Source organism: Leptotrichia buccalis C-1013-b (assembly GCF_000023905.1).
Taxonomy (GTDB): Bacteria; Fusobacteriota; Fusobacteriia; order Fusobacteriales; family Leptotrichiaceae; genus Leptotrichia; species Leptotrichia buccalis.
In genome coordinates, this window is the sequence record NC_013192.1 from 1,036,375 (window position 1) to 1,497,747 (window position 461,373).

The window sequence follows — 461,373 nt, forward strand, 5'->3', positions numbered from 1 at the left end:
CATATTGTCTTCTGTTGGTTCTACGTTTCTGTTTCTTACTTCTTCTGCTCTTTCTGAAAGACTTTCTAATATTAATTTCTGTTCCTCTGTTGGTTTAGTCAATACTTTTTTATACTCTACTTCAGGTGTTGGCAAATTTAGCATATCAGCAGTTTGTATATCTGCAAACTGTTTGACATTGTTCATAAGTTCAGGAAGATTATAGAATTTTGCAAATCTTGTTTTAGTTCTGTAGCCGTTTCCTTCAGGAGATAATTCAATAGCTGTAACTGTTTCCCCAAATGTGCTTGCCCAGGAATCAAAATTTTGATGTCCTTGTTTTTTGAGTTCATCATACTGTAAATATCTTTGCATTGTATAAAGTTCCGACATAGTATTGGAAACTGGTGTACCTGTTGCAAATACGACTCCTTTTCCATTTGTTATCTCATCCATATATCTACATTTCATAAACATATCCGATGATTTTAATGCTTCAGTTTGTCCTATTCCTGCCACATTTCTCATTTTAGTGTATAAAAACAAATTTTTAAATGAATGCGCCTCATCTACATACAGCTTATCAACTCCTAATTCTTCAAATGTAACGACATTATCCTTTTTAAAATCATCATTTAATTTTTTTAGTCTTACTTCCAGTTTCTTTTTTGTACCTTCAAGCTGTTTTACAGTAAAATTCTGATTATTTTCCTGCTTTAATGTTTGGATATTTTGTATAATCTCATCTATTTCATTTTGTATATGTTTTTGCTGATAATCCTTACTCATCGGTATTTTTTCAAACTGAGAATGTCCTATTATTACAGCGTCGTATTCTCCAGTCGCAATTCTTCCAATGAATCTCTTTCTATTTTTAGGTTCAAAATCCTTTTTAGTCGCCACAAGAATATTTGCTCCTTGATAAAGTTCCAGAAATTCCCTTCCCAGCTGTTCCGTTAAATGATTAGGGACTACAAACATTGATTTTGTTGCAAGTCCAAGTCTTTTAGATTCCATAGCGGAAGCGACCATTTCAAAAGTTTTTCCTGCTCCTACAACGTGTGCAAGCAGTGTATTTCCACCATACAATGTTCTTGCAACTGCATTTAACTGATGTAGCCTTAATTTTATTTCAGGATTTATGCCATTAAAAGTAAGATGGCTTCCATCAAATTCTCTTAAACGGATTGAATTAAATTTTTCGTTATATATTTCAGTCAGCTCATTCCTTCTTTCCAAATCCCTAAAAATCCAGTCCTTAAAAGCCTGTTTAATTATATCCTGTTTTTGTCCTGCCAGCATTGTTTCCTTTTTATTTAAAATTGCTATTCTTTTACCTTCTGAATCTGTTTCATAATCAAAAATTTTTGTATCTCTCAAGTTCAGTGCATCTTCTATAAGTTTATATGCATTTGCCCTTTCAGTTCCAAAGGTCATAACAGCGAGCGGATTATCATTGTCTATATTCTTGTTTTCTATTCTCCATTCAGAAGTATATTCAGAATAATGTACTTTAATGTATGAACTCTTATATGCTGGTGTCTTTAATGTTTCCACAATAAAATTCTTTATATGATTTTTAGGAACCCAAGTTGCTCCAATTCTGACATTTATCTCGCTTGCTTCAAGTGGCTTAGGCATTACTTCTTGCAATTTTTCTTTTTGAAAATTTAGTATTTCAGAACTTATTCCATTTTTTTCTTCATCAGAAAGAGAATTAAATTTGTCAATATATTCTATTTTTTCTCTTATATTTCCACTTAAATATTCATCCTGTGTTACATATTGAAATTCCTGTGGAAAATCTTGATTTATATCAAGAAATATTTCCCCTTTTAAACTGTCAATTAACTCTTCTTTTTTCATACCAGTAAGATTTGTCATATATTCAAAATCCACTTTTGCCTTTTGAGAAATTGAAAGGATTAATGCTTCCTGCGGAGTATCTACTTTATCTATAACTTTTGATTGCTTTATAGTTCTTTTGGAAAAAATATCTCCTTTTTTTTTAAAGTTTCCACGTTCATCAAATATTTCTATTGAAGATAATAAGGAATAATTGGAATCTTCAGTAAATAATCTCGAATTTGCTCTTGAATTTAAGTATCCATACTTATTAATAAATCCATCATATATTCTATTTAGTTTTTCCTGTTCAATTTTTAGTCTATCATCTGTTTCCCCGTCTTTTTGAATTTGAATAACTTTTCTTAATGAAGATGTAAGTTCTATATACTTTGATATTTTATCCTTATCTCTATCTGATAAATCTTGTAATATCATTTCACTATTTTCTTTAAAATAAATATCGTTATCTTTTTTGAAAAATGAAAAATTCCTTATTTCATAATTTTCATTTTCAACTGCAATTACATTTTCTTTTTCTTCAGCGAAAGTTTTTTCATAACTTCCTTCTATATTCCCAACCGCTTTTTCTAATTCATCTTTTAAATTACTATTTTCTTTCGGCACACAAGTCAATGTTTTCCCAAAACGTCCACTAACTTCCTCCATTTTTCCTAAAACCATATCAGGATTATCTACAAAATACTGATTATATACAAATCCTTCAGAATCAGATTTAACCGCATACCAGTCCTGCTCCTCTTTATTTGTATTTTCCCTTTTCTTTAAAAATATAATATCCGATGTTACTTCAGTTCCAGCAACACCTTTAAATGTATCATTTGGAAGCCTTATTGCCCCTAATAATTCCGCTCTTTCTCCAATGTATCTTCTTACACTGTCATCCTTTTTATCAAACGTTCCAGAAGAAGTTATGAAAGCCATAATTCCGCCTTTTTTTACCTTATCCAACGATTTTGCAATAAAGTAGTCGTGTATCATAAAGTTCAGTTTTTCATATTCTCTGTCCATTACCTTAAAATCTCCAAACGGAACATTTCCTATTACAACATCAAATGAATTGTTGGAAAATTCTGTTTTTTCAAATCCTTTTACTTGAATATTACTTTCAGGATAAAGTTTTTTAGCAATATTTCCGCTGACACTGTCTAGTTCTACACCATATATCTTTGATTTTTCTAATTCATCAGGCAAATTACCTATAAAGTTTCCCACACCACAACTTGGCTCTAAAATATTTCCGCCTTCAAATCCAAGCTGCTGTATTCCTTTATAAATGGAATCAATTACTATTTTAGGAGTATAAAAAGCTGTCAATGTACTTGCCTTAGCATTATCATATTCTTCCTGTGTCAAATTTTCTTTTAAAAAATTTCTTGCTTCTTCCCATTGTCCACCTTTATTTTCATCAAATACATCGGCTAATCCTCCCCAACCAACATATTTAGAAAGTGTTATCTTTTCATCATCTGTAGCTTTTCTTTCACTCAATTTTTTTAAAACTTTTATAGCTTCAATATTATTGTTTAGACGCTCTGACGGCAATAGTTTTTCAGATTGGATTTCTTCAGTAATTTTAAAATTTTTAGAAATATTATCTTTACTATTTTCTTCATCTGCATAAGGATGTATTATTTCATCATTTTCAATAATATTTTCTGTTTCCTTTTCAGGAATAAAATATTGATTTTCATCTATAAGTTCCTGTATCCTTTTTTCTATCTTATTCCAAGACAGGACTACCTTAACTTCATTAGCACTAAAATGATTTTTATATAACTTCATATTTTGGGAAGTATAAAAGGCATCATCAATAAAATCTCCACGGTCAGGTATTGAGAAGCCGCCTATTCCATATTCCTGTTTCAAATATTTTATTCTATCTTCCTTTGAACTGTTATCTTGAAAAAAATTATAGATAGATTCCGCTCCGCTGTATGATTTTAATACATCATCGATATTCTTTTGAGTAATTATATTATCATTTTCTATTTGTAAATTATCTGATTGTAAGTTATTTCCCTGAGAGAAGAGAGTAGGCTGTTCATAAGTCCTACCCATTCTATTTGATCTTTTTCTTTTAATTTTTCGGTTAATCCCATAGTTTTCATCATTTTGGGTTTTTCTATCTCCCAAAATTTCTCCACTTCTGCCTGAATTGAAAATAGATGTTCCATAACTTCTCCCTTCATTAGAAGATTTTTCAAAAATTCCGCTTTCTCTTGTTCCAAGTATTTCATTCTCGCTCGTCCCCAAGAGTTGAGTTTGCTCAAGTCTATTTCTTCTTCCTCCAAATTCGGAACTAACACTTGAAATTTTTTGTCCAGCAATATCATTTTGTAAGTCCCTCCCATCTGTTCGTAGGATGTTTGCTTCACTACTGGAGTATATATCCCGTTCTCTATCAGATATTCTTTCCCGTCTATCATCTTTTTCAGCATATTCCAATTCCTCCTCATTTTTTTCATTTTCTATCTCATATCCAATTTTGCTATTTTGTTCTAAAGTTTTTTCATTATTTATTTTTTGAATTTCTTTGCTTACTTTAATTAAAACTTTTTTAACTACATTAGATATTTCTAATGATATTAATTCCATAGTTCTAAAATCTGAAAACAAGGAATAAATCTCTTTTTCCTTTTCATTAAATATATCCTTTTTATTAATTCCCATCCTTTGATCAAGTGCGATTAAAACAGATTTTTTGATAAAACTTTCAAGAACTTCTGTATCCTTGTAGTTAAAAGTGTCTAATTTGCTGTTTTCAAGCATTGTCTGGTTTATAAGTTCCATTTGTGCTTCTTCAAAATCTGATTTTCCTGTCATTCTTTCAAAAACATCCTTATGAGTTCTATTATTAAATTCCCATAATTTAGGTTTTTCATCGTTTCCCTTATCTAAAGATACTGTCTGTGTAACATCAAAAATATATCTGACATTCTTTTTTCCACTTCTTATATTATATATAGGTATTCCTTTCTGATTTCTTTCTACAACTCTGTTAAAGTTTTCTTTCCAAAAGTCATATTCTGCACAGGCTACAGCTTCAGGACGAATAAAAAATATATTTAACTGATCCAATGCAGAGTATTTATAATTGTTTCCTACGACATGAAGATAGTTAATATATTCACTAAAATCTTCATTTATCTTTTTATGTGCATTTTCCAATACAGTTTGAATCTTATACCCCATTTCTTCCCCCTAATATAAAATTTGGCAATTTCAAATTTTAATTATCATTTTTCTATTTTTATAAAATCTTTTCTTTGCAAGTTCAAATAATCTCCATTTACCTCTATTCCAAAATGTGCATTATATTCCTTTCCGCTTTTGCTTTTTATCTTAAATACAACCTGTTCCCCACTTAATAATTTTTTTGCATTATCCTTATTTATCTTTATTTTTTGTCCAAAATAATTTGCTTCTTTCCAAAGAGATGTTTTACATCCATTCTTATAATTACTGCAATAGTAACTTTTACTATTCTCATAAATATTACTGTTGCATTTAGGACATTTTCCAATAACTTCCATTTCTTTTTCAAATTTTTCAACTTCTACATCTTGATTTATTATATTTTGCAATTCATTTTCAGTTTTCTCAATAATATCACTTATATTTTTTCTGTTATTATAAATATCTTTCTGAAGCATAGAAAATTCAACAGTCTTTTCTGCATAAAGATTAATATGCAATAAATCCAGCAGCTCGATTAACTTTATCCCCTTTTCAGTTATACTAAAATTCTGTTTTTCAGAAGTAATATATCCATATTTCTTAGCATTTTCAATTATCCCTGTTCTAGTTGCCTCCGTACCAATCTCTACTCCTTTCATTATTTCTCTATATTCCTGTGTATCATCCTCATCTTCTTGTTTTTTTTCTTTTCTAAAAGGATTTTTTAAATAATTACTTAAATTTTCCTCAGTAACTTTTTTAGGAGAAACTGTTAATTTATCAACAACTTTAAAATCAATATCAATTTCCTGACTAATTTCAAAATACGGCAACTTATTATCAACCTTCTGATTTTCATATTTTAAAAATCCTTCCTGTTTTACTGATTTTCCTTTTAAATTAAATATTTCATTTCCCACAGCAATCTTTATTTCAGTTTGATTAATTATCGCTTGCTCCTTCAAAAAGTTAGAAATAAATCTATTTCTTATTGTTTCAAAAATTATCTTTTCTTCCAAATTCAAACTATTCATATCAGGAATTTTTAAAGTTGGCATTACTGCACTATGGCTCTCAATCTTGCTGCTGTCAAATATTTTTTTACTATCTTTAAATTCCAATCTATAATCACTATATAATTTTATAAGTTCTCTCACTTTGTCTTTTTCTTCTTCGGCAAGATATTCGGTATTTGTTCTAGGATATGTAATAAATCCCTTTTCATAGAGCTTTTGTATAGTTTCAAGAGATTTTGCAAAACTTATTTTCTTTTCTTTCGATAATTTACTTTGTAATTTTGAAAGTGAAAAAAGTTTTGGAGGATTAAGAATAATTTCCTTTTCAGTTATATCCTTCACAATTCCTTTATTTCTATTTAACTCGTACGAATAATTTTTAGCTTTTTCAAGTTCTAAAAGATTGTATTTTTTATCACAAATAAGTTTTAACAAAGTTCCATTACACATAGTTTCGCTCTCAATAGTAAAATATTTTTCAGGACTGAAATTTTTAATTGTCAAATCTCTATCATAAATATATTTTATAACTGGAATAAGAACACGCCCGACTGGAAAAAGCATATTTGCCTTTAATGAAATATACCTTGTAAGATTGATTCCCATAAGCCAGTCCATATATGTCCTTGCAAGCCCTTCATTATGTAAATTTCTATATTTAAAATTATCTTCAAGATTATTTATGGCTTTTCTTATAGTTTCTTCAGTTTGTTCAGGAAGCCACAATCTTTTTATCTTCTTATCAGTTTTTATGGCATTGATAATAATATCCACTATAATTTGCCCTTCCCTGTCTGCATCTCCCGCATTTACTATCTCATCAACTTCCTTGCTGTTAATAAGGTTTTTTAGTATCTTATACTGTTTCTTTATTCCCAAATCATTTTTTAATTCAAATTCAAACTCTTTAGGAAAAAATGGCAGTTTAACTTCACTCCATTTCCTTTTTTCTCCAACATATCCATCAACATCCCTTAATTTAAACAAATGTCCAAAAGCCCAAGAAACAATATACTTTTCATTTTCCATATATCCCTCTTTATTAACTCTGATATCCAATGCACTTGCAATATTACGTGCAAGACTTGGCTTTTCTGCTATTATTAATTTTTTCATATTTTCTTCCTTTTACATTTATCTTTCTAAATCTTTGTCATCAGTATTCCGAAAACTTTTAGAAAAACTTTGCTTTTGGTTTTCATTTTTATTTTTCTCTTTCTCAGTTTTTAAATACTCATTATTCTTTATCCCTTCATTTAATATTTCAATTTTCCAATCATCTCCGTAATACATAAATTCTACATTTTTAAATTTATCAGCTTCCTCTATACAATCACTAAAATCATGTTCCAAAGTATCAAAACTAAACTCATCATATTTTAAATTTAAAGTATTAATTGTATCTCTCAATTCTTTTACAAATTCTTTGTTATATACATTCCCAAATTTTTCTTCTATTTTTGATAAAATATGTTCTGATGAATAATATACATTTTCTTTGTCAAATTCCACACCATCAATTTCTCCTAAAAATTGTTGAATTACCTTACTTTCCATACTATCTCCTTCACATTTATATAACCGACACTGCCCATCTAAATTTATCTTGATAAAATCCAGTAAAGTCTGATACAGTTACTCTTTTGCTTTTTGAACTGGCATGTATAAACTGTCTATTCCCAATATACATCCCGACATGTGAAATTCTACCTTTTCCTAAAGTTTCAAAAAATAATAAATCTCCTTTTTTAATGTTGTTATGTAATTTTGGCTTAAATACTGACTGTTCTGCTGAAACACGTGGAATTGTAATTCCTAGTGTTCTCTTAATCACATATTGTACAAAGCTGGAGCAGTCAAAGCTATTGTTTCCAGTTGCACCATATACATAAGGCTTTCCAATCTGAGTTTTTGCAAATTCTACAATTTTATATCTTATTTTTTCTTCGTTATCTTTATTATTTTTATATGTATTATCTTTTGTATCATTTTCAGTTGTTTCTATTTTTTTGTCATTTTCAATCATCAGTTGTTTTTGAAAATTAATCATCCCTTTAGAAAAAGACAGAGAAGAAATAATAAAGACTCCAGTTAAAATTTTTTTGGTATTGTTAAACATAAATTTTTCACTCCTTTAAATCTTGTTTTACAAATTTTATTGTTTTTTGCTGCTCAGCGTTTTTTTCAAAACTCATGTAATGAAAAAAGACACTGACCTAATTTTGATTTTCTCACGTGCGAGAAAATATAGTTATAAGTTTATTATTTTATTATATTTCTGAATTACCTTTGGTATATATTCCCTTGTTTCCTTTATTCTTTTCCAAGCATTGTTTGCTAATCTTCCACATCCTGCATTATAGCAGACCAGCATTTTTGAAACACTTCCAGTTTTTTCGTAATCTCTTTTTAAATGCAGCACACCACCCTTTATATTTCCTGATATGCTGTTATCCACTCCAAATTCCTTAAAATTAAAAGGCATTAACTGCATAAGTCCTCTTGCTCCAGCACTTGATACTGTTGAATGATTAAAATGGCTTTCAGTATTCATAACTGCTAAAACTAAATATGGATTAAAGTTATACTCCTTGCTATATTTGAAAACATAGCCAAGTATATTTTGTATTTCATTTTCATTTAGCCTACTGTTCTGTGTTTTAATATATTCAATAAGTTTTCTACTTCCAATATTTTTTTGAATATGAGAAGCATTATTAACTTTTTTTACAGCCTTATCATCATAAAATAATCTGTTGTTTTGCGATTGAATATTACTTATATCTTCTTTAGGTGAACTGTTTAATTCTTTACTTTTGTCAGCACTACTGTCAGTTTGCATTTTCAATTTCTCAATTCTTTCCTGTTCAACTTTTTCTTTCTGTCTTTCAAAACTTATCTCTCCGCCAGAAAATAAAATTTTTGAAACTATCATAAGAAGCAATATACACTTTTTCATTTATAGTCATCTCCTTTGCTATCTTTCAATTTCAATATTCTTGCTTTTTATTTTCGGATTTGTATAATTTATCTTTATTTCCTCATAATCGGTCTTTCCATCCAAATCAGTATCTTTTGAATATGGATTTGTTCCGTATACAAATTTTTCTTCCCTATCTGTCAATCTATCAAAATCACTGTCCTTATATTTTTCCTTAATTTCCTCTATTTCCTGCTTAATATTTTCATCTCCATAACTTAGAGCGTCTTCATTTCTCTTTAAAACTTCCGTTACAACATCTTTATCCTTTTGCATTTTGGAACTTGCATATTGGTAAGAATTAGGGTAATTTTTTACAGATTCCATTACTATTTCCTTATCATTTTTCAATTCCTCACTTGCAAATTGTAAAGCCCGTCCGTCCTGTTTCACTGCTTCCAAAACTAAATCCCTGTTATTTTTAAGCCTTTCACTTGCATATTCAAGATTTTTCCCATTTTCTTTGACTTTTTTCATGACATATTTTTCATCATCTCTTATTTTCTCTGAAGAATAATATTTAAATGTATTTTTTCCTGCATATATTGAGGCTTCATACCATTTTTCCATTTTATCAGCCTTATTTCTAAGTTCATTCATTTTGTTTTCCTCAATGTATTTTTCCAATTTTTCATTAGTAATTGATTTTATTTCCTTTTTATCCTTTAACATCAAATATTCTCGAAGATACTCGTTATTTTTATCTTTTTCAAGCATATTTCTAATTTTTTCCATTGTTTTACTGTCATATCCACTTTTTACATACAGCTCAACATCCTCTTCAGATAATCCTTTTTCAAATCCTTTCCTTATTTCCTTCATCTGATTTACATCCAGCTTTTTCATCACAAGTTTTTCCCATTTGCTATCATCCAAGTTATTTTCAGCTCTTTTCTGCAATATTTCCTCATTAAGTACAGGTGTTACACATAATTTAAACTGTTCAAGAGTCAAGTTTGATTTTATCATTTTCTTTATTTCCTGTTTTTCATCTTTAGAAAATTTTACTCCTATTCTTTTCAAATAGTCTTTTTTCTCATTTTTTTGAAACACACTCAACAACATTATTCTAGCCCTTTCTTATTAATTAAAATTTTATCTCTTTTTTGTTTCCTGTCCTTTTACAAATTTTTTGTAATCTATTATCAAATTATTCATTTTTATCAGTTCATTCACTCCTCCAATAATATTTTTAAAAACAGTATCATATTCTCTTCGGCTCATTATCTTTATTCTTTTATTTTTCAATTTTCTCAGTATCAATACAGCTTCTAACTTATTTCTGTATATAAAGTCGTTTTCATTTAGATATTCTTTAAATCCCAACTTTCTATCTATTTCTTCATTCAAATTTTTTAATTCATTTTCCCTCTCAGTTACTTTTTCATCCAATTTCTGTATTTCCACATCAATTTCATTTTCTCTAATTTTTAAAGCGTCTTCCGTTTCATATAGCTTTTCTCTCCTATCTCGATAAATTTTTTTCTGTTGCTGTTCTAACTGATAAATTTTTTCATCATATTCACTTTCAATTCTCCTCTTTTCCTGATTATATTTTCTTTCCTCATCGTGTATAAACTGTTCAAGTTCTTCAGCAAGTTCAGCTTTTATTTCTAATTTTTCTAATTTCACCCTTTCTTTTAATTCATCGCCTTGAAGTTCCGTTACTTTGTTAGTTTTTTTTCGCTCTATTTCTTCAAAATCTTCACTTTCTAAGGGAGAAAATCCTTCATTTTTCATCATTTCTTTCAAATTATCTAAACTCATCTTTTTTCTCCAATCTTCGTTTCAACATCTGTTTCTTTTCTTCTCTCATCTGAAACTCTTCACCTCCCATAATTTTACAGTCTTTAATTTCATCATTGCTTAAAAACTGAAATTTCATAAAATATCCCAGCAACGTTGCCTTATCTTCATTTAAAATATTCGCAATTTCAAGCAGAACTCCCATTTCAATCAGTTTTCTTGTTCTTTGCTTCCATTTTTGATTTTTTTCCGATGTATTTAGCCTTCTTGTATCATTTGCTATTTCTCGTCTGATTTCCTTTATTTTTTCATCTGTCTTAACTATTTTCTTATGTATTTCAATTTTCTTTTTTTCATTAGATTTCAGTTTAATCATCTTATCTTCATATTCTAAACTCATATATCAACCTTGCTTTTTTCTCTATTTTTGACTTCTTTATTGCACCATAATATCTTCCGTCAAATGTCCCCCTGACTTTAGATAATGTCAAAACTTCATCTTCCTTTATTTTCCCATTGAAATTAGACGATATTTCAGGAAATATTTCTCCATAATCTTCACCGTTTACATATATCCGGTTACCTTTTATCTCAACTTTATCTTCATAAAATGCCGCAACAGGCTTTACTGGTTTAAACATTGTCCCTTTTATACTTGTCAAATTTTTATATTTATCATCCACCTCATAAACAACTAAATCCCCCTTTTTCAACATTCCATCAAATTTTTCCAGTTTGTATATTCCTAATGGAATTGAGGGTGTTACATTTATTACATAAATATTTGACAATAGATGTAGTACTGTGAATGTTATGGCAAGAAATATTGATACAGAAAGCATTATCAAGTTAAACTTTTTAGTTCGTATATCCACAATTTCCTCCCACTTTTTAATTTCCTTTGGCAAGTGTCGTTGTTATCTTGTCTGCCTCATTCATTACAAAAGCCATTATCATTCCTACTGTGATAAACAAAAATATAGTTTCATATTTCAATTCCTTAAAAGTAACTTCCCCAAATCCTGCCATATCCAAGTTTTTAAATACTATTCCTCCCAGTGCCATTATTACAACTATTTTACTTCCTGTGAGAAATAGCGTTGTCAATGCTTTATTTCCTAAATCTCTTTTTGTAATCGAATTTACATCAAAAGGCAAAAATACCCAAGATAAGCCCAAAGCCATTCTAAACTGCAATACCGCCATCATCATTTCAAATATTATTCTTACCACAAAATAATAAACAAGAATAATAACCCCTATTAACAATAGCATTTTCCCAAGTTCTTCAAAAAATAGTCTTGAATCAGTAACAATATTAAAAAAATTAAAGTTTGATTCATTAATAATCTTTAAAATTTTCCCTGTTTCCCTTCCAGCTATTGCCCATATGTTATTTAAGGTTACATTTCCTCCATTGCTCCTAATAAAATATGAGCCAATTCCAGAAAATATTCTATATCCCATTTCAATTAGAGAAACTGCATTAGGTATAACATATGCCAATATTGAAAATTTTATCATTATTCTTAGTAAGGACATCCATAAATTTTCCAATATATTTTTTACTATATAACTATATAAAACCCACATTATTTCAAGAACTGTGAGTACACTTAAAAGGGCTAATAAGCCTGGTATCATCTTTTCTATCCCGCTATTTACCATTTGTACAAATTCATTTTGAATATTATCCCAATCCACTAATAATGATGATTTTGTAGATGAAACACTATTTCCAGCAGAAATTGTTATTAAACTAAAAACAAAAAAAAAGATAATTACAATTTTTTTCATATTTCTTTTAATTCTCCTTCCTAAAAAACAAAAAAAGACTAGAATTTTAATCTAGTCTTTCATACCTTAAAATTAAGGTAACTTATTTAATTTTTTATCTAATTTTTACATTTATTATTATTTCCCGTGATTATATGCAGTAAAGTCAAAATCAAATCCTATTATATGAAAAACATTTGCTGATGTAAATCCAACCAACTTTTTAACCGAATATCCATTAACTTATCCAAAACTATTCCTTTGGCTTCGTTTGATTCTTTAGAATTTTTAAACCTGTTAAAATTATAGTTTTTGTTTTTAGTCAAATATTTGAAACAAAAAACAGGATAAGATAATAATTTTACCTCTGAAATATTTTTAAAGTTATTATTCTTTAACTTTTTAATTTTTTTAGACAATAATTTCTTTAAAGCTCTCTTTCATTAAATCCTGTGGGATAACATTATTTATTTTAGTTTCTACATACGGTTTTTCTGTGTGAGTTAAATTTCTCAATCCCCACGCAGAATATTCTCCAAATACATTATATACTTCCGTCAATATTTTCTCTGTTTCCTTATCAATATCCACTTTATCAAATTCTTTTATATCGTCTGAACTACACTTTTTATACTTTTGATATATTTCCTCAACTACTGACCCGTGATTCCACGCTACAATATTATTTGAAAATAATGGAGCATTTTTTAATGCAAGATACGCTGATTGAGCATAATAGAGTAATTTTTGAAATTTTAAATTACTCATTCCATCCGCACCTTGATTAGTTTCCATATACGAATTATAAATTAAAAACCAGTTGGCAATATCTTTTACATCATACATCTTTTTCACCTCATTTAAATATTATATCAATTTATTTTAATTCCATTATCATAACTTTTAAACCTTCTTCTGAAGTTAAACTTTCTAGCATTTTAAATCCAAAATTTTGATAAAATGAAATAAGTTTCGGTTCATTTTGGCATTCAAGCCATATATATTTTACATTTATCAGTTCTTTTATTTTCAAAAAAAGATCATATGCAAATGTAAGAAGTTCTCTGCCTGTTATTAAGTTTTCTATATCGTCTGAATAATTTTTACCTAGTTGACCTAACAAAAAACTACTTGTCATCAAATCACCATTTTTTAATATTGCAGCACTATTTCCTAACTTTTTTTGTTGTGTTTTAGATAAAATACCAAAATTTTCTTTTGGAATAACTAAACTTCTATTTGCTATTGTAAAGTATCCTAAAATCTCATTATCTTCAGAAAATACCACATATGTTGAAGAAATAGATGATTTTTCAAATTTAATTGCTTTTTCGTGTAAAAAAATTTCTATATCATTTTTTGTTCCTGAATTTTTTATACTCCTGAAATTTTTTAACATTTCATTTATATCTATTTCTTCATATTCATTCAATAATTTACGTAAATTCTTACTTTCCAATTATTTTTTTTCCTTTTTTCTAAGTCTAAATTTTTTCCCTATTGCTTCAATATCAGCTTCTTTATATTCCAAATTAGGTACTTTATTTACAGTAAAACCTTCTTCTGTCATTTTTATTAATTCTTCAGCTGCTTCTTTACTTAATTCTAAATTCTTGAAAAAACTTGAAGTTGCCATTTTTATCACCTCTTTTAAATCTCTATTTTTATAATATTCAATTAAAATTTTTTATCATTAAAATATCTTACAGTAAATTCATATTTAAGAAACTCATCCACTCTTCGATTATCCTTTATACTTCTCAGATATTGATAAAGCTGTTCTGTTTCATCTTCATTAAAAAAATCATTGCAACAGTTATGAAGTGAAGATAACTGGTAATCTTTCATTGTTAATACCAAATCTGCAATTGCTCTTGGAAAATTAGCAATATACACTTCCCTTTTGCTTGGATAATCTATTATTCTTTTCTTTATTCCAGAATTTCCTAAAACATTTGTCGTGTTATACAGATTTATTGCCTTGTCTTTATCATAAGAAAATAAATAAGTCCTCGGATGCCAAGCAGCAGTATTTCTATTTTCATCAGGAATATTCAATGCTTCCCATCTAGATATATAACTTGTTGAAGAAGTTTTTGGTATTATTCTTTCATATAATTTAATTATTCTCATATTCTTTATGATAACTATTTTATTCTTTTAAAACCTTATTTTAATTCCATTATCATTACATTATAACCATTTTCAGAAATAAAATTATCTATTTTAGAAAATCCAAAATTTTGGTAAAAATTCAAAATTTTTTCATTATTTTGACATTCCAACCAAATAAATTTTACTCTAATTTTCTGTCTAATTTCTAACAATAACTCATATGCAATTTTTAAAATTTCATTTCCTGTTAAATTATTTTTCTCTAAATTAAAGTTTTTACCAACTTGACCTAAAAGAAAACTATTAATTACATAATCACCTGATTTATTTTCAGAAGCACTTTTAGTTAATCTTTTTTTTAAAGTTTTTGAAATTATATCTAAATCTTCCTTTTGAAGTATTAAACTTCTATTTGCTATGGAAAAATATCCTGCTAATTTTTTTTCAGAATTAAAAATTAAATATGTTGAAGAAATCGAAATTTTTTCAAAGAAAATAGCCTTATTTATTAAAAAATTTTCAATGTCCTTGTCTTTGCTTCTAAATCCTTTTAATTTATTACGAACTTTATCTTCTCCAATTTGTGATAATAACTCTGTTAAAGAAAATGTAGTAAATTTCATTATTCTCCTTTCTTTTCAGAAGATTCTTCAAAAAATTTTTTGATATCATTACCCTTAATAAGTTCATATTCTACATCTACATCTAGTGGTTTATTATTTTTTGCATTTTCAATAGCTTCTAAAAATGATGAAATTTTTTCTTCTGTATCAAACTTTAATTCTGTTGTAAAACTTGAAGTTGCCATTTTTATCACCTCTTTTAAATTTCTATTTTTACAGTAATATTATATCACATCTAATAGTTTTTTCAATCTGAATTTTTTAAGACTAGATTAATATTCTATTGTCATTGTCCCTGTGTGTATTTTATTCTTTATTCTCTTTTTCCCTATTTATTTCAGATTCTGTAAAAGTTTCATCGTTTTTTCTTTCTCTTTCCATTTCAGATTCTGCAAAGGTTTTATTGCTGCTATTTTCTTTCGTCTTTTCAGATCTTGTATTTTCTGAATTTTTTTGTGTTCCGTTATCACTTGACTGTTTTCGAGAATCTTCATTTGAAGCTTCATTACTGTTATCGTTTTTCATCTTTTCTTGATTTTTTTCATTTGTATCTTGAGAATTTTCATTTTCAGTATTTGTATTTTCTGTTTCCTGAGATTCATTTCTTTCAGGATTTTCTCTATCATCTTTTTTATTTCCCATAATTTTTTTTATTCCATCTGTAGCTGTGTTTTTTACCTTTTTAGCTGAGGTAACTGGATCAAAGTCCATTGTCATTATTTTTATTGCTTTTCCTGCATTTTCAGCAGCCGAAGCAGTCATCTTTCCAGGATATTTTCCAACTTCATATCCTATTTTTGCACCAGTTTTCATACCTGCTAATGCTCCTGCTCCTCCAGAAGATATTCCTCCAGCAACTGTACCAATTGCAGCACCTAGTCCACCGACTGCCGCACCTCCCAAGACGGATGTAATTCCACCTATAGCTGACCCACCTGCACTGATAACATTCCCCGTGAAGTATCCAAGCTGTGAACCATTTAATCCACCGTGTCCATATAAAATTAGAGAAGCTATGCTCTGATAATTTTTTATTAAAAATGAAATTGCTATAAACACTGCAAGCCACACAATTATAGTATGAGGCTCGTTATTTTCTGCTCCTATATTTTCAGGAATAGGATAGGATTTTAGTATTTTTATTCCCATAGATGATAGAGCGACTGCAACCATTAGATGAGTTCCTGATCCAACTACTGCTCCTAAAGTTTTTCTACCTATATCGCTCAAAGTATCAAGTGGAAGACAAGCAAGATATATTATTGCCAGTCTTCCGACTACATGGAACTGTATTATAGCTATTGTTATTGTTGATATTATAAACACTAGAAATATGAATCCAATAATAAAGAGAATAAAATACAGAATAGCCCAAAAATCTTGGAACTTTAAACCTATACTTAAAAACTTACTTAATTCTTCCCATAACTTATCCCAAATACTCTGTACTTTTAATGGACTTCCCAGTCCTTCTCCAAATAAATTTCCTATATCGGAAAATAATTTATACGCCATATCTAATAGTTTCTTGTACATTTTTATAAGTTCAAAAGTTAGTACATATCTTAAAAGTTTTTTTAATGTTTCGACAAGAGTATTCCCTATATTTTCCGACCAGTTAAAAAAAGCTGTAAATGATAAGTCCAGTACAGCAAATGTAGAAGCAAGTGTCAATATTACAACCATTAAAGTTGTCATCCCAGTATCCAGCATACTGATTATTGGTTCAATTAGTGCCGTATCAAATTGAAAATTTGCCGCTGCCAATTATTTTCCTCCTTATTTCTTATGTTTTTTTACTTCATTTTCCATTGCCTTTATATGATTGTTTAAACTGTTTTTTGTATATTCACTTCTTTTTTGAGCTTCTCTTCTTGCCTGCACTTCTTCAGCCGCCTTTAATGCATCAAGTCTGTTTGTAGTTGAAATCATATCAGCTATTGCGTTCATCTGTATTGACAAGTTGGCGCTCCACTGTGATAACACTTCAAGGACTTGTTGTGGATTTTTTGCTTCGTGAGTTTTTCTTATAAGAATTTTTGCATTATCTGATGTCTTTTTCATTGCCACTTCATTCATAGATCCTGATTTCATTGCGTCCTTTGAGAGATTGTCAAGTGTATTTGTAAATCTGTCAAGAAGAGCCATATATTGTCTGTTATTTGCTTCAGCATAGACGTCTTTAAACCACAATTCAGCTTTTTTGCGTCTCTTAATGTCGATTTTGTAGTGTTTGTTATACTGACCAAAGTCTTTATTGTATCGTCATATTGGCTTATATATTTTTTTAGATATTCTTCAGGTAATTTCTTTGAAAGTTCAATTTGTCTTTCTATTTCTTTCAATTGTGCATTTAGGCTTTTTAATGTTTGTGCATTGATTGCTACACTTTCAAAGTATGTTTTCATTTGCCAGTAATCTGAAGTTGCACCTCCTCCAAGCATTCCTGAAAATGAATTTATTGATATAACTGTCATTAATATTAAAAAGAATATTATTTTTTTCATTTTAGTTACCTCCCTGTATAATTTCTTTGCATCTTCTAAATTCTTTGCTATTTTTGCCCAGCTTGTATTCTAACCATTTTAAATTTATTTCTTTTAAATCCTTTGTTTCAGCACATATTTCCTGTATTTTCATCTGATCTGTCGAACTTGCAGAACCTACATAAGCTAGTTCAATTTTACCTAAATCCATTTCAAATTCTCTTGATCCAAGATCACTTTTATAAAAATATTGTTTCTGCATTTCCCCTCGTGCAACTTTTTCAATTTCTATTGAATTTAAGCCAAATTTTGAATAAAGGTCTTTCCAGTAATTCTGTGCCTGTGGAGAAGGGAGAAGTATTTTTGTCTTACATCCATCAACTATTGCAGGTGTTATTTCAGATTTTGCAATTTCATCAAGCGACTGTGTTGCAAAGATTATAAAGGCATTCAGTTTTGCAAGGGTTCTAAGCCAGTCATTAAATTTAAGCCTGAAACTTTCGTTTTCCATTGCAAACCAAGCCTCATCAACTACGATTGCAGTTAAATAGTCCTTTGTTAATTTTTCCACTTCTATTCTATGAAACAGATAGCTTAATATAGGAGCCGTCGCTTTTGGATCTTCTATTATTCTTCCCATTTCAAATACTTGCCAGTTTGAATCTGAAAAATTATCCTCATTATTATCAAAATATTTTCCATATGAACCTGTATTTGTGTATGGCTCAAGTGCCTGCTGAATTTCCTTGTTCATAACTGTAAATGCAAAATTTGTCATTGTTCTCCTGTTAGGCGGATCGTTTGAAAGAGTCGTAAGCGTTTCCCAGATTGTACTTTTCATATCAGGCGTTACAATTACATTTTCCTGCTGAAGAAGAGAAATTATCCAGTTGCTTGCAAATGCTCTTTCTGTTTCGATATGAATATTTGCAAGCGGTTGAAATGCCAAATCATTATCTCCGCCTTTTCCCAAGTCATAAAATTTTCCGCCCATACAGGCAGTCAAGACACGTATCGAACCACCTTTATCAAAAAAGAATACCTGGGCGTTTGGATATTTTTTTAGTTCAGCTGTTATCATACCTAGTAATACAGATTTTCCAGACCTTGTTGGACCTGCTATTAGCGTATGTGCCGCATCCTTTATATGAAGATTAAAGTAAAATATATCATTCAAATCTGTTTTAGTCATCATAAGCGGAACTCCTGTAATATTTTTCTTATCCCTAAAAAATTCATTTACTTCCTCTCCACGATACAGCGATGAAGTAGGAAAAAGACAGCTTAAAAGCATTGAATTTATTGGATATTTTCTTATATTTGCCTTCACATTTCCCGGAATAGCCCCTAAATATGAGGGGAAAATATTGTACTTGTCAATCGAGCAAGTAAAATCCTGTTCATCAAATATTGTTACTATTTTAAGTGCATTGTCCTCAATCCTTTTTAAATCTTCATCAGCAAGTATTATGGTAAATGTGTAATAGCCATAATTTATTCCACCTTCCTTAAATTCATTTAAAGCCATTTTTGCCTCTTCTGTTTTTGCTAGTTCCAGCTCATCAATATTAAATGAAGGCTTTTTAGTTATGGCTTCCGTTATATACTGCCCAAAGTTCTTCTGCTTTCCCTGATGAAAAATAAAGAAGTTTTTTAACATCTTTTTTGCTTCATTTGGTGAAAGAATAATATACCTTGCTGACATTCTAAATTCAAAGTCCAGACTTTCAAGTTTTTTTAAAACTCTTGACTCTATGTCATCAGGAAATAAATTAATTGAGATTGTCCTTAAATGTTTTGCCTTAGTCAATCTTTGTATTTTTGTATCTTTTCCATTTTCAAAACTTGAATTTGATAAATATTGATCAATTGGATATAGAGAAGATTTCGGCATTTTTTTCTTTTCAGGAAATTCAGCATTTACTGTGGAGTACATGTATGCCATAAGTTCGTCTCCTTGCAAAACTTCAATGCTTGTTGTAGCATATTTTAATAAAGCAATGAACGAGGCTACTTTTTGCCTGAATATTTTTAATTCCCTTTCTGCTTCTTCCGCCATCTTTTCTTCTGAATCGTCTTCCTTTTTATTTGCTAGTAATGAATTTATCTTATTTTCAGCATCTTCTGCTATCAAATACGTCAATGTTATATAGTAATCACATTTAAAATATTCTCCTTTTGAAAACAAATCTTTTCTTTCCTTTTCCATAAGAACTGTCGGAATAAAGTTATCGTTAATCTCTGTTTCAATATACCCTCTGGACTTTTTTCTCTGGACTTCATAATGTACGATAAAATTATCAGGAAGTTTCTTTATTGCGTTGTTATACTGTAATATTTTTAAGTTCACTTCTTCCTCAGTAAAAAAATCCAAGTCGTGATTTCTCACTTTGAGAGTTACTTGAAACCCCATATTTTTATTAACAAGAATAAAGTCATTGAGAAGGAAGTCCCAAGGGATATGATAAATAAATGAATTTTTGTAGTTATTAAGTGTTTTCCCCATTCTATCTTTCCTTTTCTTTATTTTTATAATTTTTTTTATTCTGATTACCTTTAATATTTTCTTTGATTTCTTCTCTTTTTAGAACTTTGCTTAAGATGTCTCCTCTATCTATTAATACGAATTTTTCTTCATTACTTTTAGATATTTTTGTTGTAAATAACACTTTATTTGCTGATAATTCTTTTTGTGCGGCTACAAAGTTTTTAAATTCTAGTCCTGTTTTTTCTCTGACTGATTTTGAGTCAAGGTATGCTAAGTTTCCTAAATTTTCTTTGTATGTATTGTAAATTAATTTTGCGTTATCTGATAACGTTGAAAGCTTTTCTCCCTTCACTTTTTCTGTTTCTTTTATTTTATTCGCTGCTTCTTCTAATTTTTTTTCATAGTTATCTTTAAATTCAAGTGATTTATCTTTATTGGTAAAATATTTTATTTTATGAGCTTCAAATATAGAACCATCATAATTTATTTTTTCTTCTGTTGAATGATGAAAAAATATCTTATTATCCTGTACTAATTCCTTAAATGCTTCATTAAACTTTTCTTCTTCTTTTATTCCTAGCTTTTCCATTATCTGATTTCTGCTTAATGTAGTGTATCCACCTTCATTTTTTGTTCTTTCTTCTAAAAAATTCATAATTTTTTCTTTCATTTCAATTATTTCCCTTTCAATATTTTTTCTTTTCGCTTAAGGATTTAAATATCTTTCAGTTTTATAATGCTCCATTATCAGTTCCAATGTCATTGAATCCCTTACTGACATAACTGCACACAGAATATATATTGTTCCTGCTGGTATAAAAATTATCCAATGCCTGAATATTAAAAATATGATTCCTGTGAATAACACTAGCGATATAAAAATTTTATATGGCAGTCCCATTATCATCTTTACATCCAGTAAAGACTTATAAACCTTCAGCTTCATATCCTACCTCCTCAATTTCATATTCTTTTGTCTTTTTGTTAAAACCATTCACTTTGATTATCTTATTTACCTTTCTTACAGTTTTACCATTTTCAGTTATTCTTATGATATTTACAATTACATCTACGGAACGCCCTATAAGTGGCTGTCTTGGATTCCTGTCAACTTCCATTAATAGTTCTTCCAGTCTTTCCAAAGTTTCTTCTGCACCATCCGAATGGACTGTTGTAAATCCTCCACTATGACCAGTATTCCAGTTTTTAAGTATCTCCTCAGCTTCTTCTCCATATCTAAGTTCTCCTTGAATAATTCTATCAGGTCTGTGTCTAAGTGCATCTTTTGATAATTCCAATGCAGAAACATCTTCAGTTACAAAAACTCTTAACACATTTTCCTTATCACAAATAATTTCTTCAACTTCTTCAATAATGTATATTCTTTCAACAGTATTCCTAATTCTGTCAACTTGCTTTAAATAATCAACAAGAGCATTAGTAAATGTTGTCTTTCCTGTACCAGTTCCACCCGATACAACTATATTCTTTTTACTTAAAATGGCTTCCGTAAGAAAATTTTTCTGAAATTCTGTAATTGAACCCATTGCTAAATAGTCATCAAGCGTAAATATTTTTTTAGGTCTTTTCCTTATTGTAAATATTGGAATCCCTTTAGTAATTCCTTTTGCAGCTCCCTGAAATCTGTCAGAATTTGGCAAATTTCCAGAAAGTCTTGGATTTTTTTCAGAAATTATCTTTGAGTTGTATGAAGCCAATACTTGAATAATTTTATATCCTTCCATCTCATTCAGATATGTATTTGTCTTATACATTCCCCTTTCATATGATTCCACCCATACATATCCATCGGGATTTAGCATTATTTCAGTAATATCGTCATCTTCCATATATTCTTTCAGTGCTGACAACCTTTCATTTACAAAATCTATCTGTGTTTGCTTTTGCAGTTCATATTTTTCACTTTCTGTCATAATACTTTAGCCAATTCCTTCATTTTTTTAGTAGCTTCATCATTACTTGGACTTTCAATTATGATTTTCAGAAGCTTGTTTTCTACACCTGATTTTTCTAAAATTTCTCTTAAGATAGCTGTATTTTCCTGTTCAATTTTTTCAATTTCCTTTTGAGAATTAACTATTATTTTCTCCAGTTTGGCAATTTTTTCTTTATTTCTTTTTATTCTTTCAGTATAATTTTTTTCTCTAGCTTTTCTTCTTTTCTTTACTATTTCATCTGAACTGTTAATTGTCTCCATATATCCCCCTATCCTATTTTTCTGATTTATACTTTTTTCTTGCCTTTTCAATAATTTTTTCATATTTTATATCATCGTAAAAATCTTCTTCTTTCATCCTAAATGTATGCTCATATTCATACATCCCCTTCATTGCTTCAAATATTACATATCCATCTTTAAAAAATACTGGCTGGTGCTGCGTTCTTTTTAACAGTTCAGGATATTCGTAGTAATAGAGCTTATCTAATAATAAAGGTTTTTTATATCCCGTAATTACAACTGCTTTTCTGTCAGGCAGCAGTCTTATTTCTGAAGGACTTAATAAATCCTTTCCCTGCTCTGAAACATTTCCTCCCCCTTTTAGCCCAATATTTCTACTTTTTACCCTGATTGTTTCTTTACCAAGTGTCTTTGAAATATAGTCAGGCGCAGCTTCATCGTTTGGTCTACCAAATACTTGAATTTGACATCCATTCAACACCTCTTTCCCCTGTTTATCGTATGTTGAATTTAACTGATCAAGTCCCTGAAATATTCCAACCATCTTTATTCCAAATCCTGCATAGTATCCCAAGCCTTTTACAAGAGGTTTCATCCTGCCATAAGCATTCAGTTCATCCATTAAAAATATTATGTTGAAATTTTTCTTGCTTAAACTTTCCATTAATAAATTTGTCAGCTGAATATACATTATCCGTACTAATGGAGCTAATAAATCTATATCTTTTGGTTTTATTACAAAATATAAATCCACAGGCTTATCACTATTAACCAAGTCCAATGCCCTAAAATCAGACTTTCCTATATTTTTTACGACCGAAGGAATTTCAAATACCTGTAATTTAGTCTTTGCTGTTGATGTGATAGACTTAAATGTATTTTCTCCTGTATTTTGTAATAAATATCCAAACTGTTTTGCAACAAAGGGGTGCAATCCTTTGTTTAATGCTTTAATTGATTCATCATCAGTATATATTTTCCTAAGCCTTTCAACTGTTTTTTTCTTTAGAATAAAATCTTTTGACATTTCATCCTCGTATTCATCTTCTTCCATAGGCTTTCCAAGATATTTTGCAAACATTCTATACAAAGAATTTTCAGTATTAGTGATTATTGATATTACATCGTTTAGTGAAACTCTAACATCTGTTATATCAGGATCTTCTTCAGGACGATTGCTTACTTCTCTGTAATGAACATAACCAGTTAAAGTAGAAATTGTATCTTTTGCACTGTCTCCCCAAAACGGATCCTTGCTCTCATCTTCCCCAACAATCATTGTTCCAATTATTCTGCAATCTTCAATCTCATAATTTGTTCCATATCTTACTTCTGATAAAAAGTTATAGCTATTTGAAAGTTCACTCATTGGTTCAAATTTTAATATTCTATGTTTTAGTATCTTTGCTCTGTACCAACTTGTAAGTTCGTAATTTTCCTTTTTTATGTCAGAAATAAAAGTTGACCTTTTTTTTAATCCTGCAACAAGGCTTGGAATAATGTATCCTACACCCTTTCCTCCTCTTGTTGGCAAAAATAGGGCAATATGTATCATTGACGTATCATAAAGCAATTTTAATTTCCCTGATAAAGTTTTTACATATCCAATAACAAAACCATTTTCATTGCCGCTTAAAAAATCTACATCTGACGGTTTTTTCTTATTTTTCTTCAAATCATCATATGTTCCAAATTCAGCTTCTCCGTGTGATTTTAGTTTCTTTTTTTTCCAGTATGGCATTGTTAGAATAATTAATGATCCAACCAAAAGAGAGCATATACCTAACTGAAACTGTGAAGTTAATCTAGGAGTTTTTTTCATTATCATTTCCCAATTTCCAGATGGAAAATACATATACTGATTCTTTTTCCCAATAATTACTGGTTTTATTAATCTACGTATTTTTGCAAAAGTTGCATAGTTATTAACTTTTTCCAGTTCTTCCATATAGTTTGTTGATATTACCATTAAACCTGTTATATTTACCAAAATGAACATTATTATTGAAAAAATCCATTTTACAGGCTTCGTATTTTTAAGCGGCTTGTATTTTTTATCCATAATTATTTCCTATATGGAGATAAAATTATATCCTTGCTTACAAAGATATTAAATTTTTTACCTCTCTTTATTTCAATTGTAGGCTGTCTGTTTAAATCTTTTTCAATGATTCTTTCACCGATACTTCTAATATTCTGTGCAGCATCTGAAACACCTGTACCAATATTCACTCTTGACCTGCTTCCAGTCTCAATATTTACATTTAGACCTTCAAGTGATCCTGAAGCTATATTTATAGCAGAGGATAGTAACACACTTCTCATAAGTTTCCAGAAATGGTTGTTAGTTTTTCCTTTCAATCCTGCATTACCTAACAAATCAACTCCCTGCATATTATCAAGCACAAGTGTTGAGCCATTTGGAAATACTAGTCTTTGCCATATCAATAAAACTCTATTCTGTCCATACGTTATACTGCTATCATATTTCCCAATTATTTTTGTACCCATAGGAATCAAAATATTTTTTCCAGTACGGTAGTCATAGACATTTTCTCTAACTTGAGCAATCACATCTCCCGGTAAATCAGAATTAATTGCTGTTACAAGAACGGCTGGAATAAAGCTCCCTGTCTTTAACTCATATTTCCCTATTGCAGGATTTTTTAAATTAGTCGAATAGAAGCTGTCCTGTTTTTGTTTCAGGAATAAGGACTTTGACTTTTGTTTATTCTGATCTGTGTCATTTTCATTTTGCTGTTGTGTATTTTGTGAAGCTGGTTGCTGTTCCTGATATTGTTCTGGTACTTGTGGAGTTTGTGTTGAAACTCCTTTATCAAATCCTATTGAGGATTTTCTCCATTCCTTATATTTCTCTGAAGGAGCTACAGAAGTAGCTGAAGTATTAGTATTTTCATTTTCAGAAACATTAGAAAATGATGGAGGAGAAGTTGAAGCTCCATAACTTGAATCAAAATTATCGTTATTGTAATCTGAACCTAATTGAGAATCATATTGTGATAAGTTTGGCGTTCCCGTTTTATCAGATGCTGTATTTATATTTTCTGTTCCAGACTGTGCTATGGTTTCAGAAACTTGAGGATTTTTATTTGCCTGAGTATTTACGGCATCATTTATATCCAGTTCCGTTCCTGTCGATATTGAATCTACTTTTTCCTGTTCATTTGACTTCATATTTTTTTTTACCTGATTTGCAAAATATATGCTTGCAAAAATTAAGCCTGAAATTATACAAATTAGAATAATGACTTTTTTCTTATCAAAAAATTCTTCTATTGTTATTTTTGAATTTTTTATTGTTCCGTTTCCTTCATCTTCAAGCGATATTTCCTCTTCCTTCTGCTCCGTAAAATCGTCTTCAGAAGTTTCAAAATAGTCATTTTTATTTATCAATTAAAACACCCCCTTTTTATTTTTTTCGGTTATATATTTTTAATGTTTTTTTCCCAAGTGTCATGTGTATTTCCTTTACAACACTATTAATCATAACGTTACGCCCCTCAATTTTCGTGTTAACTAAAGACAGTTGATTATCTAACCCTTTAACATAAAAAGCTGGCATTTCTTGTAAATTTGCCTTCAACACTATAAACGTTTTTTTTCCATTATCAAATACCTGAACTGGTGAAAGTTTAGAATTTTTGTTCCAAAAATATCTATAATTAAGCTTCATCAAGTCCGTTGTACCAATAGCTTCTGAATTATCTTCATACTCATTCATCAATATTTTTCTTTCATTTGGATATTGCCATTCCACTAAAGGATTGTATTCTCCATTTTTAGATTCAATATTAATAAAATAACTGTGTTTATCCGTTACTATATTTATATTAGTCTTGATATCTTCTTCAAGTGGTTTTATGTATATGTATGTTCTATTTTCTTTTCCACCTACAGCTTCTTCAATCATCCAGCGTTCTGTATCTCCACCAGCCTTAAATATTACTTTTTCATTTGGAGCTAGCCTTAAAGTTGTTAAATAGTCTGGTTTAGAATAAACTTCATATATACTGTTTTCAGAATAATTGAATACAACAGATGTCTTTTTTATCGCCTCTTTCTTCCCACTTAATATTCCATCATCATCAAACAGCCTTTGATTATTTTTTACTGTATCTACTGTAATATCATTTTTTGCATTTCCATCATTTGCAAAAATATTCGCTGATATCAATGTCAAAAACAATATTGAGAGTATTCTTTTATTAATTTTCTTTAACTTGTTCCCTGTCATATATCTCCCTCGTTTTTTCTAATTATTTTCCCTTGAAATTGTAAAATCCTTTATTATGATTCCCAATGGATTTTTAGCTACCAGTTCCTCATTTTTTTCGTTCACATAGTCCACAGTAAATACTCCAAGATAACTTGTATTTTGTATTTCCATTCCTGTTTCAGAAAACTGTTTTTCCTTCCATCTAACTTGATAAGTGTTTGAAGTATTTGTAAGTTTATTTGCTGAAACTATATTTACATTGGTTGTAATTTTGTCCGCAAGCATTTGTATTGTTCCTGTTTCCTGAATTACTGCATCCAGTTTTTTTTGTGAATTTTGTGTTAAGAAAAAGGCATTTTCCTTTAATTTATTATCATAATACGTCGTATCTTTCGGAAGAGTTCTTATATCCAAAATAAATTTTGATATGAAATATTTTGTTTCTTTCTCCCAACCTTCAAATTCGATTTTGTCAATACATTTACTTCCATTGGAGCTCCTGTAGTTTTATCAACTTGAACAAGAAATACTTTTATATTTGTTCTTATAGCGAAATATGCCAGTGCCAAACATAAGACAAGAGCAACAATTACACTTATTCCTAAAATCCTTTTTAACTTTGCATTTGTTTCTGCGAGTTCAAACAAAGTCTCGGCTCTTTTTTCAAAACTTGTCTTTTCCCTTTTGGCATCAGTTCTTAATTTAAAAATATCTCTTTTCCTGTTTATTCTTTTTAAATCCAAGTCTATACTCCTTTCAAAAGACTTGGATCAATCATTGTTCCACCAAGCCCTTTTACTATATCCTCTGAACCAAAAATAAGTGCAAGTGCCAAAGCAACGCCTATTAGCAAGGTTATAATTGCAGTCATGTTCGGATCAGTCAGCATTTTGAACACTCCAAATCCTATACATCCAATAGCCCCAAGTGAAAAAACTATTTTCAGTCCATTATTCACATTTGTAAGAAAAGTTACAAGCGTAGCAAATATTCCCGCATTTCCACTTGTAGCCGCTTGAGTTATTATAGTTGTTGCCAAAAACAAAATCATTAGACACATCAATTGAAATTTTTTATTTAACAATACATTTTTAACTTTTATTTTTTTCATTATTTATCGTCCCCTCTTATACAAAAAAGAGCCTATACAAAATCTTAGAAATGTTTTTTCTAATAATTCTGCACTTAGGCTCCTATATTTAATTTTATATATTCTTTTTTTATCTCAATATCTTAGTTAAGGACTTCTAATATTTAAATCTAATTTCATATTCTCACCTCAATTTTGAACAAAAAAAAGAGCCTATACAAAATCTCAGAAATGTCTTTTCCGATAATCCTGCATTCAGGCTCTCTATATTTAATTTTACGCTACTTTGTTTTATTCTTCTTTTAAAATGAGTTTAAGGAAAAGCCCTGTCCTGCCTATACACCTCCTAAAACTAGGCTCTCATTTTTTACGCTGATTTGTTCTTGTGCTAATGTTACCTCAATTTTTTCAAAAAGTCAAGCTCTTTTCAAAAATTTTTCCCATAAACTTTCCGAAATTTTTTAAATTTTGGAAAGCACGCTTACAAGTTTCTCAAATTTAAAAATTTTTAGAAACTTATCGTGATTTTTTCAACAAAAAAAATTGCGAAAAAATGGGCTTTCGTTTACACTCAAAAACTCACTTCGTTCGTATTTAATTTCTTAGAAATTAATAATATTTACATCTTCAAAAACGTATTTTTACAAAAAAGAACAGTTTTTTACTGCCCCTAAATCTATTTATATTTACTTTCATCAAAAATTTTTATCTTTCTAGTTCATCCAAAACTTCCATATCTTCCATTCTAAAATCATCACTTATACCTCCTAAATTTTTATCATAATTTGTACCATTTAAACTTTTACTTTTCTTTTTTCTGTTCCATTTTTTCAGATTTACCTGTTTTTGTTTTGTCAATCTTTTTTTCTTATCCAACACTTTTATGGCTTCTATATTCTTGATAATTTTTTTGACTTTTTCCCTTTCCTGAACTTTGGAATTACCATTTTTTAAAAGTTCATCCTGCAATTTTTTTTGAATTTTTATTTCAATATTTTCTTTTCTTGCCTCATAATTCTCTTTTATTTTTACTTCTCTTTTTAACCAATTTAAGTAATATTTTTGTTCACTTATATCCAAATTTTTGTTAAGTTCTTTTTGCAATCCTTCTATTTTAATTTTACTCTCCAAAATATTTTTCTCCAATTTTGAAAATTCATAATTTGAATATTTATCTTTTATCAAAGTTTCCTGACTGACTATTTCCTCGTTTTTATTTAACTCCTTTATCAAGTTTTTAAGTTCTTTTTCAATTTTATTTATCTCTTTTAGTCCATCTTTTTCATAAATAAATTGCAAATGATTTATATTATACAGTCCATTTTTTTCATCATTGTATTTAACATTTTTCTCTTTTAAATTTTCATATATCTTGTTCTTCTCATCTTCAAAATCTGCAATTTTTCTTAAATATTTTTCCCTAATATTTTCAACTCGTTTATCAAAAATATACTTCTTTTTCCAGTCGTTCTGAATTTGATTTCTTAAACTTTCTAAATTTTTTAAGTTCTTATCTTTTGTAATTTTCAAATATTTTATCCTATTTTTCTCTTTTGTATTTTTTAGTTCCCTGTCAATTTTTTTGTTCTCATTCAGGAATTTATAGTACTTTTTATCTGTCATCAAGTTGTACACAGTATTTTCAATTTTATCTTTTGACATTTTCTTTTTTATATCTCTTACACTCTTTTCTAATCCTCTCAGTTTTTCCAGATTTTCTAAATCTCCTATTTTATCCCTTTTTAAATTTTCATACTCCCTTTCCAGTTTTTTCAATTTTTCAAGTAATTTTTTCATTAAATCTGTTCCAGCTTTTAAAATTCTGCTTTTATTAAATATTCTCTTCTTAACTTTTTCCTTATCACTTAACTCACTTTCTTTTCTATACAAAATCTTGCCATCAATATTTATCACCTCACGATTTAACTCATAAACTTTTTTATAGTCATTATTATTTTCCGCATCTCTTTTCTGATCCTTTAATTAATGATTTTGCACTTACTTTCTCAATTCCTTTCTTTTCAAGTTCAAAATTTAAAAATGTTTCCCACTCTTTCCTTATATTTTTTAACGTACTTCTCTCGTTCCATTTTTTATCTTTTCTCCAACCGCCTTTTTCTATGTTTTTAGAATTATATCTTTTAAAATACCTATCCTTATCCCTTTTAATAGCATCAATTTTTCTTTCAAAAAACATTATATGCACGTGTGGCTGCATATCTCCATCAAAACTTTTTGGATTGTGAATTGCATAATTGTACACATATTCTTTTCCAAAAAGATTTTCACAAAAATTATCCACTATCTTTTTATTTTCTTCAGGAGTAAATTCTCTCGGTAATGAAATTTCAAGTTCTCTGTACAAGTTAGAATTTTTTCTCTCATAAGTTTCTGCACATTTCCAAAAGTTTTTAATGTCGCCAAACTCTTCAGGAAGATTCCTTACTTCCTTAAAAAGTAAATCCTCTTTTTTACCATATTTTTCATCTCTATTTATGTAATCTAAATGTGCAGTAGGCGGAATATATTTATTTCCTCTTTTACTTTTTTTCATTCTAAGATGAAATATTGCCACGATTATACCCCCGTATTATTTTTTATAATCACATATTTTATATATTTATCATTTATGAAAAAATTTCTATCTAATAAAACATCATAATCTTTAAAGTTTATATCAGTATCCAAAATATTTTCAATTTTATACATCCATATTTCATCATTTCTATACAGCTTCATATTATATTTTCCTATTTTATTATCACTTACCTTTATCATTTTCATAATTTTTACAAATGTTTCCTCACTTATATACTCTTTTATTTTCTCATCATTTATTTGATTATTTACTATTAATCCCACATTTCTCTTAAAAGTATCTATTGTTTCATTTATCCTTTTTTTAGGTAAGGTCTTGTAAAAAAAACATATATGCTCCTTTCCCGTCGTTGTCCTTAGCAATCTTATATCGTATATTTTCATATATTCCTCCCAAATTATTTCTTACAATATTCAAACTGATTTATCAAATAAATTTCTTTTGTTTCTATTATTTATTTTTCTTATAATTACAAAAACTAACCATAATACAAATATTATGATTAGCTTATCTCTTATTTTATTTTGTTATAATTTTCTTGATTCAAAAATTCTTTTCAATTGCTCAAAATCATACTCAGCATACTGCTCATTTTCCATTTCTAAGATAACAGTGTTTCCTCCTTTTAAAAACAGTTCTATTTTAATATCATATGATTCTCCTTGATGCAGAACTGACTTTAATTTTTTCTTTGCTTCTTCTATCCATCTTATACCTGTCAGCTCGTTAGCAATAATTATTAATTTTTTTAAATATATGTTTCCATTTATATATTTAAATCTTTCCTTTCTTAATTTCCCAGAAAAATCAAACCCAGCTTCTGTTATAAATTTTTCATAATTTTTATACATTTCATCAAGTGATTTGTAGTTTTTCTGTATCACTTCTCCTGTTTTTAGTTTTATATTTAATCTAAATTTTTTAAATAAGAATAATTTTCTTTCAACTTTTTCAATATCATTTACATCTATTATTCTATCATCAATTTGTATTTGAATTTTATTATCTAATATGTTATTTATTATATCCATAATAATTCCCCTTTTAATTTTCATAATCTTAAATTTCTCATATGTGAGAAAAACTGTCTTTTAAAATGTATCTACTTACAGTATTCACCAATCGTATAATTCCCCAGTTTATCTTCATCAATTTTATAAATACTTTTATTTTCAAGTACAACATAAAAATTCTCACCATCGTTTTCACTATATATCTTTATAACTTTATTTGTTCTACATATATCCAAAATTTCTTGTTGCTGTTTTTCTTGAAGCTCCTGATTATTCCCTTTCTTTTTTTCCAGTTTATCTGATTGATATTTTATTGAAGCTATAGTGATTATAACTAATCCTAAAATTGCTGAAACTTTAATAAATTTTTTCATTTCTCCTCCCCAAATTTTTTATGTATTTTATTTTTCATTCTCTTTATCAAAATCATTACTTTTACTTTTTATCTTATTAATTTCAGATTTCCATTTTTCGATTTTAACAGTTCAATGCCTCCAACAAAAAAATCACAGCCAATCTAAATAACTGTGATTCAATAATTCTTATTTTTTCAATATTTGATTTTCACATGTGAAAAAAACTGCCTATCTCACTTTTTCGTGGTTTGTACTTTAATTTTATCATACCAATTTCTCGGTAAGTCTATGAGTATTTCTGGCTTTCTGTCAACCCATTCTTTATAAAATTTCTCTATCTCAATTTTATTCTTCTTCAAATAATTTTCAAATTTTTCTTTAGTTTCCTCGTTGAAATGCTTGTAGTAAATCCAGAATGTATTCTCAATGCTTCTTTTAATAAATTCTGTCAACGGTATATAGTTTTTATCAATTGAAGCAATCTCCAGTGCCTGATAATAATCATCTCTGTCCTCATTTTTTATTATAGTTATTGGATAGCCATTTTTCATCAATTCCAAGTTCATCAACAACCTACCAGTACGTCCATTTCCATCATTAAATGGATGTACCATTTCAAAGTCATTATGAAATTTAGCAACTTTTTCTATTAAATTTTTATCACTTTCATTAAAGTTGTCTATCAGTTCCTGAAGTTTTTCCTCTACCTGATAAAATGGTGTTGTTTGAAATTTTGCACCCAGTATTGTATTATTTTCCTGCTTAAACCTGCCTCTATTATCCTTGTCATCATTCAGAATCAAAGCATGAAACTCACGTATAAGTCTTATTGACAAGGGCTCTTCTTTTTTCAGAACTTCATTCAAGAAATCCAGTGCATACTCCTGTCCCTTTACTTCATTGTGTTCCTTCAAACTTTTTCCTTTTACTGTTATTCCAAACTGAAGTATTATATCAGTTTCACGTAAAGTTAGAGTATTGCCTTCTATGGCATTTGAATTATATATAAATTCTGTCCTTAAATTATTTTGAAGTTTTCTTAAAATGCCATCATTCAAAGGACGCTCTTTATTTAAAAATTCTTTGAAAATCTCAACCATTTTATTTAATCCTTTCTTCAAATATGTATTGTAAAACAAGTATATCAAATTTTTTTATTTCTTTTTCCGTATTATTATTTCTTGTTTATTTTCGTCATATATAATTTCAACATTTCTTTCTTCAGTATTTATACCAAACTTTTTTAATAATGGAACAGAAAGAGTTGCTTTTGCCCCTAATCCATTCCCCGCTTTTGAAAAAGAAATTTTAGAATTTCGTTTTTCCATTTTATCTCCTTTAATAATACCTAACAGTTTACTTATATCACAGTTAGGTACTATTGTCAATATATTTTTTAAGAATTATTAAATCTCAATTATTAAATTGTCATTGTACTATTAATTTTCCCAAACGTAAGAAAAACTAAAACTTATTAGATACACAGCTCACTTTTATCTTACAAAGTAAACTTTTTTCCTCTTTATCATAATAAACTCCCTTTATTTCATCTACTTTAAGAAAAAATCCTTTATATCCTTCTTCTATTTTTGTATAGTAATTATCATCTTCATTCAGTTTTCTTATTTCCATTCCAATTTCAATTTCACTATCAACAAATATTAGTATTATATTTCCCATATCATAATTTACTTTCTATTTTTATCGTTTATATAAACTTCATTATACAAAAATTTATTTACTAAATTTTTATAATCTATTGCATATTTAATGGGATTAGCTGAAGAAGAAAATATAAAACTAACTAAAGATAATTTGACTAAACACAATATAGCATTTTTTAAAAATAAAGATATTAGCGATGAAGATAAAAAGAAAATGATTGAGTTAATGCAAGAATTTTATTATAAACAAAAGTATGAAAATAAAGATAAATAATTTTGTATTAGGGCGTGTCTGAAAAATAATAAAAATTTTATTTTTTTGAAAAAAATTGTCTCCTTAAAAAAAATTGATATTTTGATACATGAATTTGGAATTTTATATTACATAAACAATGTTTATTAAGTCGAAGAAGCAATAATTTAATAGGAAAAGAAATACAAAATACTTTAAAAATTATAAATTACTAACAAACTGTTTAATTTTTCTCATATGAGAAAATCAGTATATTATTTACAGTGAGGTGTTAAAAATGGGAGTTTATAAAGATGCTGAATGAGGTACTTGGTTTGTAGAATTAAGATATAAAAATGCTTACGGAGAGCCTAAAAAGAAGAAAAAGAGAGGTTTTAAAAAACAGTCGGATGCAAAAAAATGGGAAGCTAAATTTTTAAATTCTCTATATTCTGATCCTGAAATAACCTTTGAAAATTTATATAATGAATACATTAAAGATAATGAAAAAAGATGTAAAAAAACTACTTTATATAATAAGAAATCTTATTTTAAATCACATATTTTACCATATTTTGGTAAAATGAAAATAAAAGATATTTCAGCTCTTGCCATTCGTAAATGGCAAAATGAATTATTAAAAAATAATTATTCCCAAACTTATTTATTTACTCTGCACAAACAATTATCTGCATTTTTTAATTTCGCACTCAAATTTTATAATCTTAAACAAAATCCATGTTCTTTATCTGGAAGTATGGGTGGAAAAAAATCAGAAAATGAAATGAAAATATGGAATTTGGAAAACTTTACTCTCTTTCTTACAAAAGTTCAAAAAGAAGAACCTAAATTAACATTTGAATTGTTATTTTGGACAGGTATGAGAATTGGGGAACTACTAGCCTTAACTTTTGCAGATATAGATTTTGAAAATAACATTATAAAAATAAATAAAACATTGAGTAAAGTAAATAATATTATATTGATAACAGATCCTAAAACTAAAGCCTCCATCCGAAATATTCAATGTCCAATTTTTCTTATAGAAGAAATAAAAAGATATAAAAATAATTTTTATGACTTTAAAAAAGAACAAAGAATAATTAATATGACTAGACATGGCTTAAGTAGATATATAAAAACTTACTCTAAACGTTTAGGATTAGAAAAAATTAGACTTCATGATTTTAGACATTCCCATGCTTCTTTCTTACTTCATAAAAATGTTAATATCTTAGTAATTTCTAAAAGGTTGGGACATGAATCCCCATCAACAACTTTAAATATATATGCACATCTTTTACCTGAATCAAACGATCATTTAAAATTCATTTTGAATGAAAAAAAAAGTTTTGTCCCCAAATTGTCCCCAAATGGAAAAATAGGCTATCATTAGCCTATTATCAAACATCTAATTTGCTCTGTTTTCAATCATTTTTTCAACAAGGTTTCTAGCATGATCTCCAATTCTTGTAAAATGTGACACAACATCTATATAATAAAGTCCAGCTTTTACATCACATTGCTGCTTACTGACCCTTTTTATATGGGCCTTTCTTACTTCCTTTTCTTTGGCATAAAGTTTATTGTGCAAGTCAACTACTGCAAAAGCTTTTTCTGTATCGTCATTTTTTAGTGCTTCTTCGGCTGTTTCAATAATTCTTTTCGAAATTCTGAACAGTTTTTCAATTTCTTGGTGAGCTACATCAGTAAATACTACTTTTTTCTTAATTTCATATCGCACATCTCTTATAATTCCGATTGCATGATCCCCTATACGTTCTACATCACGGCACATATCAAGATACATGCTGATTTCTTCCCCGTCTTTTTCAGTTATATGTTCTTGAGATAATGTTGTTAAGTATTTTGTGATTTCCTGATCAATGTTATTTATTGCATCTTCTGATTTTTCTACTCTTTCTGCATCTTTTTCGTCGTGATCATGGAAAAATTTAACTGATCTTTCTAAACTTTTGAGTGTGATTGAAATCATAGAAAGCATCTCCTGTTTAACTTGTCCCAAGGCAATTGACGGTGCGGAAATTAATGCTGAATCCAAATATTTTGGCTTATGTTCAACTTTATCTTCATCTTTTTCTTTAATTACTTTTACAACTATGTATTCTAATAGTCCAATGAATGGAAATAATAAAATTGTTGTCATGACATTGAATGAACCATGTGCAAATGCTATTGTAACTTTTGGATTCAAATGAAGAATTTGAGCCATTTTTTCTACAAATATAGAAAATGGTGACAATAAGACTAGAAAAATTGCTGTTCCAATTATATTGAACATTGTATGTGATAAGGCTAATCTTTTTGCAGAAGTATTTGCACCAATTACTGCAATTATAGCTGTAATAGTTGTTCCAATGTTATCTCCAAAAAGTACTGGTAAAGCAGCTTTTAGTGTTATAAGGTTTTCTTGATATACATTTTGTAAAATACTTATTGTCGCACTTGAAGCTTGTACAAGCATGGTAATTATAGTTCCAATGAATACTCCTAAAATAGGTTGATGACTAAGTTTTACAGTTAAATCTGTAAATGCTGGTAGATACTTAAGTGGCTCCATTGCACCTGACATTAAAGTTAATGCAAAAAATATTCCTCCAAAACCAAACAAAATTCGACCCAAATTGTTTATGAAATTATGTCTTACAAAAAATAGGCATGCTGCTCCTAAAAATAATATGGGCAAAGCATAATGCGTGATATTAAAACCGATAATGAAAGTTGTAATTGTTGTACCAATGTTAGCTCCCATAATAATCCCTATTGCTTGTCTTAAAGTCAAAAGACCTGCTCCAACTAATCCTATCGTAATAACTGACGTACCTGAACTTGACTGTATTAAAGCTGTTACAAAAATCCCGACTAACACACCTAGAAATGGTGAAGTTGTATATTTATCCAAAATAAATCGAAGTCTATCTCCAGCCGCCATTTGCAGCCCATCCCCCATATATTTTATACAGAATAGGAACAATCCTAATCCTCCTAGAAATCCGAACGCCATCTGCTGATAGTTAATCGTATTGAGTGCTACTTCATTCATCAAATCAATCCTCTCTTAATTTTTTATTTTTTGATTATGATTTTTTGTTCAAAGTTAGAATTTTTAGTCAAATTCTTTCTTCGTTATATTTATATCATATTTTTTCTAAATTTGCTATTATTTTTTACTGTGTATCAAAGTAAAAATTTTGTCTAGTTTGGTTTATAATTTTTAGTAATTTTTATTCAATAAAATTTATATTGATGCGATAATAACGATAATAAAAAGATAATCATTAATTTTAAAGAATAGTGATATTATTAAAACATTTTTAGTATAATTATTGTGTACTAAAAAGTAAATTAATTGTTTTAAAAATAAAACACTTTTATAATATTTGATTTATTGAATTTTAACAATAAATCTTTATGAAAAAAGAAGATGGAATTATGGAAATCCTTTAGGAAAAATTTAAATAATACATAAATAATAAAAATCTTGTAAAATTATTTGACTTAAACTGATTTTTTCTGATATAATGAATTTAAGAAGATAATAAATTTTAGGAGGAATATAAAGATGAAAATTGTAGTTTTCGATGCAAAACCTTATGATATTGAGTTTTTTGACAAATGGAATGAAACGTTTGGAGCTAATATTACGTATTTTGAGGAAAAATTGAGTCTGAAAAACGTGATGCTTACTAAGTATCAAGATGTTGTCTGCACATTCGTAAATGATGATTTGAATGCAAAAGTACTAAATATCCTTGCAAAAAATGGAGTAAGATTAATTGCCGCAAGATGTGCTGGGTATAACAATATTGACTTGAAAGCTGCCCGTGAAAACAGAATTACTGTTTTAAGAGTTCCTGCGTATTCACCATATGCTGTTGCTGAACATTCATTGGCTCTTCTCATGTCAGTAAATAGAAAAACTCACAAAGCTTACAACAGAACGAGAGAAGGTAACTTTAGTTTAGCAGGGTTAACTGGAATGGATTTAAATGGAAAAACTGCTGGAATTATAGGAACTGGTAGAATTGCGAGAATTTTCATAAGAATTTTAAACGGATTAGGAATGAAAGTTATTGGTTACGATAAATTCCCTAATGAACAAGCTGCAAAAGAAGAAAATTTCACTTATGTAACATTAGATGAAATATTTGCAAATTCTGATGTGATTTCATTACATTGCCCATTATTCCCTGAAACAAGACATACAATTAACAAAGAAACTATTGCTAAAATGAAAGATGGCGTTATTATCATCAATGCTGCTAGAGGTGGATTAATTGATACTGAAGCGCTAGTTGAAGGATTAAAAGATAAAAAAATCGGTGGAGCAGGACTTGATGTTTATGAAAATGAAAGCAGTTATTTCTTTGAAGATGAGTCAGCAAGCGTGTTAGAAGATGATTTGCTAGCTAGATTGCTATCGTTTAATAACGTCGTTTTAACTTCTCACCAAGCATTCTTAACAAAAGAAGCGTTAGACAATATTGCTGAGGCAACATTTAACAATATTTTATCTTATGTAAAAGAAGAACCATTGACAAATGAAGTTTGGTACAATGAAGAAACTGGTAAAGTTGTTGAAGGTTTAAGAAAATAATTATCATCTAACAAAATATTTAAAAAAGTTTTTATTTTCTAAGAATTTAAAGAGAGGCTGTTTTAAAGGGCAGCTTCTTTTAATATTTTCCTAAAATTGAATTATAAAAAATTAGAGTTTTAGTAAATTTTTACTTAAAAAGAGAGGTATAAAAAATATGGATTTATTTGAAATAAAAAAACAAAATGAAATAAATGAAATTAATATTGAAGAAATTAGGAGGCATCTTTGACCTTGAAAATTTGAAAATTGAAATAGAAAATTTGGAAAAACAGACATTTGAGCCTGATTTTTGGAATGCTGAAAACAGTCAAGAAATTTTGAAAAATATCAGTGCAAAGAAAAAAATGCTTGAAGAATATGATAATTTAAACGGACTTTTTGAAGATGTTTCTACGATTATCGAGTTTATTGAGATGGGAGACAATTCTTTTGAAAATGAGCTTGAGCAGAAAGCAAAGAAGTTAGAGAATGAAATTGACAATTTTAAGACTAAACTGCTTTTAGATGAAGAATACGATACGAATAATGCGATTCTTACTATAAATTCAGGTGCTGGCGGTACAGAAGCCTGCGATTGGGCAGAAATGCTTTACAGAATGTATGACAGATGGGCTAATCGTCATAATTTTAAAGTAGAAGTTCTGGACAGTCTGGCTGGGGAAGAAGCTGGGATAAAAAGTATTACATTGAATATAAAGGGAAGTTATGCTTACGGCTATTTAAAGGGAGAAAAAGGTGTTCACAGACTTGTTAGAATTTCTCCGTTTGATTCAAATGCTAGACGACATACTTCATTTGCCGCAGTAAATGTAACTCCTGAAATAGAAGATGACGTGGAAATAAATATTCGTACAGAAGACTTGAAAATTGATACGTATCGTGCGAGTGGAGCTGGAGGACAGCACGTAAATACAACAGATTCAGCTGTAAGAATTACACATATTCCAACAAATACAGTAGTTACTTGTCAAAATGAACGTTCACAGCTAAAAAATCGTGAAACTGCAATGAAAATATTAAAATCAAAATTATTTGAACTGGAATTGGAAAAACGGGAAAAGGAAATGGCAGAATTAAAAGGAACCGAATCAAAAATCGAATGGGGAAGCCAAATCCGTTCATATGTTTTCCAGCCTTATAAAATGGTAAAGGATCATAGAACAAAGGCTGAAGAGGGAAATGTGGAAAAAGTTATGGATGGAGACATTGATTTATTTATAAATGAATATTTAAAATATTCTAAATCTTAATAAATGATATGAAAAAATAAAAGAAGTTGAATAGATTTAAAAACGAAGGTTTTATTTTGTGAAAAATAAGAATTATTAATTGGTTGTTGGTTTGTATTTATTTGAACATTCTATTTTTTACTTCCTTTGTAATAAATTTGTATATATTAAATATAAATATATTGTATATAAAATACAAAATAAAATATTAAGTTTGTATATGTTTAAATTCTAATTTAATAATAATATAATAAAATTCATTAAAACAAAAACATAAATAAAGAATAAAAATATCTAAAAAAATAAAATAAAGTCCTTGAATAATTTCAAAAAGTGAAGTACAATTATAGTAAATAATAAAACTTTTTAGAAAATATAAAAACTTTAGGAGGTAATGGAATGGGAACGCCACATATTGGGGCAAATAGAGGAGATGTTGCAGAAACTATATTGTTGCCGGGAGATCCGCTTAGGGCAAAATATATTGCAGAGACATTTTTGGAAGATGTTGTTCAGTATAACAATGTTAGAGGGATGCTAGGATTTACTGGTACTTATAAAGGGAAGAAAGTATCTGTTCAGGGAACAGGAATGGGAGTGCCTTCGATTGGGATTTATTCACATGAACTGATAACTGAATTTGGAGTAAAAAATTTGATTAGAGTAGGAACTGCTGGTTCTTATCAGGAAGATGTAAAAGTTAGGGACGTTGTTATCGCAATGTCGGCTTCAACAGATTCTGCTATTAACAAGTTGAGATTTAATGGAGCAGATTATGCACCTACAGCAAGTTCAGACTTAGTTTTCAAGGCTTATGAAATTGCTAAGGCGAAAGGATTGAATGTAAAGGCTGGAAATGTATTTACAAGTGATACTTTCTATGGAGATGATCCTAATGCTTGGAAAAAATGGGCTGAATTTGGAGTATTATGTGTAGAAATGGAAACAGCACAACTTTATACAACTGCAGCAAAATTAGGGGTAAATGCCTTGACATTGCTTACAATTAGTGATTCATTCATTACTCATGAGGTAACAAGTGCTGAGGAAAGACAAACAACTTTCAATGAAATGATAGAAGTGGCCTTAGAAACAGCATTACAGCTTTAAAATAATTAAAGAAAATAACTAAAGGGAGAAAAAATTAGTGGAATTTTATAAAAGATTAGTTATAAAAATTTTGGAACGTAGTTCAGTTGGATCTGAAAATAGAATTTTGAAAAAGTTAAAAAGCGGGTATGACTTGACACAGAGAGAAATGTCAGAACTTGAAGAATTACTGGAAAATATTTTATAAATAAAGATATTTAATAAATCTTTATCTTTGAGACAAGGGGATTATCCCCTTGTTGTTAATTTAAACTAAAAGAAAGGAAAATAAAATGAAAATAGAAAATTTATATCCTGAAAAAGTTTTTCACTATTTTAGTGAAATTTCAAAAATACCAAGAGGTTCAAGAAAAGAAAAAAAGATTAGTGACTGGATTGTAGAATTTGCGAAGGAAAGAAATCTGGAAGTTATTCAGGACAAGGCATTAAATGTATTAATAAGAAAGCCTGCAACAGTTGGATACGAGGAATATTCACCACTTATCCTGCAAGGACATATGGATATGGTTTGGGAAAAAAATAAAAATACACAATTTGATTTTGAAACACAAGGAATTGAACTTGTTGTGGAAGATGGATACTTGAAGGCAAATGGCACAACACTTGGGGCAGATAATGGAATTGCTGTGGCTTATGCACTTGCGATACTTGACAGCAATGACTTGAAACATCCAGCACTTGAAATTATTATCACAACTGACGAAGAAGACGGAATGAGCGGAGTTAATAACCTTGATTTTGGAATTTTTTCTGGAAAGACGCTTATAAACCTGGATACTGAAGAATATGGACAAGTTTATGTGAGCAGTGCAGGTGGTGCGAGAATCCTTAATGAGTTTAACTTTGATGCAGAAAAACTAGAAGAAGATGATACTGTCATAAGCGTTGATGTGAAAGGGCTTATAGGTGGTCATTCAGGTGCTGAAATTCATTTAGGATTAGGAAATTCAAATAAAATTTTGGCAGAAGTTCTGAATCACTTAAACAAAAAATACACTCTTGCAATAATGGATATTGACGGTGGGGAAAAGACTAATGCAATACCGAGAGAGGCTGTGGCGTTACTGGCTGTGAAACTTGAGGATGAAAAAGTCAGTGATTTTGAAAAATTAGCAAATCTTGCTTTTGAAAATATAATAAAGGATTTTAAAATTATTGATAAAAATCCAGTTATTGAAGTGAAGGAAGTTAAGAAAGAGGAACTAAAAAATCAAGGGAAATTATCAATTTCAAACACAAATGCTGTTATTTCATTTTTCCACGAATTTCCAAATGGAGTTATCTCAATGAGTAAAGATATAGAAGGTCTTGTAGAAACTTCAATAAATCTTGGAGTTATAAAAACTGAAAATAAAGATGGAAAAATTACAATAAAAATTCAGGCATTACCAAGAAGTTCGGTAAATAAATCACTTGAAAAATTACTAAATGATGTGAAGGAACTTTCTGAAAAATATGAAGTGGCAATAAAAGTAAATTCTCCATATCCATCTTGGGAATATCGAAAAGATTCAAAGATTCGTGAAATAGTTGTAAACTCATTTAAAAAAATAACAGGAAAAGATCCTGAAATTAAGGCAATTCACGCTGGACTTGAATGTGGAATTTTTGATAATAATATGGAAAATGTTGATATTATTTCAATCGGACCTAATATTTACGGTGCTCACACTCCTGAAGAGAGAATGGAAATAGAGTCAGTTGGAAAAACTTGGGAATTATTGTTAAAAGTTTTGGAAGATTACAACATTAAATAAAAAAGGAAAAGTTAGAAGGAAATGTTAAATGAAAAAAGAGCCAAGTAAACAAGAAGAAAAATTGAAAATAAAAGAAATTATAGTAGTCGAAGGGCGAGATGACATAACAGCCATAAAACGAGTTGTAGATGCACACATTATTGCCTTAAACGGCTTCTCCGCATTATCTGAAAAAACAATAAATAAAATAGTTGAACTATCAAAAAATAACGATTTAATTTTATTTACAGATCCTGATTTTGCAGGAAAAAAAATTCGTGATACATTAAAAAAATATATTCCAAATATAAAACATGCTTTTGTAAGTCAAAAGGATGCAACGAGAAATGATAATATCGGCGTGGAAAATGCCAATGATAAAGCAATTTTAGAGGCATTAAAAAATGTTGTTACAGCTAATCAAGATGGTAAAAATAGATTTAATATTAGTGATTTGATTGATAATAGATTTGTTTCTGGAAGTAATGCAAAGGAACGTAGAATAATGCTTGGAGACATGCTGAAAATTGGCTATTATAATGCAAAACAGCTTTTAAAGGCTCTTAATTCATTTAATATTTCACGTGAACAGTTTAATGCAGCAGTTAAAAAAATAAATAAAAATGACATATAAATTTAGAATAACTAATCAATATATAAAAATTGTAATAAATATTGAATAAGCAATGAATATCATAAAGCTAAAACAGAATACCTGAAGAGAATTTTTAATTTGATATTTGAACATACGATAGATTTAGAATCTAATCGGTAGGCATGTGTGCAAGGAGGCAAAATAAGAATGAGCGGACCTAAGGTAAGTAAGGCAGAATTAGACAGAATGAGACAAATAGAAGTACAGAAAAAAAAGCAGATTATGTGTGAAATTAAAAATAAAGAGAGGATAGTTAATAATTTTGATATAAGAATTATTGATTCTGATATTCATGAAAAGTTAGCTAAAAAATTTGAAATTATAAGAAAAAGATATTATAAAAGTTTAAATGAATTATCGAAAAAATCTAAAATTAAGATGGAAATTGATAAATTAGAAAGAATAAATGAAAATTCTGAAACAATATTAAGGAAATTTGAGAAGAGTTACGATACGGTATTTAAAAAAATTGAAGAAAATATTAATAAATTAAGTCAAAATGAAATTCAAGAAATAAAAATGAAAATAATTCATTTAGTTGATGAAATTCCAGAAAAAGGGGAAACGGAAACTGAGATCATTTTAAAAAATGTAGAAAAAAATATAAATAAACTGTTTAAAGTAAATAATAAAGATGTTGGAAAAATAAAGAATATAGAATTTCAGGAAATAAAATTAGAAAAACATGATAGAAGAAAGATATTTAGCTTTTCTATGAAAAATAAAAAAGTGAAAAAAAATGAAGAAATATCTTTATCATCTTCCAAAGAAATAGAACAAAATACAGAAGAAATTTTAGATAAACTTTATGATTTTATGAAGTCAGATAAATATACTATAGAAGACAGGCAGAGATTTCTTTGTATGGAAAAAGAAATTCTAGATATAAAAGAAGAAAAAGGAATCACTTTAGAAATAAAAAAATTATTGATATTGGAAAAAAAAGAAAATATAGAAACAAATTTAAAAAGAATAGAGGTAAATAATAAAGAAGTAGAATTTTTATATGATGATTATTTGAAAGAGGCGTACTATATTAATCATCAGAATATAAAATCAATAAGAGAATTTTCATCAAAAGAAGATATAAAAAGTGAGATTGAAATTTTGAGAAAAAAAGGTGAAGAAATATCTAAGAGAGAATATATTAAGGAACAGCTTGATGAAGTTATGTTAAAGCACGGATATAATGTAATTGATTCTGAACATATAGAAAAAGCAAAAGAAGATAACAGATTACTTTATGAAATTGATGATTCTACAGGAATAGATGTTTTTTTATCAGAAACCCAGACTCAGATGGTAACATTAAAAATTGTTGGAATTGGATTTGATGAAGAAATAACAGAAAGAGAATCAGACAGGTTGTACGAGGAGCAATGCAATTTTTGTTCCATGTTTCCAGAGCTAGTAGAAGAATTAAGAATAAGAGGAGTTATACTTAATGAAGTAAGATATAATGAGGCTAATAAAAAGTATAATTCAAAAATCAAAATTAAAAAGAATGATAAGACCAAAAATAAAAAGAAAAAATCAAGAGAAAATATTAATAATAAAAAATATAGAGAAATTAAGAGGTAAATAAAAATGAAATGTCAATATTGTGGTTCAGAAATTGAAGATACAGATAAGGGATGTCCTATTTGTTGTGACACGAATTTAACTGAAGAAGAAACTGTAAAAGGAAAAGTTGAGAAAGAAAATGAAAAAACAAACGAAGAAGGGTTAGAAAATGATGAATCTTCAAATAAAAAAGAGAAATGGATAGCTGAATGCATGGAAGGGCATAAAACAGAAATAGACAAAGATGACAAGGAATTTTATTGTGAAGAATGTGAAGAAAATTATATAATAAGAGATGACGGAATATGTAAAAAATATCCAAAGAATCAAGCAACAGATGTGAAAGATGATCTAAATTCAGACGAAAAAACAAATATTACAAATGAAAGAGCAGTATTAAGCGAAAAACAGAAAAACGAAGAATTAATTTCTTTAATTTGGAAAAATAATAAAAATGAAGTTATTAAAATACCTAAAAAAGGTGGAACTATTGGAAGAGACGGAGATTACGGCTCAAGTTTATTTAATAGATATTATATGAATACAATATCTAGACAGCACATCAAAATAGAATTCAAAGGTGGAGACTGGGTAATTTCTCATCTCAGTAAAGTAAATGATACAGAAATAAACGGAAAAAAACTGGAACATGATTCTTTTCTAATTTTAAAAAATAATGATGAAATAACACTTGCTAAAAAGATTTCTTTCAGAGTGGAAATTAAATAAATGTATATTGACAGAATACTTTATCCGATTCATACTTTAGGTCCTGGAAATCGAGCCGTTATTTGGACGAAAGGGTGCTCAAAAGGGTGTAAAAATTGTTCTAACCCCGAATTATGGCATATAGGAAAAGCAGCAAAGAGCAGAAGTGTTAAGGAATTATTTCAAATTATATTAAATATAAGCAGAGAAAATCGAATAGATGGTATAACTTTTACTGGTGGAGATCCGATAGAGCAATTTGATGAACTGATTGAGTTTATTAAGTTGCTTAAAGAAATAACAAATGATATTTTGGTTTATACAGGAGATTATTTTAAAGATTTAAGTAAAAATAGACAGGAAAAAATCAAAAAAAATATTTCTGTCTTAATTGATGGACCATATATACATGAATTAAATTTTAAATATGTAAATTTAAGAGGGTCAAAAAATCAAAATATTATATACTTTAATAAAAAATTGAAATATAAATATAAGAAATATATGAAAAAAGGCAGAATGATACAGAATATAATTATGGGAGAAAAAATAATATCTGTAGGAATACACGATAGGCAGGAGGAAAGTAACAGTGGATAAAAGACCAAAGTGGCAAAAAGAACTTGAAAGTTTTAAGGGAATAAAATCTACTTTTATAATTGAAGGAAATATAAATGATATATACCCTTATTATTTGGATGAAAATAGTGTTAATTATTTAGATTTAGATTTTCTTTTAACTCAAATGCTTAAAATTGATGAAGAAAGTAAAGATAATGATAAATTAGAATATGATTTTGTATTCTGTAATCCAGTTTTAGGATTTTACAATAAAAGAATTCACACTAATGTAGCTAATGTTTTGAGAGATTTCGATAAATCTGGTAATAATATTTTTAAAAAAGAAAAACCGAATTACATAGTAGATGATATTGAAAAATTTTCAGTTATTGTTAAAGAGGCGATAACAAGTAAAAAAGAAAAACCCGTTGCAGTAATTATCAATTTTGCAGCAAGATACATATCTTCACCCACTTCATTAGATACAAATGAAAATAATATGTTTATAAATCTATTTGAAGCTTCAATGAACGCAAAATCAGTTAAAGGTTATTCAAATACTTTGATATTAGTAGTTGAAAAGTTTAACGACCTTCCTTCCTGGTTTTATTATAATAATCCTAATGTTAGAACTATAACGATACCTAATCCTGATAAGAAAATAAGGCTTAATTATATAGAAAAAAATTATAAAAATGAATTAGAAAATAATATAAAAATTAAGAGCAAATTTATTGATAATACAGAAGGCTTAAAAAATAGAGAATTGAAAGAATTAAAAAATCTTTATAAAAGATATAATAGAAAAGACTCTGATTATACGTTACTGGATGCTTTAACGATGTATAAGTATGGTATCAAGGAAAATATGTGGGAAACAATAGATGAAGAAACAGTAAATAATCTTGAAAATAGTTTAGAAGAGAGAGTAAAAGGGCAGGATAGGGCGGTTAAAAAGGTAAGTTCGGTTATAAAAAGAGCAGTTACAGGAATGTCAGGGTTACAACATTCATCAAATGGAAATAAACCTAAAGGAATTTTGTTTTTTGCAGGTCCTACAGGAACAGGTAAAACAGAGCTTACAAAAGCATTGGCAGAAGTGCTTTTTGGAGATGAAAATAACTGTATAAGATTTGATATGAGTGAATATTCAGAATCTCATTCAGATCAAAAATTATTTGGAGCTCCACCAGGATATGTAGGATATGAAGCTGGAGGACAATTAACAAACGCAGTAAAAGAAAAGCCTTTTTCGATACTACTTTTTGATGAAATAGAAAAAGCTCATCCTTCGATAATGGATAAATTTCTTCAAATTCTTGAAGATGGAAGAATGACAGATGGACAAGGAAACACAGTATATTTCTCTGAATCATTGATAATTTTCACTTCAAATTTAGGGATAACAAAAAAAACAATAGATTCTTCTGGAAATGAAAGAAGAGAACAGTTGGTAAGCATAGATGAAACTTATGAAAGTATGGAAAATAAAGTTATAAATGGAATAAAAGCTCATTTTAAACCAGAAGTAGTTAATAGAATAGGAAATAATATAGTTGTATTTGATTTTATAAGAGATGAAGTATCTCAATTAATTGTAAAATCACAAATAAAGAAAATAAATGAAAATATAAAAAGATTAAAAAAAATAGATATAGAAATTAGTCAAGAAACGTTAGAATACTATTATAAATTATCAAAAGAAAAAAATGTACTTGAAATGGGAGGAAGAGGAATAGGAAATATGATTGAAGAAAAATATATAAATGAGTTATCTAACTATATATTTGATTCGAGAAATGAAAAAGGTAAAATAATTATTTATGTTGAAAATGAAAAAATAAAGTTTAAAAAAGGAGAATAATCTTTATGTTTAAATATTGCTCAAGAAACGATATTGGTGTTTTATACGGTATTAATGATGATAAATTTATGATTAATGATGTTATTGTAGAAACTGGAGATTATAAAGGTGAAGCTGGAAATTATATAAGTGCTGTATTATGTGATGGAGTAGGTGGACAATTAGAAGGTGACAGAGCCGCTTTAGAAACTCTAAAAAATCTAAAAGAAATAATAAAAGAAGATGTTGCAAAAGAAGAAATTATTGAGAAAGTAAAAGAAACTAATGATTTAATAAGAAAGCTTCAAAAAGAGGAAAATAAAGAAAATGGACTGAAAACTACATTAGTTGGGATTTATGCAAATCAAGATGTTTTTATATATTATAATCTTGGAGACAGCAGGGCTTACCGATATAGAAAAGGTTATTTTCAAAGGTTGACAAGAGATGATTCAAAAATACAAGATATGCTGGATAGGGAAATTATAACAGAGGAAGAAGCGATGAATCATCCTGAAAAAAATATAATCAATAAATGTATCGGATATTCAGATGAATGTGAGCTTAATATCTATTCTTCAAATATTGGATTAATACCTGATGATATTATATTTTTATGTTCAGATGGGGTTACAGATGTTATTGATGACGATACATTGAAATCAATTTTTGATAAAAAAGGTTCAATAGAAGAAAGCTTGGAAGAAATACATTCTCTTAGTCTAAAAAATGGAAGTAAGGATAATATAAGCTTAATTATAATCAAAAAGGAGAACCAATAAAATGAGTGATAATAACAGAATACCAACAATGCCACAAAATGAAACTATTGAGAGAAGTGCAACAGTACCACAAAATGGAACTATTGAAAGAAGCGCAACAGTACCACAGAATGAAAACATTGAAAGAAATTCAACAGTGCCGCAAAATATAGATGCTGAAAGAGAATCTACGGTGCCACAAAATGATTTTAATAATATAAGAAATGAAGAAATAGATTTAGATGGAGAAAAAACTTATATTTCTGATAATGGACGTTTAACTTTAAAAATAAAAGATACAGATGAAATAAAAGTAAAAAGTGGAGAATCAAGACTTTTTAAAAATAAAGTTTATAATAATGAGGGAAAAGAAGTAGAAGTACTAATAAAAATTCTTAAAAATATAGATATAGAATCTGATGCTAAAAAATTAGAGAATAGAAAAAAGATTCTTAAGTTAGTATATAAAAAAGGAAAAGAAGTAGAGAAAAATAATTTAGCTAGAGTTATATCTTATGGAAAAGTCATTACAGAAAAAAATCATGAATATTTTGCAGAAGTTTATCGATATTATTCAGGTGGAGATTTGTTTAATAAAGCACCTTTAAAATATGAAGAACTAGAAAAAAATGTAATTCCTTCACTACTTAAAGCTTTGAGATATCTACATAGCCATAATATAGTTCATAGAGATATAAAACCTGAAAATATTTATATTGATGATAAAGGGAAAATATACTTAGGAGATTTTGGAATAGCACGTTATATAGAAAGTAATATAGATTATGATGAAAAAAAATTTGGAACTTTAGGATATGCTGCACCAGAGTTATTACTTCCTAATACAGGAAGAGTTAAAAAAGAATCTGATTATTATTCATTAGGACAGACATTGTATACTTTATTTACAAAAAAATTAATGTATGAGTCTGTTAAAGATAAAAAATTACTTAATGATGATATGATGAGTGATAAATATTATGGATTGTCAAGATTAAATGAACATAAGTTATTTGAAGCTTTAATAAGAGGGCTGTTAAAATATTCTCCTGCAGATAGATTTAATGATAAACATATAGAAAGATTTTTAAAGGGAGATAATACTTTAAAAAGAGAAGTAAAAATGGAAGAAGAGGGTAATTTTGATTTTCCTTTAAGGATCTATGGAAAAACTCTTTGGTCTAAAAATGAAATGTATGACTTCTTAATTCAAAATAAAGATAAAGCAGACGAGATATTAAATAATGAGTTTCTTTCGCAAAATTTTGAAAAAAATAATATGCTGTATGATGCAAAAAAAATGTCAGATATAGAAAGATTATATTTAACTGGAGATAATTTCGAGAAAAAATATCAACTTTTTGAATTATATAAATTTTTAAAAGATGAATATATATTTGTATGGGGAAATGAAGAAATAAAAAACTATAAACAAATTCCCTTTATTCCACATCAAGAGTTAAAACGTCTTCTTCAAAGAGGAGCTATACAAGAATTTTTAACAAAATCAGAATTTGATACTAAATTCATAGAAAGACTTGAAGAAATCAAGAATTATAAAAGTATACTAATAGCTTTTATATTAATAATTTGTTTTGATCCTGATAATAATGGAAAAAATGTAAAAGAATATACATATCGAAGAAAAGATTTTAATGATTTAATCAAAGAATGGATTAATAATAAAAATGAGGCATTGACACCATTATTAGCTTTATTGTATATTAATGGATATGATGTGGATATAAATGAAAATAGCTTTAATATGTTGAAATTTTTAATGGCACTTGAGAAAGAAGCAAAAGAAGATGAAGTCAAATTAAAAATAAGGGAAAAATTTTTAGAAAGAAACATAAACAATATTAATTACAAATATAACAAATTAAAAACCGTAATAAATGACATTAATAGCTCTAAATATGAAGCAACTGGTTTAGAATCACAAGAAATATTAGATAATATTTGTAATTGCCAAATTTTTCTAGAAAAAATGGATATAAACGAAATAATGAGAACCATTAATAATTTTGAAAATAAGTATCAAGAATTTGAAAGAAGATTTGAAAATAACCCATATAGTGTAATAATGAAATCTTATCCTGAAGATGTAATTGTAACAAGACATTATAGCAAATATCCCCAAAATATAGAATTAAGAAAATACAATGAAGATTTTAAAAAAGAAGTCTCTGAAAAAAAATTATCATTGAAAAATTTAACAAAATATCTGGGAAATGTCAGAATAGCACCATTCTATTTAGCTTCGATAATATCATTCATTTTAGGGTATGTCTTTAGTATAAATAATTTGTATGCTAATATTGAAAATGTGGGAATAAGAGATATTCTTCCAACATTTCAGTATTTATTTTATGGAATAGGAGTATATTTTATAATTAAAGCTGTAACTTTTACAATATTACAGATGAGTACAGATTATAAAGTCATTGAAAGAGAATATGATATTCTTTTTGAGAGAACTTTTGGAAATGATTATGAAAAAAATATAGATCGAATATCTGATTTAATTCATAGACAAGCACAAGGAAAATTTGAGGAAGATTATTCTGAAGCTGAGAAAAAATTATATGAATTAGCTAAAAAGTATGGTCAATCTGTCGATAATTATAAAAAAATAAGAAAAATAATAGAAAAAATACAGCATGTACTTCCAGTGTTATCTATGACGTCAATATTGTTTTTTACGTTTAAGAATCTTGATATTTTTGCTAATGAGTATTTCTTCTTTAAAATGTACTGTTATCTTCTATTTCTTGCAACAATATATATATTTGCAATAGAGACGCACATAGACACTTACTTTTCATATTCAGTAAAAATATGGTCAACATTATCAATAATTTCAATAATTGGAGTCTATACTTATAACCGTTCAATTGAATACACTTTAAACTCTTTAATTCCTTGCGGAATAGCAGTAGTACTTTTTGCGATGCTATGGAAGAATATTGAAAAAATTATTGAATCTATTGATACAAGTACTATAAAAGGTGTATTATTTTACATTATGTTAATTCCTGGAATTTTAGTTCCGCTTAGTTTACTAACTACGTCTCAACAAATAGGATGGTTTTATTTTTCTTTATTATTAGCAGTGCCAGCTGCGATTGGAATGTTTTTAAACAGTGGTAATCTTTTTTCAGGATATGTTTTATATAAAATACCATTTGCATTATTGGGATATTCTTTAATAGGAATGACTCAAACTTCGATGTTTAGTTTAACGGGAATTTTCAATGGATTTATAGTACTTCTTTTAGGAGATGTCTTAGTAGTGATTGTTCTGATGATTCTGTTTGGAGTAATTGCATCAATCTTTTAAATAATCTAAAAAATTTTTATTAAATTTTGAAAAATATAGTGGAAAAGATATAGTAACGAATATTTCTATACTTTTCCATAATTTTTTTATAAAATAAAAACCCCTGAAAACCAGTGTTTCCAAGGGCATATAAAATAATACAATTATCTTTTTGAGAATTGTGGGCTTCTTCTTGCTTTCTTTTTCCCGTATTTTTTTCTTTCAACCATTCTTGAATCTCTTGTTAAGAATCCTGCTTCTTTTAAAGCTCCTCTTAATTCAGCATCAGCTACTAATAAAGCTCTTGAAACACCATGTCTAATTGCTCCTGCTTGTCCAGTGTTTCCTCCACCAATTACATTAACTTTTACTCCGTATTTGTTTAAAGTTTCTGTTAATTCCAATGGTTGTTCTACTATTTTAGCCAAGATTTCTCTTCCACCAAAATATTCTCTCATATCTTTTCCATTTATTGTTACTCCAGTTTCACCTGGTACTAATCTTACTCTTGCTACTGAAGTTTTTCTTCTTCCAGTTCCTAAATATTGAATTTTTTCTGCCACGAAAATTTACCTCCTATAACTCTATTCTTTCTGGTTTTTGTGCTGTATGCGTATGTTCTGTTCCTGTGAATAATCTCAATCTGTTAATCATTTGGCTTCCTAATTTGTTTTTAGGTAACATTCTTTCTACAGCTTTTCTGATTACTTCAGTAGGTTGTTTTTGTAACATTTCTTCTAAATTTCTTACTTTCAATCCACCTGGATATCCACTATGTCTGTAATATTTTTTGTCTAATAATTTGTTCCCTGTTACAGCAATTTTATCAGCGTTCAATACGATAACAAAATCTCCTCCATCAACGTGTGGTGTGTAACTTGGTTTATGTTTACCCATTAATCTAACTGCGATTTCAGTAGCTAGTTTTCCAAGTACTTTTCCTTCTGCGTCTATCTCATACCAGTTTCTTACAACTTCTTCTTTTTTTTGCATTACAGTGTATTTACTCACTTTGTTTCCTCCTGTTTTTATTCTCTATTTTATAGAATAACGGTCCTTTGTGGGAAAGGCTCATATTAGTTAATTATATATTATTTCCTTTTACTTGTCAAGTGAATTTCCTTGATATTTTTCCATTTGAAGAAATTTAAAAGATTTTATTCATAAAAAATACCATTTTTACTTTTAATCCTTGTAAAATTCAATAGATATGTTCGACAACCTAAATTTTTTATTTATACAAGGGGTCAAGACCCCTTGCTTCAGAATATTTGTTTTATTAAATTCTAAATACATATTACTGTCAGACAGATTTTGCATATTTATAGTAAAACTGACTTAAAACCAAACTCAAAAGCTACGACTATTTTACCCAAACCCTAAATTTATATGATTTTTAATAGTTCTATTTTAAATGGGTTCGAGTTATTTCAAAATTTTATAAAAATATTCATTCAAATTTTCCCAATTATGTTTTTCATCGGTTATTTTATTGATATTTTCTTCCATTATTTCAAAGTTTTTTTCAATATATTCATTAAGAATTTCTATTTTTTCTGAATAATCCATTTCCAGCATTTGAATCTTTTTTTCCAATAGTTTTTCTATTTCCATTTTTACTTTTTCATCATTTTTCAGTTCTTCATTTAAAAGTTTTGAAAATTCCATTGGTGGATAAATCTTTTTATCAAGTATCCATTTTGTAGCAAGTAGCGAACGTAAAACATAAAAATATTTTTTTATTCTTACTTTATCTCCTTTTAAATATTCACGATAGTTCGTTTTTGCCATATTCAAGTAATGATACAAATTTTTTTTAGGCGAAAAATAGTGTGGCAATAATTTTTTTAATTCTTCAAATTCTTTCGTTTTTTTATATACAATTGGAGAATTACACCATTCAAGCAAAGCGGGATTTGTTTTATACAGTAATTTTAACGCCTTTTTTATATCCCAACCACTAATGTCCAGTGTTTCATCAAGCTGCCATTCTATTACATCCCGAATTTCATTTAGTTTCAAATATTCCTTAGTTTCCCTCACATAAATAAATCTCACATCATAATCGCTATCTGGCGAAGCAAATCCCCAAGCACGACTTCCAGATTCCACAGCAAGAATAATTTTTACATTTTCTATTTTTTCAATTTCTTCTAATTTTTGTTTTATAATTTTATTCATTTAATCCCTTCTTTCAAAATTAAAATTTATTGTCAAATATATTTAAATTATACCACAAAAAATAAAATTCTAAATAAAAAAACAGAGGGTAACATTTTTTCAAATATATTTGAAGTGTAATGTAAATTGATTATTTTAATTTATAGAGGTATCCTTATTATAGAAAGGTGAATATTATGTTAAACTATAGGGAAACTGAAATATTAAATAACCTTATTAAAGGGAAAAAATATAATTTTAAATTAATATCTGAGAAATATGGAGTTTCAGACAGGGCGGCCAGATATTATATTAATAACATCGACAGCATTTTGCGGTTACTTGACTACAAAATTACTAAAAAGGCTAAAAATAGCATTTCTCTTGACACTAATCAGGATTTTAAAAATTTATTTGAGATTTTGGAAAAAATTCATAAATTATCTATAGAAGACAGGATAGATATTTTAAAGTTAATATTATTTTTTGACGAAAAAGGACTTAATATTACAAAGATATGTGAAGAACTTGAGATTTCTAGAACAACAATAAAAAAAGATTTGAAACTGATATCAGAAGAATTTAAAATGCAAGGAATCGAGCTAGTTTATAAAAATGCTAATGGTTATCGCCTTAATGGTAATTTTCGAGAAATTCTCATAAAAAAAATTGAACTTCTAGAGAAAATATTTGGCTCCCTTAATGATAAAAATTCTTCAAAAGTAGTAAAGGCACAGGTTTATCGTTATTTCTTCAAATATATCAAACAAAAAAATATTGAAAATACAAAAAAATTTATTGTAGAAATTGAAAAAGTGATGTTTTTAAATATAAATGAGGAAAGCTATAATAAAATATTTTCTTATGTGTTAATTTTATTAAATTTCGAGAAAATTTATGAAAACAGCAATGATTTGACTGCAAAGAAATTTTTAATTAATACGGAAGAATACAAAAAAATTGAAAAAATTTTAAAAAATATTTTGAATAAAAATGAAATAAAGACTGAGATATTGATTGAAATAACAGATTTAATAATGGGGATAAATATAAACAGTTTAAAAAATAATTCGTTTGAAGACTGGATAAACGAGGAACTGATTATAAAAAAAATGATTTCCAAAGTGAGCAAAATTGTAAAAACTGACTTGACACGTGATGAAATACTATATAACGGACTTTTATACCATATAAAGCCTGCTATGTACAGAATAAAAAATAATATTCAAATTACAAATTCGGTTTTTCAGGAATTAATTTTAGAAAAAGATCCTATTTTGGATGTAGTAAATAAAGCTATAGAGGAAATTGAAGGGCTTTTTGAAGTAAAGTTTCCAGAAGATGAAATTGCTCTTATGGGCTTTCATATAAAGGCTTCCATCGAAAGAAACACTTCTGAAAAAACTAAAAAGGTTATATTAATTTGTGGACTGGGTTATGGCAGTTCAAAGGTGCTTGAACAAAGTTTAAAGGAAAATTATGATTTGGATATTGTAGATGTTCTGCCATACTATTTAATAAAAACTTCAATGCCAAATTATGCAAATATTGATTTAATTTTATCTACTATCGATTTAGAAGAAAACTATGATATTCCTGTTATAAAAATAAATCCATTGCTTAAAGAGCAAGATTTTATCCTCTTATCAAAATATGGAATAAGAAAAAATATAACAAAAATTTCTTTAAAGCAAATAATGGACATAATAAAAAATAATACAACCATAACAGATGAATATAAACTTATAAATGATTTGAAAGATAAACTTGAAAATAAAATTATTGATGACTTATCTGAAGCAGGAATTATTTTAAAGAAAATGCTTAATAAAAACAACATTCAATTTGTCAACGAAGTTAGTGATTGGAAAGAAGCAATAACTAAAGCTGGAAATATACTTCAAAAAAACGGATTTATCAAGCAAGATTATATAGAAGAAATGATAAACATGATTGAAAAACATGGAGCTTATATCATTATTGAGGAAGGAATGGCAATTCCACACGCATCAATTTCAAAAAATGTATTAAAAACGGGGATTTCATTATTAATTGTAAAAGAAAAAGTTCTATTTCCAAATGGAAAAGGCGCAAACATATTTTTAAGTTTTGCAACTACCAGCAAAACAGAGCATCTAGGAATTTTAAATGACTTATTTGAATTAATTACAAAATATAACTTTATTGAAAAAATCTCAAAAATAACTGAATATGAAGAATTAGAAGAATATTTCAGAAAGGAACTCGTATGTTAGAAAAAATACTTGATGGTAATATACAAATAATAGATTCAGTAATTGACTGGAAAGATAGTATCAAAATTGCAGGAAAACCTCTATTAGAAAAAAATATAATAACGGAAAATTATATCAACGCTATGATAGAAAGCATCGAAAAACTAGGTTTTTATGTTATTTTAAGAGACAATTTGGCAATGCCGCATGCAAGACCCGAAGACGGTACATTGGGAACTGGAGTAAGCCTTTTAAAACTAAATAATCCAGTATATTATGGCAATTCTAAAGTACAGCTGGTATTTGTGCTGGCAACTAAAGATGCTGATAGTCATATGGAAACTCTTATGCAGTTAATGGAATTGTTTCAAGATGATGAAAGTATTGAAAAATTAATAGTTTCAAAGGATTATGACGAAATATTAGAAATTATAAAAAAATATTGATTAAAAAAAAATAAAAATAAATTATAAACAAAATTAGGAGGAGATTATTATGAAAATAATGGCAGTTTGTGGATCAGGATTAGGAAGTAGCTTTATGGTGGAAATGAACATTAAAAAGGTTCTTAAAAAAATTGGTGTAGAAGCTGAAGTTGAACATTCTGACTTGGCATCAGCACTTCCAGGAGCAGCAGATGTATTTGTAATGGGAAAGGATATTGCAGAAAGTGCAACAGTTCCAGCTGATAAATTAATTGTTTTAGACAGCATTATTAGTATGCCTGAACTGGAAGAAAAATTAACAGATTATTTCAAAAAATAAAAATAAACTTGTTCGGAAACTATATGTATCTAGAATTTAATAAAACAAATATTATGAAGCAAGGGGTCTTGACCCCTTGTTAAAATAAAAAATAAGTTGTCAGACATATTTAATATATCAAAAAAATAAAATATAAAATTTAGGAGGGCAAAATGAAAGGCTTATTAACTCTTATTGTGGACATTTTAAAAGTTCCGTCAATTTTAGTTGGATTGATAGCTATGATTGGTTTACTAGTTCAGAAAAAACCAGCTACAGATATAGTAAAAGGTACAATTAAGACGATTTTAGGATTTTTAGTGCTAGGTGGAGGAGCAGGACTTGTTGTAAACTCGCTAGCGCCTATGGGAAGCATGTTTGAACAAGGATTTCATGTTCAAGGAATAGTGCCTAATAATGAAGCAATTGTTTCATTGGCATTAAAAGAATATGGAACAATAACAGCGTTAATAATGGCGCTTGGAATGTTCTGGAACATATTTATCGCAAGATTTACGAAATTAAAATATATTTTCCTGACAGGACACCATACTTTGTATATGGCATGTATGATTGGAATAATATTAAAAGTTGGAGGATTTAGCGGGCCTTTATTAGTAATCATTGGTTCATTGACATTAGGACTTGTAATGGCAATATTTCCTGCACTGGCACAACCTTATGTTAGAAAAATTACTGGAAGCGATGATGTTGGATTTGGGCATTTCAGCACAATAGGGTATGTTTTATCTGGATTTGTCGGATCTTTAGTTGGAAAAGGTTCAAAATCAACTGAAGAAATGAAATTGCCTAAAAATTTAAGTTTTTTAAGAGACAGCTCTATTTCAATTTCATTAACTATGATGATAATTTACTTAATTTTGGCATTAGTTGCGGGAAAAGAATATGTTGAAAAGGAATTAAGCAGCGGAGATAACTTCTTAGTATTTGCAATTATTCAGGCTATAACATTTGCAGCGGGAGTTTATATTATTTTATCAGGTGTTAGACTTGTTCTTGCTGAAATAGTTCCAGCCTTTGTAGGATTTTCTGAAAAGCTTGTACCAAATGCAAAACCTGCGTTAGATTGCCCAATCGTATTCCCTTATGCGCCAAATGCTGTATTAATTGGCTTTTTATGCAGCTTTTTAGGAGGAATTGTTGGATTATTTATGCTTGGTATGTTAAAATGGACTCTTATCTTGCCAGGAGTAGTTCCTCATTTCTTCTGTGGAGCGACAGCAGGTGTATTTGGAAACGCTACTGGTGGTAGAAGAGGTGCTTCAGTTGGAGCCTTTGCAAATGGACTATTATTGACATTCTTGCCTGTAATTTTATTACCAGTGCTAGGAAATTTAGGATTTGCAAACACTACATTCTCTGATGCAGATTTTGTAACAGTTGGAATTGTGTTAGGTAATATGGCAAAACATATATCTCCAGTAGTAATTTCTGGAATAATCGTTGGAATAACTGCTATTTTAGTAGCCTTTGGATTTGTACCTTCAAAAAAATCAGAATAAATCATTGTTAAAACAGAAATAACAATTGACTATCATTTGGAAGGAGCCAAAAATGAATAGTGATTATAATGAAAAAGTGAAAGAAATGAAAAAATTAGCCGCCAATATTAGGATAAATACACTAAAATCCCTTACTAATCTAGGTTTTGGGCATTACGGCGGAAGTTTATCAATTGTTGAAATATTAGCAGTACTGTATGGTGGCATTATGAATGTTGATGCTAAAAATCCACATTGGGAAGGCAGAGATTATTTTGTGCTGTCAAAAGGGCATGCAGGCCCTGCACTCTACACAACTTTAGCTTTAAAAGGATTTTTCCCGCTTGAAGAAATTTACACATTAAATCAGAATGGAACAAATTTGCCAAGCCATCCAGATAGACTCAAAACAAAAGGAATTGACGCCACAACAGGCTCTCTGGGACAAGGAATCTCAATTGCCACAGGAATCGCAAAAGCCTTACAAATAGATAAAAAATCTAATAGGGTATTCTGTATTGTTGGAGATGGAGAAATAAATGAAGGACAGTGCTGGGAAGCATTTCAGTTTATTGCTCACCATAACTTAAATAATTTAACGGTGTTCCTCGATTACAACAAAAAACAGCTGGACGGTGCTTTGGATGAAATAATAAAGCCATTCTCTTTTGAGGAAAAAATGAAATCATTCGGCTTTGATGCTGTTACTGTAAAAGGAAATGATATTGAAAAAATGTATGATATTTTGAAAGTGCCTCGTAAAAACAATGAAAAACCACTATTTGTAATACTTGACACTATAAAAGGGCAAGGTGTCGAATACATTGAAAAAATGAAAAATTCTCATCATCTAAGATTGACTGATGAACTAAAGCGGGAAATCGAAAAGGCGATAAAGGATTTGGAAAGCGAGGTGGAATAAATGATAAAAATTTATACTGGAACTTCAAAAAAAGATGAAATAGAAATGAGAAAAGTTTATTCTTCCAAACTTTGTGAATTACTGGAAAAACATAATAAAGTTGTAGCTCTTGAAGCTGACTTAATGAATGCAATTACAACTGACAAGATACAGGATAAATACCCTGAAAGAGTTATAAACTGCGGTATAATGGAAGCAAATATGATAAGTGTTGCAGCTGGAATGTCCATCGCTGGAAAATATCCATTTGCACACACTTTTACGGCTTTTGCGAGTCGAAGATGCTTTGATCAGCTCTTTATGTCTGGAGCATATCAAAAAAATAACATAAAAGTAATTGCTTCTGACGCAGGAGTAACTGCCGCCCATAATGGAGGAACTCACATGTCCTTTGAAGATATGGGAATAATGAGAGGACTCGCTAATACAGTTGTACTAGAAGTAACAGATGCCACAATGTTTGAAAATATTCTCGAACAAGTTGCTACAAAAGATGGCTTCTACTGGATTAGAACAATCAGAAAAAATGCATCAACAATTTATGAAAAAGGTTCAACATTTGAAATTGGAAAAGGAAACTTATTAAGAGATGGTTCAGATATTACTTTAATAGCAAACGGAATTATGGTAGTAGAAGCCTTAAAAACAGCAGAAAAATTAAAAAACGAAGGAATAAATGCCGCTGTAATAGATATGTTCACTTTAAATCCAATAGACAAAGAGTTAATTGAAACGTATGCACAAAAAACAGGAAAAATAGTAACTTGTGAAAATCATAGCATTCATAACGGTTTAGGAAGTGCAGTTGCTGAAGTAATTGCTGAAACTGGAAATACAAAATTAAGAAGAATTGGAATAAAAGAAAGATTTGGACAAGTTGGAACATTAGACTTTCTGATGAATGAGTATGAATTAACTGCGGAGCATATTTACGGAGCTGCGATGGAATTACTGAAAGATTAAAATTCATTTTAATTAAAACCAAAATTTTTGAATTTGGTTTTAAAGACTATTACGATAAATTAAAAAATATACTCAATAAACTGAGAAATTGAGAAGTTTAAAGAGTATATTTTTATTTTATTATTTTCTTACAATAAAAAGTTTATCATTATTACTGTATTCTACCAAGAAAATATCATTAATATCCAAAACATTGTACTTTGCTAGTTCTTCCTTCAGCCATTCATCATTTTTTCCAATATGCTCTAAATTATCTTCTATTATTTTTCCTTCTGAAACTAATAAATTCGAATAATTTTCATCATTTTTCTGTATGACGATTAACTGTCCATTTGATTCCATGAATGCATCTTCAATATCTGATATTTTGAAAATGCCTTTCGTTCTTAGCTTTGTATAAAAATCAGGAATAGAAAGAGTTGCCTGAGCAAAATTTTCTGTTAGCATTTTTCCGCCTTTTATTAAGTATACAATTTGTCCATCTATCATTTTTTTTACATTCTTGTTTGAATTTTTTAGAAAATCTATTGTTGTCATTAACAGTCCCCATATTAACAGAACTATTAGAAACTGAACTATTGTTATGCTAGGATTGTAAATCACACCACCAATAATTCCCCCAAGAACATAGTTACCTATCTGATCTTCTGTTGAAGTTGGTGCTAGCTGGCTTCGTCCGTTTAAATTCATAAATACGACCAAGGCAATAAATCCGATTGTAAGTTTTATCGCTACAGGAATTATAAAATCCAAATTACATCATCTCACTTTCTCTATTATTTTTTACTTTTAAAAATAAGAAAATTCATTATTCTTTAAATGTCTTAATTTCATCTACGTAAGGTACTGTCATCTGTTCAACTAGAATATTATTGTCTACCCAGTGAATCTGATAGAATTTATCCCTTATTTTATAAACAGTGTGTTCTGTTATTTCAGGAGTATTTATAAAAATCTCATCTTCTCTTACTTTAAATTTTTCAGCTAATTTTTTAATAACACTTGCCGAATTTTTATAAACTTTTTCCTGATTATTTCTAGCCCTATAATTTTCAAAATGATACAAGCCAAACAGAAAAATAAACATTAGTCCAAGCATGCTAAGCTGCTTATCTCTTAAAGAAATGCTTCCCTTAAACCATTTCCAAAATGCAAATAATACAAATGCAATTACTAAAACAATCATAATAAGAAAAAATTTATCAGTTATAATTTTTTTGTTCTCTAAATAAATAAAATTATAAAATTCCATATTTTTAGTATTATCTCCTTTCTAAAATTTTAAAATGATAGCTATTATATCACTTTTTCCATACAAAATAAAGAGTTTTACAAAAAAATAATTTGAAATTCTAAATATACTTTAAAATTTTGTTCTTAAATATTCAAATTAATAATTTTTATTTTAAAGTTTATCAAAATGCTAATTTGAATACTTTAAAATTAGGTTTTTATTTTAAAAAATAAATTGGAAAAAAATAGCAAATTTGCTATAATATAAAAGGTAAAAAAAATTCGACAAAATGGAGAGAAAATTAAATTGAAACAGGAAATGAATTTTGATAAAAAAGGAAAAATGAATATTTTGGCACCAGCTGGAAATTATGAAAAACTGGTTGCAGCTGTGAAAGCTGGGGCTAATGAAGTGTTTTTTGGTCTAAAAGGATTTGGAGCGAGAAGAAATAATGAAAATCTGGCAATGCAGGAAGTGTTTGACGGGATTGACTATGCTCATTCACGTGGCGTTAAGACACTTATGACTTTAAATACTATTTTGAAGGACAGCGAAATTAACAGCATGTACAACAACATTAAGAGAGTTTATGAACATGGGATTGATGCTGTTATTGTACAGGATTTGGGATTTGTGAAGTTTTTGAAGGAAAATTTTCCAGATTTGAAAATTCATGGAAGTACTCAGATGACTGTAGCAAATCACATTGAAGCCAATAAATTAAAGGAACTAGGGCTTACCCGTGTCTGTCTTGCAAGAGAACTTTCCTTTGAAGAAATAAAAAGCATTCGTGAAAATACCGATATTGAACTGGAAATCTTTGTATCAGGTTCGCTTTGCATTTCTTATTCTGGAAATTGCTATATAAGCAGTTTTATTGGAGGAAGAAGTGGAAACCGTGGACTTTGTGCCTATTCTTGCCGTAAAAAGTTTACAGATGAAAATGGGGAAAGTGCTTATTTTTTAAGTCCTAATGATCAGTTATTGCAAGAAAAGGAAATAAATATGTTAAAAGACATTGGAATTGATGCAATAAAAGTTGAAGGGCGAAAAAAATCAAGTGAATATGTTTACGAAACTGTAAGCTATTATGACAATATTTTAAAAGGTACTCCACGTCCGACGGAAAGTTACAAACTTTTTAATCGTGGGTATTCAAAAGGATATTTTTATTTGGATAATAAGCTTATGAATTTCAAATATTCTTCAAATTTTGGATATTTTCTTGGAGCGAGAATTGGTGAATCGAATAATTTTAAAATTGATGATGAATTAATTTTAGGAGATGGAGTTCAATTTGTGGATGAAAATTTTGAGCAAATTGGCGGAGAATATGTAAATAAAATTCGGATTATTGAGGCTGGAAAAAGTGAAAATTCTGGAAGAAAAAATAAAAAGCAAAATAGTCAGAAAGAAGGAGAAAAAGTCCAAAAGGCTGATAGATTTGACATTGTTTCAATCGGAAAATTGCCAAAAGGGACAAAATATATTTACAAAAATTATTCTAAAGAAATTAATGACAGAATTATCCATAATATAAAAGTTTCTAAAAGATATGCAGCTGTTAATGCCGCATTATTGGCAAAAAAAAGCCAAGAAATTGAACTTACTCTGGAAATTGAAAATCTGAAAAATGAAATAATTTCTGTTACGAAAAAAGGGAATATTATTGAACAAGATGCAAAAAAATTGATTACAAAGGAACAAATCGCTGAAAAAATTGGGGAACTTGGAGATACGACATTTGAGCTTGGAAAAATTCAGATTGACTATGATGGAACTTCATTTATTCCGTTTAGTGAGCTGAAAAGTCTGAAAAGAGAATGTGTTTCGGAACTTTTGGAAAAACTGCTTGAATCTTACAAAAGAAAAGCTATTGAGCGAAAAACATACAATTTTGAAACAATTAATCTGGAAGATGGAAAAAATAAAAATAGTGAGAAACCTATTATTTCAGCACTTGTTTCAAATGATGAGCAGGAAAAAATTTGCCGTGAAATGGGAATAACAAAAATTTATCGAAAACAGTTTGATGTTGCAAAAGAAAAAAATTTGTCAAAAACAAGTAAAATAAAAATAGGTACAAATCTGGTTTCCAATCTTTATCAGGCGATTATGGGAGAAAAAACTGGAGTGACTGGACAAACGCTGGACTGGAATTTAAACGTTTTCAATAACCATACTATTGAAATGTTTTCGAGATTTAAAAATCTTGAAACAGTATTTTTATCGCCAGAATTAAATTATCGCCAGTTAAAAAACATAAAATCTGATAAGCTGAAAAAAGGACTTGTGATTTATGGCTACTTAAAAGGAATGTATATTGAGCATAGAATCTTTGACAAAGAATACAAGGAGCTGGAAGGTGAATTTTATGATAAGTACAAAATTATAAGAAATGAACTTGATAATATTGAACTTTATTTGGATAAGCCGATGAATCTGATACCGAAGCTGGATGATATTTATGAGTTGGATTTGGATGAACTTAGACTTGATTTTACTTTTGAAACTGGGGATGAAGTGAGAAAAATTATAAGAAGCGTTGATACAAAAAGTGGGAAATATACTCCGTATGCTTTTGAGCAGGGAGTTTTATAAATTTAAGAAGAATTGAAAATTGTAAAAAATTGGTTTGGAAGATAAATTTGAAATAATAAGGAGGAAACTTGGAAATTGAAAAAAATCAGAAATATCTGAAAAAATTGTATTTACTTTTGGGTGCATCAATTTTTATACACTACGGTTTAGTAATATTATTTAGTATTCTGATATTGATAAATATTTTTGTGACAGGCGAGTATAAAAAAATTTTTAAGGATAAGTCGCTTATAACAATTGGGATTGTTTTAGGTTTTTCAATTATAACATCTGTATTTTACAGGAATATTTTAGGATTGATTGCTGTGCCGATATTTTTGTGCCTTGTAGTTGGACGTTATTATACGTTAGTTGTTAATGTGGAATTTAAAAATAGAAATTTAGAATGGATGGCAAAATTTTCTGGAGTCTCATTTTTCATTGGACTTTGCGAGTTTTTGTTTACACACGACAGAGCGGGATATTTTGCGTATTTTAATCCAAATTATCTGGGAAGCATTATGATGATGTCGGCGATTATAAATTTATATTTTGCCTTTGAAAAAAAATCGAAAATAAATATTTTAATATTTTTTGTAAATATTCTGACAATTTTTCTAACTGGCTCAAGGTCATCATTAATCGCAGTAGTGCTTGGAATATTTGCCTTGTTTTTTTACTTTTTACGAAAAAGATACTTTGCAGGAGGAATTTTGCTGCTTTTGGGATATGCAATTGGAGTGATTTCAGGAGTTTTGCCGTTTTTGAGGGAAAATACGCTGGTGGAGTATTTTTGGCTAAGAGTGGAAATAATTGACATGGCATTCAGAATTTTCAAAAGAACGAATATTTTATACGGACATGGAAATTTTTATTATTATAAGTTTACAAATCACGTATATCCACATTCTCACAATGCTCTTGTGGAACTGCTTTTAAGCTATGGTCTAATTGGAACAATTGCCCTGCTTACAGTGTTTTTGCGGTATTTATACGATATTTTAAGAAATGATAGAAATAATGTTTTAAAAATTGCATTAATCGCTGGAATTGTAGTTCATAATTTTACCGATTTTGCGATATTTTGGATACAAACTGTGCTTTTATTTATTATGGCTCTATCTTATGAGGAAGAAAATGAACAGATACGTAGTTATGGTTTTAGAAAAATTGGAAAAATAACAAATAAAATTGAGAGGAATAAAAAATGAGAGATAACATATATGTAGGACTTGTACATTATCCTGTATATAACAAAAATAATGTAGTTGTGGCAACTTCTGTCACAAACTTTGATATACACGATATTTCCAGAACTTGCAGAACCTACGATATAAAAAAATATTTCATAATCACTCCAGTCGATGCCCAGAAGGAATTGACAAGCAGAATTATCGGCTACTGGACTGAAGGAAACGGAATAGAATTTAACAAAAATCGAAATGAAGCTTTTGAAAATACAGAACTTGAAGATTCTGTCCAAAGTGCAATAGAAACAATTGAAAAAATTGAAGGAAAAAAGCCAAAAATCATTACAACTTCGGCAAAAACTTTTCCAAATACTGTTAGATATGATGATTTAGGCAAGGAAATGGTTGAAGATGACTCGCCATACTTGATTTTATTTGGAACTGGATGGGGACTTACAAATGAAATTATGGATTTATCCTACAAAATTTTGGAGCCGATTCGAGGAAAGACTAAATATAATCATTTATGTGTCAGAAGCGCTGTCTCAATTATTTTGGACAGATTGCTCGGAGAAAATTAAATAAAAAAATATACAAAAATTAGAAAGGACACACTTATGGAGGAAAAAAATAAAAAAATAGTGGGAATTGTGGTAGTTAGCCATAGCAATAAACTTGCAGAAGAAATAATAAATTTTGTAAAAATTTTTAAGCAGACTGATTTTCCATTGGAAAATGGCGGAAATGCAAACAGGGAAGTATACGGAACAAATATTGAAAATGTGAAAAATGCAATAATTAGAGCAGATAACGGTGCAGGAGTCCTTGTATTTGTGGATATGGGAAGCTCTGTATTCAATGCGGTTAAGGCTATAAAGGAACTTGATGGAGAAGTTGAAGCAAAAATTGCAGATGCGCCTTTGGTAGAAGGTATTATTTCCGCTGTTGCAGCTAATTTTGATGGAATAGATTTGGACGAGTTAAAAATAATTGCTGAAGATAGTAAAAAATTTACAAAATTGAAAAAAAAGATTTAAGAAAGAGAGAAATTTAAATAAAAAATGGAAAATTTAATAAATATAGGAACAATCGTTGGAACACATCATTTACGTGGAAGCGTCAAAATTAATTCGATTTTTGAGAATATTGAAGTTATTGAAAATGAACGTGTTTTATTGGAAAAAAATGAGAAAAAGAAATTGCTTGTTGTGAAGAAAGTGAAAAGGCTGAATGAAAAAAAGGCAATTTTAGATTTTGAAGGTATTGAAAATATTGACGAGGCAAAAGAACTGAATGGCTTCAAAGTTAAAATTCGACGTGATTTACTGCCTGAAAGAAACGAAAACGAGTTTTACATAAAAGATTTATTTGGGATAGAAGTGTTTTCTGAAAATGAAAAAATTGGGGAAGTTGTAGACGTAATGGAAACCGCGGCTCACAATATTTTAATCATTGAAGATATTGAAACAAAAAAAGAAATAATGGTTCCATTAATTGATGAGTTTGTAACAAAAATCGACTTTCCAAACAACAGAATTGAAGTAAGCCTAATTGATGGAATGCGAGAATAATTAAAATTGTAAAGAAGGTAAAAATTAATGAAATTTAATGTACTTACGTTATTTCCTGAGCTATTTGAGCAGTATTTATCCCAAACTATTTTAAAACGAGCAATTGACAAGGATATTATTGACTTTAATATCGTAAACATCAGAGATTACGCCAGAAATAAACATAGCCAGATGGACGACATCCCTTTTGGTGGCGGCGCTGGAATGGTTCTAAAGCCAGAAGCCTACTGGAACTTCTTTTACGAAAACTACGAATTTTATAATAATGAAAATTCAGATTTAAAGAAGCCTTATGTAATTTTCTTATCTCCGCAAGGAAAACAGCTGACTCATAAAAAAGTTACAGAACTTTCAGAAAAAGAGGAAATCGTGCTTATTTCAGGACGTTATGAAGGACTTGACCAAAGGGTAATTGATAAATTTGTAGATGAGGAAATTTCGATTGGGGATTATGTGCTGAGCAGCGGGGACTTGCCGTGCCTTGTGATAATGGATTCTGTAATTCGTATAAAGGAAGGCGTGATAAAAAAGGAGTCTTTTGAAACTGACTCATTTTACAATGGGCTTTTAGGTTTTCCACAATACACAAGGCCCGTAGAAATAGATGGATATTCGGTTCCCGAAGTATTACGGAGTGGGAATCATGCTAAAATTGATGAATATAGACAGCTCCATTCGATCGAGAAAACTATGAAAAATAGAATGGATTTATTTGAGAAAAAATTGGCTGAAGATGAAGAATTTTTGAAACTATGTGAAAAATATAAATTGAAATTAAAATAAGAAGAGTGCTTTTTCTGGACTCCTTTTTATGTATTTTTTTCAACAGTAATGTTATTTTTGGTTTTATGTGGTACAATTAAAGTAATAATAAAATATTAATTAGGAGGAAAGTGCTATGTATTTAATTGATTTTTTTAAAAAATTATTTAAATCTAAAAATATTGGAATTATTATATGGCTTGTGTTTAATATCTTAATATTTATTTTTCCTTTTATTTCAATAAGTCCAAATTATCCGATATTAGGTTTACTTTGTGGAATAGCTGTATATGTTGGTACGATAGCTATTGTTTTATCTCCATTAGGTGAATGGTTTTTTAGACTAATAAATGGGTGCAAAAAAATAATTGATCCAAGGATTATTAATCGTTTAACTCCATTATTTAATGAAGTTTACGCGAGGGCTAAAATGAATGATCCAAATTTATCCCCCAATATTAAATTATATATGCTTAATGATCATTATCCTAATGCTTTTGCCTTAGGAAGAAATACAGTTTGCGTGACAAGAGGTCTACTCCATTTAGATGATGAAAAAATTAAGGGAATTTTCGCTCATGAATTTTCACATTTATCAAACAAGGATACAGATTTCCTTTTATTTATCTATATTGGAAATTTATTTATGACATGTGCTTTTATGATTGCTAGAGTAATGATTGGGATAATGAGCTTCATTTTAGGAGTGGCAACTAGTGATGACGATGATTTCGATATTATTAAAGGTCTTAGAGGTTTAATTTTTTCCTATATAGCTGATTTTTTTTATGTGATAGCTGTTGGATTGTATACAAAATTAGGACTCATCCTAGTACGTCACTCTATGAGAAAACAAGAATATGAAGCAGATAAATTCGCATATGATTTAGGTTATGGTGAACAGTTAAGAGATGCACTGACAGAATTACTAGATGTAAATGAAACTCCCAAAAATTTTGCTGCAAATCTAATGTCAACTCACCCAGATACATTTTCAAGAATTGATAAACTAAATATATATCTTTTTCAAAATAGTTATACTGAAAATATTAATTTTGACAAAAATACACCAACTCAAAAGCTTTCAAATGAATACGCACAAGCAACTTATACTGAAAATGTAAAAAAAAGAGAATCTTCAAATGAAAATTCAAACATTCTTTATAAAGTATTGCTATCTGTTTCTTGCATAATAATCGCATTCTTAACAGGTTATATGTTTTCTAAAATGAATAATAATACAATATCTATCAAACATACTACTCCTAAAAGTTCTCAAGAACAAACTATAGAACAAAATAATACAAAAGTAAATAGTAATGAAGTACAGCTAGAAAATAATAATCAAATAAATACAAATTCACAAGATATTTCTGACATTAATTTAGCAAGTAAAGATTTTTCAAACTTTAGTGAACAACCTTCACAAAATATGACTGATTTAGAAAATATAAGTTATTTAGCCTCAAATTTGCCGTCAGTAAATTTTTTAATAGAAAACTTTAATTCAGAAGAATTAGCTTTATTAAGAAACTCAATATATGCTAAATATAATCGTAGATTTCAAACGCCTAGATATTCCAGTTATTTTAGTAGAAAAACATGGTATAGAGGAGAATATGATGAAGTAAGCGAAAGAAATTTCTCGCAAGATGAATTTGATTTATTGAATAATATCCTAATAGCAGAAGGAAAACCAACTATCAGTAGATAAATCTATATATTTATTTTATACTCGAACCCATTTTAAATAGAAGAGGTTATTATAAGAATAAACTGCATCCAATATGTTAAAATAAAAGGTGCAGTTTATTTTTCAAAAAATTTTAATAAATTACTCTAAATCCAATTCCACTTCTTACATTCTTACCTTTAGTGTCATATCCAGTATTTACAGTAACTTCAATTCTTGTGTTATCCAATCCAATATTCAAGTCAAACTTACCATTTCCACGTATATCTTCTTTTTCTTTTTTCAAGTTATACTATTCAGCTATAAGCCAACTCCTACCTGATTTTCATCCTGAAGTTTTTCAATTTCGTTTTTGTAAGCCGCTGTTAGTCCAACAGAGGTTGGAATCATAAAATAACTCTTTACAATACCTAAAAGGTATGTTACTATAAGGTATATATAGGAGGTATATTATGGATAAAATAATTTTAGGAATTTTAATGTTACACAGAATGACCGCATATGAGCTTCGAAATGTAATCAGAAATAATTTTAAATCTATGTGTAGTGACAGTCTTGGGAGTATTCAGGCAGCTCTCAAAAAATTGCTTATGTTGGAAATGGTTACTTTTGAAGAGCTTGTTGAAAAAGGAGTAAATAAAAAAAGATACTCAATAACTGATATTGGACAAAAAACGTTAATAAAATGGATAAGGATTCCTATTGATATGTCAAAGACAAAAAATTTAGATATCGGAAAACTTCTTTTTATGGGATATGTTTCAGAAAATGAACAAAAGAATCTAATTGATAAAATCATTGATTCTTTAGAGGAGGAATATACGGCGCTAAAAAGATTAAGAGAATCAATACATATCGAAAAAGAAAGGGAAACACTTAAAAACTACCTGCTTATAGATATAGAATATCAAAAAAGAATTAAAAATTTAAATAAAGAAAACGATATATCTGAAAATATTAAAGAAATCAGTAAATTTACATTGACTACTTTAGATTATGGAATTGATATTACTGCTTTTAACATAGAATGGTTTAAAAAATTGAAGAAAAGAGTATAGAAAGAAAGGTGAGATGAGATGAATGATACAAGTAAGATTAAACGAAATATAATTATCTTTACGATTTTTAGTACTGCTTGTGGCTGGATAGGATATCTTGTTGATAAATTGTCTGGTCAAGCTCATTATGAAAATGTTGGAACAATGGCAGGAGAAGAGCCTTTTGGAATGCTTATCTGGTTAGCATCTCCATTAATTTGTACAATTCTTCTTCGTATTTTTGGAGGAGATGGTTGGAAAGGCTCAGGATTTTCTATTAATTTTAAAAATAATAAAAAGTTATATTTGATTAGCTTTTTGGTATACCCCACTGTAACTTTAATTGTTATATTACTGGGATTAATAACGAAAGGTGTCAAATTTTCTAATGTAAATATTGGAATTACGACTTATATTGGGATTTTGTTTGCACAGATTGCCATTCAATTTATAAAAAATATATTTGAAGAGTCAGTTTGGAGAGCCTATCTTACAAATCAATTGTTAAAATTAAAATTATCCGATTTGAAATTATACTTACTTATCGGATTTATCTGGTGGATTTGGCACTTGCCTTATATTATGATATTTCTGTCCGAAAGTGAAATACAAAACACTTTACCTGTTGGAAGACTGATTTTTTTCTTTATTGGAACAATAGTAGTAATATGCTGGACGGTAATGTATACGGAAATTTTTAGAGTTACTAAATCTATGTGGTCATTAGTTATTATGCATACTATGGAAGATGCAGTGATAAATCCGTTGCTTCTTTTAGGAATTGTATCTGTAGAAAAAAATCAGGCGTTTCTTTTTTCACTTTCAGTAGGTATAATTCCGACAATTCTTTATTTGATAGTGGGATTAGTTATCAGAAATTGGAGAAAAAGACAAGAGAAACAAAGTAAAAAAGAAAGTGTATAATTTTGTTATATTATTATCAGGATTTTTAGGTTCCCAAAGAAAATCAGTTATAATACCAAAATACTGGTCTCATAAGTATCAAATAGTTAAATAAAAACTTTACAAATAAAATATAATTTGAATTTTGAAGGGCTGCCTCATAAGGTAAATAAAATTACTAAATCATAAATTTTATATATTTTACTATATTTATAAAATCAATAAAAATAATATCTGTTGATTTTTAAAAATATATAATATTTATGTTAGTAAAATTATTTTTGACTTATGAGACACCCTCCATTTCGTCAAACTATCTTAATAGTTAAACACTAAATTAGAAATCACAATCATAAATATTATCAGTAAATATAACAAATTATTCTTCATAAAGTCAAGTATATTTTTCCTATCTTCAATACTCAGTTTAAAAACCGAAAGCACCTCTTTGTACTTTCCTCCCAACAATCTAATTATAAAAAATACTAATAAAAAGATAATCAAAAAGGCAGAAAATAAACCAATTAGAATTAGAAGTATATCAATTCTTAAAATTGCTAAAACTTGAGATGTTTTTGTTATTGCATTTATAAAAAAATGTATTAAAATAGAATATTTTATTGAATACTTGTATGCAACATAGGAAAAAATAATTCCTGTGAAAAACGCTGGAATAATCATATCTGTATTATAATGAGATAATGCGAAAAAAATTGAATTAATAATTATTGCTGTTTTAATTCCATATTTTTTCAAATTATTCATTATAACTCCACGAAATACAATTTCTTCTAATACTGGTGCCACAAAAACTGTCATTATTATATCTGTATATAAAGGTTCATATATTGCTACTACAGGTGTTCGTCCTTTATGACTGCTCATTAATACAATTAAAAAACTAAAAAAATTACCTATCCAAAAGGCTAATGCAAAATATACACTAAAGTCTTTTGCATTTAATTTTTCATTCGTTTTAAAATATTCATATTTTTTATAAGTTTTAACAAAATAATAAATTATTGGAAAACTAAGTATCCATCTGTGTATTCTAAACATGTATACATATTTAAATATCTGACTATCTATGATTGATATTTTGTTGTTTACAAAAATCATAAATATTAGATGAAGTATATAAATTATAAATAAAATTAAGAAACTATCTTTTTTTGTATTATCCTTAAAACTCATTATTTTTTGCCTCCAATTATTTTACATAATCTGCCAATGTCACTGTCAATTTTTTTATGTCTTTAATGAGGGAATTCCATTTTTTATTTTACTTATATCTCCTTGCCTTATTCAAATGAAACATGTAAATTCTTTTTGCATAATATTTTTATCTTAAAACAATATCTAAAAAAATTTTATTTTATTTATTAATTTTTAATAGTTTATATTCTTAATAAAATTAATTTAATATTTCAATATTTTTAACATCCATTAAAACAGCTGAATGATGATGTGCATTATTTGAATGGAATAATTCGCCTGTCATTTTAACTTTTTTACCGTATGCTTGATTTGATTTCAAATAATTAATTAGATTTTCATCAAGAACTAAATGTAATTCTGTTACTCCTGTCTCAACTATATTTTCAGAATCATCTGCAACAGCTGGAACTACTTTTATTGGCGAACTTAAAAATAAGAAATAAGGATAAATTGTTTTTCCATTTTCATTTTCTGCTCCATCTTCCACAAATATTTTTTTTATGTCAAAAGTTCCGATTAAAGTTTGGCTATTTGTATAATAATACGTTGATTTATTAAGACTTTCTGTTTTCTGTTTTTTCTTTTTCTCAATATTTGCATCAGAAACCATATCACTTTCTAGAATTAATTTCCATTCATTTCCTATTTTTTTGAAAACTAAATAAGACGGATAATCTTTCGTCCCTTTTTTAGTTGTAACTTCTTTTACAAATTCTGCTTTATATTGCGTATCTGAAATTTGCTGAATATCAATATCACCTTTAATCACTTGTCCATAAACAGGATTTTTTTCAAAAAACTTTTTTTGATCTTTAATATAGTAATCTCTTGTGACTGTTTGCTGATAATATTCAATTTTATCTGCAAGCATATTTTCCAAAACTGTAAAATCTCCATTACTTGAAGCCTTATTCCATAATTCAACCATTTCTTTTACTTCTTGCTCTGAAGTCTTTGCTTTTTGCGTAGAATTTTTTTCTGATTTTTTATCGTTATTACTTTGATTATTTAAACCACATGAAAAAGTTACCAATAATATTGATAATATAGCTAATTTTTTCATATATTAATTTCCTTTCAGATTATTTTTTTAATAATTTTTCTTCAAAAGTCCCACAACATCTCTAACTTCATTCATCTTCGCAGTTGCAATGCTTCTAGCCTTATTTGCACCTTCTCGCAAAATTCCATATATATAGTCCATATTATTTTCCAGTTCTTCACGTTTTTTCTGGAATGGAGAAAAATAATCCATGAATTTGTCAAACAATTCATTTTTAGCGTGTCCATATCCAAAGTTTCCAGCTCTGAATTTTTCCTTCAATGCTTCTACTTCTTTTTCTGTTGCAAAAAGAGCATATAATTTTGTAATGTTGTTGTCAGGATTTTTTGGTTCTTCTAAAGGCGTTGAATCTGTTACGATGCTCATTATCTGTTTTTTCAATGCTTTTTTTGAACCAAACATATTTATTACATTTCCATAGGACTTGCTCATTTTATCGCCATCTGTTCCTGGCACAGTCGCTACATTTTCAACAATTTTTTCCTTTGGTAATTTAAACACTTCCTTGCCGTAAGTTTCGTTAAATTTAGTTGCAATATCACGAGTCATTTCCACATGCTGCTTTTGATCCTTCCCAACAGGCACAATATCTGGTGAGTACATCAAAATATCTGCCGCCATAAGTATCGGATAAGTAAACAGCCCCACATTTGGCTTAATCCCTTTTGCAACTTTATCTTTGTATGAATGAGCTCTTTCCAGTAGTCCCATTGGAGAAATATTTGATAAAATCCAAGACAATTCAGCATGTTCAGGCACATCCGACTGCAAAAACAATGTTGACTTTTCAGGATCCAAACCTAAAGCCACATAATCCAAAATCACATTTATTGTATTAGATTTTAAATCTTCTCCTTTTGGCGAAGATGTTAAAGCGTGATAATTTGCTAAAAAGTAAAATCCTTCATATTCATCTTGCAATTCCACAAACTGTTTAATTGCTCCAAAATAATTTCCGATATGTAAAATTCCGCTGGGCTGTATTCCCGATAAACTTCTCATAAAAACCTCCATAATTTTATTGCTAAATAAATATTTATATTTTAAAAACATATTTATATTATATCATTAAAATTTTTTTTTGTAAAATATTGGAGAAGTCTAAAAAACAGAATAAACTAATGTTTATTTTTTTATCTCTAAAGATTCTCGTAGTAATTTATCACATTTTTCTCTTTTCTTCATCATTATTTCGTAACTTTCATTTTTTTCTGCCATTAATTCTTCCAGATTAATTTTTTCCTTTATTTTAAAAACATAATTTAAAATATCAAAATTACATTCATTCTCTAATACTATGTCATTAGAAACTGATCTTAAGACACCATTAACGTCTTCTTTTTTATTAAAGATTTCTAATAATTCCTTGAAGTTTTCTACTTTGATTTTTTCGTTTCCTTTTTCAAAAAAATCTTGAGTTTGAATAAAGAATACATGTCCTTTATTTTCTTTTTCTTCGTTAAATATTACTAATTGATTTTTTAGTATATTATTAAATGGCACAGTTATTATACATTGAATTTTATCTGATTTTACAATTTCTTCTTTTTCTTTTAAAGTTAATGAATCAATAGCACTTTTTTCCACTATGCCTTTCTTATTATTTTTTATTAAATCGTATATTAATTTTTTTGAAGTTATTTCTTTTGTTAAAATTATTGATATTTTTTCCTTATTTTTTAAATTTGCTATAGCAAATAAAATATTTGTAATAGTATCTATTTCATTTTTTTCTATTTCACAGCTATAAAATATATTTTCTTCAAAAAAATTGATATCGTATAAAATTTCATTGTTTCTTATTCCAAGAATTTCTGATAACAGCTGGACTATGTTATCATTATGTATTATTGACCAATTGATCATCTTGTCAATATAATTTTTTGCTATTTTTACACATTTTCCTCTGAAAATATCCAGTTTGAGATCTATTTCCATAGCTCCTGCATCTTCAATCAGCTCTTCCCTGTTTAAACGACTTTCTATAGCTTTATAAGTGTCTTCAAATATCTTTATTTTACTTGATAAATTTTTCATATTTTTTAGATAATTTTCTTTTAAATTGTACGTAAAACCTATATTATTTAAATATTCCAAAAACAGATAATTATTATCTTTCAAAACTTCTAATTCTTCGCAGACAACTTTACTTATTACAGTCATATATAAAAACAATGATGTTTTAAGTATACCTATTTTTTTTGAATTTTTTTCATTTTCGAGTTCCTCACACATAACTTTAAAAAATTTATTCTTCATCTATTATCACCTGATTATTCTCAATAACTCTTTCTTCAATATACTTTCTTTTTATCTTCAAATATTTCATTGTACTATATTCTTCATCTTCAAAACTTGTTATTATTTTAGCCATTTCATCCTGAACTTCTCTTTCAGGCATCTTCACACGCAGTTCTACTATATCCCCTTTATTTACAGCTCTGACAGTACCCATTGTCTTGTATTTTTTTTCAAAATACAATAATACTAATTCCGTTTTTAAAAGCCATTGAAGATATTTGGGGTTTATTTTTTCGTTTGGTCTTAAAATAAAATAAAGTGTTGACGGAAGGACTCTTTCATAATCCTTATCCACGTATACCACATCTATTTTGCTTCCTTTAGCTTGAAATAGGACATCATCCTTTTTTATGAAATACTTATCGGCTATTTTATTTTTTCCATTTTTATATCTGTCTGGAACTTCTGCATAATCAAAAGTTTCTATTTTTCCATTATTTACCATTGTTGGATTTAGTAAAAAATATCCTGTTTCAGAATCAGCTGTTTTTACATTTAATGGCGCTATTATATCTACATTATCTCCTAATTTCATGTTTACCTCTTCTTATTCTATTTTTTTCATATTTATTATAACATAAAAAAACACAGAATACTATATAATTATTCTTTTATATTCCTATAAAATATGTATTTATTATGAAAACTCCTAAAGTAAGTACTATTAAAGCCACAATAAATCTGATCAGATAGCTAGTTCGTTTATTATCAGATGTAAGTTTCAAATTTTCAGCTTCATCATTTAAAGTATCTTCAATTTCTGTATCTGAGTTATCTGAAAGATTGTATGCAATATTATTTTCTTCACAAAAGCCTATAAAAATATTAATCGCTTCTTTTTCATTTTCTAGTATTTTTTTAATATTATGAACTGTTTTCATCCCAACAGTTTTATTTTTGTATATTTTTACATAATTTAATTCTTTCATTACTTCATTATATTTTAAATATTTATCATATTTTTGTTTTTCTTCATTATTATTAATCATGTTCTCAATTTGATTGTACAATTTGTTTTTGGCAGAAGAAATATCATTATGAAGATTTGTCAGCTTTTTTCTTTCTTTAATTATAATATTATTATTTAAAGTTTCAAATTTTAAATTTTGAGAATTCAAAAAGCTATAAATATCTTTATTATTCAATATTTTTAATGATTTTTCTATCACTTCAAAGTCAGCTCTCTTTTTAATAATATCAAGATAATCATTGTATATTGTTTTATCGTACAATTCAAAATTGGGATTTTCCATAATTCTTTCCCTTACAATTTTCTCACTTCTCTTCGTTTCTCTTGAAATTTTTTTTATAATATCATCTGTAAAGACTTTAATACTTCCTTCTCCCATTTTTAAAGCATTATCTACAGGAGTAATAGCATCTTTTATTAATTCTTTTCTTATATTATTATCTCCTAACATTTCTTTTTTTATGGTATCATATGAATTAATATATCTTATAAAGTCTTCCTTATTAAGAGCACGAACTTTTCTTCTTTCCCATTCAACTTTTTTTTCTTCTATCTTTTGTTTTATTTTTTCTTCATTTTCCTCAGCATCAGGATAAAAATCCAATCCCAATACCACATACCAATTATCTTTTATTTCTTTTGACACTGTATATTCTCCTTTAAGTTTTTATTCATCTAAATTTAGCAAAGTCGCTTTAAATAAAAATTTACTCAAATTCCATAATATCAATTCAGACATTATAAAACTTGAGTATTTTATAAAAATAATTTTTTATATCAATGTTATGCCTTGAACTTTGTTTTTTATTCTCTCTAGTTCTTGTTTCGACATAATTCCTTTTGTATTCATCTCAACTTTTACTTCCTTATTACTAGTTTTGTCAAGCCCTTTTACCTCAAGGATTCCTTCCTTAGTTAATTTTAAAGTTATTTCTATTGGAGAACCTTTCGGAAGATTTTTAGGTAATTCCAAGGTTACCTTCCCTAGTTTTAAATTTTCTTCCAGTTCAAAATACTCCTCCATACTGTCATTTTCATATATTGTTATATCTACTGTTTCCTGATTTGGAAGATAAGTTCCGAAAACTTTTGAAACCTCTAAGAAACCATTATTCATAAGCTGATTTTTTATAATCATATTATAACCAATTTGTCTTCCATTTACAATAGGATTTAAAGCAAAACTTTTTGTTGTTGTCATAACAACTTCTCTTGCTTTTCCTCCTAAACTCATTATTTCTGGAGAGAAACTCAATTTTTCTTTGTAGTCTTTCGCATTTAATTCTTTTATATCTCCATCAATATTTACTTTTATATTTTCTTCAGATTCAAAATCCTTTTCTGAAAGATTTTTTTGATTATTTACATAAACGTTTACAGCATGAATTGCTGCACCTTTAGCTACAGCTTCGTCAGGTTCAAGGAAATGTACTTTTTCCTTTCCAAATTTTGCCTCTAAAGTTTCCTTTACTTGTGGCATCCTTGTCGAACCACCGACCAAAAGAACCTCATCAATTTGGTATCCCTTATTTTTAGATATTTCAAGTACAGTTTCCACTTTATTCATTGTTTCTCTAAGATATATTGATGTCATTCTATCAAAATCTTCTCTCGTTACTGATAATTTTTCCTGTTTTGCATCGCCTTCTAATATTCCGCTTGCCTTAGTGGTTGCAGTTAGTCTTTTTTTTAATTTTTCAGCCATTTCTCTTAATCTTTGATCCAAATATTCATCAGGTTCAACTTCATAGCCAACTTTTTGACTAAACTGATTAATTAAATAAGACATTAATGTTTCATCCCAATTTTTACCACCTAAGTCGTGATCTCCATCAGAACATACAACTTCTATCTTATCAGCACTTATTCTCATAACTGTAACGTCAAATGTCCCACCACCAAGATCATATACTAAAACTGTTTTTTCATCATGTTTTCTTGTACAGCCATAATATATCGCCGCAGCTGTTGGTTCGCTTATAATTTCTAATACGTTTAATCCAGCAATTTTACCAGCATTTTTAGTGGCTGTACGTTCTGCTGTTCCAAAATATGCAGGACAAGTTATCACAACATCTTTTACTTCAACTCCAAGCTGCTCCGAAGCATCTCTTGCAAGTTTTTTTAAAATATATGATGAAATTTCTTCTGGCATTTTGGGCTCACCATTGTAATCAAGCATACTAATTTCTTTACCCATATAAGATTTTACCAATAATACGGTTGTTTCTGGTTTTATACTCGATTCCTCTTTCGCATCGCTTCCTACGATTACGGTATCATCTTCAAAAGCTACTACAGAAGGGGTTATGTTTTCGCCTTCTAAGTTTTTGATTACTTCTGCTCTCCCTGTTTCATCTACACGAGCTATGCAAGAATATGTCGTTCCTAGATCAATTCCAAATACATATTTTGACATTTTTATTCTTCCTTTCATTTAATTGTTTTTATAAACATATACTTCTACTTTTTCTGGAAAGATAATTTTATTTTTTTCTGTATAAATATATCCATTCGTTAAAATATTACAAATTTTTCCATGTAATTTTTCATCTGATGTTTTTATTTGTTTTACTATACGTTGTTTCTTTACCTTGTAATCATCTTTTTCTTTTTTAGTTTCGTAAATTTCTATATTATTATTTTCTAAAATAGTTTCAATTTCTTCCACATAACTTTCAAGCATTTCAACTTTTTTTTCATCAGTTTCTTTGGAAGAATGTTTTACAGCTCTTCTCATCCTTTCCCTCATATTTATCAAATCCATTATAAGAGGTTTTATAAGCTGAAAATAAAGATCATCTTTATAGTCTTGAAGTTCCTTGTGCAATTTGTCGACTATATTTTTTTCAAAATCTATATTTAAGATTTTTTGAGAAACCGTATCATTCATAACATCCATTTTTTCATTAAGTTCCTGAATCTCTTCAAATACACTTTTTTCTTCAGCATCCAATTTTACTGCTTCATTTTTTAAAGCTGGATGAAATATTTTTGATACGCCCCTTTTCTTAATTTTTTCTGCTTCCATAATCATTGTCCTTTCATGTATCCTTAATTTCTTACCAAATTATATTTAATATTAAATATGTTTTTAATACATTTAGACAATTTATTGTATTATAGCATATTTATCACTAAATTTCACTAACTTTTTCTGTGCAATTTAAAATTCTTCTTTTATTTCCCTATAAGCCCTATTTTTATCCTTTACTATAACTTTCCCGCTTGTCTCAATTATTTTAAAACTTTCTGGATCTGCACCTTTAATTTCCTGATTCCCACGATATACCTTGTTCTTATCCTTTGCATAACCAAACATTAACTGTACAAATGACGAAGTATCAGCACCTTCTACTTTTGAAAAAATATTATTTGGAGTTAATTTATCCAATTTAGACATGTCAAAATAATAAACTTCGTTTTTGTCCTGAAAATAACCCTCAAATTTAGATCCATACGAATAATCAGCATTGGAATCTTTAAAAGAAGTTGCGTCAAAATTTAAAGGGACTATTTCGTATGCTTCTTTACCAGTTCTAGTTTTCAAGGCATAAACTTTATCTTTAGTTTTAAAAAAAGAAATAATATCTTCACCATTTTTAAAGTTACTATCCACAAACTCTAATCCAACTGGACTTATACCTTTCATTTTATTTCCATAATAATAAACATTGTTTTTGTCTTTTGAAAATTCATCATTCAAAACCTCAAAACTGTTTCTATCTGCATCTGCTATTTTTTTCAAGCCCATTTTATACAATTCATTTTCATAATACACATTATTTTTATCACGGAAATAATTTTCCGAATAACTAAATATTTCAAAAGTTTTAGAATCTACTTTAGGACTTTTTACAACGGCTGTTTTTACACTTTTTAGCTCGCCAGTTTCTTCATCAAATACGTCAATAAGTTTGTATATATTCTTATTGTCATTTAAAAAATTAAGTGGTATATTTCGTCTATTAACCAGCCTTATAACTTTAAAGCCATTTGGGCTTATATCATTTAGTTTTCTTCCTGCATAATAAACATTTTTTTTATCGTATGAAAAATCTTCATCTTCTACAATAGTAAAACTATTTTTATCTACATCCTGTAACTGCACAACATTATACCCTGCATAATAAACATTATTTTTATCTTTTGAATATCTGGTATCTTTCTCTATTACTTCAAAAGTATCTTTATCAGCATTTTTTACAACCTTGAAATATCCATGCTTTTCATCTGACGTTACTGCATATACATTTTCATCATCTTTTCCATAAAGAATACGTTTATCATCTGAAACTTTTATTGGCTCAAATTTTTCAGGATTTTTTATATTCGCTTTTTCTCCCAAATAGTAGATTTCATTTCCATTTTTAATCAAATCACTATCCAAAACTTTAAAATCTTTTTCATTTATTTTCCCAAGATTTTTAACATCTCCAAAGTAATAATACAGGTTATTCTTATCTCTGGCATAATTTGTTTCAGAAATTCTTCTAAAAGTTTGAGGGTCTGCACCTTTTATAATGTCTACTGTCGCATACACATTTTTATCATCCTTTGAATACATTCCATCCGAAATTATTTTAAATGTTTTTGGATTTGCACCTTCAATTTTTTCTCCTGAATAATAGACTGAATTCTTATCTTTTGCATAACTATGGTCTCCTTCCAGAACCACAAACGAATTTACATCTGCATTTAAAATTTTATCTGAGCCATAGAACACATTTTTATCATCTTTTGAATAAAAATAACCCAAAGCTTTTATTGTTTTTGGATTTGCTCCATTTATTTTGTGAATCCATTCATTAATTGGCCTATAAACATTATTTTTATCTTTTGAATAATAGTTTGGCAGCACTTCAAAAGTTTTACTGTCCACATCTTCATACGATTTATTTCCTGAAAAATAAACACTTTTATCATCTTTTGCATATCTATCATTCAATATTTTAAATGTATTTAAATCGACATTTTTTACTTTAATCCCTATATCGTCTTCTTTAGAATACTTATAATAAATTTCATTATTTCTTTTCACATATTCCGCCATTCCCAAATTAGCTAAAATAAATACCCCTAATACAACTTTAAAAAATTTACTTTTCATAAAAATCCCTCCAGCCAAATTTTTTTTAAATAATTTAATATTTTTTATTATTCTTCTTTCTTTTAAAGATAAGAATTCCATTTGCGATAGCTGATATTAATAAAATAACATCACACAAATTATCTAAATTCTTTAAATCCATTATATAATAATAACTTGCTATTCGAATAAAAATACGCATACAGCTCCCAACTATTGCTGATAAATAATTTATTCGTTTTAATTCATTTCCCCTGTTTTCTTTATTTAATTTTATAATTATTAGTATTGATAATAATATTAAAATTATATCACATGCTAAATATAATTCTCGTGTAAATAAATATATTATCTTATAAGTAATACTTATAGCTAAGTCATATAGCTGGAATTTATCACCAAATATAACTCCAACATTAAGTAACAAAAAAGCAGTCTTTGTCAAAATCACTGGAATAATTTGAATAAAACTTGAAGCAAATAATCCTATATAAAATATTCTATCATTATTATTTTTTTGACTTGAGCTAGTCATGTCATTGGAATCAACTGAATATTTTGTCTCTTCTTTGTTAAAGGAAGCCATATCGTTTGAACTAGCTGATGAATAATCTGTTTTACTTGTATTATAGTCAGCTGTGTCAGTTTTGTCATTTGATGTTTGTGGCTCTTCATCTATAGATTTATTCAGATCATCGTCAAAATTTCCTGATAAATACATATTTAATTTTTCAATTCTTAATGCTGTTTTAGGATGAGTTGCCATAAGGTTTGCTACAAAGCCTGTTGGCTTTTCAGTTTCTCCCTGCAATTCTACCAAAGCGTCTCTTAACTCCCTTCCATACCCCAAATTATACGCAAATTTATCTGCTGCAAATTCATGATTTCTGCTTGAATGACTTACTAAAATTATTCCTAATTTTGTATATAGTCCAATTATCGCCACATAAATCATATCAAGACCTGCTGCCAAGACAAATCCTTTTAAAGCTCCACCTTTTTTTCTTTGTCGTCTTCCATAAGCATCATACGTTTCATATGTGCTGTTTGATTCAGAAAAACTTATCATAAGAAAACTTATTATAAAAAGTATGACTCTAAGAATAAGGAACATCAACGAAGCAAGTAAATTTCCTACATATATAAACAACGCAATATCTGTATCTTTATTTGACAAATGTGCAAACTCATGAGCAAAAATACCTTTTATTTCAGCATCATCCAGATGCAACAGTCCGTTTGTTACACAAACTGTATTTCTTCCAAGTGCAAAGGCATTTGGATAGGGCTGGTCTACCATGTACAGTTTAATGTTCTGTGACAAATTCGGATCTTTTAACTTAGCCTTTTCATAAATTTCATTAAACAATGGTGTCAATCGGTTAAGAATGGATGAATCAGCAATTTCTCTACATCCGTTCATTGACCTAAAAATTGCCTCACCTATTGGAGATAATGCCAACGCTACAGAAATCGCATATACAATAACTCCTCGAATTATGGCTACTAATGCCTCAGAACCATTTGTGACTCCTTTAGTTGTTGGAAAAAAACTAATTATTATATATAAGTTTATTACCATCCATACAATTATCCCAATATTTTTTAACTTAAATACTTTTTTAAGAAAATCAATAAAATACATTCTAATCTCTCCTAACTTAGTTATTTGTTTTATTATTCAGTTACAATCAAAAATTAATAATTTTAATATTTTTCATTATCAACACAATAAATTAAATTTATTGGTAAAATTAAATTCCACAGCTCTAATCTCCTTTCTTAAATAATTTTTTACAAAATTTTCTACTTATAATAACATAATTTTATTTCTGTATTTTTATAAAGTAATTATAATATATATTTTAGAATTTGTCAACAATTTTATTTAAAATAATAAATTATTTTTAAATTTTTATACTTTTATTTCTTATATAATACGCATAATTTAAATTATTCAAAATTTTAAAGAAATAATTAGAGTTATATAAAACTTAACTCTAAATAACTTTGAATAAAAAAAGATATCTTAGTTAGAAATTACAATAGTAACTACTAATAACGAAAATATCTTAAAAATTAAATATATAATTTTTTTTAATTCAAACCTTACATCAGTTATAATTATATGTTAATTCATTATCTTTTGATTTATCAGAATAATTTTTGAAATATCAACTAAGTACTTTTTTAAAAAACTATGATATTCTGTATTTTCAGTAATATTTCCTATCATTCTATAAATTAAAAAGATTCATTATTCTATCTTTTTAAATTTTCCTTGTACTGCCTGATAATCATACATTTTCCAGTCCTTACCTGTTGTTTTAAGATTTGGACTAAATCCCATGAACCACATTGTACCACCTAGATAGTATCTATAATTAAATCTTTCAGTGTCAGGATCCCTGTCAGCTGTAAATCCTCCATCTTTGTATCCTGGAATATATTCCCTGTTTGGAGAATCTGCATTTGTTTTGTATCTTTCCCTAATCTTCGCAAAAATTTCTTTCTTGTCTATATCATATATCCCTGAAGTCTTAGGGGAAGAGGAAAAATTATTCATAAAGTATTCATGCTTAATGTTTGCGACCTTCTTATTATTGATTGTCGCATTTACAGGCTCAAAATCCCTAAAAAACACTTTACCTATTTTAAGATTTTTCATTGACATGTACTTCTGTTTTTCTGCCTCATTTTTTACATAAAGGTTATTTATTGTGATATTTCCAGAAAAACTTATATCCCCTGAATCAATTCCAAAATGATTTATTGTCATGTTTCCATTAAGGCTCACTTTTCCTCCATCAGCAATTAAACTTTGGATATTCCTATTTCCATTGATTTCCAGTGTTGCGTTTTTGAATACTCTTAGTTCACTATCAGAGTTTCCATTAAGGATAAACTTCCCTTGAAGAATCTGAGTTACTTCCCTGTATCTCAAATTTGCATTAAGCTCTAATATTCCATTTCCAGCCTTTCTTAATCCTGCTCTTGTTTCCATGTCATCTTCGTCATAGTAGAAGTTCTTTTCATTAGGTACATATCTTGCAATATTTATCCCTTCAACAACAGAAGCATAACTCATTGCACTTGCCATTCTTCCATCAGGGCGCTCCCCTGTAAGAGCCGTGTCGAATATATCATATCCACTAGGTTTATCCTCAAATCCCGGAAATATGTCGTTGCTCCATTTCCACTTTGCTCCTTGCGGAACTTCAGCCCAAAAAAATTTAGTTCCATCTTTTGCCATTACTTTATCGTACATCCCTGTAAAAAATTTTTCTTCCTCAATAAGTCCTGCATTAAGCATAGAAGGACCATTCAATGCCTTAGTTTCATTAAGCGTACCCCACCCTATGAAACTCGATAATCTGTCTTCTGTTCTGTTTGCTGTCGTAAGTATCAGCTGTTTGATTTGATGATAGCTCATCCCTGGAAACTTCTCCTGTATCTTAGCTGCAAGTCCTGCAATCTTTGGAGCTGCAAAGGAAGTTCCATTTGTTACCCTATTTCCATTCCATACCTGTCCATTGGCAACCACAGTATGCGCTCTTGACAACAGGGGCAGTGAAGCAATATCGGTCTTTTCGGATGAAAGCACACATTCATTCTTTGCGTATCCATGTTCCACCATTTTGGCAAGCTTTCCATTTCTCAATTTTTTTTCTTTGTCCAAAAAATCCAAGGTAGTTTCTCCTGAGCTTTGAGTGGTAACATTTTTCCAGCTGTTCTTGTAGTTGCCCCCCTGTTCCCATCCTCTACCCCATCCTCCGCAAATCTCCTGAATAACATGTATGCTTTCAGCCCTCATGAGTTTCTGAGCCTCTATTCCATATCCGCTTGATACTGCCGTGTAATTATCAATATTCACAAGACCTGATTTTGTTCCTGATGTATTTTTCTGTAGTTTCACGGTATTTATTGGAGTTTCATTTTCCATGGCTTGTATAAACAAGTTTCCGTTTTCAGTATAATCTTCATCAAGCATTCTTCTGCCTGTCATTGGCAATGCAGACATCTCGTTTATCACATTTCCGTAATATGGAGCTTGCGAGGTCAAATGCCCGCTATAGTTGTTAGTAATCGCCAATGAGCTTTGTGCAATCCCATAAGGCATTACAGCCTGATTTTCCCCCTGCAATGAACTTGTATAAAGTCTTTCGTAATTTTGTGACCCCCAATCATTTCCTACCATCATTATGAATGCACGGAACATTGATGAAAGATGATTATCACTGCTTTTATCCTTTTTTACCTTTTGAAACTCCTCGTTTTCTGCCCCTGGAAAGTACCATACTTTTGGAAAAGGAATTCCTGCCAGCTTCCTCACATTATCCAAGTCTATTGTTCCATCAAAAAGTCCAATATAGTCATTTATTCCAGACTTTCTTGCCTCATTCTTTTTATATACTATATAATCATCTTTATTCCGAGTATATGTTTCACTGTTAACATATCTTAACTCACTCGCTCCATAGACAATAACTGAAATTAAATTTAACGTTATTATTAGTTTTTTCATGTTTTTTCTCCTTTCATGTCCTTTATTCCTGTTTTTTTGATTTATCTTGTTTGGAATTTATTAAATATTGATAAATAAATCTCTAAGTTCTTTTGTACACTTAGAGATTTCTAAAAGACATAAATCTGATGTTTTTGTTAAATTTTGCAATTTATAATCTTAAACTATAAGCTGCTAAACATAGTCATTAACGCTTCTTAAAATTATAATTATCTGCTTAACGCTAGTTTCTTTTTTAAAAAATAAGTTTTCATAACATTTATACTTTTCCTAAATTACAACAATTTTAATTTATTTTTACTACTTGAACAAGAAACAGTATAACAATGATGAATAAAATTTAATTTGCTGTATTTTATTATACAATCTATCTGATACTAAATCTCATTAAAAAAATAGAAATTATATTTTATGATAAATCTAACAATATTTAATGAGAGATAGTATAAATTTTAGTAATTTATTACCCAAATTTTTATAAATTAACTAGTCTTTCCAATCACTTCTGCTAGGATACGAGTATTTATGTGAAAATATGAGATTGCTCTTACCATCATTAATATCGATAAAAAAATAACCAGCATCATTTGTAGATTTTACTGTGGCTTCTACCACATGAATCTCTGAACCATCTTTAAAAAAAACATAGGGATAATTTTGTTTGACAATTTTGTCGTAAGTATTTTTATTTATACCAGGCACTACAATAAATGTACCTTGATAATTAAATTTTTTTCCATTATTGTAACAATTTCTAAACGGAAATACTGTGCCAGTTCCAATTTCACCTATAGATGTAAACATATTTAATTCAGATACAGGTTGTGTACAATAAGCATTCTTTGTTATAAAAGCATACTCTCTTCCAAAAACAAAACTTGAGATAATCAAACTCCCTAATAAAATCAATTTTTTCATAAATTAATCTTCCTTTCTATATTTTATTTTTTATTTCTTTTAAAACGAAACACCAAGTCCTACACCAACGTGTGAGTTCTTATCCTTCGTATCATATCCACCATTTACTGTGAAATTAAAGTTTCCTGCTTCAAATCCTACTTTTACGTCGCTCTTGAAGTTTCCTCGTCTTTCGTATTTTGCACCTTTTAAGTTGATTTTAGTGCTTGTGTTCGCAAATTTAGCTTCGTTTGCCTTGCTTTCAACTTTTCCTAGTTCATGTTCATAGTCAAGTCCTAAAGATGCCTTGAACTTAGTATTTTCTGTGATTGGAGCGGAATATCCAACTTCAACTCCTGCAGATGGTTTTACAGAATAGTAATTGCTTCCTTTAACTTCCATATTTAAAGTTCCATCTTTTTCCTTAATTTTTGAAAATTTACCATAACCAAGTTTTAGACCAGCGTAAGGTTTAACTGTAACATTTTCTCCAACTTGGAAAGTTTTTCCTAATTCGTTCTTAATTGCAAATCCGTAAGCATTGTAGTTAGCCTTGTTTTCATAAACATTATTTCCGATTACAAATCTTCTCTTCATATCGTTTTTAGAAACAAATCCGTCTCCGCTTAAAGTCCACTCAAGATTATTCAAGTCAAATGTCTTGTAAGCACCTAATTTAAACATTGTTACATTTTCTTTTGATTTTCCGCTGTCTTTAAATTTGAAGTTGTTAATAACTGTTCCGGCATAAATTCCCTGTTTTGCATCAGCATTATTGAATAAGTATGAAATTCCGTAAGCTGAACTGTTTGAATCTGCTAATTCTGGCGTTCTTGCCTCATGTTTATCCCTGTTAAAGAAAGTAGAAACATGATGTCCAGATTTATCAGCATTTTCTTTCTGTAAATCAGAAAGCTTTCTGTCTAAAATATTATCAGTCTGTGCAATTCTCTGCTGAACATTGATATATTGATTTCCGTTAATTTCACGGTAAGTTCTTGCTAATGCTTTTCTGTCGCTCAATGTATTTAAGTAGTTGAATACTTGCTTATCTTTTGAATCTGCCCTAGTTCCAGTATATTTCTCATCCAGTCCATTAGCTACTTCTGTAGAAGTTTCACTATCTGCAAATTTTGCATAGGATTGTTTTTTCAAAGTAACTTTTTCTACTTTGTTATTTTTAATTTCAGAATCAGCTTCCCAAACTAAAGAACCTGTTTTTACATTCCAGTTCGCAATATTGCTTGATTGAATAGATTTGTTAAATGGATCAAGCACATCATTTCCAACTGTCACTTCTGTTGCATTAGTTTTTTCAGTTGCTTCAGCACCAATTAGTAAATCAGCATTTTTTAATCCTAAGTTAGAAAGTCCTTCAATTGGTTTTGTTCTTCCTAGAGTATCTACATAAACTCCTAAGTCACTATCTACTGGCTTTACTCTATTTGATAAAACTTTTACAGTATATGTATTGTCAGTACGGCTTCTCACAGCTCCGCCACTAACTTCAATATTTCCATAATTTTTAACTACACCACCAGCGATAACAATTCCAGCACCACCAGCAGAATCAATATGAATCGTTCCATTATTTGTAAATTCTGAATTTTTTCCAACAACTACACCAATTGCATTTTTTGGAGAGCCAACAGTAGTTATAGTTCCGTTGTTAGTTCCTGCTGCACCATCTCCCAGATACATTCCAACTCCACCATCTTTAGTAATTTTGATAATTCCTCCAGCATCATTTAGTACAGTGCTCTTGGATCCAGCCATACCAACAGAGTTTTTCCCAATTTCAATAATCCCTTTATTTATTAAAACCGCATTTTTATTATCGCTGTACATTCCCATGCTCGGATTCTTCTTTTCAAATGAATCGCCTATTTTAATTACGCCTAAGTTACCATACCGTTCATCATTGATTGCATTATAATTAGCATCTCCACCAGCATATATTCCAATTGATTTATCTCCATTTAAATTTATATTTCCATAATTTCTAATTACATCAACAACCCAAATAGGAGATGAAGAATCTTTTTTTTGATTACGAACATTTGCACTTATTCCAATAACATTATTAGAACTGCTTTCAATCTTTCCAAGATAATCATTAAGAACACTGCCATTATAATCAATCCAACGTTTTTCATAATAAATACCCGTAGAACCTTCTCCCAGTTTGATAAGACCATCATTTTCTATTTCACCTGCTGAATTTCCTAAAATATCATTATCTATTGAATAAATACCGATAGAATTTGTATTTACAGAAATCTTCGCGTCAGGGTAATTAGTAAAACCTGCACGTGTATTGTAAACTCCAACAGTATTATTTCCTTTTAATTCAATCATACCTTGATTCGAATTAATAAGCGTCCATCCTCCCCCATCAAATGACTCTGTACTTTTAATACCAATTTGATTATCCTTAGTTCCAGCAACTTTAATATCTTTCCAAACATAAGTATTTGTATTTGTAAAATCTATTTGATTGTATAAATCATTAGAATCATCCAAATTTACATCTTGATCTATAAAAAGTTTAGAATTATCAAATTTAAATATTTTATATCCTGTTCCATTAATTGTAGGTCTTGAATTTAAAGGCACTGCAGATAAAGGATTTTGAACATTAGCTTGAGATAATTTAATGCTTGCATCTTTAAATACAAATAAATATGAGTTAGGTTCCATATTAATTGTCAATTTATTAGCATTCTTTACATATTCAGTCAAATATTTTCTCATAGCTTGTTGAGGAGTATCAACAAAATTTGTATAATTTTCATAAGCTCCTCCTATAGAAAAACTAAATGCCGCTCCACCAGCTTTTACATTCATTGTTGTTGACCTAACTACAGTAAGTGGCGTTGAAGAATTTCCCCTTAATTCAAACCCAATTTGACGATTTCCAACATCATAACGAGTTCTAGTTGTATTTCGAGCACTTGGATCCCATTTTTCTCCAGCAACAGCATATTTAAAAATATCTGCATTATTAGCAAGTTTACTTAAATCTGTTTTTGAAAATCTCGGAAGATTACTTATTGTTGCCGCTGGATTTGTTGAGGGTGATGGTGTCACAGGAGCAGTAGGAGTTGCTGCTGATGTACCACTTCCTGAATCACCGCTTTTACCTGCTTCTCCACAACTTACAATAGCAATTAACGAAAATATCGCTAGCATTAATTTTTTTGTTTTATTCATATTCGATCTCTCCTTACTCATTCTTTATCTTAAATTTGTTTTTTATTTTTTTCCTTTGGTTCTTTTGTAGTTTCTGTACTGCTTATCTTTTCAACATCTGTTTTTAAATTTTTACCTTTCTTTGTCTTTGTTTTTGTCTTTGTCTTTTTACTAACAGTTCTATTTCCATTAATATCCATATCAAGTACAATTCCAAGCACCTTGCTAGATTCGTCAAATAATTTTTTACCTGTTTTATAAAAAGTACAAATTCTTTTTTTACTTGTATTCTTTCCTCCAGCCACTTTACAAAAATTAGAAAAATAGCTCACACAGTTTAAATTAATCGTAGTTACTAATAATATTAGTTTTAGTTTACTTTTCATAAATACCTCCAGATTTATTCAATTAATTTTCCTTATATCATACCCTTCTAACTTTTTTAAAAGTAAAAAATAGGGGGCATATTCTTTGTGTTTGAAAAATAAAAACTAAATTTTTTTATAAAATTTCTTTTTGTGTGCTAATTATGTAAAAATTTTTATTATTGTATTTCTAAATTTTTTATCTTATTTAAAAAATATCCTCTCTTTCTTTTTATATAGAGTTAAAATTTATAAAAATAAATATTTATTTGTACGAATTACTCTCATAAAAAATATTATTATTTCTAATTACAGAAATATTATACCGTATTTTATATAATATGTCAATATATTTTTTTAAAAATATTTATTTTTTTACATAAATATGATTACGTTTTTAAAAACAATTCAATAAATATAGTGTTTTATAGGTTTTTGAAATAAGTTATGCAAAGTGTTCTATTTTTATATTAATAAATTTTTTATGGAATATTTTAAAATATGTATAAATTAACCTAATATTTAATAAACTAAAAAAGCTATCCTAGGAAATAAGTATTATCCCAAAATAGCTTTTCTATATTTAAATGTATTTAAATTTTTCTAAAAATCCAAACGCTATAATTATTTCAACTTTTATAGCCAACACATGCCTGCTAAAGAAAATTCTTCAATCTATAGTTTAAATTATTTACTTTGTCCCATCTGGTTGGTTCATAATAACACCCTGTCTCGCTTTCTATATCTTTATTTTCCATTGTTAATACTGCTTGTTTTATTTGAGCTATCTTTTGCAAATATTCTTCATAGGAATCCTTTACTTGAGTATAGGCAGCTTGTGCAAAAGGAATATTTGTACCTGGCATTATTTTTTTATCAACTTTTTTTATTTCGGCTATCGCGGTGCAATATTCTGATTTTAGTTTACTATGGACTTCTTCTTTATTTACTGCTTCTGCAATCCTTTTTTCATAACCCAAGTTTCTTTTTAAAACTTTAGATTCTTTATCGCCTTCATTTCTATATCTATATCCGTAAATTTCATAACCAGCTTCAGTATCTCCATTATTTTTGTCATTATCTTTTATTTCATTTTTAGATTCTGCTGCATTTTTAGTCTGACTTTTATAAATATATACCCCTACACCATAAAAACCTGTTAATAATAAACCTATTACAATCCCTTTTTTTATTTCTGTCAGTATTTTTTCAATATTTCCATTTTTCATTCTATATTTGATTATGATAATATATTAACTATCATATTTTCCTTTCCGTAAATATACATAGTATTTTAAAACTTTTTATACCTTAAAATCAATGAATTATTTATAATAGTCATTAACTTCTACACTATAAAAATCTCTTGCTAAATATTTTTTATTGGCATTATTCCAATTAGTTCCTCTATATCTGCACTTTATATGATATTCAAAAGCTTCCTTGTTATCCGGCAATATAGCACGAACTACCTGTCTTATTTGAGATATTTTTTGCAAGTATTCCTTATAGGCATCATCCACCTGTGTATAAGTTGCCTTTCTAAAAGGAATATCAGTTCCTGGAACTGTTTTCTGGTCAACTTTCTCAATTTCCTTTATTGCATCGCAATATTCCTTTTTTAAACCGTTTTCCAACTCTTCTTGACCTGCTGTTTTTGAAAACCTTTTTTCATACCCAAGGCTTCTTTTTACAAATGCAGATTTTTCATTATCTGACCATTTATATACATAGCCGTTTTTATGTCTATAGCCATTAATTATCTTATCATTTTTATTTTGTGCGTCAATGTCTTTTACTGTATCTTCTTTACTTATTTCATTATTTTCTCTGTCTTTTATTTCAATTTTAGTTTCTATTTTATTTTTATTCTTATAAACATATACTCCTATGCCATAAAAACTTATCAATAGCAATCCTATTATTGTACCTTTTTTTATTTCACTTAGTATTTTCCCTATTTCCATTTTTTACTTAGCGATGATAACAAACTAAATATCATATCTTCCTTTCTGTAAATATATTTTTATCTTCTTATAAATTTTCATACTTTACTTTAATATCAATGGATTATTTATAATAGTCATTAACTTCCTCACTATAAAAATCTCTTGTAAAATGCTTGAATTTTGAATTGGTATTATTCCAGTTAGTTCCTTTATACCAACACTTTATACGAGTTTCAAAGTATATCTCTTTATCTAGGTTATCTGGTTTTATAATAGAAACCACCTGTCTTATTTGAGATATTTTTTGCAAGTATTCCTTATAGGCATCATCCACCTGTGTATAAGTTGCCTTTCTAAAAGGAATATCAGTTCCAGGAACTATTTTCTGGTCAACTTTCTCAATTTCCTTTATTGCATCGCAATATTCCGATTTTAATCCATTGTCCAGCTCTTCTTGACTTGCTGTTTTGGAAAATCTTTTTTCATATCCAAGGCTTCTTTTTACAAATGCAGATTTTTCATTTTCTGACCATTTATATACATAGCCATTTTTATATCTATAGCCATTAATTATCTTATCATTTTCATTTTGTAAGTTCTGTGTATTAATTTCTTTTTCTGCATTTTCTTTACTTGTTTCATTATTTTTTCTGTTTTTTATTCCAATTTCAGTTTTCTTTTTAGCTTGACTTTTATAAATATATGCCCCTATACTGTAAATACACGTTAACAACAAACCTATTATTATTCCTTTTTTTATTTCATTCACTTTATTACAGCTTTTCCTTTCCTGAAATTTATTTTCACCATCTATATAAATAATTTAGTACTTATAAAATATTTGCTTTTTATCATTATTGCTTCTTTAAAATAAATATCTGTATTTAAAAAATATATTTTCATTATATCATTAAAAAAAATTTTTGTAAAATATTGAAAAAGTAGAAGAAATAAGGTAAACTTATATTGATAAAATAATTAATTTTAAAGATGTTTTACTATGTGCTATAAAGATGTTTTACTATGTGCTATAAAAATGTAATAAAAATTACAATGAGGAGGAAAATATGAAATATTATGTAGGAATTGATTTGGGAGGAACTAATACCAAGATTGGGCTTGTGGATGAAAAGGGGAATATTATTTTTACTACCATTGTAAAAACTGATTCAATGGAAGGTTTTTCTGAAACAATTCAAAGATTGTCAAAAATTTTAATTACTCAAATTGAAGGAAGTAATGTTAATTTTGATAATGTTGTGTCAGTTGGAGTTGGAGTACCAGGACCTGTGTTAAATTCCAGAGTTGTTAAGTTCTGGGCGAATTTTCCTTGGAAAAATGGAGTGGATTTGGCATTGGAATTTGAAAAAAATCTTGGTAAGCCAGTAAAAGCGGATAATGATGTTAATGTAATTACACTTGGAGAAATGTGGCAAGGTGCTGCCCAAGGATACAAAAATGTTTTAGGACTTGCTGTTGGAACTGGAATTGGTGGTGGAATTATTGTTGATGGAAAACTTGTCAGCGGAGAACATGGAGCAGGTGGAGAAGTTGGACATATTAAAATTGAGCCGAATGGTAAATTATGCGGATGCGGGCAAAAAGGATGCTGGGAAGCCTATGCTTCTGCTACAGGAATAATCCGTGAAGCAAACAGCCGTCTTGCAGTAAGTAAACAAAATTTACTTTATGAAATGACAAAAGGCAGAGAGCTGGAAGCAAAGGATGTATTTGATGCAGCTAAAAAAGGTGATGAATTTTCGCTTGACATTGTAGATTATGAAGCGGAAAAACTTGCTTTTGGTATTGGAAATCTGCTTAACATACTAGATCCTGAAATTGTAGTAGTTGGTGGGGGAGTTGCACTTGCTGGAGACATTTTATTTGATCGTGTAAAAGAAAAATTAAAGGATGTGGCGTTCCCATCAACTTTAGAAAATTTGAAAATTGTTGCTGCAACTCTTGGAAATGATGCTGGAATTTTAGGAGCTGCATACCTTGGAATGATGTAAATGGATGTAAATGTAATTCAGTTTTAATTACAGTTTTAATTATCAATATAATTTAAAAAAAGACTATTTGAAATTTTATTTTCTTAAATAGTCTTTATTTTTTTATCTTTTGTTAAATTTTATAATTGAACCATTACTTGCATTAATATCAAACTCATATCTGGAATTATTTGCAATAAATTCGATTTCATAAACGGATTTTCCATTTTTGTTGTCAAGTTTTATTTTTTTAAAATTGGCAGACGATTCTGAAACTCCAGCATGTGATAATGCAATTGCTTTTGCTCTATTTGGCGTTATTTGTCCATCGGTAGTCTTAATGCTAACAGCCACTAATATTGGTTTGTCAAAATTGATGCTATTTCCTTTTGCTTTTGCTGAAAAGCTAATAGAAAGAAGAAATATTATCAAAGTAATTGTATAATCAAAACATCCTTTTTTTATTTTTTTATTTTTCATGTCATTCTCTCTTTTCTTCGTAAACTCTTTTTTAAATTCTATTTATTTTCTTCTTCACTCCAACTTATTATTTTTCCATTATAAACATTTATTTCAAAATTATAAGCAACACCTCTATAGCTAATCTGTCCTTTATAAAAGTCGCCGTCATTTGAATCATTAAATTCAAGAACATTTGCAAATGTCGCTCCAGGGACTTTCATTAAAGCTATTTGCTTGGCTTTAATTGCTGTTATTCTTTTTCTTTGTTTAGTAGTTGAAAAACTTAGAGAGCTGATAATTAACATTCCGAGCAATGTTAGTTTTAAAACTCTGTTTTTCATAGCTTATCATCCCTTTCTTTAATTTGAATATGTTTAAATGTATCTAATTTTTTCATTTTTCTTCACGATATACAATTACTTGATAAATTTTCTTTTCTCCTTTCATTTTTAATACTAAAATAATTTCCCCATTTTTCACTTTAAGAATTTTTGAGATTATCCAAAAAAACTTTATTTCTACTCGAGTAATATTTAGAATTTATGTTTCATCTCCCTTTCACAATTTAATAGTATCATACAAACATTAAAGAAAAATGAGAACTTTTAATTTTTTTGAAATTTTTTTATTTTTTTTGCAAAATTTATATTTTAAAATTTTGTATACCATGTTAAACATATGGAAAAATAGCTGAAAATCAGATGTTTAATAAATTTATTTGAAGTTTCAAATTTTATAAAAATTTTTTTGAAAAATATTTTTTATAGAATTATTGTAAAAGTAGTTCCTTTTCCAAGTTCACTTTTTACAAAAATTTTCCCATTATGTAATTCTATAATTTTTTTTACCATTGAAAGCCCAAGTCCAGAATTGTCTCCATTTTTGGAAGGGTCTACTTGATAGAAACGAAGCCATATTTTATCCAGTTGATCTTTTGCAATTCCTATTCCATCGTCAGAAATTTTAATAATGCTGTTTCCTTTTGAAAATAGCTCGACTGTTATTGTTCCATTTTCTTTTCCGTATGAAATTGCATTTGAAATTAAGTTGGTAAAAACTCTCATTATCATCATTTCATCAATATTTGCATAAACTTCTGGAGCAATTTTTGTAATAAATTTTATATTTTTAGATTTTGCACACGAAATTTGAGTTTCTACGCTCATTTCAAGAAGTTCGCTTAAATCAATATTTTCTAGATGTAATTTTTGTTTTCCACGCTCCATACGTGATAAAGTCAACAACTGTGAAACAAGCTTTGACATTTTCTGCCCTTCCTTTTCTATAATTTTAAAGGAATTTTGGGCTTCTTTTAAAGAATTTATGTACTCTTTTCCGTATTCAGCCTGTGTCAGTATAACTGTAATCGGAGTTCTTAACTCGTGTGAAACATCGGATGTAAACTGCACTTCGTTTTCAAAGGATTTTTGCAGCCTGTCAAACATTACGTCAAAAGTATTGGCGAGTGTACGAAGTTCATCAGCACCGTTTTCCAGATGAATTCTTTTGGACAAGTCATTTCCTTCGTTAATTTTTTCTGCAATCTCAGTAATTTTTTCCATTGGAGCAAAGGCATTTTTAGTAATAGTGTACCCTCCAATAGCTGAAAGTATTAGAAAAAAAGGCAGAATGATAAATGATATTTGAATAACTGTTTCAATTGCACTGGATTGACCGATATTTGGCATTACACCCCTAATCCAAACTTTTCCATAATTTCCAAGGTTAATCATTTTGTTGTAGACATACCATTTCTGGTTGTGGCTTCTTACTATGATGATTTTGTCATCCTTAGATTTTTTGTTATCCATTTCAAATCCGTTTGGAGAATTTCCGTAAAGAAATTTAAAATCCTTGTCGTAAATTGCTATTTCAACATTTTGAATCATTGTATCAAAGTTGCTGTCAATGATAATTTCTCCATTTTTTATTGTCAAATAATCAAGTCTATGATTGACGACTTCTTTTAAATAGGTACGAACGCTTGAATGAATAATATTTTCACTTATATAAAAAACTATGGATAATGACGACATTACAAGTAAAATCATAGTTCCCATATACCACAGGCTGATTTTGAACTTTATTGAATTATTAAAAATTTTTTCTTTCATTATATTTTTTTAATTTCCTTATTTTTATTCTACTTTTAAAACATAGCCAATTCCACGAATTGTATGAATTAGTTTTGGCTCAAATCCTTTATCAATTTTTCTTCTTAAATACCTAATATAGACATCAATAACATTTGTCCCGCCTTCATAGTCATAATTCCAGATGTGCTGTTCAATCTGTTCTCTGGAAAGGACACGCTCCTTATTTCTAATCATATATTCTAAAATTGTAAATTCCCTTGTTGACAGCTTGATGAACGTTTCATCCCGAAAAACATCGTGGGAATTGCAGTTCACTGTCAGATTTGCAATTTTAAAGACATTGCTTGCATTGGAGTTGCTGGTTGGATTTCTACGTAAAAGAACTCTTATTCTTGCCATAAGCTCGTCAAATGCGAATGGTTTTACCAAATAGTCATCAGCACCGTAATCTAGTCCTTTTACTCTATCTTCTATCCCATCTCTTGCAGTAAGCAGCAAAACGGGAGTTTTTATTCCATTTTCCCTTATTTTTTTCAAAATTTCAAATCCGTCCAATCCTGGCAACATAATATCAGAAACAATAACATCATATTCAGTTGAAAAAATATAGTTAAGGGCATCTGTTCCATTAAGACAGCTGTCAACGCCATATTTTTCCATGGTTAATTTTTTTACAATTATATCATTTAAGTTTTCCTCATCTTCGATTACTAAAATTCTCATATTAAAAGAACCTCCTATCTTTTGGCAACTGTTGAAAATACAAATTTATCAGGACGGTATGAGTTTACGCCGTATTGAAATAAAGTTCCATTTGATAAGTAAGTATGGCTTTCAATTACAACGACTGCATTAAAATCCTTTAAATCCATATGTTTCTTTTCTTCTTCAGTGGCATATCTAAATTTTATTTCACGCCGTGAATGTGAAATTTTTAAATGCAGCTTTTTTTCTAAATAATCATAAATTGAATTTTCGACAATATCCTTGTCTAAAAACGGAACTATTCTCTTATCAAAATATGTAGTTTCATATTCAAGAGCTTCTCCGTCAAGTACACGGTTACGTGAGATTTTATAAAATGAAACGTCTTCAGAAACTTCAAAAATATCCATTATTTTTTTAATCCCTTTAATAATTGTCAAGCCTACTAGATTTGTAGTAATATCTATGTTTTCAATTTTATTAAGTTCCTTTGATGTTCGCAAGTTTGACAAACTATTTTTAAAACGTCCATTTTCCAGAACCATTGAATTTTTTCCTTTAATTTTTTGGATATATCCATCTAATTCAAGCATAGAAAGTGCTTTTCTTATGGTATCTTTAGAGTAGGAATATTTACGTGCAAGCTCTGCTTCACTGCTTAAAAATTCCCTAGCTTTAAGTGTGCCGTTTGTAATTTTTTCTTTTATATCATTATAAACTTCCTTGTATTTGCTCACAGGTGTAGCTCCTTTCAAAAAATATCAATTTTATTATATCCCGAAAAGTAGAAAATAGCAATGAAAATTGGACTAAATTTAATAATGTGTTCAAACCTTTTTAAATAAAATTGCAAAAAATAGTTTTTTAATTAACTGTAACATTTTATATGTAGAATATTTTTACTTGTAAAAACTTAAATACTTTGCTACAATATTTTTATAAATTAAGCATAACTAAGGAGGATATATGTATAAAGTATTAGTTGGAGAATATATAGATGATGAAGCGGTTGCTGGGTTACATAGTGCAAAAGATGTGAAAGTTGATGTAAAAGTGGGAATTTCACGTGAGGAAATTCTGGAAATAATTCATGAATACGACGCTCTAATTGTAAGAAGTGTCATAAAAGTGGATAAGGAGCTGCTGGATAAAGCTAAAAATCTAAAAATAGTGGGACGTGCCGGAAATGGAACAGATAACATAAATATCCCAGAAGCTACTGCACACGGAGTAATTGTTGCAAATACACCTGACAGCAATACCGTTTCTGCTTGTGAAATCGCAATTGGGCTGATGATTGCAACTTCGAGAAATATTGTTGCGGCAAATAATTTTATAAGAAGTGGAAAATGGGAAAGGGAAATTTTCGTAGGAAATGAACTATTTGAAAAAACATTAGGAATTATCGGACTTGGAAGAATTGGTGGACTAGTGGCTACAAGAATGAAAGCGTTTGGAATGAAACTTGTTGCATATGATCCATATATTTCAGATGAACGTTTTAAAAGATACAGTTGTGAAAAAGCCAAAACATTGGATGAATTGATGGAAAAAGCGGATATAATAACAATTCATACGCCTAAAACAAAAGAAACTATTGATATGATAAACGCTGAAAACATTCGCAAGTTAAAAGATGGAGTAAGACTTGTAAATGCAGCACGTGGTGGACTTTTTAACGAAGATGCTGTTGCAGAAGGGTTAAGAAGTGGAAAAATAGCCAGTTTTGGATATGATGTTCACACTGTTGAACCACGTACAGACTGTGTCTTATACGAATTTGACAATGTAGTTGCAACTCCGCATATTGGGGCGACAACTTATGAGGCACAGAGAAATGTAGGAACTCAAGTTGTAAGACAAGTACTAAATGGACTTCGTGGAGAAATAGTGGAAACAGCTGTAAACTTGCCTGCAATTGGAAGAGAAGAATTTTTAATTGTAAAACCTTTTATAAATTTGGCTGAAAAATTAGGAAAAATATATTTTCAAATAGAAAAAACTCCAATTGCAAATGTAGTAATTAATTATTATGGGGAAATTGCTGGACAGGAAACTGCCCTAGTAGATTCAACAGCAATGAAGGGAATTCTGGAGCCTGTATTAAAAGAAGAAGTTAATTATATTAATGCAAAGCCGCTAGCTGAAAAAAGAGGAATCAATATTTCAATAAATAAAAAGGAACATAAATATAAAAATTATTCATCAGCAATAGAATTTATCATAACAAGTGAAGAAGGCAAAAAAATCTATGTTGTCGGAACAATTGGAATGAATAACGAAGAAAGAATTATCAGCATAAAGAATCACGATGTGGATATGGCAATTTCTGACAATATGATTTATTTAGGAAATGATGACGTGCCAGGAGTTATCGGAGCTGTAGGGGCAACTTTAGGAAAAGAGAACATAAATATTGCCACAATGAATGTTGGTAGACGTGAAAATAGTGCAATTATGCTGCTTACAGTAGATAGTGAAGTTGGAAGAAAGTCGTTAAATAAATTGAAAGGACTGAGTCAAATAAAATGGGCTCATTACTTGGATTTGACAATATAGTGTTTTATGAAAGTTGATAAATGCAAATGAATATAAACAAATATTTAAAAGAATTAAGAAAATTGCTAAAAAAAATAGATCTTTTAAGTTATTTAAAAATAATTTTCATGATTATATCGGTAGTGTTATCTCAAAATAATTTATTTTTTATAACAAATGCAGCTTTAGTATTTTCCATTTTAAATTCTTTTGTAAGAAAAGAAAATGATAAATTTGAAAGGAAATTTATTTTTGATTTTGAAATTTTTACTTTTCAATGTTTTACTTTATTTTATTTGAATAGACAGACATTGCTAATGGGAATAAAATTATTCGACATTGAATATTTTTCAAAAATTATATTAAATGCAGGATATTTAAACGGCGAACTTATGTTTTTGATATTGTTTGGCTTGCTATATATATTTATAAGAAAAAAGAGTAAGGCATACAAGTCTTATGTTTGCATAATAGTTTTATATTTCTGTTTATTTGAAGATGTATTTTATACAGGATTTTCATTATTAGGAATTCATTATTTGATAGGGCTATTATTTATTTTTGTAAATATAATATTTTTACCGGCATTTATTGATTTTGTAATTATTTCACTAGCTGTATTGTATTTTTTTATGAAAGAGAATAAAAATTATAAATTGGTGTATTTATTACTAGTATTTTGTTATATTTTTAGATTGAGTCTTGCAGTAAGAATTTTCTTGTAGAGATTCTGATGATAAGAAGAAAGGAATAAAGATGGGTTTAAAATTTAAAGTAAAAGTGCCGGGAACATCGGCGAATATTGGTGTGGGATATGACTGTCTAGGAGTTGCATTGGATTATTTTCTGGAACTGGAAGTGGAAGAAAGTGATAAAATTGAATTTTTGGAAAATGGGAAGCCGTTTTCGATTCCGATTGAGGAAAATTTAATTTTTGAAGCGATAAAATATACGGAAAAGTATTTGGTAAAAAATATTCCTAGTTATAAAGTAAATATTGTGAAAAATAATATTCCAATTTCACGTGGGCTGGGAAGCAGTTCATCAGCTATTGTCGCTGGAATTTTGATTGCAAATAAATTTGCTGGTGATGTGCTGGATATTAATGAAGTAGCAAAACTTGCTGTAGAAATGGAAGGGCATCCTGACAATGTAGTGCCTGCAATCTTTGGGGGAATGGTACTTACTGCACACGATAAGGAAAACATCGTTCACAGCTCATTAATAAATTCGGACGATTTATGTTTCTACGTAATGATTCCCGATTTTAAATTATCAACAGAAAAAGCAAGAAGCGTTTTACCAAAAATGTACCTAGTTTCTGACGCAATAAACAACATTTCAAAGCTGGGATTACTTGTAAACGCCTTTAACAAAGGTGAATACAACAACTTACGTTTTCTTTTAGGCGACAAAATTCACCAGCCTTACAGATTCGCATTAATAAACGATTCAGAAAAAATATTTGAAATATCTAAAAAATACGGTGCATTAGGTGAATATATAAGCGGTGCGGGGCCTACATTGATTTCCTTGAATTATGATAATGATGAATTTTTGGAAAATATGAAAAAGGAACTTTCGGAGTTATCGGATAACTGGACTATTGAGAAGAAGAAGATTAATTTGAAGGGTGCGGAAGTTTATTAATTAATTTACAAATAATGATTTGAGATGAAAAGGTTTTTAGAAATACTGTATAAATGTTTTAACCAAAAACAAAGCAAAGAAGATTTTTTTATTAATTTTGCAGTTTTTATGTCAATAGGTTTTATTTTTGATATACTAATAAAAATATTATTTATGAATACTGTTTTAGAAAATACGGGTATTGTAATTTATTTAAACATACTGTGTATGTTAATAGAATATTATAAATGCAAGTATTTAGGAAAAAGTAAATTAAAATTTTTTATTAAAGTTTTATTGTCGCTTGTTATTACAGTATTATTTATGATAATAAAATAATAATTTTATTTGAAGGCGGGATGATAAATTATGAAATAAAATTATTAATATAAATAAATTTGAAGAAAGATACTAAACTACAAAAATTGTTTTTAGTATCTTTTTTATTTAGAAGGAAATAAATATCAATTCCAATAACAAAATTAAATGGAGAAATTTGTTGTCAAACTCTTTGACAAACCTGTAAAGATGTGTTATTCTAAATTTAGAATTAGTAATTATATTTGAAATGTTTTTAGGAATTACGTTCTTCAATAAGAGAAAATATTCACAAGGAGGTAGTTTTATGAAAAAAGTTTTATTAGCTATACTATTAATGGGTGGGACAATTGTATTTGGACGTCCTGGAGAAGTGGGAATAAAGGATTTTGAAAGTGTTAGTGGTTTTTGTGAAGGTGGAAGGATAATTAGCACTAAAAAGGCTTCGACTGCAAGTGATGGAATAACTGGATTGCCAGCTTCTGCTAGAGTAAAATATCCGCTTTGTAAAATAGATGGGTTAAAATACAGAAATATAACAGTTGTTATAAAAAGTTGGGATTATGATTTTGATTCATCAAATGTACAAAATGTATCTTTGGATGGACAAAATATAGCAATAGATTATAATAAAAGAATAATTTATGTAAAGGGAGATATTTTTGTTGATTATTCAAATTAATTAAGTAATAAATTTAGTAATAGAAAGTTGCTTTAAAATTTTAAAGTGACTTTTTTCTTTTTAAAAAATTTTCCTTTGCTAATTTTAAGTCAATATAATTGAATTGTAAAGATTTTTTTAGTATAATTAAGTATATTAACTTTAATATGTGAAAGGGGAAGGACTATGTTAAAAAATGCGAAAAAATTGTATGAAAAATATAAAAAAACAAAAATTACAGGTGAAGATTTAAAAAAAGCTAGTAAAATTACAAACAATTTAGGAAAAATTTCATCAAAATTTGGGCTTCTTGTGAGAATGTTGCAAGCGGACAAAAATGGGGAGTTTAAAATTCCGACGATGGATAAAGTCAAAATTATTGGAGCGATTGTTTATGTGATTACAACGATTGATGCAGTGCCTGATCTTTTGCCAGTTATTGGATTTGGAGATGATATTGGGGTAGTGGCTTATGTGATTTCAAAACTGGGGTCTTTGCTTTCTGAATATGAGAAATTTGAAATACAGAAAAAACAGGATGAAAAAGATAAAAATGTGGATTGGGATAATTTGAGAGTTGTAAATGAAGATTAGTATAAAGTTTTATATTGTTTATAACATTATATATAACAAAATAAATTATCGGACATAAAAAATATTTAATATTTAAAATATTTTTATATTATATTTTTATTTTCATAGATTATACAATATTATCATAGATTGTATAATATTTTTTCAAACTTTCATTTATATGTAAAAATATATTTGAATTTTAATATTGAATGAGTTTATTTTCAAAAAGGATTTATTATAATCAGAAATGAAATAAGAAGTGGAGAAATATGAAAAAAGAAAATTTTTTGAGGCAGTTTCCAAAAGAAATGGAGTATTTGGTTAGTAAATTGTATAATTGTTATGAAGTGGCGAAGGAATATGAGATTATGAGCTTTACTGAGGAGTTTTATACGCCGAATTTTTGGAAGAAGCTAGGGAAAAGGATGGATAGACTTAATGTTATTTGTGATGGAGTTTTTGCGGATAGTGATAGACGGCAAATTGCATTTGTGCCTGATAGTTTTATAGCTGGAAATAGAGATGTTTATGATAATTTTGCAAAAAATGGCAAAAGTTTGGTACAAGATGATGAAAAATTTGAAGAATATGCGGACTTTAATAATGAGTTTAATGAGAATAGTTTTCAATTTCCAAATAAATTGTTAAAAATATCAATAGATTCAAGATTTCGTGAATATTCACATAAAGATTTTTTGGGAAGCCTTATGGGGCTTAATATAAAAAGGGAGCTTATGGGAGACTTGATTTTGGAAAATGAGGGCAGGAAAATATCAGGGTATATTCCAGTATCAGAGAAAATTGCGGATTATATTATTTCGGAATTAAAGCAAATTGGAAAAGCCTCTTGTGAAATTGAAATTATTGACACAAAAAATAAAAATGTTCTTCCGCAATATAAATATGATAATAAGTTAATCACAGTTCCCTCCAAGCGTCTGGACAGCATCATTTCAACGATTACAAATTTATCTCGGACAAAAGTAATTGAGCCGATTGAAAAAGGAAAGGTTCTAGTTGATTATGTGGAAGAAAAGGATAAGTCTAGAATGCTTGAAATTGGGAGTTTGATTACGATTAGAGGGTTTGGGAAGTATAAATTGTTTTTGGATAAGGGGGAAACGAAAAAGGGGAAGGAACGCATACTTGTGAAGAAATACATTTAGAATCTTGGAATAATAAAAATAGATTTATTGATAACTTGATTTAAATGTTCTAAATTAAAGAAAGAAGGTAGAAAAATGAAAGATGTTACACCAAAAAGTAATTTTGAAATATTGATAAGATGTCTTGTAATAGCAATTGGAATTGTGGCAGTGATTGCATTTCTGAAATTAGCACTTTCGGTATTTTTATCAGTTGCAGGTTGGATAATTCCGATTGCGTTGATATTATTTTTGTATGAAAAATTTAAAGAAAAATAGTTTTTTTAAAAAATTTTTATCAAATTGATAATTAAGTAATTTTAGAGCTTGAAAATATGTAACTTTTACATTTAGATTTGAAAAAGTATTATTATAAAAAATAGAAAAGGAATGAAAAGATGGAAAGAAGTGAAATAAAACAGGAATATAAATGGAATTTATCAGATATTTATGAAAATTATTCAGCTTGGGAAAAGGATTTTGAGAAAGTTAGTGAGTTGAAAAAAGAATTGGCTGGATTTAAAGGGAAATTTGGGAATGAAGGGAAGTTATTGGAGTTTTTTCAGAAGCAGGAGGAGATGGATAAGATTTCTTATAAATTGTATCGGTATCCTCAGCTTGCGAGGGATTTGAACTCGTTGAATAAGGAGGCTGTGGAGCATTTGCAGAAGGTGCAGTTTTTATTTGCGGAGGTTTCTACTGAATTGTCCTGGGTAAATTCGGAACTGGTTGATAATCGTGAGAATATTGAAAAATGGATTGAAAAAAAAGAATTTGATGATTATAGATTTGGACTAAAAAATTTATTTAGGTTGCAAAAGCATATTCTGGAAGAAAAGGAAAGCAAACTGTTGTCGTACTACAGCTCATTCTTTTCAGCACCTAGAAGCATTTATTCGGAAGTTACGGTTACGGATGTGGAGTGGCCTCAGGTTACGCTTAGTTCTGGAGAAAAAGTGGATGTAACGCCTGCCAATTATTCTAAAATTTTGTCTACAAATAGAAATCAGGAAGACAGAAAACTGATGTTTCAGACGTTTTATACAATTTATGAAAAGAAAAAAAATACGATTGGGGCAATTTATAACTCAATTTTGCAAAAGGGAATTGCTTCAAAGAAAGCCTACAATTACGATTCATTTTTGTTAAGCCATCTGGAAAGCGACAATATTCCAGAAGAAATTTACTTAAATCTTGTCAATACGGCGAAAAATAATACAAAACCATTGCAAAGATATTTAAAATTGAGAAAGAAAATTTTAGGACTTGAAAAATACTATAATTTTGACGGCTCAATTAACCTAATAGAATTTGACAAGGAATATGAGTATGATGATGCGAAGGAAATAGTGTTAAATTCAGTTGCTCCACTTGGAAAAGATTACGTAGAAAAAATGAAAAAAGCGATTTCAGAAGGCTGGCTGGATGTATTTGAGGCGAAAGGAAAAAGAACAGGAGCGTATTCTGCAGGAGTTTATGGAGTTCACCCATATATGCTTCTAAATTACAACAAGACTTTAGACAGCGTATTTACATTGGCACATGAACTGGGACATACCTTGCACACTCTTTATTCAGACGAAAATCAGCCTTTCTCGATGGCAGACTACACAATTTTCGTAGCGGAAGTGGCTTCTACATTTAACGAAAGATTACTGCTTGACTATATGCTGGAAAATACCAATGATCCAAAAGAAAGAATCGCACTGCTGGAGCAGGAAATTGGAAATATTGTTGGAACATTCTATTTTCAGGCATTACTAGCAGATTATGAATATCAGGCACACAAGCTGGCAGAAGCTGGAGAGCCGATTACAGCCGAAGTTTTGAGCAAAATTATGGAAGACTTGTTTGACAAATATTACGGCGACATAATTGAAAAAGATGATTTAATCTATATTTTCTGGGCAAGAGTTCCACACTTTTTCAACTCGCCATTTTACGTGTATCAATACGCAACTTGCTTTGCCTCATCAGCGATTTTATATGAAAAAATGATAAATTCAAGTGATGAAAGCGAGAAAAAACAAACACTAGACAAATACATTCAATTATTAAGCTCAGGAGGAAATGACTTCCCAATGGAACAGCTAAAAAAAGCAGGAGTTGACTTATCAAAAATTGAAACAATCGAGGCCGTGGCGAAACAGTTTGATTTGCTGTTAGATAAATTGGAAGTGGAAATTGGGAAGTTGTAGAAAAACATTTATTTTTTGTATAACATTGTATTTACAACGTAATTAGAAATTGATATAATAAAGAAAAAAGAAGGTATTTGTTATGGCAAATGCAAATTTAAGTATTAGAGTTGATAAAGAAACAAAAGAAAAAGCGAACGAATTATTTAACAAATTTGGCTTGACAATGACAACAGCAGTAAATATGTTTTTAAAAACTGCAGTTAGAGAAAATAGAATTCCTTTTGAACTGAAATTGGAAGAAGAGCCAAATGAAGTAACAATGAAAGCAATTGAAGAAGGAAGACGGATTGCAAAAGACGATAGTGTAAAGGGATATGACAGCATAGAGGAGTTGAGAGAGGCACTTGGTGTATAAAAAGGCTAGGCTCACATTCAAAATTGTTTTAGTATGATTATGAGTTTTGATATTATATATAAAGGAGTGAATTTTTATGAAAAAAGTAATTTTACTTTTTACAATAATTTTAGGATTTAATTTATTTTCGGATAATTTAAAAAATAATGAGATACCTTTTATTTCTTCTTCATATGATGAATTTTTTCAAAAAGTAGAGAAATTAGAAGAAAAAATAAAAAATGGAGATAAAAAAGCGATTAATAATTTAGGGAATTTGTATGCGAAGGATGAAAATTCTCGAAATATTCCTAAGGCAAAAGAATATTATAGATTGGCGATTAAAAATGGTTCTGAAATTGCTAGGAAAAATTTGGAAATAGTAAATAAACTTCCAAAATTATGTCCTGAGAGATCAATATGTGAAAATTGGACAACAATTAGGTTTGTAGAAAAAGATGGAAAAATTGTGAAAATGATAATAAGAGGGTTTCCAATTGATAAGGAAGAAGTAAATAAAACTGAAAAACAGGCAATTAAAGAAGAAATAGAATACATGCTGAATGTTTTCTTTGAGAATGAAGAATTTGAAATTGTCGGATATGCTGATAAAACTGAGAATAATAAAAATAAATTATCTTTATTGAGAGCTGAAAAAATGTCAGAATTTCTGAAACAAAATGGATTGAGAAAAGATATAAAAATTACTAAAATGATTGGAAAAGGATCTGAAAATCCAATTGATACGAATGATACAGTAGAGGGAAGATACAATAATCGTCGTGTTGAAATTTTATTAAAAAATGGAAAAGTTAAGGAAATTGATATTAGTAAATTACTAAATCAGTTAAGAGATGAATAAATTTAAAAAAGTTTCGATTTTAAAAAAAATGTGGTATAATTAATAGAGAAAAAGTTTGAAGGAGAAGGTGATTTTGATGAGAAAAATTTTTAATAAAAAGATTGGTGTTTTGATTTTTTCTTTGGTATGTGCTGGATTGGCAAATGCAGCTCCTGTGAGAAATGCAAATGCGGCTGTAAAACTTGTACAAAATTCAATAATTAATCATGGATTTGGTGGCAGTCAAGGAATAAAATGCATGAAGTTTTATTTTGATGAAACTGATGATGAATTTCAAGTTGATGTGCATAGTGATAATGCGAAATGTGGTGGGGATCCAAGTGTTGAGCCACGTTTATTCAGTTATACTGTGAATAAAATAACTGGAGAACTTGCGACAGATAATTTTAGTTATGCAGAAGATCAGGGAATAGACTGGGAAGGAGATTTTCTTCCGATAGATTAACTTTTAATATTTTGAAACTATTAAGAAGTGGAGTCTGAAGTATGAAAAAATTTATTTTAATGCTAATATTTGTTTTGGGAAGTTTTACTTTTGCAGAAATAACGGATAAAGATGTGGAGAGTTTTTTTTCACCTAAAACACAAGTTTATGTTTCAAATCAGAAAGATTGGTTTTATGGAATGTACCCAGCTAATGGAGAAGAAACTACATGGAAAAAGATTAATTTCTTTATTAATGTCTTGCCAGTAGGGAATAAATATAAAATTTCATATACGCCTTTTGAAAATGTAGAATCTTATGACAAAGAAGGTTATCCTGTGCTAATCTATAAAATTGATAAAGGATATGTTGACGGAGAAGAAAAAGATATATCTACAACAGATTCGTATGAAATTACTATTTTAGGGTTAATACATTCAGGTACAGAGATTAAAAATGGTAAAAATTATACAAGAAGTAGTTATCAGGTGCTTTCAAAAAATGAGCTAGATGCTTTATTGAAATCTAAAAATGCAAAAAAACTTGACTCTAGTACAGAAAAAAATACAAAAGAATTTCTGAACTGGCTATTTCATAATGCTAATTAAATTGTTTCAAGGAGTAATAAAAAATTTTATAAAATCAAGAAAAAAGAGTTATCTAAATTCAATTGCAAATATTAGATAGCTCTATTTTTTGTTTATTCTTTTTTTCAATTCTCTTAATGGAATAGGATTGGAAGTTTTCACTAAATCCTTGTAGACATTGTTTAAATGTTTAATTACAGATTTGTCAGCAGTTTTTATGCAAGTTTCGTGATTTAGGAGAAATCCTGTGTCAGTACAGTTTAAGGAGCCTAGAAAGGCTGTTTTATTGTCAATTATGTAAATTTTACTGTGGAGATGGTAATCTTTATCTAAAATATGTAATTTCAGATTTTCTCTTTTGGAGTAGGTAAATTTAGAAGATTTTTTATTATTCAATATAAAATCTCTGAAAAATACAATAAAAAGAGAAAAAAGTATTGTGAGAATTAAAAAACTACTTTTGGACAATGAATTTCTCATAAAGGAAACATTAAAGCCAAAAGATGTAAAAATTTCCAGTATTGCAAGCGATAAAATTATATAAAATACAATTAATAGAAATTTTCCAAGTTGAAAAAGCCATTCGTTTTGATTTGGTGAAGAATGTTTTTTTATAAATAATATTTTTTTTAAAAGTGGATAAATTCGTTCGTTGTCTTTTGAAATAATCTTTACTTGAACGTTTTTGTTTAATGCCTTAAAAATTTCTTCACCTATCATTCTTCCGCTTAAAAAAGGAGCAATTATTGTAATTGATTTTTTTGCATTTTTCATTGTAGCTCTTACGGCAATTCCTGCTTTTTTCCCAGCGTAAATATCACAGGAAATATCTTTTAAAAATGTATTTTCCATATTTTTCATATCTTAAATATTTTTACTCCCTTTTTTCACTAAAATTTTCTATTTTTTTCTCTTCTGCTTTATTTTCTTGAATTGTAGTATTTTTCAAAAAGTTAGAAATTTCCTTCATCGTACGCGTATCTTTTAAAATACTTGTATGAGTGGTATTATCAATAATCTTGAAATTTTCAGATTTCATTTTTGCAGAGTCCACAGGTACCATTCCATCATCTTTTCCTGGAATTAGCATTGAATAAAAAGGATTATTTGTTTTATTCCCGATTAAAATAAGATAATTATAATCAGGTTCGCCAAGTTGATTTACAAAACTATCTTTTTTTGTGCTAAATTGCGGAACAACTTTTCCGAGAATAAATGGAAGTTTGTCTACAAATGGAATATCTGCCAGGTGGCTTCCATGCGATGGTGGAGAAATAAACACTACTTTTCCAAGATTTTTAAGTGGATTTTCTTTTAAATAGTACCTTAAAATTCCCGTTCCCATCGAATGTGTCACAAAATTAATTTTTATATTTTGATTTAAATTTTTATCAGCTGCTTGTCTATTTTTTCGATTTCCATTTTCATCAATTTCAAAATACTGATTTTCTATTTTATTGTAAAAATTTTGTGCATAAATTTCTCCAATAATATTTTCAATACTTGGTTTTATATAAAGCTCTGTAATTTCTTGTGCAGTTTCCTTAGTTGTAGGATACTGGATATTTACAATTCTATAGTCATTTTTAAAATACTGGGCAATATTTTCCATATCTGAACTTTTTCCGTAAATTCCGTGAAAAAGCACTAAAAAATCCTGATTTTCACGTTTTTTATCATTTTTTTCATAATAAGTTTTTATTTTATAGTCGTGGTAAAGCAGTCCAGCCCAACTGTTTTTAGTTGTAGTAATTCCAACGGCAGTAATTGAGGTTCCAATTAATATATTTTTTATTATTTTTTTCATATTTTTCCTTTTTTAATTATTAATTGTCAATTTATAAAATTCAAAAATACCAGTTTCCCCAAGTTTTGCCACATATTCATCAATTTCTTCAATATATTCGGAAATTTTTCTTCCTTGTCCTCCAGTTGCAATAACATAAGCATTTGGAAAAAATTTTTTATATTGTAAAATTAATTCCTTAACTGCTCCGACATTTCCGTAAAAAATACCTGTATTAATCTGAGAAACCGTATTTATTCCCAAAACTGTTTCAGGTTCTGTAAATTCAATTTTGGGTAAAGCGGCAGTATTGTTGAATAAGGCATTTATTGAAAGTGTAATTCCAGGGAGAATGCTTCCGCCCATATAAGTGGAATCTTTTATCATATCAAAAGTTGTAGCTGTTCCAAAGTCGATAATTAGAAGCTCCTTTTCTGGATGTAAATTTTTTGCCGCCAAAATATCGACAATTCTATCTGCTCCAAGTCCACGTTCCATATTTGGTAAAATTTTTATTTTATTTTCAACGTTGTCAAGATTTACAAAAACTGGATTAATGTCAAAATATTTTTTTCCAAGTCTTGAAAAATTTTCGTTAATATTCGGAACAACAGATGATACAATGATGTTTTCAACGTTTAAAATTTCCAAATTACTGTTTTTAGCAAATTCCTTTAACATTATAAAAAGGGTATCTTCAGTAAATTCAAGATGTGTAGGTATCCTAAATGTTGCCAGTATATTTCCTTTCATATCATAAAAAATTGGCACAATATGTGTATTTCCAATATCAAATCCTAAAATCATTGTTTTCTCCTTTCTTTTTTATTTCATAAATAATCCAATATAAGCTGCAACCGATAAAATAACACCGACAATTGCTTCTCCGCTCATTAATCCGTTTGAGAGTAAAAGTAGATTAGAATGAAGTTTTTTTGAATGTCTGTTTGCAAAATAACTTATAAGGCCACCTAAAAATACAGTTGAAGTCAAATAAAATGGAACATAGATTCCAATTCCAAAAGTTAGTACTGGAAGATTTAACAGACTTAAAACCATACCGAAAATAAGTCCGGCAAAGAAAATTCCTAGAAATGGAATTCCATTTATTACTGTTGCGACAATGGAAGCCTGTAATGCAATTAAATCAGTATTTTCCACAGGGCCTATATTTTTGTAAATTCTAAAAAATACAAAAAATAAAAATGTTATTACAAATGAACTTACAATTGACCCGATTAATTCTCCAACAAGCTGATCTTTTGGATTTACATTCATTCTATATCCTGATTTAAAGTCATTCAGAATATCTCCAGAAAGTCCGCAAGCTACTGCAATAATACAGGCTAAAAGGAATAATGTCAAAGTTGTTAAGTCTGCAGAAAATTTTATTCCAAAAATATTTAAGCCATTTAATATTTTGTTTAAAAATGAAATTAACAAAATTGTGATTATTGCATAAATTTCCATTGGATTGACTCCAGTTTTTCCAGTTGAATATCCTGCAATTATTGTACAAAGGATGGAAATTAGAATAAGAACTAATGCCAGAAATATTGGCAATTTGTATATTAAAATTATAATAATAATTGAAAAAATTGATAAAAATGATAACTTTTTAAAAATATTCTGATTATTTTTTTCATTTTTTGATTTATTTGAAAAAATAATTTTTAAAATCACAGCAATCCCAATTCCAATCATAAATCCCATTCCAAAGCTATTTTTCATAATAGCAAAGTCATTTAATTTAAAAATTTTAGCAAGTGGCTCTCCAATAAAAACAATAACTGCACCGCCTAAAAACCATACAAATGTATTTACAAATCCTAAAACATATCCAATCCCAACTAAAAGGGGTGATACATAAAGGCTAAGAAGGCCATTTTTTAGTGAAAGCAAAGCAGGAATAAATGGCGGTTTCCCTTTTGAAAAGCTGAAATCACGAAAAAGCGCGATAATTGAGCTAAATAATGTCCCAAAAGCCACATAACGAATATTTTCCATATTTTCCCCTGATTTAACAAGATTATATGCCGCTTCTCCAATTGGGAATTCCAGTTTTTCCTCTTCAATTAATTTTGAACGAAAAATATAGGATAAAAATGAACCAGCGATACTTCCAACCAAAATAGTTATGCAAAGTAAATATTGATTAATATCCGAAAGTTTTCCACCTAAAATAATATAAGCCGGCACTGTAAAGGCAACTCCCCCTGCCACCATTGACCCAGCACTCATTATTGTATGTGTAATCGTAATTTCCTTATTGTCTGTTCTTTTAAAAAATTTTAACGTTATCATCGACAAAAGCGTAACCATTATCGTTGGCCAAGGTAACGCTCCAAATTTTAATACAATGTAAAAAGAGCTTGCGGATACTAAAATTGCACCTACAATTCCGATAAAAACAGCTGGAAATGTTATGTTTAATTTTTTTTCTTCTGTCATTAAGTTTCCTCCTAAATGTTTGAATGTTGTTTCTTAAAATTTTACTTCATTTTCATAGTATTTGTCAATGAATTTTTTATAAACTTCTTATTTAATTATAGAATTTATATTGAATATCAAATAAAATAATATTATTATCATAAATTTATTTGACAAAAGAAATATTTTGATATATAATAAATCATATTTGCAAATCATTTGCAAAAGTGAAAACATTTTTTAGGAGATGTTATTATGAAATTAACTAAGAAAAGGCAGCAAATACTTAATCTTATACAGTCTTCAGACACTCCAATAAATGCCAAGTTTTTAAAATCAAAAGTAGATTTTGACTTATCGACAGTTTATCGAGCTTTGGAATTTTTAGAGAAAAATAATTATATTTTTTCGTTTGACTTTGAAAATGAAAAATATTACTTTAAGGAAGAAAATGCCAATTTTTTTATTTGTGATTCTTGCAAGCATATTGAAACTATGCCTGAATTTTCAAATGAAGAAACAGAAAAAGAAAAAAGCGAATTAAAAAAACGAGGCTTTTCACTATTGTCACATCTTTCGATTTTTAAAGGAAAATGCAACGATTGTGATTAAATCTATGATTTATACTAGACTCTGTTTGAGAAATGAAATTATATTTTAATTATTTAAAAATATTAAGTTTTTATCTTTTTCTAGAAAAGTTTTTAATAAATTCATTATTTTATTACAAAAAATACATATAGGAGGAACTAAAATGAAAAAATTATTATCATTACTTTTATTATCAGCTCTGTTTATTTTTTCTTGCGGAAATAAATCAGAAACTAAAAAAGAGCAAGGAACTACTACAGGATCAAAGGAAAAAATTGTAACAAGCGTGCCGCCTTTAAGATGGCTTGCTCAAAAAATTGCAGGAGATGATTTTGAAGTTATTTCAATTGTGCAGCCAAATATGAATCACGAACTATTTGAGCCGAAACCTTCAGATTTGAAAATTTTGGAAAATTCAAAGGTATTTTTCACTTACAATATGCTAGGATTTGAAGAAACAATTTCTAACAGCTTAAGTGATAAAAATAAAATTGTTAATGTTTTAGATGGTGTTGATAAAAATTTATTTATCAAAGGAGATCATGATCATGACCACGAACATGAGCATGGACATGAACACGGTAAAAAGGAAGAACACGAACATCATCACGAGCATGAAGGACACGATGGGATTGATCCGCATGTTTGGTTCTCGCTTGACATGATGCCTAAAGTTGCTGAAAATATAAAAAATGAATTGTCAAAACTTTACCCAGACAAAAAAGAAACTTTTGAAAAAAATTACAATGCTTTCATTACAGAACTTAATCAGGTAAAAGCAGAACTTTCACAAAAAATGGCTTCAAAAACTAAAAAATCATTTATGATTTATCACCCTGCATTAAACTATTTCCTAAAAAACTATGCCATTGAAGAAATTTCAATCGAGCAGGAAGGAAAAGAGCCGTCAGCACAGCAAATAAAAGAAATTATTGATGAAGCAAAAGAACATAACATAACTACAATCCTAGTTCAGCCTCAATTTCCAAAACAAAGTGCTGAAGCCATTTCAAAAGAAATTCCTAACTCAAAAGTCGCTGAATTTAATGTTGACAAGGAAAATGTCTTTGAAAATCTAAAACAGTTTGTAGATTATTTAAATTAAAAATTTTTATTCAATAAAAAAGAACGAGAAGAAAAACGAAAGGATAAAAATTTGATGGCTAACGGACAGAATAAAAAACTTGTGAGTGTACGAAATCTTAACTTTAAATACAACAATGACTATATTTTGAATGATATAAACTTAGATATTTTTAAAGGAAAAAATGTTGCAATTCTGGGAAGAAATGGTGGCGGAAAATCGACTTTGGTAAAAGTTATGCTTGGATTTTTAAGAAAAAATTCTGGCAGTATTGAGTTTTTTACAAGTGAAAACAAAATTGGGTATTTACCACAAATAAGGGAGTTCGACACTTCCTTTCCTATTAACATTTTTGATTTGGTAATATCGGGATTAACTAATAAAAATAATCTTTTCAGAAGATTTAACAATGAAGAAAAAAAACGTGCTGAAATACTCTTGAAGGAATTTGATATTTTTCATTTAAAAAATAAATTAATAAACGAAGTATCTGGTGGACAGCTTCAAAGGGCATTAATTGCACGTGCCTTAATTTCTTCGCCAGAACTTATTTTTCTTGATGAGCCGGAATCATTTCTGGATAAGGAATTTGAATTTAAACTTTTTGAAAAAATAAAGGAATTGTCAGATTCAACAATAGTTGTAATTTCTCATGAACTGGAAAAAATCTACGACTACATTGATTCCATTTTTGTCGTGGAAGGCAATATTCGAGTTTATGAGAAAAAGGAAGATTACGTGTGCAGCAATCCTTATTTACATTCACACAAATAAACTTTACAAAATTAAAGATAAATTATTAAAGATTGGGGAATTATGGAATTTATAAAAATTTTTGAATATGCCTTTATGAGAAACGCCCTTGTTGTAGGCCTTCTTTCAAGTATATGCTGTGGAATAATAGGAACTTATATCGTAAATAAAAAAATGGTCTTTATTTCATCAAGTATCAGCCATGCCTCTTACGGCGGTATTGGAATAGGAATTTACCTGATTTATTTCTTTAACTTGCCAATAAAAGATCCATTATTTTTTGGACTGATTTTCTCAATATTATCAGGTGTGCTGATTTTGGTTCTAAAAGACACTCTTCACGTTGACGGTGATTTGGGAATAGGTATCGTTATGTCAATGGGAATGGCTATCGGAATTATTTTCGCCTTCTTGACACCAGGCTATCAATCCGATATGTCAACTTATTTATTCGGAAATATCCTTTTATCCAACACCCTAAACATAATTTTACTGCTAATACTGGACATCATTACAATCACATTTTTCATCATCTTCTACAAAAGCATCGTCTACACCAGCTTTGATGAAAACTTCTACAAAATCCACAGCGTCCCAGTAACCTTCATAAACTACTTTATGATAATCCTAATATCCTCCGTCATAATAATAAACATAAAAACAATAGGAATCATCCTAATAATCTCAATCCTGACAATCCCGCAGGCAATCGCAGCCTCACTCGCAAGAAAATACTCAGCAATCATAATTCTATCCATAATTTTCTCATTTATCGGAATACTATCAGGACTATATTTTTCCTACACACTAAATATTCCGTCAGGCCCTTCAATTATTGTGTTGCTTACGATTTTATTGGCGTTAGTTAAGATTTGGGGATTTGTGAAAGGAAAATTTTTGAATTAATAAATTTTAATAACTATAAAACACCTTCCTTTTAGAGTAATTTTTAAAGTTGCTATTACAATGGAAGGTGTAATTTTATTATAAATTTGTATTTTTATTTTTTAGAATTCCTGTTATTTTCTTTTTTTCCAATTCATCTAGTTTTGCTTGATATTCTTCTATTTTTTTTCTGTAATATTCTTCAGCTTTTTCTTCATCTTTATTTTCAAACTTTGATTCAATCATTGATTTTAACTTATTAGAAATTAATTTTTCTCCAATCTCTTCTATTATAAAATTAATTTCAAGATTGTCTTTTATCTGATAGTAATCTTTAGTATTATTTATTTCTTCTACTACCCCTTTAATCTTTTCAGTAGCAAATTTTCCAAAAGTCGATTCTAAAAACATAGTATTTTTAAACAAATCAATAATATTAGCCCCAAAAGTTTTCACATCATCTTTAATTTCAGCAATAATTTTTCCATTTTCATCTTTACTCAAATAAATACAATCTTTTGCTAAAACATCTGCTATCAGAAAAGGACTGTGTGTTGCAAAAATCAATTTAAACTTTTTATCTTCATACCTTCCTAATTCTTTTATTAATTCATATAAAAATCTTCTGCTCCATTCAGGATGTAGAAAAGTTTCTACTTCATCAAAAAAAAGTGTAATGTATTTTTTATCTTTAAATTCGCCATTTAAAACTCCATGAAGGGTTGAAAAATACTGTAATTTTATTTTTTCTCCATCACTTAATCCTTCTTCTTCTATTTTTATAAATTCCATTTCTCTGAATGAAGAATAATCAGAATGATATGCTTCTTCTATATTTGGAGTATGAAAAGTATCATATTTTTCTAACAACTCTATAATTTTTTTATTTTTCTTAAAATTAATTCTAAATTTTTTAATAATTTTAGTATCATCTTCATACTTCATATGAATTTTCTTTTTTGGTATATCTTTTACAAGAATAGCAATATCTTCAATAATTTTATATTTTTTTTCATCATAGTCAATCCAATCATGTTCCTCTTTCTCAATTTTTTCTAACAATGTTTTAATTTTTTCAAAAGGAGATTTATTTTTTAACAATCCCAAAATTTCTTTTTTTTCTTTTTGATTGAAACAATTTAATATATCCTGGATAAGATAATAATACATCATGTTAAAGAAGTGAATCCATTAAAACAAGGATTGAAACAGAATATAGAAAAAAATAACAACTTTTATAGGGTTGTTTTTTTATTTTTTTAGAAAAAATAAGTTAAATTGTCTTCTAAATAGGTTATTCGAATACTATATAATAAATTTATCAGAAATAATAGGAGTGATAAAAATGGCAAAAAGAAGTATGAATTTTGATGAAATAAGAAAAGCAAAAAAATTAGCAAGATTTTTAGGAGAATTTTCAGAAAATTTTTTAGTGATTATTAGATTGGTAGAGGCAGTTATAAAAGGGGAATATCAAATAGAAACTTGGAATTTAATTAAATTAATTGGAGCTATAATGTATGTTATTTTACCGTTAGATGCAGTGCCAGATGCTATTCCAGTTTTAGGTTTTACAGATGATATAGCAGTAGTAGCAGAAATTTTGAAAAGTATGGCAGATATAATAAACGATTTTAAAAAGTGGGAAGAAAATAAGTAAAAAAATTGCTCGATAGCTTCTTAATAGAAATTATTAGATAATTTAGTAATTTGAGAAGTTGTCGAGTATATTTATAAAAAATTGTGATAATTTTTATTATTTTGATTAGATTTTTGTTAAAAAGGTCTAGTGAAAAATTGTTATTTCTTACAAAATGTGGTATAAAATATATTATAGATTGATTTATTTATAAAAATACTAGATAAATGAAAGAGCATTAAGGGAGGAAAATATGGAAATAAGTAAATCTCTAAGAATTTCATTAACAGAAAAATGTAATTACAGATGTTTCTTCTGTCATGAAGAAGGATTAGATATGAGCAAAAAAAGGATTTCTAAAACGAAGGAAGAAGTTTATGATTTGATTGAAATTGCTTTAAAAAATGGATATAATGATTTGACTTTTACTGATGGTGAACCGTTGACAAAAAAGAAAGATATTCAATGGTATTTTAAAAAATTAGATCATAAAAAGATGTATCCAGATATTACAATTGTCACAAATGGATTTTTGATGGATGATGAATTGCTCGAGTGTGTATCAAAATATAAAGGGAATTTTAAATTTAATATATCGTTACATTCGTTAAATCCAGAAGATTATGAAAAAATTATTTGCTTAGCTGAGAATTTAAATTCAGAAAAAGTGATGGATGTTAGATTCAAGAAAGTGGTAGAAAATATACGAAAAGCTAAATTACGAAATTTGAATATAAAATTAAATTTTGTATTATTGAAGGGGATAAATACAGGAAAAGATAAAATAAGAGAAATTTTAGAATTTGCATTACAAAATAATATAGACTATATTAAATTTTTGGAATTGTTGGTAATTGAAGGGAAAAAAGAATTATATAAATATTTTACTGAAATAGAGCAGATTGAAGAAGTTTGGAAGGATGAATTGAAACTTTTGTTGAAAGATATTCCTAGAAGAAAATTGTATTTGTATAAAGATAAGTTGAAAGTAGAATTACAAAAATGTACTTGCAGTTTTGGTTGTAGTAATTGTTTAAAAAATAGAGATGTGAATTTGACTGCTGAATTGAAATATTTTCCTTGTTTTATTTTATCGAATGAAAATTATGAAGTTAAAAGAGAGAATTTATTAGAAAAAGTTAAATTAGGAAATGAAAAAATAATGGATTTGTTAAGAAGTATGGAGAAGACAGTCCACTGCTGATAAAGAAAAGAAAGTTTATACTAGAGAAAACAGAATTTTATTATAAAAGTAATTTAGATGTAAAAAATGTCATTGAAATATTAAAAGAAAATGGTTACAGATTATATCAAACATTGGAAACAAAGGAAAGATATTATACTACTGAAAATGATTTTGAAATAAAAAAATATATATTCACTCTCATAATGATTCTAAAGTATACAGAAATTATCCAAAATTATTCTTTAAATAATAATACAAAAGCAATGAAAATAAGATATATAAATAGAGGGATATATAATAAACCGAAAGAAGTAAATAATTTAAAAGAGTATGAAAATAATTTGGAAAATAAAAGAAGTCGTTTTTTGGAAGAATTAAACTGGCACATAGACATTTATAGAAATCATAATGATGAAAAAATAAGTATTGGAATAGAAAAAAATAATAATCAGACATTTATATTGTCATTTCAAAATGAAATAAAATCAGAAGAAATCTTAAAAAAGGCAGCATTAAAGAAAGTAAGTAATTTACCGCTTAAATACATTTTGAATAATAAAAATAAAAATTAAAGAAATTTTTAATAAGGAAGGGAAAATAAATGAATGGTGTAATTTTAGAACTTTCTGCGGTAGAAGATAAAATTATAGATAATAAAAAAATGTATAGTTTTGAGATTCATAAAAGAATGTCAGAAATACTGAAAATAGATAAGCGAGAGGAATTGAGAGTTTCAAATATTTTTGGTGAATTTTTTAATGAAAGCATAAAATTGGAAAAAGGAGAAAAATATAAGATTAGAGTAATTCCTAAAACGCAAGAAATTTTTTTAAAATTACAAGATCAATTGTTTCAATTAGCTATAAATAAAGAAAATCTTGTAATAGGAGATGGAATTTTTCAGTTAGTTGGAATTATAACCAAAAATGATACTTGGTGTGGTGAATATGATTTTGATAAAGAGATAAAAGCGTTAGATGTAGGAACACTGAGCTTTTATGAAAAAGTAAATTTAAAAATTGTTAATCCTATTTTAGTAAAAAGAAAGTCAATTTTTGGATTTGAAAAAATATTAAAAATTATTTTGCAGAATGTGGAAGAAGATACAGGTTTTAAAACACAGGAAATGGAAGAAAGTATTTTAAATTCAATTACAATAAAAAGAGAACTGTATAGAGAAAAAAGGGTAAATTTACTGAATGGTGAAATAAAAAAAGTTTATTTAGGAGATATAGAGCTTGTGTTACAAGGATACCATGGGAAGATACTTTTGATTCTTCTTCAGTATGTGAAATATGTTGGTGTTGGAGAATTTAGAGAGTATGGATTTGGAGAAATTATAAGTAGAAGTTAATTCCTAAACCTATTTAAAGTATAATTAATAATAAAGATTAAATTAAAACATAAAAATTATTTAAAATGAATTTTAAGGAGGCAAAATGAGCGAAAAAGATAAAACATTTGAAAATGTATTAAAAGAAAATAGAGTTTTAGTAAGTATTGAAACTGTAAAAATTAAAGATTTTATTTTTTCAACGAATAAATTGAAATTGATTAGAGGGGCAAGTTATCTTTTGGATTATATGAATCAAGTCGAAGTGCCAAGAATATTGAAGAAATATGGATTAGAATATAAAACACATGAACTTGTAGATAAGATTTATAATATTAATGCCGACAAGGAATTTTTAGAAAAAGTAGATGAAGAAATAGATAAGACTATTGATAAAAGAATATTGTATATTGGAGCTGGAAATGCTAAATTTTTAGTTGATAGTAAAAAAACTGCTGAAAAGATATGTAAAGAGATAAAAGAAATATACAAAAGTTTAGCTCCAAGTGCAAAAGTAGTTGCAGAGTGTTATCCAATGAAAGAAAATGAAAAAATATGGACTGCAATTGATGAATTGGCACAGAAAACTGCTGAGAAAAAAAGTGAAGGATTTCCTATGTTGAATATTGACTTGCCATTTGCTGTGAAGTGCGATTTATCAGGGACTGAACCAGCTGTTGTAAGTTTGAAAAATCTAGAAAAAGATTTGGAAAACATAGAAATTCATAGAAGTGGTGAAGGTTCTGATGATGATAAACAGGTGGAAGATACTATAACTGCTATAAGAAATGTTATAAAAAAAGATAACATGAAAATTAGTGAAGAAAGTGCTGTAAAAATTAAGTATTCTAATAAAATGATAAAAGATGATGTGAATGAGATTGGATTTTATTCGATTATAAAAAAGGCTCTTAATTATGATATTCATTTAAATACAGAGATTGATGATTATTCAGTAGGAGATAGTTTTATTGGATTTGTGTATAGTGATGGAGATGGACTTGGAGATTTTTTGAAAAATGTAAAAAAAGTTTATACAATTGAAGAAGAATATTTAAAATTTATGAGAAAATTCAGTGTTATTTTGGATAGAAATACGAAATATGTGTTGAAAGAAGTTATTAAGGAAATGTATGAAAAAGGTAAATTTGTGAAGAAAAAACCGATTTTGAAAGATGGAAAATTTGTGAAAGATGAAAAAGGGGAAAATATTGAAAAATCTGTAATTGGAGAATTTCTTATTGTTGGAGGAGATGATGTTTGTGCAGTATTTCCAGCAGATTTAGCAATAGAAATTTCATATGAATTTCAAAAACAATTTGAAGAAAAAATGAAAAAATTTACTGAAATTGAAAATCAAAAAAATGAAAAGAAAAATCCAGAAAATATAACTTCTTCTTGTGGAGTTGTAATTGCGAAAAATAAAACACCGATGTTTCAATTATTTGAACAAGGTCTTAAATTACAAAAATCTGCTAAAGCGAAAAGATATCAAGAAAATAAAAATAGAGAAGGGGAAGTGCGAACAGGATATATTGATTTTCAAGTAATTGGTAATGAAGGAAATGTTGATATAAAAAAATATAGAAAAAAATGGTACGATAAATTTGATAAAAAAGATGAAAATGAGAGAAAACTGTATATTTCAAAAAGACCATACAGCATTAATAAATTAGATGAGAAAGTATCTGAAAGTATTGATAAACTCATTGAAAATGTAAAAAAATTGAAAAATAAAAATTTTCCAAATACAAAAATTAGATATATTTATGATTTGAAAAAAGATGAAACAAAAACTGATAATGAAAAAATTATGGAATCAATAAATATTTTATCTAAAATGAGCCTGGAGGAAATTCAAGTTCTAGATGAAGTATGGAAAATAAAAGATAAAATAAAATTAGATTTTGAAACTGGAAATGAGAAATTTAAAGAATTTTTTGATAATATTTTTGATATATTGGAAATTTATGATTTTATTCAAAAGGACGAAAAATCTTCAGAAAAGGAGGATAACAATAGTGGGAATTAAAATAGGATATGAAGTGAAATTGCTGACACCAGCAAATACAGCTGAAACTGGTACGATTGGAAAGGAAATTGATGTTGAAATAAAAAGAGATAAAAATGGAATGCCATATTTTTCAGCTAAACATATAAAAGGAATATTTAGAGGAAAAATTTTAGAATTTAGAAATGCTTTTGCTGGGATTAATGAAAATGTTTTTGAAGAATATTTCGGAGATAATTTAAATGGAGAAAAATTTTCAGAAAAATATTTTGGCAGCGAAGGGAATAATCCGAGTAAGATTAGATTTTCAGATTTAAAATTAAAAACCGAAAAAAATTTAGAGAAAATTAATCATAAAATTGGGGATAGATATGGTGTAAAAATTAACAGAAAAACAAGAGTAGCAGAAGACAACTCATTATTTAATTATGAATTTGTAAAATCTAAAAATATTTTTGTAGGAAATTTTGAGTTAAGTAATAAGTTTTTTGAAAAAGAGGAAAATGAAGAAAATTTAGAAAAGAAATTAAAATTTTTGTTGGCTAGTTTTCTTCATATTGATAAAATTGGAGGTTTGAAATCAAGAGGATTGGGGAAAGTTGAAATTCGATTTACTTCTGTAGGAATTGATGAAAAATGTGATTTGAATGAAAAGAGTAGTAGATTTGAAACAGTAAAAGAAATATCAGAAATTATATTAGAAGATAGATTAAAAAAATCAAACTTAAAGGAATTAGGAAAAGTAGAAAAATACAGTTATACTTTGAACTTTTTGGAAGTTTCAGTACTTCAAGGAAAAGTCAGACAAAATGCAGTTGGACTGAGAAATTCTTTGCAAGGATCTTCGATAAGAGGAGCTGTTATTCAGTATGGATTGGATAATAATTTTAAAATTGAAGATTTATTGAAAATAAAAATTGCTGAAGTGAAAAAAATTGTGAAAAAAGGTGGAGATGAGAAAGAAGAATTCAAATTAGCAAGTGGATTTAAAACGAAATATCCTGTAAAAAATAATAAACCAGAAAAAATTGATAAAGCGATTAGTGTGATGAAAGAATACAAAACGTATTCTAAAGATGAAAGTGGAATAAAATTTGAAAGGGATTCATTGTCATTATTGAATGCGGAAGGGACTGAATTGAGCATAAAAATTGATGAAAAAACACGAACTACGAAAGAAAGTTATTTGTTTAGTACAGAATATATGGATTTGACTAATGTAGAAAAAGAGGAGGGAATAAGTTTTAAGGGGATTGTAGAAATTCCAGAAGGACTGTTTGAAATTGGGAAGGAATATGAATTAAAAATTGGGAAGTATAAAACAAAAGGGTTTGGAAAAGTAGAAATTAAGTTTGAAAAATATTCTAAAAAACAAGGTATGAGTATTAGAGATAGAATCGAAAAATTGAATAATCAAATTAAAGAAGATTTTGTAAGATTTGATGATGAAAATAATAAAAAATCTGAAGAAGAAAGAGAAAAAGTCTGTTCTGGAGATGAAAAATTAAAAGAGGGGAAGCAAAAATTGATAACATTTGATTTTCTTTCAGATATGATTTTGCCATTTAATGAAGTTAGCAATGTTGGAGATCAGATTTTAATATTATTTGATGAAAATTTTGGAGAAAAATTAACTTTAAATAATAGAAGAACTTTTGTGAATGTAGAGAAATTGAGAGGATATAATATCATAAACAATTCAAGAAAAATGGATGAAATAGTTATAACTCAAGGAAGTGTAATTTCTTATTGTGTTGATAATGAAAATTTAGAGGGAATTTTGGGATATTTAGAAAAAATAGAGGAAAATGGAATTGGACTTAGAAGAAATGAAGGCTTTGGAAGAGTTAGAATTTGTAGTGAGAGAGAATGTGGAAAATAGGAAATTTAATGTAGGAGAAAATTATGTACAACTTTATACCTGAAAGAAAGAATAAAATAGAAAAAAGTGAAAGTTTAGAGAAGAATTTAAGTGTAGAAGAATTATTTTTAAAAGATATTGATGAAGAATTTGTGGATAATTTAGAAAAAGAGAAAACACTGAAAAAATTTTTAGAAAACGATAAATTTAAAGAAATAATTTCTGATATAGAAACAGAAGAAAAAGGAATGTTAAATCTGGCTCAGTTTAAAAGATTTTACGATTTTATAAAAGAAAAAAAATTTGATCTTCATGATAAAGAAAAAAAAGTAAAAGATTTTATTGAGAAACAAAGAGAGAGAAAAATTGCAACAAAATTTTATGAGTTTGTAAAGGAAGAATTTATTGAAAAACCTTTAAAAACAAAAGAAAAAGAATTAACTGATGAATTTAGAAAATCAGAATCTAAAAAAAATAAACAAAATTTCCAAGTATTAGAAAAATATTTGTTGTATATTTTTGGGAAAAAAAGAATGGAAAAAGAATTTAGATAAAGTAAAGGAAACGGAGGAAGAATAATGGATTTTTCAACATTTAAAAATAAATATATCTTAACAGGGAAAATAGTTGTTTTGAATGCTCTACATATAGGAAGTGGAAGAGAAAAAGATGATAGAGATGCCCCTTTTATATCATTAGATGATGATAAAAATTTTTATATTCCTGGATCAACTTTTAGAGGATATTTAAGCACAAAATTAGAAAGATTTTTAGATAGTGGGAATGGATTTAAAATAAAAAATAATGGCGAAGAATTAAATGAAGCTGATGTAAAATTGATATTTGGATATACTAACTTAGATAAAGAAAAAAATTTAGATGTAAAAAAAAGAGTTGTAGCGAAGTTTTTAAATAAAAAAATAGAAGAAATCGGAGAAGAAGAAGTTAATAAAAATCTAAAAGACTTGAAATCTTTGGCTGGAAGAATACATATATCTGACATGCCTGTATTAAAAGATGTCAAATATGTAACAAGAGATGGAATAAAAATTGATAGAAATACAGGAGCTACTAAAAAAGGAGCAAAATTTGATTATGATGTAGTTCCCGCAGGAACAGAATTTGACTTAAATATTGAATTGGAAAATATAGAAAATTACCAATTGGATTTAATAGGATTGGCGTTAAATGATATTTTAAAAGATAACGGTGATTTATTTGGTGGTAAAACTTCAAGAGGAATTGGAAAATGTAGATTAAAAGATTTAAAAATGAAGTATGTAACATCAGATGATAAAGAAAAATTGAAAAAATATATTTTTGAAGGAAAATTTCCATATGAAATTAAAGAGCAAGAAAAAATATTTAAAACAGAGAATCTTAGTTTAGATTAGGAGAAGAAAAATGGAAAAAGAATTTTTAAAATTAGAAAATAAATTGGTTTTAGAATTAGAAATTGAACCTATTTCTCCTTTAATTATAAAATTGGGAGATGGTTCTGAAGAAGAAAATAGCAATAAAGAAAAAAGTGAAAGTGTAATATCATTTGTGACTTCAGATTCTCCAAGAGGGAATTTAGTGGAATATGATAAAAATAAAAAAAATAAAGATTCTAGAGAAGGAGAAATATTTATTCCTGGTTCTACATTAAGAGGATTATTTAGAGAAAAATTTAATAAAATTTACGATATAATAAAAGATGATGAATCAAATTTTAAAGAAAAAAACAAAAATCATAGAGAAGTTAATAATTTATTTGGTTGGATAGAAGGAGAAGAAGCTCAAAAAGGTAGAATTTTTATAGAAGATGCTTATCTTGAAAAAGAGGAATTGAGAAAAAATTTTTATTTAAAAAATATTGACGAAGCATTGAGTGAAGTGATAATGAAAAGAGACATAACTCCAATAGATCAGTTTACTGGAAAAGCAGTTGTACCACTAAACTATGAATGTACAATGGAAAAATTTGAAACAGAATTGATTATAAATAATATTAGTTTGGAAGAAATGAAAAATATTTATTTTATTTTAAGAGATAGCTACTTAGGAGAAATTAGATTAGGAAATTCTAAAACAAGAGGATTTGGACAAGTAAAATTTAATATTAAAAGTATGGTTATTGAAAATTATAGAGATAAAACAAAATTTGTAGTTAATTTAAAGAATTATTTCGAGATTGATTTTTTTAATTCAATAAAATTAGGAAATGAATTTTTAAAAGAAAATTTGAGGTTAAAAAAAGAATTTAAAGAAATAAATGTAAAAAATCCAAATGAGTTTATAAAGGCACTTTTTAGAGAGGTGGAATAATGGAATTTAAAAAATTTGATAAAGAGAAAATGAAAGAAGAATTACGAAATGATATTTATAATTTAGTTTATATAAACTATGAAAAAGAAAATGGAATAAAAATATTTAAAAATGAAGGAAATGCTTTAAATTTACTATCTGAAAGTGACTTTGAAAATTTTTATAAGATTTACCTTTTTAATAATAATTTTATGAAAACAATTTATCAATTTGGAGAAGACGATTACAGGTATTCAGAAGTAAATTCAGAAGACTTTGATGAAAATACTAAAAAGTTTAGAGAAATATTGATAAAAATTAAAGAAAATCCAGATGGGAAAAAAGTTAATCGTTTAAAAGTTTTAACTGGAGAAAATAAAATTACTAAAAAAGAGATTGTTCAGTTTCTAGAATTTTTGGGAGGTGAAAAAAATGGGAAAAAATAATGTGATTCCAATAAAACAATATCCATATAATTTTGTATCACTTGGAGAAAAAGTTATAGATAGAGGAAAAAGAGAAGTAGGAACAAATACTGGAAAATTTAAATGTAAATTAATTACGAAAAGTCCTTTGTTTATAGGTGGGAAAAAAATAGATGACGCAGGTCATACTTTAGAATATTTTTATAAAGAAAATGAAAGATTGACTATTCCAGCAAGTTCCTTAAAAGGAGCAATAAGGAATATAGTAGATGTTTTAACAAATAGTGTAATTAGAAATATTGAAGATGAAAGATTGGAAGAAAGATTAAAACCTAATAGAGAAAGTATAGTTAAATATGGAATAATAGAATCCCTTCCTAAAGATGGGGAAGATGGTATTATTAGATTGGCTCATAGGGTAAAAGTGAAAAAGGAAATTTTATCTAAAAAATCTCCTACTTATGATAAAAAAGGTAAGATATATAAAATTTATATGAAAGAAAAAATAAAAAAAATTGATAAAATAGAAACAGAAAAAGAATACCAAGAATTATTAGGAAAAAAAGATGGGAAAGGTGTAATTACAGTAACAATATGGGTTGCTTCTGAAAGACCGAAAGAAAAATATGAAAAAATACTAGTCAAAACAAATGAAATATTATACCGTTTTACTAAGAAGGAACTTGAAGATATAGAATATCTCATCAAACAAAGAAGTGATAGAGATAAAAAAGAAAATAAAGATTTTTATTATAAAAGTAGAAAAGGCGGAAGTGAGAAAAATTTTTTCAAGTTAAAAGTTGGTGATCCGATCATAATGTATAAAAAAAATACTAAAGATGATATGGTTCATTTAGTTTTTTCTGAAATACCTAGAATAAGATATAAATTTTCTCCATTAGATTTAGTCCCAAAAAAGTTTCAACCTAGTGATTCATTGGAAAAATTATCTTTTTCAGAAAAATTATTTGGAACAATAGGGGATAATACCAAAAAAGATAATAATAAAGAGGGTGATTTAGTTGCTTTAGAAGGAAGAGTATTTTTTGAAGATGCTAAAATAATTAATAAAAATCCTAAAATAATAAATAATGGGAAATTAGTTATATTAAAACCTTTTGGAGAACCTCATCCTACACAGGTATCTTTTTATTTAAATAGAAAAGATTACAATAGTAATGCAGAAGAAGGAATATTTATAAAAGGAAGAAAATTTTATTGGCATCATAGAGATAAAATAGAAAAAGATTTTAAAACATTTTCTAACTCAATAACAATGAATAGTAGAGAAAAATATAATTCAAGTTTAGAATTATTAGATTATGGAAATGAATTTGAATTTGATGTTCATTTTGAAAATTTAATGGATTCAGAGCTTGGAGTATTAATTTATGCTTTAGAACTAGAAAATGGATTATTACATAAAATAGGTAGAGGAAAAGCATTTGGATTTGGAAGTTGTAAAATAATAATTGAAGAATTTAATTTGGAAAATAGAAATAAATATAGTAATTTTTCAGAAAGTATATTTGAAAGTGGCAAAAAAGAAAAATATATTAATAAAGCAAAAGAAAAGTATATTAATGAAAGAGCTAATGTTGAAGAATTAAAAATAATACTTTCACAAACAAATAATCTAGATTTTAGTAAAAGTCCTTTTCCAGAAGAAAATGGTAGAACTCCAGGGAAAAATACACTAAATTGGTTTTTAAACAAAAAATCAAAAGGAGAATTAATTTTAGAAGGAATATTAAAAATATCTGGAAAATAAAAATTAAGAAAAATATTGAAAGGATAGTTATCAGTGAAATACTCAATATTAAAATTCAAAAGAAACGAAAAGCATACAATGAGAGACCTAGAAAAATTAAGAGGTTTTTTGGCAGATAAATATAAAGAAAATGTGTTATTCCATAATCATTTATCAGACGGATATAATTATTCGTATCCTAAGTTGCAGTATAAATTGATTACTAATATGCTTTCTGTGATGGGAATTGGTGAAGATGTTACTGAGATAAATAAGAAACTTTTTGAAGAAATTGATTATTTGAATATTGATGGGAATTTGATTTTTGATATTCAGAAAGAAATTGAAATTTTTGATGATGAAATAGAGTTTATGGGGGATAAAATGTATGAATATAGATTTGTGACGCCGTATTTACCATTAAATGACAAAAATTTTTCTAAATACTTGAGGAGAGAGTACACATTGGAACAAGCAATTACGAATAACATTTTAGAAGTATTAAAAGGTTTGGGAATTTGGCTTGAGAAAGAAAATAAAATTTATGTTTCGGCAGATTTGCAAATAACTTCAAGAGATTTGAAAAATGTAAATATGATAGCGTTTATCGGAAATTTTTATACAAACATAAAATTTCCAGATTATTTCTCACTTGGAAAAAGAAAAAATTTAGGTTATGGAACGTTTGTGAAAGTTGAGAAATAAATTTTTATGAAATTACATGAAACTAAATATTTTTAATTGATAAAACTAAATAGATATGGTAAAATGAATATGGTTATTATTACCATATCTTTATATTTTAATTGTAATTTCTTTTACTTGCAAAGTAGCTAAAATAAAGGAATTGGGAAATAAAAAAGTTACGGAAATAAGTGGAAAAACAATAAAAATCTTGTCATATATCTGTTAATTTTAATAGAGTTAGATTCTCAAAAAAACTCTATAAGAGTTGAAAATAAAGAGTCTGCTCTGTAGAACGGATAAAAGAAGAGAATCCAGTAGAATAAGGATTGAAAAAAGAAAAGATTTGGAAATTTGGATTGAAAAAAATAAAGCGAAATATACTGATGAAATTTATGGAGATTTAATCTATGAAAATTATAATATCACCAAGCAAAACTAAAAAAATTAACAATTTTCCAATAAAAGATAGTGGCTCTTTGACTGAAAAAGAGCCTTTTTATCTAGAAATAACAAAGGAAATTATTGAAAAAATAAAAACCTTTTCTGTAGAGGAAATTGAGAAAAAGTTTAAATTAAAAAATGAAAAGGCACAAAAGTTATTGGAATTTTATAAAAATTATGAAAACGAGAAAAGTGGAAATGCTTTGACAAGCTATACTGGTGTTGCGTATAAGGCTATAAAGATTGAAACACTTGATAAAAATGATTTTGAATATTTGGAATCGCATCTGGTTATTTTGTCTGCTTTGTATGGGGTTTTGACGCCTTATACAAATGTGAAGGAATATCGGCTTGATATGACAAATTCAATTTTTGAAAGTAAGTCGCTTTATGAGGTTTGGAAATCAAGTGTAAATGAATATTTTGAAAAGGAAGACATTATTTTAAATCTTGCCTCAAAGGAATATTCTAAACTTATAAACCCTGATAAATTGATTAATTTTGAGTTTTGGGAAGATTCAAATGGGAAATTAAAGCAAGTGAGTACAAACTCGAAGAAAATGAGAGGCTTTACTCTAAATTATATTGTGAAAAATAAGATTAGTGATGTGAAAAAATTGAGAAATATTACTTTGGATGGATATGTTTTTGATGAGAATATGTCGGATGAGAGAAAATTTGTTTATGTGAAGAAATAATAAATTTGAAAAAAAGAGGATTTTTATTTTCCTCTTTTTTTGTTAATAGTAATAGAAATTATTGATGAAATATAGTATACTGGATTAAGAAAAATTAGAAATTATAAAATTGTAGATTTTTAAATTTTGTAAATGGATAAAAGATGATAAAAATAGACATAGATGAGAGAAAGTGGAAGAAAATAAAAGAAGAACATTCGGAATGGTATTGTAAAAAAATATTTCCTAGAATAAAAAAAGCATTTGAAGAATTAAAAAAACTATATGAAGATAAATTTTCTGACTATGAAGAGTTCGAAAGACATATAGAAATGCTAAAAAAAATAGTAGCAGAAGAGAAAGAGTTTGTTATAAAAGAAGAATTATTTTTGGATTATAAAATTAACGAAATAGAAAAATTAAGAAATTTAATGCAAAAAGTAGGAAAGAAAAAAAGTGTTTTAGAAGTATGTTTTGATAAATTAAAAATACCTAAAAAGTATTTGCCGAATCAACTTTTTTGTTATAAGAAATTATACGAAGAAGGAAAATGGAGTAGACATAAGTTATTATCATTAATGGGAATAGAAGTATGTCCATATTGTCAAAGAAACTATATTAGTAGTTATGGCAAGAAAACAATAGCAGATTTGGATCATTTTTATCCAAAATCATTATATCCCATTTTTAGCTTTGTCTTTGTATAATTTCATACCTAGTTGCCAAGTTTGTAATAGCAGATTTAAAGGATATAAAGACAAGGGTGTTTCTGTATATCCGTATAAGGAAAGTTTTGATGAATTAGGAGTAAAATTTAAGACTTCAAAAGAAGTTATATATGAAATTTTAGGAGAAAAGGATTCCGATTTTTATGTAAAAATTGACTATGAAAATCTTAAAAATAAAGAAGACGTAGAAAAAAGTAAAGAATAGTATTGAAAATTTGGGATTGGATAGAGTATATAAAAAATCGCATAATCAGTATATTCAAAATTTACTATATAATATTGAAAAATATCCAGAAAATTATTTGGAAAATTGTGTAGAAATGTTTGAAAGTAATGTTGATAAGAAAAAACAGCTTGAAGAATATTTTAAAGATATTGTGAAAGAGCCGTATAGAAAAAGAATAGAAAATGGAGAGCCTTTGGCAAAATTAACTAAAGATATCTTAGAAGAATTTGATATAAAAATTTAAGGAGGATATGAAATGTTTCCGATATATATGTGGGTAAAAGGATATAAAGGGCTAGAAAATTTTGGAATTACTTTTGATAATAATTATAAAATTACTTTTGAAGATAGAATAATAATTAATAAAGCAAAAACTGATAATAATATAGAAAATTTTTATTCTATTGATAAAACAATAGGAAATATAGATAGTGTTAATTTGTTGATTGGGAAAAATGGGAGTGGGAAGACAAGTATTTTACAAGTATTAGGCTTTGGAGATTCTAAATTAGGAATTTTAGAAGGAGATGATTTAGATGAAGAAGACTTCCTTCCCTATAGAAATAGTACGAATAGTATGATTCTCTATAAATTTACGAATGACAAAAATTTTATTCTTGAAATACGTGAAAAAGATGGGTTTAGAAAATTAATCTTTATAAAGGTAGGAAAAGATAAAAAAATAACAATAGAAAACAAAACAGAACATTATTATGATAACATAAAAAAAATAGGAATGATAAAGTTTTCATTAAAAAAGAAAATTATGAACACTGATTTAAGAAGATTGAATTTTATTAGTGAGTATCGAAGAAAAGATAGTATTCATAAATTAAATATGGGATTTGGAAATGGAAGTAAAAAAAATATATATAATTATTTAACCAATATAAATCGAAAAAATAATGATAATTTTGAAAATGCATATCTAGTACTACTAATTCCTAATTTATATGAAAAATTTAAAGAATATTTAGAAAATATAGAGTATTCAGATATAGATTTAAATATAATTGATGATACTTTTAAGTTATATAATATAAACAAAAGTAATTCAAAGGATATTATTGTAAATAATTATTTGAATTTTCTTTATTTAGCAAAAATATTGAGAGATTTTGATAAAAAATCAAAAAAAAAAATTATTGAAAAAAGAAAAGACAGAGTAAAAAATATAGGGGCAGTCATTAAATACGACAACAAATCTTTTTTGACTGCTTTTTTTAAAATATTTTACTTTGTGATATTTCTTTCAAAATTTCCCTAATCGGACATTCTCCTCTTCACAAATATGGCATATTTGTGTTTTTTCCTGTTTCATTAACAATTTCTGGCAAGTATTCCATCTCTATTACCTTTTCTAGTGAACTCGTTCTTTTGCCGCTAAAGTACAATTCATACGCCTTTTCCCTGTCTTTTCCATAGTTTGCAAAGAAAGTGTGGTATAACGCTCTTGCCTTTATCTTTCTTTTCGAAAATGCTTTTGGTCTACTTGATAGAAATCTTGAGCATTCGTGGGATACTAGGGCTTCCGTCCTTGAGCCTATGTAGTCCTCCTCCGTGTATATTCTTCTTATCTTCTCATACTGGTTAAACAGCATCTTCGTCTGGTCTTTTCTTCTCTGGCTTACATTCTCCTTTTCCTTGAAATTTTCATAAAAGTTTTCAAGTTCTGCAAAGTTATCTTTCTCAAGCCACCTGTAAAGATTTTTTGATATTTCCTTGTCCCTTTTAGAAATTTCAGCTATGGCTTTTACTAAATGGAACTTGTCATAAATGTGTATTGGCTTGTAAATTCCAAGCTCTCTTACAAAGCTGTCTATCCATATTCCTCCATCAGAGTTCACAATTAGTTTCTTTTTGTCCATATTGTATCTTTTTTCAAGATAGTTAAGTACATACTCCGACACTTCCTCAAGCGATACGGATGTAGGAAACATTATTGTGTGTTTGTCAATGAGTTTGTTCCTGTCTGTGCAGATTTCCTCAATTCCACGATGTATTACAACCATCCTCATATATGTATTTTTACTTCTTCTGCACTTCATATGGTCTTCATCAATCTCCATATATACTGGCGAATCGTCATCCCTTTCAAATCTTTCAATATCAAGTTTTGGCATTTGAAAAGAATTGACAAGATTATACACGGTAGCCCTTGAAACACCGTAAGTTTTTGCAAGAAATGAAGCTGTAGTATACTGATATTCAAAAAGTATAGTAAAAATCATTTCCTCAGAAAGCCGCCTATACCGCTTAAGTCCAATTTTTTCATCAATGTAATAGTGAATGCCTGTTTTCTTGTCTACATATTTTCGACGTTCAAAAGTTACATCCCCGAAGGCAGTGATAACAGTTCTTTTAACAAATCCTTTGCTTTTAAACTTATTTTTTCTTTCGTTGGAATGAAAGAAGTAATCATCAACTCTTTTGACATAAACTCTAAACAGCGTTTCAAAAGCTTTTGTGACAAACAGCTTAAACTGCTGCTCAAACGGAAGTCTGAAAGAAAAAATATTTTTAAAAAAAATCTTTACAAGCGAGGAAAAATTTGATACTCTAATCATAGAGGGAACCACCTTTCAATAGAGTTTGGCGATTATATTGTAACTGGTTTCCTCTTTTTTGTTAATTTGAAATTTAATTAAATTTATTTGCCCTATATTTTTTACTCTGTCTGATTTTTTGCAAAAAAAGGGAAAATCTATTTATGATAATTTTACTAAAAAATGCTTTCCTCTATTTTTATTTTTTAATACTATCTTCCACAAATTTTTTTGTAATAGCAATCTCGGCATTTTGTACCGCCTTCTATTTCTATTGGGTATCGCTCAGTTTCAATTATTTTTAATGCTTCCGCAGCACTTTCTTTTACTTTTTCCAAATTTTTATTTGTACATTCTATTTTCTTTAATGATAGACCATTTAAAAACAAAATATACCCTTTTTGAGATTTAATTTTATACTTTTCTTCAATTAATATTAAAAACATGGCTACTATATATTTGTATCTATTTTCTTCTCTTGCTGTATATTTAGCATTATAGTAATAAACTGGAACTATTGTTTTGTCTTCTAAAAGAAGTATGTCGTCTAATTTTCCATAAAAATGATATTTTTCTGAAGACAACTCTTTGTTAAATTCTCTATTATACCAGTATAGTATGTTTTCTTGTGAATTCATCATTTTTTCTATACTTTGTTTTTTTAATTTCAGTCTATCCCATATCCATTTCCTATTTATACTATTTTTTCCTTTCACCCTTTCCTCTTCTTTCTTGTTAGAATCTTCTTTTTTTTCTCCAAACATTTTTAGCACATTTTCATAATATATTATTCTAGGACAAAAAATATAGTCCAAAACTTCAAATATTGATATTTTCTGAGATTTAATAACTTCCATTTTTATTCACCTCTTTTAAAAAAATAATACTGGCTTTTCATCTTTAACAATATCTTGTTCAAAAGATAATCCCAGTAATGTTGCCTTTTTATAATCTGCTTCACAAACAGGGAAAATATATACTGAATCTTCTCGTAAATCAATTGCTTTTTTTGTTTCCACTATAATTTCATCAACTTCATCTTTTTCCATATTTCCTAAAAATACCGACTTCTGAACTCTATATAATCCATGTTTTTGTGCTATTTTAATAATTTCTCTTCTATTTCTATCATCTGTTATATCGTATATTAACCAAGTCATCATTTTCAATCACCTTCTATAAATAATTCAAAAATAGTCCTCAAGTCCCCAAAATTTTAATTTTACTTTGATATCAAAAAATTTGCTAATTCGTGGCATTCAAACTGTAACTTATCTAAACTTGAAATATTTCTGTTATTGTAACGCACCTTTTTTTCCAATCTGTTATAAAAACTCTCAACCAAAACTTTTTTTCCATCGCCTACCAACATAACACTATTTCCTTCTCTTTTGAAAAAATATTTTTGAACTCTTTTTTGTGTAAAAAGTGAAAATACCGTTCTACTAGCTAAATGTCTGTAACTTTCTATTAAATCAAAAACAAGCGATTTTTTTCCATAATTATCTGTATGAATTATTCCGACATAAGGATCAAGTCCCGCAATAATACAAGCTTTTTCAACTTTACTGTACAATATTCCAAAAGCATAGTTTAACATTGCATTAAATTCATCTTCCGCAGGGTGCATACTTCTTTTTTCAAATTTAAATCCTTCTGGTATCAATTCCGACAATGTTTGGTAGTATATTTTTGCTGCATTTCCTTCGTACCCCATCAAAGTCCCTCTTTTTTCACTAACATTTCCTTCTACTAATTTTATTTGATAAATATATCTTTTCATTTCTTTTATTTGTTTATCCAAAAATGCTTTTTTCGCTTCTCTTTTTATCTTCAAATCTTCCAAATGTTCTGCACAATTTTTAATTTTCTGTATCAATATCTGTTTTGCCAATTCAATTCCCTTTTGAGTCCCAAATATTTCCAACTGTTTTCTTCTAATATTAGCTGTTGAACCAAATTTACTTTGCCAAAATCTTCCATACGGATTTCCAAAATCATCAACAATCACTATATCAATATTATTATCCACTGCCAATTTTATTACATCTGTTGTCAAAAAAATCCCTTTAGATAGCACTAATGATTTTATCTTCTGTGGAGCCACCGCTACCTTTTTCTCACTCGTAGTTATCTCAAACAAATCATCTCTCTTTTTTACCACTGTCCCCAAATCTGTTATATATAGTTCCATAGGTTTTTATCCTTTCTTAGATGTTTTTTTATTTTAAATCCATTTCCAAATTTAACTCAAACTCTTGATTCTTACCCCTTAAAAAACTCCTTTCAAGAGTCCAAGTTACATTTGGCATTAATTTTTACAATTACTTTACTATTCCGAAAATACTTTTTTTGCTATATTCCCTATCGTTAATGTCATCCCTGTGTCAAATACTCCACCTACTACTCCGCCTACTAATGGCATCATTTTTATGACATTCACCAAACCTTTTTGTCCAAATTTTGTAACTAATCTGAATCCCACTTGTTGATTTATTTTTATCAATATTGCTCCTGGAACTCTTTTTAACGCATTAACTGCCACTTTTTCACTAATTTTTATTCCCACATTTTTTAATATATTTGCTGCTGAACTTCCTGTTAAACCCGTATAAGCTATTGTTCTTACTTGATCGCTGTAAATATCATACCCATTTATGTGTGCTATTGCTGCTATCATTCTTAATTGTACATAAATCACACCTGCTACATTTGTTGGTATTGCCACTGGTAATACTAATAATCCACCTAATCCTGTTATAAATCCATTTGTTCCACACAATACTGTTTGATATCCTATTAAATTGTCTATTGCTTTTTCTCTACTGCTGCTTTTTGCTAAATAATCTTCTACCAGCTCCACAACTGTTCTTTCTCTAGGTAATACCCCTTCCAGTGCTTTATTATAGCAGTTTTCCAGCAAGTTCATCATTTCTCTTTCCAACATAGGTTATCTCCTCCTAATATTTTATTTCCACAAGATTATAGTACCATTTTCCCTTAGCTTATTTTCTCGATTTAATAACTTACTTTTCATTCACATTTAAAATGAGATTTTCTTAATTTTTCTTCTGCCTTTTTCCCGCCTTTTAATGTCTCTTTATATGACAAATATCCCGATACTCTTCTCAATTTTTTTATTTCAGCGCTTCCACAGCAGCTGCATTTTTCTTCAAATATTCCAGTAGTTTTACAATTTCCACAATAATCTAACGGGAAATTTATTCCTAAATAAATTACTCCATTTAAAATTCCATATTTTATAACATCCATAATTGCTTCACTATTATTTAATACAGGTGTAGAAAATTCAACATACGAAATTGAACCACCATTACAGTATTCAACAAATTTTGATTCTAATTCTAATTTTTTAAATGCGTCTAAATCTAAGTAAACTGGAATATGAAATGAGTTAGTATAAAATTCTTTAGTTTCTTCATCTTCACAAAATCTTCCACTAATTCCTTCACCTGGAGTTGCCAATACTGAAAAATTCAAACTGTATTTTTTTGTCCATTCATCTGTCAATTCTCGTATAAATTTTAATATTCCCTTTGATAATTCTAAATTATTCTCAATCATTTCCAATGATATTTTTTCATTCATCAAATAACTTACACAATCGAATAAACCAATAAAACCAATTGAAAGTGTTCCATTTTTAAAACTATTTTTCATATTATTATTCTCTATTGATGTTTCGGAATTTTCATAAAAATTATTTTCTAAAATATATTTAAAGTTATCAATTTCCAATTTACATAACGCTTCATATTTTTGGATTAAAATATCTTTTGATTTATCGCAAATTTCACTCAATTTTTTATAAAAATCATCTAAATCCATACTTTCTCGTGCAATTTTTGGTAAATTTATTGAAATTGATGCAATATTTCCTCTTTTTAATGCTCCCTCTTCTCCATTCACATTTCTTGCTACCAATGTTCTACATCCCATTATTCCGACTTTTTTCTCATTAATATCTTTTACCAGGATACTGTCACAATTAAAATACGTCGGATTCATTCTCTTCCCTGTTACTCTTGCCGCTAATGAAAATAAATCATAATTTTTGTCACCGAAATCAAAATTAATCCCTTTTTTCACTTTAAAAATTATATTTGGAAAAACAAAAGGCAATCCATTCAAAACTTCACCGTGTTCAAACGCTTTCAAAAAACATCTAGTTACTTTTCTGCCATTTTCACTCGTATCTAATCCCAAATTAAACGAAACATATGCCTTTTCATAACCATTTCTCAACGGTAAATTCAAATTTTTATACAATCTTCTAATTTTTGTTATTAATTTTTCTTCAGAAATTTCTTGTACAAACTCCGCCAAATCACTGTCAATATTAATAAATCCTATTCCACCTGACTGATCATTCGTTAAGCTCACAATAACTTGAAAAACATAGTCTAATGCCTCATCAATTTCGATTTCGCCTAAATTTTTTTTCAATTCATTCAATTTTTCTCTTAACTCAATCCCAATACAATTGTACGAAACTCCTGTATATTCCTTGTCATGAATATGAATGTATCTTTCCTCATGTAATTGATTTTTAAATTCCTCATTTTTCAAAATTCTGTATGCCGCATTTGTATTTGCGTTTGCTTGATTAACTCTCATTTATAATCTCTCCTTTTTCTCTCTAATGAATAAAATTTTTGATTACTTGATCCATAAAACTTTTCTTGTATTCTCAATGCATTTATATATTTTCCAACTTTTAAATACTTTATTTTTCTAAAATGTTTTTTGGAACTTTCTCTAAGTCATATAAAGTATAAAGTGCAGTTTCAAAATTCTTCTTGTACAAGTTCATTAATAAATTCTTCTAAGGCTTCTTTTTGCATCATAGGCTCTCCACCCGAAATAGTAATTTTTTTTACTGGCAAATTATACGCTAATATTTTTTCACATAAATCTTTTACTTCATGCTCTTTTCCGTATCGTATATCTTGTATTCTTTCATTGTGACAACCTCTACATTTTACATTACAATCTTGAAAAAATATTGTTGTTCTAATTCCAGGTATATCTTCATATCTGCTTTTCTTAATGGATGCAATTTTTACTTTCATTGTATACCTTCATTTATTATCTCTTTACATCAACAATTTTAACAAATATTTTTCTCCTATTTTTCTCTAAAAAAACTCATTTTTTTTAGTATTTACTTTATTATAAAATTTGATAATATCATTTTTTTAGTTATACGATTGCTAAAAAACCATCTTAAATTTTAATTTCAAGATGGTTCTTTTTGTTGATCTATCTATATTTTAAATTTATCTTTAATCCATTTTCATAAATAATAAAATCTTCAATTTCATCTGCTTCAGGAAATTTTTCTTCAATTTTTCTTCTAATCACTTGGTTTAATCCTGTAATAATCTTTTTTAATTTAGTAACATTTTGATCTTTTATCCTAAATCTTCCCTCCATATCTTTTTTAGAAATTTCAAATTTATTTTTTTCAATATTATTAAATAATTCTACTATTGGAGCATTAATTATAGCATCTGGATTATGAAAAAAAATTTTTTCAATTTGTGTTTTTCTATCAGTTTTAGTGACTACTTTTTTTGTTTTATTCTGAATCTCGACTATATCTGATTTTTCCGATATTTTAAATGGTAATTCTATTTCACCTTTATCATATTTATCACATATTTTTTCTAATGTAAAATCGACTTCTATTTTTTTCTTCAATTTCTTTCTATCTTTTTCGTTAGAAATATCAAATTCATCTCTTTTATCTTTTTTTCTTATAAAAGATTCTTCTTTAAGATTAATTTTTAGCATTTCTAATTTCCCTTCATCTTCAAAAGGCACATCCAACACACCTCCCTTATATCTAATTAATCCTATATTCATATCTGCCAAATTTGGTATTTCAAATTCTTCTAATTCATATTCCATACTAAATTCATCAAATAAAATTCCTTTTATCTGTTTTATTTTTTCATTTGTCTTTTTATCTTTTGAATTTACTATACTAATTATTTTTTCTACTTTTTCTTCTTCATAGTAATCTTTCAAAATGTTTTTCACATTTTCAAAATAATAACTAGAGACCTTTTCAAAAACAGCTTGTTTTAATAACAGATAGAAAAAATAATCTGTACCATCAATTGAAATTTCTTCATCATCAATTTCAGAATCTTCATAATTTAAATCTAAATCAAAAGTTTCTTTTCCCTTTCTCTCGAGGGCTCTTTTTGCTTTTTCCTCTTCATCATTTATTATTTCATTTTCTGTTATCCCAAAAATATTTTTACTAAATTTTAACCAATTTATATTATCATTTTCTACTCTGTACACTATTCTTAAAAGATACTTCACATATTCTCGCAATCTTGAAATATTTTCTGGTAAAAATTTATATTCAAATATTTTTCTCAATCCTTTGTTTAAATCATTATAAAAATCCTCAATATCTTCATTGTATTCTAACATTTTAAAATAATTAAATAGTTTTCCAATTTCTTCATAAAAAAATCTTAAATCATCAATCCCTACTACCTCATACAAATCTGAAACAGTTTGACAATTTGCTTTCATAATGTTTTCATTTATTTTTCTATATATTCTGTTCGATTCTTCTAATGGATCCTTCATTAAATTTAATTTAGTAACTAAACTCATTCTAGGTCCTTGTCCTTTTTCAATTACAAACCTGTCTTTGTTATTTTTATCAACTGGTTTATAGTTAGATAACATTGTTTCTCGCCAGTTTATTGATTTTATTTGTTTTTCAACTGAAATTTTATAAAATACAATTCCTATCTCTTTCAAACCAAGTGTTGTATCTAAAACGGTATTATTTTTTGAGATTTTTCCTTCTAAAATTAAATTTATTACTTTTCTGTATAATGTATCTATACCAGTATCAATCAAAACTCCTTCTATTTTTACTATATCTTTATATTTACTAGTTTCTTTATATTCCAAAAATTTATTTTTAGTTTGCTCAGTGTATAATAAATATAATGTTTCTATGTTAGGAAATATTTTTAAATCTTTTTCAAATGGTAAGTCTTCAAGAATAGATTTTTTTTCACCAAAGCTATGACTGAAAGCTGAAACTATCTTTGTTATTTTATCTGTATCTACTCCCTCTTCTTCTAGTAATTTTTTCTCATTTAATAAATGTCTTTTAAAATCTTCTTCAAAAAGTTTTAAATCAAAATTATCTTCTTCTATTTTTATTCCTGTTTTATTATTTTTTTTATCATAATTATCAAAATAATAATCTATTAAAAAATTGTCATCTATTTTTTCATATTTCTGAATATTTCGATTATCAATCATTAATTTCCTTATTTTTTGTGCTAATTCTGTTCTTGAGATTCCAATTTTTTCCATTTTTTATTCCTCTTTCATTTTAGTTATTTTATTTTACCGTATTTTTTTGAATATTTTTCAATGTCTTGTAACGTAAATTTATTCATAATTTCTATTACGTTATTTAATAAATTTGAGCAATATGTTGTATCATTTCTTTCTCTAGTGTTAATATGTCCTGCATCATTTCTTATTTCATTCAATTTATTTATAGAATTTATTAATTCATCTATTTTATTGTCAATATTCTTAGTTTTTAGTTTTTCCACTTTTTTATAAAAATTTTCACTTTTTTCTTTCGAATCGATTTTAAAAATTTTATATTTATAAATATCAATCAAAAAGAACAGTGCCAGTGCATAATTTTTAGAATCTTTTTGTTTTCTCACAAATTTTATTAATTCTTCATATGTTTCATTTTTTATTAATTTTACTTCTATAATTTCATATACTTTTTTATTTATTAAATCTAGTTCTTTATTATTTATTTTTTCAAATTCTTTAGATATCTCTATAATCTTTTTATATTCATTATATGTATATGCTTCTGAAATTTTTCTCATAATTTTTGATAATTTTTCATCTATCATTTTAGTATTTTCTAAAGCATTTGTATATTTTGTATAATCTTTAAATTCTGCTATTGATTTATACAAATTAATTATTTTTAAAATAGGTATTTTATAAATACTTCCATACTCCGAGTTTAATATTCTTTCTCCATAATAAATCGAATGAATGATAACATTATCATTTAATAATTCAAACAATCTCAACGAAGTCAATAAATTAAATGGAATATCTCTAAATGAATGGGTAATATCCATATCTATTTCTATTATTTCTCGTTTTTTTACTTCTATTTCATTTTTTATTTTTAAATATAACTCGTCTACATCTCCAAAATTATCAATTTGAACATATTTTATTTTTTCATTTGGTAACATTATACCTTTATTTTTAAAATTTTCTGTTAAAATATCCCATTTCCCTGTTTCAAGTCCAAAAATATAAATTTGATTATAATCCTCTATGTAAGGCTCAAATGTGTATTGTGTTTCTATAATTTCTTTTTTTCCTTCGTTATCTAAATACTCATAAAATATTTTTTCATATCCTTTTCCTGATTCACCTGACCCTAAATTCCAAATCAATATTTTTCTTTTTGATGAATTTCTATATTCATCGTTATTTTCTATATATTTCCCTGATTTATTTAAAGGATGAACAATTTTATCTCTTTTATCCTTTAAATTTTTATATTTTTTATTATCACTTTCATACTTATTCACTATTTCTAAGCCATAATTTTTTACTTTATTATGATATTTTTCATTCTTTAGTGATTTTACTTCTTTAATTTTTTCTTTTAAAATATTTTCATATTCATTTTTTAAATTTATTTTAGTTATTTTTTTATAAATATCATCAATACCTTTTAAATTAAATTGTAATTTAATATAAAATTCATCTAGTTTATTCAATAAATCCCTATTCCCAATTTCTCTTAATTTATCAATACTTCCATATTTTGTAAAAGAACTAACAGCGTCTACAAAATCCAATTTTTCTAGCACATTTGTTATATCAATTATTTGAAAATAATCTGTATTTATATCATTTTGGGAATACAGCACTTTTAAATTCAATTGACTATAATACATTTTTAAAATATTGATGATTGAAACTAATGACATATACATTATTCTAAGACCACCTGTTATATCAACATAAATTTTACTTCTGCTTTGTTCATCTAATATATTTTTTATTTCTTCTATCTGAAAAATTAAATCAGAAGCAATATTCTGATTATCAAAATTATTTTTACTTTCAACAAAAAATATTTTACACTTATCTAAAAATTTCTTTTCAAATTCTTTTTTTATGTACCCAATATCATTTTGTTTACTTTCTTCAAATATAATTTTTTTATCTTCAGAGTAAAAATATTCATTCAGCAAATTATACAAATAATTCCAACTGCTTTGTTGTGTTCCAAAAACTACTATTTTATTTGGTTTTAATTTTTCTAAATAAACCTTTGTTAAGTATTCATATTTTTCTAAATTAAATTTTTTATCTTTCCATCTATATTCTTTCTTATTTTTCTTTGCTCTTTTTATGTTCTCTTCAAGATTATTTGATAAAGACATAATTAAAATATTACTTTCCATTTTAGACCTTCTTTCTGTAAAATTAAATTTCATTCAAAGTGCATATTTTGTTGTCGTAAGCATTCATTTTTTATCAGTTAGCTTAATCCTATTCATATTTTACAAACTTTACATGCTCAAAATAACTTATCTTTTTTACAATTTCACCTTCTTTTATTTCTTCAACATTTCTTTCAGTATAACTATATACAGGAATTAATTCATTTTCTATTGACCATTTTACAAGATTATATGTATATCCCCAGTTACCTTGAATCAGAATTATATCATCTTTGTTAAAATTTTCTTTAATAAATTTTTTTATTTTTTCCAAATTTTCTTTATAATTTTTCTTTATTGATACATTTGACCACATATTCTGTAATTCTTCAGGTAAATTTTTAATTTCTTTTACTTTGTATTCTTCAACCAATTCTTTTTTCTGATTCTCTGTTAATTGATGCGAAAATACTAATAGTACCTTTTTTTCTTTTTTTTTCATTAAATTCTCCTCTTCATCCTAAATTTTTATTTCTCTATCATTTTACCTTATTAATTTTAAAAATCAATTCTTTTCTTGTCAAAGTTATATATATTTTTCAGATTATAGCAATTCTACTTTAAATTTAGAAAAATATTACTCCTCCTTTAAAGCAGAATTACCACATTTTCTAAAAACTACCAACTAAAACTGTCAAAAAAACTTGATACTTCATTACAAAAATCATTTACGCTGCTACCAAAATCTTCTGCCATATTTCCCATTGTTGTAAACATATCATTTGCGGTATTAACTGTTTCGTTCATCAATTTTACTGTCTGATTTATACCTTCTGCCACTGCTACCACTCCTGCTGTTACCACTACCGCTGTTCCTACTGCTTCTTCAATTCCTGTCATTTTTATCACCTCCTTTTTTATTTTAGATTCATTATATAATAATTTGATAACTTATTTATGTAATTTTTTCACCAACTTTTTATTCCCACCCACCTAAACCCTCTATTTATCTTCTAAAATATTTCTACAAAAAAATCAACAACTCCACTAATTATATTTTCTCCTACTCCAACTATTGCTCCACCTACTGTACCTATTACTCTTCCAACTGAACCTAATCCTATTAAACTTCCTATTGCTTGACCTATTGTTCCACCTATTGCCATTCCTTTTGTTACTGATTCCACAAATTTCTCTAAAACTTCCGCTCTGTAATCTTGTAAATCATCATTATCTTTCCATATAATTTCTTCCTTATTCATATTTTGTGCATAAACTAATCTCTTTTCTTCTGGTGTACATTGTAATATGTAGTATAATAATTTTGATAAATTGTATGTTTTTGTTGTATATATCCTTCTTCTTTTTCTCCAGCACTGTAGTAAATTGGCTCTGTGTCTATTCCTGTTGCTTCTTTTATCCTTCTTTTTACTGATATTACTTTATTTTCCAAAAATTCTTGCAATTTCTTTTCAGGTCTATTTTCTTCCGTATTCCAATATTTACCTTTCATCGCTACATCCGCCTGATTTATCGCAACCAATATCCTATTTTCCTTATTATCCCCTAAATTCGGTATTATTACATTATTTATCAATTCGTATGATGTTCCCAAATCCCTGCTACTTCCATCCAAAATTACCAAAACCAAATCAATTAACAAATTATCATTTTCATCTTTTTCATAAAGTTTGTCAATTATTCTTTTACTATGCTTGTTATATGCTTCTTTTCCATCACCTAATCCTGGAGTATCCCATATTACTAAATTATCCAACTCATATTTATCAATTTCCGTCGTTTCTGGATCTGCACTTATTCCTACTTTGCTACTTCCTTACCAAATAACGCATTAATTGTACTGCTTTTTCCTACTCCTGTTGCACCTGTTACCATTAAATTAATTCTTTGATTTTTCATTCTCAACAAATTCCCTAACAATTTTTGTCTTGTTTTCTCATCCATATTTTCACGCATAACATTTTTTTCAATTTCCTTAAATATATTTTTCCTCATAATTTATACCTTCTTTCTCTTATTCATATTTTTTATTATTATAACATTTCAAATATAATTTATTTTTCAAAAATTTAACTTATTTTCTATTTTTTACTTGAACACATTAATTTATTCCCTAAAATTTGTTTACTTCTTTTTATTTTTACTTCATAATATTTCATCACTTTTTCTTTAATTAATCTTTTCATATTCCATCCCTCCAGAAATTAATTTTTTATCATAATCTATTATTACATTTTTTTATAACTTATTTTTTATTCCTACAACCTATTTTCAAATTATGCTCCTATTAACTGCCTTTTTTCCAAAATTATATTATCTATTATAAAATCTAGTAATTTTTCTATGTTATAACCATATTCTGCTGAATAATATACTGGTTTTCTTATTGTTACTCCTGTTGCTTCTTTTACCCTATTTTGTATAGATATCGCTTGTTTTTCTAAAAAATCTACTAACACTTGATCTGGTCTATTTGTTTCTTTATTCCAGTGTCTGCCTTTCATTGCCATATCCGCCTGATTAATTACCACTAATATCCTATCTGCCTGTATATTTGGAACTATCACTTCATTTAATAATGTATATGTACTTCCCATATCTCTATTTAATCCTTCCAGTACTACAATTGCCAAATCTACCCAGCCATAGACATTTCCATCCAATGAATAAGTTTTATATAATAAATTTACTAATTTTCTTTTATGAATTTCATCGTTCTTAACACCATCTCCCAATCCTGGAGTATCCCACAATCTAAATACATCATTTAATGAATAAAATTCCAGGCTCATTGTTTCTGGATCTACTCCGTTACCAACTATTGCCACATTTTTTCTAAAAATTGTATTTAATGTTGTTGATTTTCCTGCTCCTGTTACTCCTGTCACCATTACATCCAAAGGCATAAATCTTGCTTTTTCTAATTTTTTTTCTATATCCATTTTTCTATAATCTCTAAAATTTGTCATAAACTATCACACTCCATTTTTATTCTCTTTCTCATTTACAAAAATATTATATCTTTTTCTTCTAACTTATTTTCTTCTACAAATAACTTATTTTAATACTTCATACATTATGTTTAATATACACTTGCTTCACTAATTTTCATTTACAATTTCCCCATTTTTCAATGAATAAAATTTTTGATTGCTTGATCCGAAAAATTTTCCTTGTATTCTCAATTCATGCATATATTTTCCAACTTTTAAATACTTTAATTTTTTCAAAATATTTCTTGAGACATCTTTAAAATCATAGGAGGTATAAAGTGCTATTTCAAAATCTTTTTCATGCATTTCATTAATAAATTCTTCCAAGGCTTCCTTTTGCATTAAAGGTTCTCCACCTGAAATAGTAATTTTTTTTACTGGCAAATTATAAGACATTATTTCATCACACAATTTTTTTACTTCATATTCCCTACCTGTTCGGATGTCTTGGATTTCACTATTATGGCAACCTTTACATTTCACATTACAGCCTTGAAAAAATACTGTTAATCTAATTCCTGGTCCATCTTCATATCTGTTTTTTTGAATTGATGCAATTTTTACTTTCATTTTATACCTCCGATTATGTATTTTTTTCATTATTATTGTAACACTTGTATCTATCTTACTTATCCAAAAAATGTCCTATTTTTTAAATTTCAACTAAAACCATCCTCCAAAAAAACTTCCAATTGCATCACATACACCTTTCACTGCACCTACAACTCCACCAACTGCTCCACCTATTACCGAACCAACTGCCGAACCTACCTCTTCTCCAATTTCTCCAAATATTCCACTAATTGTCCCACCTATATTTGCTCCTGCGTCGCTTCCTTCCATCCTTCCATCCGATATACCTTCTGTCACATTCGCTACACCTTCTGATAACACTTCAACTGCTGCTCCAAAAATAGTTTCTAAAATATCTCTTCTATAATCTTTTAAATCGTCATTATCTTTCTACATTACTTCTTCTTTGTTCAAATTTTGTGCATAAACGTACTCTTTTTTCTTCTGGTGTATATTGCAATATTATAATAATTTTGATAAGTTATATGGTTTTTGTTATAATTCTCCTTCTTCCTTGTATCCTGCACTGTAATAAATTGGTTTCACTTCTATTCCTGTTCCTTCTTTTATTCTTCTTTTTACCGATATCACCTTATTATTCAAAAATTCTTTTAAAATACTTTCAGGACGATTCTCTTGTTCATTCCAATATTTCCCCTTCATTGCTACATCCGCCTGATTTATCGCAACTAATATTCTGTTTTTTTTATTTTTACCTAAATTGGGTATTATTATATTATTTATCAATTCATACGATGTTCCCAAATCTCTACTTCCTCCATCCAGTATCACTAAAACCAAATCAATTAACAAATTACCATTTTCATCTTTTTCATAAAGTTTATCAATCATTTTTTTACTATGTTTATTATCTGCTTCTTTTCCGTCACCTAATCCTCGAGTGTCCCATATTACCAAATTATCCAGTTCATATTTTTCAATTTCCATTGTTTCTGGATCTGCACTTGTTCCTATTCTTGATACTTCCACTCCAAACAATGCGTTTATTGTGCTGCTCTTTCTACATCCTGTTGCACCTGTACCATCAAATTAATTTTTTGTTTCTTCAATTTCAATAAATTTCCCAATAATTTTTCTCTTACTTTTTTATCCATTTTTTTACTCATAATAATGTTTTCAATCTCTTTTAACAAATTTCGTTTCATAATTAATTCCTTCTTTCTATTTTCCAGTAACCTATTTTTTCACTTCAATATCTTATTTTTTAATCCTTTAAACATTCTTTATAATTTTTAATTTTTTTATTACGTTATCTTTAATGATTCTCTACAAGTAAACAGCACTTCCAATCTTTGATACAAGTCAACAATTTCACAAAAAAACTTTTCATCTATATCATCTTCAGTAATAGAAAATTCATATCCATTTTTTAAACTTTTACTTTCTTCATATTTAAAATATATTCCCTTCAAACTAAAGCAAAAAGCTATATAATTTTTATCCTTGCTATTTTTAAACTTTAATGTAAATGTCTCCTGTCTTTCCCAATATAAGTCTTTTTCTAAATAAATCTCCTCAATATCTTCTTCCAGCAAGTTTCTAACATAATTAAATATTCTGAAAAAATCTTTTTCAAAGTGCTCTTTTGTTATTTTTGCAAGATAAACTTCAGAATCTATTCTTCTATTTTTTTTAATACTCTCAGCAATTGAATCCAAATATTCTCTTTTTTTCAAAATTAAATCTTTGCTTAACACGACATTCAACTCCTATAATTTAATTTTTCCCTTCTTATTTACAAAATCATTATATACTTTTTCTCCAACTTACTTTTTTTCGTTATTAACCTATTTTTTTCTCAAAAAAAATCACAGCTAAATAACTGTGATTAAATTTTTAATATTTTTTTATTTTATTGTATAGCAAAACTGCTTTAAAACTGAACTCAAAAGTTATGACTATTTTACTCAAACCCTAAATTTATATAATTTTTAGTAGCTTAATTTTAACTAGGTTTAAGTATATATTTAAAATTTGATATTTTTCAATTTTTCTAACAATCTAGTACTCTCTAAATTCTGTTTTTGTCAGAAAATTATCTTCCTCTTTTTTAAATTCATAAATTGCGATTATTCCTGTTTCTTTTGCCCAGCCTACTATATCAAAAGTTATTCCTGTTTCTCCATTTATTAAAAGAACATCGCCTGGCTCAATGTTTTCTTCTATTATTTTTTTAAATCTTTTAATATTTTTTTCTTTATTGTTATCATTTTCAAGATTTTTCCATTCTTTTTCAGTTTCAGCAGTTAATTTTCTTATTTTCTTAATTTTAAATTTTTTTATCAATTCTGTTTTTTCATCTTCATTTATTATAGATTTAAATATCAAAATTTTCCTATCTTCTTTATTTGCGACTATGTTTACCTCTTTTTTTACTTCAGAAATTATTTTATTTGATAAAGTTTTATTTTTAAACGCTTCTATAAAGACTTTGTTCATTAATATGTTTTGTAGATGTCTTATTTTTTTTATAATCTCTATTTCCGTAATATTTATACTATTATTCTTCACTTCCAAAAAAAGTTTCATCAACATAGATAATTGCTCTTTTTTTAATTTCTGTTCAAAATTTTCCTTCTTATTATCCAGCCAATTTTTTACAACGTTTTTATTTTCTCCTGATTTTTGTACATTAAGTTCTTTAAATAAAAAATCATATATACCATTAGATATTATTCTTCCAATTTCTATAAATTTTCCTTCTTCGGCTAGTTTTTCTAAATAAGTGTATGTTGATTGTGATTGAAGATTTTTAGATTGTAAAATCTTATTTGAATACTCCATTTTAAATATTTCTCTCAATTTTTGTATATTTTTTGAAATTTTTGAAATAATATCTTGCATTTTCGCCTTATTTTCCAATGTATGTGATATGTTATTTCTAATAATTCTAAAGTTTTCAAAAATCTTGCTCAATTCTATTCTATTTTCTATTTCTTTCTCTGATAATTTTTTGTAATTTACTCTATTTTCTTCATTTATTCCATTTATCCATTCCCTCAATTTATCCTTACCTTTATTTATATCCTCAATTCCTAAAATTTTTCCTGCGAAAGTATAAATTGCTTCAACAATATTTACAAAACTCATTGAATATCTTTTTTGATTATAATGCCATTCTGCTAAATTCAGTAACATTTCAAATGTATTTTGCTCTTTTCCAAAATTTTCTGCAAATCTTTCTAAAATATCTGGTAATAGCAACTTAGCAGGTCCATCCAAAGTCTTTATAATTTCTTCTATTTTATTAATTTTTTCAATATTTTCCTTTATATTCCCAATGTAATTCATATTCATAGAATTTGAAAATTCTTCCATGCTATTTTTCAGCTCTTCATTAGTAAGCATATCCAAAAATTCATAACTATTTCCATATTCCTTAAAAGCATTCGCTCCTTTAATCCATTTCATCAGGTCATAAAAAGGTTTCAAATTTATTACTGATGCTACTTTTATTAAATTTCCTTCATCATCTATATCATCATCCATTTCTTCTAACATACCATAAGTTATTGTTTTTATCTTAATATTTTTATCAATAACATCTGTAATATAATTCATTACCAAAAACATCCACATTGCATTCGATCTAAAAGAATGTGTTATATCCAAATAAATTTCATCATTTATATTTAAAGAATTTATTATTTTCATAATTTCTGAAAAATTTTCAAAAATTTCATCTGCATCCATTCCATATTTAGTTACAATAATTTCCACATTTGAAAATTTACTGTTAAACTTATCTGCATCTATTAAATTTACTTCTGTATTTTTATTAGCTTTTTCTGTAATACTTCTTAATTCCTTTTTATATTCCTCATCTATTGTTATTTTATTTTTTTCACAATAATGCACATACAGTTTATCCCACATAGATCCTGCTGTTCCAATATATATAGTTTTATCAATCTCATAATGTTTTTCCAAAACTGCTGTAACAAAATATTCATCTTTGTATATCTTATACGTTTTCAAATCTTCGTTTTTTATTCTATAATTCGCTTTTCTGTAATCTCTTTCATTACTATGAATATCTATCATACCTTTTCCCAATCCCGCTATCAGTATCTTTGCCATCTTTATTTTTCTCCTTTTTCTTTAATATCAATCTTACCCTTTCCTTTATCAGCCATTATTTAAACATTTATTTTTTAATTCATTTACACTTTATCTAAGAATAACCTAAAAAATGCTCAAAGTCAATAGTAACCCACAATTTTCAACTTATTTCCTCTATTTTCAAATGATTAAAAAAAATAACCATTGCATTTTACAATGATTATTAGTATTTTTTATTCCTTATTTTACTGGATATACTACTTTTACATCTATGGTAAAATTGGTGACGAAATTTTAATAACATTGTTTCAATCCTTGTTTTAATGGATATACTACTTTTACGTACTTTTGCGAAAATCCTTTATTTATAAGTGTTACAGAATTTTTTTCAGAGATTAAAATTGAGATTATTTGACTGATTTTTATCATTTTTTGACTCTTTTTTAGCATTTTCCGTAACTCCTAATGTCGATTTTTATTGACTTTGAGTGAATTTTCTTTCCTTTTTTTCATTTCTTGTAGTGGTAGGAATTTTTTTTACAAACTTATTTTATCATATTTTTCTCTTTTTTCAAAATCTTTTTGGATATTGAGACAGAGTAAAAAATATAGGGGCAGTCATTAAATACCACAACAAACTTTTTTGACTGCTTTTTTTAAAATATTTTACTTTGTGATATTTCTTTCAAAACTTCCCTAATCGGACATTCTCCTCCTCTCAAATATGGAATGTTTGTGCTTTTCTCTGCTTCATTAACAATTTCTGGCAAGCATTCCATCTCTATTATCTTTTCTAGTGAACTCGTTCTTTTGTCGCTAAAGTACAATTCATACGCTTTTTCCCTATTTTTTCCATAGTTTGCAAAGAAAGTGTGGTATAACGCTCTTGCCTTTATCTTTCTCAAGCCACCTGTAAAGATTTTTTGATACTTCCTTGTCCTTCTTGGAAATTTCAACTATAGCTTTTACTAGATGAAACTTGTCATAAATGTGTATTGGATTGTAAATCCTAAGCTCCCCTACAAAGCTGTCTATCCATATTCCCCCATCAGAGTTCACAATCAGCTTCTTCTTGTCCATATTGTATCTCTTTTCAAGATAGTTAAGCACATATTCCGACACTTCCTCAAGCGGTACGGATGTAGGAAACATTATTGTGTGTTTGTCAATAAGTTTGTTTCTGTCCCTGCAGATTTCCTCAATTCCACGATGTATTGAAACCAACCTCATATATGTGTTTTTACTTCTTCTGCACTTCATATGGTCTTCATCAATCTCCATATATACTGGCGAATCGTCATCCCTTTCAAATCTTTCAATATCAAGTTTCGGCATTTGAAAAGAATTGACAAGATTATACACAGTAGCCCTTGAAACACCGTAAGTTTTTGCAAGAAATGAAGCCGTGGCATATTGATACTCAAAAAGTATAGTAAAAATCAGCTCCTCAGAAAGCCTTTTGTACCGCTTAAGCCCAATTTTTTCATCAATGTAGTAGTGAATGCCTGTTTTCTTGTCTACATATTTTCGACGTTCAAAAGTGACATGCCCGAAAGCAGTAGTAACAGTTCTTTTAACAAATCCTTTGCTTTTAAATTTATCTTTTCTTTCATCGGAATGAAAAAAGGCACCATCAACTCTTTTGACATAAACTCTAAACAGCGTTTCAAAAGCTTTTGTGACAAACAGCTTAAACTGCTGCTCAAACGGAAGTCTGAAAGAAAAAATATTTTTAAAAAAAGTCTTTACAAGCGAGGAAAAATTTGATATTCTAATCATAGAGGAAACCATCTTTCAATAGGATTTGGCGATTATATTGTAACTGGCTTCCTCTTTTTTGTTAATTTGAAATTTAATTAAATTTATTTGCTCCTATATTTTTTACTCTGTCTTGGATATTTTTTCAAAAAAAATGAGAACCAATAATTAAAGCTCTCATTTTGGTATGTTTCCAAACTTAAATTAAATCATCCGCATTCACGTCTTCATCAAACTTAAAGTCATCATCATGCAAATGCACCACTTCCAACGCCTTTTCATAATTCGTAGATTTTTTAGAGAAAAAATCATGCTGAGTTGTTTCTACGTTTAATCCATTTAGCACAATTGGATTTACATTTTTTACTTCAAATTCTTCTTCAAATCCTAAATTCATCAAGGCTTTATTCGCATTATAACGGATGTATTCCTTCACATTGCCTGTAAGCCCCAAATCACCATAAATTTCATCAGTATATCTTGTTTCATTTTCATATAAATCGTACATCAATTTTTTTAGTTCAGCTCTCATATCAGCTTTTTCCTCTTCGCTGAAAGAATTGTATAATTCCTGGAACAATAATCCTACAAAAACTCCGTGAATCGACTCATCAGCTATGATTTTCTTGATTATATCGCAACTTGCAACCATTTCTCCCTGTCCTGCAAGCCAAAGCGGCAAAAAGAATCCGCTGTAAAACAAATATGTTTCCAAATAAACCGAAGCCGCCAGAGCCATCGCAATATCTCTTTTTGAAGCCTCAGGATTATTCATTTTCTGATAATATGTATCAATTTTATTGGCTTTATACTGCAAGTGCGGATTTTCCTGAACCCATCTGAATGTTTCATTAATCTCTCTTGTAGATGCAACCGTTGTAAATATTGTCGAATAAGACTTTGCGTGAATCGTTTCCATCATACACATATATGAAAGCACCGAACGATTTTGCAGTGACTCAATATGATCAATAATCTTCGGCATCCCCGTATGGCTCTGCAATGTATCTAAAAGTGTCAATCCTCCCAGTACATGCAAATACGCCAATTTCATCGCAGGCTCAAGCGAATTCCAACTATCAATATCCTTCGACGGAATATACTCCGTATCAATCCAAAACTGCTTCAAATTCTGTTCCCAAAACATCTCTACATAATCATTTTCCGGTGTGTTCCAGTTTACTGCCTCATATATTTTTTTCTCCATTTTTTGCCTTCTCCTTTTCTCTAGTTTATTTAATATTGTATAAAATATCCAAAGCCATAAATATTGTTAGATTTAAATTTTAACATATTGATAAATATATCTCATAATTTAAGAATTTAAATATTTTATAATTTCTGTTATAAGCAGACTCATTTCATTATCTAATTCAAAACTAGTTTTAATTATCTTCATGCTCTTCATTAATTCTTTATTTTCAAAATTACTACGAATTCTATTTTTTATATACGAAAAAAATTGTGATGAAATAATTAAATTTCTAATACTCTTAAGTTTATTATTATCTAAGTATTTTTCATAAAGAGGATTGAATATCCAATATAAAATTCGTGTAGCTTCATAACTTACAAATAATCCAGATTTAAACTTGCTTAAATTAAATCTTTCTCTTGTACCATTTAAATCATTAATTAGACAATCCATATTAATTTCATTACTTCCGTTATACTTTTCACTTTTTTTTATTCTATCAAAAGTTTCTTCAATATATTTTTGAGCTGTATCTATCTCATTTGTTTCAGAAATTGTGTGAATAATAGAATTTAAATCATACAATAATTCTAAAGCAAAAATTTCACTTTTTATATCCTTTACATTATCAACCAAAAAATCATAATTTCCATGTGCAACATTATTTCTTATTAAACTATTAAAATAATATTTGAAATATGCTATCGTATCAAAAAACATATTTAAATTCTTTTTAATTCCAAAATCTATTTTTTGAACTAAATCAATATTCATTATTTTATTATAAACTTCAATATCTTGACAATATTCATACATTAAAGAATATTCTAAGAAGTCTTTGAATAATCCTTCAATTTGAATAGGTAAAATATTTATTACTACTTCATAATCTTTATTTTCAATTCCATTTATAATTTTTTCAATTATTTTTTTTCTTTTTGATAAACAAATTGAGTTTGAAATATTATGTTTAATATTTGCTATTGCTGTACTAGAATTTTTTCTCAATATGTTTAAATAATCTTTTTCATTTTTATTATATTTTTCTAGATTTATTGGGTTTAATGGATGATTTTCTATTTTTAAGTTAATTTTTTCAATAATAGTATTATTATATTCTTCATCAGACAACTTTAAATTTCTTCTTCCTATATTTTGAATATTATCATAATACGGAATAAATTTTATATTATAATATATTTTATTTAAAGTACTAATAGGAATTTCCGCTAATAAAAATTCAAATTTCCTTATTATTTGATTATAATATGAAATTCTATAATCAATTTGGTTTTGAGAAAATAAAGAGAGTTCTTTTATTTTTTCATTACTAGAAAAGTTTTTAAAAAAAGTTTCTAGTTCTTTCATATAGAATATTAATAATCCTGATTCTATATTTTCTTGATTTTTGAATAAAACTTCCAATTTTCTTCTTTTTATATAATTTTCTTTAAGTTTCACGACTTCTATATCTTCTAAAATCCCCTTTCTGTTGTATCTAGATTTTTTTAGTTCATTCAATTCTTCTTTTACTTTATCTATTAATTCCTCAATTTTCTTTTTTAATATATCATACTTTTTTAAAATTTCCCCAAATTTTTCATTAACTAGAACATATCTATCAACTAAATTACCAGTTAAATCAAAACAATTATAAATTTCTTCATAATATTCCTCTTTTGTATGAGGGATTTTTCTTGAATTAAAATCATATTTTCTCATTTTTTTTAAAGTTATTTTTATAAGATTGTCATTAGAATTTTCAATTTTTTTATTTATCTTTTTAAATAATAATTTCCCTTTTTTGACATTATTATTCTTTTTAAATAATCCTATTTCAACTTGATCAAAAACTTCATTTTTTATATTATTTATATAATTTTCAATTTCTATAATTTTATTAAATTTTTTAGGATTTATTTTATATAATAAACAAAAATATTTTTCAAAATTTTCAGATTTGTAACCAATCTCAGAAAAAATAATAATCTTTTCTATCAATTTTTCTAATTTATTTTTATTATCTATTAATTGATAATTTTTAAAATAAATATTATCATTTATTATTTCTAGTAAAAAAACTTCATATTTAAAATATTCAAAATTAGTGTTTACAAAATAATTTACAATTTCTCTCAAAAAATCATTTATTTTTTGTAATTCCTTATTTTCTTCATAAGATAAAATGATTGCTTTGTATACAATATGCTGACTTAATGGATTTGTCTGGGAAAATATATAATTATTAAGCTTGTCTATATTTTTTTCATAACTATGAATTATTTTTGACAAAGTCATTATAAATAATTGTATATTAACTCTAAAATTTATAAATTCAAGAATTTCTAATAAAAAATCGAAAGTTTCTATTATTCTAAATTTTAAAATTAAATGCAGTATCATATGAAACTCTTCAATTTCTTCAATTTCTTTTTTTTCTATTATTTTTTTTAATTTTAAAATTAAATAAGATGTAATTTGTGGAATATTATTTTCTATTACATCAAAAGCTTCCTTTGATTCATTAATATTAAAAATTATATCTATTGCTTCATTTATATCCATTTGCACTCCCTTCTCTTATACCGAACATGAAATACACTCCTCAATCGTAGCCTTTCTCGTTCTCGTATAATAAAGCGACTTCAACCCCAGCCTATGTGCATAAATATAAAGTCTAGCCAAATCCCTAGTACTATCTGTACTCTTCGTATACAAAATAGTTGATATTCCTTGATCTACGTGTCTTTGGATTACAGAAATTAGTTTCAAGATATTTTTTTGATTCATATCGTATGCTGACTTATAGAAGAAGTAGTTGTCGTTTGTTAAGTAAGGCATTGGGTAGAATGTTGTACTGTCTCCGTATTCTCTTACTTCGATTGTGTCAACTACTGGCATTACTGAGGCTGTCGAGTTCATTATGTAGGATGTTGACTGGTTTGGGGCGATTGCCATTCGGTAGGCATTGTAGACTCCGTGTTTCATTACTTGCTCTTTTAGGTTTGCCCAGTCTTCTTTTGTTGGGATGCAGATTCCTTCAAATAGCTGTTTTATTTTTTCTGTTTGTGGCACATATTCTTTTGTAATGTATTTGTCAAAGTAGTTTCCGTTGGCGTATTCAGATTTTTCAAAGTCCTTGAAAGTTTCGCCTTTTTCTTTTGCAATTTCCATTGAACGTTCCAATGAATAGAAATTTACCATCATAAAGAATACGTTACAGAAGTCAAGCGCTTCCTTGCTTTCGTACATAATAAAGTTTTTAGCCAAGTATCCATGCAGGTTCATTGCTCCCAGCCCTACTGAGTGCAGTTCGTCGTTTGCTTTTTTTATTGACGGAACAATATCAATGTTTGTCAAGTCTGATACCATTGTAAGTGAATCAATTGCCGCTTTTGTGGCTTCTTTTATTCTTTTGTTTTCCATTACTGTAGCAATATTTAATGAACCTAAATTACATGAAATTCCACGTCTTATCGTGTCTTCTTCATAATACGCATTAATATCTGAAACTTCTGATAATTGCATAATTTCAGTACACAAATTTGAGAACTTAACTGTTCCAATTTCTTTTAATGCGTGTTCCTTATTTGCATTATCTTTAAAGAATAAATAAGGATATCCACTCTCTTTTTGAGTTTGAGAAATTTTTACAAGAAGTTCCCTTGCGTTTATTTTTTTCTTTTTAACATTTGGATTATCAACCAGTTTTTCATACATTTCGTTCATATCCATTTCATCCAGATATTGTCCATATTCTAGGAATACTGTGTGTGGATTAAACGTGTAGCAAACTTCATCTTCTATTGCCAACTGCATAAATTTATTTGGAACGATAACTCCGATTGACAATGATTTTATTCTGATTTTCTCATCTACATTTATCTTTTTACTATCCAAAAATTCATTAATATCAGAATGGAAAACATTCAAATAAACCGCTCCAGCTCCAGCTCTTTGTCCTAACTGATTTGCATACGAAAAAATATCCTCTAAAATCTTCATAATCGGCAAAACTCCAGAAGCTCTTCCTTCCACACCTTTTATCGCTTCTCCTCTTGCTCTGATTTTAGAAAGGTTTATCGAAACTCCTCCACCAATTGAAGACAATTTCATAGACGAATCAAAAATATATCCAATTCCGCTCAAATTATCTCCCATTTCATCAAGAAAACAAGAAACAAGCTCTCCAGAACGTTTTTTTCCAGAATTTAAAAAAGTTGGTGTAGCTGGCTGATATTCTTGATTTATCAACATCAAAGCATACTCTTTTGCCTTTTCAACATTTCCCTGTGCTAAATAAAGCGAAACCGTAGCAATCCTATCTTCATATCTTTCCAAGAATTTCTCCCCAGTGTCATCCATCAAAGCATAACTTTGATAAAATTTCGATGCACTCATAAACGAAGCAAATCTAAACTTCTTATCATAAACCAGCTTAAACACTTCCTTTATCTCATCGTGGCTATACATCTCATAAAAATTAATATAATAATCATTTTTTATCAAATATCTCATCTTTTCCTCAAGATTGTGAAAAAACACCGTATTTTTATTCACATAATCTACAAAATACGAATAAACAGCCTCCTTATCTTTCTCAAGCTGAAAATCCTCCCCTTGTTTTACCATTATTTCGTTATTTAGGTATATCCATTTTTTTGCTCTTTTATCTACCATTATCCTATCTCCTATTTATTTTATTAATTATTTTCCAAATACTTGATATAATTTTCCACTTCCGTACTTGTTCCCGACAGCTCAAATTTCATCAATACTGGAATTCCGTATTTTTGCTGAATTTTATCAGCTGCTAGTGCGAAAAATTGTCCCCAGTTTCTGTTTCCGCTGGAACTTACTGATTTTAATAGTTTACTGTTGTTTTCGTTTTGTAGAAATTCGTCTGTTGTTGTTGGAATTTCTCCGATTTTTGTTGTAAATGTTAGAAAATGTCCTTCATTTTTGATTACCATAGTTGGATTTATTTTTATAAAATGCCAGTCTGGACGTTGGGATTGCATTTTTTTTGTGAAACGGTGGACGTTTCCTGTTTTTGAATCGTAATATATAAACATAGTTTTCACCTTAATTTTTTTTATAAAAATATACTCAAAATTATTTGATTTCAAATAGTTCTTTCCTTAAATAATCTGAGTATATATAAAAAACTGTCTTTGATAGTACAGTTAAAATTTTTAAATTGTATTTTTTTATATCATTGAAATAATTTCGTTAATTTCTTCTGGCTTAAATCCAATTGTTCTTTTTATTTCTTTATTTTCTTCAAATAAAATTACAGTTGGAACACTTCTTACTCTGTATTTTACAGCCATTTCTGGATTGTCGAATGGATTTACTCTTTCATATTCTACACCTTTTTTATCTAATAAGTCTGACACCATTGCACATGGGTTGCAGTCGTTTTTTTCAAATTTTACAATTCTTCTCATTTTATTATTTTCCTCCTAATTTAAAAGTAAAACACAATATCTTGTGTTTTTTGTAATTTTTTTATAGCATATGTAGTGTATCGTATTTTTAAAATTTTTGCAACAATATTATTTTTAATTTTTGATTAAACAAATTATTGGGAATATTTTATATTAATAATTTAAAAAATGCTATAAGTTATCTCAAAGTTTTTATATTTTTAAAATTTATTATTAAAATATGTAGGAAATTGTGTTATAATGTGAAAATGTAGAGAATAATCAAAAAAATTATATAATTTAGAGAAAGGAGATGTGTGAATATTTATATAGATTATTTCTATATTTAGTCATACAGAGATATATGTTATTAGAATTAAGGGAACTTCAAAAGAATACAAAAGAGTATTTAGGAAAAGAAATTGAAATTAATGGTTGGGTAAAAAAAATTAGAAGTCAAAAAAACTTTGGATTTATTGAGTTGAATGATGGAACTTTTTTTACTGGGATTCAAGTTGTGTTTGAAGAAGGATTGGAAAATTTTGAGGAAATTTCTAAACTTACGATTTCGACTTCAGTTAAAGTTACAGGAATTGTAGTAGAATCAGTAGGGAAAGGGCAGGCTTACGAAATTAAAGCAACAAAAATTTCTGTTTATCAAAAAGCTGATTCAGATTATCCGTTGCAAAATAAAAGGCATTCATTTGAATTTTTGAGAACGATTGCACATTTACGTCCTAGAACTAATGCGTTTTTTGCAACTTTTAGAGTACGTTCAATTTTGTCTTATGCAATTCATAAATTTTTTCAAGAAAAAAACTTTGTGTATGTGCAAACACCTATAATTACTGGAAGTGATGCAGAAGGTGCTGGAGAAATGTTTAGACTTACGACGCTTGATATAAACAATATTCCAAAAACTGAAAATGGAAGTATTGATTTTAAACAGGATTTCTTTGGTAAAGAGGCAAATCTTACGGTTAGTGGGCAGTTAAATGTTGAAACTTTTGCAACTGCATTTAAAAATACGTATACTTTTGGGCCTACATTCAGAGCTGAAAAATCGAACACTCCAAAACATGCTGCGGAGTTTTGGATGATGGAGCCTGAAATTGCATTTGCAGACTTGGACGTAAATATGGATGTTATTGAGGAAATGATAAAATACATTGTAAATTATGTAAGGGAAAATGCTAAGGAAGAAATGGAATTTTTTAATAAATTTGTAGACAAGGACTTGTTTAACAGGCTTGATACTTTAGTAAACAATGAATTTGGGAGAATTACTTATACAGAAGCAATTGAAATTTTGAAAAATTCAAAACAGAAATTTGAATATGAAGTGGAATGGGGAATTGATTTACAGACTGAACACGAAAGATATTTGGCAGAAAAACACTTTAAAAAGCCTGTATTTGTAACTGATTATCCAAAAGATATAAAGGCATTTTATATGAAGTTAAATGAAGATGGGAAAACTGTAAGAGCAGTTGACTTATTGGCACCGGGAATTGGAGAAATCGTAGGTGGAAGCCAAAGGGAAGATGATTATGAAATTCTTTTAGGAAAAATCAATGAAATGGGATTAAAAGAGGAAGATTACTGGTGGTACCTAGACTTGAGAAAATATGGAAGTGTGCCACATTCAGGATTTGGGCTTGGATTTGACAGAATGCTTATGTACATTACTGGAATGACAAACATAAGGGATGTGATTCCGTTCCCAAGAACAACTAAAAACTTGGAGTTCTAATTGCCAGGAGGACTAAAATGAAAAGAATGATAATGATGATGGGGATTCTTTTAATTTTTGCGACAGTTGTAAAGGCAAATTATTATATTACTGAAAATACGACGGTAACCAGTCCAGGTGATGCCACTACTGTTGAAGAAGAAAGAATTGCACCAACTGTTGAACCTGATGAAATAACAAGGCAAGCATTTGAACCAGGAAATGCATTAAATAAAAGCAGAAATAAAGAAACAAAAAATATACCAGTTGAACGAAAAACTGTTGATAGTGGAACTATGCCGGCAACACAGACCGAAGACATATCGACGGAAGCAAAATACGATTCATACGCAAATTACGAAAATGCCACGCTTGCCAAAAAAAGCTCATCAGCCACATTCAGAATGGCACAGCTTTATTTTCGTGATGGACTTTATGAAAAAGCAGTAAATTTGGCACTAAAAGATGAAGCACCTGATATTCCTGTAATGTATGTAATTGCAATTGGATCAAGGCTTATGGGGAATAATGAACAGTCAATTGATTATTACAGCAGAATCTTGTCACAAGACAACAATCAGGCTGAAGCAAAACTGGGAATGGGCATTGCCTACAAATCAAAAGGGGATTTTTCAAAAGCATTAGGATATTTGCGGGATTATAATTCTACACATTCTGATGATGAGGTAAAAAAAGAAATCGCAGTATTAAATGAAATATTAGCCGGTTCAAGATAAAAAATAGGGGGGATTATTGTGGAATGGCTTAGATTAAAGGAATATGGGATGAAAAATGCCCATATAAAAAAACTTATGTTAATTTTTCAAGATTTTGAAGAATTATTTTATGAAGAAAATTTTAAATTGTTTAATGATGAATTAAAAAGTCAGCTGGAAGAAGCAATGAAAATTGATATGACAGCAAGGCTAGAGCTTTATGAGCGAAACAGAGTAAGAATAATAAGTGCAAATGATAAGGAATATCCGAAAAAACTGAAGGAAATAAAGGATTTTCCAGTCTTTTTGTATTTAAAAGGAAAAAAGTTAAAAGATTACGATAAAATAAAAATAGACAAAGGCAAAATATCAGTAGATAATAAGCGTAATATCGGAATTGTAGGAACACGGCGAGCAACTAAATTTGGAAAAACAGCCTGTGAAAAAATTGTAAATGAGCTTGTAAATTATGAGGTAACCGTAATTAGCGGACTTGCCGATGGAATAGATACAATTGCACTAAAAACTGCACTGGATAAGGAAATAGAAGTTGTATCAGTAGTAGGCACAGGGCTGGACATAGTTTATCCATACGAAAATCGGGATTTATGGGAAAGAATAGGAGAAGTTGGAACTCTTATAAGCGAATATCCGCTTGGAACACAGCCTACACGCTGGACTTTTCCTAGAAGAAATCGAATTATAGCAGGAATATCAGATGGAGTTCTAGTAGCCGAAAGTTTTAAAAAAGGTGGTGCATTAATCACAGCAGAACTGGCTTTTAGCATGAACCGCGAAGTTTTTGCCGTACCTGGATTCATAAATTATCCATCTTTTGAAGGCTGTAACGATTTAATAAAAAATAATAAAGCAAAATTAGTAACTTGCGGAAATGATATTGCCGAAGAGTTTTTGTGGGATATAAAAAAAGAAAAAAGTAAATTACAAAAACTTACATCAGAAGAACAAATTGTATTTGAAACAATAATGGAAGAAGTAAGTTTTGAGCAAATTCTACAAAATGTGAAAGAAAAAATTGAGAAAAATAAATTGTTTTCAATAATTATGAGTCTAAAAATTAGAGGATTAATTACAGAAACAAATGGGGCAAAGTACATTAGGATAGTATAATTAAAGCAAGGGTATTAATTGCTATACCCTTGGTTCTCTGATTATCTAAGCATTTTTTGAAATAAAATTGAAACTCGCTTTTTAATAAAGGTTATTATTAATTCTTAAACTGTTTATGATTTAAAAGTTTTGAAAAAGCTCACTTTCGCAAATAAAAGTTAAATAACTTTATAAACTGAATTTTATTATAAAAGTTATGGCGAAAGAAACACATAAATGTGTTTAGTCAATTTTATTCCAAAAAAATCACGATATTTTTAGTTTGATTATAAATGATTATGTTAATAGAAAATAAGCAAAATTTCGTTAAAGAAAAAATAACTGTTTGAAATTTTGGAATGAATTTTGAACTATATTTAGTTAATCGTATTTAAAATAACTTTTATTCAAAATCGAGTTTTATTTTTTCTTTATAAGAAAGTTTTGTGTAGAGCGTGGGTGCAGGGAGATGGCGTTTGTTCTCCCTGCTTAAAAACTAAATATGAATAAAATAAGAAAAGTAATTATTAATCAAAATAATTTAAAAATAAATATGTATAAGTAGATAAAAAAAATAAGGAGAAAATAGAGTTGGCTAGAAAGTTAGTTATTGTTGAGTCACCGTCGAAGGCAAAAACTATTGAAAAAATACTTGGTAGAAATTACGAAGTTGTTGCATCTTACGGACATGTGATTGATTTACCAAAAACAAAAATTGGGATAGATGTGGAAAATAATTTTGAGCCTCAATACAAGGTTATAAAAGGGAAAGGTGAGGTTTTAAAGAAATTAAAGGAAAAAGCGAAAAGTGCAAACGCTGTTTACCTGGCATCAGATCAGGATAGGGAAGGGGAAGCGATTGCTTGGCACATTTCTAATTATATTAAGCAGCCTGATAAGGTAAAAAGGATAGAATTTAACGAGATAACAAAGACGGCTGTAAATAATGCGATTAAAAACCCAAGAGATATTAATGATAATCTTGTGAATGCACAGCAGGCGAGAAGATTGCTGGATAGAATTGTGGGGTATAAGATAAGTCCGCTTTTATGGAAAATAATTAATCGCAACGCCAGCGCTGGACGTGTACAGTCAGTTGCATTAAAACTGATTTGTGACTTGGAAGACGAGATAAATGCGTTTGTACCGCAAAAATACTGGGAAGTAAGTGCATTAATTGAAAAAGATATTAATCTTAATTTAGTAAAAATTGCAAATGAAAAAGTGGATAAAATTTTTGATGAAAAGGTTGTAAAAAAATTAAAAAAGGACTTGAAAGATGAGTCTTTGACAATTGAAAAAATTGAAGTTAAGAAGAAATCTCAAAGACCACCGCTTGTATTCAAAACGAGTACACTGCAGCAGCTTGCTTCCTCATATCTTGGTTACGGTGCAAGCAAAACAATGAGAATTGCACAGCAGCTTTATGAAGGGCTTCCAATTGATGGAGAAAATAAAGGACTTATAACTTATATGAGAACAGATTCTACAAGAATTTCTGTTGATGCTTTAAATATGGCAAAGGATTACATTACAAAAAATTATGGTGAAAAATACGTTGGAAAATATGTTGTAAAAAATTCAAAATCAAATGTTCAGGATGCCCACGAAGGAATCCGTCCATCTGACATTAACTTAGTTCCAGACGACATAAAAGTTTATTTAACAAATGAGCAGTATAGACTGTATAAATTAATTTGGGACAGATTTCTGGTTTCACAGTTTGCAGCGATGCAGTATGAGCAGATGCAGATTAACGCTGTGAATGGAGATTACAGTTTTCGTGGGACAATTAACAAAGTAATTTTTGATGGGTATTATAAGATTTTTAAAGACGAAGATGAAATTAAGACTGGGGATTTTCCAGAATTAAAGGAAGGCAATGTTCATCCGATAGACAAATTGAATGTGGAAGAAGGAATAACAAAGCCACCAACAAGATTTTCAGAAGCGACACTTGTAAAAAAACTGGAATCAGAAGGAATTGGACGTCCATCAACTTATGCTTCAATTGTCGAAACACTGAAAACAAGGGAATACGTGGAACTTATTGAAAAACGTTTTTATCCAACTTATTTGGGATACGAAGTAAAAGATGAGCTTGTGAAAAACTTTAAAGACATTATGAATGTGAAGTTTACGGCGAATATGGAAAAAGAACTGGATAAGGTTGAGGAAGGGACAGTTGAATGGGTGCAGCTTTTGAGAGCTTTTTATAATTCGCTTGAAAAGGAGATTAAAAAGTTTGAAAAAGAGATAGAAGAAATGAAAAATCGGAGAGTTGTTTCTGATGTATTAGATTCAGAAGGAAAGCCGATGATTTTAAAAACAGGACTGTATGGTAAATATTTAATAAGTGAGACAAATGAAAAGGAAAAAGTTTCGTTAAAGGGAATCGCTGTGTCGCCTGAAGAACTTAAAAAAGGGGAAATTTTTATAAAAACGGAAGTTGAAAAATTACAAAATAATAAAAAGGGAATTTTGACGGATTATTTTGATGAAAATGGAAACAGATATGTGTTGAAAGTTGGACGATTTGGAGAATATCTTGAAAGTGAAAATTATGAAAAAGATGAAAAAAGAATGTCGCTGCCAGCTGAATTGAAGCAGAAGTATAAAAAAGGCGCAGTAATAGAGCTAGATGGAGTATTACAAATAAATGATGAAATGAAACGGTTACAAGAAATTGACAGAAAAATAATAGAAGAAGCAGGAGTCTGTGAATTTTGCGGAAAACCGTATGAAATAAAAACTGGCAGATTTGGAAAATTTTTGGCTTGTACAGGCTATCCAGAATGTAAAACGATAAAAAATATAAAAACTGGAAAAGTTACGAGGGTGACTGAAAAAGAGGAAAAAGCTAAGAAAACTGTAAAAAAAGCGACGAAAAAAACAGTAACTAAATCAAAATCTACAGCTGCAAAGGCTAAAAAGACAACTGCGACTAAGAAGAAAACGACAACTAAAAAATCAACAGCCAAGAAATCTGAGTAATTTAATAAATCTTAAAAAAATTATTTTATTTATATTATATTTTATTAATTTTATTTGTTTTTTTATTAGGACTAATTTATAAAAAAAAAATAAATATAAAAATATAATTTAACAGTTTAAGATAACTTAAATTTATTATAATTTATATAAATGTAGTTTTATAGATTTTTTATCTTAAAACAAAAAAGTAGAATTGCTGTAAATAATATGTGTTATGATAAATGGAGAAATTTTTATGAATAATAATGACAAAGATGTTGAAAAAGAGAAAGAAAAAGATATCGGAAATAAAAAGAATGTAGAAAATGAAAATCTTGTAATGTATGTAGACAAATTTTTGTATTATGAAGAGGTTATTCTTGGAAAAAGTTTTAATACAATCAGAGGCTATCGGCGGGATTTACTGCAATTTATGGAATATCTGGATGAATATGAGAAAATTCATAATTTTGAGGAAATCGAAATGATGACTTTCAGATCGTTTATTGCATATTTAAATTCTCCAAAAAGATTAATGGAAAATGATAAAAATAAAACTGAAAATTCTGAAAATTTAAAAAGTATTAAAAATCTAAAAAAATGTAAAAAAAAGGCAAAACCAAAACCTGTATCTAGAAGAAGCATAAACAGAAAAATTTCAGCACTTCGGACATTTTTTAAATATCTTCAGGAAATAAACGTAATTGAAACGAACAAAGCGTCTTATATAAGTATGCCGAAATTTGAAAAGGAATTACCAAATGTACTGAATCGGGATGATTTAAACAAATTAAGACATGTCATAAACACAGAAAAAATTACTGGGATTCGGGACAGGCTGATTATTGAGCTGCTGTATTCGAGTGGACTTCGTTCGATAGAACTTATTAATTTAAGTGAATTTATGATTGATATTGAAGAGCGGGAAATTCGGGTTATTGGAAAAGGTGAGAAAGAAAGAGTTACTTTTTTTAGTGAAAATGCGAAAAAATGGCTTATAAAATATATTGATGAAAAGAAGAAGCAGTATGAAAATTATACTAGGGAAGTGCTTATTGTAAACAGTAAAGGGAAGAAATTAACGACACGTTCACTTAGAAGGCTTATTTCAGGACATGTGCATGAGGCTGGGATAGAAAAGGAAATAACGCCACATGTGTTTAGGCATTCATTTGCAATGGAGCTTTTGAACAATGGTGTAGAAATTCAGTATTTACAGGAATTAATGGGGCATAGCAGTATTGCTGCGACACAAGTTTATACTCACGTAAATAAGACTTTTTTGAAGGATATTTATATGAATGCACATTCATTGGCTAAGGAATAATTTTGAAAAATAAAAAAGAATGAAAAATAGGAGGAGATTTTGATTATAAAAAAATGTAGTGGCTGTGGAATTGAGCTGCAGTTTGAGGATAAAAATAAGGAGGGGTATGTACCTGAGGAGAAGTTTATAACGCAGGATAATTTGCTTTGTCAGAGATGTTTTAAAATCAAGAATTATGGGGAAAATCTTGTGAATAATTTTAGTAAGGAAGATTATCTGAAGGAAGTAAATGAAAGTGTGAAAAAATCGGATATAATATTGCCAATTTTTGATATTATTGACTTTGAAGGTTCGTTTACTGAGGAAATTCTGGATTATTTGCGGGATTATAGATCAATAATTCTGATTAATAAAATTGACTTGCTACCTGACTTTATACATCCGACTGAAATTTCAAACTGGGTAAAGGACAGGCTTGCCGAAGAGGACATTGTGCCTGATGATATTGCTTTTATCAGTGCAAAAAATAGATATGGAGTGAATGGAATAATCAGAAAAATTAAAAATATTTTTCAAAATAAAAAGGTGAAGGCTACTGTGCTTGGAGTTTCAAACGTTGGAAAATCGTCAGTTATAAACTTGCTTTTAGGAAATAACAAGATAACAACTTCAAAATATTCTGGAACAACTTTAAAATCAATTAATAACAGGATTCCAAACAGTGAAATTACGATAATTGATACGCCTGGACTTATTCCAGATGGAAGGATTTCTGATTTAATCAGCGTGGAAAATGGGTTAAAACTTGTGCCAGCTGGAGAAATTTCACGAAAAACATTTAAACTTGAAGAAAATCAGGTATTTATGTTTGATGTTTTCTGCAGATTTAAAATATTGGAAAATGAGCTTTTGAAAAGCGGAAGTAAGCCTATTTTTTCCGCATATGCTTCAAAAAGTGTAAAATTCCATGTGGCTCGTGAGGAAAGAGTGGAAACCTTGTTAAGTGGAAGTTTTTTTGAAATTTTAGAAGGAAGTGAGAAAAAGAAATATTTTCAAAATGAATTTGTAACTCACGAAGTGGAAATAGAGGAAAATGAAGAGCTTGTAATTGCAGGGCTGGGATGGATTAATGTTAAAAGAGGACCTTTGAAGATACAGCTGGAAGTTCCTGAAAAAGTGAAAGTAGTTATAAGACCGTCGATTTTTAGAAATAAGAAATAAATTTTTAGGAAGGAGACCATAATTTATATAAATTTTATGGAAAAATAAATGGCTTTTGATAATGAAAATTATTATATGGATAGTAAAAAAAGAATAACTAGAAAAATTATTATGCGTGGGATAACATTTCTTATAGTAACATGTATTGCGATATTTAATGTAGTTATTTTATTTTCAAGAAAAGTGGACAAGTTAATAAGTGCTGATATCCAAGTAGAAACTGTAAAATTACAGAATGCAGTAAAGAAATTTAATGAAAAAACTGGTTCAAATCCGAAATTGGCAGGGCTTGAAGATGAATTGCAAAACGTAAAAAGTGCAGATGGAAAAAACAATTTTGGAACATTCTATGGATCTGATAAAATATATGAAATTCCTGAAAGTATAAAAAATGGAAGGGAAAGAAGTAACAAAATTGTAACGAAAAAGGATGGAAAAGGTGGATGGGTTTACGATGAATTAAAAGGAAAAGTTTCACCGAATATTTAAAATTAAAAAAAATAAAATGGGGGAGTTATAGGAAAAACTCAATTAGAAAGAAGAATTATTAAAAAATGAAATTTTCAAGTTTGGGAAGCGGGAGCAGCGGAAATTCCAGCTATATTGAGATGGGAAATAAGAAATTTCTTATAGATGCAGGATTTAGTGGAAAAAAAATTGTAGAAAAATTAAATAACATTGGAAAAAGAATTGAAGATATAAAAGGAATATTTGTAACTCACGAACATTCTGATCATATTCAGGGACTAGGAGTTATTTCACGAAAATATGATATTCCAATTTATCTTCATGAGGTAACTTATAATGTAATTAAGGATAAAATTGGGAAAATTGACAAAAAAAATCTAAATTTTATAAGAAATGATAAAATTAAAATTGAAAATTGTGTTATAAATAATTTTGAAGTAATGCACGATGCCAAAAAATGTTTAGGATACACTTTTGAATATGAAGGGAAAAAGTTGTCCTATGCAAGCGATGTGGGCTGTGTGAACAATATTATTAAGGAAAATTTGAAAAATAGCGATGTAATCGTGCTTGAAAGCAATTATGACTATAATATGCTGATGGAAGGGCCTTATCACTGGGAACTGAAAAATCGCGTGAAAGGCAGAAATGGGCATCTTTCCAATGCAGAAGCATCAAAATTAATCGCGCAAGTTCTGAATGAAAAATTGAAAAAAATTTATCTAATGCACATAAGCAAGGATAATAACACGCCTGAACTAGCATATAATTCACTTTATGGGATTTTGGAACGTGAAAATAAAAGTCATTTGGAAATTGAAATTATTAATGAAAATGGAACAGAAATTTACAAAATATAAAGTAAAGGAAAAATTATGTGGGATGACCTGAAATTAGAAATTGATATGTGTGCAAAATGTGTTTTGGAAAAAGTACGCATTAAGCCAATAATTGGTGAAGGAAATAAAAATGCGGATATTTTATTCGTTTTAGACAGCGTAAGTGAAGAAGAAGACAATAAACAAAAATTACTTGCTGATAAAAATAGTGAATATTTTAAAAAATTTCTAGAATATTCAAAGATAGATATAGAAAAATGCTATTTTACAACACTTACAAAATGCAGTCCACACGGCAATTTAATTGACGAAGACAGTATTTTAAGATGCCACGAATTTTTAATAGCGCAAATTGCCCTAATTAATCCTAAATATATTGTTACAGTCGGAGAAAGGGCAACAAGATTTTTTTTACAGAATATGATAAAAGAAGATATAAGAAATCTGGTTGGACAAATGTATGACTTTTATGGAGAAATTAAAATTGTTCCAATTTACGATATTTCATATTTATTCAAAGCGACGGATAAGGAAAAATGGAAATTAATAAAAATTTTGGAAAAATTATAAAAGAAGAAAGGAAATAAAAAAAGAATGATAGGAATAGGAATTGTAGGATTACCAAACGTGGGAAAATCAACATTATTTAACGCAATAACAAAAACGCAGAATGCAGAAGCGGCAAATTATCCATTTGCAACAATTGAACCAAATGTGGGGCTTGTAAGTGTTCCTGATTTACGTCTAAAGGATTTGGAAAAAATAGTTAATCCAGAAAGAACAGTTGGAGCGACAGTTGAGTTTGTGGACATTGCAGGACTTGTAAAAGGTGCATCAAAAGGTGAAGGGCTAGGAAACCAGTTTTTGTCAAACATTAGAAATACAGCTGCAATTTGTCAAGTTGTAAGATGTTTTGATGATGATAATATTATTCACGTGGAAGGAAGCGTTGATCCTATAAGAGATATTGAAACAATTAATGCAGAATTGATTTTTGCTGATTTAGACACGGTTGAAAGGGCAATTCAGAAAAATCAGAAGCTGGCTCGTGGAGGAAACGCAGAAGGGAAAGAATTAGTTGCAGTTCTTGAAAGATGTAAAGTTCATCTGGAAGAATTTAAGTTATTAAAAACATTGGAATTTACACAAAGAGAAGAAGAATTAATAAAAGTTTATCAATTTTTGACAGTAAAACCAATGATGTTTGCCGCAAATATTTCGGAAGAAGACTTGACGGCTGGAATTGAAAATGATTACGTAAAAAAAGTGCGTGAATTTGCAAAACAGTATGACAGTGAAGTAGTAACTTTTTCAGCAAAAGTAGAAGCAGAATTAATTGAAATAGAAGATGAAGAAGAAAGACAAATGTTCATTGACGAATTAGGAATAAAAGAACCAAGCCTAAACAGACTAATTAGAGCAGGATTCAAATTGTTAGGATTAATCACATATTTTACAGCTGGAGTAAAAGAAGTAAGAGCATGGACAATAAAACAAGGAACAAATGCCCAAAAATCTGCCAGTGAAATTCACACGGACATTGAAAAAGGATTTATCAGAGCCGAAGTAGTATCTTTCGACAAATTTATCGAATTAAATGGATGGAACGGTGCAAAAGAAAAAGGTGCAATGAGATTGGAAGGGAAAGAGTACATTGTGCAAGATGGGGATGTAATGTTCTTCAGATTTAATGTCTAAATAAATTTTTATTTAATAATCATTGTTGTAAAAAACAGTGATTATTTTTTTAAAATTATTATTGAAATTTGATTAAAAATATTGTATAATGAAATATATATTAATATTTAATTAATAAAAGGAAATAATTGAGGTGGTAAAAATGAGTAAAGATGTAAATATTGAAAATATGTACGAAGGGAAAAATATTGGAATTGTACTGGATAAGACAAATCTGGATAATTTTGTGATTCGGGAATTTGTGTTAAATGAAAATATGAATGAACATCAGAAATTAGAGATGCAATTGGAGATGGATGATGAGCAAAGGAAGAATTTGGAAAGGGTTATTCAGAAGGAAGATGTCGAGATTCAGGTTGAACTTGAGAAGGCTGGGGAAAATGTTGGGAAAAGACGGATTTTTAGTGGAATTGTTGATTATTTTGAGATACTGGATTATGGGAGTTATGGGTGCAGGATTTTGATGAGAGCGTTTTCTAAGAGTGTGCTTTTTGACAGGAAAAATGAGAAGAAGTATCGGGTTTTTCAGGATAGGAATTTAATGTTTTCAGATATAATTGATGAGATTAATAAGGATTATGCTGATAAAAAGTTGGAAATAAAGTATTCTGATATTGCGAAAAAGCAGATAGGTAGTCTTATTGTCCAGTTTGATGAGACAGATTGGGAATTTTTAGTAAGACTTGCAAGTCAATTAAAAACTGGGATGTTTGTAATTGAACAGGGGATAATATTGTTTGGAATGCTGGAAATGGGGAGAAATTAAGAAGGAAAATAAATATTTTTCAGATTATTCGCTTGTGAGAGATTATAAAAATCTATATTATAAAGTGCAGTCAAATAAAGTAATAAATTTGGGAGATGCTGTTTCCATTTCTGAAAACGCTGTAGAAAATGAAGGAAATGATAAAGATTCTAGTGGGAATAAAGGTAATTTTTCTGTATTAAAAACTAGGGTATTTTTGAAGGATTTTATTTTGAAAAGTGAATTTTTGGCAACGGATATGAGCAATTATCATATATTCAAGAAGTATAATGAAAAAATTAAAGGGTGTAGGATTGAAGCTAATGTTGAGCGGGTGTTTGAAGATGGTGGAATTGCGAAAATGGAAGTCAAGTTTGGAGAGGGGCTGAAAAAAATTGTTCAGGAAAGAAGCAATGATGAAAGTAATGATAAAGCGTACGATGATTATGGAATAAAAAGATTTCCATTAAGTTATCAGACTTTTTATTCGCAGACAAATACTGGATTTTTCTGCACTCCCGAAGTAAATGATACTGTGGAAGTTTATTTTCCAAATGAAGATGAGCGATTTGCAAAAGTGTCGTGGGCAATAAACAATAAAGGAAATGGAAGATTTAGCGATTATACAAAAAGAAATTTTCAGGTTAATCAGAGTGATTTTAATTTTAGTTTGAATTTGAACAGTTTTGAAGTGAAAACGGCTGAAAAATATAGTGTGGAATCGCCAAATATAGTTGAAAATGCAGATAATTTTGTAAATAAGGCGAATCAGAATATGATAGTGGCTTCGAATAATTATTTAGGTATAGAGTCAATCGGGGATGCTGATTTTTATGGCTCTAAAATAAATATTATTGGGAAAGAGAAGGAAATAACAATGGAATCATTAAGTTCAGATGTAAGAATTAAAGGGAAAAAAGTTCATAGCAATTAATAGACCTATTTGATAGCCATACAAACTTAGAATTTAATAAAATAAATATCTAAAGCAAGGGGTCTTGACCCCTTGTAGAGATAAAAAAAACTTAGGTTATCGAACATATCTAATAATAAAAAATACAGGAGAATAATAAGGTTAGTTAAAACTTAGTGTTCTTCCTGTATTAAAAAGATTTAAGTATAATTTATTTTTTTCTTTTGTTTCTTATGAATTGTATAAAAGTTATAATTTCCTGTTTTTCTGTATCTGTATAGTTTTGGGAGTTTAAAACATATTCATCTAAATCATCATCTGGAATTAAATCAGTTTGCCGATTTAAGAAATAACTTGTGATAGCTCCTGTAATCATACCAAAAGTTCCCATTCCAATGAGTATCAGAAAAATAGCAATTATTCTTCCAATAAATGTATGCGGATAGACATCTCCATAGCCAACAGTAGTCGCAGTTACAAAAGCCCACCATAGACCATTAAAATAGGAGAGTTTTTCGACATAGGAAACTATTAGGGCAGATACTATGATTCCAAGTACAGCAAATATTAACAAATAAATAAGTCCATTTGCTCTCAAGATTTTTTTTATTTTTTTGTAGAATTTTTTCACAGACAAATAAGCTTTTGTCAGCTTTAAATGTTTAAAAACTCTGGCTAAACGTCTAATCTTAAAAATTCTGAATAGCCTAAAAATAGAATAATACGGAATAATTGAGATTAAATCAGGAATATTGCTTTCAATAAAATCTAATTTATTTTCTGAATGTGTAAAACGTATAAAATAATCAACTGCAAAAATTAGATAAATTGACACGTCAATAAATTCCAGAATTGGATTATTAAAAATGCTAATATCACCATGTAAATCTAAAAGTGTAGTGACAAAGCTGTATAATGCCAAGAAAATAAAAATAACCTGATAACTTATTCGGAATCCTTTGTTTTTATGTAATTTTTCAATTTTCTTTTTCATAAAAACTCCTGTTTTATTTAATAACTTTTCTGTATGTTACTAATAACGGATTCCAAACACTTGCATTTGTTGGGGAATATGCAAAGTCAATTTCTATAAATTTTTCAATAGGTGTTTCAAGAGCAATAACGATAGCCATTTGATCTACAAATTGTGCCACAGCTTCTTTTCCTACCATTGCTCCACCAAGAACAATTTTTCTATCTCTATCGTAAATAATTTCAGCACTTGCAGGAACAGAATCTTCAAAGCCAGAATTTTTATACATTGCTTTCATTGAAACTATATCAGCATTGTATCCTAATTGCAGAGCTTCTTTTAGAGAAAGTCCAGTTTGTGCTAGTTTTACATCATAGAATGAAGTTGCAAAAGAACGGATCAATCCTTTCCAGCTCACATCTTTTCCAGATAAGTGTTTTGCAAGGAACATTCCATGCTTGTTTGCTACATCTCCAAATGGAGCGTATAAATTTCTGCCAGTTTTGTAATATTTGTTAAAAATACAATCTCCAATGGCATACACATCTTTAATATTTGTTTCAAATTTATCATTTACAGTAATCTTCCCAGAATCAGTTTTTAATTCTTTAGGCAGAAAATCAATATTTGGAGTAATTCCGATACTAAATAATGCAATATCAAAGTCTACAGTTTCGCCGTTATCTAGTTTTACTGATTTTGCAACATTATTTTCAGAAATTATTTCTGAAACGCCTGAATTTAGTTTTAATACCACATCATTTTTTTCTATTTCCTTATAAATTCTCTTTTTTAAGTTTTCAGAAACATTTGGAAAAATTTGATCAGCCTTTTCAATCAATGTAACATTTAATCCATTTTTTCTAAATGATTCAGCCATTTCCAGTCCAATAAATCCAGCTCCTACGACAACTGCGTTTTTTAATTTTGATTTATTTTCATTAAGAAAATCTTTTATTTCAAAGGCATGTTCTGCATGTGACAGTGTAAACACATTTTCTAAATCTTTTGAGTATCCAGCAATATTCGGCACAAACGATTTTGCTCCAACAGCAATTACCAGTTTGTCGTAAAAAATTATGCCGTTAATTTCATCGCCTTTTACAGTTACAGTTTTATTTTCAAAGTTGATTTCTGTAACTTCGTGATGAATTTTCACGTCAATTCCACGTTTTATAAAATCTTCAGGCGTTCCGTGCAGAACGTCACTTTTCTTCAATTCATCAGCAATGAAATAAGGTGTCGGACATCCAGCCCAAGCCACATAAGATGATTTTTCAAATAAAATAATTTCATCTTCAGGATTTGCCTTTTTATATTGAGTCGAAAACATCATTCCAGCTGCTCCGCCTCCAATTACAACTATTTTCATAATATTTTTTCGTATGATAATTTATAAAATCATACACTCCTTTCATTTATGGTTGTTTTTATTTTTGGTTCATTTTGTTAAATAAATATCTAAGTCTGCTTGCCACCATATTTATACCAACTTTATTATCTTTTCCACGTGGAATTATAACATCGGCATACCTTTTAGAAGGCTCAACAAACTCCAGATGCATAGGTTTTACAGTATTTATATACTGATTTTTTATACTTTCAAAACTTCTTGCACGCTCGTTCAAATCTCTTTCAATTCTTCTTAAAAGCCTTTCATCATCATCAGTATCAACAAAAATCTTTGTATCGAAAAGATTTCTAATTTTTGCAATTGCAAGCACCAAAATTCCCTCAACAATAATTATGTTTGCAGGCTCGATATGCTGAGTTTCGTCAACTCTGTTATGAACCTGAAAATCATAAATAGGCTTTTCGATAGATTTTCCATCCTTCAATTCCAATATGTGCTTTTCAAGCAAGTCAAAGTCAATCGCATTTGGATGGTCATAATTCAAGGCAGTCCGTTCCTCATAAGTCAAGTGGTCATTCGCTTTATAGTATGAATCCTGTTCAAGTAGAATTGAATGAATCCCCGTTTTTTCCAAATTTCTAATTATAGCCTGAGTTACGCTTGTCTTACCAGAACCAGTACCTCCAGCAATTCCAACAATTATAGTTTGATAGCTCATAAAAATTTCTCCTTTCTGAAATAGATAATTATTTATTTTTTTATTTTAAGAATATTATGAACTCTGAATTTCAAATAATTTTATCATTTTTTCCCTTTATTTACAATATATATATTTTTATAAAATTTATCTGTTTTTAAAAATTATTAAAAAATATTTGAAAAAAATTTAATTATATGATAAAATTAAAATATAATTAAATATTGGAGGGGTTATGAATAGGGAGAATGAAATTTTTGAAAAGGAAATGCTTGGAAAAAGTCTAAGAGAAATGTTTTTTGAATTGAATGTTGAAACTGAAGACAGGTTTCAGAAAATTAAGGATGATTTTTTGAAAGTGAATATTTGGGGAAATACTGGAGAAGAAGATATTTTTATTGAAACAGTGTTGGCTGATAAAAATGAGGTGTTCAAGCTGGATGGAGTATTTTTTCCAGTAATCGACAAGTTAACTGATAAAATGGACACTTTTGATGAGAGTTATAAAAATATTTATTTGGAAGATGTATATTTAAACGTGGAATTTAGAAAGATTAGTGATATTGCAGATAGGGAATTTTTGGCTTGGATAGATATTGAGGAAGCAAATTATGAGCTTAAGGTGGTTTTGGAAAAGGATGAAAGGTATTTTGAAGAAATAAAAAAATTATATGATTCGTTTGAGCTTAATGGAAAAGTATGGAAAACGTTGAATATGGCACATTTTGCAAGATGTTTTAGAATTAGGTTGAATGAATATGATTTTGAGATGTCGCAGAAAATTTTAGAAAAAATTCAGAATGGAGAATATAAAATTACATATGATTTTGAAGAATATGAAGAAAAAATTTTAAGAAATAAGGAATTACTTTGGAATATTGAGAAAAAGAAGATTATAAGCACTATCTTTGTCCGTCCGACAAAAATTGACTTGTCTTTTGAATATACAGTAAATTTTGAAGATAATGAACAGATTTTAGTGTCAAATTATGAAAATGAAGATATTTTATGCTGTTATCAAAGCGACAAAAATAAGTTAAGCATTATTTCCAAAAAAAATACAGGCGACATTTGGAATATTTTTTCCATAAAATCAATAGAAAAATGTAGAAAAATGCTGGAAATATATCAAAAAAATAATGAAAATTCAGAAAATTATTTTCATTTTACAAATGTAAAAAATGAAAGTTTCATTGATAAAATTCAAAGAAAAAATAAAAAAACTAGAAGCCGTTCATTTTTGGAAAAATATTTTCTGGAATATGAGTTTATAAAAAATGAAATTTTATTAAAAGATTTGAATTTTAATGAAAAAATCGAAGGAAACTTAAATATTTATGATTGCAATGAAAATTTAAGAAATGAATTTGAAAAATCTTACTTTGAAAAAAGAATAAATTTGAATCTATTTGTTGAAATTAAAAATTTTGATGAATATTCAGAAGATAAAATAAGTTTTGTAATTTCAGAAATTCAGAATAATTTTGAAGAATTTACGTGCAGGGGGTATCTGTATGGCGAATAAAAATAAAAACGGATATGAATACATCTGGGCAACTCCTTTAAATTCCAAATTTGAACTTGAAAACAGTATCTCGGCATACATTGAAATAAACACCGATTTTGTAAATAGCAAATTTAATGAAGCAAAATTAGTTAAAGTAAATCCATATGTCAGGTTCAACAAAATTTTCGTAAACTTTTTGAATTACTACGATAATTTTTTTGAAATAGAGAAAAAAATTTTAAAAGATAAAAAAATAAAAGATTTAACAGCTGAAAATACTGCTAAAAATAAACCTAGAAGAAATTTTGGATTTAAAAGTAAAAACATTGAGGAAGAAAAAGATAGTAATTTTATTTTAAAGAATTTTAAGAAAAATGTAGAAAATAATGTGATAAATTACTTAAGGGAATTAGATTTTATAAGCGGAACAACTGTGATAGATGTTATTTGTGAAAAAATTTCAAAAGAGATAAAAAATGAAGTTCTAGGGAAAAAATTAAAAAAGTATTTTTTTCAATTAAACAGGGAAGAGCAGGAATACATATCACTTTTAGTTTATAATCAGCAAATAAACAGTGTAAATTGTATGAAGAATTTAAAAATTGGAGTACAGTATTTCTTTTACGATTCAATTATTTACAAAGAAAAAAAGCAAAAAAATAAAATAATAATCTATATAAATAAAGAAAAATCAAAAGAAAATACAACAAAATTAAAAATTTTAGAATTATTATTTTTGGAATTTGGATTAGAATTAAAAGTATTCTGGGAAAATCATTTTGGAGTTGTGAGTGTTGATGAAACAGTAAAAATTGATGAGATAGCAGTTTTTTAATAAAATGAAGGGGTGAAATAAATGAAATATAAATTGAGAATTACAGATGAGGAAAATAAAAAGGAAATAAACGTAAGTGAAGATGAAATTATGGAAGTGAAATATAAAATTGGGCTTGCAGAAGATACAAATTTGGCAAATAGCAGAAGTACAGTAGAAATGGAAATAATTGGAAAAATTATATCAAATTTGGAAAATACTGGGAATAATCAGGAAATCCAAAGTGTAAATGACGATTTGTATGAAAAAAACAAAAAAAATATAATAGATTTAGTAGAATGGGCAGAATCATATCTGGAAAAAAGTGATTATAGAAATTTGGAAATGTTTGTTGATTTAGGTTCAAATAAAAAAATGGACTTAAAATTTACAAATATGTTTGTGTATAATTTTTCGCAGGAAATGAGCATTGAAAAAGGAATTGGGATTTTTAAACTAAAATTAAGACAAAAATTTCATCAGAAAAATAAACTTGATATAAAATAATACTTAAATTGAAATTTTGTGGTATAATAAAAATGTGGATATTTTTTAACAAACTTAAAAATTATTTGATTTCTAAAAAAATTATAAAATCTATTTTAGGAGGAAAATACAATGATTATAGATGTTGAATTAAATGAAAAAAAACAAAAACAGTTAAAAGAAGTTTTAGAATACGACAATAATTTTATCAATAATTTAATATCAAAAGAATTAGACAGAATAGAAGAAAATGAACAAATTTCTAAATTAGAAATAAAAAGGATAGTGAAATTATCTGAAAAAGTAAAAAAATCCCCAATGATACCTCTTGAAGATTTTGGAAAGGAAATGGGGTTTTAAGTGGAATACAGAGTATTGTTATCCAAATATGCAGCAAAAAAATTAAAAAAGATGGATAAAAATACAAGTAAAAGAATTTATGATTTTTTGAAAAAAATAGACAATTCTAAAAATCCAAGAATTAAAGGGGAGGCTTTGAGCCATAATTTAAAGGAATACTGGAAGTATAAACCACTAAAAGATTATAGGGTTATAGTTGAAATACAAGATGATAAATTAATAGTTTTAGCTATTGAAATAGAGCATAGAAGTAAAGTATATTTGATTTTAAATAAACTAAAAAATCATTTTTAAAATAAATAATGAGAAATTCAAATATAGGGAGTGAGTTTTTATGAATAGAAATATTTTTATTACTGGAGCTACAAGTGGAATTGGAAAGGAAACTGCTTATGCATTTGCAAAAAATGGAGATAATGTAATTTTGTGTGCTAGAAATGGCGAAAAATTAAAAGAAATTAAAATAGACATTGATAGAAAATATGGAACAAACGCCTATGTGTTTATACTTGACGTTTCCAAATATAATGATGTTGTAAAAACTGTTAAAAAAGTAATGGAAGATGTTAAGAAAGTAGATGTTCTGATAAATAATGCAGGGCTTGCTTTAGGTCTTGATAAATTTCAGGATTATGATATTATGGATATTGAGAAAATGATTGACACTAATATGAAAGGGCTTTTGTATATAACAAGACAGATTTTACCTAGTATGGTTGCAAATGATGAGGGACATATTATAAATATCGGCTCAACTGCTGGAATTTATGCATATGCTGGAGCTGCTGTGTATTGTGCAACTAAATCAGCTGTTAAAGTTTTAAGTGATGGAATCAGAATTGATACAATTGATAAAAATATAAAAGTAACAACAGTTCAGCCAGGAATTGTAGAAACAAATTTCAGCAATGTAAGATTTCACGGAAATATGGAGCAAGCTAAAAAGGTTTATGAAGGAATTGAGGCATTAAAACCGGAAGATATTGCAAATACGATACTTTACATTGCAAATCAGCCAAAACATGTACAAATTTCAGATATTACGATAATGGCGACAAATCAGGCGACAGGATTTAATATTTACAGAAAAAATCAAAAATAAGTAAATATTAAAATTATTGACTTTTAGAGATAACTTTAGTATAATATCGAATATCAAAAGGAAGTATCGCCTAATGGTAGGGCAGCAGCTTGGAAAGCTGTGGGCGGTTAAACGTCTTGTGGGTTCGAGTCCCTCTACTTCCGCCATTTAAAAATGAAAAATATACTCAAACCTATTTAAAATTAAACTACTAAAAATTATATAAATTTAGAGTTTGAGTAAAATAGTCATAACTTTTTAGTTCGGGTTTAAAGCAGTTTTACTATACATACAATAATGAATCTATCTTTAAATTTTTAAATATTTTTAGAGATAGATTTTTATTTTTCTTATGACTTGTTAAAGAAAATTCAGAGAGAGCTGAAAAATAAACTAAAAAATAAATGTTTGACAAATTCATAAAAATGTAGTAAACTAATTAAGATATACGCATAAAATTGGTGGCTAATACCAATAATAGCGATAAATTATTTGGAGGTGAACATAAATGTTTGCAGTAATTAAAACAGGTGGAAAACAGTACAAAGTAGAAGTTGGAACTGTATTAAAAGTTGAAAAATTAGCAGCTGATGTTGATTCAGACATCGAAATTAACGAAGTTCTATTAGTTGGAGAAGGAGAAAATGTAACAGTTGGAACTCCAGTTGTAGAAGGAGCTAAAGTTGTGGCTACAGTTAAATCACATGGAAAAGGTGACAAAAAAATTAACTTTAAATATAACAAAAAAACTTACTACAGAAAAAAAGGACACAGACAATCTTTTACAGCAATTGAAATTAAATCGATTAATGCTTAATTGTAGTTTTTTATATAATTGTAGATTGTGAAAGATGTTGTGATTTGAATGATAAATATAAAGATTCAAAGACAAAAAGATAAAATAACATATTTTGAAATAAAAGGACATGCAGAGTTTTCAGAATATGGAGAAGATGTAATTTGTGCAGCGGTTTCATCAGTAGGACAAATGACAGTCAATGGTCTTATAGAAACTTTGAAACTTAAGAAAAAATTAAAGTTTATCGAGAAAGATGGGCATATTGTATGTGATTTGAAAAATTCTGGATTGACTGATGAAGAACTAGAAAAATCGGATATTTTGGTTGAATCAATGTATTCATATCTAAAGGACGTTGCAAAAAGTTATAATAATTTTGTGAAACTTAAGGAAATTAAAAAATAAATTTTGATTCACAAAATTAAGATTTGAAAAAATTCAAGAAATAAAATATGAAAAAGAAAGAAATCGAGGAGGTCGGAAAATGTTATTAAAATTAAACTTACAGTTATTTGCCTCAAAAAAAGGGCAAGGATCAACTAGAAATGGTAGAGATTCTAACCCTAAATATTTAGGAGTAAAAAAATATGATGGAGAAGCTGTAAAAGCTGGAAACATCATTGTAAGACAAAGAGGAAGTAAATTTCACGCAGGAACTAACGCAAAATTAGGAAAAGATTATACTTTATTCGCATTAACTGATGGATATGTAAAATTTGAAAAATTCGGAAGCGGTAAAAAAAGAGTAAGCATTTATCCTGAAAGAGTAGAAGCTTAAGAATAAACGATAATTTATTAATTTTATAAAATACTATTTTAAATTTAAATTTTAAGATAGTATTTTTTTTTTATTATTGACTTTAGTCAGTTGAGTACGCAAAGCGTGCGAAACATAAAACCACCCGCTATGCTGGTGCGGAAACGTAAGTTTGCAACAAAATACACCTTCCATTATAATAGAGTTGTTCAAGCTACTATTAATGAAAGGAAGGTGTTTATATGGCTAATAAAACTAATAGCCTGTCTCATACTAAATGGATGTGTAAGTATCATATAGTATTTACACCTAAGTATAGACAAAAAATTATATATAGTCAATACAGAAAAAGTGTGGGAGAAATTTTAAGAAGATTATGTGAATAAAGGAGTTGAAATAATCGAAGGACATCTGATGAAAGATCACGTGCATATGCTGGTAAGCATACCACCAAAAATAAGTGTATCAAGTTTTATGGGATATCTGAAAGGAAAAAGTGCATTGATGATGTTTGATAAGCATGCAAACTTGAAATATAAATTTGGAAACAGACATTTCTGGTCAGAAGGATATTATGTAAGTACAGTAGGCTTAAATGAAGCGACAATAAAAAAATATATAGCCGAACAGGAGAAACATGATATAGCGATGGACAAGTTAAGTGTAAAGGAATATGAAGTTTTAAGGGTAGCAAGTAGTACGGCTACCTCTTTAAGAGGTAGCAACGAGTCAAATACAACAGTAGCTTGAACGAAGGTCAAGTATCGTCTTTAGGCGAAGTAGGAGACCCGACGGCTTATAGCCGTAGAGCAAGCCACCCTTTTGAAGGGTGGTCTTGACTACATTTATTTTTGACTCAATTCACTTTTACTTAGGACTTCAAACTATTATGATTACAAATATAAAAAAATTATTTTTTTAGTAGACTTTTCTAGTTTTTTATGTGATAATTTATTAAGTAAAATTAAGAAGAAATTTTTCACAAGTGAAAATTTATAAGAATAAAGAAGGGAGAAATCATTTAACAATGAGAAATAAAGAAACTTTAGAATTAGTAACAAATGCTGCAAAAGGTAAAATAGGGTTTTTAAAGGAAAGTAAAGGGAAGTACTTCATGTCTGCATTTTTGGCTGGAATGTTTATTGGGATAGGAATTTTATTGACTTTCACAGTAGGAGGTGTTAGCAGTGGCTTGCCGACTAACAAAATTCTTATGGGAGTTAGTTTTGGGATAGCGCTTAGCCTTGTAGTTGTTTTTGGAACTGAGCTTTTCACAGGAAATAATATGATTGGAGTAGCAGGGTTTTTAAACAAGGGAATAAGTTTTAAGGATATGATTCTTATGTGGGTAGCATCTTATGTGGGAAATATCGTAGGATCAATTATGCTTGCAATAGCATATGTATTTTCAAATTCTGCTTCAAAACCTGTTGTAGAATTTATTGTAAAGGTTTCAAAGGCAAAAATTACTGCACTGCCGCACGAACTGTTTTTTAAAGGAATTTTATGTAATATTCTTGTGTGTCTTGCGGTTCTGGCTGGAATAAAATTAAAAGAGGAAACTGCTAAGCTAATAATGGTATTCTGGTGTTTATTTGCATTTATAACTGCTGGATTTGAGCACAGTGTTGCTAATATGACTCTTTTAATGATGGGGATAATATACAATGGAGCAAAAGAAATAACATTAAATGGTTATTTTTATAATTTATTATTTGTAACATTGGGGAATATTGTTGGTGGAGCATTTGTTGGTTTTGCTTGCTATTATTTAGCAAAAAAGGATAAATAATAATTTAAATAAAAAAAATAATTTTTAAATGGAGAGATAAAGTAAAATTTAGGAGGGAAAATGAAAATCAGTTTAAATCGTGAAAATTTTAATCTGGCACTTGAAAAGCTGAAAAAAGAATACAAGATATATGCTCCAATTGAGATACCATTTCGTGGTACATTTTCAGATACTTCTGTAATCAGATATTCTGAAATTGAAAAAATTGATGAAATATGTTTTGACAAAAAATCTCATTTTTCAGCAAAAGAAATAATGTTGCCAATAACACAAACAATGTTTTATTTTACAGAAGAAGGATGCAAGATGCCCAAAGAACAGGAACAAAAATATCTTATATTTCTTAGAAGCTGTGATTTACATGGTGTCAAAAGAGTTGATGATATTTACTTGAATAATAAATTTTTGGATATTTACTACAAGAGGGTTAGAGATAAAGTTAAATTTGTAGTGTTTGGATGTCCAAATTCATTTGAGAACTGTTTTTGTGTAGATATGGGAACTAACAAAACTGATGAATACAATATTGGAATAAAAGTTACAGAAGAAGAAATATTTGCCGATATAAAAGATGATGAACTGAAGGTTTATTTTAACGAACTTATTGCTGAGAAAAATAATGGAAACGATGATGAGAATAAAATAAATGAAATGTATCTAGATGTAAAAGATGAGAAAATGAAAAAATATCTTGAAGAGATAATTGCTGAAAATAATAATAATAAAATAAAGGAAAATGTTGAATTTGAAATGGAATTCGTAGAAGATAATGAAATTCATGTGGATATTCCTGACAATATTGAGCTTGAAGATATAATAAATCTGGATTTATGGCGTGAATACGACAGCCGTTGCATAGCCTGCGGAAAATGTAACTTTGTTTGTCCAACTTGTACATGTACGACTACGCAAGATGTTTTTTACAGTGAAAATGAAAATAATGGAGAAAGACGGCGTGTATGGGCTTCATGTCACGTAAATGGCTTTTCAGATATGGCTGGGGGTCATTCATTCAGACAAAGACATGGAGATAGAATGAGATTTAAGGTAATGCACAAAATATCTGATTTTAAAAAGAGATTTGGATATCAGATGTGTACAGGGTGTGGAAGATGTGATGATGCGTGTCCTGAATACATTTCATTCTCAAATTGCATAAACAAGTTAAGTGCTGAACTAAAAAGAATTTCGGCTGAAAAAAGAGGTGAAGAATCAGAATGAGTACAGTTAACACATTAAATACAATAAATATGGATGAACAAGCTATAATGGATATGAATGTATATTTACCGACTGTTCACAAACTTTTGTTTATTGAAAAAGTTACTGAGCTAGAATGGCTATTTCGTGTAGAATATAAAAAGGGAAGTGTAGAAGCTGGACAGTTTATGCAGGTTTCATTGCCAGGAGTTGGAGAAGCCCCTATTTCTATTGCGAATTTTGACTTGGAGGAAGGTTATCTTGATTTTCTGATTAGAAAAGTTGGAAAAGTTACAGACAAGATTTTTGAACTGAAAACAGGAGATAGAATTTTTTTGAGAGGACCTTATGGACACGGCTTTCCAATTGAACAATATAAAAATAAGCATATTGTAATGGTTGTTGGAGGAAGTGGAATTGCTCCAGTTCGCCCAATTATCGAATATTTTACAAAGCATCCTGATGAAATGAAGTCCTTTAAAATTATTGTTGGATATAAAAATTATGAAAGTATTATTTTTGAAGAGGAATTTTCACGTTGGAGAGAAAATATTGAAATACTTGTAACATTGGATAATGTAGAAACAGCAAGAAATATTGGAAAAACAGAAGACGAAATTCACGAAGGAATGGTTACCAAATACATTCCTGATTTAAAAATTCCTGAAAATATGGATGAAGTTGAATACATTGTTGTAGGCCCTCCAGTAATGATGCATTTTTCTTGCCTTGAAATCCTAAAAACAGGTATTCCAACTGAAAAAATATGGGTTTCATTTGAAAGAAAGATGTCCTGTGCCGTTGGAAAATGTGGGCATTGTAAAATTGATGAAACATATATTTGCCTTGAAGGGCCAGTATTTAGATATGATTTTGCAAAAAAATTACTTGATTAAGATATGAATTTTAAGAAAAAACAAAAGAAGAGGTAAAAACAATGAGCATGGATTTAAATAGAAAAATTGTTACCAAAAATGCATTCAGGGTAACAAAGGACAGATCTAAAACAGCATTGCGTGTGAGAGTGCCAGGAGGAGCAATTACTGGGGAAATAATGGAAATGGTTGCAAAAATAGCTAATACTTATGGAGATGGAAATGTTCATATTACAACTCGTCAAGGTTTTGAAGTATTGGGAATTTCTTGGAATGATATTGAGAAAGTAAATAAGATGGTGCAACCAATCATGGAAAAATTGGAAATTAATTACAAGGATAAAGATAAAGGATATGCTGCTGCTGGTACAAGAAATATTGCCGCTTGTATCGGAAACAAAGTGTGTCCAAAAGGCGCCTATAATACAACAGAATTTGCCAAAAAAATCGAAAAAGCAATATTTCCAAATGATTTTCACTTCAAAGTAGCATTAACAGGCTGTCCAAATGATTGCCAAAAAGTGAGAATGCATGATTTTGGAATAATTGGAATGGCAAAACCTGAACTTGATGAATCTAAATGTGTTTCTTGCGGAATGTGTGAAAGAAAATGTAAAAAGCTTTCAACAGGAGCAATTTCATATAAAAACTATAAACCCGTAAGAGATCATCAAAGATGTATAGGTTGTGGAGAATGTGTCTTAAACTGTCCAACAGGAGCATGGACAAGATCCCCTAAAAAATATTATAAACTTGCAATAATGGGAAGAAGTGGAAAACAAAATCCAAGATTGGCAGAAGACTGGTTATTCTGGGCAGATGAAGAATCAATAATAAAAATTATAAAAAATACTTACGAATATGTTGACAAATATATCGACAGAAGTCTGCCAAAAGAACATATTGGTTACATTGTTGACAGAACAGGTTTTGAAGAGTTTAAAAAATGGGCATTAAAAGATGTTAATCTTCCAGAAGAAGCTGTAATTGTAAATAATGTGTACTGGAAAGGTATAAAATATCAAGGAATATTATAAATATTAAGATTAACTTTTAATAAAAATAATAAAAAATACAAGAAAGGGTGGTTTGTATGTCTTCATCTTGGATGGATAAATACAAAAAATATAAAAAAGATTTTAACAAAAAAGATTATCATGGTGAAGATCCTAGTGAAGTCAATGAGTATGATGAATATGACGAATACGAAGAGCATCAGGATAAAGATAATGATGATGAAACTAAAGAATAAAATTTGTAAAATATTGTAATTTATGATATTAAAAATTAAATTTAGAAAGAGACTATTTTGGGAAATGAAATTCTGAAGTAGTCTTTTTATTTTAAAAATAATTTTATTTAAATATAAATTTGTAAAAATTTCAAAATACTATTGATTTTTTTTAAAAATGTAGTATAATTAAATAGATTGAGAAAAAAATAATTTGATTTAACAATTATTATAAATTTTGTTTAAAAATTAAAATATGAATATATTGAAGGAGAGGAAATAGATGAAAGTAGTTGTAATTGGATGTACACACGCTGGTACAGCGGCAATTTTAAATTTGAGAAAGATAAATCCTAATGCGGAGATAACAGTATTTGAGAGAAATGATAATATTTCATTCTTATCTTGTGGAATTGCCTTGTATGTAGGAGGAGTTGTAAAAGATCCTCAAGGGCTGTTTTACTGTTCACCTGAAAAATTAAGAGAATTAAATGTTGACACTAGAATGAGACATGAAGTAAAGAATGTTGATATTGAAGGTAAAAAAGTAAGAGTTGTGAATTTGGAAACTGGAATTGAATTTAATGAAACTTTTGACAAATTGATTATCACATCTGGTTCTTGGCCTATTATTCCACCAATTGAAGGAATTGATTTAAATAATATCTTGCTTTGTAAAAATTATAATCATTCAAATGAAATTATTGAAAGAGCAAAACATTCACAAAAAGTGGTTGTTGTTGGAGCAGGATACATTGGAGTGGAACTTGTTGAAGCATTTAGAGATAATGGGAAAGAAGTTGTTTTAGTTGATGCAGAGGAAAGAATTTTGAGCAAATATTTTGACAAGGAATTTACAGATGTTGCTGAAGAATCGTTTAAACATAGAGGAATTGTAATTGCGACTGGGGAAAAAGTTGTTAAATTTGAAGGAAGCAATGGAAATGTAACAAAAGTAGTTACTGATAAAAATGAATATGAAGCAGATATGGTAATTATGTGTGTTGGATTCTTGCCAAGCACTTCATTGTTTAAAGGACAGCTTGAAATGCTTCTAAATGGAGCGATTAAAGTTGACGAATATATGAGAACAAGCAATAAAGACGTTATGGCTGCAGGAGACTGCTGTTCAGTATTCTATAATCCGCTGCAAAAAGAAAGATATATTCCACTTGCAACAAACGCTGTAAGAATGGGAACATTAGCAGGTATAAACTTGCTTGAAAATAAAGTTAAACATCTTGGGACACAAGGTACTTCAGGAATTAAAATTTATGAAAACAATATGGCTGCAACTGGATTAACAGAAGAAAGTGCAAAAGAAGAAGGAATAGAGGTTGAAAGCGTAATTGCAGTTGACAATTACCGTCCTGAATTTATGCCAACTTATGAAAAAGTAACATTAAAAGTAGTATTTGAAAAAAATAGTAGAAGAATTTTAGGAGCACAGTTAACTTCTAAAATTGACTTAACACAATCAATTAACACATTGTCAGTATGTATTCAAAATAAAATGACTGTAGAAGAATTGGCATTTGTAGACTTCTTCTTCCAACCTCACTATAACAAGCCTTGGAACTTCTTGAATTTAGCAGGATTAAATTCTTTAAAATAGAAAAATTTTTAGAAAAAAAATTAATTAAAAAAGGAGCAGTCTCAGAGAAGAATGAGAAAACTCCTTTTATTATATCTTGTTGTATCTTATACAAATAATCATATATCTTTTTAGGTTAGTTTATTAGTTTTATAAAAATAGTAAAATATAAAAAATTTATAATTGATAATTTTATTACCTTATGCGATGGTTCTCGTTACATCTTAAATTCTCCAACTTCTCCGTTATTAGCTTTGTTAATCAAAAAATTCGACAATTCTTTAAATTCTGATAGAGCTTTTGCATCTTTTCCTGTTACGGAGTTTACATTTTGAGTATTTACTAGATTTCTTGATATTTCAAGAGAGACGTCTCTAAATGAAGATTGACTCATTGAGAATAATTCTCCATTTTGGTTTCTTCTGTCATATTGGGCACCAATTATTTTTCCGTCCTTTATGGTTAATTTTACAAATGAACTCCAGTTACCGTCATATTTTTTTTCAACAGAATAAATACCATTTTTTAATGCTGAAAAACTTAGAACATTTATTAAAAATGTTAAAATAAATAGCATTTTTTTCATAATTATCACCACTTTTCTAAGTAAAATTTTTTTCTTCTTTCCTTTATTAACAGTTGAACCACACTAATATTATACACTATAAAATAAATAAATCAAGTCTTTTTAATAAAATCCTTGAGTATCGGTTACATAACCTTCTTGACTGTAAAAAGTCCAAGTTCCATAAGGCTGATAATGTCTTAAAGTTCCTTGTGTCTTTATTTTCCCGTTGTCATAGAATTGAGTAAAAGTACCACTTCCATTATCTAGCTTCATTTCACGTTCTTTTACACCTGTTCTGGAATAACCTATAATATCTGTAATTGTACCATTTTTATAATTTTCGATTAATTTTTTTGTACCATTTTCATAGTTCCAAGTCCATTTTCCATCTCTTAAATTTCGGGTATAATTTCCATCCACACGTACGGTTCCATTAGAATAATAAAATTTAGTTTTTCCGTTTAATTGTCCATTGACATAGGTATTTTCATTTGTAACAATTCCGTTTGAAAGTTTTAGTTCCTTTCCATTTCTGGCGTTGTTTACATACTGTACTGATGAAGTTAGTCTTCCAAATTCATCAAAGTCATACCCATCCCCATTTAGCATACCGTTTTTGTAATTTCTAATTGTTCGGGAATTACCATTCCCATAAAAATCAATATCTTCGCCTTCTCTTATACCGTTTATATAGTTAGCCACTTTTGATATATTACCATTGTCATAGTATGAAAACATAGGTCCGTTTAATGCTCCGTTCTGGTAGTTTCTTACTGCTTGTGCTCGACCAATTTTATTAAATTCAACATATGTTCCAGTAAATGGTTGACCAGTATCTTTTAAAGTTGCATAATTTCCAGAAATTGTAACATTAGCAACAGTACTGTAATATGAACTTAATGCGCGTGAAGACTGTGAAGTATATTCACTACTTCTTTTGACAGGAATATTTTTATTTACAGTTGCAGCTGATGAAAAAATACCTGTAGATATGCACGAAAATAAAATTATTATCGATTTTCTTGATTGCTTAAATAATTTTAACATAATAGCTCCTTCTTTTTAGTTTTTAAATATCATTTTTATTATAACAATTTAAAATTATATTTTCCTTAGAAGTTATATTTTTGTAAAATTTGTAAAAATTTAAAAATATTTTTAAAAAGAAATAAAATATGCTATAATTACTAATACATAATAGTTTTTTTTAAAAAGGTGAAAGAAAAACAGAAATATTAAATAAAAAAGGAGTGATAGCATGGCATTTGAGAATTTTCAGAGAGAACTTTATGAAAAAAAATTAGAAACAAAAAAATATTTTTCAATGGCATTTGAAATTTTGAAAGTATTTATAAATGAAAATAAATTATGGACAATATTTTTTGTTATTGCAAATATCTGGAAATTATTTTCAAATATAATTGAAAATAGAATATATGATTACAAATTTTTAATATTTATTCCCAATATAGTAGCAACAATATATATTGGAATATTTTGCATAATCTCAATTATAAAAATTGGAAATAAAATTGAAAATAAAATATTTGAGTATAATTTAAAGGATATAATGAAAAAATATCTGATAATTATAGCAATACTTGTAATTGCATATCTAGTGGCTGCTGAGATAATTTTCGGTATAATTGCTAATTTTCAGGCAGCTATATTTGGAATGTGGTGGCTAGGCGCTGAAATCGCAAGACCTTTGTATGTAGGTTATGAACTATTTTTGATAATTTTTGAAATAGTTGTTGCAATCTTGTCCTTAGTAGTATTTGGTGCAATAATATTTTTAATATCAAATGTTTTTTATTTTGTACAGATATATTGCATTAGAAGTATTTCAGTACAGGAAGCATTTAGGTTAAATTTAAAATTATTGGAGGGTAATAGACTAAGAATTTTAATTCCAGTTGTATCACTTGCGGCAGTAAATTTCATATTAACAAGTCCGTTTTCTAATATTGCCATAATAGTCTCACTAAGTTTTTTAAAATTTTTACCAATATATGCAGTATTTCCAATATCTATCATAATTGGAACTATTTCTAGCTTGTTAATCATTTTTATAATAACAATAAGCGTTATAATATACTTAAATGTGGAATATGATTATGTCAAAAAACATAATAAAAATTTAGAAAGGAAATAAACCTATGAATTTGGAAAGTATACAGGAAAAACTGTTTGAACGAAAACTTGATCTAATAGAATATTTTAAGGCTGCATTTGATATATATAAGGAATTTTTAAAAAATAACAAGTTACTAGTATTTTCGACATGTTTATTGCTAATGCTAATAACAAGTCTGGATATTTTTAATAAATATTTAATGGCATTAGTTGTCAAGTATAGAGAAGTAAAAATTGCATTTCTTGTTATGATGTTGTTAATTTTGGAGCTAATTTTGTCAGTAGGTCATTCATTTTTAATTGGATATTATTTTAAAAAAATAGTAATGGGAATCGAAGGAACTGAAAATAGTTTTGAATTTAAAAAATTCTTTTTAAAGATGTTGAAATTTATTGGAATACAGTATTGTCTCGTAACATTTTTTCTTGTAGTAAGTCTAGAGCTGAATTTGCTTCATTTAAATTTTATTGACTTAATGTTAAAAATAGTTCTGATAGCTATGTTTTTTAAATATTTTCTATATTTTGAAACATATTATGTTCGTGATTTTAAAATTATGGATTCGATAGAATATAGTCATCAATTATCAAAAGCAAATAGACTCAGAAAAATTATTCCTGAAGTAATTTTTATTCTAATAAGCATTGTGTTTGTATTCATAATTTCCTTAGGGATTTCCAAAATATTCGGAATAAATTATCAGATAGAAATTATAACGACAGTTACTTCAATAATTGGATTCGTATTTTGGGCAATATATTTTCAGGTTTTAAGTATTTCAATATTTTTAAATGTGGAATATGATTATTTGAAGAATCAAGAAGAAAAAAATATTAATAGTGATTCAAATCTAGATATGGAAAGTGAAACAATAGATTGTAAAAATGAAGAAAATGATAATTAAAAATGAAATCTATTAATTTAAAACTGTGGGATTTTTATAATCTCACTTTTTTAAGATTTTTTTTAAAAAATATATAACAAAAATAAAAAAATTGTGCTATAATTTGTATATGATAAACTTATAGGGATATCAATTTAAAAATATTTCTATAAAATAATAATTTTTGGGATAGGAGGATAGAAAAATATATGGGGATTTTTGATTTTTTTAAATCTTCTGAGAATAAAAATAAGAATAAAGAAAATAATGTCGATAATGAAATTAAAATTAATAACCATCAGATTAACAAGGAAATTCCTGACAAAAATATAAATATAAATGTAAATAAAAGTTCAAACAATGATTCGGAACCTATTGAAAATGACAACTATGCGGATGATTTCAAGGAAATTTCCTATTACGATGAATTTGGAAAAGAATTCAAAATGCCCAAAAAGGATTGGCTTGAAAAAAAATTATATCCATCAATAAAAAAATATTGGAATAATATGGACGGGTTATATCCTATAATACAAGATGCCTTTTCAAAGGAGATTTATCCTGAGATTAAGGAAGCTGTATTAAGATTTTATGCATCTGATGAAAATTTTGAAAGAAAATTAATTCTTCTCGGAACATATCATATAAAGACGGGAGCGTATAAAAGTGCAGTAGAACTGTATGAAAAAAACTGGAACGTCAATAACTCAACAGAAGCTCTTTGTATAGCCTATGCGGAAGCATTGGAGCTTTTTGGGAAATCATCAGAGTCAGAAAAGAAATATTATGAGGCACTCGAAATTAATCCAAATTCAGCTACCGCATTTAAAAAATACTTTGATATTGTAAAAAAGAGAAGTAAGACTGAATATGAAAATAAGCTGGAAAAACTTTCTGCAATAAGAGGAAACTGGCGTGCTAAAATGATGCAGGCGGTAGTTTATTTCAAGAAAAATGACAAGGAATCAGGAAATGCCTGCTTGTTAATGGCTCTTAAAGAGTCAGGATATAATTCTGAAGTAATGTATATAACATCAAGTATTTATATTTTAAATGAACTGTATGAGGAGTTTAAACAATATGTAATTACATATTATAATCCTGAAAAACATAATGTTTATACTGCATTAAATGTATTAAAGTATTATAAAGTAAAGAATATGTATAAGGAAGGGCTGGAACTTTGTAAATTTACATCTAAGTTTCCATGGATTGAACATTATAAAAAATTTATGTACTATGAGGAATATTTCTGGAAAGCAAAAGTTAAGAATGAAAATAAAAGTGATGATGAAAAACAAAATAAAAATAGATTCTTTTCAACAAATAAACCTTTATGGTATTATGAATTTAACCGTCCTGAATTTATGTTAAATCAAAATAAACGTATAAAGCCCAATATTCTTATTTTAACTTTTACATCAATTGGGGAAAAATCAGAACTGGCTGAAAATTTAGCTGTTTCACTGCCTTTATATTTAAATGAAAACTTGCATTATAAAACAAATCTGAATTATCAGCTGGCAGTTGCCTATAGTGGTGAAAGTCTTTTCATATCAAAGAAAAGATACAGTACAGATTATATGAAACTGATACGTAGGCAGAATAATAATTTAAATTTTGTTTTGGCTGGAAATATTCTTAAAATGCCAAATGTTGAAAAATATGAAATTGAAATTTATTTATATGACACATTTAATGAGCATAAATCAAGCTTAATTAATAAAATTTATGATGAAAATACAATTTATAATGTCCAAAATGATTTATTAAAATCAGTAAATAACTTTTTTGAAAGAAGTTTTTCTATAAAATATGAAAAAAATTTGAATAATTTAGTTTTGTTTTCACAAAAGATGAAATTTTTAATACAGAGCAAGCCTCATAAAAAACATCAATCGTGGAGATACAAAAAGTTGCTTTCAGATCAGATAGATGCTGTGCTTGAAGACCGAAATAACGATTTAAAGAAAATAAATCTGTTATCACTTTTATATGAGATAAAACAGACGAACAGCCAGCTGCTGAAGTTTCAAAAACCACTTATTTACAGCATGAACATTCATGGCATCTTTGAAACTCAGACGTTAAAAATATTGGCACCAATTATTTTCAAAATATATGATGATGATGTGAACTTTCAAGCTAATATAGAGGCTTTAAATATTACAGATTCAAATTATTTGAACTGGATAAATAAATTTTCGGGAGATTAACTTTATGTTTCTTTATTTAAAAAAAGGATTTTCAATAATAATTTCTCTTTTATATATTTTTGTAAATTATAATTTCTATAATTCAATTTTTCGTGAATACACAAATAATAAAATTTTTCATATAACAACTGAACTTGGCGTTATCGAAGTGGTTTTCTGGATTTTGCTATTATATTCAGTTTTTGATTTAGAAAATAAAAGTATTGAAAAAAATAAGAATAATAAAATTAAAACTAAGGAAATGAAAGAGAAAGAAATAAAAAAAGATAAAATAGATTTAATAATCTGCTCTATAATTTTTTTAGCAACCTTAATCTGTGTAAATATTTCACGTGTTATTTTGCAAAGTTCACCTTATATGAATGATGTAGTTTCAACTGTAGGTTCATATCTTCTGTTTTTTGGAGGAACGAGAGTTCTGTTTATCTTTTCTTCAATAATATTTATATTTATTGCGGTAAGCAGAAGAAATGTTTTCCTGATTTTGATATCAGCATTAAATGTTATAATTTCAGTAATGATATGGCTGGACTTTGATACAAACATAACAGCAGTTATGAGAATTATTATTTCTATTTTTGCCATTATTTATTATGTTTTTTCAGAAAATAGTAAAAAAGACAAACAAGATACAAAAAATAAAATAAGGAGGATTAGTTTAAAAAAATGAAAAAAAATATAAAAAAACTATTATTTTTAATATCAGTATTATCTATTGGAAATATATTGAACGCATATAACGATAATAGCAATAGTGGTTCAGAAGTTAAAAAACCACCAATAGAAATACGTATTGACAATGGACAGGGCAGAACTAATGAATCGCGAAACAGTAGCAATACAACAGCAAGAAAAGGCGGGACTGAAACAATCAGCAATTCCGCTGGTTCAATAACGGTAGACTCGTCATACACTTCAAAAGGGCAAAACTATAGACAACGATTTATAATACTGCATTATACAGCGGTAAATAGAGATGGATCGCTTAGAGCCTTGACGGGTAATGACGTAAGTTCTCATTACTTGGTATCAGACCAAAAAAATGATCCTGTCTTTTATTTAGTTGATGAAAATAAAAGGGCATGGCACGCTGGGGCAAGTGAATGGAAAACTACTAAAAACTTAAATGATAGTTCAATTGGAATTGAAATTGTTAATAATGGAGATGTAAGTGGAAGATTTGAACCATTTAAGGATTTTCAAATAAAGGAAGTTGCAGTGCTTGTGAGACATTTAATTGATAAGTATGAAATTCCACCAACAAATATTTTGGGACATTCTGACATTGCTCCACAAAGAAAGCCTGATCCAGGTCCATTATTCCCATGGGAAGAACTAAATAAAAAATATAACATAGGAATGTGGTATGACAGTTCAAGTAAATCAATGTATGAAAGTCAATATGCAAGTACTTGGGATACTATACCTGCAGCGACAGTTCAAGCTGAATTTAGTAAATTTGGATATGCAGTGAATCAAACTGGAAGATGGGATGAACAAACAAAAAATATAATAAAGGCATTTCAATATCATTTCAGACCGTCTAAATATGATGGGAAACTTGATTTAGAAACATATGCAATTTTGAAAGCATTAAATGATAAATATAATAAATAATTTTTTTGCAAGGAATGATGTTTTGTTATTTCCTTGCATTCACATTTATAACAGTGTCATTTTAAAATAAAATTTTCAAACTAATACAGAAACAGAAAGGAAAATTATACTATGAAAAAATTTTCAGACAGAGTTTTAAATATGCAGTATTCACCAATTAGAAAATTAGTGCCGTATATTGATGAAGCAAAGAAATCTGGTGTTAAAGTATATCAGTTACATATAGGACAGCCTGATGTGGAAACGCCAGATACGTTTTTTGAAGGATTAAATAATTATAAGGAAAAAATTGTTAAATATACAAATTCAGCAGGAATAATCGAATTAAGAGAATCTTTTTCAAAATCTTATGCAAAAGTTGGAATTGATGTTTCGCCTGAAGAAATTTTAATTACTCAAGGTGGGAGCGAAGCTATCCAGATTACATTAGAAACCATTTGTAATCCAGGAGATGAAGTTTTGGTTCCAGAGCCATATTATACAAATTATGATAGTTTTTTGAGAATTGCTGATGCAAAATTAGTTCCGATTGAAACTTCAATTGAAAATCATTATCATTTACCAGAAAAAGAAGAAATAGAAAAATTAATTACTCCAAAAACGAAAGCAATAATGTTTTCAAATCCAAGTAATCCAACTGGAATTGTTTTCAAAAAGGAAGAAATGGAGTTAATAAAGGAAATTGCCATAAAACATGACTTGTTTATTATTACCGATGAAGTTTATAGACAATTTATTTATGATGAAGAAATTGAAAAAAGTTACCAGTCATTTATGTCCATTGAAGAAATTCAAGATAGAGTAGTTTTAGTTGACAGTATTTCAAAACATTATAGCGCATGTGGAGCTAGAATAGGAGTTATTGCCTCTAAAAATAAAGATTTTATGGCACAAGCGCTAAAATTTTGCCAAGCAAGATTATCAGTTTCTACAATTGAGCAATATGCAAGTACAAACTTAATTAATACTTTAGATACTTATATTGACAATACAAAATTAGAATACAAAGTAAGAAGAGATATGATTTATAATAATATTATAAAAATACCAGGAGTTATAACTTACAAACCAAGCAGCGCATTATATTTGATAGCAGAATTGCCAGTAGATGATATCGAAAAATTTGCTACTTGGTTACTGACAGAATTTAGATATGAAAATCAGACGTTATCATTTGCACCAGGACCAGGATTTTATACAACGCCGGGGAAAGGTACAAAAGAAGCTAGATTTTCGTTTTGTACACATAATTTGATTGAAATTGAAAATGGAATGAAGGTGCTGGAAAAGGCATTAGAAGAGTATAATAAATTGAATAAATAATTTTTAATAGACTTGTTTGATAATTCAAAATTATGGAATCTTTTTGTGATTACGAAGGCAAGTCTAATTTTGTATATTAAAATAGTATGAAGAATGTTTGTTAAAAAAATAGAAAATCACATAAATAGATAATTTTAAAATAAAAAGTTGGAAGTGAAAATAATCGGTGAAAGTAAAATTAAAAAAAACTGGAATGATTTATGAAGTTTTTGGAATTATCATATTAAGCAGTTTAAAAAAATTATTTTTATTATATGATAATTTTGAAGTTTTGGATACAGAATTAGAAATTATTAATGGAAGAATACCTTTTGATTGGCATTGGAAAGTAATAAATGAAGAATGGTGTAAAATAATTATAGGTCCACCAAAATTAACGAAAAACCTTGTGTATGCTGCTTACCATTGGGAAGGAAAAGGAGCTATAGAATATACAAAATTACAATCTGATGAAATGAAAAAAAATTGGCAAGAAAATTTAGAATATTATGATGAAATTTTAAATTATAGCAAAATTTTTAATGATATGTTATATGAATTTGAATAAATAAGGAGTTTATATGAAAATAATATACAAAAATATAGACTATTTAGTAATGGGAATATGTTATTTTAATGATAATAAGAAAACATATTATTTAATAGAAGAAGAAAATAAAGTAAAATGGATTTCAGAAGTTTTTATTGAAGTAAAAAAATCAAAAATTCCATTTAATTGGTCTATTTCATTAGAGAATAATTTAAAATATAATTTTTTGTGCGGTTATTATGAATTATGCAATTCTCTTGAGCATTTTGAAGGAATTATATCAGAAAATAAAAAAGATTTGGAAATTTTTAAAAAACGAAAGAAAGAATTAGAAATATGGTTAGAAAAACTAGATTATTACAATAAGGAAATAACTTTTAACGATATACTATCTAAAATTAGATTTTAAACTTTATTACAAAAGGAAATTTTTGGAAATCTATGAATGCTTATTAAAGGGAAAATAATATTTTTAAATAAAGTTTAGTACTAATTGGGTTTTGAAAGATATTTTAATTTATAAAAAAATAGGAGAGATTTAATTTGATGAAAAATACTGATTTTGAACATAAGGAGATTGAAGAAAGCCATATTGAAAAAGATATAAAGAATGCAAAGGAAATTTTGAAAAGAATGAATCCTAATCAGAAAATCAATTATCATACAATTTTGACTAAACTAATTTCAGATTGGGAAAATAAGGATATTCGTCCAAAAATATTGATTCATAGCTGCTGTGCACCTTGTAGTACCTATACGCTGGAATTTTTAACGCAATATGCAGATGTGACGGTTCTGTTTGCAAATAATAACATTCATCCAAAGGCAGAATATGAAAAAAGAGCTTTAGTACAGGAGGAATTTATTAAGAAATTTAATGAGCGTACTGGAAATGATGTTGGATTTATTGAAGATGAATATAAGCCAATGGACTTTTATAAGGCTGTGAAAGGGCTGGAAAATGAAAAAGAGGGTGGAGCAAGATGTACTGCCTGTTTTCAGATGAGGCTTGACATTGTGGCAAAAAAGGCTCAGGAATTAGGATTTGACTATTTTGGAAGCGCTTTGACACTAAGTCCCCATAAAAACAGTCAATTAATAAATACATTGGGCCTAGAAATTCAGGAAATTTTTGATGTTAAATATCTTCCGTCTGATTTTAAGAAAAATAATGGATACAAACGTTCAGTTGATATGTGTACAGAATATGATGTGTATAGGCAATGTTATTGTGGCTGTATTTTTGCTGCAATGGATCAGGGGATTGACTTGAATGAGTATAAATAGGAGTTGGAGAGATTCTTAAAATCCCTCCTTTTGCTTTGTGGGGGCAATTTGGGGGCAAATTTAAGACTAAAAACAAATATCATCTAATACTTCCTGTAAATAATCATTTGATTTAGGTATTAGATGAGCATAAGTTTCTAAAGTTACTTTTATATTTTTATGTCCTAGCCTTTTTGAAACGGCTGCAATATCGACTTTTTTATATAAAAGATAAGAAGCATGCGAATGTCTAAAGTCGTGAATTCTTTTTGTTTTAAATCACATTTTTTAGAAACAGAAACAAGTCTTCTTCGTAAAGCATCATAAGAAAAAGGAAATAATCTCTCTTTTTCATTAAATTCATAAAAAGAATTTTTATAATTTTCAATTTCTTTTACAAGATCTTCAGGGCAATAAATGGTACGAATTGAATTTTTTGTTTTGGGAGGAGCAATTGTAGTTCCAGTAATGTCCCTTGAAATTGTTTTGTTAATATCAATTTCATTGGTTTTAAAATTAATATCTTCAAATGTAAGTGCCAATAGTTCGCCAACTCTCAATCCGCATAAAAATAAAATTTTGAATGCAATACTAAAAACAGGCTCTTTAATCTCTTTTATAAAAATAGAAAAATCTTCTTCTGTCCATATATTAAATTCCTTTTTTCTTTCAGTACTTCCTATTGATCCACTTATTTTGTAGGGATTATTTTTCAAATTATAGAATCTTTCTGCATAATTAAAAATAGAAGAAAGTAGTTGAGAAATAGTTCTTAAATAACTCAAGGAATAGTTCTGATTTAATAACGTATTTTGCCATTCTCGAATAATTTTAGGTGTAATATCTCTAATCTTAAAATTTTCAAAAAACGGTAAAATATGTTTGTATACAATCAATTTTCTAGTTTCTACAGTTGATGTTCTAGCTCTAACTTTAAAATCAGTAATAAATTCCTTATATAAATTACCAAAAGTAATATCTGAAGTCAAAGAAAGAGAGTTAATAAATTCAACTTACCATTTTTTAGCATCTGATTACCGTTTGAATCCACGTTTTTTCTTTTTCATATTATTGCCAAAAACATCTTTATACCATAACTGAACGGAACCAAGTGCCTCGTTCGGTATCTTTATAAACTCCCATTTTTAACACCTCGCATTGATTTTCCCACACTTGAGAAAATATAGAACTACATTTATTATAATCGAAAATATAGTTTTATAAAATATTCAATTCTAATTTATAATAAAAATCAATGTCTTTTATTAATTGATCTATTGCTTCATTATCCAAATTATTTAACCAGTCCTTTAATTCGTTTATGGTTATAATTTCTTCAATAGCTTGAATATATCTTTTTTGAATAACTTTCATTCCACTCGATCTAAAATTTATATAATTGTTTATTTCACTTTGAATTACGAACCTAGGTTTTTCAGTTTTTATCACAAAAGTAATTGGAAAATGTAAAACTTTATCAATATCCAATAAATATTTCCCATAATCGTTCACTTCTGTAACTTGAAAAAATCTTCCAAGAGGTCTCATAACAAAATCAATGCCACCATCGTTAGCATTAGTTCTTCCCGTTTTATATAATGTTAAATATTGTTCCTCTAATTGATCAGGAGAATATCCGATATATATTTTTGTATTTTTATAATGATTTTTTAAAATAGCATATGAAATTATTTCAAAAATTCTAGCTTCCGCATTTTCAGTGAGCAGTTCTGAAATTTTTATTCTTTTAAAAGGATAAATACCAATAGACATCAGTTCTTCTAATTTTTTTATTAATTGAGAATCTTTCTCTTTTAGCAGTTCTATATATTTTTGTATTATTTCAATAGCAACTCTACTTATGTCATAAGACAGATTATTAATTGTATCATTTACGTATAAATAATCAATATGCAATAAATAATTTCCTGAATTTATTATAATTAAATCATTATCATTTTCTTTTACAATTTTATTTTTAAATTCTCCATTAACTCGTGAATTAAGTGCATGATTCTGCAATTTGTTTCCACCATAAAGACTTCTGCAAAAATTAAATAACAGAGTAAATTCATAGCCTTCAAAGTTTCTATATTCTTCAGGATTATTAAAAAAATTTTGATTATAATAAAATAAAATAGAATATATGGCATATATATTACCTAAATTACGCCTAGTTTTAGAATTTCCATACACAGCCCCCATTTTTAAATCTAAATATTTGATTAAGGGACTGTTTTCATAAATGTATAAATAATTATTAGGAAAATGTTGAAATAATATGTCTTTTATAAAATCTTTCATTGAATGCTCCTTTTCTCAATTTATATAGCTTGATTTTCAGAAATATGATCTTTTTTTGATTTATTTTTTGTTTTTTTACTTTTGTCTTTTTCAAGTTTGACACCGTTGTATTCATCAGTAATGTTTAGTCTTCTCAACCCTATTTTAAAATATTCCAAATTAGTTTCAATTCCAATCGTTTTTCTATTTAATTTTTGAGCAACAGCAGAAGTTGTAAAAGAACCACTAAAAGGATCTAAAACAATATCGTTTTCGTTGCTTGAAGCCAAAATAATCCTTTTAAGTAATTCCTCTGGCTTTTGTGTGGGATGATTCTCATACTCTTCCATTCGGTATCTAACCCTGCTAAAATCCCAAACATTTCCAGGAACTTTTTTAGTATTGTAAGGTTGTGGAGGAGTTTTCCTGTAATCAATTAATTTTCTTTTAGCTCCAGTATTGGTTTCAATTAAAATATCTTGATAATTAAATGTATATTTGCTTTTTTTAGAATGGGTAACCATCAAAATAGGTTCATATAAAGAGCCAAATTTAGTTTTGGCTTGAACACCAGAGGAATCATAAGTCCATATAATTCTGTTAATTACATAATAGTTATCATCAACATACATATCAAGAAAAGGCATAAATTGAGTCGAAGTCATAAAATACATTGTTCCATCTTCTTTTAAGATTCTCATACATTCATCTATCCATTTTTTTGCCCAGTCAAAATACTCTTCCTTATTTTTAAAAAAATCACTATCGTTACCAAAATTTTTTCCAATACCATATGGGGGATCAGCAAAAATAAGATTAACAGAGTTATCCTCAATAGAACGTAAAATATCTAAACAGTCTCCTAGTACAGCCATAGCATTTTCATTATACATTTTTGTAAACGATAAATTTTTAAATATGTTTAATATTTCCATTTTTCTCCTTTTATTTTAATATTTTATAAAATTATTTATTTCATAATTTATTTATAAATTCCTATTTTTAACATCTCATTATTATGTTATGATTTTTCCACACTTGAGAAAATCAAATTTTGTTACTTTAATTTATAATTTTTAAAATATTTTACAAATAATTTAGCTTCTTTTTCCATTAAATCATTATATTTATCAGCTTCTCCGATGTAACAAATATTTTTTATGTAATATATAATGTCCAAATTCATGGATTAAAATATCGATTTCTTCTTGAGAGGTTAATCCTTTTTTAAAAAAAATGAAGTTAGTACTTTTTTCATCAATATAAAATATTCCTTTACAAGTGATATTTTCATACAGTATGGAAATTTTATAATAATTACATAAAAAATAAATATCTTTTGTATTGTGAAGAAGCATTAAAATTTTTACTTGTGTTTTTATATAGCTATATCTCATTAATGATATTATAACAAATTATTTTTATTTTTTCAAAAATGTGATATATTAAAATCAGAATTTTATTTTCTAACAGGTAAAAAAATCAGGAAATATTTGATTTAATAAGAATTTTATGCTATAATAAACTTACGATATATCGGAAGAGAAAATAAAAATAATCCAGTCATAAAAAATCTAGGAAGCGAATTGTAGTTCGCTTTTGTTTTTATGTAATTTATGGATAATTTTGATTTCCTCATATACCAAAAAAATTAATTTTATTTGCTGTATAATACTTCTCCTAATAATAACTATTTAGTTTTTAAAATATCTCTAATTTCTGCTAGCAGCGCCTCTTCTTTAGTTGGAACTTCTTCTTTAACAGCTTCTTCAGCCTCTTTGTCAGATTTTCTTAATTTATTAATGAATTTGACCATTAGAAAAATAACAAAAGCCATTATTAAAAAGTTTACAGTATTTTGAATAAAGTTACCATATAACACTGCTACTTCAGGTTTATTCCCTTGAGCAGGAGTAATAACAAGTTTTAAACCAGTAAAATTAATTTTTCCTAATATAATCCCTATAATTGGCATAATCATATCGTCAACTAATGACGTTACAATTTTTCCAAATGCTCCTCCTATAATAACTCCGACTGCTAAATCTATCACATTTCCTTTTGAAATAAATTCCTTAAATTCTTTAAACATTAAAATACATCCTTTCCTTTTAAAATTATATACTACGTATTATAATGTATTTTTTTCTAAAATGCAATAATTATTTTTACTTTTTGTTGCACTTGACTTGCCAATATAGTATTAAGAAAATTTAAATTAAACATCTTTTCTAATGTGTTTTTCAGCAATCGACACAACTTTATCCACTCTATCTGTATATTTTTTCTCATTTATCAAATAATCAGTAGTCATCCATATTTTTACGATTTCCTGTGCGATGGCAGAACCGATGATTTTTCCGCCAAGGCAAAGTACGTTTGTGTTTGAGTGGGAACGGGCTAGCCCAGCGCAGAATGGATCTTGACAAATAGCGGCATATACACCATAGATTTTGTTTGCAATTAAGGCGCTTCCATAGCCAACTCCGTCAATGAAAATTCCCCTGTCAACTTCACCTTTACTTACTGCGAGCGAAGCAGGATAGATAAAATCAGGCAAATCACAAGATTCTTCACTAAAAGGTCCAAAATCTACAACTTCGTGTCCTTGTGACTCCAGTAATTCCTTAATTTCTTTTTTTAAATTAAATCCAGCATGATCTCCAGCCATTGCTATTTTCATAAAATCATCTCCTTGTTTGTTTTCTATTATTAGATGTGTTCGATAACCTAAGTTTTTTCATTTCCACAAGGGGTCAAGACCCCTTGCTTCAGAATATTTATTTTATTAAATTCTAAATACATATAGTTATCGAATGGCCTATTATATATTTTACCTTGAAAAATTGGGTAAATCAATTAAAAATTCTTGTATTCAGGAATCCATTTTGTATTTTTTATTGCTTCTTTTAAATCGCTTATGGGTTCTGTATTTAATTTTTGATCTAGTACGCTTTGTCCAACTGCCAGTGCCACAGTTTCAGAAAATTCTGTCAGTTTTGATACTGGAGGAAGTACGGCAGCTCCAGGACTTGTTGTGTCGATTATTCCACCTAGTGAATGTGCGGCCGCTGAGATTATTTTGTCGTTTACGAGCCTTGATTTTGTTGCGATAATTCCAAGTCCCAACCCAGGATAGATTAAAGCATTGTTTGCTTGCCCAATTTCGTATGTGATTCCATTGAGTTCTATTGGATCTGATGGGATACCTGTTGCAACGAGAGCTTTTCCGTCTGTCCATTCAATAAGATCTTTTGCATTGGCTTCTGCTAGTTTTGTTGGGTTGCTAAGTGGGAAAATTATTGGTCTTGCAGTGTGTTTTGCCATTTCCTGAACTATTTCTTTTGTAAAAGCCTTTGGCACTGTGGAAGTTCCAACAAGTATAGTTGGTTTCACGGATTTTACAGTGGCTTCCAAAGTAGTTAATTCATTTGCATTTGTAAATTCGCTACGTTTTCTTGCAAAAGGAATTTGTTCTGGAGTTAGTCCTTCTGTGTCTTCAAATAATAAGCCTTGTCTGTCAACTAGATAAAATCGTTTTTTTGCTTCTTCTTCAGAAAGTCCCTGCTCTACCATTTCATTGAAAATTCTTCTGGCAATTCCAGCTCCCGCAGTTCCTGCTCCAAAACACATATAAATCTGGTCAGTAAGCTTTTCGCCTGAAATTTTTAATGCTCCTAAGATTCCAGCTAAAGTGATAATTCCAGTTCCTTGTATATCGTCGTTAAAAGTTGCGATTTCATTTTCATATTTATTTAAAATATTTGCCGCATTCAATCTTCCAAAGTCTTCCCAGTGAAGATATAAATTTGGGAAAAGTTTTTCAGCTGTTTTTACAAATTTTTCTATAAAATTATAATATTTATCTCCTCGAACTCTCTCAAATCTATTTCCTAGATACAAGTCGTTTTCTAGTAGTTCTTTTCTATTTGTTCCAGCATCAATTACAACTGGCAAGACAGTAGCGGGATCAATTCCAGCAGCAGCAGTGTAAACCATCAGTTTTCCAACTGAAATGTCAACTCCGTTAGTTCCCCAGTCACCAATTCCAAGGATTCCTTCTGCATCAGTAACGACAATCAAACGGATTTTTCTATTGTCAGCAGCATTTTTTAAAATAGTTTCTATGTTTTCTGGTTCTTTTACTGACAAATAAGCCGCATTTTGAGGATTTACAAATAATTCACTGTAATTTTCTATGCTTTCTGCAATTACAGGATCGTAAACAATTGGCATAAATTCAACTACATGTTTGCTAAATAAATAATAAAATAATGTTCTATTTGTATTAAAAATTTCCATTAAGAAATGTCTTTTTTCAATTAACTTGTCTTTTTTTAGAAATTGCCCATAAACCTGCTTTGCCTGTTCATCTATAGTCTGAACATATGGAGGCAGAAGCCCTAATAGTCCATATTCCTCTCTTTCCTTTTTTGTAAAAGCTGTACCTTTGTTAAGGAATGGATTGTTCAAAATTTCATAGCCTAATTTCATAAATAATCACCTCTAAATAATATTTTAAATTTATTTTTACAATAAGCTTGATAAAATAAGTATAGCACTGAAATGTGAGAAAATCAATTTGTTTGTAGTGAATACAGTTTGATTTTTTATTGACAAATTTTGATTGATATGTTATTATTAATAACATTATAAGTAATTATAAAGAAAAAAAACCTTGTATATTTAAAACAGATTATATATAATGTATTTTATATAAAAAACATATCTAAAAAAAAGGAGATGACGAAAATTGAAAAAATATATAAAGAAAAGTATATTTATAGGAATATTTTCCATTATAGGAATTATGGGAACTGGAAATAAACTTTATGCTGAACAAAATTTTCGACAATGGTATGCGGATGATAAGACTGAAAAAATTGAAACAGAATTAGAAGATGTTTATAATAATCCTTCTCATGCAACTGCTGTAAAGTATATGGTTTGGGTTGAAGTACCTGTATGGAATTTAAAAAATGGGAAAAAGGTTTCCAGTAAAGCAAGAATACAAGTATTGAATCTATTGGCAGATGAGGTTAAAGAAATATTCACAGAAATATATAATGGACCAGAAAAGTTCCCTATTAAATCAGTAGGAGGATATAATTGGCGTCCGAATGGAATCGAAAGCCTTCATAGCCTTGGGCGTGCAATAGATATAAATCCTGATGAAAATCCTCAATTGAGTCCTGATGGAGTAGTTTTGGTGGGGAAAAAATGGGAACCATATCAAAATCCTTACTCTATAACTCCTGAAGGTGATGTAGTAAGAGCATTTACAAGTAGAGGATGGGTTTGGGGAGCAAATTATACTAGACCTGATTATATGCATTTTGATTTCCCAACTAGAGTTGAATTTGAATTTATAAATTATTAAAAATACAATATAAAATTGAAAAAGGTTTTCTCAGAATAAGTAGAATACCTTTTTTTGTTTACTTCATAAATTTGAGATTATTTTCCTTGTTTGTTATAAAATATTGTGGTATACTTATTTTTATAAAAATAGAAGTTTGAAAGAAGTTTGAATTTTGGGAAATAGAGAGAAAGAAAGGAAATATTATGGAAAGAAGAAAGAAAGTTGTGTTGGGAATGTCGGGCGGAGTAGATTCTTCTGTTGCGGCGATTTTGCTTAAAGAACAGGGGTATGATGTAATTGGTGTTTTTATGAAAAACTGGGAAGAAAAGGATGAAAATGGGGTTTGTATGGCGGAAGAAGATTATAAGGATGTGATTGCTGTGGCAGAGCAATTGGGGATACCTTATTATTCAGTTAACTTTGTAAAGGAGTATTGGGATAAGGTTTTTACATATTTTCTAGATGAATATAAAAAGGGAAGAACTCCCAATCCTGATGTGATGTGTAACAAAGAGATTAAATTTCGTGCATTTCTGGATTATGCGATGAAAATTGGAGCTGATTATGTGGCGACAGGGCATTATGCGAGAATTATTCACGAAGAAAAAGATGGAGAAATGAAATCGACTATGTTAAGAGGAATTGATGATAACAAAGATCAGACATATTTTCTTTGTCAATTAAATCAGGAGCAACTGGAAAAAGTACTGTTTCCATTGGGGGAATACACAAAGCCGAAAATTCGTGAAATAGCTGAAAAATATAATTTGGCAACGGCGAAGAAAAAAGACAGTACAGGAATCTGCTTTATTGGAGAACGTGACTTTAATAAATTTTTATCACAATACTTGCCTGCAAAAGGTGGAAATATTGTAAATACACAGGGAAAAGTGCTAGGACATCATAATGGACTTATGTATTACACAATTGGACAGAGAAAAGGAATCGGAATCGGAAATACGAAGGAAGGGACTGGAGAGCCTTGGTTTGTTGTGGATAAGGATTTGGAAAAAAATGAACTGATTGTAACGCAAGGCGATAATTCAGTGCTTTATTCAAAAGGTTTAATCGCAACAGACTTTAACTTTATAAATGAAGTGCAGTTTCCGCTGGAATGTACTGTAAAATTTAGATATAGGCAAAAAGACACGAAAGCTGTAATTAGTAAACTGAATGAAAATGAATATGAAGTGATTTTTAATGAGCCGCAAAAGGCTGTAACATTGGGGCAGATTGTGGTTGCTTATGATGGTGAGGTTTGTCTTGGTGGAGGAATTATTGATAAGATTGTAAAATAGATTTTTTGTTTTATGTGATATGTGGAAATTAAATTTATGAAAAATAAAATTTATGAAGGAGGAAAATGAAAGAATTAATATTTTGCTTGAATGCTACAATGCCTGTATTTTTGCTTATGTTACTTGGCTACGTCTTTAGAAAAATTGGAGTTATAGACTTGGAATTTGCAGATAAGATGAACAGGTTTGTGTTTTTGGCACTTTTGCCTGTGCTTTTGTTTAAGGAATTGTCATTGTCTGATTTTTCGGCAATTTGGGATTTAAAATACCTGCTGTTCTGCTTTTTTGCAACATTTTTTTCAATAATGATAATGTGTGTTACCTCAGCTTTCTTAAGGGACAAATCAATTCGTGGGGAATTTATTCAGGCGGGATTTAGAAGCAGTGCAGCTTTGCTTGCCTATGCGTTTGTTCAGAATGTGTATGGAGAAGCTAAAATTGTAGCACTTATGGTAATTGGAGCAGTTCCTTTGTACAATCTTGCTTCAGTTGTAATTTTAATGCTGCTTCGTCCAAAACAAGGAAGACTTAACAGAGTAGTTTTGAAAAATACGTTAAAAGGAGTTATAAAAAATCCTTTGATATTGGGAATTTTGGCTGGAATGATTTGGGCATTGCTAAAAATTCCACAGCCAGTAATTATGAAAAAATCAATTTCAACATTTTCTGCAGCGGCAACTCCTCTTGGATTGTTAGCACTTGGGGCGAGCTTTGATGTAAAGGAAGTTTTTTCAAAAATAAGACCTGTGTTAGTGTCGTCTTCATTCAAGCTGATAATTCTTACAGCGATATTTTTACCAATAGCTATAAAACTTGGATTTAGAGATGAAAAGCTGGTTGCAGTGCTGGGAATGCTTGGAAGTCCGACAACTCCGACTTCGTTTACAATGGCAAAAGGAATGGGACATAATGGGGCATTAACTTCTGGAACTGTTATGGTTACGACAATTGTTAGTATTTTTACATTGACGGGATGGCTGTATATATTGAAAATTACAGGATTAATGTAAATTTTTTGTTTATCATAGATTGTATAATAATTTAAATGATTTGGAGATAAAATTATGAAATTGAAGAAATATATTTTAATTGGCTTAATGGCTGTATTAGTCGTTGCAGCTTGCGGGAAAAAGGAAAATAATAAAAATAATGGAAAAGCAAAAACTTTGAATATGAAAAAAGAAATTTCAACTGAAGAAATTAAAAAATATAATGAATATTTAAAGATAAGTAATGAACCGAATTCTGAAGAATGGAATTCATTTTTTAAAGAAATAAAAAAAGAGGAATTTTTGGATACAAATGGCGAAATAAAAAATGTTTCAAATAAAGCCATGTCCATTGAAACTCTCGATCATTCAATTAATTTGATTGGAGAGTATATAAGAGAAATTTCAGATATAATGCAGGAATCACCAAAGATAGAAGCGATTGATAAAAATGCTGAAAATTTAATAAATTCTTTGGTGGAAGAACAGAAAGTGCTGACAGAAATTGATGATTATTTTGAAAAAGGTGACTATAAGAAAGACAGGCTGGAAAGAGTTCAGGAATTGAATGATAAATATAAAGTTGTGTTGCAGAATAGACAGGAAAATAATAAAATTTTTTCCAATTCACTGCGTGAACTGGCTCAAGCTATTAACAAAAAAATGGAAGAAAAATTGAAAAAAGATAAAAAAATCACAAAATTAAATATTTTAAAATTTATAACTTCGGTTAATGAATTTGGAGAAACAGCTTTTGGGAAAAATAATTTGAATTTTGATGAATATGAGTTGACAAAATTAGAAAAGGCAAGTGCTAAAGTAAAGAAAGAATACAGAGCTATATCCGAAATGACATTAGAAAATGCTAAAAAAGAAAATATAACTGAAGCTGACTTTAATAAAATAAAGTCAAGTTCAAAAATTTTATCTGAAAATATGGAAAAAATGGTATCAGGAATAAAAACTCAAAATATTCAAGTAGTGGTTATGAGTGCAAGCAATATTTTAAATGCACAAACTGATTTGGAAAGTGTATATAATTTTCTAATTTTACAGAAGTAATAATTATAAATGAGATAAGAAAAAATGCTTATCTCATATTTTTATATATTTTTTATTATTAATAAAATATATCAAATCATATAAAACTTATATATTTAAGTTATTGACAAAAGATATATAAAAATGTTATAGTAAAATTAAATATTTCACATACTTTTAAAATAATTTAAAATTAAATTCAAAGGTTATACAATATTAATTTTGAGAAATTTATAGATAACTTGAAATTAAATACAAAAAATGATAATATTTATTATAAAAAATAAATAAAAATTTAAAAATTTGGAGGAAAAAACAATGAAAAAAATGTTATTATTAATGATTTTAGCATTAAGTGTTTTTATGTGCAGTGTTCAAAAGGAGGAAAAAAAGGAAGAGAAAAATGCTGATGGAATTCCTAAAAAAATTGTAGTTGGGCTGGATGATTCGTTTGTTCCGATGGGGTTTAAGAATGAAAAAGGTGAGATTGTAGGGTTTGATATTGATTTGGCTAGGGCGGTTGCTCAAAAATTAGGTGCTGAAGTTGAATTTAAGCCAATAAATTGGGATTCTAAGATACTCGATTTGAATGGTGGGAATATTGATTTGATTTGGAATGGGCTTACTATAACTGAGGAAAGAAAAAAAGAAACTGAAATGACAAAACCTTACTTTACAAGTCACCAGCTTATAGTAGTTAAGGCAGGTTCAAGTATTAATGCAAAAGCTGATTTGGCAGGAAAAAATATTGGAAGTCAAACTGAAAGCAGTGGAGAAGAAGCTGTGAAAAAATCAGGAGATGACAAGAAATTCAAGGAATTTAAAACATATGCTCAATATGATCAGGCATTTATGGATCTTGACGCAGGGAGAGTTGATGCAATTATAGCTGATGAAGTATTGGCAAAATATACTAAAAAAACAAAAGAAACTCAGGCTAAAAAAGAACTGTATAAAATCTTGAATGACAATTATGGTGAAGAAGAATATGGGATTGCAGCAAAAAAAGGGAATATAAAATTAGTTGAAGCTATAAATAAAGCTATTGAGGAATTGAAGGCAGACGGGACATATCAAAAAATTTATTCGAAATGGTTTAAAGATTAATGGGTAAGTGGGTACCAATATTTATAGAACTGGTAAAAACTTTACCAAATATAGCGGTATTATATGTATTCACGATTTTATTTTCCATCCCGTTAGGAATTTTAGGAGCGTTGGCATATACAGGTAAAAATAAGATAATAAAATTCATTATTTCAGTTTATACATGGGTTTTTCGTGGAACTCCCTTAATGCTGCAATTAATGGTTGTTTATTATGGAATACCGTTAATGAATTTTGGTGGCTATAAAATAGTTCTTGCACCGTACACGGCAGCCACAATTACATTTATCATAAATTATGCCGCATATCTTGTGGAAATTATGAGAAGTGGAATTGAAAGCATTGACAAAGGACAGCATGAAGTGGCAAAAGTACTAGGTTACAGTTATTGGCAAAAAATAATATACGTTATTTTACCGCAGGCAATAAGAAGAGTACTGCCAACATTGGGAAATGAGGCAATTACTCTTATAAAGGATACTTCCCTCGTATATGTTCTTGCTGTTACAGAAGTAATGAAACGTACAAAGGAACTGGCAAATATTTATTACAATGTTACTCCATATATTTGTGCAATTATTATTTATCTAGTATTAAGTTTTGCTGTTGACAGGCTATTTAAGAGTATTGAAAAAAGAAATAAAATTAGGATTTAAAATTTCTGATTTGTAAATAGTTTTATTAAAATATAAAAAACTGGGAGATAAATTGTGGAAAGTGAAAAAATAATTGAATTAAAAAATTTAAAAAAACAATATGGCGACAATGTAGTTTTAAAAAATATTAACTTGCATGTTGACAGAGGTGAGGTAGTTTCTATAATAGGGCCTTCTGGAAGTGGGAAATCGACAATTTTACGCTGTATCGTTGACTTGGAAAGTATAACGTCAGGAGAAGTGTTAATTGAGGGCAATAATTTGACGGATAAAAATGTTGATAAAAAAATAAAAAAGGAAATGCTGTTAAAGACAGGAATGGTTTTTCAGACATTTAATTTATTTCCTCATATGTCAGTCAGAAATAATATAGTCAGAACTTTAAAACTTGTAAAAAAAATGGCGACAACGGAAGCTGAAAATACTGCAAAAAAAATGCTGGATTTAGTTGGACTTTCTGATAAAATCAACAGTTTTCCAAATGAACTTTCAGGTGGACAGAAGCAGCGTGTGGCAATAGCAAGGGCATTAGCATTACAGCCAGATATTATGCTTTTTGATGAACCAACATCAGCACTTGATCCTGAACTAGTAAAGGAAGTTTTGGATATAATAAGAAAACTTAAAAAACAAAAAATTACAATGCTGATTGTAAGCCATGAAATGAATTTTGTCCGTGAAATTTCGGATAGAATAGTTGTTATGGAAAAAGGTGAAATACTGGAAATAGGAACTTCACAGCAAATCTTTGAAAATCCATTTTCTGAAAGAGTAAGAGAATTTTTAAATACAACGAACTAGAAAATAGAATAAAATTAATTTATTTAAGGGGGAACTAAAAATTCCCCTTATTAAATTATCTAGGAATATTAATTTAAATTTATAGTATAATTATTTTAAAACTAAATGTAAAGCACAAAAATAAAATTTGTAAGAAAAAATATTTTTGTTTGTTTCAAATATTTTATAAAAACTATAAATAATACTTGTATATGCAATAAAAAAGTGGTATAATATGGAAAAATTATGTTAAACTAAATTTACCTCTAAAATTTTGCTGAAATTTTGAGATAATTTGAATAAAATATTAGGAAATTAAAATTATCAATAAAAAGTTGACTTTTAAAGTAATAAATAATATAATCTTTATAAAATATACGGTATAATATCGGAAAAATTAATGAAAAAAGAGGTGAAATATGGACAGCTTTATAAAAATAAGGAATTTGATAAAAAAATATAAGGTTAATAATGGTCAGGAACTAATGGCTGTAAATAATGTGAACCTTGATGTTGAAAAAGGGGATATTTATGGAATTATGGGGCTTAGTGGAGCTGGGAAATCTACACTTATTAGGCTTCTTAACAGATTGGAAGAACCTACTTCTGGAGAAATTTTTGTAAAACACGAGATTATTGATAAAAAAGGAGAAAGAAAACTTGGATATGAAGATCAGAACATTCTGGAGTTTGATATAAGAAAATTACGGGAATTTCGTAAAAAGACAGGAATGATCTTTCAGCATTTTAATTTGCTAAATTCTAGAAATGTTGCCGATAATGTGGCTTTTCCGCTGGAAATTTCAGGATGGAAAAAAAGAGATATTAGTAGAAGAGTTGATGAATTGCTAGAAATTGTAGGTCTTTTGGATAAAAAAAATAATTATCCTGAACAGTTATCAGGAGGGCAGAAACAACGTGTAGCAATAGCACGTGCCTTGGCAAATAATCCAGAATTATTATTATCAGATGAAGCAACATCCGCACTTGATCCAAGAACTACCAATTCTATTTTGGAATTATTAAAGGATATAAATAAAAAATTTGGAATAACGATTATATTAATTACCCATCAGATGGAAGTTATAAAGAAAATTTGCAATAAAGCAGCGATTATGTCAGATGGGGAAATTATAGAAAAAGGAGAGACAAAAGAAATATTCTTAAATCCTAAAACAGATTTGGCAAAAGAATTTGTGGCAAATATTTCACACGAAGAATTTAGAACAGAAGAGGAAGTAAAACATCGTGAAGAAAATAACGGCAAATTAAGATTAAGATTGAAGTATAATGAAGGACAGGTAAATGAAGCTTATATTACTCAGATAATTCGTAAATATGACGTTGAAGTAAATATTTTAGGTGGATTTGTTGACAAAGTGGGAGATATTATTGTAGGAAACTTGCTAATTGAAATTTCAGTAAATGAAGAAAAATCTAAGGAAATTATTGAATGGCTAAGTGAAAATAAAATAGATTTGGAGGTGTTATAATGAAATTTGACTGGGTAAAATTTTTACAATTTCAAACTATAGTTCAACCTTTATGGGAAACCATATATATGGTTTTTATTTCTACAATTATAGCTTTAATTATCGGACTTCCAATAGGTATCTTACTTACCATATCCGACACAAAAGGAGTGAAACCTAACAAAACTTTACATAAAATATTAGATATAGTTATTGTAAATGTTACAAGATCCATTCCATTTATAATTTTGATAGTTTTATTAATACCCCTTTCAAAATTATTGTTTAAATATTCATTTGGAAGCACTTCGTTTATTGTACCGCTTTCATTAGGATCTGCACCGTTTGTAGCAAGAGTTATTGAAGGAGCTTTAAAAGAAGTTGATGAAGGGCTTATTGAAGCTTCAAAATCAATGGGAGCAAAAACTTCTGAAATTATTTTTAAAGTTATGATTCCAGAAGCAATGCCTGCTCTTGTACATGGAATGACATTGACTTTAATTAGTTTGATTGGATATTCTGCGATGGCTGGAACAATTGGCGGTGGCGGACTTGGAAATGCCGCTGTAATGGATGGTTTTCAAAGAAATAATATGGAGCTGATGTGGCAGGCAACAATTGTTACAATTATTTTAGTTCAAATTATTCAATTTGTTGGAGATAAAATTGTAAAAGCCTTGCTTAATAAGAGAAAAAGAACGTAAACGTAAATTAGTTTATAAAATAAATTATAAATAAAAATTAAATTTAGGAGGGAACTATGAAAAGAGTACTGACATTATTGTCATTAGTATTAGTGGTGGCATTATTTATTGTATCTTGTGGAAATAAGGGGAAGGAGTTAATTGTTGGAGCATCACCTGTTCCGCACGCTGATTTATTGAATCTTGTTAAAGATGATTTGAAAAAGGAAGGAATTGAGTTAAAAGTAGTTCAGTATACTGACTATATTTTACCAAATAAGGCACTTGCTGATAAAAGTATAAATGCAAACTTTTTCCAGCATGCTCCATATATGGAAGATTTTGGTAAGAAAAACAATATAGAAATGGTAGGAGTTGGAAATATTCATTTGGAGCCAATGGCTTTGTATTCTAAAAAGATAAAAAATATTAACGACTTGAAAAGTGGAGATACTTTAATTATTCCTAATGATCCAACAAATGGAGGACGTGCATTAATCTTACTTGACAAAGCTGGGATTATAAAGTTAAAGGATAATAAAAATCTGGCAGCAACAACAGCAGATATTGCTCAAAATCCTAAAAACTTAAAAATCATAACAATGTCAAATGAACAAATTGCACCAAGATTAGGTGAAGTTGCAGGTGCGATTATAAATTCAAACTTTGCAATTGATGCAGGAATAACAAAAAATGAAATTATCTTGATTGAAGGTAAGGATTCGCCATATGTAAATATTGTTACAGTTTTAAAAGAAAATCAAAATGACGAAAGAGTTAAAAAGTTAGTAAAAGCGTTACAAAGTGAAAAAGTTAAAAAATATATTGAAGAAAAATATCAAGGTAGAGTAATTCCTGCATTCTAATCATAAAAAAATAGCTTTGAAATTTTATTTTAAGTTTTAAGGCTATTTTTTAATAAAATTTATTATAATTTATTTTTTTTCATAAATTTTTAGATTTTTTGATTAAACTTCTTGAAATAAATTTGAGAAAAATGTATAATAAGAGAAATGTGATAATAGCATAATCAAAAATTTAATTATACACTTAACTTTTAATTTTTTTTGAATTAAACAAATCTAGAGATTGGGTAGAATAATTACAAGAATATTATTACATAAAAATGAAAGGAGAATATTTCTTTAAATTCAAAGAAATTTTAAGAATATGAAAAAATTAGTTATAATTTCACTATTTTTAGCAAGTATTAATTTAATTTATGCAGAAAATACTTCTGTACCAACAACTGTAGCATTAAAAAAAGATAATAGAAAATCAGGAAATGCTGCAACGACGGTAACACCGCCAGCAACAACAGAGAAAAAAAATCCAAGGGCATCTGAAAGACGTTCAGATTTTTGGGATTTTTATGAAAGAAAGCAGTCAGAACTTTTAAAAGAAAATGATAAGGACTTGTTTACTAATACAAGTAAAGATGTTGACGCACAAGAGGATTTTTATACATATGTAAATGAAAAATGGGAAAAAAATACAAAAATTCCTGATACTAAACCAGCTTGGGGTTCTTTTTATGAACTGAATGAAAAAAATCAGGATTTTTTACGTAATTTAATAAAAGAATTAAAAGAAAAACCTGCAAAATCATTAACTGCCGACGAACAGAAAGTTATAACACTTTATGACAGTTATCATGATATAGAAAAGAGAAATAAAGAAGGATTGGAGCCTTTAAAAAAAGATTTGGATAAAATTAATGCAATACAAAATATTGATGATTTGAAAAAATATAATATAGAAGTGACAAAAGTTGGGAATTCTGAATTTTATGGATGGGGAATTGGAACAGATTTAAATAATTCTAAAAATAATGCAATATATTTAGGAAGTGCAGGAATTGGATTATCAAGAGATTATTTTCAAAAAAACACTAAAGAAAATAAAGCTATATTAGATGAATATACAAAATATGTAAGTGATATGCTAAAATATTTAGGAGAAACAAATACTCTTGAAAAAGCTAAAAAAATAGTTGCATTTGAAAAAGAAATCGCAGAAACTTTGTTAACAAATGAGGAACGTCATGATGTGACAAAATATAATAATCCAATAGCAGTCAGTGAATTAGGAACATTATCAAAAAACGTTGATTTAGCTGATTATTTAAAACAATTAAATGTAAAAACTGATAAAGTAATCATATCAGAATTAAATTATTATAAAAATTTAGATAAATTTGTAAATAATGGAAATATTGACACAATTAAAGAATATATGAAATATAATTTAATAAAATCAGCAGCTAGTGTTTTAACTGATGATTTAGGAAAACGAAGCTATGAATTTTATGGAAAATATTTAAGTGGTCAAAAAGAAAGAGAGACACTCGAAAAAAGAGCACTTGACTTTACAGATGGAGCTTTGGGAGAAATAATAGGAAAAATTTATGTTCAAAGAAATTTTTCGCCTGAAGCTAAAAAGAATACACAAAAAATGGTTGAGTATATAAAAAAAGCAATGAAAAACAGAATTGAAAAATTAGATTGGATGACTAATGCAACTAAGAAAAAAGCACTTGAAAAATTGGCAAAAGTAAATGTAAAAATTGGATATCCTGATAAATGGAGAGATTACAGCAAGATGGTAATTTCAAGCAACGATACGCTTTACGATCAAATGAAAAATATTAGTGTATGGGCATATAATGAAGAATTTAAGAAAATAGGAAAGCCTGTGGATAAAACAGAATGGCATATGTATCCGCATACAATAAATGCTTATTATTCTCCAACAGAAAACGAGATTGTATTTCCAGCTGGAATTTTACAATTCCCTTTCTATGATTTTAATAAATCGGAAGTAGCAAGCAATTTTGGAGCTATAGGAACGATTATTGGTCATGAGCTTACACATGCATTTGATGTGTCAGGTGCTTCATATGATGGAGATGGAAATGTAAAAAACTGGTGGACAGACGAAGATAAAAAAAGTTTTGATGAAGTAACTAAAAAATTAGAAAATCAGTATTCAAAATATACAGTTGACGGTGGAATACATCTTAACGGAAAATATACTTTAACAGAAAATATTGCTGACTTAGGTGGAGTAAATATTGCCTATGACGCATTACAGCTTTATTTAAAAGACAATCCAAATGCTACAAAAGTATATCCAAATATATCAAGTAAAATATTTTTTATGAACTATGCGAGAATGTGGCGACAAAAATCGACTCCAGAATTTTTAAGAAATCTAGCAAAATCTGATTCTCATTCGCCAAATTATTTCCGTGTAAATGGAGTATTACAAAATGTAGATGCGTTCCATAAAATATTTGAAACAATCCCAGGAGATGGAATGTATAAAGCTCCTGAAGACAGAATAAAAATATGGTAAAATAATTGATTTTCTTTTTAAAATGGAAAAATACAAGATACAACAAAAATAAATAATTAAAATAGACTGTCTTAGCAAAAATTATAAGTTAAGACAGTCTTTTTCTTTTTTATATATTTTCATTTATATTTTCCAAAAATTCTTTTTCAAAATCTTCTTCTGTAAGCACACGAATTCCTAATTTCTCAGCTTTTTCAAGTTTACTTCCAGCTTTTTCCCCAGCAATTAAAAAATCTAGATTTTTTGAAACTACCGACAGATAATTTCCGCCTTTAGACAGAATAATATCTTTTATGTCATTTCGTTTGTATTTTTGCAGTTTTCCAGTTGCAAGGAAGTTTTTGTCTTTTATAGGATTATCTGCTATTTTTTCTAAATTAGTTTCATCAATAGCAAACTGTAATCCGATATTTTGTAAATCGGTAATAATTTTCCAATTATTTTCATCATTTAAGAAAGTATTTACAGCAACTGCTACTTTATCGCCGATTCCTTTTACAGCCAGTAAATTTTCAATTGACTGATTTTTAAGATTTTCAATATTTTTAAAAGTTTTTGTCAAAAGATTCGCATTGAATTTTCCAACAAAAGGAATTCCAAGTGCGTAGAGGACTTTTGAAAAATCACGAGTTTTACTGGATTCAATACTATTTATCAAGTTATCTACACTTTTTTGTCCCATTTTTTCCAGATTTTCAAGTTCTTCACGATATTTTTCAAGCGAATAAATATCAACTATTGTTTTTATTTTTCCTAATTCGATAAATTTTTCGACAATTTTATCGCCAAGTCCAGAAATATTCATTGCGTCACGGGAAACAAAATAGGCAATTTGGCGTTTGACTTTTTCGGGGCAAAGTGGATTATGGCATTTTAATGCGACAAGTCCTTCTTCGTGGGAAAGTTCGCTGTTGCAGACAGGACAATTTGTTGGCTCCTGAATCTCAATTTCTTTTCCAGTTCTATCATCAAATACGACATTTACAACTTGTGGAATAATTTCTGCCGCTTTTTCTACAATAACGTTATCGCCAATTTTTATATCTTTTCTGCGAATTTCATCAAAGTTGTGTAAACTTGCTCTTTTCACAACAGAACCTGATAAATTCACGGCTTCAAGTTCAGCAACAGGAGTAATTACACCAGTTCTTCCAACTTGGAAAGTTACGTCCGTTAATTTAGTTTTTACTTGTTCAGCAGGAAATTTGTAGGCAATTGCCCATCGTGGGCTTTTAGTTGTGTAGCCAAGTGTTTCGTAAAGTGCAAAATTATTTACTTTTATAACAAGGCCGTCTGTTTCATAATCGAGTGTTTTTCGTTTATCGTGCCATTTGTCAATAGATTTTTCCAATTCTGTGAAATCAGTATATTTTTCAAATACTCCTGTAGTTTGAAACCCAAGATTTTTTATGTATTCAATGCTTTCCAAATGAGTATTTATCCCATAATTTTCAGCATTTACCAAATAATAAAGATAACAGTCAAGTCCTCGATCTGCAACAATTGTTTTATCTAGCTGCCTGATTGTTCCAGATGCTGCATTTCTTGGATTTGCAAAAACATCTTCACCATCATCTTCACGCTCTTGATTTATTCGATTGAAATTTGATATTGGCAAAATAATTTCTCCACGAACTTCCAATGAAACTGGATCTTTCAATTTTTTAGGAATACTTGAAATTTCCCTAATGTTTTCTGTAACGTCTTCCCCAATTTGCCCATCTCCTCTTGTAACAGCCTGAACAAGCTCTCCATTTTCATAAATCAGGCTTATGCTAAGCCCATCCAATTTGAGTTCCAAAATATATTCCAAATTTTCATCATTATTTTTATTTTCATCAATTTGAGATAAAATAATTTTTTTCACTCGTTTGTCAAAATCTTCAATTTCAGAAATATTATAAGTATTTGATAAACTAAGCATTGGCGTTCGATGCCGCACTTTTGAAAATTTTTCACTCGCAGTCCCTCCAATTTTTTTAGTAGGCGAGTTTTCACTATTTTCCAGCAATTCAGGATATTCCTGTTCAAGCTGTTTTAATTCACGCATTAAAGCGTCGTATTCCATATCAGAAATAATAGGATTATCTTCGTTATAATAAAGATTATTGTGATATTCAATTTCATTTCTTAATTTTTTATATTTTTCTTGAATTTTAGAAAAATTGATATTTTTTTCATTATTAATATTTTGTTTTTTGTTGTTTTCGTCTTGATTAAATAGATTCACTGTTGCTCCTTTTATAAAAATTTGTTTTGTAAATTATATCATTTTTTTTAAAATATTTGTAGATAAAAAAACTGTCTCATAAAAATATAATTTAAATATAGTTTATGAAACAGTTTAATTGATTATTAAGTATAAGATTATGTGTTATAAAACTTAGTATAATAATTTTTTTATTTTTTATAATTTGTCATGAATAAATAATATTGTTGAATAATGTGTGAAATGATATGTGTGACTAATTGTTGTTAATTATTTATTTTTTGCTTTTATGTTTGATCTAGTATTTTTTATTTTTACGTTTGAATTCTGATAATGCGGCATTACATCTTGTATATGCTTCTCCTATATAAAAATCTGCCAAATCTTCATATGTTTCTTCATCAATATCTTTACTTCTAGGTAATAATTTTACTGTTACCCGTCCTCCATTTATGAAAGAAATATCACTAAAGTATTTATTATTTTCTCGTCTTATATAGTCTTCCACGTCTCTTGCACCTAAATTGTATGCTTCACTTAGACATTTACCTAATCCTTTATTAACAGCAGCTTGTGCTTGTCTATAACTAGCTTCAAGAGTTGCTTGTGTACCGCTAAATCCAATAGATGAAACAGCTAGGAATGTTGAAATTAAAATTAATGGTTTAAACCTTTTTAACATAATAAACTCCTCCTTTTTATACTAAGTTTTATTATTGATTATTTCGTACCAATAATATTGTACTATAGAATTTTCAAAAGTCAATATAATTGCTAAAAAATTTATATATTTTGATTTACAATGTATCTTCATATTTTTTTATTTTAACTACATTGTATTTTAACTACATTGTATTTTTGAAATATGTGTGCTAATATGAATTGTGAAAAATATTTTTTTAGTGAGCTAAAGAAAGAATGTAAAGTCACACTAAAGCAAATTGAAGAGAAAGAGTATGTTTTTGTACTTAAAAATGCAGGAATTGAGGATATTTTAAAAATTGGAGTTGCATTTTTTGGGAAAAATGTGGAAAGTGAAAGAAGGATCGGTAACTGTGAAAGATGACAATAATATGGAAATTTTTGATATTGAAATTATTAATAATAGAAAAATAGAGAAAAATAAGTTATTTTTATTAGAATTTGAAGATGAAATTAAATTAAAAATAGAAATTGAAAGAACAATATATTCTTCAAAAAGTGATAATATCTTTGATTCTGTTGTAGAATTACGAAAAAAATTAGAATTAAATAAGATTTATTTACTTTGTAATGCTTCAGCTATTAATGTTTATCCTTCTGTAATGCAAAAAGAATTTGGAGGGACAAAGGCGTATAAATTACAAATGGGAAAACAAGCAATTTTAATAGATGTAGTAGATATTTTTGATTATGATAGTGAATTAAAAATTGGTAGTGTTAAAGAGCAAGAGGAATTTTATGAAAGTTGGTTAGAAAGTTTTTAGTGAGAAATTGTTGCTTTGCGTTAGGATATATTACCAAATATGAACAAAAATAACAATACATTGTCAATACAACGAAACCATAGAGAAAGTTTAAAATGAAATTTACCAAAATAATAAAGAAATATACTTAATCCAAATAAAATATTTCAAACTAAGGAAGGGATGTAAAATGAGAATAATAAAAAGAGATAGAAATGGAGATGAAATTGCAGAAATTTTTGGTATTTATTGGGATGAAGAAAGAAATCAAACACTTTTTTTGGGTATGACAGATAAATATAGTGGATTATATGTTTATTCAGAAAGTGAAGTTGAGATTATCAATCCAAATATAAACTTTAGAACAATTTATCTTTCTGGGCATCTTCCAGGGATATTTCATTGGGCATTAATAGAAAAAGATTTATTAGATGAGGTTATTGACGGTAATTTAGAATTAAGAAAAAAATTTTTGGACATATTACGTTCAGAGAATGTAATAGATTGGTAATTTTTATATAAAAATACTATGCTTAACTTTTCATTTTTTTATATATGGAGTATGTCTAATCAAGTAAAAAAATGGGTAGGGATAATTTTTTTATAAACTTTAATCTTATATTTTTAAAATCACAACTAAAAATAAAATTAAGATGATAATGTAATTAAATAACTATAAATTTAGGTAAAGGTAGTGGTTTAGAGATATTTAATCAACGGATTAAACAGATAAATGTTAAACAAGGAGATATTATTCATTATGGAAAAAATAAATGATCTCAATGAAGCTAAAAATTTGCTAGAAAAATATTTAGATAAAAAAATATCAGTAAACAAATTGAAAAAAAGTTATTTTATTGATGATATAAAATTTATAAAAGAAGAATTAGAAAAAGCCTATTTATTTAAAAATAAAACAAAATTAGATATTTTATTTTGGTTAATATTTACATTTGATTTGTATTCTGAGGAGTTCATAAATATCTTATGTAAGATTTCAAAAGAAGAATGGCATGAAAGACATGAGGATATTGCTATTTACTTCATGGAAATGGAGTTACCGTCTACGGTAGAATGTCTTTATGAATTAGCAATTTCAGATTTTGAGAAATATCGTGATGACGAATACTGTCAATTAGTTGAAAAATGTTGCTATGCTTTAGGAGCAATAGGGACGGAAGAGGCAAAAGAAAAACTTAAATTATTAGATAAAAGTGATAAAGACATTATACAAGAACATGTTGCAGATACATTTGAAATGTATAAATTATCTTAATATGGAAGGAGAAATTGCACTCAAGGTAATGTTGTTAAAGATAAATATCCTGATATGCCAATGCCGAAAAAAGTCCTGGCAGGGGATATAAATTTGTACGTTTTAAAGAAGAAAAAAGACAAATAAATATACAATTAGGACAAGAAGGAGGGAAAGGACTAGATATATTTAATAAAAATATAAAAGAAATCAATTTTAGAAAGGAAATAATAAAAAATGGAAAAAAATAATCTTGAAAAATTGGAAAATTTGATGTGGAAAAAATATAAAAAACAAATAAGTTTTCAACAATTACAAAAGGAATTTTTAAAAAATGATGATGAAAGAATAGAGTATATAAAAACAGAGTTGGAAAAAGCATATAATGAAAAAAATGGAGACAGCGTATATATTTTAATTTCAGCAATTTACATGTTCAAATTATACAGTGAAAAATTTGTTGATATTTTATGCAAATTAACAAAAGAAGAATGGCATGGAAAACACGAAGACATAGTGTTTTATCTCCAGCAACTAGAATTACCTTCTACGATAGATTGCATTTATGAATTAGCAATTTCAAATTTTGAAAAATATCAATGGGATGATAATTTTGCATTAGTGAGAAAATGCTGTTTTGCTTTAGGAGACATAAACACTCCTAAGGCGAAAGAAAAATTGGAACTATTGTTGCAAAGTGATGAAGAAACGATAAGAGAACATGCAATGAAGCAGTTGAAGAGATGTAATTTTACAAATAAAGATGTTGAATGAAAGGATTGATTATGAAAAAAGGCGAAGAAAGAAATATTTATGCTGTATTTGATGATAAAACAATAAGAGTTTATCAGGCATATAACAATGAAATAGCAGATGAGGCTTTAAAATTAGGAAAGTTTGGAAGTAAATTCAGCCTTACAAGAATGACCTGGATAAAGCCATCATTTTTATGGATGATGTACAGAAGTGGCTGGGCTAGCAAGCAAGGACAGGAAAGAATACTGGCAATTGACCTGAAAAGGGAAGGATTTGATGAAATAGTGAAAAATTCTGTACTTTCATCTTTTAGAGAAGTTTCTGACTTGTCTAAGGAAGAATGGAAAAATAAATTAGACAATTCAGAAGTAAGATGTCAATGGGATCCAGATAGGGATATTTACGGTAATCCACTAGGAAGAAGGGCGATACAGTTAGGCATAAAGGGAGAAACTGTGAAAAAATATGTAAATGACTGGATTGTAAATATAACGGATATAACTGATAAAGTTGTTGAGATAAGAAATAGCATTCAGAATGGAACTTTTTCAGAATCTATGCTTCCTAAAGAAATAAAATATATTTAAAATTTGTAGCAAAAGATAACGGTACCTGTAACGGTACCTGTTAAAAATAGTTAAATGATGAGAATGAAAAGAATTGCAAATTGTATTAAGAGATTTTAGGATTATAAAAATTGAAATAGAAAAAGTGTTCAAAAGTAGATTATTTAGAATTGGATTAAATTTTTGAGCATTTTTTGTTTTTAAAATTTATATTTTTTATACTGTAATATTTTTTCAAAATGTGGTATGATATAAACAATTAAAATTAGAGAAATAAAAGGAGGAAATTGAAAAGAATAGAGAATATGGAAAGAAGTAATAATGAAATAACAAATATAGATACAGTTGAGAAAATTGATATTTTGGGGATGGATTTAGAGAGTTTGCAGCGAAAATTTGTTGAGATTAGGCTTAAAAAATTTAATGCAAGTCAAGTTTTTGACTGGCTACATAATAAACTAGTGTTTAATTTTGATGAGTTTTCTAATATTTCCAAAAAAGACAGAGAGATTTTGAAAGAGAAATTTTATGTGGAAAAACTTGAGTTTAAGACGCATCAAGTTTCAGAAGATGGGGATACTGAAAAATTTTTGTTTGAACTGAAGGATAAAAGGCTGATTGAAAGTGTGCTTATTTCTCATAAAAATCGGCATACGCTTTGTGTTTCTTCGCAAATTGGATGCCTTATTGGATGTGATTTTTGTGCAACAGCCACAATGACTTATGAAAGAAACTTGTCAATTTCTGAGATTTTACTGCAATATTATTATGTACAAAAACATTTGCTGCAACGTGGAGAAAAACTTGGAAATGTAGTTTATATGGGAATGGGAGAGCCGTTTTTAAATTATGATGCGGTACTTGGCTCAATTAATATGCTAAATTCTCCTAAGGGGCAAAATTTTTCAAAAAGAAATTTTACAATTTCTACAAGTGGAATTGTGAATGGAATAAAAAGATTTACAGAAAATGAAAATCAGATAAATTTGGCAATTTCACTGCATTCGGTAAAGGATGATGTGAGAAATGAGATTATGCCAATAAATAAAAGATGGGGAGTAAAACAATTAAAAGAATCTCTTCTGGAGTATCAGAAACAAACTAAAAATCGTATTACATTTGAATATATCTTGATTAATGATTTGAATTGTGAGCCTGAAGATGCAAGGGAACTGGCTGGATTCTTAAATTCATTTTCGTGTCTAGTAAACTTGATCCCTTACAATCCTGTTGGTGGAAAGCCTTATAAAACGCCATCAAAACAAAAACAAAGGGAATTTTATAAATTATTAAAAGATAAAAATGTTAATGTAACGTTGCGGGAAACTAAAGGACAGGACATTGCAGCGGCTTGTGGACAATTGAAGGCAAAAAAGGAGATGAATACAAGTCAAAGTATAATTTAAACAAGTCCTTTGGATATTAGCAGAAAATCAAAAATACTGAAATACTGAAAAGAGGTAATAATGAAAAAGAAAAATAAAGTACCAAAAGTTAAAGTGAAAAAAAGTTTTAATCTTCTTTCATTCTTTTTGAAAATTTTTATGTTTCTGTTTATTATAGTAATTGGAACAGGAGCCTATTTGGTTTATACAGTAAGCAAGGAAACTCCAGTTGATTTAATAGATGGTTATGCTCCTGTATCACCTTCTGTTATTTATGATATAAATGGAAATCAAATTGATACAATCATGGTTCAGAATCGTTCTCCTATAGGAATTGGAGAAATTCCTGAACATGTACAAAATGCTTTTTTAGCAATAGAAGACAGAAAATTTAGAACGCATTACGGATTTGATTTTATAAGAACAGCTAGAGCGGCTTTTTTGACACTTACAAAAACTCGACGTGAAGGTGGAAGTACAATTACTCAGCAGCTTGCAAAAAATGCTTTTTTATCGCCTGAACAAACAATGTCAAGAAAAATTAAAGAGGCAATATTGGCAGTAGAAATTGAAAGAAAATATACAAAAGACGAAATTTTGGAAAATTATTTGAATACAATTTATTTTGGACAAGGAGCATACGGAATAAAAAATGCTGCAATAAAATATTTTAATAAACAGCCAAAACAGTTAACAATTGCACAAGCGGCAATATTGGCAAGTCTTCCTAAGTCTCCAACAAAGTATTCAAAATTGGAAAATGCGTTAGAAAGACAGAAATTAGTGCTTCATCAAATGAGGAATTTTGGATTTATATCAGATGCTGAATATTCACAGGCAATACGTGAAAAAATAACGTTTGTAAATGGAAATATTAAAAGTCGTAATGAGGAAGAGCAAATTTCAACTTCAAACGTGGCACCTGAATTTACTACTATTGTACTTAGTGAAGTCAGAAAAATTTTAAAAATTCCTGAAGAAGATCAAAAATTTCTGTTCGACGGCTACAAAATTTATGCAACTGTAGATTTAGACTTGCAAAGAGCGGCTTATACAGCATTTAACAGCAACTACAATTTAAAAAGTCGTGCAAATTTAAACGGAGCATTATTTTCAATTGACCCAAGTAATGGTTTTGTAAAAGCTATGGTTGGTGGAAAAAATTATAAAAAAGGTAATTTTAACCGTGCAATTAGTTCATTAAGACAGCCAGGCTCGTCATTTAAGCCAGTAGTTTATTTGGCAGCGTTGCAGAAAAAAATGACAATGAGCAGCGTAATGGAAGATTCTCCAGTAAAAATAGGTAACTGGAAACCAAAAAACTATGATGGAGTTTTCAGAGATAGCATGACACTTGCTAAAGCTTTAGAAATTTCAAACAATATTATTCCAATAAAATTATTACAGTATGTTGGAATCGGCGCAGCTGAAAAAGTATGGCGGGATGCTGGAATTGTAGGAGGAGATTTTCCTAAAAACTACACATTAGCACTTGGTTCAATTTCCACAAAACCATCAGACATGGCAATGTTTTATGCGGCACTTGCAAATGGAGGATATCAAGTGAAACCACAATATATTTACAAAATTGAAAATAAATTCGGAGAAATTGTTTATGAAGCAAAACCAAAAATGAAAAAAATTTACGATTCAAAAGATGTTGCAATCTTAACTTATATGCTGGAAAATGCTGTAAATTATGGAACTGGACAACCAGCAAAAGTAATGAAAGATGGAAAATTAATTCCGATGGCAGGAAAAACTGGAACAACATCAGATTATGTTTCAGCATGGTTTACAGGCTACACACCAACTCTTGCTACAGTAGTTTACGTCGGAAATGATGACAACAAGTCAATGGGGCCTGGAATGACAGGAGGAGCTGCAGCCGCACCAATTTGGAAAAATTATATGCAGGCAGTAGTGGACTTGCCAAATTATAATGTTGGAGTATTTGAATTTATAGATGACTATATAACAAGAAAAGACTTGACAACAAGGGAAATTGATTTACAAGTCGGATTACTGGACAGAGATGGAGTAAACAAAAGAACAGCGTTATTTAAGGCTGGAACAGAACCGATTGAAGGAGAAGGTAAATTTAGAAGAGGAGTTACTTTCTAGACTTCATTTACAATAAAAAATTTAAATTTGTAAAAAACGGAAGTAGAGAATTTGATAAAAACAAGTTCTCTATTTTTTGTTTGTATAAATATTGTTGACAATTTCTTTTGTTTAATGTACAATAAGTTGAACAGAAACATATAAGGAGTGATAAATATGATAGCTACAAATTATTCTAATATTAGAAATAATTTTAAAAAGTATTGTGATAAGGCAACAAGAGATTATGAAACAATAATTGTAACTAGAAAAAATGATGAAAATGTGGTATTAATGAGTGAAGAAGAATACAATAATTTGATGGAAAATTTGTATATTATGTCTAATAAAGATTATTATAATGAATTATTGAAAAGAAAAGATGAGGTTGAAAAAGGGAAAGTTGAGAAACATGATTTAATTGAGGTGGAATAATAACATGAACATAAATTGGAATAGTGAAGCATGGAAGGAATATGTAGACTGGCAATCAAAAGATAAAAAAGTTATAAAAAAGATAAATGAAATTATAAAGGATATTCAGAGAAATGGAAATGAAGGAATAGGTAAAGCAGAGGCTTTAAAGCATGAATTAAGTGGGTATTGGAGCAGAAGAATAACTGATAAGCACAGATTTATTTATAAATTGACTGAAAATGAAGTTATAATAATAGCTTGTGCTAATCATTACAAATAACTTTTTAAATTATTTTATGTAAAAGTAATAAAAAATATGATTTCAAATACAATTAATGTATAAGAGATCATATTTTTTGTTTATAAAAATTTATAAATTTTGATTAGGACATAAATAACAATTTAACTATAAATAATGCACCCAAAATAATCATTACCCACGAAACGTGTCTTCTATCTTCTTTTTTCGAGAATAAATTGTAAAACAGATTTATTAATACATAAGATAAAATTCCTAATGTTAATCCATCTCCGATGCTGTAAGTTAAAGCCATTGTTGTGATTGTGATGAATGATGGAACGCCTTCCAGAATGTCGTGTAAATCTATATTTTTAACTGAACTTAGCATTAAGTAACCAACGTAAATTAAGGCTGGAGCTGTAGCACATCCTGGTATTGAAATAAATATTGGTGAAAAAAACATTGATATTAGGAATAGGAAACCTGTAGTAATAGCAGTCCATCCTGTTCTTCCACCAGCGATAACTCCTGTTGAGCTTTCTACATACGTTGTAACTGTTGAAACTCCAAGTGCGGCACCGGCTGTAGTTGCGATTGCATCTGCCATTAAGGCACGTCCTACGTTTGGTACGTTTCCATTTTCATCCAGCATATCTGCTTTTGAGCATACCCCTATCAATGTTCCGACAGTATCAAAGAAATCTACAAAGAGAAATGTACAAACTATGACAAATAAATTTCCAAACATTTTAAAATTTGTAAATAAGTTAAAGTCCAATTTTCCCATAACAGGCATCATTGATTCATATTTAAAGACACCAGATGGCAAATAAATCCCTAATTCTTTTGCATGTGCAGGATTTATAAGCGCATATCCCCAAGCCAGCAAAGAACTTAAAACAATTCCATAAAGAATTGAGCCACGTACATTCTTTTTATCTAAAATTGCTATTAAAATTAATCCAATAAATGAAATAATAACGGCTGGAGAAAAATGCCCCATACTAACTTTTGTTGATTCATTTAAAACAATTAGTCCACTTCCTGAAAAACCGACAAATGCAATAAATACTCCGATTCCCCCAGTAACAGCATGTTTCATATTTTCTGGAATGGAATTTACTACAGCTTCACGCACTTTAAAAAGTGTTAAAAATATAAATATAATTCCTTCGCAGAATACGGCAGTTAGAGCAGTTTGCCAGCTAATACCGCCTTTTAGTACAACTGTAAATGCAAAAAATGCGTTTAATCCCATACCTGAGGCGAGGGCAAAAGGTAAGTTTGCAATAAGGCCCATAAGAAAACAACCAAGTGCAGCGGAAAAGCAAGTAGCTGTAACTAATGCACCTGCATCCATACCTGTTTTTGACAAAATATTTGGATTTACAGCAATTATGTACGCCATTGTAAGAAATGTTGTAATTCCTGCTATAATTTCCTTTTTCATATTGACATTTTCATTTGCTAGAAGCGGGAAAAGTCGTTTAAGTCCGCTTTGTTGAACATTATTGCTGCTCATTTTGTTTACTCAACTCCATTTCTATATATCTTTTATAAAATATTATTCATCTTCATTCGATTTATTTTTAGCCTTTTCATCTTCTGTTTTATCTTTGTCAAAAGTCATAACAACTTTTTCAATTTTTTTATTTCTGACTCGCTGTGGCTTGAATACAACACCATTAATTGTAATTGGCTCAATATTTTCATTGTCTTCGGGAATATATCCTAAATTTTCAATTAAAATTCCGCTCAAAGTATCATAATATTTTGATTCAAGTTCAAAGTTAAAGTTATCATTCAAGTCATTTAGCGAAACTTCTCCGCTAATTAAATATTTATTTCGTGATAACTGACGGATTGACAAGTCCTCATCATCAAATTCATCGGCAATATTTCCCATAACTTCCTCAATCAAGTCTTCAAGTGTAACAATTCCCGAAAAACCACCATATTCATCAATTAGAATGGTAATATGTTTTTTCTCCAGCTGCATTTCATTAAAAAGTTCATTTACATTTTTTGTTTCAGGCACAAAATACGCTTCTTGGAGCAAATCAGCCACTTTTATGTTGTCAAATCCCTTTTTGTAGGCTTCCATCATCAAATCTTTAGTTAACAATACTCCAACAATGTTGTCAGCTTCATTTTCATAAACAGGAATACGTGAATATTTTCCAATTTCCTTATTTTCAAAAAGCTCATGAATTGAGATATTTTTATCAATCAAAAATACTTTTGTCCTCGGAATCATTATTTCACGTGCAATTTTTTCATCAAATTCAATAATATTTTCAATCATTTCCTGTTCAGCTTCGTTAATAACACCGTGTTCCTTACCAACTTCCACAAGCGAACGCAGTTCCTCCTTAGAAACCTTTTCTTCAATATTGTCTTCTTTCATTTTCAAAATGGTAAGTACCAAATTTGTAGAAAATGTCAAAAATTTTACAAATGGAGAAAATAACTTTGAAATAAATACAACAACTCCAATTGACGATAAAGCAATCTTTTCTGAATTTCTAAGTGCAATTCTCTTTGGAATCAGTTCCCCAAAAACAAGTGTAACATACGATAGTAGAAAAGTTATTAAAATCATTGAAATTTGATTACTGTACGGGATATTCAAAGGCTGCAATGCATTCGACAAATATTGCGATAAACCAGTCGCTGCCGATGCTGATGCAAAAAAACCTGCCAAAGTAATCCCAACTTGAATAGTAGACAGGAATTTACTAGGTTCCTGCAGCAAATTATCAAGTAAAATTGCTTTTTTATTTCCATCTTCAATTAATATTTTTAATTTATTTTTGTTTAACGAAACAATCGCCATTTCCGCACTGGAAAAGAAAGCATTAATTCCCGTTAAAATTATTATTATTACAATCTGTAATAATAAACTGCCCTCAGACATTTTATTTTTCCTCCTAAATTTTTTAAATTTACCAACTTTTATAGTAACAAATTTTAAAACTGAATTTAAAAATTGTAACCATTTATTCAAACTCTAATTTTTTATTTTGTATTAATTTAAAGAGTTTAAGCATATTATAGCATATTTTTAAAAAATTTAAAAATTTTAATCTTAAATCTGTTTAATAGCTCATCTATATATTAAATAATAGAAAATTACAAAATTTCTTCAAAAACATACTTTTGAACTTTCATTCCTAATCTTTCATAAAATCTGACAGCTCCAGTATTCTTAGCCCAAGCATCCAATGTTAAATTGTAACAGCCTTCTTTTTTTGCAAAATCTAAAGCAAAGTCATATAATTTCTTTCCAATATTTTGTCCACGTGTGCTTTCATCGACACAAAGATCATCAATAAACAATGTTTTTATATCAGTTAGAACGTTGTGATTTATTTGCTGTTTGAAAATACAGAAAATATAGCCAATTACGTTATCATTTTCATCAGTTGCTACGAATATTGGCTTACTTGAGTCGTTTAACATTTTTGTTAATTCTTTTGTTGTGTATTTTTTCCCAGTTGCCTTGAAAATGTCTGGACGCCCTTCATGATGAATTAATAAAATTTGTTCCAGCAGATTTTCTATTTTTGGAATATCTTTTTCTTGTGCTAGTCTAATCTCTTTCATTGTAATAATTTTTCCTTTCATTTACATTTTTATATTTTTATATAATAATTTTAATAAATAAAAAATTTAAAATTGCTTGTTTTATTCTAATTTATCTAGTTTTTTAGTTTGTAGCAACATATTGTACAATCTATGTTATAAAATTAAATTTATATTAAGTTCTATTTAAATAACAAATTTATTACAAACTTTTCTAAATTTAATATTTTCAAGTAATTTAAGATATAATTTTTATCTTTTAAGCAGAGTTCACCATAAAATAATCCGTCGGAGCATTTTTCTGTGCTGGCAAAACTGTTTGAGCATAGCGAGTTTTTTGGCAGTGCAGAAAAATGTCGTAGACTAGCCATAGGTTGTAGGATTTGCGGCAATGAGCAATCCTACAAAAATAAAAAAGAAAAAACACAGTAATATGAAAAAATACTTATTAATCAAAAATCTAAAAAATAATTTAATTGAATGATTATGAATTAGCTATTATAAACAATAAAAAATTACAAAATATGCTCAAAAACATACTTCTGAACTTTCATTCCCAATCTTTCATAAAATCTAACAGCTCCAGCATTATCAGCCCAAGCATCCAATGTTAAATTGTAACAGCCTTCTTTTTTTGCAAAATCTAAAGCAAAATCATATAATTTCTTTCCAATGTTCTGCCCACGAGTGCTTTCATCAACGCAAAGATCATCAATAAACAATGTTTTTATATCAGTTAGTACGTTGTGATTTGTTTGTTGCTTGAAAATACAGAAAATATAGCCAATTACGTTATCATTTTCATCAGTTGCTACAAATATTGGCTTGTTTGAATCGTTTAACATTTCTGTTAATTCTTTTGCTGTGTATTTTTTTCCAGTTGCCTTGAAAATGTCTGGACGACCTTCGTGATGAACTAATAAAATTTGTTCCAGTAAATTTTCTATTTTTGGAATATCTTTTTCTTGTGCTAGTCTAATTTCTTTCATTACAATAAATTTGCCTTTCTTTTGTGTTTTGTGTGATGTTTTTTATGAAAATAATAAATGAAATGTTAATAAATGTGTTCGAGAACCTAATCTTTTTTATTTTTACAAGGGGTCAAGACCCCTTGCTGCAAAATATTTGTTTTAATAAGGTTATATTTCTAAAGTTTCTAAAAATTTCTTTCCATTTTCAATTTGTATTTCAACATTTTTTATGGAAGTTCCACCATACGAATTTCGTTTGTTTACGCAGTTTTCGATTGTGATTTCTGAAAGAATATCGTCTTTGAAAACATCAGAAAATTTATGAAATTCTTCGAGTTTCATGTCGTCAATTGCGATTTTCTTGTCTTCACAGTAGGATACGATTTCTCCAACAATTTTATGAGCTTGTCTAAATGGAACATTGTGTTTTGCAAGGTAATCAGCTACGTCTGTTGCATTTAGGAATCCTGCTCGCATTGAAGTGTAGATTTTTTCGTTGTTGACTGTTATTGTGTCAAGCATTAGGTAGAAAATTTCGATGGATAGTTTGATATTATCAATTGAGTCAAAAATTCCTTCCTTGTCCTCCTGCATATCCTTGTTATAAGCTAGCGGAAGTGCCTTCATTGTTGTCAAAATTCCCATAAGATTTCCGTAGATTCTGCCAGTTTTTCCTCTTACAAGTTCGGCGATGTCAGGATTTTTTTTCTGTGGCATAATTGAAGAGCCAGTTGCAAAAGCATCATCCAGATTTATAAATGAAAATTCGGATGTACACCAGATAATAATTTCTTCTGAAAATCTTGACAAGTGCATTGAAATTACTGAAATAATCATTGCAAGCTCAATTATAAAATCTCTGTCGCTCACAGAATCAAGACTATTTTCCGTAGGCTTTGAAAATCCAAGTTCCTTTGCCACAAAATGTCTATCCAGATCAAACGTAGTTCCAGCCAAAGCTCCTGCTCCAAGCGGCATTTCATCATATCTTTCCAAAAAGTATTCAATTCTTGAAATATCCCTTTTAAACATTTGGAAGTAAGCCATCAAATGATGAGAGAATAAAATTGGCTGAGCCCTTTGTAAATGAGTATATCCAGGAATAATAACATTTTTATATTTTTCAGCAAGTCCTAGCAGTACATTTTCCATTTTTACAAGCAATTTTGAGATTTCACGAGCTTCTTTTCGTACATACATTCGCACGTCAAGAGCCACCTGATCGTTTCGGCTTCTAGCAGTATGCAGTTTTCCAGCCACAGACCCAATAATCTGTGTCAACCTTTTCTCAATCGACATATGAATATCCTCATCTTCAATTCTAAACTCAAATTCTCCCTTTTCAATTTCATCCTTTATTTGAAGCAATCCATTTTCAATATCTTTTTGCTCGTGCTCTGCAATAATCCCTTGCTTAGCAAGCATTCTGCTGTGTGCAATGCTTCCTGTAATATCTTCCTCGTACATTCTTTTATCAAACGTAATAGACGCATTAAATTTTTCTAACAATTTATTAGTTTCCTTATGAAATCGCCCTTCCCACATTTTTTTCATATTTTTCACAGTCCTTTCTTTTTTCTTTTTTAGTTTATAATTGTTTTATTATATCAAATATAGAGTAATTTTAAAAGATAAAAAATAAATTAATACTAAGCCTATTTGAATAGGCCGTGTCTGAAAACTCAAAATCTATGTTATATTTAATGTTTTTTTGATTTTATAAATTATACAAATCACGATAAAAGCAGTGTTTATTATTTTTGATTTTGGAAAAATTTGTTAAAAATTCATCATTTGAAGAGTTTTCAGACATGCCCTAGTAGAAATCAGAAAATTCATAGAATTAAAACCTTTTTTACAATATTATACAACCTATGTAACTATAAAATGTCTTTAATTAAATTTAATCATTAAGTATCCATACAAGAGACTTTTATTTAGTACGAAGCAAGTTTTTTTTAGACTCGTTAGAACGTTTCGCCATTATGTATACTTATTATTTCTTATTATTTATTAGATTTATCAAAAAAATTATCGGACGTTATTTTTTTTTTCTTTTTTTTACATATCCAGTCCAGAGACAGAAACTGGGATTTTGTCCTAGTTTTTTGTTTTCCTTATTTAGTAAAATATCATTAAATATAAATATTATGATAGTATAATAAAAAATTAATTTTATATTTTATAAAATTATGGTATAATTAATGTAATTAAAATTAATATAATTGGAAGGATGTAGGTAAAATGAAAAAATTAATACCATCACTTTTATTTTTATTAGGAATACAAGGTTTTAGTAACACTTGTAACTTTGTTAATAATCCTGATTTCTTTTTGGACAAAGTTATTAAGAAAATTCAATCTGAAAAAAAGACTAATGATATTTTTTGTGATAGAGACAGTATAAAAATGGCATATTATACAATTGAAAATGAAGATTATAATGCAAATATAGGGATAGTAATAAAGGTTGATCAAACAACTTCAAATGATGAATTTAAAAATATTTTTTCTAAGAAGTTTGATGAATATAAAAACTTTTTTACAAAGATTGATACGAAGGATCTTGGAAATAATCCGCTTCCAGATAAGGAAATAATCCGTTTTTATGTGCAGTTTCCAGATGAAAAGAGTATTATTATAATTGGAAAATATGAATATGACTTGAAAACTAAACAATATCAAATGGTAGTTAATTCAAAGGCAAAAGAATATTTTGAAAAAATACAGTTATTTGAAAAAATACCCCAAATACAAAATATAGCGTATTCTGATGAACAAATATATTAAAATTAATCTTAATAATCTAAAAAAGGAGTGTAAGTACATATGAAGAAAAAAATAAGAAAAGCTGTAATTCCTGCTGCGGGACTTGGAACGAGAGTTTTACCTGCAACAAAAGCTCAACCTAAAGAAATGCTTGTAATTGTTGATAAACCAGCATTGCAATATCTTGTGGAAGAACTAATAGCGGCTGGCATTGAAGAAATTTTGATTATTACTGGAAGAAATAAAGGGTCAATTGAAAATCATTTTGATTATTCTTATGAACTTGAAAAAACTTTGGAAGAAAATGGGAAAAAAGATTTATTAAAAATAGTTGACGGTATTTCTGAAATGTCAAATATTTATTATGTACGTCAAAAAAAACCTTTAGGATTAGGACATGCAATAAGCTGTGCTGAAGCATTTGTTGGAGATGAGCCGTTTGTGGTGCTTCTTGGAGATGATATTATTTTTACGGATAAGGAGAAAGGTCAAAGTCCTGTAACAAAACAATTAATTGAAAAATATGAAGATCTGCAAGGTGGAACAATTTTAGGAGTTCAGGAAGTTGACAAAAAGAATGTTTCTAAATATGGAATAATAAAGCCTTTAACACAAATTGACGATAAAACTGTAGTTGTGGAAGATTTTATTGAAAAACCAATAATTGAAGAAGCTCCAAGCAATTTAGCGGCACTTGGACGATATGTTTTGGAACCTGAAATATTTTCATATTTAAAAAATACAAAACCTGGAAAAGGTGGAGAAATTCAACTTACAGATGCAATTTTAGCAATGAAAAATGATGGCGGAAAATTGTATGCATACAATTTTGAAGGACTTAGATATGACACAGGAGATAAGTTTGGAATGTTTGTTGCAAATGTTGAGTTTGGACTAAGACATGAGGAACTGAAAGATAGAGTTAGAGAATATTTAAAAGATTTAATAGAAAAACTATAAATTAGTTATGAAAAGCGAAAATGTAAAATTAATCGATCGGGCAATATTAATAATAATATTATCCGATTTTTTAATTTTATTTAAAAAAGTAAATAAATTTTATATTGTAAAGAATTTTAAATTAAAATTGAAATAAAAATATAATTATGTTACCATAGTAATAAATAATAGATATATAAAAGTCTTGAAACTTATATTAAGAAGGAGAAAAATATGGATGTTACAGAATTTAAAAAATTAATTGAAAAAGAAAAAAATATAAATGTGGAGGAAAATAAAATGAATAATCAAGATAATCAAAAAGTTGGAATGAAAAATCAAATTTTAGAAAGTCTTAATGGATTGACAGTTAGTGAGAGAACAGTTAGTTTTGATGAAAAGACAAATAAAAAAATGTGGAATAGTTATAGTAATAGAGAAACAGTTAATATTATCGTTGCAGGGAAAACTGGTGTTGGAAAAAGTTCACTAATTAATTATATTTTTGGAGAAAAAGTAGCGGAAGTTGGTGCAGGGGCTCCTGTAACTCAAGAAATTGGAGCTTATCATTTGAAAGAAGATAATATAAATTTATACGATACAAAAGGAATTGAAGCTGAAAATTATGAAGAAACATTATCAAATATTCAAAATTTTTTAGCAGAAAGACAAAAGTCTAAAGATGAAAATGAGCATATTCATATTGCTTGGCTTTGCATTAGTGAAAGAAGTGATAGAATTGAAGCGGCTGACATAAAATTGCTTGAGATTTTGAAATCATCTGGAATTCCTACAATTGCAGTGTTTACAAAAAGAGACACAGTAAAGGAATCTGAATTTGTTAAAAAAGTAAAAGAAGAAGGAACATTGGAAAAAGCAAGAGCTATTGTGAGAGTACGAAGTGTTGAAGAGTTAGTTGAAATTGATGAAGATGAAAGATTGGTTTTAAAGCCTAGAGGAGCAGAAGAATTACTACGTGAAACATATAAATATGTATCTGAAGGTAAACAAAATGCTATTAAAAAGGCCCAAATTGTAATTTTAAAAGATCGGCTTGAAGCAATGGCAAAAGAAGCTAATGATGCCACAAATAAATATGCATTTCTAGCGGCAGGAATTGGAGCGACACCATTACCTTTTGCAGATTCAATAGCTCTGGCCGCATTACAGACAAAATTGATTATTGATATTAACACAATTTATCGTGTAAATTCAGGAACTCATACTTTTACAGATATTGCGGCAGCTTTAATATCAATTACAGGTGTAGCACAAGTTGGGAAATTAGCTGCTAATTTGCTGAAAATAGTTCCTGGTATTGGATGGGCGGCAAATGGAACAGTTGCGGCAAGTATTACGAAAGGAATTGGACTTGGATATTCTGAATATTTAAAAAATAATGTTAATACAGAAACTGGTGAAATTAATCTTGATCTGGACGATTTAAAACAGAATTTTTTCAAATATTTTAATCAATTTAAAAATGAAGTTGTGAATAATTATGAAAATTATAAAAATAAATTCGGAAAATAAACGAGGTGAAAAATAAAAATGGAGCGAATATTTATTTCATTTTGTCGTGGAAATGATAAAAATATTGTAGAAAAAATTATAAAGAATGTAACAAAATCAGACTTTGTCCATTGTGAATTAATCGTCGGGAACACTGTTTATGATTATTCTGAAACTTTAAACAAAAGTGGTAAAATGAAATGGTATTTGCCTGACCGTCTGGAAACAAGAACTTATTCAGAAAATCGAGCAGAAATTTTTGAAATAAAATTTCCAAGTGGAGAATTTTACAAAATTCAAAATTACATAGAAAATTACTTTGAAAACAATAATTACGATAAAGATATGAAAGTTTTTACAATAGGCGGATTAGGATTTGGAAATGAGAAATATGTAAAAGGGAGCTTTAATAAAAGTACAACAATTTGCTCCCATTTTTGCTTTGAAATATTAAAATACATTATAAAAAATTATTATAAAGATAATCAAATTTTAAATAAAAAGATAGATAAAATTCAAAAAAAATATGATGAACAAAGAGAGTATGTTACGCCGGGGTGGCTGTTTGAATATGGGAAAGAGATTTGGGAATTATAGTCATTAATCCTAATGTTTATATATTCTCTGTCTTGAAATAATTAAGTTATACTTTATGCCTTTTCTTCCATTTGTGCTTCTTAAATGATTTTTTAGTAGTTATTAAGAAGATGGAGAATTTAGAAAAAAGGATATAGTTTATGTATTCGGGAAAATTGCATAAGGTGAAGTTTGAATACACGGGGCTGAAAGAAGTGTTTCTGGATAGATTGCCAACTGCGAAAATAAAGAAAGAAGAAAATTTGGAAAATAATGTGAAAAAATATACGATTTCGGCTGAAATTTATTGAGAAGAAGGAATTAAAATGTGGCTTAGAAGTCAAGGAAAAAAAATAAAAATATTGGAGGATTAGAGACAGTATAATTGATCAGAATCAGTTAATATTGATAAAAAGCAACTGAGAAATAATTATAAAAGAATGGGAAATCATATGAAAAATTACTCTTAAAAAGGGAAGGATTTGTGAATAAAATTGAGATTGAGGAGATGTTTAGGGATAGAAAGAAAAAGGATTTGAAGAGGATGAATAGAAAAATATAAATTTTTTGAATAGGAAAGAAAAGGAGATGGAAAAATGGTTAGTAAAACAATAATTTTTAATTACCGCTACGGAATAGACATATATTTTGCTACAGAGGTTATGCGAAAAGCACGAGAATTTGAAAGTAAAATTGAAATTGAGTATGATGGAAAAAAAATAAAAAACAAATCGCCATTGATGTTAAGCGGTTTTGGAATTAAAATGGGTTCAGAAATTACTATTTATGCAGATGGATCTGACGAGGAAGAAGCATTGGAAACAGTATCAAATCTTTTGGGTGTTGAAGAAGAAGTCTACAAGCAGGAAATTATAAATAGGAAAAACTGGGAGAAAAACTGGAAAAGAATAGAACAGGAAGAAATGGAAAAGGATAGAAACAAAAGTCCAGAGGAAATAGAGAGGGAATTAAAAGAAATTGTTGAAGAAGCCGCATCTAACAAAGATAATCTTACAATTGGAAAAAGAATAATGTGTAGCCGTAGAAATACTCAACCAGGTATTGGGATAAATATTGGAGGATATATTATTCATCCATTTGATTTGATGGCAGGACCTGACTTTGATATTAAAACTTCAATTGAAAGAATTTGGGATGTTATGGTTTATCGAATTGACAAGAAATTTAGAATTAATAATTCGATGTGGACAATAGTTCCTGCTATAAAAAAGAGAATTAAAGATATTATAGAAGAAGATGTGAAAAAAAATAATTTGGAAGAAAAATTAGCAGAATCAATGATTCCTTATGTGTATTTTAATGTTCCAGGTTCAATAATGTCTCAAGTAACAAGAAAACTTGGAAATGCATATATAGTTTCATTAAAGAATACACTTAAATATGAGGATTCAGGGAAAATAATTGTGCCTACATATAAAGAGTTTTTGACGGAATTTGATAAAAATTTTGAGATGCCGAGGATAGAGTGGTGGTGGTAAAAATTGGATTTTAAATAAAAAACATAAATAACTGTGAATTTGAATTTTTGTTGAAACAAGTTAATAAAAAACTTGAAAAATATTTGAAATTAAGATATAATTGTAAACGTATTAAAAATATTTAAAATGATTAAATCATTTGAAAAGAAAATGTACCATATAAAGGGAATGAATATGTAAATTAAAAAAATATTTTCTGAATAAAAAATTCAATTCTATTAAATGTGAAGGAGAAATATGGAAAATTCGTATGTATTTAATACAGGAAAAGATTTTTTTCCAGATAAGCAAGAAAATGTAATGGATAGTATTTTTAAACAATACGAAAGAGTTATTGTTGAAAGTTTAATAACTTCATTTGGATTAGATTTTTTAATAAATGATCGTTATGGTGGTGATGTTGATACTGTTTTAAATGTTCGTAAAATTGGAAAAGACGAGCAAATGATGTATAAAAATAGTAAAAACGAAGAAATATATAACAATCAAAGTAATTATGATTCACATAAGTATCATAATCATGAAAATTATAAAAATAAAAACAAAGAAATTAAGAAATTGAAGGAACAAGGATTACTATATGACTCATATACAGGAAAAAATATCGGATATAATGGAAAAAGTGATTTAGATCATATTATTTCGGCGAAAGAGATTCATCAAGATCGTGGACGTGTTTTATCGGGACTTAAAGGAACAGATCTTGCAAATTCAGATGAAAATTTAAATGCTACTAATCCTAGAACTAACCGTACCAAAAAAGCGCATTCAATGGATAAGTTTTTAGAAAAATATGGTAATGAATATACTGATTCTCAAAAAGAAAATATGAAAAATATAGATAAAAATAGTCGAAAAATTTACGATGATAAAATAAAAAGAGAATATTACACAAGTAGCAGTTTTTCAAAAGATTTAACTTCAGCAGCGGCAACTGTGGGTGTTCAAATGGGATTTAGACAGGCTTTAGGCTTTGTATTTGCAGAAATATGGTTTTCAGTTAAAGAAGAATTTAAAAATTTTGATAATCATTTTGATTTAAAGGAAGTTTTAGATAAGATTGGAAATTCTATAAAGCGTGCATTTGAAAATGCTAAAACAAAATATAAAGAAATTTTTTCTAAATTTTTGGAAGGTAGCATTGCTGGAGCAATTTCAAGTATTACTACTACATTATGTAATATATTTTTTACTACAGCCAAAAATATAGTTAAAATTATTAGACAAACTTGGGTATCTGTTGTGCAGGCAGCAAAAATACTGTTTATTAATCCTGATAATTTGCCTTTTGGAGAAAGAATGAGGGCAGTTGTAAAAATTCTTTCAATAGGTGCAAGTGTTGTTGTTGGTGTATTAGTAAATGAAGCAGTTGCTAAAATTCCGATTGGATTAATACCAGTTGCAGGCGATATTATTCAAACATTTTGTGGTACACTTGTTACAGGTATTATGAGTTGTACTCTTTTATATTTTCTTGATAGAAATGAGAAAATTAATAAAATATTTAATTTTTTAAATAAACTTCCAACTTTTGAAAATAATGTCAATTATTTTTATCAGCAAGCAGAATATTTTGAAGCATATGCTGCAGAACTTATGAATATTGGTATAGAAGAATTTAAAAGAGAAGTTAAAAAATATGATGAATTTGCAGTAAAAATAGAAAATGTACAAAATGATCCGGCCAGATTAAATAATTTATTAAAAAACATGCTTGATACCATGGGAGTAAAACTTTCTTGGAATGGAGATTTCGATACTTTTATGCAAGATAAAAATTCTAGACTGGTGTTTAGATAATGTTTGAATGTGATGTTTGTGGACATTGTTGCAGAAATCTGGACAAATCTCCAATTTATTTAGAATTAGATAGAGGAGATGGAACTTGTAAATATTTAGTAGGAAATTTATGTAGTATTTATAAAAATCGTCCATTAATATGTAGAGTTGATGAAAGTTATGAAGTTTTTTTTAAAGACACTATAAGTATCAAAGAATATTATAGACTTAATTGTGAAGCATGTATTAGATTAAAGGAACAGGCAGAAAAAAATAAAAAAACAAAATAGGAGGAGATTACTATGCCATTACCAATTATTATAGGAGTAGCTGCAGCATTAGCTGGAGCAGCAGGTGTAGGAGCAGGAGTTCATGGAGCTGTTAAAATGAAAGAAGCAAACGATACTATGGATTTAGCTAATAAAAGACATAAAAGAAATATGGAAAAATTAGAAGGAAAAAATAAATTTGCACTTGAACAAATGGATAAATTAGGTAGGTAAAAAAGAGTTAGAAATTATAAAATCTTTTGATGAATTTAGTAATGTTTTTGAGAAGATACAAAATAAACCAGAATTTGCTTCTTATAACAAAGAAGGAGTTAGTATTCCAAAATATAACCCTCAAGAATTAAAACAAGCCTCAATAGGAGCAGGAATACTACTTGGTGGACTTGGTGGCGCAGCGTTAGGAACAGCGGGAGGATTTGCAGCTGCAGGAGCAACGACTGCTGCAGTTATGGCGTTAGGAACAGCTTCAACAGGAACTGCAATTGCTACTTTAAGTGGAGCAGCAGCAACTAATGCAACTTTGGCGGCATTAGGAGGAGGTGCACTTGCTGCAGGTGGAGGTGGTATGGCATTAGGAGCTGCTATTTTAGGTGGAGCCACTTTAGGAGTTGGATTATTAGTTGGTGGGGTTATTTTTTCTATTACGGGAAATAGTCTTTCAGAAAAAGCAGATGAAGCATGGGCTAAGATGAGAGAAGCAGAAAAAGAAATTGAAAAAATAAGCCTTTATTTAGATGATTTAAGTAATACTGCAGATAAATTTTATAATGCTCTCTATAAAATAGAGACAGTCTACAAGTATCATTTAAACTATTTAAAACATATAGTATATGATTTAAAGAAGACAAATTGGATTGATTTTACAATAGAAGAAAAAATTTGGACTGAAAATATAGTTTTACTTGTAAGTATTTTATATAATATGGTAAAAACTAAATTAGTCTTAAAGAGCAATAATGAAAAAGAATTAAATAAAATTAACAAAGAAGAAACTGAGAGATTAATTTCTGATTCAAATAGAGCTCTTATTGAAAAAGGACTAATGTAAAATTATCAAAATTAACGAAAGGTAAACTAAAATGAAAAAAAATTGTATGTTAGGAATTTTTTTTATTTACATTGCTATCTTGTAGCGAATCTGGCTCAATTTATAGTCCAGGATGGGATAATCCTGTTATACAATCTTTAGGAGTAGTATTTATTATATTAGTAATTATTAGTTTGTATTTTATATCTGAATATAAAACATGCCAAGTGGGTTGTTTTATAGTTGTTATAATACTAATTATTGGGGGCATAAAAAATTGTTTCTATACTAAAAATAATAATGAAACTTTTAATCCTAATGTAACCAACAATACTCAAAATAATTACAATAATTCTTTAGATTTAGATGATTTACATAAATTAATAAATGAAGTAAACAGCGGAGATGATTCTTCATTATCAAATTACACAAAAGCAGATTTAAGAATACTTAGAAATATGGTTTTTGCAGAAAAAGGATTTAGGATTCAAAAAGCTGGGTTAAAGGAATATTTTGAGCAAAAATCTTGGTACAACCCATATATAGATAATCAGAATGATATTTCATTAAATATAAAAGAAAAAAGATTTTTGAAAGCAGTTCAAAAATATGAAGAAAATTAAAGAAAGTTTATAAAGGAATCATAATATGAAAAAGTTTTCAATTTTTTTAATTAAGATATACCAAAAAATCTCACGAAAATACTTGCCTAAGATGTGTGTATTTACACCAACTTGTTCAGAATACACTAGACAAGCAATAGAAAAGTATGGATTTTTTAAGGGTAGTTTTCTCGGATTTAAGAGAATATTACGATGTCATCCATTTAGTAAGGGTGGAAATGATCCATTAAAATAAAATTTATTAATAATTGTATAGGTATTTTAAAATTCTAAGATACCTTTTTTATTTATGAATTTTAATATTAAATAATTAGGTAAAATAATCAAAATTCAAATATTTTCTTAAAAATAATAGACAAATAGCCTTTTAATCTGCTAAAATATACCTATAAACAAAAAGTTAATTTCAAAATTAAATATTTTCAATAGAAGGGAGAATTGCAATAATTTGTATTTGCAAGAGTGGGATTTTGGTATGGAAGATAAAATGAATATGAAAGTTATTGGAATTGGCGGGATGGGGATAAATTTTGTTAATTTTATGATAACTTCAAAAGTAAAAAATGTAGAGTATATAACAATTGACACAGATAGTGAAAATTCTAATGCAAGTCGGGCTCAAAAGAAGATATTCTTAGATACTGGAGTCCCCAAATGTCAAAGGGAATTGGCTGAGAGAGTAGCATTTCAATGTGAAAGACAGTTTTATGATTTGTTAAAGGGAACAGATATTCTATTTTTAATTTCTGGAATTGGTGGAGCTGCAGGAAGTGGAATAACGCCAGTTATTCTTGAAATCGCAAAAAAGTTAAGAATTTTTACAATAAGTATTATTGCACGTCCATTTTATTTGGAAGGATTTGAAACTTTGAAAATTGCAAATATTGGAATAAAAAAAATTGAAAAGAATACAAATAGCCTTATAATAATTCCAAACGAAAAATTATATAATCATATAGACAGGAAAGAACCACTTGAAGTAGCTTATGCTAAAGTTAACGAGATTATAAAGGAAGGTATTGAAAGTATTGTAAATATTCTTACGGAAGTTGGGTTTATGAATATTGATTTTCTGGATGTGAAGTCAGTACTGAATAATTCCAAAGATACAATTATTCGTGTAGGGAAAGGTAAGGGAGATAGGGCGGTAGATAATATAATTGAACAGTTAATGAAAAATAATTTGTTTGAAGGAAAGCTAGAAAATGCTAAAAAGGTTTTAATAAGTTTTACTGCTGGACACAGTGTTTCATTATCAGATATAGGAATAATAACAGAAAAAATTTCAAATATTGTAAAAGATAAAAATGTCAATCTAGTGTGGGGTGTCATATTTAATCAAACTTATGATGAAACAGGAGAAATAAAGACAGTTGTAATTTCAAGTGTTTAGATAGATTGACAAAAATAATTATAAAAAATCCCTTTATTTAGTACAAAATAAGGGATTCTTTTTATTTTATCTGCAGTTATTTTTTCTATTCTTTTCTCAATTATTAAACACTTGATGCAGCAGCTCCTAGAAGAGCCATTATAATAAATATTGCATAAAAAATAGCAGTTAGAGCTATACTAACAATAATAAAAATTATATAAAGTTTGAAGCCTTTTACTTGTTCACTAAAATACAATTTTAATTTATTTTCATCTTTTGTATAAATAGCTTCTTCTAAAAAAGTTGCAGCCTTAAAGAATTTTATTGATATTATAATAGTGAAAATTCCAATGAGAAAAACAATTAATTGAAAGACACCTGAAATTATTCCTAAAACTGAAAAAATTTTCATAGCAGTTGAAATGAATTTCATATTCTTTACTGTAGTTCCATCCAATGTTAAATTAATCGAACCATTAAATGCATTAGTTGGATTAAAACTATTAAAATTATTGAAATCACTGTTATCTGGATTACTTAAATTACTATTGTCAAAGTTAGCATTATTAGTATTAAAATTTTCATTAACTGATGAAGATGTGTAATTTTCTTTAAAAAAATTGTCTGTAATTTTATTTATTTCTTCTGATGTATTTTCTTGTTCAGCTACTGTAATTTCATTCTTCTCATTTTTATCATTCTCAAATTCAAAATCCATAAAAATAAAAACCTCCATTTATTTTTTAATGTATTATAACATAAATTACTAAGTTTTCAAAATGTAAAATTAACAAGAAGTTTTATTTGAATACCTGTAATATTAACATATGTTGAGAAAATAATAATATTTACATTTTGTAAAAAATTATGTTATAATAGTATGTATACTATTTTTTTATCAAAAATAATGACATTAAACAACTTAAATAATAGAAGGAGATGAATATTATGAATTTTATTTATATTTCACCACAATTTCCGAAAACTAATACTGAATTTTGTAACAGATTGAAACAAAATGGGATTACTGTGTTAGGAATTGCGGACGTGGAATATGATATGTTAGATCAAAGATTAAAGGAGAGTTTGACTGAATATTACAAAGTTTCCAGTCTTGAAAATTATGATGAAGTTTTGAAAGCAGTCGCTTTTTTTACTCACAAATATGGGAAAATAGACTGGCTTGAATCAAATAATGAATATTGGCTTGTACAGGATGCTAAACTTCGTTCAGACTTTAATATTACAACAGGAATAAAAGCTGATAAAGTTGCAAACATTAAAGAAAAATCAAAAATGAAAAAAGCATATAAGAAAGCTGACGTACCGTTTTGTGACTATTCGTTGGTTACAACGCTTGCAAAAGCTAAAAAATTTATTGAAAAAGTTGGGTATCCAGTTATTACTAAGCCTGATAATGGTGTAGGTGCGAGCGATACGCAAAGAATTAAAGATGAAAATGAGTTAAAGGAATTTTTTGAAAATCGTAATAAAGATATAAAATATATTATGGAAGAATACGTTGAAGGTGAACTTGTATCTTATGATGCAATCATTGATTCAAAAGGTGAACCTATTTTTGAAACTGGAATAGTTGAGCCTGCAATTATGGATGTTGTAAACAAAGGACTAGATGTATTTTATTATGTAGAAAAAGAAATGCCCGAACAATTACTGGAAGCTGGAAGACGAGCAGTTAAAGGCTTTGGAATAAAAAGCAGATTTATACATCTAGAATTTTTTAAACTTCAAAATAATAAAAAAGGACTTGGAAAAAAAGGAGATTACATTGGACTCGAGGCAAATATGCGTCCTGCAGGCGGATATACACCTGATATGTATAATTATGCCAATAATACTGATGTTTATCAAATTTGGGCTGACATGATTGCTTTTGACAAAATCGAAAAAGCTGAATTAAATGAGAATATAGAAAAAAATTACTGTGTTTATGCCAGCCGTCGTGATAACAAAAATTATGTACATTCACATGATGAAATTAAGCAAAAATATGGAAATGCAATTGTAATGGATGAAAGAATGCCGGATATTTTTTCAGAAGCTATGGGGAATTATATGTATACAGCGAAATTTGCCACAAAAGAAGAAATGGATGAATTTATAAACTTTGTACATGAGAAAACTGAAGAATAAAAATAATAAAATCAAGGAGAAAGAATGCAAGTAGAATACAGAAAAGAATATAGCCATAATCTGGGAAGAGAGATGGAATTCATAAGGTACGGACATTCAGGAAAGCCTGTTTTAGTTTTTCCTTCACAAGATGGAACTTGTAACCAGTATGAAGAATTTGGAATGGTAAATGTGCTGTCAGATTATATTGAACAGGGGAGACTGCAATTGTTCTGTGTTGGAAGTGTTGATACTGAGAGCTGGTCGGATGTTTATGGAAATCCAAGACATAGAATAGAAATGCAGGAAAAGTATTTTAATTATATTACAAATGAATTTGTACCGAGAATACAGGATATTTCCTGGAGAAGTGACATTATTGTTACAGGGTGTAGCATGGGAGGAGCTCATGCGGGAATCGCATTTTTTAGAAGGCCCGACTTATTTGACACATTGATTTCCTTAAGTGGAATGTTTGATGCAGCAATGTTTTTTGGAGATTACAAAGATGATCTTGTTTATAACAATTCTGTTGTTGACTTTTTAAGAAATATGCCATGGGATCATCCTTATCTTGATATTTACAGACAGAAAAATATCATAGTGTGCATTGGACAAGGAGCTTGGGAAGGAGAACTTCTTCCGAGTAACAGAGAACTTGCAGACATCCTTTATAAAAAAGAGGTTCCAGCATGGAATGATTTCTGGGGTTACGATGTAGCTCATGATTGGGATTGGTGGAGAATACAGATAAGATATTTTATGGAACATTTAGATATTTAATTTATTTAATTATACTAACAAATAAAAAGCACTGAAATTTATTAATGAGGATAAGTATTTATTTCTTCAATAAGTTTCGTGCTTTTAAATTTTTATAATAAAGTTTATAATAAAGAGAGGTGTTTATTTATATGTTAAAAAAACTATTTTCCCATCTTGGAGAGTATAAAAAAAGTGCGTTAATTTCACCAATATTTATTGGAATAGAAGTTGTTTTTGAGATGCTTATTCCAACACTTATGGCTGTAATTATTGACAGCGGACTGAATGGAAATGATGGTAAGGGAGATATGAAGTTTATTGTTATAATGGGACTTGCAACATTTGGAGTGGCTATGTTGTCGTTGTTATGTGGAATACAGGCCAGTAAATATGCTTCTTATGCTTCAGCTGGATTTGCTAAAAATCTGAGAAAGGATTTATTTTCTAAGATACAGTCCTTTTCATTCACTAATATTGATAAATTTTCTACAGCTGGACTGATTACAAGATTTACGACAGATGTTAATAACATTCAGAATTCATTTCAAATGTTAATCAGAGGATTTGTAAGGGCTCCGCTTATGATGTGCGTGGCAATATTTATGTCTTTTATGATAAATCCAAAATTATCGATGATATTTATTGTTGCAGTTTTGTTTTTAGGAAGTTTTTTAGCCTTTGTTATTTTTAAGGTACATCCAATTTTTACAGCTGCAATCAGAAAATATGATGATATAAATTCTAGCCTTCAGGAAAATATAAACGGTATTCGAGTTGTAAAAGCGTATATCCGTGAGAAATATGAAACTAATAAATTTAAGAAGGCTACTGAAAGTTTGAAAAATATGCTTTTAAAAGGGGAAAAAATTATAATATTTGTGTCTCCTGTAATGCAGATAACGGTATTTGGGTGTATTTTACTGCTTTCATGGTTTGGAGCAAAGATGATTGTTGTAAATGAGCTGACGACTGGGCAGCTTACAAGTCTTTTTGCTTATACAACCAATATTCTTATGAGTCTTCTTATGCTTGCAATGATGCTTGTAAATATTGTGTTTTCAAGAGCATCTGGAGATAGAATTGTGATGGTTCTAGATGAGGAGCCAAGCATTAAAAATCCTGAAAATGGGATAACAGAGGTAAAAGATGGTTCAATCGTGTTTAAAAACGTTAATTTCAGTTACAGCAACAATCCTGATGTTCTGAATTTGACAAAAATAAATCTGGAAATAAAGTCTGGAGAAACTGTTGGAATTATTGGGGAAACTGGAAGTGCAAAATCGGCTCTTGTTCAGTTGATTCCAAGATTGTATGATGCTCTGGATGGGGAACTTCTAGTCGGTGGAGTGAACGTAAAGGATTATGATATAAAGACGCTTAGGGACAATGTAGCGATGGTTCTTCAAAAAAATGTGCTGTTTTCAGGAACTATAAAGGATAATTTACGTTGGGGAAATAAAAATGCAACTGATGAGGAAATGGAACATGCCTGCAAATTGGCACAAGCTGATGAATTTATTCAGAAATTTCCTAAAAAATACGACACTCGTATTGAACGCGGTGGAGCAAATGTGTCTGGAGGGCAAAGACAAAGGCTATGTATTGCCAGAGCCTTGCTAAAATCTCCTAAAATATTAATTTTAGATGATTCTACAAGCGCAGTTGATACAAAAACAGACAAATTAATAAGGGAAGCCTTCAAAAATGAATTGCCACACATTACAAAAATTATTATTGGTCAAAGAGTATCATCAATAAAAGATTCTGATAAAATATTAGTTCTGGAAGATGGAATTATCACAGCGGCAGGGACACACGATGAATTGCTTAAAACAAGCAAGGTATATCGTGAAGTTTATGAATCCCAGACAGAAGGGAGTGATAAGTAATGAGTAAAAATAAAAAAACTGAAAATTCGCAATCACGAAATCAGCTAAAAGGATTAATCCGGTTATTAGGATACATGTTTAAGCATTATAAAATACAGACGCTATTTGTTATTGTATTTATTTGTTTGAGCTCATTTGGAATGGTTATTGGGACAATGTATTCAAAACAATTGATTGATGGAATCATTATTCCTAACATTGGTAAAAATAATCCTAATTTTATTAATGAGCTTGTGAGCCTAATTTTAAAAATGGCAGTCGTATATGGTGGAGCTGTTATTTGTACGTATATTTATGAGATATTTATGATTTACGTTGCACAGGGGACATTGAAAAGATTAAGGGATGACGTGTTTATACACATGGAATCACTTCCTATAAAGTATTTTGATACAAATGCACACGGAGATATAATGAGCGTCTATTCAAGTGATATTGACGCTTTAAGAAATATGCTGGTAGAAAGCTTGTCACAGGTAATATCTTCGATTATTACAATTATAAGTGTTCTTATTTCAATGTTCATCTTAAATATCCCGCTAACAATTTTTGTAGTAATAATGATTATAATTATGATTATCACAACAAAGACTATTTCTTCCAAAAGCTCAAAGAACTATACTGCACAGCAAAAAAATATTGGTATTGTAAATGGATATGTGGAAGAAATGATAGAAGGACTGAAAGTTGTAAAAGTATTTTCGTATGAGAAAAAGGCTGATGAACGTTTTAATAAGCTAAATACGGCATTATTTAACAGGGCGAACAATGCGATGAAATTTGCAAACATTCTAGGCCCTGCTGTTGGAAATCTTGGAAATATAAACTTCGTGCTTACAGCAGTTCTTGGTTCAATAATCGTGTTTAATAATATTGCAGGCTTTACAATCGGAGGGCTTGTATCATTTTTGCAGTTTATAAAAGTAATAAACCAGCCTGTTTCACAAATTGCACAGCAATTAACATCAGTAATATTGGCATCGGCTGGAGCTCAAAGGGTATTTAACCTGCTAGATCAGACACCTGAACAAGATAACGGCTATGTAACTCTTGTAAACGCAAATATTGATGAAAATGGAAACATTACAGAAACTGAAAAGCACACAGGTGCATGGGCTTGGAAATATCCGCATTCTGACGGAATGATTTCTTATGAAAGACTAATGGGAGATGTTGTTTTTGAAGATGTAACATTTGGATATAATGATGAAAAGACAATACTTCACAATATCAATCTTTATGCAAAGCCGGGAGAAAAAATTGCCTTCGTTGGTGCAACAGGAGCTGGAAAAACTACAATTACAAACTTAATTAACAGATTTTACGATATTAACTCTGGAAAAATCCGATATGATGGAATTAACATTGAAAAAATAAAAAAACAGGATTTAAGAGAATCGCTTGGAATTGTATTACAGGACACACACTTATTTTCTGGAACAGTTACCGACAACATCAGATATGGAAAACTTGATGCAACAGATGAAGAAGTGTATGCAGCCGCAAAACTTGCCAATGCCGATCATTTTATAAAACACTTGCCACAAGGCTATAACACTTATTTAAGCGGTGACGGTTCGAGCCTTTCACAAGGACAGCGGCAATTATTGTCAATAGCAAGAGCTGCAATCGCCGATCCGCCAGTTTTAATTCTGGATGAAGCAACTTCAAGCATTGATACAAGAACGGAAAAAATCGTGCAGGAAGGAATGGATAAGTTGATGGTGGGAAGAACAGTATTTGTAATCGCCCACAGGCTTTCAACTATCAAAAATTCCGATGTGATAATGGTACTTGATCAAGGGAAAATTATTGAACGTGGAAATCACGATGAACTGATTGCACAAAAAGGAACTTATTATCAGCTTTATACAGGCGGATTTGAAAATCAGTAAATTAAATGATTTAATTTTAATTGTGTTAATAAAGCAATATTTATGAAACTAAAGTATTTATTAAAATACTTAAAATAAAAGAGTGGTATTATCCACTCTTTTTAATCAACAAAAAACAATTTTAATAATGTCCTCTACAGGAAATTATCCATAAAACCCCATTTTCATCAATGGCATAGATAAGCCTGTTAGTTTCGTCAATTCTTCGGCTAAATTTTTATCTTGAGATTGCCAATTTTTATCTTGAGATTGCCAATTTTTATCTTGAGATTGCCAATATAAATAATCTGCCCAACCATCATCGATCCATAATTTATTCATCATCGACCTCGATTAAATCATGAACTTGCCCTTTTCCACTTTTCATCTGAGAATGCCATCTATCCTTTTTTGTAAGATAATTTATGTTTATTTAAAAATTTTCTTTAAAGGTTTCAAACATTTTCTGAATTTCATTATCATTATAAATATCTTCATAAGCATTAACAATAATTTCAAGTTCTTTAAAAAAAATTTCTTTAGAAATTATCTCAACATTCATTTCATCCCTATTATCTCTATATCGTTCAAAATTTAATTCCTTACCTTTTAAACTTTTATTTTCAATATCAAAATTTTTTTCTTTGTATAAAAAGCCAACATTTCCAAAACTTTCATATTCTAAATCTTTTGAATAATATTCTATTTTAATATCATTTTCTATTTCTATTCTATATATTTCAGAATATTTTTCTTTTTCTTCAATTTGAAAATAATCAACTCCATTTATTCTAAAAACTCTCTTTTTATTAAGCATAAATTCTTTTAATCTATCTTTTCCAAGAAGACAAGAAAAAAATTTCTTTTTTATATTAATATCCCAATAATTTATATATTTTGTATAATAATTAATAAACTCCAAATTATATTTATTTGCTTTCTCGTTATATTTTAACAAGAAATTTCTTAATTTATCTCTTTTAAATAAATTCTCTAAATCAACATTTATTCTAAAATTTTTAAATTTTTCCATATATTCTATATAATTATGCAATTCTTGTTCAACAAAACTTATTAAGTTAGCATAATCAACGATATTTTCAAAATAGTAAATTAAAAAATAAGAAAAAAGTTCTTCATAACCATAATAAACTCTAATTTCACTATCAGAATTACACTCAGAAATATATAATGCTGTTTCATCGGTTTCATTCCAGCCATTATTAATATACATACCCTGATCTTCAACTATTGTAGTTTTTGTTGAATTATCTTCGTATATATTTGAAACTACATATGGAAAATTTCCTATTTCATTTACTAAATTATTAAAAAAATCATATTTACTCATCCCTAACTCTTCATAAAAATTATCTTTTATTTTTTTGATTCTCATTTTCATCTTTTCCCCTTTTTTAAATATTTCAATAGTTTTTATATAATTTATTATAATATTTTTTAAATAAAACATCAATAAAAAATAAAAACAAAAAATTGACAATTATGGTAAAATGTACTAAAATATTGTTGTAAAATATTTAAAAGAGCTTTTAAAGTTGAGGACTGGAGTGATTTTACAACTATCGTGAAAGAATAATTATTTTATAGTGGTTGTTTCAGAAATGGAACAGCCTTTATTTTAAGAAAGGATACTTTTAAAATCGAAAATTTATGAAGAATACAATTATAACATTAATAAAAATTTCTATCATCATATTTATTTTTTTATTTTGCTTTGTACAATATTTCATAATAAAAGAATATATAAATGATAGAAAATCCGTAAATGAAAATAAAAAAGTAGATTATGTAATAATACTGGGAGCAAGAGTAAAAGGAGAAAAGCCGACTAAATCACTTATGGAAAGGATAAAAGCTGCAACGGAGTATTTAAAGAAAAATCCAGAAGTCAAGGTTATTGCAACTGGTGGACAAGGGAAAAATGAAAATGTGGCAGAAGGATTGGCGATAAAAAGGGAACTTTTGAAAAATGGAATTAGTGAGGATAGAATCGTTTTGGAAGATAAATCTAAGAATACTGTTGAGAATTTTAGATTTAGTCTTGAGAAGATAAAAAATATTGAAAATAGTAAAAATATTTTAAATAATAATAAAAAAAATCAAAAAATAAAAGTATTGATTGTAACGAATGATTATCATGTTTTCCGTTCTAAAAATATTGCTAGAAAAGTTGGGTTTGACAACGAAAATTATGAAATTTACGGACTTCCAGCAAAAACACCGCTTATTTCCATACCAAAATCATATTTTAGAGAATTTTTGTCAAATGTAAATTATTTTATTTTTCAATCTGAAAATCAGTTAAAAGTTAAATAAATTTATAATTTAAGTGATAAAAGTATAATTTTTATTTTTAATTTTAAAATGATTTTCAGAGAAATTGGAATATAATATAAAAAATAGCTGAATTTTGATAAAATATTTTTCACAAAGACTATGAAAAAATGTAAAATTATTATATAATATACATATTGCTGAGTAACTAGGTTCGGATAGAATAGTTACTCATTTTAAAAATATAACAAAAAAGATAATAGACGAGTAAACGGAGGAAACAATATAAATGTTGGATCAAAAAAATAAAAGAAATTTTTCGATAATAGCACATATTGATCATGGAAAATCCACTATTGCGGACAGGCTTTTGGAGCAGACAGGAACTGTAACACAAAGGGAAATGGTAGATCAGCTGTTGGATAGCATGGATTTAGAAAGAGAAAAAGGGATAACGATTAAGGCACAGGCGGTTACGTTAAAATATAAGGCTCGAAATGGGGAAACTTATGAGTTGAATTTAATTGATACTCCAGGACACGTTGACTTTATTTACGAAGTGTCAAGATCGCTTGCAGCTTGTGACGGGGCCTTGCTTGTAGTTGATGCTGCACAGGGAATTGAGGCACAGACGTTGGCAAACGTGTATTTGGCTTTGGAAAATGATTTGGAAATATTGCCTGTAATAAATAAAATTGACTTACCATCTGCGGATCCTGACAAGGTTAAGTTGGAAATAGAAGAAGTTATTGGACTTCCAGCAGATGACGCTGTTCTTGTTTCTGGAAAAACTGGATTCGGAATAGAGGACTTATTGGAGGCAATTATCGAACATATTCCAGCACCTAAAGGAGAAATTGACAGTCCTTTGAAGGCGTTAATTTTTGACTCACATTATGATGATTTTAGAGGAGTTATAACGTACATTAGAATAATTGAAGGGAAAATTGCAAAAGGAGACAGAATTAAGATTATGTCTACCGAAAAGGAATTTGACGTACTGGAAGTTGGGATTTTCTCACCTAAAATGAAGGAAGTTGATGAATTGACAGTTGGCTCAGTCGGATATATTATTACTGGAATTAAGTCAATCAAGGATACACAAGTTGGGGATACAGTTACGCATGTGAAAAATCCAACAAGTATGGCACTTGAAGGATACCGTCCTGCACTAAGTATGGTTTTTGCGGGAATTTATCCAGTTTCAACAGATGATTATGAAGATTTGAGGGAAGCATTGGAAAAATTGCAGTTAAATGATGCTTCGTTATCTTATGCCCCAGAGACTTCACTTGCGTTGGGATTTGGATTCAGATGTGGATTTTTAGGGCTTTTGCACATGGAAATAGTTGTAGAAAGATTGCGTCGTGAATTTAACATTGATTTGATTTCAACAGCACCATCTGTTAAATATCATGTAACGCCTGAACAAGGAGAAATGGTAGTAATTGACAATCCAGCAGAATTTCCAGAAGGGAAAAAGTATATTGAGGAACCTTATGTAAAGGGTACAATCATTGTTCCAAAGGATTATGTAGGAAACGTAATGGAGCTTTGTCAGGAAAAAAGAGGCAACTTCCTTAATATGAATTACCTTGATGAAACTCGTACAATGATAAGTTACGATTTGCCACTTGCAGAAATAGTAATTGATTTTTACGATAAATTAAAATCACGTACAAAAGGTTACGCTTCGTTTGAATATGAGATGATTGGATACAAGGAATCGGATTTGGTAAAAGTTGATATTTTGGTAAGTGGAAATCCAGTAGATGCATTTTCATTCATTGCCCATAAAGATAATGCCTATTACAGAGGGCGTGCAATCGTTGAAAAATTAAAAGATGTAATTCCAAGACAGCAGTTTGAAATACCATTGCAGGCTGCATTAGGTACAAAAATAATTGCAAGGGAAACAATTAAGGCACTTAGAAAGAACGTACTTGCAAAATGTTATGGTGGAGATATTACACGTAAGAAAAAATTATTAGAAAAACAAAAAGAAGGTAAAAAACGTATGAAGGCAATCGGAAATGTAGAAATACCGCAAGAGGCGTTTTTATCAGTATTAAAATTAAATGATTAATTTTTTATATCTTGTGTAAAAATATAAGGAAAAGAGAAAAAAGTGAACAAAGAAAAAAAAATAAATAAGAATATAATATTTTTTGATGTGGAAACAAATGGATTTCAGGGAAGTTCAGTTTTGTCAATGTCTGCAATAAAAGTGAATTATAATTCTGAAAATACTGGAGAAGAAAAAAATAAATGGAAAAAAGTGTCTGAATTTAACAGGTTTTATTTCAGAAATGAAGGCGAAGAGTTAAATGAAGGGGCAGTCAGTGTAAACGGCTTGACAGATGATGTAATTTTAAGCGAAAGGAAGAGCATTATTCAAAATACAGGAATCGAATATCCTTTGACTTTTAAGGAAGATATGGATAATTTCTTTTTGTTTTGTCAGGATACAAGCCATTTTGTCGCCCATAACATAAAATTTGACAGAAGTTTCGTAGATTTTCCTTTGCAAAATCAATTTGACACAATGCTAACAAATATAGACATCGTCAAAGTAAACGGTTCTTCGTACGGAAATTACAAATGGCCAAAACTTATGGAATGTGCCAATTATTATAATATCCCATTTGAAGAAAGCCAGCTGCACGGCAGTTATTACGATGTTCTTATAATGTTTAGAATTTTCTTCAAGATGATGAAGCATAAGACCGGAAATAAGCGAATTTTAGAATTTTTAGAAAAAGAATAATTTTTGAAAAAATATTTATGTAAAGTCAAAAAATATAATTAAAGTAAAATAAATGGAGTGAAAATGAGTATTTTAGTCAAAAAATCTGAGCCAAATAATTTAATAAATACAGAAGAAAAAAATAATAATTTTTTAGAAATAACTGAATACAAGGAAAATTTGGAATTTGAAATTTTGGAAACTTTTTCAGAAAAAATTTCTGGTTTTATTGGAAAAAATGATTATCAAAAAGTTATTGAATTTACTGAAAAACAGTTGTATTTATTAAATCAGGTATTTACAGATAAATCAGAAAAAATAAAAATTCAAAATACTGATTTTCACTTTGAGTTACCGCTAAAACGAAAAAATAGCGATATAATTGGAAACATAAATGAATTAATTATAAACGAAAAAGTAAAGTTTCGTAATTTTTTTATTTATTTAAAACAGGAATTATTAAACTGTAAAAAATTCTATTTTATAGTAAGTTTTATAAAATACTCAGGTATACAGCTTTTAATAAGTACTTTAGATGAACTTGAAAAACAAGGCATTCAAGGGGAAATTATAACATCTGTTTATCTAAATATTACTGACTCAAAGGCGTTAAGAAAACTTTTGTCGTATGAAAATATAAAAGTAAAGATTTACAATAATTCAAGCGAGAGTTTTCACACAAAAGCATATTTGTTTGAAAAGGAAAAATATCATAGTGTCATAATCGGCTCGTCTAATATTAGCCAAAGTGCTTTATATTCAGCAGAAGAATGGAATGTGAAACTGACAGATAGCAGTTTTTTTAATATTTATGAAAAATCATTAAATCAATTTGAGAAATTGTGGCACAGCAATGAAGCGATAGAATTGACAGAAGATTTTATTGATGAATATGAAAAATATAAAAAATCTATAAACACACAAAATACATTTGATTATAGAAAAACAAAAATAAAACAAAAAGATGAGTTTATTCCAAACAGCATGCAAAAAAGAGTTTTGGAAAAGTTGAAGGAAACAAGAGAAAATGGAAATAAAAAGGGCCTTGTAATCTCTGCAACTGGTACGGGAAAAACTTACCTTGCTGCAATGGATATAAAACAGTTTTTTGAAATTAATTCTAACAATAAAAATAAATTATTTGAAATAAATGAAAAAAAGTCCAAAATTTCAAATATAAAATTTTTATTTATCGCTCATCGTGAAGAGTTGCTGGAAAATGCAATGAATGTCTTTTCGAGAATTCTTAAAATTGATAAAAATAAATTTGGAAGAATTTACGGTGGCTTAAAAGAAATTAATAAAAGCATGATTTTTGCTTCTATTCAATCATTAAGAAATTGTTACAATGAATTTAAACATAATTTCTTTGATTATATCATAGTTGACGAATTTCATCATTCAATGTCAGACAGTTATTTAAAGACGCTATCATATTTTCAGAGTAAATTTTTGCTAGGTTTGACAGCAACTCCGAAACGTATGGATGGCAAAGATATTCTGTCACTTTGTGACTATAATGTTGTTGATGAAATTGGAATAAAAGAGGCTTTGGAAGAGGACTTGATTGTGCCTTTTCATTATTTTGGAGTAAATGATTATACGATTAATTATGATAATATTCCTTATAAAAACGGGAAATACAATGAAAAAATATTATTGGAAAATTTATTGTTGAACACACGTACGGATTATATTGTCGAAAAAATCAATAGATTTGGTTTTGATGGCAATGAATTAAGTGCTGTCGCATTTTGCCAAAATATAGAGCATGCTTCTTTCATGAAAGAAGAATTTACAAAAAAAGGTTATAAATCCGCTGTAATCACAGCAAATATAAGCTCAAATGATAGAGCAGAAATTTTAGACAAATTTAAAAATAAAAAAATTGAAATTTTATGTGTAGTAGATATTTTAAACGAAGGAATTGACATTCCAACAATTAATTTACTGCTATTTTTACGTCCTACAATGTCCTCAACGATTTTTATACAGCAAATTGGAAGAGGATTAAGAAAGGCTGAAAATAAAGATTTTGTTACAATTATTGATTTTATTGGAAATCATAAGAAAGATTATTTGCTAATAAATTATTTTTCAAACGAAGTTGACAACAAGGATACTTTATTTACTAAAAAAGAAAAAATAATAAACGAAATAAAAAATCAATTTTCAAATATTCCAAAATCATGCTATGTAGAACTAGATAGAGTTTGTCAAAATCGTATTATTGAAAAAATCGAAAAAATCAACTTCAGTTCTAAAAATATTTTAAAAGACTTGTATTTAGATTATAAAGAAGAAATTGGCAAATCTGAAAATGAAATTTTAAAAGTAAGTGATTTTGATACAAATATCGAATTATTTCAAGAATTATCCTTAAAATTAGGCTCATTTTATAATGCACAATTACAATTTGAAAATCCTGAAATTCTAAAAATGAATAAAATATCTTTAAATTCAAAAGAAATTGAATTTCTGGCATATTTAGAAAAAAAATTGACGCTTGTAGAGCCATTTACGTATTTAATTATAAATTATTTGATAAAAAATGATTTTATAACTTCAGAAATTATTATTAATGAATATAAAAATTATTTCAATATCAAAAACGATTTTCAAAAAAAATATGTAATAAGCCGCATATTTAAAGAATTAGTTGAAGATAAAATTTTAGAACAAAACTCCAAAAATAATGATTTATTCAAAATTTCTGAAACTTGCAAAAAAATATTTCAAAATATAAATAAAATTGATAATAACAATGAAATAAACTTAAAACTTATAAATTTAGATAATTCTCAAAATTCAAATTATAATTTCAAGATTCGTCTAAAAGAATTACTATATTTAGGATTGTCAGAATTTAAGAAAAATAATAATTTATCGATATTCAATGAGAATATTCTGATTCCGTATAAAAAATATAAAAGAATAGAACTCCAAATTTTGCTGGATTCCAAAGTACCAAAAGGAAGCTGGAGAGCAGGCTATGCGAATACAGACAAGGATATTTGCCTTTTTGCAACAATTGATAAGACTCATATTTTGCAGGAAAATTTAAAATATGATAATTCTCTTTTTGCAGATGATATAATTCAGTGGATAAGCCAGCCTAAAACTGCTCATACTTCAAGTGTGGGAAAAATGTTTATTAACCATAAGGAATTGGGATATAATGTGCATATTTTTATAAGAAAATTTGCATTTATGGATGGGAATAAAACTAATCCGTTTATTTATTTGGGGAAAGCTGATTATTATAGAAGTTCTGGAGATAAGCCAATGAGAATTTTGTGGAAATTAAAACAGAAAATACCACAGGAACTGATATATGAATTGTATAATTTGGATTAAATGAAGAGATAGAGATATAACGTTATTTTTTTGTTTTGATAATAAGATAATAAGAAAATATAAGAAATGAATTAAATATAAAGTTATAAGAGAAGAAATAAACAGATAAAATATAAGAAGCCTGTGACAGGGAGATGATGTAAAATATCCCAATCCAGCTACATTCTATTTGCCTGATACTTTAGAAGAATTAATTTATACAATTGTTAATAAATTGATTTACAAAAATTTTTTATTTCGTTCCATCCTTAATTTGTCATAAAATCTGTAATACTGATATAATTTTTTTCGTATCATTTCAAACTCAGTTTTATTTAACTCGTTTAAATCTTCAATTTCAAAAAGATATAATTGATTTAAAAGTTCCATACAAAATAATGCTCTATATTTGGCTAAATCTTGGGAATAATTTTCTAAAATTTTTATTACCAGTTCTATAATCCAAATATTTTTACTTTGGTATGAAAATATTTTGCTATTTCCAATAAAATTAATGATTTTGTTTTTAATAATGTTTGTATCTTCTTCTTCGGATTCGTTGTCTATGTTATAAATTATTTGATTTAACGTGCTTTCAAGTTCTATAATTTCTTCTTTTTTATATTCATTTTTATGTTTTAAAATTTCAAAATTTATAAATTCTTGTAATTTTTTATTATTTATTTCTTCTAAATATTCATTGGAAAATTTGTATAATTTCTTTTTTAATCTTTGTTCTTCTAAAAGGGCTTTCTCATATAATTCGTCGGAAATATTTTTGATATAGTTAAATTTATCTGCATAAACTTTATCAGGAAAAGTTACTCCAAAATAATAAAAATCACTTAAAATTGCTTCACAGCATATCTTTCTTTTAGCTCTTTTATTTTCATCTGTATATTCATAAATTGTTGAGAGCAAATCTATAAACCAAATATTTTCATAATAATATGTGCCAGTGCAGTCATGTCCTACCAAATCATACTCAAAAGGACCTGGTTTTATGTTTTCATTTAAAATATCTTCTAACTCATTTTTTATTTTCAGAATTTGTTTAAGAGTTTTATGCTTCAAAACTTCATTTTCAACAATTTTTGCTATTTCTTCATCTTCAGGATAAATAAATTTTATTTTTAATTGTTCATCATCAACTAGTTTTTCTATACTTTCTTTTCTTTTAATCTTAAAATATTTAAATATTTTAGGCAATTTCATTGTTGACACCTGCTTTCTTTTTAAATTTAACTTAAATTAAGTATACCATACGAAACAAAAAATTAAAAATGTAATTAATTCAGAAAATTTTATTATTAATTCTTCCTTTAATATGTTTCTAGCCACGTAAATTTAACATTTAAAAGGTTTTTATAAATTGAATAAAAAACACTTTTATTATCCCAAAAATATGGTATAATTATAACAAAATAATTTTAAAACGATTTACATAGTAAGGAGAAATTTAAAAATGCCTGTTTATTATAACGCTGACAAAAAAACGTGGTATGCAATGTTTTATGCTAAAGATTATAAAGGTGTGAATAAAAAATATAAAAAAACTGGATTTAAGAAAAAAAAGGAAGCTCAAGAATATGAATATGAATTTAAGAAAAAAATTTCAAAATCTGTAAACATGTCATTTAATTCGCTTTATGAGCTTTATTTTGAAGACTATAAAAAAAGACATAAACCTACCGCCATTAATACTGTGGAAACTTTTTTCAGGCTGCACATATTACCTTTTTTCGATAATATTGAAATTAGCAAAATCAATTCCTATATGATTCGGGAATGGCAAAATGAAATGCTGGAAAAGAAAAATGAAAATGGGAAATTATTTAGCGAAAATTCAAAAGCTAATATTTATGCAGCTTTAAAAAGTATGTTTAACTGGGCTGCTAAATATCAGGGACTAAATGAGAATCCGTGTAAAAATTTAGGGGCATTTGGAAGCAAAAAAAATCGTTCTGAAATGAAAATCTGGTCAGTAGATGATTTTAATAAATTTATAAATTTACTTGAAATAAAAAATAAAGAAAAAAATGGTAAATATACTGATGCGATTATTATATTTAAAATTTTATTTTGGACTGGATTACGAATTGGAGAAGTCTTGGCACTTACATTTGATGACATTAATTTGAAGGAAAAATTTATAGATGTAAACAAAACGATTTCTCATATAAATAAAAAAGATTATATAACCACTCCAAAAACTTTAGGCTCAGTAAGAAAAGTAATTTTGCCTGAAAATCTTATTTTAGATTTAAAATTATATTTTTCTAAATTTGAAAAACAAAAAATTTCAAAATCAGAAAGAATATTTAATTTAAAAAAATCTCAATTACGTTATATTTTGGAAAAATGCAGTATCCAAGCTGAAGTTGAAAAAATAAGGCTTCATGATTTTAGACATTCACATGCATCGTATTTATTATTTATCCAAGCTGACATCACTGCCATCAGTAAACGTCTTGGACATGACAATTTACAAACTACGATAAATACTTATTCTCATTTGTATAAAGATGCTAATAAACAGCTTATGAAAAAATTAAATACTAATAATTAAAAAAATTTTGTAGTAAAATTAAAAGGATTAACTCCTGTTTTCCTACAGAAATCAATCCTCTGTTATATTGGGGTCAGTAAATAAGAAAGAGCCCCATTTTTTATTTTATTCACATCCAGCATTGCTATGATAAATTTGTAACCCATCCCCCTCATCATTTTCAACTACACAATAATCGCTATTGCCAGGATAATTTTCTCTTATACCTAATGTAGCGTTTTCATTATAAGATCTTAAAATTCTCTCAACTTTAATATTACTGTATTCTACATCATTAATAACACATGTATCATATGTAGTTACAATTGACAAATCTGGATAATCAAAATCTTTTTCCAAAATTTCTCCTCTTCCTTCACAATATCCTTCTCTAATTTCTTCTGCTCCTATTATAAGTGAACAAAATATCATCGCTAATAAAAGTAATATTTTTTTCATTTTAATCCCTCCTTTCTATATAATCTATTATTTTTTATTCCAATACAATTATAACTTATATTTTTGAAAAAAAGAATAGCTATATAAAAAAATTTAGATTTAACTGTTTGCAATACAAAAGATAAAATTAATAGTTGAATTATTAAAATTTAAGTGCTATACTATAAATATAAAGCAAAATTAGTATTTTAAACAGGAAAAATTTTTGAAAAAAATTAATAAAAATAGAACTTTTATAGAACTTTTTAAATTTAAAAAACACATCACAGACCTTATTTTATAATATCTAGTCACAAAAAATTGATTTATGGTTCACATAAATCAAAAAAATATTTATATAATAATAAAAATTAAATAAATAAGATAAAAAATATGTTATTTTTATAAATTCTTGAAATTAAGCTTTTTAAGCAAATAAAAATCATCGACGATAAAAAGTATGGCTAAGTTAATTTTAGGCTCTTATATGCTTTCTATTTCGATGATTTTTTTCTGGATCTTTTTTATTTTTTATATCTGTAGTGTATATTTTTTTCTTTTAAAAAATTTGTGTCTTTTGCCATAAAGGCTGTTAATACGAATCTTAAATTTTTTACATTTTTATGCTGGGAAATTACTACAAAATAATTTAGCTTTCCGATTTTTTTCTGATAAAAATGTTCCTTTCGGGATTTTGACTGCTTTGTTACAAAATCTGGATTTTCCAAAACTTCTTTTATAATTTCCAGTGATATTTCAGGATGCTTTGGAAAAATATGTTTTTCAAACTGGGATTTACTCATTACAACTTTCTGGTGAAGTTTTGCTTTAAACTCATAAACTTCGATTCTTTTGCCTGTTTTTGTATATCTCGTCTTTTCTTTTATAATCATCTATTTCTACCTTTTTTTATAGTTTTTCTTAATATTCGCTCAATTATATCTTTTCTAAAAATAGATATTAAAATGAACCAAATTATAAAATAAATTGCGGCAAAAACTGCTAAATTTATTGCAATATTGAATCTTCCAAGCAAATTTAATTTTACTAATTTTGAAAGATAAAAAGAAATTCCTGAAATAACAAATGTTATTCCCAGTATTACAATGTATTTGAAATTCCGTAATCGTACATATCTTGTTGTTAGTGATATGTATAATATAAGGAAATTTATCATTGCGGAAAAAGAAGTTGCGAATGTTAATCCGACATGACGGTATTGCTTGTACAATAGCCAGTCCAAAAGAATGTTAATTCCGATTGCTGTAAATGATGAAATTACTGGTAAAGTTCTGTCCTTGAATACATAATGGCTTCTTGTAAGAAGATGTATTGTTGAGAAAAATAGCAGTCCGATTGCATAAAATTGTAATGTTTCAGCCGTAAGAATGACACTTTTGTCGGTAAAGTGTCCACGTTTGTAAATTAATGTTACAATTTCCTGTGCATAGCCAAATAAAATTACTGAAGACGGAATTATTAAAAATGCTAACATGTATAGTCCTTGATGAATTACTTTTCTTACAGTTTTCATTCTATTTTTTACTACTGCTTTTGACAATGTTGGAAAAATTACAACTGCCAGTGAAATGGCAAAAACTCCAATTGGCAATAAATATAGTCGGCTAGCATAATTTAAGGCGCTGGCTGTTCCTGCTGGAAGCATTGTCGCAAAACGGTTATCTATAATTTCATTTATTTGATAGCCAAAAATTCCAATTAATGTTGGAATCATTAATTTGAACATTTCTTGTACGTATTCATCTTTTAAATTAAAGTTAAATTTATAAGTTTTCATTATTTGAAAAAATTGTGGAAGCATCATTCCTAATTGAAAAACACCTGACAAAAGATAAGCTATCCCAAGTCCATAAATTCCCATTTTATTTTTCAAAAGCAATGTTCCAATTATAATTGTCAAATTAAATACAATTCCCATTGATGCTGCTATTGCAAATTTTTTATAATTATTTAATAATGATGACACGACTCCAGAAAGTGCAATGAATAAAAAATAAAAAGCAACTATCTTTAAAAGAATATTGGCAGTTTCAAATCTTTCAGGATCTGCAAATCCTGTTGTTACTTTTAAAATTTGTCTTGAAAACAGAATCATAAGAATTGACATTGTTGACGTAAAAGCCACTATTAAATTTAGCACTGAAAATACAAATTCATCTGTCCTTTCTTTTCCAGATTCTTCAATTCCACGATTATAAATCGGGATAAAAACCGTACCGAGTGAACCTTCTCCAAATAACGTTGTAAAAAAATTAGGAATTTTTGTAGCACTGAAATATGCATCTGTCATTCCTGTCGCTCCAAAAACGCTTCCAATAATCATTTCCCTCACAAGTCCTAAAATACGGCTCAACATATTTATTACCATTACTATAAAACTAGATTTAAACATTAATTAATTTCCTTTCTAACTACTTTTTTTAGTTTAGTTTGTTTTATTATTATTAGTGTATTTTTTTATAAAAAAAGTATCATTTTCAACAATTATATCAATTTCTCCGTTTTTAAACATATCGAGAATGCAGAGAAATAATGTTACTATTCTGACTTTTGAAAATTTATTTTTTAACAGGCGATTAAATTCTATTTCATTATTAGCTGTTATAATTTCAGAAATTTCTTTATAAGCATCTTCTGTCGAATAAGTATCTTTTTCTAAATTTAAGAGCATTTGCTCTTCAGGTTTATTTTTTTTATTTGAATTGATTAAATTTTTTAGACTTTTAAATAAATTATCTAGAGTTAAGCTCGAAATATCGTATTCAATTTCATTTTCTATACTTTTTGTTCCTGTTCTTGTATAGGAAATATTGTACGGATTTTCATATTTTGAAAATAATTCAGAAATTTCTTTAAATAACCGATATTCAATTATTTTTTTTTCAAGATTTTCTATTTTTTCAATTTTTTTATCTCTATTTAATACTGAATATGCTTTAATCTCAATTAAATCAGTCGCCATTATCAAAAATTCAACTTTTATTTTTAAATTTAATTCTTTTTGTGAATGAATATAGTTTAAATAATCATCTATTATTTGTGAAATATTTATCGCATTAATATCCATTTTCTTTTTTTCAATTAGATGAATGAGTAAATCTAAAGGCCCTTCAAAATTTTCTGTTTTTATTTTTATTGTGTTCATATTGCGTCTGTTTCCCTTTGATATTTTTTACGCCAATATGAAATTTTTTGTTTCCAGTAATTTACATCATTTCCTATTTGTGTTTTTAATTCTTCGACAGAATTAAATTTTTTTTCGGGACGAATATTTTCCAAAACTTCAATTAAAATAACTTTTCCGTAAATATCTTCATTAAAATTAAAAATGTTTGTCTCAACACTTAACACACCAATATCAACTGTAGGATTTCTACCAATATTCATTACTCCATTATAAACTTTTTCGTCATTTTCGATATAAATCTTTACTCCATAAACTCCAAATTCAGGATAAACTTTACTTTCAAAACGTAAATTTGCTGTAGGAAATCCGATAACTCGTCCTAGCTGTTTTCCATAAATAACTTTTCCCAAAATAATAAGATTATGTCCTAAAAGTTCTTTCACTTTTGTAAAATTTGTATTTTCTATATATTTTCTGATTCTTGTGCTGCTTATAATTTCATTGTTTTCATCCAAAACAGGTTCCTGAATATTTAATTTTATGTTTTTTTCCTTCAAAAGTTTTTCAAGCATAATAACATTTCCAGACTTTTTTTTTCCAAAAGTAAAATTGAAGCCGCAATAAACTTCGCTTGCATTCAAAATATTCACAATAACTTTTTCTACAAATTCTTCAGGCGAGTAATTCCTAACTTTTTCAAACTCTTCCAAATAAAGATAGTCAATTTTATTTTCATTTAATAAATAAGCCTTTTCAGAACAGGTAGTTATTTTATTTTGACGATTTTTAGGATATTCACTAAAAGTATAAACTATCGTTTTCAAATTTTTTTCTTTAGCTTTTTTAACAGCCTTTTCTAAAATAATTTTATGTCCTTTATGAATTCCGTCAAAATTTCCCAAAATTACAATATTTTTCGACCGTCCTATTTCTTCGATATTTTTATCATAATCAGTAAATTTCAAACTCTTATTATATTCAATAATATCCTTTATTTCCGATAAATTTTTTGTAATAAATTTCATTAAATTTCGTTCCTTTTTATCTAATTTATTTACTTTCACTTACACTTACTTTAGATTTTATCATAATTTCAATTTAATGTATAGTAAAATAGTCATAAACTCATACATTAATTTAGAGCCTATGACTATAAAACTATTTTTAATATTTGAAATTTTTATAATTCCTTATTTTCTTTTTTTTCTAACTTTTCTTTATCAAAAGCCTTTGGTTTTGTTTCTTTTTCTTTTATAAGAGCCACTTTTATTTTTTTAGTCCCTTCAAATAGACCGCCTTCTTGGATTACAAATACAGCTGAAGTTATTGTAGCATATACTTTTCCTGTATTCCCTATTTCAACTTTGTCTGCCGCAACTTCTCCTGAAACTTCTCCATCAATAACTACTGTTTCAGCAGTAATATTTCCATTTACTTTCCCTGTTTTTCCAACGTGCACAAGTTTATTCCCATTAATATCTCCATTTAGGACACCTTCCATTTTGAATACAGAATTTGATTCAATAGTTCCTGTTATTGTTGTTTCCATTGAAATTGTACTAATTCCATTTACATTTTCTTCATTATTTACAGAAAATTGTTTGCTTAATTTATCCTCATTTTCTCTTTTTTCTTTATTACTAGAAAATAATGCCATTTGTTTTATTCCTTTCTTAATTAATATAATAAATAATTTATTTTTTTATAATATTATTGTACTACATTTTTCTGATTTTTTCAAATTTTTTATTAAAAAAATCTTATCAAACTTCAAATTTTTTTATTTTTTATTATTCTAATTTAAAAAAATTTTAAGAATATATTTAGAAATATTTTCAATAATGTGTGAAGCATTGATTACATACTGTTTCTTTAATAACTCATCAGCAATTTTACCATGCAAATATGCTCCAATAACAGCTGATTCCAACAAATTATATTTTTGTCCCACAAGCGAACATATAATTCCAGTCAGGCAGTCTCCCATTCCTCCATTTGCCATATGAGAATTTCCTGTACTGTTTACAAAGATTTTTTCGCCATTTGTGATAATTGTATTTTTCCCTTTTAAAAGCAAAGTTATTCCGTATCTTTGAGAAAATTCTTTTGCTATTTCAAATTTATTTTTATTAATTTCTTCTGGAGAAACTCCTGTCAATCTTGAAAATTCTACTAAATGTGGAGTTAAAACACTCCTATTTTTTATTTTATCAAAAAGTTCTCTATTTTCTGATAATAAATTTAACGCATCTGCATCCAGTACAAGTTTTATATTATTTCCTTTATAGTTTTTTTCAAAACTGATTAATTTTTCAAAAATTTTCAATGCCTTATAACTTTTTCCAATTCCAGGCCCAATGGCAATAACATCACTGTTTAAAATTTCATTTTCCAGTTTTTCAAAATTTTCTTCTATATTTTCAAAATTTACAGGAAAGCTCATAGCTTCGGGAACAAATACATTAAGTGAAAAATTATTTTTATCTGTAATTACAGTTGTAAGTCCAGCTCCGCTTCTCACACAAGATTTTGCCACAATATTTCCAGCTCCATAAAATCCACTGCTTCCAGCAAAAATTAATACTTTTCCAAAATCTCCCTTGTGAGAATTATCATTTCTTTCAATATAAAATTTTTTTATCATTTCTGGTGTTAAATAATAGTCATTGACAATATGACTAATTTTATTTTCATTTAATCCAATATTTTCAATAACTACTTTTCCCAAATAATTTTTTATATCTGATTTTAAAAATCCTTTTTTGTATGTAACAAATGAAATTGTAATATCAGCTTTAACTGAAATTCCCATAATTTCTCCAGTATCGCCATTAATTCCAGATGGAATGTCAATGGAATAAGTAATTTTATTTTTATTCAAAAAATTAATTTTTTCAATAATTTCACAATACTCTCCTTTTATTTCAGAATTTAACCCTGTTCCAAAAATACCTTCTATTACAACATCACATTCTAAAAGCAGTTTATCCAATTCCTCTATTTTATAAAATATCTCAATTCCCATATTTTTACAAATTTCATAATTTACAAAGCAGTCATGACTCATATTTTCATTGCTTATACAAAAAATTTTAACATTCTTATTTTTTGAAAATAATTGCCGTGCAATCGCATAGCCATCACCACCGTTATTCCCTTTACCACAAATGATAAGAAAATTATTTTCATTTTCATCAATATGTTTTACAAAAGAAATAGCAGCATTTTCCATAAGTACAATACTTGGAATTTTTAGTTCATTTATCGCAAAACTGTCAATTTTTCTTGTAGTTTCATTTCCACCTAACAACATTTTTATCGCCTCTTTTTTATTTTAATTTTGTAAAAAACGCTGTACAATTCAATCTTTTTCAATCTTTCAATAAAAATTTTTTAAAATCAAATTTCAAAATCTCTAAACTCTCCACCATCCAAAATTTTCACACTCTTAAATCCAGCTTTTCTAGCAATTTCGAGACTTTCTTCAAAATAAAAATCAATATTTTTAGTTTCATGTGCATCAGAAGAAATTGTAATCGGAATATTTTTAGCTAAAATTCTTTCCAGTATTGGAACACTCGGATAAGGAGTTTGTGTCCATCCTCTTGACATTCCACCAGTATTAATTTCAATAATCGCATCAGTTTTTGCTATTTCATCCAGTACATATTCTACTTTCTTTTTGTACCAGTCAGTATTTTCATCAAAATATTTCAAATCTTTGTTAAATTTTCTAACTAAATCCAAATGCCCAATAATATCAGGCTTTTGAGTATGTACCATTTCCACAATATTATCAAAATATGCTTCAATAAATGCCCTTTCGTCTTCATCTGCATAATTTTTTATCCCATATTTCAAAATCTCAGGCGTGTTATCAACACAGTAATACTCGTCTTTTTCCCTATCTTTCACATAATGAACAGATCCAATCCTAAAATCAAGTCCCATTTCCTTATCAGTTTCCCTGTTATATCCAGTATAAAAATCAGCTTCGATTCCAATATAAACCTGCATTTTATTTTTGTATTTTTCTTTTAGTTCTTTTAATTCCTTCAAATATTCCTGTGTACCTTGTTCCGTCATGCACGGTTCTGTATCAAATGCTGTAAAAGAATGCCCCGAAAGTCCGACACTTGTAAATCCTTTCTCTATTGCAGTTAAAATATAATCTTCAGCATTGTTTTTACCGTCGCAGTAAAATGTATGGGCGTGAAGATTTGATGGGAAAATTGTTTTTTTAGTTTTCATTTTTATCAGCTCCTCATATTGTGATATCCTGTATTAAGTGACTTAATTATCACTTAAATAAAGTCCATCTATTAATTCATCAAAACTATACGTAATTGTAATATCTTGAAACTCTGCTCTTGTATGAGTATCAAATACTAAACGAATTTTTTTGTCATATTTTGAAAGTGTTAGCATATTTTCATATCCGTCTATATCATTTAATACAAATTTGAAAGCTGAATGCCACTGATACTGATATTTATCGGAAAAATTTAATTTTTCAATAAAGAAAATATCACATCTCCAATTTTTACAACATGTTCCAAATTTAAAATATAAAATATCATATTCTTCAAAAAGAAAACGATATTTCACTATTTGACATTCTTTAAAAAATTCATCATTAAAAATTAAACTTTTTTCAGTTTTTTTTACACTTTTGTCAAAATCTATGATTTCTTTTAAATGATTTTTATTTTCCATATTAAATATCCTTTTTAAACAAATATTTTTTTACTTTTCTCCACCCATTTTTTCCTGTTTAACTTTATGGTCAATAATATGCCTTTTAGCTAACTCTTCTTTTATATCCTGTATTGTAAGCCCCTGTTCAATCATTAAAACCAAAGTATGATAATATAAATCTGCAATTTCATATCTCAATTCATCATTATCATTATTTTTAGCCCCAATAATAACTTCTGTACATTCCTCGCCAACTTTTTTCAGAATTTTGTCAAGCCCTTTTTCAAAAAGATAACTTGTATATGATTTTTCTTCAGGATTAATCTTTCTATCTTTTATCAAATTATAAAGTTTCTCAGGACTAAAATTACTATAATCCTCTGCTTCAAATAAAGAATTGAAAAAACAGCTTTCAGAGCCAGTATGACAAGCAGGGCCTTCCTTTTTTACTTCCACAAGCAAAGAATCGGAATCACAATCATATTTTACCGAAACAACATTCTGATAATTTCCCGAAGTTTCTCCTTTTAACCATAATTCCTGTCTACTTCTGCTATAAAAACAAGTTTTTTTATCTCTCAAAGTTATTTCTAGACTTTCTTTATTCATATACGCAAGAGTCAGCACTTCTTTTGTATAATAATCTTGTATTATTGCGGGAACAAGCCCTTTTTCGTCAAATTTTATTTGTTCTATATTCATTTTTTACCTCTTTTCTAATTTTTCTCTTAATATGTAAATATACTTTAACAAATCTTCCATTTCAAAAACAGAAACTTCATAAAGCATTTCTAAACTTGTTCCCTAATATTCATGAATAAGTCTGTTTCTCATTCCTTTTATATTTTCCCAATAAGAATAATTTGAAAAAGTCTCTATTAAAATATTTTTATCTAATTTTTGAATCTGTGAAATAGCTTCACCTATTTTTTCTAACTGTCTTTCTATATAACCAATTGTCTTCCTATCATTAATAAACTCTTCAAATGAAATTTCCGAAGTTTCTTCTTGTATTACATCAATACATTCTTCAATATCATAAGTAAATTGTAATATATTTCTTCTTCCTTTTTTACACATAAATTACACTCCGCAAAATTTCTTCCTTTATATCATCTTTGTATTTCTGAACTTTCGGATTTTTAAATTTATATTCAAACATACTTTCATCAACTAAATCTACTTTTTTTTGAAAAATTTCTTCTAGTTTTTTATGTAAACTACAAAAATTCTGATACATCCCTTTCTTAAATTCCATTTTTACAAGAATATCAATATCACTATCATTTGTATTAATATTTTTTGAAAAACTTCCAAAAAGACCTAATTTTAAAATCGAATATTTCTCTTTATTAATCTCTTTTAGTTTTTTTAAAATCTCTTCTTTTCTTATATTCATCTTTTTGTCCTTTCTAAAAATTCAAAATTTAGTTTTATTGTGACATAATTTATGGTATAATATAGGTATAAATAATATGTAAAGGAGTGTATTACTATGAAAATTATTCCTATTCGTGATTTAAAAAATACTGTTGAAATTGAAAAATACTGTTCCGAAGAACAAGGACCTGTATTTATAACTAAAAATGGTTATGGACGCCTAGTTGTAATGGATATTGAATATTATGAACGAACTATGCGTGAAATTGAAGAAGCAAAACTTCTGCTTGATGGAATAAAAGATGTTCAAAATAACAATATTTTAGACGGCAAAAATACTATTAATGAATTAAGAGGTAAATATGGAATCTAAATATTCTTATCAATTTACTAAAAGTGCTAAAAATGATTTAGAACAAATTCTTCATTACATCAAAATAGATTTAGGCAATCCAACAGCTGCATTTTCTTTTATTAATAAATTTCAAGAAGCTATTAGTAATATTCAATTATTTCCAAACAGTTGTCCAAAAGTTATAAATAAATTTTTATCTGAATCTATTATTATTAGAAAAAAATTGATTAGCAACTACGTTTTATATTATTCTGTAAATGATAATTTAAAAAGTATAATTATTTTGCGTATCATTTTTAGCCATAGAGATACTGATAATATTTTAAAAAATGAAAACTAACGAGAGATTTTTTAGTCTCTCTTTTTATTATTTCAACTACAATTATCAAATCCTCATTTCCACTCCATTATCCCTCAAATACCTTTTCAGCTCCATAATTTCCACTTCCTTAAAATGAAAAATCGAAGCTGCTAGTCCTGCATCAATTCCTGGGATTTTAAATAATTCCTTAAAATGTTCCATATTTCCAGCTCCACCTGATGCAATTATCGGAATTGATAATTTTTTAGATAAGATTGACAATAATTCTAAATCAAAGCCAGTTTTAACGCCATCTGTATCAATACTGTTCACAACAACTTCTCCAGCACCATTTTCCTGCCCTTGCACAAACCATTCAATCGCGTCAATTCCAGTATTTTCTCTGCCACCTTTTGCAAAAACTTTAAATTTACCGTCTACTCTTTTTACATCAACGGACAAAACTACACACTGATCTCCATATTTTTTTGCAGCTTCCTCAATTAATTTCGGATTTCTTATTGCACCTGAATTGACACTCACTTTATCTGCCCCCGCTTTTAGCACTCTGTCAAAATCATCTAGTGTATTTATCCCACCGCCAACAGTAAGCGGAATAAATATCTGACTTGCCACTTCCTTTAAAATATCAGTAAAAAGCCCTCTTTCCTCAACAGTTGCTGTAATATCATAAAAAACAAGCTCATCTGCTCCTGACTTATTATAAAATTTTGCCAGCTCTACAGGACTGTCAACTTCTCTTATCCCAGTAAAATTAATACCTTTCACAACTTTTCCATTTCTCACATCCAAACAGGGAACAATTCTCTTTGCAAGCATTTTTATACCTACTTTCTTTTAATATACAATATCTAACATTTGCAATTTCATTTAAACGATTTTTAAAATATTATTTACTAACTTCCAACACTTCTTTCAAATCAAGATTTCCTGAATAGATTGCTTTTCCAACAATCGCTCCATAAACTCCATTTTCATTAAGTTCTTTTATTTCATCTAAAAATGTAATTCCGCCAGAAGCTATAATATCCGATTTTACTATTTTTGATAATTTTTTATAAATTTCAAGATTTGTTCCATTTAGCATTCCATCTTTTGAAATGTCAGTATAAATTATTGTTTTTACATTTATATCCGATAATTTTTTGCAAAATTCAACTGAATTTAATTCAACTGTTTGTGTCCACCCTTTTACAGCAACTTTTTCATCTTTTGCATCTACAGAAACTGCAATTTTATCGCCATATTTTTTTACCATTTCTTTTAAAAATTCTTCATTTTCAACTGCAATCGTTCCCAAAATAACACGGTTTACTCCCAACTCAATATATTTTTTTATTCTTTCTTCGTCACGAATTCCACCGCCAACTTGAACAAAGAAATCACTTTTTTCAACCAGTTCTTTTATAACTTCATAATTTTTTGTATTTCCATCTTTTGCTCCATCCAAATCCACAATATGAAGATTTTTTGAATTATTTTTATTAAAGAAATCCAAAACTTCAACAGGATTTTTAAAAAACACTTCCACTTGATTATAATCTCCCTGTTTCAGTCGCACTGCCTGACCGTTATGTAAGTCTATCGCTGGAAAAATCTCTATCATAATTTAATCTCCTTCAAATATTATATACTTTTTTATTTTATAACTCTATTTTTTTATGTACTCCAAAATTTTTCAAAAAAGTTAGGTCATTACAAAATACAAAGGAAAAATCCACATGTTTGGAATATCTGCTCCAATAACCATACTCGAATTCTAACTTTGATAAAAAATCTCAAAATATTAGGGCGTGTCTGAAAACTCAAAATCAATGATATTTTTAATGATTACTTAAATTTATTTTATTAAAATTATTATGCATCCTATATAAATAAAATTTATGAATGTGCTTGCCAGCTTATCATAGCGTGTCCCTATTCTGCGGAACTGTTTAAACTTATTGAAAAAACATTCCACAAGATGTCTTTCCTTGTAGATATGGTAATCGCATTCCCATTTGTTTACTGCATTTGACTTCGGAGGTATTACACATTCTCCCCCGTGTTTTCTTATGTACTCCCGAACTTCCTTTGTTCCGTATGCCTTGTCTGCCAGTATGTTGCTGTCTTTTATGCTTAGCTGCGACAATATTTTAATTGCTTGCGTACTATCGTGAATCTGTCCTGCACTAAGTTTTATATACAGCGGATTTCCAAGTCCATCAACAACTGCATGGATCTTAGTTGTCCTTCCACCTGAGCTTCTCCTGATGTGCTGATTCACTTCTGAATCTTTTGCCCTTTTTTAGCTCCTGCACTGCTCTGGTGGGCTTTAACTACTGTAGAGTCAATGCTCAAGTTCTCATAGTCGGCATCTTCCCTTAAATGCTCAAATATTTTAAGCAGAGTCCCCTCGTCACGCCATTTGCAGAAACGAGAATAGACCGTCTTCCATGAACCGAAACGTTCAGGAAGGTCTCTCCAAGGTGCACCGCTGCAGGCAATCCATAGCACGGCATTAAACATCAGGCGTAAATCCTTGCCTGGACGTCCTGTTTTAGCTTTGGGAAACATATGCTTTATTTTATTCCATTGTTCATCTGATATTTCATATCTTCTTTGCATGATAGAAGCCTCCTGTGCTTTTCTTTTATTGTATCAGACTGAGAGCAATGTTTCAACTCATTGATTTTGAGTATATTATTTGATAATCATTAAAAATATCATTGATTTTGAGTTTTCAGACACGCCCTAATCAAACATTCTTATTTTATCCAGATTTTTTTGAAATATTTTCTTATTATTATAAAAATCAGTTTTATTCGCCTTTGCCAGCTCCGATTTTATATACCAGTTTTGATACCTGTTGTAGTACAATATTTCTTCACTTGGCTTATTTTTTCCTTCAAAATTTTCATAATAAAAATCAATTGCATCCTGCGTACGATTCTCATTTAAATAAAAACTTATCGCAAACCATCCCATCGTCAATTTGTATGCCCACGCCTGCTCATCAGAAATACGTGATTCTTCCGTTTTTGTTTTATCATCGCACATCTTCATAATAGAATTTAAACTTGCAAGTGCCGCTTTTTCATCGTTTTTCATAACATTCCAGATTGCATCTCTTCCTATCGTATATGTTACAGCAATTCTAGTGATTAGATAATCAGGGTATTCCCTTTTAAGTTTTTCATAATTTTTATCAAACGCTGCTGTATCTCCTTTGTTAGAATAATACATATTTGAAAAAAATAATTTTGACACTTCATAAGGATTGTATTTTTCATACCGTTTCAAATTATTTAATTTTTCAGCCTCACTTTTTCCAAGTGCATTATAAATATTTATCAAATTTTCTGATAATACAAAATTCTTCTCATTCTTTTTCAGCAATTCTTCAATTTTTAATGCCAATTTTTTTACTTTTTCCCTATCAGGTTCACTTACTACATTAGGTATTTCTTTATCCAGTTCTATTGTTTTTACTATTATTTCCTGAGAAACTCCTAATTTTGACAAATCCTGCCTTATCATTTCGCTTCGACTTTTAGCATTCATATTAACTGCTGCAAAAATACTCATCAATAATATTATCTTCTTCATAAATACCTCTTTCTCAATTAAAAAATAAATTATCAAAACCAACCTAAAAATGAATAAATTAAGTAAAATAATTACAATTTTACTTTTATTTTACTAATTCACCCCAGTTTTTCAATAGCTTTAATCCAGTATCTCCACTTTTTTCAGGATGAAACTGCATTCCATAGACATTTTCATTTTTTACAATTCCAGGTATTTTTGTTCCGTACTCTGAATATGTAACAATGTTTTTCATATCAGTTTTTGCAAAATATGAATGAACATAATAAACATATTCATTATTATCTACATCTTTTAAAATTTTATCATCCTTAAATCTCTCATTTATAATTAAACTATTCCATCCCATATGAGGTATTTTCAAATCAAAGTTTTCAGGAATATATTTTTTTATCTCCTCAACAGTTCCATTTATAAGCCCAAGTCCTTCATATTCACCATATTCATAACTTTTCTCAAAAAGCATCTGCATACCAAGACAAATTCCCAAAAAAGGCTTCCCTTTTTTCGCTTCACTTATCAAAGTCTCTTTTAGCCCATATTTTTCCAAATTCCCAATAGCATCTCTAAAAGCCCCGACTCCTGGCAATATTATCCCCTTAGCATTTTTTATCTCTTCAATATCATTAGTCAGTTTCGTATTCAGTCCGACATAGTTTAAAGAAGAAAGTAAGGAAAAAAGATTTCCTACTCCATAATCAATCACTGCTATCATAAGTAAAAAAATCCTTTCTATTTTATTGTTTGTTCATTTGTTATTTTTAATAATTTATTTAAATACATTATACAATGTTATTTGAGAAAAAACAATAAATTTTCATCTTATGAACATATTGCAATTTATGAAACAAAAAAAATGCCTTATTATAGACATTTTAATTTTAAAATATTAGTTTCCGTCTCCCCTCGGAGTATATAAACCTACCTGCAATTAACCCCTTATTTTATGCTATGTTATTTGACTATTTGCGTAAGACTTGCTTAAATTTTCAGTTTTCTTTTCCAAAAAGGTAAAAAATATGTTCTAAGTCCTATTTTACAGTATCGTGGCAATTTTATATGTTTATATGAAATAATAATCTTCTCTCCTTCTTCTTTTATTCTTTCTACCCCTGATGCTATATTATCAGCTTCATAAACAATATATACTAAAGAATTATCATCTAATTTATTTAATTTATTATTTTCTTCCATTTCTTCATTATAATGATACTTTATCATATCATAAATTTCTTTATATTTTTCTACATCTAGCAATTCTTATTTTTCCAATATCATACAGCAAAGCTCCTATTTGAAGATTAATTAATTTCTCATCCATACTTTATTTTCTCCAACTTTCAAATTTATTTTTTTATTTATATCTATAAAATACATTCTTTTTTCTGCTTCATAAAATCAATTATTTTTCACCATTTTTCACTCCACTTTAACTTTTTTCCCATAAAATGCCATTCCCATATACACAATTTCTTTTACTCCTCTTTCTTTTAAAAGCACAGGATATTTCTTAATTTCAATTTGATTCAATGCTTCTTTTGATCTCTCTTCAAGTTCTTCTTCTGTTTTAGCCAGTTTAAACTCAAAAATATATCCTAAATTTCTTTTATTTATCGGCTCCAAAGCCAAATCGTTTCTTCCATACCCTGTTTCATTATTTGATAAAACTGTATATTCGCTGTCAAGATACAACATCATTCCTAAAATTAACGTATGATATGGTTTTTCTGTTTTAGAAGTATCATAATAGCTCATTGACACTAAAAATATTTCATTCAAAATTTCTTCAAATTTTTCAATTTCAAAATTTTTAAATGCTCTTATCATTTCTTTAAATCTGCTTGAACCTCCCAAATTATGGACAAACATATCTTTAAAAAACGTTTTTACTTCATAATTTGGCAATTTTAGGGCATATTCATTCATAGCCACTTTTTCCTCAACTGTCAAATATCCTCCAAACAAAAGTAATTGCCATACTTCTTGCGGATCTTTCAACTTATCCATATTTGAGGAAGCTATAACAGTCTGTTCTGTCGTTCCGTTATTAAATAAATCTTTCAGCTCGTTAAACAGCTCTTTGTCTGAATTTTCTATTGCAGAATGTATAAGACTGTTATCCGACGTGTTTATCCAATATACATTAATCTCTTTTCGCTTCAAATAATTAAGAATGTTCCACGGATTGTATACTTGAACATTACCAAATTTATAGTCGTTATACTATTTTCTAACTTCTTCAATATTTTGACTTAATTCATAATATTCCAACGCCCTGTTTCACTTCATTATCCACTAATCCAAAATAGTCAGAAAAATCACTGTCTAAAACAGTGTAAACAGATAAATTATTAAGTCCAGAAAAAATCCCTTCTTTTACTACTCTAAGTATTCCAGTTACAACAGCGAACTGCAAATATTCATTATCCTTTAACGCATTTGAGTAAAAACTTTTAAAAAATCTTCATGCCTTTTCATAATATCCCTCATTCCACGCACTTGTCATGGGAGTATCGTATTCATTTATTAGAATAATTACTTTTTTATCATACAAATCTGAAACAAGATTTTTAATATTTGAAAAGCTATCTTCCCAACTTTCTGCTTCAGCATTTTTCATACTTATAAAAATCACTGGATTTTGTCCCTGATGTTCTATATACTCACTTTTAGAAATACACAGGTTCTCAAATAACTTTTTATTTTCTTCAGCATTTTCCAAATCAAAAAAGTATTTCAGCATTGACAAATTTAGGGTTTTTCCAAATCTTCTGGGCCTTGTAAATAATTTAAATTCTGATAAATCCTCTATTATTTCTTCTATAAATTTCATTTTGTCAATATAATAAGCATTTCATGTTATTATTTCCTTAAAATCGGATTTTCCTATTGCTAGTCCTTTTTTCTTTTTTTTCATATTTTTTTCTTTCATAATTAATCCCTTTCTTTCCTTTTTTATTAATTGAACCATATCAAAAAATTAAACTGTTGCAATTCAGAAAATTATTATAAAATATATTATTTTTCATTTTTATTCTTCTTGAAAAAGTCAAAGAATGTCTTTTTGTGTTCTAATTCTTTTGGAACAGGCACTCCTATCCAATCGTGAAATTCTTTTATCTTTATTTCAATAATATCGGAAGAATTATTATCATTTTTACACTTCTGCGACAATGCATTCAAATATTTTATTGAAGGAAGAACTTTTGTGCCGTATCTATTGCTTTGAGCATCTTCACTATCCAGACTTTTCAATTTAAACAAATAAACAGATTTGTCTTCTTTTGGCTTAAAATCCCTGTAATTATATTCATACAGTTTTCTCCATAAAGATTGATTATTTTCTACAGTATCATCGTATCTCGTTTCAGGAAACCAAGCGGGAACTTCCATTTGAGCAATTTCAAAATATTCTTTAAAAATCTCACGGCTCCAGTAAAGAAAATCTATTAATCCTGTCGAAGAATGAAGCGAATAATTTTTCCAGTTCAAGTTATCATCTGTCAATTTTTCTGCAAATCTAATTACAAAATCTTGAAAAAGAGTATCATTAACCATTTCAAGCACTTCTGTATATGCTTTTACAGATTTTTTCTTGAGTTCTGTGTCAAAAACTTTGTCATTTTTTACATAATAGGATCTTCTTTGCGAACGTTGAGGCAACGAATATTCCAACGCATTTGTAGTTCCAATAAAGCATGGGGTAAAATCATAATTGGAAGTAGAAAGATTAGAAACATTGACAATCAGATTGTTTCCTCTGTCCTTATTTGAAAAAAATTCCTCGTCTATTTCATCAATTAAAATTGGAGCGACATTATTTTCACTCATCCATAATTGAATTTGAGTTATTGTATCAGCTTTTTTCGTTCTTCCTGTTGGAATAATGTTGTTATATAAAATAGGTTTTGATTTGGAAAGCCCCAGCATTTTTTGTAATATTTGCAGTAAATTACTTTTACCTGAACCCGCTGTCCCTCCTATAAAAAGAAACTGAGGAACATCCAATTTTTCAGAATCAGATTCAAGCTTAAATCTTATATCCTGAATAAAAGGCGAAGTAAAGGCATACAAAATAATCTCAAGTATTCTTGAGCCGTAATTATCATTGTAATCAATAACATATTTTTTGTAATTATCAATTAATTTTATAATGCTTTCAACAGAGTTTTTTATTTCTTCCTTCCCAGCCTTCTGTCCAAAAGGTTTAGTGCCGCCATTTTCTTCAATATATAAGCCCGAACGGCCAAAACCACGATCCGTGTCTTTTGAAAACAGCAGTTCTCTTTCTGGAGTTGCTTGATTTAATCTCGCAGCAATTTTGACTTCCAATTTAGGCTTTATCTTTTTGGCAAATGTTTCAGGAGTTACAATCAAACTTTCCTTCTTTTTAGCTTGTTTTGAAATAGTATTGACTGACAATTCGTAAGCAAATTTTTCAATTTCCACAGCTTCCTTTTGCTCATTTTCAATTATTCTATGTTTTTCATCAATTGTCTTTATCTCTTCAATTATAGGCAACGCAACCTCATCTTCTTGCTTGACGATAACTTCATTCAAATTTTTAATGACATCTTTTGAAATATCTATTTGTAATTTCGCACTTTCGTCATTGGTAAATTTTACAGAAAACATTTCTTCTTGATTTTTATCAATATTTTCATTCATAATTTTAATCTTACTTTCTGCTTTTTTCTTTATTGCAGAAGTAATAAAATCTGTACAAGTCAAACTTATTTCGTCAAAATATTTTTCAAATTGATAGAATAACTGTGAATTGTCAAAAATTATAATATTTTCAAACTGATTTCTTTTATTTGAAAAAGCCTGAAAAGATAAATTGGCTGACCCCAAAATCAGCCTTGTTTCAGAATCATTTCTCAAAAGATAAAATTTACTATGAATTGTTGAATTTATCGGCACTCGTAATTTCCATTTCTCTTTAACAAAATTTTCCTGATTTTCCCTCGAAAGATTCTCAAAAAACTTAATCTGCTCCTTTTTTATAATCCGTTTCTGACTTTCAATCAGATTTCGCGTTTCATTTTTTAAAGCCATTATCCCTCTTGCCTGAACATCAGTATCCTGTATCCCAATAATCAAGTCAACACTTCTAAATGGAGTTAAATATTTATTTAAAAAACTTTCCTCAGCAGAAAATGTAACTGCCTTTATCTCATAAAACCTATTGCTGTCAAAAATTTCTTCAATCGTCAAATTTACTCTTTCATGATTTAAAATAGTAAACAATGTATTTTTTTCTTTACTATTTTCATTAATATTTGTCGTTTCTTTTTCTTCCATATTTATAGTTTCTCCCTTTTGATTTAACCATTTTCCATTTTCAATAAGAATTTCGATTGTTTCTTGTATAAATTAAAAACTTCTTTCCTATTAAACCAAAACCCCTTTAGTCGAAGGAATCTCATCCTTATACTTTTCATCAATACTTACAGCCTCTGCCAAAGCTCTAGCAACTCCTTTAAAAATCGACTCAATTATATGATGCGAATTTGTCCCAGCCATATTCTTTATATGCAATGTCGCATTCAAATGCCGTGTAAAGCCAATGAAAAACTCTTCCACCAATTCTGTGTCAAAAGTCCCAACTTTTTCAGTCGGAATATTCACATCAAAATTCAAAAAATATCTCCCGCTTAAATCAACAGCAACTAACGTCAGAGCCTCATCCATCGGCAAAAGAAAGTTCCCATACCTTCTCACACCCTTCAAGTCCTCTAACGCCTCATAAAAACATTTTCCCAATGCAATTCCAATATCCTCCGTACTATGGTGATCATCCACCTGCGTATCCCCATCACAATAAACCTTCAAATCAAATCTCCCATGCTTCGCAAACAAGTCAAGCATATGGTCCAAAAATCCAACCCCTGTATTATTTTCATATTTCCCAGTTCCATCAATATTTAATTCAACTTTTATTTTTGTTTCAAATGTATTTCTTTCAATTTTAGATTTTCTCATAACTTCATCCTTTCGTATACCTTTAATTATAAATAGTATAATCTATTTTTTTCTCTTTTTCAAGATTGACTAAAAAACAAGAAATTTGTTTTGAAATATTAAAAATCGTGTTATAATTTAGTAGATAATTTAATTTATTAAAAATATAGGAGGTGAAAATATGCTTACTTCTGATGAGAGAGCTGAAAATTTTATAAAAAGATTTGGTTTTGACTTTGATAAAATTGATAAAAATCAAATAATTTCTTTAATAAATGAAGAATTTGAAAGAGCAGTTGAAGAGAGAAAAAGATGTTTTTATGATAGTTCTGAATGTCTACGTGTATTGTGCGGATATTTGTTTTGTTTAGGCAATATTTCTGATGTTCCGCTATTAGAAAAAGTAAAATATAAAATTGATATGGATATGGGAGTTGCAATTGACGGCATATGGATTATTAGTTTAGAAAACAACGGTATAGAGATGAAAGAATACGATATTCCATCAAAAAAAGAAATTATAGAAGGTTTTGTAGATTATTACGAAAGTTGGCTCTAATCTAATCAGTATTCTGACAAGGGGAATTACCCCCTTGCTTCATAATATTTGTTTTATATATTTTTTAATATTTCAAAAACTTCTTTATAATCGCTGACCAAGTGCACTTTGATGTCTTCTAATATTTTCTTATCAATTCTTAATAGCTGTGCTTCATTTTCCTTAGGAATTATAAAGTTTCTTATTCCTGCTTTGTAGCCACCTTCAATTTTTGAAGTAACTCCGCCTATTGCTAAAATTTCACCACTAAGAGTAATTTCACCTGTAAAACCTGTATCTTGCCTAATTTCCAATTTTGTCAATGCAGAAAGAATCGCTGTTGTTATAGCTATTCCAGCAGAAGGCCCATCTTTTGGAATACTGTTGTCATCAAAATGAATATGAATGTCTTGATTATAATAAAAATCTTTATTTTTTATGCCAAAAGTATCACAATTTGCTCTAATGTATGTTATTGCAACTTCTATGCCCTCTTTTATTACAGAAGATAAATTTCCAGTAACTTTTTTCTCGCCTTTTCCTTCTATTACAACAGCTTCGATTGGAAGTATACGACCACCAAGAGAATTTACTCCCAATCCCATAACTTTTCCAATTCGGCTTTTATTTCTATCAGGAATCATAATGTTATTAGTTGGTATTTTATTTGCTGTTATATATTCTTCAATATTTTCAAGGGTAATCTTTTTAAATTTCTTTTTTTCTAATTTATTTTTTATTATTTTCCCATAAATTTTTTTTAAAATTAATTTTAGTTTTCTAACCCCGTCTTCTAATGTGTAATTTTCAATAATATATTTTAACACATCTTCGGTCAAATTAAAATTTTTAGCACCAACTTGTAAATTTAATTCAGGAATTATATAATTTTGAGCTATAATTATTTTTTCTTCAACACTATAGCTGTCAAGGGTAATAACTTCCATTCTACTAAGCAGGGGTTTAGAAATTTTTTCTAAATAATTTGCTGTAGCGATGAACATTATATTTGATAAATCATATTCTATTTCCAAATATTCATCTCTAAATCTTTTATTATCATCAGGATCTAATATTTCCAATAAAATTCCTTGAATATCTCCATTTGTTTTATTTTCTGAAACTTTGTCAATTTCGTCTAACAAAATTACAGGATTATCGCATCTTAATTTTGCTAAAGCCTTTATAATTCTTCCTGGCATAGCAGAAGTATAAGATTTTGAGAGTCCATTCAATTCAAATCCTGAATTAATTCCACTTATTGAAATTTTTTCAAATTTTCTTCCCAATGCTTCTGCAATTGATAAAACAAGAGAGGTTTTACCAATACCAGCACCGCCTGTCAGACACAGAATAGTAGGATTTTTTTTACCTTTGCTATATTTTTTTATATGCTCTAATAATACTAGATTTTCTATAATTGTTTCTTTTACTCTGTCCATTCCATAATGATTTTTATTTAAAAGCTCTCTCAATTTAGTAATATTTAATTTTGCTTCTTCTGTATTTTTTCCCCATTGCAATTCGTCCAAAATTAATCTTAGATATTTTTCACATTTCACTTTTCGCGAGGGATCTAAATTTTTCTCTTCTAATTCATTGATATACTGTTCTACATTTAATTTTGCCTCAAGACTAATATTCAAATTTTTTAACTGTTCTCTTTTTTTCTCAATTTCTTTTTTTATATCCGACATCATCCTTAACACCTTTCATACGATTAGAATAGCAAAACTTCTATCAAAATAAAAAACAAAATTTAATCTTTATTCTAAATTCTAAATTATTTCTTCCAATTTCTCAATAAAAATCCCCATTTCCTCATCCGTACCAATCGTAATCCTCAAATAATTATCAATTCTATCTTTTGCAAAATATCTTACTAAAACTCCATTTTCTTTTAGCTGTTTATACAAATCGCCTGCGAAAACTTTGTTGTGAGAAATAAAAATAAAATTAGCACTTGAATTTAATACATTAAATCTTAATTTTTTCAATTTTTCAACCGTTTTTTCTCTAGTCTGAATAATTTTAGCATTAGTTTTTTCAAAATACTCATCATCCTTAAACGACTCGATTCCAGCTTCAATTGAAATTCTGTCGATTGTGTATGAGTTAAATGAAAATTTCAGTCTATTCAGCCCTTCAATTATATTTTCAGAGCCAAGTGCATATCCAAGCCGTATTCCCGCCATAAAACGTGACTTGGAAAATGTCTGAACTACAAGAACATTATCGTATTTATTTATTAATTTTACAGCACTTTCTGCTCCAAAGTCAACATACGCCTCGTCAATAATAACTAGCTGGTTTGGATTGTTTTTTACTATTTCTTCAATTTCATCCAATTTTAAAGCAATCGAAGTTGGTGCATTCGGATTTGCGATAATTATATGCCCATCCAAGCCAAAATATTTTTGAATTTCAATTTCAAAACTATCATTTAAAGGAATTTTGACTTCCTTTACATTAAATAAATCGGCATAAACTGGATAAAAACTGTATGTAATATCTGGATAATAAACTTTATCTCCCGCATTAAAAAATGTCATAAAAATAAATGCCAGAACTTCATCCGATCCATTTCCAATAAACACTTGTTTATGTGTAACTTTATCGTTTATTTTATTAGAAAAATATTCAGCAATAACTTTTCCAAGCTCCATTACATCAGGATCTGGATACAATTTCAAATCTTCCAAATTCATAGATTTTATTTTTTCTATAACTTTTGATGATGGCGGATAAGGATTTTCATTTGTATTAAGTTTAATATATTTTTTGTCTTTCGGCTGTTCTCCCGGCGTATAAGGCTCTATTTCTTTTATTTTATCATTCCAAAATTTACTCATTTTATAATTTCCTCCTTAAGCACAATTTTTACTTGAATTCTGACAAATCATATAATTTATCCTTTGTTTCCCATTTTCCATTTACTTTTCTAAACTCAAGCACATTACTTTCTTCAGTAGTTTCACTTATTTGTTTTCTAAGCTCTTCACCTAAATACTTTAAGATTTTTTCTCTTTTTTGATTATTTAGATCGCTAATGTGTTCCAAATTATTTATTTCTTCATCTGTCACTCCTGCTTTTTTTGCTGCTTTTTCCACATCTTCATCGCCGCCAGAAAGATTATTAAAATCAGGTAATATTTCAATTATTTCCACTTTAGCAATATTTTTACCTGTAAAAGAAATAGATTTTGGAACATATTTACTTTTAGATAAGCCAGTTATCATTTCATTTGCCATAACTTCAGACATTTTATCAAAAAATTCTATATCTTTAATATAGTAATTATTGTTATTATGATATCGATTTTTCATATTTCTTAAAAACATAATTCTTGATTTTTCCAACATAATTTTTTTATCACGAGTTTCATAATCATTAATCATCTTATTAACAGTATTTTCAATTTCTTTACTATCCCTATCAACTTCACTTTGTGAAATTTTAACACCACTTTTCACAAAAACTTCATAATTCTGTTGTGCCATTCCCAATGTTCCCAAAATGAACAATCCTAGTAGTATTTTTTTCATTAATTCCTCCAATTACTCTGTTGTTAATTTTTTGTTCTAATTATTTCTATTTTGTAAAAAATCTAAAATATTTAGATGATTTATTCCATCTTCGCTCAGATTTATTTCATCCATCGAAATTATAAACTTCTGAAAATTATCCTTAACTTTTTTTAATGGTGTTATCTCTTTCTTGAATGTATTTTCATCAAGTATCGTTGCTGACACTTGATAGTATTCTCTTCCATTATTTCGTTCTGCTATAAAATCTATTTCCAGATCTCCAATTTTACCTATATGCACAGTATATCCACGCCTAATTAATTCCAAATAAACTATATTTTCCAAAATATGCCCAATATCGCTATGCTTTTTATTTATAAGCAATTTTCTTAGTCCTATGTCAACTATATAATATTTCTCCAGCGACTTTAAATGTTGTTTTCCTTTTATATCATAACGTCCAGCTTTGTACAATATAAACGACGATTTCAAGGCTTCTATATAATTTTCAACGGTAGAAGATGTCGTTTTTCTGCCATAGGAAACAAGTGTATCTGCTATTTTTTTAGGCGAAACAATATTTCCAATGTTTTCAAATAGAAATTTTACTACAGATTCAAGCAAAGTACTATCCTGTACTTTATTTCTTGCAACTATATCTTTTAGCAAAACTGTGTTGTATATTCCCATTAAATAGTCTTTTCTTATATCATCATCATTTATTTGTGTCGCATAAGGAAATCCGCCATTTTCAAAATATTTATTCCAAGCCTGTCTCACATCCTGTATTTCATCCAATTTAAGATATTCAGAAAAAGATAAGGGCAATATGGATATTTCGATATATCTGCCTGAAAGCAGTGTTGCCAATTCGCCAGATAACATCATCGCATTGGAGCCTGTTATATAAATATCTGTGTTATCCTTTATAAACAGAGAATCCACTGCCCTTTGAAAATTCTCAACTTCCTGAATTTCATCAATAAATATATAATTTTTTTTATTAGGCACAAGCCTTTCTTCTATATATTGATACAATGCTCTATAATTTTTTAAATCTTCAAACTTCAAATCCTCAAAGTTTATAGAAATTATTTGTTCTTCCAAAACATCCGATTCCATTAAAAAATTTCTAAATTGAGATAGCAATGTAGATTTTCCGCACCGCCTAACGCCTGTAATAACCTTTATTATCTGCATATCTTTCACTTTTTTCAATTTTTCCAAGTATTCAGTTCTTTTAACCATAAAATCACCTCATACAAAGTATATCAAAAAAAAGAAAAATAATCAATTTTTTTATTCTCAAATCAAAAAACTTTCTAATTTCACAAACTTTTTCTTTTCTAAAATAAAAACTTTCAAAAATTAAATACTTTTTATTTTAAAAACGAAAAATCTTAGTATTATAGAAAAAGCCTGAAAACTCAAACTTTATAATTTTCAAACTTTTCAAAAAATTATTAAAAATTAGTTTTCAGACAAATTATATTTTTTTATTTCTCAAATCTTTTAGAAACCGAACGAGCATGAGCCGTAAGCCCTTCATTTTCAGCAAATTTAATTACTTTATCCTTAACTTCTTCAAGTCCTTGTTTTGAATAGTAAATAAACGAAGATTTTTTAACGAAATCGTCTACTGAGAGCGGAGAAGAGAATTTGGCAGTACCGCTTGTCGGCAATGTGTGATTTGGGCCTGCTAGATAATCTCCAATTGGTTCAGGCGTGTTGTGTCCCATAAATATTGATCCTGCGTTTTTTATTCTTGGCAATAATTCAAATGGATTGTCTACTGCCAGTTCCAAATGTTCTGGTGCTACAAAATTGCTTACAAAAACAGCATCATCCATATTGTCAACGATAACTATTCTTCCTTGAGTTTCAATCGATGCCCTTGCAATTTCTTCTCTCGGCAATTCTTTTAACTGCTTTTCCAATTCCTTACTAACTTCATTTGCTAATTTTTCAGAAGTCGTAACTAATATGCAGGCTGCCAGTTTATCGTGTTCCGCCTGTGACAATAAATCTGCGGCTGTATGAACTGGATCTGCACTTTCATCAGCAATTATAAGCACTTCACTTGGTCCTGCTATCATGTCAATCGAAACTTCCCCATAAACCATTTTTTTAGCCATTGCAACGTAAATATTTCCTGGTCCGCCAATTTTATACACTTTTGGAACAGTTTCTGTACCGTAACTAAGGGCAGCTATTGATTGAGCTCCACCTACTTTAAAAATTCTGTCAACTCCAGAAATTTTTGCCGCAACAAGAATAGAAGATAAGATTGTTCCATCTGCAGTTGGCGGTGTTACCATTATAATTTCGTCACATCCTGCAATTTTAGCTGGAACTGCATTCATAAGCACAGTCGAAGGATAAGCCGCTGTTCCCCCAGGCACATAAAGTCCAACTTTTTCAATCGGATTAACTATTTGCCCCAAAATTACGCCATTTTCCTGTCTTATTAAAAAATCATTCCTAACTTGCTTTTCGTGAAATTTCTTGATGTTGTCATGCGAATACTGAATAACTTCCATTAATTCCTTGTCAATTGTGTCAAATGCTTCTTGAATTTCTTCTTCAGTAACTTCCAAATTTTCCAGTTTTACACCATCAAATTTTTCAGTATACTCTATCAAAGCCTTATCTCCTCTAGCTTTAACATCTTTCAGAATGCTTTCCACAGTTTCATTTACATCATCGTACGAAAACTGGCTTCTAGCAAGCTCCTTTTCCAAATCAACATCTTTTGAATACTTGATCGTTTTAATCATAACGCATCACTCCACTTCTTTTTTTATTATATTTATTTAAATATTTTCATAGTAATTTTATTTAAAATAAGCCTTAAAAATTATGAATGTTTTGTGTAGCTACTATATTTTGTTTAATTTTTAAACTATTTACAAAATTTCTTTTATTTTATTAACAATTTCTTCAATTTTTTTATTTTTAAATCTGTAACTCGATTTATTAGCAACAAATCTAGCACTTATATCTTCAATATTTGTAAGAACCTTCAAATTATTTTCCTTCAAAGTTGTCCCAGTTTCAACTATATCCATTATCACATCCGAAAGTCCCAAAATCGGTGCAATCTCAATGGAACCATTTAATTTTATAAGCTCCACATCTCTGTTAATCGAATCAAAATAATTTTTTGCCACATTAAGATATTTCGTTGCAACCACAAGAGGTCTATCAAAATTTTCCTTAAAATCCACTGGACCCGCAATCGAAAACTTACATTTCCCAAATCCTAAGTCCATCAATTCATACACATCAGGATTTTCTTCAAGCAGTATATCCCTTCCTACAACCCCAATATCCGCACTTCCCTTTTCGACATAAACCCCTACATCCGACGGCTTCACTAAAAGAAATCTAATATTTTTTTCCTCATTCTCAAAAATCAGTTTCCTATTATCTTCCTTCATTTCCGCACTTTCATAGCCTATTTTCTCAAATAAATTATACACTTTATTTCCTAATCTCCCTTTAGGAAGAGCTATATTTATCATACTATTCCTCCTTTTTCAATTCCCCATTTTGAAAAATATATTTCTCATCAAAATTAAAAATTTCAAAATCACTTTCACCTAAATTCTCAATATTTTCCGTCCTTACTCTAAGCCCCTTTTTCTGAAAATCATTTATAATTTCAACCAATTTCTCAAAATCACTGTTATCATAAACAATCAAAACTTCAAAATCATTTTTGTTCTCATCTTTATAATACCCCTTCAGCCCATCAGTCAAAATCGCAAATCCAACCGCTCCAGTATCAACCCCAAATTTTTCAAACAATTTGTCGTATCTGCCACCAGTTAAAATCACATTTGGAAAATCTTCAATGTATCCTTGCAAAATAATTCCGTTGTAATAATTCAAGTTTTTTACAATAGAAAAATCAAATATAATTTTCGATTTTTTATGAAATTTCAATAATAAATTATTTAATTGTTTGAGTTCAAATAATATTTTTTTCGTATTCTCATTTATTTCATATTTCAAAAGTTCCTTTTCAATATTTTCCAAATTCCCTGACAACTCAGGAATTTTATAAATTAATTTTTTCACATTTTCTGAAACATTTTTATTATTTTCCAATATTTTTTCTATATCGTGGCTATTTTTCCGATTAATGCAGTCAAATATTTGCTCCTTTACTTCATATTCCAAATCAAAATTTTCAAAAATCGAAGAAATAAATCCCGCATGCGACAAAACAATCATACTTTTTTTATTTATAATATCCAAACTTTTTACTGCAAGATTAATAATCTCAAAATCCAAAAACGTCGATTCTTTCCCAATTAATTCAATCCCCAGCTGTTCATCCTCTTCGTAACCAACATATTTTGTCAGATTGTAAGTATTTTCCTGATAATAAATTTTACTGTATTTCAAAGATTGATCTTTAGACACCTTTTTTGCAACCGACAACGTAATATCGGGCCTCAACGCTAACAATTTTCCATTCGGACTCATAACAGTCAATACATTTCTATCAATAAAATCCTTATTTTCATTATACAAATCATATTCCTCGAAACTCGGAAGAGAAATCTTTTTATATCCATACGAATCATACATTTTCCGTATATTTAGTAACACTAAATCTTTTTTACTCATATTTTTTATATAATTTTTCATAATTTACTTCACTTTCCACACCTGTTTTACTTTTATCTTATCATATAATCAAAATAATTGCAAAAAAAGGAAGTTTTTAACTCCCCTTCATTCAAATATTTTCTATAAATCTTTATTTTCTCACAGCCCACATACTCACTGAAAGAACCTCACAAACCTTCTCAATTTTAGAAAATCCAATTTCTTTTAACAAATTTTCAACATAATCAGCAGGTAAAACATTCATTACCTCAGATTGATTACGAAACGTTTTCTTAACTTGCTCTTTCCTTGCTCCTCTTGCTAATGCAAATTCCTTCCAATAATTCAGTTGTTTATTTGAAAAAACGCTTATTATAAATACTCCATTTTTATCAAGACTCTTATAAATTTTTTCCAAAAATTTTTTTGAATTGTCAACAAATTGCAAAACTAAAAGACATAAACATAGCTGAAAATTTTTATTATTTGTATAATTTTCAAACTTATCACAAATATACTCTAAATTTTTCAAATTATTACATTCATTTTTTACAATATTTATCATAATCTCGCTGGGCTCTATTAATGTTATTTCAGAATTTTTACATATTTTTGATAATTTTTTAACTTCAAAACTCTGGCCGCCTATTGATAAAACATTTTTTATTTTCAAAGTTTTCATTTCAACCTGCAAAACAGCATTAAATATTATTTCAAGCATCAAATCATAAGCAGGAATTTTTTTTCTTATATCTTCTAAATAATTATCCTCTATAAATTTTTTCATAATACACCTTTATATTTAATAATTTTTCAAAACAATTTAATAAATTAAATACTTATAATACTTCTTAAACTCATCATCAGCCTCATTTTCCATCAACAAAAACCATTCCAACTCAGCCTCCCGCCTTTTCTTTTTTTCGTCCAAAACAAGTTTATACCGAAAATCAATATGAATATGCTCCCCTTCACTTTTCACAGGATTTTCAGGAATCTCAATCACATTCACATCAATCAGCCCAAAATTTTGCATATTTTCATCAATTTTTGCAAACAAACCAGTTTCTTCATAAAATTCACGAATAGCGGTATCTAAAGGTATTTCATCTTTTTCTACATGTCCTGCTGGCAATAAAATAGTTTTTAAATATGGATGTTTTATAAAATAACATTTTTCTTTTTTAAAAACTACAGCACTTGCCGATAAATGAACTTTAGATTTTCTGTTTGTTAAATTCTCTAATTTTTCTTGTAATAATATTTTTAGAATTTTTTCAATTTTTGTTTTAAATTCAGGCTTGTATTTTGCTAAATTTTGTAAATGCTTTTTTAAGAAATTAAAATTTTCTATTTTCAAAATTTTCTCCTTTTGAATATTTTCTTTAATTTTAAAATTAAATTTTATTGTAAACTTCCAGCATATTCAAAATATCCCTTGTTTCCTTCACATCATGAACCCTCAAAATTCTTCCTCCATCTTGCACCATCAGACTCTCAAACATTAATGTTCCCAGAAGTCTTTCTTCTAGCGACAGCCCAAATATTTTCTCATTAAAACTTTTTCTTGAAATAGCAATCATTATTGGTAATCTCATATTACGTAAATATTTTATCGACTTAATTCTTTCAATATCCTCAGGCGTATTCATGCTATTATTTGAAGAATACCCAACTCCTGGATCTATCGAAATTTTTTCTCTTTCAATTCCAATTTCTAAAATTGCTTTTACTCGCTCATCAAAATAATTTTCCAAATAATTTTTCAAGTTCGGAATTTCATCAAATCGTCCATTATTCATAACAACCAACGCAGGTTTATATTTTTCAACTAATTTCAATTTCTTTTCCGAAGTAAATCCATTAAAATCATTAATAATATCAATACCCGCATCCAGTCCTTTTTCAATAACTTCCTCAGTATCACTGTCCAAAGCCAGCACAATATCTGGAAACTCCTTTTTCACAGCCTGAATATATTTTTCAATCCGATTCCATTCTTCTTCTGCCGAAATATCATCAAAATTAGGCTTAGACGATTTCCCCCCAAATTCAAATATCTTAGCCCCATTTCTAATATCTTCTTCAATTCGCTTCAAAACCTTATCTAGACTCGAATTTCTCCCACCATCATAAAATGAATCTGGCGTAATATTCAAAATAGAATAAATTACAGAATCCGTCGTCAAATCAAACTCGAAATTATTTCCTTTCCAAATCAGCCTATTCTCTTGCAAAATCTCTTCCAATTTATTAATTCCATTTTCAAATTCAAAATTATTTTTTCTTTTCAAAATCTCAACCAGTTGTTTTAATTCTGAATATTTAAAAATAGCTGTAATTTCTTCATTTTTATTAAATGAAAAAATATTCTTCTCTTCCAAAAAATTCTCAAATTTACACAGTTCTTCTTTATTTCCATTAAATTCAATAATAATATTTTTTGAATCCTTATTCTTAATTTCATTAATTTTAATCATTTTTTTATTTCTTTCCCTTCTTAAATGATATATCTGTTTTTTCTGTTTAAATCTTTATTCTGATTAAATTAAAAATATTTTTCAATAACCTTTTTAACTTCCCCTAACAAATAAAATGATCCTACCACAAAAATACACTCATCTTCATTCTCCCTCAATTCCAACGCTTTCAAAAAAGCCTTCTCAATATTCTTTTCAGAAATTATAATATTTTTAGGATTTTCAATTTTTTTATCTTCAAAATATTTTTCCAAAATCTCTGAATCCAATTTTCTTTCTTCATTATTCGGCTCTGTCAATATAAAATTATCCCCAACTATTTTTAAAAGATTTACACATTTCTTCACTTCTTTATCCTTTAAAAATCCAACTACAAAAATTTTTTTCCTATTATAAAAATTTTTTTTAACATAATCTACAAATGCCTCAACACTATCCTCATTATGTGCCACATCCAAATATACATTTTTAATTTCCTCAACTTTTTCCATCCGTCCTGCAATTTGCAATGTTCCCAAGGTTCTATCAAATATTTTCTCTGTATTTTCTACACTATTTTTAGAATCATCACAAAATCTAAAATACCACATCAAAACTGTTGCCAAATTCTCTAGCTGTTGCTCTCCTTTTAGTCCAAATTTAAAAAAATACTTATTATTTTTAAAATTTTTCCCAAAATCATAATTTCCAATTATTTCAGCTCTAACTTTATTTTGAAATTCTAAATTGTTTTCAGATTTAAAATCTTCTTTTTCGTAAATATTTTGTCTATTCTTTTCTTTATTTTCTACTTTTTCAATTTTTATATTTTTTTCAGCTGAAAAAACATCACAATTTTTATATTTTGCTTCTTTTTCCAAAATTTCATAAACTACATCTCTCTGATTTGGAGCAATTATAACATTGCTCTGTTTTCTTATAATTTTTGATTTTGTTTGACAAATTTCCTCAATCGTATTTCCCAAAATATTTTTATGATCAATCCCAATCTTTGTAAAAATAGTATAATCAATTTTTGAAACTGCATTCGTTGCATCCAGTTCTCCTCCAAGTCCACATTCCAAAATCAGAACATTCACATCCTTATTTTTAAAATGTATCATCGCAATCAAAAACACCATTTCAAAATACGACAAATCATTCTCCAAGTTCAAATTCAACTCATTTAAAACCTGCCTTAATTTATTTTTACAACCTTCAAATTCCAGTTCAGTAATTTCAACCCCGTTAACCTTAATCAATTCATAAATTGTCGTTATTTGAGGACTCGTAAATAATCCAACTTTATATCCCATTTCACACAAAATGCTATTAATCATATAACAAGTTGAACCTTTCCCATTCGTTCCGCTAACATGAATGACCCGAACATCACTCGCTGGATTATTCATTTTGTCTAAAATTTTTGCAAGCAATTTTACTCTTTTCTTTTCTCCATATAATGATTCTTTCATCACTTTTTCTCCTATTTTTGTAAAATTATCATTTGTTAAGTTTATTTTGATATTCCAGTTTAATTCTAATCATCTATTCCCACTTTCCCCACAAGCTCTGTAATCAAGTAAATATGTGTCAAAGTATCTCCTTTATCTACCCTTTATCTAAATTATCAACACTTTTCTTCCCACCTAATCCTAACAATGGAGCAAAACAAAAACTTTGATTATACTCTAATTCTCCATATTTTTTTACAGCTTTTTCATATAAATTTAAATCAAAGTATTTGTCTGTAAAATTTTTTTCAGTATAGATATCTGAAAAAAAGAAATCCATACCAGAAGCCATTATTTCAAAGTCTTCCAACTTTATACAACACTATTCCAATATACTCATTTTCTTGCCATGTTATTACATCTGCAAAAGCCGTTACAAATAAAGGTATCGACTCTTTTCCTCTAAAATAAGTCTCTTCTACTAATTCTTTATAATCATCTGGATTTATCACTCTTAAATACCCATTCAAAAAACTTCCCAATCCATAATTTTTCCAAATTTCTATAATCTCATCTGGCACTTGCCCTTTATATTTTTCAATAATTTCTGTTGGCATATCTTTTTCTTTTTTAAAATCATTTAATATTTCTTCACCTTTTATCATGACTACTCTCCTATTCTATTAATTTTATCCTCTATACTTATCCATCAATGATTTATTTTTTATATAATTTTCCTTTATTTTTTCAGTATTTCCTTTATCAAAAAAATCTTTTATAACTTCACAAACAAATTCTTTATCTTCCGTAAACATACTTAAAGGAACTTTATGCAGATTATTATCTATTAAATCTGGATAATTTGGATAATATGTCAATGCTGTCGGTGTATTTGGATTTATATAATAATAATATTCATAATCTTCTTCCTCATCTTCATCACTAACTTCCAGTAAAAATTTCCCATCTAACATTGATATACTCAAACTTTTAGATATATACGGGATCTGTTTTTCTATCTCAACTAAATCTAATCTTAATCCTAACGCCTGTTTTTTATTTTCTAATGACTTTTATATTTAGATTCTAAAATAGCTTCAGCTTCTTCAAAAGTTGTTTTTTTGTTATTTACAAATTTTATATAATAATTATTTTCTTCAAACATTTTATTGCTCACTTCGTTGTTTTCTTATAAATTCTATCTATTTTCGCTTCAGGGATTAATCCTTTTTTTCCAAACTTTACATAATTATAAGGGAATTTATTTTTACATTTCCAGTCGAATATTTCTTCTATTTCTGGTTCTATTAACAATTTCATTTCATTTATTTTTTCATTCATATCCGTTTCTTCGGTATAATAATCCCATATGTGAAAAGTACTCAATCCTTCTTTTTTATTAAATGTTATAAAAACAACAACATCACTTTCACCATTTAGTTTTCCTCTATCTAAAATCGAAAAAATTTGTATTTCTTCAACTTCATTTTTTTCTATCATTTCTTTTATTCTTTTATCTGTTGATGTATCTAAATATTTTAATGAATTATCTTGATTTAACCAACCATCATCTGTTCTTAATTTTACATAATTATTTTCAAATGAATGAAAATCTAAATACCATTTCATCTGTTCATACCATTTTAACTCCTTTTCTTTGTTACCTATATATTTACCTTTTATATATGCCACCCTTATTTCCACCATATACAAATCTTCCTCTTCCATAGAAATACTAGTTGTTCCTTTTCCATCCAATTTTTCTAGTACTTCAAAATACGGGGTAAAATCAAAATCTGTCTTGTGCATTGTCAAAACATATTCACAATATCTATCTATCGCTTCAGCTGGGTTGCTAAGTATCTTCATATTTTCTATATCGCCATTTTGTATTGCATATACAATTCCATCTTTTAAATGTGTCTTCACAAATAGCGTTGTTTCAATTTCATTTTCATTTCCTTCATATCTTGTATCCAGAAAACTCATAAAATCCGTACATGTTCCGCCCAATGATTTCAAATCAAATTTCGGCATAAATTGTTCCATCCATTTATACCATCTCTTCTGTTTCCCTTTAGGAATTTTGTACGAATCCATATATCCATCAAAACTATCCCAGCTGTTACAAGGTAATACAGATCCGATTCCGCTAGTTCCAAATCCACTAAATCTATAAAAATAAGCCATCTTTATTTTTTCTGGAAGAAAATGATACCTATTTATTTCCTTAGATATAGTTTTATTTTCCTCTTTATCACATAAGTTATTTCCATAAAATTCTCTTTCAATCTCAATTATCGTATCATTGCATTCTAATCCTAAGAAAGTATTTCCCAATTCTCCTTTTTCTGTATACTCTAATTTAGTATCTAAATCTACTCCACCAAAAAGTTTAGAGTTTTCCTTTAAAATTTTTCCAGTTCTAGGCTGATATTTGTATACATATTTCAATAACCAATCTTTTCCCCCTTCTTTAAAAGGTGTCAGTATGTCGTATGAATTTTCATTCTTATAAATATCCTCTTTTAATATTTGTAATAAATTTTCAGATATATCCTCGTATTTTCGCCAAAAAATATATTCAGAATATTCTTCCATTAATTTATAAAATTTTTCCTTAGTTATTAACTCCATCATATTTTTTCTCCAAACTAAAAAATATCCTTAAAATTTTATTTTATCCCATCCAAAAACTCCTTCTTCCTATCCACATTCACCTTAAATTCTCCACTATAAAACGACGTTTTAGTAACTGAACCAATCTTATTAATCCCTCTCATTTCAATACACATATGCCGTGCCTCAACCACAACAGCAACTCCCAATGGATTTAATATTTCTATCAATTTTTTTGCAACATTTACAGTAATTTCTTCCTGGACACTCAGTTTTCGTGAAACAAATTCCACAAGTCTTGGTATCTTGCTAAGTCCAATAACTTTATTTTCTCTTGGAATATATGCAACGTGAACTTTTCCAAAAAAAGGCAACATATGATGCTCACACATTGAAAAAAATGGTATATCCTTTATAAGTATCATTTCCTGTGAATTATCTAAATCAACTTCAAATAATTTATAATTATCAAAATCATTTATACTTTTTGTACTCAAAATTTCTTCATACATTTTCGCAACTCTTTTTGGTGTTTCAATAAGACCTTCTCTATTAATATCTTCACCAATATTTATCAATATTTTTCGCACTGCATTTTCTATATTTTCTAATCTGGTTTTTTTGTCTATGTCTAAATTTTTATTTTCTGTCATTATCTTATAATTTTCCTTTTCTTTTTATATTTTTATTTTGTTGTTAATTTTTTTAAATTTAAAAATATTTAAAATTTACTTACGTCCGATAATGTAGTTGTTAAATTAATAATTCGATAAATTTCCTTTTTAACCCTTCTTAACTACAACACACAAACATAAAATAATGAATTAGTGAATTAAAATAAATCAAAATAAATCAAAATTACAATTTTTCTATTTTCTGATTTCCAACTGCCACTAATTCCTCTATTCTTTCAATAATTTTTTCTTTTTCAAAATATTCCCCATCGTAAATTTCAATTAATGGAACCAATACAAACAACCGATTCAACATTTCTTTATGCGGAATTATCAAGTCTGTTTCGTTTATTTTTTTATCTGAAAAAATTAAAATATCAATATCAATTGTTCTAGGTCCCCATCTGATTTCTCTTTTTCTATCTAATTCGTTTTCTATTTTGTTAATAATTTTTAAAATTTCTCTTGCTGAAAAATCAGTTTCAATTTTAATTACTGCATTCAAAAATAAATCCTGTTCCACATATCCAACTGGACTTGTTTCATATAATCCAGATTTTTTCAATATTTTAATTCCTTCAGTTTTCCCAACTAATTCAATAGCACTTTCTATATATTCCTGTCTATTTCCAATATTACTTCCCAAACTCAAATAAACCTTATTTTTCATTTATTCACTCCTAAATTCTAAATTTAATCCTTTATCTGAATCTCAACGCTGTCAAAAATTCCGTTAATCGGAACAGCCAATTTTCGTATATTTACTTGAACGCTTTCAATTTTATCATTCAATTTTTTTATTTCCTCTATAATTTCCAAAGCAAGTGTTTCCAGCAAATCCACATTGCTTGCCTTCACAATTTCTTTAATTTTTCTATAACAATCGCCGTAACTTAATGTACTGGTAATATCATCATCTTTAATAATTTTTTTTGAAAGCGAAATAATCAAATCAATCTCAATATTCTGTCCAATTTTCTTTTCTTCCTGATAAACACCAATATATGAATGAAATTTCATATTGTTAATTTTAATTTTATACACGTGAACTTTCTCCTAAATTATTTTTTTAGTTTTATATGATTACGTATTATTTTAACATATAAAGTCTTAAAAATACAGGTCTTATTTTGAAATCATTGGTTTTCATAATTTTTTATAAAAAAATCTCTAAATAATAAATATTACCTAGAGATTTAAATTTCTTTAGCTTTTATTTCTGTTAATTATATAGAAAATAATGACCGCAACTATTGTTCCGTAAAAGCCTCCTAAAAAGTAAATGCACCCTCCCAATAAAATTAAAAACAAGGCTATCTTAAATAATTTCATAAATAATATAAATAAAATTATGCAAATCATTATTAACATAAAATTTTCTAACATAACAATCAACCTCAATCTTTACTTTTTTTCACTTTTTTTCCCGTTTATTTTTTCGAAAATAATTGATTTTGTAACCATGTAAAGTAAAACTGCTATTAATACAGGCAATACAATTGATGATAATAAAATTATTCCAATAATAACAGGTGTATTTTCCACTAAATCTCTTGAAATAGTATTTATTTCTTTTGAAAAATTGTCAATTTTAGCTTTTGCACTATCAATTTGCCCAGGAATGTTGAAAATGCTTTTAGACTGGTCTAAAACGAGCATTTCATCTTTTACTTTATTAAGCCTGTTTAAATCCTGATTGAGTTCTACAATTGCAGGTTCCTTGTATTCTTTTTCAAAATAGCTTGAAATTGTGGAATTTACAAATATTGCACTTGGAAGAACTATGTAAATGTAAAGCAATGTAAAAAAAGAATATTTAGAAATCTTTTTTAAAATTTCTGTAATTTTATTTTTATAAATTGTGTATGGAAATATTGTAATTAGTGAAATAAAAGTCAAAATTGTAGCCAGCTTTACTTTAAAAATTTCATAATAAATTGTTTCTAATTTCAATATTACTACACTTGCAAGCGAAACTTTCCACAAAATATTTATCATATCGTAAATTGGCTGAATAATATCTCCAATTTCAATTTCCATTCCTACAATCATACTGACATTTACCGTACTTCCCTCAATAATATCAGTTGTTCCTTTTAAAAGGGACAATGTTAAAAACATCTTTTTAGATTCTTCGTACGTTTTTTCCAAATAAGGCATTGTTAAGTTCTTGAAAAAATTAAAAATCGTATGTTCAAAAATTTTGTCCATTATTCCAAAAATACATAACACCAAACCAATTGAAATTAATATTTTTATTATTAAATTTTTCCTATCTGGATCCCAATTTGAAAAGCTATTTTTATTATTTCTATTTTTTTCTAACATTTCAATATTTTCATTTGTCTTCAAAACTTCATTTTTTTCTGCCAATTAACTTCACCTCTCTTTTTTATTTAATCCCATTCCAAAATTTTTCTTATAACATAAGATGCCAATACAAGCCCTGCTGTTCCTGGCACAAAAGCATTACTTCCAGGAGTAGTCTTTCTTGGAATTTCATTGTTTTCCCTAAATTCAGTTGGGGCTTCTTCTTTAAACAACTCTGATTTATTCGGCTTGACAGGCTGTTCTTTTGAATATACAACAGGAATATCAAAAATATTTTTCTTTTTCAAAATACTTCTAATTGTTCTAGCCATTGGACAGACAGATGTATTTTTTATTTTTGAAATTTCCACCATTTCAGGATGCATCTTGTTTCCAAATCCCATTGAAGAAATAATGTTTATTTTATTTTTTACGCAATATTCAATCAAATTAATTTTGCTCCCAATAACATCAATTGCATCTACAACAAAATCATACCTATTATTCTCAAAAATTTCATCAAAATCTTCATAAACCAATTTTTTTATCAACTCCACCTCACAATCTGGATTAATATCAAAAACTCTATCTTTCATAACATCTGTCTTAGATTTTCCAATTGTACTTCTCAAAGAATGTAATTGTCTATTAATATTAGATTCTGAAATCTCATCAAAATCGACCATTGTAATATGTCCCACTCCAGAACGTGCCAAAGCCTCAACCGTATACGAACCAACTCCTCCAACTCCAAAAACTATTACTTTAGAATTACGTAATTTTTCAATTCCTTCTTCTCCAACCAGCATCGAAAATCTTGCAAATGTCTGATTCATTTTTTCAATATCTCCCTTCTGAAATTTCGACCATATTATATCATAAAATAGGAAAATGTAAATAGCTTAAATACAATAAAAAAAGATAAATTTACTTTCCTTATAAATAAAAAACTACCTAATAATTTTTATTAGATAGTAAGTACAATACAATAATATATAACTGAATTGCTAATTAATAATTTTTTATTTCACTCAACAATTTTCTTAATGTTTCAGAATTTGCTTTTGGATTATTAATTGCTCTTTTCCAAAATTTACTGCCACGAACATTATGAAATAGTCCGTGAGTATGCATTAAGAACAAATGTGGACGAATATTCTGTCTTTCCATATTTTCCACATAATAAATCATTTTTTCGATAATTTCTTCACGTGTAATATTTATATCTTTTCCATAATATTTACCAAATTCAGTTAAAATCATAGGATTATCATAAATTTCCCTTCCCATCATTACAGAATCCGTATATTTCAAATGTTCATCAATCTCATCAACACTTTTTATTTCCCCATTAATTTCTATATGTAAATCTGGATTTTCCTTTTTTACACGATAAACCTCATCATATCTCAATGGCGGAATACTACGGTTTTGTTTTGGATCAAGTCCTGCTAGTACAGCTATCCTTGCATGAATTATATATTTATTTACACCTGTTTTCTTAGTTATATTAATAAAATTCATCATATCTTCATACTTGTCCAGCAACGTTCTTTCAAAATAGTCAGGCAATATATTTTTTCCATCAATTCCAATTCGATGCTTTATCGAAATAGGTTTATTGGTCGCATCTTTCATAGCTTTTATAATGTCTGCCACCACTTCTGGAAATGCCATAAGATAAGCTCCCATCATATTACCTGACACTCTGTCAGAAGGACATCCAATATTAAGATTAATCTCATCATAATCATATTTTTCAGCAATTTTTACCGCTTCGTATGCTTCCTTCGGATTAGTAGCCGCAATCTGTAAGACAATGGGATTTTCTATTTTATCAAAACCTAATAGATAATTTAAATCTTTTGTATTAATAATAGCCTGTGCTGTTATCATTTCAGTATATAAAAGAACATCTTTATTTATCATTCTCACAAAATTTCTAAAATTTCTGTCTGTTCTATCTACCATTGGAGCTATGCTTATCTTATTTTTCACAAACAACATTTCCTTTCTTTTTCCTACTTACATTTTTTCAATTGCAAAAGTATAAATTATCTAGCACTATAATATTTCATTGCTTCAGGTAAAAATTTTTTCATTGCTTCGATTCTATTTTTTCCAGATGGATGTGTAGATAAAATTTCTACTCTTTTATTTGATGAAAGAAGTGATTCCATTCTTTCTTCGGCTCTTATTGCTTCAGCTGGATCATATCCTGCCATTGCCATAAAAATCATTCCATATTTGTCTGCTTCATATTCTTGAGTTCTATTAAACTTCAAAAGAGTAATTGAAAGTCCACCAGAAACAAGAGAAGATACAGCATTTCCTCCTGTTACCACATCTGTTACTGTCGCAGCAATTCCTGCTAAAGCTCTACCACTTGAACTTTCAGCATGATGTCCACCAATAACGTGTCCAATTTCATGTCCCATTACAAATGCAATTCCAGCATCATTACCTAAAACTGGCATAATTCCAGTATAAAAAGCGATTTTACCACCTGGCATAGCAAAAGCATTTATTTGATCACTTCTTATTAAATTAAATTCCCAGTTTAAATTAGATAATTTTTTCGACATTCCGTTTGAAGTTAAATATTGTTCTACAGCCGATTTTACTCTTCCACCAATTCTTCTTAATCGTTCCCCGTCTGGTGTATTATTTGCCAATAAATTTTTAGCTCTTGCGTCTGATATAAGTTTAGCATATGCAGAAGAAGAACTGGAAATAACGCTTTCATCACTTATAAGTTTTAATTGCTTTCTCCCAGTAAGTGGCGCAACTGTACAGCTAGAAATCATTGTTAATGCTGTAATTAGAAATAAAATTTTTGAAAATTTTTTCATATATTATTTTCCTTTCTTGATATATCTTAAATTTTTTTTTATAAACATCATATATATTTTACAATCTTTTTTTATAATTTTCAAGTTATAAAGCAATATTTTATCATATTTTTATTATTTTTCCTAATACGACACTTAATTTATAAATGATTTCCTTATTTTATAGATTAGATTATACAATTAATTGATTTTTGAATTTACTAAGTTATGTTTATTTATTGGTTTTTATTGATTTAAAAATTTTATTGTTTATTAGCTTTTATTTTTATTCTATTTATTTTATATTTTATTTAACTTTACTCTTTTTTTCTTTCTTTTATATTTATTTAATTATTTTATTTAATTTTTAATTATATATATTATATATAAATATAATATGTTATGTCCGATAATAAATAGTAAATGTTATAAACAAAAAATTTATTTATAAAAATGAAAAAACGTTGATATAGTAAATAATAATATTGAAAAATAAGCTAATTTATAATATAATGTCTTTAAAAAAGAAGAAAGGAAGGTATTTTTATTTATGTTCATAAATACTATGAAAACAGGTTTTTTGATGTTTGTATTAATTGTTCTTTTTGTAATCGTTGGTCAAGTAATAGGAGGTTCTAAAGGAGCTTTGCTTGGTCTTTTAATTGCAGGCGGAATGAGTTTTTACAGTTACTGGTTTAGTGATAAAATAGTTATTAAAGCCTATCATGGACGTGAAGTCAATTTATATAATAATCCTGAGCTTTACAAACTAGTACAACGTCTGGCAAACAATGCCCAATTACCAATGCCAAAAATTTACATAATCCCTGAACGTCAGCCAAATGCCTTTGCAACTGGGAGAAATCCTGAAAATGCAGCTGTTGCCTGTACCGCCGGATTACTTGAATTAATGGATAATAATGAATTAGCTGGGGTTTTAGCTCACGAACTAGGACACATAAAACATCGGGATATCCTGATAAGTACCATTGCTGCCACTTTTGCTGGAGCTATCTCATATATTATAACTCTTTTACCGTATTTTCAGAATAATAATCGCTCAAGAAGAAACAACAATCTTGCTGGAACAGTGCTAATTTCTCTTTTAGCTCCAATCGCAGCCTCTATTATTCAAATGTCTATTTCAAGAAAAAGGGAATACATGGCTGATAGAGCTGGTGCTGAATTCTCAGGTAATCCTTTATACTTAAGAAATGCTTTAAAGAAATTGGAATATTATAGCCACAATCTTTCAATGAGTAAAGAAAATCCTGCAACAGCACATATGTTTATCATAAATCCTCTTTCAAGCCTTGACAAACTTAAAAATTTATTCAGTACCCACCCTTCAACTGAAGATAGAATAAGAGAACTGGAAAAAATGGCAAGAGAAAAGCATTTATTGTAATATTCATATTTAAAATTCTTTTTTCTTTTCTTGAGAATTTATTTAAAATATGATAAGATGTAAACGGTAAAAAATAAAATATAACAAAATATGGAGAAGAGTCAAATATGATTAATGCATTTACTTTTTTAACATTATTATTACTTTTTGTAAGAATATACTCTATGGTATCGCTTTTGTTTCTAAATGATAAAAGGGTTCAATTTGCTGAAAGAATAACTATACTTATACTGTTATTTGAAGTTTTAACTATATTTTTGTACAGCTTTTTTACTTCATTCAGATATTTGTTACCCCCAGCATTGATATTGCTAAAAACCCCTAAATACTTAATTTTTAAAAATTTTTCACTAGTACTCTTAATATATTCTTTCTTAAATCTAATATTAAGTTTTACTTTTAACAGTCAGGATATTTTTAAATTTATAAATAGATTCCTAGTTGGCATAATTTTATTAACAAATATTATTTACGGATTTTTATTAATATTATAAAAATAAAAGAAAGTGTACTAAAATATTTAATTATCAGTAGTACACTTTTTTATTATAAAATCTTATTAAAATAGAAACTTATTTTACTACCCTTCTTGTTTTTCAAGAATCATATTCACTTCATCAATTATTATATCAGGATTTAATCCGTGAACAGCAATTCCTTCACCTAAAGTTTCAGCACTTGAAATAATACATCCCACACATCCAAGCCCATATCTCATAAGTACTTGAGCAATAATCGGATATTTTTCCACCGCTTCCATTATATTCATATCTTTAGTTATTTTTTCTGCCATAATTTTCCTCCATTAATTATTGTTTTACAATGTAAGTATATCAGATTAAAGTATACTAGTCAACTTTAAATATCAAATATTTTCTAACTCAAAATTAAATAAATATATTTTTAACGTAAATAGAAAAATTATAAACAATTTTCATACAAAATTTAGTTCTTTATATCTTTTAGTTATTTTATACTAAGCCCCATTTAAATAACGAATTTATTACAAACTTTTCTAGCAAAGGATAAAAACCTAATATTTTCAAATAATTAAAATATAATTTTTACTTTTTAAACAGAGTCTAGTATAAACTAATTCGTCGGAGCATTTTTCTGTGCTGGCAAAACTGTTTGAGCATAGCGAGTTTTTTGTCAGTGCAGAAAAATGTCGTAGACTAGCCATAGGTTGTAGGATTTGCGGCAATGAGCAATCCTACAAAAACAAAAAAGAAAAAACATAGTAATTAGTTGAATGATTATGAAATAGCTATCAAATAACCCTTATAAAAATTTATTCCTATTTTCAAAAGGAGGTTAGTATTAGTTATTTCACAAAAAAAACATAATCTTCAAACTATTTTAATTATACAGTTTTTAGACTATGTTTTAAATATTTTAATTTTCGAATAACTCTAATTAGATTATCAAGAAAATTTATATTCTAGTATGAAATATTTTGTAGTTTTTTATAAATCACACTTTGAATATCTTTATTTTGATAATTTTTTTGTAAATATTTTATAATTTCTGTTGTTGGACTATTTGGATATTTTTTTATAAATCTGTTAAATTCTATGTTATTTTCATTTAATATTTTTCCGTTGTCTGACATTGTAGGAGTATTGTCTAATCCAAGAATATAAGCATTTCTGTACTCTAATAACTCTTTATTAATTAAGTTTTTTAATTTTTTATCTAAATTTGGATATTTTTTCATAAAATTTTCCCAAATTATAATTCTATCTCCTAATTCACCAACAGGGATTATTACACCACCGTCGCTCGCAAATGGTTCTTCGCTTTCCTTAACAATTATTTTCAAATATTCTTTATAGTCATCGCTTAAATAATCTTTAAATATATCATAATAAAAATTTGAATATGTTCTGACAGCAAATGTTCCTTCTCCTGCATGATAAAGTTTCAATCCATATTTATTTAAAAAGTTCTCATTAATTTGCTTCATTTCATTTTCACTAAATGATTTTTCTCGAACACTTTTATCCAGCATAGTGTCGCCATTCTCATATAAATATTCAGAAGTATTTTTATAGTATGTATTAAAAATTTCAATTGCTTGTTCCTTACTTGAATTTTTTAGTTTTTCCGTAATATTTTTCTTATCTTTTTCAAATTTATTCAGCTTCTCCATATCAAATAATTTTGTTACTTTATTCTCATTTTGTAAAGTTTTTTTAGAAGTATTATTTCCAGCATATATTCCTTGCAAAAAAATTAATCCCATAATTCCAATAATAATTAAAAATTTTTTCATAAAAAATCACTCCTTGTATTTTTTTAAATTTCAAATTTTTATAAAAAAAGTGAATATTTTAATTAAAAATAACCGATTATTCATTACTTGCATAGAGCGTGTCTGAAAATTTTAAAAATGAGGTATTTTTAATAAATTTTTCCAAAATCAAAAATTATAAACACTGATTTTATCGTGATTTGTATAATTTATACAATAAAAAAAATATTAAAAATAACATAGATTTTGGGATTTCAGACATAGCCTAATTCTAATTTATTTTCAATAATATTATAACAAAAAATATTATTTTATACAACTAAAATCATGAAGAATTGAAAGTTTGTCCTATAAAAATAAAAAAGATTGAACTAGAAACAAAATTAAATAATTATTAATTTTATCCAATTCAATCTATAGCAATATTTTATATTTCTTAATTATTTGATTTTTTTAATTTTAACTTATTTTGTTATTTACTATTTCGCATCTGCATATTTTTTAGCTACTGCATCCCAGTTTATAACATTGAAAAATGCTGAAATATAATCTGGTCTTCTATTTTGATAATTTAGATAATATGCATGTTCCCAAACATCTATTCCTAAAATCGGAGTTCCTTCTGAACATCCACAAGTTGTTGCTCCTGGAATTAATGGGTTATCTTGATTTGCAGTTGAAGTTACTTTTAATTTTCCATTTTTATTTACAACAAGCCAAGCCCATCCAGAACCAAATCTTGTTGCTGCGGCTTTTGAAAATTCTTCTTTAAATGTTTCAAAACTTCCAAATGCTTCATTAATTTTTTCTGCTAGTTCGCCTGTAGGTTCTCCACCAGCGTTAGGCCCCATTATTTCAAAATATAAATTATGATTATAGAAACCTCCTCCATTATTTCTAACAGCTCCACGTATACTTTCTGGTAATATTTCTAAATTTTCCAAAATTTCCTCAATCGGTTTTTCTAAAAATTCTGGTGCATTATTTTTTAACGTATCATTCAAGTTATTAGTGTAAGTTGCATGGTGTTTCCCATAATGGATTTCCATTGTTTTTGTGTCAATATTTGGTTCTAAAGCGTCAAATTTATAAGATAATTCTATTTGTTTAAACATTTTTATCACTCCTAATCTATTGTTATGATACATTTTAGCATATTATTTTTATAAAATCAATAAAAATTTATATTTTTTATGAATTTGTTATTATTACAATTGTGAATAATTACTCTTTTATAATATATCCAACACTTCTTACAGTTTTTATAATTTTTTGATCAAATCCTTTATCTATTTTTGATCTCAAGAAATTAACATATACATCTACAATATTACTTTCTGAAACAAAATCTATATCCCAGATTTTTTCTGAAATCATAGTTCTTGTAAGAACTCTATTTTTATTTCTTAAGAAATATTCAAGCAGTAAAAATTCCTTGTTTGTTAATTCTATTTCTTTTCCATCACGTTTAACTTCTCTATTCGCAGGATTTAATGTCAAATCATAAGCTGTCAAAATTCCCATTTCATCTTCAGTCAACCGCTTGTTCAAAATTCTAACTATAGCTCTGAATTTAGCTGAAAGTTCTTCCAGTCTAAAATCATTATAAACATAATCGTCTATCCCTTTTAATAAGGCTTCCGTTTTAGCATATCTATCATCTTGCTCAATTGCCATCAAAATATAGCTTTGCTTCTTGTATCTCAATATTCTTTCTATTGCCAATGGAAAATCTTCTATAGAACTAATATCTAAAAAAGAAATATCAAGTGATTCTGTTTTTAGTGCATCTAATAACTGTTCTTCATTTTCTGCCAATATAACATTGAAACTTAATTCTTTTAATAATTGACCTACAACCATTCTTGTTTTTTCATTTTTATTGAATACTAATACTTTCATTTTTCTATTGTATAATAACATTGTCTAATAACTATGTTACTATGCTTCTCCTTTCTTTCTTATTTACCTTTCCAATTCTAATTTTTCGATTATTCTAGCAATCACATCATTCATTTTTCTCGATGCTACGGAATCATTTGAAATAAATGGTAATCCGTTATCACTAGACTCTACTATATTTTCATCTAATGGTATTGAACCTAGAAAGTCTGTTTTTGTTTCCATGGACATTTTTTCTGCACCATTTTTTTTAAAAATATTTATTTCCTTTTGACAATCAGGGCAAATAAAACCACTCATATTTTCGATTATTCCAAGCACATTTAAGTTAATTAATTTAGCAAAATTTATTGCTCTTGTAGAATCCAGTAAAGAAACCTTTTGCGGAGTTGTAACAATTACCGCTTTTGAATCTGTTCCGATATTCTGTGCAATGCCTAATGTTTCATCGCCTGTTCCCGGTGGAAGATCAACTATGAGAAAATCAATTTCGCCCCATTTAATTCCTTCCAGCATTTCCATTATTGCTGTAATTTTTTGTGGTCCTTTCCATACTACTGGTGAATTATCTGGAACAAAAAAGCTAAGAGATGATATATGTAAATTTTCTGTTATTTCTAATGGTTCAGAAATCTTTGAAAGCTTCACTCCTTCTTTTCCAAACATAATTGGAACATTAGGTCCATGTAAATCAGCATCAAGAACACCAACTTTATATCCTCGTAATGATAATCCATAGGCTAAATTAATAGCCGTCGTTGTCTTCCCGACTCCACCTTTACCGCTCATTACCACAATTTTATGCTTAATTTGGGACATATTGGAATCAATTCTCTTTTTTCGTTCTATCAAAGCTGTATTAGTTTGCATTCATTCCTCCTTACTCTAAAAATATTTTAATTTTATTTAATTTCCCTATTTTAATTAAAACATAAACTTAGAAAAAATACAAGCTATTTTTTAAAATTTTTTCAAAAAAAATTAATATTTTTGTTATTATAAATAAATTATATCTTTATATAAAAATAAAACTGGACTAATTTCAATCTTTTTTATATAATATACTAAAACTGTCTTGAAAAAAATCCAAAAAAGTTTAAGATTTTAAAATTATAGTTCAGTTTTTTTATTATTAATCAATTATAAGAAAGGAATAAATTATGAACATTCACTTAAAGTTAAACATTAGAAGAATATTATTATTTTTTATGCTAACTTTTGCACTCGTATGTAAAACGAATAAAGACAAATATTTCTGGTACTCACCAAGAGAAGTTATTTCCAACGTAGATAAACTGCAGCCTGGTGATATCCTTATTTTATCAAAGAAACCAACTTTACGTTCAATGTGGGGGCATGCAGCCGTCCTAAACGAACATAAAAAAGTGGTTGAATTTCCGTCTTATTCTGCTGGATATAGCGAAAGCCCTCTTTATGTCTGGCAAACTCTAAACCGAAAAATCGCAATTTTTAGACTAAAAGGAATTGATGATAAATTTAAAGCCGCACTATTTAAAGAAATTGACGAAACTACTACTAAACCTTATGGAATAACTTTTCATAAAAATTTTGATAAAAGATTATATTGTTCACAATTTATATATATTGTATTCAAAAAAGCTGGAGAAAAGATAGGACGTGAAGTAAATCTTGATTCTAACGGAGGTGGATGGGTTATGCCTTTTGATATTATGGATTCTCCATTATTAGAAAATATTTCACTTTACAGCACTGAATCTCCAAAATCAGCAAATTAATTGGCAAAATCGAATAAATTAAGAAATTATAGTTTAAATTAACATTTATAAAGAAAAATATAAAGAAAAAACTGTTAAATAGAATTTATTTTCTTTAATCAATAAATAATATTATTGTTTAGATAAAAAATTTTCTATAAAACAGTTTTTTTTGTTATTTTAAAAATTTTAAATTTATTTTTATTAAATATGAAAATTAGAAATTTCTTCCAGTTCTGTCAAATCATATGGTGTTCCTTGGTAAACATGATGATTTACCCAGTTTGAAAATAATAGATTTGCATGAGCTCTCCATACAAAAAGCGGCTCTTTGCTTGTATCATCATCTGGATAGTAATTAAATGGGACTTTTATATTTTTTCCTAATTTTAAATCTCTTTCGTATTCTTTGGCAAGCGTCATTCTGTCATATTCCAAATGTCCCATAATAAATATGTTACGTTTATCTCTGGTTCTTACAATGCTCACTCCCGCCTTTTGAGAATTTGCTATAATTTCCAATTCAGGCACTTTTTCAATATCTTGGGCATGTACTTCAGTATGTCGTGACTGCGGCATATTAAACACTTCGTCAAATCCACGTAACAGCATTGTATGATAAATATCAATTTTTAAAGGATAAATTCCAAAAAGTTTTTCCTTCAAAGGATATTTCTGTATTCCATAGTGATAATAAAGTGCTGCTTGTGCTCCCCAGCAAATACACATTGTTGAATAAACATGAGTTTTACTCCATTCCATTATTTTGGAAAGTTCTTTCCAGTAAATGACTTCTTCAAAAGGAAGGTTTTCTACCGGTGCTCCAGTTATAATAAGACCATCAAAATATTCATTTTTTATATCTTCAAAAGTTTTATAAAAATTAGACATATGTTCCTTTGAAATATTTTTTGATACATACGATGTCATTTTTAAAAAAGTTACTTCCATTTGAAGTGGAGTATTACTAAGTAATCTTAACAATTGGGTTTCCGTTTCAATTTTTGTAGGCATTAGATTTATTATTATAAATTTTAAAGGACGAATATCTTGCGACAATGCCCTATTTTCATCCATTACAAAGATGTTCTCCTTTGCTAAAATATCTACAGCCGGTAAGTTATTTGGTATTTTTATAGGCACTGCATATTCTCCTTTCTGTTATTTTATCTAAAAATTGAGTTATAAAATGCTTATTAATGCATAGAAATATGCATAGGAATTATAATCAGAAGTAATAATACCAAATTCATCATTACCATTACTAATGTAAAAATATTTCTCTTAGATTGTCTTTTATTATCATCTGTTTCATTATTGTTTATTTTAACTAATATGAAATATGAACAAACCATTAATCCTGCTTTTAAATAAGTGTATATTGTTATGAAAACTGAAAAAAATAATGCAGTAATAAGGAAATAGTTTAAGAAATAAGGATTGATTATACTTCTAACAATAACATATAATAGAGTCATAAATTCTGGTAAGAATGAAAATACTAACCATCTAATTGTCTCCGATTGGTTTAAGCTTTTTTTCTTCATTAATTAAAGTCTCCCTTCATAAAATTAATTAACTTTCCCTAAGTGCCAATGGCATTGTGAAATACAGTGATTTATCATTATCTTCATCTCTTACAATTACTGAACTCTTGTTATTTAACAATTCTAGAACTGTAACTTTCCCTTCAATTGTAGAAATGTAGTCAAGCAAAAATTTGACATTTAATGAAATTTTTAAATCCTCACCCTCCTGAATTGTTACAATTTCCTCTTTTATCTGTGCATTTTCACTTGTTCCAGTAAGCAACAGCTTGTTATTGGCAAAATTGAATATTCCACCATTTTTAGATTCCTTATTTTCTCTTACAAATATAGAAGTTCTTTTTAATACTGATAAAAAGTCCTTTGTATTTAATAATATTTTTTTATTATGCTGAGAATTATTTAAAATTGACTTGTAATCTGGAAATTGCAGATCAATTGTACGAGTCAAAATTTCCACATTTGAAAATTGGAAAAATACTTTTGAACCATCTGATTTTAAAGTTATATTTTCTTCATCTATCAGTTTCATAATTTTGACTAATCCATCAATTGTTTTTAACGGAACACTTAAACTAAGGTTTTCTTTCCCTTTTTGACTTTCTTCCAAATCCTCTTCAATGTAGGTTAATCTATATGTATCTGATGAAATAAGTTTTAACTTATCCTCTTCAATTTCGACTCTGATACAGTTTACAGCAAGATTTTCTGGATTTGTGGAAGCCGAAATTTTTACGTTTTCAATATTATTTAATAATTTTTGTTTAGAAAAAATATACTCAACTCCAGTATTTAATGGTGATTGAGTAGGAAAATTTTCAGCATTATATAATGAAAATTCGGTATTTGTTGAACTTGATTGAATTATCAATTTTCCATTTTCTTCAATTAAAGTAATTTTTTCATCAGAAATTTGCTTCAAAAATTCTTCAATTAATTTGTGTTTTATAACTATTTTCCCATCTTCTTCCACCTGTGCCTCTATTTCTGTATTTATGGTCAATTCCAAGTCAGTTCCTCTTAAAATTGCCTTTTCATCCTTTGTTTCAATATAAATTCCAGAAAGAACTTCTCTTATTTTATTTTCACTTACTGCATTTTCTACTATAGTTATAGCTTTTAATAATGATTTTCTGTTTACAATTATGTGTAACATATTTCACCTCTCCTTTTTATAGTATATCCTTGTACTCTTCCAAATGTTCCTTTAATTTTGTGATAGCTTTTTTCTCAATCTGTCTGACTCTTTCACGTGTAATCCCCATCTGCTCACCGATTTCCTTTAATGTGTGAATCTTATTATCATATAATCCGTAACGATATTCAAGAATCTTTCTTTCACGCTCATTTAGAATCCTTTCCAGTAATTCTCTCATTTCTAGCAATTGATCTTCTTTTATAATTTTATCCTCTACGTCATCATTTTTTCCAATAACGTCTTCCAGATAAATATTATCTCCTATCGTTTCATTTAATGACATTATATCCTGAAATTCCCCCAAAAGCAAAATAATTTTACTTTCCTTCAAATCAACCTTTTTTGCAATGTATTCTGTTGATGGAGCTTCACCGTGAATAGCAGTATAATCCTTTATAGCTTTGTTTACTTTTGATAACTGTTCATATTTGTAAGACGGTATACGTATATCGCGTCCTATATTAATAATAGCTTTTTTTATTGCCTGCTTTATCCACCATACTGCGTATGTACTAAACCTATGCCCTTTTTCATAATCAAACTTATTTATAGCTTTTATCAAGCCAATATTACCCTCACTAATTAAGTCAATTAAAGGAAGCCCATTTCCAAGAGATTTTTTTGCTGTGCTTATCACTAATCTTAAATTTGACAAAATTAGTAACTGCCTTGCCTGTTCATCATTGTCTTCCCTAATTCGTCTTAACAGCTCATACTCCTCTTCCTTTGAGAGCAAATCAAATTTTTGAATATCACTTAGATATAACGACATTAAGTTTAAGTTGTTATCTTCCATTACCTCACTCCAATTTTATTTTTTAATATATTAATTTAGAAATTCTGATTTTAAATCCCTGCTCATAAATGTAGATTCCAGTTCCGAAACTGGTTTTCCTTCATAAATTACTTCGTAAAGTGCTGTAAAAATAGGTGCTTTTAAATTATTTTCCTTAATAATTTTATAAAGTGCCTTTATTGTTTCTGCACCTTCTGAAACCATGTTCATATGTGAAATTATATCTTCTATTTTTTCACCTTGCCCCAGCTTTTCTCCAACATATCTATTTCTACTATGCTTACTTGTACAAGTTACAATAATATCTCCAAGCCCTGATAATCCCATAAATGTTTTAGGATTAGCATTGTAATATTTTGCAATTTCAAACATTTCATTGATTCCACGAGTTATAAGAGCTGCCTTTGTATTATCTCCATAACCCATTCCATCAGCAATTCCTGCTGCGATTGCAAGACAGTTTTTTAATGCTCCCGCAAGTTCGGCTCCCATTAAATCTGTTCCTGTATATACTCTAAAATACAGATTACTGAATGTTGTCTGTACAGTTTTTGCAGCTTCTTCATTTTCAGATACGGATAATATGGCTGACGGTAATTTTTGCGCTACTTCTTCAGCGTGTGTAGGCCCTGCTAGTAAAACATAGCTGTATTCCTTATGTTCAAGCTCTTCAGCCACCATTTCAGAAATTCTTTTTTTTGAAGCAATTTCCAGCCCTTTTGCAACATTTACCAGTATTATATTATAATTTAAGAATTTTTTCAATCTTTTTAAAATTGTTCTTAAAAATTGAGTTGGAGTTGCTAATAATAGAATATCTATTTTACCATATTTTTCAGGATTTTCAAGTACTTCTCCATAATCATCTACAACATTTAAATTGTCAGGCAGTTTTATATTTGTCAAAAATTGTGGATTTTCCTTTGTATTACGGATAACTTCCCTAACTTTTTCATTATGTTCCCATAAATACACATTGTGCCCATTTTCTAGCAATAATTTTGAAAGACAGGTTCCCCAGCTTCCACCACCAATAACCAGTACATTTTTATTCTTCATCATTATCTCCCTTCCTTTCTTTTATAAATTTAATTACTGTCTCAGAATTTTAAATATTATATATAATAATTTTTTATTTTTTATTTTTTAAAGTAAATTTTGATTCAGTTCCATTTTTTAATCTTTCAATATTGCTTCTATGCTTTACTGTAATCAAAATTGCTATTAAAATGCCCAAAATGGTATATATTCCCTGATGATACAGAAAATATATAAAAATTGGAAGTGATATTGCCGCAAAGATTGAAGAAAGTGAAACATATCGTAAAATTCCAAAAATTACAAAAAATACAATTGCAGCAAATAATATTGCTTTCGGTACAAGTACAAGAAATACTCCAAGTGTCGTTGCAACAGCTTTTCCACCTTTAAAATTTATAAAAATAGAAAATACGTGTCCTAAAATTGCACAAATTCCTACTAATACATAATCTAAATGTGAAATTTTTGTGAGTTCTTCAAAAAAATTTACTTTCAGCAAAATTGCCACTAATGTTGGAACTAATCCTTTTGAAACATCTAATACTAATGTTAAAATACCTAATTTTGCCCCCAGAACACGAGCCGCATTTGTAGAACCTGTATTTCTGCTTCCATGTTCACGTATATCTATTCCTTTAAACACTTTTCCTATCCAAAGTGCATTTGGTACGCTCCCTAAAATATAGGAAATTACCATTAATAAAATTGTAACCATCTTTATTCCTCTTTATTTAATATTTTCATTTTTTTTATCTTTTTTATTCTCAATCATTTCTTTATATTCCAATATATTATTTTCACTTTGAATCATTTTGTCAAAAAATTTTTTCTCTTTATACAAAAATCCTAAAAGTATTACAAAAAACAGTAAATCAGTAAACGGCTGTGCATACCACACACCATCAAGCTTCCATATATTTGAAAAAATTATAACGATTAACAGGAATATGACCACTTGCCTTAATAAATTCAATGTAACTGAATATTTTGAACGTCCAGTTGCCTGAAAATAATTTGGCACAGTTATTCCAAAAGATGAAATGATTACCAGTGAAAAATAGATTCTAATTGCTTTTACCCCTTCTCTTAAGCCTTCAGGTGTACTTTTTTCATTGAAAAATAAGATTAGCTCTTTTGGAATGAGCATTACTATTACCCAAAAGACAAAAGACAGCATAACTCCAGCATTTATAGCTGTCATTAAGGATTTTTTCACTCTTCTGAAATTTTTTGCTCCATAATTAAATCCAATTATTGGCTGTACAGCTTGTGAAACTGAATAGACGCTCATTGTCATAATTGGCAGATATGAATTTATTATTGTCATAACAGCTACACCATAAGTTCCTCCATAAGTATCTACAATTTTATTTGTTACAAGTCCCACAGCGGAACTTGCAGCTTGTAATAAAAATGGCGACATTCCTATTGAAAAAATATCCTTTACTATTTTAGGTTCCAGTTTTAATTTAGAAAATCTTATAGTAATTACACTTTCCTTTTCCAGCTTAAATCCAAACATATCAATTCTAAATGGAGATTTACCTGCAATCAAGAACCATAAAACAAACACCGCCGACAATACATTTCCGATTAAAGTTGCATAGGCAGTCCCTTCAATTCCAGTATGCATAATCATTACTGCCACATAATCCAAAACAATGTTTACAACTGCACCAATTAACATTGAAAACATTGCAACTCGTGGCGCTCCTGCGGCATTTAGCACATTTGTCAATCCGAATGAATAAAACAAGGGCAATATTGCCAATAGAATTATTTGCAAATACGCTCTTGCATATGGCAATGTTTCATTGTTTGCACCTGAATATCGAAGAACTGTGTCAATATTTAACATTAGAAGAACATACAATGCTATTCCTAAAATTGCAAATAAAGTTACTGCATTTCCCAATATTTTTTTTGCATCACCTTTTTTCCCCTGCCCAAGCCTAATTGAAATGATGGTTCCAGCTCCAACTCCAATAAACATTGAAAAGGCAATAATTAACATAACAATATAAAACGCTATTCCAGCACCAGCGAGCGCTTTTTCGCTAATCTTTCCTACAAAAAACCTGTCTACAATATTATACAGTACAACAGCTGCCGAACCTATAAGTGTCGGTATGAAATACTTTATAAATAATCCTATTATAGAACCATTTAGCAGTTCCTCACGTTTCTTTTCCATATTTTTTCCTTTTTTAATAAATTAATCTATTTAGATTATTTATCCTTTAATAAATAATTAGCAATTTTTTCTAAAACCCCAGAATTACCCAATTTTTTTCTTTCATTTTTTAATTCCAAAACAATTTTTTCCTTATTTTTTTCCATAATTTCAATTTCTTCAAGTAATTTTTCCACTGAAAAATCTTCCTGCAGAAGTTCCTTAAAAATTTCTTTATTCGCATTTAAATTAGTAAGAGTTATATATTTTATCTTTACTATGTTTCGTGCTATAAAGGCATTAATTCTGGATGTTTTGTAAACTACAATTACTGGAAGTCCCATTAGGGAAATTTCAAATGTAACTGTTCCAGAAGTTGCGATTGCAAATTTACAGTCTTTTCGAATTTTTTTTATTTCATCGAAAGTTATTTCCAGATTAGGAATTTTAGAAATATTAATTTTATGTTCCTTTTCAAAACTTTCTATATATTTTAAATGTTCTTTGCTTGCCAGTTTCATCAAAAATTTCTCATTTTTAACTTTTTCATTTTTAATTAATTCTATAATTACTGGCAAAAATTTTTCCATTTCCTGTCGTCTGCTTCCTGGAAGCAGTAATATTTTTTCTCCAAGTTTATCCGAAAATTCATATTTATCAACAAACGGATTTCCAAAATATTCTACTTTTAATCCTTTTGACTCATCTTTTTTTAATCCATTATCATAATATTCTTTTTCAAATGGAAAAATCACGATAACATCATCAAATTTTTTCAATTTTTCAATCCGCTTTTTTCCCCAAGCCCAGACTTTAGGCGGGATATAATAAATCATTTTTAAATCTTGCAATTTCTTTTCCTGAATTTTTTTCTTCAATAATTTAAAAAATTTTAGATTAAAACCTCCAAAATCAACAAAAATGACAGTTTCTATCCCATTTTTTCTAATAAATTCTAAATATTCCCCAGCCTTTTTTGTGAAATATCGATATTTTTTCAATGCTTCCACAAATCCCATAATATCATTATTTTTTATATGATTTATTGCCTTTACTCCTGCCTTTATGGACTTGTCTCCCACCACACCAAAAAATTCTGTATTTTTGTTCTTTTTTCTCATTTCTTCAACTATATATGATGCATGCAGGTCGCCTGACATTTCCCCACAGGAAATAAAGATTTTTTTAGTTTTCATTTTTGATAAACCTTTATTATTTTTCATATTTTACCTTTTATTATTCCTAGTAAACTAAAATTTTATTCCTTTTATAAAAATTTTATTTTTATTTGCAAATTTTATAACTTCCTCTTTATCAATAAATAGCATTTTATCGGCTTCTATAACGATTCCACGTCCATTAATCTCTGCTATTTTTTTTATTGTTTCAAGTCCAATTGTCGGCATATCTATCCGATAATCCTGATTACGCCTTGCCATTTTTACCACAATACAGTTTTTCCCTGCAAGCTCTCCACCACGTAAAATTGCCTTGTCTGTTCCTTCCACACCTTCCAGCGCGATAACCGATTCATCTTTTACAACAACAGTCTGTCCTGCGTCAATATCCGTTAGCATTCTTGCAGCTTCGATTCCAATTTTGATTGTTTTTTCTTCATCCTTGCTTGGCGAAACTTTTGTATAAATTTCATTTCCTGCGATATATTCGTCCATCAGATAATTTTGCGGTAAAACTTGGATATTTTCTGATTCGATAAAATCAATTATCGCCTTTAAGATATTTTTGTCTTTTTTATTTTTTGTGGAAAGTAATATTTTGGTTGCTGTCAAATCAAATTTTAAATTGGAAAAAATAAGATTCTTTTCAACTTTTCCAAGCATTACTAAATGAGACACTCCACTTTTCTTAAAATATGAAATTATTTTCCCAACTTGGGCTACACTGTATTTTACAGAATTTTTATGATTTTTTACACTTTCTTCCACACTATCAAATAAATAAACTGAAAATATCTCAACTCCTTGTAAAAGGCATTGATTTAGAAATAATTCAGGAAGTTTTCCATTTCCGGCAATTAAACCCACTTTTTCTATTTTCATTATTTTCCTCTTAAAATATCTATATAAAAAATTAACTCAAAATAAAATATAGATTATTTTGAGAAATTTTTACTTTGTTATGTTTCTTGTGTTACTTTCTTCAAATATTCAAATAATTTTTCTTATCTGTATTTTTTTATCTTGTAATACCTCTTTTACTTTTTCGTATAAAATTTACAAGATTTTGTGCTTCTTCATATTGTCCATAATCCCGTTCAACAGTCTGAAGCGCTTCTTCCAGTTTTAATTTTTTCTTGAATATGATTTTATACAGTTCTCTTAGCCGTTTTATCTGTTCCTGTGAGAATCCTCTTCGCTGAAGTCCTACAATATTGATGTAAACAGCTCTTGCCTTATTCCCTTCTGAAAGCATATATGGGACAACATCCTGATTTACAGCAGAACATCCACCAATCATAGAGTGTCTTCCAACCCTTGTAAACTGATGCACAGCAGTAAGCCCACCTACCACAGCATAATCTTCCACTTCCACGTGACCTGCAAAAGTCGCAGCATTGGCAAGTACACAGTTATCTCCAATTATACAGTCGTGGGCAATATGGACATATGCCATTACAAGCGTATTATTCCCAATTCTTGTTTCATATTTATCAGTAGTTCCACGATGAATTGTAACAAATTCACGAATTTTATTATTATTTCCAATAACAACTCTTGTTTTTTCCCCTGCAAATTTTAAATCCTGCGGATCTTTTCCAATTGACGCAAAAGAAAAAATATAGTTATTTTCTCCAATAATCGTTTCTCCTTCAATTACAACGTGCGATTCTACAACAGTTCCATTTCCAATTGTCACTTCTGAACCTATAATTGAGTAAGGTCCTATTTTCACATTCTCTCCAAGTTTAGCATTTGGGTCAACAATTGCCGTTGGATGTATATCTAAAGCCATAAACATCATACCTCTTATCGTTTTTATCTTTTATTTTGTAACTTAATTTTAAAGCAGTTTGAGTGTATTAACTAATTATTATAAATCCTGTACTGAAAATTTCAAATCAGCTTCACTTACAACTGTACCGTCCACTATACATTTCCCACGGGCAACGATTACATTGCTTTTAACTTTTATTTTTTCTACTTCCAATCTCAATTGATCACCTGGAACTACGGCTCTTCTAAATTTACATTTGTCAATTGACATAAATAAAGGTATTTTTCCTGGTTCTAACATTAATAGCCCTACAGCTTGCGCCAATGCTTCTATTTGTAAAACTCCTGGCATTACTGGTTTTCCTGGAAAATGTCCTTGAAAAAATTCCTCGTTCATTGTAATATTTTTTATTGCAACCAAAGAATCAGTCCCATTTTTTTCAATAACTTTGTCCACTAATAAAAATGGATATCTGTGTGGCAATATTTTCATAATATCTTCTATGTTCATAACTGTTTCCATATTTTCTGTTTCCTCCTGAATTAATATTTTTTATTTAATTATAGTATAGCCAATTTTTCAAAAATTAAATTTAAATATATATATATATATATATTTAATAATAATTGTTAACTTTACTAATTTAATTTTAAAACTAACTAGCTATATTTTACAAACTTTTAATTGGTAACTACATTATATTTGATTTTCTTATAAATTACAAGTATTTTTCACCTTTTTTAAAAATATTTTTTTGCAATCATTTCTGTTAATCTTGAATTTACATAATGCCCTGCTTTTATTGCGATAATATGAGCTTGTAACGGTCTTCCCAGAACATACAAATCTCCCACTATATCCAAGATTTTATGCCGCACAAATTCATCAGGATATCTTAGACCCTCAGGATTCAAAGGTCCATTTGCTCCAACTACAACAGCATTTTCCAAACTTCCTCCCAGAGCAAGATTATTTTTTTTCAAAAACTCAATTTCATAATCAAAAGCAAATGTTCTGCATCTTGCAATATTTTCCATGTAATTTTCCAGATTTACTTCAATTTCAAAATATTGTGACTTTAAGAAACTGTGGTTAAAATCAATCGTATAAGATATTTTAAAATTGTCGTAAGGCAATGCCATCACATATTTCCCAGCCTTCTCATCAGAAAATATGACAGGTTCTTTAATTACAACAGGCTCTATTTCACTTTCCAGCTCCACAATTTCAGCTTCTAATAATTTTTCAACAAATCCAGCTGAACTTCCGTCCAGAATAGGCAACTCATTTCCTGAAATTTCAACTAGAATATCAGTTATCCCAGTAACTGAAAGTGCCGATAGAAAATGCTCAATTGTATGAACTTTTACATCATCTTCATTCCTGATGTTAGTTCCTCTTTCCAAGTCAAACAAATTTCTGTAATCAACTTTCACAATGTTATTTTTACCAGCCACATCAACTCTTTTAAAAATAATCCCCTGCTCACCGCTCTCCTGACCATTTGATTTCAAAGCCAATTTTATCTCTTCACCTTTGTGAAGTCCAATTCCTGATATTTCTACCGTATTTTTAATAGTTTTTCTCTTCATATCAATTCTCCGTTTACTAAAAATATTCTTACTTTTTCTAAAAATATTATATCATAAAATCATATATTTTTCTTTTTATTATTTATTTAAAATCTATGAAAAATAATTATTTTGTTAAAAAAATATTTTAAGATTGTATATTTATTATGGTAATGATTATAAAAATCTGAAAATTTAAATTTATATTGAAATAAAATAAATTCTACAAAAAATAATAAAAAATAATATGGTATAATATAAGTAAATGATAAAAATATTCAGATTTGCAAAATAAGAACTAAAAATATATAAAATAAGGAGGAATTAGTATGTTTCAAAAATCTGAAAAAAAATTTATGAAAAGGAAAAGGTACAATAAAAAAATGTTCATTTTTCCTTTAATTGTTTGTGGTATCGGACTTATTATCTGTTTTATTGTTATTAGATTATTCCCAGATCCTTTGAATCCATTTGGAATTACAGGAATTATAGTGCTTAACTTAGGAACAATGTTGTTTTTTAACGCTTTAGTCAAGGAAAGGTATCGTTTAAAATTAAAACTATATTTTCCGCTGAACATGATTTTTCCAGCATATCGAATTGTGAAAGACTATGATCAGTTAACAAGTGACTTGAGTTCCTTTAAAGAAGTTTATAGTGACTTTATGAATAATGTAGACAGTAATAAAAGCAATAGCAGAATACAGGATTATGCCACACAAATGTTATGGCACTGCATTTATCTTCAAAAAAAACGTATGGAAAAACTAGGGGTACAGATAGATCTGGAATCCAGCAGACTTTCCTACTCATTATGTCCAGTTCGTTCTACTGTTTATTTTGATGGCAGATATAATGTCAATAATGTGTATGAAGAAATCTATGCTGTAAAAACTTTCCGTCATAAAAACCATAATATAAAAAAAGTTTATAATAAAGAAGTTGCCCATTACACATTTCTATCTGCAAAAAATGTGGGAAAAGGTGAAGTAGTATGTCCAAATTGTGGTAGCATTTCATCTAGAAGTAATTTGATTGATGGTTGTGATTTCTGTGGAACAAAATTTACCATTGAGGATTTAGATAATAGAGTAGCCAGCTTTGGATTCCGTCGTGATTTTCTAGTAATTGAAAAAAAACGTGAAGCAATAAAAAAAGTAATTTATCCATGGATTTTTTTTATTGCAATACTATCACATGCTTATTCAGGATTTCTTATTTTTTTTCTCCGTAATAGCAATCCTAATCTTTTTTTACGATTTTTATTATCATTGTTGGTTGCAGCTATGTTTGCATCTGTTGCATTTGTCCCTTTAATCTTTTCAATATGGTTTATTATACCTGTTGTTATTTTTTTCAATCTTTGCTTTAAATTCTTAAATAATGCCTTATATTCCAAACTTGTTTACCGTTCAAAAGAAGAGCAGGATCAAGAAAATAGAATGGCTCAGAAAGTGAGAAAAAGCGATCCGCTATTTTCTATCCAAAGTTTCTTTGGAGGAGTTCAAAATAAACTTTATGCAATTCATTTTGCAGTTAAAAAGAATCAGATTAATGCCTTTTCCGATTTAGAGCTTTCAATCAATTTATTAGAAAAATATGAAAAAGTCGTTGATATTGAAACAGTGTCCTTGTCTATGACTTCATATAGAATAGAAGAAGGTATTCAAATTGCAACCGTAATTGCATATTTATTACTTAGAAAATTTGAAAACAATAAGATAAAAACCAAAAAAGAATTTTTGAAAATACAACTTGAAAAAAGTGAACACTGCAAAACACAAGCGGTTTGTGGTCCATCTATTTTAAAATGTAAAAAATGTGGAGGCAATTTATCTCTCTTAGAAGGTAAAATTTGTAAATTTTGTGGAAATGAACTGGATATGAGAGAACACGACTGGGTAATTACAAAATACGATAGCATGGATAAATGGAAAAATCATCAGTAATTTTTATTATTAAATTACAGTTAAAACAATAGAAATATCGTTTTTTGTACAATAATAATTTTTCTAACTAAAAACTAAAAAATTTATAAAGGAGTATCAAATGCAGATAGACAGGTTATTCCAAATAGTTCTCATATTGCTAAATAAAAAAACTATAACTGCAAAAAAATTATCCGAACATTTTAATGTATCAATCCGAACAATATACAGAGATATAGAAGCTTTGAGCTTTGCCGGTATTCCAATTTATTCATTAAGAGGAAAAAATGGCGGAATTAGATTATTAGAAAGTTATATTCTAGATAAATCCCTACTTTCTTCAAAAGAACAAAATGAGATTCTTTATGCTTTAGAAAGTTTAAAGGCTTCTAATTATCCAGATGTTGATGAAGTACTAAAAAAATTAAACCTTATTTTTAACAAGTCTTCAGATGACTGGATAGAGGTTGATTTTTCCAGATACGGCTCTAACGATAACACTTTATTTAACAATATAAAAAAGGCTATATTAAACAGTCAGGCAGTAAAATTTACTTATTTCAATACTAATGGTGAAACTTCCCAAAGAACTGTCAATCCATTAAAAATCTGGTTCAAGGAAAAAGCCTGGTACTTATTCGCTTACTGTCAAAAAAAGAATGAGATCAGGCAATTCAAAATAAACAGAATAAAAAATTTAACTTTAACAAATGAATATTTTGAAAGAAGATCGATAAATTATAATATAAATAGCAACGACAATGATATTCCTAAAAAAATTGTAAAAATAATTGTAGAAGTAGATAAATCACAAGCATATCGTGTTTATGATGAATTTTCAGAAAAAAATATAAGCAAGACAGAAAATGGAAATTTTAAAGTAATAATGGAAAATTATGAAAATGAATGGCTTTATGGATATTTGCTTTCTTTTGGGGAATATTTAAAAATTATAACTCCTGAAAGAATAAAAAATATTTTATCACATAAAATTGAACAAATGAGAAAAAATTATCTATAAATAACAAATATATAAATTTTGAATATGACATACTGTAGTCATATTTCTTCTGCTATAATTAATTCAAATAAATTTAATAAGAGGTGATATATTATGAATTATGAAATTATACAAATGAACAAAAAAACTTTCATTGGATTTAAAACTCGAATAAAAGATGACGGAACAATACCTGAAAAAATTAGAAACTTATGGAAAAAATTATATTCTGAAAATGGAATAAACAGTATTAATAATCGAATTAACAATAATTCCATTGGAATGTATTATAATTACAATAATAAAAATGGATTTGAATATGATTTTTTTGCTGGGTGTGAAACAAATAATATTATTGAAAAAATTCCTGAAAATATGGTAAAAATAGACATACCTGAAGGAAAATATGCAAAATTTATTATTTTTGGAAACCCTGAAAGAGCAGTTAGTGAATTTTGGATTAATTTCTGGGAGAAATTTGAAAAAGAAAGTTCTGAGATAAGAAATTATACTTATGATTTTGAAGAATATATTGATGGTGATGATTATGAGAATATGGAAATTCATATTTATATTGGAATAAAATAAATTTGAATTTTATTTTTGTTATTTAGAAACAAATCTATATAAATACAGTTGCTCTACTTAATACTAAACCTCATTTAAATAACGAATTTATTACAAACTTTTTAATAAAGAATATAAACTTAATATTTTCAAGTAATTTAAGATATAATTTTAATCTTTTCAACAGAGTCTAGTATAAACTAATCCGTCGGAGCATTTTTCTGTGCTGGCAAAACTGTCTGAGCATAGTGAGTTTTTTGTCAGTACAGAAAATGTCGTAGCCTAGCCATAGGTTATTGCGTAGCAATCTTGCCACAATTTTAATTATTAGGACAAACCTTTACTGCAAGATAAGGTTTTGCGGCAATGAGCAATCCTACGAAAATAAAAAAGAAAAAAGTTAAATGATTATGAATTAACTATTGAACAATTCTATTATAAAAATTTATTCTCATTTTTAAATGGGGTTTAGTATCAGATACGCCCTAATAAAAAATAATGTGGTATAATACAAGTAAGTAATAAAAATATTCAGATTTGCAAAATAAGAACTAAAAATTATAGAAAATAAGGAGGGATTAGAATGTTTCAAAAATCTGAAAAAAATATTACGAAAAAGAAAAGTTACAATAAAAAAATGTTCATTTTTCCTTTAATTGTCTGTAGTATCGGACTTATTATCTGTTTTATTGGTGGTACTATTGGTGCTAAATTATTCCTACATGATCCTTCTAATCCATTTGTGCTTACAGGAAGTATCGTGCTTAGTTTAGGAACAGCGTTGTTTTTTGATGCTTTAGTCAAGGAAAAGTATCGTTTAAAATTAAAAATACGTTTTCCACTGAAGATGATTTTTTCAGCATACCCAATTTAAATAATTTTTATTATATTTCTTTATTGAACCATACTAATTAATCCAATAATAATTTTTCTAAAAAAAACAAGGGAGCAGTTTATTCACTCCCTATTTTCATATTTTATTTTCAAAATTTCTTATTTATTCAAAATATTATTTATTCTAGCCAACGTTCTTTCTTTACCAATAACCGCAATTACTGTGTACAAATCCGCTCCTCTGGCTTTTCCTGTAATAACCGCTCTAAGTGGCATTAATACTGCCGCTGGCCCTTCTCCAATTTCATCTTGCAATTCGTGCAGAATTTGTTTTGCTTCATCTTCTGAAATTTCTTCATTTAATTTATTGATTTTTTCGATAAACATTTGAATGGATTTTTTACCAGTTTCTGTTTCAAGTGAAGAAGTTAATCTTTCAATTGATTTTCTTTCCTTTTTGTTCATTCCTTCCTCAATTACTGGCAATTCAAATTTATCTTCAAAGTAAATTGCTGCATTTACTGGCAACTCTTTTAAGGTTTGCGATCCTTCTCTTGTAATTTCTACAATTCTTTTTAATTTTGCAAATTCTTCATCTGACAAGTTTTCATTTTCATAATAACCAGCTTGCACAAAATATGGAATTGCTAATTTTGTCAATTCATCCAGATCCTTTAATCTCATGTGATGATTATTTACCCATCCTAATTTAACTAGATCAAATACAGGTCCTCCAAGAGAAATTTTATCAAAAGAGAAATTTTGAATCATTTCATCAATAGTAAAAATTTCCTTATTTTCTCCAAAGCTCCATCCCATAAGTGCAAGGAAGTTTAACAATCCTTCTTTTAAATAACCTTCTTCTTTATAATAGTTTAGTGAAACTGGATTTTTTCTTTTTGAAATTTTAGTTTTGTCAGCATTTCTCAAAAGTGGCATGTGATACCATTTTGGCTCATCCCATCCAAATGCTTTGTATAATTGAATATGCTTAGGCGTAGAAGAAATCCACTCTTCTGCTCTTATAACGTGAGTTATTCCCATCAAATGATCATCAACAATATTTGCCAAATGATAAGTTGGGAATCCATCAGATTTTAATAAAACTTGATCGTCAATTTTACTGTTTTCAAATCTAATTTCTCCTCTTAATCCATCATTTACAACAGTTTCACCTTCATAAGGCATTTTAAGTCTAATAACATAAGGCTCTCCAGCCGCTAATTTTGCTTCCACTTCTTCTTTTGATAAGTTTCTGCAATGACCGTCGTATCCTGGTGCCTGTTTCATAGCCGCTTGTCTTTCTCTTAATTTTTGCAATCTTTCAGCAGTACAAAAACAGTAGTACGCTTCCCCTTTTTCCACCAATTGTTCAGCATAATCCTTATAAATCGAAAATCTTTCTGATTGTCTATAAGGCCCTGCTTCTCCCCCAACATCTGGACCTTCATCATAATTTAGCCCAAGCCATTTCATCGCATCAAAAATTTGCTGTTCTGAATCTCCTGAAAATCTCGTTCTATCTGTATCTTCTATTCTTAAAATAAAATCTCCGCTATTATGTTTTGCAAACGCATAATTAAATAGTCCAATGTAGGCAGTTCCTACGTGCGGATCTCCAGTTGGAGACGGTGCTATTCTAACTCTTACTTTTTTTTCTGACATTTTTTCTTTCGTTCTCCTATTCTATTTATTTTATTTTTTTACAATGATATATTTATTATAATTCTAAACACATATAGTTTCCAAATAAATCTAATATATTTCACATTTAAAATTTAGTCTTGTAAATTATTTTCTATGTATTCTACATATTTTTTAGCACTTTCAACAATTTTTTCCTCACTTAAATCAGGCATTACTCCAAATAACGAATAAATTGGCAATTCAATTCCTTCAACATAATTTATGCTCAATGAAAACGGTGCCAATACATTTTTTATTGTCAAACCGCTTGTTCCATCATATCTTGATGCAATTCCTCCTGCCGTTACTGCAACACCAATTTTTTTCCCTTTAAGCACTTTATCTTCATCATAATAAGCTGCTATAAATACTGTATCTATCCATTCCTTCAATAATGATGGACAGCTAAACCAGTACAAAGGAAACTGCAGTATCAAAGTTCCAGTTTCAGATAATAATTTTAATTCTTTTTCAACATCAATCTTTCCATCAGGATATTTTTCATAAATATTATATATTTCTACATTTGATAGTTTCTCAGCTTCTTCTTTAAAAATTTTATTCGCTCTTGAATTTTCCATATTAGGATGTGCTACAACTATTAATGTTTTTTTCATACTTATTTTTTTCCTTCTTTCTTTCAAATTTTTTATATTGGTTTTATTAATCATTTATTTTCAAAAACCATTATAGTTAATTTCAAAATTTTACTAAATTAAATTACTATATTTTAAAAATTCCTTTTTGCATTATATCATACGAAAATTTATATTTCAATCTTTTTCAAAGTCAAAAAAGAGAACAAATATAACTTTAATATTCTATTTCTTGGCTTTTTTCCAAATTTTTTCAGTCAATTTTAATGACATTTATTTCCCTTTATGTTTTTGTTTCTTTTTCTCCTGTTTCAATAAAAATTTTCTCTGTTTTTCAAGTTCTTTTTCTTGTTTTGTTTTTACTTTTCGTTCCTTTTTATTCTCTTCATATTGTAATTTTAGAATTTCTTCTGATTTTTTCAAAAATTTTTTACTTTGAAGTTCTTTTTTTATTTCTCGTTGTCTCCGTTTTGGATTTTTTGCTTTCTCCCTAAAATTTGACTTCATTTCATTACTAAATCGAAGATTATAAAACTTTTTTAATATAAAATCATAAATTTCATATTCTTTAGGTTCTGAACCAAAAGTTACTTTACAAACTGACAAATTATCATTTTCAAAATTTTCAAAAATTCCTACCCAAAACGGATTTTCAAAAAAAACTGTCAACTTTCCTGAAATCTTTTTCATAATTTCAGCCTCCTTAAAAAAATTTATAATAAAGAATGGACAACCTAAGGAGGCAGGTTACTTACATTACTGCGTCTGGACTACCAACCAGAACTGTGTTTTTATCTTTATCATTCTATATATTATCAAATAAAACTACTCAACAATCTCATAAACTTCCGAAAGTTCTGTTCTAGTTTTCGGAATAATCTCTTCATCTCTGTATCTAAAACTTATAAGATACGAAATTCTATATTTTTTCAAATCAAACACATCTTTTTTTAGAAAAATATTTTCTATTTTAAAATTTTATAGCTCTCTTATATTTAGAAAAACCTTGTCTTAGTGCATCTTTATATTCTTTATCTTCATATTGAATTTCCAAGAGATGAGAATGGTATGCAGCCTGACTAATTCTTTTATTTTGAACTTTATCATAAAATTCAACAAAGATAACTTTATATTTTATTCCTTTATTTTCACACCATTCACCAATGGTATCAATAATATCAGGTCTCCCAAGAGCAACTTCCTTTGCAGTCTGTTCTTTATTTTTTCCATCGGTAATAACTTCTATTATGTAAAATCTGCCATCTTTTGTCGCAGCTGTCAACCCTATTCTCTTAAATTTTTTACGTAATACATCCTTTATTTCCTTTACCTCTTTTTCAGTCAATTGCTTAGAATCATTGGTTTTGGACTTATTAAATTCTGGTATTTTTAATTCCATTAATGCCGTTTCATATTTTGCTTCTGCTTTTTCTAGTTTTTGCAAATATTCTTCCTGTTCTTTTTTACTAAGTTTATCAAAATCAGTTTTTTCCTCTTGATTTTGTTTCGCTTGCTCAGTAGTTGTATTTTTTTCAATTTTTTTATTTTTATCTACGCTATTTTTATTTTTATTTCCACATGAAAATGCCATTACTAAAGACATAATTAAAAAAATTTTTTTCATAAAAATCCTCTTTCTGTCAATAAATTAATTTATAATTACGAAATTTCCTATTTTATTTTTTCAAATCAAACACATCTTTTTTTAGAAAAATATTTCCTATTTTAAAATCTTGTGGCTCTTGCATATTTAGAAAAGCCTTCTTGCAATGCTTTTTTATAATCTTTATCTTCATATTCAATTTCTAAAATACGAGAATGATACATTGACTGACTAATTCGTTTATCTTGTTCTTTGTCAAAAAAAGCAACAAAGATAACTTTAAACTTTATTCCTTTACTTTTACACCATTCTCCAATAGTATCAGTAATATCGGGTCTTTCTATTGCTACTTCTTTCGCAGTTTGTTCTTTGTTTTTAGGATTAGTAACGTATTTACTTATAAAAAATCTTCCATCTTTTGTTACAGCTGTTACTCCTAAATTTTTAAAATTTTTTTTAAGAATTTTTTTTATTTCTTTTATATCACTTTTATTTAATTGTTTTGAATCATCATATCCATTAATTTTTAAATTCATTAATTCTTCTTCATATATTTTTTCTGTTTTATTTCCGACACATGACACCGTTAATAATAAAATTAACGCAATTAAAAGTCTTTTTTTCATTCAAAGCTCCTTTTTATTTTCTTCATATCGTAATTTTAGAATTTTTATAAATTACTCAATTATTTCCAAAACTTCTGTAAGCAGCTGTCTTATCTTTTTAGGTTGCTCTTCATCTCTATACCCAAAACTTACCATTACAGAAACTCCGTATTCATCCAAGTCAAGAAGTTCCATATCTGACAAATATTTTTCGACTTTTTCTTTATTAAATCCTTCAATTGCACAGCTGTCAATTCCCAAATAAGCTGCAACAGTCATCATATTTCCAAGTGCAATATAAGTTTGTTTTGAAGCCCAGTCAAAAAGAGTTCTTTCATTTTCCAATAAATTTAAATGAATTTCTTGAAATTTTGTAAACTTATCTTTCACAGCTTCAAACATCTCATCAGAAACTTTTTTCAAATTTTTCCAATTATCTTCAAAATATTTACTATCCCCAGTAACTCCTTTTCTCGCCAAGAGTATCACAATTTCAGTCGCTCCATTCAAACTGTTTAAAGCTCCCCAAGCAAATTTTCTAAAATCTTCTCTCATTTTTTCATTTCTCAAAAGCAAAAATTTCCAAGGCTCAAGTCCAAAAGAACTTGGCGACAATCTCGCACTTTCTATAATTGTTTTCAAGTCTTCTTCTGCGACTCTTTTTTCTGTACTAAACTTTTTACAGGCATATCTTTTGTTAAATACTTCCAAGATTTCTTCATTTTTTATCATTTCTATCACTTCTTTCTCTATTATGTCTAATTGTTAGAATACATCTGAAAATTCAAAATTTACGTTATTTTTAATTTTTTTCTCTTAAAAATTATAAATTATTACTCAACAACCTCATAAACCTCCGAAAGTTCTCTTCTAGTTTTCGGAGTAATTTCCTCATCCCTATACCCAAAACTCACAAAATACGAAATTCCATATTCCTTCAAATCAAACACACCTTTTTCAGAGAAGTATTTTTCAGCCACTTCTTTATTAAACCCTTCAATCGCACAGCTGTCAATCCCAAGAGCTGCAGCCATATTCATCATATTTACCATTGCAATGTAAGTCTGTTTTGAAGCCCAGTCAAATAATGCTCTTTCACTTTCCAGCAATTTAAAATGCTCTTTTTGAAATTTTGTAAAAGCTTCTTTTCTAATTTTCAAGTTTTCTTCAGAAATATTTTTTATTTCTTTCCCAATTTTTTCAAAATACTCACTATCACCAGTAACACCTTTTCTAGCCAGCACCATAATAATATGGCTCGCCCCGTTCAAGCTGTTAATCGCTCCCCAAGCAAACTCTCTCATATCATTCAGCATTTCCTCATTTTTCACAAGAATAAATTTCCAAGGCTCAAGCCCGAACGAACTAGGAGAAATTCTACCTGCCTCAATAATTGTCATAAAATCTTCGTCTGAAACAACTTTTGTCTTATCATATTTTTTGCACGCATATCTTCTGTTAAATATTTCAAATATTTCCTTTTTTGTTAATTCTTTATCTTTTTGCATTTTTATCACTTCTTTCTATTTTTTTATTTATTCAAGAAATTATTTTCCATTTTAAAACTTTGTAGCTCTTGAATGTTCAGAAAATCCTTCTTTAAGTGCATTTTTATAATCTTCATCTTCATATTGAATTTGTAAAATATGAGAATAATAAATAGAACGACTAATCTCTTTATTCTGTTTTTTATCATAAAATTGATTAATTATAAATTTAAACTCTATACCCTTTTCCTCACACCATTTTCCAATAGTATTAATAATATTCATTCTATCAACAGCAACTTCTTTTCCTGTTAATTCTTTATTTTTACTATCGGTTACGTTTTTTCTTATAAAAAATCGTCCATCCTTTGTTATCGCTGTCAATTCCAAATTATCAAATTTTTCCCGAAGTATTTTTTTTATCTCCTTTACATCATTCTCGCTAAATTGTTTAGAACTATCATGTCCTCTAACCTCAATATTCATTAATTCTTTTTCATATATTTTTTCTTCTTTGTTACCGCAGGAAACCAAAAATAATAACAGCAATAAAAATAAGCCTTTTTTTACCATGCAATAAATCCCTTCTTTCAAACTTTCAAATTTTTATTGATTTTTGATTTTCTCCAGCACACCCTCATCAAACTTCCCAGCTCGCAACATCTCAATCTCAAATTTATACGGCGGAACTTTTTTAGCTTTTTTATCATCGCTCAAAGCCACATAAGGTGTTTCCAGAATTTTTGGCAAATGAGAAAATTTTTCAAAATGTGCAATTTTATTTAACACTTCAAAGCCAATGTTTCCAAATCCCAAGTTTTCGTGCCTATCTTTTTTCGCTCCACACACATTTTTACTGTCATTTAAGTGAATTACAGAAATCCTGTCAATTCCGACAATTTTGTCAAACTGCTCAATAACTCCTTCAAAATCATTTACAATATCATATCCAGCATCATGAACATGGCAAGTATCAAAACAAACTGTCAGTTTATCCTTTAATTTTACACCGTCAATAATTTTTGCAATTTCTTCAAAACTTCTTCCACATTCTGTACCTTTTCCAGCCATCGTTTCAAGTGCTACAGTCGTTTTCTGATCTTTTGTCAAAACTTCATTCAATCCTTCAATAATCTTATTAATCCCAACTTCTTCACCTTCTCCAACGTGAGCACCTGGATGAAGAACTATTCTTTTCGCTCCAATGGCATCTGTCCTTTCAATCTCCGTTCTCAAAAACTGCACCGCAATCTCAAATGTTTCAGGCTTTACCGCATTCCCAAGATTAATTATATAAGGAGCATGCACAACAATATCATCAATATCAATATTATGCTCCTTCATAAGTTTAAGCCCAGCCTCAATATTCAGCTCATCAATCGGCTTTCTCCGTGTATTCTGTGGTGCTCCAGTATAAATCATAAAAGTATTTGATCCATAAGAAACCGCTTCTTTTACTGAACCTAAAAACATATCTTTTCCGCTCATTCCCACATGTGATCCAATTTTAAAAATTTCTTTTTTCGACATTTCTTTTTTACCTTTCTTTATTTCTATTGTTTCTTTTTTCTCTTTAAAACAGGAAGTTCATCATACATCGTTTTAAATAATTCCTTCAAAAACTCTTTATTTTCAACATTATCAACCAGCAACATTTCCTTTGCCCCTTCATAAGGAACTTCATGTAAAGCATTCGGCATAAGTTCTTTCGCCGATTTTACAGCCTTCACAAGAAACCTGTCATCATAAATTCCGCCAATAACTTTTTCCCTATAATAAAGAATATATTCCCCCATCATCGCTCTATATCTAACATTTTCCACTTCTGACAACTGTTCCAATACAAAATTCAAATATTCCTTACTTGAAGCCATATTTCATCACCTATTTTTATTCTAATTTTTAATCAGTTACAATATACAATCAATCCATTACGTTCATTCTTCACAGTTTCACAAAATTGATAATCCAAACAGATTTTGTCTTACTATTCTTTTAATTCTAAATATTTTCCATATTATATTTTCTTCTAAATCTATTTAACTCTTATAGATTATCTTCCTAATTCTTTATTAAGTCTTCCGAAATTTCATCATCTGGAACATACTTTGTCATAAATTTAGTTTCTCTTTCTGCCGTTTTAAAAAATCTCTGTAAAACATCTTTTGCAATATTGTCGTATATTTTTATATCCAGCTTTTCTGATAATTCCTTCTGTAATTCAAAATACGGTGGCATATCGTCTCCATAAGCATCTTCAAATTGCTCTTGTCCTTTAGGTTCTGATTCTTCCACCTTTTTTTCAAGGGCTTCAAGATTTTCCAAATATTTCCTGTCTGCATAATTTAACCAGAAATTTGCACAATTCAGCAATAATTCAAACCATTCCACCAAATTTTCAGCAATTCTCCCACACTCAAGCGGAAAATCAAAGCAAACATATCCAATACTGCCATCTTCCAGCAAAATATAAGCTCCAGCTCCACCATCTTCGGCCAAAACTTTTCCATCAATATTAAATTCATAATCTGGATATTCCTCTTTTACTGATGTCAATTCTTTAAACTCCAATGCAAATAATGCTTCTGTTTTTTCTCTCAGTTCATCATTTTCTAAAATCATTTTAAATAACTCATTTTGAGTATATTTTTTATTTCTTGTCAATTTTTCTGTATTATCAAACATAAACTTCTCCATTCTACAAACTCTCCAATTTCTCCCTCATCTTATACAAAAATATCCCTGTCGCTACACTCACATTCAATGATTCTATATTCCCATAAATTGGAATAATCGCCTTTATATCAGAATTTTCTATCAGATATTCAGACACTCCGCCACCTTCGTGTCCAAAAATAAATGCATTATTTTCCCTCAATTCAATTTTTTCATAGGAAATTGAATCTTCGTGTAAAGCAGTCGCTATTTTTAAATAATTTTTATTATTCAAAAATTCCACAATTTTTTCAGGTGTTTCATAAATTATGTTTAACTTGAAAATTCCGCTCATTGTAGCACGTACTGTCTTTGGATTATAAACATCTACTGAACCCTTTGTCAGAATTAAATTCTGAAAGTTTGCGGCAATCATTGTTCTAATGATAGTTCCGGCATTTCCTGGATCCTGAATATCATCCAGAATTACAACATCACCCTGTATATCCTCAATTGTATTTAAATTTTTAGAATACAGGAATATTATTCCCTGACTATTTTCCTGAGTTGAAACTTCATCAAACAGATTATCCTTCAAAATTGTCAAGTTATCATGCTTAGAAATTTTATATTTTTCATCAAAATATTCAAATTTCGATTCCTTTACAATAATTTTATTAAAATTAATATTCTCATTTAAAAACTTTTCCCCTTCAGCCTTAAAAATACTGTTTTCATCACGATACTTCTTTTTATCCAGCTTTTTTAACAATTTATAAAATTTGTTATCTGGACTTGCTATTACATCTCTCATTTTTTATTTTTTCACTTTCTACTTATTTAAAAGTACAAAAATCCCAATCTATTCAATTCATAAAGCTCAATTTTAGAGGGATTTCTGTATAATTTAAAATATTTATATTTAATTATTGTTCACAACTGTCTGTGTATTTATAAATTTTATTTTTATCTTTTATTATATCTTCACCATCTATAGTAAATGCAGCAAAACTTTCAACGTCTGCACCTTTAACTTCCTTAGTTCCACAATATACTTTATTTTTATCTTTTGCATAACCTGCCATATATTGTACAAATGATGGAATATCAGCATTTTCAACTTTAGATAAAATATTATTTGGAGTTAATTTAGCTAATCCATTAAAATAATAAACTCCATTTTTATCTTGAAAATAACCAGTATAATTTGAATTAATTAATTCATAAAAACCGTTATTAGAATATTTAAAGGTCTTGCTGTCAAAGTTTAAAGGCATTATTTCATATTTTTCATTTCCAATTTTCCCTTTCAAATAATAAACATTATTTTTATCTTTTATGAAAGAAACAAAATCTTCATGATTTTTAAATACAAATTTGTTTCCAACAAACTCCAATCCATCTGGACTTACACCGTTTATTTTATTTCCATAATAATAAACATTGTTTTTGTCTTTTGAAAATTCATCATTCAAAACCTTAAAACTGTTTCTATCTGCATCCGCTATTTTTTTCAAGCCCATTTTATACAATTCATTTTCGTAATACACATTATTTTTATCATGGAAATAATTTTCCCAGTAATCAAATATTTCAAAAGTTTTAGAATCTACTTTAGGATTTTTTACTGCAACTACTTTTACACTTTTCAGTTTATCAGTTTTTTCATCATATACTGTAACAAGTTTATATATATTTTTACTATCACTCAAAAAATTAAGTGGTATATTTCGTCTATTAACAAGCCTTACAACTTTAAAGCCATTTGGGCTTATATCATTTAGTTTTCTTCCTCTATAATAAACATTTTTTTTATCATATGAAAAATCTTCATCTTCTACAATAGTAAAACTATTTTTATCTACATCTTGTAATTGGATAACATCCATTCTTGTATAATAAATATTATTTTTATCTTTAGAATAATTGCTATCTTTCATTACTTCAAAAGTATCTTTATCAGCGTTTTTTATTATAAGATACCCAGTTTCTTTGTATGGTGTTATGGCATATATGTTTTCATTATCTTTTCCATAAATAATCGTACTTGAATTACTTGAATTATTTTTTATTATTTCAAATTCTTCAGGATTTTTTATACCTAATTTTTCTCCAGAATAAAATATTTCATTTCCATTTTTAACCAAATCATTATCCAAAACTTTAAAATCTTTTTCATTTATTTTCCCAAGATTTTTAACATCTCCAAAGTAATAATACAGGTTATTCTTATCTCTGGCGTAATTTGTTCCAGAAACTTCCTTAAAAGTTTGGGGATCTGCACCTTTTACAATGTCTAATCCAGCATACACATTTTTATCATCTTTGGAATATGATCCGTCTGAAATCACCTTAAATGTTTTTGGATTCGCACCTTCAATTTTTTCTCCTGAATAATAGACTGCATTTTTGTCTTTTGCATAACTACGGTCTCCTTCCAGAACCACAAACGAATTTACATCTGCATTTAAAATTTTATCTGAATCATAGAATACATTTTTATCATCTTTTGAATAATATTGACTCAAAACTTTTATTGTTTTGGGATTTGCCCCGTTTATTTTCCGAATCCATTCGTTAATTGGACTGTAAACATTATTTTTATCTTTTGAATAATTGTTTGGTAGCACTTCAAAAGTTTTAATGTCCACATCTTCAAATGATTTATTTCCCAGAAAATAAACGCTTTTATTATCTTTTGCATATTTATCATTCAATATTTTAAATGTATTCAAATCCACATTTTCAACTTTAAATCCTGTTTCATCTTCTTTAGAAAATTTATAATAAATTTCATTATCCTTTTTCACATATTCTGCCATTCCTAAATTAGCTAAAATAAACACCCCTAATAAAACTTTAAAAAATTTTCTTTTCATAAAAATTCCTCCAAATCTTTTTACAAATAATTTATTCAATAAATGTTTAAAAATATTTAAAACTCTTCAAAATTGAACTAGATAATTAAAAAGAATTTTAGTAGAATAATTATGATTTCTAAATTCTTTTTCAAAGCAGTTTTATCAAAATATAAATCAAAATAATTTTAATTTTTTATTCACAACCATTTTCATAAATTCTATTCTTATCTTTAACTACAATTCTATCATCCGTATAAAATATAACAAAACTTTCTGCATCCGCCTCTTCAATTTCCTTATTTTTACAATACACCCTATTCTTATCTTTTGAATAACCAAATTGAAGTTCCCTGAATGTCGGAATATCTACGCCTTCTATTTTAAAAAACAGTTTATTTTGAATATTCTCATTTTTCTTTGTGTCCAATGTTTCCAAATTTGAATAATCAAAATAATAGATTCCATTTTTATCTTTAAAATATCCGCTACGTTTATGAACAGGCTTAAAGGAACTGCTGTCAAAATTTAAAGGTATAAGTTTATATTTTTTTTCTTCATTTTTAGCTTTCAAGAAATAAACATTATTTTTATTTTTAAAAATTATAGCATTTTCATCTAAAATTTCAAATCCATCAGAATTTACGCCTTCCAATTTATTTCCATTATAAAAAACATTCTTATTATCTTTTCCAAAATTTGCTTCAAGACTTATAAAACTATTCCTATCTGTACCTTCTAACCTTTTTAGCGCCTTGTAATCTGCATCATAATAATAAATATTACTTTTATCCCTATAATAATTTGTAAAAAACTTTTTCACTGATTCAAAACTTGTAATATCTACTTTTGGATTTTTCACAGCAACCAGTTTAGTTTTTACAATTTCATCAGTATCTTCATCAAAAATAGTAATCAACTTATATAAATTTTTATTATCAGCCAAAAAATAAAAGGATTCATTTTGATTATTCAAATTTATAATTTTAAATCCATCAGAATTTATCCCATTTATTTTCTTTCCCCTAAAATAAACATTATTCTTGTCATAAGAAAAGTCAACTTCTTCCGTAATTATAACAAAACTACCCTTATCAGCACCTTCTAGCTTTATAATATTATCCCTTGTAAAATAAATATTATTTTTATCTTTTGTATACATGCTGTTTTCCATTACTTCAAAAGAATTTACGTCTGCATTTTTTATTACTTTACTTGAATAAGTTTTATCAAATTTTGAAATTGCATATACATTTTTATCATCTTTTCCGTAAATTAAATTTGGGAAGTTATAATATTTGCTCAAAATTATTTCAAAAGTTTCTGGACTTTTTATATTTAATTTTTTCCCTTCTGCAAAAATTTTATTCCCATTTTTTATCAAGTCAACTCCATCAGAATACAAAATTTTAAGATTTTTATTATCAATTTTATCAATTTTCACTTCCTGATAGTAAAGATTATTTTTATCCTTTGAATAATAATCTGTTCCAGAAAGCCTTTCAAAAGTTTTCAAATCAGCCTCTTTTATTTTCCGTCCTCCTATAAAGACACTGTTTCTATCTTTTGAATACATCTGAACAAGATTGTTAGGCTCTAAAATTATTTCAAAAGATTTTGCATCAGCTCCCTTTAGTTTTTCGCCAAGATAGTAGACATTATTTTTATCTTTTCCATAAGATGCATTTTCTTCCATCACTTCAAAAGTAGTCGCATCGGCATTTTCTATTTTTTGACCAAAATTCAGAAATACATTTTTATCATCCTTCAAATAAACCTGATTTAATATTTTTATCGTATCAGGATTCGCATCTTTTATTTTATCAGAGCCACTGTACACATTATTCTTGTCTTTTGCGTAATAATCAGGCATTATTATCTGAAATGTACTTTTATCAACATCATATATCGGCGTTCCAGCATAATAGATATTATACTTGTCCTTTGAATAACCTTGATCAATTACCTCAAAACTATTCAAATCCTGAACATACTCAACTTCAAAAAAACTTCCTCCAATATACAATTTGCCATTATTTCTGAAATACAAAAGTTTGTCCTTATTTTTATAAAGTTTGAAATCTTTCGGATTTATCTCCATTTTTTCATCATACTTATAAATATATTTTTTATCTTTTCCATTAACTTCCCCAATTACCTGAAAAGTCTTAACATCAGCACCTTCTAACTTCTTATCAAAATAAAAAACACTTTTCCCATCTTTCCCATAAACATCATTTAATTTTACGAATGTCTTAAAATCCGCATTTTCTACTTTTCTCTCATCAGCCTGCTCCGTTTCATCCTTATAGTAAACAGCATTATCTTTTTTTATATATTCAGCCATTCCCAGATTTGCCACAAGAAAGACAAGCATTACAATTTTAGAAAGTTTACTTTTCATAAAATTTCCTCCAAATCCTTTTACAAATAATTTATTCGACAAACACTTAGAAATATTTAAAACTCTTCAAATTTGAATCAGATAATTAAAAAGAATTTTAGAAAGATAATTATGATTTCTAAATTCTGTTTTAAAGTAATCTTACTAAAATATAAATAAAATAATTTTTACTTGTCACTCACAATCATTTTCATAAGTCCTATTTTTATCCTTAACTACAACTCCCTCATCTTCCAGCACGACAGTAAAGCTTGGTACATCCACCCCTTTAAATTCCTTATCTTCACAATAAACTCTATTCTTATCTTTTGAATAACCATATCCAAATGCTTTAAATGTTGGAATATCAGCTCCTTCGAGTTTAATAAAAGCATTTTGCACATTCTTCGATTCCGAATTTAACAGTTTGCCATAATCAAGATAATAAATTCCATTTTTATCTTTAAAATAATTACTTGTATCCTTATTCGCTATATCAAATGAAGCACTGTCAAAATTTAAAGGTACTATCTCATAATCTCCTTCTCCAGTTTCATCTTTCAAAAAATATACACCATTTTTATTTTTTGCAATATCTGGACCAACAAATTTAAATCCTTCTGAGCTGATATTTCTAATTTGCTTCCCAAGATAATAGACATTTTTATTATCTTTTGCGAAAAAATTATCCATTTCAACAAAGCTGTTTCTATCACCACCATCGACCTTTCTCAGTTCTTTTTTATTCATATCATAATAAAAAACGCTGTCCTTGTCTTTATAATAACTTCCCGTATCTTCTTTAACAATCTCAAAACTCGGAGCATCTACTTTTACATTCGTTACAATAACCAATTTTGTATTTTTCAATTTATACGTTTCAGGATCAAATTCATAAATAAATTTATATAAATTTTTACTATCTGTCAATAGTGCAAATGTTACAGAATCCCCAGAATTAACAGCTAAATCAATTATTTTAAATCCTTTTGGACTTATTCCATCTATCTTTTTCCCATAAAAATACACACTGTTCTTATCGTATGAAAAGCCATTTTTTCCGATAGTAAAACTGTCTTTATCTACATCTTTTATTTTTACAACATCAGAATGGGTAAAATAAATATTATTTTTATCTCGTGAATATGCACCTATTTCCATTATTTCAAAAGAGTTTATATCCGCATCTTTTATTACTTTACTACGAATTTTTTGTCCATTTCCTATAATTACATATATATTTTTGTCATTTTTTCCATAAATTATATTTGGATTATTGTAATAATCATTTTTTATTATTTTAAAATTTTCTGGATTTTCTATATCAAGCCTATTTCCATTAGCATAAATTCTGTTTCCATTTATTATAATACCAAAGATTCCTGCACTCATAATTTTTAAGTTATCTTTAATTTCATCAATTTTCTTCCCAGAATAATATAAATGCTTTTTATCCTTTGAATAAGACGGTTTTTCTTTTATAATTTCAAAAGTCTCTGGATTAGCTCCCTCTATAATGTATGTTTCCAAATAAACATTATTCTTATCTTTTGAGTAATGATTAAAAAATTCTTCTGAAATTACCTGAAAAGTTTTTACATCGGCTTTTTTTATTTTTTCTCCCATTAAATACACATTGTTTTTATCTTTTCCGTAGTATTGTCCTAATGCTTCAAAAGACTTAACATCCGCATTTTTAAGTGTATTACTAAAAGAAAAATTTGAAAAAACAGTTTTATCGTCTTTTACATATGCAATATTCAAAACTTTTATTGTTTTGGGATTTGCTCCTTTAATTTTTTTATGTCCTGAATACACGCTATTTTTATCTTTAGCGTAGTAATTTGGCATTATTATCTGAAAAGTATCCATATCCACATCAGACAAAGTTACGCCACCATAATAAATATTATGTTTATCTTTTGAATATTCATCATCCAGTATTTCAAAAGTATCTAAATCTTCCACAGTAGTATTTTCTAAAAATGTACCTGCCTCGTATAATTTCCCGTTATTTCTAAAATATCTTATTTTATCTTTATTTTTATAAAGTTGAAAATCTTTCGGATTTACTTCCATTTTTTCATCATACCGATAAATATATTTCTTATCTTTTCCCAATTCATCGCTAATCGCTTGAAACGTCTTAACATCAGCATTATCTAGTTTTCTATCCTCATAAAAAACATTTTTACTATCTTTTCCATAAATCTTATTCAGCTCTACAAATGTCTTAAAATCGGCATCATTTACCTTTTTCTCATCAGATTGCCATATTTCATCCTTATAGTAAACAGCATTATTTTTTTTTATATATTCAGCCATTCCCAGATTTGCCACAAGAAAGACAAAAATTACAATTTTAGAAAGTCTGCTTTTCATGCACTTCCTCCATAATTTTAGAAAATTTTACTATTTTTATTTCAATGTAACTGGCAATTTTTCTCCACCTAAAATATGGTAATGAATATGATAAACTTCCTGTCCGCCATTGTCCCCAATGTTAGTTATAACTCTATATCCATCTTTATCTAATTCCAAAATTCTAGCCACTTTAGCCACAGTCAGCTGCAATTTACCAAGCAGTAAAGCATCTTCCTCAGTTGCCGCATCTAAATTTTTAATTTCCTTTTTTGGAATTACAAGCACGTGAACTTTTGCTGCTGGATTTATATCATGAAAAGCCAAGAACTCATCATCTTCATATACAATATTTGCTGGTATTTCCTTATCTATTATCTTTTTAAAAATTGTTGACATAAAAATCACTTCCTTATTTTATTTTTTAAATATTTTTTTTAATAGATGTATTCAAAAACTCAATGTTTTTTTATTTTAATAAGGGGTCAAGACCCCTTGCTTCATAATATTTGTTTTGTTTTATTAAATTCTAATAATTTCCGAACAAGTCTAATAAATATTTAGTAATAAATTTAATTAGAATTTTTTAAGATATTTTATAAATTACAATTCTATTTTTCCGACTCTTTTAGCATGTCTGCCACCTTCAAATTCTGTATTTACAAATGCTTCAACACAAGCCAGCCCTAAATCTTCACCTAAAACTCTCGCTCCTAACGCTATAATATTTGCATCATTGTGAAGTCTTGAAAGTTTTGCTGTATATTCATTGTGGCAAAGAGCCGCACGAATTCCCTTTATTTTATTTGCAGCAATAGAAATTCCTATTCCAGTTCCACAAATCAAAATTCCAAATTTTGCTTCTCCATTAAGTACTTTTTCACTAACTTTTTTCGCAATATCAGGATAATCCACCGAATCTAATGTATCAGTTCCTACATTCATAATTTCATACCCTTTGCTTCTCAATTCTTCCATAAGTTTATTTTTAAATTCTACTCCCGCATGGTCATTTCCAATTGCTATTTTCACTTGTAAAACCTCTTTTCTTTTTTATTATTTAGTAATTTTTTTCAGCAATTCATTTGAAATTCTTTTTAATTTCCCGTTTTCATCCACAAAAACATTTACAGTTTCAGCTTTTGCCTTTAAAACATTTTCCAAATTATACATTTCATACGAAAATTTGATTTTAATATTATTAATTTCTTCAATTTTCACAAAAATTTCGATTTCCTCATCATACTGTGCCGAATTAACATATTCAATATTTAAAGTTTTTACTGGCAATATAAAACCCATATCTTCCATATTCTTATATGGAAAAACATCTCTAAAATATTCAGTTCGTGCCATTTCCATCCATTTCAGATAATTTGAATGATAAACAACTCCCATTTTATCAGTATCATAATAATAAACTCTAAGTTTAAAGCTCTTCTTTTTCAAATTGGAAGTTTTCATAAATTTACTCCTTATTTTGTCAAAATTATTCTAAAAATAATAAAAATTTACCAACTTACATTTCCTTAACTTCAATTTTTACACTTTTTCTGTCTTTTTTTCCAATTGAAGACATAAGAACTCTAAGAGCAGTGATAATTCTCCCATTTTTACCAATAATTTTCCCCATATCATCTCTCATTACATTAATCGTAATGTCCACAAATTTTCCTTTTTCATTACTCTCAACTGTATAATTTTCAGTCGAATCCAACAGATTCTCAACCCAAAAATCTACTGTTTCAAAATATTTACTCATTCTAATTTTTCCCTCCATAATTTTTTGATTTCTTATACTAATTATACCATATTTCAATCTTCTTACCAAATTTTGTTTTTAAATTTTTTACACTTGACAATCCCCAAAAAACTTGATACAGTCTATAAAGATACAAATTTAAAAAGGAGTTACAAATAATGGATTTAGAAACTATCGAAAATCATTTCGATAACGATAACAAAAAAAATATTAATAATGAAACAAACATTGATACAGTCGCTTCCACTTCTCTTGGAAGTGCAGTTTGTGAAACAATTTTGCCATCTGTTCCGCTTCAATCGCTGGAGACTATTGAAAAAAGCATTCAGAAAAAATATCGTTCAGCACTTTGGACACCATTTGTAAAAGCATTAAAAGAATTTGAAATGGTTAAGGATGGGGATAGAATTGCAGTGGCTATTTCTGGGGGAAAAGATAGCCTTTTACTGTCAAAATTATTTCAGGAATTGAAAAGAGCCAGCAGAACTAATTTTGAAGTTGTATTCATTTCAATGAATCCCGGCTTTAATACTGCAAACTTAAATAATTTGAAAAAAAATCTGAAACATCTGAATATTCCATGTGAAATTTACGATGACAATATTTTTGAAGTTGCTGAAAAAATTGCAAAAGACTACCCCTGCTACATGTGTGCTAAAATGCGGCGTGGTAGCCTTTACACGAAAGCGACTTCACTTGGTTGTAACAAACTTGCACTTGGACACCATTTTGACGATGTTATCGAAACCACTCTAATGAGTATGTTTTATATGGGAAAATTTGAAACAATGTTACCAAAATTAAAGTCCGATAATTATGATATAGAATTAATCCGTCCTCTATTCTACGTTGAAGAAAAAGCCATTATAAAATGGGTACGAAACAACGGAATCCTGCCAATGAACTGCGGCTGCACTGTAGCTGCCGAAAAAACTTCCAGCAAACGCCGTGAAACTAAAGATTTAATTGCACAGCTTGTAAAAAGTAATCCAGACATAAAAAAACGTATAATTCAATCAACACAAAATGTAAATTTAGAAAAAATATTAGGCTGGAAAGATTCAGATGGAAAATATTCTTATTTGGACAAATTTTAAAAAGAAAGGCTGAAAAATATGGAAAATAATCAAAAAGAAATGAAAAGCTGGGAATACATCATTCAAACAAAAAAAGAACACATTGATTTTATTAACAAAATTATAGAAGCATACGATGGCTTAGGAAATGTGAGAACTCTTGACAATCAAAACGGATTAATAAAAATTCTCACAAATTCATATCTTTTAGATGATATGGACAAGGCAATAGAAACATTAAGACAAAAAAATATTGAAATGGAAATTCTGGAAAGAAGAGAATGGCTTGGAGTATTATAATTCCAAGCCTTTTTTGCTTATAAATTTTTCAATAATAATTTGACTTTCCTTTTATATTAGTATATACTGTATATACAAAATGATAATTATTTTTTATAGAAAGAAGGAAAAATATGAAAGCTATAAGTTTAAGATTAGATGAAGATATGTTAGATGAAATAAGAGAAGTTTCAAAAATTTATAATATTACTGCAACAGAATTGATAAGAGAAGGAATAAAAAATATTCTTACTAATAAAAAAAATGATATTTATTTCAAATTGATTACCAATAAGACTGAATGTGATGAAAAAGAAAGTGCAGAAATAATGTCAAAAATTAATAATTTATCTGAAGAAGATTTGACAGTTACAAGAGAAGAGATATTCGAAATTTAAAATTTATAAATTAATTAGAGGAGTTTTTTTTGTGTTAAAATTAAAAATAAAATTTATTTACAGAAAAAAAGCAGATAAATTTTTTAATAAACATCAAGATATAGAAGAAAAATTTAAAAAAAATATAATCTCGGATTTAAAAGGAAATACAAATATTGATATAAAAATATTAAAAGGTTACACAAATTTATTGCGAATGAGAATAAATTCATACAGAATTATTTATCACGTATATAAAAATGAGATTATAATAATCGATGTGATTGATGCTGGTTCAAGAGGACAAATTTATAAAAATAAATAATTTTAGAAAGTAAAAGCCCTCAATATGAGAGCTTTTTCAATATTAAAAACTTAACTTTCCAAAATTCCAATAAAATCAATAAATTCCTGAACAGAAAATTCCTCAGTCCGTGCAAGCCGTGTCTTTCCAACTTTTTCTAACGCATTTCCTACTACATCCTTTGAAAATCCTAATTTCATTAAATTATTAGCAATGCTTTTTCTCTTATTAGAAAAGGCTTCCTTTAAATATTTAAAATATTTTTCTTCTGAAATCTGGCTTTCGTATCTTTTATCTTTCAAAATTTTTATTCCTAAAAATGCTGAATCAACTTTTGGAACAGGATCAAATTTTTCTTTTGGCACAGTAAATAAATACTCTGTTTCAGCATAAAACTGGACAGCGTGTGTAAGTAAACTCATATTTTTGCTATGAGGCTGTGAGGCAATCCGCTCTGCCACTTCCTTTTGCACCATCAAATAAATTTCATCAATATTCTCACGATATTCTAGCAATTTATTAATAATTGGCGAAGTTATATAATACGGAATATTTGCCACAACTTTCACATTTTTTTTACTTTTATTTTCTTCGTTTTCAAAAAATTCTTTCAAATCCACTTCCATAAAATCCTGATGAATCAACTTAAAATTTTCCTTTTTTTGAAATTTTTTATTCAAAAATGGTATCAAATCATCATCTATCTCAAAAGCAGTCAAAAATTTAGAATTTTCAATCAATTTTTCTGTCAAAAATCCCAAACCTGGTCCAATTTCAAGTACTTCTGTTTTTTCATCAATATTTGCCACATCCAAAATGTCATCCGATAAATTGCTGTCATTTAAAAAATTTTGACCATATTTTTTCTTAGCCTTATGATTTTCATTTTCAATATTTTTATTTTTTTTCTGATATTTTTCTTTTTTTCTTTTCAATATTTCTCCTTATTCAAACAATGATGGCTCAGCAATTCCAACATATTCAAGATTTCTGTAATTTTCATTGAAATCAAGTCCGTATCCTACAACAAATTCATTTGGAATTTCAAACCCAATATACTGAACATCAACTTCCACTTCTCTTCTTTCAGGTTTATCCAATAGTGTACATAATGACACTTTCTTAGGATTTCTGCTTCCTAAAAGCTGTAACACCTTTTTCAATGTAAATCCTGAATCAATAATATCTTCCACAACTAAAACATTTTTCCCGCTAATCGTACTTCTTAAATCTTTCAAGATTTTAACTTCTCTTGAAGTTTGAGTTCCTTCCCCATAACTTGATGCCTCTAAAAAATCAATCTCAAGAGGTAATTTTATCTGCCTAATTAAATCAGCCATAAATACCATAGAACCTTTTAAAAGACCTACTACTATTAACGGCTCATTTTCATTTTTAAAATCTTCAGTAATTTTTTCCCCTAGTTCCTTTACTTTTTTTTCAAGTTCTTCCTTTGTTATTAACTGTTTTTTTATTCCAAATTCAAAATCTTTTGCCATTTTTTCTCCTTATTTTTTTATAATTTTCTCAATTTTCTAAAGTTAAAACTACTTTAATTAAGTTTCCATAAAGCTGATATTATAATTTAAAGTCGAATATTTCGATATTTTATTTAAATTAAATTTTTTAATTTTAACTATTGACTTTTTTAACTTTTATGCTATAATATTATTGTTAAAGGTTAGTTAAATTTATTTAGCAAACTTTTAGCTATATAGGGAAAATTTTTAATAAGTAAGACCATTTTATGAGATAGCCCAAAAAAACATTATTTATTTAATTTCCCTATATAACGGGGCTATCTCATAACTCAACAATTTTTCTGTTAAAAAAATTTATAAGTATAGCTTTTCTAATCAAATCTAATTTATTTAGATTTTTTTTTATTCAAAAATAATTTTTAATAAAATTAATACTCAAACAGTCGTTTTTTATTTAAAAATCACCATTTGAGTATTACTTGTTATTTATTTTTATTTAACTTTTTCTACTAATTTTGCAAATTCAGCAGGGTTATTTAATGCTAAGTCTGCTAAAACTTTTCTGTCAAGTTCAATCCCAGCTTTTTTAAGTCCGTTCATTAATCTTGAATAAGAAATTCCATTTAATCTTGCAGCAGCGTTAATTCTGATAATCCATAATTCACGCATTTTTCTTTTTTTCAATTTTCTATGTTCAGTTGCATAAGCCATAGCTTTTTTAACTGCTTCATTAGCTTTTTTATAATTTGTTTTTATAGCTCCTCTATAACCTTTTGCTTCTTTTAAAACTTTTTTATGTCTTTTTCTTCTAACTATTCCTGTTTTTACTCTTGGCATATTCTTTCCTCCTTAAATTTTAGCCGTTTTTTGTTCTTTATATTTAATATTTAGAACTAACTTCTGTCAATTTTTAATTTTGATTTTTTAAATAAAAAGCTGTTAAGTCTTGTTTTAAACTGCTTTTTTTTAACTTCACTTTTAAATAAAAGTCGTAAATTTTGTTAAATTGCTTCTTTAAAAATAAGTTTAAAGAAATTATTTAGACTATCTTCCTTCTTGTCCAGCCAATGCTTTTTTGATTTTTCTTTCAGCACCTTTTGGAGCGATTGCGTCTTGTCCTAGACGTTTTTTTCTTTTATGAGTCTTTTTAGTCAAGATATGGCTCTTTCCTGAGTGTCTTAAAGAAATTTTTCCACTTCCTGTAACTTTAACTCTTTTTTTTGTTCCTTTATGTGTTTTCATTTTTGGCATTTTTTTTCCTCCTAAATCACTTTTTTAAATTCATTGCCTATTTTTTAGGCGATAATAAAATAAATTTTTGAACCTGTTCTCTTCCGTATTTTTTCTCAACAGTTGCAATTTCTTCAAAATGGCTTGCAAACTCGTCTAATACTTTAATAGCAGATTCTGCGTGTAATCTTTCTCTACCTGTAAGTCTTAAGCTAACTTTTACTTTATGCTCCTTGGCTATAAATTTTTCAATTTGAGAAATTTTTGTTTCCTTGTCGTGTTCATCAATATGAGGTTTTATTCTTATTTCTTTAACAACAACATTTTTTTGTTTTTTCTTATTTTCTTTGTCTTTTTTCGTTTTCTCATACTTGAATTTTCCATAGTCCATAATTTTACATACAGGCGGTGTTGCATTTGGTGAAATTTCAACTAAATCCAATTCTTTTTCAGTCGCAAGTGCCAACGCATCTCTAGCCGACATAATTCCAAATTGTTCGCCATCATCACCAATGACTCTTATCTCTCTTGCTCTAATTCGTCCATTTATTCTTGGTTCATTAGATTTGTTATTTCCTCTTATAAAAAACACCTCCTAATTTTTTTACAATAAAAAAACAAGATATAAGAAACCTTGCTCAATAGTTATATAAATAATTTTCACAACAAAATAAGGTATAAAAAACCTACTTTAATGCACAAAATAAAAATAACTAATACCCAACTCATCTTGACAAATAAAATTAATTACTTTATTTTTTAATAAAAATTGATGGAAAGGTGAGAAACAATGTTTCTACTTCTAATTTAATTACCTAAATAGTTTATCATATTTTATTTTATTTTGCAAGGAAATTTTTTTTATTATTTACTTCAAAAAGAATATATAGTGAAACTTATACAAAACCGACCTAAAAATAGGGTATAATAACTTTATGGCATATGAAAAAGATTATAGGAAAAGAATTTTAAATTTTTATTACGAAAATGGAAAAACAAAAACATTATTTCAGTTCAACATAAGTTCCAACACATTGTACGGATGGATAAAACTTAAGAAGGAAACAGGAGATCTTTCATCAAGAACACGGAAAAGAAAATTTAAGGTGTTAGATCCTGAAAAACTTGACGAATATATGAAAAATCCAAAGAATGCAGATAAATACATCCGTGAAATATCAAAAGATTTTGGCTGTGGAAAGGAGACAGTGAGAGCAGCACTGAAAAAATTAGGATACACAGGAAAAAAAAACAGACAAAATACAGGGAGCAGGATGAGAAAAAAGTAAATAGATATTTAAAAAAATTATTAGAAGCAGGTTCAGGCAGGGAAATAATCTATATTGATGAAACAGGCTTTGACGAATATTACTACCGTGAATACGGCTGGAGTAAAAGGGGAATATCTATTGAAGGGAAGAAAAGAGGATTAAGATATTCAAGAATAAATCTGGTTGCTGGAAAAATAGGGAATGCACTGATAGGAAGTATGATATACAGGGAAACAATGGAAAGTGAATTTTTTGAAGAATGGTTCAGGGAAATACTTTTAAGAGATATTGAAAAATTAGGGAAGAGAGTTCTAATAGTGATGGATAATGCCAGATTTCATAGAAAGAATATGTTAGAAAAGATAATTAAGGAAACGGGTCATTGTCTATTATTTCTTCCGCCATATTCGCCGGATTTAAATCCAATAGAAAAATTATGGGCTAATATGAAGAAAAAATTAAAAGACATAGCCCATAATTTTAATACACTAGAAGAAGCTGTTACTTCTGTTTTATTTAATAAATTAGTTCAGTTTTAAATAGGTTTTACTATAATATTAAAAAAATTAGATTAACGAGGTATAATAAATATAGAAGAAAAGAGTTAAAGAATAACAACTTATATTGGAGTCAAAAAGAAGAACCAATAAAAGAAGTTGATTTAAAAACTTTAACAATAATTTAAGGAGTTAATCCTAAAACTTTTGAAACAACTGGCTATATTGAATCTAAAGATAAAAATCACAAATATCGTTACGGGAAAATAATAACTGACTAAATATTATAACAATTTACTAATCTTAAAAACTGGTAAAAATTAAACAATTTTAATATTTTTTATGCTAAAAAAATGATAATGGGAAACTCTATATCATTAAGATTAAAAATTTCCCATTATTTTTTAAGAAAATTACAAGCTAAATAAGTTTATTGTTGAATATTTTCTTCTTTACTTGAATTTTTTTCCATTGTTTTTTTAACAACTTTTTTTACTTTTTTTGTATCTTTATTCACAAAAACAACCTTTTTTACATCATCATAAGTTTTTGCAAAGTAGAATTTCATCTGATCTGCAATCTCCTTTGGCAATTCCTCAGTATCAACTTTATTATCAAAAGGAAGTACAACGTCTCTTATACCAACTCTATGGGCTCCGATTACCTTCTCCTTAATTCCACCAACTGCCAGAACCTCTCCAGTAATCGTAATTTCTCCAGTCATTGCTACATCCTGCCTAACTTCCTTATTAGTCAATACTGAAATTATTGCTGTTGTAATCGTAATACCTGCCGATGGTCCATCTTTTGGAACTGCTCCTTCAGGAAAGTGTAAATGGACATCTGTTATTTCATTGAATTTTTCCTTTATTCCAAGTTCATTTTTTATGTGCCTTACGTAAGAATATGCCACTCTAGCTGATTCTTGCATCACATCGCCCAATTTTCCTGTAAGCTGTAAAATTCCTTTTCCTTCCATTTTTACTGCTTGAACTTCTAGAGTCGTGCCTCCGACAGCTGTCCACGCAAGTCCATTTACAACACCGATTTTACCTTCTTTTTCCTTAACTTTATCTACTCTAAATTTAGCATTTCCTAAATATTTTTTGATTTTTGCTTCAGAAACAGAGATTTTTTTGCTGTCAGATTTTGATACAAGTATCTCTTTAGCTATTTTTCTGAATAATTTACCAATTTCTCTTCGTAAATTTCTAACTCCAGCTTCTCTTGTGTATTCGTTTATAATTTTCATAATCGCTTTATCAGAAAATGAAATTTTAAATTCTTTTAATCCGTTTTCTTCTTGTGTTTGCGGTATTAAATACCTTTTTGCGATATTTAATTTTTCAAACTCTGTGTATGATTCGATTGAAATAATTTCCATTCTGTCACGAAGCGGTCCTGGAATTCCTCCCAAATCATTTGCTGTACAAATAAAGAATACATTTGACAAGTCAAAAGTATGATCAATATAGTGATCTTCAAATGAGTTATTTTGTGCAGGATCTAAAACTTCCAGCATTGCTGAAGCAGGATCTCCTCTAAAGTCAGAAGCCATTTTATCAATTTCATCAAATAGCATTACTGGATTATTTACTCCAACTTGTTTCAATGAATTTATAATTCTTCCTGGCATTGCTCCCACATAAGTTCTTCTATGCCCACGAATTTCAGCCTCATCTCTTACTCCACCAAGTGAGATTCTTGTGAATTTTCTATTCATCGAACGTGCCACCGAATGTGCAAGCGATGTTTTTCCGACACCTGGAGGTCCCACAAGACAGATAATTGAACCTTTCAATGTATTATTTAATTTCTTAATTGCCAAAAATTCCAAAATTCTTTCCTTAACTTCTTCCAGCCCGTAATGATCCTCATTTAGAATTTTTTCAGCTTTTTCAATATCAATTTCATCATTTGAAGAAACTTCCCATGGCAATTCGAGTACAGTCTCAAGATATGTTCTAATTACTGAAGATTCTGCAGAAAAGTCCGGCATTTTTTTCATTCTAGAAAGTTCTTTTACCAATTTATCCTTCAAATCTTGTGGAACTCTAGCATCTTGAACCCTTTGATCCAGCTCTTCCAATTCTTCTTCAGAATCGCTTCCTTCTCCCATTTCTTCACGCATTACCTTTATTTTTTCACGCAAATAATAATTTTTCTGAACTTCTGCCATTTGCTCTTTTACACGATTTTCAATTTCTCGCTCAAGTATAAAAATCTCAATTTCTCTTTCAAGAATACCCAAAATTTTATACGCCCTTGCTTCCACATCAAGCGTTTCAAGCAACTCCTGTTTCGTTTCGACTGCAATCATCAAGTTTGTACAAATCAAATCAAAAACCTTGTCAATATTACTAATTTCTTTTATATTGTAAATAATATCAGGCAATACTTTATTAGTTTTTTGTGCATAATTTGAAAATTCATCGATAACCCTACGTTTTAGAGCTTCTGCTTTACTTTCGTCAATTGGTTTTGAAAAAATTTCTTCATATTCAGCATAAACAACGCCTTTATCATCTTTTGGAAATTGATTGATTAAAACCCTATGTTTTGCCTCAACTAGAACTTTTACATTTCCATTTGGCATTTTTACAGTCTGTATTACATGAACCAGTACTCCTGTTTCATACACATCTTCTGGAAATTTTGGCTCTTCTACATTTGCATCTTTTTGTGCTGAAAGAATTAGCTTGTTGTCAAATCTTTCGATTGCTTTTTCAAGACTTTTCAGACTTAACTGCCTACCGATAAAAATCGGAGTTACAACACCTGGAAATACAACTAATTCTCTTGTAGCTATAAATGGTTTGTTTTGCATAATTTCCCCTTTCATACTTTTGTATTAATTTAATCATTATTCAACAATTACTTTCTCTTTATCAGTAACTGCTTCTTTAGTAATTATTACTTTTTTAACATTATCTTTTGATGGAATTTCGTACATTAAATCAGTCATAACACTTTCGATAATGGAACGAAGCCCCCTCGCCCCAATTTTTCTTTTCAGTGCCAATTGTGCAATTTCTGTAATCGCATCCTTCTCAAATTCCAAATCCACATTTTCCATCTCAAAATATTTTTTATATTGCTTAACAAGCGAGTTTTTAGGCTCTGTTAATATTTTAATCATAGCTTCCTCGTCAAGCCCATGAAGTGCTGTGATTACTGGTAACCGCCCAATTAATTCAGGAATTAGCCCAAATTTTATTAAATCTTCGGGCAATACATTTTCAAATAAAGTCAAATCGTCCAATTTCGTATTATTTGTTTCAAGTCCGAACCCAACTCTCTTTTCATTAACTCTGTCTTTAACTTTAGCTTCCAGTCCTTCAAATGCTCCACCAACAATAAATAAAATATCCTTTGTATTAATTTCAATCATTTCCTGATTTGGATGTTTTCTTCCACCTTGTGGAGGCACGCTCGCAACAGTACCTTCAATAATCTTAAGTAACGCCTGCTGAACTCCTTCTCCAGAAACATCCCTTGTAATTGACATATTTTCCGATTTTCTAGCAATTTTATCAATTTCATCAATATAAATTATTCCATGCTCTGCTGCTTCAATATCATAATCAGCCGCTTTTATCAGTTTTAAAAGTACATTCTCAACATCATCCCCAACATATCCAGCTTCCGTCAATGTCGTTGCATCTGCAATCGCCAAAGGCACATTCAATGTTTTCGCCAGTGTCTGTGCAAGCAAGGTTTTTCCACTTCCAGTAGGCCCTACTAGCAGTACATTTGATTTTTGAAGCTCCACATCATTATCTACATTTTTCTGTTTGTGCATTATTCTCTTAAAATGATTATAAACCGCCACAGACAACACCTTTTTAGGCTGTTCCTGTCCGATAATATATTCATCAAGTTTTGCCTTTATTTCTTTAGGCTTTAACAGCGTGATTTCCCTGTTGTGTTCATTTTCATCATATTCCCTAAAACTGTCCAGCAATTCAGCACTATCTTCTATACATTCATTACAGATAAACACACCATCCTCTTCAGGACTTTGTATCAACCGTTCCACTTCATGCTCTTCCCTGCCACAAAATGAACAGTAATTTTTTTTCTTATTTGCCAATATTTTTCACCTCATTTTTTCTTTATATCTAATTTACTATTAACAATAAATTTATTTAGCAACTTCATCAAGATGTTATACTTTCAAAAAATTAAATACAATCTTTAAATATTTATGTAAATGATTTTTCTTTAGATTTTACAAATTGAATTATATTATATAGATATTTTTTCTTTTTTCTACGTAAAGGGGATCAATCGCCATCCCCTTTACAATCCCCGCTCGTCTAAGCATTTTTTGAAAATAAAAATTAAACTCACTTCGTTCAGACAGAAATTTTTATTTCCAAAAAATCACGACATTTTTAATCCAATTATAAAAACCTTTATAAGAAATACTTAACGATAAATTTTTAATTTAAGAACTGTTTTTAAAGTTACCAAATAAGTTTTACAATATTTTATCTATCAATCCGTAATTTACAGCTTCCTCTGGTGACATAAAATTATCTCTTTCAGTATCTGCATAAATTTCTTCTACTGATTTTCCAGTTGCTTCTGATAAAATTTTGCTTGTTATTTCCTTCATTCTTTCAATTTCTTTTGCTTGAATCTGAATGTCTGTTGCTTGACCTCTTGCTCCACCTAGTGGCTGGTGAATCATTATTCTTGAATTTGGTAATGAGTATCTTTTTCCTTTTGCTCCAGCTGACAATAATACTGCTCCCATACTTGCTGCTTGTCCCACACAGACTGTAGAAACATCGCTTTTAATGTGACGCATTGTGTCGTAAATTGCAAGTCCCGCGGTAATTACTCCACCTGGACTGTTTATATACATAACTATATCTTTTTCATTATCCTGTGCATCTAAAAATAACAATTGAGCGACAATTGCATTTGCCATTCCATCCTCAACTTCTCCACTTACAAAAATTATTCTATCCTTTAAAAGTCTCGAATAAATATCATAGCTTCTTTCCCCACGTCCATCATTTTCAATAACTACTGGACTATATACTGACATATTATTTCCTCCTCTTTCTGTCAATTTTTCTTTCATTTTCTTATTTTTCTCATTATTGTAAAACTATCGTAAAATTATTTTAAAATTTTACAGCTTTAAATATAGAGAAAAAGAATTTCGCAATAAATTATTTTATCACAAAATTCTTCTAAAATCAAAATATTCTTTTTATTTCGTAATTTTCTCGAAATTACTATTTAACTTTTGCTTCATTTACTAATAAATCAATTGTTTTTTGATTTACTAATCTGTAGTTTGTTTCATCAATGAATCTTTCATAGTTTCCATTTTTTCTTACATCAGAAAGTAATGTTTCCTTGTCAATTCCATACATTGCAGCTAATGTTTCAATTTCTTTTGTTATTTCGTCGTCAGTTGTCTTGATTTCTTCAGCTTTAGCGATTTCAGCTAATACTAGTTCTGTTTTTACAGCTCTTTCAGCATTTTCTTTTGCACTTTCTCTCATTGTTTCTAATGTTTGTCCAGTCATTTGGAAATATTGCTCCAATTTCATTCCTTGCATTTGTAATTGTTGTGCGAATCTATTGATTTGGTAGTCAATTTCTCTTTGAACTAATGCTTCTGGAACATCAAATGTAATTGCATCTACAACAGCTTCTACAACTTTGTTCTTAAAGTCATTTTCAGCTCTTGCTTCTTCTCTTTTTGTAATATTTTCTCTAGTTTTATTTGTCATATCTTCAACCGAGTCAAATCCTAATTCTTTTGCCAAGTCGTCATTTAATTCAGCTTCTTCTTTTCTCTTGATTGAATTTACTTTTACTTTGAATAAAGCTGGTTTTCCTTTTAAGTTTTCAGCGTGATATTCTTCTGGGAATGTAACATTTACGTCAAATTCGTCACCTTTTTTGTGTCCTACGATTTGATCTTCAAAAGTGTCAATAAAGCTGTGAGAACCTAATGTCAAGTCATACCCTTCAGCTTTTCCGCCATCAAATGCTTCTCCATCTATAAATCCTTCAAAGTTAATGTTTACAACATCATCATTTTTAGCTTCTTCATTTTCTTCAACTTCTTTTAATTTTGCTGCATTTTCTCTTAATTTTTCAATTTCTTCGTTTACTTTTTCGTCAGTAATTTCAACATTTTCCTTTTCTACTTCCACACCTTTATATTGCCCTAATTCAAATGAAGGTAATACAGGTATTGTAAATACTACTTCAACTTTATCATCGTTAAGTTCATATTTTTCAAGTTTAATATCAGCGATTGGTCTTAATTCATTTTCTGCAACCGCTTTTCTATATTCATCAGAAATGATATGATTTAAGATTTCTCCTTCGATTTCTTTTTTAAATTTATTTTCAATTACTTTCGCAGGTACGTGTCCTGGACGGAAACCATCTACTTTTGCATCTTTAAAATGTACTAAAACATGTTCTTTTAAATGTTTTAATTCTTCCCCTTCCCTAACTGCTGATACTTCATAAGTAGACTCGTTTAATTTTTTTACTGCCATTTCCTTAATTCCTCCTAAAAATTTTTATTATTTATAATTTAATTAATTAACTTAGTTATTTTACTTAAAATCTTTTATTTTCAGCTCAATAAACAAATCTGAATGAACAGACTTAAATATTGGTGTATAAACTATTTTAAATTTTTTCTTATAAAAATTATTCATCTTTAATTTATGTCCTAAATTATATCCAATTACTGAAATAATCCGATTATTTTTTCTGACAAATCCTTTGAAATGCCGATTATTTATCCCAAATTTTGTTAAATTAAAAAAATTCACATCAGAATCCATAAAATTAGGTTCCTGATTATCCAATCCAAAAGGGGAAAGCCTGTTTATTTCATGTAATTTTCGCTTGTTTAAATTCTCGATATTCAGCCAGGCATCCACGTACAATGTTTTTTGGACATTTTCCCTGTTTTTTCTTGCCAGTTTTTGCCGCAAATGTTTTTCAATTTCGCCTAAATATTTTTCCGAAACAAGAAATCCAGCTGCCAAGTCATGCCCTCCAAACCGCTCCAGCTTGTCCGACACACTTTTTAAAATATCAAAAATATTGATTCCTTCGATACTTCTGCAAGATGCCTTTCCATATCCGTTTTTTATTGAAATAAGAATCACTGGAATATTATACTTTATGGAAATTCTTGAACAAACTACACCAATTACGCCAGAATGCCATTTTCGACTTTTCATAAAAATGTATTTTGGACGTTCCAGACGCTGTATTTTTTCCTCCAGCTCGCTGTAAATCTCATTTTCCAGATACCGTCTGATTTTATTCGCACGTTTCATTTCCTCAATTATTGAGAAAAGCTTAAAATCATCTTCCTGAATAAAGAAATTTACAACAATTTTAGAATTATCAATTCTTCCAAGTGCATTAAAAATTGGTGCAATGAAAAATCCTATATCGCTCGTCGTTATATTTCTCGGATTTATTTTCAAATAGTTAATAATATACTTCAAACCTTTTATTTTGGTTTTTTTTAGATTATTTAACCCTTTTTTTATAATAAATCTGTTTTCATCTGTCATCGGCACAACATCTGCAACCGTCCCAATCATTATTATATCCAGATAATCATATAATATTTTTTTATTTGCACCATATCTTTCATAAACTGCGTCGGCAAGTTTAAATGCTACTCCTGAACCTGACAAAAACTTATTTGGATAAGTTTTACTAGTTTTTGGATTTATTGTAAGAATATCCATTTCTTCACAAACTTCGACTTGTCTATGATGATCTGTTATAATTATATCAATGCCGTTATTTCTCAACATTAATATTTCTTCCCGATTATTAATCGAAGTATCGACTGTTATAAACAATTTTGCTTCCCTTTTTTCCAGAAAAGTCACAAGATGCTTATTTATCTCAATTCCTTCATGAACACGATTTGGGATATAATAATCCACATTTAGTCCCAATTTTCGTAACATTATTACTAGATATGCCACTCCAGAAATTCCATCTACGTCATAATCTCCATAAACTACGATTTTTTCCTTGTTTTCCCCAGCCTGCTGTATTCTTTTCACAACTTTTTCCATATTTTCAAATAAAAATGGATTATGAATATCTTTTTTATCTGAATTTAAAAATTTAGAAACTTTTTCTTTTGTATTAATTCCACGATTCAAAAGAAGTCTTGAAATTAATTTACTTTCACCAAATTCAAAACTTTTAGATGCCAGATATTTTTCATCATAGTTTTTTATTTCCCATTTCATTGCAAGATTAATCGCTTTCTTTTTGTATAGTTGAATTGCCTTAAAATCTAAACTAAACAATTTTCCAAAATATTTTTAATAAATTTAGAAATTTTTGATTTCAAAGCAATTCTATTTATGCTATTCGATACTATCGTTTTCCTTTTTTATTTCATTCAATATCGACGCAATCTTTACTCCATATTCAACACTGTCATCCAAATGAATTCTAACTTCTGGAACAAATCTTATTGACAGCTGCGAACCAATCTGTTTTCTAAAAAAACCTTTTAACTTATTCAAATCTTCAGCGATTTTCTCTCTATTTACGTTATCTTTTAAATCCAGTATTGAAAAAGTCAAGTCAAGATACCGTCCGTCTTTTGTCAATTCAACCTTGTGAATAGATACAAGATTTTTTATTTTATCATTTTTTACCTCTGTCAAAAGCGTCATTCCGACAATTCTTGATATTTCCTTTTCCAATCCCTTTTTTCTTCTATCATTCATAACAATTATCACCTATCTATCCGTTATCTTGGGATTTCTTCCATAATATACGATTCGATAATATCTCCAGCCTTAATGTCATTAAAGTCCTGAATACCGATTCCACATTCTTGTCCCATTACAACTTCCTTAACATCATCCTTAAACCGTTTCAATGAACCTAATTCACCGTCAAAAATAATAATTCCATCACGAATTACACGAATTTTCGAATCTTTCGTAACTTTTCCGTCAACAACAACTGCTCCTGCGATATTTCCAACATTTGATACTTTAAACACTTGCTTAACTTCAATTCTTCCGTAGTAAACTTCCTTAAATTCTGGATCAAGCATTCCTTTCATCGCTTTTTCAATTTCTTCAGTTGCGTGGTAAATTACGTTGTAGTTTCTAATTTCTACTCCAGTTTTTTCGGCAATAATTCTGGCTGGTGTTGTTGGACGCACGTTAAATGCGATTATAATTGCATTTGATGCTTCTGCAAGTTTTACGTCCCCTTCCGTTACAGCTCCTGCACTTCCCTGAATTATATTAATTACAACTTTTTCTGTATTTAATTTTTCAAGCGATTCCCTCAATGCTTCAACTGATCCTTTTGAATCGGCTCTTATGATACATTTCAATTCTTTTAATTCTTGCTCTTCCAGTTCTTGAGATAAACTTTCCAGTGAAATATGTTTTTTCTTGTTTTGTTCGTTTACTTTTCTTTCTCTGATAAAATCTTCAACAATTTTCTTAGCCTGTTTATCACTTTCTACACCATACAAAATATCTCCCGCATTTGGAACGACATTAAATCCTGTAATTTCAACTGGCTGTGAAACAATAGCCTTGTTTATTTTTTTACCTCTGTCATCAAGCATTGAACGGACTCTACCATGAGATTCCCCTGCTACGAACACATCTCCAATTTTAAGCGTTCCTTCTTGCACAAGCACATCGGCAACTGCTCCCATTTTTGGATCCAGTCTTGATTCTACAACAACTGCTTTAGGACGTTTGTTTGGATTAGCTTTTAATTCTTCAAGTTCCGCTGTAATTAATATTGTTTCAAGAAGTTCTTCCAAATTAATTTTCTTTTTGGCAGAAATTTCAACAAATTCAGTAGTTCCTCCCCATTCAGGCGACATCAAGCCATATTCAGTCAATTCAGTCCTAACTTTCATAGTATCCGCACCTGGTTTATCAATTTTGTTAATTGCAACAATTATAGGAACGTTGGCTTCCTTAGCATGAGAAATAGCTTCCACAGTTTGAGGTTTTACCCCATCATCAGCGGCTACAATCAGAATCGAAATATCCGTAATATTCGCTCCTCTTGCTCTCATTTCAGTAAACGCCTCATGCCCTGGAGTATCAATGAATGTAATTCTCTGCCCCTTCCAGTTTACTTGGTAAGCCCCGATTTTTTGCGTAATTCCTCCAGCTTCATCACTCATAATATTTGTATGTCTAAGTGCATCAAGCAATGAAGTTTTCCCGTGGTCAACGTGTCCCATTATTGTAATTACAGGTGCTCTTGTAACAAGTTCAGCTTCCTTATCTTCTTGCTCAAGATGATATTTTTCACCATAACTAACTTCTTCAATTACTTCCTTTTCCACAATTACTTCATAGTCAAGTGCCACTTCTTCAGCTTCCTCAAATGATAAAATTGCATTCGCAGTAAGCAGTTTCCCTTCCATAAAGAATTTCTTAATTATGTCAGATACATTGATTCCCAATTTTTCAGCTAGGTCTTTAATAACAATTTCTTCTCCAATTGTTATCATTCCTATGCTCTCTCCTTCAATTCTGACAATTTCATCTTTGACAGCCTTTTCCTGTTTCTTGTTTTTCTTTTTCTTTTTGTCATCTTTTCTAAAGTCAGAACGAAGTTCTTTTTCCTGCTGTTCTCTGTCTCTTCTATTTTTCTCGTATTTTTTCTTATCGAATTTTCCTTTTCCTTTTCCGCCAGCTCTTCCTTTTTCAGCCACTGTAGATGCTGGAATTTCCGATTGTGTCTCTTTTTTATTTGAAAAGTTTCGGTTGTCTCGTCTAAAGTCATCTCTATCCCTGTTAAATCCACCTCTATCAGAAAAATTACGGTTGTCTTGTCTGTCTCTAAAGTTTCTTCCACCACTTTGATTATCTCTATCTCTGTTTTGGAATCCTCTATTATCTCGATTCTCTCTATTGTCCCGAGATTGATTATTTCCATCTTTATTAAAATTTCTATTATCTCGTCTGAAATTATCTCTTCCATCTTTTCTAAAGTTATCTCTATTTCGGTTATCTCGTCCTTGATTATCCCGATTTTGGAAGTTTCTTCCACTATTTTCTCTGTTATCTCGATTATTGTTATCTCTATCTCTGTTAAAATTACGGTTATCTCGATTATCTCGAGATTGATTGTTTCCATCTTTATTAAAGTTTCGGTTGTCTCGTCTGAAATTATCTCTTCCATCTTTTCTAAAGTTATCTCTGTTTCGGTTGTCTCGTCCTTGATTATCCCTGTTTTGGTAATTTCTTCCGCTGTTTTCACGATTATCTCTGTTTTCTCTATTTTGAAAATTTTGCTTTTCTTTGTTTACATCATTCATTTTATTATTTTGACTACTCAAATTAGCTTTCATCTCCATTTTCTTTTGATTTTCTTTTTTATCAAATTTATTTGACTGTTCAAATTTTTGATTTTGCTTATTATCTAAATTTTTTTCTGAATTTAGTTTACTATTTTTGTTTAATGGCTGTTTTGCATTTTTTTTGTAATTTTCATTATTTTTATTTTGTTTAGCATTATTTTTTTGAATGTTTGAATGGTTGCTTACCTTCGGTGTACTATTTTCCTTGGTTTTCATTTCATTTTTATTCAAATTTTCAGGTTTGCTTTTATTACTGTTATTTTGATTACTTTGGATATTTTTTTGAAGATTTTTTCTAATTAAAGATTCTTCTTCGCTGCTTAATACATTCATATGATGTTTTTTACCTTTTACACCGATTTTAGCAATATCCTCAATAAACTTAGCAGTTCCGCTATAACCTAATTCTTTTGCCAATTCATGTATTTTCATCCATTCATCACCTCCACTTTGCTTAATATTCCTTTTATTACTTTCTTGTCAAAAATACCGACAACGTTTACATCTCTTGAAAAAAGTTCTATTAATTCAGCTTTTTTTTCAATAAATACAATTTTAAAATTAAATTTCTCACTTAATTTTTTAAATTCTTCAATATATTTGGACTTTATATCTTTTGGAATAACTACAAGTTTTATCTTTTCCCGTTTTATTCCATCAATAGTCTCATCTATTCCAAAAACAAAATATTCAGAATTTTTCATCGGCTTTAAAATATCAATTATATTTTTCTTTTGCTTTTTCATTTCCTCTAGCATTTTCACAAGATGTTCCATCTCAATGTTGTATTTCTTATGTTTTGACAACTTTTCAATACATTGAACCGTTTTACATACGTAAAATCCTCTTGCCTGTATTTTCATTTCCTTATCAAAGACATATTTCCCATCTCGCTCAGCTACACGGAAAAATTCAGGCTTTTCACCTTTTTTTCGACAGCAAATACACATTCTTTCAGGTATTTTCATTTCTTTATCTTTTAATGTATCCAAACTCTCTAATCATCTCCTTGTTCGATACAATCTGAATTTCAAAAATTACTTTTATTTTAAAATTATTTTTGTTTTCAGAATTTTCTAATAATCTTCATTTTTATTAAGTCCAGCAAATGCACTTTCCTCTTCATAATCTTCATCCGTTTCATCAGAAATTTCGGCTTCATCAGCATTGTCGATATTTTCAAATTCAGATTCTTCTAAATCACTTTCAACTGAATTATGAAATGCAGTTTCTTCTTCCAATTCATATTCATCATTTTGCTCTATTTCAAAAGGCTCTGTATGAATGTCAATTTTCACTCCACAAAGTCTTGCTGCAAGTCTTGAATTTTGACCTTTTTTACCTATCGCAAGTGATAACTGGTTTTCAGCAACTAAAACTTTTGCTATTTTTGTATTTTCCTCTTCTCCTTCAACAATTTCCACAAGCAAAACTTCTGCAGGATTTAAAGCATTTTTTACAAATTCCCTTATATCTTCGTTCCAAAGCACAATGTCAATTTTTTCTCCACGCAGCTCGTCAATAATATTCTGTATTCTCATTCCATTACGTCCGATACACGCACCTTTTACATCCAGATTTTCATCTTCCGAATAAACTGCCACTTTTGCACGGCTTCCAGCTTCCCTTGCTATATTTTTTATTTCAATTATTTTTTCTTCAATTTCAGGAACTTCCAATTCCAGCAAGCCACGAAGCAATTCTTCAGATTTTCTTGAAACAAAAGTTTTTGTAAACTTAGTTGATTCCTCCACATTTCCAACGTAAATTTTAACTCTTTCATTTTGTACAAAATTATCCGTTGGCGATAATTCCTTAAATGGCACAATCGCTTCAAGCCCGTTTATATCAATATATAAATTCCCCTTTTCATCGGTTTTTCTAACATTTGCTGATACAATTGAATTTTCAATTTCCTTAAATTTGTTAAAAATATTTCTTTTTTCACATTCCCTAACTTTCTGCACAACAATCTGTTTTGCATTCTGAATTGCATTTCTCTTAAAACTTTCTGCATTAATTTCTAAATCCAGAATATCTCCCAGCTTAGCACGTTTTTTCACAGAAATTGCATCTTCTAGGCTAATTTCCTCATCTGGATTTTCCACATTTTCTACAATTAGTCTTTGTGAAAATACTTTTACATCTCCACTGTTCCTATTAATCGTTACTTTTACATTGTCCTTTTCGCCATAGTTTTTTTTATATGCCGCAAGCAATGCAGTTTCTATAGTTTCAAGCAATTCTTCCTTTAATATTCCTTTTTCTTTTTCAAGCTCATCAAGTGCTTCCAAAAAAATTTTCTGATCTCTTCCTCTCATTAGTTCTCCTCACCGTTTAATACACCATTTGGTATTTCATATATCAAATTCGCCTTCTTTAATTTCAAAAGCGGTATTTCCACAACTTTCCCCAAATTCTCATCCAAAAGGAAAATCGTATCATTTTCAAATTTTTCAAGTTTTCCTAAAAATTTCTTTGCCCCATCAATATTGCTTTTTGCCTGAACATTGATTTTCTCCCCCAAGAATCTCAAAAAATCTTTAGGCTTCTTCAATCTACGCTCAACCCCTGGAGTAGAAACCTCCAAAAAAAACTTCTCATCTATCAGGTCATCAGCAACCCCGTCAATCTCACGACTAAAATCAATACAATCATCAAGTGTAGTCGTACTTCCATCTTCCTTTTCCACATACACTCTCAAATAATTATACCCGCCATCCCTGACATATTCCAAATCCGCCAATTCCAGCTTCATCTCTTTTAAATGCAATTCGATTCTCTTTTCAAACTCATTTAAAATCTGCTCCATAAAATTACACCTCATATCTAAAACTAAAGAGTGGGCTAACCCACTCTCTACCTAAAATTATTTTCTGTAACTATAATAACACATTTTCGCTTTTTTTTCAACCCCCTATTTTTTTTATAACAAAAAAAACAACCTTATACAAAAGTTGTTGTTTTTTAAACCTTATTTTAATGGATAAATTACTTTAACTTTAGTAGGACCTAGTGGCTCAGGAAAATCCACTATTGTTTCAATCCTTGTTTTAATGGATAACTTACTTTAACTAAAAGATCCTGATGAGCTTCTAATTGGATTAGATATGTTTCAATCCTTGTTTTAATGGATAACTTACTTTAACTTTTAATTTAGACTCCTCTTCTTTCTTGTCTTCATTTGTTTCAATCCTTGTTTTAATGGATAACTTACTTTAACAATTGAGAAAAGAGGTGTACACAGGTGTAAATCAACGTTTCAATCCTTGTTTTAATGGATAACTTACTTTAACTTTTTTCAAGGAGAAAATAAAATGAATAAGTACAAGCAAGTTTCAATCCTTGTTTTAATGGATAACTTACTTTAACCGAAGGTGTAAATGGAGAAAGATATTCTGATTTAATAAAGTTTCAATCCTTGTTTTAATGGATAACTTACTTTAACGTTATTCCGAACATGTCGGAGTGTAGGTTGTTCGGGGACGGTTTCAATCCTTGTTTTAATGGATAACTTACTTTAACAACTCTTCATTAGTGAAGAAAGGAGTAGGGCTAAAAACAGTTTCAATCCTTGTTTTAATGGATAACTTACTTTAACCCGTACTTTTGAGAAAACCCTTTATTTATCGGTGTTATAGAATTTTTTTCAGACATTAAAATCGTATTTTTTTGCTTGATTTTTATCATTTTTTGCTGTTTTTTTGGCATTTTCCGTAACTCCTAACGTGCATTTTTATTGGCTTTAAATGGATTTTTCTCTGCTTTTTTAATTTTTAGTAGTGGTAGGAATTTTTACTACGAACTTATTGTACCACATTTTTTTAATTTTTCAAAATTTTTTTTAAATTATAATGATAAATGTATGAATATTTTAAGCCGTAAAAGACAAGTTTGTTGTTTTTTTATAGTATCTATGATAAAATGAAAAATGAGATGAAATAGCAGGAAGGTAGTAAAATGAAAGTATATTTAGAATTGTTTTGGATCTTTTTTAAGATAGGTACATTTACTCTTGGTGGAGGATATGCTATGGTTCCGCTAATACAGAATGAAATTGTGAATAAGAAAAAATGGATTGAGGAAGAGGAATTTGTAAAACTTTTAGCACTTGCTCAATCTTCACCAGGCGCATTGGCTGTAAATGTTTCAGTTTTTGTGGGATATAAGATGAAAAGGATGTTAGGGCTTATAACCACAGTTTTGGGAGCGACATTACCGTCATTCATAATTATTCTTATTATAGCTTCATTATTTAGCAACATACAGGACAATATATATGTGATAAAGGCTTTTAAGGCAATAAGGCCGATGGTGGTTGCGTTAATTGCGGCAAGTGTTTATACAATTGGGAAATCGGCTAAAATTAATAAAAAAACGTTATGGATTGTTATTTTAGTGGCAGCAATGGTGGCTTTTCTTAAATTTCCGCCTATTGTTATGATTATTTTAGGTGCTTTTTTAGGAAATGCTTGGATGATTTGGAGGAAAAATAAATGAATTTAGCAATATTATTGATATTATTTTTTGTATTTTTTAAAATAGGGCTATTCAGTTTTGGCGGCGGATATGCAATTTTACCGCTTATTCAGGCTGATGTTGTAGATTTACATAAATGGGTGAATGTACAGCAATTTACAGATATTGTGGCAATTTCACAAGTAACGCCGGGGCCAATTTCATTGAATGCCGCAACTTATGTGGGTTATCTGATTGGCAATAAGGCAGGATTCTGGGACGCGTTTATAATGGGCACAGCCGCAACATTGGGATTAATTCTCCCATCAGTTATTATAATGACAATTTTTAGTAAATTTTATTTAAAATTTCAAGACAACAAATATATGGACAATGCGTTTACAGGTTTAAAAATTGTTGTTGTCGGACTGATTCTAGCGGCTGCGATAATGCTAGTGGATAAAAACAACTTTATAGACTGGAAAAGTGCAGTGATATTTGTTGTTTCAGTGGCACTTGTGCTGAAATGGAAAGTAAGTCCAATATTACTCACAGTAATTGCGGCAATTGCGGGAATAATAATTTATTAAATAAATTTACTTTTGGAAAAAAATTACTTGAATAAATGTTTGTGATAAAATACAAGATTGTAGAAGGAAAAGAGGAAAATTATGAAAAAAAAATACATTATTGTAATGCTAATACTAATTTTAATATTTAGTTGTGGAAAAAAGAAGAAAAGAAATAATGATGTAAAATCTAAAGCGACAATTGAACAAAAGGAAAATAACAGAATAAAGGAATTGACAGAAAAGGCTCGAAAAGGAGATGTGGAAGCGCAAACTCAACTTGGAGAAGCCTATCTTCATGGAATTGATACAAAAATTGATTACAAAAAAGCTATGGAATGGAGCAAAAAAGCCGCTGCAAAAGGAAGTTCTCGTGCAATGACGAATGTTGGAATTCTTTATTTTGAAGGATTTGGCGTAAAAAAAGATTATAAACAAGCATACAAATTATTTTCAGATGGAGTAGATGGTGGAGATATGAAAGCTCTAAAATATTTAGGGACAATGTATGAAAAAGGATTGGGAGTAGAAAAAAGTTTTGACAGCGCTGCATTTTACTATGAAATGGCAGATAGTAGCGGTGATTTAACTGTACGGTACAATTTGGGAAAAATTTACGAAATGGCAGGAGATTATGCAAAAGCGGTGGAACTTTATCAAAAAACTGATGGCAGAATGGATCAAGTTACAGCTCCAATGTATGAAGCATTAGGAGACTTATACGTAAATGGTAAAGGTGTCAAAAAAAATCTAAAGGAAGCTAGTGAATGGTATGAAAAAGCATCAAAATCTGGAAGTCAGCAAGCTAAAAATAAACTGGATAAATTAAAATAAATTTAAAATTATGAAATTTTTTATGGATAAATTTTCTAAAGAATACTGTTTACTAAACTTATTATTTATGATAAAATAAATTAAGAAAAATAAGTGTAGAATTTGGGAATTTTTTTAATGAAAATAGAGAAAGGAGAAAGCTACTTGTAAAACAGTCTAAAAGTGGAAAATATGACTGTCGGTTTAATTGAAAGAAGCCTAGTAGCAGTGGGAAATAATGTTAGAAACATTAATTTTTAGAGAAATAAGATATAATGGGAATAATGAGCAGCTTTTAAAAGAAAATTTATCTAAAATCAAAGATAATCCTGATGATACAGAAGTATTACAAACGCTGGCATCTATTTACCATGCATTAAAAGAAAATGACAAAGCAATTGAAATTTATGAAAAATTGGTAAAATTAGAACCTGAAAAAAGTGAAAATTGGGCATTTTTAGGTTATTTATATTATGAAAACGAAGATCTTGAAAAAGCTGAAGAAAATTTCAATAGAGCGTTGGATGACAATATGGATGAGCCGTTTGTGTTATTTCTTTTAGGAAATATATATTCGAGAAAAGGTAGAATAGCTGAAGCGGTTAATTGTTATGATCTTGCAATATTTTTAGATTTTGACATGTATATCGCACATATTGATTTTGCTAGAAAATACGAGCATATGGGACGTCATGAAAAAGCGCTTGAAGAATACAGGGCTGCCTTTAGAATTGATCCAAGAGACGAAGGGCTTATCGAAAAAATAGACTATATTGAGAATAAATGTAAAAATAAGAAAGAAAAGAAAAAAAATGGAAATTTAAATTTTGCAACAGCAAATTTAGGAATTGTCTAAAATTAAACTAAATATTTATAATTTAAAATACAATTTTATTTTAGAAAGTTGTCTTAAAATAAGTAAAGAATTTCTTATTATAGCAACTTTCTATTATTTTATTTTTAAATATTTAACTAGGCTGTGTCTGAAAACTCGAAATCTATGTTATTTTTAATGTTTTTTTATTTTATAAATTATACAAATCACGATAAAATCAGTGTTTATTATTTTTGATTTTGGAAAAATTTGTTAAAAATTCATCATTTCGATAGTTTTCAGACACGCCCTAAGTCATTTTCTAAATTTTTATTTTAGACTTTTTTGTTAATAATTTAAAATAAAAAATATTAAGAAAGAGAGAAAAAATGGTAAATTTAGTATGTGAAGCAATTCTTCCAGATTGTCCAATGAAAGATGTGGAAGAAATTGAGAAAAGTATAGTGACAACTTATAAAAAAAGTATATGGTCAAAATTTTTAAAGGCAATTAATGATTTTGATATGATACAGGATGGAGATAAAATAGCGATTGGAGTTTCTGGTGGAAAGGATAGCTTACTTTTGGTGAAGTTGTTTCAGGAATTGAAGAAAGATAGACGAAAAAATTTTGACTTTAAAGCAGTTAGCTTAAATCCTGGTTTTAGAAATTCTGATTTGGATAATTTTAAAAATAATTTGGATAAATTAAATATTGACTGTGAGATTATTGATACAAATATTTGGGAGATTGCGAATGAAAAGGCAAAAGACTATCCATGCTTTTTATGTGCTAAAATGCGACGTGGAATTTTGTACACGCAAGTGGAGGAACTGGGATTTAATAAATTAACGCTGGGACATCATTTTGACGATGTAATTGAAACAACTTTGATAAATATGTTTTATGCTGGTACAATGAAAACAATGACCCCAAAAGTTCCTTCAACTTCTGGAAAACTGGAATTAATCCGTCCACTAATTTATGTAAAAGAAGCTGATATAATTGATTACACAAAAACAAATGGAATACGTGCAATGAACTGCGGATGTACAATCGAAGCTGGAAAAACTTCGAGCAAACGTAAAGAAGTAAAAGACTTGCTTGCTGCACTTGAGGAAAAAAATCCTGGAATTAAACAAAGTGTGTTTAATTCGATGAAAAATATAAATTTGGATTATGTGTTTGGGTATACAGGTGGCAAAGAAGTTAAATAAATGCTAGAGTAGTCAATGACTGCTCTTTTTATATATATGATTTTTTAAGTAACAGGTAAAAATTCGGTTGTATATATGGAAATAATAGAGTATAATTATAAAAGAAGTTGTAAAATAAATAAAAGTTTAGGAGCGATGGATTATGAAAAAAATTTTTGAACCAAAATGGTGGCATAAATCAGTGGTTTATCAAATTTATCCAAAAAGCTTTAATGATACGACAGGAAGTGGAGAAGGAGATATAAAGGGAATTATTGAGAAATTGGATTATTTGAAGGAACTTGGAATAGAAGTAATTTGGATTACTCCGATGTATAAATCTCCGCAAAATGACAATGGATATGATATAAGCGACTATTATGATATTGATCCTAATTACGGAACAATGGCGGATTTTGAAAAAATGTTATCTGAATCACATAAAAGAGGGTTAAAAATAGTAATGGATATTGTTGTGAATCATTCTTCCACTGAAAATGAGTGGTTTAAAAAATCTGAAGCTGGAGATCCTGAATATAAAGATTTTTATATTTGGAAAGATGCAGTTGATGGGAAGGAGCCTACAAACTGGGAGTCAAAATTTGGAGGGAATGCCTGGAAATATTCGGAAAAGAGAGGGCAATACTATTTACATTTGTTTGATGTGACGCAAGCTGACTTGAACTGGGAAAATGAAAATGTGAGAAAAAAAGTTTATGAAATGATAAAATTCTGGCTGAATAAAGGTGTTGACGGATTTAGGCTAGATGTCATCAATCTTATATCAAAAGATCAGAGATTTTTGAGTGACGACGGGACTGATACGAGATTTGTCCCTGATGGAAGAAGATTTTATACAGATGGACCTAGAATCCATGAATTTTTGAAGGAAATGAACAGAGAAGCCTTTGGAGGAGGAGAACTTATCACAGTTGGAGAAATGTCTTCTACAAGCCTTGAAAACTGTATTAAATATTCAAATCCTGATGAAAAGGAATTATCAATGGCATTTTCGTTCCATCATTTGAAAGTTGACTATCCAAATGGAGAAAAATGGGTAAAAGCTCCGTTTGACTTTGTACAATTAAAAAAAATATTCTCTAAATGGCAAATTGGAATGTATGAAGGGAACGGATGGAATGCGACTTTCTGGAACAACCACGACCAGCCAAGAGCTTTGTCAAGATTTGGAAATGACAAGGAATATCATAATGAATCAGCTAAAATGCTTGCCACAGTTCTTCATGGACTGCAGGGGACACCTTACATTTATCAGGGAGAAGAATTTGGAATGACAAATCCGTATTTTGATAATATCAGTAAATATCGTGATGTTGAATCAACTAATAATTATAAAATTTTGTTGGATAAAGGATATTCTGAAGAAGAAGCTATTGAAATTTTAATGCAAAAATCTAGGGATAATTCCAGAACACCTGTTCAATGGGATGATTCTGAAAATGCAGGATTTACAACTGGAACTCCTTGGATTGGAATACCTGAAAATTATAAAAAAATCAATGCTGAAGCAGCTTTAAAAGATAAAAACTCGGTATTTCATCATTATAAAAAATTAATTGATTTAAGAAGAAATGAAGAATTAATGATAACAGGAAGATATGAAGATATTGATTTGGAAAACAAAAATGTTTATGCATACAAACGTGTTGGAGAAAATGGGGAATTAGTTGTAATCAGTAATTTCTATGAACCTGAAGTGGAATTTGAGCTGGAAGGAAACAGAGTTATAGGACTGGAAAATGCTCAAGTTTTATTATCAAACTATGAAACAGCTCCTGAAATTCGAGATGGAAAAATTATTTTGAAACCTTATGAATCAATTATTTTTAAAAAATAATGAAAATTATGAATAACAAAAAATAAACTTTACCGTTAAATAGGATTCTCATTTTTGAAACTTATTTGGCGGTATTTTAAATAAAAAATGAAGAAGGAAATTAAAATGAAGACAGAAATTATATGTGTTGGAACAGAATTATTAGTTGGAGATATTGTAAATACGAACGCACAGTATATTTCAGCAAAGCTCACAAATATTGGAATTGATTTGTATTATCAGACTACGGTTGGAGATAATTACGGACGGCTTATGGAGTGTCTGAAAAATGCTTTTAAAAGAGTGGATTTGGTGATTACTACTGGGGGACTTGGGCCTACAGTTGATGATATTACAAAAGAAGTTGTGGCTGATTATTTTGGGGAAGAGCTGGAAATGATTGAGCGGTATTATGATTTGATTGTGAAAAAATATAATGCGAGAGGCTTTGGGGAAGTGGCTTCTGGTGGAAAAAAGGAAGCATCTATTTTAAAAAATTCAAAATTACTGGAAAATGAAGTTGGGCTTGCACCAGGATTTTTTTATGAAAAGGATAATAAAAAAATAATAGTATTGCCAGGACCTCCAAGAGAAATGACGTGGATGGTGGATAATCAAGTTTTACCATTTTTAAAGCAATATTCAAATGATATTTTGCTAATGAAAACTCTTGAAATAAAAGGAGTTCCAGAAGGGAAAATTGACGATAGACTAAAAGATTATTTTGAAATGTCTAATCCAACTGTTGCTCCTTATGCAAAGGAAGGCTGTGTTCACGTAAGAATTGCAATGAAAGGCGATAGAGGGAGTACAGATTATCTGATTGCTGAAATTGATAAAATTGCGAGTGAAATTATTGAAATTTATCCGCAAGCAGTGGAAATTAAGGAAGATTAGTTACAAAAATTTAAAAAATAAAGGAGAAAAAATATGGATAATGCTGTAATAAAAGTCGTCGGTATTGGTACAGCGGGAAATGAGGTTTTGAATAAAATTGCCCACAGAAAAATTTCAGGGGTTGAGATTGCGAGAATTGATACAAATCAGGAAAATTTCAATAAAGAAGTTGAAGTTGTATTACAAAATTCAGATTTAGTGTTTATTTTGATGGAAATGTCGGAAAAGAAGAATAACGAGATTACCGGTATTGTTGCACAAACTGCAAAAACGAAGGGAATATTGACAATAACTGTAGCTGTTACATCAGTTAATTCAAATGGAGAAACTGAAGAAATTGAAAAATTGAAAGAAGTTTCTGACACAGTTATAGTTTTACCACTTAAAAAATTAGCTGAAGCAGATCCTAGTACAACTTTTGACAAAATATTTGAGAAAAGAGATGAAAGTTTTATAAAAAATGTAGAGTTTATTGCAAATGTGATAAATAAACAAGGGGTAGTAAATCTTGATCTTGATGATGTAAAAAAAATGTTAAAAGATTCCAAAACTGCTGTAACGGTATTTGGTAAAGGTGAGGGGCAGGATAGGATAAAACTTATTTTAGAACAACTATCAAATTATCCTTTTTCGAAAAATCTTTCTAAAAAAGCTAGAAAAATAATGATAAATATTGTGGGTGGAGCGGATATTGGATTGCAGGAAATACAGGAAATAGTTCAGAAAACATTTCAAAAATTCGGAAGTGATAAAACAGGTGTATTATGGGGATATAATATGAATCCTGAAGTTGAAGAAGAAATTGAAGTGGGCATATTAATGACAGACTTCTCTGATTAAGATAATCTAAAAGGGTCCCAAATACAATAAAAGAATTAAAGTCGGAAACTGAAATAGTTTATACAAAAAGATTTGAAAAAATAAACAAGGAAATTTAAAAATTTCAAAAGAAAATTAAACAGTTAAAAACTGAAAAAAGAGGAAGAAAATTATTATTATTATAATAGGGCGTGTCTAAAAACTCTCAAAATCATGAATCTTTAACAAATCTTTTCAGAATCAGAAATATATAAATACTGATTTTATCGTGATTTGTACAATTTATGAAATCAAAAAAACATTAAAAATAACATAGATTCTGAGCTTTCAGACACAGCCTATTAAAAAAATTCTATTCTTCTGAATTAATTACCGAATGTAGTCAAAAGTTTCCAAAGTCAAATTTCTGTTCCCATTTCCATAGAAATATACTTTAAATATTGTTCCTTTTGAGAATTTATAATAAGTCTGGTCAACAAGTCCTGTAAAATTAAATGTTTTTCCTGACTGAAGGCTAATGCAGTTTGCGAATCTTTTACCATCTTTTGTTGTACCTTTTGAAGTTACACGACATTTTTCTACTGTTCTTAAAGTTTTTTGTGCTGCAAAATTATAGACATTTCCTAATATTAAAAATGTAAAAATAATTTTTTTCATAATAAATCATCCCCTATTATTATAATCTTTAATCATTCATAAAAATCTATATATATTTCTTTACTTCCATTTCTTTTAATTTTTCAGTTTTTATATTTATCTGATGTTCCATGATGATGTTACTATTTCCAGTAATTTTGTAATGTTGTTTGGCTTTGCAATTACTGCTACATAATATACTTCATTTTCAGCATCTATAAATATCATTGAAGCCTGAAGATTATTATTATTCACTGTTTCAGAAAATATCAGATAAGCCTGATGGCCATTTATACTGTTCTGATATAGTTTCAGGTTTTCTTTTTTTTGACCCTGATTTACTAGCTCCGCTATCATTTGTGTTGCTGCTTTTCCTGCATTTACTCTTTCTTCAGATGGTACTTTATCCAGGATAATCATTTCATTCTCATCATTTTTTATTCCAGCACTTGTAGAATTTGTATTATTCTGGATTTCATTCCAGTTTCCCTTTGGATAATTCATAAATCCTACTGTTTCATTTCCAAATCTACCGTTATTTGTGTCCTGTATAACATCACTTTTCTGAAAACTGTTATTTTCTGGTACCTGCTGCACAGAACTGTTTTTATTTTCAGAAATTTCATTTTCAGGATTTTCATTATTTTTCTGATTGTCACTCTTCATGGCACACGATAAAAACATCAATATTGTTAAAAATATAAACAGAACTTTTTTCATTTGTAACCTCCTCTTTTCCCTTTAAAACTCTATATTTATTACCATATTACTCCCAGCCTTTTTGCAAGTTGTACATAATTTGCAGGAGGCATCCAGTATTTAATAATTTTTTTATTTTTATTGAATACATCCAGTGCTTTTTCTTTTTCGCCTTTTTTCAGATAAACATCTATCATAATTCTGAACAGTTCATTCATCGGATGATTTCTACTACTTTCATAAACAAAGTCTGGATATTTTTTTGTATCGACATTTTTATATGCTTCAATTCCTTTTTGTGCATAATTTAATATTTCTGAATAATTATCAGGATAATTATGATAAATAAAATCTGTCATAATACGGTATCCTTCCGGATAATCAGGGAAATTTTCTATTAATTTTTGCGATATTCTTTTAAAATTGATGTTATCAGGATTTTTTACCGGTGAGTAAAGTATTAGAAGCATTTTATAATCATCAATTTTTGCTGTTTTATTTTTTATTTTTTCCTCTTTTTCACTGATTAAAAGTTTTCTATCATCATCATTTCCCGGCGTTCTTACAATTTCTCCTATGGTTTTATCCATTCCTTTTATTTTATAGCTGTCAAGTGAAAGAATATTTATAAACTCTATATTCTCATCATAAGGAATTTTCCATTTTTTAAGCGGATAGAAGTACTCAAATTTTACAATCATTTCTTTTTCGATATATTTTGTGTCATTTTTCTTTAATTCATTTTTCAAAAAAGAAGAGATTTCCTGTTCTATTATTTCTAGCTGTGTAGATCTGCTTTTTCCTCTTACCAACGAATTAAAGTCTTTGTTTTTATAAAATTTAGACATTGTATAGTTTAAATCGGGATATTTTAGTGACACATTTACATAAGCCAGCTTTATGTCCCTTCCGTTTCCATTTTTCTGCTTTGTTAGTTCAATTTTATTTATTTTATAAGTAAGATATTTATAACTTTCTTGTGAAGTACGCCAGATATTAAACCACATTAAATGATATTCACTAACTTTTTTTGTATCTTCATTTTTTGCTGCATTGATATAATCTTCAAAAGCCGCTATTACAGCCTTTTTATCATCATTCTCTTCAGCACTTTGGCTAATTCCGCAGCTTGTTATAAACATAATTGCCAGTAAAATAAATGATATAATTCTTTTCATGATTCCTCCTGATTTTTCTAATAATAAATTTTCCTGGTTACACTAAAAATGCTATTTTTTTTAACTTTTTAATCAAAAAATAAACTATTTTTTCATATTTTCTGAAGTAGATGCCATATCTTTGGAAAATGTCATTGAAATTCCTGTATCCTGATTATACTGCACTTTTCCATTTTTTACAATAATTTCATCTGATTCCTTGCCGTTTCCCACAAGAATGTATCTCCCGTTGCCCTTACTTTGCATGTCATAAGTTCCTGCCTTTGTTATACAGTTCCCATTAACTACATTGTTAAGGCTTATATAGGCAATATTTCCTTTTATTTCAAAATAAGAATTTTCAAAACATTCCTGACCTGCCACCTTTACAGTCTGCCCTTTTGTAGTCAGCGTTTCCACATTATATTTTCCTGAAATACTGCTTTGGGAAGCTTTCCCCTTTGCTTCACATCCCATACTCATTAAAATCATTCCTGCCATCATAGCTAGATTTATTTTTTTATTTTTCATTTTTTCACCTCTGTCTGTATTTAACTATTCAAAATTCCATCAGCTATTTTCTTATCCTATTAAAATAAATGTATATGTGCTTTACTTCCATATAGTAAAACGAATGTCATAATTGGCATAAAAGGTATAAAAAGAAGCATACTCTGCATTATCTTCATTTTAAAAAGCCTAAATTTTACTTTTGGAATCTGCTTTTTCTGAATTATGTCTATCATGTTGTCCACAATTTCTGAGATTCTGCTATTTTCTATCATTATATCTGTTTGCGAAGATCCTCCTTTTAAGTTTTTCTCAGGCACAAAACAGATTTCCTTTTTTCCATCAAGAAGATAGATGTGAGATTTATATCTGATTATTCGAGTGCCAAATAGAGGAAATAACTCAGTACCCCAGTTATAGCCTTTAATATCTAGTAATTTTCCATTTAAATAAAAATCTTCATTTATTATTTCAAGTGTATCTTTTGTTTTTTCTTTTGGATAATAATATTTGTTCCCATATGTTATACTTATTACAGCACAGCTAAGTAAAAGCAGTATTCCAATTTTTATTCCAGAAAACATTAATATTTCTGTTATGGTAAAGCAGATAATATTTAGAAGAACTGCTTTTTTCAGATTTTCAGACACTTCATAAAATACCGTTCCTGTTTCTGTTCTTTCACGGTAAACTGTATCAGCTGATAAAATTCCAAGTTTTATTTCCTCTTTAACCTCATCCTCATACCTTTGAATAATCTTATGTAAATTTTTTTTGATTTTTCTATTTTTCATATCAAAAATAATTATTATACCCAAAACTGCAAAATATATTAATGCAAAAACTAAACTATACAGCATTTTAGACTCCCTGAATTAATAAGATATTCCTTGCAATGTTATATGAATTCTGTCAGCATCCACTTTTAAAATTGTTTTCAGTACCTGTTTTTACAAAGATAATATTGTTATACACCATATATGCTACCATTATTTTACTAAAATAAATACATATATGCTTTGCTTTTATACAAAAAAACAAGTATCACAATTGATATAAAAAGTAAAAAAAGAAGTATGCTCTGCATTTTTTTCATTTTAAAAAGTTTGAATTTTACTTTTGGAATCTGTTTTTTCTGGATTACATCAATAATATCATCTATAATTTTAGAAATTCTGTCATCTTCTATTATTATATCTATTCGAGATCTTTTTAACTGTCTTTCAGGTACAAAACAGATTTCTTTTTTGCCATCAAGAAGATAAATATGGGATTTAGAGTATATTATTTTAGTTCCAAATAGGGGAAGTAATTCAGTACCCCAGTTGTAGCCCTTAATATCCAACAATTTTCCATTTAAGTAAAAGTCTTCATTTATTATTTCAAGTGTATTTTTTGTTTTTTCTTTTGAATAATAATATTTATATCCATATATCATACTTATTACAGCACAGACTATTAAAAGCAATATTCCAAGTTTTATTCCTAAAAATATTAATATTAGCATTATGACAAAGCAAATAAGATTTAGAATAACTGCTTTTTTCAGATTTTCAGGCACTTCATAAAATACTCTTCCTGTTTCTGTTCTTTCACGGTAAACTGTATCAGCTGATAAAATTCCAAGTTTTATTTTCTCTTTAACCTCATCTTCCTGTTTTTGATTAATTTTACGAAGATTTTTTCTGTTTTTTATTTGTTTCACACCAAAAACGATTAATATAACAGCAACTGAAAGATATACTAATGCAATAATTGAATTCATTTCAGTCCCCTCCGTATTAATAAGATATTCCTTGAGCTGTTATACGGACTCTGTCAGCATCCACTTTTAAAATAGCTTCAAGTATTTGTTTTCCTGCCTCCCTTAATTGAGCTGTAGTCTGTGAATTAGGATTGCTCTGATTTAAGGACTGTCCCACAGCCAAAGTCATTCCAACCATAACCATCTGGTCGTACATACTTTTTTTCTCCCTGTTGCTCATTCCGTCAAAAAATCCGCTGTTTTCAAGATGAGCCTTGAACTGATTTGCCATAGGTTTCACATAATCGTCATTAAGACTGACATTGTTATATGCCATGTATGCTCCTGCTATTACGGCCGCTACTGCTGAAGACAAATCATTTGTCGGTATTCCTACAGAACGTGCTACCTGTGGAAAAGCCTCATACAGCTGTTTTAATGATGCCCTTACTTCTTTATGTTGACTTTTTGGATAACTTGCAACTAATGTTTCCAGTCCATCAGTACTTCCGTCCTGTGTGAAAGTAAGTGATGATTTTCCGTAAGATTTACCTTGTGAAGATGAAGTTGTATTTAAAAGTTCCTGCATTATTTCATTTTTAAACATATCACTATAATCAGCATGAGCTTGTCCTGAAATTCCAAGTCCTAGTGCTAAAACGCTTAAAAGAAATATTTTTTTCATAAATTTTGTTTTCATAGCTTTTCCTCCTATAATTTTTTTACTTTATTGTTAATTTAAATTAGATAATATTTTCTTGTTTTCCTTATATTTTTTACTGTTGGAAGATTTTAGCGTTTCATTATCTTTTTTGGCATTATTTAATGCTATATTATACAAAAGAGGGTTATAATTTTCCTTCAGAAATTTTTGATTAATTATAAAAGTTTCTACTGCTTTTTCATTATTTCCTGATAATCTGTAAGCCTGTATCAAATTTTTTTCAATTATCTCTGAAAGTACATTATTTAATACTTTAATATCCTTGTATTCCGCATAACTCTGTTTACCATGTTTTAAAAGTCCTATTGCTTTTTCATAATATTCAGCACTTTTCTTATATTTTTTTTCATAAAGGAGAATATCTGCCATTACTCTATAACCATAGGAATAATCAGGAGAATTTTTTAAAAATATTTCTGTAATTTCCTTTGTTCTTTTAAATTCACGGTTTTGATAAAATGCCACAGTTACATAATTACGGTATTTCTCAAGATTTTTGCTGTCCTTTAAAAATTCCTCTTCCGCTTTTTTTATAGCTTCTTCTGATGAAACTTCCTTCTGTTTTTCTATTTCAGAACTATCTTTTTCTACTTTTTCTTTATTTTCTTCAGTTTTGTTTTTATCACTCTGGCTTATATCAATATTATTACTTTTTTTTGTTTTATTTTGTTCCTGTTTCTTATTGCAGCTAAAAACAACAAAAACTATCATAGCTATTATTAAAATTTTTTTCAATTTTATCACTTCCCCAATGGATATAGAATTTTTTATGTTTTTTATTTACTTAACAGTTCTTCTTAAATTTTTGCTTTGTAAATATTGGCTTCATTTAATTTCCATAATTCTTACCTATCAAAGAAATCAGATATATCATGAAAGAAATATAAATCGCCACTATCATTAAAAGATGCAATGGATAAAAGAAATAAAACATATATTTTGTAAATCTGTTATGAATACCTTGTTTCCCATTATAAAGCCATATTATCGGCAGTGAGAATATCGTAAATATCTGTGTTTTTATAAATATCTCATTTCCAAAAAAGCTAAACGGAAATTCAAGTCCAGGCATAATAAATACGTTTAGAAACACCATTAATACAGCCTGAAATATTATATTCCTGTAATCTTTCCCCCTGAAAAAATAGAATATCAGAATAATTGCAATCCCATATCCTAAATAATCACTTCTTGCAAAATGTGCAATTACGATGGTTAAAATACTTATAGCAGCTTTTGCAAAAAATTTTATTATTTTATTCAGATTTTCTGATTTTTCTGTCTTTTCCAGTAAATTCATTCCACATAAGGCAATTCCGAAAGTCCATAATACATTGTTATATGGATAAAATACCATTACTTCTCCTCTTAATGCCAGACTTGCAAAAAGATTGAACGGAATTTCCGAAATAGCTGCAAAAATAAAAATACGTATTAAATATTTTTTTCTGTTTTTAGTCCTGTAAAATCCTTCCGTAAGCATAAAGGCAAAAATAGGAAAGGCAAGTCTTCCAAGCACATTTAACCATATCTGATTAGGAAAAAATATATTCCACAGATGATCTGCCACCATAAATGTCATTGCTAGAATATGCAGTGTAAAAGAATTTATCCCTTTAGAAAATATAACTTTTTTATCCATTTTCACTCCTATTCTATTATTTTAATAAGAAAGTCCTGATGCCGTTATTCTCACTTTGCTTGCACTTACTCCAAGAAGTCCCTCAAGCACCTTTTTACCAGCCTGTCTTAATTGAGCCGTAGTTTTTGCATTTGGACTTTGCTGATTTTCGGACTGACTTACAGCCAAAGTCATCCCTATTATTACCATTTGATCATAAATATATTTTTTTTGACTGTCGCTCATTTTATCAAATTCAGAAACACTTTGCATAGCTTCTTTAAACTGATTTGCAATAGGTTTCATATAACTGTCATTCAAACTGACATTGTTATAAGCCATATATGCTCCTGCTACAACAGCTGCCATTCCTGTTGATAAATCATTTGTAGGTATTCCTACAGAACGTGCTACTTGAGGGAATGAATCCTGTAATTTTTTCAATATAGGTTTCACTTGGGCTCTTTTATTTGAAGGATATTGAAGAACTAAATCATCTAATCCTTTTGTATTTCCATCAGGTTTAAATGTTATTTTAGCTTTTTTTGTAGAAGTAGCTGTCTTAGCACTTGTCGATGAAGATGTATTTTTTTTATTCGACGATGTTTTTTTTGACATTAAATTATTATATTCGTCTTCTCCATACATTTCCTCATATCTTTCTCTATTTCTTTTTTCCTGTTCTCTTGCATTTTTGAGCCCTTGATTAGCCATCCATTGTGCATTATAATCAATAAAAAAACCGTAAGCCTGATTTGAAATTCCAAAACTTAATGCTGCTATTACTGTTAAAAATATTTTTTTTATTTGCTTAACTTTCATAATTTCTCCTCCCGAATTAAATTATATATTTTCATATTTTTTGTTTTTTATTATCACTATATACTATAATAAAACTTCTTATTTTTGCAATTATTTATTTTAAAAAGAAAGTCCTGATGCCGTTATTCTCACTTTACTTGCATTTACTCCGAGAAGTCCCTCAAGTACCTGTTTACCTGCATTTCTTAACTGAGCGGTAACTTTTGCATTTGGATTTTGCTGATTTTGGTACTGATTTACGGCTAAAGTCATTCCTATTATTACCAATTGATCGTAAATGTATTTTTTATCACTGTTACTCATTTTATCAAAGTCATCTACACCTTGAAGTACTGTTTTTAACTGATTTTGCATAGGTTTCATATAATCATCATTCAGACTTACATTGTTATATGCCATATATGCTCCTGCTATTGCAGCTGCCAGTCCTGAAGACAGGTCATTTGTAGGTATTCCTACTGAACGTGCTACCTGCGGGAAAGAATCCTGCATTTTTTTCAGATATGTTCTTGCTTCCCCTCTCTGTTTTGACGGATAGTTATTAACAAAATAATCAAGTCCTCTTGTATTTCCATCCGATTTAAAAGTAATATTTGCTTTTGTTGTTTTTGGGGCTGTAGTTGAAGTTGCTGAACTTCCCGTTGTTTTTGTAGTTGTTTTTTTAGAATTTGATTTTTTCTTTGAAGAATAATCTCCTTTTTTAATGTGGCTTATTACTTCACTACCAAGTAAATAATTTCTTGTACTATTTATCACATTGTTTGTATAGTTAAAACTGTCTGACATATCATAATAAAATGCCTGTGCAGGCTGTGATACAAATATTCCCACTCCAATAACTGCTGTAACAAATAGTTTTTTCAAATTTATTTTCATAATTATTCCTCCTAAAATTTTATTTTTTTATGATTTCTATTATTTGATTATACTGTATATTTTTTAGATTAAAAGAACATTAGAGCTTTTTCCTTTCTATTTATTTTTTGATGTTTTTTTAAATATGAGATTACTCTCAGGAACTCCGATATAAAGAATTTGCTCATTATCCATAAACGTTATTACATCGGCATTACTTAAATCATATAAAAAATCTTTATCACTGTCGCTCAGTTCACTCTCTTTTTTCAGCAGATTGTTCAAATTATCTATTTCAAAAGAAATCCTGTGATTTTTTAAGAAATATTTTCCCGAATATTTTTTTCCATTTTTTCCTATTATGACAACATTTCCTTTATCAAGTTTTATTGAAATTTTACTGTTTTTAAGTTCAAGCCCTGCAATATTCACAAGTGTCCATTCATTAGCCATTATTTTTTTCTCAAAATCTTCAATATTACTAAAAAATGAAAATCTTTCTTTATATTTTTCTTTAGAATATTTTTCCATATTATTTAACATAAAGCTATCCCCTTTTTCAAAGCTGTTTTTCAAAAAATCGGGAGTATCCTTTCTGTATATGAGATATACAGTTTCATAATTTTTGTTATCCACATAGACAGGATAATAGCCGTAATCAGAATTTCCTAATGACAGCATAGGCGAAAGGATTGCTTTAACTGTTCCATTTTTGAGATTCTGCACCATAATATCATTGTCCTTATATTCAGTCGCTTTGAAAATAGTATAAGTGGGAGAATGCTCCATTTTTCCGGCAAATTCCCTGTCAATCTCATTGGATACACCTACTTCTAGTATATATCCCTTGTCTATTATGTCTTTTTTTGAAGGTTTTCCACAGGAAATAAATATCATTCCAAAAATTAGAAAAATCATAAATCCTGTCAATTTTTTAATTTTTATCATGCTGTTTTCTCCTTCCTATCAATAAATTTACACCAAGCCCCACAAGAAATATTACATCCAATAAACCTATGGCAAAATAACCATAATAAGTTGGTAAAAATTCTTCATCTCCTGCTGATGAAACTAAATATTTATACGATATTAAAAATATTAGTATTTTTAATATTCATTAAACATCAATATTTTCAACAGTTTTAAAAACTATTCTTCTCCATAAAGTTTCTTTTTATTATCTGAAAAAACATTTAAAATTAATATTATTGTAAATATTACAACAACAGATGATGTTAAATAAAAATAATAATTAAACACTACTTCCTGCATATTTGCATTTTGCATTATTTCTCTTATAAATCCAGAGAGCGTTTTCATTTTCCAGCCTTGACTTGTTTGAAACAGATATAAATCCAAAAATAGTCCAACAAAATAAAAAATTATCATTAGAATTATTGAACTTACGCCAGCAAAAATTATTGCAAATAGACTTTTTTTCTTATTATTCTCGTAAACTTTAATCGAAAATAAACACATTGTCAACAAAAATCCAATTAACTGCATCCCTTTTATTCCTTCTAAAATTCCTGTTTTAAAAAATATAGTAATTTTATCACTCAAAGAAATACTTCCAATATTTTTAATTATCGAATTTATCATCGAAAAAGTCACTCCAAGTGCAAATAAAACAATAGTTATCACGATTATAACAAACGTCCAGAATTTTATTTTATTCAAATTCTCCTTACTAAATCTAGTCTTCATCATTTTTATAAAAATAACACTCAATATAATCAATACAACAAGTCTAAATAACGTCTGAATAAGTGTTACTATTTCTCCAGCTTTCAAATTTCCTGTTTTTGCCACACTATTGAAATAATAACTGCCAAAAATACCTCTTTGAAAAATTAAAACACTCCACGTAAAAATCATTATTCCAACTATTTTAACAGCTCCCAATAAAATATCAGTAAAATTCCTATTTTCTATTTTTTCAAAATTTCTCATAAAAACCTCTATTATATTTTAAATTTTTGCAAATCAACGTTTATAATTTTAAGTATGATTTATTTCACTTAGAAACTGTAATCTTTATAATCAAACCAGGCATACTACAGTATTTTTTCTTTCTGATTAGGATATTTCCCAATAAGTTCTGTTGCTATTGCCAATTCTTTTATTACTTCACTAAGCCACATATCTTCATCAGCTTCATTATAATAAATTTCATATTTCTCCATTTTCTCTCTCGTTAGGTAATCACCAATTTTCAAATCTTCTGCTAGAAAATACTTCTCATCTTTTATATCAATCTTTATAATTTTTCCAGTTCTTGGATTTGAAAATAATGAATATTTCTGTCCCTTGTCTTCATACAACAAATACTGATAATATTTTTTTAGATTTCTTTTCTCTGATGCAGAAATTATTTTTTCAATGTGATTTCTTAATTTTATTCCGCTATATTTACGGTTAATTTTAATATTTTCATCTAGTTTGACTTCAATTTTCCCAGTATCGAAATATCTCTTTAAGATTTTTTCAATTAATGTTAATTCATTACACCAATTATTGTTAAAATTATCAAAGCCTTTTTTCCTATTCCTACTTTTACATAAAAATATGATAAAAATATATTAAGCAAAATTAATATAAGATTGTCCGAGTATATACCTCCAATCATTTTCAAATTACTTAAAACTGATACTTCTAATACAGCCAGAAAAAATAGTACCAGAATATTAAAACAGAGCAGATGAATAAAATATAGGCTTCCAAAAAATATTTTTTTCATTTTTACCTCCCTGTTCAAACACTAATTCATCAGTTATTTTTCAATTTTATGATATGTAATACAGATTAAAATAAAATGAGAGCTTCTACTTTACTTTTTTCTTTCTATAGATATAAAACCAGGCTGCAAGAAATATAATTGATGGCAGTAATGACATAGTATAATTCCCTTTTCCAGTGTGCCCTATTACTTCACTACCAAGTATATAATTTCTTGTACTGTTTATCAGATTGTTTGTATAGTTAACATTGTCTGACGTATCATAATAAAATGCTTTTGCAGGCTGTGATACAAATACTCCTGCTCCGATAATTGTTGCAATAAATAGTTTTTTCAAGTTTACTTTCATAATTTTTACTCCTTGCTTAAAGTTATTTTTTAATTTTGTGATATGTAATTCTAATTAAAATAAAATGAAAGTTTCTACTTCACTTTTTTCCTTTCATAGATATAAAACCAGGCTGCAAGAAATATAATTGAAGGCAGTAATGACATATTGCCGTTTGTTTTATTGCTATTATTAAAAACTTTGTTATGATTATCAAAAGTTTGCTGCAAAAGATTTTCCCGTAACGTATCGCTTGGCAAATTTGTAGGATCCATATAATAATCATACCCCATAAATGCGTGTGATTGTTGTGATATAAAAATCCCTGCTCCAATAATTGCTATAACAAATAATTTTTTAAAATTTAATTTCATAGTTCTTTCCTCCTAAAATTTGATTTTCTACATTTTCTGTCTTTTAATAAAACTTATTACAAAAAAAACTATTCCTACAGCTAAAAGAGGAGTATTTTTTATTAAAATTCCAATAGCCAGAGCGTATGTTCCTCCCCATGCAAATTTTTTAACAAAGCCATGTTCCTCTATCTTTCTATCAATTTTCGCTTCCATTTCTTTTAGCTTCAAAACCATATTATCAACCTTTTCTGCCATTTCCTTTTTATTTTCCCAAAGTATCTCGTCATCTTTTGTTGCAAATCCCCAGCCACTTTTCAAAAGCATATTAATATAAATCCTATTATATAAAAAACTAAATACCACCAATATCAAAAACATTAGTAAAGGCAACATCATATGGGATATAACCATTATTGTCAAAAGCATCCAGCCGGTATTCCAGTCTTTCCTATAAAACGGAACAAGAAAACCGAAAAAGAAAGTTACCCAGGAAAATCCAATTTTCACTATCTTTATCTCCTCTTCTTTGCTCAATGTTATCTCTTTCTTGAAGTACCTATTTCTACTATTCATTTCCATATCTAAAATCCTCCCATCATGTTTTTTTATATAGAATTTAAAAATCTTATTTCACTTTAACAATATGCTTTTTAGATTAAAGGAATATTAGAGGAAAAAATTATTTTTATTTTTTGAATAACAAGATTTGTAATTTTCTGAATGTGAAATGCAATAAAAAAATGTTTAATAAGATTATACAAAAAAAATGAGAAAATTAAATACAGGGATTTACGAAAATGAATAATCCCTGCAAAAATAAAAATTAATAGACTACTTTCAATCCTTCTTCCTCCAGTTCCTGCTGTCTTATTTCCAGAAACTGAACATTTATCATATAGAGAATTTGAAAAAGTTCATCATTTGTGCTGATTGAATTATCTATAAAATCTCCAATAAATAACATATCCTGAAAAGCGAGCGCCTTATTTGTCGGAAGTTCCAGTAAATAATAGTCTCCTTCTTCTTTATTTATTGTCTGTTTTGTAAGATATTCGACTGCATAGTCTGAAGCTGTTATATAACGGTACATATCGCCATCATATTTACACCTCATTTGAAATACGACAAGCCTTCTTTCCTTTAATGCTTTAACAATTTCAGGATTTGCCACTTCAGGCGGTATTTCCTCATCTTTATATTTTTCTGTATCTTCATAAATTAATCTTGCTTTACTGTTTGTTTTTAGCTCCTTAGGAATATAGCACATGATTTTTTCAATCTGTTTCGCAGAGAAACTTAAACTAGAAAATATAAATGCCAGTATAACAATAATTTTTTTCATTTTATTTCCTTTCATATATGCAACATAAAGTAAAAATTTGATTTTAAAGTTATTTAAATACATTATATAACAGAAAAAGGTTTTTCTCAAATAAAATCTTTAAAAATGGCTAAAAGTTACTTTACTACAAAATAAAATAAATAAAAATAGAAGTAAAATATCTCTCATTTTATTTTAATATCTTAATGATAATATATTTTACAAGAAAAATTTAGGAAAGGGGAACAATCAAAATGGAAAAAAATATTAATAAATTTAAAATGGAAGAATTGGGACTGCTGATATTAAATACAGCCTGCTACTCAGCATTAGTTATCACATCTGTAATAATTTTGCTGACAGTTTTAAGTTCTTTGTTATCAAAAAAGATAATTCTTGCCGATTATTCAAAACAGTCTTTTGAAGTTAATGAACTGCTTAAATTTTTAGTATTTTACCCTATTGGGGAAGAGCTCTTATTGAGAGGACTAATACTTCAATTTTTAAAGAAAAAGACAAAATATGCCAATTTAATTCAGGCTGTAATTTTTGGAATACTTCACCTGAATCCAATTAAGATTATATACACAACAATATCAGGTATCTTTTTCGGAAATGTGCGACTAAGACCCAGTCCAATCTGGTGGACAATTTTACTGCATTCAACATTCAATCTTGTTTCAATATTTCTATATAAGCCTTTTATAATTACAATTGAAAAGATATTTTATCTTCAAAATATGCCAATAATAACATTAATTATTGTATTTATTCCACCTTTATTTATATTTGATTATACTCTTAAACAACTTAAAAATAAATTTAATTATGAAAAACTTTACAAAGCATAATTTTTTAACAAAAAAATATCCTCTTCAGTATATTAAACTTTAGAGGATATTTTACTTTACTAATGTTCATTTACTTCCCATTTTATTACTTCACCTGTTATAGCATCAATGTCAAACTTATACTCTGTATTTTTATATACAATTCTTCCTTCATAAATCTTTCTTCCTTTTTCACTATCCAGCTGAATATTTGTAACATTGATTTTTTTTGCACCAGTAATCCGTGCAACTGCTATTTCTTTCGCTTTTTCAATTCCAATATATTTTGGTGTTTTTCTTATTTCTGTATCGCTTCCATTTGTATTAATGATTTTACCATTATCTCTTATTGTTGTTGAAGCCGATATTCGGTCTTTTTGACTGTAACTCAGAACTTTTCCTGTATTTGCATCAATATTGTATTTATATTTTTTTCGTTCTGTATAAAATTCTATTTCATAAATAAATTTTCTATTTTCTTTATCTAAACGAATTTTAGTCATTTTTGCAGAATTTTTTGCCACTTTTGAATGATTTAACGCAAGCTGCTTTGCCTGTTCAATCGAAATTTTCACATCAACATTCAAAACTCTTACTGTTTTAGTCTTTTTACCTGTATTTCCATTTGCAAAAACTCCTGTCATTATGATAAAAAATACTATAAGTAGTTTTTTTAAAAAATTATTTTTCATTTTCTCTCCTTCTTTAACTTAAATATAAACGAACTTCCTTTTCCAATTTCACTTTCTGCATAAATTTCTCCTTTGTGTGCCTCTATAATCCATTTTACCATTGATAATCCAAGCCCTAGATTTTCTGTCGTTCTGGAACTTTCAACCTGATAAAACCGTCCCCAGATTTTAGGTATATTTTCTTTTTCTATACCGATTCCATCATCAATAACTTTACATATTGCAAAATCTTTATCCTGCGTTAATTTTATCCATATATTACCGTTTTCGCGGCCATAGTTAATTGCATTTGAAATTAAATTTACAAAAATTCTCATAATCATCGTCTCATCACCAACAATAAAAATATTTTCCTCTATTTCAGAATGAATTTTTATATTTTTACTGTCTGCATTATGTTGCTGGCTGTCAGCAATAAGATGTGTCATTTCACTAATATTTATTTTTTCAAAATTAAGTTTCTGATTACCTCTGTCCATTCTTGATAAAGTTAGAAGCTGTGAGATTAATTTTGACATTTTTTTAGTTTCATCCAATACAGAAGAAATTGTATCTTTTGCATTTTCTATTGAAGTTAGATTTTCAAGACCGTATTCACATTCAGAAATAATAATTGCTACAGGTGTACGCAACTCGTGTGAAACATCTGATGTAAACTGCGCTTCTCTTTCAAAGGAGTTTTGCAGCCTGTCAAACATTGTATCAAATGTATTTGCCAAAGTATAAATTTCATCATTTCCTTCTCCAATGTTAATTCTTTGTGTCAAATCGTTTCCTTCATTGATTTTTTCCACTGCTTCCCTTATTTTTTCTATTGGTTTAAATGCTTTCTTTGTTATAAAGTATCCGCTTATTGCCGAAAATACAAGGAAAAACGGTAATACAATCAAAGAAATCAAAACAATTGTTTCAATAACATTTTCCACTTCTGTTGCAGGAGCAATTCCACGAATATGAATAATGCCATAGCCTGAAAAATTCTTTTTACTGTCAAAAATATACCATTTTTTATTTTTATGTTTTATAATTCTCACATCATTTTTATCGGAAAAAGTTTCATCATATTCAAAATCCAGCGGAATATCCCCATAAATAAATCCTGTTTCATCATCATAAACCGACAAATGGACATTATTGTTAAAAATAATAAAATCATTGTCAATCGTAAGTTCACCATCATAAACTTCAATTTCGTCGAATGCCGAAACTACAGAACTTTTTAAATTTTTATAAGCGTCTGCACGTACAAGATTTTCACTGATATAAATTATTGTTATAAGAAATATGACTATAAGACTTATCATAAGACCGATATACCAGAAAGTTATTTTGGACTTTATAGAAAGTTTATTCATTTTCATTATCAACCCTCAGGACATAACCCAATCCACGAATGGTATGAATAAGTTTTGGAGTATAGCTGTCATCAATTTTTTTCCTCAAATATCTGATGTAAACATCTATAACGTTGGTTCCACCTTCGTATTCATAATTCCATATATGGTCTTCTATTCGTTCTCTTGGTAAAATTTTCCCTTTATTCCGTATCAAATATTCCAAAATTGAATACTCTCTGCCTGACAGCTTTATAAGTACACCATCTCTAAAAACTGTTTTAGCATCAAGATCAACTTTAAGATTAGCTACTGTAATTACATTGTCGGCATTTCCAGAATTACGTCTTAAAAGCACACGAATACGAGCCATAAGTTCTTCAAAGATAAAAGGCTTTACAAGATAGTCGTCTGCTCCATAATCTAACCCTTTCACTTTATCATCTATATTGTCTCTTGCAGTTAAAAGTAGTATCGGAACTTTATTTTTCTTTGCCCTTATTCTTTTAATCACTTCAAATCCATCAAGTTTTGGAAGCATAATATCTAGAATTATTGCATCATATTCAGTTCCTTCCACATATCTGATTGCCTCTTCTCCGTCAAAACAGCTATCAACTCCATAGTATTCCTTTTCTAGCTTTTTTGTAATAAGGCCATTTAACTTTTTTTCATCCTCTACAACTAGTAATCTCATTATCTTTCACTCTCTTCCGTTTCCATTAGTGTACACTGATTCTTTTCACAAAATAATTTTAACTGCTCCATTCCTATTTTTTTCTCACACTTTTTCAAACTTTCTGTAAATAATTCATCTTTATTATACCTCATAAATACCATTAAAAACATAGAAAGAATAAAAAATTTTTTTATTAGGTTTCTATAATTTTCAGATTCAATTAAATATTTTCTTATTTCCATTTTATCTTATCCTTATTTTTTACTGCCAAAAATGTTCCTCCGCCTGTCAACCCTGCTCCTAAAAGAATTAAAATAATATTTGCTGTGAAAACTCCTAAAACAAGCGAAACAAATCCTCCACCAATTAACCTTGCTACAAATTTCTGAATCGTACGGTTTTTATAATTCATTTTCGGAACATTTGGATTACCATTATGGAAATTATCAGTATTCATATTATCCATACTGTTATTACTCGTATCATAAAAATCATTACCACTATCACTTTTCTTAAATTCAATAACCTCAGTTTTTTCTGATGGCTGCATCTCGTAATACTCAACTTCTTTTGCCATTCTTTCCCTATTATTTTCATAGGAATTATTTTTGTCATTAAAAAGAATTCTATTCATTCTCAGAACCTGTGCATCTTCTTCTGTAAACGGATGCCATCCTTGTTTAATCAGCATTCTAACATACATTTTATTGTATAGAAAACCGAATACCATTGATAGAACAAATATCAATGGGAAAAATATCATACTTGCCACACCAATTACGGCAAAAGAAATTCCAGCCACCATATAATCCCCTTTAATTAATGGATATATAAATCCTAGAAAAAATGCCCCCCATGAAAATCCAAATTTCACTTCTTTTCTTAAAACTCCATTTTCTAAAACTGCTCTTTTTCCATCTACTTGTTTCATTAATAATCATCTCCTTTTATTCTATTATTTTTCAATATATGGCTCACTTAAGAAAAAATTACCATAATCTCCCACTCTTACTCCTTTTAATTTAGGATTTACAAGATAATATCTGTATACATCGTCGTCAATTAATAAAAATGGAATTTTTTCGGCTAAAATTCTATCTATTTCTGTAAGCATTTTTATCTTATTTTCTTCTGTATCTTTTTCCACTTTCAAATCCTTCATTCTTGTTTGTTCTGATATTGGCATTGAATTTGCTATTTCAATAAATTCATAGTCAGTATTTTTTCTCTTATCTTCAAGTTTAAGAGCATAAGTTTTTTCATATTTTTTGATATATTTTGAAATTATTTTTACTTTTATTACCAGATACTTATCTTCATAAAATTTTTGCTATTTTTCCATTTACTGAGAGTTCCCAAAAAATCTTCTAAAGTTATAAGCAATACATTAGAATACTTAAAATTATCCTTTAAATAAAAAGTAATTTTTTTCATAACTTTTGACCTCTTTTCTAAATTTTAAAGTATTGAAAGATATTCATATTTTCAAAAATATGATATTATTAAAACATTAAAATAAAATGAGAGTTTTAATTTTTATTGATTGCATAATAAAAAAAGCCGAATAAAAATTCGGCTAATTTTTTTGTATAATATATTTATCACATACATTATGTAAAAAATATGAATTTAATTTCCTTAAAAATAAAAAAGATAGTCAAGGTTTGACTATCTCGCTAAAAATAATACTTTCTATCTTTTTGAAAAAAATTCTTTCGCTAATTCCTTCAAGTAAAACACATCAAAAATTCCACATAACTCACGTACCGAGTGCATCGCAAGCATCGGAACTCCCAGATCTACTCCATCTATATCCAGATGTGTTGATGAAATTGGACCGATTGTGCTTCCTCCAAGCTCGTTTGACTCATTAACAAAAGGCTGAATCCGTATCTCTGTTCCTTCAATAAGATGTCTGATTACCGCAATTGAATATCCATCAGAAGTATATTTCTGTTTTGCACTTATTTTTATTGAAATCCCTTCATTTATTTTTCCACGGTTTGTAGGATCTGTTTTTCCTAAATGTGCAGGGTGTGCTGCGTGTGCCGCATCAGCTGATAAAATATAAGAACTTTCTAGCATTTGTAAAAAATCGCTTCTATCAAGCCCAAGTGCTAACGAAATTCTTTCAAGCGTATTTAATAAATAATTGGAATCTGCCCCCTGTTTTGTGGCACTTCCTATCTCCTCATTGTCAAAAGCTACAAAAATATTGATTCTATCCTGATTTTCTTCAGCTTCTACAAGTCCGATTATCCCTGTATAGACAGAAGCAAGATTGTCAAGTTTTGGTGACGACATAAATTCCTCATTTACTCCCAAAAGACATCCTTTTTCAGTTGCATATAAATACAAGTCAAAATCAATTATATCTTCTTTTTTTATCCCTGTTTTTTCCAAAATAACTCTCTCAAGATATCCTTTTTTCTCAAAATTTTTATTAATAAGTGAAATTACAGGCAAAACATCATTCTGTTTATCAATTTTTACACCGTTATTGACTTCTCTATTTTGATGAATTGCAAGATTTGGTATTGTTAAAAGTGGTTCGTCTATCTTAATCTTTACAGTTTTTGGAAAAAATGGATCTTCTCCTTTCACAATAACACGTCCAGCAATGGAAAGCGGTCTATCAAACCAAGTACTTAAAATAGGCCCTCCATAGACTTCTGTATTTAATCTCACTATATTTTCCGTAACTATTTCAGGATTGGGCTTTATTCTGAAACAAGGAGAATCCGTATGTGCTCCAAAAATCTTAAAACCTTTTTTCACATCAAAATTTTCTCCAACTGTAAAAGCAATTATTGTGGAACTGGACTTTTTAAAAAAATACTTCCCTCCCTTTTTAATTTCCCATTTCTCACGTGGCATAATTCTCTCGAATCCATTTTCATCTAAAATATCCGAACAATTTTTCACAACGTGATAAGTGCTTGGACTTTCATCAATAAACTCAATAACTTCCCTTGCAAAACTTTTCACTTCCATTTCAATAAAATTTTTCTGTATCTCTTCCAGCTCTTTCGTTGTGTGTATCATCTTTATTCATTCCTCTCGATTTCTAATTTCAATTATTTAAAAACATTTCCCTATTAACAATATTGTACCCCATAATTTCAGATAATCAAAAAAAATTTTGATATTTTTTTAAATTTTTTTCTTCTTGCGTTATACTATTTCCCATTAAATTACAAATTATTATATTTATACTATTCCCAATTTAAATAGCGAATGTTTAGATTTTTTAGATGAAAATTTTTTCCATAAATTTTTTAAAAATAGCTTTACAGTTGTCGTAATTTATGATATTATAGATGACAGGAGAAGAGTTTTTCTAAAAAACTTCTAAATTCTTTTGGGAATAGAATCCAAAGATCAGCTTTTGAATGTTTATTGACTAGAGAAAAATATGAAATTCTTTTAAAAAAAGTAGAAAGATTTGCACAAAAAGGTGATGTAATAAGAATACACATACTTAACCAAAATGCAAAAATTGCCACGATACTGTAAAAATGGGACTTAGAACATATTTTTTACTTTTTCGGAAAAGAAAACTGAAAATTTAAGCAAGTCTCACGCAAATAGTCAAATAACATACCATAAAATAAGGGTTTAATTGCAGGTAGGGTTATATAACTCCGAGAGGAGACGGATACTTTCTAAGATCAAATTCTAAGTTTGTATGGTTATCGAACAAGTCTAGTTATATACTCCGAGAGGAGACGGAAACTAAGAAAGCAGAAATAAATTATGTTTTAAAATTAAAAATGTCTATAATAAGGCATTTTTTTATTTAGTATTTTCCAAATTTAATACTATTCCCCATTAAAACAATGGAATTTTTATAATTCCGTTTAGCAAGGGGTCAAGACCCCTTGTCAGAAAGTAAAGATGAATTTTTAACAAATTTTTCTAAAATCAAAAATAATAAACACTGATTTTATCGTGATTTGTATAATTTATAAAATCAAAAAAATATTAAAAATAACATAAATTTTAAATTTTCAGACACAGCCTAGCAGAAAAGGCAAATATTAATAATAAAAAAACTGGATTTTACTCCAGCTCTTTTCATAAACTAAAAATTTTTTCAATAAACAAAAAACTATAAAATTCCTTTTTCTTTAAATACTTTAGTCAATTTTCCATACGTATCTGCCTCAGCCGCTACTAATGGCAATCTCACTATGTCATTATCCATTTTTCCAAGTATCTTCATAGCTGCTTTCACAGTTACAGGATTTCCTTCTACAAACATATTTCTACTTACATCATACAGTTTTGTATGCAGTTCAAATGCCTTGTCAAAGTTCTTGTTTAAGAATGAACTGATTAAGTCGCTCATTTCCTGTGGCATTATGTTAGCAACTACTGAAACGACTCCTTTTGCTCCGATTGACAGCATTGGCAGGATTAGGTGATCTTCTCCTGAAAGAATTTCAATTTTATCTCCGCATAAATCCTGAATTCTTATCATTTGTTCAAGGCTTCCTGTTGCTTCCTTTACAGCTACAATTTCAGGCAGTTCAGCCAGTTTTGCAATTGTTTCCGCTTCAATGTTTGTTCCTGTTCTTCCAGGCACGTTGTAAAGCATTATAGGGAATTTCGCTTCTTGTGCAATTGTTTTATAATGTTCGTAAAGCCCTCTTTGGCTAGGTTTGTTGTAATATGGGCAAGTGCTTAGTGCTGCATCTGCTCCTAGTTCTTTTGCGTATTTTGTGAGTTCTATTGCTCTTGTTGTGCTATTTGATCCTGCTCCAGCGACTACTTGTATTCGTCCCCTTACTTCCTCCACAACAATTTTTATCACTTTTTCATGTTCTGCAAATGTTAAAGTTGGAGCTTCTCCAGTCGTTCCACAAGGTACGATTCCAGATGTTCCATTTTCAATGTGATAATTTACCAATTCTCTCAATTTATCCTCATCCAATTCCATCCCATTGTTTTTAAATGGCGTAATTAACGCTACATATGAACCTTCAAATTTCATTTTATACCTTCTTTCCCTTACTTAATTTTTTTATTTTTACTTTATTTACTTCTAAATTAAACTAAAATATACCTAAAAATGATTATTTGGACATTTTCAAATAGGTTTTAATTAACTATGGAAATTATTATCTTTGATATTTATACAATCCCTCAGCAATTTTTTCACTAGGCCCTGTCATAAAGGCATCATTTTCTCCACCTTCATACTCAATAACAAGCTGTCCACCTGGAACTTTTACGTTCACTTTTGTATCAACAAATCCAAAAGTTTTTGCTAGTACTGCCGAAGCAGTTGCACCTGTCCCACAAGCCAATGTTCTTCCTGCCCCACGTTCCCAAGTGATTACTTCCATATGTTCCCTGTTATACACTTTGACAAAGTTCACGTTGACTTTTTTCGGAAATAAGTTAATATAATTCTCAATTTTTTTACCAAATTCATCAATATTGTAATCATTAAAATCATTTACAAATATTACAGAATGATCTGTTCCCATAAAAATATACGAAATTTCAATTTCTTTTCCGTCAATATTGATTTTTTCTCTTAAAAACTGCTCTTTTTCAGTATTTATTAATTCTTTTACATTAAAAACAGGTTTTCCCATATTTACTCTAGCCGAAAAATCATCTTTTTCCTCATCATAATTCACTTTTATCGTCAAATCCCCGGGAACTGTTTTTACAACAAATTCATTACCTTCAACCAAATGATTATTTACAAGATAGTTAGAAAAACATCTTATCCCATTTCCACACATAGGAGCCTGACTTCCATCTGCATTAAAGAAAAACATAAATGGCATGCTTGCCACATATTTCAAAATAATCAGCCCATCCGCACCTATTCCGAAATGTCTATCGCAAACCTGACTTGCAAATTCCCCATATTCAGGTATCCCCTTTTCGATCAAGTCCTTTTCCGCAACAATAACAAAATCATTCCCTGCACCTTGATACTTCTCAAATTTTAACATTTCAAAAACCTCCCTTTATTTTTTTTAATTAACAATTTTTATTTTAAAATTAAATACATTTCTTTTATAAATCAAACTCTTTAGCAAACAATTCTGCAATTCTTTTTCCCATAACCTCATCTACAACTAGTGAAATACTTATTTCAGATGTAGAAATCTGATGAAAGCTTATGTCATTTTCCGCTAAAGTTTTGAACATTTTTGCGGCTACTCCAATGTTGCTTATCAGTCCAATTCCTACAATTGAAACTTTTGTAACGTATGGATTAATTATGAACGATGTTTGTGGAAATTCTGATTCTATTTCTTCTCCAATTTTTTCGAGTGCCGCTATATCTGTTTTTGGACAAGTGAAGGCAAAACTTCCGTGATGACTAGTTACGTCATTTTGACTTATCATATCAATGTTTATTCCGCTTGCTTCTGCTTTTTCAAAAATTTCATAGATATTTTGTGCATTTGTTGTAATTTCTTCTACATTTACCATTACCATATTTTCATTGATTGATACTCCTGTTATGACTTTTTCTTCCATTTCCTTATTCTCCTTTACTTTTTCTACTGATGTTATTATCGTTCCATTTTTTTCTCCCAGCGATTTTCCAACATAAATTTCTACGCCATATTTGCTTCCCAGCTCAACAGCTCTTGGCTCCATTACCCCAGCTCCCAGAAAAGCCAGCTCCATCATTTCATCGTAAGAAATTACAGGTAATTTCTTTGCTTTTTTATAAACTCTAGGATCAATTGTATAAATTCCGTCAACATCTGTATAAATCTCACATTTTCCACCAAGCGCCGCCGCCAGTGCAACTGCAGATGTATCTGAACCTCCACGCCCTAGCGTTGTCACATCTCCCGCTTCATTAATTCCTTGAAATCCAGCTACAACTACGATTTTTCCTTGAGACAAATGTTCCTTTATCTCTTTCCCATTTATATCTGCAATTTTATTTTTCGTATAATGTCCGCTAGTTTTAATTCCAGCTTGTGCTCCTGTAAGCGAAATAGCTTCATATCCTAAAGTCTGTAAAGCTATGCTCAAAAGAGCAATTGTCTGCTGTTCTCCAGTCGACATAAGCCTGTCCATTTCCCGAGAATCAGGTTTATCTGTAATCTCTCTTGCTAATTTAATCAAAGCATCTGTGGTTTTTCCCATTGCAGAAACCACAACAACTACATCATTTCCAGCATCTTTCACGCTTCCCAGATATTTTGCAATATTCATTATTTTCTCAGTTGTAGCAACCGAAGTTCCGCCATATTTATGCACGATAATCACAATAAATTCACCTCTTCCTTTCTTATTCTTTCTTTATAATTCAAAAATTTCATCATTTCTAATCAAATCATCCAATGTTTCCCTTTTTACCGCAACTTTCGCTTTTCCATCCTTTACAAATACAACTGCTGGACGCATCATTCTGTTATAGTTGCTTGACATTGTGTAGCAATATGCTCCTGTTGTCGTTACCGCCACAATATCTCCTACTTCCGTTGATTTTGGCAATTTTCCTTTTTCAATGATAATGTCTCCAGATTCACACAGCTTTCCTGCCAAAGTTACATCTTTTACATCGGTATCATTTATCTTATTTACAACTCCAGCCTCGTATTCTGCCTGATATAATGCCGTTCTTATATTGTCCGACATTCCTCCATCTATAAACACATACGTTTTTCCACCAACTGTTTCCTTAATTCCTCCAACTTCATACAAAGTCGTTCCCGCATTTCCGACAATGCTTCTTCCCGGCTCAATACAAAGTTCCTTAAATCCAATCTGATATTTAATTTCCATTGCTTCGGTATACGTTATTATTTCACTCAGAACTTCCTCTATCGGTTTTGGATCATCACCTTCCTTATAGTAAACTCCAAATCCTCCACCCATATTTACCGTGTGAACTACTATTCCCAATTCTTTTTTCAATTTATCCAAATATTTAAAAATTTCATCAAGTGCAAATATAAAGAACGCCGACTGGAAAATTTGTGAACCAATGTGTGTATGGAAACCTTTAAATTCAATCCATTCACTGTCATTCAGCCTTTTTATTATATCAAACAAATTATCCTGAAACAATGAAATTCCAAATTTTGAAGTAAGTCCAGAAGTCTTGATATAATGGTGCGTATGTGCCTCTATTCCTGGATCAATTCTCACAAGTACAGCCTGCTTCTTCCCTTTCTCACGGCAAATTCTCTCAATTTTATCAATTTCGTCCTCATTATCAACAACAATCGTATCAATCCCAAAATCAACAGCCATTTCAATTTCGTTCACCAATTTATTATTTCCATGTAAATGCACTTTATTCATTGGAAATCCAGCCTTGTAAGCAGTATAAAGCTCTCCGCCTGAAACAACATCCAAGTCCAGCCCTTTTGATTCAACCAGTTTAATCATCCCTGTTGACAAAAATGCTTTTCCAGCATAAGCAATTCTCGTGTTAAATCTTGACGACTTAAAAGCCTTTTTCATCTTATCTATTGTTGTTTCAATAAATTCCTGATCCATTACATAAAGCGGTGTTTTAAACTCCTTCACAAGTTCAGTTGTATCCACTCCTCCTATTGATAAATTCCCTTTTTCGTTAACTTTTGATGTTCCAAATAATTTCATATTTTTACAGAAATTTTTTATTTTCATTAATTTAACTTTAAATATTAAAATTTATTGTTTTTTCATTTATATTTCTTAATTTTTTACTTAAAAATTTATAATAATTATAAAAAAATCTATATTTACAATACAAAATAAGTTAAAAAAACATTTACAACAATAAAATTTAAAATAAAAAATCCCCTTCTCCTTTCAGTAGTTTTGATAGCCATTTGTAAAAGTCTAAACATCCCAATAAACACAGTATTTTTTATGACTGATTTTATTGTTTTTCTCGACTCTCTAACAAGGGGTCTTGACCCCTTGCAGTTATAAATACTGTTGTTATTCAATATTTATCATTTTTACTTTTACAATCGCCTAGTAGTTTTGATTCTGGATAATAAAAAATGCTGATAACAAGCATCAGCATATAAAACATATATCTAAAAATTTTTATTATTTTTACTTTAAACTAAAAAACTTAAAAAATTTATATGAATTATATCTGACAGCTCCCCATTATCCATTGATAATGACAGTCCTATGGATATTTTCCATAGCCCCAGCAATAAAGATAGTCAATCCTTATGCTTCGGCAATTATTCCTTTCAACTTATTTCACAGAATTGACTTTTCTCCGTAAATTTACTTTTAATAATTGCACCTCTATCATATATATTCATTATTATAACTAATTTTTTCACATTTGTAAAGCACTTTTGATAAAAAACATCCATAAAATAACAATTTTTTTAACTTCCAACATATTTCCTAAAAATTTAGAGTTAAAATAATAATTTAAAGTAGAATAGCACTCCTTACTATAAATTTACCTTGCAATGTGATAAGTTCCAATAATTATGGTAAAAATTATCAAATAAATTAGTTTTAAAATCCTAGAAAAAATGTTATAATATAAAATACAACAATTTTTGAAAGGAGAAAAATAAGATGTTGTTTAAAGTTCAATCCAACGAAGAGCGACGTAAAATGATTTTAAATGGAAAAGTTATAAATACTTTGCTTTTTTTATCTGTTCCAACATTGCTGGTCGGAATTATTCAGGCACTTATCCCGCTTTCTGATAGCTTATTCCTGAATAGGCTGACAAGTGTGGAAGTTGCCAGTTCTGTTACATTTAGCCAGCCTGTACTGAATATTATGATTGCATTGTCGCAAGGGCTGGGTGTGGCTACTCTTGTTATGTTGGGACGGCTTTATGGAAAAGGGCGAATGCTGGCGTTAAAGGAAACTATGCTGCAGATTTTTGTGTTCAGCTTTATCATTGGGCTTTTTCTTATTCCAGTATGTGTGTTTTCAGCTTTTGTAATTTCTAAATATACAACTTCTGAAATTCGTGATAATGTTTATATTTATATTTCACTTTATTCGCTTATAATGCCTTTTGTATTCTTAGCCGCTATTTATAATTCTTCTAAAAATGCGATTGGAAGACCTGAAATTACGTTTATTAGAATTTTTTTATTATTAATTCTGAAAATAATTTTTAATTCAATTTTTTTATATGCTTTAAAAATGGGAATCACAGGTGCTGTAATGGCTTCACTTTTTTCATATGTAATTGTTACGATTTGGATGTTTTATGATTTATTTTTAAAAAATGGAGATATAAAACTTAATTTACGAAGTTATTCAGTAAAATTGCCGATTATTAAAAGACTTCTAAAAATTGGGCTTCCTTCAATGTTAAACTATGCTTTCCTGTATCTCGGATTCTTTCTCATAAACAAGGAAATGGAAAAATTTGGAGCAATCGCCTTAAATGCACAGGGAATTGCTTCCAATATCAATGCAATCTGCTTTATTCTCCCATCTTCAATCGGAACTACAGTTTCATCAATGATTAGCATAAATATGGGAGTTGGGAATATAAAAAAATCAAAGGAAGTATTCAATGTTGGATGGCTTACCGGAGTTACCATTTCAGTTTTAACAATTTGCTTAATTTTGCCAATTTCATCTACACTCGTGCTAACTTTTACAAAAGTTCCCAAAGTAATTGAAATTGCTGATAAAGCTTTACACATTTACACGTATTCCGTAATCGGATTTAGCATTTTTATGATATCCCAAGGAGTTTTTATTGCACTTGGAAGAACAAAAGTTCCTTTAGTTATGTCAATTTTAAGAATATGGCTATTGCGATACATTTTTATTCTAGTCACTCAAAAGTATTTGGGACTTTACTCTATTTTCTGGGGAAATCTATTTTCAAATACATTGGCAGGAATAATATTTTTCATTTTAGTTAAAATTATTAACTGGAAAAAAGGAGGAATTTCGGAGTTGGGCAAATAAAAGTTGTAGTCTAGCCATAGTTATTGCGTAGCAATCTTGCCACAATTTTAATTATCAGGATAAACCTTTATTGCAAGATAAGGATTTGCAGCAATGAGTAATCCTGCGAAAAAAAAGAAAAAAACTAGGGTCAGATGAACAGCATATGTTTCCCAAAGCTAAGACAGGACGTCCAGGCAAGGATTTACGCCTGATTGTTCAATGCTGTGCTATAGATTGCCTGCAGTAGTGCAAACGTTTCGATTCATGAAAGATGGTCATTCCCGTTTCTGCAAATGGCGTGACGAGGAAACTCTACTTAAAAAGGATGGAAATGCGATTACCATATCTACAAGGAAAGACATCTTGTGGAATGTTTTTTCAATAAGTTTAAACAGTTCCGCAGAATAGGGACACGCTATGATAAGCTGGCAAGCACATTCATAAATTTTATTTATATAGAATGCATAATGATTTTAATAAAATAAATTTAAGTAATCATTAAAAATATCATTGATTTTGAGTTTTCAGACACTCCCTAAGTAAAAACTAAAATTTTCGTAATTTTTCAATCGGAAACTTCCATTCAGGTGTTACAAGTACATCTTTTCTTTTCAATGAATACCAAACTCCACCATTTTCTGGGTTTACCAAAATTTGAGTTTGCTGTGCAGGCATATATGACTGAGCAAGCATAAATATTTTTTCACCTTTTTCATTTTCAGCCATATCCACTACAATAACAGCGTGTCCTGGACTGCCACCCATAATAAATACATCTCCAATTTGCATATTTTCAATTTTTTGCGGTATCATTTCCTTTTCAAGCGACAATGTTCCAGCATATCCAAAAACAATATTCATAAAGTTTCTAAAATCCTTGTATGTATTAGATGGAGCAGATTTTTTGTAATAACTTCCTTTTCCATTAGGATTTATCCGATAGCCTTGCATCCATTTGGAATACTGTGCATTAAATCCTGTCACAAATTTAAAGTTGATTTTATTATATTCTTTTTTCCTGTAAAAATATTCCGCACGTAAAAGCATTATCGCATCAGCACATTGATGTAAATCTCTATCTCCTATCTCCACATCAAATACACTGTCATAAATCCCTTCACTTCGTTTGTAATTTCCATTGAAATATTGTACTTTTTCTCCATAAGGCTTTAATTTCTGATTTCTTAAAAATTCAGCAAAACTGCCTTTTTCTACCGCTATTCTTTTATAACCTTGTGGAACGCCATATCTCGTTTCTATCGTCATTCCTCCTGAATTTATCAATTTTTCAGATTTAATATTTCTTTCTGAATTTATTTCTTTAGACTTATCTTTCACTTCATTACTACATGCAAATTGAAAAATTATTAATAAACTCACTCCAGCAAGTAATTTCCATGATTTTTTCTCTTTTAAAAAAAACATTCTCAACAACTCCTTCTAAAATACTCAAAAAATAATTATTTATTATTGGGATTATTTCCGTACCCTTTCAGTAATTCATCATTTTCCATGATAAATGGTCTAGCTACAGGCTATCCCCATGCAGTATTATTTATTCATAAGATAATCATTCAATTCTGTTCTGTTGGTGAACTACTCCCGCTTTTAGAAGCGGAAGCTTCTTGGGAAGTATCTTCTTTTGTTAGCCAAATATATTTACCAAGCTCTTCGGGCAGTTCCTACCCTGTCTTTTTATTTCCTAATATTTCAACATCTCTTTTCCAATGTTTTTTATATTCAGTGCCGCATTGTAATCTCTATCAATCTCAATTCCACAGCACTCACATTTATAACTTCTTTCTGATAATTTCAGTTCCTCTTTAACATTTCCACATTTACTACAAGTTTTCGACGACGGAAACCACTTATCTATTTTTAAAAATTGCTTTCCTAAAAACATCAACTTATACTCAAGCATCCTCAAAAACATTCCCCATCCATTATCTCCTACACTTTTTCCAAAATTTAATGTCTGGCTCATCCCTTTCATATTCAAATCCTCAACAACCACAGCATTATACTCTTCAGATAATTTTTTCGATAATTTATGCAAGAAATCTCTTCGACAATTTTTGATATACTCATGTAATTTTGATATTTTCGATCTTTGCTTATACCAATTTTTAGAAAATTTTACTTTTCTTGATAATGATTTTTGTAATTTTTTCAATTTTTTCTCCAACATCCTAAAATATTTTGGATAATCAGCCCTTTGATTTTCAGAACTGACAAATAATTCAGACATTGAAAAATCAAGTCCAATCACTTTATCATTACTTGGCATTTTTTGAATTTTTTTTTCAAATTCCGTCAAAACAGAAACATAGTAATTTCCATTACTATTTGTCAATGTTACCGACTTTATTTTATAATCCTTTGGTATTTCTCTATGATATTTCAATTTTACTTTTTTCAATTTTGGCAAAACCAAATATTCGTTTTCCTCAATTCGTATCGAATTATTTACACAATTTGTTGTGTAGCTTTTAATATTATTCTTTTTAGATTTGAACTTTGGAAACTTCGCTCTCTTCTGAAAAAAATTTGTAAACGATCGTTTTACATTCAATTGAGCATTTGAAAGTGCCAGACTGTCAACTTCTTTCAAAAATTGGTTTTCACTTTTCAAACTGGCAGGTGTAATTATTTTATTTTTTCCGGTTTTTTCATAAATTTTATTAGCAGTATACAAAATTGTATTGTAAACAAAACGAACACATCCAAAAGTCTTGTTTATCAACAATTCTTGCTCCTTATTTGGATAAATCCTGTATTTGAATGCTAAATTATATTTCACAAAATTACACCTCCTTTTGCTTTTGAATATTATTTTTAATGACTTCTCTTCAATATTTTATACAAAAATTGTATCATAAGTGTATTCTTTTTTCAATTTTTTTTACAAAAAAATCAATTCATTTCCCACTTATAGAAGTCAGAGATTTCTTGCTATCTTTTTATTAAAAAAATGTAAATAGCCAAAATATAAAAATTTTATTATCTACTTTTATTATATTCGATTTCATTTTTTCTTTTCAAACTCTTTCTCAAACGAACTCAAATCCATATTTTTCAACACTCTCTCAAGTAAAAGCGGCAATTTTTCAGGATTACAAGCAAAACACGGAATTCCAAGTGAAGCAATTTTTCCAGACATTTGTGAGTCGTAATAAGGTTTTCCATCTCCAGATATTGCTAAAAGACAAACTACTATTACTCCCGAATCTTTCATTTCTTGTAATCTTCTTAACATTTCACCACGATTCCTACCTTCAATTAAATCAGAAATTAGAAAAAATATTGTTTTTTTCGGATTTTCAATATATTTTGTACAATATTTAATTGATTTATTGATATTTGTTCCACCACCTAGCTGAAATCCGTATAGCAAATCAACTGGATCATCTGATTTTTCTGTCAAATCCACAATTTCAGTATCAAAAGCTACTACTCGTGTTTTCAGTGAAGCGATACTTGCTAAAATACACGCCATTACTGAAGAATAAATTACAGATTCTCCCATCGATCCACTTTGGTCAATATCCAAAATGACTGTAAATTTACTTGTAGGGTTAACGCTTGCTCTCTCAAAAAAATAATAATGCTCTGGAACAATTTTTTTTAATTCCCTGTTGTAATTTTTTATCCCTCTTCGTATCGTTGTTTTAAAATCCAAAGATGACGCAGATGGAATTGGCGAGTGTTGTTTCTTGTTAAGTGCTGCTCTAACTGCTCTTCTAATATCACTTTCCAACAATTTATTAATTTCCTCTACAATTTTTTTTATAAAATTTCTAACACTTTCTTTACTTTTTTGTGGAATTTGCTCTTTCAAAAGCATAATTGTTGAAGCAAGGTTTATGTTAGGCTCTACTTGATCCAATATTTCAGGCTCAAAAAGTAATTGTTTCAATCCACATCTTTCCATCGCATCCGTCTGAATAATTTTCACCAACTCTTTATCAAACAAAGTTCTAACATCTCCGAGCCATCTACTAATTTGCGGATTAGACGGACCTTGCCCAGCAGAATCTCCACCCATAAATTGTCCTGTCGGATTATAAATCGTATCCAATGCCTTATCCATCAACCAATCTTCCTCTGTAAAACTTGGAATAGCTTCTGAATCCATAGACGAAAATTCTTCTTCTGTATCTTTTCCAAGAATCAATCGCCAACGTTTTATATTTTCTTTATAGTCCATTTTTACACCTCCTTAATATTTTATTATTTTATCAATTACCTTATTTTCAATTTTTCTTTCAAAAAATTATTTTCAATCAAATATCATCAAAATCAAATTCTTCTAATCCTGCAATTATTTCTTTCTCATTTTCTCCCAAATCATCATTTATTACAGCACTTACATCATTTTTATTCAAGCCCCATATTTCTGCAATATTTTCTGCAATATCATGCTTTTCATTTGAAGTAAAATCAGCAAAAGCTCTTCTTAAAAATAATAATGCTCTTTTAAATTCTTCCTCATCTAAATTTGAAATATAATTTTGGAGTTTTTTCCAAAGTCCAAGTCTTGCAATTAAGGTGTAATGATTTTTCATCGACAGACCTTCAAACCAAGTTGCCCCTAAATCTGCGGGAACTCCTTTTGACAATCTTTTTTCGACTTCTTTTCCAAGTACTTCATTATCAATTTTTCCAGCTTCCAGTAATATAGCCATTGCAAGTCCTGAGATTTTTGTATTTAAATCGTCTCTCTTTGAAATTTCTAAAAGAAGTGAATACCATCTTTCTCTATCTAAAAAATCATAATTTTCAACTACAGTATGCATTATCATTATACTTTTAGCTAGTTCTACTGCTGCATTATTGTCGCAAAAAGACTCGCTTGGTAATATTAAGCAAACTCTTAAAAATAGTTGCTCAAGAATAGGGATCAGAACTTTTGTGTCTAATTTTCTGATATCGCCATAACGAAGCATCAGTGATAAAGTCGACATTGTCTTGGCTATTTCATCAATAGGGACGTCACCTGTTATGAAATTTTGTAACGCTTGAAACGCTTTTTCTAGTGCTTTTGGCATTCCGCAATAGAAGGCATCTTTCACTATTTCTGCCATTTCTGACAATGTTTTTGCACCTTCTATTCTTTGCATCAATTCAAAAGCTGTTGCAAATTCAATTGTATCTCCTTTTAAGATTGTTTCCACAATTTCAATTTCTGTTTCTGGTTTCCATTGTAAAATCCATTCTTCTGCCCAAGTTGTATTTTCTTGGCGATTCCCAATAAGTTTTGCAAACGAAATATTCAAAACTCTTAATTTATGAAAAAAGAATGAACGTTCCAAGTCCATAAATGCTAATTTTTCTGATTGAACCCTTAATTTTTCCCTCAAATCTAATTTTATTTCTGTCGCTGTTAATGAACGATATTTTTCAAGTTTCAATTCCTTCAATAAATTATAAAAATCAGACTGTATTGACGTTTGAATAGCTTCCTTTGGAATACTTCCTATTTTTTTCCCAACTTCAACATTCGCCATTGCTAAAACTAGTTCTGAGTAGCTTCCGTGTGCCATACAAGTAATTGCTGCATCTTTTATATCCTTTAACGTCGGTATTTTCCCATCGTGCAAATTTGCCAATGAAGTTGCTAGATGGACTGCCTCTATAATTTGAGCTGACGATATCATATTCCCATTTTCCCTTTGATATTCTGCAATTTTACTTAAATACATATATGTCGCAAAAAGTGAGTCTCCTTTTTCTAAACCATTCCACAAAAATTCATAATACCCTGGTGCCTTATTTCCAGCTCCATAATTTGAATAACTCGATAGTTTATAGTAAGAATAAGGCATTAACGTTTTTTTAGATTCTAATTTTGGTAATTTTTTAATTTCCTTTTCAGTTAAAATCAATTTGCCACTTTCTATTCCTTCAACATGAAAAGCCCCAACAACCATAGCAATCTCATCCATTTTGTAGCCTTCTTTACACACATCAGAAACGACTTTACACATGTACGACTCTCTAATAATATTTTTCGCATCAGACACCGTATTTGATAAAGTCAACTCCCTCAAATATTTCCCATAATCTCTTGCTCCACTACGATATGCCCTATAATCAGAAGCCTGTTCCACTACTCTTTCCCAAAAGACTTCATCATCTGAATCTTCCGAATATTCATTAATTTTTCTATAAATGTAGGCATTCAAATTTTCCTCTGGATTCTCATCTAAATTTTTCTTTACACTTTCTACACCTAAAAAAATTGAAGATGGCAAATCACAAAATCTACACTCTACTCCATTTTCCTTTGCCCATAAAATAGCTTGATATTCTGGAGAAAACTCTGCAAATGGATATACTATTGTCTGGATAGGCGCTTCTAAAGTGTAAGCCATTACGGCAATTGGCGGAACAATATTTTTTCCAGTAATTTCGCTAATAAGGTCATTGAAATCAGAAGGCCCTTCTATCAAAACGATTTTTGGCTGTATTTCATCTAAATAATTTTTCAAATAATGTACTCCAGCTGGTGAAAAATGCCTAACTCCGAATATATTCGGTTTCCCTTCATTTTGTTTTTTCATTTATTCCACCGCCTTTATTTAGTAGCTTTGTTAAGTGCCTTACATTCTTTATAAAGATCCAGCCATTCTGAACCTCGTTTTTTCATAATATTTTCCAAATATTCTTCCCAAATTTGCCCATCTTTACTATCTTCTTTTACTACAGCTCCCTGCAATCCTGCCGCCAAGTCATAATCTGATATCTCTCCATCCCCAAAACTTCCAGCCAACGCCATACTATTCGCTAAAAGTGAAATAGCTTCTGCAGTCGATAACACATTTGCAGTCGGCTTTATCTTTTGTCTTCCATCTAACGTAACACCTTGACGCAATTCTCTAAATACTGTACAAACTTTTTCAATAACTTCCTCTTCAGGCAATTTCGCATTCAAATCCAAATTTCCTGCAAGTTGCGTAACTCTACTTCTAACAATATCTATCTCTGCTTCAAGGGTATTTGGACTTGGCAATACCACAATATTAAAACGTCTCTTTAACGCCGCCGACATCTCATTAACTCCCTTATCACGAGTATTCGCAGTTGCAATAATAGAGAACCCTTTTTTAGCTGGAATTTCTACATTCAATTCAGGCACACTCATTCTTTTTTCTGACAACAAAGAAATCAACGCATCTTGCACTTCTGACGCACAACGAGAAATTTCTTCCACTCTAGCAATCGCCCCATCTTCCATCGCTTTATAAATCGGACTTGGTATCAACGCATCTTTTGTAGGTCCTTCTGCAATCAACATCGCATAATTCCAAGAATATCTAATTTGCTCTTCAGTCGTTCCCGCTGTCCCTTGAATAACTCGAGTTGAATCTCCATTTATCGCCGCCGTCAAATGCTCCGACAACCAAGATTTTGCAGTTCCCGGCTCCCCAATCAGAAGCAATGCCCTATCCGTAACCAAGGTCGAAATTGCAATCTCAACCAATCTTTTATTCCCAATATATTTAGGTGTTATCACTTTTCTTCCAGCTTTACCTCCACAAATATATGTCAGCACTGATTTAGGTGACATTTTCCATCCAGTAGGTATCGGATTTTTTTCTGCCTTAATTAATGCATCAATTTCATCTTGAAACATCTGTTCTGCTGTTAATCTTTGTAATTCTTCTTTTTTAGCCATTTTTTACAACTCCTTCACTTTCATTCCATTATTTAACTTTTCTAGCCATTTTTCACATAAATTTATAGACACTCTTTTTGTTTTTTTATCCATTTCAAATAATTCTTCAATTTGATTTATTAATTCACTTTCAGATATAGGAACTTCATTTAAAATATATCCTATTGACCTTACTCTATTATGTAATTTAGGTGCATTTTTTTCAATATCTATTTTTCCTTTAAGAAAATCTTTATAATCTGTCCATCCTAACTTATTTAAAAACTCTATATCTTCACTATAAGGAATACGAGAAAGAATAATATTATAGTAAAATGCTCCGTATTTTTCTTTCATTCCCTTTATATCTGGATTATATAAGCTCTTTAAATCTCTATGATATGAACTGTAATAATTCCAATTTGTATAGAAATCATCTTCAATATTAAAGATTATATTATACCATTTTTTATCAAAACCATTTAACTTTATTTTCATAACACTATAATCATTTATATTTTGCCAATATAAAATATATTCTTTATTTTCTTCATCATAGTGAATATGAAAAATTACATCAAATAATGTACTAAAATCCTCTTGAACTTTAGCTTCTTCCTTATTTTTAGAAATTTTATTATTAGCAAAGAAGGTATGAAATAATTTTTTTATTCCTTTTTCATCTTTTCCTGCTCCTGCAAATTTAGAAAAATTCTTATATGTAGTTTCAGGTTTATCTTTAATAAGTGAAATTAAAAATTCTTGTTCTAAGAACTCTCCTTCATATACTTTAGACAGTTTCTTTATTAAATTCGTAATTTCTTTATTTATTTCAGTTACTATGTAATGGCTTAAAATTCTTTTTACAGCAGCTTTATTATAAGGATACAGTTCTTGGTATAATGATAAAGTTTTTTCTGTTCTTTTATTTGAACTAACTGAACACAATTCTGCAACCTCTTCCTGAACTTTTCTTCTTTCTTCTTTTGTTTTTAATGTTTTATTTTTTAAATCTTCTGTATATTCTTTAATATAATTGTTAATATAATCTGATACCCATTGTTGTTCTGTACCTTTTAAATATTCAATATTTTCAAATGGCTTTTTTCTAAAAAATTTATCCCACTCTTTTTTGACTCTCTCATCATCCATATACGCAAGACTTTCAAACACTTTATTTTTCAATTTTCCACGTTCTTTTTTCATTAAATCTAAAAGATAGTCAACATTATCCTGATTATATGCCAAAGCTCCAATTGCAACTTCTTTCACTTCTTTTCCACCATTTTCAACACAATATTTGTAAAAATCATTTTCCTCGCCTTTACAAATATCCACAATAATTTCCAATCGAGCAACCATTTCCTTTTTACCTTGGGGATTAAATCCTTCTTTCAATAACGGAACTATTTCTTTCCCCTGTTTCTTTAACATTTGAATCATTAAATCTATAATTCCAGAATAATTATCATTAAGTCCGTTTATCATAAATTTCTTCACTCTAAAATCACTCACTATTTCAGGATTATCCCATCGCAATGTCGAATCAATAACTCTGAAACGACCACCGCCAGTTCCTTTAAATGCAGCAATTAATTCACTCAACTCACTGTAATGAAGTTCTTGATAAAAATTTTCTTTTCCAGCAGTCGTTTCTATTTTTTGCAAATTATCACCTGAATAAGTTGTCGCTTGGGTACAAAGCACCGCATCAAGCAAAGCCAACAAATCTAAAAATAAATCACATTTATCTTCCTCATCGCCTTCAATCAATTTTTGCCCCATTTCATAAATTTGTTTAAATACTTTGGCAGCCGAAGCATATCCCTTCATTTGATCAACAGCTCTTTGCAAACGAAAATCATCTTTCACCAAATTTATCCCAACGATCGCCACATTTTCAAGCCTGTTCTTCAATTCATATAACGGTTCTAAATTCATTTTTGCTCCTTCCTAAACTCATTCTAAAATCCAAAACGAATAATTTTATCATCAGTTACAATACTTTGTGCTTCAGCATAAATATTTCTACCTTCATAAAATAATTTTACGAACATCACTTGATTTTCCAAACATTCATTTGGCAAAAGCTCATAAAAATTCTCTGAAAATACCTTGTTTTTTGTATGCTTAAGTTCTATCATTCTTTTATTTTTATCAACTAAAATATACTTTTTCGTATCTTCCTCTTTAACAAACATAATTTTTTCAAATCCTAGCAGTAAAGCCACTTCATTATTTGCCAAAATATTTTTAAGCTCATTTTTAGCTATTTTTACAGCCTGTTCTATATTTTGAGCATGCTTTTTTATCTTTTTACAACAAGAACTTTCAATCTTATCAAAACTAGCCGCATCCCATCTTATTCTCTTATTAACACCACCTGGATAAAAAGTCAATACAGGCACTGTCAATAACGAAAAGTTAGAATTTTCCTGCTTGATATATTTCATTGCCGAACGAGGTCTATAATTAGCAGTATATGACACTTCCCCTCTTTCCAAGTCAATCCAGTACCCACGATCTGTAAAAATCTTACTAGCCTCATCATAATTTACTTCAAACGAAAGCTGCACCAATCTCACATTTTCCCTTTTCAGCCCCAAATCATTCAACTGAGTTAACTTCCATACGCCTCCTAAATCCTCATACAACGTATTATCTGTCAATTCTGTATCATTCTTTTCAAGTTGCTCATTCAAAAACTCTCTTCCTTTTTTCTCAATCGCCCTCAACTTTTTCAAACATTCTAAAGCTGTCTGATAATGTATCTTATCCTGATCCTCTTTATATGCCTGAATTTCCAAAAGTAGCCTTTGAAACAAAACTTGTGGTCTTGGCAAATAATAATCTCCCAATTGCTTTACAATATCTCTATACTCTGTAATCGAAATGCTTCCCATTGCAGAAAGTCCAACTTTCAATAATTGCGAACTTATTTTCTTTATCAAATCTAGCCCTTCAAGTTGCTTTTTAATTTTCTTTGTTCTAGCTGCTTTAGATGTCTTTGAGGGAGATTTCTTTTTAGTTTCCTTTTCCTCGTTTGCCTTTTTAGCCTTCGATTTTTCCTTTTTTTCTCTCTTTGCTAAAATATCTTCTGGTATTTCACACTCCTCAAATTTTTCTTCTTTCAATATCTCAAATAACAAAGCTAATCCATGCTTACAAGGAAATTGTCTGCTTGGACAAGTGCATCGTGTAACAGGATTTTCCTCATCAATAAAATCTACTGAAACCGTATAATTCGATTTTCCGCTTCCTTTACATTCACCCATATACAAAGTATCATCAGCAGAACACCATAATCTCAAAAATGCTCCTTTATCGCAAAGTTTTTTTGCATTTGAAATCGCCGAAGCATTCGGAGCCATAGCAAGAATTCTACTCTCCTCTAATTTCTTCACAATACAAACCTCCTTCTTTTTTATACAAAATTCATTCAATTTTTTATTCAAATTTTTAAATCATTTAGTCTTATTATATCATAATTTTTTTATAAACTAAACTCTATTTAAAATTATATTTTATAATATTCTCTGTTTAAAAAGCAAATATTTATTTTCATTAAGAACTTGAATATATTTTTGCTAAATAAAAAATCGTTGCTTTTTATCACAACGATTATTTTAAATGTTTTATTTTAATAATTATATTCCTGAATTATTTTTCCATCTTCTCCATACTCTTTTTGCAAAAATATTTTTCCATTTTCTAAATGACTTTCCATTTCCAATTTTCCAGTCTTAGAATTATATCTCCAGATAATTCCCGTTTTATTAGCCAAACTTTCTTTTTTTACAATTTCTCCTGTATTTATATCATATATTTCATAATATTCCACATAATCTTTAAAATCATCTGGATTACTAAATGGATGAAAATTATTTTTCTTTCTCAAAGTAGATTTTCTATAAAGTTTTCCATTATCATAATATTCTTCCATTTCTCCAACAGGTCCACTTTGATTATATTGTGCAGAAAATTCTAATTTACCAGTTTTTGAATCTCTTGCTTCAAATTTTACCATTCTTCCATTTTTTATTTCAAAAGTTAATGTTCCAGAAATATCCAAATCATCAACATAAAGATATCTCAATATAAATACTCTAAACGAAACATTTGTGTTTTCACATTTGTAAATGCCGTTTTTAAAAGGAATATTTGTTTTTCCAGTATATGGATTAAATTTTAGTCTTTTTCCTTAAAAAATCCTATAATTTTGTCTCATCAGCCGCTTCTTCTTTTGAATTTACCTTTTTTCAAACAAAAAATCTCTAAAAAAGCAGGAATTTTCCAACTTAAATAGAGATTTTTTTGATTTAATTAAAATTACTTTTCATTAAAACTATTTTTGAACATTCAATACAACTGTTTCTCCTGCAGTTGCAGCTCCTGATTCAACTGGATTTAATGAAGCATAATCTTCATAATTTGAAATAATTACTGGCGTGATAATTGATTTTGCATTTGCTTTTAAGAAATCATAATCATATTTGATTAATGGATCTCCTGCTTTTACTACTGCTCCTTCTTCAGCGATTCTTTCAAATCCTTTTCCTTCCAATTGAACTGTATCCATTCCAAAGTGAACGAAAATTTCAATTCCAGCAGGTGTTACAATACTAAAAGCGTGATTAGTATCAAAGATTTTTTCTACTCTTCCAGAAGCTGGTGCTAACATTACACCTGACGCTGTTGGTTCAATAGCGATTCCATCTCCTACCATTTTTTGAGCAAAAACTTCATCAGGTACTTCTGATAAAGGTAAGATGTTTCCTGAAATAGGTGCTACTACTTTCCCTTCAAATTCTTGTTTAGTTTCATCACCTTTATTACCTTTTTTGAATAAATCAAATAATCCCATTTTAATTCCTCCAATTTATTTATTTTTATTTCAAATATCTCATTTTTATGTTACCACATATAATCAAATTAGTCAAATTTTAATTTAAAAATAAATAATTTTTCTTCATTATAATTTGATACAATAAAAACATTAAATATACTAAAAAACTATTTTAAAATCAGACTTAAAACTTATAATTGTTTTACGCAAATCTTAAATTTGGTTAATTTTTGTTAATTTAATTTTAAAAAAATTTACTAAATTTCTGCTGGATTACATGTTTCCCTTTAAAATTTTCAAATTCCCCTTTGCATGCTTATCTCCAAGTGCCGCAGCTTTTAAAAACCATTCTTCAGCTTCTTTGAATTTTCCTTCACCTGCTAATATCATTCCTAGATGATTCATTGCATTCGCATCATTTTTCCAGGCTAAATGTAAATAAATATCCTTTTCCTTTTTAGTCTGATTAGTTTTGTTGTAAAATATTAATAAATTATTTCTTGCACCTTCACAATTTTTTTCAACTGCTTTTAGATAATATTCTTCCGCTTTTTCATTTTTTCCATTTTGTTCATATAAGACCGCAAGATTGTTTAAGGCATTCAAATCTCCATTTTTAATTGCCATTATATAATATTTTTCCGCTTTTTTAGAATTATTTTGAGTAGCATATAAATATCCAAGATTATTGGCATATTCATAATCTCCCGCATCAATTGCCTTTAAAAACCATTTTTCCGCTTCTTTATTTTGGTAACTGTTCTGAAAAATAAGTGCTATTTCATTCATTGCCTTTGTATCACCAGCTTGTATTCTTTTCATATACTCATCCAGTAACTTATCCATTCTATTTTTTTTCAATATGTTCACCTGCCTTAACCTAAAGTTTTTTATAACTTAAACAATTTATCAAAGGCATTTTTTGATAATTCAATAAATTTTAAAAGTTCTGTTTGTGTAAAAGTCGCTTCTTCCCCTGTTCCTTGAAGCTCGATAAATTCACCTTTATCATTCATTACGATATTCATATCCACATCTGCTCTTGAATCTTCTTCGTATTCTAAATCAAGAAGCAGTTCATTTCGCACCTTTCCAACACTTATTGCCGCAACTTTAGCTTTAATTGGCATTTCTTTCAGCTTTCTCTCATCAATTAATTTTTCTATTGCTAGTTCCAAAGCTAGATATGCTCCTGTTATTGAGGCAGTTCTTGTCCCGCCGTCAGCCTGAATCACGTCACAATCAATCATTATCGTTCTTTCTCCCAATTTTTCCAAATCTATTGTCGCTCTTAAAGCTCTGCCAATTAGCCTTTGGATTTCCATTGTTCTTCCAGAAAGTTTTCCTTTTGTTGATTCTCTTTGAACACGTGTGTTTGTAGCTCTTGGTAACATACTGTATTCTGCTGTTATCCATCCAGATCCGGTTCCCCTCAGCCATCTCGGTATTTTTTCTTCAACAGTTGCATTACAGATAACCTTTGTATTTCCAAATTCAATCAGAACTGAACCTTCAGGATGAATAATATAATTTTTAGTTACTTTTACTTCTCTCATTTCGTCATTTTTTCTATTATTATTTCTCACATTTTCTCCTAAATATTCGCTTATTTTCCTTTATAAAGTGGAAATCTTCCTGTTAATTCTGTAACTTGCTCTTTTACTTCGGAAATTTTTTCGCTATTATCTATGTTTCCTAATACAGTCAATATAAATTGTGCCACTTGTTTAGTTTCTTCTTCTTTAAACCCACGAGCTGTAATTGCAGGTGTTCCAAGTCTTATTCCACTTGTGACAAATGGTTTTTCAGGATCATTTGGAATGGCATTTTTGTTACAAGTAATTCCAGCTTCTTCAAGTTTTGCTTCAGCCAATTTTCCTGTAACTCCCATTGGACGTAAATCTACTAGCATTAGATGATTGTCAGTACCACCACTTACGATTCTAAGTCCACCTTTTACAAGTTCTTCAGCCATAACTTTTGCATTTTTAGCTACTTGTTCCTGATATTTTTTAAATTCTGGACTAAGAGCTTCTTTAAAAGCAACAGCTTTTGCAGCAATTATATGAACTAATGGTCCGCCTTGTATTCCTGGAAATATTGTTTTATTCACTTTTTTAGATATTTCTTCATTATTTGTCAAAATTATTCCACCACGAGGCCCTCTTAATGTCTTATGAGTTGTAGAAGTTACAACATCTGCATATTCTATTGGATTTGGATGAAGTCCAGCTGCCACAAGTCCTGCAATATGAGCCATATCAACCATCAAATATACCCCTATTTCATCAGCAATTTCCCTAAATTTTTTAAAGTCAATAATTCTCGAATATGCACTTGCTCCTGCAACTATCATTTTAGGCTTTTCTCTTAAAGCAATTTCTCTAACTGCTTCATAGTCGATTAATTCAGTTTCAGGATTTAATCCGTATTCTAGACCGATATAATTTTTTCCTGAAAAATTTATTTTATAACCATGTGTCAAATGTCCACCTGCACTAAGGCTCATTCCCAAAATTTTATCTCCAGCTTCAAGAAGTCCCACATAAACTCCCATATTAGCTTGTGAACCTGAATGCGGCTGAACATTTGCATATTTTGCTCCAAATATTTCCTTTAATCTCTCAATTGCCAAACTTTCCACAACATCAGCATTTACACAACCACCATAATATCTTTTCCCTGGATAGCCTTCAGCATATTTATTTGTAAACACTGACCCTGCTGCTTCCATTACCGCCTTTGAAACAAAATTTTCTGATGCAATAAGCTCGATTCCTTCTTCTTGCCTCTTTTCTTCTTCCACAATCGCATTGTACACTTCCAGATCTACATCTTTTACATAACTCATTTTAGTTCCTCCTGCTCTTATTTTTTATTATTTATTTTAATTAGCTTCATACTTAAAATTTTTATTTTATAATTCTTATTTTTCTATAATTATAATAAAGTGCTTTTATCAAATCATACTCAAAAGGCGAATTTAAATCCCCGTATCTCATACTCAACATAGAACGGGCATTTAACCCTGTAACAATCGGTCTTGTACTTCCATAAATATTTTTATCAAAAACTCCTGTATCAAAAAACAACTTGTCTTCAACTAGACCTCGCACTGCTCCTTCTCCTAAAGTATCTACTGCCGTTCCAAATGCATCTCTTAAATTACTTGGACCAAATACAGGTAAAATTAAATATGAACCTCCTCTTACGCCATAATGCCCTAGTGTATCTCCCATTGTTTCAGGATCTTTTTTCATTCCAAATTTTGTAGCGACATCGGCTACTCCCAGAACTCCCACAGTTGAATTTACAAAAAATCTTCCAAGTGCATTTACTGCTTTTCCAGGTTTTAATTGTAATACTGAATTTACAAATGTAGGTATTTCATTAAAATTATTATAGAAATTTGAAATTCCTTTTCTAATTGGTTTTGGGACAACTGCTGAATAGACACGTGAAGCTGGGTAAAGTACTTTTCTATCAAGTTGTGTATTAAAAGCATACATTCTTCTATTAAGAGGTTCCAATGAATCTTTTATTCCTGTCAGCTCAAAAACTTGGCTGGAAACAATGTAATCTTCATCTAATTCTTCCAAATTTGCTGCTAAAATCCCATAATTATCCTGTTCAAAAGCAACATATTTATTCTCATCTTTTTTATTTTTTTTATTAGTTTTTAAGTTTGTATATGAAACCACGTCAATATTTTTATCTGGCGCTTTTTCATTTTTCTCTTCTGTAAATTCTATAAAAATATCATCATTTGCTTCTTTTTCATTTTCTTCAATAAATACCGCTGTATTTTCATTTTTCAAGTTTTTAGCTTTAGCTTGACCAACTGTTGCAATAATAAGCATAGTTCCAAATATTAATAATTTATTTTTTCTTGTCATATTTTAGTTTTCCTCCAATTTATCTACCATTAATTTTGACACATCTTTATGCCATAACACTCCTGTATGCCCACCAAATGGTATTAAAACTCTATTTGAAAATGTTTTCTTTATATAATCCAAATCTTCATCTTCAAGTAAAATATCATCCGTTGAAGTTATAAATACAATATTTTTATTATTTTTATCTATAAAACTCTGAACATGTCTTAAATCAAACTCGTTTACAAAGTCATCCAAACTTAAATCAGGATTTTTATTTTTCTTTAAATACGGATATAAAATCTCTGTTGAGTATTCATCAAAAGAAACTGACAATCCTTCCTTAAATTCTTCTGTAACCGAATCAAATCGTTTATAAGACTTTTTATGAGAAAGCCGACCCACAGCATTTTCTCCACTAAATACTTCTCCAGCAAAAGTCATATTTGCTGAATAAAATCTGAACATTAGCCCTATCAGCACTTCAAAATCCTTTTCTCCAAGTCCTAATTTTCCTAACGATGTTTTAAGATCTGAAAATTCTATATCTTTTATCCTTATTGATTTATCGTACATAAGTTTACTAAATATTGTATCTAAATATTTTTCCAAACTTCTCGCATCATATATTCCATTTTTTACTAAGAAATCATCTAATTTTCTTGTAGAATTTAAAATACTAACTGGTGAATTTAATAAAAGTGATTTTTCTATCCCAATTTTTCTATTATTTCTATCATCCATTTCATGAATTAATATCGACTGGAATCCTCCTAGACTATAACCTCCAGTATATATTTTATCAATCTTCATTCCATTATTTTTCTCTTGTAAAACAGCCTTTTGTATTAAACTATATAGTTGTTCTGTTTCATCCTTTATATATCCAGCATATCTATTTTTACTTTGACTAACTATGTACGGCATTGTGGTAGGTGAGCTGAATGTAATTACATTATAACCCCTATCATAAAATACATTTGCTATATATAGTGATAATCCACTGCTATAGAGTGATCCTGTTCCTGAAATCAAAATCATAAGCGGCGCCTTTTTATTTTGTGTCCAAACACCATAATCATAATCGCTCCATTGTCTTAATATTTCAGGAATTTTCTTAGTCGTTTTAAATTTTCTAACTTTTGGACCTTTTGCATTTTTAAACTGATAATGTTGATTAGCTGGCGTTCCAAGAACTGTTGCCATTATTGCGCTGTCTTTGTATGGATAATCACTTGCTATCTGTGAAATATCCGTTTCAGAAAAGCCAATAATCGAAAACATCAGTATTACTGTTAAACCTAATATTTTTTTTAACATTTCTTTACTCTATGTGAAAATTTTCCACATTACTCCTTTCTTATTCAAAAAAATAAATTTTTTTATTATATTTTATCAAAAATATCAAAAAATTACCAGTAAAAAAGAAAAAATTATACATCCACCGATACAATCTTAGTTTCCCCAATTTCCTTATTCATCGTAACCCCATAAAGCCTGTGAGAACCTTTCATCGTTTCCTTGTTATGAGTAATCAGGATAAACTGTGACTTATCGATAAACTGGTGCAATAATTCCACAATTTTTTTTGTATTTTTTTCATCTAATGCCGCCTCTATTTCATCAAAAAATGTAAATGGGCTTGGCTTAAACATAAAGATTGCCATTATAAACGAAACTGCCAGCATTGATTTTTCCCCACCTGAAAGCAGCAGCAAAGTCTGTTCAGGCTTATTTTTATATTTTACGCTAAGTTCCAGACCTGTCGTTAAAAGATTTTCTGGATCAGTCATCTTAATTATTCCCTTTGCACCATTCAGAATTGTTTCACACATATACGCAAAATTTTTATTTATTTCTTCGTAAGCCACCAAAAATTTACTTGTAACTTCCTGTTCAATTTCCCGTATAAATCCAAACAATGCTTCCCGGCTTTCCAGCAAATCCTTTTTTTGAGCCACAATGTTCTGATAATGCTCATTTTCATGCTCAAATTCTTCAATGGAAGCTAAATTAACTGCCCCTATGTCATTACGATTTTTCTCATTTAACGATAATTTTCTTTTCGTTGTCACCAGTTCATTTTCATTAGCAATTTCAAAATACTCTTCGTTATTCAAAATTTCTTCATTTTCCAGTTCATTAAATTCAGCTTCCTGATTCTTTAACTCATTTTCATTCTGGACAATTTTTTCCATTAATGCTTCATAATCCTTTTGACTTTTAAATATTTTCAATTCAGCATCCTTTACTTCGCTAATAAATTTTATCTCTTTTTCTTCGATTTCATAAATATTTTTTTCAGTTTTCTGAATTTCATTCTGAATATTTTCAATAATTACTTCACTTTTCCCAGTTTCACTTTTCTTATCCGATATTTTTTTCAAAAGCTCATTTCCCAGTAATTCTCTTTTTTTCTGAAATTCATCCAGTTCCAGCTTTTCATTCAGTAATTTCTTATAATCAGATTCAATTTCTGCAAAACGATTTTTATTATTATCCGTTCTAACTTTCAAAATTTCATAATCTCTATCGGCAATATTTAATTTCTGAATAAATTCGTCAATATTTTCAAAATTTTTCAATTCTTCATTCAAACTTGTCATTTTTAGATTATTTTCTTTAATATATTTTTCAATATTCTGAATTATTTCAAAATTTTCCTGTATTCTTGCCTTTTTTTCTAAAATAAATTTCTCACTTTCCAAAACTTCATAATTCAAAGTTTCAATTTCCCGCTGTTTCCTGTTAAATTTCATACTAAAATCATTATAATTTTCATTAAAGTTCTGATATTCATTTTTAAAATTTTCAAATTTTTTCTCAAATTCTATTCTTTCAGATTCAATTTTTTCTCCTTCTGAAACAATTTCTAATAATTTTTTTTCAAATTCTTTTAAATTCTTTTTATTTTTTTCAATTTCACTTTCCAGATGTTTCAATTCCTTTTTTCGCTCCAGAATTTCATCCTTCCCTTTAAACGAATGCCCGCCAGTCATTCTCCCACGGGAAGTGATAATATCCCCCTCAAGTGTAACAATCCTGTCATTAAACCCCTTTTTCAAAAGCTCTGTTCCAACTTCCAGATTCTCTACAATAACCGAATTTCCATACACAAACTGAATAACTTTTTCTATATTTTTATTTACAAATTTCTTATCAGCTTTCACAATATTTCTTGCAAAATCGATAATTCCATTTTTTCCTTTTGTATTTAAAATTATATTTTGACTTTCTTCCTCTGACATTTTATTTTTTAAATTGTTTTTCTGTGAAATTTTTTCAATTTTAGGTAAAAAATCATTCATTTTTGAAACACGAATGTTTTCAATTGGCAAAAATGAAGCTCTTCCCAGCTTTTTTTCCTTCAGAATCCCAATACATTTCTTCCCAATTTCACTATCTTTTACAACAATATCCTGAAACATTCCGCTTGATAAAGTCTGCACCGCTTCCTCAAATCCCGCTGGAATATCAATCAAATTAATAAATGCACCAATTACTCCATCAATTTTTTCATTCAGGATGTACTTTATGCTTCGGTTAAAAGTTTCATTTTTTTCAAGTGCATTCGCAATCGCCTTATGCTTGACTTCAGAACTTTGAAGACTATAGCTGATTTCATTCTTTTTATTATTAATTCTGGAATATTCTTTTCGTAATTCATCAGTTTTTTCCCTTAATTTCTGAATTTTTACCTCATTTTCAAGTTTTTCCTTTTCTTTTTCAGATTTTTTATTTTCAATTGTCTGTTTTTCCTGATTTATCTTGTCAAATTCTATTTCTAAGGACTTTTTTTCGTTAATAAGCCTTTTATTTTCAGATTTTGCTGATAAAATTCTTTTTTCCAAATCTTCATTTTCCCCAGAAATTTTTATTTTATCCACTTCAAAATTAGAATTTTTTTGTGTGCATTCTTTTAGTTCAGATACTATTTTCTCATTTTTTCGTTTAAGCTCTCCAACTTTACTTTCCCACTCAGATTTTTCCTTTTCCTTTGAAAATAAATCTTTTGTTATTAATTCAAGCTCATTTTTAGAATTTTTTAGAATTTCCTCTTTTTCCGCAATGTCCTTATCCAAAATATTTTTTCTTTTAGATTTTTCATTTGCTTCAGTTTCTAAATTAGAATTTTGATTAACTAGCTTTGAATATTCATCTTTTAAATTTTGAATATTTTTTAAATTTTTTCTATTTTCATTTTTTTTATTTTCTAAATTTTTATGCAATTCTTCCTTAATTTCAATCATTTTTTGAAGTTCATCTTTTTTATGTAAAAGATTTTTTTCGTTTTCTTTCAATAATTCCTTAATTTCCTGATTTTTTTCCTCATATTCATATTTTAAGGAAGTTTTTTCATTGACATTGTATTCCAGCACCATAAACCGCTGCAAATCAATCTTTTTCGTATAATCTTTAAAAAGTCTTGCCTTTTCCTGCTCCTTTTTTAAATAATCAACCCGCAGTTTCAAGTCCTTTTCTACATAATCAATTTTTTCAATTTCATTTTTCAAGTCCTGCAGCTTTTTTTCAGAATCTTCCTTTTCAATCTTAGCTCTTTTGACTCCAGCCGCCTCTTCAATAATCTCTTTCAGCTCCTTAGACGAAGAACTAATAATTCTCTCCACACGCCCTTGCCCAATTATTGAATAAGCCTGCTTTCCAATTCCTGTATCCATAAAAAGATTATGAATATCCTTAAGCCTAGACTTCTTATTATTTATCAAATACTCATTTTCCCCAGTCTTAAAAATTCTTCGAGTAATCTTAACTTCCGAAAAATCCACATCCAAATATCTATCCTCATTATCAATAATAAGACTAACTTCCGCCATAGACTTTGGCTTTTTATTCTTTCCGCCAGAAAAAATAATATCCGAACTCTCTTTCGCCCGTATATTCTTATAACTCTGCTCTCCCAAAACCCACAAAATCGCATCCAGAATATTACTCTTTCCACTCCCGTTAGGCCCGACAATCGAAGTAATCCCATTATCAAACTCCACAACAGTTCTATTTGCAAACGATTTAAACCCTGTCAGCTCCAATGCTTTTAAGTACATCTTTTTCTCCTAAAATTTGCTTTTGATTTTATCTCCCTTTTCCAAAAATCACAATCGTAACTGTCTTTAACAATATTTTCATATCAAAAATAATGTCATGATTTTTTATATAATACAAATCATACTGCAATTTTCTGTAAGCATCCTCAATACTCGCCCCATATGGATACATCACCTGTGCCCACCCAGTAAGTCCCGGTTTTACAGTATGTCTTAAATTGTAGTACATAATTTCCTTTTCCAGCTGCTTTATAAAAAATTCCCTTTCTGGACGCGGCCCTACAAAGCTCATTTCTCCACGTAATACATTCCATAATTGTGGCAATTCATCAATTCTTGTAAGACGCATAAATTTACCAAATTTTGTGACACGGTTGTCATTTTTGGTTGCCCATTTTGGTCCGTCTTTTTCCGCATCAGTTGTCATTGAACGAAATTTTACTATTTTAAACGGCTTGTTTCCTTCCCCAATTCTTTCCTGAATAAAGAATATCGGCCCTTTTGACTCTAGTTTTATTATTATTGCAGCAATAATCATAATCGGAATTACACAGACTCCAATTAAAAGTGCAAAAATTATGTCAAGAATCCGTTTTGCCTTCAAGTTAAAGCTGTTATAATAAATTTCAAAACCTGTATTTTCCAAGAACCATTTTGGGCTCAAGTTTGAAACTGGCAGTTTATTTTCATACATTTCGTAAAATTCGAGGTAGTTATAATATTGCATTCCGCCAAGTTTATACTGCAAAAGTTTATCCACAAGTTTTGTATCATATAAAAGATTATTTGTAAAATCCACAATTATGTCAACTTTTTTATTTTCACATAGATTCAATAATTTTTCTGTTAAAATATCCATATTTTCTTCTTCTTCTTTTAAAAAGTCCGATAATTTATATTGACGATCTTTCTTTATGCTTTCTAGCAAATCATCTGTATATCCATTTTCTCCAATAAAAACAATTCTTTTCTTTTCGGCTAATCCAATCATTATAATATAACGATATATAATCTGAAACATTGTAATCAGCCCAAATAAAATTATTGCCTCATTTAAAATAAACAAATGTAAAAATAACGTTATCACAACAAGTATAAAATTAATTCCAACAACAATCACAATATCTCTTAACCTATATCTGCCAGTCATATTATAAACATTTGCCACATAATAAATTATCATTGAACACACAATTACAATTACATTTTTAAATCCAAGCCCACGATTTATAAGTAGCAATCCTACTAAATACATCACAATTGTCAATATCCCAAACAAATAGGAATAATTTTTTTTCATTCCACTTACTGCCATTCTAAACTACACTTCCTTTTTTTATTTTTTCTTAAAAATATACTCAATTACTAAAATCTTCATCATTTTTACCAAAAAAATTTATTTTTCCATTATTTCATATTTCATCTTAATTTTTTTTCTATAAAACGCAAGTCCAACACAGACGATTCTGTCTGTTCCTCTATTTCTTAATTCCACATCGTACTCTTTCTCTTTTATCTGCTCAAATCCAGCTATTGCATAATTTTCCAGCTCATCTTCATTATTTACAGCTTTAAATTCAAATATATACGCTGGATTTATTTTATTTTTAGGTTCTAAAACTAAATCTGCCCTTCCGTAGCCACTTTCTCTTTCTGATAGTCTAATGTAGTCATTTGCGAGTATTATAAATATTCCGATTAAAAATATTTTGTAATACTTTTCATCTTTTTCTGTATCAAAATAACTAAGCGAAGAAAGTATTTCATCTTGAAGTCCCTTTGCAAATTCTTCGATTTTTCCATTTTTTAAATTCTCTACAATATTTGAAAACTGTGTATAATTTCCAACAAATCTATCTATAAAAGTTTTTCTAAAAAAAGTCTGTATTTCTTTATTTGGAAGTCTTAATGGATAAAGTTCGCCCTTTTTCTCCCCGTCGGTTGTCAAATATCCGCTGTACAAAAATAATTCCCATATATCACTTGCATTAAATACATATTCCATATACTCATTTATTGCCTTATAAACTGTTTTCCCAACAAAAAGTTTTTCCAGGTCTTCTATTACTTTTTTATCTGCTTTCCCTAACAAATCATATATTGTCTTATTGCCTGAAACTCCTATCCAGTAGGGACGTAATTTTTTTTCATCCAAAAAGTTAATAATTGACCAAGGATTATAAATTTCAGTTTCTCCAAACTGATAACCGTCATACCATTCCCTAACATCTTCCATCTTATATTCCAGCCCATAATATTTCACAGCCTCAACAACTTCATTTTCAGTAAGTCCATAATACTCTGAATATTTTTCACTAAAGATATTATTTACTTTCAAATTATTTAATCCTGAAAAAATTCCTTCTTTTGCAATTCTCAATATTCCAGTCATAATTCCAAACTGTAAATACTCATTATCTTTCATTGCATCTCCATAAAACTTCTTAAAAAAAGAAATTGCCTGTTTATAATATCCCTCCTGATAAGCCTGTATTATCGGCGTATCATATTCATCTATCAGCACAACAGCTTTTTTCCCATAATATTCATACAAATATTTTGTCAACGCTTTCAACGAACCTTTCCAATCTGCTATATCTTTATTAAACCAGACATTATCAAAATAAAATAATTCCCTTTCATCCATATCTTCTCTTATGAATTTAAATTCATCATACATATTACTTATTAATTGTCTAATTGCAATATAGGAATTTTCCCAGCTAACTTCTTCCATGTTCCTAAAACTTATATATATAACAGGATATTGCCCTTGCTCCTGCATGTGTTCACTTTCAGAAATACTTAATCCTTCAAATAATTTTCGGTTTCCTTCTTTATTTTCTATATCAAAAAAATATTTAATCATTGACATATTAAGGGTTTTTCCAAATCTTCTTGGACGTGTGAATAAGTTTACTTTTGCTCTGTAGTGTAAAATATCTTCAATTAGCTTTGTTTTATCAATATAATAATAATTATTTTCTATAATCTCTTTAAAATCAGACACCCCTATTGGCAAAGGCTTTCTATTTCTAGTCTTTTTTTCCGCCATATTTCTCCCTCCATTTATTCATTCCAGCTAAAAAATTATATATTCCATCTAATATTTCGCTTGTAAAAAATGATAGCAAAAATACTATTAAAAACGTAATAATTATATATAAAAAATAATTCATTCTGGACTTTAATATTCTTTCACAAAAAAATAAAAAAATCGGATGAATTAAATAAATATCGTAAGTTTTTGCTGATACAGATTTTATAATTTCTTTTACTTTGCCTAAAACTTTTTCTCCATCAAAAACATTTACAATATAATCATAAAGAAAAACTGTGGCTGTAAATACACTAAGTGAATGATAATCATAAAAATAATCAAAAAATTTTCCACTTGATTTTGTAAATATATAAGTTAAAAAGATTGTTAGTGATACTGTTATTAAAAAAACTGTATATTTTTGCCATTTTTTCATATTCAAAGGCTTTTCTGCAAGTAAATAGCCAATTAAGAAATAACCCACATATTGCCCAGCTGGAGAATATACTTTTATATTTTTCTTAAAAATCACATTTAGAAATGGTACTAAAATCATAAATATTATCCACACAAAAACTAAGTAATTAATACTTTTTCTATCAACTTTTGCCACAACTTTTCGTAAAAATGGCGTTATCAAATAAAGCGACAATATCATATAAATATACCACAAATGATAGTAAATTTTCCCTTGAAAAAAGTTTGAAAAAAAATTATGATAACTTTCTTTCTGAAAAAAAATTGAAATCATAGTCTTATAAGTTGATTTTCTAAAAAAAACTGAAAATAATTCATTATCTTTAACATCTTTAAAAATTATTGTAAATATAAAAAAAATAACAGAATATACAAAAAACTTGGGCAGAATTTTTGCAAATCTTTTTTTAAAAAATATTTTCACATCCTCATCTTTTCTCAACAGAAAAAATCCACTAACCATAACAAATATCGGCACACACATTCTGCTAAATGAATCTGCAATATTTGCCATCATCCATCTATTTCCAGATATTTTCCCATAATTATATAACTCACTTGCAACAATATGAATAAATAAAACCATACTAATTGCAGTACATTTTAAAATATCAAAATTAAAAAATCTGTCCTTATTTTTTTCCATTCTATAAATCTCCAAATTTCTCAGATTCTTTCAATAAAACATAATTAATTTTACCATAGTTTAAGGTAATTTTCAATTGGTTTTACCTTTGCAGTTTTTATGTAAAAATGAATTTAAAAATAATAATTATTCTATTCGAATCCTAAATTTATTTAATTTTGACAGCCTAATAAAAATTCTTACTTTTTACATAGAATTTACTTTATTTTGATATTAAAAATTTGCATTTTGAATAAATATGGGTATAATTTTATTAGATGATTTGTAAGTCAAAATATTTGAGGAGGAAATAAATATGAGAATAAAATTAAACAATGTTTCTGAAACTATGCTTATTACTTTGTATATGCGGGCAACCGATGCTAAAAGCGAAAAACCGATTTTGAATGACAAAAAATCTGAAGAAATAATTTCACAGATAGATTATGATTTTTCAAAATTTAAACATGCATGGGCTTCCTACTATGGTGTGCTTTCACGTGCAAAAATGATGGATAATGAAGTAAAAAAATTTATGGAAAAATATCCTGATTGTGTGATTGTGTCAATTGGCTGTGGACTAGACACTAGATTTTTACGAATAGATAACGGAAAAATAAGATGGTACAATCTTGACTTGCCAGAAGTTATTGAAAAACGAAAATTATTTTTTGAACCTAATGAACGAGTTACAGATATTGCAAAATCCGCATTTGATTCAGCGTGGGTAAAAGATATTAAGCTGGAAGGAAAAAAATTACTTATTATTTCAGAAGGTGTATTAATGTATTTTGAAGAACAGCAAATTAAACAGTTCTTGGAAATATTGACTGATAATTTTGATTCTTTTGAAGCACAGTTTGACTTGCTCTATAAAGGAACTATTAAAATGAGCAAAAAACATGATACCTTAAAAAATATGAAAGTAAAATTTAGTTGGGGCGTGAAAGATGGAAGCGAAGTTGTAAAATTGAATCCAAAATTAAAGCAAACTGGACTTATTAATTTTACTGATGAAATGAAACATCATCTTCCTGGCTGGAAAAAATTGTTTATTCCATTCTTTTACATTTTTAATAACAGACTTGGAATTTATACTTTTGGAAAATAGAATTATTCTATTTTCTTTAATAAAGGAATGGAGGAATTATTATGAAAGAATTGAAATACTTGCTAAGTTTATCTGGTAAACATAAGATGAAGTTGATTTTTTCAGCAATATTCAGTATAATCGGTACAACATTGTCTGCTGTGCCTTATCTTCTTGTGTATCAGATTGTTTTGGAGCTTTTTAAGGCGAATATTGATTATTCAAGAATAAAGTTCTGTGTTTTTATTGCGATATTTTTTATAATTGTAAAAATAATTATGCAAATTTTATCAGGGGTATTTTCACATATTGCGGCTTTTTCGATTTTGTATAAAATTCGAATTGATTTGATTGAGCATTTGTCAAAACTGAATATGGGATTTTTTAAGAAAAATATGTCTGGAAAGCTAAAAAAGATTATTAATGAGGATATAGAAAAATTGGAACTTTTTATTGCACATCAGATTCCAGATTTATCTTCAGCTCTTGTAACTCCGATAATATTTTTGGGGATTATGATTTACTTTAACTGGAAATTGACACTTGTTTTATTTATTCCAATTATTTTGAGCATAATGGCACAGGGAAAAATGTTTCAAAGTTATGGAAGTCGTGTTGAACATTATTACACTCTTCTTGCAAACTTAAACGCTACTATTATGGAATACATAAATGCAATGAACGTTATGAAAGCATTTAATCTTACTGCTAAATCATTCAAGGATTATCGGGATATTACTCAGGAATATGCAGATTACTGGATTGAGCTTACAGAACTAAGTGTGCCGTTTTACTCGATTTTTCTCTGTCTAACTGATTCGGGCCTGCTTTTCATTATTCCAGTTGGTGGACTTATGCTGTTTCATAATCAAATTTCAGTATCTGTGTATATTTTATTTATTTTGATGAGTACAATTTTTTTAAGCTCATTAAAGGCATTATTTGACTTGGCACACCATCTTTCAGCATTAACTAAAGGACTAGGGAAGATTATGGAAATTAATGGGGAACAGGAGCAAAAATCGGGAAGTGTAAATTTTCCTTCTAATTTTTCAGGTTTTATAAAATATGAAAATGTAAATTTTGCATATAAAAATAAAAATGTTATAAATGACTTTTCCTTGGAAATAAAGGCTGAAACTTCAACTGCACTTGTAGGGCCTTCTGGCTCAGGAAAAACAACGATAGGACTTCTGCTTGGAAGATTCTGGGATATAAATAGCGGGAAAATAACGATTGATGGAACTGATATTAAGGATTTTGCTTACACAGGATTGGCTGACAATGTTTCGTTTGTTTTTCAGGATACATTTATGCTTCACGATACTATTTTTGAGAATATAAGAATGGGAAAGGATTATTCGCTGGAAGAAGTGGAAAATGCTGCAAAAAAGGCACAAATTCACGATTTTATAATATCCTTACCTCAAAAATATGAAACTGTGATTGGAGAAGGCGGGATTAAATTAAGCGGTGGGGAAAAACAGAGAATTTCAATAGCTCGTGCCATTTTAAAAAATTCTCCAATTATCGTTCTGGATGAAGTTACTTCCTACTCCGACATTGAAAACGAAGCCAAGATTCAGGAGGCTTTGCGTACTTTATTAAAAGGAAAAACTGCCATTATCATTGCTCACAGGCTTTACACAATAAAAAATGCCGATAATATCGTTGTAATGAATAAAGGACGTATTACCGAGCAAGGTACTCACAAGAAGCTTCTGCAAAATAAATCTGAATACTGGTATTTATGGAATTTATATAGCGATAATGATTTGATGGAAAATAAGGAAATCTAGGGGGTGCAGATAATGATTAACGATATTAGAAATATAAAAACTCTTGCTGGAAATAAATATAAAAATCTTAAAAAGCCAATATTTTTTCTAACAATAGATTCTATATTTTATATGATGAACTATGCAATGTTTTATTTTACAATTATTGATTTGATGAATAATAATTTTACGATGAAAAAGTTGATAATCTATACTTTTATTATGATTTTTGCAATCATTTGCAGATTTGTATTAAATCGTATTGGATATATTGGAATTCAAAGTGAAGGGGCTAAAATTATTCAGGATTTGAGAATCAGGATGGGGGATCATTTGAGAAACTTGAATCTGGGATACTTTAACAGTCATAACATTGGGAACATTATTAATATTATGACAAATGATTTACAGGATTTTGAGCAGGTTATAACTCACAGCACATCAGAAATTATAAAGTTATCCATACTGACAATTTATCTTCTGTTAATTATATTTACAATTTCTCCCCTACTTGCCATACTACAACTAATAATCTCGCTGACTGGATTAATATTTGTCATTCTGGGAACGAAAAAAGGTGCAAAAATAGCATTGAAAAAAAAGCATACTATGGATAATGTTGTTTCACGTATGGTGGAATATATCGCTGGAATGGAACTTTTTAAAGCATATAATCTGACTGGGGAAAAATTCAAAAGACTAAAGGACAGCTTTAATGATTTGAAAAGGGAAAGTATAAATACTGAAATTGCTCTTGCCCCCTATGTTATGATTTTTCAGCTTATTACGGATATTTCCTTTGCCTTGCTTCTGCTTGTGTCTACACAACTTTTTATGGCTTCTTCTATTAATAAAGTTGAATTTTTTTCATACATAATTATTGGGCTTTCACTTTCAAACGTGCTAAAATCCTTTTCGACACAATATACTTTTATCCAATACTTGAAACTTGCCACAGATAAACTGATAAATGTGCATAATGAAAAGGAAATTTCCTATGAACTTGAAAAAGTTACTTTACCAAATTACAATATAAAATTCCAGAATGTAAGTTTTTCTTATGAAAAAGATACTCCTGTTCTAAAAAACATCACTTTTGAAGCAAAACAGGGGACAAAAACTGCCCTAGTCGGCTCGTCAGGCTCTGGAAAAACAACTGTTACCAGCCTTATTGCAAGATTCTGGGACTGCCAGTCTGGCGAAATTACCATTGGTGGAATAAATATCCAAAAAATATATCCTGAAGAGCTGCTTACAAATATAAGCATGATTTTTCAAGATGTCTACTTGGTAAATGACACTTTTGAAAATAATATAAGGCTTGGAAAACCAAAGGCTACAAGGGAAGAAGTAATAAATGCGGCTAAAAATGCCAATTGCCACGATTTTATAATGGAAAGCGAAAATGGATACGACACTATAATTGGAGAAGGGGGCTCTACTTTATCTGGTGGAGAAAAACAGAGAATTTCAATCGCAAGAGCTTTATTAAAAGATACCCCAATTATCCTAGTCGATGAAGCCACAGCCTCACTTGATGCCGACAACGAACACGAAATAAGAAAATCACTAAGTATTCTTACAAAACACAAGACTGTAATTACAATCGCTCATAAACTCAACACAATAAAGGATTATGACAAAATTATAGTTATGTCCAACGGAATAATCGAAGAAATTGGAAATCATGAGCAGCTTATGGAAAATAAAAGGCGATATTACAAAATGTATACTGAAATGGAAAAGGCACAATCAGAATTTGAATTAATTTAATATAAAATATACCCAATCTTGAATTTTTCGATCAAAAATTTGGGTATATTTTTATTGTAGACTATTCCCCGTTTAAAAAGCGAAAATTATATTTTAATTATTTAGCAATATTAGGCTTTTATCCATTGCTAAAAAATTCGTTGTTTGAATGGGATTTAGTATTAATCACTAATCTGCAACAACGGATCCTTCTTCGTAACTTCAACTACCAATTTATGCAGCCCAATCAATGCTATCAAATTTGGAATTACCATAAGCCCATTAAACATATCAGCCAATTCCCACACTAATTCTACTTTTTGAAGCGAGCCTGCAACTATACAAATCATTACTAGACTTCTATAAACATTTAACGCTTTCTTTCCAAATAAATATTTTACATTGGCTTCCCCAAAAAAGTACCAGCCAATTATTGTAGAAAATGCGAAAAAGAATAATGCAACTGCAACAAAAATCACTCCAAAATGCCCTAATACTGCCTGAAATGCCTGCTGGGTCAATGAAATTCCTGTTCCTGTTGCTCTTCCATCTGCAATTAAAATTACTAATGCTGATAATGTCAAAATCACAAACGTGTCAATGAAAACTGTAACAATAGCCACGTGTCCTTGATCTTCAGGATTTTTTACTTTTGCAATTGCATGTGCATGTGGTGTTGATCCCATTCCAGCCTCATTTGAAAACAATCCTCTTGCCACTCCAAATCTTATTGCCTTTCGCATTCCAGCTCCTGCAAATCCACCTAGAACAGCTTTTGTAGAAAAAGCATTTACAAAAATTGCCTTAAATGCCAAAGCTGCATTTCCAATATTTAATACAATAATAACCAAACATATTGCAACATATAAAACCGCCATAATTGGCACAACTTTCTCAGTAACTGAAGCAATTCTTTTTACCCCTCCGAAAAATATAAATCCAGATAAGATTGCTAAAAATAATCCTGTTACCACTGTTGGCACATGAAACGCATTATGAAAGGCATCTCCAACTGAATTTGCTTGAACCGCATTTCCCATAAATCCAAGCGAAAGAATACAGGCAACTGAAAAAAATCCAGCTAGAAATTTAGCGGCTTTTCCACCATTAAATAAAGTTTCAATATAATAAGCAGGTCCTCCTGTCATTTCATCGTCTTTTTTTTGTTTAAAAATCTGGCTTAATACCGCTTCTGAATAAATAGTTGCCATTCCAAAAAATGCACTTAACCACATCCAGAATATAGCTCCAGGTCCTCCAGATACAATCGCTGTTGCAGCTCCTGCAAGATTCCCTGTTCCAACTTGTGCCGCAATAGCTGTTGCCAAAGCCTGAAACGACGACATTCCATTATTATCCGCCTTTTCTCCACTCAAATCAAACCCGCTCGTCAACTGCTTCAAACCGCTTTTAAACTCCCTAACCTGAATAAATTTTAACCGAAAAGTATAAAATATACCTGTTCCAACTAATAAAACAATTAAAATAACTCCCCAAAAAAATCCATTAAAATTCTTGATAATTTCTAACATTTAAGTTTTTCTCCTTCGTTTTTTATTTTCTGAATTTTAAAATGAATAGAAAAGTTTAAAGCATTTGAATACAAGATTTGATTATAAATTAACTAAAAAAAGGCTGTCTTTTACTTAAGATAAAGTTAAAACAACCTCTTTAGATTTCTTTTGTATAAAAAAAGAAATATAAAATCTACAATTTTATATGTATATTCTCTGTTCTTTTACCTGAGAGTTTAGGGAATTAAAATTCCTTTGCTCCTTCGGTGCTGTCACTTAAGACAGTCTCTCCAGAGGCTCGTCCACTATGAGTCCTTTTACCTGAAAGATTCGCTTCTTCGGTGTTTTAATTTCATCAAAATTGTTTAATGAAATCAAAATCTCTCCTCATACCTTCATCCAATTTATTCATTTTTTATATGTTATCATATTTTTCCTATTATGTCAAAAATATTTTTCTTGCCATATTCTAAGTTAATTCAATTATATTTAGATTATTTTCTAATTTTTCAAATATCTTTTAATTTTAAAATTTAAAATTATTCTTTTTAACTAATCCACTTTCACTTTCGCTAAATCAGGATATACTCCCTCAATAAAAAATTTAAAATCTTTATCAACATTGATAACATACCATTGATTTTCATCTTCAAATGCAATTGATTTTCCCTTTGTTTCTACTGTCCGACCATTAACTTTCATTAAAGCAGTTGTTGGAATAATAGCATACTTTCTTCCTGTTTCAGTTTTTCCAACCTTGGCATTTTCAATATCATAATTATTTTTAATAATTTTCATTCCACTTGTTAAATTATCAAACGCTTTTTTTGTCATTTCTCTTAATCGTTCCATCGACATTGAAACTTTATCAGATTGATATTTCAAATATTTTTCTGGAACTTCATTCATACTCGCTGTCAAATCTCCAGCTTCCAATGCTTTTGAAACTTTATCAAGTCTTTCCTTAATTTCAGGTTTTACCTTATTCCAAGCCTCCTGTAGCAACTCATTCTGTACCTGTTCTAAATTTTTACAAATCTTTTCTTCATATTTCTCTTTACATTTTGCAACTGTTTCCTTCAACAATTTATTATCTTTTTTCAAATTTTCAGTGCTGTATTTATCTTCACAGGCTGTTAAAACTGCTATTGAAGTTATGACTAGAAATAATAATTTTAGCTTTTTCATTTTTTTCTCCAAATTAATTCTTTTAGATTATTTTTCTTTTATTTTAACTAAATCTGGATATACGTCCTTTAATAATATCATTTGATCTTTGTCATAATTGATAATGTACCATTTTCCCTCATCTTCAAATACCATTATTTCACCAGTATTAGTTAATTTTTTCCCATTGTATAGTGCTGTTACTTTTATTGGAATAATTACATAATTTCTTCCAATTCCAGTTTTTCCTAGTCTAACATTTTCCAAATCATAACTGTTTTCAACAATTTTTAATTCTTTTACCATCTTAGACATCATTTCTACTATTAACTCTTTAGCTTTAGCAGTTGATATTGAAAATTTATTTGCTAAATATTTTAATATTTTATCTGGCATTTCATCAAAACTTTGCTTGTAATTTCCTGCTATAGTCTCTTTTGAAAGTTTGTCCAATCGAATTTTAATTTCAGGTTTTATTCTATTCCAAGTTTCTTGTGAAGTTTCATTTTTTTTATTTATTTGTCCAGAAATTTTGTTATTTTTTCTTAGATTTGTATTTACATCTTTACTTCTTGGTGACGCAAAAATTGTCATTGAAACTATTATTAATAGTATTACTATTTTTTTCATCTATCCTCCCAAATTTACTTTTTTATATTATAATCTTAGTTTTTAAAATTTTCAAGATTTTATTTAATTTCTTCGTAAAAGATTTTTGATTAATAATATTTTATTTTCTCCTTAATTAGAATGAATCAAAATCTATTTTCTCAATAATTTATTTTCCAAAAATTTCAATGCCTTATCGACATCTGCCTCTTTTCCTTCCTCAGATACGTATTCAATATATTTTACATTATTATTTTCATCCACTATCATCAATGCTCTTGTTAAAAGTCCTTTTTCTTTTATGAAAAATCCATTTTGAATACCAAATTGATGATATTTAAAGTCAGAAACTGCTTTTAATCCATTAATTTCATTGGCTGTACAGAATCTTTCCTGAGCAAATGGAGTATCAACTGTCACAGAGTAAAATTTCACATTTGTGTGAGTTTTGGCAGCTTCATTTAACTGTTTTGTCTGCAGTGAACAAACTTTTGTATCAAGCGATGGTGCTGTATAGATTACTTTTATATTTTTATCTTCAAAAATATTTTTTTCTTCCAATTTCGTATTTATAACTAAAGGCACTTCCTTTATTTTATCTCCAACTTTTAATTCTTTTCCAACAATTGTTATGGGAACTTTTCCCATTGTGATTTTTAAATTATTATCAGCTTTCAAAGTGTCTAAATATTGTGTATATTCAGCATTTTGTCCCGCCTGTCCTATTTCATTTTGTGTTTTGGGCTTATTTCCACAGGCAGCTAAAACTACTGCAGCTATTCCTAATAATAATATTTTTTTCATTTATTTCCTTCTTTCATAATTTATCTATTGCTTTTAAAAATCTAAATTGTATAATTTTTGCAATTTTAATTTAAACTATTTTTATCTAATTTTATCATTTCTATTTTGATACTTCTCTAATTAAACTCGGATTATACAATAAACTTTCATTTTTTCTTACTTCTTCAAAAGTATATGTTTTTAAAATTTTTCCATTTTCAAAAACACATTCCATTACGGAATCTTCATGATATTGATTTTCAGGTAAATCTGAAATATTTACTGTTTCAAATTCTCCATTTTTATTCTTTATCAAGTCAAGCCGTCCTTTTTTACTGACTTTTCCTTTATCTGTAACAGGATTTTTGTAAACATCTCTAACTTCATTTCCAATTTTTATACAGCTGCATTTCATGGCAAATTTATGAGTATCCCTGTTAATGCTAGATTTTTCATTTCCTTGCAAAAGTGAGCCTCCACAGCCTAAAGTAACATTTTCAGCAGAATATTTATTATCTTTTAAAGATTTATAAATATCCCAGATTGTATCTTCATTAATTCCATCACCTTGTAAAATACGAACTTTGTTAATTACTTTATATCCTTTGGAGTTTATAGTATAGCCAAAATTCTTTTCCAGACTTTCAAGTGCAAATAGAATATTTGTAATCGCATCTCCACTATCTGGACGTATTGTAACCATTCCATCTCTTGCCAATATTTTTTCACGTAAATCTTTTCCGATAATATTTTCTACCGCATTAAAAAAATTATAGCTGTCAAGAACGATTGAAACAATTCCTTTTGGAAATTTATCAAGCATATTTTCGTATGCCTCTTTTTCAAATTTTTGAGTCCATGAAGTCATTGTGCTATGTTCAGAAGCAGGCACGCTGTAAGCGGCTATTTTTTCATTATAATATTTACGGGCAAAAACAAGTGCATTTAAAGTATCCGTTCCATAAAAATTGGTAAGATGAGCCATTCCTCCAATTCCCGCACTTTCCTCGCTGGAAACACCACGATAACCAAAATCATGCAATTTAAACTTCAATTCTGACTCCACATTATCACTTGTTTCTTCTAAAAAGTGTTTTATAATCTGTTTTGCCTTGTATGAAAATGTCGCAACTGTAATTGGATACCATACTTTTAACAGCAATGTTTCCACCCAGCCTACAATCCAAGGTACATTTTTGTCAGTTGATTCAACTGTAACCAGCACATTATGATTTTTTACAACACTGCCTTCTGGCACAGTTCTAATTCTAAGTGGCAATTTTCCATCCAGTTTTTCTACAATATACCTCCATCCCTCTTCAAAAAACGGCAATCCATGCAATTCGCAAATTTCCTTAGCCTCATCTATCATTTCATTTGTAATTTTTTTTGTTAAATATTCCATTAAGTAATATTGCAATCCAAAAAATTTTACATATCCGTATAAGCCACCACGACTTTCGATATAATCGTGCATATACGTCATATTTTCTGGATATTGAAATGGATGTGTAATTTTATAAGAATCTGTCGATAGTATTAAATTTTTCATTTTTGTTTTGTATGATAATTACAAGTTATGTAAAAACCATACTCTCCTTCCCTATACTTTTTTATTTGTATATTCAATTATAACTCTTTTCCCTTTGAAAATATGCAAAAAATACAGTAAAACCTCTTTGAATTAAACAAAAAGATTTTTACTATAATAAGTTTTTTTTATTTTTCTAAAATTTTATCCGCCAAAACCAACGCTATTTTCTTTTCTCCAACCATAAATTCCACAATCATGCTTTTCATATCCACTTTTTTTATTTTCCCACGTCCAAATTTTTTGTGATTAACCACATCCCCAACTTTATATTTAGAATTAACATTTGAAGTTGTTTGAGAACCTGATTTTTTACCAAATGTTCCCAACTTATCTTTAGAAAATGGATTAAAGTTTTCTATTTTCGGTGTAAAACTTCTTGGAGCTGAAGATTGTCCTTTTAGGCTTGCGTATTTTCCGCCCACATATTCCAGATTGTCTTGCTTCATTTCATAGATAAATCTTGATGGACGACGTAAATTGTCATCTTTTCCCCAAATTTTTCTTGATGAAGAATAAGAAATAAACAGTTCTTTTTTAGCACGAGTTATCGCTACATAGCAAAGCCTACGCTCTTCTTCCAGCTCTTCTTCAGGAGAATCAAAAGAAATTGACGGAAATAGCCCATCTTCCATTCCCGCAAGAAAGACATAGTCAAATTCTAGTCCTTTCGAGCTGTGAATTGTCATAAGTTTTACATAATTTTCATCATCTTCCATTTCATCGGTTGACGAACTTAAAGAAATCATATCAAGATATTCATTTAAACTCATATTAGGATTTTGTTTTTCAAGTTCTATAATACTATTTAACAATTCTTCGATATTTTTAACTCTATCTTCTTTATTATCTTCAATCGAGTCAATATAACGAGTTCTAATTAATATTTCATCAAATATTTCCTTAATTGACATTTCTTCAAGACTTGAGTAAATGCCTTGCATTAAATTGTAAAATTCCTTTAATGCCAGCTTTGTAGCTGCTCTTACTGGAATTTCATCAATGTAGTGAAGTGCTTCAAGCATGGAAATATTTTTTTCATTTGCAACTTCCTGTATTTTTTCCAGCGTCTTTTCTCCAACAGAACGTTTTGGAACATTAATTATACGATAAAAATTATGATTATCATTTTTATTATTTAAAAGACTTAAATATGCCAAAATATCCTTTATTTCCTTACGTTGAAAGAACTGCATCCCACCGTAAATTTTATATGGAATATTTGCCGACAGCAGTTTTTCCTCCAGCACCCTTGACTGTGCATTCGTTCTGTACAAAATCGTCATATCCTTATAATCGGCACCATCTCTTTTCTTTTTCTTCATCTCTGTCACAATAAAATCTGCTTCATCATAAACAGTCATTGCATTATAAATCTTGATTTTTTCCCCATCTGAGCCATCTGTCCAAAGTGTTTTCCCTTTTGAACTTTTATTATTTTTAATAAGCTCATTTGCTGTATCCAGTATTTTTTTTGTAGAACGGTAATTTCTTTCCAATTTTACCGTAAATGCTTCCTTGTAATCTCTTTCAAAATTCAGAATGTTATTAATATTTGCCCCACGAAACGCATAAATACTCTGATCCTCATCTCCTACGACACAGATGTTTCGATATTTTGCTGCAATCATATTAATCATTTCATACTGAATATCATTGGTATCCTGATACTCGTCCACCACAATATACTTATACCTTTCCTGTATTCTTTCCAGCACAAAAGTATCATCCAGTAATTTTCTCGCATTCAAAAGCAAATCCGAAAAATCCATCGCATTATTTGCCTTCAAAACTTCATCATACTTCTGATAAATCTCTCCAAAAAGCCTGTTTGCAGGAATTCTCATATCAATTTCACGTTCAAGCTCCTTAATTCCTATCCCCTGTTCCTTCAATTTACTGATTCTATTTGCAAGTTTTCCCGGCTGAACATTGTCATTATCCTTAATTCCCATTTCTTTTTTTATTTTTGTAATAATCGACTTCTGATCATCCACATCATAAATATTAAAATTTCGTCCATATCCAATTCTTTCAGAATAAGTTTTAAGCAATCTTACCGAAAATGAGTGAAATGTAGAAACTACAAGATTATTTGCCTCATGTCCAATAAGTGCCGCAGCCCTTTCCTTCATCTCTCTTGCCGCCTTATTCGTAAAAGTAAGTGCCAAAATATTAAGCGGCGAAATCCCTATTTCTTTTACCATGTGTGCAATTCTATAAGTAACTGTCCGTGTTTTACCGCTTCCCGCTCCAGCCAGTATCAATACAGGCCCTTCTATTTTTTCCGCAGCTTTTCTCTGCTCTTCGTTTAATTCATCTAAAATACTGCTCATATTTCTCCTTTTTTCTCATTATTTTTTACAATTCTCTATATTTAACTTCCGTTATTTTCGATATTTTCTCAATAACACCATTTTCTTCCTTTTCTTCCCCAGCGTGACTACTCCCATTCTTATAGACAATTTCCTTCAAGTTCAAGTCCGATTTTTTTAGCAGATCCACTGTTAATAAAATCTGATTAAGTACACCTTTTTTATTTTTTGAAACAATAATTACTTCCGAATTTTTTCTAAATTCACACATAAAGTCCAGAATACTGTAGCTTCCTTCTAGCTTTAACAAAAGTCCGCCAGTAATTCTGACAAAAATATAGTCATTTTCAACTAATGCCAAATTTATTTTTTCACGCAATTTTATTAAATCACTTTTTTCATTTTCATCCATCTGACCTTTTATAACAATACTTTCTTTTTTTTTCTTGTCAACTAGCTGTTCTTCATACATTTTTTCAACAAACTTCTTACCAACGTTAATTTCAGTTCCGACTATAAAATATATTTTCCCTTTTTTATCAGTTCTATGTCTCACAATGTGATGTCTTCGGCATCTTGCCTCGTAATTTTCATTTGCACCAACCATAACCAATGGATCGTCATAATACGCAGGCTCTCCATTTATAAGACGCTGGCTCGCATAAGCAGGCTTTCCACAGACTGTACAAATTGCATGCAGCTTGTCAACTTGATCAGCAATGCTCATCAGTTCTGGCACAGGCTCGTAAGGTTCAGCTCTAAAGCTCATATCCAGCCCAGCGACAATTATCCTTTTCCCATATTCGACATATTTTTTACAAAAATCAACAACTTTTTCTCCAAAAAACTGTATTTCATCAATTCCAATCACTTCTGCATCAATGTTTTTTGCCATAATTTCTTCCATTTGGGAAACATCGCTCACAGGATAAGCCCTAAAACTGTTATTCCCATGTGAAAACGCTCCATTTTCACCATATCTGTTATCGATGGCATGCTTAAATGCCACTATTTTCTGCTTTGCATACTCAGCCCTTCTAAGTCTTCTTATAAGTTCCTCGCTTTTCCCTGAAAACATACTTCCAGTAACAACTTCCAATGTTCCAATTTTAGAATTTTGTATCATTTTATCTATTCCTTTTTTTAATTTTTTTTATATTTAAAGTGTAATTTACGTTTTAAAAAGGGGCTTTTTGCCCCTCATATATTTTTTAATTTTTATTTTGTCTAAATGAATCAAACATATTTTTTGCATTACTGTATAAAACCTTGACTTCATAAGGTTTTACGTTAATTTGAATTTTTTTATCAGAAATTGCATAATTTTCCTTTAAATTTAGCTGATTTCTATAAAATCCAAATAATTTTGGCACTTGCAATGATAATGGGTATTCATCTGCACCATTATTTACAACAATTATCATTGATTCATTTCCAGCTGAAATTTCATAGGAAATAAAGTCCGTATTTGGTCTTGCAGGCGTGAAATCACGTCCCTGATACAGTTTTGCACGTCTGTTCTGGTCAGCTAAATAGGCTGTTATTTCTGAATCAACACGTCCTTTTGTTTTGGGATCGCTATAAACTTCTAGGATTCTTAATTTCCCATTTTTAAATAAATTTTTATGTTCTTTTCTTATTTTCAGTAATGCCCTATAATGATTTTCAATATCAGAATTGCTATTTACAGGATACAAAATCCATTTTTGAACTTCATTCACTTCAACAGAATTAGGAAAACTTCTAAGTCTGTTCATATATTTGCTGATATTGTCAGTTTCTGGTTCATAAGGCTCGTAATCTTCCCACAGCATTGGTTTTCTGTTTCTTGGAGAATCCGCTCCCCACATTCCTTTTTCATCTCCATAATAGATAATTGGTGTGGCAGGTAGCATCATTTGCATTGAAACTACTCTTTTTACCTTATTTACTGCTGTTCCATCATATAAATCAGGTCTTATGTTCAAGTATCCTTGATCTGACTGATTATTTCTGTCATAAACTCTGTTTGGATTTATCATTCCGCTAAAAATTCTATCTGTATCAAGCGAGCCTATAAACACTTGCGTCATATTAAAACGAGCACTTGAATATCTATTGTAGATTTCATTTAATTTTGTTGCAAATTCTACTCCGTCAATACGGTAATTTGGATTAGTATTTACCGTATATTTTATAATATTATTAACAATGTTGTAATCTGCACCACTGTCATAAACTCCATCTTCAATATCTTTTGTAATATTATTTGAAACTTCTCCTGTAATTAACAAATCAGGCTTATATTTTTTCAAATTTTCAGTAATACTTGCGATGTATTCCTTATTCTTATTATCATAATAAACATAACGGATTCCATCAATTCCATCATCATATATTTCCTGTTTAAATTTCTCATCAGGTCCTAAAACCCATTTTTTCATTGAATTTTCAAAATAATTTCTAACTTCTGGATTGCTTAAATCTAACACAGTATCTTTCATATACCAGTTTGAAAATTCCTTATTATTTATGGCAAAAAATCTACTAGAAGTAATATCTGGAGCTACTTCCAGAACTACTTTCAGACCTTTCTGGTGAGCTATTTTCACAAGGCTTGCCAATTGCAAATCGGAATCTGTCCAGACCCACGTTCTTGTATCTCGCAAATCTTCATCAAGTAAGTTTTTATCAGTTTCAGGATTGAAAATAAGTAAATTTAATTCCATATCTCCATTATTATTGTGAACTTTTGCCTGTATATCAAGTCCTTTTACTGTTCCAGTCTGTTCCATACTTCCAAAATACGGGTCAACGTGATTAAAATAAATCGTATCGTATTTATGATTTGAAAGCGAATAAAATGGTGATGACAAAATTATATATTCTACACCTAAATCTTTAATATAATCTAATTTTTCAATAACTCCCTCCAAATCTCCACCGTAATAACGTGTATAATTCTGCATATCATTTAATGTATTTTCTTCCCATTCACTTTTTTCCTCATAGTTACTGTTCCATTCGTTTAATGAAAACTGTGGCTTTTCGTTTCCACCCCAATATGCCATAACCAATTCCCTTTTAGATGTTCCTGAACGTATTTCTCCAGACGGCTCTGAAAAGTCATCTGTCCCAAATTCATTAAAAATCGCATCATTATCAACATCGCCATTTCTAAATGAATCAATATAAATCTGGTATCCGACAGAACCTTTTGCCCATTCAGGAATATGCGTCAACTTAGTAGGGCGTGAATATTCAAATTTATTTACATTTTTAGGATCTTTTGAAATATTTCGTCCCATATAGTATCTTGTCTTGTCATCCGTAAGGACAAAATAGTAGCTTGAAATGCTATTTGGAACTTCTGCCATAAAGATTTCATTTCCACCATAATTTCCTATTCCACGCATCATTTTTTTTCCGCCATTGTAAACAACTTCTGCAGAATAAACGTCATTATTTTTCGTTCTTAACATAATTTTTACATTATTCCCGTCAGCTACTCTGTATTCAGAATCTTCCTTATGAACCAGTGAATTTAAATCAATGACTCCATCATTTCTTTGACTGTATTTAATTGATTCATTTGATTTTACAGCATCTTCTATTTCATTACTAACACTATTTTCTTCTTCAGTTTTGTTTTTCAAAGTATTTTCTTTTTTTGCACTAATTAAATAATTTTCATAATTTTCTGGATTATCATTATTTTTTTGTAATTCTTCATTCTGTCCAGAAAATGAAACAATTGAACCTATTAAAAACAGTAAAACTTTCAGTTTTAATTTAAATAAACTCATATTTCTCCTCTATTCACTTTAATTTCCCTAGCTGCAGCCAGACAAAAAACAGTTATTTTTATATTACTAATTTTTTATTTATTATACTATTTTCAAAATTTTTATTTTCATTTTTATTCGCAAACTGCTCTAAAATGCTATTTTTTATTTCTCTAAGTGTAGCTCCTGTCGTTACAATATCATCAAGTATCAAAATATTTTTACCTCTAAAATCAACATTTCCAGAAATTCTAAAAGCACCTTTTATATTTTTATTTCTTTCCTCTTCATCCAAAATTTCAGCCATTTTTTTCGTATTTTTAACTCGCTCAATTTGAACATAATTTACTTTCAGACAATTTAAAATTTCGTCAACCTGATTATACCCTCTCTCATTTTTCCTTTTTCTGCTGACAGGCACGTTTACAACAATATCAATCTTTTCTCTTTTTAAAATATAATAAAATTCATCCTTTATTAATTCAGCAATTAATTTTGCCATAATTTTTTTTCGATTGTATTTATATGAAAAAATAAGTTTCTTAAATTCTTTATTGTAATCCCAAACATAATAAATATTGTTTAATTTTCGTAATTTTTTTAGACTTTTCAGAATATTTTTCGTATCTTTCGATACAATGCCGTACTCAACTAACTCCTCCCCAGAAATTATATCCCGATTTCTAAATAAAACACTCTTAAAATTAAATATTATTTTAGTAAAAATTTTAGCAACTCTCGACTGGATCTTCAACTTTTTGAATTATTTTAGTTGAGTACATTTCTGTATAACCACAATTTTTACATATTTTCAAATAAAATGTATCAATTGCAATTTTTGTTCCGACTACTTTCTTTGTTGGAATTGCCACTTTTTTTATTTCAAATATTTCTGCTCCACATTTACAGCATTTTTCATCATTTCTCATAAAACCACCTCAAAACGCATTCTTTAACCACTCAATTTTATCAAAGCCCCTATTTAACCCAATAATATCATATCTCACATTCTTATCCCAATTTTTTTTCAAAAGATAAATCTGCGAACTGGCAAGAATCTTATTCTGCTTCTCCTCCGTCACCATCTCAATCGCCGATCCAAAAAAATCATTCTTCCGATATTTGACCTCCACAAACACCAGCGTCTGACTCTTTTTTTCAAAAAAAATCAAGTCAATCTCCCCAAATCTAGTATAAAAATTACTCTCAACAAACGTAAGTCCCTGCAAAATCAAATATTCTTTCGCCATATTCTCATACTTAAACCCAATTTCCCTTTTATTCATACTATTTCTCGTCCCATCCCCTTTTTTTATATTGTATCATAAATATCTATATTTATTCTTTTAATTTTATATTATATGATACCAATTTTTCACTTATTTTTCAAGACTGGAAAATTTTTCTTCTTTTTTTATTTAAATTTATTTAATCATATAAAAACACTTTTGTTGCTATATTATTCAAATTTAATGAATTATATAATAATCCTTTTTCCTCTAATATTTTTTTGGCTAACTCTTTTATTTTTTTATCATTCCCTTTTTTCTGATAATAACCCATCATTCCTAATATTGCTTCCGCATTCTTCTGTTCAATGCCTCTTAAAAATAGTTCTTTAGCTTTTTCTTCATTACCTTCGGATATTTCTAACATTCCTAATGTACTTGCTGATTGTGAATTTCCTGCATTTATTCCTGCTTGATACCATTTTTTTGCTTCTAATTTATTATTTTTCTCTTCATAAACATTTCCAATCTTATATGCCGCCATTCCCATATTTCCTTTTTTATAAGCGATTTCGTAATACTTCATAGCTTCTGAATTATTGTCTAAAAATTTATACATATTTCCTAGAAAATAGTATCCTTCAAATCCATACTCTAATAATTTTTCATATTTTTTCTTTGCTTCTTCGTATTTATTTATTCTTATCAAGGAATCTGCTTCATCAATTAATTCAAATTTTTTATTTTCATTCTTATTTCCTAACATCAAGTCTATTTTTAACATTATTTCATCATCTATTCCATTCATTTTATTTTTTCCAAACATTTTTTCCTTTAAGCTATGAATCTTACTCTTATTTCTTTCTCTATAATAAATCGTCATAAGATAATATATTCCTTCAGCATCATTTCCATCTTCCACTTTTAACAAATATTTTTTTGCCTCATCAATTTTATTTTCACTTATTAATAATTTCCCCAAATCAATGTTAGAAAATTTATCGCCTTTTTCAATACCTTTTAAATACCATTTTTTCGCCAAATTAAAATTCCCTTTTCTATAAGCAATACTCCCCAATATATATGCTGCTTGAGAATTTCCTTTATCATATGCAATTTTGTATTTCTTTTCACCTTCATTCTTATCAATAAAATTGTAGTATAAATAAGCAATACTTAAATATGCACCATTATCATATTTTTTTGCTTCCTCATAATATTTTTCAGCATTTTTATAATTACCTTCATCTCTTTCTACATCTCCTAACGATATTAATTTCAGATATTTTTTATCCTCATTTTTAACTCTATTTGCGGGTTTAGAGCAACTTATTATAGTAAAACTTAATAACCATAAAAATAAAATAGTTAGTAAATATTTACTATAAAATTTTTTTAATTTCCACAAAATCATAACAGTTCTCCTATTTTCTAAACTTTCTTTTTAAAAAATACTATTTTTTAAGATTTGTATTCTCATTTTATTATTTTCTCTTTTCCCAAAAATTTTTCCTTATCTTTCCACTCTACTCCACTTTCTTCAAATATTTTCTCAATTTCATTTACAAAATTTTCATTTACTTTAAAATTTTCTATTTCCTCATCAATTTTATTTGGATTAATATACCAGACAGAAATATAGTCCATATCATTCTCATATTTTGTTATAAGTTCTCTGTATTTTTCTTTTGGATAAATATAAGGTTCATGAGCATAATCATTTTTTCTGTATTCAAATCTAGTTGCTAATAAATAACAAAATTCTTCTATTGAATTAGAATAAAATTCTTCTAAATTTTTAGTTCCCACTAACATTCTTATTGGAAATTCTTCATGTGGAAATTCAATCATATCACACTTATAAAGTTTGTAAATCATTTCTACAAAAAATATCCAATATTCTTTTGTATCCTTTAATGGTTGCATTTCCTAATGTCATACCGATAAATATCCATTCTCTATCATCGTCTACATCCATAATAAACCATTGTGAAAATTCTTGTAATGCAACTGCTTCCCATTTTTTCATACCTAAATTCCTTTTTAATTCTCATTCAAAATATTTTCTTATAAAAATTCAAACGAAAGTTCACCTTCAAAAAAAATAACATCATCTTTTTTATAAGTCACATCATTTTCAAATTCAACTAAAATTTCTGAATCTGAAATAGATGATTCTAGCAGTAAAGAATCTGAATTTATATGTTTTACCACTCTTACTACAGCTTCTATATGTGGCGATTTTGGAAAAGGCTGTACAGCTCTCAATTCGCTATCCACTTTCAAACTTTCGCATACATATTGCATAAATAATTTTCCTTTGACAATATCTCCTTCTTTAATAAAATTTTTTACATCAAATTCTACAAATGAAACATTCCATTTTTTGTCATTATTTTTTAGTTCTTTTACTACTGCCATATCGTAGTCATATTCAAATGTCCATAACTTCTCTATTAAATATTTTTTCATATGAAACTTTCCACCTTCTTATTTATACTAAATAAATAAAAATCTACTTTTTCTTCTCACTTCCATCCAATATTTTCTTCAAAAACGTCTTCCTATGATACCTACAAGCCCCTTTTTCAAGCAAAATTTCTCTATGTTTCTTAGTTCCATATCCTTTATGTTTCTCAAATTGATACTCAGGAAATTCTTTTGCTATTTCACAAAGCATTCTATCCCTTGTAACCTTTGCCACAATCGAAGCTGTCGCAATAGCTAATGACTTGCTATCTCCCTTCACAATGCATTCCTGCTCTCCTTCATACTCACGAATCAAATGATTGCCATCAACTAGAACTATATCAAATGCTGATTTTTCAGCCACTTGATTAATCGCTCGACGCATTGCTAGAAATGTTGCATTCAAAATATTCATCTCATCAATTTCTTTTTCTGAAGCAATTCCGATTCCCACGATACAATTTTTTTCTATTGCTTCAAACAATCTTTCCCTTTTTTTCTCAGTCAACTTTTTTGAGTCATTAATCTCCTGCAATTCTGGAAAATCCTGAATCACAATTACAGCTCCAGCCACAACTGGTCCCGCCAAAGGACCTCTCCCAGCTTCGTCAACCCCAACAACAATCTTATTATATTTTTCGTCAAATTCCATTAATTCATTTTTTTGGTTTTCTAATTTGTCTTTACACATAAATTTTTCCTCTTTTTTATTATTTTATAAAGTTTCAAATTCCAGTCCACATTTTTTCAATGCTTTTTTAAAATCTTCTGGCAATTTTGCAATAAATTCTAAATTTTCTTCTGTAATCGGATGTTGAAATTCAAGCTTATAGGCATGAAGCATTTGGCGTTTTTCTGTGTCTGTTCTGCCGTAAACACTGTCGCCTAAAATTGGGTATCCTAAATGTTTCATGTGAACTCTTATTTGATGAGTTCTTCCAGTTTCAATATGAACTTTAACAAGCGTAAATTTTTCCGTCTGAGAAATTACTTCGTAATTTGTAATCGCAGTTTTTCCTGAATTTAAGTCATTTATTACAGTCATTTTCTTCCTATCGTTTTTATCACGTCCGATTTGTGTTACAATTCTTCCGCTTTTCTGGTTTAGTTTTCCTTTTAAAATTGCAAGATAAATTTTTTTTACAGTTTTATCGTGAAACATTTGTGACAATTTTAGATGTGCCTTGTCATTTTTGGCGATTATTAAAAGTCCACTTGTGTCCTTGTCTAGCCTATGCACAATGCCAGGACGGATTTCTCCATTTATTCCTGACAAATCTTTGATGTGATACAAAATTGCATTTACAAGCGTTCCCGAATAATGCCCATTTGCAGGATGTACGACAATTCCAGCTTTTTTATTGATAACTGCCAAATCATTGTCCTCGTAAATTATTTCAATATCAATGTTTTCAGGTTTAATTTCAACAGTTTCCAGTTCTGGAATTACAACTTTTATTGTATCATTTTCTTCAATTTTATAAGCAGGCTTTGTCTTTTTTTCATTTACCAAAATATTTTCATCTTTTATAAGCTGTTGAATACGTGTCCGTGTCAACTCGAGCCTTTCCGACAAAAATTTATCAATCCTGCTCCCTGCCTCTTCCTTCAAAACAACAATATTTTCCTCATTTTCACTATTTTCAACATCTATTTCATCTTCAAATTCATTTTCAACTTCATATTTTTCTTTCATAATTATCTATTTTCTTTCTTTTATAATATAATTTTTTATTTCCCAAAATTCTATTCTCTTTTAAAATTTATCCCATCAATGCAATGATTATAAATCAATTCCTTAATTCCACTCGTATCATTAGTTTCATAAAATTTGACAAGCAGTTCCAAAAATTTCTCTTGCTGTTTTATCGGTACAGAAATAATTCCAGCACCATTTTGAATCATCACGTGATTTGCTGTCATCATGCTTGTCCTTTTATTTCCATCATAAAAAAGCTGACTTCTCATTAAATATAGCATTAAATTTATTGCTTTTTCTGTTGCAGAGTTTTCACTTTCCAAAATTTTATTCAAATTATCATTCACTTTTTTCTTATCTGGAATTTCAGGCTCCCAATCTGTTCCACCCATACTTACATCCGAGAATCTCAATTGTCCTGGAAAAGGATTTACATTTGCCTCCCCCATTAGCTGATTAATTTTGCAAATATAGTTTAAATCAAGAGGATATTCAATATTTTCCAAAATAAATTCCCACGAATGTTTTAAATTAACAATGGCATTTATATCCTTAACTTTAATATTCTGAACTCCCAGCCCTTGAAAAATCGTTTCTGTCTGAGGATAAGTCACAGCTATTCCTTCCAGATTTGCCGATTTCCAAATTGAATCCACTATATTTCTTTTCGCAACAAAAATATTCTCCTCCAATGTCATTTTATACTTGTCTTCCATAAAATCACTCTTTTCTAAAAATTTTTCATCAATTTCTTAACTCTCATCATCACATTCCTGAAAAGCGTCCATTTCCTGCGAATAATCTCTATTATGATGATTTTTCGCCAAAACTGCTACTTCCTCATCTAATTTTTCCAGCTTTTCAAAACTTCTTTGTGCGTGATTTTGCAACTGCGTTTTAAATCCTAATTTATGCAAAACTCTCGTTATAATCGACACATTTTCTTTTCCACAGTCGTGCAGAAGTGCCAATTTTAAATATTTCTCATTATTTTTTAGTTCTGTTTTTTTTATTTTTTTATAAACTTCAAGCGAATGAAACTTATCATAATCAGACATTTCCAAAAATATTTTCTTTTCTTTTTCTGTCAATTTTTTCAAAGCCTCATTCATATAAGCCTTGTTAATTTTCGGTTTAAAATATTCCATTGCTTTTCTAATTATATACATTTTCTCACTCTTTTCCTAATCTTGATTTTTCTTATTTTTCTACATTTTCTGACAAAATATATTAATATCCTGTTATCAAATTTCATCATTCGATATTTTTCTATAAACAGTATCTAAAAACTTTTAAAAACAATAAATTTCTACATAATCTATAAAATATTTTCAATTTTTTCAAATCTCTTTTACAACTATATCTCCAAAAATCTTCTTTAACTTCCTAATATTTTTCCCTCTTTTCCCAATAAATTCTCCTTTATCTTTCTTTTCAACGAAAAATACCGTAAAATAACTATTTCTCTCAATTTTTTTAACCTTATCAATGCTTTTTAATTGTTCATTCAAATCGTCTATTTTGATTTTAGAATTTCCTATTTCCAAATTTTCATTATTATTCTTTTTCAAATTTATCAATTCTTCAATATTTTTCACATCAAAAAAACTAATTTTCTCCAATTCCTCTGAAAAATCAACTTTCATAAGTGTCAAATATTTCCCATCAAGTGGTTTATCTTTTATCCCCAATTTCCTATTTTCAAAATTTTCATCAGTTAATTTTTCAATATCAAACTTTGTATTATTTAAAATAAAATTGCTCATAATCCGCACCTGTTGTGGTAAAAATCCATCTCCTACAAAATACAGCTTATCATTTTCATATTTCACAAAAATTTCTCTTCTATGGTTTTTTAATTTTTTCCCCTTTTCCGAAGTAAATTCGTAAAAATTTTTTTTCCCAGATACTTTCTTACAAATCTGATTTATTCTCTCTTCATCGTTTTTCCTAAGTTTTTTTGGATATTCATAAATATAATATCTTTTTTCAATCATTTGTGGAAATTCAAGAAACGGCAATGTTCTCACTATTTTATTGATTTTCAGCCCTTCTGTTTCCAAAAATTTTAATTTTGAAAAATCAATTATCCCTTTGGAATTTATATAAAGAATATTTTCTTTTGCACTCACATTTGCATCAGTCCTTCCAGCCTGCTGAATACCTTTAAAAATCTTGATTTTGTTATTTTCCAGAATTTTCCTAAATTCTGATTTAACACTTTTTTTATTAGGATTTTCATCAAAAGATTCAAATTTCTGTCCATCATATTCTACAAAAAACATATATCCAAAATATTTTGTATTCTCAAAATCTCTTATTAATTTATCCATTTTTGTCTTCTCCGTATCAATTTTTTCCATTTTTTATCCTCTAGCTATTCTCATTTCATACCTAACTTTATTATTTTAAAAAAACTTAAAAATTATGATTATTTCCCCAAAACCCTTTATTTATTTAACTTTTATTATCTCAAGTTTATAAAATAAGTATATCAAATTTCTTTTAGAAATACAATTTTGATTTTTGTAAATTTTGACAGAGTAAAAAATATAGGGGCAGTCATTAAATACCACAACAAATCTTTTTTGACTGCTTTTTTTAAAATATTTTACTTTGTGATATTTCTTTCAAAATTTCCCTAATCGGACATTCTCCTCCTCTCAAATATGGCATATTTGTGCTTTTTCCTGTTTCATTAATAATTTCTGGCAAGCATTCCATCTCTATTCCCTTTTCTAGTGAACTCGTTCTTTTGCCGCTAAAGTACAATTCATACGCCTTTTCCCTGTTTTTTCTATAGTTTGCAAAAAAGGTGTGATATAATGCTCTTGCCTTTATCTTCCTTCTTGAAAACGCTTTTGGCCTGCTTGATAGAAATCTTGAGCATTCGTGGGACACTAGGGCTTCCGTCCTTGAGCCTATGTAGTCCTCCTTGGTGTATATTCTTCTTATCTTCTCATACTGGTTAAACAGCATCTTCGTCTGGTCTTTTCTTCTCTGACTTACATTCTCCTTTTCCTTGAAATTTTCATAAAAATTCTCAAGTTCTTTAAAATCGTCTCCCTTTAGCCATTTGTAAAGATTTTTTGATATTTCCTTGTTCCTTTTAGAAATTTCAGCTATGGCTTTTACTAAATGGAACTTGTCATAGATGTGTATTGGCTTGTAAATTCCAAGCTCTTTTACAAAGCTGTCTATCATCAGAGTTCACAATTAGTTTCTTTTTGTCCATATTGTATCTTTTTTCAAGATAGTTAAGTACATACTCCGACACTTCCTCAAGCGATACGGATGTAGGAAACATTATTGTGTGCTTGTCAATGAGTTTGTTCCTGTCTCTGGAGATTTCCTCAATTCCACGATGTATTACAACCATCCTCATATATGTATTTTTACTTCTTCTACACTTCATATGATCTTCATCAAACTCCATATATACTGGCGAATTGTCATCTCTTTCAAATCTTTCAATATTAAGTTTTGGCATTTGAAAAGAATTGACAAGATTATACACGGTAGCCCTTGAAACACCGTAAGTTTTTGCAAGAAATGAAGCTGTAGTATATTGATATTCAAAAAGTATAGTAAAAATCATTTCCTCAGAAAGCCGTCTATACCGTTTAAGTCCAATTTTTTCATCAATGTAATAATGAATGCCTGTTTTTTTGTTTACATATTTTCGACGTTCAAAAGTTACATCCCCGAAGGCAGTGATAACAGTTCTTTTAACAAATCCTTTGCTTTTAAACTTATTTTTTCTTTCGTCGGAATGAAAGAAGTAATCATCAACTCTTTTGACATAAACTCTAAACAGCGTTTCAAAAGCTTTTGTGACAAACAGCTTAAACTGCTGCTCAAACGGAAGTCTGAAGGAAAAAATATTTTTAAAAAAAGTCTTTACAAGTGAAGAAAAATTTGATATTCTAATCATAGAGGAAACCACCTTTCAATAGGATTTGGCGATTATATTGTAGCTGGTTTCCTCTTTTTTGTTAATTTGAAATTTAATTAAATTTATTTGCCCCTATATTTTTTACTCTGTCGTAAATTTTGTAAATCTTGAAAAATTAAGTAAATTGAGTTATACTTTATTAAATTCTTATCTTTTTAAATTTGAAGGAGAAAAAATGATTAAAAAAATTGTATTATTACTCACTTTACCATTAATATTAAATTCCTGCGAGATAATAGCTGGATATGCCGTCCTTCATACTGCAAATGAAGGAATCAGGGAAATGAACAAAACTAACCAGTCTAAAAAATCAGATGGAGAATATGCCATTAGAAATAAAAAATACAAGCAGGGAGTTTTGATGGCTCTTAAAAATACCAGTAGTCGTGAAATAAGTGGAAAAGGAAAAATTTGGAAAATAGAAATTTCTATCCCTGAAAATACTGAAATTAAAGAAAATGCAAAAATGTATAAGTTCAATTATCATTTAGTTGATTTAAAAACTGGATATGGATTGCCAATTTATATTAGCATAAATAACTGCAATTATGGCGAAACTGGAAAAGAACTGGATTTTTCCTATGATATTCAAAATCTCGATGAAGAAAGCAGAAAAGAAGCTAGAAATTTAATTGAAAAAATAAAGGAAGCAAACTCTGATATAAAATGCGAAATTTCCTCAAAAGAAAATTAGGTGTGTAAATTTTACACACCCTTCTATCAATTTTTAAAAATTCCTTCAAAAATATCTTTAGTATCACTATCACCTATGATATAAACCCCTTCTTTTAATATTTTTACATAAGTTGTCTTAACTTGCGAACTTCCAAAATTATTTATTTTTTCAGTAATTTTATAAGCATTATCACCTATTTTTTCTACATTAGTTGATATGTCAAAGCTTTTCCCCTTTTTTTCCTTGTACTCTTTCAAATTATTTTTATAATATTCATCAAGCGGATATTCTGCTAATTTCTTTTCATAATATTTTATTTGCTTATCAATATACTCTTCGCTCTGTTTTTTATAATATTCTTCATAATTCTCATCTTTTCCATTATTTACTATCTTTTCAAAATTCTTTTTACCTCTTTCAAATACAACTAATTTTTTAGGAAAATAACTTTTCTTTTCCTTATCATACAAAACTGATAGCATATTTCCGAAATCTGTTTCCATCGGTTCCTTCACTCTTCTAAATTCAAGTCCTTCAGGCATTAAAATCGAAATATTTTCAAATACTTCTGTATTTTCCCTTTTTCGTAAAATTACACTTTGAATATAGTTTTTTTCTTGAATTTCTTTTTTTTCCATATTAATTTTTGCTTGTTCCTGTTTTTTTCTTTCTTTCTCCTTTCTTTTTGCCTCTTGTTCTGGAGTTTCAGGTTTTTCTGGTAAAGGATTACAAAAAAAACTATTTGGATATTCTGCACAAGCATACACCAACGCTGTTCCTCCAAAATATGTTACTGCTGCTGCAGTCGCTAATGTAGCACAAGAATTTATGCAAAATACCGCTATCAACATCAAAAATAAAATCTTAAATTTTCTCATCTTCTTCTACCTTTCATAAAAATAGTTTTTCGTATTATATCATATTTTAATGTTTAATAAAAATTATATTCAAATAAATTATTTCTAAGCATTTTATTACTCCTTTTCCCAAAATTTTTTTACAATAATCCATTAAATAAAAAATACACTTAAATTATTTTAAAAATTTATAACTATTCTATTCAAATCGCTACATTATTTAATTTTATTGCCTTGATATTATACTCAAACCCATTTAAAATAAAACTATTAAAAATTATATAAATTTAGAGTTTGAGTAAAATAGTCATAGCTTTTGAGTTTGGTTTTAAGGCAGTTTTATTATAAAATCCACCAAAATTTTTAAAGAAAAATCAATAAAAAAATCGCCTTAATACACAAATACCAAAACGATTTCTCTAAAAACTCTATTCACCTTTTATTCTCTCAATAATCTCCTGAACATCAGAAACCTTCACATCTTCATCAATTTCAACCTCGCCTTTTACTTCACCAAATCCCCATTTGCAGTAAACAATGTCAATTCCAGCATTTTTAGCCGTATTTACGTCCACAAGCATATCTCCAACAAATAATATTTTTTCTTTTGAAATATTTAAATTTTTTGCCATTTTATCAACATTATACGGATTGGGCTTATTTGGATATTCCTTTTCATTTGAACCAAATATTCCATCAAATTTCCATTTGGATAATTTTTTATCAACAGCAGACAAGGCTGTTTCATGATCCTTATTTGTTACAATACCTTTTTTCACGCCATTCTGTTCCAAAAAATCAAGCAATTCAGGTATTCCTTCATAAGGCTCAACACCATAGTCAAAGTAAATATCATAATATTTTCTTATAACTTTTTCCATTTCCTCATTCGTTACATCCTCATACTTCTCTTTTCCCAAAATATTCCGTGCAAGCCCTGAAACTCCACCACCAACAAATTTTACACATTCATTAGCAGAATATTGCTTTTTCCCAAGTTCTTCCATCGCTGAATTTACAGTCTTTGTAATAGATTTTGACGTATCCATAAGCGTTCCGTCCAAATCAAATATAACTAAATCGTATTTCATAAATTCCCACTCACTCCCTTCCTAATCCACTTTAAACAATTACTAAAATCTCATCAATCCAACTTTCAAGATTTTAAAAGATTAATCTCTAAATGCTATTATTACTGTTTTATTTACGCTTCAGGCTCAATAACATTTCCGTCATCATCAATTGGATTTCCATCGTCATCCACTCTAACAACCTTAATGCTATCCAAATGTCCCCTCACACTTTCCTTAAATTTTTCAATATACATTTTTCTATATTTTTCACGCTCTTTCTTCTCTTCTTCCGTCAATTCCCTCTCACGTGCCAACTTTGAAAATTCATTTACTTTTTTAATAATATCTTCCATTTTAAAATTTTCCTTTCTAAAAAACATTACTTTAATTTCTAATTTCCATCTTGATTTTATCTAAAATATGGCATAACATATTAAAGTAAAATTCGATTGTGTTTAAGCCCTTAATGTTGGGCTTATTTTTTTATCTTTTTTCTATTGCAGAAATTTCATAATCCAAAAAGTATATAACAATATTATTATACTGTATTACCTGTAATTTATCAATACTTTTTCCTAAAGCATTTCTCTAAAAAAATTTATACATTTTCACAAATGTATATAGCAAAAAATCACAGTTAATCTTAATAACCGTGATTTTAATTTGAAGAAATTTTTTATTTATTATTTTTTTAATGCTGAAACTATATAAGCAATCAAAACAACATACAATATAAAAATATTTGTCATATCAAGTAAAGATAACGCTAAACATCCATAATACTTTAGTTTATTCTTATTTTTTTGTTTACACAAGGGGGCTTAACTTCTTTTTTAAACCCTTCCCATATTTTCCAACAACATCAAAGTTCTAAGTGAAATTGAAGATATATTAAGCAAATTAGCCATTATTAATGTTGAATATGTATATCTATTTAATCTATTATCATCTTTTACAAAATTTGCAATTATAAAAATCGGTATTTGTAAAACTATAATTCCATAAAATTGCATATTTCCATGATAAATCAATCCTAACAAATCAATAAAAACTAAAGAAAAAGCAACATAAGACAAGAACTTGTTATTTTTTCTTTTCATTATCATAAACAATAAAACAACCAAAATACATACTATTACGTGTAAGCCTTGGTTTTGTGAAAAAAAATCCTTGCCCAAAATTTTTATACATAAAAGCAAATACACTATTCCAAAAACTAAATCACCCCATAAAAATTTTTTAATTTCTTTTTTCCTAAAAATTTTTATAAAACAAAGAAATAATCTAAATAAACTATAAAGCATTAATAAATTTAAAAATATAAGCACAATCAATTCTTCCAATTTATTTCACACTTCCAAATAAATCATTCAAAGCCTCGCTCATTGTCGGATGAGTAAATATCATATCTTTTAGGAATGTATATTTTTGTTCAGCTTTCATAGCTGCTGCAACAATGTTTATCATTTCGTGGGAAGTATTGCATAATAAAGTACATCCCAGTATTTTATCTGTTTTTGCATCTATAACTGCTTTAAGCAGTCCATCTGTTACACCTTCTATTTTTGCTTTTGGAATTGCCATTGCTTCAAGTCTTCCTGTTTTTACTTCATATCCTTTGGCAATTGCTTCGCTTTCAGTCATTCCAACTCTTGATAAAGGTGGATTTATGAATACGCTGTATGGAATTACATTTCTATCGTTTACTGTTCTATTTCCTCCATTGTAAAGGTTATCTCTTATTATTCTAAAGTCATCAAGAGAAATATATGTAAATTGAAGTCCGCCTTTCACATCTCCCATTGCCCAAATGTTATCAGCTGTCGTTTTCAATGTTTCATCAACTACAACCGCACCTTTTTCATCAGTTTTTACTCCTGCCGCTTCCAGGTTAAGCCCTTCTGTATTAGGTTTTCTTCCAATTGCCACAAGAATTGCGTCTGATTCAATTTCGCTCTTGCTTGCTCCTTGTGAAATTTGCACATATCCTTTTCCGTTTTTATCAATAATTTCCTCAATTTTTGATTCCAGTAAAAACTTAATTCCTTTTGCTTCAAATATAGCCTTTGCCCTATCAGCGATTTCTTCATCTTCTCTAGGCATGAGTCTTTGTGCCAAATCAATCACTGTAACTTTTGACCCAAAATCAGCATACATTGAAGCAAATTCCAACCCAATGTATCCTGCTCCCAAAATAGTCAATTTTTTAGGAAGTTCCTTTAGTTCCATAATTGAAGTGCTTGTATAAACGTGGTTACTTTCTTTAAGCCCTTTTATACCAGGAATTATTGTAGTTGAACCTGTATTTATAAATATCTTTTCTCCTTCAATCTGAACATTTTCTCCATTGCTTTCAATATTAACTACATTTTTTGAAGCAAAGCTTCCAAATCCATCATAAATATCAATATTTTCCTTTGTAGCCAGCATTTCATAATTTTTTCCACGTAATGCACCAATCAGTGTATTTTTATTATTTATACTTTCTGTATAAAATCTCTCTTTTTCCTCAATACCACTTAATCCTTTATTTTTAAGAACTTTTGTACTATCAACAAGTTTTTTCGTAGGAATGCATCCAATATTTATACAAGTCCCCCCATACATCTTATCTGATTTCTCAATCAAAGCCACATTCTGACCTTTCCCAGCCAAGAATCCTGCCAAAGTTTTTCCACCTTTTCCAAATCCAATTATTACTGCATCGTATTTTTTCATTTTCTTCGTCCTTTCCATTTTATACAATTATAGTTACATAATTGTATTTATTATAAAATTAATTTTTATATTATAAGAGTACCACATTTTTTGTAAAAAAACAAGAGTATTTGTGTTTACAAATTTATATTAATTTTTTCAATATCCTCCTCCTTAATAACTAAAATATCCAAAGTCTTCTCATCTTTCATAAACTCTACCATATAATCATTTGGAAATTCAGGAAATATTATCACAACTGTTCCAATCGAATTTTTTAAAACTTTATCAGACAATTTTCTTTTTGCTTTTACTACATCATATTCATCATTTTATTTCACAATTAATTAATCATTTTACTCTTTTTCTTTTAAAAATTTTTCATACTGCTTTATTCTTCCGCTTTGACCTTCGTTATAATTTTTTAATTTTGTTGAGTTTTTAACCACATCTACCCATTCTTTTATTTCTTTCAAATTTTTTTCTCTATAATAATATTTTAACAAATAATCAATTGCTCTATAATCTTTTAGCTCAGCTGCTTTTAAATACAAATCAAAAGATTCGAGTTTATAACCTTCTTCTTCCAAAATTTGTGCTAAATATATTTGTGAATCAGTGTATTCTGCATTCGCTGCTATCCTATACCATTTTTTTGCTTCATCAATATTTCTATTTCTATGCTCAATAATTCCTATAAAAACAGCAGCTTTCTTTAAACCATTTTCATATGCTTTTTTATATTTTTCCATTCCTTTTTCTTTTTCATCCTTAAAACGATAATAAAAATCAGCTGTATACAAAATTCCTTCTTTTTTTAACTTCTCCATTTGTAAAAAATATTTTTCTGCTGTATCATAATCTTTTTTTAAAATACTTTCCTCTCCTTTTATATACAACTCAAAGAACTCTTTATCCATTCTATCTTTTGATAAACTGTATTCCAGTAAATCATTTGCTTCATCATCAAATCTAAAAATTTCTTTTGTATTTAATATTTTATCTTGCCAGTATTTCAATTTTTCATTATCTTTTTTCATATAATATATTTTTATTAAGTCTAACATCGAATCCGCATCTTTGCGATTTCCAGCTTCTATAAAATATTTCTCAGCCTCATTTTTTCTATTTGTTTTATATAAAAACGTAGCAAAAGATTTATATCCTAATACATTCTCTTTATCCAATGATTTTTTGTACCATTCTTCCGCCTTTTTATAATCATTATTATCCTCAGCAATCATACCTAAAATTGTACCTGCCTTTTTATTTCCTTTTTCAAAAGCTATCTCATACCTCTTTTTCCCTTCATTTTCATCAATATGTTCATAATACATATCTGCAATTGAAACATAAGCAGTTTTGTCATATTTTGCCACTTTTAAAAAATACTTTTCCGCTTCTTTATAGTTTTCTCTGTTCAATTCATAGGCAATTCTTGCCATTAATTGAGCTTTTTCAGGATTTTTCTTATTTTCCAGATAAAAATAAACATCATCAATATCTTTTATTACTACATCATTTCCTTGATTTTTACATCCTATTAACAGACAAAGTAACATCAGTAAAATATATTTATTCATTTATAATTCCACCTTTTCAAAGTTTTTATTCCTTTCGATTTTTACATTCTGTACCAAATCCCACAATCCTGCATTCATCATCAAAAAATAGCAAATATCCTTCTCAAATTTCAACTTCTAAAAAAATTTTCTTCCCTTCCTTTAAATAAACTGTTTTTCCATCATCCCAATATTTTTCCAGCTTATCCTCAA

At 28.5% G+C, this 461,373-nt stretch carries 463 protein-coding genes, 1 tRNA gene, 6 pseudogenes, 1 CRISPR repeat array and 3 riboswitches (1 of these 474 only partly in view); of the genes and pseudogenes, 176 read left to right on the forward strand and 294 right to left on the reverse strand.

Features of this window, described 5'->3' with window-relative positions; genetic code table 11:
• The 39 genes and pseudogenes from LEBU_RS04745 to LEBU_RS04915 all read right to left on the reverse strand — a co-directional run.
• A pseudogene (locus LEBU_RS04745) lies at positions 1–3,432 on the reverse strand (helicase-related protein); its annotated part reaches 1,356 nt to the left of the window's first position; the annotation flags it as partial.
• Positions 3,433–3,833: 401 nt separating this feature from the next.
• Entirely contained in the window at positions 3,834–4,313 is a 480-nt protein-coding gene (locus LEBU_RS12190) for a TnpV protein (protein ID WP_338034389.1), read from the reverse strand.
• Positions 4,314–5,084: 771 nt separating this feature from the next.
• A complete protein-coding gene (locus LEBU_RS04750) occupies positions 5,085–7,157 on the reverse strand; it encodes a type IA DNA topoisomerase (RefSeq protein ID WP_015769197.1) in 2,073 nt (690 codons plus the stop codon).
• Between the two features lie 18 nt (positions 7,158–7,175).
• Positions 7,176–7,598, reverse strand: a complete 423-nt coding sequence (locus LEBU_RS04755) for a hypothetical protein (RefSeq protein WP_015769198.1) — start codon at positions 7,596–7,598, stop codon at positions 7,176–7,178.
• A 16-nt stretch (positions 7,599–7,614) separates the two neighbouring features.
• Complete coding sequence (locus LEBU_RS04760; RefSeq protein ID WP_015769199.1) at positions 7,615–8,160, reverse strand: C40 family peptidase; 546 nt, start codon at positions 8,158–8,160, stop codon at positions 7,615–7,617.
• A 132-nt stretch (positions 8,161–8,292) separates the two neighbouring features.
• Positions 8,293–9,000, reverse strand: coding sequence for a transglycosylase SLT domain-containing protein (locus LEBU_RS11585; protein WP_015769200.1), 708 nt, complete (start codon positions 8,998–9,000; stop codon positions 8,293–8,295).
• Between the two features lie 18 nt (positions 9,001–9,018).
• Entirely contained in the window at positions 9,019–10,044 is a 1,026-nt protein-coding gene (locus LEBU_RS04770; RefSeq protein WP_162009827.1) for a DUF4116 domain-containing protein, read from the reverse strand.
• Positions 10,045–10,116: 72 nt separating this feature from the next.
• The gene (locus LEBU_RS04775; RefSeq protein WP_015769202.1) at positions 10,117–10,788 is read right to left on the reverse strand and encodes a hypothetical protein; all 672 of its coding nucleotides are present in this window, start codon (positions 10,786–10,788) and stop codon (positions 10,117–10,119) included.
• Entirely contained in the window at positions 10,775–11,167 is a 393-nt protein-coding gene (gene traD / locus LEBU_RS04780) for a conjugal transfer protein TraD (protein WP_015769203.1), read from the reverse strand. Before traD ends, LEBU_RS04775 begins: the two co-directional genes overlap by 14 nt.
• Positions 11,151–11,642, reverse strand: coding sequence for a S26 family signal peptidase (locus LEBU_RS04785; protein WP_015769204.1), 492 nt, complete (start codon positions 11,640–11,642; stop codon positions 11,151–11,153). Before LEBU_RS04785 ends, traD begins: the two co-directional genes overlap by 17 nt.
• 16 nt (positions 11,643–11,658) lie before the next feature.
• The gene (locus LEBU_RS04790) at positions 11,659–12,564 is read right to left on the reverse strand and encodes a type IV secretion system protein (protein WP_015769205.1); all 906 of its coding nucleotides are present in this window, start codon (positions 12,562–12,564) and stop codon (positions 11,659–11,661) included.
• Positions 12,565–12,954: 390 nt separating this feature from the next.
• On the reverse strand, positions 12,955–13,389 hold the full coding sequence (locus LEBU_RS04795) for a Panacea domain-containing protein (RefSeq protein ID WP_015769206.1): 435 nt from the start codon (positions 13,387–13,389) through the stop codon (positions 12,955–12,957).
• A 31-nt stretch (positions 13,390–13,420) separates the two neighbouring features.
• The gene (locus tag LEBU_RS04800; protein ID WP_015769207.1) at positions 13,421–14,002 is read right to left on the reverse strand and encodes a hypothetical protein; all 582 of its coding nucleotides are present in this window, start codon (positions 14,000–14,002) and stop codon (positions 13,421–13,423) included.
• A complete protein-coding gene (locus tag LEBU_RS11855; RefSeq protein ID WP_015769208.1) occupies positions 14,003–14,179 on the reverse strand; it encodes a hypothetical protein in 177 nt (58 codons plus the stop codon). It lies immediately after the preceding gene.
• Between the two features lie 41 nt (positions 14,180–14,220).
• On the reverse strand, positions 14,221–14,676 hold the full coding sequence (locus LEBU_RS11985) for a hypothetical protein (protein ID WP_015769209.1): 456 nt from the start codon (positions 14,674–14,676) through the stop codon (positions 14,221–14,223).
• Between the two features lie 35 nt (positions 14,677–14,711).
• On the reverse strand, positions 14,712–15,281 hold the full coding sequence (locus tag LEBU_RS04810; RefSeq protein WP_015769210.1) for a hypothetical protein: 570 nt from the start codon (positions 15,279–15,281) through the stop codon (positions 14,712–14,714).
• Positions 15,281–15,466 carry a hypothetical protein gene (locus LEBU_RS04815; RefSeq protein ID WP_015769211.1) on the reverse strand — a complete coding sequence of 62 codons (186 nt, stop codon included), beginning with the start codon at positions 15,464–15,466 and terminating at the stop codon, positions 15,281–15,283. The genes LEBU_RS04810 and LEBU_RS04815 overlap by 1 nt, the downstream gene beginning before the upstream one ends.
• A gap of 121 nt (positions 15,467–15,587) precedes the next feature.
• The gene (locus LEBU_RS04820; protein ID WP_015769212.1) at positions 15,588–17,048 is read right to left on the reverse strand and encodes a type IV secretion system protein; all 1,461 of its coding nucleotides are present in this window, start codon (positions 17,046–17,048) and stop codon (positions 15,588–15,590) included.
• A gap of 12 nt (positions 17,049–17,060) precedes the next feature.
• Positions 17,061–17,375 carry a hypothetical protein gene (locus LEBU_RS04825; RefSeq protein ID WP_015769213.1) on the reverse strand — a complete coding sequence of 105 codons (315 nt, stop codon included), beginning with the start codon at positions 17,373–17,375 and terminating at the stop codon, positions 17,061–17,063.
• Positions 17,372–17,788 carry a hypothetical protein gene (locus LEBU_RS04830; RefSeq protein ID WP_015769214.1) on the reverse strand — a complete coding sequence of 139 codons (417 nt, stop codon included), beginning with the start codon at positions 17,786–17,788 and terminating at the stop codon, positions 17,372–17,374. Before LEBU_RS04830 ends, LEBU_RS04825 begins: the two co-directional genes overlap by 4 nt.
• Position 17,789: 1 nt before the next feature.
• Positions 17,790–20,273, reverse strand: a complete 2,484-nt coding sequence (locus LEBU_RS04835; protein ID WP_015769215.1) for a VirB4 family type IV secretion/conjugal transfer ATPase — start codon at positions 20,271–20,273, stop codon at positions 17,790–17,792.
• Between the two features lies 1 nt (position 20,274).
• Entirely contained in the window at positions 20,275–20,925 is a 651-nt protein-coding gene (locus LEBU_RS04840; RefSeq protein ID WP_015769216.1) for a hypothetical protein, read from the reverse strand.
• 36 nt (positions 20,926–20,961) lie between these two features.
• Entirely contained in the window at positions 20,962–21,201 is a 240-nt protein-coding gene (locus LEBU_RS04845) for a VirB3 family type IV secretion system protein (RefSeq protein WP_015769217.1), read from the reverse strand.
• The gene (locus LEBU_RS04850) at positions 21,182–22,189 is read right to left on the reverse strand and encodes an ATPase, T2SS/T4P/T4SS family (RefSeq protein WP_015769218.1); all 1,008 of its coding nucleotides are present in this window, start codon (positions 22,187–22,189) and stop codon (positions 21,182–21,184) included. The genes LEBU_RS04845 and LEBU_RS04850 overlap by 20 nt, the downstream gene beginning before the upstream one ends.
• Positions 22,186–22,473 (reverse strand): hypothetical protein, encoded by a 288-nt coding sequence (locus LEBU_RS04855; RefSeq protein WP_015769219.1) that lies wholly within the window; start codon positions 22,471–22,473, stop codon positions 22,186–22,188. The genes LEBU_RS04850 and LEBU_RS04855 overlap by 4 nt, the downstream gene beginning before the upstream one ends.
• 13 nt (positions 22,474–22,486) lie before the next feature.
• The gene (locus tag LEBU_RS04860; RefSeq protein WP_015769220.1) at positions 22,487–24,517 is read right to left on the reverse strand and encodes a type IV secretory system conjugative DNA transfer family protein; all 2,031 of its coding nucleotides are present in this window, start codon (positions 24,515–24,517) and stop codon (positions 22,487–22,489) included.
• A 2-nt stretch (positions 24,518–24,519) separates the two neighbouring features.
• Positions 24,520–25,869 carry a TraB/TrbI/VirB10 family type IV secretion system protein gene (locus LEBU_RS11590; protein WP_015769221.1) on the reverse strand — a complete coding sequence of 450 codons (1,350 nt, stop codon included), beginning with the start codon at positions 25,867–25,869 and terminating at the stop codon, positions 24,520–24,522.
• 16 nt (positions 25,870–25,885) lie between these two features.
• On the reverse strand, positions 25,886–26,710 hold the full coding sequence (locus tag LEBU_RS04870) for a TrbG/VirB9 family P-type conjugative transfer protein (protein ID WP_015769222.1): 825 nt from the start codon (positions 26,708–26,710) through the stop codon (positions 25,886–25,888).
• A gap of 18 nt (positions 26,711–26,728) precedes the next feature.
• A complete protein-coding gene (locus LEBU_RS04875) occupies positions 26,729–27,106 on the reverse strand; it encodes a VirB8 family type IV secretion system protein (RefSeq protein WP_015769223.1) in 378 nt (125 codons plus the stop codon).
• Complete coding sequence (locus LEBU_RS12370) at positions 27,097–27,435, reverse strand: VirB8/TrbF family protein (protein WP_015769224.1); 339 nt, start codon at positions 27,433–27,435, stop codon at positions 27,097–27,099. The genes LEBU_RS04875 and LEBU_RS12370 overlap by 10 nt, the downstream gene beginning before the upstream one ends.
• 2 nt (positions 27,436–27,437) lie before the next feature.
• Entirely contained in the window at positions 27,438–27,803 is a 366-nt protein-coding gene (locus LEBU_RS04885; protein ID WP_015769225.1) for a hypothetical protein, read from the reverse strand.
• A gap of 684 nt (positions 27,804–28,487) precedes the next feature.
• Positions 28,488–29,696, reverse strand: a complete 1,209-nt coding sequence (locus LEBU_RS11595; protein WP_015769226.1) for a hypothetical protein — start codon at positions 29,694–29,696, stop codon at positions 28,488–28,490.
• 37 nt (positions 29,697–29,733) lie between these two features.
• The gene (locus tag LEBU_RS04890; protein ID WP_015769227.1) at positions 29,734–30,357 is read right to left on the reverse strand and encodes a MobA/MobL family protein; all 624 of its coding nucleotides are present in this window, start codon (positions 30,355–30,357) and stop codon (positions 29,734–29,736) included.
• Between the two features lie 2 nt (positions 30,358–30,359).
• On the reverse strand, positions 30,360–30,764 hold the full coding sequence (locus LEBU_RS04895; RefSeq protein ID WP_015769228.1) for a hypothetical protein: 405 nt from the start codon (positions 30,762–30,764) through the stop codon (positions 30,360–30,362).
• Between the two features lie 144 nt (positions 30,765–30,908).
• Complete coding sequence (locus LEBU_RS04900) at positions 30,909–31,412, reverse strand: hypothetical protein (RefSeq protein WP_041760553.1); 504 nt, start codon at positions 31,410–31,412, stop codon at positions 30,909–30,911.
• A 71-nt stretch (positions 31,413–31,483) separates the two neighbouring features.
• Positions 31,484–31,768, reverse strand: coding sequence for a hypothetical protein (locus tag LEBU_RS04905; RefSeq protein WP_015769230.1), 285 nt, complete (start codon positions 31,766–31,768; stop codon positions 31,484–31,486).
• A gap of 215 nt (positions 31,769–31,983) precedes the next feature.
• Complete coding sequence (locus LEBU_RS04910; protein WP_015769231.1) at positions 31,984–32,850, reverse strand: Fic family protein; 867 nt, start codon at positions 32,848–32,850, stop codon at positions 31,984–31,986.
• A gap of 54 nt (positions 32,851–32,904) precedes the next feature.
• A complete protein-coding gene (locus LEBU_RS11990) occupies positions 32,905–33,078 on the reverse strand; it encodes a hypothetical protein (RefSeq protein WP_015769232.1) in 174 nt (57 codons plus the stop codon).
• A gap of 136 nt (positions 33,079–33,214) precedes the next feature.
• Positions 33,215–33,430 (reverse strand): hypothetical protein, encoded by a 216-nt coding sequence (locus LEBU_RS04915; RefSeq protein ID WP_015769233.1) that lies wholly within the window; start codon positions 33,428–33,430, stop codon positions 33,215–33,217.
• Positions 33,431–33,520: 90 nt separating this feature from the next.
• On the opposite strand from LEBU_RS04915, the gene LEBU_RS11865 reads away from it, so the two are divergent.
• From LEBU_RS11865 to LEBU_RS04920, 3 genes and pseudogenes are all read left to right on the forward strand, one after another.
• The gene (locus tag LEBU_RS11865) at positions 33,521–33,688 is read left to right on the forward strand and encodes a hypothetical protein (RefSeq protein ID WP_015769234.1); all 168 of its coding nucleotides are present in this window, start codon (positions 33,521–33,523) and stop codon (positions 33,686–33,688) included.
• A 301-nt stretch (positions 33,689–33,989) separates the two neighbouring features.
• Positions 33,990–34,274: pseudogene (locus tag LEBU_RS12435) on the forward strand (N-terminal phage integrase SAM-like domain-containing protein); the annotation flags it as partial.
• On the forward strand, positions 34,260–35,042 hold the full coding sequence (locus LEBU_RS04920) for a site-specific integrase (protein ID WP_420805370.1): 783 nt from the start codon (positions 34,260–34,262) through the stop codon (positions 35,040–35,042). The pseudogene LEBU_RS12435 and the gene LEBU_RS04920, both read left to right, overlap by 15 nt.
• A gap of 15 nt (positions 35,043–35,057) precedes the next feature.
• On the opposite strand, the gene LEBU_RS04925 is transcribed toward LEBU_RS04920, so the two are convergent.
• Entirely contained in the window at positions 35,058–36,710 is a 1,653-nt protein-coding gene (locus LEBU_RS04925) for a Na/Pi cotransporter family protein (protein ID WP_015769235.1), read from the reverse strand.
• A 519-nt stretch (positions 36,711–37,229) separates the two neighbouring features.
• On the opposite strand from LEBU_RS04925, the gene LEBU_RS04930 reads away from it, so the two are divergent.
• From LEBU_RS04930 to LEBU_RS04980, 12 genes are all read left to right on the forward strand, one after another.
• On the forward strand, positions 37,230–38,264 hold the full coding sequence (locus LEBU_RS04930; RefSeq protein ID WP_015769236.1) for a 2-hydroxyacid dehydrogenase: 1,035 nt from the start codon (positions 37,230–37,232) through the stop codon (positions 38,262–38,264).
• A gap of 157 nt (positions 38,265–38,421) precedes the next feature.
• Positions 38,422–39,517, forward strand: a protein-coding gene (gene prfB, locus LEBU_RS04935; protein WP_015769237.1) for a peptide chain release factor 2 whose coding sequence is annotated in 2 segments (ribosomal slippage) — positions 38,422–38,493 and positions 38,495–39,517 — 1,095 coding nt in all. Because the reading frame shifts where the segments join, the coding sequence is not laid out codon by codon here.
• Between the two features lie 378 nt (positions 39,518–39,895).
• Positions 39,896–40,606 (forward strand): purine-nucleoside phosphorylase, encoded by a 711-nt coding sequence (gene deoD, locus LEBU_RS04940; RefSeq protein WP_015769238.1) that lies wholly within the window; start codon positions 39,896–39,898, stop codon positions 40,604–40,606.
• Between the two features lie 37 nt (positions 40,607–40,643).
• Positions 40,644–40,793 carry a hypothetical protein gene (locus tag LEBU_RS11995; protein WP_006803764.1) on the forward strand — a complete coding sequence of 50 codons (150 nt, stop codon included), beginning with the start codon at positions 40,644–40,646 and terminating at the stop codon, positions 40,791–40,793.
• A gap of 85 nt (positions 40,794–40,878) precedes the next feature.
• Positions 40,879–42,363 (forward strand): aminoacyl-histidine dipeptidase, encoded by a 1,485-nt coding sequence (locus tag LEBU_RS04945; RefSeq protein WP_015769239.1) that lies wholly within the window; start codon positions 40,879–40,881, stop codon positions 42,361–42,363.
• 28 nt (positions 42,364–42,391) lie between these two features.
• Positions 42,392–42,976 carry a ribonuclease M5 gene (gene rnmV, locus LEBU_RS04950; protein ID WP_015769240.1) on the forward strand — a complete coding sequence of 195 codons (585 nt, stop codon included), beginning with the start codon at positions 42,392–42,394 and terminating at the stop codon, positions 42,974–42,976.
• 168 nt (positions 42,977–43,144) lie between these two features.
• Entirely contained in the window at positions 43,145–44,578 is a 1,434-nt protein-coding gene (locus LEBU_RS04955) for a hypothetical protein (RefSeq protein ID WP_015769241.1), read from the forward strand.
• A gap of 6 nt (positions 44,579–44,584) precedes the next feature.
• Entirely contained in the window at positions 44,585–45,289 is a 705-nt protein-coding gene (locus LEBU_RS04960; RefSeq protein ID WP_015769242.1) for an FHA domain-containing protein, read from the forward strand.
• On the forward strand, positions 45,290–45,868 hold the full coding sequence (locus LEBU_RS04965; protein WP_015769243.1) for a 4Fe-4S single cluster domain-containing protein: 579 nt from the start codon (positions 45,290–45,292) through the stop codon (positions 45,866–45,868).
• Positions 45,861–47,693, forward strand: a complete 1,833-nt coding sequence (locus LEBU_RS04970) for an AAA family ATPase (protein WP_015769244.1) — start codon at positions 45,861–45,863, stop codon at positions 47,691–47,693. Before LEBU_RS04965 ends, LEBU_RS04970 begins: the two co-directional genes overlap by 8 nt.
• Positions 47,694–47,698: 5 nt before the next feature.
• On the forward strand, positions 47,699–48,454 hold the full coding sequence (locus LEBU_RS04975; RefSeq protein WP_015769245.1) for a PP2C family protein-serine/threonine phosphatase: 756 nt from the start codon (positions 47,699–47,701) through the stop codon (positions 48,452–48,454).
• 1 nt (position 48,455) lies between these two features.
• Positions 48,456–51,776 carry a protein kinase domain-containing protein gene (locus LEBU_RS04980; protein ID WP_015769246.1) on the forward strand — a complete coding sequence of 1,107 codons (3,321 nt, stop codon included), beginning with the start codon at positions 48,456–48,458 and terminating at the stop codon, positions 51,774–51,776.
• 143 nt (positions 51,777–51,919) lie between these two features.
• Here LEBU_RS04980 and rpsI read toward each other — a convergent pair whose 3' ends face one another.
• The 3 genes from rpsI to LEBU_RS04995 form a co-directional block, all read right to left on the reverse strand.
• Positions 51,920–52,318, reverse strand: coding sequence for a 30S ribosomal protein S9 (rpsI, locus tag LEBU_RS04985; protein ID WP_015769247.1), 399 nt, complete (start codon positions 52,316–52,318; stop codon positions 51,920–51,922).
• 13 nt (positions 52,319–52,331) lie between these two features.
• Positions 52,332–52,766, reverse strand: a complete 435-nt coding sequence (rplM, locus tag LEBU_RS04990) for a 50S ribosomal protein L13 (RefSeq protein WP_015769248.1) — start codon at positions 52,764–52,766, stop codon at positions 52,332–52,334.
• A 414-nt stretch (positions 52,767–53,180) separates the two neighbouring features.
• Positions 53,181–53,936, reverse strand: a complete 756-nt coding sequence (locus LEBU_RS04995; RefSeq protein WP_015769249.1) for a nucleotidyltransferase domain-containing protein — start codon at positions 53,934–53,936, stop codon at positions 53,181–53,183.
• 176 nt (positions 53,937–54,112) lie between these two features.
• Here LEBU_RS04995 and LEBU_RS05000 point away from each other — a divergent pair, with 176 nt between their 5' ends.
• From LEBU_RS05000 to LEBU_RS05025, 6 genes are all read left to right on the forward strand, one after another.
• Positions 54,113–56,170 (forward strand): BglG family transcription antiterminator, encoded by a 2,058-nt coding sequence (locus tag LEBU_RS05000; protein WP_015769250.1) that lies wholly within the window; start codon positions 54,113–54,115, stop codon positions 56,168–56,170.
• On the forward strand, positions 56,164–56,595 hold the full coding sequence (locus tag LEBU_RS05005) for a PTS sugar transporter subunit IIA (protein ID WP_015769251.1): 432 nt from the start codon (positions 56,164–56,166) through the stop codon (positions 56,593–56,595). Before LEBU_RS05000 ends, LEBU_RS05005 begins: the two co-directional genes overlap by 7 nt.
• 49 nt (positions 56,596–56,644) lie before the next feature.
• Entirely contained in the window at positions 56,645–56,914 is a 270-nt protein-coding gene (locus LEBU_RS05010; protein ID WP_006803591.1) for a PTS sugar transporter subunit IIB, read from the forward strand.
• Between the two features lie 152 nt (positions 56,915–57,066).
• Complete coding sequence (locus tag LEBU_RS05015) at positions 57,067–58,416, forward strand: PTS ascorbate transporter subunit IIC (RefSeq protein ID WP_015769252.1); 1,350 nt, start codon at positions 57,067–57,069, stop codon at positions 58,414–58,416.
• Positions 58,417–58,468: 52 nt separating this feature from the next.
• On the forward strand, positions 58,469–59,317 hold the full coding sequence (locus LEBU_RS05020; protein ID WP_015769253.1) for a transketolase: 849 nt from the start codon (positions 58,469–58,471) through the stop codon (positions 59,315–59,317).
• Positions 59,318–60,280, forward strand: a complete 963-nt coding sequence (locus LEBU_RS05025; protein WP_015769254.1) for a transketolase family protein — start codon at positions 59,318–59,320, stop codon at positions 60,278–60,280.
• Between the two features lie 120 nt (positions 60,281–60,400).
• On the opposite strand, the gene LEBU_RS05030 is transcribed toward LEBU_RS05025, so the two are convergent.
• Positions 60,401–61,033, reverse strand: a complete 633-nt coding sequence (locus LEBU_RS05030) for a DUF421 domain-containing protein (protein ID WP_015769255.1) — start codon at positions 61,031–61,033, stop codon at positions 60,401–60,403.
• Positions 61,034–61,088: 55 nt separating this feature from the next.
• Positions 61,089–61,532, reverse strand: a complete 444-nt coding sequence (locus LEBU_RS05035; RefSeq protein WP_015769256.1) for a DUF3290 family protein — start codon at positions 61,530–61,532, stop codon at positions 61,089–61,091.
• A gap of 288 nt (positions 61,533–61,820) precedes the next feature.
• Between LEBU_RS05035 and LEBU_RS05040 the strand changes: the two genes are divergently transcribed.
• From LEBU_RS05040 to LEBU_RS05070, 7 genes are all read left to right on the forward strand, one after another.
• Positions 61,821–64,115 carry a peptidase U32 family protein gene (locus LEBU_RS05040; RefSeq protein WP_083767524.1) on the forward strand — a complete coding sequence of 765 codons (2,295 nt, stop codon included), beginning with the start codon at positions 61,821–61,823 and terminating at the stop codon, positions 64,113–64,115.
• Positions 64,116–64,183: 68 nt separating this feature from the next.
• Positions 64,184–65,305, forward strand: a complete 1,122-nt coding sequence (locus tag LEBU_RS05045) for an O-antigen ligase family protein (protein WP_015769258.1) — start codon at positions 64,184–64,186, stop codon at positions 65,303–65,305.
• Positions 65,302–65,865, forward strand: a complete 564-nt coding sequence (locus tag LEBU_RS05050) for an RNA methyltransferase (RefSeq protein ID WP_015769259.1) — start codon at positions 65,302–65,304, stop codon at positions 65,863–65,865. The genes LEBU_RS05045 and LEBU_RS05050 overlap by 4 nt, the downstream gene beginning before the upstream one ends.
• Positions 65,866–65,901: 36 nt before the next feature.
• Positions 65,902–66,321 carry a PTS-dependent dihydroxyacetone kinase phosphotransferase subunit DhaM gene (locus LEBU_RS05055; protein WP_015769260.1) on the forward strand — a complete coding sequence of 140 codons (420 nt, stop codon included), beginning with the start codon at positions 65,902–65,904 and terminating at the stop codon, positions 66,319–66,321.
• Between the two features lie 24 nt (positions 66,322–66,345).
• Entirely contained in the window at positions 66,346–66,855 is a 510-nt protein-coding gene (gene rimM / locus LEBU_RS05060; RefSeq protein WP_015769261.1) for a ribosome maturation factor RimM, read from the forward strand.
• A gap of 27 nt (positions 66,856–66,882) precedes the next feature.
• The gene (gene trmD / locus LEBU_RS05065) at positions 66,883–67,638 is read left to right on the forward strand and encodes a tRNA (guanosine(37)-N1)-methyltransferase TrmD (RefSeq protein ID WP_015769262.1); all 756 of its coding nucleotides are present in this window, start codon (positions 66,883–66,885) and stop codon (positions 67,636–67,638) included.
• 115 nt (positions 67,639–67,753) lie between these two features.
• Positions 67,754–69,331, forward strand: coding sequence for a M48 family metalloprotease (locus LEBU_RS05070; RefSeq protein ID WP_015769263.1), 1,578 nt, complete (start codon positions 67,754–67,756; stop codon positions 69,329–69,331).
• Positions 69,332–69,443: 112 nt separating this feature from the next.
• On the opposite strand, the gene LEBU_RS11870 is transcribed toward LEBU_RS05070, so the two are convergent.
• Positions 69,444–69,596 (reverse strand): hypothetical protein, encoded by a 153-nt coding sequence (locus LEBU_RS11870; RefSeq protein WP_157859508.1) that lies wholly within the window; start codon positions 69,594–69,596, stop codon positions 69,444–69,446.
• Positions 69,597–69,762: 166 nt separating this feature from the next.
• On the opposite strand from LEBU_RS11870, the gene LEBU_RS05075 reads away from it, so the two are divergent.
• Together LEBU_RS05075 and LEBU_RS05080 are read left to right on the forward strand one after the other, a co-directional pair.
• Positions 69,763–70,368 carry a PadR family transcriptional regulator gene (locus tag LEBU_RS05075; RefSeq protein WP_015769264.1) on the forward strand — a complete coding sequence of 202 codons (606 nt, stop codon included), beginning with the start codon at positions 69,763–69,765 and terminating at the stop codon, positions 70,366–70,368.
• Positions 70,369–70,386: 18 nt separating this feature from the next.
• Positions 70,387–71,271, forward strand: coding sequence for a CPBP family glutamic-type intramembrane protease (locus LEBU_RS05080; RefSeq protein WP_015769265.1), 885 nt, complete (start codon positions 70,387–70,389; stop codon positions 71,269–71,271).
• A gap of 297 nt (positions 71,272–71,568) precedes the next feature.
• On the opposite strand, the gene LEBU_RS05085 is transcribed toward LEBU_RS05080, so the two are convergent.
• The 17 genes from LEBU_RS05085 to LEBU_RS05165 all read right to left on the reverse strand — a co-directional run bounded on the left by LEBU_RS05085 (position 71,569) and on the right by LEBU_RS05165 (position 93,588).
• On the reverse strand, positions 71,569–72,444 hold the full coding sequence (locus tag LEBU_RS05085; RefSeq protein WP_015769266.1) for a CPBP family intramembrane glutamic endopeptidase: 876 nt from the start codon (positions 72,442–72,444) through the stop codon (positions 71,569–71,571).
• A 220-nt stretch (positions 72,445–72,664) separates the two neighbouring features.
• Positions 72,665–73,531, reverse strand: coding sequence for a DUF4431 domain-containing protein (locus tag LEBU_RS05090; RefSeq protein ID WP_015769267.1), 867 nt, complete (start codon positions 73,529–73,531; stop codon positions 72,665–72,667).
• 27 nt (positions 73,532–73,558) lie between these two features.
• Positions 73,559–74,533, reverse strand: coding sequence for a tryptophan--tRNA ligase (trpS, locus tag LEBU_RS05095; RefSeq protein ID WP_015769268.1), 975 nt, complete (start codon positions 74,531–74,533; stop codon positions 73,559–73,561).
• Between the two features lie 123 nt (positions 74,534–74,656).
• A complete protein-coding gene (locus LEBU_RS05100; protein WP_015769269.1) occupies positions 74,657–75,790 on the reverse strand; it encodes an N-6 DNA methylase in 1,134 nt (377 codons plus the stop codon).
• Positions 75,780–76,367, reverse strand: a complete 588-nt coding sequence (locus LEBU_RS05105; RefSeq protein ID WP_015769270.1) for a restriction endonuclease subunit S — start codon at positions 76,365–76,367, stop codon at positions 75,780–75,782. The genes LEBU_RS05100 and LEBU_RS05105 overlap by 11 nt, the downstream gene beginning before the upstream one ends.
• Positions 76,368–76,443: 76 nt before the next feature.
• Positions 76,444–77,448: a hypothetical protein gene (locus tag LEBU_RS05110; RefSeq protein ID WP_015769271.1), complete on the reverse strand. Its 1,005-nt coding sequence runs from the start codon at positions 77,446–77,448 to the stop codon at positions 76,444–76,446.
• Between the two features lie 126 nt (positions 77,449–77,574).
• Positions 77,575–79,221: an Hsp70 family protein gene (locus tag LEBU_RS05115; RefSeq protein ID WP_015769272.1), complete on the reverse strand. Its 1,647-nt coding sequence runs from the start codon at positions 79,219–79,221 to the stop codon at positions 77,575–77,577.
• An 18-nt stretch (positions 79,222–79,239) separates the two neighbouring features.
• The gene (gene grpE / locus LEBU_RS05120; RefSeq protein WP_015769273.1) at positions 79,240–79,833 is read right to left on the reverse strand and encodes a nucleotide exchange factor GrpE; all 594 of its coding nucleotides are present in this window, start codon (positions 79,831–79,833) and stop codon (positions 79,240–79,242) included.
• 135 nt (positions 79,834–79,968) lie between these two features.
• Entirely contained in the window at positions 79,969–81,912 is a 1,944-nt protein-coding gene (locus LEBU_RS05125; RefSeq protein WP_015769274.1) for a DKNYY domain-containing protein, read from the reverse strand.
• Between the two features lie 34 nt (positions 81,913–81,946).
• Positions 81,947–83,536: a zinc metalloprotease HtpX gene (locus tag LEBU_RS05130; protein ID WP_015769275.1), complete on the reverse strand. Its 1,590-nt coding sequence runs from the start codon at positions 83,534–83,536 to the stop codon at positions 81,947–81,949.
• Between the two features lie 612 nt (positions 83,537–84,148).
• Positions 84,149–86,416, reverse strand: coding sequence for a S8 family serine peptidase (locus LEBU_RS05135; protein WP_015769276.1), 2,268 nt, complete (start codon positions 86,414–86,416; stop codon positions 84,149–84,151).
• A gap of 486 nt (positions 86,417–86,902) precedes the next feature.
• Positions 86,903–87,334 carry a hypothetical protein gene (locus LEBU_RS05140; protein ID WP_015769277.1) on the reverse strand — a complete coding sequence of 144 codons (432 nt, stop codon included), beginning with the start codon at positions 87,332–87,334 and terminating at the stop codon, positions 86,903–86,905.
• A gap of 39 nt (positions 87,335–87,373) precedes the next feature.
• Complete coding sequence (locus LEBU_RS05145) at positions 87,374–90,526, reverse strand: autotransporter outer membrane beta-barrel domain-containing protein (protein ID WP_015769278.1); 3,153 nt, start codon at positions 90,524–90,526, stop codon at positions 87,374–87,376.
• A gap of 29 nt (positions 90,527–90,555) precedes the next feature.
• Positions 90,556–90,891 carry a hypothetical protein gene (locus tag LEBU_RS05150; RefSeq protein ID WP_015769279.1) on the reverse strand — a complete coding sequence of 112 codons (336 nt, stop codon included), beginning with the start codon at positions 90,889–90,891 and terminating at the stop codon, positions 90,556–90,558.
• Positions 90,892–91,526: 635 nt separating this feature from the next.
• On the reverse strand, positions 91,527–92,099 hold the full coding sequence (locus LEBU_RS05155; RefSeq protein ID WP_015769280.1) for a hypothetical protein: 573 nt from the start codon (positions 92,097–92,099) through the stop codon (positions 91,527–91,529).
• Positions 92,100–92,195: 96 nt separating this feature from the next.
• Positions 92,196–92,837, reverse strand: coding sequence for a hypothetical protein (locus LEBU_RS05160; RefSeq protein ID WP_015769281.1), 642 nt, complete (start codon positions 92,835–92,837; stop codon positions 92,196–92,198).
• A 103-nt stretch (positions 92,838–92,940) separates the two neighbouring features.
• On the reverse strand, positions 92,941–93,588 hold the full coding sequence (locus LEBU_RS05165) for a hypothetical protein (RefSeq protein WP_015769282.1): 648 nt from the start codon (positions 93,586–93,588) through the stop codon (positions 92,941–92,943).
• A gap of 298 nt (positions 93,589–93,886) precedes the next feature.
• Here LEBU_RS05165 and LEBU_RS05170 point away from each other — a divergent pair, with 298 nt between their 5' ends.
• The gene (locus LEBU_RS05170; RefSeq protein ID WP_015769283.1) at positions 93,887–94,831 is read left to right on the forward strand and encodes an ROK family protein; all 945 of its coding nucleotides are present in this window, start codon (positions 93,887–93,889) and stop codon (positions 94,829–94,831) included.
• Positions 94,832–94,933: 102 nt separating this feature from the next.
• Here the strand turns inward: LEBU_RS05170 and LEBU_RS05175 are convergent, their stop codons facing one another.
• From LEBU_RS05175 to LEBU_RS05195, 5 genes are all read right to left on the reverse strand, one after another.
• Positions 94,934–95,290 carry a PepSY domain-containing protein gene (locus LEBU_RS05175; RefSeq protein ID WP_015769284.1) on the reverse strand — a complete coding sequence of 119 codons (357 nt, stop codon included), beginning with the start codon at positions 95,288–95,290 and terminating at the stop codon, positions 94,934–94,936.
• A gap of 38 nt (positions 95,291–95,328) precedes the next feature.
• Positions 95,329–95,613: a PepSY domain-containing protein gene (locus tag LEBU_RS05180; protein ID WP_015769285.1), complete on the reverse strand. Its 285-nt coding sequence runs from the start codon at positions 95,611–95,613 to the stop codon at positions 95,329–95,331.
• Positions 95,614–96,033: 420 nt separating this feature from the next.
• The gene (locus tag LEBU_RS05185) at positions 96,034–97,386 is read right to left on the reverse strand and encodes a sensor histidine kinase (RefSeq protein WP_015769286.1); all 1,353 of its coding nucleotides are present in this window, start codon (positions 97,384–97,386) and stop codon (positions 96,034–96,036) included.
• A gap of 24 nt (positions 97,387–97,410) precedes the next feature.
• Positions 97,411–98,091 carry a response regulator transcription factor gene (locus LEBU_RS05190; RefSeq protein WP_015769287.1) on the reverse strand — a complete coding sequence of 227 codons (681 nt, stop codon included), beginning with the start codon at positions 98,089–98,091 and terminating at the stop codon, positions 97,411–97,413.
• A gap of 14 nt (positions 98,092–98,105) precedes the next feature.
• On the reverse strand, positions 98,106–98,810 hold the full coding sequence (locus tag LEBU_RS05195; protein WP_015769288.1) for a UTRA domain-containing protein: 705 nt from the start codon (positions 98,808–98,810) through the stop codon (positions 98,106–98,108).
• A 229-nt stretch (positions 98,811–99,039) separates the two neighbouring features.
• Here LEBU_RS05195 and serA point away from each other — a divergent pair, with 229 nt between their 5' ends.
• The 12 genes from serA to LEBU_RS05260 all read left to right on the forward strand — a co-directional run bounded on the left by serA (position 99,040) and on the right by LEBU_RS05260 (position 109,369).
• Positions 99,040–100,632 carry a phosphoglycerate dehydrogenase gene (gene serA, locus LEBU_RS05200; RefSeq protein WP_015769289.1) on the forward strand — a complete coding sequence of 531 codons (1,593 nt, stop codon included), beginning with the start codon at positions 99,040–99,042 and terminating at the stop codon, positions 100,630–100,632.
• Between the two features lie 20 nt (positions 100,633–100,652).
• Entirely contained in the window at positions 100,653–101,336 is a 684-nt protein-coding gene (locus LEBU_RS05205; RefSeq protein WP_015769290.1) for a hypothetical protein, read from the forward strand.
• 31 nt (positions 101,337–101,367) lie between these two features.
• A complete protein-coding gene (gene thrB, locus LEBU_RS05210) occupies positions 101,368–102,261 on the forward strand; it encodes a homoserine kinase (protein ID WP_015769291.1) in 894 nt (297 codons plus the stop codon).
• Between the two features lie 604 nt (positions 102,262–102,865).
• Complete coding sequence (locus tag LEBU_RS05220) at positions 102,866–103,240, forward strand: hypothetical protein (RefSeq protein ID WP_015769293.1); 375 nt, start codon at positions 102,866–102,868, stop codon at positions 103,238–103,240.
• Between the two features lie 165 nt (positions 103,241–103,405).
• A complete protein-coding gene (locus LEBU_RS05225; RefSeq protein ID WP_015769294.1) occupies positions 103,406–103,813 on the forward strand; it encodes a YkvA family protein in 408 nt (135 codons plus the stop codon).
• 251 nt (positions 103,814–104,064) lie between these two features.
• A complete protein-coding gene (locus LEBU_RS05230) occupies positions 104,065–104,961 on the forward strand; it encodes a YlmH family RNA-binding protein (RefSeq protein WP_015769295.1) in 897 nt (298 codons plus the stop codon).
• A 75-nt stretch (positions 104,962–105,036) separates the two neighbouring features.
• The gene (locus LEBU_RS05235; RefSeq protein WP_006804301.1) at positions 105,037–105,219 is read left to right on the forward strand and encodes a hypothetical protein; all 183 of its coding nucleotides are present in this window, start codon (positions 105,037–105,039) and stop codon (positions 105,217–105,219) included.
• A gap of 119 nt (positions 105,220–105,338) precedes the next feature.
• Positions 105,339–107,138 (forward strand): oligoendopeptidase F, encoded by a 1,800-nt coding sequence (gene pepF, locus LEBU_RS05240; protein ID WP_015769296.1) that lies wholly within the window; start codon positions 105,339–105,341, stop codon positions 107,136–107,138.
• Positions 107,139–107,220: 82 nt separating this feature from the next.
• Positions 107,221–107,496, forward strand: coding sequence for a type II toxin-antitoxin system RelB/DinJ family antitoxin (locus LEBU_RS05245; protein WP_015769297.1), 276 nt, complete (start codon positions 107,221–107,223; stop codon positions 107,494–107,496).
• A 76-nt stretch (positions 107,497–107,572) separates the two neighbouring features.
• Positions 107,573–108,337, forward strand: a complete 765-nt coding sequence (locus LEBU_RS05250; RefSeq protein ID WP_015769298.1) for an OmpA family protein — start codon at positions 107,573–107,575, stop codon at positions 108,335–108,337.
• A gap of 76 nt (positions 108,338–108,413) precedes the next feature.
• On the forward strand, positions 108,414–108,782 hold the full coding sequence (locus LEBU_RS05255) for a hypothetical protein (protein ID WP_015769299.1): 369 nt from the start codon (positions 108,414–108,416) through the stop codon (positions 108,780–108,782).
• Positions 108,783–108,823: 41 nt separating this feature from the next.
• A complete protein-coding gene (locus LEBU_RS05260; RefSeq protein ID WP_015769300.1) occupies positions 108,824–109,369 on the forward strand; it encodes a hypothetical protein in 546 nt (181 codons plus the stop codon).
• Between the two features lie 81 nt (positions 109,370–109,450).
• Here LEBU_RS05260 and LEBU_RS05265 read toward each other — a convergent pair whose 3' ends face one another.
• Genes LEBU_RS05265 through LEBU_RS05280 form a run of 4 tightly spaced genes read right to left on the reverse strand, consistent with a single transcriptional unit; the run spans position 109,451 to position 113,585 of the window.
• On the reverse strand, positions 109,451–110,200 hold the full coding sequence (locus LEBU_RS05265; protein ID WP_238974517.1) for a phospholipase D-like domain-containing protein: 750 nt from the start codon (positions 110,198–110,200) through the stop codon (positions 109,451–109,453).
• Between the two features lie 22 nt (positions 110,201–110,222).
• Complete coding sequence (locus LEBU_RS05270; protein WP_015769302.1) at positions 110,223–111,155, reverse strand: esterase/lipase family protein; 933 nt, start codon at positions 111,153–111,155, stop codon at positions 110,223–110,225.
• 12 nt (positions 111,156–111,167) lie between these two features.
• Entirely contained in the window at positions 111,168–111,941 is a 774-nt protein-coding gene (locus LEBU_RS05275) for a type III pantothenate kinase (protein WP_015769303.1), read from the reverse strand.
• Between the two features lie 18 nt (positions 111,942–111,959).
• A complete protein-coding gene (locus LEBU_RS05280) occupies positions 111,960–113,585 on the reverse strand; it encodes an OPT/YSL family transporter (RefSeq protein ID WP_015769304.1) in 1,626 nt (541 codons plus the stop codon).
• Positions 113,586–113,819: 234 nt separating this feature from the next.
• Between LEBU_RS05280 and LEBU_RS05285 the strand changes: the two genes are divergently transcribed.
• The 4 genes from LEBU_RS05285 (at position 113,820) to LEBU_RS11720 (ending at position 116,898) form a co-directional block, all read left to right on the forward strand.
• Positions 113,820–114,176: a Fur family transcriptional regulator gene (locus LEBU_RS05285; protein ID WP_015769305.1), complete on the forward strand. Its 357-nt coding sequence runs from the start codon at positions 113,820–113,822 to the stop codon at positions 114,174–114,176.
• Between the two features lie 142 nt (positions 114,177–114,318).
• Positions 114,319–115,260 (forward strand): metal ABC transporter substrate-binding protein, encoded by a 942-nt coding sequence (locus tag LEBU_RS05290; RefSeq protein WP_015769306.1) that lies wholly within the window; start codon positions 114,319–114,321, stop codon positions 115,258–115,260.
• A 54-nt stretch (positions 115,261–115,314) separates the two neighbouring features.
• Positions 115,315–116,013 (forward strand): metal ABC transporter ATP-binding protein, encoded by a 699-nt coding sequence (locus LEBU_RS05295; protein WP_015769307.1) that lies wholly within the window; start codon positions 115,315–115,317, stop codon positions 116,011–116,013.
• A 42-nt stretch (positions 116,014–116,055) separates the two neighbouring features.
• On the forward strand, positions 116,056–116,898 hold the full coding sequence (locus tag LEBU_RS11720; RefSeq protein WP_015769308.1) for a metal ABC transporter permease: 843 nt from the start codon (positions 116,056–116,058) through the stop codon (positions 116,896–116,898).
• Positions 116,899–116,976: 78 nt separating this feature from the next.
• On the opposite strand, the gene LEBU_RS05300 is transcribed toward LEBU_RS11720, so the two are convergent.
• Positions 116,977–117,978, reverse strand: a complete 1,002-nt coding sequence (locus LEBU_RS05300) for an AAA family ATPase (RefSeq protein ID WP_157859510.1) — start codon at positions 117,976–117,978, stop codon at positions 116,977–116,979.
• Positions 117,979–118,222: 244 nt separating this feature from the next.
• Between LEBU_RS05300 and LEBU_RS05305 the strand changes: the two genes are divergently transcribed.
• From LEBU_RS05305 to LEBU_RS05375, 17 genes are all read left to right on the forward strand, one after another.
• Positions 118,223–118,537 carry a YkvA family protein gene (locus LEBU_RS05305; protein WP_015769310.1) on the forward strand — a complete coding sequence of 105 codons (315 nt, stop codon included), beginning with the start codon at positions 118,223–118,225 and terminating at the stop codon, positions 118,535–118,537.
• A 232-nt stretch (positions 118,538–118,769) separates the two neighbouring features.
• Positions 118,770–119,720 carry a radical SAM protein gene (locus tag LEBU_RS05310; protein WP_015769311.1) on the forward strand — a complete coding sequence of 317 codons (951 nt, stop codon included), beginning with the start codon at positions 118,770–118,772 and terminating at the stop codon, positions 119,718–119,720.
• A gap of 113 nt (positions 119,721–119,833) precedes the next feature.
• The gene (locus LEBU_RS05315) at positions 119,834–120,274 is read left to right on the forward strand and encodes a hypothetical protein (RefSeq protein ID WP_015769312.1); all 441 of its coding nucleotides are present in this window, start codon (positions 119,834–119,836) and stop codon (positions 120,272–120,274) included.
• A gap of 29 nt (positions 120,275–120,303) precedes the next feature.
• The gene (locus LEBU_RS05320) at positions 120,304–121,056 is read left to right on the forward strand and encodes a hypothetical protein (protein ID WP_015769313.1); all 753 of its coding nucleotides are present in this window, start codon (positions 120,304–120,306) and stop codon (positions 121,054–121,056) included.
• Positions 121,057–121,141: 85 nt separating this feature from the next.
• The gene (locus LEBU_RS05325; RefSeq protein ID WP_015769314.1) at positions 121,142–123,067 is read left to right on the forward strand and encodes a Cas10/Cmr2 second palm domain-containing protein; all 1,926 of its coding nucleotides are present in this window, start codon (positions 121,142–121,144) and stop codon (positions 123,065–123,067) included.
• A complete protein-coding gene (locus LEBU_RS05330; protein WP_015769315.1) occupies positions 123,057–124,928 on the forward strand; it encodes an RAMP superfamily CRISPR-associated protein in 1,872 nt (623 codons plus the stop codon). Before LEBU_RS05325 ends, LEBU_RS05330 begins: the two co-directional genes overlap by 11 nt.
• Before the next feature lie 23 nt (positions 124,929–124,951).
• Positions 124,952–125,461: a hypothetical protein gene (locus LEBU_RS05335; RefSeq protein ID WP_015769316.1), complete on the forward strand. Its 510-nt coding sequence runs from the start codon at positions 124,952–124,954 to the stop codon at positions 125,459–125,461.
• 24 nt (positions 125,462–125,485) lie between these two features.
• Positions 125,486–126,301, forward strand: a complete 816-nt coding sequence (locus tag LEBU_RS05340; protein ID WP_015769317.1) for an RAMP superfamily CRISPR-associated protein — start codon at positions 125,486–125,488, stop codon at positions 126,299–126,301.
• Between the two features lie 10 nt (positions 126,302–126,311).
• Entirely contained in the window at positions 126,312–127,217 is a 906-nt protein-coding gene (locus tag LEBU_RS05345; RefSeq protein ID WP_015769318.1) for an RAMP superfamily CRISPR-associated protein, read from the forward strand.
• Positions 127,217–127,642, forward strand: a complete 426-nt coding sequence (locus tag LEBU_RS05350; protein WP_015769319.1) for a hypothetical protein — start codon at positions 127,217–127,219, stop codon at positions 127,640–127,642. The genes LEBU_RS05345 and LEBU_RS05350 overlap by 1 nt, the downstream gene beginning before the upstream one ends.
• Positions 127,629–129,392: a TIGR03986 family type III CRISPR-associated RAMP protein gene (locus LEBU_RS05355; protein ID WP_015769320.1), complete on the forward strand. Its 1,764-nt coding sequence runs from the start codon at positions 127,629–127,631 to the stop codon at positions 129,390–129,392. Before LEBU_RS05350 ends, LEBU_RS05355 begins: the two co-directional genes overlap by 14 nt.
• A 33-nt stretch (positions 129,393–129,425) precedes the next feature.
• Entirely contained in the window at positions 129,426–130,076 is a 651-nt protein-coding gene (locus LEBU_RS05360; RefSeq protein ID WP_015769321.1) for a CRISPR-associated endonuclease Cas6, read from the forward strand.
• A 389-nt stretch (positions 130,077–130,465) separates the two neighbouring features.
• Positions 130,466–131,197: a YaaA family protein gene (locus LEBU_RS05365; protein WP_015769322.1), complete on the forward strand. Its 732-nt coding sequence runs from the start codon at positions 130,466–130,468 to the stop codon at positions 131,195–131,197.
• Between the two features lie 143 nt (positions 131,198–131,340).
• The gene (locus tag LEBU_RS12195) at positions 131,341–131,883 is read left to right on the forward strand and encodes a hypothetical protein (RefSeq protein WP_015769323.1); all 543 of its coding nucleotides are present in this window, start codon (positions 131,341–131,343) and stop codon (positions 131,881–131,883) included.
• Positions 131,876–132,109, forward strand: coding sequence for a hypothetical protein (locus tag LEBU_RS12200; RefSeq protein WP_238974518.1), 234 nt, complete (start codon positions 131,876–131,878; stop codon positions 132,107–132,109). Before LEBU_RS12195 ends, LEBU_RS12200 begins: the two co-directional genes overlap by 8 nt.
• 16 nt (positions 132,110–132,125) lie before the next feature.
• The gene (locus tag LEBU_RS12205) at positions 132,126–132,374 is read left to right on the forward strand and encodes a hypothetical protein (protein WP_238974519.1); all 249 of its coding nucleotides are present in this window, start codon (positions 132,126–132,128) and stop codon (positions 132,372–132,374) included.
• A gap of 12 nt (positions 132,375–132,386) precedes the next feature.
• On the forward strand, positions 132,387–133,397 hold the full coding sequence (locus LEBU_RS05375; RefSeq protein WP_015769326.1) for an ATP-binding protein: 1,011 nt from the start codon (positions 132,387–132,389) through the stop codon (positions 133,395–133,397).
• Positions 133,398–133,413: 16 nt separating this feature from the next.
• Here the strand turns inward: LEBU_RS05375 and LEBU_RS05380 are convergent, their stop codons facing one another.
• The 27 genes and pseudogenes from LEBU_RS05380 to LEBU_RS05490 form a co-directional block, all read right to left on the reverse strand.
• Entirely contained in the window at positions 133,414–134,697 is a 1,284-nt protein-coding gene (locus tag LEBU_RS05380) for an ISLre2 family transposase (protein ID WP_015769327.1), read from the reverse strand.
• A 191-nt stretch (positions 134,698–134,888) separates the two neighbouring features.
• Positions 134,889–135,533 (reverse strand): CRISPR-associated protein Cas4, encoded by a 645-nt coding sequence (locus LEBU_RS05385; RefSeq protein WP_015769328.1) that lies wholly within the window; start codon positions 135,531–135,533, stop codon positions 134,889–134,891.
• Between the two features lie 15 nt (positions 135,534–135,548).
• On the reverse strand, positions 135,549–135,839 hold the full coding sequence (gene cas2 / locus LEBU_RS05390) for a CRISPR-associated endonuclease Cas2 (RefSeq protein WP_015769329.1): 291 nt from the start codon (positions 135,837–135,839) through the stop codon (positions 135,549–135,551).
• Positions 135,840–135,898: 59 nt separating this feature from the next.
• Positions 135,899–136,870, reverse strand: a complete 972-nt coding sequence (gene cas1 / locus LEBU_RS05395; protein ID WP_015769330.1) for a CRISPR-associated endonuclease Cas1 — start codon at positions 136,868–136,870, stop codon at positions 135,899–135,901.
• A gap of 138 nt (positions 136,871–137,008) precedes the next feature.
• The gene (locus LEBU_RS05400) at positions 137,009–137,623 is read right to left on the reverse strand and encodes an EcsC family protein (protein WP_015769331.1); all 615 of its coding nucleotides are present in this window, start codon (positions 137,621–137,623) and stop codon (positions 137,009–137,011) included.
• An 86-nt stretch (positions 137,624–137,709) separates the two neighbouring features.
• Positions 137,710–139,314: an anaerobic ribonucleoside-triphosphate reductase gene (locus LEBU_RS05405; protein ID WP_049756103.1), complete on the reverse strand. Its 1,605-nt coding sequence runs from the start codon at positions 139,312–139,314 to the stop codon at positions 137,710–137,712.
• A 170-nt stretch (positions 139,315–139,484) separates the two neighbouring features.
• The gene (locus tag LEBU_RS05410) at positions 139,485–139,769 is read right to left on the reverse strand and encodes a 4Fe-4S cluster-binding domain-containing protein (RefSeq protein ID WP_049756104.1); all 285 of its coding nucleotides are present in this window, start codon (positions 139,767–139,769) and stop codon (positions 139,485–139,487) included.
• A gap of 190 nt (positions 139,770–139,959) precedes the next feature.
• Complete coding sequence (locus tag LEBU_RS05415; protein WP_015769332.1) at positions 139,960–142,056, reverse strand: hypothetical protein; 2,097 nt, start codon at positions 142,054–142,056, stop codon at positions 139,960–139,962.
• 23 nt (positions 142,057–142,079) lie between these two features.
• Positions 142,080–144,212, reverse strand: a complete 2,133-nt coding sequence (locus LEBU_RS05420) for a TM1812 family CRISPR-associated protein (protein WP_015769333.1) — start codon at positions 144,210–144,212, stop codon at positions 142,080–142,082.
• A gap of 88 nt (positions 144,213–144,300) precedes the next feature.
• Positions 144,301–144,693, reverse strand: coding sequence for a CRISPR-associated protein Csx20 (csx20, locus tag LEBU_RS05425; protein WP_015769334.1), 393 nt, complete (start codon positions 144,691–144,693; stop codon positions 144,301–144,303).
• Positions 144,694–144,869: 176 nt separating this feature from the next.
• Entirely contained in the window at positions 144,870–145,091 is a 222-nt protein-coding gene (locus LEBU_RS05430) for a hypothetical protein (protein ID WP_015769335.1), read from the reverse strand.
• 113 nt (positions 145,092–145,204) lie between these two features.
• Complete coding sequence (locus LEBU_RS12210) at positions 145,205–145,453, reverse strand: hypothetical protein (protein ID WP_238974520.1); 249 nt, start codon at positions 145,451–145,453, stop codon at positions 145,205–145,207.
• Positions 145,454–145,467: 14 nt separating this feature from the next.
• Positions 145,468–145,968, reverse strand: coding sequence for a GTPase family protein (locus LEBU_RS12215; RefSeq protein WP_238974521.1), 501 nt, complete (start codon positions 145,966–145,968; stop codon positions 145,468–145,470).
• Between the two features lie 44 nt (positions 145,969–146,012).
• On the reverse strand, positions 146,013–146,207 hold the full coding sequence (locus LEBU_RS12220) for a hypothetical protein (RefSeq protein ID WP_238974522.1): 195 nt from the start codon (positions 146,205–146,207) through the stop codon (positions 146,013–146,015).
• Between the two features lie 281 nt (positions 146,208–146,488).
• The gene (locus LEBU_RS05440) at positions 146,489–147,181 is read right to left on the reverse strand and encodes a GTPase family protein (protein ID WP_015769337.1); all 693 of its coding nucleotides are present in this window, start codon (positions 147,179–147,181) and stop codon (positions 146,489–146,491) included.
• A gap of 132 nt (positions 147,182–147,313) precedes the next feature.
• Entirely contained in the window at positions 147,314–147,775 is a 462-nt protein-coding gene (locus LEBU_RS05445; RefSeq protein WP_015769338.1) for a 4Fe-4S single cluster domain-containing protein, read from the reverse strand.
• A gap of 93 nt (positions 147,776–147,868) precedes the next feature.
• Positions 147,869–148,099 (reverse strand): hypothetical protein, encoded by a 231-nt coding sequence (locus LEBU_RS12225; RefSeq protein WP_015769339.1) that lies wholly within the window; start codon positions 148,097–148,099, stop codon positions 147,869–147,871.
• Between the two features lie 174 nt (positions 148,100–148,273).
• Entirely contained in the window at positions 148,274–148,768 is a 495-nt protein-coding gene (locus tag LEBU_RS12230; RefSeq protein WP_238974536.1) for a GTPase family protein, read from the reverse strand.
• A gap of 14 nt (positions 148,769–148,782) precedes the next feature.
• The gene (locus tag LEBU_RS12235; RefSeq protein ID WP_238974523.1) at positions 148,783–148,944 is read right to left on the reverse strand and encodes a hypothetical protein; all 162 of its coding nucleotides are present in this window, start codon (positions 148,942–148,944) and stop codon (positions 148,783–148,785) included.
• 99 nt (positions 148,945–149,043) lie between these two features.
• A complete protein-coding gene (locus tag LEBU_RS05455) occupies positions 149,044–149,496 on the reverse strand; it encodes a hypothetical protein (protein WP_015769340.1) in 453 nt (150 codons plus the stop codon).
• A gap of 304 nt (positions 149,497–149,800) precedes the next feature.
• Positions 149,801–151,879, reverse strand: a complete 2,079-nt coding sequence (csx2, locus tag LEBU_RS05460; RefSeq protein WP_015769341.1) for a TIGR02221 family CRISPR-associated protein — start codon at positions 151,877–151,879, stop codon at positions 149,801–149,803.
• A gap of 638 nt (positions 151,880–152,517) precedes the next feature.
• Positions 152,518–153,640: pseudogene (locus LEBU_RS05465) on the reverse strand (UPF0236 family transposase-like protein).
• Between the two features lie 178 nt (positions 153,641–153,818).
• A complete protein-coding gene (gene nrdF / locus LEBU_RS05470; protein WP_015769345.1) occupies positions 153,819–154,826 on the reverse strand; it encodes a class 1b ribonucleoside-diphosphate reductase subunit beta in 1,008 nt (335 codons plus the stop codon).
• 108 nt (positions 154,827–154,934) lie between these two features.
• The gene (locus LEBU_RS05475; RefSeq protein ID WP_015769346.1) at positions 154,935–157,379 is read right to left on the reverse strand and encodes a hypothetical protein; all 2,445 of its coding nucleotides are present in this window, start codon (positions 157,377–157,379) and stop codon (positions 154,935–154,937) included.
• Positions 157,380–157,394: 15 nt separating this feature from the next.
• The gene (gene nrdE, locus LEBU_RS05480) at positions 157,395–159,494 is read right to left on the reverse strand and encodes a class 1b ribonucleoside-diphosphate reductase subunit alpha (protein WP_015769347.1); all 2,100 of its coding nucleotides are present in this window, start codon (positions 159,492–159,494) and stop codon (positions 157,395–157,397) included.
• Positions 159,495–159,517: 23 nt separating this feature from the next.
• On the reverse strand, positions 159,518–159,889 hold the full coding sequence (gene nrdI, locus LEBU_RS05485; protein ID WP_015769348.1) for a class Ib ribonucleoside-diphosphate reductase assembly flavoprotein NrdI: 372 nt from the start codon (positions 159,887–159,889) through the stop codon (positions 159,518–159,520).
• A gap of 135 nt (positions 159,890–160,024) precedes the next feature.
• Complete coding sequence (locus tag LEBU_RS05490; RefSeq protein ID WP_015769349.1) at positions 160,025–160,264, reverse strand: thioredoxin domain-containing protein; 240 nt, start codon at positions 160,262–160,264, stop codon at positions 160,025–160,027.
• A gap of 343 nt (positions 160,265–160,607) precedes the next feature.
• On the opposite strand from LEBU_RS05490, the gene asnS reads away from it, so the two are divergent.
• The 12 genes from asnS to LEBU_RS12245 all read left to right on the forward strand — a co-directional run bounded on the left by asnS (position 160,608) and on the right by LEBU_RS12245 (position 173,946).
• On the forward strand, positions 160,608–161,996 hold the full coding sequence (asnS, locus tag LEBU_RS05495; protein ID WP_041760562.1) for an asparagine--tRNA ligase: 1,389 nt from the start codon (positions 160,608–160,610) through the stop codon (positions 161,994–161,996).
• Between the two features lie 17 nt (positions 161,997–162,013).
• On the forward strand, positions 162,014–162,712 hold the full coding sequence (locus tag LEBU_RS05500) for a tetratricopeptide repeat protein (protein WP_015769351.1): 699 nt from the start codon (positions 162,014–162,016) through the stop codon (positions 162,710–162,712).
• 18 nt (positions 162,713–162,730) lie between these two features.
• Positions 162,731–163,822: a DNA-processing protein DprA gene (gene dprA, locus LEBU_RS05505; RefSeq protein WP_015769352.1), complete on the forward strand. Its 1,092-nt coding sequence runs from the start codon at positions 162,731–162,733 to the stop codon at positions 163,820–163,822.
• Positions 163,823–164,392: 570 nt separating this feature from the next.
• Positions 164,393–166,795 (forward strand): type I DNA topoisomerase, encoded by a 2,403-nt coding sequence (topA, locus tag LEBU_RS05510; RefSeq protein ID WP_015769353.1) that lies wholly within the window; start codon positions 164,393–164,395, stop codon positions 166,793–166,795.
• 235 nt (positions 166,796–167,030) lie between these two features.
• On the forward strand, positions 167,031–168,101 hold the full coding sequence (locus tag LEBU_RS05515) for a tyrosine-type recombinase/integrase (protein ID WP_015769354.1): 1,071 nt from the start codon (positions 167,031–167,033) through the stop codon (positions 168,099–168,101).
• A 39-nt stretch (positions 168,102–168,140) separates the two neighbouring features.
• Complete coding sequence (gene yqeH / locus LEBU_RS05520) at positions 168,141–169,262, forward strand: ribosome biogenesis GTPase YqeH (protein WP_015769355.1); 1,122 nt, start codon at positions 168,141–168,143, stop codon at positions 169,260–169,262.
• A gap of 48 nt (positions 169,263–169,310) precedes the next feature.
• A complete protein-coding gene (locus LEBU_RS05525) occupies positions 169,311–169,751 on the forward strand; it encodes a hypothetical protein (RefSeq protein ID WP_015769356.1) in 441 nt (146 codons plus the stop codon).
• A gap of 65 nt (positions 169,752–169,816) precedes the next feature.
• Positions 169,817–170,590: an MBL fold metallo-hydrolase gene (locus LEBU_RS05530; RefSeq protein ID WP_015769357.1), complete on the forward strand. Its 774-nt coding sequence runs from the start codon at positions 169,817–169,819 to the stop codon at positions 170,588–170,590.
• A 15-nt stretch (positions 170,591–170,605) separates the two neighbouring features.
• A complete protein-coding gene (locus LEBU_RS05535; RefSeq protein ID WP_015769358.1) occupies positions 170,606–171,139 on the forward strand; it encodes a uracil-DNA glycosylase in 534 nt (177 codons plus the stop codon).
• 24 nt (positions 171,140–171,163) lie between these two features.
• Positions 171,164–172,267 (forward strand): redox-regulated ATPase YchF, encoded by a 1,104-nt coding sequence (gene ychF / locus LEBU_RS05540; protein ID WP_015769359.1) that lies wholly within the window; start codon positions 171,164–171,166, stop codon positions 172,265–172,267.
• A gap of 142 nt (positions 172,268–172,409) precedes the next feature.
• A complete protein-coding gene (locus LEBU_RS12240) occupies positions 172,410–173,033 on the forward strand; it encodes a contractile injection system protein, VgrG/Pvc8 family (RefSeq protein ID WP_015769360.1) in 624 nt (207 codons plus the stop codon).
• Positions 173,005–173,946, forward strand: a complete 942-nt coding sequence (locus LEBU_RS12245; protein WP_015769361.1) for a hypothetical protein — start codon at positions 173,005–173,007, stop codon at positions 173,944–173,946. The genes LEBU_RS12240 and LEBU_RS12245 overlap by 29 nt, the downstream gene beginning before the upstream one ends.
• A 190-nt stretch (positions 173,947–174,136) precedes the next feature.
• Here the strand turns inward: LEBU_RS12245 and LEBU_RS05550 are convergent, their stop codons facing one another.
• Genes LEBU_RS05550 through udk form a run of 3 tightly spaced genes read right to left on the reverse strand, consistent with a single transcriptional unit; the run spans position 174,137 to position 176,970 of the window.
• Complete coding sequence (locus LEBU_RS05550; RefSeq protein WP_015769362.1) at positions 174,137–174,919, reverse strand: potassium channel family protein; 783 nt, start codon at positions 174,917–174,919, stop codon at positions 174,137–174,139.
• Between the two features lie 13 nt (positions 174,920–174,932).
• Positions 174,933–176,270: an FAD-dependent oxidoreductase gene (locus LEBU_RS05555; protein WP_015769363.1), complete on the reverse strand. Its 1,338-nt coding sequence runs from the start codon at positions 176,268–176,270 to the stop codon at positions 174,933–174,935.
• A 58-nt stretch (positions 176,271–176,328) separates the two neighbouring features.
• Positions 176,329–176,970 (reverse strand): uridine kinase, encoded by a 642-nt coding sequence (gene udk / locus LEBU_RS05560; protein ID WP_015769364.1) that lies wholly within the window; start codon positions 176,968–176,970, stop codon positions 176,329–176,331.
• A 214-nt stretch (positions 176,971–177,184) separates the two neighbouring features.
• On the opposite strand from udk, the gene LEBU_RS05565 reads away from it, so the two are divergent.
• From LEBU_RS05565 to LEBU_RS05640, 17 genes and pseudogenes are all read left to right on the forward strand, one after another.
• Positions 177,185–178,474, forward strand: coding sequence for a hypothetical protein (locus tag LEBU_RS05565; RefSeq protein ID WP_015769365.1), 1,290 nt, complete (start codon positions 177,185–177,187; stop codon positions 178,472–178,474).
• Complete coding sequence (locus LEBU_RS05570) at positions 178,464–179,291, forward strand: hypothetical protein (protein WP_015769366.1); 828 nt, start codon at positions 178,464–178,466, stop codon at positions 179,289–179,291. The genes LEBU_RS05565 and LEBU_RS05570 overlap by 11 nt, the downstream gene beginning before the upstream one ends.
• A 21-nt stretch (positions 179,292–179,312) precedes the next feature.
• On the forward strand, positions 179,313–179,777 hold the full coding sequence (locus tag LEBU_RS05575) for a hypothetical protein (RefSeq protein WP_015769367.1): 465 nt from the start codon (positions 179,313–179,315) through the stop codon (positions 179,775–179,777).
• A 111-nt stretch (positions 179,778–179,888) separates the two neighbouring features.
• Positions 179,889–180,116, forward strand: coding sequence for a hypothetical protein (locus tag LEBU_RS05580; protein WP_015769368.1), 228 nt, complete (start codon positions 179,889–179,891; stop codon positions 180,114–180,116).
• Positions 180,117–180,410, forward strand: a complete 294-nt coding sequence (locus LEBU_RS05585) for a type II toxin-antitoxin system RelE family toxin (RefSeq protein WP_015769369.1) — start codon at positions 180,117–180,119, stop codon at positions 180,408–180,410.
• A 40-nt stretch (positions 180,411–180,450) separates the two neighbouring features.
• Positions 180,451–181,218: an SDR family NAD(P)-dependent oxidoreductase gene (locus tag LEBU_RS05590; protein ID WP_015769370.1), complete on the forward strand. Its 768-nt coding sequence runs from the start codon at positions 180,451–180,453 to the stop codon at positions 181,216–181,218.
• Between the two features lie 59 nt (positions 181,219–181,277).
• A tRNA-Ser gene (locus LEBU_RS05595) sits at positions 181,278–181,364 on the forward strand.
• Between the two features lie 341 nt (positions 181,365–181,705).
• Entirely contained in the window at positions 181,706–182,014 is a 309-nt protein-coding gene (gene rplU, locus LEBU_RS05600) for a 50S ribosomal protein L21 (RefSeq protein ID WP_015769371.1), read from the forward strand.
• Positions 182,015–182,062: 48 nt separating this feature from the next.
• Positions 182,063–182,401, forward strand: coding sequence for a ribosomal-processing cysteine protease Prp (locus LEBU_RS05605; protein ID WP_015769372.1), 339 nt, complete (start codon positions 182,063–182,065; stop codon positions 182,399–182,401).
• Positions 182,402–182,480: 79 nt separating this feature from the next.
• Complete coding sequence (gene rpmA, locus LEBU_RS05610) at positions 182,481–182,774, forward strand: 50S ribosomal protein L27 (RefSeq protein WP_006803992.1); 294 nt, start codon at positions 182,481–182,483, stop codon at positions 182,772–182,774.
• Positions 182,775–182,995: 221 nt separating this feature from the next.
• Positions 182,996–183,503 (forward strand): annotated as a pseudogene (tnpA, locus tag LEBU_RS05615) (IS200/IS605 family transposase).
• Positions 183,504–183,780: 277 nt separating this feature from the next.
• Positions 183,781–184,545: a formate/nitrite transporter family protein gene (locus LEBU_RS05620; protein WP_015769373.1), complete on the forward strand. Its 765-nt coding sequence runs from the start codon at positions 183,781–183,783 to the stop codon at positions 184,543–184,545.
• Between the two features lie 60 nt (positions 184,546–184,605).
• On the forward strand, positions 184,606–185,766 hold the full coding sequence (locus LEBU_RS05625) for a 4Fe-4S dicluster domain-containing protein (RefSeq protein ID WP_015769374.1): 1,161 nt from the start codon (positions 184,606–184,608) through the stop codon (positions 185,764–185,766).
• Positions 185,763–186,641 carry an anaerobic sulfite reductase subunit AsrB gene (gene asrB / locus LEBU_RS05630; RefSeq protein WP_041760565.1) on the forward strand — a complete coding sequence of 293 codons (879 nt, stop codon included), beginning with the start codon at positions 185,763–185,765 and terminating at the stop codon, positions 186,639–186,641. The genes LEBU_RS05625 and asrB overlap by 4 nt, the downstream gene beginning before the upstream one ends.
• 41 nt (positions 186,642–186,682) lie before the next feature.
• Positions 186,683–187,657, forward strand: a complete 975-nt coding sequence (gene asrC / locus LEBU_RS05635; protein ID WP_015769376.1) for a sulfite reductase subunit C — start codon at positions 186,683–186,685, stop codon at positions 187,655–187,657.
• A 56-nt stretch (positions 187,658–187,713) separates the two neighbouring features.
• Complete coding sequence (locus LEBU_RS12000) at positions 187,714–187,872, forward strand: hypothetical protein (protein ID WP_015769377.1); 159 nt, start codon at positions 187,714–187,716, stop codon at positions 187,870–187,872.
• A 262-nt stretch (positions 187,873–188,134) separates the two neighbouring features.
• Positions 188,135–189,466 (forward strand): FAD-dependent oxidoreductase, encoded by a 1,332-nt coding sequence (locus LEBU_RS05640; RefSeq protein ID WP_015769378.1) that lies wholly within the window; start codon positions 188,135–188,137, stop codon positions 189,464–189,466.
• A gap of 196 nt (positions 189,467–189,662) precedes the next feature.
• Here LEBU_RS05640 and LEBU_RS05645 read toward each other — a convergent pair whose 3' ends face one another.
• Both LEBU_RS05645 and LEBU_RS05650 read right to left on the reverse strand, forming a co-directional pair.
• Entirely contained in the window at positions 189,663–190,031 is a 369-nt protein-coding gene (locus tag LEBU_RS05645) for a hypothetical protein (RefSeq protein WP_015769379.1), read from the reverse strand.
• A 102-nt stretch (positions 190,032–190,133) separates the two neighbouring features.
• Positions 190,134–191,060: a toxin-antitoxin system YwqK family antitoxin gene (locus LEBU_RS05650; RefSeq protein ID WP_015769380.1), complete on the reverse strand. Its 927-nt coding sequence runs from the start codon at positions 191,058–191,060 to the stop codon at positions 190,134–190,136.
• A gap of 211 nt (positions 191,061–191,271) precedes the next feature.
• Between LEBU_RS05650 and LEBU_RS05655 the strand changes: the two genes are divergently transcribed.
• From LEBU_RS05655 to LEBU_RS05695, 9 genes are all read left to right on the forward strand, one after another.
• The gene (locus LEBU_RS05655; RefSeq protein WP_015769381.1) at positions 191,272–192,168 is read left to right on the forward strand and encodes a hypothetical protein; all 897 of its coding nucleotides are present in this window, start codon (positions 191,272–191,274) and stop codon (positions 192,166–192,168) included.
• Positions 192,169–192,172: 4 nt separating this feature from the next.
• Entirely contained in the window at positions 192,173–193,054 is an 882-nt protein-coding gene (locus tag LEBU_RS05660; RefSeq protein WP_015769382.1) for a hypothetical protein, read from the forward strand.
• Positions 193,055–193,242: 188 nt separating this feature from the next.
• Positions 193,243–195,249 carry a tetratricopeptide repeat protein gene (locus tag LEBU_RS05665; RefSeq protein WP_015769383.1) on the forward strand — a complete coding sequence of 669 codons (2,007 nt, stop codon included), beginning with the start codon at positions 193,243–193,245 and terminating at the stop codon, positions 195,247–195,249.
• A gap of 4 nt (positions 195,250–195,253) precedes the next feature.
• Entirely contained in the window at positions 195,254–195,919 is a 666-nt protein-coding gene (locus tag LEBU_RS05670; RefSeq protein ID WP_015769384.1) for a hypothetical protein, read from the forward strand.
• A complete protein-coding gene (locus tag LEBU_RS05675; RefSeq protein WP_015769385.1) occupies positions 195,916–196,866 on the forward strand; it encodes an N-acetylmuramoyl-L-alanine amidase in 951 nt (316 codons plus the stop codon). Before LEBU_RS05670 ends, LEBU_RS05675 begins: the two co-directional genes overlap by 4 nt.
• 111 nt (positions 196,867–196,977) lie before the next feature.
• Entirely contained in the window at positions 196,978–198,189 is a 1,212-nt protein-coding gene (locus LEBU_RS05680) for a pyridoxal phosphate-dependent aminotransferase (protein WP_015769386.1), read from the forward strand.
• 166 nt (positions 198,190–198,355) lie between these two features.
• Positions 198,356–198,736 carry a hypothetical protein gene (locus tag LEBU_RS05685; RefSeq protein WP_015769387.1) on the forward strand — a complete coding sequence of 127 codons (381 nt, stop codon included), beginning with the start codon at positions 198,356–198,358 and terminating at the stop codon, positions 198,734–198,736.
• A gap of 13 nt (positions 198,737–198,749) precedes the next feature.
• The gene (locus tag LEBU_RS05690; protein WP_015769388.1) at positions 198,750–199,127 is read left to right on the forward strand and encodes a hypothetical protein; all 378 of its coding nucleotides are present in this window, start codon (positions 198,750–198,752) and stop codon (positions 199,125–199,127) included.
• A gap of 137 nt (positions 199,128–199,264) precedes the next feature.
• On the forward strand, positions 199,265–200,005 hold the full coding sequence (locus LEBU_RS05695; protein WP_015769389.1) for an epoxyqueuosine reductase QueH: 741 nt from the start codon (positions 199,265–199,267) through the stop codon (positions 200,003–200,005).
• Positions 200,006–200,071: 66 nt separating this feature from the next.
• Here LEBU_RS05695 and LEBU_RS12440 read toward each other — a convergent pair whose 3' ends face one another.
• The 7 genes from LEBU_RS12440 to LEBU_RS05725 all read right to left on the reverse strand — a co-directional run bounded on the left by LEBU_RS12440 (position 200,072) and on the right by LEBU_RS05725 (position 206,761).
• A complete protein-coding gene (locus tag LEBU_RS12440; RefSeq protein WP_083767541.1) occupies positions 200,072–200,248 on the reverse strand; it encodes a tyrosine-type recombinase/integrase in 177 nt (58 codons plus the stop codon).
• Positions 200,170–200,973, reverse strand: a complete 804-nt coding sequence (locus LEBU_RS05700) for a tyrosine-type recombinase/integrase (RefSeq protein ID WP_041760568.1) — start codon at positions 200,971–200,973, stop codon at positions 200,170–200,172. The genes LEBU_RS12440 and LEBU_RS05700 overlap by 79 nt, the downstream gene beginning before the upstream one ends.
• 229 nt (positions 200,974–201,202) lie before the next feature.
• A complete protein-coding gene (locus LEBU_RS05705) occupies positions 201,203–202,288 on the reverse strand; it encodes a hypothetical protein (protein ID WP_015769390.1) in 1,086 nt (361 codons plus the stop codon).
• Positions 202,289–202,308: 20 nt separating this feature from the next.
• A complete protein-coding gene (gene yhdJ / locus LEBU_RS05710) occupies positions 202,309–203,202 on the reverse strand; it encodes an adenine-specific DNA-methyltransferase (protein WP_015769391.1) in 894 nt (297 codons plus the stop codon).
• Positions 203,203–203,957: 755 nt separating this feature from the next.
• Positions 203,958–204,359 (reverse strand): large-conductance mechanosensitive channel protein MscL, encoded by a 402-nt coding sequence (gene mscL / locus LEBU_RS05715; RefSeq protein WP_015769392.1) that lies wholly within the window; start codon positions 204,357–204,359, stop codon positions 203,958–203,960.
• Positions 204,360–204,485: 126 nt separating this feature from the next.
• The gene (locus LEBU_RS05720; RefSeq protein ID WP_015769393.1) at positions 204,486–204,950 is read right to left on the reverse strand and encodes an RpiB/LacA/LacB family sugar-phosphate isomerase; all 465 of its coding nucleotides are present in this window, start codon (positions 204,948–204,950) and stop codon (positions 204,486–204,488) included.
• A 176-nt stretch (positions 204,951–205,126) separates the two neighbouring features.
• A complete protein-coding gene (locus LEBU_RS05725) occupies positions 205,127–206,761 on the reverse strand; it encodes a malolactic enzyme (protein ID WP_015769394.1) in 1,635 nt (544 codons plus the stop codon).
• Between the two features lie 259 nt (positions 206,762–207,020).
• Between LEBU_RS05725 and LEBU_RS05730 the strand changes: the two genes are divergently transcribed.
• The 11 genes from LEBU_RS05730 to LEBU_RS05780 all read left to right on the forward strand — a co-directional run bounded on the left by LEBU_RS05730 (position 207,021) and on the right by LEBU_RS05780 (position 219,012).
• Positions 207,021–207,647: a M15 family metallopeptidase gene (locus LEBU_RS05730; RefSeq protein ID WP_015769395.1), complete on the forward strand. Its 627-nt coding sequence runs from the start codon at positions 207,021–207,023 to the stop codon at positions 207,645–207,647.
• A 185-nt stretch (positions 207,648–207,832) separates the two neighbouring features.
• Positions 207,833–208,927, forward strand: a complete 1,095-nt coding sequence (gene mnmA, locus LEBU_RS05735; protein ID WP_015769396.1) for a tRNA 2-thiouridine(34) synthase MnmA — start codon at positions 207,833–207,835, stop codon at positions 208,925–208,927.
• Positions 208,928–208,992: 65 nt separating this feature from the next.
• Positions 208,993–209,937 (forward strand): AEC family transporter, encoded by a 945-nt coding sequence (locus tag LEBU_RS05740; RefSeq protein ID WP_015769397.1) that lies wholly within the window; start codon positions 208,993–208,995, stop codon positions 209,935–209,937.
• Positions 209,938–209,991: 54 nt separating this feature from the next.
• Positions 209,992–210,978, forward strand: a complete 987-nt coding sequence (locus LEBU_RS05745) for a DUF3829 domain-containing protein (protein WP_015769398.1) — start codon at positions 209,992–209,994, stop codon at positions 210,976–210,978.
• A gap of 297 nt (positions 210,979–211,275) precedes the next feature.
• Positions 211,276–212,064 (forward strand): amino acid ABC transporter substrate-binding protein, encoded by a 789-nt coding sequence (locus LEBU_RS05750; protein ID WP_015769399.1) that lies wholly within the window; start codon positions 211,276–211,278, stop codon positions 212,062–212,064.
• The gene (locus LEBU_RS05755; RefSeq protein WP_015769400.1) at positions 212,064–212,720 is read left to right on the forward strand and encodes an amino acid ABC transporter permease; all 657 of its coding nucleotides are present in this window, start codon (positions 212,064–212,066) and stop codon (positions 212,718–212,720) included. Before LEBU_RS05750 ends, LEBU_RS05755 begins: the two co-directional genes overlap by 1 nt.
• Positions 212,721–212,789: 69 nt before the next feature.
• Positions 212,790–213,521, forward strand: a complete 732-nt coding sequence (locus LEBU_RS05760; RefSeq protein ID WP_203415722.1) for an amino acid ABC transporter ATP-binding protein — start codon at positions 212,790–212,792, stop codon at positions 213,519–213,521.
• Between the two features lie 398 nt (positions 213,522–213,919).
• Complete coding sequence (locus tag LEBU_RS05765; RefSeq protein WP_015769402.1) at positions 213,920–214,993, forward strand: methionine ABC transporter ATP-binding protein; 1,074 nt, start codon at positions 213,920–213,922, stop codon at positions 214,991–214,993.
• Entirely contained in the window at positions 214,993–215,676 is a 684-nt protein-coding gene (locus tag LEBU_RS05770; protein ID WP_015769403.1) for a methionine ABC transporter permease, read from the forward strand. Before LEBU_RS05765 ends, LEBU_RS05770 begins: the two co-directional genes overlap by 1 nt.
• 56 nt (positions 215,677–215,732) lie before the next feature.
• Complete coding sequence (locus LEBU_RS05775; RefSeq protein ID WP_015769404.1) at positions 215,733–216,521, forward strand: MetQ/NlpA family ABC transporter substrate-binding protein; 789 nt, start codon at positions 215,733–215,735, stop codon at positions 216,519–216,521.
• Positions 216,522–216,825: 304 nt separating this feature from the next.
• Entirely contained in the window at positions 216,826–219,012 is a 2,187-nt protein-coding gene (locus LEBU_RS05780; protein ID WP_015769405.1) for a M13 family metallopeptidase, read from the forward strand.
• Between the two features lie 109 nt (positions 219,013–219,121).
• On the opposite strand, the gene ligA is transcribed toward LEBU_RS05780, so the two are convergent.
• Both ligA and LEBU_RS05790 read right to left on the reverse strand, forming a co-directional pair.
• Positions 219,122–221,242, reverse strand: a complete 2,121-nt coding sequence (ligA, locus tag LEBU_RS05785; RefSeq protein WP_015769406.1) for an NAD-dependent DNA ligase LigA — start codon at positions 221,240–221,242, stop codon at positions 219,122–219,124.
• Between the two features lie 277 nt (positions 221,243–221,519).
• Entirely contained in the window at positions 221,520–221,903 is a 384-nt protein-coding gene (locus LEBU_RS05790; RefSeq protein WP_015769407.1) for a hypothetical protein, read from the reverse strand.
• Between the two features lie 195 nt (positions 221,904–222,098).
• On the opposite strand from LEBU_RS05790, the gene LEBU_RS05795 reads away from it, so the two are divergent.
• From LEBU_RS05795 to LEBU_RS05840, 10 genes are all read left to right on the forward strand, one after another.
• Positions 222,099–222,287: a hypothetical protein gene (locus LEBU_RS05795; protein ID WP_041760571.1), complete on the forward strand. Its 189-nt coding sequence runs from the start codon at positions 222,099–222,101 to the stop codon at positions 222,285–222,287.
• Positions 222,256–222,687, forward strand: a complete 432-nt coding sequence (locus LEBU_RS05800) for a hypothetical protein (protein ID WP_238974464.1) — start codon at positions 222,256–222,258, stop codon at positions 222,685–222,687. Before LEBU_RS05795 ends, LEBU_RS05800 begins: the two co-directional genes overlap by 32 nt.
• Before the next feature lie 169 nt (positions 222,688–222,856).
• Entirely contained in the window at positions 222,857–223,177 is a 321-nt protein-coding gene (locus LEBU_RS05805; protein WP_015769409.1) for a hypothetical protein, read from the forward strand.
• A gap of 249 nt (positions 223,178–223,426) precedes the next feature.
• Positions 223,427–223,942 (forward strand): hypothetical protein, encoded by a 516-nt coding sequence (locus LEBU_RS05810; protein ID WP_015769410.1) that lies wholly within the window; start codon positions 223,427–223,429, stop codon positions 223,940–223,942.
• A 216-nt stretch (positions 223,943–224,158) separates the two neighbouring features.
• Entirely contained in the window at positions 224,159–224,695 is a 537-nt protein-coding gene (locus LEBU_RS05815; RefSeq protein ID WP_015769411.1) for a HEAT repeat domain-containing protein, read from the forward strand.
• Positions 224,692–225,264, forward strand: coding sequence for a DUF4291 domain-containing protein (locus tag LEBU_RS05820; protein WP_041760573.1), 573 nt, complete (start codon positions 224,692–224,694; stop codon positions 225,262–225,264). Before LEBU_RS05815 ends, LEBU_RS05820 begins: the two co-directional genes overlap by 4 nt.
• A 284-nt stretch (positions 225,265–225,548) precedes the next feature.
• The gene (gene rlmN / locus LEBU_RS05825; RefSeq protein WP_049756122.1) at positions 225,549–226,649 is read left to right on the forward strand and encodes a dual-specificity RNA methyltransferase RlmN; all 1,101 of its coding nucleotides are present in this window, start codon (positions 225,549–225,551) and stop codon (positions 226,647–226,649) included.
• A 60-nt stretch (positions 226,650–226,709) separates the two neighbouring features.
• Entirely contained in the window at positions 226,710–228,752 is a 2,043-nt protein-coding gene (locus tag LEBU_RS05830) for a transglycosylase domain-containing protein (RefSeq protein WP_015769414.1), read from the forward strand.
• A gap of 156 nt (positions 228,753–228,908) precedes the next feature.
• Complete coding sequence (locus tag LEBU_RS05835; protein WP_015769415.1) at positions 228,909–229,166, forward strand: type II toxin-antitoxin system Phd/YefM family antitoxin; 258 nt, start codon at positions 228,909–228,911, stop codon at positions 229,164–229,166.
• Between the two features lie 4 nt (positions 229,167–229,170).
• Positions 229,171–229,428 carry a Txe/YoeB family addiction module toxin gene (locus LEBU_RS05840; RefSeq protein ID WP_006804080.1) on the forward strand — a complete coding sequence of 86 codons (258 nt, stop codon included), beginning with the start codon at positions 229,171–229,173 and terminating at the stop codon, positions 229,426–229,428.
• A 103-nt stretch (positions 229,429–229,531) separates the two neighbouring features.
• On the opposite strand, the gene LEBU_RS05845 is transcribed toward LEBU_RS05840, so the two are convergent.
• The 5 genes from LEBU_RS05845 to argH form a co-directional block, all read right to left on the reverse strand.
• Positions 229,532–230,911 carry an NCS2 family permease gene (locus LEBU_RS05845; RefSeq protein WP_015769416.1) on the reverse strand — a complete coding sequence of 460 codons (1,380 nt, stop codon included), beginning with the start codon at positions 230,909–230,911 and terminating at the stop codon, positions 229,532–229,534.
• A 42-nt stretch (positions 230,912–230,953) separates the two neighbouring features.
• Entirely contained in the window at positions 230,954–232,306 is a 1,353-nt protein-coding gene (locus tag LEBU_RS05850) for a hemolysin family protein (RefSeq protein ID WP_015769417.1), read from the reverse strand.
• A gap of 215 nt (positions 232,307–232,521) precedes the next feature.
• Positions 232,522–232,995 (reverse strand): GNAT family N-acetyltransferase, encoded by a 474-nt coding sequence (locus LEBU_RS05855; RefSeq protein ID WP_015769418.1) that lies wholly within the window; start codon positions 232,993–232,995, stop codon positions 232,522–232,524.
• 494 nt (positions 232,996–233,489) lie between these two features.
• Positions 233,490–233,963 (reverse strand): GNAT family N-acetyltransferase, encoded by a 474-nt coding sequence (locus LEBU_RS05860; protein ID WP_015769419.1) that lies wholly within the window; start codon positions 233,961–233,963, stop codon positions 233,490–233,492.
• A 150-nt stretch (positions 233,964–234,113) separates the two neighbouring features.
• Positions 234,114–235,499 (reverse strand): argininosuccinate lyase, encoded by a 1,386-nt coding sequence (gene argH, locus LEBU_RS05865; RefSeq protein WP_015769420.1) that lies wholly within the window; start codon positions 235,497–235,499, stop codon positions 234,114–234,116.
• A gap of 690 nt (positions 235,500–236,189) precedes the next feature.
• On the opposite strand from argH, the gene LEBU_RS05870 reads away from it, so the two are divergent.
• From LEBU_RS05870 to LEBU_RS05920, 13 genes are all read left to right on the forward strand, one after another.
• Entirely contained in the window at positions 236,190–236,735 is a 546-nt protein-coding gene (locus tag LEBU_RS05870) for a hypothetical protein (protein ID WP_015769421.1), read from the forward strand.
• A 39-nt stretch (positions 236,736–236,774) separates the two neighbouring features.
• Positions 236,775–237,674 carry a UTP--glucose-1-phosphate uridylyltransferase GalU gene (gene galU, locus LEBU_RS05875; protein ID WP_015769422.1) on the forward strand — a complete coding sequence of 300 codons (900 nt, stop codon included), beginning with the start codon at positions 236,775–236,777 and terminating at the stop codon, positions 237,672–237,674.
• A gap of 213 nt (positions 237,675–237,887) precedes the next feature.
• Positions 237,888–239,186, forward strand: a complete 1,299-nt coding sequence (locus LEBU_RS05880; protein ID WP_015769423.1) for a YcjF family protein — start codon at positions 237,888–237,890, stop codon at positions 239,184–239,186.
• Positions 239,187–239,204: 18 nt separating this feature from the next.
• The gene (locus tag LEBU_RS05885) at positions 239,205–239,762 is read left to right on the forward strand and encodes a hypothetical protein (protein ID WP_015769424.1); all 558 of its coding nucleotides are present in this window, start codon (positions 239,205–239,207) and stop codon (positions 239,760–239,762) included.
• Positions 239,763–239,902: 140 nt separating this feature from the next.
• Complete coding sequence (locus tag LEBU_RS11875; protein ID WP_157859511.1) at positions 239,903–240,052, forward strand: hypothetical protein; 150 nt, start codon at positions 239,903–239,905, stop codon at positions 240,050–240,052.
• A gap of 285 nt (positions 240,053–240,337) precedes the next feature.
• Positions 240,338–241,240, forward strand: a complete 903-nt coding sequence (locus LEBU_RS05890; RefSeq protein WP_015769425.1) for an HPr family phosphocarrier protein — start codon at positions 240,338–240,340, stop codon at positions 241,238–241,240.
• A gap of 237 nt (positions 241,241–241,477) precedes the next feature.
• Positions 241,478–243,040, forward strand: a complete 1,563-nt coding sequence (locus LEBU_RS05895; RefSeq protein ID WP_015769426.1) for a hypothetical protein — start codon at positions 241,478–241,480, stop codon at positions 243,038–243,040.
• Positions 243,040–243,309 carry a YkgJ family cysteine cluster protein gene (locus tag LEBU_RS05900; RefSeq protein WP_015769427.1) on the forward strand — a complete coding sequence of 90 codons (270 nt, stop codon included), beginning with the start codon at positions 243,040–243,042 and terminating at the stop codon, positions 243,307–243,309. The genes LEBU_RS05895 and LEBU_RS05900 overlap by 1 nt, the downstream gene beginning before the upstream one ends.
• Positions 243,310–243,321: 12 nt before the next feature.
• Entirely contained in the window at positions 243,322–243,522 is a 201-nt protein-coding gene (locus tag LEBU_RS12005; RefSeq protein ID WP_203415688.1) for a hypothetical protein, read from the forward strand.
• 235 nt (positions 243,523–243,757) lie between these two features.
• Positions 243,758–244,357 (forward strand): hypothetical protein, encoded by a 600-nt coding sequence (locus LEBU_RS12010; protein ID WP_203415689.1) that lies wholly within the window; start codon positions 243,758–243,760, stop codon positions 244,355–244,357.
• A gap of 206 nt (positions 244,358–244,563) precedes the next feature.
• Positions 244,564–244,959, forward strand: a complete 396-nt coding sequence (locus LEBU_RS05910) for a YARHG domain-containing protein (protein ID WP_157859512.1) — start codon at positions 244,564–244,566, stop codon at positions 244,957–244,959.
• 25 nt (positions 244,960–244,984) lie between these two features.
• Positions 244,985–245,194: a membrane protein insertion efficiency factor YidD gene (yidD, locus tag LEBU_RS05915; protein WP_015769429.1), complete on the forward strand. Its 210-nt coding sequence runs from the start codon at positions 244,985–244,987 to the stop codon at positions 245,192–245,194.
• 240 nt (positions 245,195–245,434) lie between these two features.
• Positions 245,435–246,352, forward strand: coding sequence for a cell division protein FtsZ (locus LEBU_RS05920; RefSeq protein WP_015769430.1), 918 nt, complete (start codon positions 245,435–245,437; stop codon positions 246,350–246,352).
• Between the two features lie 103 nt (positions 246,353–246,455).
• On the opposite strand, the gene LEBU_RS05925 is transcribed toward LEBU_RS05920, so the two are convergent.
• A complete protein-coding gene (locus LEBU_RS05925) occupies positions 246,456–247,052 on the reverse strand; it encodes a DUF5362 family protein (RefSeq protein ID WP_015769431.1) in 597 nt (198 codons plus the stop codon).
• A gap of 230 nt (positions 247,053–247,282) precedes the next feature.
• Between LEBU_RS05925 and LEBU_RS05930 the strand changes: the two genes are divergently transcribed.
• From LEBU_RS05930 to LEBU_RS05945, 4 genes are all read left to right on the forward strand, one after another.
• Positions 247,283–248,488, forward strand: coding sequence for an ATP-grasp domain-containing protein (locus tag LEBU_RS05930; protein WP_015769432.1), 1,206 nt, complete (start codon positions 247,283–247,285; stop codon positions 248,486–248,488).
• Between the two features lie 24 nt (positions 248,489–248,512).
• Complete coding sequence (locus LEBU_RS05935) at positions 248,513–249,250, forward strand: esterase family protein (RefSeq protein WP_015769433.1); 738 nt, start codon at positions 248,513–248,515, stop codon at positions 249,248–249,250.
• 131 nt (positions 249,251–249,381) lie between these two features.
• Positions 249,382–251,121 (forward strand): ABC transporter ATP-binding protein, encoded by a 1,740-nt coding sequence (locus LEBU_RS05940; protein WP_015769434.1) that lies wholly within the window; start codon positions 249,382–249,384, stop codon positions 251,119–251,121.
• Complete coding sequence (locus tag LEBU_RS05945) at positions 251,121–253,016, forward strand: ABC transporter ATP-binding protein (protein ID WP_015769435.1); 1,896 nt, start codon at positions 251,121–251,123, stop codon at positions 253,014–253,016. Before LEBU_RS05940 ends, LEBU_RS05945 begins: the two co-directional genes overlap by 1 nt.
• A gap of 121 nt (positions 253,017–253,137) precedes the next feature.
• On the opposite strand, the gene LEBU_RS12250 is transcribed toward LEBU_RS05945, so the two are convergent.
• Positions 253,138–253,218 (reverse strand): hypothetical protein, encoded by an 81-nt coding sequence (locus tag LEBU_RS12250; protein WP_338034392.1) that lies wholly within the window; start codon positions 253,216–253,218, stop codon positions 253,138–253,140.
• A gap of 210 nt (positions 253,219–253,428) precedes the next feature.
• Entirely contained in the window at positions 253,429–254,397 is a 969-nt protein-coding gene (locus tag LEBU_RS05955; RefSeq protein ID WP_238974465.1) for a hypothetical protein, read from the reverse strand.
• A gap of 269 nt (positions 254,398–254,666) precedes the next feature.
• Between LEBU_RS05955 and LEBU_RS05960 the strand changes: the two genes are divergently transcribed.
• The 4 genes from LEBU_RS05960 to LEBU_RS05975 all read left to right on the forward strand — a co-directional run bounded on the left by LEBU_RS05960 (position 254,667) and on the right by LEBU_RS05975 (position 261,393).
• Entirely contained in the window at positions 254,667–255,332 is a 666-nt protein-coding gene (locus LEBU_RS05960) for a YdcF family protein (protein ID WP_015769438.1), read from the forward strand.
• A 247-nt stretch (positions 255,333–255,579) separates the two neighbouring features.
• Entirely contained in the window at positions 255,580–257,376 is a 1,797-nt protein-coding gene (gene lepA, locus LEBU_RS05965; protein ID WP_015769439.1) for a translation elongation factor 4, read from the forward strand.
• 42 nt (positions 257,377–257,418) lie between these two features.
• Positions 257,419–258,057 carry a 3'-5' exonuclease gene (locus LEBU_RS05970; protein WP_015769440.1) on the forward strand — a complete coding sequence of 213 codons (639 nt, stop codon included), beginning with the start codon at positions 257,419–257,421 and terminating at the stop codon, positions 258,055–258,057.
• Between the two features lie 63 nt (positions 258,058–258,120).
• Positions 258,121–261,393, forward strand: a complete 3,273-nt coding sequence (locus tag LEBU_RS05975) for a DUF3427 domain-containing protein (protein WP_015769441.1) — start codon at positions 258,121–258,123, stop codon at positions 261,391–261,393.
• Between the two features lie 219 nt (positions 261,394–261,612).
• Here LEBU_RS05975 and LEBU_RS05980 read toward each other — a convergent pair whose 3' ends face one another.
• Positions 261,613–262,587, reverse strand: coding sequence for a hypothetical protein (locus tag LEBU_RS05980; RefSeq protein WP_015769442.1), 975 nt, complete (start codon positions 262,585–262,587; stop codon positions 261,613–261,615).
• Between the two features lie 250 nt (positions 262,588–262,837).
• Here LEBU_RS05980 and LEBU_RS05985 point away from each other — a divergent pair, with 250 nt between their 5' ends.
• A complete protein-coding gene (locus LEBU_RS05985) occupies positions 262,838–263,941 on the forward strand; it encodes a tyrosine-type recombinase/integrase (RefSeq protein WP_015769443.1) in 1,104 nt (367 codons plus the stop codon).
• A gap of 105 nt (positions 263,942–264,046) precedes the next feature.
• Here LEBU_RS05985 and LEBU_RS05990 read toward each other — a convergent pair whose 3' ends face one another.
• The 12 genes from LEBU_RS05990 to LEBU_RS06045 all read right to left on the reverse strand — a co-directional run bounded on the left by LEBU_RS05990 (position 264,047) and on the right by LEBU_RS06045 (position 273,603).
• Complete coding sequence (locus LEBU_RS05990; protein ID WP_015769444.1) at positions 264,047–264,379, reverse strand: hypothetical protein; 333 nt, start codon at positions 264,377–264,379, stop codon at positions 264,047–264,049.
• Positions 264,380–264,882: 503 nt separating this feature from the next.
• Complete coding sequence (locus tag LEBU_RS05995) at positions 264,883–265,248, reverse strand: PBECR3 domain-containing polyvalent protein (RefSeq protein ID WP_041760895.1); 366 nt, start codon at positions 265,246–265,248, stop codon at positions 264,883–264,885.
• Complete coding sequence (gene murJ, locus LEBU_RS06000; RefSeq protein WP_015769446.1) at positions 265,248–266,771, reverse strand: murein biosynthesis integral membrane protein MurJ; 1,524 nt, start codon at positions 266,769–266,771, stop codon at positions 265,248–265,250. Before murJ ends, LEBU_RS05995 begins: the two co-directional genes overlap by 1 nt.
• A 33-nt stretch (positions 266,772–266,804) precedes the next feature.
• Positions 266,805–267,524: a segregation and condensation protein A gene (locus LEBU_RS06005; protein WP_015769447.1), complete on the reverse strand. Its 720-nt coding sequence runs from the start codon at positions 267,522–267,524 to the stop codon at positions 266,805–266,807.
• Positions 267,521–268,531, reverse strand: coding sequence for a bifunctional riboflavin kinase/FAD synthetase (locus tag LEBU_RS06010; protein ID WP_015769448.1), 1,011 nt, complete (start codon positions 268,529–268,531; stop codon positions 267,521–267,523). The genes LEBU_RS06005 and LEBU_RS06010 overlap by 4 nt, the downstream gene beginning before the upstream one ends.
• 155 nt (positions 268,532–268,686) lie before the next feature.
• Entirely contained in the window at positions 268,687–269,163 is a 477-nt protein-coding gene (locus tag LEBU_RS06015; protein WP_015769449.1) for a bactofilin family protein, read from the reverse strand.
• Positions 269,164–269,301: 138 nt separating this feature from the next.
• Positions 269,302–270,819 (reverse strand): bifunctional ADP-dependent NAD(P)H-hydrate dehydratase/NAD(P)H-hydrate epimerase, encoded by a 1,518-nt coding sequence (locus LEBU_RS06020; RefSeq protein WP_015769450.1) that lies wholly within the window; start codon positions 270,817–270,819, stop codon positions 269,302–269,304.
• A gap of 86 nt (positions 270,820–270,905) precedes the next feature.
• Positions 270,906–271,757, reverse strand: coding sequence for a histidinol-phosphatase HisJ (gene hisJ, locus LEBU_RS06025; protein WP_015769451.1), 852 nt, complete (start codon positions 271,755–271,757; stop codon positions 270,906–270,908).
• Between the two features lie 42 nt (positions 271,758–271,799).
• Positions 271,800–272,222 (reverse strand): hypothetical protein, encoded by a 423-nt coding sequence (locus LEBU_RS06030; RefSeq protein ID WP_015769452.1) that lies wholly within the window; start codon positions 272,220–272,222, stop codon positions 271,800–271,802.
• 30 nt (positions 272,223–272,252) lie between these two features.
• Positions 272,253–272,906 (reverse strand): bifunctional phosphoribosyl-AMP cyclohydrolase/phosphoribosyl-ATP diphosphatase HisIE, encoded by a 654-nt coding sequence (gene hisIE, locus LEBU_RS06035; protein WP_015769453.1) that lies wholly within the window; start codon positions 272,904–272,906, stop codon positions 272,253–272,255.
• 102 nt (positions 272,907–273,008) lie between these two features.
• Positions 273,009–273,284 carry a HepT-like ribonuclease domain-containing protein gene (locus LEBU_RS06040; protein ID WP_015769454.1) on the reverse strand — a complete coding sequence of 92 codons (276 nt, stop codon included), beginning with the start codon at positions 273,282–273,284 and terminating at the stop codon, positions 273,009–273,011.
• Positions 273,277–273,603 carry a nucleotidyltransferase family protein gene (locus LEBU_RS06045; protein ID WP_006804166.1) on the reverse strand — a complete coding sequence of 109 codons (327 nt, stop codon included), beginning with the start codon at positions 273,601–273,603 and terminating at the stop codon, positions 273,277–273,279. Before LEBU_RS06045 ends, LEBU_RS06040 begins: the two co-directional genes overlap by 8 nt.
• A gap of 96 nt (positions 273,604–273,699) precedes the next feature.
• Between LEBU_RS06045 and LEBU_RS06050 the strand changes: the two genes are divergently transcribed.
• The gene (locus LEBU_RS06050; RefSeq protein ID WP_015769455.1) at positions 273,700–273,957 is read left to right on the forward strand and encodes a type II toxin-antitoxin system Phd/YefM family antitoxin; all 258 of its coding nucleotides are present in this window, start codon (positions 273,700–273,702) and stop codon (positions 273,955–273,957) included.
• A complete protein-coding gene (locus LEBU_RS06055; protein ID WP_015769456.1) occupies positions 273,947–274,279 on the forward strand; it encodes a type II toxin-antitoxin system RelE/ParE family toxin in 333 nt (110 codons plus the stop codon). The genes LEBU_RS06050 and LEBU_RS06055 overlap by 11 nt, the downstream gene beginning before the upstream one ends.
• 45 nt (positions 274,280–274,324) lie before the next feature.
• Here the strand turns inward: LEBU_RS06055 and hisF are convergent, their stop codons facing one another.
• From hisF to hisB, 11 genes are all read right to left on the reverse strand, one after another.
• Positions 274,325–275,080: an imidazole glycerol phosphate synthase subunit HisF gene (hisF, locus tag LEBU_RS06060; protein WP_015769457.1), complete on the reverse strand. Its 756-nt coding sequence runs from the start codon at positions 275,078–275,080 to the stop codon at positions 274,325–274,327.
• 70 nt (positions 275,081–275,150) lie between these two features.
• Positions 275,151–275,867: a 1-(5-phosphoribosyl)-5-[(5-phosphoribosylamino)methylideneamino]imidazole-4-carboxamide isomerase gene (hisA, locus tag LEBU_RS06065; RefSeq protein ID WP_015769458.1), complete on the reverse strand. Its 717-nt coding sequence runs from the start codon at positions 275,865–275,867 to the stop codon at positions 275,151–275,153.
• Between the two features lie 234 nt (positions 275,868–276,101).
• Positions 276,102–276,868 (reverse strand): IS5 family transposase gene (locus tag LEBU_RS11735; RefSeq protein WP_238974466.1). Its coding sequence is split into 2 segments (ribosomal slippage): positions 276,102–276,544 and positions 276,544–276,868, totalling 768 coding nucleotides; the frame shifts between segments, so codons are not numbered across the junction.
• 126 nt (positions 276,869–276,994) lie between these two features.
• Positions 276,995–277,849, reverse strand: a complete 855-nt coding sequence (locus LEBU_RS06080) for a tetratricopeptide repeat protein (protein ID WP_015769459.1) — start codon at positions 277,847–277,849, stop codon at positions 276,995–276,997.
• 85 nt (positions 277,850–277,934) lie between these two features.
• Complete coding sequence (gene hisH / locus LEBU_RS06085; RefSeq protein ID WP_015769460.1) at positions 277,935–278,564, reverse strand: imidazole glycerol phosphate synthase subunit HisH; 630 nt, start codon at positions 278,562–278,564, stop codon at positions 277,935–277,937.
• Positions 278,565–278,830: 266 nt separating this feature from the next.
• The gene (locus LEBU_RS06090) at positions 278,831–279,106 is read right to left on the reverse strand and encodes a hypothetical protein (protein WP_015769461.1); all 276 of its coding nucleotides are present in this window, start codon (positions 279,104–279,106) and stop codon (positions 278,831–278,833) included.
• A gap of 162 nt (positions 279,107–279,268) precedes the next feature.
• Positions 279,269–280,012 (reverse strand): PD-(D/E)XK nuclease domain-containing protein, encoded by a 744-nt coding sequence (locus LEBU_RS12395; protein WP_338034377.1) that lies wholly within the window; start codon positions 280,010–280,012, stop codon positions 279,269–279,271.
• Between the two features lie 94 nt (positions 280,013–280,106).
• A complete protein-coding gene (locus tag LEBU_RS12400) occupies positions 280,107–280,265 on the reverse strand; it encodes an AAA family ATPase (RefSeq protein ID WP_338034378.1) in 159 nt (52 codons plus the stop codon).
• 48 nt (positions 280,266–280,313) lie between these two features.
• Positions 280,314–280,682: an AAA family ATPase gene (locus LEBU_RS12405; RefSeq protein ID WP_338034379.1), complete on the reverse strand. Its 369-nt coding sequence runs from the start codon at positions 280,680–280,682 to the stop codon at positions 280,314–280,316.
• Between the two features lie 185 nt (positions 280,683–280,867).
• Entirely contained in the window at positions 280,868–283,153 is a 2,286-nt protein-coding gene (locus LEBU_RS06100) for a phospholipase D family protein (protein ID WP_015769462.1), read from the reverse strand.
• Between the two features lie 90 nt (positions 283,154–283,243).
• Entirely contained in the window at positions 283,244–283,834 is a 591-nt protein-coding gene (gene hisB, locus LEBU_RS06105) for an imidazoleglycerol-phosphate dehydratase HisB (protein WP_015769463.1), read from the reverse strand.
• 160 nt (positions 283,835–283,994) lie between these two features.
• On the opposite strand from hisB, the gene LEBU_RS06110 reads away from it, so the two are divergent.
• Entirely contained in the window at positions 283,995–284,372 is a 378-nt protein-coding gene (locus tag LEBU_RS06110; RefSeq protein ID WP_015769464.1) for a hypothetical protein, read from the forward strand.
• Between the two features lie 53 nt (positions 284,373–284,425).
• On the opposite strand, the gene LEBU_RS06115 is transcribed toward LEBU_RS06110, so the two are convergent.
• The 22 genes from LEBU_RS06115 to LEBU_RS06215 form a co-directional block, all read right to left on the reverse strand.
• A complete protein-coding gene (locus tag LEBU_RS06115; RefSeq protein WP_015769465.1) occupies positions 284,426–286,051 on the reverse strand; it encodes a S16 family serine protease in 1,626 nt (541 codons plus the stop codon).
• Between the two features lie 78 nt (positions 286,052–286,129).
• Positions 286,130–287,203: a histidinol-phosphate transaminase gene (gene hisC, locus LEBU_RS06120; protein ID WP_015769466.1), complete on the reverse strand. Its 1,074-nt coding sequence runs from the start codon at positions 287,201–287,203 to the stop codon at positions 286,130–286,132.
• A gap of 28 nt (positions 287,204–287,231) precedes the next feature.
• Positions 287,232–287,897, reverse strand: a complete 666-nt coding sequence (locus LEBU_RS06125; protein WP_015769467.1) for a hypothetical protein — start codon at positions 287,895–287,897, stop codon at positions 287,232–287,234.
• Between the two features lie 36 nt (positions 287,898–287,933).
• Positions 287,934–289,127, reverse strand: a complete 1,194-nt coding sequence (locus LEBU_RS06130; RefSeq protein WP_015769468.1) for an ATP-binding protein — start codon at positions 289,125–289,127, stop codon at positions 287,934–287,936.
• 248 nt (positions 289,128–289,375) lie between these two features.
• A complete protein-coding gene (gene hisD, locus LEBU_RS06135) occupies positions 289,376–290,656 on the reverse strand; it encodes a histidinol dehydrogenase (RefSeq protein ID WP_015769469.1) in 1,281 nt (426 codons plus the stop codon).
• A 129-nt stretch (positions 290,657–290,785) separates the two neighbouring features.
• Positions 290,786–291,403, reverse strand: coding sequence for an ATP phosphoribosyltransferase (gene hisG / locus LEBU_RS06140; RefSeq protein ID WP_015769470.1), 618 nt, complete (start codon positions 291,401–291,403; stop codon positions 290,786–290,788).
• Position 291,404: 1 nt separating this feature from the next.
• Positions 291,405–292,538: an ATP phosphoribosyltransferase regulatory subunit gene (locus tag LEBU_RS06145; protein WP_015769471.1), complete on the reverse strand. Its 1,134-nt coding sequence runs from the start codon at positions 292,536–292,538 to the stop codon at positions 291,405–291,407.
• A gap of 112 nt (positions 292,539–292,650) precedes the next feature.
• On the reverse strand, positions 292,651–293,286 hold the full coding sequence (locus LEBU_RS06150) for a methyltransferase domain-containing protein (protein ID WP_015769472.1): 636 nt from the start codon (positions 293,284–293,286) through the stop codon (positions 292,651–292,653).
• A 36-nt stretch (positions 293,287–293,322) separates the two neighbouring features.
• Positions 293,323–293,859, reverse strand: coding sequence for an NUDIX domain-containing protein (locus tag LEBU_RS06155; protein WP_015769473.1), 537 nt, complete (start codon positions 293,857–293,859; stop codon positions 293,323–293,325).
• Positions 293,860–293,896: 37 nt separating this feature from the next.
• Positions 293,897–294,979, reverse strand: coding sequence for a dihydropteroate synthase (folP, locus tag LEBU_RS06160; RefSeq protein WP_015769474.1), 1,083 nt, complete (start codon positions 294,977–294,979; stop codon positions 293,897–293,899).
• A gap of 68 nt (positions 294,980–295,047) precedes the next feature.
• On the reverse strand, positions 295,048–296,433 hold the full coding sequence (locus LEBU_RS06165; RefSeq protein WP_015769475.1) for a bifunctional folylpolyglutamate synthase/dihydrofolate synthase: 1,386 nt from the start codon (positions 296,431–296,433) through the stop codon (positions 295,048–295,050).
• Positions 296,434–296,569: 136 nt separating this feature from the next.
• Entirely contained in the window at positions 296,570–296,764 is a 195-nt protein-coding gene (locus LEBU_RS12255; protein ID WP_238974467.1) for a T6SS immunity protein Tdi1 domain-containing protein, read from the reverse strand.
• Between the two features lie 4 nt (positions 296,765–296,768).
• Positions 296,769–297,077 (reverse strand): GAD-like domain-containing protein, encoded by a 309-nt coding sequence (locus LEBU_RS12260; RefSeq protein ID WP_238974468.1) that lies wholly within the window; start codon positions 297,075–297,077, stop codon positions 296,769–296,771.
• 24 nt (positions 297,078–297,101) lie between these two features.
• A complete protein-coding gene (locus LEBU_RS06175) occupies positions 297,102–297,386 on the reverse strand; it encodes a hypothetical protein (protein ID WP_015769476.1) in 285 nt (94 codons plus the stop codon).
• A gap of 199 nt (positions 297,387–297,585) precedes the next feature.
• The gene (locus tag LEBU_RS06180) at positions 297,586–299,052 is read right to left on the reverse strand and encodes a hypothetical protein (RefSeq protein WP_015769478.1); all 1,467 of its coding nucleotides are present in this window, start codon (positions 299,050–299,052) and stop codon (positions 297,586–297,588) included.
• A gap of 35 nt (positions 299,053–299,087) precedes the next feature.
• The gene (gene folE / locus LEBU_RS06185; protein ID WP_015769479.1) at positions 299,088–299,684 is read right to left on the reverse strand and encodes a GTP cyclohydrolase I FolE; all 597 of its coding nucleotides are present in this window, start codon (positions 299,682–299,684) and stop codon (positions 299,088–299,090) included.
• Positions 299,685–299,889: 205 nt separating this feature from the next.
• Positions 299,890–300,375: a 2-amino-4-hydroxy-6-hydroxymethyldihydropteridine diphosphokinase gene (gene folK, locus LEBU_RS06190; RefSeq protein ID WP_015769480.1), complete on the reverse strand. Its 486-nt coding sequence runs from the start codon at positions 300,373–300,375 to the stop codon at positions 299,890–299,892.
• A gap of 23 nt (positions 300,376–300,398) precedes the next feature.
• Positions 300,399–300,749, reverse strand: coding sequence for a dihydroneopterin aldolase (folB, locus tag LEBU_RS06195; RefSeq protein ID WP_015769481.1), 351 nt, complete (start codon positions 300,747–300,749; stop codon positions 300,399–300,401).
• A 360-nt stretch (positions 300,750–301,109) separates the two neighbouring features.
• A complete protein-coding gene (locus tag LEBU_RS06200) occupies positions 301,110–302,078 on the reverse strand; it encodes a hypothetical protein (RefSeq protein ID WP_015769483.1) in 969 nt (322 codons plus the stop codon).
• Between the two features lie 23 nt (positions 302,079–302,101).
• A complete protein-coding gene (locus LEBU_RS06205) occupies positions 302,102–302,860 on the reverse strand; it encodes a tRNA threonylcarbamoyladenosine dehydratase (protein WP_157859541.1) in 759 nt (252 codons plus the stop codon).
• Between the two features lie 166 nt (positions 302,861–303,026).
• A complete protein-coding gene (gene dusA, locus LEBU_RS06210; protein ID WP_015769485.1) occupies positions 303,027–304,022 on the reverse strand; it encodes a tRNA dihydrouridine(20/20a) synthase DusA in 996 nt (331 codons plus the stop codon).
• 47 nt (positions 304,023–304,069) lie between these two features.
• Positions 304,070–304,867, reverse strand: a complete 798-nt coding sequence (locus LEBU_RS06215) for a M48 family metallopeptidase (protein WP_015769486.1) — start codon at positions 304,865–304,867, stop codon at positions 304,070–304,072.
• Positions 304,868–305,396: 529 nt separating this feature from the next.
• On the opposite strand from LEBU_RS06215, the gene htpX reads away from it, so the two are divergent.
• Positions 305,397–306,254 carry a zinc metalloprotease HtpX gene (gene htpX, locus LEBU_RS06220; RefSeq protein WP_015769487.1) on the forward strand — a complete coding sequence of 286 codons (858 nt, stop codon included), beginning with the start codon at positions 305,397–305,399 and terminating at the stop codon, positions 306,252–306,254.
• A 580-nt stretch (positions 306,255–306,834) separates the two neighbouring features.
• Here the strand turns inward: htpX and LEBU_RS06225 are convergent.
• From LEBU_RS06225 to LEBU_RS06245, 5 genes are all read right to left on the reverse strand, one after another.
• On the reverse strand, positions 306,835–307,047 hold the full coding sequence (locus LEBU_RS06225) for a DUF1858 domain-containing protein (protein ID WP_015769489.1): 213 nt from the start codon (positions 307,045–307,047) through the stop codon (positions 306,835–306,837).
• Positions 307,048–307,695: 648 nt separating this feature from the next.
• Positions 307,696–308,529 carry a hypothetical protein gene (locus tag LEBU_RS06230; RefSeq protein WP_015769490.1) on the reverse strand — a complete coding sequence of 278 codons (834 nt, stop codon included), beginning with the start codon at positions 308,527–308,529 and terminating at the stop codon, positions 307,696–307,698.
• 458 nt (positions 308,530–308,987) lie between these two features.
• Positions 308,988–309,623 (reverse strand): superoxide dismutase, encoded by a 636-nt coding sequence (locus tag LEBU_RS06235; protein ID WP_015769491.1) that lies wholly within the window; start codon positions 309,621–309,623, stop codon positions 308,988–308,990.
• Positions 309,624–309,732: 109 nt separating this feature from the next.
• Positions 309,733–310,410, reverse strand: a complete 678-nt coding sequence (locus LEBU_RS06240) for a response regulator transcription factor (protein WP_041760901.1) — start codon at positions 310,408–310,410, stop codon at positions 309,733–309,735.
• Positions 310,411–310,473: 63 nt separating this feature from the next.
• Entirely contained in the window at positions 310,474–311,280 is an 807-nt protein-coding gene (locus LEBU_RS06245) for an Mrp/NBP35 family ATP-binding protein (protein WP_015769493.1), read from the reverse strand.
• A gap of 290 nt (positions 311,281–311,570) precedes the next feature.
• Here LEBU_RS06245 and LEBU_RS06250 point away from each other — a divergent pair, with 290 nt between their 5' ends.
• The gene (locus tag LEBU_RS06250; RefSeq protein WP_015769494.1) at positions 311,571–312,167 is read left to right on the forward strand and encodes a YiiX/YebB-like N1pC/P60 family cysteine hydrolase; all 597 of its coding nucleotides are present in this window, start codon (positions 311,571–311,573) and stop codon (positions 312,165–312,167) included.
• 183 nt (positions 312,168–312,350) lie between these two features.
• Here LEBU_RS06250 and metA read toward each other — a convergent pair whose 3' ends face one another.
• From metA to lpxC, 11 genes are all read right to left on the reverse strand, one after another.
• On the reverse strand, positions 312,351–313,289 hold the full coding sequence (gene metA, locus LEBU_RS06255; protein WP_015769495.1) for a homoserine O-acetyltransferase MetA: 939 nt from the start codon (positions 313,287–313,289) through the stop codon (positions 312,351–312,353).
• A 432-nt stretch (positions 313,290–313,721) separates the two neighbouring features.
• Positions 313,722–314,849 (reverse strand): DNA polymerase III subunit beta, encoded by a 1,128-nt coding sequence (dnaN, locus tag LEBU_RS06265; protein WP_015769497.1) that lies wholly within the window; start codon positions 314,847–314,849, stop codon positions 313,722–313,724.
• A gap of 16 nt (positions 314,850–314,865) precedes the next feature.
• Positions 314,866–315,687 carry a sigma-70 family RNA polymerase sigma factor gene (locus tag LEBU_RS06270; RefSeq protein WP_015769498.1) on the reverse strand — a complete coding sequence of 274 codons (822 nt, stop codon included), beginning with the start codon at positions 315,685–315,687 and terminating at the stop codon, positions 314,866–314,868.
• Between the two features lie 30 nt (positions 315,688–315,717).
• Positions 315,718–316,746 carry an NAD(P)H-dependent glycerol-3-phosphate dehydrogenase gene (locus LEBU_RS06275; protein WP_015769499.1) on the reverse strand — a complete coding sequence of 343 codons (1,029 nt, stop codon included), beginning with the start codon at positions 316,744–316,746 and terminating at the stop codon, positions 315,718–315,720.
• A gap of 73 nt (positions 316,747–316,819) precedes the next feature.
• A complete protein-coding gene (gene plsY / locus LEBU_RS06280) occupies positions 316,820–317,443 on the reverse strand; it encodes a glycerol-3-phosphate 1-O-acyltransferase PlsY (protein ID WP_015769500.1) in 624 nt (207 codons plus the stop codon).
• A gap of 12 nt (positions 317,444–317,455) precedes the next feature.
• Positions 317,456–318,922, reverse strand: coding sequence for an MATE family efflux transporter (locus LEBU_RS06285; protein ID WP_015769501.1), 1,467 nt, complete (start codon positions 318,920–318,922; stop codon positions 317,456–317,458).
• Positions 318,923–318,957: 35 nt separating this feature from the next.
• Positions 318,958–320,124 carry a lipid-A-disaccharide synthase gene (gene lpxB, locus LEBU_RS06290; protein ID WP_015769502.1) on the reverse strand — a complete coding sequence of 389 codons (1,167 nt, stop codon included), beginning with the start codon at positions 320,122–320,124 and terminating at the stop codon, positions 318,958–318,960.
• Between the two features lie 27 nt (positions 320,125–320,151).
• Positions 320,152–320,961: an LpxI family protein gene (locus LEBU_RS06295; protein ID WP_015769503.1), complete on the reverse strand. Its 810-nt coding sequence runs from the start codon at positions 320,959–320,961 to the stop codon at positions 320,152–320,154.
• Positions 320,962–321,097: 136 nt separating this feature from the next.
• Positions 321,098–321,874, reverse strand: coding sequence for an acyl-ACP--UDP-N-acetylglucosamine O-acyltransferase (lpxA, locus tag LEBU_RS06300; protein ID WP_015769504.1), 777 nt, complete (start codon positions 321,872–321,874; stop codon positions 321,098–321,100).
• Between the two features lie 78 nt (positions 321,875–321,952).
• Positions 321,953–322,378 (reverse strand): 3-hydroxyacyl-ACP dehydratase FabZ, encoded by a 426-nt coding sequence (gene fabZ / locus LEBU_RS06305; protein ID WP_015769505.1) that lies wholly within the window; start codon positions 322,376–322,378, stop codon positions 321,953–321,955.
• Positions 322,379–322,596: 218 nt separating this feature from the next.
• Complete coding sequence (lpxC, locus tag LEBU_RS06310) at positions 322,597–323,448, reverse strand: UDP-3-O-acyl-N-acetylglucosamine deacetylase (RefSeq protein WP_015769506.1); 852 nt, start codon at positions 323,446–323,448, stop codon at positions 322,597–322,599.
• 308 nt (positions 323,449–323,756) lie between these two features.
• Between lpxC and LEBU_RS06315 the strand changes: the two genes are divergently transcribed.
• From LEBU_RS06315 to LEBU_RS06330, 4 genes are all read left to right on the forward strand, one after another.
• The gene (locus LEBU_RS06315) at positions 323,757–325,376 is read left to right on the forward strand and encodes a hypothetical protein (protein ID WP_015769507.1); all 1,620 of its coding nucleotides are present in this window, start codon (positions 323,757–323,759) and stop codon (positions 325,374–325,376) included.
• A gap of 100 nt (positions 325,377–325,476) precedes the next feature.
• Positions 325,477–326,376, forward strand: a complete 900-nt coding sequence (locus tag LEBU_RS06320; protein ID WP_015769508.1) for a helix-turn-helix transcriptional regulator — start codon at positions 325,477–325,479, stop codon at positions 326,374–326,376.
• A 93-nt stretch (positions 326,377–326,469) separates the two neighbouring features.
• Positions 326,470–326,943, forward strand: coding sequence for a GyrI-like domain-containing protein (locus tag LEBU_RS06325; protein ID WP_015769509.1), 474 nt, complete (start codon positions 326,470–326,472; stop codon positions 326,941–326,943).
• Positions 326,944–327,505: 562 nt separating this feature from the next.
• A complete protein-coding gene (locus LEBU_RS06330) occupies positions 327,506–327,796 on the forward strand; it encodes a hypothetical protein (protein WP_015769510.1) in 291 nt (96 codons plus the stop codon).
• Between the two features lie 119 nt (positions 327,797–327,915).
• Here the strand turns inward: LEBU_RS06330 and gltX are convergent, their stop codons facing one another.
• The 19 genes from gltX to LEBU_RS06425 form a co-directional block, all read right to left on the reverse strand.
• A complete protein-coding gene (gltX, locus tag LEBU_RS06335) occupies positions 327,916–329,421 on the reverse strand; it encodes a glutamate--tRNA ligase (RefSeq protein WP_015769511.1) in 1,506 nt (501 codons plus the stop codon).
• Positions 329,422–329,534: 113 nt separating this feature from the next.
• Positions 329,535–330,059, reverse strand: coding sequence for an NAD(P)H-dependent oxidoreductase (locus LEBU_RS06340; protein WP_015769512.1), 525 nt, complete (start codon positions 330,057–330,059; stop codon positions 329,535–329,537).
• A 252-nt stretch (positions 330,060–330,311) separates the two neighbouring features.
• Entirely contained in the window at positions 330,312–330,728 is a 417-nt protein-coding gene (locus LEBU_RS06345) for a YjdF family protein (RefSeq protein ID WP_015769513.1), read from the reverse strand.
• Between the two features lie 280 nt (positions 330,729–331,008).
• Positions 331,009–331,662 carry a hypothetical protein gene (locus LEBU_RS06350; RefSeq protein ID WP_015769514.1) on the reverse strand — a complete coding sequence of 218 codons (654 nt, stop codon included), beginning with the start codon at positions 331,660–331,662 and terminating at the stop codon, positions 331,009–331,011.
• A 101-nt stretch (positions 331,663–331,763) separates the two neighbouring features.
• Entirely contained in the window at positions 331,764–332,267 is a 504-nt protein-coding gene (locus LEBU_RS06355; RefSeq protein ID WP_015769515.1) for a hypothetical protein, read from the reverse strand.
• A 51-nt stretch (positions 332,268–332,318) separates the two neighbouring features.
• Complete coding sequence (locus LEBU_RS06360) at positions 332,319–332,978, reverse strand: NAD(P)H-dependent oxidoreductase (RefSeq protein WP_015769516.1); 660 nt, start codon at positions 332,976–332,978, stop codon at positions 332,319–332,321.
• Between the two features lie 101 nt (positions 332,979–333,079).
• Complete coding sequence (locus LEBU_RS06365) at positions 333,080–333,754, reverse strand: NAD(P)H-dependent oxidoreductase (protein WP_015769517.1); 675 nt, start codon at positions 333,752–333,754, stop codon at positions 333,080–333,082.
• A gap of 51 nt (positions 333,755–333,805) precedes the next feature.
• Entirely contained in the window at positions 333,806–334,306 is a 501-nt protein-coding gene (locus LEBU_RS06370) for a hypothetical protein (protein ID WP_015769518.1), read from the reverse strand.
• Between the two features lie 33 nt (positions 334,307–334,339).
• Positions 334,340–335,263 carry a deoxyribonuclease IV gene (locus tag LEBU_RS06375; RefSeq protein WP_015769519.1) on the reverse strand — a complete coding sequence of 308 codons (924 nt, stop codon included), beginning with the start codon at positions 335,261–335,263 and terminating at the stop codon, positions 334,340–334,342.
• A gap of 23 nt (positions 335,264–335,286) precedes the next feature.
• Positions 335,287–335,607 (reverse strand): TfoX/Sxy family protein, encoded by a 321-nt coding sequence (locus LEBU_RS06380; RefSeq protein WP_015769520.1) that lies wholly within the window; start codon positions 335,605–335,607, stop codon positions 335,287–335,289.
• Between the two features lie 187 nt (positions 335,608–335,794).
• Positions 335,795–336,418: a hypothetical protein gene (locus LEBU_RS06385; RefSeq protein WP_157859514.1), complete on the reverse strand. Its 624-nt coding sequence runs from the start codon at positions 336,416–336,418 to the stop codon at positions 335,795–335,797.
• Positions 336,419–336,431: 13 nt separating this feature from the next.
• Entirely contained in the window at positions 336,432–337,202 is a 771-nt protein-coding gene (locus tag LEBU_RS06390; RefSeq protein ID WP_015769522.1) for a TrmH family RNA methyltransferase, read from the reverse strand.
• 112 nt (positions 337,203–337,314) lie between these two features.
• Positions 337,315–339,267: a DKNYY domain-containing protein gene (locus tag LEBU_RS06395; protein WP_015769523.1), complete on the reverse strand. Its 1,953-nt coding sequence runs from the start codon at positions 339,265–339,267 to the stop codon at positions 337,315–337,317.
• Positions 339,268–339,442: 175 nt separating this feature from the next.
• Entirely contained in the window at positions 339,443–341,650 is a 2,208-nt protein-coding gene (locus tag LEBU_RS06400; RefSeq protein ID WP_015769524.1) for a DKNYY domain-containing protein, read from the reverse strand.
• A gap of 174 nt (positions 341,651–341,824) precedes the next feature.
• On the reverse strand, positions 341,825–344,011 hold the full coding sequence (locus tag LEBU_RS06405) for a DKNYY domain-containing protein (RefSeq protein WP_015769525.1): 2,187 nt from the start codon (positions 344,009–344,011) through the stop codon (positions 341,825–341,827).
• A 36-nt stretch (positions 344,012–344,047) separates the two neighbouring features.
• Positions 344,048–344,389 (reverse strand): histidine triad nucleotide-binding protein, encoded by a 342-nt coding sequence (locus LEBU_RS06410; RefSeq protein WP_015769526.1) that lies wholly within the window; start codon positions 344,387–344,389, stop codon positions 344,048–344,050.
• A 204-nt stretch (positions 344,390–344,593) separates the two neighbouring features.
• Complete coding sequence (gene rpiB / locus LEBU_RS06415) at positions 344,594–345,022, reverse strand: ribose 5-phosphate isomerase B (protein ID WP_015769527.1); 429 nt, start codon at positions 345,020–345,022, stop codon at positions 344,594–344,596.
• Positions 345,023–345,046: 24 nt separating this feature from the next.
• A complete protein-coding gene (locus LEBU_RS06420; protein ID WP_015769528.1) occupies positions 345,047–345,454 on the reverse strand; it encodes an acyl-CoA thioesterase in 408 nt (135 codons plus the stop codon).
• Positions 345,455–345,509: 55 nt separating this feature from the next.
• Positions 345,510–345,752 (reverse strand): KH domain-containing protein, encoded by a 243-nt coding sequence (locus LEBU_RS06425; RefSeq protein ID WP_015769529.1) that lies wholly within the window; start codon positions 345,750–345,752, stop codon positions 345,510–345,512.
• A gap of 158 nt (positions 345,753–345,910) precedes the next feature.
• Here LEBU_RS06425 and LEBU_RS06430 point away from each other — a divergent pair, with 158 nt between their 5' ends.
• From LEBU_RS06430 to LEBU_RS06445, 4 genes are all read left to right on the forward strand, one after another.
• Entirely contained in the window at positions 345,911–346,849 is a 939-nt protein-coding gene (locus LEBU_RS06430; protein ID WP_015769530.1) for a tRNA 2-thiocytidine biosynthesis TtcA family protein, read from the forward strand.
• 18 nt (positions 346,850–346,867) lie between these two features.
• Entirely contained in the window at positions 346,868–347,128 is a 261-nt protein-coding gene (locus LEBU_RS06435) for a DUF4911 domain-containing protein (protein WP_015769531.1), read from the forward strand.
• Positions 347,129–347,241: 113 nt separating this feature from the next.
• The gene (locus LEBU_RS06440; RefSeq protein WP_015769532.1) at positions 347,242–347,505 is read left to right on the forward strand and encodes a hypothetical protein; all 264 of its coding nucleotides are present in this window, start codon (positions 347,242–347,244) and stop codon (positions 347,503–347,505) included.
• A gap of 31 nt (positions 347,506–347,536) precedes the next feature.
• Complete coding sequence (locus LEBU_RS06445) at positions 347,537–347,809, forward strand: type II toxin-antitoxin system RelE family toxin (protein ID WP_015769533.1); 273 nt, start codon at positions 347,537–347,539, stop codon at positions 347,807–347,809.
• Between the two features lie 50 nt (positions 347,810–347,859).
• On the opposite strand, the gene rsmA is transcribed toward LEBU_RS06445, so the two are convergent.
• The 5 genes from rsmA to infC all read right to left on the reverse strand — a co-directional run bounded on the left by rsmA (position 347,860) and on the right by infC (position 351,091).
• Positions 347,860–348,723 (reverse strand): 16S rRNA (adenine(1518)-N(6)/adenine(1519)-N(6))-dimethyltransferase RsmA, encoded by an 864-nt coding sequence (gene rsmA, locus LEBU_RS06450; RefSeq protein ID WP_015769534.1) that lies wholly within the window; start codon positions 348,721–348,723, stop codon positions 347,860–347,862.
• A 9-nt stretch (positions 348,724–348,732) separates the two neighbouring features.
• On the reverse strand, positions 348,733–349,287 hold the full coding sequence (gene hpt / locus LEBU_RS06455; protein WP_015769535.1) for a hypoxanthine phosphoribosyltransferase: 555 nt from the start codon (positions 349,285–349,287) through the stop codon (positions 348,733–348,735).
• A gap of 474 nt (positions 349,288–349,761) precedes the next feature.
• Positions 349,762–350,106 carry a 50S ribosomal protein L20 gene (rplT, locus tag LEBU_RS06460; RefSeq protein ID WP_015769536.1) on the reverse strand — a complete coding sequence of 115 codons (345 nt, stop codon included), beginning with the start codon at positions 350,104–350,106 and terminating at the stop codon, positions 349,762–349,764.
• A 207-nt stretch (positions 350,107–350,313) separates the two neighbouring features.
• Positions 350,314–350,520: a 50S ribosomal protein L35 gene (gene rpmI, locus LEBU_RS06465; RefSeq protein WP_015769537.1), complete on the reverse strand. Its 207-nt coding sequence runs from the start codon at positions 350,518–350,520 to the stop codon at positions 350,314–350,316.
• 37 nt (positions 350,521–350,557) lie between these two features.
• Positions 350,558–351,091 carry a translation initiation factor IF-3 gene (infC, locus tag LEBU_RS06470; protein WP_015769538.1) on the reverse strand — a complete coding sequence of 178 codons (534 nt, stop codon included), beginning with the start codon at positions 351,089–351,091 and terminating at the stop codon, positions 350,558–350,560.
• A gap of 343 nt (positions 351,092–351,434) precedes the next feature.
• Between infC and LEBU_RS12265 the strand changes: the two genes are divergently transcribed.
• A complete protein-coding gene (locus LEBU_RS12265; protein WP_041760588.1) occupies positions 351,435–351,788 on the forward strand; it encodes an IS630 transposase-related protein in 354 nt (117 codons plus the stop codon).
• Positions 351,734–352,309, forward strand: a complete 576-nt coding sequence (locus LEBU_RS06480; RefSeq protein ID WP_238974539.1) for an IS630 family transposase — start codon at positions 351,734–351,736, stop codon at positions 352,307–352,309. Before LEBU_RS12265 ends, LEBU_RS06480 begins: the two co-directional genes overlap by 55 nt.
• Positions 352,310–352,697: 388 nt before the next feature.
• Here LEBU_RS06480 and lon read toward each other — a convergent pair whose 3' ends face one another.
• The 10 genes from lon to LEBU_RS06530 all read right to left on the reverse strand — a co-directional run bounded on the left by lon (position 352,698) and on the right by LEBU_RS06530 (position 366,471).
• The gene (lon, locus tag LEBU_RS06485) at positions 352,698–355,094 is read right to left on the reverse strand and encodes an endopeptidase La (protein WP_015769540.1); all 2,397 of its coding nucleotides are present in this window, start codon (positions 355,092–355,094) and stop codon (positions 352,698–352,700) included.
• Between the two features lie 36 nt (positions 355,095–355,130).
• Complete coding sequence (gene clpX, locus LEBU_RS06490; protein ID WP_015769541.1) at positions 355,131–356,360, reverse strand: ATP-dependent Clp protease ATP-binding subunit ClpX; 1,230 nt, start codon at positions 356,358–356,360, stop codon at positions 355,131–355,133.
• A 390-nt stretch (positions 356,361–356,750) separates the two neighbouring features.
• Positions 356,751–357,326: an ATP-dependent Clp endopeptidase proteolytic subunit ClpP gene (gene clpP / locus LEBU_RS06495; RefSeq protein ID WP_018450081.1), complete on the reverse strand. Its 576-nt coding sequence runs from the start codon at positions 357,324–357,326 to the stop codon at positions 356,751–356,753.
• A gap of 193 nt (positions 357,327–357,519) precedes the next feature.
• Positions 357,520–358,806, reverse strand: a complete 1,287-nt coding sequence (tig, locus tag LEBU_RS06500; RefSeq protein ID WP_015769543.1) for a trigger factor — start codon at positions 358,804–358,806, stop codon at positions 357,520–357,522.
• A 60-nt stretch (positions 358,807–358,866) separates the two neighbouring features.
• Entirely contained in the window at positions 358,867–360,606 is a 1,740-nt protein-coding gene (gene recJ / locus LEBU_RS06505; RefSeq protein WP_238974470.1) for a single-stranded-DNA-specific exonuclease RecJ, read from the reverse strand.
• Positions 360,607–360,666: 60 nt separating this feature from the next.
• Complete coding sequence (rbfA, locus tag LEBU_RS06510; protein ID WP_015769545.1) at positions 360,667–361,035, reverse strand: 30S ribosome-binding factor RbfA; 369 nt, start codon at positions 361,033–361,035, stop codon at positions 360,667–360,669.
• Positions 361,036–361,058: 23 nt separating this feature from the next.
• A complete protein-coding gene (gene infB / locus LEBU_RS06515) occupies positions 361,059–364,091 on the reverse strand; it encodes a translation initiation factor IF-2 (protein WP_015769546.1) in 3,033 nt (1,010 codons plus the stop codon).
• Positions 364,088–364,651, reverse strand: coding sequence for a DUF448 domain-containing protein (locus LEBU_RS06520; protein WP_015769547.1), 564 nt, complete (start codon positions 364,649–364,651; stop codon positions 364,088–364,090). Before LEBU_RS06520 ends, infB begins: the two co-directional genes overlap by 4 nt.
• Before the next feature lie 84 nt (positions 364,652–364,735).
• Complete coding sequence (nusA, locus tag LEBU_RS06525) at positions 364,736–365,980, reverse strand: transcription termination factor NusA (RefSeq protein ID WP_015769548.1); 1,245 nt, start codon at positions 365,978–365,980, stop codon at positions 364,736–364,738.
• Positions 365,980–366,471 carry a ribosome maturation factor RimP gene (locus tag LEBU_RS06530; protein WP_015769549.1) on the reverse strand — a complete coding sequence of 164 codons (492 nt, stop codon included), beginning with the start codon at positions 366,469–366,471 and terminating at the stop codon, positions 365,980–365,982. Before LEBU_RS06530 ends, nusA begins: the two co-directional genes overlap by 1 nt.
• A gap of 152 nt (positions 366,472–366,623) precedes the next feature.
• A CRISPR array of direct repeats spans positions 366,624–367,260; the repeat unit is 37 nt; unit sequence GTTTCAATCCTTGTTTTAATGGATAACTTACTTTAAC.
• 359 nt (positions 367,261–367,619) lie between these two features.
• Between LEBU_RS06530 and LEBU_RS06535 the strand changes: the two genes are divergently transcribed.
• The 8 genes from LEBU_RS06535 to LEBU_RS06570 all read left to right on the forward strand — a co-directional run bounded on the left by LEBU_RS06535 (position 367,620) and on the right by LEBU_RS06570 (position 375,083).
• Positions 367,620–368,159 (forward strand): chromate transporter, encoded by a 540-nt coding sequence (locus tag LEBU_RS06535; protein ID WP_015769550.1) that lies wholly within the window; start codon positions 367,620–367,622, stop codon positions 368,157–368,159.
• Positions 368,156–368,707, forward strand: a complete 552-nt coding sequence (locus LEBU_RS06540) for a chromate transporter (RefSeq protein ID WP_015769551.1) — start codon at positions 368,156–368,158, stop codon at positions 368,705–368,707. The genes LEBU_RS06535 and LEBU_RS06540 overlap by 4 nt, the downstream gene beginning before the upstream one ends.
• 81 nt (positions 368,708–368,788) lie before the next feature.
• On the forward strand, positions 368,789–369,520 hold the full coding sequence (locus LEBU_RS06545; RefSeq protein WP_015769552.1) for a tetratricopeptide repeat protein: 732 nt from the start codon (positions 368,789–368,791) through the stop codon (positions 369,518–369,520).
• 217 nt (positions 369,521–369,737) lie between these two features.
• The gene (locus LEBU_RS06550) at positions 369,738–370,355 is read left to right on the forward strand and encodes a tetratricopeptide repeat protein (RefSeq protein ID WP_015769553.1); all 618 of its coding nucleotides are present in this window, start codon (positions 369,738–369,740) and stop codon (positions 370,353–370,355) included.
• 347 nt (positions 370,356–370,702) lie between these two features.
• Positions 370,703–371,530, forward strand: coding sequence for a tRNA lysidine(34) synthetase (locus LEBU_RS06555; RefSeq protein WP_015769554.1), 828 nt, complete (start codon positions 370,703–370,705; stop codon positions 371,528–371,530).
• Between the two features lie 142 nt (positions 371,531–371,672).
• On the forward strand, positions 371,673–373,367 hold the full coding sequence (treC, locus tag LEBU_RS06560; protein ID WP_015769555.1) for an alpha,alpha-phosphotrehalase: 1,695 nt from the start codon (positions 371,673–371,675) through the stop codon (positions 373,365–373,367).
• A 105-nt stretch (positions 373,368–373,472) separates the two neighbouring features.
• Positions 373,473–374,243, forward strand: coding sequence for a competence/damage-inducible protein A (locus tag LEBU_RS06565; protein ID WP_015769556.1), 771 nt, complete (start codon positions 373,473–373,475; stop codon positions 374,241–374,243).
• A 33-nt stretch (positions 374,244–374,276) separates the two neighbouring features.
• Positions 374,277–375,083 (forward strand): FtsZ/tubulin family protein, encoded by an 807-nt coding sequence (locus LEBU_RS06570; protein ID WP_015769557.1) that lies wholly within the window; start codon positions 374,277–374,279, stop codon positions 375,081–375,083.
• A 348-nt stretch (positions 375,084–375,431) separates the two neighbouring features.
• On the opposite strand, the gene LEBU_RS06575 is transcribed toward LEBU_RS06570, so the two are convergent.
• From LEBU_RS06575 to LEBU_RS06665, 19 genes are all read right to left on the reverse strand, one after another.
• Entirely contained in the window at positions 375,432–375,719 is a 288-nt protein-coding gene (locus LEBU_RS06575; RefSeq protein ID WP_015769558.1) for a hypothetical protein, read from the reverse strand.
• 96 nt (positions 375,720–375,815) lie between these two features.
• Complete coding sequence (locus tag LEBU_RS06580) at positions 375,816–376,418, reverse strand: hypothetical protein (protein WP_015769559.1); 603 nt, start codon at positions 376,416–376,418, stop codon at positions 375,816–375,818.
• Positions 376,419–376,456: 38 nt separating this feature from the next.
• Positions 376,457–377,575: a hypothetical protein gene (locus tag LEBU_RS06585; protein WP_015769560.1), complete on the reverse strand. Its 1,119-nt coding sequence runs from the start codon at positions 377,573–377,575 to the stop codon at positions 376,457–376,459.
• A gap of 84 nt (positions 377,576–377,659) precedes the next feature.
• A complete protein-coding gene (locus LEBU_RS06590) occupies positions 377,660–378,085 on the reverse strand; it encodes a hypothetical protein (RefSeq protein WP_015769561.1) in 426 nt (141 codons plus the stop codon).
• Positions 378,086–378,144: 59 nt separating this feature from the next.
• Positions 378,145–378,924 (reverse strand): hypothetical protein, encoded by a 780-nt coding sequence (locus LEBU_RS06595; protein ID WP_015769562.1) that lies wholly within the window; start codon positions 378,922–378,924, stop codon positions 378,145–378,147.
• Between the two features lie 137 nt (positions 378,925–379,061).
• A complete protein-coding gene (locus LEBU_RS06600) occupies positions 379,062–379,829 on the reverse strand; it encodes a hypothetical protein (RefSeq protein WP_015769563.1) in 768 nt (255 codons plus the stop codon).
• 16 nt (positions 379,830–379,845) lie between these two features.
• A complete protein-coding gene (locus LEBU_RS06605) occupies positions 379,846–380,508 on the reverse strand; it encodes a DUF6683 family protein (RefSeq protein WP_015769564.1) in 663 nt (220 codons plus the stop codon).
• Between the two features lie 33 nt (positions 380,509–380,541).
• Entirely contained in the window at positions 380,542–381,276 is a 735-nt protein-coding gene (locus LEBU_RS06610) for a tetratricopeptide repeat protein (RefSeq protein WP_238974471.1), read from the reverse strand.
• An 85-nt stretch (positions 381,277–381,361) separates the two neighbouring features.
• A complete protein-coding gene (locus LEBU_RS06615; protein WP_015769566.1) occupies positions 381,362–382,174 on the reverse strand; it encodes a TraX family protein in 813 nt (270 codons plus the stop codon).
• A gap of 21 nt (positions 382,175–382,195) precedes the next feature.
• The gene (locus LEBU_RS06620; RefSeq protein WP_015769567.1) at positions 382,196–382,975 is read right to left on the reverse strand and encodes a DUF6683 family protein; all 780 of its coding nucleotides are present in this window, start codon (positions 382,973–382,975) and stop codon (positions 382,196–382,198) included.
• Between the two features lie 99 nt (positions 382,976–383,074).
• A complete protein-coding gene (locus tag LEBU_RS06625) occupies positions 383,075–383,851 on the reverse strand; it encodes a DUF6683 family protein (protein ID WP_015769568.1) in 777 nt (258 codons plus the stop codon).
• Positions 383,852–383,947: 96 nt separating this feature from the next.
• The gene (locus LEBU_RS06630) at positions 383,948–384,778 is read right to left on the reverse strand and encodes a hypothetical protein (protein WP_015769569.1); all 831 of its coding nucleotides are present in this window, start codon (positions 384,776–384,778) and stop codon (positions 383,948–383,950) included.
• A gap of 201 nt (positions 384,779–384,979) precedes the next feature.
• Positions 384,980–385,783 carry a hypothetical protein gene (locus tag LEBU_RS06635; protein WP_015769570.1) on the reverse strand — a complete coding sequence of 268 codons (804 nt, stop codon included), beginning with the start codon at positions 385,781–385,783 and terminating at the stop codon, positions 384,980–384,982.
• Between the two features lie 104 nt (positions 385,784–385,887).
• On the reverse strand, positions 385,888–386,154 hold the full coding sequence (locus LEBU_RS06640) for a hypothetical protein (protein ID WP_015769571.1): 267 nt from the start codon (positions 386,152–386,154) through the stop codon (positions 385,888–385,890).
• Positions 386,155–386,327: 173 nt separating this feature from the next.
• Positions 386,328–386,570, reverse strand: coding sequence for a hypothetical protein (locus tag LEBU_RS06645; RefSeq protein ID WP_015769572.1), 243 nt, complete (start codon positions 386,568–386,570; stop codon positions 386,328–386,330).
• An 85-nt stretch (positions 386,571–386,655) separates the two neighbouring features.
• Positions 386,656–386,919 (reverse strand): hypothetical protein, encoded by a 264-nt coding sequence (locus LEBU_RS06650; RefSeq protein ID WP_015769573.1) that lies wholly within the window; start codon positions 386,917–386,919, stop codon positions 386,656–386,658.
• 74 nt (positions 386,920–386,993) lie between these two features.
• Positions 386,994–387,272, reverse strand: coding sequence for a hypothetical protein (locus LEBU_RS06655; protein ID WP_015769574.1), 279 nt, complete (start codon positions 387,270–387,272; stop codon positions 386,994–386,996).
• A gap of 27 nt (positions 387,273–387,299) precedes the next feature.
• The gene (locus LEBU_RS06660; protein WP_015769575.1) at positions 387,300–387,833 is read right to left on the reverse strand and encodes a hypothetical protein; all 534 of its coding nucleotides are present in this window, start codon (positions 387,831–387,833) and stop codon (positions 387,300–387,302) included.
• 244 nt (positions 387,834–388,077) lie between these two features.
• Entirely contained in the window at positions 388,078–388,596 is a 519-nt protein-coding gene (locus LEBU_RS06665; protein WP_015769576.1) for a hypothetical protein, read from the reverse strand.
• A 233-nt stretch (positions 388,597–388,829) separates the two neighbouring features.
• Here LEBU_RS06665 and LEBU_RS06670 point away from each other — a divergent pair, with 233 nt between their 5' ends.
• Complete coding sequence (locus tag LEBU_RS06670; RefSeq protein WP_015769577.1) at positions 388,830–389,426, forward strand: CPBP family intramembrane glutamic endopeptidase; 597 nt, start codon at positions 388,830–388,832, stop codon at positions 389,424–389,426.
• 59 nt (positions 389,427–389,485) lie between these two features.
• Here the strand turns inward: LEBU_RS06670 and LEBU_RS06675 are convergent, their stop codons facing one another.
• The 7 genes from LEBU_RS06675 to LEBU_RS06705 all read right to left on the reverse strand — a co-directional run bounded on the left by LEBU_RS06675 (position 389,486) and on the right by LEBU_RS06705 (position 395,155).
• Positions 389,486–390,097 carry a PepSY domain-containing protein gene (locus LEBU_RS06675; protein WP_015769578.1) on the reverse strand — a complete coding sequence of 204 codons (612 nt, stop codon included), beginning with the start codon at positions 390,095–390,097 and terminating at the stop codon, positions 389,486–389,488.
• Positions 390,094–391,458, reverse strand: a complete 1,365-nt coding sequence (locus tag LEBU_RS06680; protein WP_015769579.1) for a sensor histidine kinase — start codon at positions 391,456–391,458, stop codon at positions 390,094–390,096. The genes LEBU_RS06675 and LEBU_RS06680 overlap by 4 nt, the downstream gene beginning before the upstream one ends.
• A complete protein-coding gene (locus tag LEBU_RS06685; RefSeq protein ID WP_015769580.1) occupies positions 391,445–392,128 on the reverse strand; it encodes a response regulator transcription factor in 684 nt (227 codons plus the stop codon). The genes LEBU_RS06680 and LEBU_RS06685 overlap by 14 nt, the downstream gene beginning before the upstream one ends.
• Entirely contained in the window at positions 392,128–392,352 is a 225-nt protein-coding gene (locus LEBU_RS06690) for a hypothetical protein (RefSeq protein ID WP_015769581.1), read from the reverse strand. The genes LEBU_RS06685 and LEBU_RS06690 overlap by 1 nt, the downstream gene beginning before the upstream one ends.
• Positions 392,343–393,041, reverse strand: a complete 699-nt coding sequence (locus LEBU_RS06695) for a DUF2628 domain-containing protein (RefSeq protein ID WP_015769582.1) — start codon at positions 393,039–393,041, stop codon at positions 392,343–392,345. Before LEBU_RS06695 ends, LEBU_RS06690 begins: the two co-directional genes overlap by 10 nt.
• A 24-nt stretch (positions 393,042–393,065) precedes the next feature.
• On the reverse strand, positions 393,066–393,296 hold the full coding sequence (locus LEBU_RS06700) for a hypothetical protein (protein WP_041760594.1): 231 nt from the start codon (positions 393,294–393,296) through the stop codon (positions 393,066–393,068).
• A gap of 506 nt (positions 393,297–393,802) precedes the next feature.
• Complete coding sequence (locus LEBU_RS06705) at positions 393,803–395,155, reverse strand: M18 family aminopeptidase (RefSeq protein ID WP_015769584.1); 1,353 nt, start codon at positions 395,153–395,155, stop codon at positions 393,803–393,805.
• 327 nt (positions 395,156–395,482) lie between these two features.
• On the opposite strand from LEBU_RS06705, the gene LEBU_RS12270 reads away from it, so the two are divergent.
• The gene (locus LEBU_RS12270) at positions 395,483–395,626 is read left to right on the forward strand and encodes a CRISPR-associated endonuclease Cas2 (RefSeq protein WP_238974540.1); all 144 of its coding nucleotides are present in this window, start codon (positions 395,483–395,485) and stop codon (positions 395,624–395,626) included.
• Positions 395,627–396,221: 595 nt separating this feature from the next.
• Here the strand turns inward: LEBU_RS12270 and dapA are convergent.
• The 4 genes from dapA to lysA form a co-directional block, all read right to left on the reverse strand.
• On the reverse strand, positions 396,222–397,106 hold the full coding sequence (dapA, locus tag LEBU_RS06710) for a 4-hydroxy-tetrahydrodipicolinate synthase (RefSeq protein WP_015769585.1): 885 nt from the start codon (positions 397,104–397,106) through the stop codon (positions 396,222–396,224).
• 127 nt (positions 397,107–397,233) lie between these two features.
• Positions 397,234–398,085 (reverse strand): diaminopimelate epimerase, encoded by an 852-nt coding sequence (dapF, locus tag LEBU_RS06715; protein ID WP_015769586.1) that lies wholly within the window; start codon positions 398,083–398,085, stop codon positions 397,234–397,236.
• Between the two features lie 64 nt (positions 398,086–398,149).
• The gene (locus LEBU_RS06720) at positions 398,150–399,367 is read right to left on the reverse strand and encodes an aspartate kinase (RefSeq protein ID WP_015769587.1); all 1,218 of its coding nucleotides are present in this window, start codon (positions 399,365–399,367) and stop codon (positions 398,150–398,152) included.
• Positions 399,368–399,400: 33 nt separating this feature from the next.
• Complete coding sequence (gene lysA / locus LEBU_RS06725; RefSeq protein WP_015769588.1) at positions 399,401–400,711, reverse strand: diaminopimelate decarboxylase; 1,311 nt, start codon at positions 400,709–400,711, stop codon at positions 399,401–399,403.
• 483 nt (positions 400,712–401,194) lie between these two features.
• Positions 401,195–401,370, reverse strand: a riboswitch (Lysine riboswitch).
• A gap of 274 nt (positions 401,371–401,644) precedes the next feature.
• Here lysA and LEBU_RS06730 point away from each other — a divergent pair.
• Together LEBU_RS06730 and LEBU_RS12275 are read left to right on the forward strand one after the other, a co-directional pair.
• Entirely contained in the window at positions 401,645–403,012 is a 1,368-nt protein-coding gene (locus LEBU_RS06730; protein ID WP_015769589.1) for an MATE family efflux transporter, read from the forward strand.
• Between the two features lie 308 nt (positions 403,013–403,320).
• Positions 403,321–403,479: pseudogene (locus tag LEBU_RS12275) on the forward strand (IS5 family transposase); the annotation flags it as partial.
• Positions 403,480–403,540: 61 nt separating this feature from the next.
• Here LEBU_RS12275 and LEBU_RS06735 read toward each other — a convergent pair.
• The 18 genes from LEBU_RS06735 to LEBU_RS06820 all read right to left on the reverse strand — a co-directional run bounded on the left by LEBU_RS06735 (position 403,541) and on the right by LEBU_RS06820 (position 428,601).
• Positions 403,541–404,260, reverse strand: coding sequence for a DUF4846 domain-containing protein (locus LEBU_RS06735; protein WP_238974541.1), 720 nt, complete (start codon positions 404,258–404,260; stop codon positions 403,541–403,543).
• A gap of 436 nt (positions 404,261–404,696) precedes the next feature.
• A complete protein-coding gene (locus tag LEBU_RS06740; protein WP_015769591.1) occupies positions 404,697–405,794 on the reverse strand; it encodes an RNA-guided endonuclease TnpB family protein in 1,098 nt (365 codons plus the stop codon).
• Positions 405,795–406,019: 225 nt separating this feature from the next.
• A complete protein-coding gene (locus LEBU_RS06745; RefSeq protein WP_015769592.1) occupies positions 406,020–407,201 on the reverse strand; it encodes a VWA domain-containing protein in 1,182 nt (393 codons plus the stop codon).
• Positions 407,202–407,277: 76 nt separating this feature from the next.
• Positions 407,278–409,557: a DUF5682 family protein gene (locus tag LEBU_RS06750; RefSeq protein ID WP_015769593.1), complete on the reverse strand. Its 2,280-nt coding sequence runs from the start codon at positions 409,555–409,557 to the stop codon at positions 407,278–407,280.
• 14 nt (positions 409,558–409,571) lie between these two features.
• Positions 409,572–410,672 carry an ATP-binding protein gene (locus LEBU_RS06755; protein WP_015769594.1) on the reverse strand — a complete coding sequence of 367 codons (1,101 nt, stop codon included), beginning with the start codon at positions 410,670–410,672 and terminating at the stop codon, positions 409,572–409,574.
• Between the two features lie 3 nt (positions 410,673–410,675).
• Entirely contained in the window at positions 410,676–412,592 is a 1,917-nt protein-coding gene (locus LEBU_RS06760) for a hypothetical protein (RefSeq protein WP_015769595.1), read from the reverse strand.
• 23 nt (positions 412,593–412,615) lie between these two features.
• Complete coding sequence (locus LEBU_RS06765; protein ID WP_203415724.1) at positions 412,616–414,022, reverse strand: SWIM zinc finger family protein; 1,407 nt, start codon at positions 414,020–414,022, stop codon at positions 412,616–412,618.
• 269 nt (positions 414,023–414,291) lie between these two features.
• Positions 414,292–414,747, reverse strand: a complete 456-nt coding sequence (locus tag LEBU_RS06770; RefSeq protein ID WP_015769597.1) for a hypothetical protein — start codon at positions 414,745–414,747, stop codon at positions 414,292–414,294.
• A 249-nt stretch (positions 414,748–414,996) separates the two neighbouring features.
• Positions 414,997–415,515, reverse strand: a complete 519-nt coding sequence (locus LEBU_RS06775; RefSeq protein WP_015769598.1) for a PTS sugar transporter subunit IIA — start codon at positions 415,513–415,515, stop codon at positions 414,997–414,999.
• 255 nt (positions 415,516–415,770) lie between these two features.
• Positions 415,771–416,367, reverse strand: a complete 597-nt coding sequence (locus LEBU_RS06780) for a tetratricopeptide repeat protein (RefSeq protein WP_015769599.1) — start codon at positions 416,365–416,367, stop codon at positions 415,771–415,773.
• 20 nt (positions 416,368–416,387) lie between these two features.
• On the reverse strand, positions 416,388–417,083 hold the full coding sequence (rph, locus tag LEBU_RS06785) for a ribonuclease PH (protein WP_015769600.1): 696 nt from the start codon (positions 417,081–417,083) through the stop codon (positions 416,388–416,390).
• Positions 417,084–417,103: 20 nt separating this feature from the next.
• A complete protein-coding gene (glyA, locus tag LEBU_RS06790) occupies positions 417,104–418,348 on the reverse strand; it encodes a serine hydroxymethyltransferase (protein WP_015769601.1) in 1,245 nt (414 codons plus the stop codon).
• 61 nt (positions 418,349–418,409) lie between these two features.
• A complete protein-coding gene (locus LEBU_RS06795; RefSeq protein ID WP_015769602.1) occupies positions 418,410–419,393 on the reverse strand; it encodes an MlaA family lipoprotein in 984 nt (327 codons plus the stop codon).
• Positions 419,394–419,396: 3 nt separating this feature from the next.
• A complete protein-coding gene (locus LEBU_RS06800; RefSeq protein ID WP_015769603.1) occupies positions 419,397–420,695 on the reverse strand; it encodes a hypothetical protein in 1,299 nt (432 codons plus the stop codon).
• 113 nt (positions 420,696–420,808) lie between these two features.
• Positions 420,809–424,438: a chromosome segregation protein SMC gene (gene smc / locus LEBU_RS06805; RefSeq protein WP_015769604.1), complete on the reverse strand. Its 3,630-nt coding sequence runs from the start codon at positions 424,436–424,438 to the stop codon at positions 420,809–420,811.
• Positions 424,439–424,466: 28 nt separating this feature from the next.
• A complete protein-coding gene (locus tag LEBU_RS06810; RefSeq protein ID WP_015769605.1) occupies positions 424,467–425,753 on the reverse strand; it encodes an exopolysaccharide biosynthesis polyprenyl glycosylphosphotransferase in 1,287 nt (428 codons plus the stop codon).
• Positions 425,754–425,834: 81 nt separating this feature from the next.
• On the reverse strand, positions 425,835–427,493 hold the full coding sequence (locus LEBU_RS06815) for an AAA family ATPase (protein ID WP_015769606.1): 1,659 nt from the start codon (positions 427,491–427,493) through the stop codon (positions 425,835–425,837).
• Positions 427,474–428,601 carry an acyltransferase gene (locus tag LEBU_RS06820; protein ID WP_015769607.1) on the reverse strand — a complete coding sequence of 376 codons (1,128 nt, stop codon included), beginning with the start codon at positions 428,599–428,601 and terminating at the stop codon, positions 427,474–427,476. Before LEBU_RS06820 ends, LEBU_RS06815 begins: the two co-directional genes overlap by 20 nt.
• 295 nt (positions 428,602–428,896) lie before the next feature.
• Between LEBU_RS06820 and LEBU_RS06825 the strand changes: the two genes are divergently transcribed.
• Genes LEBU_RS06825 through LEBU_RS06835 form a run of 3 tightly spaced genes read left to right on the forward strand, consistent with a single transcriptional unit; the run spans position 428,897 to position 433,221 of the window.
• Positions 428,897–429,691 carry a class I SAM-dependent methyltransferase gene (locus tag LEBU_RS06825; protein ID WP_015769608.1) on the forward strand — a complete coding sequence of 265 codons (795 nt, stop codon included), beginning with the start codon at positions 428,897–428,899 and terminating at the stop codon, positions 429,689–429,691.
• A 41-nt stretch (positions 429,692–429,732) separates the two neighbouring features.
• Positions 429,733–431,469 (forward strand): ABC transporter ATP-binding protein, encoded by a 1,737-nt coding sequence (locus LEBU_RS06830; protein WP_015769609.1) that lies wholly within the window; start codon positions 429,733–429,735, stop codon positions 431,467–431,469.
• A gap of 12 nt (positions 431,470–431,481) precedes the next feature.
• Entirely contained in the window at positions 431,482–433,221 is a 1,740-nt protein-coding gene (locus LEBU_RS06835; protein WP_015769610.1) for an ABC transporter ATP-binding protein, read from the forward strand.
• A gap of 161 nt (positions 433,222–433,382) precedes the next feature.
• On the opposite strand, the gene LEBU_RS06840 is transcribed toward LEBU_RS06835, so the two are convergent.
• From LEBU_RS06840 to LEBU_RS06935, 21 genes and pseudogenes are all read right to left on the reverse strand, one after another.
• On the reverse strand, positions 433,383–434,732 hold the full coding sequence (locus LEBU_RS06840; RefSeq protein ID WP_015769611.1) for an alanine/glycine:cation symporter family protein: 1,350 nt from the start codon (positions 434,730–434,732) through the stop codon (positions 433,383–433,385).
• A 196-nt stretch (positions 434,733–434,928) separates the two neighbouring features.
• Positions 434,929–435,010, reverse strand: a riboswitch (glycine riboswitch).
• A 3-nt stretch (positions 435,011–435,013) separates the two neighbouring features.
• A riboswitch (glycine riboswitch) is annotated at positions 435,014–435,113 on the reverse strand.
• 153 nt (positions 435,114–435,266) lie between these two features.
• Positions 435,267–435,902: an EexN family lipoprotein gene (locus LEBU_RS06845; protein WP_015769612.1), complete on the reverse strand. Its 636-nt coding sequence runs from the start codon at positions 435,900–435,902 to the stop codon at positions 435,267–435,269.
• A 27-nt stretch (positions 435,903–435,929) separates the two neighbouring features.
• Positions 435,930–436,511, reverse strand: coding sequence for a hypothetical protein (locus tag LEBU_RS06850; protein ID WP_015769613.1), 582 nt, complete (start codon positions 436,509–436,511; stop codon positions 435,930–435,932).
• A gap of 132 nt (positions 436,512–436,643) precedes the next feature.
• Positions 436,644–437,294 carry a thiol peroxidase gene (gene tpx / locus LEBU_RS06855; protein ID WP_015769614.1) on the reverse strand — a complete coding sequence of 217 codons (651 nt, stop codon included), beginning with the start codon at positions 437,292–437,294 and terminating at the stop codon, positions 436,644–436,646.
• Between the two features lie 100 nt (positions 437,295–437,394).
• Positions 437,395–438,825 carry a nicotinate phosphoribosyltransferase gene (locus LEBU_RS06860; protein ID WP_015769615.1) on the reverse strand — a complete coding sequence of 477 codons (1,431 nt, stop codon included), beginning with the start codon at positions 438,823–438,825 and terminating at the stop codon, positions 437,395–437,397.
• A 167-nt stretch (positions 438,826–438,992) separates the two neighbouring features.
• Positions 438,993–441,200 carry an ATP-dependent helicase gene (locus LEBU_RS06865; protein WP_015769616.1) on the reverse strand — a complete coding sequence of 736 codons (2,208 nt, stop codon included), beginning with the start codon at positions 441,198–441,200 and terminating at the stop codon, positions 438,993–438,995.
• Between the two features lie 25 nt (positions 441,201–441,225).
• Positions 441,226–442,305: a thymidine kinase gene (locus LEBU_RS06870; RefSeq protein WP_015769617.1), complete on the reverse strand. Its 1,080-nt coding sequence runs from the start codon at positions 442,303–442,305 to the stop codon at positions 441,226–441,228.
• Between the two features lie 85 nt (positions 442,306–442,390).
• The gene (locus tag LEBU_RS06875; protein WP_015769618.1) at positions 442,391–444,964 is read right to left on the reverse strand and encodes an alpha-amylase family glycosyl hydrolase; all 2,574 of its coding nucleotides are present in this window, start codon (positions 444,962–444,964) and stop codon (positions 442,391–442,393) included.
• Between the two features lie 58 nt (positions 444,965–445,022).
• The gene (locus tag LEBU_RS12280; protein ID WP_238974472.1) at positions 445,023–445,445 is read right to left on the reverse strand and encodes a ComF family protein; all 423 of its coding nucleotides are present in this window, start codon (positions 445,443–445,445) and stop codon (positions 445,023–445,025) included.
• Positions 445,446–445,671: 226 nt separating this feature from the next.
• The gene (locus tag LEBU_RS06885) at positions 445,672–445,872 is read right to left on the reverse strand and encodes a zinc ribbon domain-containing protein (protein ID WP_015769620.1); all 201 of its coding nucleotides are present in this window, start codon (positions 445,870–445,872) and stop codon (positions 445,672–445,674) included.
• Positions 445,873–445,881: 9 nt separating this feature from the next.
• Positions 445,882–446,229 (reverse strand): YraN family protein, encoded by a 348-nt coding sequence (locus LEBU_RS06890; protein WP_015769621.1) that lies wholly within the window; start codon positions 446,227–446,229, stop codon positions 445,882–445,884.
• Positions 446,230–446,371: 142 nt separating this feature from the next.
• Entirely contained in the window at positions 446,372–447,586 is a 1,215-nt protein-coding gene (locus LEBU_RS06895; protein ID WP_015769622.1) for a tetratricopeptide repeat protein, read from the reverse strand.
• Positions 447,587–447,648: 62 nt separating this feature from the next.
• The gene (locus LEBU_RS06900) at positions 447,649–448,050 is read right to left on the reverse strand and encodes a hypothetical protein (RefSeq protein ID WP_015769623.1); all 402 of its coding nucleotides are present in this window, start codon (positions 448,048–448,050) and stop codon (positions 447,649–447,651) included.
• A complete protein-coding gene (locus tag LEBU_RS11880; RefSeq protein WP_015769624.1) occupies positions 448,031–448,201 on the reverse strand; it encodes a hypothetical protein in 171 nt (56 codons plus the stop codon). Before LEBU_RS11880 ends, LEBU_RS06900 begins: the two co-directional genes overlap by 20 nt.
• A gap of 38 nt (positions 448,202–448,239) precedes the next feature.
• Positions 448,240–448,644, reverse strand: coding sequence for a hypothetical protein (locus LEBU_RS06905; RefSeq protein ID WP_015769625.1), 405 nt, complete (start codon positions 448,642–448,644; stop codon positions 448,240–448,242).
• Positions 448,645–448,687: 43 nt separating this feature from the next.
• On the reverse strand, positions 448,688–449,332 hold the full coding sequence (locus tag LEBU_RS06910; RefSeq protein ID WP_015769626.1) for a ribonuclease HII: 645 nt from the start codon (positions 449,330–449,332) through the stop codon (positions 448,688–448,690).
• 24 nt (positions 449,333–449,356) lie between these two features.
• Positions 449,357–450,337, reverse strand: a complete 981-nt coding sequence (locus tag LEBU_RS06915) for an RluA family pseudouridine synthase (protein ID WP_015769627.1) — start codon at positions 450,335–450,337, stop codon at positions 449,357–449,359.
• A 50-nt stretch (positions 450,338–450,387) separates the two neighbouring features.
• Positions 450,388–451,056, reverse strand: a complete 669-nt coding sequence (locus LEBU_RS06920) for a Fic family protein (protein ID WP_015769628.1) — start codon at positions 451,054–451,056, stop codon at positions 450,388–450,390.
• Between the two features lie 36 nt (positions 451,057–451,092).
• On the reverse strand, positions 451,093–451,509 hold the full coding sequence (locus tag LEBU_RS06925; RefSeq protein WP_015769629.1) for an HD domain-containing protein: 417 nt from the start codon (positions 451,507–451,509) through the stop codon (positions 451,093–451,095).
• Between the two features lie 171 nt (positions 451,510–451,680).
• Positions 451,681–452,703, reverse strand: coding sequence for a pseudouridine synthase family protein (locus LEBU_RS06930; protein ID WP_015769630.1), 1,023 nt, complete (start codon positions 452,701–452,703; stop codon positions 451,681–451,683).
• A gap of 238 nt (positions 452,704–452,941) precedes the next feature.
• A pseudogene (locus tag LEBU_RS06935) lies at positions 452,942–454,274 on the reverse strand (ISLre2 family transposase).
• Between the two features lie 196 nt (positions 454,275–454,470).
• Here LEBU_RS06935 and LEBU_RS06940 point away from each other — a divergent pair.
• On the forward strand, positions 454,471–454,989 hold the full coding sequence (locus LEBU_RS06940) for a hypothetical protein (RefSeq protein ID WP_015769631.1): 519 nt from the start codon (positions 454,471–454,473) through the stop codon (positions 454,987–454,989).
• Between the two features lie 26 nt (positions 454,990–455,015).
• Here the strand turns inward: LEBU_RS06940 and LEBU_RS06945 are convergent, their stop codons facing one another.
• The 7 genes from LEBU_RS06945 to LEBU_RS06975 form a co-directional block, all read right to left on the reverse strand.
• Complete coding sequence (locus LEBU_RS06945; protein ID WP_015769632.1) at positions 455,016–455,849, reverse strand: hypothetical protein; 834 nt, start codon at positions 455,847–455,849, stop codon at positions 455,016–455,018.
• Positions 455,850–456,256: 407 nt separating this feature from the next.
• Positions 456,257–456,919 carry an HAD family hydrolase gene (locus tag LEBU_RS06950; protein WP_015769633.1) on the reverse strand — a complete coding sequence of 221 codons (663 nt, stop codon included), beginning with the start codon at positions 456,917–456,919 and terminating at the stop codon, positions 456,257–456,259.
• Positions 456,920–457,032: 113 nt separating this feature from the next.
• Positions 457,033–457,254: a DUF896 domain-containing protein gene (locus LEBU_RS06955; protein WP_015769634.1), complete on the reverse strand. Its 222-nt coding sequence runs from the start codon at positions 457,252–457,254 to the stop codon at positions 457,033–457,035.
• 480 nt (positions 457,255–457,734) lie between these two features.
• Positions 457,735–458,007 carry a hypothetical protein gene (locus tag LEBU_RS11885; protein ID WP_157859517.1) on the reverse strand — a complete coding sequence of 91 codons (273 nt, stop codon included), beginning with the start codon at positions 458,005–458,007 and terminating at the stop codon, positions 457,735–457,737.
• Between the two features lie 238 nt (positions 458,008–458,245).
• On the reverse strand, positions 458,246–459,619 hold the full coding sequence (locus LEBU_RS06965; protein ID WP_015769636.1) for an FAD-dependent oxidoreductase: 1,374 nt from the start codon (positions 459,617–459,619) through the stop codon (positions 458,246–458,248).
• A gap of 116 nt (positions 459,620–459,735) precedes the next feature.
• Positions 459,736–459,894, reverse strand: coding sequence for a DUF4926 domain-containing protein (locus LEBU_RS11760; protein WP_021769107.1), 159 nt, complete (start codon positions 459,892–459,894; stop codon positions 459,736–459,738).
• A gap of 60 nt (positions 459,895–459,954) precedes the next feature.
• Positions 459,955–461,181: an SEL1-like repeat protein gene (locus LEBU_RS06975; protein ID WP_015769637.1), complete on the reverse strand. Its 1,227-nt coding sequence runs from the start codon at positions 461,179–461,181 to the stop codon at positions 459,955–459,957.
• Positions 461,182–461,373: the final 192 nt, after the last annotated feature.

What these genes read in the sequence shown, in the direction of transcription:
- LEBU_RS12190 (WP_338034389.1), bottom strand. Translation starts at nt 4,313, where the DNA reads ATGAAAAAAATGAGGAGGAATTGGAATATGCTGAAAAAGATGATAGAC.
- LEBU_RS04750 (WP_015769197.1), bottom strand. Translation starts at nt 7,157, where the DNA reads ATGAAAAAATTAATAATAGCAGAAAAGCCAAGTCTTGCACGTAATATT.
- LEBU_RS04755 (WP_015769198.1), bottom strand. Translation starts at nt 7,598, where the DNA reads ATGGAAAGTAAGGTAATTCAACAATTTTTAGGAGAAATTGATGGTGTG.
- LEBU_RS04760 (WP_015769199.1), bottom strand. Translation starts at nt 8,160, where the DNA reads ATGTTTAACAATACCAAAAAAATTTTAACTGGAGTCTTTATTATTTCT.
- LEBU_RS11585 (WP_015769200.1), bottom strand. Translation starts at nt 9,000, where the DNA reads ATGAAAAAGTGTATATTGCTTCTTATGATAGTTTCAAAAATTTTATTT.
- LEBU_RS04775 (WP_015769202.1), bottom strand. Translation starts at nt 10,788, where the DNA reads ATGAGTTTAGATAATTTGAAAGAAATGATGAAAAATGAAGGATTTTCT.
- traD (WP_015769203.1), bottom strand. Translation starts at nt 11,167, where the DNA reads ATGAGTTTAGAATATGAAGATAAGATGATTAAACTGAAATCTAATGAA.
- LEBU_RS04790 (WP_015769205.1), bottom strand. Translation starts at nt 12,564, where the DNA reads ATGAAAAAAATTGTAATTATCTTTTTTTTTGTTTTTAGTTTAATAACA.
- LEBU_RS04795 (WP_015769206.1), bottom strand. Translation starts at nt 13,389, where the DNA reads ATGTATGATGTAAAAGATATTGCCAACTGGTTTTTAATTTATAATTCG.
- LEBU_RS11855 (WP_015769208.1), bottom strand. Translation starts at nt 14,179, where the DNA reads ATGGCAACTTCAAGTTTTTTCAAGAATTTAGAATTAAGTAAAGAAGCA.
- LEBU_RS11985 (WP_015769209.1), bottom strand. Translation starts at nt 14,676, where the DNA reads ATGAGAATAATTAAATTATATGAAAGAATAATACCAAAAACTTCTTCA.
- LEBU_RS04810 (WP_015769210.1), bottom strand. Translation starts at nt 15,281, where the DNA reads ATGAAATTTACTACATTTTCTTTAACAGAGTTATTATCACAAATTGGA.
- LEBU_RS04815 (WP_015769211.1), bottom strand. Translation starts at nt 15,466, where the DNA reads ATGGCAACTTCAAGTTTTACAACAGAATTAAAGTTTGATACAGAAGAA.
- LEBU_RS04825 (WP_015769213.1), bottom strand. Translation starts at nt 17,375, where the DNA reads ATGAAATCAGGATCTATGAATGAAGTGGCAATGAAAAAGACATCAGAT.
- LEBU_RS04830 (WP_015769214.1), bottom strand. Translation starts at nt 17,788, where the DNA reads ATGAAAAAAATAATATTCTTTTTAATATTAATGACAGTTATATCAATA.
- LEBU_RS04835 (WP_015769215.1), bottom strand. Translation starts at nt 20,273, where the DNA reads ATGGGGAAAACACTTAATAACTACAAAAATTCATTTATTTATCATATC.
- LEBU_RS04840 (WP_015769216.1), bottom strand. Translation starts at nt 20,925, where the DNA reads ATGAAAGAAAAAATTATGAATTTTTTAGAAGAAAGAACAAAAAATGAA.
- LEBU_RS04845 (WP_015769217.1), bottom strand. Translation starts at nt 21,201, where the DNA reads ATGAAGCTGAAGGTTTATAAGTCTTTACTGGATGTAAAGATGATAATG.
- LEBU_RS04850 (WP_015769218.1), bottom strand. Translation starts at nt 22,189, where the DNA reads ATGACAGAAAGTGAAAAATATGAACTGCAAAAGCAAACACAGATAGAT.
- LEBU_RS04855 (WP_015769219.1), bottom strand. Translation starts at nt 22,473, where the DNA reads ATGGAGACAATTAACAGTTCAGATGAAATAGTAAAGAAAAGAAGAAAA.
- LEBU_RS04860 (WP_015769220.1), bottom strand. Translation starts at nt 24,517, where the DNA reads ATGGATAAAAAATACAAGCCGCTTAAAAATACGAAGCCTGTAAAATGG.
- LEBU_RS04870 (WP_015769222.1), bottom strand. Translation starts at nt 26,710, where the DNA reads ATGACAGGGAACAAGTTAAAGAAAATTAATAAAAGAATACTCTCAATA.
- LEBU_RS04885 (WP_015769225.1), bottom strand. Translation starts at nt 27,803, where the DNA reads ATGAAAAAAATAAAAGTTAAAAATGTATTGTTAAATAAAAAATTTCAA.
- LEBU_RS04895 (WP_015769228.1), bottom strand. Translation starts at nt 30,764, where the DNA reads ATGAAAATATACGATATAAGATTGCTAAGGACAACGACGGGAAAGGAG.
- LEBU_RS04900 (WP_041760553.1), bottom strand. Translation starts at nt 31,412, where the DNA reads ATGGATATAATAAATAACATATTAGATAATAAAATTCAAATACAAATT.
- LEBU_RS04905 (WP_015769230.1), bottom strand. Translation starts at nt 31,768, where the DNA reads ATGAAAAAATTTATTAAAGTTTCAGCAATTTTAGGATTAGTTATAATC.
- LEBU_RS04910 (WP_015769231.1), bottom strand. Translation starts at nt 32,850, where the DNA reads ATGGTTGAGATTTTCAAAGAATTTTTAAATAAAGAGCGTCCTTTGAAT.
- LEBU_RS11990 (WP_015769232.1), bottom strand. Translation starts at nt 33,078, where the DNA reads ATGGAAAAACGAAATTCTAAAATTTCTTTTTCAAAAGCGGGGAATGGA.
- LEBU_RS04915 (WP_015769233.1), bottom strand. Translation starts at nt 33,430, where the DNA reads ATGGGAAATATAATACTAATATTTGTTGATAGTGAAATTGAAATTGGA.
- LEBU_RS11865 (WP_015769234.1), top strand. Translation starts at nt 33,521, where the DNA reads ATGGGATTAGCTGAAGAAGAAAATATAAAACTAACTAAAGATAATTTG.
- LEBU_RS04925 (WP_015769235.1), bottom strand. Translation starts at nt 36,710, where the DNA reads ATGAATGAAGTAGCACTCAATACGATTAACTATCAGCAGATGGCGTTC.
- LEBU_RS04930 (WP_015769236.1), top strand. Translation starts at nt 37,230, where the DNA reads ATGAAAATTGTAGTTTTCGATGCAAAACCTTATGATATTGAGTTTTTT.
- deoD (WP_015769238.1), top strand. Translation starts at nt 39,896, where the DNA reads ATGGGAACGCCACATATTGGGGCAAATAGAGGAGATGTTGCAGAAACT.
- LEBU_RS04945 (WP_015769239.1), top strand. Translation starts at nt 40,879, where the DNA reads ATGAAAATAGAAAATTTATATCCTGAAAAAGTTTTTCACTATTTTAGT.
- rnmV (WP_015769240.1), top strand. Translation starts at nt 42,392, where the DNA reads ATGAAAAAAGAGCCAAGTAAACAAGAAGAAAAATTGAAAATAAAAGAA.
- LEBU_RS04955 (WP_015769241.1), top strand. Translation starts at nt 43,145, where the DNA reads ATGAGCGGACCTAAGGTAAGTAAGGCAGAATTAGACAGAATGAGACAA.
- LEBU_RS04960 (WP_015769242.1), top strand. Translation starts at nt 44,585, where the DNA reads ATGAAATGTCAATATTGTGGTTCAGAAATTGAAGATACAGATAAGGGA.
- LEBU_RS04965 (WP_015769243.1), top strand. Translation starts at nt 45,290, where the DNA reads ATGTATATTGACAGAATACTTTATCCGATTCATACTTTAGGTCCTGGA.
- LEBU_RS04975 (WP_015769245.1), top strand. Translation starts at nt 47,699, where the DNA reads ATGTTTAAATATTGCTCAAGAAACGATATTGGTGTTTTATACGGTATT.
- LEBU_RS04980 (WP_015769246.1), top strand. Translation starts at nt 48,456, where the DNA reads ATGAGTGATAATAACAGAATACCAACAATGCCACAAAATGAAACTATT.
- LEBU_RS04995 (WP_015769249.1), bottom strand. Translation starts at nt 53,936, where the DNA reads ATGAATAAAATTATAAAACAAAAATTAGAAGAAATTGAAAAAATAGAA.
- LEBU_RS05000 (WP_015769250.1), top strand. Translation starts at nt 54,113, where the DNA reads ATGTTAAACTATAGGGAAACTGAAATATTAAATAACCTTATTAAAGGG.
- LEBU_RS05005 (WP_015769251.1), top strand. Translation starts at nt 56,164, where the DNA reads ATGTTAGAAAAAATACTTGATGGTAATATACAAATAATAGATTCAGTA.
- LEBU_RS05010 (WP_006803591.1), top strand. Translation starts at nt 56,645, where the DNA reads ATGAAAATAATGGCAGTTTGTGGATCAGGATTAGGAAGTAGCTTTATG.
- LEBU_RS05015 (WP_015769252.1), top strand. Translation starts at nt 57,067, where the DNA reads ATGAAAGGCTTATTAACTCTTATTGTGGACATTTTAAAAGTTCCGTCA.
- LEBU_RS05020 (WP_015769253.1), top strand. Translation starts at nt 58,469, where the DNA reads ATGAATAGTGATTATAATGAAAAAGTGAAAGAAATGAAAAAATTAGCC.
- LEBU_RS05025 (WP_015769254.1), top strand. Translation starts at nt 59,318, where the DNA reads ATGATAAAAATTTATACTGGAACTTCAAAAAAAGATGAAATAGAAATG.
- LEBU_RS05035 (WP_015769256.1), bottom strand. Translation starts at nt 61,532, where the DNA reads ATGGAATTTTATAATTTTATTTATTTAGAGAACAAAAAAATTATAACT.
- LEBU_RS05050 (WP_015769259.1), top strand. Translation starts at nt 65,302, where the DNA reads ATGAGAGATAACATATATGTAGGACTTGTACATTATCCTGTATATAAC.
- LEBU_RS05055 (WP_015769260.1), top strand. Translation starts at nt 65,902, where the DNA reads ATGGAGGAAAAAAATAAAAAAATAGTGGGAATTGTGGTAGTTAGCCAT.
- rimM (WP_015769261.1), top strand. Translation starts at nt 66,346, where the DNA reads ATGGAAAATTTAATAAATATAGGAACAATCGTTGGAACACATCATTTA.
- trmD (WP_015769262.1), top strand. Translation starts at nt 66,883, where the DNA reads ATGAAATTTAATGTACTTACGTTATTTCCTGAGCTATTTGAGCAGTAT.
- LEBU_RS05070 (WP_015769263.1), top strand. Translation starts at nt 67,754, where the DNA reads ATGTATTTAATTGATTTTTTTAAAAAATTATTTAAATCTAAAAATATT.
- LEBU_RS05075 (WP_015769264.1), top strand. Translation starts at nt 69,763, where the DNA reads ATGGATAAAATAATTTTAGGAATTTTAATGTTACACAGAATGACCGCA.
- LEBU_RS05080 (WP_015769265.1), top strand. Translation starts at nt 70,387, where the DNA reads ATGAATGATACAAGTAAGATTAAACGAAATATAATTATCTTTACGATT.
- LEBU_RS05085 (WP_015769266.1), bottom strand. Translation starts at nt 72,444, where the DNA reads ATGAGTTTTAAGGATAATACAAAAAAAGATAGTTTCTTAATTTTATTT.
- LEBU_RS05090 (WP_015769267.1), bottom strand. Translation starts at nt 73,531, where the DNA reads ATGAAAAAATTAGCTATATTATCAATATTATTGGTAACTTTTTCATGT.
- trpS (WP_015769268.1), bottom strand. Translation starts at nt 74,533, where the DNA reads ATGAGAAGTTTATCGGGAATACAGCCCAGCGGAATTTTACATATCGGA.
- LEBU_RS05100 (WP_015769269.1), bottom strand. Translation starts at nt 75,790, where the DNA reads ATGAAGAATAAATTTTTTAAAGTTATGTGTGAGGAACTCGAAAATGAA.
- LEBU_RS05105 (WP_015769270.1), bottom strand. Translation starts at nt 76,367, where the DNA reads ATGAAATTAGGAGATAATGTAGATATAATAGCGCCATTAAATGTAAAA.
- LEBU_RS05115 (WP_015769272.1), bottom strand. Translation starts at nt 79,221, where the DNA reads ATGTCAAAATATGTATTTGGAATTGATCTAGGAACGACATATTCTTGC.
- grpE (WP_015769273.1), bottom strand. Translation starts at nt 79,833, where the DNA reads ATGGAAGCAGAAAAAATTAAGAAAAGGGGCGTATCAAAAATATTTCAT.
- LEBU_RS05125 (WP_015769274.1), bottom strand. Translation starts at nt 81,912, where the DNA reads ATGAAAAGTAAATTTTTTAAAGTTGTATTAGGGGTATTTATTTTAGCT.
- LEBU_RS05130 (WP_015769275.1), bottom strand. Translation starts at nt 83,536, where the DNA reads ATGTATTTTATTGATTTTCTTAAAAAAGTATTTAAGTTAAAAAATATT.
- LEBU_RS05135 (WP_015769276.1), bottom strand. Translation starts at nt 86,416, where the DNA reads ATGAAAAAACTAATAATAACGTTAAATTTAATTTCAGTTATTGTCTAT.
- LEBU_RS05140 (WP_015769277.1), bottom strand. Translation starts at nt 87,334, where the DNA reads ATGAAAAAATTGATTTTATTAGGGAGTTTGATTATCTCAAGTTTTGTT.
- LEBU_RS05145 (WP_015769278.1), bottom strand. Translation starts at nt 90,526, where the DNA reads ATGAATAAAACAAAAAAATTAATGCTAGCGATATTTTCGTTAATTGCT.
- LEBU_RS05150 (WP_015769279.1), bottom strand. Translation starts at nt 90,891, where the DNA reads ATGAAAAGTAAACTAAAACTAATATTATTAGTAACTACGATTAATTTA.
- LEBU_RS05155 (WP_015769280.1), bottom strand. Translation starts at nt 92,099, where the DNA reads ATGAAAAATGGAAATATTGAAAAAATACTGACAGAAATAAAAAAAGGG.
- LEBU_RS05160 (WP_015769281.1), bottom strand. Translation starts at nt 92,837, where the DNA reads ATGGAAATAGGGAAAATACTAAGTGAAATAAAAAAAGGTACAATAATA.
- LEBU_RS05170 (WP_015769283.1), top strand. Translation starts at nt 93,887, where the DNA reads ATGAAATATTATGTAGGAATTGATTTGGGAGGAACTAATACCAAGATT.
- LEBU_RS05175 (WP_015769284.1), bottom strand. Translation starts at nt 95,290, where the DNA reads ATGAAAAATAAAAAAATAAAAAAAGGATGTTTTGATTATACAATTACT.
- LEBU_RS05180 (WP_015769285.1), bottom strand. Translation starts at nt 95,613, where the DNA reads ATGAAAAACAGAGTTTTAAAACTAACATTGCTCGGAATGTTAATTATC.
- LEBU_RS05185 (WP_015769286.1), bottom strand. Translation starts at nt 97,386, where the DNA reads ATGAAAGAAAAAATTTTTAATAATTCAATAAAGTTCAAAATCAGCCTG.
- LEBU_RS05190 (WP_015769287.1), bottom strand. Translation starts at nt 98,091, where the DNA reads ATGAGAATTTTAGTAATCGAAGATGAGGAAAACTTAAATGATATAATT.
- serA (WP_015769289.1), top strand. Translation starts at nt 99,040, where the DNA reads ATGTATAAAGTATTAGTTGGAGAATATATAGATGATGAAGCGGTTGCT.
- LEBU_RS05205 (WP_015769290.1), top strand. Translation starts at nt 100,653, where the DNA reads ATGCAAATGAATATAAACAAATATTTAAAAGAATTAAGAAAATTGCTA.
- thrB (WP_015769291.1), top strand. Translation starts at nt 101,368, where the DNA reads ATGGGTTTAAAATTTAAAGTAAAAGTGCCGGGAACATCGGCGAATATT.
- LEBU_RS05220 (WP_015769293.1), top strand. Translation starts at nt 102,866, where the DNA reads ATGAAAAAAGTTTTATTAGCTATACTATTAATGGGTGGGACAATTGTA.
- LEBU_RS05225 (WP_015769294.1), top strand. Translation starts at nt 103,406, where the DNA reads ATGTTAAAAAATGCGAAAAAATTGTATGAAAAATATAAAAAAACAAAA.
- LEBU_RS05230 (WP_015769295.1), top strand. Translation starts at nt 104,065, where the DNA reads ATGAAAAAAGAAAATTTTTTGAGGCAGTTTCCAAAAGAAATGGAGTAT.
- LEBU_RS05235 (WP_006804301.1), top strand. Translation starts at nt 105,037, where the DNA reads ATGAAAGATGTTACACCAAAAAGTAATTTTGAAATATTGATAAGATGT.
- pepF (WP_015769296.1), top strand. Translation starts at nt 105,339, where the DNA reads ATGGAAAGAAGTGAAATAAAACAGGAATATAAATGGAATTTATCAGAT.
- LEBU_RS05245 (WP_015769297.1), top strand. Translation starts at nt 107,221, where the DNA reads ATGGCAAATGCAAATTTAAGTATTAGAGTTGATAAAGAAACAAAAGAA.
- LEBU_RS05250 (WP_015769298.1), top strand. Translation starts at nt 107,573, where the DNA reads ATGAAAAAAGTAATTTTACTTTTTACAATAATTTTAGGATTTAATTTA.
- LEBU_RS05255 (WP_015769299.1), top strand. Translation starts at nt 108,414, where the DNA reads ATGAGAAAAATTTTTAATAAAAAGATTGGTGTTTTGATTTTTTCTTTG.
- LEBU_RS05260 (WP_015769300.1), top strand. Translation starts at nt 108,824, where the DNA reads ATGAAAAAATTTATTTTAATGCTAATATTTGTTTTGGGAAGTTTTACT.
- LEBU_RS05265 (WP_238974517.1), bottom strand. Translation starts at nt 110,200, where the DNA reads ATGGAAAATACATTTTTAAAAGATATTTCCTGTGATATTTACGCTGGG.
- LEBU_RS05270 (WP_015769302.1), bottom strand. Translation starts at nt 111,155, where the DNA reads ATGAAAAAAATAATAAAAAATATATTAATTGGAACCTCAATTACTGCC.
- LEBU_RS05275 (WP_015769303.1), bottom strand. Translation starts at nt 111,941, where the DNA reads ATGATTTTAGGATTTGATATTGGAAATACACATATTGTGCCAATTTTT.
- LEBU_RS05280 (WP_015769304.1), bottom strand. Translation starts at nt 113,585, where the DNA reads ATGACAGAAGAAAAAAAATTAAACATAACATTTCCAGCTGTTTTTATC.
- LEBU_RS05285 (WP_015769305.1), top strand. Translation starts at nt 113,820, where the DNA reads ATGAAATTAACTAAGAAAAGGCAGCAAATACTTAATCTTATACAGTCT.
- LEBU_RS05290 (WP_015769306.1), top strand. Translation starts at nt 114,319, where the DNA reads ATGAAAAAATTATTATCATTACTTTTATTATCAGCTCTGTTTATTTTT.
- LEBU_RS05295 (WP_015769307.1), top strand. Translation starts at nt 115,315, where the DNA reads ATGGCTAACGGACAGAATAAAAAACTTGTGAGTGTACGAAATCTTAAC.
- LEBU_RS11720 (WP_015769308.1), top strand. Translation starts at nt 116,056, where the DNA reads ATGGAATTTATAAAAATTTTTGAATATGCCTTTATGAGAAACGCCCTT.
- LEBU_RS05305 (WP_015769310.1), top strand. Translation starts at nt 118,223, where the DNA reads ATGGCAAAAAGAAGTATGAATTTTGATGAAATAAGAAAAGCAAAAAAA.
- LEBU_RS05310 (WP_015769311.1), top strand. Translation starts at nt 118,770, where the DNA reads ATGGAAATAAGTAAATCTCTAAGAATTTCATTAACAGAAAAATGTAAT.
- LEBU_RS05320 (WP_015769313.1), top strand. Translation starts at nt 120,304, where the DNA reads ATGAATGGTGTAATTTTAGAACTTTCTGCGGTAGAAGATAAAATTATA.
- LEBU_RS05325 (WP_015769314.1), top strand. Translation starts at nt 121,142, where the DNA reads ATGAGCGAAAAAGATAAAACATTTGAAAATGTATTAAAAGAAAATAGA.
- LEBU_RS05335 (WP_015769316.1), top strand. Translation starts at nt 124,952, where the DNA reads ATGTACAACTTTATACCTGAAAGAAAGAATAAAATAGAAAAAAGTGAA.
- LEBU_RS05340 (WP_015769317.1), top strand. Translation starts at nt 125,486, where the DNA reads ATGGATTTTTCAACATTTAAAAATAAATATATCTTAACAGGGAAAATA.
- LEBU_RS05345 (WP_015769318.1), top strand. Translation starts at nt 126,312, where the DNA reads ATGGAAAAAGAATTTTTAAAATTAGAAAATAAATTGGTTTTAGAATTA.
- LEBU_RS05350 (WP_015769319.1), top strand. Translation starts at nt 127,217, where the DNA reads ATGGAATTTAAAAAATTTGATAAAGAGAAAATGAAAGAAGAATTACGA.
- LEBU_RS05355 (WP_015769320.1), top strand. Translation starts at nt 127,629, where the DNA reads ATGGGAAAAAATAATGTGATTCCAATAAAACAATATCCATATAATTTT.
- LEBU_RS05365 (WP_015769322.1), top strand. Translation starts at nt 130,466, where the DNA reads ATGAAAATTATAATATCACCAAGCAAAACTAAAAAAATTAACAATTTT.
- LEBU_RS12195 (WP_015769323.1), top strand. Translation starts at nt 131,341, where the DNA reads ATGATAAAAATAGACATAGATGAGAGAAAGTGGAAGAAAATAAAAGAA.
- LEBU_RS05375 (WP_015769326.1), top strand. Translation starts at nt 132,387, where the DNA reads ATGTTTCCGATATATATGTGGGTAAAAGGATATAAAGGGCTAGAAAAT.
- LEBU_RS05380 (WP_015769327.1), bottom strand. Translation starts at nt 134,697, where the DNA reads ATGATTAGAGTATCAAATTTTTCCTCGCTTGTAAAGATTTTTTTTAAA.
- LEBU_RS05385 (WP_015769328.1), bottom strand. Translation starts at nt 135,533, where the DNA reads ATGGAAGTTATTAAATCTCAGAAAATATCAATATTTGAAGTTTTGGAC.
- cas2 (WP_015769329.1), bottom strand. Translation starts at nt 135,839, where the DNA reads ATGATGACTTGGTTAATATACGATATAACAGATGATAGAAATAGAAGA.
- cas1 (WP_015769330.1), bottom strand. Translation starts at nt 136,870, where the DNA reads ATGGAACTATATATAACAGATTTGGGGACAGTGGTAAAAAAGAGAGAT.
- LEBU_RS05400 (WP_015769331.1), bottom strand. Translation starts at nt 137,623, where the DNA reads ATGTTGGAAAGAGAAATGATGAACTTGCTGGAAAACTGCTATAATAAA.
- LEBU_RS05405 (WP_049756103.1), bottom strand. Translation starts at nt 139,314, where the DNA reads ATGAGAGTTAATCAAGCAAACGCAAATACAAATGCGGCATACAGAATT.
- LEBU_RS05410 (WP_049756104.1), bottom strand. Translation starts at nt 139,769, where the DNA reads ATGAAAGTAAAAATTGCATCCATTAAGAAAAGCAGATATGAAGATATA.
- LEBU_RS05415 (WP_015769332.1), bottom strand. Translation starts at nt 142,056, where the DNA reads ATGGAAAAAATTGGAATCTCAAGAACAGAATTAGCACAAAAAATAAGG.
- LEBU_RS05420 (WP_015769333.1), bottom strand. Translation starts at nt 144,212, where the DNA reads ATGGAAAGTAATATTTTAATTATGTCTTTATCAAATAATCTTGAAGAG.
- csx20 (WP_015769334.1), bottom strand. Translation starts at nt 144,693, where the DNA reads ATGAAAAAAAAAGAAAAAAAGGTACTATTAGTATTTTCGCATCAATTA.
- LEBU_RS05430 (WP_015769335.1), bottom strand. Translation starts at nt 145,091, where the DNA reads ATGACAGGAATTGAAGAAGCAGTAGGAACAGCGGTAGTGGTAACAGCA.
- LEBU_RS12210 (WP_238974520.1), bottom strand. Translation starts at nt 145,453, where the DNA reads ATGAATAAGGAAGAAATTATATGGAAAGATAATGATGATTTACAAGAT.
- LEBU_RS12220 (WP_238974522.1), bottom strand. Translation starts at nt 146,207, where the DNA reads ATGAGGAAAAATATATTTAAGGAAATTGAAAAAAATGTTATGCGTGAA.
- LEBU_RS05440 (WP_015769337.1), bottom strand. Translation starts at nt 147,181, where the DNA reads ATGACAAATTTTAGAGATTATAGAAAAATGGATATAGAAAAAAAATTA.
- LEBU_RS05445 (WP_015769338.1), bottom strand. Translation starts at nt 147,775, where the DNA reads ATGAAAGTAAAAATTGCATCAATTCAAAAAAACAGATATGAAGATGGA.
- LEBU_RS12235 (WP_238974523.1), bottom strand. Translation starts at nt 148,944, where the DNA reads ATGAAACGAAATTTGTTAAAAGAGATTGAAAACATTATTATGAGTAAA.
- csx2 (WP_015769341.1), bottom strand. Translation starts at nt 151,879, where the DNA reads ATGGCAAAGATACTGATAGCGGGATTGGGAAAAGGTATGATAGATATT.
- nrdF (WP_015769345.1), bottom strand. Translation starts at nt 154,826, where the DNA reads ATGGAGAAAAAAATATATGAGGCAGTAAACTGGAACACACCGGAAAAT.
- LEBU_RS05475 (WP_015769346.1), bottom strand. Translation starts at nt 157,379, where the DNA reads ATGGATATAAATGAAGCAATAGATATAATTTTTAATATTAATGAATCA.
- nrdE (WP_015769347.1), bottom strand. Translation starts at nt 159,494, where the DNA reads ATGGTAGATAAAAGAGCAAAAAAATGGATATACCTAAATAACGAAATA.
- nrdI (WP_015769348.1), bottom strand. Translation starts at nt 159,889, where the DNA reads ATGTTTATATATTACGATTCAAAAACAGGAAACGTCCACCGTTTCACA.
- LEBU_RS05490 (WP_015769349.1), bottom strand. Translation starts at nt 160,264, where the DNA reads ATGAGAAGAATTGTAAAATTTGAAAAAAACGACTGCAACCCATGTGCA.
- asnS (WP_041760562.1), top strand. Translation starts at nt 160,608, where the DNA reads ATGTTATTAGAATTAAGGGAACTTCAAAAGAATACAAAAGAGTATTTA.
- LEBU_RS05500 (WP_015769351.1), top strand. Translation starts at nt 162,014, where the DNA reads ATGAAAAGAATGATAATGATGATGGGGATTCTTTTAATTTTTGCGACA.
- LEBU_RS05515 (WP_015769354.1), top strand. Translation starts at nt 167,031, where the DNA reads ATGAATAATAATGACAAAGATGTTGAAAAAGAGAAAGAAAAAGATATC.
- LEBU_RS05525 (WP_015769356.1), top strand. Translation starts at nt 169,311, where the DNA reads ATGGCTTTTGATAATGAAAATTATTATATGGATAGTAAAAAAAGAATA.
- LEBU_RS05530 (WP_015769357.1), top strand. Translation starts at nt 169,817, where the DNA reads ATGAAATTTTCAAGTTTGGGAAGCGGGAGCAGCGGAAATTCCAGCTAT.
- LEBU_RS05535 (WP_015769358.1), top strand. Translation starts at nt 170,606, where the DNA reads ATGTGGGATGACCTGAAATTAGAAATTGATATGTGTGCAAAATGTGTT.
- ychF (WP_015769359.1), top strand. Translation starts at nt 171,164, where the DNA reads ATGATAGGAATAGGAATTGTAGGATTACCAAACGTGGGAAAATCAACA.
- LEBU_RS12240 (WP_015769360.1), top strand. Translation starts at nt 172,410, where the DNA reads ATGAGTAAAGATGTAAATATTGAAAATATGTACGAAGGGAAAAATATT.
- LEBU_RS05550 (WP_015769362.1), bottom strand. Translation starts at nt 174,919, where the DNA reads ATGAAAAAGAAAATTGAAAAATTACATAAAAACAAAGGATTCCGAATA.
- LEBU_RS05555 (WP_015769363.1), bottom strand. Translation starts at nt 176,270, where the DNA reads ATGAAAATAGTTGTAATTGGAGGCGGAGCAGCTGGAATGATGTTTTCG.
- udk (WP_015769364.1), bottom strand. Translation starts at nt 176,970, where the DNA reads ATGAGCTATCAAACTATAATTGTTGGAATTGCTGGAGGTACTGGTTCT.
- LEBU_RS05565 (WP_015769365.1), top strand. Translation starts at nt 177,185, where the DNA reads ATGAATAGGGAGAATGAAATTTTTGAAAAGGAAATGCTTGGAAAAAGT.
- LEBU_RS05570 (WP_015769366.1), top strand. Translation starts at nt 178,464, where the DNA reads ATGGCGAATAAAAATAAAAACGGATATGAATACATCTGGGCAACTCCT.
- LEBU_RS05575 (WP_015769367.1), top strand. Translation starts at nt 179,313, where the DNA reads ATGAAATATAAATTGAGAATTACAGATGAGGAAAATAAAAAGGAAATA.
- LEBU_RS05580 (WP_015769368.1), top strand. Translation starts at nt 179,889, where the DNA reads ATGATTATAGATGTTGAATTAAATGAAAAAAAACAAAAACAGTTAAAA.
- LEBU_RS05590 (WP_015769370.1), top strand. Translation starts at nt 180,451, where the DNA reads ATGAATAGAAATATTTTTATTACTGGAGCTACAAGTGGAATTGGAAAG.
- rplU (WP_015769371.1), top strand. Translation starts at nt 181,706, where the DNA reads ATGTTTGCAGTAATTAAAACAGGTGGAAAACAGTACAAAGTAGAAGTT.
- LEBU_RS05605 (WP_015769372.1), top strand. Translation starts at nt 182,063, where the DNA reads ATGATAAATATAAAGATTCAAAGACAAAAAGATAAAATAACATATTTT.
- rpmA (WP_006803992.1), top strand. Translation starts at nt 182,481, where the DNA reads ATGTTATTAAAATTAAACTTACAGTTATTTGCCTCAAAAAAAGGGCAA.
- LEBU_RS05620 (WP_015769373.1), top strand. Translation starts at nt 183,781, where the DNA reads ATGAGAAATAAAGAAACTTTAGAATTAGTAACAAATGCTGCAAAAGGT.
- LEBU_RS05625 (WP_015769374.1), top strand. Translation starts at nt 184,606, where the DNA reads ATGAAAATCAGTTTAAATCGTGAAAATTTTAATCTGGCACTTGAAAAG.
- asrB (WP_041760565.1), top strand. Translation starts at nt 185,763, where the DNA reads ATGAGTACAGTTAACACATTAAATACAATAAATATGGATGAACAAGCT.
- asrC (WP_015769376.1), top strand. Translation starts at nt 186,683, where the DNA reads ATGAGCATGGATTTAAATAGAAAAATTGTTACCAAAAATGCATTCAGG.
- LEBU_RS12000 (WP_015769377.1), top strand. Translation starts at nt 187,714, where the DNA reads ATGTCTTCATCTTGGATGGATAAATACAAAAAATATAAAAAAGATTTT.
- LEBU_RS05640 (WP_015769378.1), top strand. Translation starts at nt 188,135, where the DNA reads ATGAAAGTAGTTGTAATTGGATGTACACACGCTGGTACAGCGGCAATT.
- LEBU_RS05645 (WP_015769379.1), bottom strand. Translation starts at nt 190,031, where the DNA reads ATGAAAAAAATGCTATTTATTTTAACATTTTTAATAAATGTTCTAAGT.
- LEBU_RS05650 (WP_015769380.1), bottom strand. Translation starts at nt 191,060, where the DNA reads ATGTTAAAATTATTTAAGCAATCAAGAAAATCGATAATAATTTTATTT.
- LEBU_RS05655 (WP_015769381.1), top strand. Translation starts at nt 191,272, where the DNA reads ATGGCATTTGAGAATTTTCAGAGAGAACTTTATGAAAAAAAATTAGAA.
- LEBU_RS05660 (WP_015769382.1), top strand. Translation starts at nt 192,173, where the DNA reads ATGAATTTGGAAAGTATACAGGAAAAACTGTTTGAACGAAAACTTGAT.
- LEBU_RS05665 (WP_015769383.1), top strand. Translation starts at nt 193,243, where the DNA reads ATGGGGATTTTTGATTTTTTTAAATCTTCTGAGAATAAAAATAAGAAT.
- LEBU_RS05670 (WP_015769384.1), top strand. Translation starts at nt 195,254, where the DNA reads ATGTTTCTTTATTTAAAAAAAGGATTTTCAATAATAATTTCTCTTTTA.
- LEBU_RS05675 (WP_015769385.1), top strand. Translation starts at nt 195,916, where the DNA reads ATGAAAAAAAATATAAAAAAACTATTATTTTTAATATCAGTATTATCT.
- LEBU_RS05680 (WP_015769386.1), top strand. Translation starts at nt 196,978, where the DNA reads ATGAAAAAATTTTCAGACAGAGTTTTAAATATGCAGTATTCACCAATT.
- LEBU_RS05690 (WP_015769388.1), top strand. Translation starts at nt 198,750, where the DNA reads ATGAAAATAATATACAAAAATATAGACTATTTAGTAATGGGAATATGT.
- LEBU_RS05695 (WP_015769389.1), top strand. Translation starts at nt 199,265, where the DNA reads ATGAAAAATACTGATTTTGAACATAAGGAGATTGAAGAAAGCCATATT.
- LEBU_RS05705 (WP_015769390.1), bottom strand. Translation starts at nt 202,288, where the DNA reads ATGAAAGATTTTATAAAAGACATATTATTTCAACATTTTCCTAATAAT.
- yhdJ (WP_015769391.1), bottom strand. Translation starts at nt 203,202, where the DNA reads ATGGAAATATTAAACATATTTAAAAATTTATCGTTTACAAAAATGTAT.
- mscL (WP_015769392.1), bottom strand. Translation starts at nt 204,359, where the DNA reads ATGTTTAAAGAATTTAAGGAATTTATTTCAAAAGGAAATGTGATAGAT.
- LEBU_RS05720 (WP_015769393.1), bottom strand. Translation starts at nt 204,950, where the DNA reads ATGAAAATAGCAATGGCTGGAGATCATGCTGGATTTAATTTAAAAAAA.
- LEBU_RS05725 (WP_015769394.1), bottom strand. Translation starts at nt 206,761, where the DNA reads ATGAAATTAGGCTATGAAATTTTGAACAATCCATTCCTTAACAAAGGT.
- mnmA (WP_015769396.1), top strand. Translation starts at nt 207,833, where the DNA reads ATGGAAAGAAGAAAGAAAGTTGTGTTGGGAATGTCGGGCGGAGTAGAT.
- LEBU_RS05740 (WP_015769397.1), top strand. Translation starts at nt 208,993, where the DNA reads ATGAAAGAATTAATATTTTGCTTGAATGCTACAATGCCTGTATTTTTG.
- LEBU_RS05745 (WP_015769398.1), top strand. Translation starts at nt 209,992, where the DNA reads ATGAAATTGAAGAAATATATTTTAATTGGCTTAATGGCTGTATTAGTC.
- LEBU_RS05750 (WP_015769399.1), top strand. Translation starts at nt 211,276, where the DNA reads ATGAAAAAAATGTTATTATTAATGATTTTAGCATTAAGTGTTTTTATG.
- LEBU_RS05755 (WP_015769400.1), top strand. Translation starts at nt 212,064, where the DNA reads ATGGGTAAGTGGGTACCAATATTTATAGAACTGGTAAAAACTTTACCA.
- LEBU_RS05765 (WP_015769402.1), top strand. Translation starts at nt 213,920, where the DNA reads ATGGACAGCTTTATAAAAATAAGGAATTTGATAAAAAAATATAAGGTT.
- LEBU_RS05770 (WP_015769403.1), top strand. Translation starts at nt 214,993, where the DNA reads ATGAAATTTGACTGGGTAAAATTTTTACAATTTCAAACTATAGTTCAA.
- LEBU_RS05775 (WP_015769404.1), top strand. Translation starts at nt 215,733, where the DNA reads ATGAAAAGAGTACTGACATTATTGTCATTAGTATTAGTGGTGGCATTA.
- LEBU_RS05780 (WP_015769405.1), top strand. Translation starts at nt 216,826, where the DNA reads ATGAAAAAATTAGTTATAATTTCACTATTTTTAGCAAGTATTAATTTA.
- LEBU_RS05790 (WP_015769407.1), bottom strand. Translation starts at nt 221,903, where the DNA reads ATGTTAAAAAGGTTTAAACCATTAATTTTAATTTCAACATTCCTAGCT.
- LEBU_RS05795 (WP_041760571.1), top strand. Translation starts at nt 222,099, where the DNA reads ATGAATTGTGAAAAATATTTTTTTAGTGAGCTAAAGAAAGAATGTAAA.
- LEBU_RS05805 (WP_015769409.1), top strand. Translation starts at nt 222,857, where the DNA reads ATGAGAATAATAAAAAGAGATAGAAATGGAGATGAAATTGCAGAAATT.
- LEBU_RS05810 (WP_015769410.1), top strand. Translation starts at nt 223,427, where the DNA reads ATGGAAAAAATAAATGATCTCAATGAAGCTAAAAATTTGCTAGAAAAA.
- LEBU_RS05815 (WP_015769411.1), top strand. Translation starts at nt 224,159, where the DNA reads ATGGAAAAAAATAATCTTGAAAAATTGGAAAATTTGATGTGGAAAAAA.
- LEBU_RS05820 (WP_041760573.1), top strand. Translation starts at nt 224,692, where the DNA reads ATGAAAGGATTGATTATGAAAAAAGGCGAAGAAAGAAATATTTATGCT.
- rlmN (WP_049756122.1), top strand. Translation starts at nt 225,549, where the DNA reads ATGGAAAGAAGTAATAATGAAATAACAAATATAGATACAGTTGAGAAA.
- LEBU_RS05830 (WP_015769414.1), top strand. Translation starts at nt 226,710, where the DNA reads ATGAAAAAGAAAAATAAAGTACCAAAAGTTAAAGTGAAAAAAAGTTTT.
- LEBU_RS05835 (WP_015769415.1), top strand. Translation starts at nt 228,909, where the DNA reads ATGATAGCTACAAATTATTCTAATATTAGAAATAATTTTAAAAAGTAT.
- LEBU_RS05840 (WP_006804080.1), top strand. Translation starts at nt 229,171, where the DNA reads ATGAACATAAATTGGAATAGTGAAGCATGGAAGGAATATGTAGACTGG.
- LEBU_RS05845 (WP_015769416.1), bottom strand. Translation starts at nt 230,911, where the DNA reads ATGAGCAGCAATAATGTTCAACAAAGCGGACTTAAACGACTTTTCCCG.
- LEBU_RS05850 (WP_015769417.1), bottom strand. Translation starts at nt 232,306, where the DNA reads ATGTCTGAGGGCAGTTTATTATTACAGATTGTAATAATAATAATTTTA.
- LEBU_RS05855 (WP_015769418.1), bottom strand. Translation starts at nt 232,995, where the DNA reads ATGAAAGAGATTAGACTAGCACAAGAAAAAGATATTCCAAAAATAGAA.
- LEBU_RS05860 (WP_015769419.1), bottom strand. Translation starts at nt 233,963, where the DNA reads ATGAAAGAAATTAGACTAGCACAAGAAAAAGATATTCCAAAAATAGAA.
- argH (WP_015769420.1), bottom strand. Translation starts at nt 235,499, where the DNA reads ATGAAAAAAATGTGGGAAGGGCGATTTCATAAGGAAACTAATAAATTG.
- LEBU_RS05870 (WP_015769421.1), top strand. Translation starts at nt 236,190, where the DNA reads ATGAAAAAATTAATACCATCACTTTTATTTTTATTAGGAATACAAGGT.
- galU (WP_015769422.1), top strand. Translation starts at nt 236,775, where the DNA reads ATGAAGAAAAAAATAAGAAAAGCTGTAATTCCTGCTGCGGGACTTGGA.
- LEBU_RS05880 (WP_015769423.1), top strand. Translation starts at nt 237,888, where the DNA reads ATGGATGTTACAGAATTTAAAAAATTAATTGAAAAAGAAAAAAATATA.
- LEBU_RS05885 (WP_015769424.1), top strand. Translation starts at nt 239,205, where the DNA reads ATGGAGCGAATATTTATTTCATTTTGTCGTGGAAATGATAAAAATATT.
- LEBU_RS11875 (WP_157859511.1), top strand. Translation starts at nt 239,903, where the DNA reads ATGTATTCGGGAAAATTGCATAAGGTGAAGTTTGAATACACGGGGCTG.
- LEBU_RS05890 (WP_015769425.1), top strand. Translation starts at nt 240,338, where the DNA reads ATGGTTAGTAAAACAATAATTTTTAATTACCGCTACGGAATAGACATA.
- LEBU_RS05895 (WP_015769426.1), top strand. Translation starts at nt 241,478, where the DNA reads ATGGAAAATTCGTATGTATTTAATACAGGAAAAGATTTTTTTCCAGAT.
- LEBU_RS05900 (WP_015769427.1), top strand. Translation starts at nt 243,040, where the DNA reads ATGTTTGAATGTGATGTTTGTGGACATTGTTGCAGAAATCTGGACAAA.
- LEBU_RS12005 (WP_203415688.1), top strand. Translation starts at nt 243,322, where the DNA reads ATGCCATTACCAATTATTATAGGAGTAGCTGCAGCATTAGCTGGAGCA.
- LEBU_RS12010 (WP_203415689.1), top strand. Translation starts at nt 243,758, where the DNA reads ATGGCGTTAGGAACAGCTTCAACAGGAACTGCAATTGCTACTTTAAGT.
- yidD (WP_015769429.1), top strand. Translation starts at nt 244,985, where the DNA reads ATGAAAAAGTTTTCAATTTTTTTAATTAAGATATACCAAAAAATCTCA.
- LEBU_RS05920 (WP_015769430.1), top strand. Translation starts at nt 245,435, where the DNA reads ATGGAAGATAAAATGAATATGAAAGTTATTGGAATTGGCGGGATGGGG.
- LEBU_RS05925 (WP_015769431.1), bottom strand. Translation starts at nt 247,052, where the DNA reads ATGGATTTTGAATTTGAGAATGATAAAAATGAGAAGAATGAAATTACA.
- LEBU_RS05930 (WP_015769432.1), top strand. Translation starts at nt 247,283, where the DNA reads ATGAATTTTATTTATATTTCACCACAATTTCCGAAAACTAATACTGAA.
- LEBU_RS05935 (WP_015769433.1), top strand. Translation starts at nt 248,513, where the DNA reads ATGCAAGTAGAATACAGAAAAGAATATAGCCATAATCTGGGAAGAGAG.
- LEBU_RS05940 (WP_015769434.1), top strand. Translation starts at nt 249,382, where the DNA reads ATGTTAAAAAAACTATTTTCCCATCTTGGAGAGTATAAAAAAAGTGCG.
- LEBU_RS05945 (WP_015769435.1), top strand. Translation starts at nt 251,121, where the DNA reads ATGAGTAAAAATAAAAAAACTGAAAATTCGCAATCACGAAATCAGCTA.
- LEBU_RS05955 (WP_238974465.1), bottom strand. Translation starts at nt 254,397, where the DNA reads ATGAAAATGAGAATCAAAAAAATAAAAGATAATTTTTATGAAGAGTTA.
- LEBU_RS05960 (WP_015769438.1), top strand. Translation starts at nt 254,667, where the DNA reads ATGAAGAATACAATTATAACATTAATAAAAATTTCTATCATCATATTT.
- lepA (WP_015769439.1), top strand. Translation starts at nt 255,580, where the DNA reads ATGTTGGATCAAAAAAATAAAAGAAATTTTTCGATAATAGCACATATT.
- LEBU_RS05975 (WP_015769441.1), top strand. Translation starts at nt 258,121, where the DNA reads ATGAGTATTTTAGTCAAAAAATCTGAGCCAAATAATTTAATAAATACA.
- LEBU_RS05980 (WP_015769442.1), bottom strand. Translation starts at nt 262,587, where the DNA reads ATGAAATTGCCTAAAATATTTAAATATTTTAAGATTAAAAGAAAAGAA.
- LEBU_RS05985 (WP_015769443.1), top strand. Translation starts at nt 262,838, where the DNA reads ATGCCTGTTTATTATAACGCTGACAAAAAAACGTGGTATGCAATGTTT.
- LEBU_RS05990 (WP_015769444.1), bottom strand. Translation starts at nt 264,379, where the DNA reads ATGAAAAAAATATTACTTTTATTAGCGATGATATTTTGTTCACTTATA.
- murJ (WP_015769446.1), bottom strand. Translation starts at nt 266,771, where the DNA reads ATGTTTAAATCTAGTTTTATAGTAATGGTAATAAATATGTTGAGCCGT.
- LEBU_RS06005 (WP_015769447.1), bottom strand. Translation starts at nt 267,524, where the DNA reads ATGAACACAATAAAAATAAAAACAGAAAATTTTGAAGGGCCTTTAGAT.
- LEBU_RS06010 (WP_015769448.1), bottom strand. Translation starts at nt 268,531, where the DNA reads ATGAAATTTATTACAAAAAATTTATCGGAAATAAAGGATATTATTGAA.
- LEBU_RS06015 (WP_015769449.1), bottom strand. Translation starts at nt 269,163, where the DNA reads ATGGCATTATTTTCTAGTAATAAAGAAAAAAGAGAAAATGAGGATAAA.
- LEBU_RS06020 (WP_015769450.1), bottom strand. Translation starts at nt 270,819, where the DNA reads ATGTTGTTAGGTGGAAATGAAACTACAAGAAAAATTGACAGTTTTGCG.
- hisJ (WP_015769451.1), bottom strand. Translation starts at nt 271,757, where the DNA reads ATGAAAACTAAAAAAACAATTTTCCCATCAAATCTTCACGCCCATACA.
- LEBU_RS06030 (WP_015769452.1), bottom strand. Translation starts at nt 272,222, where the DNA reads ATGGAAAATAAAAATCATTTAAAAGAAATCATAGATTTTGACAAAAGT.
- hisIE (WP_015769453.1), bottom strand. Translation starts at nt 272,906, where the DNA reads ATGAATATAGAACAAATAAAATTTGACGAAAAAGGGCTTGTTCCCGCA.
- LEBU_RS06040 (WP_015769454.1), bottom strand. Translation starts at nt 273,284, where the DNA reads ATGTGTAAAAAAGGAAGAAGAAATATATTACAATTTACTTATGATATT.
- LEBU_RS06045 (WP_006804166.1), bottom strand. Translation starts at nt 273,603, where the DNA reads ATGAATATAAGAAAAGAAGAGATTTTAAAAAAACTAAAAGAGATTAAT.
- LEBU_RS06050 (WP_015769455.1), top strand. Translation starts at nt 273,700, where the DNA reads ATGAAAATTATTCCTATTCGTGATTTAAAAAATACTGTTGAAATTGAA.
- LEBU_RS06055 (WP_015769456.1), top strand. Translation starts at nt 273,947, where the DNA reads ATGGAATCTAAATATTCTTATCAATTTACTAAAAGTGCTAAAAATGAT.
- hisF (WP_015769457.1), bottom strand. Translation starts at nt 275,080, where the DNA reads ATGCTTGCAAAGAGAATTGTTCCCTGTTTGGATGTGAGAAATGGAAAA.
- hisA (WP_015769458.1), bottom strand. Translation starts at nt 275,867, where the DNA reads ATGATAGAGATTTTTCCAGCGATAGACTTACATAACGGTCAGGCAGTG.
- LEBU_RS06080 (WP_015769459.1), bottom strand. Translation starts at nt 277,849, where the DNA reads ATGAAGAAGATAATATTATTGATGAGTATTTTTGCAGCAGTTAATATG.
- hisH (WP_015769460.1), bottom strand. Translation starts at nt 278,564, where the DNA reads ATGATAGCAGTGATTGATTATGGAGTAGGAAATCTTTTTTCCTTACTT.
- LEBU_RS12405 (WP_338034379.1), bottom strand. Translation starts at nt 280,682, where the DNA reads ATGAAATTTATAGAAGAAATAATAGAGGATTTATCAGAATTTAAATTA.
- LEBU_RS06100 (WP_015769462.1), bottom strand. Translation starts at nt 283,153, where the DNA reads ATGGAAGAAAAAGAAACGACAAATATTAATGAAAATAGTAAAGAAAAA.
- hisB (WP_015769463.1), bottom strand. Translation starts at nt 283,834, where the DNA reads ATGAGAAAATCTAAAATTGAAAGAAATACATTTGAAACAAAAATAAAA.
- LEBU_RS06110 (WP_015769464.1), top strand. Translation starts at nt 283,995, where the DNA reads ATGCTTACTTCTGATGAGAGAGCTGAAAATTTTATAAAAAGATTTGGT.
- LEBU_RS06115 (WP_015769465.1), bottom strand. Translation starts at nt 286,051, where the DNA reads ATGATGTCGGATATAAAAAAAGAAATTGAGAAAAAAAGAGAACAGTTA.
- hisC (WP_015769466.1), bottom strand. Translation starts at nt 287,203, where the DNA reads ATGAGTAAATTTTGGAATGATAAAATAAAAGAAATAGAGCCTTATACG.
- LEBU_RS06125 (WP_015769467.1), bottom strand. Translation starts at nt 287,897, where the DNA reads ATGAAAAAAATACTACTAGGATTGTTCATTTTGGGAACATTGGGAATG.
- LEBU_RS06130 (WP_015769468.1), bottom strand. Translation starts at nt 289,127, where the DNA reads ATGGTTAAAAGAACTGAATACTTGGAAAAATTGAAAAAAGTGAAAGAT.
- hisD (WP_015769469.1), bottom strand. Translation starts at nt 290,656, where the DNA reads ATGATTAAAACGATCAAGTATTCAAAAGATGTTGATTTGGAAAAGGAG.
- hisG (WP_015769470.1), bottom strand. Translation starts at nt 291,403, where the DNA reads ATGATAAATATAGCTCTTCCTAAAGGGAGATTAGGAAATAAAGTGTAT.
- LEBU_RS06145 (WP_015769471.1), bottom strand. Translation starts at nt 292,538, where the DNA reads ATGAAAAATTATATAAAAAATATGAGTAAAAAAGATTTAGTGTTACTA.
- LEBU_RS06150 (WP_015769472.1), bottom strand. Translation starts at nt 293,286, where the DNA reads ATGAAAAAATTTATAGAGGATAATTATTTAGAAGATATAAGAAAAAAA.
- folP (WP_015769474.1), bottom strand. Translation starts at nt 294,979, where the DNA reads ATGATTAAAATTAATGAAATTAAGAATAAGGATTCAAAAAATATTATT.
- LEBU_RS06165 (WP_015769475.1), bottom strand. Translation starts at nt 296,433, where the DNA reads ATGAAAGAATCATTATATGGAGAAAAGAAAAGAGTAAAATTGCTTGCA.
- LEBU_RS12255 (WP_238974467.1), bottom strand. Translation starts at nt 296,764, where the DNA reads ATGGCTTCTGGTATGGATTTCTTTTTTTCAGATATCTATACTGAAAAA.
- LEBU_RS12260 (WP_238974468.1), bottom strand. Translation starts at nt 297,077, where the DNA reads ATGATAAAAGGTGAAGAAATATTAAATGATTTTAAAAAAGAAAAAGAT.
- LEBU_RS06175 (WP_015769476.1), bottom strand. Translation starts at nt 297,386, where the DNA reads ATGTTAGATGGGAAATTTTTACTGGAAGTTAGTGATGAAGATGAGGAA.
- LEBU_RS06180 (WP_015769478.1), bottom strand. Translation starts at nt 299,052, where the DNA reads ATGATGGAGTTAATAACTAAGGAAAAATTTTATAAATTAATGGAAGAA.
- folE (WP_015769479.1), bottom strand. Translation starts at nt 299,684, where the DNA reads ATGACAGAAAATAAAAATTTAGACATAGACAAAAAAACCAGATTAGAA.
- folK (WP_015769480.1), bottom strand. Translation starts at nt 300,375, where the DNA reads ATGAAAAATAAGGTTTATTTGAGTTTGGGAAGTAATATTGGAAATAGA.
- dusA (WP_015769485.1), bottom strand. Translation starts at nt 304,022, where the DNA reads ATGTTGTTTGTGAAAAATAAGATAAGCATAGCTCCAATGGTAGATAGA.
- LEBU_RS06215 (WP_015769486.1), bottom strand. Translation starts at nt 304,867, where the DNA reads ATGAAAAAATTTTCAAAAATTTTATTTCTAATTACAGCATTAACAATG.
- htpX (WP_015769487.1), top strand. Translation starts at nt 305,397, where the DNA reads ATGTTCATAAATACTATGAAAACAGGTTTTTTGATGTTTGTATTAATT.
- LEBU_RS06225 (WP_015769489.1), bottom strand. Translation starts at nt 307,047, where the DNA reads ATGGCAGAAAAAATAACTAAAGATATGAATATAATGGAAGCGGTGGAA.
- LEBU_RS06230 (WP_015769490.1), bottom strand. Translation starts at nt 308,529, where the DNA reads ATGAAAAAATTTTTAATTATTATTGGAATTATGGGATTAATTTTTTTG.
- LEBU_RS06235 (WP_015769491.1), bottom strand. Translation starts at nt 309,623, where the DNA reads ATGTTTAAACAAATAGAATTATCTTATAAATTTGACGCTTTAGAACCA.
- LEBU_RS06240 (WP_041760901.1), bottom strand. Translation starts at nt 310,410, where the DNA reads ATGAAAGTATTAGTATTCAATAAAAATGAAAAAACAAGAATGGTTGTA.
- LEBU_RS06245 (WP_015769493.1), bottom strand. Translation starts at nt 311,280, where the DNA reads ATGCAAACTAATACAGCTTTGATAGAACGAAAAAAGAGAATTGATTCC.
- LEBU_RS06250 (WP_015769494.1), top strand. Translation starts at nt 311,571, where the DNA reads ATGAACATTCACTTAAAGTTAAACATTAGAAGAATATTATTATTTTTT.
- dnaN (WP_015769497.1), bottom strand. Translation starts at nt 314,849, where the DNA reads ATGTTACACATAATTGTAAACAGAAAATCATTATTAAAAGCTATAACT.
- LEBU_RS06270 (WP_015769498.1), bottom strand. Translation starts at nt 315,687, where the DNA reads ATGGAAGATAACAACTTAAACTTAATGTCGTTATATCTAAGTGATATT.
- LEBU_RS06275 (WP_015769499.1), bottom strand. Translation starts at nt 316,746, where the DNA reads ATGAAGAATAAAAATGTACTGGTTATTGGTGGTGGAAGCTGGGGAACC.
- plsY (WP_015769500.1), bottom strand. Translation starts at nt 317,443, where the DNA reads ATGGTTACAATTTTATTAATGGTAATTTCCTATATTTTAGGGAGCGTA.
- LEBU_RS06285 (WP_015769501.1), bottom strand. Translation starts at nt 318,922, where the DNA reads ATGGAAAAGAAACGTGAGGAACTGCTAAATGGTTCTATAATAGGATTA.
- lpxB (WP_015769502.1), bottom strand. Translation starts at nt 320,124, where the DNA reads ATGAAAAATAATAAAGGTTTATCAAAAATGAAAACTAAAAAAATCTTT.
- LEBU_RS06295 (WP_015769503.1), bottom strand. Translation starts at nt 320,961, where the DNA reads ATGAAAATAGAAAAAGTGGGTTTAATTGCCGGAAATGGAAAACTTCCT.
- lpxA (WP_015769504.1), bottom strand. Translation starts at nt 321,874, where the DNA reads ATGGCTTTAGATATACATCCAACGGCAATTGTTGACCCAAATGCTAAA.
- fabZ (WP_015769505.1), bottom strand. Translation starts at nt 322,378, where the DNA reads ATGGAAACAGTTATGAACATAGAAGATATTATGAAAATATTGCCACAC.
- lpxC (WP_015769506.1), bottom strand. Translation starts at nt 323,448, where the DNA reads ATGAAGAGAAAAACTATTAAAAATACGGTAGAAATATCAGGAATTGGA.
- LEBU_RS06315 (WP_015769507.1), top strand. Translation starts at nt 323,757, where the DNA reads ATGTTTCAAAAATCTGAAAAAAAATTTATGAAAAGGAAAAGGTACAAT.
- LEBU_RS06320 (WP_015769508.1), top strand. Translation starts at nt 325,477, where the DNA reads ATGCAGATAGACAGGTTATTCCAAATAGTTCTCATATTGCTAAATAAA.
- LEBU_RS06325 (WP_015769509.1), top strand. Translation starts at nt 326,470, where the DNA reads ATGAATTATGAAATTATACAAATGAACAAAAAAACTTTCATTGGATTT.
- LEBU_RS06330 (WP_015769510.1), top strand. Translation starts at nt 327,506, where the DNA reads ATGTTTCAAAAATCTGAAAAAAATATTACGAAAAAGAAAAGTTACAAT.
- gltX (WP_015769511.1), bottom strand. Translation starts at nt 329,421, where the DNA reads ATGTCAGAAAAAAAAGTAAGAGTTAGAATAGCACCGTCTCCAACTGGA.
- LEBU_RS06340 (WP_015769512.1), bottom strand. Translation starts at nt 330,059, where the DNA reads ATGAAAAAAACATTAATAGTTGTAGCACATCCTAATATGGAAAATTCA.
- LEBU_RS06345 (WP_015769513.1), bottom strand. Translation starts at nt 330,728, where the DNA reads ATGAAAAAGATTTCAGGAAAGTTGACAGTTTTTTTTGAAAATCCGTTT.
- LEBU_RS06350 (WP_015769514.1), bottom strand. Translation starts at nt 331,662, where the DNA reads ATGAAAAAAATTTTTTTAATTATGTCTTTAGTAATGGCATTTTCATGT.
- LEBU_RS06355 (WP_015769515.1), bottom strand. Translation starts at nt 332,267, where the DNA reads ATGAAAAAAAGACTTTTAATTGCGTTAATTTTATTATTAACGGTGTCA.
- LEBU_RS06360 (WP_015769516.1), bottom strand. Translation starts at nt 332,978, where the DNA reads ATGATAAAAAATGAAGAAATCTTGGAAGTATTTAACAAAAGATATGCC.
- LEBU_RS06365 (WP_015769517.1), bottom strand. Translation starts at nt 333,754, where the DNA reads ATGCAAAAAGATAAAGAATTAACAAAAAAGGAAATATTTGAAATATTT.
- LEBU_RS06370 (WP_015769518.1), bottom strand. Translation starts at nt 334,306, where the DNA reads ATGGTAAAAAAAGGCTTATTTTTATTGCTGTTATTATTTTTGGTTTCC.
- LEBU_RS06375 (WP_015769519.1), bottom strand. Translation starts at nt 335,263, where the DNA reads ATGTCGAAAAAAGAAATTTTTAAAATTGGATCACATGTGGGAATGAGC.
- LEBU_RS06380 (WP_015769520.1), bottom strand. Translation starts at nt 335,607, where the DNA reads ATGGCTTCAAGTAAGGAATATTTGAATTTTGTATTGGAACAGTTGTCA.
- LEBU_RS06385 (WP_157859514.1), bottom strand. Translation starts at nt 336,418, where the DNA reads ATGTTTGATAATACAGAAAAATTGACAAGAAATAAAAAATATACTCAA.
- LEBU_RS06390 (WP_015769522.1), bottom strand. Translation starts at nt 337,202, where the DNA reads ATGAGAGATGTAATAGCAAGTCCAGATAACAAATTTTATAAATTGTTA.
- LEBU_RS06395 (WP_015769523.1), bottom strand. Translation starts at nt 339,267, where the DNA reads ATGAAAAGAAAATTTTTTAAAGTTTTATTAGGGGTGTTTATTTTAGCT.
- LEBU_RS06400 (WP_015769524.1), bottom strand. Translation starts at nt 341,650, where the DNA reads ATGAAAAGTAAACTTTCTAAAATTGTAATGCTTGTCTTTCTTGTGGCA.
- LEBU_RS06405 (WP_015769525.1), bottom strand. Translation starts at nt 344,011, where the DNA reads ATGAAAAGCAGACTTTCTAAAATTGTAATTTTTGTCTTTCTTGTGGCA.
- LEBU_RS06410 (WP_015769526.1), bottom strand. Translation starts at nt 344,389, where the DNA reads ATGTCAACAATTTTTAAAAAGATAATAGATAAGGAAATACCAGCAAAT.
- LEBU_RS06420 (WP_015769528.1), bottom strand. Translation starts at nt 345,454, where the DNA reads ATGAAAACTTCCAATTTGAAAAAGAAGAGCTTTAAACTTAGAGTTTAT.
- LEBU_RS06425 (WP_015769529.1), bottom strand. Translation starts at nt 345,752, where the DNA reads ATGAGTAAATATTTTGAAACAGTAGATTTTTGGGTTGAGAATCTGTTG.
- LEBU_RS06430 (WP_015769530.1), top strand. Translation starts at nt 345,911, where the DNA reads ATGGATTTAGAAACTATCGAAAATCATTTCGATAACGATAACAAAAAA.
- LEBU_RS06435 (WP_015769531.1), top strand. Translation starts at nt 346,868, where the DNA reads ATGGAAAATAATCAAAAAGAAATGAAAAGCTGGGAATACATCATTCAA.
- LEBU_RS06440 (WP_015769532.1), top strand. Translation starts at nt 347,242, where the DNA reads ATGAAAGCTATAAGTTTAAGATTAGATGAAGATATGTTAGATGAAATA.
- hpt (WP_015769535.1), bottom strand. Translation starts at nt 349,287, where the DNA reads ATGGCAAAAGATTTTGAATTTGGAATAAAAAAACAGTTAATAACAAAG.
- rplT (WP_015769536.1), bottom strand. Translation starts at nt 350,106, where the DNA reads ATGCCAAGAGTAAAAACAGGAATAGTTAGAAGAAAAAGACATAAAAAA.
- rpmI (WP_015769537.1), bottom strand. Translation starts at nt 350,520, where the DNA reads ATGCCAAAAATGAAAACACATAAAGGAACAAAAAAAAGAGTTAAAGTT.
- LEBU_RS12265 (WP_041760588.1), top strand. Translation starts at nt 351,435, where the DNA reads ATGGCATATGAAAAAGATTATAGGAAAAGAATTTTAAATTTTTATTAC.
- lon (WP_015769540.1), bottom strand. Translation starts at nt 355,094, where the DNA reads ATGCAAAACAAACCATTTATAGCTACAAGAGAATTAGTTGTATTTCCA.
- clpP (WP_018450081.1), bottom strand. Translation starts at nt 357,326, where the DNA reads ATGTCAGTATATAGTCCAGTAGTTATTGAAAATGATGGACGTGGGGAA.
- tig (WP_015769543.1), bottom strand. Translation starts at nt 358,806, where the DNA reads ATGGCAGTAAAAAAATTAAACGAGTCTACTTATGAAGTATCAGCAGTT.
- rbfA (WP_015769545.1), bottom strand. Translation starts at nt 361,035, where the DNA reads ATGAATGATAGAAGAAAAAAGGGATTGGAAAAGGAAATATCAAGAATT.
- infB (WP_015769546.1), bottom strand. Translation starts at nt 364,091, where the DNA reads ATGAAAATACATGAATTGGCAAAAGAATTAGGTTATAGCGGAACTGCT.
- nusA (WP_015769548.1), bottom strand. Translation starts at nt 365,980, where the DNA reads ATGAGAGGAAGAGATCAGAAAATTTTTTTGGAAGCACTTGATGAGCTT.
- LEBU_RS06530 (WP_015769549.1), bottom strand. Translation starts at nt 366,471, where the DNA reads ATGGAGCAGATTTTAAATGAGTTTGAAAAGAGAATCGAATTGCATTTA.
- LEBU_RS06535 (WP_015769550.1), top strand. Translation starts at nt 367,620, where the DNA reads ATGAAAGTATATTTAGAATTGTTTTGGATCTTTTTTAAGATAGGTACA.
- LEBU_RS06540 (WP_015769551.1), top strand. Translation starts at nt 368,156, where the DNA reads ATGAATTTAGCAATATTATTGATATTATTTTTTGTATTTTTTAAAATA.
- LEBU_RS06545 (WP_015769552.1), top strand. Translation starts at nt 368,789, where the DNA reads ATGAAAAAAAAATACATTATTGTAATGCTAATACTAATTTTAATATTT.
- LEBU_RS06550 (WP_015769553.1), top strand. Translation starts at nt 369,738, where the DNA reads ATGTTAGAAACATTAATTTTTAGAGAAATAAGATATAATGGGAATAAT.
- LEBU_RS06555 (WP_015769554.1), top strand. Translation starts at nt 370,703, where the DNA reads ATGGTAAATTTAGTATGTGAAGCAATTCTTCCAGATTGTCCAATGAAA.
- treC (WP_015769555.1), top strand. Translation starts at nt 371,673, where the DNA reads ATGAAAAAAATTTTTGAACCAAAATGGTGGCATAAATCAGTGGTTTAT.
- LEBU_RS06565 (WP_015769556.1), top strand. Translation starts at nt 373,473, where the DNA reads ATGAAGACAGAAATTATATGTGTTGGAACAGAATTATTAGTTGGAGAT.
- LEBU_RS06570 (WP_015769557.1), top strand. Translation starts at nt 374,277, where the DNA reads ATGGATAATGCTGTAATAAAAGTCGTCGGTATTGGTACAGCGGGAAAT.
- LEBU_RS06575 (WP_015769558.1), bottom strand. Translation starts at nt 375,719, where the DNA reads ATGAAAAAAATTATTTTTACATTTTTAATATTAGGAAATGTCTATAAT.
- LEBU_RS06580 (WP_015769559.1), bottom strand. Translation starts at nt 376,418, where the DNA reads ATGAAAAAAGTTCTGTTTATATTTTTAACAATATTGATGTTTTTATCG.
- LEBU_RS06585 (WP_015769560.1), bottom strand. Translation starts at nt 377,575, where the DNA reads ATGAAAAGAATTATATCATTTATTTTACTGGCAATTATGTTTATAACA.
- LEBU_RS06590 (WP_015769561.1), bottom strand. Translation starts at nt 378,085, where the DNA reads ATGAAAAATAAAAAAATAAATCTAGCTATGATGGCAGGAATGATTTTA.
- LEBU_RS06595 (WP_015769562.1), bottom strand. Translation starts at nt 378,924, where the DNA reads ATGCTGTATAGTTTAGTTTTTGCATTAATATATTTTGCAGTTTTGGGT.
- LEBU_RS06600 (WP_015769563.1), bottom strand. Translation starts at nt 379,829, where the DNA reads ATGAATTCAATTATTGCATTAGTATATCTTTCAGTTGCTGTTATATTA.
- LEBU_RS06605 (WP_015769564.1), bottom strand. Translation starts at nt 380,508, where the DNA reads ATGAAAACAAAATTTATGAAAAAAATATTTCTTTTAAGCGTTTTAGCA.
- LEBU_RS06615 (WP_015769566.1), bottom strand. Translation starts at nt 382,174, where the DNA reads ATGGATAAAAAAGTTATATTTTCTAAAGGGATAAATTCTTTTACACTG.
- LEBU_RS06620 (WP_015769567.1), bottom strand. Translation starts at nt 382,975, where the DNA reads ATGAAAGTTAAGCAAATAAAAAAAATATTTTTAACAGTAATAGCAGCA.
- LEBU_RS06625 (WP_015769568.1), bottom strand. Translation starts at nt 383,851, where the DNA reads ATGAAAATAAATTTGAAAAAACTATTTGTTACAGCAGTTATTGGAGTG.
- LEBU_RS06630 (WP_015769569.1), bottom strand. Translation starts at nt 384,778, where the DNA reads ATGATAAAAATTAAAAAATTGACAGGATTTATGATTTTTCTAATTTTT.
- LEBU_RS06635 (WP_015769570.1), bottom strand. Translation starts at nt 385,783, where the DNA reads ATGAGAAATTTTGAAAAAATAGAAAATAGGAATTTTACTGATATTTTA.
- LEBU_RS06645 (WP_015769572.1), bottom strand. Translation starts at nt 386,570, where the DNA reads ATGAAAAAAATATTTTTTGGAAGCCTATATTTTATTCATCTGCTCTGT.
- LEBU_RS06650 (WP_015769573.1), bottom strand. Translation starts at nt 386,919, where the DNA reads ATGAAAGTAAACTTGAAAAAACTATTTATTGCAACAATTATCGGAGCA.
- LEBU_RS06655 (WP_015769574.1), bottom strand. Translation starts at nt 387,272, where the DNA reads ATGAAATTAAATTTTAAAAAATTATTTGTTATAGCAATTATTGGAGCA.
- LEBU_RS06660 (WP_015769575.1), bottom strand. Translation starts at nt 387,833, where the DNA reads ATGGAAATGAATAGTAGAAATAGGTACTTCAAGAAAGAGATAACATTG.
- LEBU_RS06665 (WP_015769576.1), bottom strand. Translation starts at nt 388,596, where the DNA reads ATGAAAAAAATTATTGTTATACTGGCATTTATATTTTCTAGTTTAAGT.
- LEBU_RS06670 (WP_015769577.1), top strand. Translation starts at nt 388,830, where the DNA reads ATGGAAAAAAATATTAATAAATTTAAAATGGAAGAATTGGGACTGCTG.
- LEBU_RS06675 (WP_015769578.1), bottom strand. Translation starts at nt 390,097, where the DNA reads ATGAAAAATAATTTTTTAAAAAAACTACTTATAGTATTTTTTATCATA.
- LEBU_RS06680 (WP_015769579.1), bottom strand. Translation starts at nt 391,458, where the DNA reads ATGAAAATGAATAAACTTTCTATAAAGTCCAAAATAACTTTCTGGTAT.
- LEBU_RS06685 (WP_015769580.1), bottom strand. Translation starts at nt 392,128, where the DNA reads ATGAGATTACTAGTTGTAGAGGATGAAAAAAAGTTAAATGGCCTTATT.
- LEBU_RS06690 (WP_015769581.1), bottom strand. Translation starts at nt 392,352, where the DNA reads ATGGAAATAAGAAAATATTTAATTGAATCTGAAAATTATAGAAACCTA.
- LEBU_RS06695 (WP_015769582.1), bottom strand. Translation starts at nt 393,041, where the DNA reads ATGAAACAAGTAGATGGAAAAAGAGCAGTTTTAGAAAATGGAGTTTTA.
- LEBU_RS06700 (WP_041760594.1), bottom strand. Translation starts at nt 393,296, where the DNA reads ATGCCAATATCAGAACAAACAAGAATGAAGGATTTGAAAGTGGAAAAA.
- LEBU_RS06705 (WP_015769584.1), bottom strand. Translation starts at nt 395,155, where the DNA reads ATGATACACACAACGAAAGAGCTGGAAGAGATACAGAAAAATTTTATT.
- dapA (WP_015769585.1), bottom strand. Translation starts at nt 397,106, where the DNA reads ATGAAATTTGAAGGTTCATATGTAGCGTTAATTACGCCATTTAAAAAC.
- dapF (WP_015769586.1), bottom strand. Translation starts at nt 398,085, where the DNA reads ATGTTAAAATTTGAGAAGTATCAAGGTGCAGGGAATGATTTTGTTATT.
- lysA (WP_015769588.1), bottom strand. Translation starts at nt 400,711, where the DNA reads ATGAAATTATTTGGAACATCAAAAGTTAACGAAAAAGGGAATTTATCA.
- LEBU_RS06730 (WP_015769589.1), top strand. Translation starts at nt 401,645, where the DNA reads ATGTTGTTTAAAGTTCAATCCAACGAAGAGCGACGTAAAATGATTTTA.
- LEBU_RS06735 (WP_238974541.1), bottom strand. Translation starts at nt 404,260, where the DNA reads ATGACGATAGAAACGAGATATGGCGTTCCACAAGGTTATAAAAGAATA.
- LEBU_RS06745 (WP_015769592.1), bottom strand. Translation starts at nt 407,201, where the DNA reads ATGGACTATAAAGAAAATATAAAACGTTGGCGATTGATTCTTGGAAAA.
- LEBU_RS06750 (WP_015769593.1), bottom strand. Translation starts at nt 409,557, where the DNA reads ATGAAAAAACAAAATGAAGGGAAACCGAATATATTCGGAGTTAGGCAT.
- LEBU_RS06755 (WP_015769594.1), bottom strand. Translation starts at nt 410,672, where the DNA reads ATGGCTAAAAAAGAAGAATTACAAAGATTAACAGCAGAACAGATGTTT.
- LEBU_RS06760 (WP_015769595.1), bottom strand. Translation starts at nt 412,592, where the DNA reads ATGAATTTAGAACCGTTATATGAATTGAAGAACAGGCTTGAAAATGTG.
- LEBU_RS06765 (WP_203415724.1), bottom strand. Translation starts at nt 414,022, where the DNA reads ATGGCTCCGAATGCTTCGGCGATTTCAAATGCAAAAAAACTTTGCGAT.
- LEBU_RS06775 (WP_015769598.1), bottom strand. Translation starts at nt 415,515, where the DNA reads ATGGGATTATTTGATTTATTCAAAAAAGGTAATAAAGGTGATGAAACT.
- glyA (WP_015769601.1), bottom strand. Translation starts at nt 418,348, where the DNA reads ATGAGTTATGTAAAAGATGTAGATCTGGAAGTGTACAATGCGATTGTG.
- LEBU_RS06795 (WP_015769602.1), bottom strand. Translation starts at nt 419,393, where the DNA reads ATGACAAGAAAAAATAAATTATTAATATTTGGAACTATGCTTATTATT.
- LEBU_RS06800 (WP_015769603.1), bottom strand. Translation starts at nt 420,695, where the DNA reads ATGTTAAAAAAAATATTAGGTTTAACAGTAATACTGATGTTTTCGATT.
- smc (WP_015769604.1), bottom strand. Translation starts at nt 424,438, where the DNA reads ATGTACTTAAAAGCATTGGAGCTGACAGGGTTTAAATCGTTTGCAAAT.
- LEBU_RS06810 (WP_015769605.1), bottom strand. Translation starts at nt 425,753, where the DNA reads ATGGCAGTAAGTGGAATGAAAAAAAATTATTCCTATTTGTTTGGGATA.
- LEBU_RS06815 (WP_015769606.1), bottom strand. Translation starts at nt 427,493, where the DNA reads ATGGCGGAAAAAAAGACTAGAAATAGAAAGCCTTTGCCAATAGGGGTG.
- LEBU_RS06820 (WP_015769607.1), bottom strand. Translation starts at nt 428,601, where the DNA reads ATGGAAAAAAATAAGGACAGATTTTTTAATTTTGATATTTTAAAATGT.
- LEBU_RS06825 (WP_015769608.1), top strand. Translation starts at nt 428,897, where the DNA reads ATGAGAATAAAATTAAACAATGTTTCTGAAACTATGCTTATTACTTTG.
- LEBU_RS06830 (WP_015769609.1), top strand. Translation starts at nt 429,733, where the DNA reads ATGAAAGAATTGAAATACTTGCTAAGTTTATCTGGTAAACATAAGATG.
- LEBU_RS06835 (WP_015769610.1), top strand. Translation starts at nt 431,482, where the DNA reads ATGATTAACGATATTAGAAATATAAAAACTCTTGCTGGAAATAAATAT.
- LEBU_RS06840 (WP_015769611.1), bottom strand. Translation starts at nt 434,732, where the DNA reads ATGTTAGAAATTATCAAGAATTTTAATGGATTTTTTTGGGGAGTTATT.
- LEBU_RS06845 (WP_015769612.1), bottom strand. Translation starts at nt 435,902, where the DNA reads ATGAAAAAGCTAAAATTATTATTTCTAGTCATAACTTCAATAGCAGTT.
- LEBU_RS06850 (WP_015769613.1), bottom strand. Translation starts at nt 436,511, where the DNA reads ATGAAAAAAATAGTAATACTATTAATAATAGTTTCAATGACAATTTTT.
- tpx (WP_015769614.1), bottom strand. Translation starts at nt 437,294, where the DNA reads ATGAAAAAAATATTATTATTAGGAATAGCTGCAGTAGTTTTAGCTGCC.
- LEBU_RS06860 (WP_015769615.1), bottom strand. Translation starts at nt 438,825, where the DNA reads ATGAAAAATTTAATACTATCGACAGATTCTTATAAAATTACACATCCA.
- LEBU_RS06865 (WP_015769616.1), bottom strand. Translation starts at nt 441,200, where the DNA reads ATGAGCAGTATTTTAGATGAATTAAACGAAGAGCAGAGAAAAGCTGCG.
- LEBU_RS06870 (WP_015769617.1), bottom strand. Translation starts at nt 442,305, where the DNA reads ATGATACAAAATTCTAAAATTGGAACATTGGAAGTTGTTACTGGAAGT.
- LEBU_RS06875 (WP_015769618.1), bottom strand. Translation starts at nt 444,964, where the DNA reads ATGAGTTTATTTAAATTAAAACTGAAAGTTTTACTGTTTTTAATAGGT.
- LEBU_RS12280 (WP_238974472.1), bottom strand. Translation starts at nt 445,445, where the DNA reads ATGGCAAAATTAATTGCTGAATTAATAAAGGATGAATTTTATTATATT.
- LEBU_RS06885 (WP_015769620.1), bottom strand. Translation starts at nt 445,872, where the DNA reads ATGAGAAATGATGAAAAATGCTGTAAATGTGGAGCAGAAATATTTGAA.
- LEBU_RS06890 (WP_015769621.1), bottom strand. Translation starts at nt 446,229, where the DNA reads ATGAATAAAAGGGAAATTGGGTTTAAGTATGAGAATATGGCGAAAGAA.
- LEBU_RS06895 (WP_015769622.1), bottom strand. Translation starts at nt 447,586, where the DNA reads ATGATTTTGTGGAAATTAAAAAAATTTTATAGTAAATATTTACTAACT.
- LEBU_RS06900 (WP_015769623.1), bottom strand. Translation starts at nt 448,050, where the DNA reads ATGATTTACAAACTTTATAAGTGTGATATGATTGAATTTCCACATGAA.
- LEBU_RS11880 (WP_015769624.1), bottom strand. Translation starts at nt 448,201, where the DNA reads ATGAAAAAATGGGAAGCAGTTGCATTACAAGAATTTTCACAATGGTTT.
- LEBU_RS06905 (WP_015769625.1), bottom strand. Translation starts at nt 448,644, where the DNA reads ATGAAAAAATATTTAATAGAGAAGTTATGGACATTTGAATATGACTAC.
- LEBU_RS06910 (WP_015769626.1), bottom strand. Translation starts at nt 449,332, where the DNA reads ATGTGTAAAGACAAATTAGAAAACCAAAAAAATGAATTAATGGAATTT.
- LEBU_RS06915 (WP_015769627.1), bottom strand. Translation starts at nt 450,337, where the DNA reads ATGAAAGAAAAATATGAAGTTGAAAATGAATTTGAAGATGAAATAGAT.
- LEBU_RS06920 (WP_015769628.1), bottom strand. Translation starts at nt 451,056, where the DNA reads ATGGAAGACAAGTATAAAATGACATTGGAGGAGAATATTTTTGTTGCG.
- LEBU_RS06925 (WP_015769629.1), bottom strand. Translation starts at nt 451,509, where the DNA reads ATGTATATAATTAGAAAAGCAATGGAATATTTTAAACCGAAAATTAAC.
- LEBU_RS06930 (WP_015769630.1), bottom strand. Translation starts at nt 452,703, where the DNA reads ATGGAAAAAATTGATACGGAGAAGACAAAAATGGATAAATTAATAAGA.
- LEBU_RS06940 (WP_015769631.1), top strand. Translation starts at nt 454,471, where the DNA reads ATGATTAAAAAAATTGTATTATTACTCACTTTACCATTAATATTAAAT.
- LEBU_RS06945 (WP_015769632.1), bottom strand. Translation starts at nt 455,849, where the DNA reads ATGAGAAAATTTAAGATTTTATTTTTGATGTTGATAGCGGTATTTTGC.
- LEBU_RS06950 (WP_015769633.1), bottom strand. Translation starts at nt 456,919, where the DNA reads ATGAAATACGATTTAGTTATATTTGATTTGGACGGAACGCTTATGGAT.
- LEBU_RS06955 (WP_015769634.1), bottom strand. Translation starts at nt 457,254, where the DNA reads ATGGAAGATATTATTAAAAAAGTAAATGAATTTTCAAAGTTGGCACGT.
- LEBU_RS11885 (WP_157859517.1), bottom strand. Translation starts at nt 458,007, where the DNA reads ATGATAATGAAAAGAAAAAATAACAAGTTCTTGTCTTATGTTGCTTTT.
- LEBU_RS06965 (WP_015769636.1), bottom strand. Translation starts at nt 459,619, where the DNA reads ATGAAAAAATACGATGCAGTAATAATTGGATTTGGAAAAGGTGGAAAA.
- LEBU_RS06975 (WP_015769637.1), bottom strand. Translation starts at nt 461,181, where the DNA reads ATGAATAAATATATTTTACTGATGTTACTTTGTCTGTTAATAGGATGT.